The organism is Actinomyces timonensis, assembly GCF_040702965.1.
In the GTDB taxonomy this organism is placed as follows: domain Bacteria; phylum Actinomycetota; class Actinomycetes; order Actinomycetales; family Actinomycetaceae; genus Actinomyces; species Actinomyces timonensis_A.
Genome location: NZ_CP159989.1, coordinates 172,805 through 634,177, shown reverse-complemented (window position 1 = coordinate 634,177; position 461,373 = coordinate 172,805). Strand labels below are relative to the sequence as shown.

Genomic DNA, 461,373 nt, shown 5'->3' with positions numbered 1-461,373 from the left:
GCCGAGTCCCCGCGCGCGGCGCACGAGATGAGCGCTCCGACCGCCGCGAGCCCCAGGAGCGCCCAACGGCGCCGCCCCTCCGAGCGCAGCGCGCCGAAGAGGGCGGCGGCGTACGCCAGCGTTCCCGATAGGGCCCAGGAGGTGGGGTTGTTCGAGGCTACGAAGTAGAGCCCCATGGGCATCCATGCCACGAGGACGGTCAGGGCGAGGCTCTCCTTGTAGCGCGATGGCAGGAGCCATCCGACGGAGCCGAGCAGGACCATCGCGATGAGGATGTTGACCCCTCGCATGATGAGCACGGAGCCGGTGACGTCGGCGCTGACGAACAGGTGGTGGAACCAGTAGTAGCCGCCCGGGTAGTTGCCCGCGTCGTAGCGGCGCGAGTACGTGTACGCGTCGTCGGACAGGGCCCCCTTGCACTGCATCGTCCCATCGCTGTCCGGGTAGGCGAAGCAGGAGGTCCGCTGCGAGACGGTCTCGGGCACGTAGACCTGGACCTCATCGTTAATGACCTTGGTCCCGCAGCCCGAGGATTCCACGGGCGGGGGGCACCAGATCGAGCCCAGGTGGTAGTCGTCGTCCGGGGAGCCCCCGACCGGCGAGGCCAATGCCCAGCCGAGGCCGGTTCCGAGCACCGTGAGCGCCAGGAGCGCACCGAGGATCCGGCGGGCGGTGGGCCGGTCCAGCCAGGCGGCGCGGCGGGAGGAGGGCGCGGGGGCCGAGGGAGGGGGGTCCTCGTGGTCCCCCATAGTGCCGTGCCTCATAGGCTCGCGATGTAGGCGTCGAGGCGCTCCATCGAGTCGCCCGGGGTGAATCCGGTGGACTTGATCCGGCTGAGGTCCAGGGCGGACTTCAGGGGCCGGGGGGCGACGTCCTGGCCCGCGAAGTACTCCTCGGTGGTGATGGGGGTGACCTCGGAGGGATCGTGGCCGAGGCGCTCGTAGACGCGCTTGGCCACGTCCGCCCAGGAGACCACGGGCCCCTCGCCGGAGAGGTTGTAGGTGCCGTGGGGGGCGCAGGAGGACAGCAGGTGGATGATGCCGGCGGCCAGGTCCGTGGTGAAGGTGAGGCGGCCGGTCTGGTCATCGACCACCTTGGGGGAGATGCCGCGCTCGGCCAACGAGGCCATGGTGCGCACGAAGTTCTTCCCGTCGCCCACCACCCAGCTGGTGCGCACGAGGTAGTGGCTCGGGGTGGTGACGACGGCGGCGTCCCCACCGGCCTTGGACTGCCCGTACACGCCCAGGGGGCTGGGAGGCTCGTCCTCGGTGTGGGGCTCGATCGCGCCGTCGAAGGTGTACTCGCTGGAGATGTGCACGAGGGTCAGGCCGTGCCTGGTGGCCGCGCGGGCGAGGTTGGCCGGGCCAGTGGCGTTGGCGCGCCAGGCGGCGGGCCGCCCCTCGGGGGTCTCGGCGCCGTCGACGTTCGTCCAGGCGGCGGCGTTGATGATGATGTCGTAGGCGGACCAGTCGAGCGCGTCCATGGCGGCGGCGTCGGAGATGTCGAACTCGGGCAGGTCCACGCCGGTGGCCGCGTAGCCGGCGTCGGCGAGCCGGCTCATGAGCTCGCGGCCGAGCTGGCCGTTGGCGCCGGTGACGAGCGCCCGGCGCCCCGCGACGGCGGGTCGGACGACGGCGGGGAAGGGGGTGACGTCGGCCAGGCGCGGGTGGGCCCTGTCCTTGTCCGACAGGATGGCGTCGTCGAGGGGGATGGGCCAGGGCACGGCGACGGTCTCGTCGGCGAGGTTGAGGAAGGTGTACTGGGCGTCGGGCGACCAGTGATCGTTGACGAGGTAGGTGTAGGCCGTGCCCGGCTCGAGGGTCTGATAGGCGTTGCCCACCCCGCGGGGCACGAAGACGGCGACGGAGGGGTCGATCTCGCAGGTGTAGACGGCCCCGAAGCTGGGGCCCTCCCGCAGGTCCACCCAGGCGCCGAAGACGCGCCCGGTGGCCACCGAGACGTACTTGTCCCAGGGCTCGGCGTGGATGCCACGGGTCACCCCGGTCTCGTCGTTGAAGGAGATGTTGTTCTGCACCGGGCCGAAGTCGGGCAGGCCGAGCGCCACCATCTTCTCGCGCTGCCAGTTCTCCTTGAACCAGCCCCGGTTGTCCCCGTGCACGGTCAGATCGATCCGAAGGAAGCCGGGGATGGGGGTGGTCTCAACGCCGAGGGGCTTCGCGGTGGTGGTCATGGGCTGGTAGTCCTCATTCCTCGTCACGCCCGGCGCACGCCGCGCGCTGATTGGGATCGGGCAGAGTCTATCCTCCGCGCGGGGTGGCGGGCACCGTGATCGCGGCTACCAGGCTGGGCGCCGTCGCGGCGGCGGCGCATTAGAGTGGCACCGCCAGGTCCACCCCCGCGCCACGCGGGCCGTCTTGGGAGAGCCCATGAACAACCCCGGGATCAGCCCCATGAGCAGCGCCGCGGTCGTCGCCGTCGTCGTCACCTACGAGCCGGGGCCCCTGGGCGGCCTCCTGGAGGCGCTCGCCCCCCAGTGCGACGCCGTCCTCGTGGTGGACAACGGATCCGCCGCTCCCGGGCTGGAGCGGGCGCGCGAGGCCTGCGCGGCCCATGGTGCCAGGCTCATCGAGCTGGGTGAGAACCTGGGGATCGCCGCCGCGCAGAACCGGGGCATCGCGGCCGCGCGGGCCAGGGGCGCCCGGTACGCGCTGCTGTCGGACCAGGACTCGATCCCCTCGCCCACCATGGTGGCCCAGCTGCTCGAGGCGATCGAGGAGGACGCGCGGATCGCCGCCGTCGGGCCGCTGCCGGCCGAGGAGCGCGAGGGCGCCGATGAGCTCGTCTACGTCGACCGGGGCTGGAGCCCCAAGCGCGCCACCAAGGCCGAGCTGTCCCGGCCGAGGCTGGAGGCCGCCTTCCTCATCGCCTCGGGCTGCCTGGTGCGCATCAGCGCGCTGGAGGAGATCGGGCCGATGCGCGAGGACCTCTTCATCGACCATGTGGACCTGGAGTGGGGGGTGCGGGCCCGGAGCGCGGGATGGCGGCTCGTCGCGGTGCCGGCGGCCCGGCTCACCCACTCGCTGGGCGACGAGGTGGTTCGCCTGCCGGGGCGGGAGCAGCCGATCCACGTGCACGCCCCGATTCGCAACTACTACATCCTGCGCAACACGCTCGCGCTGGTGGGCCGCGACTCGCCGCTGCCGGCACGCTGGCGCATCCGCTACTCCTACTGGGCGGCGAAGTACGCGCTGTTCAACGCCGCCCTGCGGGATCGGCGCCCCGAGCGCCGCCGGATGCTGCGCCGGGGCCTGGCCGACGGCCTGCGCGGGCGCCTGGGCCCCTACGCCTCCCGCCACCCTGATCGCTGATCCCCGCGAGACCGGTCGAAAACAGCACCGAGACCGGTCGAAAACAGCACCGAGACCGGTCGAAAACAGCACCGAGACCGGTCCGGCGCGCCGGCGGGGCCCCTCAGCTCCAGATCGCCTGGCGCAGGGCGAGGAGGTAGGTCCGCCCGTAGCGCGTGGTGGGCTCCAGGACGGCCGACTCGGCCCACTCGTTCCAGGCGTTGATGAACACGAGGCGGTCGGCCTCCTCGCGCCCGGCGACGGCCCTGATGAGACCCGCCACCCAGCGGTGGAAGCTGTAGGGGTTCGAGCCGTACCAGGCATCCGCCTTCCACTGGCGGCGGGCGGTGTTGTCGAAGGTGACCATGGCGCCGGGGTACTCGTGCTCGGTCAGGCGAACCGCGTTGCGCAAGGAGGCCTTGAGGGTGGCCTGATAGCTCATGAAGTTGCCGCGCCAGCGCTTGTCCAGGCCGACGTCGAGGGCCGGGCCCGCGATCCACGGCAGGTTGTGGGGGGCGAACTCCAGGGTGCCGTCGAGCCCATTGGCGTGGTAGTCCTCGCCGACGCCGTCGAACTCCTTGGCCACGGACACGGCGATGACGTGGAGCTCGCCGACGCCCGCCGCCCGGGCGCGCTCGCGCCAGGCGGCCACGACCTGCGGGAAGTTCTCCATCTGGGCGGGTCGGTAGACGGCGATGAGCGCCTTGCCGTTCACGCGCATGTAGCGGGGGTCCAGGAGGAACTCCATGACGTCGTCGATGAAGTCCTCGGCGGGGACCTTGTCGTAGTCCTGGCCGATGAGGACGTCCTGACTGCGGCCATCCCAGCGGCGCGTCCAGTTCTCGTTGGCCCACATGATGCAGTACGGGAAGTCGAGGTCCGAAGCCCGCAGCTTCTCGATGGGGCGGTTGAGGATCCGCTCGCCGGAGAACCAGTAGTAGTAGTACATGAAGCCGGCCAGGCCGTGGGCGCTGGCCAACTCGGCCTGGGCGGCGCGCACGGAGTTCATCTCCAGGTCGTAGTAGCCCAGCTCCGTGGGCTGCTTGGGCTGGTAGTGGCCCCGCCACGCGGGCACGGCGCCCACGACGTTGGACCACTCGGTGAAGCCCTTGCCCCACCACACGTTGTTCTGCGGGGAGTCGTGGAACTGGGGCAGGTAGAAGGGGATGACGGTGGCGGCCGGGACGCGCTCGGCGTCGCGGCCGAAGCGGCGCCAGCCCTGCCGGTCGGTGCCCGGGGCGGCGAGGAGCTCCTGGATCGACTCGGGCTCCACGGTGCGCAGCCCGGCCTCCTTGGTGACGATGCCGACGATCCTCTCGACGGCGTGCGCGGTGGTGCCGTCCACCTGGCCGGCCTCGGGGTCGAAGTCGGCTGCCTGGAGGTTGAGGGCGCGCAGGCCCTGGAGCACCAGGCCGCGGCACCAGTACATGGAGCCGGAGGCGAACTCGAGCTCGTCAGGATCGATCCTGAGCTCGAGGCGGCGCAGGAGCTGCTCGACGATGCGCTGGTCCCCTCCCCAGAACTGCTTGCCGACGATGGAGTCGGTGGCGGTGAGCACGCCCAGGGCGGGATCGGCGGCGAAGGCGGCGAGGATGCCCTCGATCGTCTCCCGCGAGCCCGCAAGGTCGTCCAGGAACTGCTGCTTCCAGGTCTCGCCGCTGCCGGCGAGCTCGGCGTGCTCCTCGCGCCAGGGGCTGCGCTTGGTGTGCATCTTGAGGATGAGGTCGTAGGGGTCGAGGATCCCGGAGTTGACCAGGTTGACGGTCGGCAGGATGTCACGGCCGTGGTTGTCCACCTCGACGACGACGCTGGCCCCCAGGTGGGCCAGGTCGTCCGGGACCTGGATCCCCTTGCCGGAGGCGTTGGTGATGAACAGGTCGAAGTCGACCGGCATGAGGCGCAGGCGCTCGAAGAGCTCGTCCATGAGCTCGGGGTAGAAGCAGTGGATGACGACGGCGATGCGCGCCGGCGACTCGACGCGGAAGGCGGGGTCCACGCGCCACTTGTCCGGGAAGCCGGAGTCCTGGCGCCCGCCGAGGCGGTCGACGAAGGCGGCGAAGTCCGCGGGGTGCTTGGGCCGGTAGCCGCGCACCGAGCCGGTGGCGATGAGGTTGGCGGCGGCGTTGCGTCCGCGGGCCGCGAAGTAGGTGGCGCGGCGGGCGGCGCCGTGCTTGGAGATGCGGGTCATGTCTCGTGCCTCTTGCTCACCACTGGTGGATGTCGATGTTGTACAGGCGCTGCAGGTACTCGGCGCTGGCGGCCGCCTCAGCGGTCAGGTCCGGATGGGTCAGGATCGTGCGCTTGAGGAAGGGGGCGCCCGAGGTGATGATCCCCTGCCAGGCGCGGATCGTGGGGTTCTCATAGCCGGCCCCGATATCGGGCCCGGTCACCCACTCGTCGATGGAGTAGGCCTCGGAGAAGGCCAGCCTGGACAGGCCCAGCTCATAGGCCATGACGACGTCCTCCTTGGTCGGCTGGACGCGGACGCCGTCGAAGAAGCGCACCCAGGCGGGATCGGCGAGGATCCCTCCCCGGAAGGACAGGAAGTAGCTCTGCATGTGCCTGCCGAACTGGTGGGAGGTCGTCAGGCTGCGGATGTCGGGGCCCGGGGGCTCGGCCGCCCACTCCAGGAGGCTGTCGATGGGGGCGAAGGGCCCGAGCATGGAGTCGTTGGTCAGCAGGACGACGGGCTTGGAGCGCACGCCCGGGATCCAGCCCAGCCCGGTGGTCCAGGAGCCGAAGTCGTAGCCGAGGTTGGGGCGGCGGATGATGATGGTCCGCTCGGGGATGCCGTGCGGGAACTCGAGGGGCTCGGGGCTCTCGCAGGTCGACACCACGACGGTGGCGTAGCCGGAGGCGTCCAGGGCGGCCAGGTAGCGGCTCAGGGAGAGCGGCTGGTCCGGGGCGGCGGAGTACTGGGCGACGATGGCGACGCGCTCGGCGGCGTCGACGGCGCCCCGCTCGCCGCGCTCGACGCGGATCCGGCCCCGGGTGACGTCGACGACGCGCGGGCCCTCGTGGAGGGCCTGGCCGCGCTGGGCGCGCTGGAGCCGCCCCAGGAGGCGGCTCACCGGGGCAGCCTCATGCGGACGGCCGACTTGACGAGCCTGACCGGCGCGGTGAGGTGCCAGGAGGTGGAGTGGCGGATGTCGCTGAGCTGCTCCCAGGCTCCGTCGAGCTTGCGCTGCATGACGCGCTGCTCCTTCTCCAGGCGCTGGATCTCGGCGTGGAGCTCCCCGGCCTCGGCGTGCGCGTGGCGCAGGGCGGCCCGCAGGCGGCGGATCTCGTCGTCCTGACTGGCGGTCATCGGTCCTCCTCGTTCAAGGGCTCGGGCTGCTCGGCCCGGGGCGCCCCCGTGGCCTCGACGCTCAGGGCGGGGCTCCAGCGCCCCTCGGGCATGGTGATCAGGCCCGGCTCGTCAATGACCCTGCCCTCGTGGATGAGGAGCTCGGTCTGGCGGTCGGAGTAATCGTAGGTGGCGCCGTCGCGCAGGAAGCAGGTGGTCAGCCACAGGCGGCCGGGATGGAGGACGACGGGGTCCATCGCGTAGTCGACGAAGCCGTCCTCGCCCGCGCGCAGGTCGTAGAGGCGCCCGGCGTGGCGGGAGTTGGGACCGGAGATCATGACCCCGCCGTCGGTGATGAAGGCCAGGCCGAGCTCGACGTCGCGCAGGTCCTTGCGGGCGTGGACGTGGACGCGCAGGGTGGCGGGCCTCCCGGTGGTGAGGAAGGGGACCTTCCTGCCCTCGCCGTCGAAGATCTCGACGCCGGTCATGCGGCACTCCCCCGAGCCCTGGTTGAGCCGGAAGTCCTTGTCCGCCTCCCGCTCGTCCTCGGTCTGCTCGGCGGCGCGCTTGTCCGCCTCCTTGGCGTTGACGGCAGCGATGTAGGCCGAGACGCCCTCGTCGGCGGGGCCGATCATCTTGACGCGGCCGTGGTCGAGCCAGACGACCTCGTCGCACATCTCCTTGGCCAGGGACAGCGAGTGGGTGACCAGGGCGATGGTGGTGCCGTGGTCGCGCAGGTCGCGCATGTACTCGAAGCACTTGCGCTGGAACTCCTCGTCACCCACGGCGATGATCTCGTCGACGATGAGGATCTTGGGCCGGATCGCCACGGCGACGGCGAAGCCCAGGCGCACGGTCATGCCCGAGGAGTAGACCTTGACGGGCTGATCGATGAAGGCGCCGATGTCGGCGAAGTCGATGATCCAGTCGATGGTGGACTCGATCTGCTTGCGGCTGCGCCCCAGGATGGCCCCGTTGAGGAAGATGTTCTCACGCCCCGTGAGCTCGCCGTGGAAGCCGGCGCCGAGCTCGAGGAGGGCGTCGACGCTGTCCGAGACGGTGACGGTGCCGCTCGTGGGGCGGTAGACGCCGGCCAGGAGCTTGAGCATCGTGGACTTGCCCGAGCCGTTGTGGCCGACGAGCCCGAAGGTGGTCCCCTTGCGGATCTTGAAGGAGACGTCGTCCAGGGCGTGGAAGACGCGCTGCTCGGAGGTGGCGCGCCCGCGCACGAAGCGCTCCTTGAAGGTGGAGCGGCGGTCGGCCTGCATCTCGAAGCTCTTCGAGACGTGGTCGACGACGATGGCGTAGTCCTCGGGCCCGGGGTCCTCGGGAGCGGTGGGCGCGGAGGCCGCCCCGATCATCTCAGCGCTCATCTCAGATCATCTCCCCCAGGTCGGCGCCCCACTTCCTGATCACGACGCGGGCCGCGAGGTATGCCAGCAGCGCCCACCCCAGGCAGGCGACCCAGTGCGTCAGGGGCCCGGCATGGCCGAGGTAGGCGAGGTCCCGGAAGAGCCCGATGAACTCGGCGATCGGCATGTGCGTGATGAGGGACCGCAGGGGGACGCCCCAGTGGTGCTCCGGGACGAGGTCCGCGTTGTAGATGATGGGGGTGGCGTAGAACATGAGCTGGAGGACGACGCCGACCAGCTGGGCCAGGTCCCGCATGTAGACGTTGCCGATGGCCAGGATGACGGAGATCGCCTGGACGAAGACGACGACGAGCGCGACGAGCAGCGGGATCAGCAGCCAGGACCAGGCCAGGAATCCGATGAGGGCCAGGACCACGAGGAGCAGCCCCGCCTCGATGGCGCTCTGGATGCCGACGGCCATCCCGGCCCCGAGCACGGGGGCGTAGGCGGGGAAGTAGACCTTCTGGAGCAGCCCGCCGGAGGACAGGAGCCCGTTGATGCCCGCGTTGATCGAGTTCTGGAAGTAGCCCCAGATGGTCAGGCCGGCGAAGAGCCAGAGCGCGAACAGCGCGATGCCGCCCGTGCGGTCCTCGACGGCGGGGGGCCGCATCTGGAACAGGCCGCCGAAGATGACGGCGTAGATACCCAGGGTGGCCAGGGGGACCACGAGGGACCAGACCCATCCCAGCAGCGTGCCGTTGAACTTGGCCTTGAGGTCCCTCTGCCCGAAGGCGTTGATGAGGCTCGCCTGCTGGCCGAGGGTCAGGGGCGACCTCACGTCGATATGCTCCGCCATGGCCTCACTCATCCGGGTCCGGGTGCGAATCCGCCGCCCTGGGAGATGGCGACTCGAAGCCCCAGTCTAGACCAGGGCCGACGCCGCGCGGGCCACCCGGCCCGTGCGTCCGGCTACGGTCGGCGCGGTCAGGCGATCCAGGCGCCGGAGGGGGCGAAGGCGTAGGTCCTCCCGCCGATGCCGCGCGCGCCGGTGACCATGCGCCCGGTATCGGGGCTCAGGTAGTACCAGTGGGAGCCGATGCGGTGCCAGCCCGTAGCCATGCCTCCCCAGTCCTCCGCCAGGTAGTACCAGCCGCCGTCGACCTCCCGCCAGCCGGTGGCCATGGCCCCGCTGGAGGGGTCGAGGTAGTACCAGGCACCGCCGTCCCACAGCCAGCCGGTGAGCATGGCGCCGGTGGGGTGCAGGTAGTACCAGCGGCCGCCGACCTTCTGCCAGCCGGTGTCCATGGCCCCGCTGGAGGGGTCGAGGTAGTACCAGGCACCGCCGTCCCACAGCCAGCCGGTGGCCATGCGGCCGGAGCCGGGCGAGAGGTAGTACCAGGCGGAGCCCTGCTCGAGCCAGCCGGTGAAGAGCTCCAGGTCGTCGGTGTAGTAGTACCAGGCGCTCCCGGACCGCACCCACCCGGGCCCGGGGACGGTGGCGCCGTCCATCTGGGTGGCGGCGATGGAGCGGATCTGGTCCATTCGGGAGTAGCCGACATCGCCCGGGCACGCGGTGTGGCCGACGTCGCGGTGGGCGAGGATGCGAGGCAGGGAGACGACCTGCCCGGCGGCGTACTTCTCGGAGGAGCGGATGGTGAAGTCCGCCCGACCGCCCGCGTCCGTCACCCCGCCACGGGCGAGGAACCATCCGGCGAGCCTGCCGACGCGGTCGAGCTGGGCCTGCGTGGGGGCCACGGCCGAGTAGTCGCCCATCATGGAGATGCCCATCGTCCCGGTGTTGGCGCCGTAGGCGTGGCCGCCCACGGACATCGTCCCGGGCGCGGAGTCGAGGGTGCCCAGGCGGCCCTCGTAGACAGTGCCGTACTTGTCGACGAGGAAGTTGTAGCCGATGTCCCCCCAGTCCAGGGTCACCGAGTGGTAGTGGTAGATGCCCTGGATGATGCCCCTGGACTGGGCGGCGGTGTAGTTGTTCGTCCCCGCGGTGTGGTGGACGATGACGTGCTTCGCGCTCGCGTGCTCGACGTCCCAGTCGGAGGTGGAGGAGGCGCCCCAGGCCGAGCGCGGGGTGACGGCGAAGGGCAGGCCGGGGACGGCGACCGCCCCGGCGACGCCCGCGAGCGCGGCCCCCGCCCCGGCGGCGCCGGCGCCGGCGCTCGCGGGAGCGGGGGCCTCAATGGTCCCGGCGGCTGCGGCCTGGCGGGCGGTGGCGGCCCGGTCCACGGGCGTGGCGGGCGCGGTGACGGACTCGAGCGCGGAGGCCTCAATGGCCTCCTCCGAGCCGCTGGGGGCGTCGGGGACGAGGTGGAGGCGCAGGCCCGCGGGGACGGATCGGGCGTCGTCGATGATGAGGGCGGCCTGGACGGCGTCGGCGCCACCGGTGACGAAGGGCTCGGTGCCGGCGGGTCGGGCGGGGCCCGAGTCGCGCCCCCCGGCGCTCTCGACCTCGAGGAGGTGCCACGTGGACCACTCGCCGCCCTCGCGCACGCGCAGGTAGGCGCTCATGCCGTCGGGGAGACCGCCGCCGTTCCAGGTGAAGCCGGCCACCACGAAGCCATCGACGGCGAGCGGCTCAGTCAGGAGGGCGGCGTCGCGCTCGGGGTCGATGCCGGAGGAGGGATCCGCCGTGGCCAGGGGGAAGCGGGCCGTTCCGACACCGGTGCCGGAGGCGGCGGGCGAGGTGCCGGCCGGGCCGGGGGCGGCGGGCGGCGAGGCCTTGAGGCCCGCCTGGGCCACGGAGGTGAGGGCGCCGTCCCCCGAGGTCAGCTCCAGCACCCTCGCGGGAGCGCCGTCGGGGGGAGGGGCGAGCGGCCGGGCCAGGGCCGCCGCTGACGCGGCGGGCGCCGTGGAAGCGGCGGACTCGCCTGCCAGGACGATCAGGGGCAGGGTGGACATCATCCCGAAGGATCGGCGGCTGAGCATAGGGTCCTCTCGTGTTGCGCCACCAGCGCGATGGCATCAATGTGACGATTGGGGCGGATGAGACTATTGGGATCAGTTTGACACCCTACCCGCCCCAGCGCCCCTCTTCACCGCGAGCCCGGCGATGCTCACCGAAATGCAATGCTCCCCGTCGCCCGCCGGCCCGCCGCGCTCGGGGCCTGTGGCATGATGGCGGGCGGAAGAATTCGGCGTTTTCACGGCATCGCATATCCCATGCCTGCTGGCCGAGCAGTGTCGACCACGGAGTCCCTCATGAACGTTCTCATCACCGGTGGCGCCGGCTTCATCGGCGCCAACTTCGCCCACCAGACACTCTCGCGGTACCCCGACGCGCGCGTCGTCGTCCTCGACAAGCTCACCTACGCGGGGAACAAGGGCTCCCTGGCGGACGTGTCGGACCGCGTCGAGCTCGTCGTCGGCGACATCGCCGACATGGACACGGTGGACCCGCTGGTGGCGGACGCCGACGTCGTCGTCCACTTCGCCGCGGAGTCGCACAACGACAACTCCCTCAACGACCCCTCCCCCTTCATCCGCACCAACCTGGTGGGCACCTTCACCCTCCTGGAGGCGGTGCGCCGCCACGGGACGCGCTTCCACCACGTCTCCACCGATGAGGTCTACGGGGACCTGGAGCTCGACGACCCAGCCAAGTTCACCCCGGAGACGCCCTACAACCCCTCCTCGCCGTACTCATCATCGAAGGCGGGCTCGGATCTTCTCGTGCGCGCCTGGGTGCGCTCCTTCGGCATCGAGGCCACGATCTCCAACTGCTCGAACAACTACGGGCCGTACCAGCACATCGAGAAGTTCATCCCCCGCCAGATCACCAACCTCATCGACGGCGTGCGCCCCAAGCTCTACGGCGCTGGCGAGAACGTGCGCGACTGGATCCACGTCCTGGACCACAACGACGCCGTGTGGGACATCGTGGAGAAGGGCCGCATCGGCGAGACCTACCTCATCGGCGCCGACGGCGAGAAGAGCAACAAGGAGGTCGTCGAGCTGATCCTGGAGCTGATGGGCTTCGACCCGGGCGACTACGAGCACGTCAACGACCGTCCCGGCCACGACATGCGCTACGCCATCGACAACACCAAGCTGGTGGCCGAGCTCGGCTGGGCGCCCAGGTTCACGGACTTCCGCTCCGGCCTGACGGCCACCATCGACTGGTACCGCGACAACGAGGCCTGGTGGCGCCCGCTCAAGGCGGAGGTCGAGGCCAAGTACGCCGCCCAGGGCCAGTGAGGCACGCCACCCAGTAAGGCAAGGCCGCCCGGGGCCAGTGAGCGAGGGCTGCAACCCGATCTCGTTGCCTCACAGTCGACCTCGTCCCGTCCTGGTTGATCTCGTTCCTTAAGCGAGCGAGATCAACCAGGACGGGACGAGATCAAGGGCCGGCGAACGAGATCGACAGGGTCCTGGCAACACGCTCGTGGCAGGAGCGCGACCGCTAACCGCGCAGCTCCGCCTTGTTCCGCTCGAACCACCTGGAGTACCCGCCCATATCGAAAGGCCATCTCAGGCAGCCGGGCTCAGCGCGCTCACGGGCGCCGAGCATCTGGTCGCACAGCCCGCTGTAGGCCTGGGAGCCGGGAGCCCGCCCCTCGACAACGCCCCGCGAGATCGCCCACAGCACGCCGTGCACGGCGATCTCCGAGTACCGCTCGATGACGGCACGCGCCTGGCGGTCGTCGATGATGGCGACACCGCCCATCATCTGCGCCAGGGCGGCGACCCACGCCTCTCCCCCGTCCCTGCCGTCTGATGCCGTACCCAGGCGCTGCTGCCAATCGGCCAGGATCGTCAGGCCCTCCAGCTCCTCGATGTCAACGACATCGAGGCCCGCCAGGTCTCTCACCCCGAGGCGATCCAGCTCCTCGGCGACTCCTGCAGGCAGCACGTGCCGTCGTTGCGAGCCCGCGGCATCGAGCAACCAGTCAACATGCCCGCACCTCGCCGCGTGCAGCGGCCCCGTCGTGTCCCAGACGAGGATCGCCGTACTCGGCGAGGCGCTCTTGTCAGTACTCACGATGGCAGAACACCGAGCGTCATCTCCGCCGCTCGTCGGGGCGTGACGAGCCGACCTTCTGCGGCCAGGGCGCAGGCCCGGATCCACGCCCGCGGCAGGCCCGGCGGTACGACGTCCTCCTGGGGCCGAGCCCCGAGAACGCGGTAGAAGTCCGCGTCGACAGGGGTGGTCGTCGTGTCGATCGACGCCAGGTCGAGGCCCGCTCCCTGCGCGACCCTCATGAGCAGGGACCACGAGACCCTGTACTCGCCCGCCAGGCGCACCAGCGTCTCTCGCGACGGGCTCTCGCCCCAGGCGCGGCGCACCGCGGCGCCAGGAAGGAGGAGCTCGGCGGCGAAGGCGTCGACCAGCTCCTCCGCCTCGCGCGGCGCCACGTAGTGGCCCGAGGCCTCGTAGGCATCACCTGCAAGGTGGTGGCCGATCTCATGGGCCAGTGTCGTCCGCCGACGACCGGGCTCGACGTCGGCCCCGACGACCGCGACACCAAGACCCGGCTCCGGGGTCAGCGACCTGCCGTCGATCTGCGCCGACGTCGTCCGGGCCCACAAGCCCAGTCGGGAGGCGACATCGGTCATGTCACCCAGGGGCTCGTTGCCTGCCTCAAGGTACTCGCGCGCGCGACGGGCCAGGTCCCGGGCCTGCTCGCGGGACGCAAGGCCAGAGCCGCCGAAGGGCAGCGGCACCGGCTCGACGATCCCCGCCTCCCGCAGCTGGCACAGGTCCCTCCACGCGCGGTCGAGGTCGATCTCCGCCTGGAGCTCCTCACGCTCATTTCGCGTCGCCGCCTCCCCGACCGGCCGGCGCGCCGCCCGGACGTCCGGCGTGGGACGCGCAACGAGGTCGATGAGGTCCACGTCGAGCGCCTCGGCGATCCTCGCAAGCTTCGAGCGCCGAGACCTTGCGCTCACCGGACTCCGCACGGGACAGGGCCGTGCGCTCCAAACCGCACCGGGCGGCGAGCTGCCCTTGGTCGAGGCCCCGGCCCTGGCGGATCCGCCGGATCTGCTCCCCGAGCTGGACGAAGTCCTTAACCGTCTCCATGTGTGCGATTTTCACACACGCTCATCCGTCGCTCAAGGGTGGCACGACTCCCGTCTCACCTGGAGCACGTCGTAGAGGAACTGGGCTGGGCGCCCAGGTTCACGGACTTCCGCTCCGGCCTGACGGCCACCATCGACTGGTACCGCGACAACGAGGCCTGGTGGCGCCCGCTCAAGGCGGAGGTCGAGGCCAAGTACGCCGCCCAGGGCCAGTGAGGTGATGGCGGGCCTCAGCCGCAGGCGGTGATGCGCCAGAGCGTCGCCGTGGACCCGGTGCCCGACGGCGCGGAGTCGACCTCCTCCAGGTACTCGTGGGGCACCTGGTCCATCCGCCAGCCCCACAGCGGCTGGCGGCCGCCCCCGGTGGCGCCATCGGGGCGGGCGTCGTCGGAGTAGTAGTGCGTCACTCCGCGCTCATTGAGGATCCGGCACACCTCGGGGTCGGAGCCGAGCTGGTCGAGGTGCTCCCCCAGCCACTCCAGCTCCGGGCTGATCGGCAGGAGCCGCGTGGGGTAGACCGTGCGCACGCCGGCCACGCTCCACAGGTAGGCGCTCCCGTTGGACGGGTTCCCTATGACGAGCGCGTCGGCGCCGAGCTCCTGGGGGGCGCGGCGGATCATCGCCAGCTCGGCGTCGGAGAGCATCGTGCCGTAGGAGATGCGCCCCGGATCGTGGACCGCTTCCATGATCTCCGCCTTCAGGCCCCACCTCCACGCGGGGGCGAGGACGAGCGAGGCCGCCAGCGCGGCCAGCGCGACGCGGCGCGGGTGGGCGCCCAACCGCCCGCGCCATCCGGGGCGCGCGGCCCACGCGCGGGTGAGATCGCGGGCGCCGAGGGTGGCGAGCACGAGGAGCCCGATCGTCACGAGGACGATGATGCGGGCCCGCTGGGTGTACCACGGTCCGGCCAGGACGCGCAGGGGCCACTGGGGCCCCGCGGCGAGGAGCAGGATGAGCGCGGCCGCCCCGGTGCCGATGGACCACAGGCGCGCCTGCCGGGCATCGCCCCCGCGGGCGCCCCGCCACGCCCCGGCCACGGCGACGAGCGCCAGGGCGAGCACCAGGGCGTTGCCCGGGACGTACGGGGAGAAGCGGGCCAGCAGGGGATGATCGGTGGTGAGCGCGTAGACGGTCTCCGCGAGGTTGCTGGGTGGGCGCTGGTAGGAGAAGACGTCCACCAGCGAGCCGCGCACCCGCCAGCCGGCCCCGGCCACCAGGAGCCCGCCCGCGGCGGCGATAGCGATCAGGGCTCCTCTCCGCCGCCCGCCGAGGCGCCAGGCGGCGGGCACCGGGCCCCACAAGCCGCGCGCCACCAGCGGCCCGGCCAGCACGATGAGGTTGAAGGCGGCCGCTCCGTGCGCGCCGATGACGCCGAGAGCGCCCAGGGCGGCCAGCGCGATGGCGCGCGCGCGCCATCGGCCGCCCAGGGCGCCGCTCGCGCAAGCGCGCGTCACCAGGGCGAGGCATCCGGGCAGGAGGCACACGGACAGCGCGTAGGGCCACACGCTGGTGAGGAGGAGGAGGACGGAGACCACGGAGCCGGACAGGGCGGTCCCCAGCCCCAGGAGCGCGCCCGCCCCCCGGTCCTCCTCGGTGCCCGCGCTCCTGAGGGTCTCACTCAGGAGGGCCGCCATGCTCAGTGGCCAGATGGCCGACGAGAGCACCACGACGAGGGTGTTGGAGCCCTCGATGACCCCGCCGGGCAGGAGCGCGGCGATGGCGTGCCAAACCATGGGGTAGTAGATGCGCTGACCGTCGTAGAGCGGCCAGGTGCCGCCGAGCGGGCTCGCGTCCCCCGTCACGCGCACGAAGGCGGTGGCGGACAGGTGGTAGATGGAGTCCGAGGCCTGCATCGGGGAGTCGAGCGCCCCGGTCGAACGGATCACCGGCACCGCGGTCATGAGCGCGGCCAGCCCCAGTCCCGCGCACAGCGCGAGTCGGCCCCGGGCGCCGAGGGGGGCCGGACCGGCCGGTGGGCCGACGGGACCGGGCTCCCGGGGACCGCGGGCGAGCGCGCCCATGGCGACGCAGGCGGCCCACAGCCAGCCGACGGGGCCGATGAGCAGGTGGCCGCGGTCCCAGGGGATCCCCAGCGGCTGGGCGATGGTGCTCCCCAGGGCGAGGATCCCGGCGGTGAGCGTCGGCGCGGCCCCCAGCGCTGTCACTCCGCGCAGCCCCCAGGCCTGGGCGATCGACCAGCCCGGGATGATGAGCCCGCCGAGGGCCGCCACCGCGATCGGCGGGGCAGCCGCCCACGAGGAGCCGACGGCGCCGCCGAGCCGGATCATCAGCGCGAGCGCCGCGATCCCGGCCAGCGGCAGGACGACGACGCGGATCGCGGTGGGTCCGATCCGCGCCGCGGGGCGGGGGCGCCGAGAGCCACTCATGGAGTCGATTCCTCCTGGTCGCAGGCGGTGATGCGCCACAGCCGGGCGCCGTCGATGTCGGCCACCCTCACGAAGCCCTCCGATGTGTCGACCTGGCGGAAGCCGGGGTAGAGGGCGAAGGCCTCCGGGGGCAGATCCGGCTGCTCGTAGTACATGGGGATGCCGCCCTGGGCCCTGATGATGCCGCACACCCGGGCATCGGCGCGGATCCTCGAGAAGTTCCGCGCCAGGTACCGCTGCTGCCAGTTGATGGGGGCGCCGTAGTGCCGGTAGAAGGAGGTGCCGTCGGTGAAGACGGCGACGTAGGTCGCGCCCGTCTCCGGGGACCCGTAGACCACCGTCCCGGCGAAGGCCTCCCGGTCCTCGCCCTGGAGCTCCTCGGCCTCATCGGCGTTGAGCCACACGTGGTGCGTGAACCACTGGTAGGCGTAGTAGGACCAGTTCTCCGAGGCCTCGGCGCCCGCGCGGCTGGCGGGGATGCTCATGCCCAGGGCCGCGCAGACGGCGAGGGCGGTGGCCGCGCGCGGCGCGCGCAGGATCCTGCCCCGGTAGGAGAGCGATGGCCCCATCCGGGCGGGCCACGCCCGACGGGCCAGCAGGGCCAGCTCCTGGAGACAGCCCGCGGCGAGGATCCCGTCGACGAGCACGAGGATCGCCAGGACGCGCAGGAGGTCGCGCCACCAGGCGCCTGTGAGGGCGCCCAGGGCGGGGCTGGCCGAGGCCGTCGTCAGCGCGAGCGCCACGAGCGTCCCCCACACCGTCACCGGCGCCCACCGCCCGCTGCGCGCCAGGAGGACCGCCCCGGCCACGGCCAGGGCGCCGAGCGCCCCCAGCCAGCCGGACATGGCCTGCCCCTCCAGGGGCACCAGGAACAGGCTCATGGAGGCCGTCATTGCGATGGTGCGGCCCTCTCCGGGGAACCCCGACATCGTCCGCAGCATGGGGACGAGCGGCATGATCCCGATGGGCGCCAGGCAGGCCAGCGCCGAGGCGAGGAGCAGGAGGCCGTCCCGCCTCCGGCCGGCCCTGGCCGCCGTCAGGGCCGCGCGGGAGAGCCGGGCCGCGCCGAGCGCGCACACGATGATGAGCAGCGCCTGGGCCCCTCCGGGGTGAGCGGCGCCGACCCCGACGAGGCAGGCGGCCCCCAGCGCCGCGAGCGCGACCAGGTGGCGGCGGCCACGCCCCGGTAGGGCCAGGAGGGCGGCGATGGTCCCCAGGAGCGCGACCGTCGCCAGGGCGGCGGCCATGAGCGCGTTGAAGAACACCATGTACGCCGGGACCCACATGGTGGCGCTCCCCAGGAGGGCCGCGAGGCTGGCCGCCCACCAGCGCAGGCCCATGGCGCGCGCGAGCAGCACCGTGGTCATGGGCAGGAGGATCGCGCCGACGGCGAGGAGGGAGGCGTTGAGGATCTGCGATGAATTCGCCCAGGGGCGCAGGACGACGGCGATGGAGTGGAAGCCGTCGGGGTAGATGGCCCCGTTGATGGCCCGGGAGGCCGTGAGGATGGAGGCGTTGCCCGTGCGGTGGATCTCCTCGATGAGGTTCATGTGGAGCACGGAGTCCATGTTCTGGTGGGCGGCGCGCGGATCCCCCATCTGGCGGGTCAGGGCGAGCGCGTGGATGAGTCCGGCGGGCAGGGCGGCCAGGATCGCGGCGACGGCGAGGAGCGGGGTCCTAGGCGCGCCGGGGGGCGGGGCGGGGCGGGGGCCGACGACGGCCCGGAGAATCGCGGGAGCGTGGTCGGGCTCGTCGTCGGCGCCGCGGGCCCCATCGGCCGCCGCGGCGATCCCGGCCGCGGACTCATCGCGCGAGGGCGCCGCTGGGCGCGCGGCCAACCGACGGCGCAGGACCCGGGCGGCCAGGGAGGAGGCGAGCACCACCGCGCCCAGAGCGCCCTGCGATCCGGTCCCCCACCCGATCCCGGTGGAGTCCAGCCCGATCCCCGCCAGCACGACGATCATGAGGGTGATCGCGGGGCCGGCGGCCAGGGCGACGAGCGGCAGCGCTCCCAGGGCGCGCAGCAGGACGGCTCCCGGGACGACGATCAGCGCGCTGAGCGCGACCGCGAGGAGGACCATGGCATTCCAGTCCACTGGGCCTCCCTCACCGCGCTCCGGGGATCAACCCGCCGATCATAGACGGCCGGGGCGCCGAGGGCGGGCCTGGGGCGCGGATCACGGGTCTCGGGGCCCATCGCGAGTCAGCCGCAACCGGTGATGCGCCACAGGGCGGCGTCCCCCTCGGAGTCGACGAGCTCGAGCCCCCGTGCGGGCGGGCGGATGAGCGACGCGTCCCACCACGCCGTGGCGGCGCCGTAGTCGGCACCGGCGGCCGTCGGGTCCTCCTGGGTGAGGAAGTACTCCACGCCCAGGTTGTCCAATCGCGAGCAGATCAGCGCCGTCGTCGTCTCATCGATGCCGAAGCCGGGCCACAGGAGGGCCACGCTGCCCATGTCCGAGGGGTAGTAGGGCTCGCTGCGGGACATGTAGACCCCGTGGATGCCGGTCATGGGCCACACATAGCCCGCCCCCCGGGCGGGCGCGCCCAGGACCACCGCGTCGTCGGGGAGGACGCCCCTCGACCTCTCCAGCAGGACGAGCTCATCGACGGTGGCCAGCGTGCCGTGCTGAATATGGCGCGGGTCCCAGATCGAGGCGACCAGGTCGTGCAGCAGCGGCACTCGGCAGGCCACGGCCACCAGTACGACGACGGCGAGCGCGCCGCCCCGCAGCCGGGCCCCGCCGCGCCTTAGCGGCGGGAGCGCCCGCTCGACGGCGGGCAGGCCGCTGATCCCACGCGCGGCGAGGAGGATCGCGGGGATGGTCACCAATGGCATGATCCGCGCCTCCTGGAGGTACCAGGGCGAGCCGATCTGGCGCCCTGGCCAGGCGGGGCCCGAGGTGAGCAGGACGATCACCGTGGCCATGAGCCACAGCGCGACCCAGGGGCGGAGGGAGGGGTCGTGGCGCGCCTGCCACGCGCCCACGAGCGCGAGAGCGGTGAGCACCGCCCCGGCCGGGATCCAGGCGATGGGGGGCACGAGGCCGTACTGCGGGGCGTCGAGGATGATCCTCTTGAGCGCGTCGAGGATCCCGCCCCAGCCCCCGGCGGGCCGCTCGTAGGAGAGCACCGAGACCACCTGCTCGCCCATCACCCACCCGCCGAGCAGGGCCGCCGCTGTGAGCAGGGGGAGGACGCGCAGCATGATGCGCCGCCCCCGCCCTCCCAGCCGGATGACGTGGCTCATCACCGCGGCGACGAAGGGGAGGCTGATCACCAGCGCGTTGAAGGCGCCCGCGCCGTGGGCGAGCACCGTCCCGCCCCCGATGACGACGAGCACGCCCAGGCTGGTCCCGGGCGTGCAGGTGCGATCGAGGATATCGCGCAGCGCGGTGCCCAGGACGGCGAGGACCCCGGGCAGGGCGATGACGGACAGGACGTAGGGCCACACCGTCAGAGAGGTCATGAGCACCGGCAGCGCGACGGTGGTCGAGGCCAGGGCGACGGTCAGGCCGGTGGCCCTGGCCCACCCCTCGCCGAGGGTCCTGCGCAGCGCCGTGAGCATGCCCGTCAGAGCCGCCGGCCACACCAGGACGGCGCACCCCAGGAGCAGGGCGTTGGTGGCCTGGATGGCGCTGCCGGGGATGAAGACGGCGATCGCGTGCCAGAGCGTGGGGTAGAAGGCGCGGTAGCCCTGATATATCGGCCACAATCCGCCGAAGGGGGAGGCGTCGCCGATCTCCCTCATGACGGTGATGGCGTTGACGTGGAAGGTGACGTCGTAGGCCTGGGCCGGCCAGGAGGCCTTGGGCGCGGCCGTCGCCGCCGCCATCGCCGCCGCCCCGGCCACGACGGCGCCGCCGAGCAGCCAGGCGAGCTCATCGGCCCGCAGCCTCGTGGAGCCCGCCAGGGTGGGGCCGATGCGAATCCACCCCTTGCGCCGCAGCACGCGCGCGGGGAGGCCGAGCAGCGCCATGAGGCCGATGACGACGGGCGGCCCCCAGACCATCCAGTGCAGCGACAGGGCGCTGGTGAGCATTTGCGCCGCGGAGATGATCGCGGCGCTGACCGCCGGGGCGAGGGCGAAGGCGGGCAGCCTGCCGACCCCGGCCGACCGGGCGACCGCCCAGCCGGGCGCCAGGAGGACGGCCGCTCCGAAGAGCGCGCCGAGGAGGAGCGTCAGCACGCGCCCCTCCCCCGCCAACCCTGATGCCCGGACCTGTCCCGGGCTCGCATGAACGGCACCGGCCTCAGCCCAGGCGCTGGCCCCCGCCGATGGTCAGACGGGGCGTGCCCGTCCACTTCTCGGCGTCGGTGGCGCGCCGCCCGTCGAGCAGGAGGCGGATGCCGGGCAGGTCGGCGGGGGTGAGCCCGGCGTACTCGGGGTGGTCGGCCTGGACGATGGCGACGTCGGTCTCCTCGCCCAGGTGGTAGGGCTCCCACCCGAGGGCGGCGAGCTCGTCGTCGGAGTGCATGGGGTCGTGGACGCTCACGATGGCGCCGCGAGCGCGTAGCGCCTCCACGGTGGGGAAGGCCCCGGAGAAGGCGGTCTCCTTGACGCCGCCCCGGTAGGAGGCGCCGAGCACCGCGACCCGCAGGCCCGCCAGGTCCCCGAGGACCTCCTCGGCGCGGGTGACGGCGTACTCGGGCATGGTGGCGTTGAAGGCCCGCGCGGCGCGCACGACGGAGGCGTCGGGGTCGGTGGACAGGTACAGGCGTGGGTAGACGGGGATGCAGTGCCCGCCCACCGCGATGCCGGGGCGGTGGATGTGGGAGTAGGGCTGGGAGTTGCAGGCCTCGATGACCCTGTCGACGTCGAAGCCGGCCTTGTCCGCGTAGACGGCGAACTGGTTGGCCAGGGCGATGTTGACGTCCCGGTAGGTGGTCTCGGCGAGCTTGGCCATCTCGGCGGCCTCGGCGGCGCCCATGTCCCACACGCCGTTGGGGCGCGGCAGGTCGGCGCGCTCGTCGAAGTCGAGGACCCGCTCGTAGAAGGCGATTCCGGCGCGGGTACCGGCCTCGGTGAGCCCGCCGACGAGCTTGGGGTAGCGCCGCAGGTCCTCGAACACCCGGCCAGTGAGCACCCGCTCGGGGGAGAAGACGAGGTGGAAGCCGCGCTCGCCGTCGCCCTCGACGAGGCCGGAGATCCTCTCGATCATGGGCTTCCAGCGCCCGCGCAGGGTGCCCACGGGCAGGGTGGTCTCGTACGAGATGAGGGTGCCGGGGCACAGGTGCTCGGCGAGCGAGGCGGTGGCGGCGTCCATGAGCGCGAAATCGGGCTCCCAGGTGGCGTCGTCGACGAGGAGCGGCACGACCAGCACGACCGCCTCGGCGCCGGGGACGGCCTCGGCGTAGTCGGTGGTGGCCCTCAGGGCCCCGTTGCCGGTGGCCGGGCTCAGGGCGGCGAGCTTGGCCGCCAGCTGGGCCTCGCCGGGGAAGGGCTCGCGCCCGGCGTTGACGGCCTCGACGGTGGCGGGGTTGACGTCGACGCCGATGACCTCGTGGCCCTTCTCAGCGTACTGAGCGGCCAGGGGAAGCCCGATCTTCCCCAGGGCGACGACGGCGATGCGCATGATGGTCCTTCCAGGCCGGGCGGCGGGTCTCACCGTATGGTACGGCCTCCCCGCGCCACTGCCGGCAGACGGCCCCACGACGTCGGACAACGGGCCGGGAACCACCCCTGAGCGGGGTGATCCCGGCTCGCGTAGGATGACGAGGTGCCCCAGCGCCCGTCGTCCCCTCCGCGCGTCCTCGTCCTGTCGTTCTCCCCGATCCATCGGGACGCCCGCGTGCTCCGGGAGATCCAGGCACTGAGCGAGGTCGGCGAGGTGACCTCCGTGGGGTACGGCCCGACGCCGCCCCATGTGGCGCGGCACCTTCGCGTCCCCGACTCGGCCCCCTCCCTCCCCCAGACGCCCCTGGGCGTGGCACGCCTGGCGCTGCGCCGCCTGCGGGCGAGTGAGACGGCGGCGCCGGCCGCGAGGACCGCCCTGCGACTGGTGCGCGAGGCCGGGCTGGGGCGCTTCGACATGGTGGTGGCCAATGACGCCCGCTCGATCCCCACGGCCTTCGCCGTCGCCGATGGCGCGCCGGTGTGGGCCGATATGCACGAGTGGGCCCCGGAGGAGCGCACGCACGTGACGAGCTGGCGGCTCCTGGTCGCGCCTCTCATGGACCACATCTGCCGCGCCTACCTCCCGCGCTGCGCGGCGGTGACCACCGTGGGCGGCGAGATCGCGGGCCTGTACGAGCGGCGCTACGGCGTCGCGCCGCGACTGGTGCGCAACGCCGCGGCCTTCGCGGAGCTGAGCCCCAGCGAGCCGGCCCCCGGCGGCCGCATCCGGCTCGTCCACTCCGGCGGGGCCGTGCCCGGGCGCGCCATCGAGGCGATGATCGACGCCGTCAGGGCCTGCGATGACCGCTTCACCCTCGACCTGTTCCTCGTTCCCGGCGGCGACGGAGGCGCCTACCTCAACCGGCTCCGGGCCCGCGCCGCCGGCTGCGAGCGGATCTCCTTCCCCGCCCCGGTGCCCCCGGGCGATCTGCCGCGCGCGCTCAACGGGTACGACGTCGGCGTCTTCTGGATCCCGCCCTTCAACACGAACGCGCGCCTGACCCTGCCCAACAAGATCTTCGACTACGTCCAAGCGAGGCTGGCGATCGCGGTGGGCCCCACCGCGGAGATGGCGCGGCTCGTGGACGAGCACGGGCTGGGCGTCCACTCCCGGACGAATGAGCCCGCCGATATCACGGCCACGCTGATGTCCCTCACGACCCAGGACGTGGTCGGCTACAAGCGCGCCTCGCACGCGGCGGCGCGCGCGCTCAGCTTTGAGCGCGACAAGGGGACGATCCACGCGATCGTCTCGGAGCTGACAGGATCACCGGCGGCGGCGCCGGGCCCCCAGTCGCCGGGCCCCCAGGAGGACTCACAGCGATGAGCCGCCCGAGCGCCCCCCAGACCCCCCAGCACTCCCCCGCTCCCAGGGGAGCGGCTCCATCGCGGCCCCCGCTCAGGGTCATGTCGGTCGTCGGGGCGCGGCCCCAGTTCGTCAAGCTCGCCCCGATCGACCGGGCCTTCAGGGCCGCGGGCATCGATCACGTCATCGTCCACACCGGCCAGCACTACGACCCCCTCCTCTCCGACGTCTTCTTCTCCGACCTGGGCATCTCGAAGCCCGATGAGCGGCTGGGCATCGGCTCGGGGACGCATGGGGCGCAGACCGGGGCGATGCTCGCGGCGATGGACGAGGTCATCACGGCGCGCGCGCCGCAGTGGGTGCTGGTATACGGGGACACGAACTCCACGCTGGCCGGCGCCCTGTCCGCCGTCAAGCTCCATGTGCCGGTCGCGCACCTGGAGGCGGGCCTGCGCTCCTTCGACCGCCGCATGCCCGAGGAGATCAACCGCGTCCTCACCGACCACGCCGCGGACCTCCTGCTGACCCCGACAGCCGCGGGGGCGCGCCACCTGGCCGACGAGGGGCTGGCGGCCAGGACCGTGGTGGTCGGCGATGTCATGACCGACGTCCTCCTGGATGTGCGCGACAGAGTCGCGGGATCGCCCTCGCCCGTCGTGGCCGGCACGGGCCTGGAGCCGGGCTCGTACTCCCTGGCGACCATCCACCGCGCGGAGAACACGGACGACGCCGATCGACTCGGAGCCATCCTCGACTCGCTCGCGGGCCTGGGCCATCCGGTGGTCCTGCTGGCCCATCCAAGGCTCGTGGCCAAGTGCTCCGAGCACGGGATCGCCCTGGCGGATCGCGGGGGCCTGAGGGTCCACCCGCCCCTGCCCTACCCCGGGCTCATCGCCTCGGCGCTGGCGGCCCGTGGCGTCATCACCGACTCCGGCGGCCTGCAGAAGGAGGCGTTCCTCCTGCGGGTTCCCTGCACGACGGTCCGCCCGGTCACCGAGTGGGTGGAGACGGTGGAGCTGGGCTGGAACGCCCTGGTCGAGCCCGGACCGGGGCTCGTGCGCGCGGCATGCCGCCCCATGCCCGCCGAGCCCGCGCCCCGGGATGCGCGCCCCTATGGGGACGGGCGGACCGCTGAGCACGTGGCCGCGGAGCTCGCCTCCCGGGCCTGAGCCGCGCAACGGCGCTCCGCTCATCGCGCCCCGACTCGGGCGCCGCTCCCCCGGGCACCGGCTCAGGGCTCCCCGGTCCCAGGGACGAGGGGAGGGTTGATGTCCAGGAGCGGCTCCTCGGCCGAGTCCAGGGTCCACGGGTCGCGGCCCGTGCTCACCGGCCCGCACGCGGTGATCCGGTAGATGGTCGCCCCGCCGCCGGTGACCTCCTCGAAGCCCTCGGAGACGTCGACGCCGTAGAGGCCGGGGGCCCGCTCGACCGGGTCGATGCCGACGACGCGGCCGGGGGCGTCGGCGTAGTAGTAGCCGATCCCGTAGTGCCGCACGATCTCGCAGACGCGGGGGTCCGTGCGGATCTGCGAGAAGTGCTTCGCGAGGTAGAGCGCGTCGGTGTCCAGACCCCGGAACGTCATATGGGGGAATACGGAGCGCTGCCCGCCCAGGGCCTCGACGTACGTGGCTCCCGCCGCCGGATCGCCGAGCACCATGAGATCAGGGTCGAGGCGCCCGGGCAGGGAGCGGATCATCCCCGCCTCGTCGGCGCTCAGGACCTCGACGAGGGTCGGCGTGGCGGCGCTGTACGCCGAGCGGCTGGCGAGCAGGCGCGCGGGCATGGCACCGAGCCCACCGATGACGAGCGCACAGATCACAGCGGTCGCCGTCCGCCTTCCGCTGAGGCGGTGCCGAGCGGCGAGCCCGTCCATCAGCGCGTCGACGGCCACCGCGCCGAGCAGCGCGATCGCGGGGATCACGAGGGGGATGATCCGGTACGGGTCGTTGTACCACAGGCCGGTGAGGGCGGTGAGGGGCCACAGGGGGAAGTAGGCGGCCGCCAGGATGAGCATCGGGGCCGCCCAGGCCAGGGCGATCCATCGCCACTGCCGTCGGCGCGCCGTGACGATGAGCCCGGTGATGATGAGGAGCGACTGGATGGCGAGGGTGAGGAGGAAGGGCGCCCTCCCGCCGCCCATGGGCCACAGGGTGATCATCGCGGCGATCCTGAGCGGGATCCCGGAGAAGCCCGCGTAGGAGGATCGGCCCAGGCGCCCGAGCACCGCCGGGTCGAGGACGAGCGCCGCCACGACGCCCAGGGCCCCGATGGCGGCGCACCCCACCAGGCGCCTCATCGCGCGCGGGCCGATCCGGCGTCGGATCCCCCGGCCGAGCGCGATGAGGATCCGGCCCAGCAGGGGCAGGCCGGTCAGGCAGAAGGCGAACAGAGTGGAGGGGTAGGCGGCGATGGCGCCCAGGAGCGCGACGGTGAAGATCGCCAGGGCGATGACCACCCGGCGCCGCCCCACCTCCTCCTGGTGCTCGAGGAGCCGGGCCACCCGGAGCAGCATCGCGAGGGTCGCCGGGAGAACGGCGCAGCCCAGGGCGTTGGGCCACAGCTGCCGGAACGCGATCATGTAGACGGGGTAGGCGGGCAGCAGGGTCGCCACCAGCGGCGCCGTCACCGGGGCCCACCGCGAGGCGGGGAACGCCCCACGGGCCAGGACCGCCAGGCCCAGGGTCCAGACGAGTGGGACGAGGAGGACGAGCGTGTTGGTGGTTCCCACGATGTCCCCGCGCCCGGCCCCGGCGACGACGGCGTGCCAGACGAGCGGGTAGTAGGCGGGGATCGCCCGCAGGCTGAAGGACCAGGAGGCGCCGACCAGGAGCGAGGCGTTGCCCGTCTGCTCGATGGTCCAGGCCAGGTTGTAGTGGAAGACGGAGTCGATCTGCTGGGCGGGCAGGGCGGGGTCCCACTGTAGGGCGATGGGCGCGGCGATGATGAGGGCCGCGCCCAGGGCGGCCGCCAGGACCGCTCGCCCGGATGACAGGCGGGGCGGGGCCAGGCCGTAGCGCGATCGGGAGGGCAGCGGGCCCAGGGCCTTGCGGGTCAGCAGGACGACGAGGCCCACGATGATGAGCGCTCCGGTCCCCAGGGCCCAGCCGTTCCAGCGGATGGAGAAGCGCCCGCAGAGGATGCCGATGAGCGTCACGGCGCCGAGGCTGAGCGGCGGCGCGGCGCCCAGGGCGAAAAGGCGCCGGTGGCCGGCGCCGCGCAGGATCGCCGTGCCGGGGGCGAAGAGGATGAGCAGCAGCAGCGCCGCCCTCCCGGTGTACGGCAGCCACGCGAGAAGAGCGCTCATCGGGTCCCCCCGGTGAGGATCCCGGCGGCGGCGCGGGCGCGCTCGGCCCAGGTGCTCCGGGAGGCCGCGCGCCTGGCGGCCTCGGCCCTCTCGGCGATCTCCTCGGGGTGGTCGCGCAGGCGGGCGAGGAGGCCACCGATGGCGCGCGGGTCGTCGTCGACCACCCATCCGGCGCCGTTGGCCTCGATGATGCGCCCGGCCTCGGTGCCCCGGGTGACCATGACCGGGCGCCCGTGGGACAGGTACTCGAAGAGCTTGACCGGTACGGCGATATCCCAGTACTCGGCGGGGGTGACGAGGAGGACGGCGGCGTGGGCGGAGGCGTAGAGCGGCTGGAGCTCGCCCGCGGACAGGTGGTGGGCGGCGATGGCCGGGGAGCTCAGCCGCCCGTCATCCGCCAGGGCCCGCTGCCACTGCTGGGGCCGGGTGACGAGGTCGAGTCGGACCGACGGCGTCGCGCGCAGGGCGGCCAGGAAGGAGTCGAGGTCGTAGTGGCCCCCGAGGCCGCCGACGTAGATGAGCCGCAGCTCCTCACCGGCCGGCGGCAGGGGCAGGAGGCGCCCGGGCTCCCCTGCCGGCGGCAGGGCGGAGAAGGAGTCACCGGCGCCGAGTCCCACCAGGGCGGACATGGGCTCGGAGGGGAGGAAGAAGTGGACCCCGTTGCGCTTGTAGCCGACCAGGTCGACGCGCTGGAGGACGCCCGCGCAGCGCCGGTAGGCCCCGCGCCCGCGCAGGGCCGGCACCCGCCAGTAGGCGTCCCTGTAGAAGACGCCCACGGGGATGCGGTGCCGACGGACGAGCCGCATGATCGAGTAGTCGAGCAGGGGCGCGACGCCGGTTCGAACACTCGTGGCCAGGAGGTTCGGCTGGGTGGAGTTCTCACTGTAGAGGAAGTCGGGGCGCTCGCCCCCGGCCAGGGAACGCCGCAGGGAGCGCAGCGCGGCGCGGCGCTGGGTCACCGTCCCGGAGGCGTCGATGACCTCGTAGCCGATCTCCTCGAAGGCCTGGCGCATCCGCAACGGGCGCAGCCGGGAGGCGGCGGTCGGGGCGGGCTCCATGGGGTAGGGGGCGTGGAAGATCATCCGCGGGCGCCCGCTCATGCCCCGCCTCCCTGGAGCCCGTCGGCCAGGGAGCGCAGGCGCTCGGCCATGCTGGCGTACTGCACGGGCGCGTTGAAGCCATCCTCCCAGGTCCGCCGGGCTCCGGCACCCAGGGCCTCGTAGTCGTGGGGCGCGGCGTCGGCGACGCTGAGGATCGCGGAGGCGATCTCCTCCCCCGTGGCGCCGGCGCTCACGAGGCGCCCGTTGACGCCGTCGCGCACGATCTCCGCCGTGCCGCCCACATCCGTGGCCACCACGGGCAGCCCGGCGGCCATCGCCTCCATGATCGACACCGGCACGCCCTCCCTCCTGGAGGTGTTGGCGAGAACCGTGTAGCCCTCGCCGGCGAGCAGCTCGCGGGCCCGCGCGTTGGGGACGTAGCCGGGCAGGTCGATGCGGGCCCCGGGGGCACGCTCGGCGGCGTAGGCGCGCAGCGCGTCGCGGCGGGCGGCATCGCTCTCCCCCAGGTGCGTCCAGCGCACGGGGCGGCCGGAGAGCGCGATGGCGCCGACGGCGTCGGCGAGGCGGTCGACGTTCTTGTAGGGGGCCAAGTGGGACAGGCTGACGACGTGGAGCGGGTCCTGCCTCCCGCCGTCGCCCCCGATGGGCGGCACCCCGAGGTGGCGGATCGCGATGCGGGCGGTGCCCCTCTCGCGCGCGTAGGGCGCGAGGAAGGACTCGGCATAGCGCGAGATCGGGTAGATCTCATCGAGCCCACCCACGAGTCGGCGCCGCCCGGGCACATGCCGCTGGGGGGCGTGCGCCTCGTTGACGTCGTAGGCGTGGGCGCGGCTGACCGCGGCGACGGGGGCGCCGTGCCGGGCGCGCAGCATCTGCGCGACCCCGGCGGCGTGGTGGAGCCAGTATCCGTAGGCGACGAGGGGCCGACCGGCCAGCTCCTCGCGGTAGGCCCGCGTGCGCCTCAGGGCGTCGAAGCGGTCCAGGACGTCGACGGCGTAGTGGAACTCGCGGATGGCGCGGACGGCGCTGCGGCGGGCGCCGCCCCACTCCACCCGGCCCGGGCCGAGGGCAAGGCGGGCGGCGTGGCGCCCGGCGCGGCGCTTCCAGGCGCCAGGGGGCGGCAGGGGCAGGAGGACGACGGTAGCGCCCGGGGGGAGGCGGCGGGTCTTGACCGCGCCGATCGTGACGCGCATGGGGACGACCCATATCCGCTCGAATCGCTCGGAGAGATAGTGGATCTCCTGCTCGAAGAACTCCTCGCCGGTATCGAACGGGTACTGATCGGTCAGGACGACGAGAGGAACCGGGGATTGGCTCACAACGCGACTCCTTGGGGGTGGCGGGCCAGCAGGGCCGTTGGCGCATTCTCGCACGTGACGGAGCGCCGGGGCCCCGCGAGAGCCGGCAGCCCGATCACACGGGGGCCGAGCCCCTCCCCATGGCCTCATCGGCGGGCCCCTGGGCGCCGGCGCCCGCCTCCCCGCCCGTGGCGACGGCCCCCTCCTCCGCCCCGGGGGTCAGGCCGCGGTCGAAGCGGCGCGCGACCGCCAGCGCCATGGCGATCATGCCCACCAGGAGGAGGGCCATGAGCGCCCCGAGGACGGTCAGGGTCGTCATGAACGGCAGAGGGCTCAGCCACAGCCAGGTCAGGGGCACCGCGCAGTAGACGATGGCGAAGGCGAGCAGCCGGGACTGGGTCCGCGTGACGACGAAGATGTTGGAGACCGGCGAGCTCAGCACGGTCAGGAGGAGCCACGGCGTCAGCGCTCGCGCGCAGTGGCCCGCGTCCACCCAGGTCGGGCCGAAGACCAGCGGGAAGAGCCAGGGCGCGAGAACGTACAGGGCGGCGAAGGGGACCACCGCCGCCAGCAGCGCCCGTAGCAGCACGTAGCGGACGAGCGGGGCCATCTCGCCGGGCTCGGCGTCGGAGAGCTTCTTGAGGAAGACCTGGGAGATCGAGCCCGCGATCAGCGCCACGGGTACCTGGAGGATGTTCCAGGCGAGCTGGAACTGGCCCAATGCCGACACGGAGACCGCTCCGATGAGCAGGTTGATGCCGTTGCCGCGCAGGGAGTCCACCACGGCGTTGGGCCCGTTGAGCAGCGGCATCCGCCGGTAGCGCGAGGCTATCTCGGCCAGGCTCGGCGCGTCGGCGCCGATGGGCTCGCCCAGTTCCGGGGCGCGCCGCCGCAGGCCGGCGTAGGTGAGGAGCTGGCCGACGATCGTTCCCAGCAGGAGGGCGGAGATGCCGCCGCGCAGGGCGAGGCCGAGGACGAGCTGCGACCCGGCCACGGCCGTGGACTGGAGCACGCGGTTGCGCGCGATGGCGCCGAACCTCCCATGGCGGGTGAGCCAGTACTGGAGGTTGGTGACCTGGGCGACGAGGAACACGGTGACGCCTGATCCCATGAGCCACCACATGAGGGGCCCTGAGTGGTGGTAGTGATCGCGCAGGACCCGCGCCAGGGCGATGCAGGTCAGGGAGGTCAGAAGGGAGGTCAGGACGACGCACCGGGTGGCGAGCCTGATGAGGACCCGCGCGGCGCGCTCGGAGGCGGGCAGGACGATGGCGAGGTCGAACCGCAGCGCGGCGAAGGTGATGACGAAGCCCGTGACCGACCCGTACATGCCCAGAAGGCCCTTGTCGACGTCGGAGTAGACGCGCGCGATGAATATCTGGAGGACGAGGGTGATGCCCTGGGCGGCGGCGGTGCCCGTCATGAGGGTGAGGATCGCGCCGAGGACCGGGCTGCGCGCGATCAAGGCCCGCCACCTCCTCACCAGCGCGACTCTCATGACGAGTATTGAATCACGGCGCGCCTCACGCTGAATCCCCGGCCTCGCGCCCCGGGCGGAGGCGGGCGAGGCGCTCGGAGAGGCGGGCCACGGCGCGCCGGGGCGAGTGGTGGGCGTCGACCCAGGCGCGCCCACCGGTGATCCGCGCGCCATCCAGGGCCCGGCCCACGCCGTCGACGATCGCGTCCACGAAGTCGGCCCGCGCCACGGGGCCACCGAGGACGGGCACGTCCCGGGTGGTCTCGTGGGAGCCGTCGTACCAGCGCTCGTCGAGGGCCACGACGGTGGTGACGCCGGCCCCAACGGCCTCGATCTCGGAGACCCCCATGGAGCCGGTCAGCTGCCCGACGGCGGCCGAGGCCCCCGCCAGCCAGCGGACGTAGTCCGCATGGGGCATCGTCGGGCGCAGGATGACGCCGTGCTCGCGCGCGATCCGGTGGGCGCTCTCCCCCCAGTCCAGGCCCTCCAGGACGATCCGGTCCCCGTAGGCGCGGCGCAGGGCGGCGACGGCCCGCTCCTGCTCCTCCCCGCCCTTGGCGGCGCCCCATCGGGAGGGGAAGACCACGGTGAAGGACCCGGGCTCACCGCGGCGGGCGGCGCCGGAAGGGGCGCTGGGGAGCTCGGCGGGGTCGACGACGACCGGCTGGAGGGTGGCGCCGGGGCACAGGTCGAGGGTGTGCTCGGCCAGATCGGGGGTGGTGTAGTAGACGTCGAGAGCCTCCCGCACGGACCGCTCGATGAGGCCGGCGCGGGCCGGCTCGTAGCGGCGGACGCGGATGTCCGTGCCGTGCAGGTGCAGGACGTAGGGGCGGCGGGTCCAGCGGGTGTGCGCGGGCACGGTGCCGCCATGGACGTCGAGCAGGTCGGCGCGCAGGGCCCTGCGGGCCAGCCCCACGGCCCAGAGCCCGCCCCGCAGGGCGCGCCGGGCGGCGCGGGTGGCCGGGCGCCAGGAGGGATCCACCCGGGCGGTGTCGTAGAGGTCCCAGTCCATGCCCTCGCTCCTGGCCTGGCGCACGAGGGCGGAGCCTATGCGGGCGACGTCGTTGACGTGGAGGACCTTCACGGCTGGAAGTGTCCCATGGCGCCCGGGGCGACGCGCGTCCTCACCGCCGGGGGATCCCAAGGATCTCGTCCGCGGCACGGCCCGTCGCCGCGCGCATCGAGCGGTTGCCGACCACCCATGCCCGGCGCCTGGCGGCCTCGCGCTCCCGACCGGGGGCCTGGGCGTCCGCGAGCGCCTGGCGCATCGCCTCGGCGACGGCGCCGGCCTCGTGGTCGCAGGCATGACCGAGGCCGTGGGAGCCGAGATCCTCGCGCGCCGGGCCGGGGCCCGCGTAGACGACGGGGGCCCCGCAGGCCAGGGCCGCGAGGATCTTCGTGGGATAGGCGAAGTCGTAGCCCAGGCCGGGCCGGATGGACACGACCGCTGCCGCCGCGCCGCGCAGCCAGGCGGCGGCCTGATCGGGGGGCACGAGCCCGCTGAACCCGATCCGCTCGTCGCCCCGGGCCCGGGCGATGAGGCTCTCCCAGTCGCTTCCCTGGCCGAGGAAGACCAGGCGCGCCTCGGGGCGGGCGCGGTGGACCAGGCGGAGGGCGTCGATGAACACTCCCGCGCCCTGCCACTCCGAGGCGGTTCCGGCGTAGAGGAAGTACGGAGCCGCGGGCGCGTCCGGATGGCGAGGGCCCTCGTCGGTGAAGACCTCGGTGTCGATGCCGTTGGGGACAAGGGCCACGCGCCGCGCCCCCAGCTCGCGCGCGCGGTCCGCCACGCCGTCGCTCACCGCGATGACGCTCCGCGCGCCAGCCAGGGCGAGGCGCTCAGCGAGGCGGAGGGCCCCGACCACCCAGGCGGGCGCGCCGATGGACTCGGAGGCGTCGGACCACACGTCCGCCGCGTAGTAGGCGTAGGGGATGCCGCGCAGGGCGCAGATGGCCCGCACGACCACGCCCGTGGTCGGCGGCGGCTCCGCGATGACGACCCGGGGGCGGCGCCGGGCCAGGAGCCGGACGGCCATGGGCGCGTCCACGCTCATGTAGTGGGCGTAGCCGCGCACGTATCCGGACTCATCCCGGAGCGCCGGGACGGATCGCACCTCGATGCCGGGGTCCTCGGGGCGCGTCATGCCCGGCGGGGTGGAGGTGAGCACCGTGACGCGCTCGCCGCGCTCGGCCAGGGCCAGGGCCAGTCCGCGCAGGCGCTGGGCCGCGGCGGCGGCCTCGGGAGCGTACAGGCGGGTCGCGATGATGACCCCCCGGGCGGGGCGGGCGCGGTCCCAGGCCGCCAGGGCGAGGGCTCCGGCGAGGCCGAGCACGAGGCCCCCGCGCAGCCGCCTGGCGCTCACAAGCCGACCGTCCGGTTCTCGGCGGCGGAGGCGAGCACGGCCTCGACGACCTCGAGGGTGGCCACTCCCTCGTCCATGGTGACGATCTCGTTGCTCGCGGCGCCCGCGCCGGCCACGACGGCGTCGCGGAAGCGCTCGTGCTCCAGGACCAGGGGCTCACGCTTCTCGATGGCGTGGCGCACGACGTCGCCCTCGCTGACCCCGCGGAAGGCGGCCACTTGGTCCCAGGAGGAGGCCACGGTCCCGTTGGCGTGGAAGGTGAGGTCCCCTGTGAGGGTGTCCGCCACGTACGCGCCCTTCTCCCCGGTGACGATCGTGGTGCGCTCCTTGAAGGGGGTGAGCCAGTTGACGATGTGGTTGACGATGACGCCGTTGGCGAGCCGCCCGACGGCCACGACCATGTCCTCGTTGTCCCGCCCGGAGCGGTGGGCCACGTGCGCGCTGATGGAGGCGTAGCGGGAGCCGGCCACCCAGGCGGCCAGGTCGATGTCATGGGTGGCGAGGTCCTTGACGACGCCGACGTCGCTGATGCGCGCGGGGAAGGGCCCCTGGCGGCGGGTGATGACCTGGTAGACCTCGCCGAGCCCACCGGCGTCGAGGCGGGCGCGCAGGGCCCGCAGGGCAGGGTTGCAGCGCTCCACGTAGCCGACCGCGCCCACGAGCCCGCGCGAGGAGAACGCCTCGGCCACGCGGCGACCAGCCTCGGCGCTGTGGGCGATGGGCTTCTCCACCATCGTGGCGACGCCGGCCTCGGCCAGGGCGAGGGCCGCCTCCTCGTGGTGGACGGTGGGCACGGCGACCACGGCGGCGTCGAGGCCGACGTCGATGAGCGCCCCCGCGTCGGGCAGGACCGGCAGGCCATCGGCCGCGCCGAAGCGGTCACCGCCCGGATCGGCCACGGCCACGAGCTCCATGCCGGGTGTGGCGCGGATGACGCGGGCGTGGTGGCGGCCCATGGAGCCCAGGCCGATGAGGCCGACGCGCAGCGCGCCCACCTCAGGCGCCCGCCTTCGCCACGGCGCCGACGGCCCCGATGATCCGGTCGAGGTCCTCGGGGGTGAGCGAGGGGTGGACGGGCAGGGAGAGGCACTCGCGGGCGACCTTCTCCGTGCCGGGCAGCTCCAGGCCGGGGGCGAAGCGCTCCAGGGAGGGCAGCCGGTGGTTGGGGATCGGGTAGTAGACGCCGGTCCCGATCCGCCACTCCTCGCGCAGGACGCGGGCGATCTCGTCGCGCGCGGCGCCCTCGATGCCCTCGAAGCGGATCGTGTACTGGTGGTAGACGTGGCGGTAGCCGTCGGGCGCGTGCGGGGTGACGACGCCGCCCACGCCGGCCAGCCCGGCGTCGAGCGCGGCAGCGTTGGCGCGGCGCCGCTCGGTCCAGCCGCCCACCTTGCCCAGCTGGACGCGCCCGACGGCGGCGCTGACATCGGTCATGCGGTTGTTGAGGCCGATGACCTCGTTGGCGTACTGCCGCTCCATGCCCTGGTTGCGGATGAGGCGGCAGGCGCGCGCCAGGTCGGCGTCGCGGGTGGAGATGAGGCCCCCCTCCAGCGTGGTCATGTTCTTCGTGGGGTAGAAGGAGAAGGAGCCCCAGGCGCCGAAGGAGCCCACGGGCGCGCCGTCGATGGCGGCCCCGTGCGCCTGGGCGCAGTCCTCGTAGACGGCCAGGCCGTGTCGCTCGGCGATCCCCAGGATGGCGGGCATGTCGGCGGGCAGGCCGTAGAGGTGGACGACCTCGATGGCCGCGGTGCGCTCGGTGATGGCGGCCTCGACGGCGGCGGGGTCCAGGGTGAAGGTGACCGGGTCGATGTCCGCGAACACTGGGGTGGCGCCGGCGGCGGCCACGGAGTTCGCGGTGGCGGCGAAGGTGAAGGAGGGGACGATGACCTCGGCGCCCTCGGGCAGGCCGCAGGCGAGCGTGGCCACGTGCTGGGCGGAGGTGCCGGAGTTGACGGCCACGCAGTGGGCTCCGGCGACCATCGCGGAGGAGAACTCCTCCTCGAAGGCGGCCACCTGCGGGCCCTGGACGACCGCCCCGGAGTCGATGACAGCGCCGGCCGCCTCGCGCTCCTCGGGCCCGATGATCGGCCGGGCGGCGGGGATGAAGCTGCGTTCCATCAGTGGGAGGCCTCTCGGATCGTGGTGCCGGACTCTTCGTAGACGGCGCCGGTGGCGGGGCAGCGCCACCGTGGCGCGCCGGGCCCGGCCGGCGCGATGGGCTCAAGGGGCTCGCCGGCGCGCCCGACCCAGCCTATGCGGCGCGCGGGCACCCCCGCGACGAGCGCGTGCGGGGGGACGTCCTTGGTGACGACGGCGCCCGCCGCGACCGTGGCCCACGCGCCGATCGTCACCGGCGCCACGCAGACGGCGCGCGCGCCGATGGAGGCGCCCTCCTCGATGGTCACCCCGACGGGCTCCCAGTCGGAGGCTGACTTGAGACTGCCATCGGGGTTGACGGCGCGGGGGAAGTGGTCGTTGGTCAGGGTGACGGCGGGCCCGATGAATACGCCGTCGGCGAGGCTGGCGGGCTCGTAGACGAGCGCGTAGTTCTGGACCTTGCAGTTGGCCCCCATGCGCACGCCCTCACCGATGTAGGCGCCGCGCCCGATGACGCAGCCGGCGCCGAGGACGGCGCGCTCCCGGATCTGGGCGAGGTGCCAGACGCTGCTCCCCTCGCCGATCACGGCATCGTCCGAGACGTCGGCTGACTCGGCGATCCGGACTGCCATTGCGGCTCCTTGCTGCCCAGCGGGAGGATCCCGGCCAGGCGCCGTCGTTCGTGCAGGTGCGAGGGGGCGCCGGGAAGGGATCGGGGCGCCGGGCCAGGTCGCGCCGCGACCATCACCCCAGGCTATCACCGCCAGTCCCGTGACCTGCGATGATCAGCGCGCTGGAGGCCCCTCGGGGCGGGTCGGCCCGGGCGTGCGACAATGCCGTGGTGAGCATCCCCGCATCCTCCGGGCAGGACTCCGCCCCGGCGACCGACGCCTGGCTCGTCATCCCGCTGTACAACGAGGCCCGGGTCGTCGGCGGGGTCATCGAGGCGGCCCGCGCCGCCTTCCCCCGCATCGTGGCCGTCGACGACGGATCGAGGGACGACTCTGCGCGGCAGGCCGAGCGCGCCGGGGCAATCGTCGTGCGCCACCCGATCAACCGGGGCCAGGGCGCCGCGCTCCAGACCGGCATCGAGTACGTCCTGGAGAGGACGAACGCTGACTACGTCGTCACCTTCGACGCCGACGGCCAGCACTCCCCCGATGACGCGAGGGCCATGGTGTCCGCCGCGCGGGAGGAGGGGCTCGGCTTCGTCCTCGGCTCCCGCTTCCTCGAGGGCCCCTCCCCCGTCGGCCCGGCCAAGCGCCTCATCCTCGGCCTGGCGGCCAGGGCCTCCTCCCGCTCGTCGGGGATGCGGATGACGGACGCGCACAACGGGCTGCGGGTGCTGCGGCGCGACGCCGCCGAGCGGATCAGCCTGCAGCAGGACCGCATGGCCCACGCCTCGGAGATCATCCGCCAGCTCGCCGCCACCGGCCTGCCCTGGCGCGAGCACCCGGTGACGATCACCTACACCAACTACTCCAAGGCCAAGGGCCAGTCCCTGTGGAACTCCGTCAACATCCTCGTCGACCTGCTCTTCAGCTGAGCGCGCGTCGGCGCGCCGCACTCGCCACCAGTCCATAGGAGCAGCCAGTGAGCCACCAGATCATCATCCAGGTCATCCTCGTCATCGCCGTCGTCGCGATCGGCTGGACCATGCTGCGCACCCCGGCCGGCGCGCGGCACGAGGCCAGTCGGCGCCTCCTGACCCTGACCTTCGTGCTCTTCGCGGTGATCGCGATCAGCCTGCCCCGACTGACCACCCAGGTGGCCAACGCCGTCGGGGTCGGCCGCGGCGCCGACCTCCTCCTCTACGCCCTCGTCGTCGCCTTCCTCCTCAACGTCCACTCCTCCTTCCGCCGCAAGGCCTCCCTGGAGCGGCAGATCACCCGGCTGGCGCGCCGGGTCGCGATCGACGCCGCGCCGGAGCCCCCCGCCGAGGCCCGCCGGGAGCGCCCCTGAGGGCGGGCGCCCGCCGTCCACGGACCGGTCGGGCGCGGGCCCAGGAGAGGCGCCCGGGCGAGGAGGCCGGAGAGGCCCCGGGCTCAGCCGCGCCGGGCGGCGCGCACGGCGATCTCCTCGCGCGCGCGCAGGCCGGCGGACAGCGCCCAGCGCAGCGGCGCCTGCCAGGGGGCGGGGTGGGAGGCCCGCACGTAGCGGCGCGCCGAGGCGTGGTGGGCGCGGATCATCCGCTCGGGGCGAGCCTTCCAGCTCACGCCCTGCTCGTGGATGACGACCGCGTCGGGCACCTGGAGGTTGACGCGCCCTGAGGCCCCGACCCTCGCCCCGAGATCGACGTCCTCGAAGAACATGAAGTAGCCGTCGTCGAAGCCCCCGAGCTCGCGCCACACGTCGGCGGGCAGCAGGAGGCAGGCGCCCGAGAGCCAGCCCACGGCGTGGGTGACGTCCTCATTGCCGCCGTGGTAGCGGGCGGAGAAGGGGTTGGTGGGCCAGACCCTCCCCAGCAGGGCGTGCCCGGTGCCCGCCGCGAGCGAGGGAAGGGCGCGCCCGGAGGGGTAGACGGTCCCGTCGGCGTTGAGGAGCCGCGGGCCGAGCGCGCCCGCCTCGGGGTGGGCGATCGCGGCGTCGATGAGGACGTCGAGGCTGCCGGGGCGCCACACGAGATCGGGGTTGGCCACGACGATCCAGTCCTCATCCAGCCCCTGGGCGGCGAGGTTGGCGCCCCCGCCGTAGCCGCGGTTGACGCCGTCGCCGACGACGCGGGCGCCGTGCGCGGCGGCGAGGGCCCCGACGACGTCGTGCTCCTCGCCGTTGTCGGCGATGACGACGGTGATCTCGCGGGAGGTGGCGGCCTTGAGGGAGGAGAGGAAGCGCTCGAGCTCGTCCCCGGGGTTGTAGGCGACGGTCACCACGCGCGCGCGCCCGGCGCCCCGCCGGCCGGCCCCCGGACCGGGCACGGCATCGGGCGACACGCCGGACCGGCGGTGCTGATCGGCCGGATCCGGCCGATCGGAGGGCGCGGGGACGAGATCGGTCACGGGAAGAGCCTAGACGAGACGGGGTCTCGCCGAGGCGGTGTGACGCCAGTCATCCAGACCGGAGGAAGATCATGTCTCGACGTAATCACGACGTTAGGCCTCGCCCAGCGGATTCTCTAGACTCGCCACGTGCCCAACACCGAGAAGCCACGCGCGCGGCATTCGATCAAGGACCTGGGGAGGCGAACCGCCCGCCGGGCTGGCTTGGTGTTCCTGTCACTCACCCTGTTCGTCACCTCCGCGGCCGGATTCGCCTACATGGACCTGCAGGGCCAGGTCAAGCGCTTCGACATCTCGGGCTACCTGGACGGCTCCGCCACCCGCACGGACGCCATCGGCGACTCCTACGACGGTCACGCCCTCAACATCCTCATCCTGGGCTCGGACACCCGCAGCGGGGCGAACAACGTCGACGGCGCCGACGGCAGCGAGGACACCTCCGTGGCCCGCTCGGACACGGCGGTGATCATGCACGTGTCCGCGGACCGCTCCCGAGTTGAGGTGATCTCCATCCCCCGCGACCTCCTCGTGGACATCCCCTCGTGCAAGACCTACAACGGCACCGAGTCGGACCCCCAGCCGAACACGATGATCAACAACGCCTTCGCCATCGGCGCCGGCACCGGGACCAACGAGAAGGCCCTGAGCATCGGCGCGGCCTGCGCGATCAACACCATCGAGAAGACGACCGGCGTCAACATCGACGAGTTCATGGTGGTCGACTTCCACGGCCTGGAGACGATGGTCGACGCCCTGGGCGGCGTCAACCTCTACGTCTCCGAGGAGATCGACGACCCGGACTACACCCAGCTCCACCTGCCCGTGGGCTGCCAGCACCTCAACGGCCCCGACGGCCTGAAGTACGCACGCGCCCGCCACGGCTACGGCAACGGCTCGGACATCGGCCGCATCCAGCACCAGCAGAACCTCATGGCCGCCATGATCCGCACCGCCCAGAGCAAGAACATCCTCTCGAACGCCAACCAGCTCTACTCCTTCGCCCGCACGGCGCTGGGGTCGCTGACTGCCTCCGAGAGGATCGGTGACCTGACCAACCTCCAGGGCCTGGCCAGCTCGATCCAGTCCATCGGCCTGGACCGCATCACCTTCCTCACCGTGCCCAACGAGCCCGCCGAATGGGACCCCAACCGCGTGGTGGCCACCAATGATGCCAAGGCGGTCTGGAAGGCGCTCAAGGCGGACACCCCCGTGCCCACCAGCTCGGTGAGCGGCAACGCGGATGGCTCCACCGCGTCCCCGGCGCCCGGCTCCTCCGACGCGGCTGGCTCCTCCTCGGCCGGTGCCGCCGAGCAGACCGATGCCCCCGCCGTTGCCAGCAAGCCCAGTGGCGCCGCGGCCCCGCAGGCCCCCGCGACTCCCTCCGCCGACCCCGCCGCCCAGTGCAAGTGAGGCGCACGGCCTATGACGTCGAATGACGATCTTCCTCCCAGTGTCGCCCCGGGCTCTGGGGAACGGGCCCCCAGGCCTCCCCTGCCGCCGCGGGAGATGAGGCAGGGCCAGCGGCCGGACCCCCGGCCGGCCCCGGAGGCCCCCACGCGCCGCAGCGTGCTCGGCGGGGACCAGGCGCAGGCGGGCCCGCGGCCCGCGGCGCCGACGGCGGTCCCGCGCCAGAGCCCCGCGCCGCGGGCGGGCACCACCGGCGGCGCGTCGGGAAGCCGCGCCAGGCCCGGGTCGTCGGCTCGCGCCCTCGGGGCAGCGCCGCGGCGCCCTGCCCTCGACGCCACGCAGGCCCTCCCCTCGGGCTATCCGCCCGCCGGGCACGACCACGGCGCTGGCGCCCCCGGCTACCCGGTCCCCCTCCCCACGTCCTATGGCCCCTCCGCAGGAGGCTGGCAGGGTCGGCCCGCGCCGGACGCGGGCCCGATCGGCCCGATGCCGCCGGGCTCCCCCTCGGGCCCCGGGCCGATCGGCCCGGGGCGCCGCGCCCCCCGGCGCCGCCGCTGGCGCCGGGTCCTCGGCTGGAGCGCCCTGGTGATCGCGCTGGTGCTCGGGATCATCGTGGGCCGGGTGGCCTGGCTGGCCCACGAGGTCGATGACAAGCTCGGACGCGTGGACGCCCTGTCCGGCAAGAAGCACACCGCCGGGGAGACCTGGCTCATCGTGGGCTCGGACGCCCGTGGCGACGGCGGTATCGCCGACGACGGCACGGAGGGCTCCCGCGCGGACTCGGTCATGCTGCTGCACAAGAACAACGGCCAGTCCTCGCTGACCACCCTGCCGCGCGACACGTACGTGGAGATCCCCGGCTACGGCGGGAACAAGATCAACGCCGCCTACTCCTACGGCGGGCCCGAGCTCCTGGTCAAGACCGTGGAGGGACTCAGCGGCCTGACGATCGACCATTACATTGAGGTCGGGATGGCCGGGGTCAAGGAGACGGTCGACGCCGTCGACGGCATCGACGCCTGCCTCGACTACGACGTCGACGACCCCGACTCCGGGCTCGTCTGGGACACCTCGAAAGGCACCTGCCAGCACGTCGACGGCGAGAAGGCCCTGGCCTACTCGCGCATGCGCAAGTCGGATCCCACGGGGGACATCGGCCGGGGCCTGCGCCAGCGCGCGGTGATCAGCGCCGTCGTCGACAGGGCCGTGTCCGCCAAGACGCTCATCAGCTGGCCGCGGCAGGACAAGCTGGTCGACGCGGGGACGAAGGCGCTCACCGCCGATAACGACACCGGTCTGACGGATATCGGGCAGATGGTTCTCGGCTTCCGCGCAGCCTCGTCCGAGGGTCTCACTGGCGCCCCGCCGATCGATTCCCTCGACTACGAGCCTGGCGGGATCGGGTCGGCCGTGCTGCTCGAGGACGAGACCGCGCCGGGCTTCTTCTCCAAGCTGCGCGAGGGCAGGCTCACGCCCTCCGACTTCCACAAGGTCAAGACCCCCGCCTCCTAGCACCCCGCCCCACCGAGACCGGTCGATATCACGATCGAGACCGGTCAGAAGGGCGGGCGGGGCGATCACGATCCCCCTGGATCGCGCGGGGCGACAGACGGGGCGGCGGCTCCGCCCCGGCGTCAACCGGCCTCGGCTCGGTAGTAGCGCACAGCGATCTGCGTGCGGTTGCGCAGCCCCAGCTTGGACAGGATCGAGCTGATGTGGTTGCGCACAGTGCCCACGCTCATGAACAACCGCGCTGCGATCTCCTCATTGTCCAGGGCCTCGGCCACGGCCCGCACCACCTCGAACTCCCGGTCGGTCAGCGCCGCGAAGGCCCGGGCGCGCACCAGCTCCCCGCGGTCGGCATCGGCCCGCAGCACGGTGGTGCGCTCGAGCACCTGCCCCTCAAGGACGCTCACCCCCGCCATGACACTGCGCAGCGCCGGGGCGATCTGCGCGATGTCCTGCTTGATGAGGTAGCCGCGCGCCCCCATCCTCAGGGCGCGGACGATGTAGTCGTCGTCGGCGAAGGTGGTCAGGAAGACGATCCGCGCGCCCGGGTCCTGGGAGAGGATCTGCTCGGCCGCGGCGAGGCCGTCCATGCCGGGCATGCGGATGTCCATGAGCAGCGCATCGGGCGACAGCTCGCGGTGGCGCTCAATCGCCTCGGCTCCACTGGAGCCGGTGCCGACCACCTCGATATCGTCCTGCGCCCCGAGGATCGTCGCCAGGGACTGGGCGATGAGGGCGTCGTCGTCGACCACCAGGACTCTCACGGCTCGTTCCTCCCGCTCTTCGTGATCGTCACCGTGACCGTGAACACCGGGCGCGGCTCCACGCGGAGCGTACCGCCCAGGGCCCGCACCCGCTCATCCATGGAGCGAAGCCCCATCCCATCGCCGTCGGACCCGGCGTCGCCATCGAGGCGGGCCGGCGCCGCGCCGTCATTGCTCACGCTCACCCTCCAGAAGCCGGGGAAGTCGGCCACCACCACGCGCGCGCTGGCCGCCCGGCCGTGGCGGGCGGCATTGGTGAGGGCCTCGCGCACGACGGCGAGGACGCAGCGCGACACGGCCGCGGGCGGCGGCTCATCGACGTCGCAGTCGACGCTGACCCGCGGCACGGGGCTGGATCCCGCCAGCGCGTGGAGGGCGACCGCAAGGTCGACGCCGTCGTCGGACAGGGCGTGGACGGAGGCGCGCATGGCGCTCAGGGACTCCTCCAGTCCCGAGCCGAGGCCGTCCAGGGCTCCGGCCATCGTGGCATCACCCACGTGGATGGTTTGCAGGGCCCGCACCTGGAACAAGAGGCTCGTGAGCTGGTGCCCCACCGTGTCATGCATGTCGTGGGCGATGCGCGTGCGCTCGGCCAGGGTCGCGGCGCGCGCCTGGTGCTCCTGGGCCTCGACCAGCTCGGCGCGGGAGGCCCGCAGGGAACGGAGCCTGGCGCGCAGGTCATCGTGGGCGGCGAGCAGGCGGGCACGCTGCTCCTGCTCCTCCGCGCTGCGCAGCGCCAGAACCGACGCCGCGCCGGCGAGGACGCCGGCCCAGGCGAGTGGCCGCCCGTCCCAACGGAGGGCTGTGGTAGCCGCGAGGGCGGCGCCCACGGCCGCGACGGTGCGGGCATCGCGATCGGGGAGGGCCGGGGCCGCGCTCCGGCCGTGGACGAGGAGGTCCCCGAGGCGGAGGCGGCGCACGACGTCGTACACCGCCAACGGCGCCCCCGGCAGTCCCAACGGGGTGAGCGCGACGATCGTCAGGGCTGGCAGGGGCGCGAGGACGCCTCGGGCCCGCCCCTCCCAGGCTGAGGCGGCCGCGCTCCCGGTGATGGCGATGAGCAGGCAGGAGACCGCCATGGGGCCGGGCGGGCCGAGACCGACGAGGAGGAGCAGCCCGCCGACGAGCAGCACGGCCTTGTCCGCCAGAACCTTCACATGCCGATGATCGCACAGGTCAGCCGCGCCCGCCGCGATCACCCGAGGGGCGCTCGCCCGGGAACGGCGCTCGCCCGGGGCGCCCCACCCCTGACAGAAGTCACCCCTGGGCAGGCGGGCCGGTGAGTCCAGGCACTGGCCGCGCCGCCGCGCTCCCGGGACCATGGAGTCATCGCATCCCCGCGCCCCTGGGAGAGGAACCATGAGCACGACTCAACGCACCGGCCCGTCCACCGCACCGGCGGCCCCCGGCCCGCCAGGCGCCGCGCCCTCAGCCCCCGCCGTCGAGATCAAGGGCCTCATCAAGCGCTACGGCGACCTGACCGCCGTTGACGGGCTGTCCCTGCGCGTCCCGCGCGGGCAGATCCTGGGCCTGCTGGGGCCCAACGGATCCGGCAAGACCACCACCATCTCCTGCCTGCTCCAGCTGCTCACCTACGACCGCGGTGAGGTGCGCGTGTTCGGCGAGCCGATGAGCGCCACCGCCTACGGCCTCAAGCGCCGCATCGGCCTCATCCCCCAGGAGGTCGCCGTCTTCGACGAGCTGACGGCGCGCGAGAACATCGACGCCTTCTGCGCCCTGTACGTCACCGACCGCGCCCGCCGTCGAGAACTGGTCGAGGAGGCCATCACCTTCGTCGGCCTGGAACCCTTCGCCAGGTCCCGCCCCAAGAAGCTCTCCGGCGGGCTGGTGCGCCGCCTCAACATCGCCTGCGGGATCGCCCACCAGCCCGACCTCATCATCCTCGACGAGCCCACTGTCGCCGTCGACCCGCAGAGCCGCGAGGCCATCCTCCAGGGCATTCGCCGCCTCAACGCCGCTGGCGCCACGGTCATCTACACCTCCCACTACATGGAGGAGGTCGAGGAGCTGTGCGACCGGATCGTCATCATGGACCACGGGCGCGAGGTCGCCTCCGGCACCGCTGACGAGCTCAAGGCCATGATCGGCACGGGTGAGAGGATCAGGGCGGAGGTCGTCGAGCCCGCCCCGCTGCCGGCCGCCATCCTCGAGTCCGTCCGCCGCCTGCCCTGCGTCCGCTCGGCCTCCGCGGGACCCGACGGCGCCCCCGCCACCGAGCTGACCATCGAGTGCCGCCCGGGCTCCCACAACCTCGCCGACGTCCTGGCGGCGCTGAGCTCCTCGGGCGCGGTCGTCGGGCGCGTGGTCTCCGAGCCCCCCACCCTCAACGAGGTCTTCCTGGAGATCACCGGCCGGGCACTGCGGGATGAGGCGTGACATGAGCGCCGTCTTCACCCACCAGTTGCGCCTCCTGGCGCGTGAGAGGTCCATGCTCGTTTGGACCCTCCTGTTCCCCCTCATCCTGGCCACTGTTTTCATGGTCCTGTTCCAGGGGATCGACGACGCCGAGCCGACCCCCATTCCGCTCGGCGCGGTCACCGATCATGCCTACGACGACGCTCCTGGACTGAGGGGGCTCATGGAGGGCGTCTCCTCCCCGGATGCCAAGAACCGCCTGACCGTCCTCACCGAGTACCCCGATGAGGACGCCGCCCGCGCCGCGGCCGAGAACGGCGGCATCCAGGGGTACGTCGTCGTCAAGGACGGCGCTCCCCTCCTCCAGCTGACCGCCAGGGGCGCGGCCTCGGACACCTCGACCGCCCTGCGGTGGGCCCTGGACTCCTACGCCCGCTCCGCCGCCCTGGGGGAGTCCATCTCCGCGCGGACCGCGGACGGCGCCACCTCGCCCGAGGACGCCGGCTCCCGAATCGCGAACGCGCGACGGATCCTCGACCGGCTCGGATCAGGCCCGGAGCTGATCGAGGAGACCCAGGTGACACCGTCGTCAGGCACGTCGACCGCCCGCTACTACTTCGCCCTGCTTGCCTTCACCGCCGCCTTGGGCATGAGCATCGCAATGGTCTCCGTGCGATCCGTGATGGCGGGCTCCTCCCCGACGGGCACGCGCCGCGCGCTGGCCGCGATCCCCCGGTGGAGGATCCTGGCCGGTGTCCTGGCGGCCGCGTGGGTCATGCTGACGGCTTGCCTGGTGAGCGGATTCCTCTACATGCGCGGCGTGTGCGGGGTGGGCTTCGGGATCCACTGGCCCTGGGCCCTCCTGGCGGTGGCGGCGTCCTCCCTGCTGTTCAGCACCGCCGGCGCGGTCCTGGGGACGGTGCCGCGCCTGAGCCCCGGGATCACCACCGCCCTGAGCTCCCTCCTGTCCCTGTTCACCGGCCTCTACGGACAGTCCTCCCAGAGGCTGGCGGACTCGGTGGAGAAGCTCGGCGCCATGGCTGGCCCGCCTCAACCCCCTGTGGCAGTCGGCCCGCGCCTACTACTCGCTGCTCTACTACGACACCCTGTCCTCCTTCGCCATCGCGATCGGGGCCATGACAGCCATGACCGCGGCGCTCGCCGTCGTCGCCACGATCCGCATGAGGAGGATGAGCCATGCGCGCCTTTAAGACATCCCTGCGCATCGCCCGCGGGCACTGGATCTACGCCCTCATCTTCTTGGTGGCGGTCAATATGCTCGGCCTGCTGACCGGTGTCGCCCAGGACGGGCGGACCACCACCGAGCTGACGCGGGCCGACGTCCCCCTGGCAGTGATCGACCGCGACGGCAGCCCGGTCTCGGCAGGGCTGACCGCCTTCATGGAGGCCAACGGCGAGGCAGTGGCGCTCGAGGATCGCGCCGCGCCATGCAGGACGCCCTCGCCCAGGACCGGGTCGAGCTGATCGTCATCATCCCCTCCGGCCTGGGCGACGGCGTGGAGAAGGCGGCCGAGCGGGCGCGAGGGGGCGCGGACCTGCCCGACGCCGAGGCCGCGGTCCCGCGCGTGGGCACCGTCCTGGCCCCCTCCTCCTCCGACGCGCCCCTGCTGGCGGAGCAGGTGACCGCCTACCTGGAGCAGGCGGTGGCCTACCGGGCGACGACCGCCGAGAGCGCCGAGCAGGCAGCCGCGGCCGCGACGACGTCGATGAGGGCGAGCGCGCCCGCCGGAGTGATCGCCGAGGAGGCGGCGCCCATGCCGACGGCGTTCATGGTGTTCCTATCCATGGCCCTGTACTCCATCTTCGCCTTCACCACGAATATCTCGAGCCTCATCATGCGTGTCCTGGGGCGCAGGCCCCTGCGCGTGCGCATGAGCGCTTCCCCGGAGCCGGTCATGCGTCGCAATATCGGGCTGTCGGCGGGGCTCGCGGTGATCGGGGTCCTGGGATGGGCGGCCACCTACACGCTGGGAGTGGGGGCGCTGGGGCTGAGAACGCTGAGCACGGCGCTGCCCCTGCACGGGGTCGCCGCGACGGCCCTGCTGGTCTACGCCATGGTGGGGATCTCCGTCGGCTTCCTCATGGGGCAGTTGAGGATGAGCGAGAACGCGTCCAACGCGGTGGCGAACATCGGAGGGCTCCTCTTCTCCTTCCTCGGCGGGGCCTGGCTGCCGCTGAGCCACATGCCCGAGGCCGTCAAGCGGCTCTCCGCGCTCACCCCCACCTACTGGGCCAACCAGCCCATCCGCGAGGCCTTCCAGTCCTCATCGATGTCGGCCGAGGCGCTCGCGCCACTGTACGGGGACATCGGCGTGTGCGCCCTGTTCGCCGTGGCGATCACCGCGGTCGGCATGGCGGTCGGCCGGGCGCGCCTGCGCTCAGCCGCCTAACCCGTCGAGACCGGTCGAAAACAGGAGCGAGACCGGTCCCGAGCGCGGGGATCGCCCCCCTCGATGGCGAGGTTTGAGGATTCCTTTTTCTGACACGCCGTCACGACTTGCGTTTACCCAGGCCAGGAACTAACTCGCGGAACTCGCGCCGGGCCCGCCCCCTCTCGGAGCCCGAGCAATCCTCAAACCGCGCCATTTCGCGCCCGCCCCCAGCGGAGGCCCGCTCCCCTACTTCACCGCCCCCGAGGTGATCCCGGAGATGATCTGCCGCTGGAAGACCGCGAAGAGGGCCACCAGGGGCGCGCTCATGACGAGGACGTAGGCGAAGATGAGGTTCCAGTTGTTGAGCTGGACTCCCGAGCTGGCCACCATGAACAGGTTGAGTGGCAGGGTGTCCATTCGCCCGCCCACGATGAACAGGGCGTAGAAGACGTCGTTCCACACGTACAGGCTCACCTGGATCGCCGCTGTGGCCAGCACCGGACGCAGCAGGGGCAAGATGATGCGCGTGAACACGCCCATCGGGCCGGCGCCGTCGATCCTGGCAGCCTCCTCCAGGGACTCGGGAACAGTGCGCACGAAACCGGTGATGAAGAAGATGACCAGGGACAGGTACATGCCCGAGTAGGTCGCGATCATGCCCACCGCCGTGCCGGCCAGCCCCAGCTGGCGCAGGAGGAGGACGAGCGTGACGATCGCCGGGGGCAGGATGATCCCCGAGATCATCACCGCGTACAGCGCAGCCACCCCTCGGCCGGAGCGCCGCGCCAGGACCCAGGCGGCCATCGACCCCAGGAGCAGGACGACGAGCACCGAGGGGATGAGCAGCACGAGGCTCCCCAGGAGGGCCGTGTCCACTCGCGCCCGCTCGACGATCCTGCCGAGGTTCTCCCCGAGCTCCCAGTGGCTGGGCAGGCCCAGGCCCGGGGACAGCGCCTCGGCCTGCGACTTGCCCGCGGTCACGAGGACCGTCCACAGCGGGACGCCGACGACGACCAGCGCCAGGACGATGCCCAGAGCGGGCTGGAGGATCCTGCGGTAGAGCCTCATGCGATGCTCCTCTCACGGCGGCGCAGCATCCCGATGACCGGGAACGCCAGGACGACGACAGTCAGGAAGAGCACGAGGCTCATCGTCGTGGCCTGCGCGTACAGGCCCTGGCCGAAGGTGCGGTAGATGAACAGGTTGAGCAGCTCGGTGGACCCGCCCGGGCCGCCGTTGGTCGTGGCCTGGACGATGTCGAAGGAGTTCATCGACCCCAGCAGCGCCGTCGTCACGTTGAAGGTGATCGCCGGGGCGATGAGCGGCAGCCGGATCCTGGTCAGGACCTGCCAGGGGGTGGCCCCGTCGATGACGGCCGCCTCGAGGACCTGGCCGTCGATGGTCTTGAGGCCGGCGAGGTAGATGAGCATCGACATGCCCATCCACTTCCAGGCGTGGATGACGATCACGACGCCCAGCGTCCACGTGGTGGAGTTGAGCCAGCCGATCTCGACCGTGTGGCCCACCAGGGCCGACAGCGCCTGGTTGACGCCGCCGTCGGGCTTGAGCAGCGCCCTGAAGACGTACCCGGCCGCCAGCGCCGAGAGCACCACGGGCACGAAGAACACGACTCGCAGGATCTTGTTCAGGACGGTGTCGCGCTCCAGCAGGAGCGCCAGCCCCAGGCCGAACAGGTTCTGGACGACGGCGACCCCGGCCGCGTAGATGAGCGTGGTGATCAGGGCGTGGCGCAGCGCGCCGGAACGGGCGAGGTCGGCGAAGTTGTCCAGGCCCACGCCGTTGATGGCGCTCTTGAAGCTCGACCAGTCGGTGAAGGCGTAGACGAAGCTGTAGACGGTCGGCGTCAGGAAGAACACCGCGATCACGGCCAGCGCGGGGACGACGAGGACCCAGGGGTGCGTGGAGCCCGCACGGCCGCGGCGCGGTGCTCGTTCCATGGCTGCCATGACTGCCGTGCCGATCAGAAGCCCGTGGCGCCGATGGCCTTGGCGAGCTGGGCGAACTGGGCCTGGGTCTCCTCACCGACCTGCGCGGGGGTCTTGGTCCCCGCGATCATGTCGCCCAGGTTCTTGGCGAGGTCGGGGTTGGCGATGGCCAGGGACTGCATGGAGCCGATGGAGGCCGACAGGGCGTCGTTGGCCTCGACGGCCGCGGCGGGGACCGTGGAGGGGGTCTCGACGCCGGAGATGATCGACACGGCTCTCTGGTCCTTCACGAAATCGGCGTAGCCGTCCGACAGCCAGAAGGCCAGGAGCTGGCGGGCGGCGGCCTCGCGCTTGTCGTCGCCAGTCTTGAAGGCGACGACGGCGTTGGTCTGCTCGGGGATTGAGGTCGCCACCGAGCCCTTCTTGGAGATCGGGAAGAAGCCGATCGTCTCGTTGAGGGTGGCCGTGTCCGTCTGCGCGGCCATGTTGGCGAGCAGGCTGTTGACGTGGATCGCCATGGCGGCCTCGCCGGCCAGCAGCGCCTTGGCCTGCTCGTCGAAGGTGGCGGTCTTGATGTCGGCGTTGTAGAGGCCGTCGGTGATCATCTGGGCGTAGGCGTCGATGGCGCCCTGGATGTCCGTGCCGGTGAAGGCGTCCTTGTTCCCGTTGACGCGGTCCCACAGGCCGTCCTTGGCGGCGTCGGCGAGCTGGACCTGGACGGCGTACTGGGACGCCCACCACTCCCCGCCCATCTCGAAGAAGGGGGTGACGCCAGCGCCCTTGAGGGCCTGCGCGGCGGCCAGCAGCTCGTCCCAGCTCTTGGGCGTGGAGACGGCGTTGGCGGCGAAGACCTTCTTGTTGTACCACACGCCCATCACGGAGGGCGCCGAGACGAAGGCCGCGTACCGCTTGCCGTTGACGGTTCCGCCGGCGTCCAGGACGGTCTTGGCGGTCGTGGACTCCCAGGGGGCGCCGTCGAGGACCTGGAGGCGCTCGGCGGCGCCGAGGCTGGTGAGCGCCGACGTCGTGGGCTGCCACATGGCCAGGTCGGGAACGTCCCCGGTGGCGACCTTCGTCTGGACGGTCTGCTCGTAGGGGTCGGGGACGGTGACGATCTCGACCTTGGCGCCGGTAGCCTTGGCGAAGGCCTCGGTCACGGCGGCGGGGACCTTGGCGGAGGACTGGGCGGCCCATACCGTCAGGGCGACGCCGTCGAGCTTGTCCGTGGCGCCGGGCCAGCTGGCGGGCGCCGCCTGGGAGGAGGAGCCGGCGCCCGGGTCGGAGCAGGCGGCCAGGCCCAGGGCGGCGGCCGCGGAGGCCATCGTGGCGAGGCAGCCGCGCCGGGAGAGGCTGATGCGGTGGAAGGAGGTGGTGGTGCTCATCGGTTCTCCGATCGTGCGACGCCCTCGTCGCGGTGGGTGGTGTCCCGGACCAGGTAGGCCCGGGCGGTCGGTTCGGTGGACGTGGCCCTCAGGACGGGGCCGTCCGCCCCGTCCTCGACGCTGATGCCCTCGTCGGTCACGAGGTCGGGGGGCGGCATGACCCGCGTCAGGCGCGCGCCGACCAGGGCTGGCAGGCGGAGGGCCGATCCGGGGCTGTCCTGGCCGGGGCGGGGCCGGTGCCACACGAGCAGCAGGCCATCGCGGCCGGCGGGGGCGCGGCGGGCGGCGACGACCCACTCCTGATCCCAGGAGGCGACGCCGTCGGGCCACCAGGGCAGCTCGTGGGTGAGGGCCGGGCGCAGGTCCTTGGCCAGGTCGGTGGCCGCGCGCACGAGGCTGATCTGGCGGGGGCTCATGCGGTCCAAGTGGCCCGACAGGTAGAAGGAGCCGGCCAGGGAGGTCACGAGGGTGTAGGTGATCTCCTCGTCGGTCATCTCGGGCTGCGGGTAGGCCCAGGAGGCCGCCTGCTCCGGGAGGAGGGCCAGGGGGGCGTTGGCCGCGATGGGCGGGTAGCGCACCGGATCCTGCAGGTCGGAGGTCGATTGGAGGCGGGCGTGAGCCAGGAGGGCGTAGTCCGAGGTCATGCCGCCCGAGGCACAGTTCTCCACGATGAGGCCCGGATGGCGCTCGGGCAGCCGGGCGAGCCAGGCGGCCCACTGGCGGGAGTGCTCCATGAGCCCGTCCCCCGGCGAGTCGGCGCCGGCGTCGGGGCCCGGGCCCACCGAGTAGTTGTCGTCGACCTTGAGGTAGCCGATCCCGTAGGAGACCATCCGGTCCACGACCGCGTCGAGCGCCTCCCGGGCGGCCGGGTGGCGCATGTCCAGGCGCAGCCGCCCCTGCTCGACCAGTCGCTCGCCGCCGCGGCGCATGAAGGCCTCATCAGGGAGCTCCTCGGCGACGGGGCTGTTGACGCCGACGGCGAGGGGCTCGATCCACAGGCCCGAGGTCATGCCCTGGGCGTGGATGAGGTCGAGGGTGGCCTCCAGGCCATCGGGGAAGCGCCGGGTCGACGGCTCCCAGCGCCCGACGGCGTCCCACCACTCCTGGGCATCGGAGTGCCATCCGTCGTCGATGCAGTAGACCTCCGCCCCGGCGGCGGCGGCCGCGGGCACGAGGGTGGCCAGGCGCTCCTGCGTTGGCTGGGCCATGAGGGTGTTCATGTAGTCGTTGTAGACGACCGGCGCGGCCTCGGTGGTGGGGGCCAGGGCGGAGCGCAGCGCCCTGCGGTAGCGGGTCATCTCGGCGGCCGCCCCCTGCCAGCCGTCCTCGGAGAAGGCCAGGGCGGCCCATGGGGTGGTGATCTCCTCGCCGGGCGCCAGGCGGTGGAGCCAGGCGTGCTGGAGGTCGGTGGGGCCGTAGGCGACCAGGCCGAGCCGGTCCGCGCGCCGCGAGATCTCGACGGTCCAGGCCCCGTTGTGCTCGACCTGCCATCCCACGGCCTGGCCGGTGGCGGGGTCGACGATGTAGCCGACCGGCTCCCACAGCCCCGAGGACCACCCGGACTCCGAGCCGATCCGCAGCGCGTCGCGGGGCGACTGGCCGTGCGAGGCGGTGCCGATGTCGACCAGCTCCTCGCCGAGGCGCTGGTGGCGCCACCGCTGCTCGGCCATCCACCCCGAGCGCGCGGTGAGCAGGTCGAGGTCGTCCAGCCTGGCGCCGGGCAGCACGGTGGCCGACGCCAGGGAGACGGCGGCCAGGGCGATGGTGGTCGCGCCCTCGTTTCGCAGCGTGGTGCGCAGTCGCCAGGACGCCTCGGTGGGGCGGGCGATGTCGGTCAGGGCGACCAGGCCGGTGGCGCTGTCGCGCTGGGTGACGCGGGTGGTAGGCCAGGGCTGACCGTCGAGGGCCTCGACGGCGTGATCGGGGTCGGGGCGCAGGGCCGCGCCGGCCGCGCCCCGGGTCAGGCGATGGTCGACGAACTCCCGCCCGCCTCCCAGCGCGTGCGCCTCGACCAGCGGGCAGGCGCGCGCGGGGGCGTGGTCTCCGCCCAGGGTGAGGCGGACCGGCATGTCGCCGCTCACGTGCAGCCTCGCGCGTCCCAGTGACGTCGTCGTCATGTCGCTCATCTGTTTGCCATGGGGTCGGAACGGGTGGGCCGCGCGGCGCCGGGGTGGAGGCGCTGCCCTGTGGACGGCGATCACGCTAGGAGGAGCCGGGCGGGGCGTCCAGCGCCTCAGAAACCGTCGTTTCACGCCTGCCTCCCATCCCCTGCCCCGTTGGCGCCCAGCGCTGTAGCCTGGCGATCCCCCGTTCCCCCGGAGAGCATGCGAAGGAGCATGAAGATGATCAGCAGACGGCACGCACTGACGTCCCTGGCCGTCCTGGCCGGCCTGCCCGCCGCCACGGTTCTCACAGCCTCGCCCGCGCGGGCAGAGGGCGCGAGGATCGACCCCACTGGGCCCGGATGGGCGTTGGCCCCCTCCCTCAGCGATGAGTTCACGACCCTGGATGAGAGCCGTTGGCGCAAGGGCCTGTGGTACCCGGTGTCCGCCGACGCCGGTCACTTCTCCCCGGACAACGCCCTGGTGTCCGATGGCGCGCTGCGCCTGGAGGCCAGGCGCGAGCCCTCCGAGGCCGGGGGCAAGACCATCCCCATGACCTTCGGCGCGGTGGAGTCGCGCTTCGACACCCCCGGCCTGAACTCCTACATCGAGGTGCGGGCCCGCTGCCTCGACACCGCCAACATCCTGTCAGCCATCTGGCTGCAGTCCTCCACCCTGACCGGCGAGGACCGGCTCATCGCGGACCCCAACCCCGAGATCGACGTCCAGGAGTCCGTCACCGACACGGACGTCAACTGGGCGCACCACCTGTGGCCCTGGACGGGCTCGGGCCACACGCGGCGCGACGCGCGGCCCTCGGGCGGGAGGCACTCCGCCGGGGTGGACCTGACGGCGGACTTCCACCTCTACGGCGTCGAGCGCTCCGGCGCGCACGTGCGCCTCTACCTCGACCGGGTGCTCTACGCGGATATCGACACCAGCGCGCTGGAGCCGAATTTCGGCTCCCTGGCCCGCATGTCCCGCCACGTGGTGCTCAGCCTGGAGGGGCACAGCCGCTCCCCGCACCGCCCCGACCTCCTGCCCAGGTCCTTCGACATCGACTACGTGCGCACCTACGTCAACGACGCCGACGTGGTCCGGGCCGACGGCAAGCGGCGCCTGGTGTCTCCCGACGGCCGCCTCCTGGCCAACCGGGGAGGCCGGCTCGTCCTGGTGCCCGCCTCCGAGACCGCCGAGGGCGCCTGGTGGGCCCTCACCCAGCATGCCGACCTCACCTACGAGATCACCGCCGAGGGCGCCTACCTCGCCCAGGAGCGGCCCGATGGCTGGTACGCCCGGAACCTGCTGGTCGTCGCGCGCCCCGAGCCCGGCGCCGGGGCGGATGACGCCTCGAGCCTGGCGCGCTGGCACGTGCGCGGCACCGGCGACTGCGCGCAGTTGCTCAACAAGGTCAGCGGCCTTCCCCTCGTCATCGACGAGGGCGGTCAGGGCGTCGTCGTCCGCGGCGAGGACGGGGCGACGTGCTGGCGCTTGGAGGCCCCCGCGGAGCCCGGCCCGTCCCCCTCGCCCAGCCAGGGGCCGGGAGCGCCCTCGCCCAGCGCCTCCGCGGCGCCCACGCCCTCCGTCGCGCCGACCCCCTCGGCCGGCGCGACGGACCCCGCGGCCCCGAGCCCCTCGCCCGCGCCCACCGCCCCGTCAAGCGGTGGGGCGGGGAACGGTCCGCTGGCCAGCACCGGGGCCCCCGCGGCCGTGACCGCGGCCGCCGCAGCGGCCATCGCGGCCGCGGGAGGGGCGCTCTTGCGCCGTCGCGGGGCGTGAGGGGGCGCCGACCCGCGCCCGCCTAGGATGCGCGCATGAGCCAGTCGGACGATCACGGCCAGGAGCGCTGGCCGCGCCCGTGGAGGCCGCCGACGCTCGCCGATGTCGCCCGGCGCGCGGGGGTCTCCAAGGCCACCGCGTCCCGCGCCCTGGCCGCGGTCCCCACCACGTCCAGGCCCGCAGCCACCGGGAGCGTCCAGCGGATCGCGCACCGCCTTGGCTACACCACTCGGCGGGCGGATCTGCCACGCCTGCTCGTCCTGTCCTCCGGGCTGGCGCGCACGGGGTACTGGGCCACCCTCTCCGGGGTCCTGGAGGCGGCTCAGGAGCACGGCGCGGATCTGAGCATCCACGTCCTGTCCGCCTCCCCGGCCCGCCGCCGGGAAGCGCTCCTGCAGGCGCTGGGGACGCGGGTGGACGCCGTCGTCGTCCTGGAGTTCGACTCCTTGGGCCTGGCGGCGCTGCACGACCTGCCAGAGGGGCTGCCGCTTGCCGTCGCCGGGGGCTACCCCCAGCCCGATGACGGCGGCCTCAAGCGGGCCTGGACCGATGATCACGCGGGCGCGGTCATGGCCTGCGAGCACCTGCTCGGCCTGGGGCACACGCGCGTGGCCTATGTCGGCGTCCCCTCCGCGGGGCACCCCGACCCCCGCCTGGCCGGATGGCGCGAGGTCATGGCCGGCGCCGGGCTCGAGGCGCCCGAGCCCGTGGCGACGGGATGGGGCACGACGACTGGCGAGAGGGCCGCCGCGGCGCTGACCCGCAGTGGGGCGACAGCCGTGCTGTGCGGTAATGACGACCTCGCGATCGGCCTGCTCTCCGGCCTGGCGCGGGCCGGGGCGAGGGTCCCCGACGACATCTCAGTGGTCGGCGTCGACGACCATCCGCACGCGAGCGCCGCCACGCCCCCGCTGACCACCGTGCGCCTGGACTTCGCCAGGGTGGGCCAGGAGGCGGTCGCCCTGGCACTGGGCACGAGGGGGGAGGAGCGGGTGGAGGTGCCCGTCGAGCTCGTCGAGCGCGAGTCGGTCGGCCGGCCCCGCCCGCCCCTGGCCGCCGAGACCGGTCGAAAATAGGAGCGAGACCGGTCGAAATCAGGAGCGAGACCGGTTCCGCGCGCGGGGTGGGCGGGCGCTCGGGCGCTCTCACCCGCGCCCCGTCGTCGTCAACCGGCGCGCCCCGCGCCGCCCCGCGCGCGGCCGGTCAGGCGAAGTGCGGCCGCTTCGGATCGGCCTGCCAGGCGGAGTAGGAGGAGGAGACGATGTCGTCGAGGTCATGCTCGGCCCTCCATCCCAGCACCGCGCCGATGCGCTCGGCGTTGCCGATGAGCTGGGCGGGTCCCCGGCGCGGCGGGGAAGCTCCTCGGGGGCGATATCGAGCCCGGTGGCCGCGATGACCTTGGCGACGACGTCGCGCACGGACGCTCCCACGCCGGTGCCGACGTTGAAGACGTGCTCGGCCATGGGCTGGCCGCCAGCCAGGTAGTCCAGGGCGGCGATGTGGGCGGTGGCGAGGTCGCGCACGTGGATGTAGTCACGGATGCAGGTGCCATCCGGCGTCGGGTAGTCGGTTCCGAAGATCTTCGGGGTCTCGCCACGCGCGAGGCGGTCCATGACCATGGGGATGAGGTTGAGGGTGGCCATGTCGCCCAGGTCGTCCCAGCCGGCGCCGGCGACGTTGAAGTAGCGCAGCCCGGCCCAGCGCAGGCCCCAGGCGGTCTCGGCGTCGGCCATCATCCACTCACCGATGAGCTTGGTCTCCCCGTAGGGGTTGATGGGGCGGCAGTCGATGCCCTCTGGGACCACCTCGACGGGCGGCATGCCGTAGACGGCGGCGGAGGAGGAGAAGATCATCTGGTCGACGCCCGCGGCCTCCATGGCGAGCATCATGTTGGCCAGGCCGCCGACGTTCTGCTGGTAGTACCAGGCGGGACGGGCGACGGACTCGCCGACCTGCTTGCGGGCGGCGAAGTGGATGACGGCGGTGACGCCGCGCTCCCTCATGACCTCGGCGAGCCGCTCAGGGGCGTCACCAGCGGCGACGTCGAGCTCGACGAGGGTCGCGCCCTCGACCCGGCTGGGGGATCCGTAGGACAGGTCATCGACGACGATCACCTCGTCCCCGCGCTCGAGCAGCAGACGGACAACGTGCGCGCCGATATAGCCAGCGCCACCTGCGACAAGAATGCTCATGAGCCCAGTCTAGAGGCTCTGGTCGTCCGATGGTTGGCCCTCATCAGCCCGATTGGCCCCGGTGCGCCGACAGGCGCGTTCCGCACCGATCGGTGCCGCGTGCACCGAGCGGTGCGTCCTACCCGCACCGGTGGGTGGGAATCGCACCAGTGAGTGCGGATGGCACCAGTGGGCGCGGATCGCACCGGTGACGACGCCGCGGGGCGCGGAGTGATCAGCGCGCGCCCGGGCCCGCCCCGCCCCCGGTCCGCTCACGGAGCTTGGCCCCCTTGGCGTGGGCGGCGTCGGCGAGCCCTCCCTGGAAGGCGCGCATGGCCCGGCGAAGCCGCTCGGCCCGAGCGCCCTCCCCCGCGCCGAGGATCCGCGCCGCGAGCAGCCCGGCGTTGCGGGCCCCGCCGATAGACACGGTCGCCACGGGCACCCCCGCGGGCATCTGGACGATGGACAGCAGCGAGTCCATGCCATCGAGGCGCCCCAGGGGCACGGGCACGCCGATGACCGGCAGCTCGGTGACGGCGGCGAGCATCCCGGGCAGGTGGGCCGCTCCCCCGGCGCCGGCGATGATGACGCGCAGGCCCCGCGTGGCGGCGCCCTGCCCGTATTCGATCATCTCGGTGGGCATGCGGTGGGCGGAGACGACGTCGGCCTCGTAGGGGATGGCGAACTCGTCGAGGGCGTCGGCGGCCGCGCTCATGGTGGGCCAGTCGGAGTCGGAGCCCATGACGAGGCCGACGAGCGGCTGGGGAGTGGCATCGGGCGTGGCAGCCATGGTGGGCCTTTCGCTGGGAGGGATTGGGACGGACCGGATCGAGGGCGGCGGTGGAGCCGGGGCGGGGGGAGCGGCTCAGGCGTCCCCGCGCAGGATGGCGACGACGGCGCGGGCCCGCTCGCGCAGTCCCTCCACGCCGTCGGCAGGCCCGGTGATGTTGACATGCCCGAGCTTGCGACCAGAGCGCCAGGACTTGCCGTAGAGGTGGATGCGCGCCTCGGGGTCGGCGGCCATCGCCCGGGCCAGCGCGTCCTCGCCCGCCTCATGCTCGCCGCCGATGAGGTTGACCATGACGCAGGCGCCCGCGGTCGGCTCGGTCGAGCCCAGCGGAAGGTCGAGGACGGCCCGCAGGTGCTGGGCGAACTGGCTGGTCACAGCCCCGTCCTGCGTCCAGTGACCCGAGTTGTGGGGGCGCATGGCGAGCTCGTTGACGAACAGGCGCGTCGGCTCCCCCAAGGCCTCGACGGCGAAGAGCTCGACGGCGAGCACGCCGGTGACGTCGAAGCGCTCGGCGATCTCGCGCCCGATGCGCGCGGCCTCGTCGGCGGCGGCCGGGTCCAGCCCGGGGGCGGGCGCCAGCGCCTCGGAGCACGTGCCGTCGGCCTGGATCGTCTCCACGACGGGCCATGAGGCGACCTGCCCGCTGGGAGAGCGGGCCTGGAGGGCGGCGAGCTCGCGGGTGAAGGGGATGGCCTGCTCGACGAGGAGGCTGGCCACGGCCCCGCCGCCGAGGCTTCCACCACCGCCGGTCGCGCCACCGGCGGCGACGGCGTCGATCCACTGGCCGGCGCGGCCGGCCTCGAGATCGCGCTCCTGGCGCACGAGGAGGACGCCATGCCCGTCGTAGCCGCCCCGAGGCGTCTTGAGGATGACGGGCCAGCCGTGCTCGGCGGCGAAGCCTCGGACGGTCGCGCGGATGGAGGCGGCGTCCCCGGCGGCCTCGGTCCAGGCGGGCTGGGGCAGGCCGGCGGCGTCCATGGCGCGGCGCATGGCGATCTTGTCGCGGGCGAGCAGCAGGGCGTCGGGTGCGGGCCGCGCCCTCACGCCCTCGGCGGTCAGCGCGCGCAGGAGCGCGTCGTCCTGGTGCTCGTGCTCGAAGGTGAGGGCCCCCGCGCCCTCCGCGAGCGCGCGCACCGCCGCGGCGTCGTCGGCGGCGCCAACGGGTGAATCGACGGTGACCAGGGCCGTCGATCCGTCCGGGGCCTCGACCAGGGCCCGTAGGTGGATGCCGAGGGCACTGGCCTCCTCCTGCATCATGCGGGCCAGCTGCCCGCCCCCGATGACGGCGACGATGGGTGCGCTCACGGGCCCAGCGTACGGCAGGGCGCCGAGACCCACTCGATCTGCCCGTACCCTGGCACCCGTGCCTGACATCCAATCCCCGGGGAGGCCGATCCCCCGGCCCGACCAGACCCAGCCCGACCAGACCGGGCCCGACTACGGAGGGCCCTCGCCCTTGGCGGGCCCTGCCGGCCCGCCCGCTCACGCCCCCGGCGCCGCCCGGGCCCCGCGCCCGCCTCGCGCGGCGCGGGTCCTGGCGGTCTGGGGCGCGGCGAGCCTCTTGACCCTCCTCATGCTCAGGCTCGGGGCGCAGGACGCGCCGGCGACGCCGTGGGCGGGGCCCGCCCCATCATGGAGCGAGCACATCTCCTTCTGGGACGCGGGCTGGTACGAGCGCGTCTTCCGTGAGGGCTACCCGGCGGTCCTGCCCGAAGGCGGTGGCGGCGCCGTCGCCCAGAACTCCTGGGCGTTCATGCCGCTGCTCCCCCTGCTGGCCACCCCGCTGACCTGGCTGGGCCTGCCCTTCTACCCGGCGGCGGCCCTCGTGGCGATCACCGCCTCGGGCGCGGGCGCCGTCGTCATGGACCGCTGGATGGCGCCGCGGGTCGGCGAGGCCCCCTCGCTGTGGGGGGTCGCGCTGACGTGGACCTCCATGTGCGCCGCCGTCCTCCAGGTCCCCTACGCCGAGTCCCTGGGGCTGGTGCTGGTCGCGGGCGCGCTCATGGCGGCCGAGCGCGGGCGCTTCGCCGTCTCCGCGCTGCTCATCATGGTGGGGTCCGTGGCCCGGCCGATCGGCCTCCCTCTGGCGCTCGCCCTGGGCCTGTGGTGGTTGTGGGAGCTGGCGGCGGCGCGGGGGCACGAGGGGCCTGGCGATGATCGCGACGGCGGCCGGGCCCGCGCGTGGGCGCGGCGCCTGGGGCCGGGCTGGGCCCGGCTGGGCGGTCGCGGGCGCGCGGGGCTGGGGGCCCTGACGGCGGTGGCGCTCGTGAGCGCGCTCGTGTGGCCGGTGGCGGCGTGGATGGCGACCGGGCGCATGGACGCCTACACCGCCACGGAGACCTCGTGGCGCGGGGGCGGCCTGACGCCCTTCCTGCCGTGGCTGGACCGCGGGCAGTGGTGGGTCGGGGAGCACCTGGGCTGGCTACTGGTCGCCTGCGCCCTGGCCCTGGCCGCCCTGGGGCTGGGCTCGCGGGCGTCGCGCTCGCTCGGCCCTGCCGCCTGGTTCTGGTGCGTCGCCTACGCGCTCTACCTCCTGGCGTTCTTCGACCCGACGACGTCACTGCTGCGCATCCTGCTCCCCCTGGCCCCGCTGGCCTGGGCGGCTGCCGCGAGCGTGGGGAGCCGGGGCCGGTGGGCGCTGGCGGTGGCGGGGGTGATGGCCCAGGCCTTCTGGATCAGCTGGGTGTGGGATCTATCGTCCGCGATCACCTGGGTGCCCTGATCAGTGGCTTAACATCTCCCCGTGAACGACAGCGCGACCTTGGCGGCCACGGCCGAGCCGATGAGCCTCTCCTGGCGGATCCGCGCCTGGATTCATGAGTTCCTGCGGTTCGGTGTCGTCGGCGCGCTCGCCTACGTCATCGACTCCGGCCTGTTCAACCTCGTCCAGCACGGCCCCACCGGGTTCCTGTCGGGCCACCCGAACTCCGCGAACGCCTTGAGCGCGACGGTCGCCACGATCTTCTCCTGGGTGGCGAACCGCTATTGGACCTACCGGGGCCGCACGAGGGAGAACGCCTGGCACGAGGGGATCCTCTTCGCCCTGGCGAATATCGGTGGCCTGGTCATCACCCAGTCCTGCCTGCTGCTCACTCATCATGTCCTGGGGCTGACCGGCCCGCTCGCGGACAATATCGCCGCCTACGTCGTCGGATTCGGACTGGGCACCGCCTTCCGCTTCCTCTTCTACCACTACATCGTCTTCACCGGCTCCCGTGACGCCTCTGGCGCCGAGAATCCGGCGGGCGCCGCGGGTCCCGGGGGCGATGAGGGCGCCGAGCGCGCCGTCCCCTCCGACCCGGCAGAGTGATCCGAGGAGCGGGGCGGTCCACGGGGTGACGAGGCGCTCCGAACGGGCATCGTGCCGGATACCACATCGGGGATGAGGGAAGGCTCACGGTCAGCACGGCGCTCCTCTCCCTAGCCTTGCCGAGTGACTGCTTCCCTCACGGCTCTCGCCTCGCTGAACGCCGTCGTCCCCGCGGCCCCGATGCCCGCCCTCGGCCCGAAGTGGCTCGACGCCGGGGAGATCATCACCCAGATCGTCTCCTGGTTCGGCCCTTGGGCGATCGTCGGCGTCATGCTCGTCATCTTCGCCGAGACGGGCCTGCTCGTCGGCTTCTTCCTGCCCGGCGACTCCCTCCTGTTCACCCTCGGGCTCTTCGTGGCCACCGGCGATGTGGGCGCGCACATCTGGGTGGCCGCCCCCCTGATGTGGCTGGCGGCCGTGACCGGCAACCAGACCGGTTACCTCATCGGGCGCAAGGCTGGCCCGAGGATCTTCAACCGCCCGAACTCCCGCCTCTTCAAGCAGGAGTACGTGGAGCGCACGAGCGACTTCTTCGAGCGCCATGGGGGCAAGGCCGTCACCCTGGCGCAGTTCGTGCCGATCGTGCGCACCTTCACCCCGGTGATGGCCGGCGTCGGGCGGATGAGCTACCGGCACTTCGTCACCTTCAACGTCATCGGCGCCACCTTCTGGGCCTTCGGGATCACGTGGCTCGGCTACTTCCTGGGCTCCATCAAGTGGATCCAGGAGAACATCGACGCGATGATCCTCGTCATCGTCTTCATCTCCGTGGTGCCCATGATCCTCCACGCGCTGGCCGGGCGCCGCGAGAAGACCGGAGCCGGCGCGCCCGACCCCGCGCCGGCCACCGGCGGGGCGCGAGGATCCGACGGCGCCGCCGAGCCCAGCCTGGCCGCCACCACTACCGCCAATGCCGCAGGCGCCCAGAGCGCCCCGGCGGCCCAGGCCGCCCCGAGCACCGGCCCGGGGCACTGATCGGGGGCGGGCCGGCTCGCCCCGGTGATGAGGCCCGCCCCACCGCGCCGACCCCGCAGCGCCGCTGCCCGGTCACAACCATCCACGAGGTACTCATGAACCTGCACCGACCGATCTCCGCGCTCGGCTCCGCGACTCTTCTCGCGGGACTCGCGCTGACCGCGCCGGCGGCTCTCGCCTCGCCGGTCGACGCCGCGCTCGCCGCGGCTCCCGCCGCCCATACCGCCGTCGCCCCCGCGGACGGCTCCGCGGTCAGCTCCACCAATGAGGATGACTCCGCCGGGAGGATCGGCTGGGTGATGCCCCAGGCCGGGTCCTGGTCCTACATCAACCCCGCCGACGGGCGGGCCATCACGGGGTGGCTGCACACGGGCCGCTCCTGGTTCTACCTCGATGAGCACGGCGCGCTCGTGACCGGATGGGCCGTCGTCAACGGGCACTGGTACTACTTCGACGCCGAGGGCCGGATGGCCACCGACTGGAACTGGATCGATGGCGCCTGGTACTTCCTGGGCGACCAGGGCGCCATGGCGGTGGGCTGGAATCTCATCGGCGGCTCCTGGTACTACTTGGCCGACAACGGCCAGGCCGCGATGGGGTGGCTCTTCGAGGGAGGCTCCTGGTACTTCCTTGGGAACAGCGGGCGCATGGCCGTCGGCTGGGCGAGCCACCTGGGTTCCTGGTACTACTTCAATGGCTCGGGGCAGATGCTCACCGGCTGGATCGTGGACGGCTCCACCTGGTATCACCTTGACCCGTCGTCGGGGCGGATGACCGCCAGCGAGCCGGTGGCGGGCGCTGTCGGCTCCTCGGGCACCTCCGCCGCCGCGGCGAAGACCTACGCGAGCGGCCAGATGAGCGCCTGGGGCTGGGACACCAATGAGTACTCCTGCCTGGTGAGCCTGTGGGATCGCGAGTCCGGCTGGAACTACCAGGCCTCCAGCGCCTCGGGCGCCTACGGCATCCCGCAGGCCCTGCCCGGCGGCAAGATGGCCTCGGCCGGCTCGGACTGGGCGACCAACCCCGCCACCCAGATCAACTGGGGCCTGGGCTACATCCAGGGCCGCTACGGCAGCCCCTGCTCGGCCTGGTCGAACTTCCAGTCCCGGGGCTGGTACTGACGAGACCGGTCGAAAACAGGAGCGAGACCGGTTCGCGGACCGGTCTCGCTCCTGTTTTCGACCGGTCTCGCTCCCGGGGTCAGAAGCGGCGGCGGCGGCCGACGTTGACGATCGCCCCTTGCGGCAGGACGGTGTTCGGATCGAGGGAGCGCGGCACGGCGGCCAGGAGCACGGAGAAGACCGGAGGACGGCGCGCGGTGAGCTCGATGCGGCCCCCGTCGGCCTCCACGAGGTCCTTGGCCAGCGCCAGCCCCACGCCGGTGGAGCCGTGCCCGGACACGGATCGCTCGAAGATGTGCGGCGCGAGCTCGTCGTCGACCCCCTCGCCCTCGTCGGCGATGTCGATGAAGACGCCGTGCCCGCCGTTGGCGCTGCGCACGGAGACGGTCGTCCTCCCCGCCCCGTAGCGCAGGGAGTTCTCAATGACGGTGGCCAGGACCTGGGCGAGCGAGCCGGGGCTGGCGAGCACCGGCTGGTCGACGTCGTCGGTCAGGACCAGCTCGCGCCCGGCCTCGGCGAAGGCCGGCCCCCATTCCTCGCGCTGCTGCTCGAAGACCTCTCCGAGGTGGAGGGCCTCCGTCGTCCCGCCACCGCTGCGGCGCGAGACCCTCAGGAGGTCGTCGACGACGCCTGTCAGCCTCTCCACCTGCTCCAGGCAGGCGTGGGCGTCGGCGCGCACCTCCTCGTCGTCGGCGATGAGCTCGATCTCCTCCAGGCGCAGGCTGAGGGAGGTCAGCGGGGTGCGCAGCTGGTGGGAGGCGTCGGAGGCGAACTGCCGCTCGGCGGCGAGCCTGCCGGCCACGCGCTCGGCGGAGCGCACGAGCTCGGCCTGGACGAGGTCGATCTCCTCGATCCCGGAGACCCGGATGCGGGGGCGCACCTGCCCGCTGCCCAGCTGCTCGGCCTCGGCCGCCAGGTAGATGAGCGGGGCGGAGATGCGCCGGGAGACCTTCGAGGCGACGACGGACGCGGCGGCCAGGGCCACGATCGCCAGGGCGATGCCCACCGTCACCACGGACAGGACCGTGCGCCAGCGCTCGTGATCGTCCGGCGCGGAGCGCGCGGCGTAGAAGATCGTCGCCGCGCCCAGGGGGACCCCCAGGAGGATGACGGCGACGAGCACCGCCGCCATGGTCATCTGGAGGGTGCGGCGCCGCATCGGATCCCCTGGGCGGAAGCGGTCTCAGGCCAGGCGGTAGCCCGCGCCCTCGGCGAGGAGGACGGCGGGGGCGTCGACGTCGTCGCCGAGCTTGCGGCGCAGCCAGGTGGCGTGCATGCCGAGAGTCGACTCCGAGCCGGTGGGGTCCTCGCCCCAGACCTCTCGCAGGATGTCGTCGCTGTCGACGACGGCGCCCGCGCCGCGCACGAGGACTCGCAGGAGCTCGAACTCGCGGACGGTCAGCTGTAGCTCACGACTGCCCACGAAGGCGCGGTGGGCGGCGACGTCCACGCGGATGTCCCCGTGGGAGAGCTGGTCGACGGCGGCCTCGCCGGAGGCGCGGCGGACCTGGGCGCGCACGCGGGCGAGGAGCTCGGCGAGCCGGAAGGGCTTGGTGACGTAGTCGTCCGCGCCGGCGTCGAGGCCGACGACGTGGTCGGTGTCCTCGCTGCGGGCGGTGAGCATGAGGATGGGGATGGTCAGGCCCTGCGCGCGCACGGTCCGCGCGACGTCGAGGCCGTCCATGTCCGGCAGGCCCAGGTCGAGCACGAGGATGTCGGCCTCGTCGATCTCCTCCAGGGCCCCCTTGCCGGTGCCGTGGGCGCGGACCTCGTAGCCCTCGCGGCCGAAGGCGCGGGCGAGGGGCTCGGAGATGGCGGGGTCGTCCTCGACGAGAAGCACTGTTGTCACGATTCAGATACTAGCCGAGTTCCCCGGGGACGGAAGTGGCGCCGTCGCCATGGCGAGCGGCGCGGGAGCGCTCTCACGCGGTTTTCCGCGACATCGCGCGGAAAACCCGCAGACCCTGAGGACGGCCTGATGGCCGGCGTCGCGGCCCGCCTCGTCCCGGACGGCCCGCGGCCCTCAGGCGCGCTCGAGCGACCAGGGGGTGACGTTGCCCATGCCCTTGGCGACGACGTCGTGGCACTGGCGCACCCGGTAGCGCAGGGCGACGGGGCTGGCCATGAGGGCGCGGGCGGTGGCCTGGTCCATGCGGATGCCCCCGGGCTCGGCGGTGTCGACGAGGCGGGACGCGAGGTTGACGGGCGGGCCGAAGACGTCGCCGGAGCGGGACACGACGCGGCCCTCGACGAGGCTGGCGCGCACGAGGATCTCGTCGAGGCCCGACTGGAGCTCGTCGACGAGGGAGGTGACGACATCGGCGGCGATGGCCAGGTCATCGGAGATGTACATGACGGCGTCTCCGATGGTCTTGACGACCCTCGCCCCCCGCGACGTGATGACGTCACGGGCCGTTGTCTCGAAGTCGTCGAGCATGGTGGACAGCTCCGTGCGGCTCATCGTCTGGGCGCGCTGGGTGAAGGAGACGATGTCGACGAAGCCCAGGGATCGCACGAGCGGGTAGTAGTCGGGGCCCACGCGCTCGACGCCCCGCCGTGAGATGTCGGCGTCGGTGCGGTCCAGGAGCGAGGCCAGGTGGCGGCGCCACACGTAGATGAGCTGGTCGGTCAGGGGGGCAGTGATCTCGTTGATGTGGTCGAGGACGACGAGCCGGGCGGAGGTGTCGTCCAGGCCGAGGCGCTGGCCGACGTCCGCCACGAGGGTCTCGAGCTGCCACAGGACGAGCCGGTCCATCGTGTACGACTGGGCTCGGAGCAGCTCGAGGATCGCCGAGGTCGACAGGCCGCCGGGTCCGTCCGGACCGGGGCGACGGTCCTCCTCGGAGTCGATGAGGTCGGCGATGGCCCGCAGGGCGTCGGCGTCCTGATGGGTGAAGCGGGGCTCGTCGTCATCCACGTCCGCGAAGCCCATGGCTCGCCAGAAGCCGCGCGCGAAGAGCGGGGAGACCTCGGCCGCGCTGGCGAGCTGGGGCAGCGTCAGGTCGGGATCGTCCCCGAGCAGCAGGCGGGAGTGGGTGGCGGCCGTCGCGCGGTCGGTGGTCGATCCGGCCGCGTCAACGGGGCGCCCCGCGCTCCGCTCGCCCCCGTCCCCGGGCATGAGGGCAGGCCCCTCCGACTGGTCGGGAGGGGACTCACCACCTGATCGAGGGCGGGGAACGCGGTCCCCCGCCCCAAGCCCTTCCCCGTGCGCCGACGGCGCCTCTGGCTGATTCACCCAGACAGGGTAGCGCAGGTCACAGGATTTCGTCAGGATGACGTCAGATGTCCTGTCATCTGAGGCGCTCATGCAACAAAACGCGAGGACGCGCGGCCACGCTCACATCATGCGCGCCCAGGAGGCTCCACGGCTCGAACGCTCGCGTCCCCGGCCATGATGAGCCTCTCCGGGCCGCCGTCATCCGGCCGCAGTCGGAAGCTCGGGCTCAAGGCCGACGGCCGTCCCGGAGACGTCCCCGTCCGGGGCGCTCACGCGGACACGGGCCCCGAGGGTCGCGCAGGCCTCGCGCAAGTCCTGGCCGAGCGTGCCGGTGGCGGTCAGGGCCCCGTCAGGATCCCCACCAGCCGCCTCCCACTCCCCCAGGATGCGGAGCAGGCGCGGGGCGATGGCCCCCAGCAGGGACCCGGGGTCCGACCAGGGCCCGCCCGCGCCCAGGCCCCGCAGCGAGGCGGCCCAGGGCACGGGGAGCACACCCGGCGGCTGGCCGACGTTGACGCCGATGCCCAGGATGACGGCGGGCGCCTCCTCACGACGGGCGGGGGCCCCGGCCCCGCCTCCGGGCGCGGGGATGAGCTCGGCGAGGATGCCCGCGATCTTGCGGGCGCGCCCCCAGCCGGGCACCTCGCCGTCAGCACCGGCCGCCCCCTCGCCAGTAGGCTCGACGACGACGTCGTTGGGCCATTTCGTGCGGGCGCGCCAGGGTAGGCCCTCCAGCGCCGGGACGAGGGCGTCGCGCACGGCCAGGCCCGCCAGCAGAGGGAGCCAGCCGAGGCGAGAAGCGGGCACGAGCGGCCGGAGGACGAAGGAGACGGTCAGGGCGCCAGTCGGCGGGGTCACCCAGTCGCGCCCGCTCCTGCCCCGCCCGGCGGTCTGGGCGAGCGCCCGCAGCGCGGATCCGTGGGGCCAGCGGTCAGCGGCGGCGGCATCGAGGCGCCCGGCGGGGGCGAAGCTCGTGGCGCAGGTCGTCGTTGGTCGAGCCTGTGACGTCGACGGTCACCAGCCGGGTAGTGGCACTCATGGGGCGAAGGCTACCCGCCGCCGCCCGGGCCCGGCGGGCCTGCCGCTGGTCGCTGGGTAGTCTGGGGAGATGATCATTCTCGCCTCGAAGTCAACGGGCCGCCTGGCCACCCTCCGTGCCGCGGGCATCGAGCCCCGGGTCGAGGTCTCCTCGGTCGACGAGGGCGCGGTCCTCGCCGCTCTCGCCGAGCGGCGCGCCGCCGCTGGCGAGGACGCCCCCTCCCCCGCTGAGCAGGTGCTCGCCTTGGCCCGGGCCAAGGCGCTCGACGTCGCCGATGCGCTGAGCGGCGATCCCGCCGGTGGCGCGGGACCGGGGCCGGCGGGACCCGGTGGGCGGGACGGAGCGCCCATCGTCGTCGGATGCGACTCGATGCTGGAGATCGACGGTGCCGTCGTCGGCAAGCCCCGCACGCCCGAGGCGGCCCGCGAGCGCTGGCTGGCGATGCGGGGACGCACGGGCGTGCTGCGCACCGGGCACGCCCTGGTGCGCCTGGCCGACGGGGCGGGAGCGGAGGGCGTCTCGTCGGCGACCGTCCATTTCGGCGAGCCCAGTGAGGCGGAGATCGACGCCTATATCGCCACCGGGGAGCCGCTGTGGTGCGCCGGGGCCTTCACGATCGACGGGCTGGGCGGCGCCTTCATCGAGGGGATCGAGGGCGACCCGCACGGCGTCGTCGGCATCTCGCTGCCCCTGCTGCGCGGGCTCCTGGCCGAGTTGGGAGTGACCTGGACGGACTTGTGGGGCTGAGCCAGCCGGGGGCCGGCAGGAGGCCGGCCTCAGTCGGCGGGGTTGAGCCGGGACATGATCTCGGCGAGCGCCTCCAGGTCCGCCCGCCCGAGGCGGTCGATGACGTGCCTGCGGACGCCGTCGAGGTGCAGGGGCGCCGCTGAGCGCAGGAAGGCGAGGCCGGAGCCGGTGAGCGCGCAATTGACGCCGCGCTTGTCGGAGGGGCAGGAGCGCCGCTCCACGAACCCCTCCTTCTCCAGTCGGGTGACCGTGTGGGTGAGGCGGGATCGGGAGTGCCCGACCATCTCGGCCAGGCTCGACATCCGCAGCTCCTTGCCGGCGGCCTCGTCGAGGCGCACGAGGATCTCGTACTCGTGCAGGGACAGGCCGACGCCCGTCTCGAGCTCGTGGTTGAGCACGCCGGTGACGGCGGTGGCGGTGTGGAGGAAGGCGCGCCAGGCGCGCATCTCGAGGGCATCGAGCCGGGGCGATCCCGCGGCGCCGCAGCCACTGGCCGCCCGTATGGGGGCCTCGCGTGCCGGGCCCTGCCCGCAGGAGGGCGCGGGAGCGGGGCCCCAGCCGCGGGCGGGCCCATCCTGCTCCGCGAGCGCCTCTCCGTCCTTCCTGGGCATGTCGCTCCTCTCCGCGCTGGTCCGAGGCGTCGGGCAGCGCCGCGCCGATGGTGGTGTGGCCTGGCGATAATCGATCGACCTATGAGATGTCGTTCAGTATTGAACAATAGGGGCGGGATTACCAGCGATCATGACCGGGCCCCGCTTCTTCATCGGCGTCAGCCGGGGCCCGCGCCCCGGCGCCGCAGCACCCTCCTGGCCCCCGCGGCCGACCAGCACGAGCCGTCATCGTCCACGATGAGGCCCGCCCCCGCGGGTCCGACGGCGAGCGCGGCCGGGAAGAGCAGGTCGAGTCCCGCGGGCTCGGCGGGGGCGGGCGGAGCCACCCCGAGGCTCAGCGCGGCCAGCAGCATGCCGTGGGCGATGACGTCGGCCTCGCCCGTCTCAAGGCCCGCCCGCCGGGCCGCGCCCGGGTGGAGGTGGATGGGGTTGTCATCGCCGGTCGCGCCCGCCCAGGCGGCCACGTCCTCTCCGCTGAGGCGGAGCCGGCAGCCGGCGGCCGCGCCGCCCTCGCCGGCGGTGGCAGTGCCCGCGGCGCTCCGAGGGGCGCCGCGGGGGGCCGGGGAGAGGCGCCGGGCGAGGTCGTGACGGACCTGGAGGAGCCAGGCCCCGGCGATCGGCGAGTGGCGGGCGGCGTCGTCGGCAACCGCCTCCGCGGTGACCTCGATGAGCTCCCAGCCCCCCCGGACGGTCCTCCTCATGCGGGGCGGGGCTGGACGGGCGGCGCTCCCGGGCGCCGGGGCGACGCGGCAGCGCCGGTGGATGAGGCCCTCCCATGGCTCGATCATCTCGCGGACCAGGGTCAGGGCGGCCAGTGCCGGGACGATGGCGCCGGCGCCTTGATGGGCGGCCTCCCCGGCGTCATCGACGCCGGAGCGGGTCAGGATCCGCTCGATCACATCCTGGGCATGGCGAAGCCCCACCAGCTCGGGGCCAGTGGGGCTCGGCGCGGTCATGCCCGGATCGTATCCGGGACACGGGGCTCAGCGGGTCTCGCGGTGCTCCGTGTGCTTGCCGCAGCGCGCGCAGAACTTGGAGATCGCGAGGCGATCAGGGGTGTTCCTGCGGTTCTTCTTGGTGATGTAGTTGCGCTCCTTGCACTCCGAGCAAGCCAGAGTGATCTTGGGACGCACGTCAGCGGTCTTGGAGGCCACGTGTCTCTCCTCTGATTGATCCTCGAGCAGCCCGGGGCGGCGATGTGCTCGAACCTTGCGTAGCGGGGGAGGGACTCGAACCCTCGACCTCACGATTATGAGTCGTGCGCTCTAACCAACTGAGCTACCTCGCCATGTCGTGCGTGGGGGGCCGAACAGGCCCCCCACGCATCAGAGCCTCGAACGAGGATTGAACTCGTGACCTCTTCCTTACCAAGGAAGTGCTCTACCACTGAGCTATCGAGGCAACGAGCGGAATCCTAAGCAGAACCGTCATGCCTGGGCAATCTGGCCCCGCGTGGGCTCGCTCACTGCGGACCGCCCCGCCGGGGGCGCTGACCATCGGACCCGAGGGCCCAACGATCATGGTGGCGGGTGAGGGATTCGAACCCCCGTAGCTTGCGCGGCTGATTTACAGTCAGCTCCCATTGGCCGCTCGGGCAACCCGCCATGCTCCACATCGCCGAGTCCAGCGGACCCACCGCGCGGTGCCGTGGAAGAATAACAAGCCGACGGCGGAGCGCGCCAATCCCGCCCCTAGGACCCTGCTCACACGGCCCTCGCGCCCCGAGCGAGGCCGGGCAGGGGGCGGCGCCGGGCCGTCAGGCCCCGGCAGCGGGGCCGCCCGGCGCCCGTGAGCGCTCCGCCCGGACGCCCATTACTCGCCCATCAGTGGAAAGGGAAGGCCATGGCCGCAGACTCCTCCTTCGACGTCGTCTCCAAGCTCGACCGCCAGGAGGTCGACAACGCCGTCAATCAGACCGCCAAGGAGATCGCCCAGCGCTACGACTTCCGCGGCGTCGACGCCTCCGTCACCCTGGCCGGCGACGTCATCACCATGGAGGCGAGCTCCGCCGAGCGCGTGCTCGCGATCCTCGACGTGCTGCAGTCCAAGCTGTTCCGGCGGGGCGTGTCCCTCAAGGCCCTCGACCTAGGCGACCGGGAGCCCAGGCCCTCGGGGAAGATCTACCGCTTGGCCTGCCCGCTCAAGGAGGGCATCAGCCAGGAGATCGCCAAGCGGATCACCAAGGCGATCCGGGACGAGGGGCCCAAGGGCGTCAAGGCCACGATCCAGGGCGATGAGGTCCGGGTGTCCTCCAAGTCCCGCGACGACCTCCAGTCGGTCATCGCCCTGCTCAAGGGCCTCGACGTCGACGCTGCCCTGCAGTTCGTCAACTACCGATGAGACCGACGGGACCGCAGCGCTGCCCTGTTGCTAATGTGACGATATCGCAACCTCTGGACACTCGAGGAGTCCCATGAGCACTGGGCCATACAACCCTGACATCCAGTACGGCGGGGCGCCCATCAGGCCATCCGCCCCGATGAGCGCCCCTGCGGGCGCCCCGCCCGCCCACGGCATGGGCGGGCCGTACCCGTCGCCGGGGCAGCCGCCCCAGCCCTCACCCAAGAAGAAGGGGGTCATGGGCCTCATCGCGGGGCTCGCCGTTCTCGGCCTCCTCGCCACCGGCGGGATCCTCTTCCTCGCCCGCGGCGGCTCCGACGCTCCCGGCGATTCCGCCGGGAGCGCGACGCGGGGCCCGTCCGCCTCCGCGGTGGGGGGCAGGGCCTCGACGGCCGCAGTGGGGGACAGTGCCTCCACGGCGGCGGTGGGCGACTGCGTGGACTCCCTCACCAGCTTCCGCGCGGTCATCGTGGGATGCGACGACGCCAGTGCCGCGTTCAAGGTCGTGGCCACCTCCACGACGAAGGAGGCCTGCGCGACCACGCCGGGCGGCGACTACTTCAACGCCAGCACGTGCTACCACGACCTGAGAACGGGGGTCCCCGTGGAGGAGTCCGTCAACGACGCCAAGGCCGGCGACTGCGTCACCGCAGACAACACCAACCCCTCGAACCCCTCCGTGCGCAAGGCGGACTGCTCCACGAGCGGAGCGCTGCGCGTTGAGGGGAGGCTGCCCGGGGTCTCCGACGTACCGACGTTCGTCCTTCCCACCTTCGACCTGAACAACCCGGGCCCGGCGCCGAGCCTGGAGGAGACACGCACCCAGTACATCATCGACCAATGCGTGGCTGCGGGCGCGACAGGCACCAACCTCGTCTACTCGTGGACCCTCGGCGGGACCAGCCTGACGGGCTACCGAACGGACACGCCGTCGTCCTACGACGCCGTCCTGTGCCTGAGCCAGGGCTCCTGACCGACCGGCGCCCGACGATCGGCTCAATGAGGAGAAGCGGGAGGGGATTGACCCCCTCCCGCTTCTCGTCGCCCAGCAGGATCCCGCGCTGGGCGGGCCGTCAGTACCCGGCCATCTGCTCCAGGCGGCGGATGCGGTCGGCCATCGGGGGGTGCGTGGCGAAGAGGTTCCTCACGCGGCCGAAGGGGTTGGCGATCATCATCGAGCTCACCGGCTCCATGCGCGGGTCTGGGACCATGGGGGCGGCCGCGATGCCGCCGTCGAGCTTGCGCAGGGCGCTGGCCAGGGCGAGCGGGTCGTTGGTGAGGACCGCTCCGTCATGGTCGGCGTCGTACTCGCGGGTGCGCGAGACGGCGAACTGGGTGACGGTGGCGGCCAGTGGGGCGAGGAGCGCGATCAGGAGGACGGCCAGGCCGTTGCCCTCGCGGCGGTCACGGCCGGCGCCGAACCACAGGGCCATGGTGCCCAGCGAGGAGATGACCCCGGCGATCCCCGCGGCGATGGAGCCGGTGAGGATGTCGCGGTTGTAGACATGGGAGAGTTCGTGGCCCAGCACGCCGCGCAGCTCGCGCTCGTCGAGGAGCTGGAGGATGCCGCGGGTGCAGCACACGGCGGCATTGGCGGGGTCGCGCCCGGTGGCGAAGGCGTTGGGGCTCATCGTCGGCGCCACGTAGAGGCGAGGCATGGGCTGGCCCGAGGCCGCCGACAGCTCGGCGACCACCCTGTGCATGACGGGCTCCTGGGCGGCGGTGACCTCGATGGCGCCCATGGAGCGCACGGCGAGCCTGTCCGAGTTCCAGTAGGTGTACGCGGTCTGGGCCACCCCGATGAGCGGCATGATGAACAGGAAGATCGAGGAGCCGGTTCCCCGGGTGAGCAGGTAGCCGATGAGGATGAGCATGCCCCACATCGCGCCCAGCAGGGCGGTGGTCTTCAGGCCGTTGTGGTGGTTGGTGCCTCGGTAGATCGCCGACATGCGGCCAGGGTAGCCGAGGAGCCTGTGCGCCCCCTGTGCGCCGTCAGCGCCTGGGGCGCCCCCTCCCCACTCCCCCTCCCCTCGCGAGACCGGTCGAAAACAGCGACGAGACCGGTCCAGACGGCATGTGGGGGACGAGGGCGCGACGAGGGGAGGCGAGGCGGCCCGCGCGGTCTCCAGGGCCTCCCGACTCACTGCTCCCTCGCGCCCCTCAGAGCCGGTGGGCGACGCGCTCCGGGACACGGGAGGGGTCGGGGGCGCCGATGAGGTCGGCGGGGATCTCGGTGCCGCGCGAGACCGCGGTCATGGCCTCGCGGGAGACCACCTTGACGCGCTCACGGGGCCTGGACTCCCCGCTGCTGACCGTCACCTCGCCGTAGGCCTCGCCCAGACCGCGCTCGTAGGCGTCGAGGAGCTCCCAGCCCTCCCAGGTGGTGAAGGGGACGCCGCGCTTGTTGAGCACGAGCATGACGGCGTCGTGCCCGACCTGATTCTCATCGGCGGTGGTGGCGTGGAGCAGTCCCGCCTGGGCGTCAGCCACGAGGTTGGAGATGGTCTCCTGCGCGTCGGACTTGGTCGAGCCGATGAGCCCCACTGGGCCGCGGCGGATCCAGCCGGTTGCGTAGACGCCGGTCAGCGGCTCGCCGTCCTCACCCAGGACCCGGCCGCCGGCATTGGGCAGGACGTGGCGCTCGGCGTCGAAGGGCAGGCCCTCGATGGGGCTGCCGGCGTAGCCGATCGCCCGGTAGACGGCCTGGACGTCGAAGTCCCGGAACTCCCCCGTGCCCTCCACGCTCCCGTCGCCGGTCAGGCGCGTGCGCTCGACGCGCAGGCCGCGCACATGGCCGTCCTCATCGGTGAGGACCTCGCTGGGCGCGGAGAACAGGTGGATGTGGATGCGGTGGGAGGCGGTGAGGTCCTCCGGCTCGGCCATGGCGTAGCCCTCGAGGGCCTTGACCACCTGGCGCTGCTGGTTGGAGGCGGCGAGCGCCGCCTGCGAGCCCTCGTCGTACTCGAAGTCCTCCTCGTCGACGAGGACGTCGACGTCTGGCTGCTTGCCAAGCTCGCGCAGCTCCAGCGGGGTGAACTTGACCTGGGCGGGGCCGCGGCGCCCGAAGACGTGCACGTCAGTGACCGGGGAGCGGCGCAGCTCTGCGGCGACGTTCTCGGGGACCTCGGTGACCATGAGGTCCTCGGCGTGCTTGGCCAGGACGCGGGCGATGTCGAGGCCCACGTTGCCCACTCCGATGACGGCGACCTCCTTGGCGCTCAGGTCCCAGGTGCGCGGGTGGTCGGGGTGCCCGTCGTACCAGGAGACGAAGTCGGCGCCGCCGTGGCACTCGGGGGCGTCGGCCCCGGGGATGCGCAGGGGAGCGTCGGTGTCGGCGCCGGTGGAGAAGATGAGGGCGTCGTAGTGCTCGCGCAGCTCATCGACTGTGATGTCGCGGCCGACCTCGACGTTCCCGATGAGGCGAATGTCGCCGCGCTGGAGGATCTTGTACAGCGCGACGATGATCTGCTTGATGCGGGGGTGGTCGGGGGCGACGCCGTAGCGCACCAGGCCGTAGGGGGCGGGGAGTCGCTCGAAGAGGTCGATGTTCACGTCGAGACCGGACTTGGACAGGATGTCCGAGGCGTAGATGCCCGCGGGGCCTGCCCCGATGACGGCGACTGAGAGAGGGCGGGTGCTCACTGGGTCTGGCTCCTGGTGTGAGGGGTCTGGGGCGATCCTGGCTCGGCGCGCCACGGAAGGCTGGGACGACGACGGCCACAGTCTAGATACTTCGGGCCCCCTCACCAGCACCGGCCCAGGTGATGGACGCCTCTCAGGCAGCCGGGGCGCCTTCCGGCCGCCCTCGATCGCGGCTAGGGTGGGTAGGACCGCGAACGCATCGGCCAACCCTTCCCTGAGAGGCCCCGCGATGAATCGCCGCTCCTTCATATTCTCCGCCCTGGGCGCCCCCGCGATCCTGCCGGGCCTCGGACCGGCCAGCTGCGCCCGGCGCCCCGAGGGCGAGGTGCCGCCCGGCGGGGCGACGGCCTCCTCAGCGGTTCCCCCCTCAGGGCCGCTCCCGGCGCCGTCGGCCGGCTCGTCCGACCGCGCCGCCCCAACCGCCTTCTCCCCCACCGCCGGGCTCCCGGGCCTCGGCATCGACATGCTCGCGGACGACGGGCTGCGGTGGTCGATCGCGGACCGCTTCGTGTTCCGCGGCGACCATCCCAGTTGGTGGTACGCGGACCTGTCCACGGGGGCGATCAGGGTCCTCACCGCCGACGGCGGGGCGCTGGGCTTCACGGAGGCTACCGTCTCCGACCTCGGGCGCGGGGGCGAGCCCCGAGGGGCCACCCAGGCGCTCTCGGACGCCGCGGCCGTCGTCGACCCGCGCGGCGCCTTCGCCTACAGCCTGACCACGGCGGTGGAGACGGGCCCGCCCCAGGCCGGGCGATGGGCGGCCACGGTCCTCAAGACCGAACTGGCCTCGGGGAGGGTCCTGGCCTCCCGGGAGCTGGTACTGCCCGCGAGCGCCCCGACGGCGAGGGGATCGGCGCGCCTGGCCGTGTCCTCGGACGCGCTGCGCCTCACCGTGGCGCTGGCGCCCCCGCCGGGCGGCCCGGCCGGCCCCTGCTGGATCGAAGTGCTCTCCACCGCCGATCTCACCACCGTCCTCACCAACCCTCAGGGCGCGGCGCCCGCCGCGCTCGCGGGCATGAGTGGCGACGCCGTGATGGTCGGCGCGGCGCCGCCCGCCGCTTCCTCACCGGCCTCGCCCCCGTACCGCGTCCTGTCCACCGCCGATGGCTCCCTCCTGCTGGAGGCCCCCACGAGCGCGGCCCACCTGCTGGACGGGTGGCTCTACTGGGCCGCGCCGGACCAGGCCTCCTGGCGGGCCATGGACCTGGGCACGCGCGCCACCGCGGATCTGGGCGCGGGCCCACCCGGAGCGGCGAGCCGCCCGGAGGCCTGGGCCGCCGGTTCCTACTCCGTCATCCGGACCCCGGCGGCCGCCGATCTGCGCGAGCTCGGATCCCCCACCCCGACCTTCACGTGGCCCAACGCCGACGGCGCCGTCCCCACCGGCCTGGCGGTCTACGGCGACGTGCTCTACACGGTCTTCGACTCGCGCCCCGGGGAGGTGGTGCTCACCGACCTGCGCACGGGCGAGGAGCTGACCACGGCGCCCATCCCCGGCGACCTCGCCTCGAGCGCCGCCAGGGCGCTGGACGTGACCCATGAGGGGATCGGGGCGATGGACCCCCGCGGGCGGGCGTCCTTCTACGCCGCGACGGCGTGGCGCTGAGCCCGGGAGGGGCGCGGCACCTCAGCGCGCGGGCGCCCTCTCGTCGTCGACGACGCGGCCGGCCTCGAGGGTGAGGCAGCGGTCGGCGATCCGACGGGCCTGCTCGTCATGGCTGACGAGGAGCACGAGGGCGCCCTCCTGGGCGGCCTGGGCCGCGGCGTCGTGGACGATACGGGTGGAGCGGGCATCGGCGGCCGCGGTCGGCTCGTCCATGAGCAGGATGTCGGGCCGACTGACGAGGGCCTGGGCGACGAGGACCCGCTGGCGCTGCCCGCCGGAGACCTCGGAGAAGCTGACGGTCGGCGAGGTCGGCGACGCCCAGGAGCCCCATCACCTCGCCGACGCGCCGCTTGTGCGCGCGGCTCAGGGGGCGAAGCAACCCGGTGTCCCCCCAGCAGCCCATGGCGACGGCGGCGCGGACCGTCAGCGGCATGCGCTCGGGGATCGGCGGGGCCTGGGGCACGAGGGCGAGCCTCGCGCCGGCGGGGCGGCGCTCGACACGACCGCCCGCCAGGGGAAGGATCCCCGCGACGGCGGCCAGGAGGGTGGACTTGCCCGATCCGTTGGGGCCGAAGAAGCAGGTGACCTCGCCCGGGGCCAGGTCCAGGCTCACGCCGTTGAGGGCCAGCACGTCGCCCCTGCGCACGACGACGCCGCGCAGGGCGAGGCCGCCCGCTGCCTCGGCGCCGGCCGCGGGGCGCGCCGCCGCGGGTCCCGGCCCGCAGGACGTGGGGGCAGGGGCCGCGCTCGCTGAGTCCCGCTGGGGGGTGGGAAAACGCATGCGGCGAGCATAGCGTGACAACCGCGAACGATTATCGTTACGCTTCGCGCGTGCACTATCTCCTCGACCCGCTCTCCCTCGGGTTCTTCTCCAACGCCCTGACCGGAGGAGTCCTCGCGGCGCTGGTCTGCTCGGTGGCGGGCACCTGGGTGGTCATCCGGGGCATGGGATTCCTCGGGGAGGCCATCGGCCACGGCATGCTGCCGGGAGTGGCGATCAGCGCCCTCATCGGACTGCCCACGCTGGCCGGCGCCGCGCTCAGCGCCACCGCCATGGGCGTGCTCGTCGCCCTCCTGTCCCGCCGGGCCCGCCTCTCCCAGGACACCGCCATCGGCATCACCTTCGTCCTCATGCTCTCCCTGGGCGTCATCATCGTCTCCCGGTCCCGCTCCTTCGCAACGGATATCACCGCGATCCTCTTCGGCGACATCCTGGGGATCAGGAGTGACGAGATCACCGTGCTCATCGGCACGCTCATCGTCGTCCTCATCGTGGGAGCCGTCATGATCCGCCCCTTGACGGCGCTGTCCCTCGATCCGGGCATCGCGCTGACCCTGGGGATGCGCCCGGCGCTGGCCCAGGCCGGCCTGACCCTCCTCATCATCGCCGCCGTCGTCGCCTCCTACCGGGCCGTGGGCACCCTGCTGGTGGTGGCGCTCCTCGTCGCCCCGCCGGCCACGGCCGCGCTGTGGTCGAAGTCGATCCTCGCGATGACCGCCTGGGCCGCCATCATCTCGAGCGCCTGCGTCGTCGTGGGCCTCTACATCTCCCTGTATGCGGACACGGCCGGCGGCGCCACCATCACCGCCACGGCCGCGGGCGTCTTCCTCCTGGCCACCGGGGCCGCCGCGCTGACCAGCCGGCGCCGCTCGGGGAGGCCCCTCCCCTCCCCCACAACCGCGAAGGAGCACGCGTGAGACTCCCCCAGCCCTCCCAGCGCATCCGCGGAGCCGGCCGCGCCGGCCGCGCCGGAACCGCCGCCGTCGGCGCCTCCCTGGCCGCCGTCCTCGCCCTCAGCGCCTGCTCCGGGGGCTCGCCCTCCGACGCCTCCGCGAGCGGCGCGGCCTCGGCCGCCCCGGCCAGCGCGGCCGCCAAGGAGAGCGCCCAGGGTGATGGGCACGGCCGCATCGACGGCGCCACGGAGCTTCTCCGAGGCACCCCTGTCCCTGGTGACCGCCTCCTCCGACGGCCAGGTGAGGCTCCTCGACCTCGCCGCCGACGGAGCCCCGACTCCCATCGCCTCACTGCCCGGCCTGACCGCCACCGCCTCGGACTCCCGATTCGTGGCCCTCACCGGGCCGAACGGCACGCTCAGCCTGGCGGACTCCGGGGTGTGGACCTGGGATCACGGCGACCACCAGCACTACTACCGCGCCGCCGCCCGCGATCTCGGCGCCGTGGGAATGAGCGGGACGGCCGGCGTGGCCTCGACGAACGCCCGCACCGTCATCGCCTCGGGCACCACCGCCACGGTCCTGGACCGCCAGGCCCTGGGACAAGGGCGTCAGAGCGCCCTGACCACGGCCACCATCGACGCAGGGTCCTTCGCCGCTCCGCAGGGGGAGAGGACCGTCCTGGTCTCCGGGGGGCAGGCGGGCATCATCGACGACGCCGGGCGAGCCGTCGGCCAGGGCGTCGCCTGCCCAGCGGCGTCGGGCGGGGCGCTCACCCGCGCCGGCATCGTCCTGGGGTGCCAGGGCGGCGCCGTCGTCGCGCCGGAGCCCTCCTCCTCCGCGACGGCCGAGCCGCCCTCCCTGGAGTGGGTCCCCCTGCCGGACGAGGCCGCCGGGACGAAGATCGTCTCCCTGTCCAACCGGGCCCGCCGCTCCCAGGTGGCGGCCCTGGATGAGAGCGGCGGCGCCTGGCTTCTCAGCGTCCGGGACAGGAGCTGGACGCGGGTGACCTTCGGGGCTCCCGTCGTCGCCGTGTCCGCGATGGACGACACGCACAAGCGCGTCGTGGGCATCGACGCCGAGGGGCGCGTGCGCGTGTGGGCCGACGGCGCCGAGGCCACGGTCACCGAGCCCATCGCCAACCCCGGCCTCGCCGCGGCCTCCGGCCTTCGGGTCACTCCCAAGCGCGTCTACGCCCCCGGCGCCGACGGCGCCTCCGTCCTGGAGATCGACGCGGCCGACTCCGCCCGCGTCGCCCGGACGATCCCCGCCGCCGGCCTCGTCTCCTTCGAGGTGGTCGGGGCATGAGGCGCCGGGACCTGCTCACGCTCCTCGCGCTGGCGCCCCTGGGAGCCGTCGCCGCCTGCGACGGCTCCGCGGACGACACCGGCAAGCCGTCGATCGTGGTCACCACGAACATCCTGGGCGACGTGGTCACCCAGGTGGTGGGCGACCAGGCCAGTGTCACCACCCTCATGGCGCCCAACGCGGACCCGCACTCCTTCGGCATCTCGGCCAAGCAGACCCTCGCCATGCGCGACGCCGCCCTCCTGGTGACCAATGGCCTGGGCCTGGAGGAGGGGCTGGCCAGCAATATCGAGAGCGCCAAGGGGGACGGCGTCACGCTGTTCACCGCCGGGGAGCAGCTCACTCCCATCGAGTACTCCTCCGATGACGCCTCCGGCCCCGACCCGCACTTCTGGACCGACCCCACGAGGATGATCGACGTCGTCAACGGCCTGGAGGGCGCCCTCGGGAAGGTGCCCGGGATCGACGCCTCCGCCCTGGCCGCCTCCGCCACGGCCTACCGCGACAAGCTCGCCGCGGCCGACAAGGACATGTCCACCCGCTTCAGCGCGATCCCCCAGGACAAGCGCGCCCTGGTCACCAACCACCACGTGTTCGGCTACATGGCCGCCCGCTACGGCTTCCGCCTCATCGGTGCCGTCATCCCCGGCGGCTCCACGCTCGCCGCGCCCAGCGCCTCGGACCTGGAGGAGCTCTCCACGGCCGTGCGCGACGCCGGCGTGAGCGCGATCTTCGCCGACACCTCGCACTCCGACCAGCTCATCACCGCCCTCAAGGAGTCCGTCGGGCAGGACATCCAGGTGGTGTCCCTGTTCACCGAGTCCCTCTCAGCCCCCGACGGCGAGGCGCCCACCTACCTGGACATGCTCGCCGTCAACACAGACCGCATCACCACGGCCCTCACCGCGTGAGGACCGATCACCGCCGATGACATTCCCCAGCAAGAAAGGACACTTCATGTCTTCCTCCACCTCGTCACGCCCGCGCCTGGTCGTCGCCTCGCGGCGGGCCGCCGTCGTCGCCGCGCTGAGCGCCACGGCCCTGGCCCTGGGCGCCTGCGGCTCGGCCTCGAAGGGCTCCTCGGCCACCACTGCCGCCTCCGCGAGCGCCGCCACGAGCGCCACCGGCGAGGCGCACGAGCACAAGCACGGCTCGGACCGCTTCGTCTTCGCCTACGACGGCGGGGTCAAGGTCGTGAACGCCTCCACCCTGGAGGAGGTCGCCGACTTCCCCCTGAGCGGCTTCCTGCGCCTCAACGCCTTCGGAGACAACGAGCACGTCCTCGTCACCACCGAGTCCGGCTTCCGGGTCCTGTCCACCGGTGCCGGCGGCGGCGAGGCGAAGCTCACCGACCTCGTCTTCCCGGCGAGCAAGGGCGGGCACGTCACGCCCCACGGCAGCTGGACCGGCCTGTTCGCCGACGGCACCGGGGAGATCACCTTCGTCAAGACCGACGCCCTGGGCCACGACGCCGATGAGACCGTCACCAGCCTGCCGAGCACCGAGAAGATCGCCTCCGAGGAGGCCCACCACGGCGTCGCCGTCAAGCTTCTCCGACGGCACCGTCATCCGCACCCTGGGCAATTCCGAGTCCCGCAAGGGGGCGCTGGCCCAGGACGCCTCGGGCACGGAGCTCACCCGCAACGAGGAGTGCCCCGGCGTCCACGGCGAGGGCGTCATGAAGGATGAGGCCGCCATGCTCGGCTGCGAGAACGGCGTCCTGCTGTACAAGGGCGGCTCCTTCACCAAGATCGCCAGCCCTGACGCCGACTACGGGCGCGTGGGCAACTCCTACGTCACCGACTCCTCCCCCATCGCGGTCACCGACTACAAGGACGACCGCGACGCCGAGGGCGTCAACCTGCACCGCGTCGGCCTGCTCGACTCGGCCGCCGGAACCTTCTCCGTCGTCGACATGCCCTCGGGCGCGGAGTACACCTGGCGCGGCATCAAGCGCGACGGCGAGAACAACGCCTGGGTGCTCGGCACAGACGGGGCCCTGCACAAGCTCGACCCCTCCTCGGGGTCCTTCACCGACTCGGTCCCCGTGATCGCCGCCTGGCAGCCGCCGGCCAAGTGGCAGGACGCCCACCCGGCCCTCCAGATCTCCGGCTCGACCGCCTGGGTGACCGAGCCGGCCACCAACAGCGTCCACAAGGTGGACCTCACCAACGGGGAGAAGACCTCCAAGACCTACTCGGTCACCCCCAACGAGGTCGCCTTCGCCAAGCACACGCACGCCGACGGCTCCAAGCACCACGACGAGGAGCACGAGCACGAGCACACGGCTGAGGCCTCGCACTGACCTCATGAAGCAGCGGGCCCCACGGCGCAGAGCCGTGGGGCCCGCTTCGCGCTTGGAGGAGGGGGCGCGGACGACGGGCGGGCAGGCGCGCCTTTGTCCGGGGCCGTCAGATCAGCCCCTGAGAGCATGCTGGCGTCAGCAACGATGAAAGGGCCGGCCCGCCCCCTGAAGCAGCCGGCCCCCAGCCCCGCCTCGCCAAGGCCCAGGCGCTCGGAAGACCGTCCTCAGGCGGCGCGGTCGACGAGCTGGCGGGCGAAGTCCTCGAGCAGCCCCCGCACCACCCGGGCGCGCTCCCGGGCATCGGCCAGGGCCGCCTCCAGATCGTCCCCGGCCAGGCCGCCTGAGGCCAGGCGCTCGCGGGTCGCAGCGAGAACGGCCTCCTCCAGGCCCTCCAGGCCGGCGATGGCGTCGTCGGCCCAGGACACCGCCATCTGCCGGGTGCGCTGAAGAACGGGGTGGGCGCGCAGGCGCGCGACGACCCCGGCGAGGACCGCGGGATCGCGCAGGTCCGCGGAGGACAGGTCGGAGAGGATCGACTGGCCCGCGGCGTCGCTTCCCCGCGGCCAGGGCGGTGCGCAGCAGGAGGACGGGCATGGTGTCCACGCCCTCGAGGAGGTCTGTTCCTGGGGTCTTGCCGGTGGTCTCGGAGTCGGAGGCCAGGTCGATGACGTCGTCGGCGAGCTGGAAGGCGATGCCGATCCGCTCGCCGAACTCCTCGACGATGGCCTCGACCTCGGCGCCCGCGCCTGTGAGCATGGCGCCGTAGCGTGCGGACACTGCGATGAGGGAGCCGGTCTTGTCCGCAAGCACCTGGATGTAGTGGTCCACCGGGTCGGTGCCCGTGGGACGGCCGAGGGTCTCGTGGAGCTGTCCGGTGCACAGGCGCTCGAAGGTGCGCGCGTGGGCGAGGGTCGCCTCAGGGCCAAGAGCGGCGATGAGCTGGGAGGAGCGGGCCACGAGGATGTCGCCCGCGAGGATGGCCGCCGAGTTCCCCCAGACGGTCTGGGCGCTGGGGGCGCCGCGGCGCAGCGGGGCGTCGTCCATGACGTCGTCGTGGTAGAGCGTGGCAATGTGGGTGAGCTCCACGGCCACGCTCGCGTCCCTCACCGCCTCACCGGTGGCGCGCTCGGGATCGCCGAGCTGGGCGGTCAGGAGCACGAGGGCGGGGCGCAGGCGCTTGCCCCCGGCCCGGGCCAGGTGGGAGGTGGGAGGGTTGATGGTCTCGTCGGCGTTGCTGACGATCGCCATGAGCCGCTCCTCCACGGCGTCGAGGGCGGGGGCCATGCGGCCCTCGAGTTCCGGGGCGCTCAACGGCAACGGTGTGGTCACGGGATGAGCATAGCCGCATCGCCGAGCACCGTGAGCGCCCCCTGGGGCAGGACGCCCAGGGCGATCGTGGCCAGGGCGGCCATGGTGATCGCTGCCGCGGCCATGCCCTGGGAGTCGACGACGGTGACGCCCTCGTCCTCGGGGGCGCGGAAGTACATGAGCACGACGAGCCTGAGGTAGAAGAAGGCCGTGGCCGCCGAGCTCGCGACCGCGATGACGACGAGCCAGGTCGCCCCGCCGCCGACACCGGCGGCGAAGAGCTGGAACTTCGCGATGAAGCCACCGGTGAGCGGGATGCCCGCGAAGGACAGCAGGAAGATCGTCATGGAACCGGCGAGCCAGGGGCTGCGACGGGCCAGGCCCCGGTAGTCGTCCAGGCCGGTGGCCTCGGCTCCCGCTCCCCCGCCGTGGGACTCGCGCACGAGGGAGATGACGCCGAAGGCGCCGACCGTGGCGATGCCGTAGGCCAGGGAGTAGAAGAGGATCGCGGTGATCGCGCGCTGGTTGTAGGCGATGATGCCGATGAGCATGTAGCCGGCGTGGGCGATCGCGGAATAGGCGAGCATGCGCTTGACGTCGCGCTGGACGATGCCGACGACGGTGCCCACCACCATGGTGAGGATGGCGATGGCCCATAGGAGCGGGGCGAGATCCCAGCTCAGCCCCCCGCCGACCATGTAGAAGAACCGCACGAGGGCGAGGAAGGCGGTGGCCTTGACCCCGGCGGCCATGAAGCCGGTCACCGGGGTGGGGGCGCCCTGGTAGACGTCCGGGCTCCAGGCGTGGAACGGCGCGGCGGCGATCTTGAACAGGAGGCCCACGAGCACGAGGGTGACGCCGACGAGCACGAGCCAGTCGACGCCCGCGATGGCGCCGTCCACGGCCGAGGCGAGCCCCGGCTGAACCCTGACCCCGTTCTGGAGGTCGTTGTAGAGCACGGAGCCGGAGGCGCCGTAGAGGAGGGCCGAGCCCATGAGGAGGAAGGCCGAGGCGAAGGCGCCCAGGACGAAGTACTTCATGGCGGCCTCCTGGCTGAGCAGGCGGCGGTGGCGGGCCATGGCGGCCATGACGTACAGCGGCAGCGAGACGAGCTCGAGCATGACGAACAGGGAGATGAGATCGCTGACCACCGGGAAGAGCATCATGCCGGCCAGTGAGAACAGCGTGAGGGGGAAGACCTCGGTGGCGACCCACCCGGCGTGGATGGACTCGCTCTCCTCGGCGCTGCCGGGGCGGTCGGCGGCCTGCGCGGCGAACGCGGAGTCTCCGATCTCGGTGCGGTCCGAGATCACGAGGATGGACAGCAGGCCGATGATGAGCAGGACGCCCTGGGCCGCGATGCCGAAGTTGTCCTCGTTGAAGCCGACGACGGGGTAGCCGGGCGCCCTGCCGTCGACGACGGCGCTCCACCGCCACACGATGGCGACGATCGCGCCGAGGATGGCCAGGACGGCCAGCGTCGTCTGGGCGAGGTGCCGGGCGCGGCGCGGCATGAGGGCCTCGATGAGCACGCCGAGGATGGCGGCTCCCAAGATGATGAGGACCGGGACGAGGCCGGCCCACTGGATGGACGGGGCGGTGAAGCTCACTTGCTGCTCCCTTCCGTGACGGGGGCCGTGGCGGCGGGTTGAGAACCCGCCCCGGTCATGGTGGCGGCGGTCTGGGCCCCGACGCCGTCGAGGATGCCGGTCAGGGCGGCAGGCGCCAGGCCGAGGACCAGCATGGCGACGAGGACGGGAGCGACGACGACGCGCTCACGGCCGTCGAGGTCCTGGCTGCCGACGCGCTCCGGGGCCGGCGCCCCGGTGAACACCCTCTGGTAGGGCAGGAGCATGTAGACGGCGGCGATGATGACGCCCAGGAGCGCGAGGAGCCCGTAGACGGGCGCGGCCGAGAAGCTGCCGTTGAGGACCATCCACTCGGGGATGAATCCGGACAGGCCCGGCAGGGCGATGGACGCCAGCCCGGAGAAGAGGAAGGTCCCGGCGATGAGCGGCATGACGCGGGCGATGCCGCCGAGCTCGCTGATGCGCGCGGTCCCGGTGCGCCGGGCCATGAAGCCGGTGATGAGGTAGAGGCCGGCGATCGACAGCCCGTGGGCGACCATGTAGACCATCGCGCCGACGGCGGCGATCTGGTTGCCGATGAAGATCCCCAGCACCATGAAGCCGAAGTGGCTGATGGATGTGTAGGAGATGAGGCGGTAGAGGTGGTCCTGGCCGATGGCGGCGAGCCCGCCGTAGATGATGCCGACGATCGCCAGGGGCAGGATGACCGGCGCGGCCCAGCGGGAGGCCTCGGGGAAGAGAGGCAGGAGGATGGCGATCATCCCGTATGTGCCGATCTTGTCCAGCACGCCGATGAGCAGCACTGAGGTGCCCGGGGTGGCCTGCTCGGCGGTGTCGGGCAGCCAGGTGTGCACGGGCACCATCGGGGCCTTGATGGCGAAGGCGATGAGGAAGGTGACGAAGATGCCCCGGGTGACGCCCGTCGAGGAGGTAAGCCCCTGGGACAGGTTCTGGATGAGGTAGTTGCCCTCGCCGCCGGGGCCGTGCACGGCCAGCGCGACGACGCCGATGAGCATGACGAGGCCGCCGGCCAGGGAGTAGAGGAGGAACTTGATGGCGGCGCGGTGCCGGTCGGGCCCCCCGTAGCGGCCGATGAGGAAGTAGACGGGGATGAGCATCGCCTCGAAGACGAGGTAGAAGAGGAGGACGTCTCGCGCGGTGAAGATGACGATGATGAAGGCCTCAAGGGCCAGGATGAGCCCGGCGAAGCCTGCCTGGTCGTCCGCGGGGATCTCGCCCCAGGAGGCCAGGAGCACGATGGGCACGAGGAAGACTGCCAGCAGGAGCATCGCCAGGCCGAGGCCGGTGACGCCCAGCGCCCAGGATGCGCCCATGGCCGGGATCCACTGGCGGGTCTCGGCGAGCTGGTAGACGGTCCCCGCGTGGGGGTCGAAGAGGCTGGCGGCCCAGACGCCCAGGCCGAGCTCGACGAGGGCGATGGCCAGGCCGAGGCCGCGCGCCTGGCTCCGCAGGGCGGGAATGGCCAGGAGCAGGGCCCCGATGAGGGGGACCAGCACCATGATGGAGAGCACCGGGTAGGGGCCCGTGGCGACGGTGAGTGTCTGCATGTGGCGGTGTCCTCTCAGAACCTGGTGGCCAGGACGACGATGAGGGCCAGGACGGTGCCGGCCGCCATGTAGCCGGCGTAGGAGCGCACGTACCCGGACTCGGTGCGGCCCACGAGCCGGCCGAGCGCCGCGGTGCCGCTGGCCAGGCCCTCGACGGCGCCGTCGACGACGTAGCGGTCCGAGGCGGTGGCGGCCAGGACGAGGCCCTGACCGGGCCGCATGGCGATGGCCTCGTTGATCGCGTCCTGGTGCATGTCCTTGCGCGCCGCCTCGACGAGCGCGTTGGAGGGCTGGACGACGGTGTCCACGGGGCGGGCGGCGTACATGCGCCATGCGGCGAGCGCGCCCACGATGACCAGGGCCAGCGTGGCGCCCATGATGATGGTCGCGGGCAGCACCGGCTCGCCGTGCTCGGCGTGGCCGATGACCGGCTCGAGCCAGGTGACGAAGATGTCCCCGGTGGCCAGGGCGCCGCCCAGGCCGATGGAGAACACCGACAGGATGAGCAGCGGGAGGGTCATCATCCATCCCGACTCGTGCGGGTGGACGGGGCCCTCGATGTCCTTCTCGGTGGTCCAGCGGGCCTTGCCGTGGAAGATCATGAAGAAGAGGCGGGACATGTAGAAGGCCGTGATGCCAGCGCCCACGAGAGCGATGGAGCCCAGGACCCAGGGCCTGGCGCCCTCGCCGATGAAGGCGGCCTCGATGATCTTGTCCTTGGACCAGAAGCCGCTGAAGGGCGGGATGCCGAGGATCGCGAGCCAGCCGATGCCCATGGTGGCCCAGGTGATCGTCATGGCGGCGCGCAGCGCCCCGAAGCGGCGCATGTCGACCTGGTCGCCCATGGCGTGCATGACGGAGCCCGCCCCCAGGAACAGCTGGGCCTTGAAGAAGCCATGGGTGAGGAGGTGGAAGATCGCGAAGGCGTAGCCGATGGGGCCCAGGCCGGCGCCGAGCATCATGTAGCCGATCTGGCTCATGGTGGAGGCGGCGAGCACCTTCTTCATATCGTCCTTGGCGCAGCCGATGATCGCGCCCAGAAGGAGGGTGATCGCGCCGACGATCGCGACCGCGAGCTGGGCGCTGGGGGCGCCGCCGTAGATGGCGCCCGAGCGCACCATGAGGTAGACGCCGGCGGTGACCATCGTGGCGGCGTGGATGAGGGCGGACACCGGCGTCGGGCCGGCCATCGCGTCGCCCAGCCAGGCCTGCAGCGGGAACTGGGCGGACTTGCCGCAGGCGGCCACGAGAAGGAAGAAGCCCATGGCCGTGAGCCACCCGGTGGTGACCCTGCCGCTGGCGGCGGCCGGAAGGACGGCGTCGAAGGCCACGGAGTGAACCTGGGAGACCATCGCCATCATGGCCGCGAGGAGACCCATGTCCCCCACGCGGTTCATGATGAAGGCCTTCTTGGCCGCGGTGGCGTTCTCCACGCTCTTGTCGCGCGCGGCGCGCGGGTCGTCCGCGTCGGCGGTGTTCCAGAAGCCGATGAGGAGGTAGGAGGCCAGGCCCACGCCCTCCCAGCCGACGAAGAGGGTGATGTAGGAGTCGCCGAGCACGAGGGTGAGCATCGCGGCGATGAAGAGGTTGAGGTAGGCGAAGAAGCGGCGGCGGTCGCGGTCGTGGCTCATGTAGGCCACCGAGTACAGGTGGATGAGTGAGCCGACGAAGGTGACCAGGCCGACGAAGGTGAGGGACAGCGGGTCGATGCGCAGGCCGACGTCAACGCGCAGGCTCCCGGCGCTGAACCAGTGCCAGAGCTTGGCGCTCATGATCCGCTGGCCCTCGGCCATGCCCGCGACCTGGGCGATGATCGTCAGCCCCAGGACGGCGGTGAGGACGGCGGCCGCCAGGCCCAGCCAGTGGCCCCAGGAGTTGGAGCGGCGGCCCACGAGCAGCAGGATCGCCGCGCTGGTGGCGGGCACCGCGATGAGGAGCCAGGCCAGCGCGGCGGCGCCGGTGGCGGCGTGGGTGGCGTGCCCGGCGGAGACAGCGGGTGCCAGTGCGAGGGGAAGTGCGCCCATCATGCTCACGTCAGCCCCTTCAGTTCTTGAGCAGGTTGATGTCGTCGACCGACACTCCCCTGCGGGTTCGGAAGATGGACACGACGATGCTCAGCCCCACGACGACCTCGGCGGCGGCCACGACGATGACGAAGAAGGCAAAGATCTGCCCAGTCAGGTTGCCGTGGACGCGTGAGAAGGTGACGAGCACGAGGTTGACGGCGTTGAGCATGAGCTCAACGCCCATGAGCTCGATGATCGCGTTGCGGCGCAGCAGCACGGTGAGCGCGCCGAGGGAGAACAGGATGATCGCCAGGATGATGTAGAACCCGATGCTCACTTGTCCTCCTCCTTCGCCTCGGTCTGGCTGGGATCCGCGCCCGTGGCCTCGGGAGGGGCCGGGGCGGCCATGGGCTGGATGACCACCGGGGCCGGGGCGGCCATGGGCTGGATGACCACCGGGGCCGCGGCGCCGGGCATGGAGGCCATGCCGGATTGGGCGACGCGCGCCCCGGCGCGGGCGCTGATCAGGTTGGCCCGGGCGGCGGCCGCGGTCTCGGGCGAGACCTCGGCGAGCTCATAGCCGAGCCCCCGGGCGCGCAGGACTCGGGGGATGGACTCCTCGACGGCGGTGCCATCGGCGTCCAGGGCGGGGGCGGCGGCGGAGTTGGTGGCGGCGTAGACACCGGGCATGGGCCGCTGGCCGGGGTGAGTGCCCTTGATGGCGTAGTCGCGCAGCTTCTCCTGGGCGATCCTCGCCTGGGAGCGCTTCGGGCGGATGCGCTGGCGGTGCGTGAGGGCCAGCGCGCCCACGGCCGCCACGATGAGGAGCATCGCGGTGAGCTCCATGGTGACCACGTGACGGCTGAACAGGGCGGCGGCGAGCTCAGCCGGATCGGCGGCGGAGCCGGAGTCGAGGCCGCCGGGGCGGGGCAGGACGGTCCGCCAGACCGTCACGCCGAGGGCGCCCGCGAGAGCCGCCCCGACGAGGACGATGAGCGGGACCTGGGACCTGGAGGAGGTGGCGCCCACGGGCTCCTCGCCACCGACTCCGACGAGCATGATGACGAACAGGACGAGGGTCATGATGGCGCCGGTGTAGACCACCACCTGGGTGACGCCCAGGAAGGGGGCCTCGTTCGCGATGTACAGGATCGCCAGGCCGATCATGATGACGATCATGTTGACCGCGGCCGCGACGGCGCGCCTGGCGGTCAGCAGGCCGACGCCGCAGGCGATGGTCACCAGCGCGACGACGCCGAAGAGGATCGTCTCGCCGAGGGTCACCGTCCCGGAGCCGCTGAGGGCCGCGGGCGCGGGCGCCAGCGGGAGGAGGAGGGTGGGTGAGCTCATCGCACGGCCTCCTTCGGCCTGGCGGGGGCCTCCACGACCTTCGCAGTGACGAGGGTCGGGTCCTCAGGCCGGTGGGCGCGCACCCAGTCGGCCTGCGCCCGCGTCGGCCCGGTGACGGCGCCGCGGTAGTAGTCGCCGTCCTCAGTGCCCTCGACCATGGGGTGCGGGGCGTCCAGGGCGCCGTCGGGGACGGGGGCCAGGAGGTCGTTCTTCTCGTAGATGAGGCCGGTGCGGGTGGGGCCGACCATTTCCTCGATCTCGTGGGTCATCGTCAGGGCCCGGGTGGGGCAGGCCTCGATGCACATGCCGCAGAAGATGCAGCGCAGGTAGTTGATCTGGTAGACGCGGCCGTAGCGCTCGCCGGGCGAGTACTGCGCGCCGGGGGTGTTGTCCGCGGCCTCGACGTAGATGGCGTCGGCGGGGCAGGCCCAGGCGCACAGCTCGCAACCGATGCACTTCTCCAGCCCGTCGTCATAGCGGTTGAGCTGGTGGCGGCCGTGGTAGCGCGGCATGAGGTTGGCCGGCTCGAAGGGGTACTGCTCGGTGACCGTGGGCCGGAACATCGAGGAGATCGTGACCCCGTACCCGGCCACGGGCGCAAAGGCCCGGGCCAGGGGGCCGGGAGCGTCGCGCAGCCACCGGTCGTGCTCAGAGGCGCGCGGGGTGGGGTTCTGGTCAGTCATCGGTCCCCTCCTGGGAGGTCGCGGCGGGCTGGGCGCCTGCGGGTCCGACTGCGGCGCCCGCTGGTGCGAGGGAGGCGGCGGCCGCCGCGGCGCGGCGGGCCCTGGGCGTGACCGGCAGGCTCTGACCGGGCAGCGGCGGAACGGGGTAGCCGCCCGCGTAGGCGTCGAACTCCTCGCCGGGGGCCACGAGGTCGCCAGCGCCCTGGCCCGCGCGGGAGCCCTCGGCCGCGCCGTCGTCGCCGGCGGGCAGGAGGAACAGGATGAGCATGGCCACGAGGAAGACGACGGCCAGGACCATGAGCAGGCCACGGGTGGAGCCGCCGGAGAAGGCGCGGTAGCCCTGGACGACGGCCACCAGGACGAACCATCCCAGGGAGACCGGGATGAGGAACTTCCAGCCGAGCTTCATGAAGTGGTCGTAGCGGATGCGCACGAGGGTGCCCCGGGTCCAGATCATGAAGAACATGACGGTCCAGACCTTGGCGATGAACCAGAGCATCGGCCACCAGCCCTCGTTCGACCCGGGCCACAGCCATCCGAAGCCGGAGTGCCAGCCGCCCAGGAACAGGGTGACGCACACGGCCGAGACGTTGAACATGTTGATGTACTCGCCCAGGAAGTACCAGGCGAACTTCATCGAGGAGTACTCCACCATGTGGCCGGCGACGAGCTCGCCCTCGGCCTCAGGAAGGTCGAAGGGCAGGCGGTTGACCTCGCCGACCATGGAGACGACGTAGATGAGGAAGCTGGGGATCATGGCGACGCCCCACCACAGCCTGTCCTGCGCGGCGACGATCCCGGACGTGGACATCGTGGCCGAGGCGAGGAAGACCGTGAGGATCGACAGGCTCATGCTCAGCTCGTAGGAGATGACCTGCGCCGCGCTGCGCACGGCACCCAGCAGCGGGTAGGTGGAGTGGGTGGACCAGCCGCCCAGGATGATGCCGTAGACGCCGAAGGAGGTGACGGCCAGCACGTAGAGGATCGCCACCGGGAAGTCGGCCATCTGCAGGGGCGTGTGGTGGCCGAAGATGGAGACCTCGGGCCCGAAGGGGATGATCGCGTAGACCATGAAGGCCGTGAAGGCCGTGAGGATCGGGGCCGCCAGGTAGAGCAGCTTCTCGGCGCCGCCGAGCCAGAAGTCCTCCTTGAGGATCAGCTTGGTGGCATCGGCGATCGCCTGGAAGAGCCCGAAGGGGCCGTTGACGTTAGGGCCGGGGCGCGTCTGCATGCGGGCCAGGCCGCGGCGCTCCACCCACAGGACCATGATGACGGACAGGATGAGGAAGGCCAGGAGGAAGAGGGCCTTGATCAACGTGAGCCACCAGGTCTCCCCGCTGAAGTCGGCCTTGCCCCCCCCGCTCGCGGCGACGGGCATCGCCGCCGGGGCGAGGATGAGTGACGCGGTGCTCATCGGACCACCTCCGCAGTGGGCGTGTTGGGCTGGGCGGCGCTGCCGGAGGACCCGGCCGCACCGCTGATCGGGAGCGACACGCGCACGGGCGAGCCGTGGCGCGCGCCGAGGCTCTGGCGCACGGTCGAGCCGGCCGAGCACTCGGGGAGCCAGACGACGCCGTCGGCGACTCCGCCGATGACCGCGGGCAGCGCGATGGCACCGGTGCTGGTGGACACCTCGACGACCTGACCGCCGGTGACTCCCAGCCGGGAGGCGAGGTCGGCTCCGATGCGGGCGACGGGGCGCAGGGCGGTGGCGGCCAGGAAGGCCTCGCCGTCCTGGAGACGACCGGCGTCGAGCATGGGCTTGTGCGTGGCCAGCACCGCGGGCAGGCCGGAGGGGCCCGACGACGTCGCGTCGGACTCGCCCCCCGTCTCCTCGGCGGGGGCCTCGCTGAAGGTGACCGCGGGGCGGGCCCCGGCCCACAGGCCCAGGCCGGCGAGCTCGGCGTGGAGGGTCTCGAGGCTGTCCACACCCAGGTCCGCGCCCATCTCGGCGGCGAGCATGCCCAGGACCTGGCGGTCGGTGCGGGTGCGCGAGACGTGGGCCTGCCCGAAGGGGCGCACGCGCCCCTCCCAGTTGACGAAGGTCCCGTTCTTCTCCACGGGCGGCGCCACGGGGAGGACGACGTCAGCGTGCTCGGAGACCTCTGAGCGGCGCACCTCCAGCTGCACGGTGAAGGCGGAGGCCCCCAGGGCCGCGCGGGCCAGGCCCGGGTCGGGGAAGTCGCGCAGGTCGACGCCGCCGATGACGAGCCCGCCCAGCGCGCCGTCGGTCAGCGCGGTGAGGATGGCGGTGGTGTCGCGGCCGGGGGCCTCGGGGAGGGGCCGGGCGTTCTCACCGGTGGTGGGGATCCCCCAGGCGGCGGCGACCTGCTCGCGGGCGGCGGCGTCGGCGACGGGCCGCCCGCCGGGGAGGAGGAAGGGCAGGGCGCCGGCCTCGATGCCCCCGCGCTCGCCGGCGCGGCGCGGCACCCAGGCCAGGCGCGCGCCGGTGGCGGTGGCCAGGGTGTCGATGGTGGTGAGCAGGCCGGGGACGGCGGCGGCGCGCTCGCCGACGAGGATCGTGGCGCCGTCGGCCTTGAGGGCCTCGACGAGCGCCGGGTGCGTCTGGGCCAGGAGGGCGACGGCGCGGGCCTCCTCGCCGGGGGCGACGAGGATGGGCTCGGCGCTCATCTTGGCTTGGCCGGGGGTGAGCGCGCTGGTGAGGGAGGCGACCTTCACGCCGCCCGCGCGCGCGCCCTTGCGCAGGCGCAGGAAGAGCGAGCCGCACTCGTCCTCGGGCTCCAGGCCGACCAGGAGGACCTGGCCGGCGGTCTCGAGGCTGGTGTAGGTGACGGCGCCCAGGCCCGTGCCGGCCACGCGGGCGGCGAGGAAGGTGTCCTCCTCGGCGCTGTGGTCGCGCACGCGCTGGTCGATGTCGTTGGTGCCCAGCACGGCCCGGGCGAAGCGGGACCAGGCCCAGGCGTCCTCCAGCGTGAGGCGCGCGCCGGGCAGGAGCCCGACCCCGCCGTCGGCGGTGGCGCGGGCCAGTCCCCGGGCGGCCACGTCGAGGGCGTCGGACCAGGAGGTGGGGACCAGCTCGCCGGCCTCGTCGCGCACGAGCGGCGTGGTCAGGCGGTCGGGGGCGGAGGCCCACTGGAAGGCGAAGCGGTCCTTGTCGGTGATCCACTCCTCGTTGACCTCGGGGTCGTCGCCGGCCAGGCGGCGCAGCACGACACCGCGGCGCATGTCGACGCGGATCGCGGAGCCGGAGGCGTCGTGCTCGGTGATCGAGTCCGTGGACACGAGGTCCATGGGGCGCGAGCGGAAGCGGTAGCAGGCGCTGGTGAGCGCTCCGACGGGGCAGATCTGGATGATGTTGCCGGAGAAGTAGGAGGCGAAGGGGCGCCCGGAGACGTCGAGGTCGCCGCGGCCAGGGTCGATCGGCCCGGGCGCCAGGCCGTCGGCGGCGCCGGGGTCGCCGGAGGGGCCCGCGAGGCCCTCGGCGGGGGTGAGGCCGTGCGCGCCGCGGATCGCCCGGACCCCGGGGGCGGGGGACGCGTCCGGATCGAGGAAGTCGAGGACGGTCGAGTCGAAGCGGCCGATCTGCTCGGAGTAGAGGCCCCCGCTGTGCCCATCGGTGGCGGGGTGTCCGCCGCCGCGCCCCTGGAGGGCGATGAAGCGGTCCCCGGCGATCTCGTCGGCGAAGCGCACGCAGCGTTGGCACAGGATGCAGCGGTCGCGGTCGAGCAGGACGTTGCTGGTCAGGCGCAGGGGCTTGGGGAAGGTGCGCTTGACATCGGTGAAGCGGGTGACGGACTGGGCGCCGGTGCTCATGAGCTCCAGGGCCTGGTTCTGCAGGGGGCACTCACCGGCCTTGTCGCAGATGGGGCAGTCCAGGGGGTGGTTGATGAGGAGGAACTCCATGGTTCCGGCCTGGGCCTTGGCCGCCACCGCGCTGGTGGCCTGGGTGGAGATCTCCATGCCCTCGGTGGCGGTCATGGCGCAGGAGGGCTGGGGCTTGGGCATGGGCCGGACATTGCCCTCGCGGTCCGGCATGGCGACCTCGACGAGGCACTGGCGGCAGTTGGCCGAGGGCCCGAGCAGGGGATGGTCGCAGAAGCGCGGGATGCGCACACCGATCTTCTCCGCGGCGCGGATGAGCAGCGTTCCCTTGGCGACCTCGACGGGGACGCCGTCGATCGTGATGTTGACCGTCTCAGTCATGACTCACCTGGCGCTTTCGAGGATGGAGGAGGCGCGGTAGGGGAAGAGCTCGCGGGCGGGCGTGGTGTAGCCGGCCTCGAACTCATCGCGGAACCGCTTGATGCCGGACAGCACCGGGGTGGCGGAGGCGTCGCCGAGGGCGCAGAAGGAGCGCCCGGCGATGTTGCTGGCGATGTCCTCGAGCTTCTCGACATCGCCGGGAACGCCCTTGCCGGCCTCGAGGCGCAGCATGATCTGGCGCATCCAGTAGGTGCCCTCGCGACAGGGGGTGCACTTGCCGCAGGACTCGTGCTGGTAGAACTCCGTCCACCGGGCGACGACGCGCACCACGGAGACGGTGTCGTCGAAGACCTGGAGGGCGCGGGTCCCCAGCATCGAGCCGGCGCCGGCGACCGATTCGTAGTCGAGGGGGACGTCGAGCTCGTCGGGGGTGAAGATCGGGGTGGAGGAGCCGCCGGGCACCCAGAACTTGAGTCTGTGGCCGGGCCGGATGCCGCCGGCGAGCTCGATGAGCTGGCGCATGGTGATGCCGAAGGGGGCCTCGAACTGACCGGGGCTGGCCACGTGCCCGGACACGGAGAAGATGCCGTGGCCCTTGGAGCGCTCGGTGCCCATGGCGTTGTACCAGTCGGCGCCCTTGGCCAGGATCGCGGGCACGGAGGCGATGGTCTCGACGTTGTTGATGACCGTGGGCCGCCCGTAAAGGCCGGCGACGGCGGGGAAGGGCGGCTTGAGGCGCGGATGGCCGCGACGGCCCTCGAGGGAGTCGAGCAGCGCCGTCTCCTCACCGCAGATGTAGGCGCCGGCGCCGGCGTGGGCGACGATCCTCAGCGGCTGCTCGCCGTCGAGCCCGAACCCGGTGGAGAGCAGGCCGGAGTCGGTGGCCTCGCGCACGGCGGCCAGCAGGCGCCGGTAGACGTGGGCGACCTCACCGCGCAGGTAGACGAAGGCGAGATCCCCGCCGATGGCGCGCGAGGTGATGGCGATTCCCTCGATGAGGGCCTGGGGGTTGGCCAGGATGGTGGGGATGTCCTTGCAGGTGCCGGGCTCGGACTCGTCGGCGTTGACGACGAGGTAGCGGGGCGCCCCGTCCATGGGGGGCAGGAAGGACCACTTCAGGCCAGTGGGGAACCCGGCGCCGCCGCGGCCGCGCAGGTTGGAGTCCTTGACCAGGCTGATGAGCTCCTCGGGGCTCATGGTCCTGGCGCGCGCCAGGCCCTCGTAGCCGCCCACAGAGAGGTAGTGCTCCAGGGTCCAGGAGCGGTCCTCGCCCCAGTGCTCAGTGAGGACGGGGGTGAGGGTGCCCGGCGGGGTGAAGGAGGGGCCGACGGGCTGGGAGGCGTCGATGGCGTTGGTGCTCACTTGGTGTCCTCCTTCGGGCTGGTCCAGCCGTTGGCCGCGGCGATGCGCCGACCGAGGAGGCTGGGCTCGCCCGCCGAGGGGCCCTCGTCGGCGTGGCCGTCCTCGAATCCGGCCAGGACGCGCTCATTGGCGCGGAAGGTCGGCAGGGCGTCCGGCCCGCGCGTGGGGCGCGCACCCTCGCCGCTCTCCAGCGCGTCGATGAGGGCGACGGCGGAGGCGGGCGTCTGGTTGTCGAAGAACTCCCAGTTGACCATCACGATGGGGGCGTAGTCACAGCCGGCGTTGCACTCGATGCGCTCCAGGCTGATGCGGCCGTCCTCGGAGGTCTCGTCGGAGCCGAGCCCCGTGCGGGCGGCCACGGCCTCCCAGATCTCGTCCCCGCCCATGACGGCGCACAGGGCGTTGGTGCACACGCCCACGTGGTACTCGCCGGCGGGGTGGCGGCGGAACTGGCTGTAGAAGGTGGCCACGGCGCTCACCTCGGAGCGGGTGAGACCGAGCTCCTCGGCGCACAGGGCGATGCCCGCGGGCGAGACGTAGCCGTCGACGCTCTGGACGAGGTGGAGCATGGGGATGAGCGCGCTGCGCTGGTGCTCGGCGGGGTAGCGGCCCTTGATGGCCTCGATATCGGCGAGCAGCTGGGCGGCGACGCCCTCGTCCCAGGCGGCGGTGAGGGCCGCGGGGACGGCGGGGCCCGCGGGAGTGGCGGCCTGCTCGGCTGCGGGTGCCGCAGTGGTCGGGTTAGTGCTCATCAGCGGTCCACGCCTCCCAGGACGGGGTCGATCGAGGCCAGGGTCGGCACGAGGTCGGCGATCGTGCCGCCCTCGGCCATGAGGGCCAGGGACTGCAGGTTGGAGTAGGAGGGGTCGCGGAAGTGGACCCTGTAGGGGCGGGTGCCGCCGTCAGAGACGGCGTGGACGCCCAGGACGCCCTTGGCGTGCTCCACCTGTTGGAAGACCTGGCCCGCGGGGACGCGGAAGCCCTGGGTCACCAGTTTGAAATGGTGGATGAGGGACTCCATGGAGCTGCCCATGATCTCGCGGACGTGCTCGAATGACTGGCCCTGGCCGTCGGTGGCGATGGCCATGCGGGCGGGCCAGGCGATGGTGGGGTCGGCCACCATCGTGGTGTTCGAGGGGTGGTTGCCGCGCGCGGCGATGGCGTCGAGGCGCTCCAGGCATTGCGAGACGATCTTGAGCGACTGGTAGCACTCGTCGACGCGCATGCGCAGGCGGCTGTAGCAGTCGGAGCGGTCGTAGGTGGGGACCTCGAAGTCGTAGGTCTCGTAGCCGCAGTAGGGATTGGTCTTGCGCAGGTCGAGGGGGTAGCCGGCGGCGCGCAGGCAGGGGCCGGTCAGCCCCATGGCCATCGCGCCGGCCAGGGAGATCTCACCGACGCCGATGAACCGGGACTTCAGGATCGGGTTCTCCATGAGGAGGAGCTTCGAGCTCGTGGATGTCCTTCTTCATGTCCGGCATGACCGAGCGCACGAAGTCGGTCAGGCCCTCGGGCAGGTCCTGGGCGAGCCCGCCGGGGCGCACGTACGCGTGGTTCATGCGCAGGCCGGAGACCATCTCGAAGACGCGGAGGATGTTCTCGCGGCAGCGGAAGGCGATGGTCATGAGCGTGGTTCCGCCCATCTCGTTGCCGCCGGTGCCCACGGCCACGGCGTGCGAGGCGATGCGGTTGAGCTCCATGAGCAGGACCCGGGTGACGGTGGCCTTCTCGGGGATGTCGTCCGTGACGCCCAGGAGCTTCTCGACGGCGAGGGCGTAGCCGACCTCCTGGAAGAAGGGGGCGACGTAGTCCATGCGGGTCACGAAGGTCTCGCCCTGCACCCAGGTGCGGAACTCCATGTTCTTCTCAATGCCCGTGTGGAGGTAGCCGGTGCCCACACGGACCTCGGTGACGGTCTCGCCGTCGATCTCCAGGACGAGGCGGAGCACGCCGTGGGTGGACGGGTGGACGGGCCCCATGTTGACCACGATCCGGTCGTGCTTGAGGCGGTCGGCCTCGTCGCGGGCGGCGATCTGGGCGACGACGTCGTCCCAGTCGCCCCCGGACAGGGTGTACTGCGGGGCGCCGTCGGCGAGGTCGTCGGTGGCGGGGCCGGCGGCGGTGAAGGCTGCGGTGGTGCTCATCAGCGGTACGACCTCCGGGTGTCGGCGGGCGGGGTGGCGGCGCCCTTGTACTCGACGGGGATGCCGCCGAGCGGGTAGTCCTTGCGCTGGGGGTGGCCGACCCAGTCGTCGGGCATGGCCGAGCGGGTCAGGTGCGGGTGGCCGTCGAACACGATGCCCATGAGGTCCCAGGTCTCGCGCTCGTGCCAGTCGTCCCCGGGGTAGAGGGAGACGATGGAGGGCACGTGGGGGTCGGACTCGGGGCAGGTGACCTCCAGGCGGATCATGCGCGCGCCGTGGGTCAGGCTCATGAACTGGAAGCAGGCGTGGAGCTCGCGCCCGGCGAGCTGGGGGTAGTGGACACCACTCACGCCCAGGCAGAGCTCGAAGCGCAGGTCCTGGTCGTCCCTGAGGGGGGCGACGACGTCGAGCAGGTGCTCGCGGGCGATGAACAGCGTGAGCTCATCGTGCTCGATGACGACCTTCTCGATGGCGGCGGCAGGGTCGACGCCGGAGGCGCGCAGGTCCTCGATGAGGGCGTCGACGGCGTCGTCGAACCAGCCGCCGTAGGGGCGGGCGGCGGCGGGCGCCAGGGTGACGGCGGACCGAGTGAGGCCGTAGCCGGTGGTGTCGCCGGAGTCTGCGGCGCCGAAATGCCCGCTGTGGCGCGAGATGACCTCGACGCGCAGCTCAGGGCGCACCGGGGTGCCCGCGATCTCGGGCACCCCGGGCCCGGCGGGGGCGAGATCCTCCGAGGGGGCGCCGTCCTTCGGCGCGGTGGTGTTACTCATGCGAGCTGGCCCTTCATCTCGGTCACGGGAGTGGCGGCGAGGGCGGCGGCCTCGACGGCGCGCGCGATCTCCTCGCGGTGCTTGAGCATGGGCTTGGCCTCGATCTGACGGGTGAGCTTGAGCATGGCGTTGATGAGCATCTCGGGGCGGGGCGGGCAGCCGGGCAGGTAGATGTCCACGGGGACCACGTGGTCGCAGCCCTGGACGATGGCGTAGTTGTTGAAGATGCCACCGGAGGAGGCGCAGGCGCCCATGGAGATGACCCACTTGGGCTCGGGCATCGAGTCGTAGACGTTGCGGATGATGGGTGCCATCTTGTGGGAGAGGCGGCCCGAGACGATCATGACGTCGGCGTGGCGGGGCGAGGCGCGGAAGACCTCCCAGCCGAAGCGGGCCATGTCGAAGCGGGGGGTGCCGGTGGCCATCATCTCGATGGCGCAGCAGGCCAGTCCCATGGTCACGGGCCACAGGGAGCGGGCCTGCCCCAGGCCGGCCAGGCGCTCGACGCTGGTGAGGAGGAAGCCGGGGCCCTCGACCGACTCGAGGGCCTGGGCCGTCAGGTCATCCCGCTTGGACGGGATGGACTTCATCTTGGCGCGGTAGGCGTCCATGTTCATCGCTGCTGCCCCTCTTCCGTCGCGTCCCGCTCAGTCCCAGTCCAGGCCGCCGCGGCGCCATTCCAGGATGTAGGGCACCGTGATGAGGGCGATGAAGATGAGCGCGGCGGACAACCCGAAGAACCCGAGCCGGGCGAAGGCGGTGGCCCAGGGGTAGAGGAAGACGACCTCGACGTCGAAGATGATGAACGTCATGCCGACCAGGTAGAAGGAGACGGGGAAGCGCCCGGTCTCGGTGTTGACGGGGGTGGGGTCGATCCCGCACTCGTAGTTGGCGACCTTGACCCTGTTGGTCCGGTTCGGGCTGATGATCGCCGACAGCGCCAGCCCACCCAGCGCGACGACGAGCGCCACCCCGGCCATGACGAGCAGTGAGACGTACGGATTCATGCTGCTGGCACCATCCTTGTCAGGAGCTGGATGAAATGGTCGACCGCATCGCCGCCGCGGCGCTCCCACCCGTCGGACAGGAGCTTGGTGACGAGCTTCATGAGGCGCTTGCGGGGAAGCCCGTAGCGGGTGCAGATCCGCATGACCTCGGGGTGCTCGATGAGGGCGACGAAGAGGCGCCCGAGCGTGTAGTAGCCGCCCATCTCCGCGCTCAGGGCGGCCGGGTACTGGGCGAGCGCCTGCTCGCGGCCGGCCCGGGTGGAGCGCACGGAGGCCTGGGCGGCCGCCTGGGCGGCGAGGCGCCCGGACATGAGCGCCTGGGCGATTCCCTCGCCGTTGAAGGGGGAGACCATGCCGCCGGCGTCACCCAGGAGCATGAGCCCGTCGGCGTAGTGGGGCTTGCGGTTGAAGGCCATGGGCAGGGCGGCGGAGGCGAGGCGCCCGACCTGGTTGTCCTGCGTGAAGCCCCACTCGGCCGGGCAGTTCGCGATCCAGCGGGCGAAGGCGCCTCGGTAGTCGATGCGGGTGGTGGCGGCCCGGGAGGAGACTGAGCCGAGCCCGACGTTGACGACGCCGTCGCCCACGGGCCAGATCCAGCCGTAGCCGGGCAGGAGGTCGGACTCGCCGGGCTTGCCGTCCCACAACTCGAGCTGGGACTCCATCCACTCGTCGTCGCAGCGCGGGGAGCGGAAGTAGGCGCGCACGGCCACGCCCAGGGGCCTGCGCTCGTTCTTGGCGCGGCCCACGGCCGTGGCCAGGCGCGCGGAGACGCCGCCGGCGTCGATGACGAGCGGGGCGGACAGGCGCGCGGGGGCCTCGATACCGGGGGCCTCGACGCGAGCGGTGGGCCTGGCCTCGACTCCGACGACGCGCCCCGAGGGAGTCAGGACCGGGCCGGTGGCGGTGACGCCGGTCAGGAGCCGGGCGCCGGCGCGCTGGGCATGGGCGGCGAGGTCCGCGTCGAGCCGGGCCCGGGGACGGGCCATCCCGTAGGAGGGGAACGACGGCTGCTCTGGCCAGGGGAAGGTGAGGCGGTGACCGCCGCCGATGACGCGCAGGCCGACGTTCCGCTGCCAGCCGGTGGTGTCCACGGCCATGGAGGCGAGCTCGCGCACGGCGGAGGGGGTGAGGCCGTCACCGCAGACCTTGTCCCGGCCGAGCTCGCCCTTCTCCACGAGGAGCACGTCCAGGCCGAGGGTGGCCAGGTGGTAGGCGGCCGATGAGCCAGCGGGGCCGGCGCCCATGACGACGACGTCCGCGGTCAGGTCGCTCCCGCGCGCGGGCCGCTGCACCGCCGCGGCGCTGCGGCTCGTGGGGGCGATCGTCATCGGCCAGCCTCCTTCGAGAGATCTCATGCCATGGCCCTGAGGGGGAGCCCGCGGCACTCTCGGCGCGGGCAGTGGGCCATGTGACCCATCCGGCACGGCGGGCCTGGGAAGACTCTACCGAGATGACAGCGCGGTCTCGGCCCTTGATCACCCCGGCCGCCCCATCGGCGGAATCACAACGATCCAGGCACCCCTCTGTGATCGGCGACAAGTTATCAGACAAGTGAATTACGTCTAATACCCGTACCTAAATAGAGTGCCCTCCTGGGACCAGGGTCCCTCATCGTCGCGCCCCCGGGACGGGTCGGCGCGGCGGGGACGGCGGCGACTTCCTGGAATGATGGGGACATGAGCCGAGCCTCCCTCTCCAAGGACCCCCGCGAGGTCGCGGGCATGTTCGACGCGGTCGCGCACCGCTACGACCTCACCAACGACGTCATGAGCCTGTGGCAGGTGCGCATGTGGCGCCGGGTGACCCGCGCCGCCGTCGCGGCCCGCCCCGGGACACGGGTCCTCGACCTCGCCGCCGGCACCGGCACCTCGGCCGTGGAGTACGCGGCCGACGGGGCCGACGTCGTCGCCTGCGACTTCTCCCCCGGGATGGTCGCCGAGGGGAGGCGACGCCACCCAGGCATCGAGTTCGTCGAGGGTGACGCGATGGACCTGCCCTTCGCCGACGGATCCTTCGACGTCGTCACGATCTCCTACGGGCTGCGCAACGTGCAGGACACCTCTACGGCCCTGCGCGAGATGGCGCGCGTGGCCCGGCCGGGCGGGCGCCTCGTCATCGCCGAGTTCTCCTCCCCCACCCAGCGGGCCTTCCGCGCCGCCTACCGCTACTACCTGGGCACGGCCCTGCCGGCCCTGGCCCGCCTCGTCTCGTCGAACACCGAGGCCTACGACTACCTGGGCGAGTCGATCCTCGCCTGGCCCGACCAGCGCGCCCTGGCGGCGCTCATGGGGGAGGCCGGGTGGCGCGGCGTGGGCTACAAGAACCTGTCGGGCGGGATCGTCGCCGTCCACCGCGCCACCAAGCCGCGACCGTGAGCGGCGCCGCGCCCTCCCGGGGCCCCGGGGCGTCGCGGGCACGGGCCCTCGCCGCGGCCGAGGCGGCCGCGCACCCCCCGCGCCTGTCGTTCCTGACCACCGCGCTGCCGCCCGGCGCCCTCGATGGCGCGCCGCTGCTCGACCTGCTCACCGGGCGCGACGACGTCGTCTCCTGGGTCCACCAGGGGCGGGGCCTCGTGGGGCTCGGCCGGGCGCTGGTCCTGGGCGCGCGGGGGACGGGACGCATCGAGGAGCTGCGCCGCGCCTGGCGGGCGACGGTCTACGCCTCCTGGTGGCGTGATCCGTTGGTCCGGCCGGGCACGGGGCCGGTAGCGATGGGGACGATCGCGTTCTCGGACCGCTCGGCGGCCGAGTCCGTGCTGCTCGTGCCGCAGGTGATCGTGGGCGCCGATGAGAGCGGGGCCTGGATGACCACTGCGGTCCCCGCCCCCCGGGGCGGCGCGGACGGGGTTGGCGGAGACCCCGCGGAGCACCCCGACCACGGCGCGCTCCTCGCGGAGCTGCTGGGGGCGGCGTCGGCCCCGCCCGCCGCGAGCGGCCGCGGGAGCGCCGTCGCCCAGGGCTCCCTGGATGACGCGAGCTGGCGCGCGGTCGTGGCCGCCACCTGCGAGCGCATGCGCGCCAGCGAGGCCCGCAAGGTCGTCCTGGCCAGGGATGTGCTGGTCACCCCCGGTGAGCCCCTTGCCACGGGGACGATCCTGGGGAGGCTGGGGCGGTCGTACCCGTCGTGCTGGACCTTCGCCGTCGATGGGATGGTCGGGGCCTCGCCGGAGATGCTGCTGCGCCTGACCGGTCGGAGGCTGACGAGCCGGGTGCTGGCGGGCACTGCCCGGCGTCATCCGGGCGACAGCCCGCGGCGCACCGCCGAGCTGGCCGCCTGGCTGGAGGGCTCGGCGAAGAACAACCGGGAGCACGCCCTGGCGCGGGCCTCGGCGATAGAGGCCCTCATGCCGCTGTGCTCGGTGGTGGAGGCGCCCGAGCGCTTCCTCCTGGAGCTGCCCAATGTCCTGCACCTGGCCAGCGATATCACCGGGGTCGTCGCGGGCGACACGGGGGCCCTGTCCCTCGTGGGGGCCCTGCACCCGACCGCGGCTGTCTGCGGGACGCCGCGCGAGGCCGCCGGCCGGATCATCGAGGAGGTCGAGGGCATGGACCGCGGGCGCTACGCGGGGCCGGTGGGCTGGGTGGACTGGCACGGCGAGGGCGAGTGGTGCATCGCGCTGCGCAGCGGTTCCATCGCCGCGCCCGGCGGGCCGGTGAGGGTCTTCGGGGGCGGCGGGATCATGCCGGACTCCGATCCCGACGATGAGCTCGCCGAGACCCGCGCGAAGATGCGCCCCATGCTCGGCGCCCTCGGCGCCCTCCCCATCGCCGAGACCGGTCGAGAATAGGAGCGAGACCGGTCTCGGCGACGAGAGTCAGGAGGTCTTCTCGGCGAGGGTGACCTTGGCCTCCTGGGACTTACCGCCCCTGATGACGGTGAGCGTCACCTCGTCCCCCGCCGAGTACTGGCGGACGAAGCCGGTGAGCGCCGCGGCCTGGTTGGTGCTCTTGCCATTGATCGCCGTGATCACGTCGCCCTGCTTGAGACCGGCGTTGGCCGCGGGAGAGCCCTGCTCCACGCTCCCGACCTCGGCGCCCGCGCGCAGGACGCCGTCGGCCTCAGCGCCGCCGTCACCAATGCTCACCCCCAGGTAGGCGTGCGAAGCGCTGCCAGTGGCGATGAGCTGGTCGGCGACCTTCTGGGCGAGCTTGACGGGGATGGCGAAGCCGATGCCGATCGACCCCGCCTTCTCGCCCGAGGAGCCGGAGCCCCCGGTCGAGGCGATCGAGCTGGTGATGCCGATGACCTTGCCGCTGCCGTCGAAGAGCGGCCCGCCGGAGTTGCCGGGGTTGATGGCGGCATCGATCTGGATGGCGTTGGTGTAGACCTGCGAGGTGGCGCTCTGGCCCCTGTCTCGCAGGTTGTTGAGCAGTCCGCCGAGGCCCCCCTGCTGCGGCGCCTGCTGCTGGTCGGGATCAGTGGAGGGGTCCGCGGGGTTCTCCTGGGTGGTCACCACGGGGCGGTCGAGCGCGGAGATGATGCCGGTGGTCACCGTGGAGGACAGGCCCAGCGGGTTGCCGATCGCCATGACGCCCTGGCCGGTCGCGAGGGAGTCCGAGTCCCCGATCTGCGCCACGGTGAGGTCGCCCGGGGCGTTCTTGAGCTTGATGACGGCCAGGTCCGTGCTGGCATCCGTGCCGGCGACCTCGGCGCCGTAGATGCGACCGTCGGCGAGGGTGACCATGATCTTCGAGGCCCCCGCGACCACGTGCTGGTTGGTGAGGATGTGCCCCTTGGAGTCGTAGATGACGCCGGAGCCGACGGCGCCGCTGTCCCCCTTGGACACCGTGATGGACACGACCGAGTTCGACACGGCGGCGGTGACGGCCTGCCAGTCCGGGGTCGTCCCCTGGGAGGTGACGGTCTGCGTGGTGGCGCCGGTCGCGACGGCGGTGGGCGAGGAGACGGAGCCCTTCGGGGCGGAGGGGCCATCGGCGTCGTAGCGGAGGGCGGCGAAGGTGCCCCCGGAGGCGAGCAGGGCAGCGGCCACGGTCATACCGATCATGGCGCCCCAGCCGGGCCCCCGGCGCTCCTTCGCGGGGGCCGCGGGGGCAGGGGCCTCGCCGTCGACGGCGCCCATGGGCGTCGGCGCCTCGAAGGCGTTGGCGGCGGTGTGGTACCCCGGCTGAGAGCCCGGGCCGAAGTCGTACCCGGCGGGGGCGGTGGGGGCGGAGGTGTAGGTCTCTGTGGGCGCGGCGGGGTCGGTCATGCGCGCCACCCCGGGGGCCGAGCCGTCCACGGGGGCGGGGTCGGAGGGAGCGAGGCTGAACGGATTGGTGGCGCTGGCGCCACCGGTCGGCTGCCCGTTCGAGTCGTCGTAGTTGCTCATGTTCTCCTCTGATCCTCCTGGATAGGGGGCGCGCGCCTCGTCGACCCGCGTCATCTACTGCTATCGGCCGCATGGTAAACCGGGAAGACTGTGTCTTCTCTTCCCACCACCTGTGGCCAGGCTGTGCGCGATCCGCCCGCCAGTGATCGCCCTGGCAGTGGGGCCGGTTGCATCTTGGCATACCGACGCCCAGGGCGGGCTCAGGCCAGGGCGACCCGTATGACGCTCAGCCCGCGCACCGGCTCCGCCAGGGCACGCTCGAGGGCGCGCGCGTCGTCCACCTCGTAGGCGGCCAGGCCCAGGGCCCGGGCCAGGGCCGTGATGCCGCCGCGCTGAGGGGTGGCGAAGAGGCGGGTGAATCGCTCATCCCCCGGCACTCCCGCGTACTCCAGGCCCTTGAAGATGGCGCCACCGGCGTCATCGAGGACGATGACCTGGAGGTCGGGCTCGCGCTCATGCTCGCCGCGGCCGAGAGACATGGCGTCGTGGAGGAAGGTGAGGTCCCCCATGAGCGCGCGCACCGGCCGCCCGGAGGCTAGGGCGAGGCCGGCGGCGGTGGCGATCGTCCCATCGATCCCGGCCAGGCCCCGGTTGGCGACGGCGGTGGGCGCGGGCGCGCCCACGGGCGCGAGCCGGTCGAGGCGGCGGATCGTCATGGATGAGCCGACGACGAGCAGGGGCGCCTCCCCTCCCGCGCCACCGGGAGCGCAGGCGTCCCAGACGGCGAGCGCGGCGCCGTCGGCGGTCAGAGCGCCCGAGTGGGGGGCATCGGCGTCAGCGTGGAAGCCGGCCGCGGCGCCGAGCGGCGCCGAGAGCGGGTCGAGAGCGGCGACGGCGCTCGTCCAGTCGGCCGCCCAGGCGCACCCCCCGCCCCCGAGGAGGCGCGCGACCCGCTCCGCCTGGCCCGCCCGGCCGCCGGGGGTGTCGGCGGGGTCGACGGCGATGACGCGCCCCGCGGTTCCAGCGACGTCGGTGATCCTGGCCCGATCGGCCAGGACGCTGATCCGGGCGTCATCACGGGCCAGGAGCGCGCTGATAGGCCGACTGAGGCTGGGGTGGCCGACGACGAGGATGCGGCGCGCCCTCGATGCCAGGTCGCGCCCGGCGGTGGTGGCGAGCAGCTCGGCGTAGCGGGGCAGCGCGGTGGCGCCATGGCGCGCGCCCGAGGTCGGCTCGGCCAGGAGCGGCCACCCGAGGCGCTCGGCCGCTCTCGCGGCGAGGTCGCCGAGGGCGGGGTCGGGGCAGTCGCCGGCGACGACGAGCCCCGGGGCGCTGGCCCCCTCTCCCACGGCGGGGGCGCCGGGGGCCTCCCAGACGGGATTGGGCACGGGGGCGGCGGGCGCCTTCGCCGGGCCCGCGGATGCGGCGCGCGGGCGCGGCTCCCCCAGGATGGCCCCATCGCCCGGCGTGAGCGGCGGGCGGAATCGGGCGTTGATGTGGGTGGGGCCCGGATCGCGGGTCAGCGTCCCGGCGGCGGCGAGAACGGCCCTGCGGACCTGCCCGGTGATGGCCGCCCGCCCGGCCTTCTCGCCCAGTCCGGCCGGGCCGGGGGCCGTGAGATCGGCGGGGATGTCGACGGTCGCGCGCGGTGCGAGCGCGAAGATGCCCGCCTGCGCGGTGGTCTGGTTGGCACCGGTGCTCACGAGCTCGTGCGGGCGGTCGGTGGAGATGATGACCAGCGGGATGCCGGCGGCATCGGCCTCGGCGACTGCCGGGTGGAGGTTGGCCACGGCGGTGCCGGAGGTGGTCACGACGGCGGCGGGGGCGCGCCGGCCCTCCAGGAGGGCGGCGCGGCTCATGCCCAGGGCGGTGAAGCCGGCGCTGCGCTCGTCCAGGACGACCCGCAGGCCCAGGAGCCCGGCGGCCTCCGCCTCTGCCAGGGCGTAGGCCATTGGGGCGGATCGCGATCCAGGGCTGAGGACCGCCCAGCGCACGCCCGTGGCCACCAGGGCCTCCACGATAGCGGCGGCAGCGGTGAGTGAGGAGGGCTGCATCGGTCCTCGGCTTCGTCGTGAGCGCCGTCGGCGCTGGTCAGATCGGAAGGCCCCCGACGGCGCTCGAGGCGTCGCGCGCCTCCCGCTCCCGTCGGGCGGCCAGGGCCCCGAGCATATGGGTGAAACGGGACTGCCACTGGGAGACGGTCTCCTCGCCGGCGAGCACGGCGCCGAGGATCGCCTTGGACAGGTGGGGCGCGCGCACCGGGAGGGAGCCGTCCACGGGGACGGCGGAGGGCACGGCGACGTCGCGCGAGAGCAGGCGGATGGTGCCCAGCCCGCAGGCGCGCCCGAGCACGGGCAGCGCCGCGGCCAGCCGGGCGCCCTCGGACAGGCCGATGGTCGTGTCCAGGGAGGAGGAGACGACGGCGGGCAGTCCGAGCCGCTCGGCCATCGCGAGGGCGCGGGTGACCCCTCCCAGGGGGGCGGCCTTGAGGATCGCCAGGTCGGCCGCCCGCAGGCGGGTGACGGCGAGGGGGTCGGTGGACAGGCGGATGGACTCGTCGGCGGCGATCGGCACGCTGAGGCGCTTGCGCAGCGCGGCGAGGTCGTGGACGTCGGAGCAGGGCTGCTCCACGTACTCCAGGCCCGCCGCGGCGCGGTCGAGGATGGGGATGTGGCGGGCGGCGGCGTCGAGGTCCCAGCAGCCGTTGGCGTCGATGCGGATGTGGCCCTCGGGGCCGAGGGCGTCCCGGACGGCCTCGAGCCTCTTGATGTCCTTGCGCATGGAGTCGCGCCGCCCGGCGACCTTGACCTTGGCGGTGCGGCAGCCCGAGGCGGCCACTATCTCACGGGCCTGCTGCTCCCCCACCTCGGGGACGGTCACGTTGACGGGGATGTGGGCGCGCACGACGGGGTGCTGGGGGGCGGGGGCGCCTCCGGGCCCGATACCGGTGGAGGCCTCGAGGGCCGCGGCGAGCCACGGCGCGGAGGCGTCGGCGTCGTAGTCCCAGAAGGGGGCGGCCTCGCCCCAGCCCGCAGGGCCGTGGACGAGGACGCCGTCACGACGCGTCAGACCGCGGAAGCGGCTGGTCAGGGCGATATCCCAGACGACGATCCTGTCGACGTCAGCCAGGAGGCCGGTGCGGTCCTTCTCCCGGAGAGCCCCCAGGTCGAGCTTCTCCGCGGATCCGCGCATGGGAAATGGGAGTCACGCCCCCAGGATAGCCAGAGGTCGGCGATTCCAGGGCTCGCCGTCACCCGGCCCCGGGGATCCCCAGGTCATGGAGCGCCCGGCGGTGTCGCGCGCCCGGCGGGGCGACCCGCTGCGAGCCGCCGGGATCCGTGGCATCCTCGATCCCATGGTCGCTGATCCGCCGCCCTCATCGAGTCCCCCACCCGCCCCAGGAGGCCGGGTCCGCGCCGCGATCTCGGTCGTCCTAGCGCTCAGCGCGCTCCTGGGAGGCGGCGCCGCCGCCTACGGGGTCTTGAGGTCCGCAGCGCCGAGGGCCCTGAATGAGTTCGTCGCCCCCTCCAGGAACACGTGGTCGACGGATTGGCTCAACGGGGCCGAGGAGGCATGGAGCTATGGCGGCCCCGGGTCCCCGAGCGCCCATGAGGAGGACCGGGTCAGGCTCATAAGGGTCGGCTCCAAGCTCGTGCGCCTCATCATCTGGAGCGAGTCCACCCTCATCACGGTCCTGCAGGAGTCCGAGAGGGGAGTCGAGACCCTCTGGGAGCAGGAGCTCGACCACGCCCTGCCGGAAGCCGGGGTGTGGAAGAACTGGGTGGTCGACGGCGGTGACCTGATCGATCTCGACACCCAGGAGCGCGTTCGCGCCCCGTGGCCGGCGGGTGCGACGGTCTCCGCCTCTCACGGCGTCGCGATCGCCTGCGAGGGCCTGACCTGCACGCTGTGGACCTCCCGCTACGACGAGCGCTGGACAACGACGATCGAGTCATCCAACAGCACTATCGAGGTGGGACTCGGCCTGCTCAACGGCAACAGGTACGCCCTGGCGATGGGGGACCTGAACCTCCAGAGGAGCGATAAGGCCACCACGGAGTTGCTCGTCATGGACCTCGAGGACGGATCGACCCGATCCATGGGGCAGATCACGGGCTCCGCCCTCATAGCGCCCCTGTCCGACGGCTGGCTCATCGGCGTCTCGGACAAATCCGAGGATGAGGAGCGAGTCTCCCTGTACTCCCCCGACGGCTCCCCCCTCGGGGACGCCCGCCGGGACGGCTCGAAGGACTACGGCACATTCCCCTACTCCCCCACGCCGATCAGCGCGGAGCAGGCCCGCGCCTGGATCGAGAGCGCGGACACCTCCTGGGCGCCGTCGACGATGACGGTCTCCGCGGAGGCGACGAGCGGGGCCTGCTCCGCCACGCTCCTTCACGGCGGCTCGACCCTGTCGATGCCGGGCGTCAACTCGCTGACCCGGCGCAACCGCGCCGCCGCTGATGACGGCGCCGGATGCAGGCTGCTGCCGGTCACCTACACGACGATGATGGGAACCGGGCCGCTCGCCGAAGTGCGCGAGGTACGGGACCATGACCTGTACCTGCACCTGGTCGACCCCGGTTCGGGCGGCGAGTCGGGGGCGATCAGGGTCGGCGATATCTCCTCGTGGGGCGTCGCCTCCTACGGCGGCGAGATGATCGTCTACGGCAACTCAGGCCACCTGACCGCCTACCGCCCCAAGCCCGCTGCCTGACGCCCCGCGGAGCGCGCCGCCTCGGGGCCGCCGGACGGACCGCCGGCGCCGAGGCGCGCGCGGCCCGCTCATACGGCGTCGCGGGTGATGGGGCAGGTCATGCAATGGCCGCCACCACGACCGCGGACGAGCTCGACGCCGGGGGTCTCGATCACCTCGACGCCCGCGGAGCGCAGCGCCTCATTGGCCCGCCGGTTGTGGGCGTAGCCGATGACGAGGTTCGGGGCGAGGGCGACGACGTTGCAGGAGTCGCGCGCCAGCTCCCGCAGGGCCTCGGACTCATCGGTCATGTCGGGGCTGATGATGCGGAGGGAATCGACGCCTGCCGCCCGGGCCAGGACCCGGTCCATCTCGGCGCCGTCGTGGATCGTGACCTTGAGGCCCGGCGTCGAGGAGCCGTGGGCGGGGCCGGGCTCGATCTCCACGGTGGTGACGTCATCGAAGCCCGCGAAGCGCAGGTAGGTGTCCGGGGCGACCATCGACATGAGGGTGTCCAGGTGCATGACGGCGTCGAGCTCGGTGTAGAAGGCGCGATCGGGCATGTGCACGCCGATGACGCGGTCCGCGGCGCCATCGGTGAAGAGCCGGGAGGCCAGGCGCTCGACGCCCGCGGCGGTAGAGCGGTGCGAGAGCCCCACGACGAGGGTCCGGTTGCCCATCACCTGGATATCGCCGCCCTCAACGGTGGCGCCCGTGGCCTGGCGCGCGGCGGCCCAGACAGCGGCCCGGTCGGCGAACGCGGGGTGGTAGCGGTACACCGCCTCGTAGTTGGCGGTCTCGCGGCGGCGGGGGGCCAGCGCCATCGGGTTGAGGTGGCAGGCGCCGTACATCCACGAGGAGGCATCGCGCGTGAACAGGTGGTTGGGCAGCGGGGAGATGACGAACTGCCCCTCGAGGGTCGACAGGAAGGTCGTGGCGAGCAAGATCCTGGCATCGGCGGCGTCGAGGCGGTCGTGCAGCTCGGCGCGGGTCAGGCCCGCCAGGAGGATCTCGGCGAGCTCGGCGTCGGGCAGGCCCGAGAGGTAGGAGGTGAGGACCTCGGAGGTGGACAGCCCGACCTCGTCGGGGCCCACGGCCTGCTCCAGGACGAGGGCGCGGGCCCCGGGCACGGCGAGGGACTCGGCGAGCAGGTCGCGGAAGTCGTGGACGATGACGCCGTGCCCGCGCAGGATCGCGGTGAGGGCGTCGTGCTCGGCCTGGGCGACCTCGATGTCGAGGGCGTCGTCGAACAGGAGGCTGTTCGCGTTGATGGGCGTCAGGCGGGCCACCTCCGCGCCAGGCCGGTGGACGATGACCTCGCGCAGTCGGCCGACCTCGGAGTCGACCCGCCCCCCGCCCTGGGTCGCGGGGATGGTCTGGCGCTGGTGGGCGCGGCTCGCCGCCACGGGCTCTCCGGTGGCGCGGACAGCGTTGGCGGACGCGACGCCTGGCATCGCGTGAGGCGCGGCACTGGGCTGGGACTCGTTCATGGGCCCAGCGTAGCGGCGCTGATCCTCGCGCCACTCGCCTACTCTGATGCCCATGACCTCCGCATCTTCCTCATCAGCCCCATCCGCCCCTCCAAGGCCGCCGGCGCCCGCCTCCGGGCGGGCCCGCACCGGGCGGGGCTCCGAGCACCCCCTGCCCCACCGCGTCTCGGAGATCTTCGACCCCCTGCGCTGGAGGGAGGTCGAGGGCTTCAGCGCGGGCGAGCTCACCGACGTCACCTACCACCGCGGCTGCGAGCGGGACGCCGACGGCGCCTGGTCGCGGGATCTTCCCGTGGTGCGCGTGGCGATCGACCGCCCCGAGGTGCGCAACGCCTTCCGGCCGCGAACCGTCGATGAGCTCGCCGCCGTGCTCGACCACGCGCGCATGAGCAGCGACGTCGGCGCGGTCATCCTCACCGGCAACGGCCCCTCCCCGCGTGACGGCGGCTGGGCCTTCTCCTCCGGGGGGGACCAGCGCATCCGGGGCAGGGACGGCTACCTCTACGAGACCGACGACGGCGCGTCGGCCGCTCGGCGCGCCGAGCCCACCGCCCCCGAGGCCCATCGGCCGCCGTCGGATCCCCGCTCCCATGAGGCCGATGTGGCGGCGGCACGGGCCCGCGCGGACACGGCCCGGGCGGGGCGCCTGCACATCCTCGAGGTCCAGAGGCTCATCCGCATGATGCCCAAGGTCGTCATCGCCGCGGTGAGCGGCTGGGCCGCCGGGGGCGGGCACTCGCTCAACGTCGTGTGCGACCTGTCGCTGGCCTCCATCGAGCACGCGCGCTTCAAGCAGACCGACGCGAACGTGGGCTCCTTCGACGCCGGCTACGGCTCGGCGCTGCTGGCCCGCCAGTGCGGGGACAAGCGCGCCCGGGAGATCTTCTTCCTCGCCCGCGCCTATGACGCCCGCGACGCGGAGCGCTGGGGCGTGGTCAACGAGGCGGTGCCCCATGCCGAGTTGGAGGAGCGGGCGCTGGAGTACGCCGCCATCGTGGCCTCGAAGTCGCCCCAGGCGATCCGCATGCTCAAGTACGCCTTCAACCTGGCTGACGACGGCCTGGCCGGCCAGCAGGTCTTCGCCGGGGAGGCCACGCGCCTGGCCTACATGACCGATGAGGCCGTCGAGGGGCGGGACGCCTTCCTGGCGCGCCGCGATCCGGACTGGTCCCCCTTCCCCTACTACTTCTAGGCATATTCCGCTGATCACACCATCAAGGAGGTCTCCCTCATGTCATCACTGCTCACCAAGACCGATCCGGCCCGTCGCCGCATCGGCACGGCGATCATCGTCGGCCTCATCGGGGGCTTCTTCTCCGCCATCGTGAAATTCGGCTGGGAGGTGCCCTTCCCTCCCCGCACCCCGGGCGTCCGCTCGGAGACCAACCCCCCTCAGTCGATGCTGGAGTGGTTCGGCATGTCCCATGACGCCTCGCACGCGACGGTGACCTTCAACAACAACCCGGCGCCGATCATGTCCTTCATCGTGCACTTCAGCTTCGCGATCGCGTTCGCGCTCATCTACTGCGTCCTCGCCGAGTACTACCCCGGCATCAAGCTGTGGCAGGGCACCGCCTTCGGCGTCCTCGTCTACGTGGGCGCGCACGTCGTCGTCATGCCGTTGCTGGGCTGGGCCCCGAGCCCCTTCCCGTGGGTGGCCGGCGCGCAGACCTGGTCCGAGCACTTCTCGGAGTTCTTCGGGCACATCATCTGGCTGTGGAGCATCGAGGTGGTGCGCCGCGACATCCGCAACCGGATCACGCATGAGCCCGACGCGGAGGCGCCCCTGACCGAGGGTGCCCGCTGACGCCCTCCTCATCGCGCGTGGGCGGCCCCGGCACCGAGCTCGGTGCCGGGGCCGCCCACTGCTCCCTCGGGCCAGGCGCCTCAGGCGTGGCTGGCGGCCGGGGACGAAGGCGCGGCGGCCGGGCCGCTCGGCCCCGCGCCCTGGCCGCTCCCCTCATCGCCGCCCCGCCCGCCGACGGCGAGGACCACGAGCGGCTTCGTCGTCGGCCGGGCGGAGCCCCCGGCGGGCTCGGCCGTGATGAGGACGCGCTGGCCGGGCCTCGGCGTCGCGGGGAGGAAGGTGAAGGTGGTGCCCTCGTCGGGGGAGTAGGCGCCCAGCGAGGTGATGCCGGAGGAGGGATCCTCCAGCCACATCTGCAAAGTGGTCCCGCTCGCCGGGGCGGGCATCGCCGCCGGGAGGGACAGGGCCGTCATGGACATTCCCTCGCTCCAGGTCAGCGTGGCCACGTGCCCGTCGGGCATGGTGTCGGAGACGCGCCGGACGTCCTGGGCCTGATTGAGGTGGGTGTAGTCGATCATCGGGGTCACGTGCTCCATGGCGGTGTCGTGGCCGCCGTCATAGCCCGATCCGTAGCCACTGCCGTATCCGGCGCCGAAGCCCGCGGAGATGAGCGCGACGGCGGCCGCCGCCTGGGCCGTGTAGCGCCAGGCGCGGCGGCGGCGCAGCGGGATGACGGGGGCGAGCGCCTCGGCGTCGTCGGCGACGGGGCCGCGAGAGGCATCCGCGCGGCCCGTCTCCGAGTGGGCGCCGGGGGCCGGGGCCGCCCCGTCCTGCTCGACTCCCTTGATCCGCTCCAGGATCTCCGCGCGCATCCCGGCGGACGGCTCGACGGGGGCCAGTGACGCGCCGAGGAGGGCGCCGGTCTCGCCGTCGAGGAGCGCGTGGAGCTCCTCATCATCGACGCCGGTGCGCGTTGCCACGGCCATGTCCTCTCCCTCCCTGCTCATCGTTGTTCTCCTAGGTGCGCTCTCATCTTGGCCATCCCGTCCCGGATGCGGCTCTTGACAGTGCCCAGCGGAACGCCCGTCCGCTTGGCGATCTCGGTATGCGTGAGGCCGGTGAAGTAGGCCAGGGCGATCGTCGTGCGGTGGGGCTCCCCGACGGCGTCGAGGGCCTCACGAACCCTTCCGGCCTCCATGCGGTCCTCCACCTCGGCGACCGTGACATCGGTGTCGGGGAGGTATCCCCGCCAGGCCTCCTCGCGGTCCCTCGCGGCCTGGGCGGAGCGGACCCTGTCGATGGCCCGATGGCGGGCCATGGTGACGAGCCAGGCCCGGCCCGTCCCCCGGGAGGGATCGAAGGAGGGCGCTCGGCGCCAAGCCTCGAGCATGACCTCCTGGAGGACCTCCTCGCTCTGGGACCGGTCGATGAGAATGCGGATGATGAGGGCGAGGAGGCGCCCCGCCCAAGCGTCGTACAATTCGGCGAAGGCATGCTCGTCACCCTGGGCAACACGTCCCAGGAGGGCGTCGACCTCGTCTCCGTGCTCAGTGTGCCGCTGCTTTTCCACACTGCGCATAGTACGGGCCCGGTGGGGCGCCTCCTCATCGTTCTCCTCCTCTCTTCCCATTCGCAGCCGGGGACTGCGCGCCTCACCCGAAGGTGAAGGAGTACAGGGAGACCCCCGGGTCAACCGTGAGCTCCAACTGGCCCGACGAGGGCTTGTCCATGCTCACGAGCTCATTGGTGTTCGGCGTTCCGGAGATGTGGGTCGTCTTCTCCTCGCCGTCGGCGTTCTTCCAGGTGATGTTGCCCTCCCCGGAGGCCACGAGGTAGACGTGCTTACCCTTCCAGGACAGGCGCAGCTTGCCGGGCGCGCCCTCGGGGCGGATCTGCTGGCCCTCGACGAACCAGGCCCCCTCGAGGGAGAAGCTGCTCGCCTTCTGCTCGGCGGGGAAGGTGAAGGTGCCGGAACCGGGCTTGAGGACACCACCGGCGAAGTACTGGGCGCGGTCGGAGCCGAGGTAGGTCTCAGGGCTGCGCTCAGCCGAGACGTCGGGGGTGTTGTCCGCCTCGGTGAAGATGGGCTCGGGGAGCTGGACGGACGGGTTCGCCTGCCTGAGCAGCTCGCGGACGAGCTTCTCGGTGTTCGCCTCGCCGCCCTCGCCGAACTTCACCTGGCGCAGCTGCCCGGTGGCGTCCACGAGGTAGTGGGCGGGCCAGTAGTGGTTGTCGAAGGCGGTCCAGGTGGCCAGCTTGGAGTCGACGGCGACCGGGTAGGTGATCCCGAGCTTCTGGGCCCCGGCGCGGACGTTGTCGACCTCCTTCTCGAAGGCGTACTCCGGGGAGTGGATGCCGACGACCTGCAGGCCAGAGTCCTTGTAGGTCTTGTAGAGCCTCTCGATTCCGGGAATGGAGCGCTGGCAGTTGATGCAGGAGTACGCCCAGAAGTCGTAGAGGTGGACCTTGCCCTCGCGGTCGGCCGCGGTCAGCGGCTGGTCGCCGGGGGTGTTGAACCATGCGTTGATCCCGGTCAGCTCCGGGACGGTGCCGCAGTTCTCCAGGTGGTCGGCGCCGTCGACGCAGGCCCCCCGGCCCTCGGAGGTCTGACGGGTGGAGCTGAGCGCCTTATCCGTCTTGGCCTGGAGGGAGGCGGTGTAGTCCGGCAGGGAGCGCTGGACGACGGCGGGCAGGTCCGTCACCAGGGCGACGGCCAGGAAGATCATCATGGCGCCGGCGGCGATGCGCACGCCCTTCTGACGCGTGCGGAAGGACTTGAGGCGCTCGGTGATGCCGCGGCCGGCCAGGGCGAAGAAGAGCAGGGGGACGGCGGTGCCCAGGCCGAAGGACACGGCGAGGGCGACCGTGTCGGCGCCGATCTTGCCGGTGGAGCCCGCCACGGAGACGGCGGCGAGCACGGGGCCGGCGCAGGGCACGTAGGCGGTTCCCAGGACGAGGCCGAGGAGGAATCCGTTCGTGGGGCGCTTGCCGCCTCCCAGGCTCTGGAAGCGCGCGAAGGGGCGCTCGATGATCTCCATGACCTTCGGGATGATCATGGCCACGCCGATGAGGGCGAGGAGGATCACGCCGGCCCAGCGGAGCGTGTCCTGCGGGAGGCCCAGCAGGTTGAGCAGTGTGGAGCCGATGAGGGTGAAGGTGGTGAAGCTCAGGACAAGGCCGCCGACGACGAGGTAGGGGTGCAGGCGCGAGGGCGCCTTCCCGCCCTCGCCCTTGGCGCCCTGGGCGCCGCCGGACAGGAGGATGACGGGCAGGACCGGCAGGATGCACGGCGATATGCCCGTGATAAGGCCTCCGAAGAAGCCAATGAGGACAAGACTGATGAGCATCTGGGCTCCTAAGCGTGTCTATGCGGTTGATACACCCCTTGTTCGGCGCTGGGCGGTCGGCGGATGGGTGGAATGACGACGAATGTGACATGACGAGCGTCACATCGATTGATCCGATCCGGCTGGGCGCCGGCCCCGAACGAGGGGTGACGGCTCGCCATGAGGCGGGCCCGACCCAGAACCTTCGTAGAGGAGAACTCCCATGCGTATTCGCACCGCTCGCACCGCTCTCGCCGCCGGCCTCATCGCCGTCTCCGCCGTGGGCCTGGCCGCCTGCGGCTCGTCCAACGACTCGAAGGACACCAAGCCCGCCGCAACCGCCAGCGCCGACAAGATGTCTGACGGCAAGGGCGACAAGATGTCCGACGGCAAGGGCGACAAGATGTCCGACGGCAAGGACAACAAGATGAGCGACGGCGCGAAGTGACCCCCGCGACGAGCGCGGAGTAGAAGCTCCCTCGGCGCGGCCTCTGAGTTGGGGAGAGGGCCGCGCCGAGGGCTCGTCGCGCCCACTGGCGGTCGACCGCATCACGATGCGGCCGACCGCTTTTCTACGCCCGGAGGGGGCGAGCCCATGCGCGTGCGCTCCACCATGGCCGCCGCCCTCGTCGCCATCGCCGCCCTCGGCACGGCCGCCTGAGGGTCCTCGGGCTCGGACAGCGGCGACTGGGATCCGTCAGCGGCACGAGCGCCCCGGCGTCTCAGTCCGGTCCTCGGACAGGGCGCCGGGGCGCCGTCGCGCGCGGGGCCTCAAGTCCCCACGATGAGGAAGGCCAGTCCGATGACGACGCCGTAGACGAGCTCGTACTGGCCCGCGTTGCGCAGGGCGCCGATGAGCTCGCGGCCGGTGGCCCCGGCGCTCACGGCGGTCGTGGCGCGCCAGGCGAAGGGGAGCACGATGACGAGGGGGCAGACGACGTCGACGATGGCCACGGCGTCCCAGGCGCCGCCAACGGCGGCATGCGCCCAGGCGAGCGATCCGGCCGCGATGAAGACCGGCATGAACACCATGACCATGTAGGCGCTGCGGGCGCGGGAATCGCCGAGGCGCACGGCCAGCGTCCTCTTCCCGTGGGAGGGATCGGTGTCGATGTCGCGCAGGTTGTTGACCATGAGCAGGGAGCAGGCGATGAGGCCGATTCCGCAGGCGGCGAGCCAGAGCCATCCGGGCACGGCACCGCCCTGGACGTAGGCGGTGCCGCAGGTAGCCACGAACCCGAAGAAGACGAGGACGAAGACCTCTCCCAGGCCGGCGTAGCCGTAGGGGCAGGGGCCGCCGGTGTAGAACCAGGCGGCGGCCACGGCGGCGACGCCGACGCCGATGAGCCACCACTGGCCCGTGAGAACCACCAGGGCGAGCCCGAGGGCCGCGGCGATCCCGAAGCAGGCGAAGGCGGCGAGCTTGACGGCACCGGGCGGCACCCGCCCCGAGGCGGTCAGCCTCGGCGGCCCGGTGCGCTGGTCGTCCGTTCCGCGCACGCCGTCGGAGTAGTCATTAGCGAGGTTGCAGCCGATCTGGAGGGTCAGGGCGACGCCCGCCGCGAGCAGCGTGCGCAGCAGGGAGCCGGTACCCAACGAGGTGGCGGCGCCGGCGCCCAGGAGGACGGGAGCGACGGCGGCGGGCAGGGTGCGCAGGCGCACGACCTCCGCCCAATTGGTGGCGCGGACGGGCGACGCCTGGAGGGCTGGTCTGCTCATGGGGTCCTCTCGGAGGGGATGCGCCTACGAGCCTATCGCGGGTCACCGTCCGCGCCCTCGGCGGGCGGGCCGCGCGGGAGAGCCTGTGGGCGGGGCCGTGTCCGGGGACCGCCCGCGGATCGGGATCAGTGGCCTGGCCGGAAGGCCTCCGGCCGGCTGGGGTCGGCCAGGAGGGCGGCGACGGCGCGCCGGTCGGGCTTGCCGGGGCCTCGCTGGGGCAGCTCGGGCACGACGACGAGGCGCTTAGGGGCCCTGGCGCCCGGCAGGGCGGCGCGCGCGGCGCAGCGCAGGGCCCCGGAATCCAGCCCTCCGCCCCCGGTGGGCGCGGGAACGACGGCGGCCGCCACGGCGCTCCCCCACCGGGCATCGGGAATCCCGACGACGCAGGCCTCCCCGACCCCTGGCAGGCGCAGGAGAGCGGCCTCGACCTCGCGGGGGTCCACCTTGACGCCGCCACTGATGATGACGTCGTCGAGGCGCCCGAGGACTGTGAGGCGACCGCGCCCGTCGAGGCGCCCGCGATCGGAGGTCAGCAGGAGGGGCCGCCCGTCACGGGTGGTGAAGCGCGAGGAGGGCTCCTTGGCCCCGGGCTCACCGGGGGGCTCGCTGTGGGCGTATCTGAGGGCGAGGACGGGGCCGGCCAGGGAGATGCGGCCCGCGCCCGTGGCGTCGGGGTCCTCGATGGTGACGGTGACGCCGTCGAGGGGGGCGCCGTCGTAGACGCAGCCGCCGCCGGTCTCGCTCATCCCGTAGGTGGTGACGACGGGGATGCCGGCGCTGCGGGCCCGGGCGAGCAGGGCGGTGTCGGCGGCGGCCCCGCCGAGGAGGACGGCGCTGGCGCGGGCCAGGGCGCGGGCGCAGTCGGGATCCGCCAGGGCGCGCAGGAGCTGGGTGGGCACGAGGGAGAGGTAGACGGGGCCGCTGCTGGTGGCGAGGGCTCGGGCGAGTCCGTCGGTGAGCGCGCCTGTCGTGAACCCGCCGGTGGTGTCGACGACGATGGGCTCGGTCCCGGCCACGAGCGAGCGCACGAGGACCTGGAGCCCGGCGACGTGGTGCGAGGGGAGGGCGAGGACCCAGGTTCCGGGCCCGGCCAGGCGCGCGTGGGTGGCGCGGGCGGAGGCGGTCAGAGCGGCGGCGCTCATGGCGATGAGGGAGCCGGTGCCCGTGGTGGAGCCGGAGGTCCGCAGAAGGATGTCGGCGCGGGCGGCGGGGCCGGCTGGGTCGACACGGCGCGCGAGGTCGGCGCGGACGCGGGCCTCATCCTCATGCGGGGAGATAGGGACGAGTAATGGGCGGGGGGCGGCACCACGCCCCGAGGCAGCCGCGGAGGAGGCGGGACGGGAGGCCTCCAGGGCGAGCAGGGGGATCAGGGCGGCCCGGAGCCCGACGACGGCGTCGGGATCTGTGCCGCCGCGCAGGAGGAGGGGGGCCGGGCGCGCGTTCACGGGGGCATCCTCGCACCGCTCGCGCCGTCGCGCCGCCCGGACTCGGCCCGCCCTCGGCCGACGACTCGGATATGGTGGGGGCGTGCGCGCCGTTCTCATCGTCCTCCTGTTCGCCCTGGCGATCTACGCGGTGCTGGACTGCGCCCGCACACCGGGCGAGGACATGCCCGCGCGACTCCCGAAGCCCATGTGGCTCCTCATCATCCTGGCCCTCACCGGCGTGGGGCCGATCGCATGGATCATCACCTCGCGGGTGAAGGCCGCCGAGGAGCGCGGGGGCGTCATCGAGCCCAACCTCTGGTCCTCGCGCGAGGGCGTGGAGTTCCGCCGCCCTGAGAGGCCGCGGCCTCTGGGCCCGGACGACGACCCTGAGTTCCTGCGAAACCTGGATCGGGACATCCGCCGTCGCCGCCGCGACGAGGGCGAGGGAGGCGACGGCGCCTCCCCCTCCTCCCCCAGCGCCCCCTAGAGCCCCGTCCCTCCTCTCCCCGCCCCTCCCCGCCCCGCCTCTCCCCTTTCATCGAGACCGGTCGAAATCAGGAGCGAGACCGGTTGTAGTTTTGGGTGAGACCGGTTGTTGTGAGGGGTGAGGCTGGTTGTTGTTGGGGGTGGGGCTGGTTCGGGGGTGGGTTAGTGGTTGTGGTGGTGTTCGGCGTCGTCGGTGAGGTAGGGGACCAGGCGGCGGATGTTGAAGGGCGGGGAGGTCTGGGTGGTGGTGAGGTAGCCGTTGACGGGCTGCCAGTTGGTGGTGCCGGTGGGGCGGTAGCGGGCGGTCCAGGTGGTGGTCAGGGTGACGGTGACGCCGTCGGCGGTGGTGGTGTACAGGTGGGTGGTGGTGTGGTGGGGGTAGGGGTGCCCGGGGTCGGTGGTGGTCGTGGTTGTGGCGTCGCCCCAGTGCCAGGCGTAGGTGGTGGGGGTGGCCTCGACGTCGACGCTGACGCCGCCCACGGTGGTCGATAGTGAGCGGGTGGCGGGGTTGGTGTAGGCGATCAGCGGCATGTGCACCAGGATGGTGCTCCCGGGTGGTTGGAGGGTGATGCCCGGGCCGTCGACGATGAGGGTCGCCACGTCACGGGAGGTCACCACGATCAGCGCCGAGGCCGGGCCGGGGTCTGCTTTGATCGTAAGAAGCATAGTTGACCGGTCGGTCCCCCGGGACGATCGGATATGCCGGTACCGATACATCCGTACCTCGAGGACGCGGGGGATGGATCGGCCGCCGTCACACTCACCCCGGTGCTGGGCGCTCCGGAGCCGCCACTGGTGTCGACGGCAAGACCTTCACCCCGCACCGGAACGTCTGCGGCGATTAAGGACTCGGTTGTCACCTGGTTCGCGAATGCTCTTGACTCGATTGTTTGTTGATTCCCTGGAGGATCCGGCTCGGACATAAGGAATGGCGACACTGAATACCCTTGAACGACGAGGGAGATGAGAAGTAATTCTTTCATGATTATTTTAGCAACGACACCTGTCCGACACGCCAACCGTCGCCATGATGCCGCAGCGCGAAAAGCAGTCGCGTTTCATCGCGCGCTTCCGAATACTGAATTTCACCCTTGGCGTTAACGGACGTTGATTCGCCTGACTTTATCGTCATTCTTACTCCACAGTACTCTTTCCCCTCGCCTGAGGGAATGTAGACGACGCTTGGCGCCTCCCGGTCCCATGGGTTGGCCCATCCGCCTCCAGCATGGAGCGCGGTGGCGTCGTCGATGGTGGATCGGCAGAAGACGCATCCCTCCTCGCTCATGGCGGCCAGGTCGGTGGTGTCGCCGGTGACGAAGGCGTACCGGTAGAGCTCGAGGAAGTAAAAGGCGGCGCGGACGGCCCCGTCTTCAGTGTTCTGGCTGGCGATGTCGGGTTTGGCCGGTTTGGGCATAGCCAGGGCGGTGGCTCTCTGGGCGGCCAGCTCGGGGCTGAGCGAGGCCGGCGCGCTGACGCTGGGGGTGGCGGCCGCGAACTGCGTGGGCAGGGTCCCGCTGACCTCGGGCGGGGCAGGGTCCTTGGCGCAGGCCGCCAGCAGCACCGGGCCCAGGGCGCAGCAGAACGCCAGCGCCAGGACGATCGGACGGCGGCTGCCGGCGTCGAGACGAGCGCCGCGCCGTCGAGGCAGCGGGGGTCGGGGAGCACGGACCAGCAAGGAGGAGGACGAGAGGGCCATAGGCGCTGGGGCCTTCCAAGGTCGATACGGTCATGAACCAGGGAGCGGCGCGAGACCCCAGGTCGGCCCCAGACGACAGCGGCATCGCCGTCGGACCCCAACCCTAGAACCCCACCCACCCCCAGCACCAGACCCCACCACCAATCTGTGGAAAACCCCCACCAACCCCACCCCACCAGCCCCAACCCTGTGGACAGCGAACCGGTCTCGCTCGTAACAACGACCGGTCTCGACGGGGGGGGGGACGGGGGTCAGATGCGGAAGGGACGGAGGAGACTCGTGGGCAAGAGGCGGGCGCGGACTCGGCGGGGCCAGCTGGCATGCTCACGCATCTCCCTCACGCATATTCCTAACGCCTCATCCAGCCCAGGTTCCCCAGCGGCTGAGCCGGCACCCTCATCCGCGCCAGCGCCGTAGCGCTCCCGCACCACCGCACTCTCCAAGACGCTCAGGGACTCACGCGCGGAGCCGTCGCCAGCACCAAGAGCCTCCGTCAGACGCGCCACCACGGCGCCCGGGGTGCGCGAGGGCAGCGCCGTCCCCCGGCTGATCAGCCCGAGGTCCGCGGCGCTATCCAGCAGCTCGCCCCAAGCGGCCTCCGCCGGCCCGCCTCCGCCGCCTCGACCGCGAACCCCGCGAAACCCGCCGTCGCCGTTACCGCTGCCATTGCCATCGCACATCACCGCTGCGCGGCGCCGCCGCCTCATCACCCTGATGACGGCGGGCCCGGCGAGCAACGACAGCATCAGCAGCACCACCGCCCCCACGGCGAGCCCGCTCGGCTCCGCGCCCACACGGGCGCCCCCAGCCCCCTCGACCGGGTCTGCCCACCCCCCGGCGGACGGGGCGGCACCGCCCTCCGTCGGCTCCGCCCCGACCTGGGAGGCCGTGGCCGGGGCGGAGGCGGTGGTCTTTGGGGAAGCGGTCGCCGTCGGCGCCGGATCGGCCTCGGCCGGGGTGTCCCTGTTGGCGCGCGCGCCGGCCCCACCGGGCGTGGGCTCGAAGGCCACCCATCCCGCGCCATCGATCCACACCTCGGGCCAGGCGTGCAGGTCCTCGGCGCGCACCTGGGTCGGCCCCGCGCCCTGCCCGAGGGTGGGGCTGTGGGAGGCGTAGCCGATGGCGATGCGGGTCGGCAGCCCCATGTCCCGGGCCATGAGCGTGAAGGCGGCGGCATAGTGGACGCAGTAGCCGGAGCGCTCAGCGAGGAACGCCTCCACCGTGCTCACCGGGTCCGCGGAGCCGCCGCCCGCCCCGGTGCCGTCGAAGTCGCCCGGCGCGGACTCGTTGTAGACGAATCCATTGCCGTGGAACCACGCGGCCAGCGCGGCGGCGCGCGCGGGGACGGGCGACGAGGGGCCGAGGCCCGCCGCCGCCAGGGCCTCCGCGCCGGCGGAGTGAACGACGCCGGATCCCCCGCCGGAGTCGCCCTGGCCCACGGGCAGCGCCAGATAGGGCGCCAGGTCCTCGGCGGCGGGCGCCGGCGCGGGGTAGGGCGGCGCGATCATCGGCCAGCCGTCGAGCCCGGCGACGGCGCTCCACCCGTAGGCCCGGTACATGTCCCCCGTGGCGGTGGTATCGCGCCAGGATCGCGCTGTGGAGGTCCCGGGGATCCAGCGCCAGGACGCCGTGTCCAGCGCGGTGCCGCCCCAGGCGCTGGTCACCCGCTCGCCCACCGCGTCCACGACGAGGGTGGACTGGAGCGCGGGCAGGCGGTCGGTGACAAGATCATCAACCCGTATGACGACGCCGCGCAGCCCGGGCACGTCCACGCCGCTCCCGGCGGCCTGCCCCCCGGAGGCCTCCAGGACGGAGACCGGGGTGAGGGCGGCGCCGTCGAGCCCCGTCGGCGGCTCGCTGACGGTCCGGGCGTTGTCGGGGACGCTGATCGGATCCCAGGTTCCGCCGTCGAGGTCGCGAACGACGGCGAGCGTGAAGCGCAGGGACTCGCCGCCCTCGGATCCCTCGGCCTGGTAGGAGAACGCGGTGCCCGTGCTGTGGACGAGGTCGCTGCCCAGCGTCAGGCTGGTCTCGGGAACGCTCTTCTCCCGGCCGACGACGCGGTCGAGCAGGTCGTCCTGCGCCCTCACCGGCAGCCCGCCACCGACTCCTGCAGCGAGGACGAGCGCGAGGACGAGCACCACGACCCGCGCCCCCGCCAGGCCCAGCCGGGCGCGCAAGCCCGCCAAGCCCGCTGCGCCCGCCGCGCTCCCGCGCCGGGCGGGCGCCATGGGCGCGGCGCTGGCGATGAGCAGGAGGATGCCCATGCCGAATCCGGCGACCACCCGCCCCGGTGGGGTCCAGTCGGCGACCGATCCCGCCACCAGCATGGAGGAGGCGGGGACGACGGCGGTCACCCCGACCCTGTCGCCGCCAGTGGTGGAGATGAGCGCGCACCACCAGGCGATGAGCAGTGCGAGCGCGGCGAGCAGGAGGGAGAGGCTGTCGCTCACCGACATGGGCGGGTGGGTGGAGCGGACCTGCTGGCCGACCTCGGCGAGCGCGGACGCCGGGTCGGCCATCCACGTGCTCAGCGCGGGGCTGGCGAGCGACTGGGCGGCCAGGAGGGTGCTGCCGGCGAGGAGGCCGAGGACGCAGGGCAGGACGGGTCGCCGCGGCCACAGGACCCGGGCGCCACCGGTGATGAGCAGGACGGCGGCCGTGATGAGGAAGGCGCGCGACTGCCAGGGCCCGGGCAGGAGGACCCGCTCGAGGACCCTCAGGCCCGCCCAGCTCAGGGCGGTGACGATGAGCGCCCCCCACAGGGGCTGGAGCCGCGAGGCCTCGCCCGAGGGGTGGGGCTCCCGGGACCGGCTCAGCCGGCCCGGCCCGGCTGGCCGACCCGGTTCGCACTGCTGGCTCCTCCTCGTGAGCCGTCCTGCGCGCGGGCCGCGTCCCCTCATCGTCGGCCCCCCACGGGTGGGTCGGTGCGGAGGGTGGGCGCGCCGTCATCACCGATGAGGATGATCGCCGAGGCCTCCGGCAGTTCCCGGCCCGCGCGGGCGGCGAGCGCCGGGGAGTCGGTGACGAGGGCGTCGGGGGCGCCGGTGCCGCGCGCGCCCCAATGCTCGGCGGCGCTCGCCCTGGCGTCTGCCGGGCCGACGACGGCGAGGCGGCGCAGGAGAGCGAGGCCCTGGCCCGGGGCGCTGCCGGCCACGCCGTCGGGCCCAGCGCTCGGCCCGCGACTCGGCCCAGCGCTCGGCCCGTCACTCGCCTCGCCGCCGAGGTCGAGGTCGACGGCGCAGCCCTGCTCCGCCCAGGCGGTGATGAGGGCCGCGGCGACGCTGATCGCCCGCTCCGCGCGCTCCGATTCCTCCACGCCGTCCCGCGGCTCCGCCGCCCCGGCCCTCCCCCGCGCCCCTGAGGGCGCCGTGGCGGCGAGCCGGAGGGCGAGCGAGCGGCGCGGGCGCGGCACTCGGTCCCTCTCAGCGACGACGAGCCCGCCCTGGCGCGCGGACTGGCGCCAGTGAATGGACGTCAGCGGGTCCCCGGGGAGGTAGTCGCGAAGGCGGCAGATCTGCTCGCCGCCGCGCTGGGCCGAGCCTCGCTCACGGTGGGCGCTCCTGCCCCAGGAGGCCGAGCCCGCGCCGACGGCGACGCCCTCGGGCAGGGCCGCGGGCCTGGGCAGGACGAGCACGTGGGAGGCGGCACGGATCGGCACGCGGGCGCGCGCCAGGCCAAAGGGCTCGTGGATGAGGAGCCACCTGGCCTCCAGGCGCAGCGCCCCGCGCTCGGCGCCGGTGATCGTCAGGGAGGAGATGAGCGACTCCCCGCGGTCAGCGGCGCTGCTCCGCCCCACCGCCCGCAGGGGGCCGGTGAAGCGCCGCTGACCGTGGGGAGCGATCCCTCCGGCCGGGCTCGCGCTCCGGGGCAGGTGCTCGATCTCCCAGCGCAGCCACGCGGGAAGGGCGCCGATGAGCCTGGACCGCCCCTCGATGGCCCAGGCGCCGGGCTGCCCGGCGATGATCTCCTCGGGTCCGAGGAGTCGCGCCCGGGGCGCTGCGAGCGCCCCCAGCGCCATCGCCATGAGCAGGCACAGGAGCATGAGGATCGCCAGGAGGAGGCCGGCCCTCATGAGCAGGGCCAGGCGCGTGGCCCACCCGGCGAGCGCCAGGAGGAGCGCCAGGGCGAGCATCTCCCAGCCGTGCGACGTCGGCACGGCAGCGGGCAGGCGCCACCACGGCCTCCGGCCCGCGCTCCGGCCGGGCGCCCGGCCGGCCATCAGGTCCTCGGCGCCGGGGCGCGGGCGATGATCCTGGCGAGCACCGACTCGGCGGCCTGGCGCTCATGGGCGGTGGAGGCGAAGCGCCCGGCGGGCACGATCCGGTGGCCGAGGACGGCGGGGGCGGCCGAGGCGATGTCGTCCGGCGTCACGAATCCGCGCCCATCCATGGCGGCGCCGGCCCTGCCCATGGCCACGAGGTGGAGCGCGGCCCGGGGGCTGGCGCCCAGGATGAGCTCGCTGGTGTCCCGGGTGGCGGCCGCGAGCGCGACGGCGTAGCGGGCCACCGGCCGCGTCACCGCGATGGCGGCGACGGCGGCGCGCGCCCTCCTGGCGCCGGCCTCGGTGTCCACGGGGGTCAGGGACGTCAGCGGGTCGGCGCCGCCGCGGGCGAGCACCATGGCGGTCTCGGCCTCGGGGTCGGGGTATCCCAGGGACAGGCGAGTCATGAAGCGGTCGCGCTGCGCCTCGGGCAGGGGGAAGGTGCCCTCCATGTCGAGGGGGTTCTGGGTGCCGACCGTCATGAAGGGGTCGGGCAGGGGCCGCGAGCGCCCCTCGACGCTCACATGCCCCTCCCCCATCGCCTCCAGGAGGGCGGACTGGGTGCGCGGGGTGGCGCGGTTGATCTCATCGGCGATGAGGATGCCCGTGAAGACCGGCCCGGGGTGGAAGCGGAAGGCGCGGGCCGCCTGGTCGTAGATGGACACGCCGGTGACGTCGGCGGGCAGGAGGTCGGCGGTGAACTGGATGCGGGCCGAGCGCAGGCCGAGGCAGCGGGCCAGGGCGAGGGCGAGCGTGGTCTTGCCGACGCCGGGGACGTCCTCGATGAGGAGGTGCCCGCCGGCCAGGAAGGTGGCGACGGCGGTGCGCGCCTCGTCCTCCTTGCCGAGCACGACGGAGCAGATGCTCGCGGTCAGGCTCCTGGCCAGGGCGGCGAGCTCATCGGCGCCCATGGGGGCCGTGGGCGGGGGCGGCGTGGAGCCGGGGTCCCGGGGGGCCGAGGAGGCGACGGCCTTGGCGCGGGGCGCGCCCGGGCCAGGGGCTTCAGGGGCACGGGCCGTCGGAAGGCTCATGCGGCGATTCTCGCACGGCCCGGGCCGCGTCTGAGATGCCCCGGGATGCGGGACGGCGCCCACCACCCCGCGAGGGGGCGGTGGGCGCCGTCACCGGTGGCCCGAACGGGGCCGCGGTTGGGCGGGCGCAGGCCCTACTGCCGGGCCGGCTCCGGGGCGAGGACGGCGGCGCGGCCGGCCTCGAGGCGCGCCACGGGGACGCGGAACGGGGAGCAGGACACGTAGTCGACGCCCACGGAGTGGAAGAAGGCGATGGAATCGGGGTCGCCGCCGTGCTCGCCGCACACGCCCATCTTCATCCCGGGCTTGGTCGAACGACCGCCCTCGACGCCCAGGCGGACCATGGCGCCCACGCCGTCGACGTCGATGGACTCGAACGGGGAGGTGCCGAAGATCGCCTCCTCGATGTAGCGCCCCACGAAGGAGGTCTCGACGTCATCGCGGGAGAAGCCCCAGGTGGTCTGGGTCAGGTCGTTGGTGCCGAAGGAGAAGAAGTCGGCCTCCTCCGCCACGTGGGAGCTGGTGATGGCAGCGCGGGGCAGCTCGATCATGCAGCCGATCGGGAAGGAGAGGTCGTAGCCGGACTGGGCGCCGACCTCGGCCAGTACGGCCTCGGCGCGCTCGCGGGCGATCTGGAGCTCCCGGATGGAGCCGATGAGCGGGATCATGATCTCGGGGCGCGGGTCCCCCCCGACGCGCAGGCGCTCGACGGCGGCCTCGGCGATGGCGCGCACCTGGAGCTCGATGAGTCCGGGCATGGTCAGCAGGAGGCGGGCGCCGCGCAGGCCGAGCATGGGGTTGGCCTCGTGACTCTTGCGCACCACGGCCAGGAGGGACTCATCCGCGGGGTCAAGGACCCCCTTCTCCCGGTCGACGGCCACCTTGACGCTGAGCTCGGTGAGGTCGGGGAGGAACTCGTGCAGCGGCGGGTCGATGAGGCGCACCGTCATGGGCTTGCCGTTCATCGTCTCGAGCATCTGGACGAAGTCGCCCTTCTGCAGGGGCAGGAGCGCGGCGAGGGCCGCCTCGCGCTCGGCCTCGGTGACGGCCAGGATGAGGTTCTGGACGAACTTCTTGCGCTCGCCGAGGAACATGTGCTCGGTACGGCACAGGCCCACGCCCTCGGCGCCGCGGTGGATGGCGTGGCGGGCGTCGTCGGGGGTGTCGGCGTTGGCGCGCACCGCCAGGCGCCGGACCTTGTCCGCGTGGCGCATGAGGCGGTCGACGCTGGTGATGAGCTCGCGATTATCGACGTCGCCGGCGCTGTCCAGGGCGGTCTCCAGGCCGCGGCGCAGGTAGGTCATGACGGGTGAGTCGGCCACCTCCACCGAGCCGAGGAACACCTCGCCAGTGGTGCCGTCGATGGCGATGATGTCCTCGCTGGTGAGAAGCTCGTCGCGCCCGGCGACCCGCACGGTCTTGGCGGCGGCGTCGACCTCGAGCGCCTCAGCGCCGCACACGCAGGTCTTGCCCATGCCGCGCGCGACGACGGCGGCGTGGGAGGTCTTGCCACCGCGCGCGGTGAGCACGCCGGAGGCGGCCACCATGCCGGGCAGGTCGTCGGGGTTGGTCTCGCGGCGCACGAGGATGACGGATTCACCGGCCTCGGCGCGGGCGATGGCCTCGGCGTTGTCGAAGGCGATGAAGCCGACGGCGGCGCCGGGCGAGGCGGGCATGGCCTTGGTGAGCAGGTCCCGCTCACCCGCGGTGGAGAACTGCGGGAACATGAGCTGGTTGAGCTGTTCCCCGGTGACGCGGGCGAGGGCCTCATCGGTGGTGATGAGCTTCTCGTCCACCAGCTGGGTGGCCACGCGGAAGGCTGCGGCGGCGGTGCGCTTGCCCACGCGGGTCTGGAGGAGCCAGAGCTTGCCGCGCTCGATGGTGAACTCGATGTCGCACAGGTCGCGGTAGTGGGTCTCGAGCTTGCGCATGGCCGCGCGCAGGTCCTTGTAGGACTCCGGGTCGAGGGACTCCAGGTCCGCCAGGGACAGGGTGTTGCGGATGCCGGCGACGACGTCCTCGCCCTGGGCGTTGACGAGGTAGTCCCCGTAGACGCCGGAGCGACCGGTGGAGGGGTCGCGGGTGAAGCAGACGCCGGTGCCGGAGGTCTGCCCCATGTTGCCGAAGACCATCGTGCACACGTTGACGGCCGTGCCCAGGTCGTGGGGGATCTTCTCGCGGCGCCGGTAGATGTGGGCGCGCTCGGTGTTCCAGGAGCGGAAGACGGCCTCGGTGGCCATGTCGAGCTGGCCGCGGGGGTCCTGGGGGAAGTCGATGCCGGCGTGCTCGCGGACGATGGCCTTGTACTCCTCGACGAGCTCGCGCAGGGCTTCGACGTCGAGCTCGTAGTCGAGGACGACGCCGCGTGAGGCCTTCTTGGCGTCGAGGGCGCCGGAGAAGTGATCGCCATCGATGTCCAGGACGGTCTTGCCGAACATCTGGATGAGGCGGCGGTAGGAGTCCCAGGCGAAGCGCGCGTCCCCGCTGGCCTCGGCGAGACCCTCGACGGAGGAGTCGTTGAGGCCGATGTTGAGGACGGTCTCCATCATGCCGGGCATGGAGAACTTGGCGCCGCTGCGCACGGAGACGAGCAGGGGGTCCTCGGGGGCGCCGAGCTCGCGGCCGAGCTCCTCCTCGACCTGGCGCAGGGCGGTGGTCACCTGGACGGCGAGCTCGTCCGGGACGGCGCCGTCGGCGAGGTAGGCCCGGCAGGCGTCGGTGGTGATCGTGAAGCCGGGGGGAACGGGCAGGCCGAGGCGGGTCATCTCGGCGAGGTTGGCGCCCTTGCCGCCAAGGAGGTCCTTCTGGTCCTTGTCACCCTCGCTGAATCGGTACACGTACTTGGGCATCCTCGCCCCTTTCAGTCGTCAGTCGCGCGACATCGCGCTAGCCAGGTCATCCCACTCTAATGTGACTTCTGTCCCAGGTTCAAACCGCGGCGATTCGGCGGAGGCGCCCCGAGGGGTCCTGCGGCGCTCGGACGGCCTCAGGGGCGCAGGGCGACGAGCCCGGACCTCGGGCCCAGGACCACGCGCCGGGGCAGGGGCGCGCCGTCGGCCCCGCCCCGGGGACCCGGCTCCACGAGACCGGCGGGCAGTCGGGGGCGGGCGCCGCGGGCGCCGTCGAGATTGACGATGGCGACGCCCCGCTCGAAGTCGCGCCGCCACAGGAGGCCCCTGTGCCGGGGCGGCCCCAGGGGCGCTCCGAGGTCGGCGTCGAGTGCGGGGATCCAGGCCAGGCGCGAGTAGTCGTCGTGGCCGGTGGAGGCGAAGGCCCCGCGCCCGCCGCCCAGCACCCAGAAGGCGGCCAGCCCGTAGAGGGCCCGGGGCGACCCGGCGCCCCCGCTGGGGGCGCGCACGATCGTCAGGCCAGGGGCGGTGAGCTCATGGGCCTGGGCGAGCGCGTAGGGGGCGTCGAGGAAGGAGTCGTCGCCCCAACCGAGCCAGCACTCGTCAAAGCCCCCGCCCCAGGCGCTGTGGCGCTCCCAGCGGCCGGGCTCGCGGCGGGCCTCGGCGATATTGGGGACGAGGATCCGGCCGATGCCCGCCAGGGCGGCGCCGGCCTCGTCCACCAGCATCCCGAGGGAGTCGCGCAGCGAGGCGGGATCGTCAGCGCCCTCGATAGGCAGGCCGAGGCCGTAGTAGTCGTCGAAGACGTCGTTGTCGGCCATGACGCCGTCGAAGGCGGTGGGCTCGATCCTCTCGCGCACGCGCTCGGCCCAGGCGCGCCTGTAGTCGGGGTCCCAGACGGCGGCCTGGAAGTGCCCCGGATAGCCATCCCATTCGATGAGGGAGCCGTCGCGGCGCCGGGCGTGCCAGCCGTGGCGGGCGGCCTCGGCGTGGGCGATCCCGGAGGCGAGGCGCTCGGGCGGCTCGAAGTCCCTCGTGGAGGACAGGCACTGGTAGGCCAGGACCGTCATATGGGGCGCGAGCTCCTTGAGGCGCGCGGCGGCGGCCGTCTCCCAGGGCTGGAGGATGGCGGCCCGATAGTGCCGGGCCGCCTCCTCCACGTCCGCGGCCTGAAGGGGGCCGCCGTAGCGGATCCAGGCGCCGACGCCGGTCATGCGCCCCCAGCCAGCGCCCCGGGGGCCCCGACGGCCCTTGCGGTGGCGGCGTGGCGCTGACTCGCCAGATCGTTGTAGATCCGGTTGTAGGTGGCATTGACCAGGCCCAGGTTGAAGGCGGTCTCGACGCGGCGCCGGGCCGCGTGGCACATGTCCTCGTACAGGCCGGGGTTGGAGATGACCTGGTGGATGCGGTCGGCGAGCAGGGTGGGATCGCCGGGGGTGAGCATGAGCCCGCACGGGCCGATGAACCCGCCGTCGTCGGCCTTGATCGGGTCCTCCACCACCGAGCGCAGGGCGCCGACGTCGGAGGAGACGGTCGGGATCCCGGCGCCCATCGTCTCCAGGGAGACCACGGGCAGGCCCTCGTTGTAGCTCGGCAGGACGAACAGGTCGAACTCGTCGAGCAGCTCGCGCACGCGCACGGTGCCGCGGATGGTGATGACGTCCTGGAGCCCCAGCTCGGCGATGCGGGCCGCGCAGCGCTCGTAGTACTCGGGCACGTGCTCGGTAGGCCCGCAGACGTCGAGGTGGATGCGCATGCCGCGATCGCGCATGATCTCGACGGCCTCGATGAGGTCGAGCAGCCCCTTGATCGGCACGACCCTCGCGATGTAGACGAGCCTCCACAGGTGGCGGTCGCCCTCGGCGTGGATGCGCTCGATCGCCTCACGGCGGGCGGACCACAGGGCGTCGAACTCCTCGACGTCGAGCCCGTTGGGCAGGACGACGGACGCGTCCGGGATGCCGCCGAGATCCTTGGCCTCCTCGATGGCGCGGGGGTAGAGGTAGGTCATGAGGTCGGCGTGGGGGTAGCACAGGCGGCCCATCTCGATCCACCAGGCCATCCACATGCGCTCGCGCGCGGTGACGTCGAAGTCCCGGTAGTCGCTCAGGCGCACCGGCAGGTCCATGCGCCGATCCAGGAGCGTGTTGACGGTGTCGCGCACGTAGAGGTTGTGCTCGGTGAGCAGGAAGGAGGCCCCGTGCTGCCGGGCGGCGGCCGCCGCCAGCAGGGAGGCGTAGCCGGTGGTGTGGGCGTGGTAGACGGCGGCGCGGGGCACCGGGTCGGCCAGGACGGCGTGCGCCAGGGAGAAGAAGTCGCGCAGGCACCAGAAGAGCTCGGACAGGGACATGCCCAGGTCCGGCATCATCTCGCGGAAGGCCTCCATGAACTCCTGGGTGCCCAGCAGCGCCCACAGGGGGTAGCGGCGGGTGGCGGGGCTCATTCCCTCGTCGATGAGCCGCCAGACCTCCTCGCCGTCGCCGGTGGCAGCCAGCTCGATGAGCGCACCGAGGAGCCGGCGCGACAGGGCGCGCCGCTGGGCGCGGCTCATGCGCAGGTCCCGGGGGCGGGCGGCCAGGAAGTCGTCACGGTGCTCGGCCATCGACAGGTAGAGCACCCTCACCCAGGCAACATTGGACGGCATCCCGTACAGGTCCGTGTGCGGGGCCTCGGAGTCCCAGGCGATGTGGATGATCCCGAAGGTCTTGTCCGGGTTGCCGGTGATGATGTCATGGACGACCGCCGAGACCCCGCCCTTGAGGTAGGGGTAGGTGGACTCCATGACGATGGCGACGTCGACGTCCTCGTAGTGGCCGTCGGCCGGGACGCCGTCGGGCCGGGAGGGGGCGGGCTCCTCCGGCGCGAGCAGCGCGGGGGCCTGCGGGGCGCGCTGGTCGAGCGCCTCCGGAGCGGTATCGAGCGCGAGACTCACCATGACAGTGCCTTTCCCCAGAAGAATGCGTATTCGGGCGCGCTCCAGCGCCGGTGTTGGATGAGAACGCCGATGACGCTCAGGCCCATCGCGACCAGGGCGATGGGGCCGTAGGCGCTCACGGAGCCGAAGGCCGCGAAGGAGGCGGCGATGAGGACGACGGCGATCCCCGACAGGACCATGGCCGCCCGGGAGCCTCCGGCATGGTCGATCTCATAGGCGAGGAGGGTGAGCACGGCCAGGAGGAGGCTGGCGGCACTGACCACCGTCACCGTGGCGATGTCGCCGGGGGCGAGCATGGCGGTCAGGGCGATGACGACGAGCGTCGCGGCGCTGCCCACTGAGGCCATGCGCGCCAGGGACCAGGTGACCATGCGCCGCAGCGCGGATCCCCGGAGGCGCAGGGCGCTCATGGGCTCGTTCTCCAGGGCGTCGTGGAAGCCGGTGAAGGCCTGGTTGATGCGCGGCGAGGCGATGGCGAAGTAGTAGGAGTAGGCCAGGACGGCCGGCTGGAGGCACAGGTAGACCAGCGAGACGTCGAACTGCCGGCCCACGGCGAAGAACAGGAGGAGCTTGTCGGCCCACAGGACGCCGCCCAGGATGAGCCCGCGCCACATGTCGGCGATCACCGGGACGACGGCGAAGCGCCGGGGGCGGGCCAGGGCGCGCAGGTCGGCGCCGATGGCGAGGATCTGGGTCAGTGCCCCGGCCAGCGGGGGCGCCAGCCACCAGCCGGGCGCGATGAGCAGCGCGATCGCGTAGGCGAGCCAGCCCAGCGCCCACAGGTGGCGACGCGAGCCGAGGTCGGCCACGACGAGGGACTGCACGAAGACGACGTGCGCGATGATGAGGGCGAAGTGGGCCGCCAGGGCGCCGACGCCCCATCCGGTGACGATCCCGACGCAGGCGGTCACGGCCATCGCCGGCGCGATGGACAGGGCGAGCAGCCCGGGCCAGACCTCGCAGTAGTGGCGCCTGACGGCGTCGGGCCCCTGGGGGACGGTGGGGCCGAGGAGGCGGTACACGGGGGTCCCCACCACCTGGCTGAGCCAGGGGACGGCCACCGAGGCGGACAGGATGAGGGTCTCGAGGCGGACACCGGCCACGGAGTGCGGGGCGAGGCGGTCGGCGACGAGGGGGAAGGCGCTGCCCAGGAGGATCGCCGGGGACATGACCAGGACCATGAGCCACAGCGATGATCCACGATCACGGGGCCCGGTGGGATGACCGCCCCTGGCGGCGGCGGGCGGGGACGTGAGCAGCCCGGCGGCCAGGAGGACCAGCGCCGCGATGAGGGCGATGGTGCTGGCGGTGGGCCAGCCGAGCAGCCCGAGGATGGAGGCGCCGAGCGCGAGCGGTATCACCAGCGCGGCGAGGTCGGCACGAGGGAGAGGACTGCGGCCCCCGCGCTGCGGCAGGTGGCGCTGTCGGTGTATGCGGCTCATTCTGTTGTGTTCTCACAGGAGGTCGTGAAGGCGTTTCGGGTTCGCCTCTGCGCTGATCAGGGACCAGGACCCCTCCACGATAACCGCGCCATACGCCCCACTTGGAATCACGTACGACACTCAAAGCGACATGCAATAACTGTCAGGAAACAGTCAGCATTTTCCCAGGTGTGCGGAAGCGTTGGAAACAGAGCGCGATCCTCTCCCCCCAGGCCGTCCGTGCCAGAGGAAAAGCCCGGCAGCGCGCGACGCCAAAGCGCCCGCGATGTGCGCAAGACCATTTCTCCGGGTCCCGCATTTCGGGACGAGGTCGGACCCGCGCGGCGCAGGTCAGTCCCGCGCGCCCGGGGAGTCGGGGGAGGCGCTCTCGCGCTTATGGGCCTCCTCAAGCGCCCTGAGGGCCTCGGTGGTGGCGCGCGTGGCGCGGTCGAGCCTGGCCCGCGCCTTGTCCTCCCAGGCCTGAGCCACCTCGACCTCGGCCAGGGCCTCCTCGACGGTCGGCTCGGTGTCGACGAGGTGGGCCGGGGCGATCGCGAAGATCTCGGAGACGTCGAGGTCGGGGTTCTCCTCCTGGGTCTCGACCAGCTCGGCGACCTCCTCCTGGCTGGCCACGGCCGGCATGGAGCCGGGCAGGGGGCGGCGGGCCGTCTCCTTGAGCCCGAACACCGCGGCGAGGGCCGCCACGGAGGTCCCCAGCAGCCAGAACGCGGGCGCCAGGGGGCTGCCGGTGGTGGCCACGAGGGCCTCCATGATGAAAGCGGCCGTCCCGCCGAAGAGGGCGACGGCGATGTTGTAGGCGATGCCCATGCCCCCGTAGCGGGAGCGGGTGGGGAAGATCGCGGGGAGGGAGGCGGCCAGGTTCCCGACGTAGGCCGCCGTCGGGTAGGCCAGCAGGGCCAGGCCGAGCAGGACCGACCAGACCTCCTTGAGCTCCAGCAGCAGGAAGACGGGCACCGCCAGCACGATCGTGCTCACCGCCGCCGACAGGAGGACGGGCCGGCGGCCCACGTGGTCCGACAGCCGGCCGCAGGCCGGCACGAGGAAGGCCACGAGGACGAGGATGGGCAGGGTCAGGAGAGGGCCGCGCTCGGCGTCGAGGCCGAGGGTGGTGGTCAGGTAGGTCGGCATGTAGGAGGTGAGGGTGTAGCCCACGGTGTTGGCGCCGGCCACGAGGACGATCGCGATGCCCAGCTCCCGCCAGTAGGTCCGCACCATCTCCCTGAAGCCGAGGGGCCCCTCCTCCGGCTTCATGATCTCGGTCTCCACGGCCGCCAGGTCCGCAGGCTCCTCGTCCTCGGTCTCCGCCTGGGCGCCGCGGAAGGCGGGGGTGTCCTCGATGCGGTTCCTCAGGTAGAGGGCGATGGCGCCCATCGGCAGGGCGACGAGGAAGGGGATGCGCCACCCCCAGGTGGCCATGAAATCCCTGGGCAGGGTGAGCATGAGGACGGTGACGAAGCCCGCGCCCAGCGCGTTGCCGATGTAGGAGCCCCAGTCGAGCATGGCGGCGTAGAAGCCGCGGCGCTTGTCGGGGGCGTACTCGGTGACGAAGGTCGTGGCGCCGGCGTACTCGCCGCCGGTGGAGAAGCCCTGGACGAGCTTGAGGCAGATGAGCAGGATCGGCGCCCATACGCCCAGGACACTGGCCGGCGGCAGGACGCCGATGCCGAAGGTCGCCAGCGCCATCATCATGAGGGTGAAGGCCAGGACCTCCTTGCGGCCCAGGCGGTCGCCGAGCTGGCCGAGGATGACGCCGCCCAGCGGCCGGGCCACGAAGGTGACGGCGAAGACCCCCAGGGAGAAGAGGTTCTGGGCCACGGGGGTGGCGCTGGGCAGGAAGGCCTGACCCACGAGCACGGCGACGTAGGCGAAGACGCCGACGTCGTACCACTCCATGATGTTGCCCACGACGGATCCGAGGATCGCCCTGCGCAGCGCCGATTCCTCGACGACGGTGACGTCGTCGGCGCGCAGGCGGCGCCTGCGGCGCAGGTAGGCGAGCCGGCGCTGCTCATGGCGCAGCCGCTCGGCGCGCCTCCGGGCGCCCTTCGCGCTGGCGCGGGATGCTCGTTGGTGAAGACTCTTCTCGGTGGCAGGGATCCTGTTATCCATCGACTTCCGATCGTCGTCGGGCATGGTCGGCAGGGGCGTCGAGCCGGCGGCCCGACCAGCTGGGTCGGGCGGAGCGGCAGCAGAGCCGGGCCGCGCCTGCCCACGTCACGGCGCACGGGGGCGCCGGAACGGTCCAAGAGGCTACCACCGGGTCACGACGCGTCGTAAGGGCGACTGTCACAGCCGATGGCCTCCCCCGAAACGGCGCCGGCGCGGGCCCGAGGGCGAGGAGGAGCCCGTCAGGGCGCCGTTTCCCTGGCGCCGACGGGCTCCTCACGGGAGCACTCCCCTGGGGAGATCAACCCACCTGGGGAGCCTCGGTGGCCTCCGGTGAGTCCTGGCCCCACGTGCCCTCGGCCGTGGCGGCCTCCTCGACGACCCTCTCGGCGTCGGCGACGGCGGCCTCCTGCTCGGGGGTGGTGGGGACGGCCTCGCCGCGGAAGGTGAACTCCCCGAGGATCCCCTCGCCCTGGGCGTCGACGATGACCTTCTGGCCGCGCTCGATCTCGCCGAAGAGGATCTTCTCGGACAAGGCGTCCTCGATGTCGCGCTGGATGGCGCGGCGCAGCGGGCGGGCGCCGAGAACCGGGTCGAAGCCTCGCTCGGCGAGGAGCTCCTTGGCGGCGTTGGTCAGCTCGATCGTCATGTCCTGCTCGCTCATGCGCTTGTCGAGACGGGCGATCATGAGGTCGACGATCTCGCGCACCTCCGCCTTGGTCAGCTGCGGGAAGACGATGAGGTCGTCCACGCGGTTGAGGAACTCGGGCCGGAACTGCTGCTTGAGCTCGCGGTTGACGTGGGCCTTCATCTCCTCGTAGTCCATGGCTCCGGACTCAGTGGACTGGAAGCCCGTGGCCACGGACTTGCCGATGTCCTTCGAGCCGAGGTTGGTCGTCATGATGATGACGGTGTTCTTGAAGTCGACCTCCCGGCCCTGGGCGTCGGAGAGGTGCCCGTCCTCCAGGATCTGCAGGAGCGAGTTGAAGATGTCCGGGTGGGCCTTCTCCACCTCGTCGAAGAGCACCACGGAGAAGGGGCGGCGGCGGACCTTCTCGGTGAGCTGGCCGCCCTCGTCATAGCCGACGTAGCCGGGAGGGGCGCCGAAGAGGCGCGAGACGGTGTGCTTCTCGGCGAACTCGGACATGTCGAGCTGGATGAGGGCGTCCTCGTCGTCGAAGAGGAACTCCGCCAGGGCCTTGGCGAGCTCGGTCTTGCCCACGCCCGTGGGGCCGGCGAAGATGAACGAGCCGCCTGGGCGCTTGGGGTCCTTCAGGCCGGCCCGGGTGCGGCGGATGGACTTGGAGATCGCCTCGATGGCCTTGTTCTGGCCGACGATGCGCTTGTGGAGCTCGGCCTCCATGTTGAGCAGCTTGGAGGACTCCGCCTCGGTCAGCTTGACCACGGGGATGCCGGTGGACATGGCCAGGACCTCGGCGATGAGGTTCTCGTCGACCTCCGCCACCTGATCCAGGTCCCCGTCCTTCCAGGCCTTCTCCTTGGCGGTGCGCTCCTCGGCCAGGCGACGCTCGTCGTCGCGCAGGGCGGCGGCGCGCTCGAAGTCCTGGTCGTCGATCGCGGACTCCTTCTCGCGCTTGACCTCGGCGATCCTCTCATCGATGTCGCGCAGCTCCTGAGGAGCGGTCATGCGCCGGATGCGCAGGCGGGCACCGGCCTCGTCGACCAGGTCGATGGCCTTGTCCGGCAGGAAGCGGTCGTTGATGTAACGGTCGGCGAGCTTGGCGGCGGCCTCGATGGCCTCGTCGGTGATGACGACGCGGTGGAAGGCCTCGTAGCGGTCCCGCAGCCCGGTGAGGATGCCGATGGTCTCCTCGATGCTGGGCTGGTCCACGGTCACCGGCTGGAAGCGACGCTCCAGGGCGGCGTCCTTCTCGATCTTGCGGTACTCCTCCAGCGTGGTGGCGCCGATGGTCTGGAGCTTCGCCCCGAGCGAGCATGGGCTTGAGGATGGAGGCGGCGTCGACGGCGCCCTCGGCGGCGCCGGCGCCCACGAGCGTGTGGATCTCGTCGATGAACAGGACGATGTCCCCCCGGGTGCGCACCTCCTTGAGGACCTTCTTGAGGCGCTCCTCGAAATCGCCGCGGTAGCGCGAGCCCGCCACGAGGCTACCCATGTCGAGGGAGTAGAGCTGCTTGTCGCGCAGGGTCTCTGGGACGTCGCCATGGACGATGGCCTGGCTGAGGCCCTCGACGACGGCGGTCTTGCCCACGCCGGGCTCCCCGATGAGGACAGGGTTGTTCTTGGTGCGCCGGGAGAGGATCTGCATGACCCTCTCCATCTCCTTGTGGCGGCCGATGACCGGGTCGAGCTTGCCCTCGCGCGCGGCCGCGGTGAGGTTGCGGCCGAACTGGTCGAGGATGGCGCTGCCCGACGGCGTTCCCTCCTTGGAGGGGCCGCCGGCCGTGACGGCCTCCTTGCCCTCATAGCCCGAGAGCATCTGCATGACGGTCTGGCGCACGGAGGACAGGTCCGCGCCGAGCTTGATGAGCACCTGGGCGGCCGTGCCCTCACCCTCGCGCAGCAGGCCGAGCAGGATGTGCTCGGTACCGATGTAGTTGTGGCCCAGCTGCAGGGCCTCGCGCAGCGAGAGCTCGAGGACCTTCTTGGCGCGGGGGGTGAAGGGGATGTGACCGCTGGGCGCCGCCTGCCCCTCGCCGATGACCTCGACGACCTGGGCGCGCACGGCGTCCAGGGAGATCTCCATCGACTCCAGGGCCTTGGCGGCCACGCCCTCGCCCTCGTGGATGAGGCCGAGAAGGAGGTGCTCCGTGCCGATGTAGTTGTGGTTGAGCGCCCGCGCCTCGTCCTGGGCAAGGACGACGACGCGGCGGGCGCGGTCGGTGAAGCGTTCGAACATCGCGGGTTATCTCCTCGGCGCGTGCGGTCGGTTGGGGCGCGGGGTCGCGAGCACCCGATGGGCGCGAGCGGGCCCAGCGCGGGCACGTGCTGCCAAGGCTAACGGCGGGGCGTGGGGTCCACGCCCCTGTTCGCGGTAGGCGTGAGCAAGGGTTGAGCCCGGGAGACTCACGTCCTGCCAAGACCCGGCGGAGGTCCTGCGGGACGAGGCCGCGGCACCAGGGCGCCGAGAGGCGCCGTTCGCGCCCACTGACCCGCAGGCACGACGACGGTCGTGGCAATGGTGGCACCGGGGAGCTCGCGCCGGGCAGGGGCTCGGCACCCCAGCCGTACACACCGGTGGAGATCGCCAGCACCGCCACGCTACGGCAGCCGACCTCCTGCGCCAGCTACAGGCCGGAGCGGAGAGCGGCGCGCAGCAGGGCGGGGTCGGTCTGGCCGGCGTGCCGGTTGGGGCCACCGGCGTGGACGTCCCTGCGGGCGGACAGGTCGAAGCCGGGCGCGGCCACGGTCTCCCTCATCGGCCTCCCTCATAGGCGCCCCGTCCGGCAGCTCAGTGGCGCGCAGTTCGCGGCAGGCCTACAGCAGGCGCGGCGCGGTGAATGGCGCCGTCCACCCCACCGCCCCGAGCGGCCCGGAGTTGGCCGCGTTGACGACAGCGTCCACCTCCTGGGTGGCGACGTCTCGGTAAACCGCTTCTATTCGCATCACGGCTCCATTGCGGCAGAGCCTCAGTTATGAGTCGCCCCACATCTCAACATAAATATTGAGACAGGCTCACTGACGCTAGAATTTGGAACGTTCCCACTCGCCGGCTCGTCTCCACAGAAGACATCTATCCTATTGTATGACGACGGAACGTACAAGGCATTTATCACCGCCCGGAAAGCTGTGGTGCACGACCGGAGGGCGGATAAGTATTTTGAGTCGAGCACAAGGGAGCTTCCGCCCGAGGTACTTGGTTCCGCACGACATCGGACTGCCACCTTCTCGGGACCAGCCGCACTGCTATTCGCGAGATCCGCGCTAGCCCTATTGGCGATCAATATGGCGAGGAGCGTGCTGCGCTATTCCGCAAGCGACTCCCACTTATTATTCTGGCTTGTTCCCTACCTTATCGTTAGCGTGATTATTCACGAGAGTGCACGCGTCATGGCCCTTCGCTTCTGCGGTAGGCGGGCAGACAAAGCGGGCATCAAGATGAACTACCTCGTTTTTCCAGCATTCTATGTGAGAATAAACCAGACAATGCTCCTCCCATATACCGACAGAGCGATAGTGCATCTTGCCGGCACATGGTCCATATCTCGCCGTTAATGCGTACCTGTTCGCGGTTAACGCGGCATTCATTCGCAACCCCGACCTGGATAGCTCGGCGACATTTGCTACGGTGGCACTTTCTATGAATGCACTACCTGTGCTTAACTCGGACGGTTACAGGTGTCTACTTGCGTGGGCCGACGTCAACGAGCACGCAGGCGTCCGAACAAATCCTCGATGGATCGTGGCCCTTAAGTGTATTAGCTGGGTAGTCGTCGCGGTCCACGCAGCACGTTTCTTAGGAGGGTTCCTGGCATGAGAAAGTCTATGAACTCCTTATTGGAGTTGGAGGAACTTGTGGTGGCGAGGGGGCGCAAGTTCTCCCTGGCTCCGCTGACTGTCCGTTTTACCAACCCCACCATCGTTGGGCTGTTCGGTCACAATGGGTCCGGAAAGACTACGCTACTGAGATCCCTCGCCGGACTTCTGCCCCCGAAGTCAGGCTTCTTCAGGTTCCGTGGTACAGCGAGTCCTACCTTCCTGCCGGACACCCCGTTTATCTATAAATTCCTTAGGGTTGGGTCGGTCCCCGAGGTCCTGTCGGGATACTTTGACGACTTCGACACCTCGCGCGCGAGGTCTATCATCGACGACCTGGCGTTGGACACCTCAAAGAAGGTTGGCGACCTGTCCAAAGGAATGGAAGAACAGCTGAACCTTGGCATGGCGCTGGCCAGACGATCATCTGTCTATCTCTTCGATGAGCCGCTTGCTGCAGTGGACCCCGTGACCCGTGACCGCATGCTGGAACTTATTCTACGGCACAAGCCAGACGACGCCCTGCTAATCATCAGCACACATCTGATCGCAGGCCTGGAATCGCTTTTCGAAGAATGCGTAGTGCTCCACGACGGCCGGTTGCTGCTTCGGCTCCAAGTTTCGGAGATGACGCCGGGAGACAGTCTAGAGTCATCCATTAAGGAGGCGATGACCCGTGCATGATATCTCCACCGAGGCACGTAAGCACGCCGCATTTTTCCTGGCGTGCGCCCCCCCCTTCTTCTTTGTGCCTTCTTACTGAAGGAGCACCTGCACTCCTACAAAACCGTACTCGACGTAGTCTGGGCGTTCTCCGTAGTCCTCATTTCGGCTGGTGCCGCATTTTACGTAGGAGCACAGATCTTCACGTTCCTGGTGCTCAAGGGCGATCCGCTCCTCCAGCTGTCTACCCACTCACCACTACGTAAGTTCATCGTCAAAACGCTTCCACTTGCTCTGGGATTCGCAACGGTCGGGCTCGTCTCTGTCCTGGCGAGCACGACGACCTGGCCGAAAGAAGACGTAACAGTGCGCGCATTTACCTACCTCCTCACCGCCAAGTTGGTTTCCAGCGTCGCCTGGGTCTCTATGGCCTGGATCATCGGACTTGCCACTGCGCACCTCAGCGGGCTCTACCCCCGGCTCCTCGCATATATGGGTGGACTAGCGACGATGACTGGCTTACAGATCGCAGCACTGTGGAACCTGGCCAGCCTCGGAGTCACTCAGTGGGCTGTCGGCGGATCCACTGGATTTGCTGGCTACCCAACGTACTGCGGCGTCCTCGGGATCTCCCTCGACGTCCCGTTGACACTTGACGCCACAGGCCCTTACCTGCTCGGCATTGGACTCAACGCCGCATGGATCATCGTATGCCTGCTCGTGGTTGTCACCCTAGTTCCTTACTGACACAGGAAGCTGAACTCCCGTCTCAGGAAGCGGTGAGGATGCTTCCGCCCTTCCTTTCCAATACGATTCTGATCCGATTCTCGGAAAGTCCAGCGGCTATCAGCCGAAGATAGTCGCGCACCCCCTGGCCCGACTCCAAGTCCTTGATGGTAGCCGGGTCAATCCGCCATCAATGCCCTCGAGCCACGAAGACAGCGCTCGCCAGGAGGTCGCCGTCTGCAGCCCAGCGACCGGTCAGTTCTGCGCAGCCATCGGGGCCCGTGGCCAGCCTCGCCGTGAAGGCGCCGTCGGGCCGGATGCCAACCTCGGCGTCTGCGAAGCGCAGCGGCTTGCGGGCGCGAGGGAACCACTCCTTGTACACCGCTTCCTTGATGCTGAACAGCAGCCTGTCACCGGCCACGCCCGGCAGCGCCTCGGCCAGCGCGCAGACGTTCTCCCGCTCCGCAGGAGCGGCGATCCGCTCCAGCACGCCGCGCGCGAGTGGCCGATTCGGCTCGGCATCGATACCGAGCGCGGTTACCTCGCTCGCGCGGGCGACCGCCGCCGCCCGGTAACCGAGGCAGTGGGTCAGGGAGCCGACCACGTCGTCAGGCCAAGTGGGTTCCCCCATCGGCCCCGGCACCATCACCGGCCGCTCCAACCCCAGTTCCGCCAGCGCCCGCCCGGCCAGGTGCCGCACCGTGGTGAACTCGGCGCGGCGGCGCGCCGAGGCCCGCTCGATATAGGCGCGCTCCTGCGGAAACAGGGGCGCGTCGACGTCACAGAAGGCCTCGGCCAGGGCCACCGACGAGGGGACAATTGCGGCCAGCAGGGGCGCGTCCGCAGTGCGTCGTGAACCCGACCCTCGCACCGCCGGCATCAGGCCTCCACCAGGATCGTCACCGGGCCGTCAGCCTCCATGTCGATGCGCATATCAGCGCCGAAGCGGCCCGTGGCCACCTCCAGGCCGCGCCCGCGCAGATCCTCCACGACGGCGTCGACCAGCGGCTCGGCCACGGGACCGGGGGCGGCCGCGCTCCAGGTGGGGCGCCGCCCCTTGCGCGCGTCCCCGTAGAGGGTGAACTGGGAGACAACGAGCACGGGCGCGCCGGCATCGCTCACGGAGCGCTCGCCGGCCAGGAGGCGCAGGTCGGCGATCTTGCGGGCGATCGTGGCCACCTGCGCGGGGCCGTCGTCATGAGTGGCGCCCACGAGCACCATGAGGCCCGGGCGCGTGATCTCGCCGACGACGTCGCCGTCGACCCGCACGGCCGCGCGCGTGACGCGCTGGAGGACGGCGCGCATCAGCGCCACCGGCCCTTCGAGCCCCCGCCGCCCGAGCGGCGGATCCGCGAGCGCACCCGGATCGGGCGGTACACCTGGAGGGCGGGGCGCACATCGGCGAGGTAGACCGCGTTGGCCACCATCCCCAGCAGTCCGAACATGGACATCCCCCCCATGAGCAGCACCACGGCGAAGCCCGCGGCGTTGACGCCCATCCAGAAAGCCTTGCTGCGCTTACCGGCGGCGACGTAATGATCAGGCCGGTATCCGCAGGCGTCCAGGATCGCCCAGAGGCCCATCCCTAGCCCGACCACCTGGAAGGCGAGCTGGAGGTAGTGGACGGTGTAGGCGAGGCCGCTCGCGATGCCGGTCAGAATGCTCACGCCCCCACCCTAACGGCTCGGCACCAACGGGCCGGGGGTCGCCGCGCCCGAGCAGGACCGGCGGCGAGGAGACGGCAGGGCCTGCCGTCAGCATCGGCCCGGCCGCCACCGGCGAGCAGCGCGCCACCGGTCACGCGGAGCGCGGTCCGCTGGCCAGGCCGCCGGTCGATCCGCCGTTGCCGAGCCCGATGCCGCGGCCCGCGGCCCGCAGCGCCGCGCCCGGCCGTTCGGCGGGGCTGGCCTGCGCCCGCCCCTCGGGGCTGACCAGGGGCTCCTGAGCGGCGTCCACCGCGCCGACGACCACTGGGGGCGCCGCGCCGCCGACTTCCCCGCATCCCCGGCCTCCCCGACATCGACGAGCAGAGCCGCGTCCGCGGGCGCGCCCCGGCGCAGGAGGGCCAGGGCGATCGGCCCGAGCTCGTGATGGCGGGCCGCGCTCGTCACGGCGCCCACCACGCGCTCCCCCAGGCGCACGGGAGCGCCGGGAAGGGGCGCCTGGCCCGTCAGGCCGTCAAGCTGCAGGAGGGTGAGGCGCCGCGGGGGGCGCCCGAGGTTGAGGGTGCGGGCCACCGTCTCCTGGCCCGGGTAGCAGCCCTTGTCGAGGTGGACGGCGGTGCGCAGCCAGTCGAGCTCGTGCGGGATCGCGCGCTCGTCGGCCTCGCGGGCCCAGCGGGGGCGCCCCGCCTCGACGCGCAGCGCCTCCCAGGCCAGCGCCCCGGCCAGCCTCCGCGCCGGGCCCCCAGCCAGGAAGGACCTGGCGATATCCGGGACCCGCCCGGCGGGGGCGAGCACCATGGCCGCGCGATAGCCCTCCCCCGGATGCCGGGAGGATTCGAGGCCGACGTCGTAGCTCGTCCCGCCGTCGACGACGCCGGGCCAGGGGTCGCGCCAGGTCAGCGGCGCTCCAGGGAGGGCCGTCGCGGGAGCGTCCGGCTCCGTGACCGGCTCATCGCCCCCGGGGCGGGTCGCGCGGACCGCCTCCTCGAGCGCGGTGGCGCCGCGCCCCATCGCGCCCAGGGCGGCGACGTCGTCGCGCGGGGACACCTCGACGCGCAGCGTGAAGCGCATCCTCTCCAGGTGCTCGACGAGCGCCGGCCCCCGGCCCGCGTCGACGACGATCCAGGCGGTGACGCCGTCGTCGAGGACGGCCAGCGCGTGGCGGATCCGCCCCTGGGCGTCCAGGACGAGGGCCTCGGCCCCGCCGTCGCCCGGGGTCAGGGAGGTCAGGGCCTGGCTGGTCAGCGTGGTGAGCCAGGAAAGGCGGTCCGGACCGCTCACCGCCACGACGTCCCTGGCCAGCGCGGTGATCGCCTGCCCGTCGACCAGGGCCGTCTGCTCGCGCAGAGGGTTGCCGTAGTGCGCGGGGACGGCGGCGTCGGGGCTGGTGGCGTCCTCGGCGATGGCGTCCGGCCAGTCCAGCAGTGGTGAGCGGCGCATCACTGGGCGGCCCCGCCGTCGTCGGCCCCCTGCGCTGCGGCATCACTGGGCGGCTCTGGGGGCTGAGGGCCATCGGGCAGGAGCGCGCCCGGCTGGGCGGCGGGGTCCTCCGGATCCTCGACACGCCCGAGGCGGCCGGAGGCGTAGCTCTGCAGGTCCTGGCCGAAGGCGGCCATGTCCTGCGCCCACATGAGATCGCCGCCGACGAGCCCGAGGACGCGGGTCATCTCGGTCAGCGGGGCGCTGGTGCGGGTGCGGCCCACGGCCTGGGTGCCGATCTGCGCGCGGGGGCCCTGGATCCAGCCCTCCCAGACGCCGACCTGCCCGGCCGGGTCGGCGGAGACCACCTCGAGGCGGGTGATCGGGGTGCGGGTGTCGGCGTCGTCGCCGTCGGGCCGCTCCTGGCCGACGGGGCGCCAATAGGCGGTCTCGGAGGACCAGATCTGGGCCGGGGCGATGCGCGCGGCGCCCTCGAGGCCGGGGACCTCGAAGTCGAGGTCCTCCGACCGCGTGGCGTCCAGGGTCCACACGGTGGTGATCTGGCGCAGGTAGGGACCGCCGTCGTGCTCGAAGACGATCTCCTGGTAAACCGCCTGTTCGGGGATGGTCTCGCCGTAGGTGAGCACGCCGTAGCCGCGCCAGGTGCCGACCAGCCAGGCGAGCGGGTAGAGCTCGGGGGCCAGGTCCTCGGGGAGGGAGAAAGTCATGCCCCCACCCTAAGCCGCCCCGCCCCCTCCATCGAGACCGGTCGAAAATAGGAGTGAGACCGGTCCGTGGACCGGTCTCACTCCTATTTTCGACCGGTCTCGGCGACAAAGCTAGCCGGCGACGAAGCTGCCCATGAGGCGGGCGATGGCGTACGACGGCGCTCCGACGGCGAGGATCGGCACGATGCCGCTGGCGATCGCGGCCCGCCCACCGGGAACCCACTGGTGCGTCCACAGCACCCGGTTGGCGGCCGCCATGAGGACGCCGGCCGTGAAGCCCACGATGAGGCAGGCCGCCCCGGACTGAGCCGCCTCGCCGAGCCCCGTGTGCGCCGGCCCGAAGAACCCGACGACGGCAAGCAGCCCGCCGACCGCGCCCGAGATGACCGCGGGCAGCGTCATGGTCAGCGTCTCCAGGACGCTGGCGCGCACCTCCAGCGTGGTCAGCAGCGCGCCGCTGAACAGCGCCAGGCTGCACGGGACGATGACGGCGGGGTCGGCCACGCCGGGCTCCAGCGCGCACCAGGCGGTGCCGGCGATCGCCACGAGGCTCCCGCAGACCGTCGAGGCCAGGCTCTCGAGCAGTCCCCTCCGATCCCCCTTGCGGAGCATCTGGGCGATGAATGCGATGAGGACGGACAGCGCCATGACGACACCGGCGGCGCCGTAGTCCTGCAGCCAGGCCACGGCCAACGCGCCCGCGACCCCCGTCAGGGCGATCACCGCCGTCGAGCCCGCGTCGTGGCGGGCCCTCACGAGGGCCGGCCACCCCTGCGCCATGGCCAGGACGAGGACGACGACGAGGACCATCCGCGCCCACACCGCGATGGGGGCCGAGGCCGCGAGGAGAACGGGGATGAGGCCGGCCACCGCCAGGCGGGTCCAGGCGGGGTCCACGATGCCGGGCTCCTTCGGCACGCCGCTCCCGCGCCGGGTGCCGTATCCGGGGCGGGAGGGGTCGGGAGCGGGCTCCGGGCGCCCCAGACCGCTCTGGGGAATGGCAGGGGTATCCACGCCTCGTATCGTCGCACACCCCGCGCGATCGCATGACGTGTGCTTGACTTGGGGAGGCCCCCGAGGGCGCCCGGGCACGAGCCCCGCGCCGCCCGGGACGGCCTGTCCGCCAATGCCCAGGAGGGTCCGAGGAGAGGGATCGCATGCGCGTCGTCATGTTCACCCACGCCGCCGATCCCGCGGACGCGCTTCCCGCCGCATCGTTCCTCGACACGACGATCACCTGCCTGCCCCCGCTCCCCTCGAGCTACGGCGCGGTCGACGACGCCGACGCGATCCTCATCGACGCCAGGGCGGACCTGGCCCGGGCGCGAGCCCTGTGCCAGCTCCTGAGCGGGCCGATGGAGTGCGGGCCGATCCTGCTCGTCGTCGACGACGGAGGGGCCGCGGCGCTCCAGGACGACTGGGGAGCCTCAGACTTCGTCATGACCGGGGCCTCCCCCGCCGAGCTCGCCGCGAGACTGCGGATGCTGCGCCGCGCCGCGCCCCCCTCCCAAGCCCCCCGAGAGGACCGCCTGGAGGTCGGCGACCTCGTCATCGATGTCACCGCCTACACCGCCAGGATCCACGGGGAGATCCTCGATCTCACCTACAAGGAGTTCGAGCTGCTGAAATTCATGGCGATCAACCAGGGCCGGGTCCTGACCCGGGAAACGCTCCTGGACGAGGTCTGGGGCCAGGACTACATCGGTGGGGCGCGGACGGTGGACGTCCATGTGCGCCGCCTGCGCGCGAAGCTCGGCACGGAGCACGACCAGTTCATCGGGACGGTCCGCAACGTGGGCTACCGTCTCGACGCCCCGGGGACCATCTAGCGGCTTCCAGGGCGCGCGACCACGCCAGGCTCCGCCCGTCCGCGAGCGCCCCCACCAGGACCACCGCCATTGGCCCCGGCGCCTTTGGCGTGCGCGCGACGCTGCTGCTACCTTGAAGCCGACGCCGGGTCGCGACGGGCCCCGGGCTCCACCTCACGCCGCCACGAGCGGCATTCGCGCCGACTGGCGCTCTTGCGGCCCGGCGTCCTCGACCACGATTCCTTCTCGAGAACGACACCGCGGACTAGAACCTGCACCACACCTGAGGTCACGATCACCCGTACTCACCTGAATCGACCATCTCCCGAGGCGGCCACCATCAGCAAGCCGACCGCCTCCGGGCCCCCGCCCCGGGAAGAATCCGGGGCCGCGCAGTCATGACAGGAGCGGCGATCCGAGCCGCCCAGACCAGCAAGGAGCCATCCGTGCGCATCCACCCCCGCAACAATGACGAGGCCCTCTTCGACCTGCTGTCGAGATCCGCTCGCCACCTCGTCATCGCCTGCGATGTCCTCGAGCAGATCGTCGCCGCCGACCGCGAGGAGCGCACCAGCCTCCGCGAGACCCTCCACGCGGAGGAGCACGCGGCGGACACCTCGCACCACGAGTTCCAGCGGCTCATCAACGCCACCTTCGTCACCCCGCTGGACCGCGAGGACCTCCACCTGCTCGGCTCCACCATGGACGACTGCATGGACCTGGTCGACGAGGCAGGCGACTGCATCGTCCTCTACCACGTCGGCATCCTGCCCCAGGCCTGCCACGAGCTGGTCGACATCCTCAAGCAGTGCGCCGAGCTCACCGCGCAGGCCATGCCCCGCCTGAAGTCCCTCAAGGGCATGGAGAGCTACTGGGTGAGGATCAACGAGCTCGAGAACCACGGCGACCAGATCTACCGCGCCGCCATCGGCAGGCTCTTCGAGGAGGAGATGGACCCCGTCAGCCTCATCAAGCGCAAGGAGATCATCGAGCGCATGGAGGCCGCGATCGACGCGTTCGAGTCCCTGGCGAACACAGTCGAGTCGATCGCCGTGCGCGAGTCCTGACGAATCGATGCCGCCATGATGACAGCACTGGTCATCGCGATCCTCGTCGTCGCGCTCATCTTCAACTTCACCAACGGCTTCCACGACGCCGCTAACGCCATCGCCACGTCGGTCTCCACGCGCGCGCTGTCCATGCGCGCGGCCCTGCTCATGGCCGCCGTCATGAACGTCGTCGGAGCCCTGCTGGGCACCTCGGTGGCCCACACGATCGGCTCGGACATCGTGTCGATCAACTACGAGACGGCCGAGGGGAGCACGATCGCCCTGATCGTCGTCTTCGCCGCGCTGTTCGCCGCGATCGCCTGGAACCTCATCACCTGGTGGTTCGGGCTTCCCGCCTCATCCTCCCACGCGCTGATCGGGGGCCTGGCCGGCGGGGGCATCGCCTGCGGGTTGATGGTCCACTGGTCGTCGATCCTGGACAAGGTCATCATCCCGATGGTCATCTCGCCCCTGGGCGGGTTCATCGTGGCCTACATCGCCATGATCATCGTGCTCCGGCTGTGCGCGGCCCTGCCCTACCACCGCACGATGCGGCGCTTCCGCTGGGCCCAGACGGTCTCGGCCGCGGCCATGGCCCTGGGCCACGGCCTCCAGGACGCCCAGAAGACGATGGGCGTCATGCTCATCGCCCTGACAGCCGGCGGATTCCATTCCTTCGACCACGGCGTCCCCGCCTGGGTGAAGATCGCAGCGGCGCTGACGATCTCCATCGGCACCTACTTCGGCGGCACCCGCATCATGGCGACCCTCGGGTCCAAGGTCATCGACCTCGATCCCGCTCACGGGTTCGTCGCGGAGAGCGTCGCCGCGGGCTTCCTCTACGTGGCCGCCATGGGCTTCGGCGCGCCGGTCTCGACGACGCACACGATCACCACCTCCATCATGGGCGTGGGCGCCACGAAGCGCCTGAGCGCCGTGCGCTGGGGTGTGGCCGGGGACATCGTCGTGGCCTGGGTGATGACCCTTCCCGCGGCGGCGACGATCGCCGCCGCCGTCGCCTTCCTCCTCCGGGCGGCCCTCCTCTGAGAGCGGCGGTGCCCCGTGACCCTCACGGGGCACCGGCATCACCGCCGCCATGGCACCGGGCCCGGCCCCGCGGTTCTCCCGCGGGGCCGGGCCCGACCCGCTTCCCCACTCCTCTTCCCCACTCCTTGGCGACGGCGCCCCAGACGCTCACCCCCGCCCGCACGGGGAGGGGGACACGGGCGGCTGAGCGAGCCGCGCGCGTCCGACGTCGCCCCGAGTCAGTCCAGGAGGCCGCCCCGGGCCCTCACGGCGGCATCGGAGAGCTCGTCGGCGGTGACCAGGAGCGCGGAGTCCCGGCGGGTCACGCGGTCGGCGAGGGGGTCGGCGTCGTCGTCGATCCACTCAGGGGCCGAGCCCGCAGCGAGCGCCGCGAGGAATCCGGAGGTGGTGGAGAGCAGTGGGGCGAGCGCGGGAACGGAGCCCTCCAGCGCACCGGCGAGGACGGCGTCGAGTCGCGCGCGCATCTCCTCGGGCGAGATGACAGGACGCCCCTCGGCGAGGGCGGCGTCGAGGCGCGCTGCGAGGGCACCGTCGTCATCAGGGCAGGTGAGGTCGACGACGGTGGCGTAGCGGCGCCCGACGAGCGCGGCGTCGCGGCGGATCCACTCGCGCACGAGGAAGAGGCGCCACAGGGCCCCAGGCAGGGTAGTGGCCGGTGAGTCGGCCCACAGCTCGGCGACGTCATCGACCCCCTGCCCGGCGACGACGGCGATGACCGCCTCCCGGGTGATGGGGTCGTCCGGGGCGGCGGGGAAGCCGCCGACGAGCGCCTGGGCGGCGCGATGGGCCAGCTCGGAGGCGACGGCGGTGTCCGCGCCGCCCTCGATGGATTCGGCGACCTCGGGGTCGAGCCGGGCGGGGCGGTGGAACTGGCGTGCCATGGGGTTCTCCTTCGCTGCGGGGCGCGCCCATTGTCTCGCACGCCCACCGTGGCGTGTCCCGCGCGCCCGGGTCCGGTTATGCTGCGCGTGGCGCCGACTCCCGGCGCCGCGCCCCCTTAGCTCAGTTGGTCAGAGCTGCGGACTTTTAATCCGAAGGTCGTGGGTTCGAGCCCCACAGGGGGTACCGCCACCGGCGCCGCCGCGCCCCAGCCGGCCACGGGCGCCGTTCACACCGAGCGGTGCGATCCGCACCCACTGGTGCGGGCAGGACGCACCACTCGGCGCGAACGGCACCAGTCGGCGCGAACGGCACCAGTCAGTGTGATGCGATGGGCGCGAGCCTGGATCGTGAGCCCGCTGGCGACCGGTGCAGGACTCGGCCCTTCTCCGACCTGTCCACCATGCCCCCTCCTGGCCCCCGCCCCCGAGGGGGGGATGCCATTGCCCCAAGCGCCTGGTCCCCCAGGTGGTGGCGCGCTCGCTGGCCAACGGGACCCTCACCTGCGCTCGCGCCCTGCCGGCCCCGCGCCAGGTCCTGCTCGCCGGAGAGGCTCCTCGCGGGCCGCACCGCCACGAGCATCGCCGCCTCCCACGGGAGGCGGCGTGGACGCGCTCTCCGGGGATGTCAGTGTGGCGGGTGAGCCGTGACGCGCTCGGCCACCGCAGGCCCCGACGTCACGGCGCCGGGGGACACCACCACCCGCGGGTTTGCGGAGAGCGGATACCGCGCGACCTCGCTCACGATCCCGTCAAGGCCACGAACAGGCCAGTTAGGGTGGCCAGCGCACCGAGCACCCCGATGCAAGGAGAATCCTGTGATGACCACCCGCGCACTCTCTGCCTCACGACGCGACGCCCTCAAGGCCGGCGGCCTGGTTGTCGCCGGTGGCGCAGCGCTGATCGGCGGCTCCGCCGTCATCGCCCCGAGCGCCGCCGCGTCCAGTCGGCTGGACACCGGCGTGCGGTTGGGCTCAGGCACTGTGGGGACGCGCACCGTGGTCCTGGACCAGCCGTCCGTCCGCACCGAGGCCCTGGCGACTGCGCGCCAGCTGCGCCTGGACATGTGGGCCAAGAACCCGCCGCTGCTGAGCGTGGATGGCTCGACCGGCGGTACCGTCCAGAGTTACGCCCAGGCGCAGGGCTACGCGAGCGCTGAGGCCTACGCGGACGCCCTGGTGTGGGACCAGGACATGGAGCGCGTCTCAGTGCAGCGCCTCGTGGAGTGCCTGGAGATGGGGAGGATCGAGCACAGCCGCCCCAATGGCGAGTCCTACAGCACGGCCCACATCGGGGACGTGACCAACGGGACCTTCGAGATCCTGGCGTCGACGACCGATCAATCGGCGACGATCTCGGCCGGGATCGGGATCTGGGCCGGCGAGTACGACACGCTGGTCGCCGCCGGCGGCGCGTGGAACCACGAGACCGGGCATCTGCACACCCTGCTCAACCCGACGATCACGAACATCGGCTTCGCCGCCTCAGCCGGGTACTTCACCGGTGAGGGCCTGTGGGCCCGCTCGGCGTCGGCCGAGTCGGTGGGCTGGTCCGGGATCTATGACGTCACCCTGGCCAACGGGGGCGGCTCTGCCTCCTCCGTCCCCGCGGGCTACTAGGCCCCGGCGCCCACCGCTCCGGAGCCGGCCAGCGCGTCAGCGTCGGCCGCGCCGTCCCCCGCTGATTCGACGACGGCGATGAACAGCCTCAGGCCCGCGGCCGCCGAGCCGCGGGACGCCTCGTCCTGGGATCCCTCCACGGGCTCGCTGATCCGCGGACTGCGCGACTTCCTGCGCAGCAAGTAGAAGTCGAGGGCGGCCGGAGCATCCGGCCGCGACGATCAGCGAGGCGAGTGGGCCGCCTGAGTCGAGCTCTCCAGGTGGTCCACACCCGTTGAGGCTGCCAGGGCGGGGAGTCGCGAGGAGGTCAGCGCCCCGAGCGACGGCCCCGGTGCGAGGAGCGCTTCCGCCCTTGCTGCGCCTTGTGCCCAGCCCCGGCGCGGCGCCCACACGCCCCGTGGCGGGATCCGGCGCGGGAGACCTCACCGGCCCTGCGGCCGTGCGCGCCGCGGGCCGGCGCCTGGGCGCCGGCGCCGGTGGGTCGGCCCCCCTTGATGGCGACGCCGTCGGGCATGTTCTCGGCGGCCACGCGCTCGGCCTGCTCGCCGACGAGTACGGCGACGGCGTCGTCATCGGGGCGCACGCGCTCCATCTCGGCCTTGATGCGGGCCTTCTTGAGGAGCACCTGGACATCCTTGCGCTGCTCGGGCAGGACGAGGGTCACCACGGTGCCCGAGGCGCCCGCGCGGGCGGTGCGGCCAGAGCGGTGCAGGTAGGCCTTGTGCTCGGCGGGCGGGTCGACATGGACGACGAGCTCGACGCCGCTGACGTCGATGCCGCGGGCGGCGATGTCGGTGGCGACCATGACGCGCACGGCCCCCGAGGTGAAGGCCCCCATGGCCCTCTCGCGGGCGCCCTGGCTCATGTTCCCCTGCAGCTCGACGGCCGGGATGCCGGCGGTCACGAGCTTGCGGGCCAGGCGGCGAGCGAGGTGCTTGGTGCGGGTGAAGAGGATCCGCTGGCCGGTGCCGGAGGCGAGGCGGGTGACGACGCCGTCCTTGGCGGTCTTGTCCGCCAGGAGCCACACCCGGTGATCCATGTCCGTCACCGGGGAGGAGGCGGGGTCGACGGCGTGCTGGAGGGGGTTGTGGAGGAACTCGCGGACGATGGCGTCGACGCCGTTGTCGAGGGTGGCGGAGAAGAGCATCCGCTGGCCGTCGGCGGGGGTGGCGCGCAGGATGCGGCGCACGCTGGGCAGGAAGCCGAGGTCGGCCATGTGGTCGGCCTCGTCGATGACGGTGATGCTGACCTCACCCAAGGAGCAGTGGCGCTGGGCGATGAGGTCGAGGAGCCGCCCGGGACAGGCCACGACGATGTCCACTCCCGCGCGCAGGGCCTTGACCTGCGGGTTCTGGTTGACGCCGCCGAAGACCGTGGTGACGGTCAGGTCGAGCGCCGCGGCCAGCGGCTTGATGGTCTCGGCGATCTGGAGAGCGAGCTCGCGGGTGGGGGCCAGGACAAGGCCGATGGGATGGCCGGCGCGGGCGCAGTCCTCGTCGGCGAGGCGCTGGACGAGGGGAAGCGAGAAGGCGAGGGTCTTGCCGCTGCCGGTGCGACCCCGGCCGAGGACGTCCCGGCCGACGAGGGTGTCGGGCAGGGTCGCGGACTGGATGGGGAAGGGGGCGGTGAAGCCGCGCGCGGCGAGGTCGGAGACGAGGCCGGGGTCGACGCCGAGCCCGGCGAAGGTGGGGGCGGGTTCCTGGGCCGCGGGGCCGGATGCGGTGGTGGGGGCGGCGGGCGCGCCGGGGCGCTTGAGGGTGGCGGGCACGTGGGGTCCTGTCTGGATCGGGGCGGCGCCGCGCCGGTGGGCGGGCGCAGCGCTGCGGGGTGCCGGTATCGGGGCTCGACGGCGTCACCCGCCCGCACAGGGCCTGGGTGAGCCGGAGCCGGGGCGCCAGCCTGGCCTCGGCATGGCGCCGGGCCGACCATCATCCTCTCAGGTGCGCGCCTGCCGCGCCATGACCCGCGCCGCTCGGCGGTGGAGGAGGCGTGTGACGCCCATCGCCCGGAGCGCGGCGCGGGGAGGGGCGGTGGCGCGCCCGCCCCCAGCGGCAGGACCCGCCGCCGACCACCTCAGGTCCGCCCGGCGAGGGCGACGGCGAGGCTCACCAGGATGAGGCCGGCGAGCTCGCCGGCATTGGGCGTCTGGCGCAGCATGACGATCCCCACCACCATGGAGGTGGCCGGCATGAGGGAGGCCAGGAGGCTGAAGGTGTCGGAGCCCAAGCGCCCGAGGTTGATCTGGTCGAGGGCGTAGGGGACGACCGTGGAGAGCACCGCGACCCCGAGAACCGCGAGGGCCGTCCCTGAGGAGGCGAACGCCCCGGACGCCGTCGTCGCCGCCAACGGGGTGTAGAACAGCGCACCCGCCGCCGTCCCCACCGCGAGCGCGTCGAGGCCCATTCCGCTGGTGGCGACCTTGCACCCCAGGAGGATGTAGCCGGCCCACGCGAGCCCGGCCGCCAGCGCCAGGAGCATGCCCGCCCGGTGCGCGGGATCGGAGACGTCCAGCCCCACGCCGGAGATCGAGGCGACGCCGGCCATCGCGAGCGCCGCCGCGATCCTGGGCCTCCAGCCCCTGCCGGTGAGGACGGCGACGATCACCGGCCCCAGGAACTCCAGGGCGACGGCGGTGCCCATGGGCAGGTAGGAGATCGAGGCGTAGAAGAGGACGTTCATGGTGGCCGTGGCCACACCGAAGGCCGCGGCGGCCCCTAGCGCCCGCCGAGTCCAGTCGCGCCCGCGCGCCCTCAGCCCGCCTCCCCACGGCCGTCGCCAGGCGAGAAGCACGAGGGCGCCGATGGTGAGGCGCCACCAGGCGACCGTCGTCGGCGGCATGACGCTGAACAGCCCCACCGCGAAGCCGGCCCCGATGTAGGTCGACAAGGCTGTGGCGATGAAGATTCCCGGCGCGGGAACGGCGGTCAGCGCGGCGATGATCCTCCTGGACCGGAGGCCGCGCTGGCGGAGCGGGGAGGGGCGCATGAGGCTCATTGTCCCGCGCGGAAGACCCTCGCCACGCCCGCGTCAGGGATCGTCCTGGCCAGTCGCCCGCCAAGAACGGTCGCGATGCGCCACGGGGATCAGCTCGCCTGGGCGAACGTCGTCGCGCGCGTTCCAGCGCCCGTCGGAAGCACCGCGAACGCGTTCTGACCCGCTCCCGGGCCCTCAGCCCAGGATGGCCGCCGCGAGGAGGACGACCGGCGCGAATCCGGCCGTGGTCAGGAGGATCGCGTCGCGGGCCAGTTCCGTGGAGCGCTCATAGCGCGAGGCGTACATGAAGATGTTCTGCGCGGTGGGCAGGCATGCGGTGGTGACCGGCACGAGCAGCGCCTCGCCCCGCAGCCCCATGAGGCCACCGACGGCGAGGGCGAGGAGCGGCGCGACGAGCAGCTTCCAGCCCACCACGCACCACAGCGCCAGAGCGGCGGGACCGGCGGCCCTCCCGAGCGGCCCGACCCGGCGCTCGCGCTGCGAGTCGGCCAGGCTCAGCCCCAGGGAGAGCATCATGAGGGGGACCGCCATGCGGCCCAGCATGCCCAGGACCTCGGCGAGGCCCCCTCCGGCGATCCCGGCCAGGTCCCAGTCGGCCAGGTTGAGGGCGGTGCCCGTCGCCACGCCGATGAGCAGCGGGTTCCACAGTGGCGCGGTGGCGCGCCGCAGAGCCGTCCGGCCCGGCTTGCCGGTGACGACGTCGAGGATCGCGAAGGAGCCCGGGGTCAGGACGACGAGCTGGAGCAGCAGGATCGGGGCGATCGGCGTCACGTCACCGACGACGAGGAGCGCCACCGGGATCCCCAGGTTCGCCGCGTTGACGTAGCCCGATGCCAGCGCCCCGATGAGGGCGTCGGCCGTGCCGCGCCCCAGCGCCCACCGGTGCGCCGCCCAGGCGCTGGCGATCGTCAGCAGCTCGGCGATGATCGCGGCCAGCGACCGCGCGGAGACGACGGCGCCCAGGTCGGCGTCGGCCAGGGTCGTCACCATGAGGGCGGGGGTGGCGGCGAAGAAGGCCAGGCGGGTGAGGACGCGATCGGATCGGGGTGGGAGCGCGCCAGCGCGCCCGAGGACCCACCCGGTCGTGATGACGACGGCGAAGACCGCCAGCCCGCTGACGATCCTCAGCATCGTCTCATCACGGTCTCAGCACGGCGCGCTCACAGGACCGGCTCGAGGTCGGCCCAGGCGCCCACGTGGTCGGAGACGACGAAGGCCCGGGTTCCCCAGGCGACCGCGCGCAGGAGCGGCGCCCCCGGGGCCTGCGAGGATGCCCGGGCGCCCAGGCCCGGCATCCCGTCGGCGCCCGTGGGCCAGGGATCGGTGAGGAGGTGGTCGATGCGCTCGCGCGGCGCCCAGGCGGGGAAGGTCGGTCCCTCTCCCAGGGGGCGGGCCACCCCGGTGGCGGCGACGCCGCCCGGCCCCATGTTGAGATCTCCGGCCAGCAGCCGCGGCCCGGGCAGGGTGGTCAGAGCCGCCCAGGCGGCGGCGAGCTGCCGGGCGGCCACGCCGGTGCGCGTGGCCAGGTGCGTGGAGGCGAGGGTGATTGAGCCAACCCCGCCGTCCCCGGGGAGATCGATCCGGGCGGCGAGCATGGTGCGGGCGGTGGAGGTCTCGAGGTGGTAGGAGCGGGGGCTCCAGGGGCGCCCGTCCCGTCGGCTGAGGGTGGCTGGGCCCCTGCCGAGGCGGCGCACGTGCCAGGAGCGCACGGGCAGGCGGGACAGGATCGCGTTGCCGAATCCGGCGGGCCCGCGGCCCTTGATCAGATGGACGGGGGCGAGGACGTCATCCCAGGCGCGCTCCAGGGGCGAGCGCAGGGGGCGGCGCCGCATGCCGACCACGGGCCCGGCCCAGGCCGCGGCGAAGCGGTGGTGCTCCCATCCGAGCAGGTGGGCGAGCTCTCCGGCCTGGTCGAGACCACCGGAGCGCTTCTGGCGCATGTCGACCTCCTGGAGGGCGACGATGTCGGGGGCGAGCGCGGAGATCTGGCCGGCGAGCGCCTCCAGCACGGTCCGCGCGGCGGCGGGGTCGGTGATGTCGGCGCCCGCCAAGGAGGCGGTGCCGCCGTCGTGCTCGGCCCCGGCTCCAGGCAGGCAGTGCTGGAGGTTGAGGCTGAGTACCCGGATCACGGGGACCGACTCTATGCCCGCCCGAGGCGCCGAAGCCAGTGGCGCCGTCCCGCGCCCCCGTCCGCACCGGCCTCGGGCTCGCCGTCGTCGCCGTCGGAGGAGGCGTCGTCGGCCTCGAAGGTAAGGCTCACGGAGTTCATGCAGTAGCGCTGGCCGGTGGGGGTGTGGGGGGCGTCGTCGAAGACGTGGCCGAGGTGGGAGTCGCAGGCGGCGCATCGCACCTCGGTGCGAACCATGCCGTGGGAGGTGTCGCGCAGGAGGGTGACCGCCTGGGAGTCGGCGGGGTCGTAGAAGGAGGGCCAGCCGCATCCGGACTCGAACTTGGTGGTCGAGCGGAAGGCTCTGCCCCGCAGCCCCGGCACCGGTAGATGCCGACGCGCTTCTCATCCAGGAGGGCGCCGGTGAAGGCCCGCTCGGTACCGGCCTCGCGCAGCACGTGGTACTCCATGGGGTCCAGGAGGGCTCGCCACTGGGCGTCGGTGCGGGCGATGGCCGCCGGGTCCAGGCGGGGGATGTCGGTTCCAGACTCCTCGGCGGGGGCGTGGTCCGGTGCTGGCGTGGTCGGGTTGCTCGTGGTGCTCACGGGCCCATGGTCGCCCGCCCGCGCCGATAGCGCGAGCCCGACGGCGCTGTTTTCACGATCCGGGAACCGCGCCATCCGCGGATGCCGTCGGCTCCGAACCATCCGGTCCGCCGTCGTCCCGCCCCGAGTCCTCGGCGCCGGGCGCCTCCAGCTCGGCGACGGCGGACGCGCCCTGGGCCGTCTCGACGCGGATGCGGGTGCGCGGCAGGGCCTCGGGAGCCTCGCGCTGCAGCCAGACGAGGATCTCCTCGCGCACATGGGAGCGCAGGTTGGAGACATCGGTGGGGTTGCGCCCGGAGACGGCGATGCGCAGCATGACCGTCGCGGTGGAGGTGTCGAGGACGGAGAGGGAGGCCAGGCGCCCGTCCCACAGCGGCGTCCCGGCGACGACGTGCGCGAGCCGGGCCCGGATCGCCTCGATGGGCGCGCGCCAGTCGAGGGCGAGGTCGACCGAGCCCGTGTACTGGGTGGAGCGGCGCGACCAGTTCTCGAAGGGGTTCTGGGTGAAGTGCGTGGAGGGGAGGATGAGGCGGCGGTCGTCCCAGGTCCGCATGACCACGTAGGTCAGCGTGATCTCCTCGATGACGCCCTGCTGATCCTTCTGGACGACGACGGTGTCCCCCACCCTCATGGCGTCGGTGCTGGCCAGCTGGATGCCGGCGAAGACATTGCCCAGGGCCGACTGGGCGGCGAGGCCCATGACCACCGAGAGGATGCCCGCGGAGGCCAGGAGGGACCCCATGGCGACCCGGGCGGCGGGGAAGGTCATGATGACGCCGACCAGCCCGCAGATGATGATGATGGCCTTGGCGACGCGCCGCAGGATCTGGGCCTGGGTCGTCACCCGGTTGGCGCGCCCGGGCTCTCCGCGGGCGCGCACCCCCTCGACGACGAGCGCCTCGACGGCCTTGGTCAGGGAGACGACGAGGAGGGTCGAGGCCGCGATGACTCCGATGAGCAGGATGTGGAGGGCATCGCCGGTCCACGCGGGCGCGTCACCGTCCTCAGCGGCGAACTGGCAGCCGAAGTAGCCGCCCAGGGCGCTGCCCAGGATGACCAGCGGCGCGCGGCAGTGCTCGACGAAGTGCGTGTAGTAGCCGCGGCGCCGCGCCATGACGCGCAGGGCGAAGACGATGGCGACGGCGATGAGGGCGCCCAGCAGCGCGAGCAGCAGGACGGCCCCTGCGAGGGCCGCCACGTCGAAGGTGGCCTCGACGGCGACCTCCACGGTCCCGGGCGTGGCGGTGGCGCTCGGGGCGGGCGTGGCCGAGGGGTCGGGCGGGAACGAGGGGATCGGGGTGGCCGACGGACTGGGGATAGGGGTCAGGGAGGGGACCGGCGGCGTTGTCATAAGCACAGCGTACTGAGGAGGGTCGGGGGCCGCCTCATGCGAGGGTCGATGGCCGATGGGCCCTCCGGCGTCGGGCCGAGTGCCGCCATCGCGTGACACGGGGTCGCGAATGCATGGGAATGCGCGAAACCCCTGGAGCCTTGTGGGTTCCAGGGGCTATCGCCGTGGCTCCGACCGGCGTCGATCCGGTGACCTTTCGATTTTCAGTCGAACGCTCTACCAACTGAGCTACAGAGCCATGGGATGCGATCGGCCCGATCATCATCTGATCGGGCCGACCCTTCCGCGACCTCGACGGGACTTGAACCCGCGACCTCCGCCGTGACAGGGCGGCGCGCTAACCAACTGCGCCACGAGGCCTCGTGTGGCACGAAGCCGGACTCTATTTGAGTTCATTCACTCGCACAAGCCGTACCCCCAACGGGATTCGAACCCGTGCTACCGCCGTGAAAGGGCGGGGTCCTAGGCCGCTAGACGATGGGGGCCCAGATGCCCTTGGCGTCGTCGCGCCTCGAACCAGATAGAACCTTAGGCGGCGCCGATGAGAGCGCGCAAATCGGCTGAGCGTGAGTCGCCTCACCACGGCGGAATGGCGCCATGACACCATAGGCGGCATGGCCCCAGCCCACCTGACCGCCGAGGAGTTCGAGGACGCCGTCGACGCCGGACTCGGCCTCATCCCCGACGACCTCCTCGACCAGATCGACAACGCCGCCATCATCATCGAGGCCGAGCCCGACGCCGACCTCCTCACGCGCGAGGACTACGACGACGACGGCCTGCCCACGCTCCTGGGCTACTACGACGGCGTCCCCCTGACCGAGCGCGACGAGGGCTGGTCCGGGGCCCTGCCGGACCGGATCCTCATCTTCTCCGGGCCCCTGGAGCGCTGGTGCGACAGCCGCGAGGAGCTGGTCGAGGAGATCGCCGTGACCGTCATCCACGAGATCGCCCATCATTTCGGCATCTCCGACGAGCGCCTCCATGAGCTCGGCTGGCAGTGAGCCCCACCGCGCTCCGCCACTCGCCGCCGCCCACCGCCCCGTCCCGGCGCCATCCTCTAGGGTGCTGGGCATGACGCCCCTCGACCCGCACCCCGCGGCCAGCACCCACTCCGCCGGGCGGAAGCGCGTGGGCCGGCGCCCCATGCTCATGGCCGCCTTGCTCGGGACGGCGGGCCTGGCCGCCTGCGGCGAGGGCCCCTCGGGCTCCACGACGGCGGAGCCCGAGCAGAGCCCGTCAGACGCCCCCTCCCCCACCGGGACGACGTCGGAGCCCACCCGGGAGCCGGCCGCCGCGCCGTCGGGGACGACGGCCCCCGACGACCCGCTCGCGGGCTGGTCCCTGGAGGAGAAGGTCGGCCAGCTCCTCATGGTGGGCGTGGACGCGGCCGCGCCCTCGCAGACCTCCAAGGACGCCGTGACCGCCCACCACGCGGGCAATATCTTCCTGTCCGGCCGCTCATCCGCCTCAGCGACCGCGATCAGCCGGACCGTCTCAGCGTTCACCGGGCTCACCGAGTCCTCCACCCACGGCGTCCCCATGCTCGTGGCCACCGACCAGGAGGGCGGGAACGTCCAGGTCCTGTCCGGACCCGGGTTCTCCTCCATCCCATCGGGCGCCGAGCAGGCGGGGCAGTCGCGCGAGCAGCTGGTCGCCTCCGCCACGGCCTGGGGCCAGGAGCTCGCGAGCGCCGGGGTGACGATGAACCTGGCGCCGGTCGCCGACCTCGTCGATATCGCCAGCCCCGCCTCCAACGCCCCCATCGGCCAGTGGCACCGCGAGTACGGCCGCGACGCCGCCACGGCGAGCTCCCAGGCGAGGGCCTTCGCCGAGGGGATGCGCGCCGCCGGCGTCACCCCCACCTTCAAGCACTTCCCCGGACTGGGCCGGGTCAAGGAGAACACGGACACCGCCTCCGGTGTCACCGACTCGGTGACCACGCGCAGCGGGGACCCCGCCGTCGCGGTCTTCGGCGACGCGATCGCGGGCGGCGCCGAGGTCATCATGGTCTCCTCCGCCTACTACTCACGGATCGACGTCGGCGCGCCAGCCGTCTTCTCCTCCATGATCGTCACGGACATGCTGCGCGCCGAGATGGGCTTCACCGGCGTCGTCATCACCGACGACGTCTCGGCCGCCGTCCAGGTGCAGGACTGGGGGGCGGGCGAGCGCGCGGTGAAAGCCGTGAGCGCGGGCTGCGACCTCGTCCTGGCCTCGGCCGACGCCTCGGTGGTGGGCGCCATGGCGACGGCACTCGTCTCAGCCGCGCGGTCCGATCCGGCGTTGGCGGCGCGGATCGACGAGTCGGCCCGGCGGATCCTGGCGCTCAAGAGCGCCAAGCAGGGCGGATGACCACGAGCCATTGAGGCTTGCTCATGGGGCCAAGGCCATTCTCCTGATCAGCCCGGGAGCGGCGACGGGGATGAGAACCCGCGGGGCGGGCGATGAGCGCGCGTGAGCTCCGAAATCGGCGTTTTCGGCGATCCATTCACAGAGAGGCGATTATCAGCGCAGCTTGGTGGTGCCGTCCGGGGTGCCGGTGGTGTCGATCCTCTTGGCGAAGCAGTGGTCCCGGTCCAGCCCCTGGGCCTCGCACCAGGCGTTGGCCTGCTCCGGGGTGTCGTAGGCGACGCCGGCCAGGGTCACCCACCAGCCGCCGCCAGCGTCGAAGACCGGCCACTCATCGCTGTTGATGAGGACGGCGGTGGGCACGCCGCGGCGCGTGGCCTGGAACTCCTCGAGGGTGGCGCGGCTGTCCCAGGTCCTGCCCTCGGCGACGAGCCCCGGCCGCTTGGAGGAGAGCTGGGGAGTCCACTTGCCCTTGAGGGTGGAGGTCACCGTCGTCTTGTCGTGGGCCTTCTGCCACCGCAGGGCGCTGGAGGCGGCGGCGTCCTCGAGGGCGTTGTCAGCGGGATGGGTCTCGGAGCGCGCGAGCACGGAGACGCTGCCGCTCCCCACCCCCTGGGCGGGCAGCCTGGCGCCGGCGCTCCGATCGGGCTCGACGCCGACGCTGATGCCCGAGGCGCTCATGTCCTGCGCCGATCGGAAGTAGTGGCCCGCCCCGAACCTCAGGGTGAGCGCCCTGCCGCCGGAGGGGATGAAGAAGGGAGTGGCGGAGAAGTCGAAGCGGCCATTGGCCACCACGTCGTCGGCGCTTCCCTGGCCCGACGGCGCCTTGACGTAGAGGCGGTCGACGCTGCCGGCCAGGAAGTCGCCGTCGGCGCAGGACGAGGCCGCCCTGACCGAGACCTGGAGCTCCCCGTTCGACTCGGTCACCGAGGTCGGGGTGAGAATCGGGGCTGTGCCGCAGGCCTCGATGGCTGAGCCCATCGTCACCGAGGGCTCGACGGACGGGGGCTGGGAGCCCTGAGCCGGGTCCTGCGGGCCCTGGGGAGCGCCGTCGGCAGCCACGGCGCTCCCGCCCGTGGCACCGTCCCCGTGGCGGGAGGTGCCGTACCACGCGCCACCGCCCGCGGCGATGACGAGCAGCAGGATGATGACGACGATGAGGAGCCCCCGCTGGGACGGGCGCGGCTCCTGGGACAGGGGCGCGGGCTCGGCGCCGGGCTGGGGCTGGTAGGGGAAGGCCTGCTGGTACGGCGCCGAGGCCATGTAGGCCGACGGCGCGCTGTAGGCGGAGGGGGCGGAGAACCCCGAGTAGGCGGCCTGCGGCACGGGACCGGCGAAGCTCGTGGGCGCCTGGCTGGGAGTGTCGGCCCAGGCGGCCGCGTCATCCATCGGGGGCAGGGGGGCGACATCGCCCGTCCCAGCCGTATCAGCTTCATCGGCTTCATCGGCGCTGTCGGCCTCAGCGGGTGAATCGGCATCAGCGGCCGCCTCATCCGCGGGAGCGGCGGGCTCCTCACCGTCGTCCCCAGCGCCCTCAGCGGTAACGCCGCCCCCGTCGTCGATCTCCTCGGCGTCCTCGCAGGCCGCGCCGGCCGGCAGATCCTCATGCGGGGTGCCGGTCTCGTCGTCGGGGTGTCGGGGATCCACGGGAGCCTCCCAGGTGAACGCGGTCGGGGGTGATCACCCGAGGGCCGGGGAGCACCACCGTCACGCCTCGGCCTCGGGCCGACCCTGATCCTAACCATGAGCGCGCTGGCCAGGCCAAGGAGCTGTGAGACCGGTCGAAATCTCGCGCGAGACCGGTCGATATCAGGATCGAGACCGGTCGATATCAGGATCGAGACCGGCCCGGGAACCGGTCTCACTCCTATTTTCGACCGGTCTCGATGAGGGGACTGGGCGGCGGCTAGGCTCGGAGGATCATGCGATTCCTGCCCGTACCGGACGCGCCGCTGACCACACCGCCCACGCGCTCCACCCGCGCCGTCCTGGCCTGGCTGCTGCGGCGCGCCGCCGCCCCCTTCGCCGTCGCCTGCGCGGCCTCCATCGTCGCCAATGTCATCCAGGCGATCGTCCCGGCGTTCCTCGGTGCCGCCCTCGACTCGGGGATCGAGCACGGCCTGACGCCGCGCATCTGGGCCCTCGCCCTGGGGCTGCTCGCCCTGTTCTGCGTCTACGCCGTCGGGGACACGGCGCTGTCCTACTTCTCCACCCTCGTGCGCCTGCGCATCTCCTTCGACATCGACCGCCTCGTCGGCCGCCAGGTGACCACCACCGGCGCCGCCCTGGGCCGCCAGACCTCCTCAGGCGAGGTCTCCTCGATCGTCGCCTCGGACTCGGACTCCATCGGCACCTTCTTCCAGCGCGCGGTCCCGGTCATCGGGGCGGCGGTCTCCTTCGCGGTCGTCGCCGTGCTCATGCTGCGCACCTCCCCACTGCTGGGCACGATCGTCATCATCGGGATGCCGCTGACGGCGTGGATCGTCACCCTCGTCATCAAGCCCCTCCAGTCGCGCCAGTCGCGCCAGCGCGAGGCGCAGTCCGAGGTCACCACGATCACCACCGACACCGTCGCCGGATTGCGGATCCTGCGCGGCATCGGCGGGGAGGAGGTCTTCGCCGACCGCTACCGGCAGGCCTCTCAGGAGCTGCGGCGCCGGGGCGTGCAGGTGGCCGGGACCCAGTCGATCCTCATGAGCCTGCAGGTCCTCCTCCCAGGACTGTTCGTGGCCGCCATCGTGTGGGCCGCGGCCAGGCTGGCCATCGAGGGGGAGATCACCGCCGGGGAGCTCGTCACCTTCTACGGCTACACCGCGTACCTGTCCTGGCCCCTCATGGTCTTCTCCTCCTCCGTCCAGGAGTACACGCGCGCCGTCGTGGGCGCGCGCCGCCTGCGCCGGCTCCTCGAGACCGCCCCCACCGCCGGGAGCGCCGCCGAGCGCCGGCGCCTGGAGCGCGACATGCGCTCCGTCGAGCCCGTGACCGGCCAGATCCACGACACCGCCTCCGGGGCCCGCTTCGCCCCCGGGCTCATGACGGCGATCGTCGCCCCCAACCCGGATATCGCCGCCGCCCTGGCCACCCGCCTGGGGCGCTTCGACGACGGCGCCTCCCCCGTCACGCTGGACGGCACCGACCTGCGGGAGATGGGACTGGCCCGGGCGCGCGCGAGCATCGTCGTGGCGGGGGCCGAGGCCCAACTCTTCACCGGGACGCTGCGACAGGCCCTTTCCGGGCGGGACGCCCCCGGCCCCGTCCCCGTGGGCCCGGCCGAGCTCGCCGCGGCGGAGGCCCGGAGGGCCGGGGTGGCCGACGTCGACCAGCAGGTCCGCCCGCAGCCGCGCCAGGCCGATGGCGACAACCGGCTCCTGGCCGCCCTGGAGGCCGCCGACGCGAGCGACATCCTCACCTCCCTGGACGCCGGCCTCGCCGGGATGATCACGGAGAAGGGGCGCTCCCTGTCCGGCGGGCAGCGCCAAAGGGTCGCCCTGGCCCGCGCCCTGCTCACCGAGGCACCCGCCCTCGTGCTCATCTCCCCGACCTCCGCCCTCGACTCCCATACCGAGGCGCGGGTGGCCCAGCGGATCCGCTCGGCGCGCGCCGGGCGCACCACGGTGGTGGTCACCGAGTCTCCGCTGGTCCTGGCGGTCTGCGATGAGGTCGTCCTCCTGGGCGAGGATGGCCGCGAGCGCGCTCGGGCCACCCACCGCGAGATGCTCGCGCGCGCGAGGGCGGGGGACGAGTCCGCGCTGGCCTACCGGCGGATCGTCGCCCGAGCCACCGGGTCTGAGGACGCTCCCGACGGCGACGACGCGGGCGGCGCGGCCACCGGGCCCACCTGGGGGGTGGATCGCTGATGGCGCTCCCCCTGGCTCCCGGTCGCGTCGCCATGCGCAAGGCGCTGGGCATCATCTCCGCCTACCGCTGGCGCTTCGCCGTCGTCCTGGCCCTCCAGATCGCCGCGGTCCTGGCCACGCTCGTCGCCCCGCAGCTGCTCGGTCGGCTGGTCACCCGCGCCTCACAGGGCACCGCGACCGTCGACTATGTGGACAAGATCGCGCTCACGATCATCCTCGTCACCATCGTTGGGGCTCTCATCAACCGCTACGCGCAGATGCACGCGCGCACTCTGGGCGAGTCGGTGTTCGCGGACCTGCGCGAGAGGATGATGACGCGAGTGGTCCACCTGCCCCTGTCCGCCGTCGAGTCCGCGGGCACCGGGGACCTCGTGGGCCGCACCACCAACGACATCTCCCGCATCGAGTTCCTCGTGAGGGTGGGGATCCCTCAGATCATGGTGTGCGTGGTGACGATCGCCCTCACGGCGCTGGCCGCCTTCACCGCCGATTGGCTCCTCGCCCTGGCACTGGGCGTCATCGCGCCACCGGTGTGGTTGACGATGCGCTGGTACCTGCGCCGCGCGGTGCCGGTCTACCGGGCGGGCCTCGCCGCCGTGGCGCGATTGAACGGCACGGTCTCGGAGACCGTCGAGCACGCTGAGACGGTGGACGCGCTGGCCTTGGGCGCGCGCCGCGAGGCGGCCCTGCGCGCGGATGTCACCGAGGCCTGGAGCCTGGAGGAGCTGGCCGCGCGCCTGCGCCTGGTCATGTTCCTCATCCTCGACGTCGCCTGGCGGGCCCCGGTGGTCGTGGTCCTGCTATGGGGCGGGTTCCTGGCCTCACGCGGCTGGGTGGGCCTGGGGGAGATCACCACGGTGGCGCTGTACGCCATGGAGATCCGCAAGCCGATCGGCCAGCTCATGTTCTGGATCGACCTGCTGCAGGTGACCCAGGCGGCGCTGTCGCGGATCATGGGGGTGGAGGAGGTCCCGCCGGACCGCACCCCCACCGGCGAGGCCCCCCGGGGCAAGCGGATCGTGCTCGACGACGTCCGCTTCGCCTACCGCGAGGGCGTCGAGGTGCTCCACGGCATCTGCCTGGAGCTCGTGCCCGGGGAGAGGCTCGCCTTCGTGGGCCCTTCCGGATCGGGCAAGTCCACGCTGGGGCGGATGCTCGCGGGCATCAACCCGCCGACCTCGGGGACGGTGACCGTCGGCGGGGTGAGCCTGACCGACCTGACCGAGACCGAGCTGCGCGGGCACGTGGCCCTCGTGACGCAGGAGCACCACGTGTTCGTCGGCTCGATCGCGGACAACCTTCGCCTGGCACGCCCGGACGCCGACGACGACACCCTGCGCCGGGCGCTGGCCTCAATCGGGGCCGACGCCTGGGTGAGCGCCCTTCCCGACGGGATGGGCACGCGCGTCGGCTCGGGCAACCTGGCGCTCACGCCGGCCCAGGCCCAGGAGGTGGCACTGGCGAGGCTGGTCCTGCTCAACCCGCACACCCTCATCCTCGACGAGGCGACCTCCCTGCTGGACCCCGGCGCGGCCCGGCGCCTGGAGCGCGCGCTGTCCACCGCGCTGGCCGGGCGCACGGTCATCGAGATCGCCCACCGCCTGTCGACCGCCCACGACGCCGACCGGGTCGCCGTGGTCATGGAGGGCAGGATCATCGAGCTGGGCACGCATGACGAGCTCGTGGCGCTCGGAGGGGAGTACGCCTCCCTGTGGGAGGCCTGGAGCCGCTCCTGAGGGACAAGGTCGATGGGCCCTTTCCCCCTCGGCGCGGCGGAGCGGCGCCCATGCGCGCGCTCGGCGCGCGCGGCGCCGCACGGTATGACATCCTGTGTGCAGCATCCGCGCACCGCGCCCGACCGCGCATCCGACCAGGAGGGTGAACCATGAGCGAGACTCCCACCACGCCACCGCCGCCAGGCGCCCCCGGCTCCTACGGCCAGGGCGGCGCGCGCGGCCCCCAGCCGACGATCGGCGAGCTCATCGCCGGGATCTCGGAGAACATCTCCGGCCTCGTCCGGGGGGAGATCGCCCTGGCCAAGGCCAAGGGCAAGCGCATGGTCACGAACCTGGGGCTCGGCGTGGGGCTTCTCGGCGCGGCGGGCGTCCTCGCACTGTTCGCCCTCGGGCTCTTCCTGGGGGGGATCAGGCGCCTGCTGGCGCTCGCGCTGCCACTGTGGGCGAGTTACCTCATCGTGGCGCTCGTCCTGTTCATCATCGTCGCGATCCTGGCGCGCCTGGGCGTCAAGCACCTCAAGAAGGGCCGCAGTGACGTCCCGGCGCCCCAGGAGGGCCTGCGCTCCAGCGCCCAGACCGTGAAGTCCGCCGTCGCCTCCGGCCTGAGGAAGGGAGGCGAGGCGCGATGAGCGCCCAGCCTGATTACGGCATCATGCCCGGCGGCCGGCCGGGAGCCGCGGGAGCGCCGGGAGCAACCGCGCGGTCGGTGACCCCCGCGGCACGGGTCGCGGGACCTCGGCCCGACCAGCCCGCGCCCGCCGCGGCGCCCACTGGGGCGCCTCAGATGCCGCCGAGCCCCGCCGCCCCCCGAGCGCGCGCGCCCCGCTCCGACGCGGCGCCCGGCGCCCCCGCCCGGTCCGGGGCGCCGTCGAGCCCCGAGGAGATCCAGGCGGCGCTCGATGCCCGCCGCGCCGCCCTGGCCGCGGACGCCGAGGCCTTGGGCGAGCGCCTGGCGCCCGCCGCCGTCAAGGCCGCCGCGGCCCGGAGGGCGTCGGCCGCCCTGGCCGCCGCGCGCGGCTGCGCTGCGGAGGCCGGCACCCAGGCGCGCTCCTTCGTCGACGCCCACCGGCACGACTCCCCTGCCCAGGTCGCGAAGAGCGCCGCCATGCGCGTCAAGCGCTTCCTCGATGACGCGGCCGACGGCGACCCCCTCGCCCTGGGGGTCGTCTCCCTGGCCGGCATCGTCCTGGCCGGCGGCGGCATCACCAGTCTTGTCAGGCTCGCCCGGGCGGACCGGCGCCAGGCATTCGCAGCGGAGTGACAGGAGCACCCATGAGCGAGCGAAGCGGGTCGGCGGCGCCGACCCCCGAGGAGATCGAGGCCCGACTGCGCGCGCAGCGCGAGGCCCTGGCGGGCAGCGTCGACGAGTTGGCGGCCCGCGTGGACCCCCGGGTCCAGGCGCGCGCCGCGGGCGAGGAGCTCAAGGAGCGGGCGCAGGAGACCGCCTCGGGCCTGCGCGAGCGGGCCGAGGCCCTGAGGGAGCGCGTCTCCGAGACCCTGAACCGCGCCAGGGCCGGCGACGAGGAGGCGATCCGCTCCACCGCGACCGTCGCAGCGGTGACCAGCGGCGCCATCGCCGCCGCCGTGGCCCTGGGGCGCCTGCGGCGCCATTGACCCGCTTCCCCGGTGATCGGGCCCTCGCCTGCGGGCCCGGAAATCCCAGCAGCCACGCCAGTCCCGTCCTCTGAGCGCCGAATGGTGCTCATGCTCGGTGACGATGTACGGTTGCCTCACGACACATTTGCCCATGCACGCGCGCGCCTTGAGCGCGCTCAGAGACACGTTGGAGGGGGTCGAGCCTATGGGGCGCGGCCGTCAGAAGGCCAAGGCGACCAAGGTCGCCCGCAAGCTCAAGTACTTCAGCCCGGAGACCGATTACGCGGCGCTCGAGCGCGAGCTTCTCCACCGCGTCGGGTCCTGAGGCCGACGACGAGATCGATTACGAAGCACTCGCCTCCAAGTACGACGTCCCGGACGAGGACGCCGAGTGGGACGCCCCCAGCGAGACGGCGCCCACCCACGGCACTCGACGCCGCTGAGACCGCCTCGGGGCGCGCTGGCGCCCACCCACGCCGCATCCTCACGGGCGCTCCGCTGATCGGTGCGCCACCGCCCGGCGGTCCCCGGGCGGTGGCGCTGGGGCGTTCTCCCTGTCAGCGCTCACGCGGCCCCCATCGCGCTCCCAGGTTCGTCACCTTACGGTTGGCCCGCTCTTGAACGGCTCAGGAGTTGCCGCCCGCTCTCATGCGGGCGCTCCGAGCTGGCGCGCCCGCGCCTCAGGCCCCGCGGACGGGCCGCGCCGGTTGAGAGCTCATCTCGACGAAGGGAGACACTGTCGATGGCACACAAGGACGAGGCGCAGCCCAGCGAGCGCGGTGCCTCCGCGCCCCAGATCAGCCCTCTCAACGAGGCTGAGACCGCGTGGATCGACATGCTCGTGTCCCAGGCCGACCAGGCCGGGATCATGACGTCACCAGCCGCGCTCCAGGACTTCCTCGTGGCTGAGCGGACCGCGTGGTCGTCGGTCGCCCCCGAGGAGCGGGAGGACCCGAACCCGACCGTCTCCATGATCGGGGCCGCCCTGGGCCAGATGCTCGTCGACCAGTGCGGCCTCTCCTGGGCTCTGGTGACCGACGAGTACGGGACGGATGCCGCGGTGGTCGGCGATCCCGGCCAGATCACCCTGTTCCCCATCAACGCCGTCGCCAAGCGCTGGACGGGGCAGAGCGAGGGGGACCTGGCCGACTACGTGGAAGGAACCCACCGCGCCATTGAGCGGCTCCGGCGCGCCGAGGCCACCGCCTAGCCAGGGGCTCCCCGCCCCGAGCGCAGGACTCTCGACGCCGTCGGCGTCGATCCCCCTGACCCTGAGCAGCCGGCCCACCTCCTTGATGCGCGCGGCCCCTGATCGCGCGTAGAGCCGGGCCCCTGAGAACGGCGCCGGGCGCACCGCGGTGCGCCCGGCGCCGTCGTGCTCGCGGGGCGGCGGGCCCAGTCCCCCGGGCGGGGCGGCGGGCGGGCCCCCGGCCGTCGGGGGCGCCCGTCACACCCGGTACTGGCCGTGGATGTCGACGGCGCCGCCGTCGACGCCCTTGGCGCCGGCCACGACCCGTCCACTGGGCGCGTACCCGGCGGCGTCATGGACGGTTCCGAGAGCCCAGGCCTCGATGCCCGCCGCCCGGCTGGCCGCCACGGTGGCGTCAGCGGCCTCCGGGGCCACCACCGCCACCATGCCGACGCCCAGGTTGAGGGTGGACTCGAGGTCGTCCCAGGGCACCTCCCCCAGGGCGCGGACGAGGTCGAAGACGGGCGGGACCGTCCAGGAGGAGCGGTCGACGTCGCCGACGAGGCCGGTGGGAAGGACGCGGGAGAGATTGGCGGCCAGTCCCCCGCCGGTGATGTGGGACAGCGCGTGAACGCTCATCTCGCCGGAGCCGTCATCGGGGCTGACGCTCTCGAGGATTCCCAGGCAGGCCGCGGTGTAGAGCCGGGTGGGCTCGAGGAGCTCGGCGCCCAGCGCGCGCCCGAGCTCGGGGACCTCGCGGTCCAGGGACCAGCCGGCGCGCTCGATGACGCGCCGCACCAGGGAGTAGCCGTTGGAGTGCAGGCCTGAGGAGGCCATGGCGATGAGCGCGTCCCCCGCGCGCACGCGCTCGGCGCCGAGGACGCGGTCCGCCTCGACGACCCCGGTGGCGGCGCCGGCGACGTCGTACTCATCGGGGGCCATGAGGCCGGGGTGCTCGGCGGTCTCCCCGCCCAGCAGGGGCGCGCCGACGGCGGCGCAGGCGGTCGCCACTCCGCGGACGATGTCGGCGACGCGCTCGGGGACCACGCGGCCGCAGGCGATGTAGTCGGTCATGAGCAGGGGGCGGGCGCCGACGACGACGATGTCGTCGACGACCATGCCCACGAGGTCCTGGCCGATGGTGTCGTGGACGCCGAGGGCCTGGGCGATGGCGACCTTCGTGCCGACCCCGTCGGTGGAGGTGGCCAGGAGGGGGCGCCGGTAGTCGCGCAGCCCGCTGACGTCGACCATGCCGGCGAATCCTCCGACGCCGCCGACGACCGCAGGCGTCATGGTGGCCGCCAGGGAGGCCTTCATCGAGCTCGACGGCGCGGTCCCCCGCCTCGGTGTCGACGCCGGCGGAGGCGTAGGTGATGCCGGTGGGTCCTGTGATGCCTGTGGTCCTCACTGGGGGTGTCCTTCCTCGGGGGCGAACGCTGGGTCGGTGGGGCCGTCGGGCGCCCCGGGGCGGGCGCCGTCGGGGACGCGGATGGTCTGCGGCTGCGGGGCTGTGCGGCGCTTGGGCGCGGTGGCCCGGGTGGATCCGGCGGCGAGGTCCGGCATGGTGATGAGGTCCGGGGTGATGTAGCGCGGCGCGGCGGGCCGGGGCCCGATGGCCTCTCGGCCCTGGCCGGCCGGGGCGAGGGAGGCGATGACGCCCTCGCGGGGCGGGGTGATGGGGTAGGAGCCGGTGAAGCAGGCCAGGCAGAGCTCGTTGCCCGGCTGCCCGCTGGCCTCGATCATGCCGTCCACGGACAGGTAGCCGAGCGAGTCCGCGCCGACGGAGTCGCGGATCGCGTCCACGCTCATCGAGGTGGCGATGAGCTCGTCCCGGGTGGCGAAGTCGATGCCGTAGAAGCACGGCCAGAGCACTGGCGGGGAGGAGATGCGGATGTGGACCTCGGCGGCGCCGGCCTCGCGGAGCATGCGCACGAGGGCCCGCTGGGTGTTGCCGCGCACGATGGAGTCGTCGACGACGACGAGGCGCTTTCCCTCGATGACCTCGCGCACGGGGTTGAGCTTGAGGCGGATGCCGAGCTGGCGCAGGGTCTGGGTGGGCTGGATGAAGGTGCGGCCCACGTAGGCGTTCTTCACCAGGCCCTGGGCGTAGGGGATGCCGGAGGCCTGGGCGTAGCCGATGGCGGCGGGGGTGCCGGACTCGGGGGTGGCGATGACGAGGTCGGCGTCGACGGCGTGCTCGCGGGCGAGGATGGCGCCCATGGCGTTGCGGGCGGTGATGATGGAGCGGCCCGAGATGCGCGTGTCGGGGCGGGCGAGGTAGACGTACTCGAAGACGCATCCGGCGCGGCGGGCGGCGGCGAAGCGGGTGGAGCGCACGCCGCCGCCGTCAATCTCGATGAGCTTCTCCGGGCTCGACCTCGCGCACGAAGCGGGCGCCAACGATGTCCAGGGCGGCGGTCTCGGAGGCGACCACCCATCCGGCGTCGAGCCGGCCCAGGACGAGGGGGCGCACGCCGTGGGGGTCGCGGGCGGCGTAGAGGGTGTGCTCGTCCATGAAGACCAGCGAGTAGGCGCCGCGAAGCATGGGCAGGACGAGCCGTGCCGCGGAGGCGACGTCGGGGGCGGGGCCGCCGTTCTCCCCGCCTGCCGGGGCGCCTTCGGGGGCCGAGGGGAGGCCGGGCCAGGCCTCGGCCCGGTCGGCCGCGTGGTCCCAACCCGCGGGCGCGCCGGAGGCGGAGACGAGGTTCATGAGCGCGGCGATGACGGCGGTGTCGGTGGATGAGCCCCGGCCGCTTCCCCGGTGAGGTCCTCGCCGCTGGCCGCGTGGACGGCCTCCATGAGCTCGCGCGTGTTGGTGAGGTTGCCGTTGTGGGTCAGGGCGAGGGTGGAGCCGGCCACGGGACCGAGCATCGGCTGGGCGTTCTCCCACGTGGTGGCACCGGTGGTGGCGTAGCGGACATGGGCGACGGCCATGTGGCCGGCGAGGTTGGTCAGGACGGTGTCGTCGAAGACCTGGGAGACGAGGCCGAGGTCCTTGTAGACGCGGATGGAGGCGCCGTCGGTGGTGGCGATCCCGGCGGACTCCTGGCCGCGGTGCTGCAGGGCGTAGAGCCCGAAGTAGCACAGGCGGGAGACCTCCTCCCCGGGGGCCCAGACGCCGAAGACGCCGCACTCCTCATGGATCCCGGGCTCGTCCTCGGCCCGCGGGTCGACGGCGCCCGGGGCCGACGCGGTGGCGCCTGGCCCGAGGCCCGGGGGGCGCCCGGGGCCTGGGCGCCCGAGCGCGCGGTCACCCCGGGAGGAGGCGGACGGAGTAGCGGAGCGGAAGGACGCGGGCGTGGGGATCTCACCGTGACGCACGGCGGCATCCTCCCACATCCCGCCCCCTCTTCAGGTGACGAGCCACACTGCGGCGGTCAGGAGGAACCCGATCAATCCGGCGATGGTCGACAGCAGCGTCCACGTCCGCAGCCCGTCCTTGACGGACAGGCCCATGTACTTCGTGACGATCCAGAACCCGGAGTCGGAGACATGCGACAGGCCGAGCGCCCCGAAGCCGATGGCCATCTGGATGAGGACGACCTGGAAGGACGAGTAGCCGCCGGTCGCGACGGCGTCGGCCAGCAGTCCCCCGGTGGTGAGGATCGCGACCGTGGCCGAGCCCTGCGAGGCCCTCAGAGCCAGGGAGATGACGAAGGCGGTGACCAGGATCGGCATATTGGCGCCCACGAGCACCCCGGACAGCGCCTTGCCGATCCCGCTGGCCACGAGGACGGAGGCGAAGACGCCGCCGGCGCCGGTGACGAAGACGATCGTGGCGACGTCGGGCAGGGCGGAGTCCAGGACCTTGCCGCGTTGCTCCAGGTCCCAGCGCTGCTGGCGGCCCACCACGACGTAGGCGAGCAGGACGGCGGTCAGCAGCGCCGTCATCGAGGAGCCGATGAAGCCCAGCACCCCGTGGGCGGCGCTCCCCTTCTCGACCGCCATCTGCCCGACGGTCCCCAGCATCATCTGGGCGATGGGCTCGATGATGAGGAGGATGACGGTGACCGGCCCGGTGGCGCGGGGACGGGCCATGGTGCCGCCCGGCGCGTAGGCCGACTCGGCGCTCTCCCGCGCGGAGCCCAGCAGGCCACCGTCCAGGACGATGCCGTCGACCTTGAACAGCCTCGACGCGTAGTAGGAGGCGACGGCGACCAGGGCGCACACGGGCAGGGAGGCCATGGTCAGCAGCCCGACATCGGCCCCCAGGGTCGCGGCCGAGGCCACCGGTCCGGGGTGGGGCGGGACGACGACGTGCAGCGCCATGAGGGTGGCGGCGACCGGCAGCCCGATCCTGAGCGGGTTGATCCTGGCGATGTGGGCGAAGCCGAAGACGATCGGCGCCAGGATGATGAAGCCGACGTCGAAGAAGATCGGGATGCCCAGGATGAAGGAGGCCGCGGTCACGGCGGCGATGACGCGCTGCCTGCCCAGCGCGCGGGTGAAGCGGTCGGCGAGGATCTCCGCTCCGCCGGCGGCCTCGGTCACGCGCCCCAGGATCGCCCCCAGGCCGACGATCATCGCCACGGTCCCCAGGGTCTTGCCCATGCCGTTGGTCATGGTGGTCACGACGTCGCCCACGGGGACGCGGGCGGCGAGCGCCAGGCCCATGGAGACCAGGAGCATGGCGACGAAGGCGCTCATCTTGACCTTGATGACCAGGAGGAGCAGGACGGCGATGGCCGCAGCGGCCAGGAGCAGCAGGACGGGCGCGGACAGGACGGGCTCGGGGGGCTCCTCCCCGGCCATGGGCAGGATGGAGGCGAGCGCCGGGGCCAGGCCCGGGCCCAGAGCGACGGCGCTCATGCCGGCGCCTCCCCGGGCCGGTCGGCCCCGCCCGCCTCGACCCGGCTCGGCGCCACCACCGTGATGATGCTGGAGTCGTCCCGGGCGGACAGCCCGCGCAGGGCGCCCTGGAGGTAGAGCTGCTCGGCGGCGGCGGCGACGGGGGTGGACAGGCCGGCGCCCTTGGCGGCCGCGGTGACGATGCCCATGTCCTTGACGAAGATGTCGAGGCGGGAGCGGACCTCGGCGCCCTCGGCTCCGTGGGCCTGGAGCATGCGGGGGCCGCGGTCGCCGAGCATGAAGGACTCGGCCGCGCCTGCCATGAGGGCCCTCAGGGCCGCCTCGGGGTCGAGGCCGAGCGCTTCGGCCAGGGCGAGGGCCTCGCCGGCGGCGGCGATGTGGACGCCGCACAGGAGCTGGTTGACGGTCTTCATGGACTGCCCGTAGCCGGGGGCGTCGCCCACGCGCACGAGGGTGGAGGCCATGGCGTCCAGGACGTCGTGGGCGCGCTGCCAGGCGTCGTCGTCGGCTCCGACGACGACGAGGAGGTCCCCCTGGCCGGCGCGCGCGGGGCCGCCGGAGACGGGGGCGTCGACGAGGGCGAGGCCCCCGTCGGCCAGGCGCGCGGCGACGTCCTTGACGCCCTCGCCGATAGTGGAGGTGAGCAGGACGATGGCGCCGGGGCGCATGGCGGGGGCGATCCCGGTCGGGCCGAAGAGCAGCTCGTCGAGCTGGGCCTGGTCGCGCACGGCGACGAGGACGGCGTCGGCTCCGGAGGCGGCCTCGGCGGCGCTGGCCGAGGGCGCGACCCCGGCCCGGGAGGCGAGGCCCATGCGCTCGGGGGCGATGTCGAATCCGGTGACGGTGAAGGTGGTCGCCAGGTGGGTGGCCATGGGCAGCCCCATGGCCCCCAATCCGAGGACGGCGACGGTGGTGGTCATGCTGACCTCCTGATCTGGTAGGGGGCTCGGCTTCTCAGAGGGTTGCGTTGAGGGTCTCGACGACGGCGGCGAGGGAGTCGTCGTCGCCGACGTTGCCGGCGAAGACGATGTAGGGGACTCCGGCGGCGGGGCCGTCCTGGGGCTCCCACAGCGAGATGATCCCGGGGAGCATGGGGCCGCGGACGATCGCCCGGCTGATTCCCAGGCCCTTGGAGGCGACGTCGGATGAGGTGATGCCGCCCTTGGCGATGACGAAGCGGGGGCAGCGCGCCGCGACGACGCGCTGGACGGCCTCGACGACGGCCGCTGAGACGCGCCGGGCGAAGTCGAGGGACTCCTCGGGGCCCCTCCCGGGCACGAAGGCCCCGCCGCGGCGAACGACGACGCTGCCGTCCGCCAGGGCGGCGGCGGCGCGGTGGGCAATGTCCAGGACGTGGGCATCGCGTCGGCGCGGGTCGAGGATGGTGGGGACGTCGAGGACGAGCTCGGGGGTGGCGGTGGCCGCTCGCAGGGCGTCGACCTGCCGCCCCGTCAGGCCGACGTGGGAGCCGACGACGATGAGGCCGCCGCGGGCGTCGGTGGCCGGGGCCGTGCTCGCGGGCTGGGCCTGGTCGGGGGTGAGCGGGGGGTGGGGCCTCTGGCCGATGCGGGCGCGCACGAAGGGCGGTCCGACGCGGTAGACGAAGGTGGACCCCGCCTCCTCGGCCCTCTGGAGGGCCAGGGAGAGCAGCAGGAGGTCGTTCTCCTCGACGCAGTCCACAGCGATGGGGGCGCGGTCCCGCGCGCCGCGCAGGGCCGCGACGACGGCGTCGGGGTCGGAGCGCAGCGTGGCCAGGTCGATGACGATGACGTCGTCGGCCGCCGTGGCGCCCCCGGTCTTCTCCTCGACCCAGGCGGCGAGCTCGGAGGAACGGTAGCCGAAGGTCTTGTCCCGGGCGAACTCGGTCTGGCCGACGGGGACGTACCCGGTGGTCGGGGAGCCGGCGTAATGGGTGCCGTGGACGGTGATCCGCCCCGCGTCGGCGAAGGCCGGAGACAGGATGATGCCGTCGACGCGGGCGCCGTCGGCCTGAAGGAGGTCGGCGATAGTGTCGGGCTCGAGGGGGTAGTGGCCGCGCAGGGTGGAGTCCGAGCGGGAGACGAAGGAGACGGCGCGCCCAGTGGCCCGGGCTGCCTCCAGGGCGCGGGTGACGACCTCGGTGTTGACCCTGGCCGCGTCCTGGGCGTCCAGGGAGCGCGAATTGGTCATGACGTAGACGGCGGGGGCGCCGGTGCTCAGCGCCCAGGCGAGGTCGGCGACGCTCCAGCCGGTGACCACGGGCAGGTCGGCGATGGACTGGGTTCCGGTGGGGTCGTCGTCGAGGACGATGAGGACGCGGTCGAGTCCTCCGGCGATGGCGGCGGGGTCGACGCGGGGTCCCTCCGGGATCCCCGCGGTTAGCTCGTCAAGGGTGGTCATGCTCGCTCCTTTGCGACAAAGTCCTCTGATGAATATTTGGCGAGTGCGCGGGGCGCGCCCGTGAGGACAGGGGGCGGGGCGCCTCGGGCGGGGTTGGCGCGGCTCAGGAGCCGCGGGGAGTCGGAACGGCCGGGAGGACGGGGTCGGTCGGGCGCTCGGGCGGCACGCCGTCACACCCCTCGATCAGCCCCGACACAGCCGGGACGACCGGTGCGCGGGAGAGCAGGTCGTTGCTCGTCTGCTCCATATGCGCCCGCATGGCCGCCTTGGCGGCATCGGGCGACCCGGCGCGCAGGGCGAACAGGATGCGCTCGTGCTGCTCGATGGCGTGACTCCTGACCTCCGGGTGGGCCGAGGTCACGAGCCTGGCGCGCATGAGCTCCTCGCGCAGCGGGGCGTAGGTGCCCACGACGAGCGGGTTTCCGGCCGCGTGGATGAGCAGGTCGTGGAAGTCGAGGTCGGCCCGGGCGGCGGCCTCGACGTCGTCGCGCTGGTGGGCGCGGCGCAGGTCGCCGATGGACCGGCCCATGGCATCGAGCTGGTCCGGGGTGCGGCGAGCGGCGGCGAGCCCCGCCGAGCCGACCTCGAGCATGCGGCGCACCTCGAGCAGGGCCAGGCCGACCTCACGCTCGTCGCGGCGAGCGCGCTCGAGCATGAGCAGGCCCGCCAGGTCCGTCCAGCGGTCCGGGTCGACGACGTAGGTCCCCGATCCCTGGCGGGAACGCAGGATGCCGCGGGCGACAAGGACCTTGACGGCCTCGCGCACGGTGAGGCGCGAGACTTCGAGGTCCTCGGCCAGCCAGGCCTCGGCGGGCAGCGCGCCGCCCGGCCGGTAGGCGCCAGCGACGACGCGGGCGAGGAGGGTGTCGACGATGACGGCGACGACGCTGACCCGCCCGCTCATAGCGACTTTCCTTCCCCCAAGTCCTCAGATGACTTGATGAACGTTACGGCAGTCACACGTCATGCGCAAGGGCTCGGGCCCACTCCACCCGGGCTCCGCGCCGGGAGCGGCCCGACCCACGAGGCCCCGGCCGTCGCGCTCGGCCTCGTGCTCCGGGGCGGGCAGGGAGACGCCTCCACGGGCGGCGCGCGCCGACGGAGGCGGGATCAGGCGGGAATGAGGGGCAGGTAGGGGCTGAGGTCGCAGCGCTCCCCCGAGGCCGTCAGGGCCCCCGACCCCGTGGCGCCCTCCCAGGCCAGGCGGCCGGTGGCCAGGGCGAGCCAGGTGTCGGCATCGGTTTCGACGACGCTGGGCGGGGTGCCGCGCCGGTGGGTGGTCCCGGCGACGGCCTGAGTGGCTCCGTAGGGCGGGACGCGGACCTCGACGCTGCGGCCCGGCGCGCAGGCGGCGAGCTCCTCGAGCGTGTAGCGCACGGCGGTGGCGAGCACCCGGCGATCGACGGCGGCCGTCCGCTCCCGGGCCCCCTCCCTCGCGCTGGCGCCGGTGGCGGCCCAGGCGCGGACGGCGGAGGCGCCGTCGGAGGGGTCGATGCGTCGTCGTGCCGGCATGGGCCGACGATACCCGGAGCGCCCTGGACTCGCGGAACGCGCGAACCGGCCCGCGGTGGCGCCGCGCCCCGCCGATGCGAAGCGTCCCGGGCCCCGCTCGCGACGGTGAGCGGGGCCCGGGACGGCGGCAGGGCGCGGGGGCTCAGGCGGCGGCCGCGGCGGACTTGCGGTGCCCGAGGCCCTTGAGGACCACCACGAGCGCGGCGGTCACCACCACGCCGGCGAGGATCGCCAGGAGGAAGCCCACCACGTTGGTGATGGCGAAGGCCACGAAGAGGCCGCCGTGGGGGGCTCGGGAGCCCACGTGCAGGGCCATGGTCAGCGCGCCGGTGACGGCGCCGCCGGCCATGGTGGCCGGGATGACGCGAAGCGGGTCGGCGGCGGCGAAGGGGATGGCACCCTCGGAGATGAAGGACAGGCCGAGCAGCCAGGAGCTGCGGCCGTTCTCGACCTCGGCCTTGGTGAACAGGCGGGGGCGCAGGAAGGTCGCCAGGGAGACGGCCAGCGGCGGCACCATGCCGGAGGCCATGACGGCCGCCATGATCTCGAAGGAGGCGGTGGTGCTGGCAGCCAGGCCCGCCGTCCCGAACAGGTAGGCGGCCTTGTTGACGGGCCCGCCCAGGTCGAAGCACATCATGAGGCCCAGGATGACGCCCAGGAGGATGGAGGCACCCCCCTCGGACATGGAGGTGAGCCCGTTCTGCATCCCGGTCATGATGCTCGCGAGCGGTCGGCCGAGCACGAGGTACATGAGCCCTCCCACGACCAGCGTGGTCCCCAGCGGGATGACGACGACGGGCATGAGCCCGCGCAGCCAGCGCGGCACGCCCAGGCCGGCCAGCCAGGCGGCGAAGTAGCCAGCGAGGATGCCGCCGATGAGGCCGCCGATGAAGCCCGCGCCCACGGCCTCGGCCACCACGCCCATGGCGAAGCCGGGGGCGATGCCCGGGCGCCCGGCCAGTCCGAAGGCGATGTAGCCGGCGAGCGCCGGGACGAGGAAGCCCATCGCCGCCTTGCCGAGCAGGAAGAAGGCCCAGCCGAGGTAGAGGGGAAGCCCGGAGCGGTCCAGCGTGATCGTCTCGGTGCCGACGACGTCGCCGGCCGAGTTCGTGATCGTGTGGACGAACTCGTGGCCGGGCAGGTTGGTCAGCGAGTAGTCGGTGATCGAGAACTTGCCGTAGAGGTTGGCGACGTCGTAGCCGGCGAGCAGGAACCCGAGGGCGATGAGCAGACCGCCTGCCGCGACGAAGGGGATCATGTAGGACACGCCGGTCATGACGGCGCGCTGGAGGCGCCGGGCCCAGTGGACGGAGGCCTCGTCCTCCTCCGCGGCGTCCTGCCCGCCCGCCACGCCGGCGGGGACGCGCTGGGCGGCGGGGTCATCGATGGCGGCCAGCGCCCGGTCGATGAGGCTCCCGGCATCGTTGACGGCGGCCTTGACGCCGACGTCGATGACCGGCTTGCCGGCGAAGCGCTCGCGCCCCTTGACGGGCAGGTCGTGTGCGAAGACGACGGCGTCGGCGCGCTTGATGAGCTCGGGGTCCAGGGCGTCGATCCTGCCCGAGCCCTGGCCCTCGATGCGCACGGTGATGCCGCGCTCGGAGCCCGCCTGCTCGAGGGCCTCGGCGGCCATGAAGGTGTGGGCGATGCCGGTGGGGCAGGAGGTGGCGCCTACGATGACGCGCTCGGAGCCGCCGCTCCCGGCGGCGGGAGCGGAAGTGGTGGGGGCGGCGGGAGCGGGGGCCGTGGGAGCGCTCGCCTCCTCGGCGCTCGCGCCGCCCTCGAGCAGCTCGGGCTGGACCTGCTCGGTGACGATGCGGACGACCTCCTCGGCGCTGTCAGCGCTGCGCAGGGCGTCGGTGAAGTCGGCGCGCATGAGACCGCGGGCGAGCTTGGCGAGGAGCTTGAGGTGCATGTCGTCGGCGCCGGCGGGGGCGGCGATCATGAAGATGAGGTCGGCGGCCCGGCCGTCGGCGGCGCCGAAGTCCACCGGCTCGGCGAGGCGGGCGAATCCGAGGCTGGCGGCGAGCACGTGCTCGGAGCGGCAGTGCGGGATGGCGATGCCGCCGGGGATGCCGGTGGGGGCGGTGGACTCCCGGGCCAGGGCGTCAGCGGCCAGGCCCTCGGGGCCGTCGGCCCGCCCGGCCCCCGCGACGACTCCGGCCAGGTAGGTGATGACGTCGCTCTTGTCGGTGCCGGGGCCGGCGTCGAGCGCGACGAGCTCGGGGATGATGAGCGGCCCGGTGCCGCCGGTGTCGATGGTCTCGGTCATAGTGCTTCCTTGGATCGGTGGGTGCCGGGGATTCCGGCTGATCAGGTCATCGGGTCGTGGGGTTCTGGCGGTCGGGCCCGGCCACGCGGCCGGGCGCTCAGGCGAGCCGGGTGACGGCCGGCGGGGCTCCCGGCAGGTCGGCGGGTGTGGGCAGCGCGGTTCCGGGCAGGGAGGCGGCGGCGGATCCGTAGAGCATGGCGGTGGCCAGGCGCTCGGCGGGGCCATCCCCGCGGGTGTCGGCCAGGACGTAGCCGGCGACGGAGGAGTCGCCCGCGCCGACGGTGGAGACGACGCCGATGGCCGGGGCGGGGGCGTGCCAGGCGCCCTCGGTGGTCACGAGGACCCCCCCGGCGGGCCCGAGGGTGGCCATGACGGCGGTGACACCGCGGTCGACGAGGACGCGGGCGGCGTCGACGACGGGAGCGAGATCCCCGGCGAGGGCGCCGTCCTCCAGGGCCATGGCGCGCCCTGCGGGCAGTCCGGCGAGCTGGCCGAGCTCCTCGCCGTTGGGCTTGATGAGGTCGGGGGCGGCCTCCGGCAGGGCGGCGGCCAGGGCGGCGAGCGGGGCGTCCGAGGTGTCGACGGCGACGCTCACCCCGGTGGGGCGCAGCAGCGCGACGAGGCGGGCGTACCAGTCGGTGGGGGCGCCGGGCGGCAAGGATCCCGACAGGATCGCCCATCCGGAGCCGTCGGCCCCGGCCGGGCCGCCTCCGGCCCTGACGGCCGCGAGCAGGGCCTCCTCGATGGCGGCGCGCTCGGGCCGACCCAGCTCGGCGCCAGGCTCGTTGAGCTTGGTGGTGGTGCCGTCGGGCTCGGTGACGGCGGTGTTGACGCGCGCGGCGCCCGGCACGGTGACGGGAGAGACGGTCAGGCCGGGCTGGGCGACGGCCTCGAGGGCGGCCCGCAGGGGGTCGCGCTCGGCGGCGGGCAGGACCGCGGTGGCCTCCAGGCCGGAGGAGACCAGGACGCGGGCGACGTTGACGCCCTTGCCGCCGGGCTCGGTGACGACGCTGGTGAGACGGTTGACGCCGCCGCGCACGAGGGGCCCGGGCAGGGCGACGGTGCGGTCGAGCGAGGGATTGGGCGTGAGCGTGACGATCATGCGATGCGGACCTCGGTTCCTGTGGCGGACAGATGGCTGGCAAGGGAGTCGGGCAGGGGGGCGTTGGTGATGAGGAGGTCGATGTCGGCGGTGTCGGCGAAGGAGACGAGGTGCTCCTGCCCGATCTTGGAGGCGTCCGCCAGGGCGAGGGCGCGGCGCCCGGCTCCCGCCATGGCGCGCTTGACGGCCGCTTCGTCCGGGTCGGGCGTGGACAGCCCGTGCTCGGCGCTGATCCCATTGGCGCCCAGGACGGTGGCGTCGACCCTCAGGCGGGCGAGGGCGTCGAGGGCCTCCGGGCCGACGGCGGCCTGCGTCATGCCGCGGACCTGTCCCCCCAGGACGCGCACGCTGATGCCCTCCCGGGGGGCGAGGAGGGAGGCGATGAGCAGGGAGTCGGTGATGACGCGCAGGTCGAGGCCCGTGGGGAGGAGGCGGGCGAGCGCGGCGGTGGTGGTCCCGGCGTCGATGAGGAGGCTCATCCCCCTGTCCGGCTCCAGGGCCTCGAGGGCCGCCGCGGCAATAGCGGCCTTGGCCGGGGCGTCCGTGAGCTCGCGCTCGGCGACTCCCGTCTCGGGGGAGGCACTGACGGGGGTCGGGACGGCTCCGCCGTGGACCTTGCGCAGGGCCCCGGCGCGGTCGAGCGCTCCGAGGTCGCGGCGGATGGTCTCGACGGTCACGCCGTAGCGGGCGGCGAGCTCGGTGACGTGGACGCGGCCCTCACGCGCGACGGCCGCCACGATGCCCGCTTGACGTTGCTCGGCGTTCACACTGCCCTCCTCGACGACGCTGTCACGGATACCCCGGCTCCCTTATCGATACCCGCTCGGGCATCGATAAGGGATCGATAAGCCCTAACGGGCATAACCGTACGCCCGTTCGGGCTTCCCGTCATGTGATCTACATCACATCTCAACCAGGCCCATGCGACGGCGCCCGCCACCTGTCGGGGGTGGCGGGCGCCGTCAAGGGCCAGACCGGGCAGCACGGGGCCGCCGATCCAGCGGGGGTCAGGGCTCAGACGATCCCGTGGGCGATCATGACGTCGGCGACACGGGTGAAGCCGGCGGCGTTGGCGCCCAGGACGTAGTCGCCGGGGCGGCCGTACTCCTCGGCGGCGGCCACGCAGGAGTCGTGGATGTCGGCCATGATGCCGGTGAGCTTGGCCTCGGCGGTCTCGAAGCTTCCAGCGGGTGCGGCCGGCGTTCTGCTCCATCTCGAGGGCGGAGGTCGCCACGCCACCGGCGTTGGCGGCCTTGCCGGGGCCGTAAAGGATTCCGGCGGCCTGGAAGGCCTCGATGGCCTCGGGGGTGGAGGGCATGTTGGCGCCCTCGGCGACGACGGCGCAGCCGTTGCGCAGCAGCGTGGCGGCACTGCCGCCGTCGAGCTCATTCTGGGTGGCGCAGGGCAGGGCGACCTCGGCCGGGACGTCCCAGACGCGCCCCTCGGTCACGAGGCGGGCGCCGGGGCGGCGGGAGGCGTAGTCGGCGACGCGGCCGCGCTCGACCTCCTTGACCTGCTTGAGGAGGTCGAGGTCCACGCCGGCCTCGTCGACGACATAGCCGGAGGAGTCGGAGAAGGTGATCGGGGTGGCGCCGAGCTGCTGGGCCTTCTCGATGGCGTAGATGGCGACGTTCCCGGAGCCGGAGACCACGACCCTCTTGCCCTCCAGGCTCTGGCCCTTGGTGGCGAGCATGGACTGGGCGAACAGGACGGTGCCGTAGCCGGTGGCCTCGGTGCGCACGAGGGAGCCGCCCCAGGCCAGGCCCTTGCCGGTGAGGACTCCGGCGTCGTAGGAGTTGCGCAGGCGCTTGTACTGGCCGAAGAGGAAGCCGATCTCGCGACCGCCCACGCCGATGTCACCGGCGGGTACGTCCGTGCTCGGGCCGATGTGGCGGGAGAGCTCGGTCATGAAGGACTGGCAGAAGCGCATGACCTCGGCGTCGGAGCGGCCGTGGGGGTCGAAGTCGGACCCGCCCTTGCCGCCGCCGATGCCCTGGTTGGTCAGGGCGTTCTTGAAGATCTGCTCGAAGCCGAGGAACTTGATGATGCCGGCGTTGACGCTGGGGTGGAAGCGCAGGCCGCCCTTGTAGGGGCCGAGGGCGGAGTTGAACTCGACGCGGAAGCCGCGGTTGACCTGGACGTTTCCGGCGTCATCAACCCACGGGACCCGGAAGATGACCTGGCGCTCGGGCTCGACGATGCGCTCGAGGAGGGCGTCCTCGGCGTAGTGCGGGTGCTTGGCGATGACGGGGGCGAGGGAGTCCAGCACCTCGCGAACTGCCTGATGGAACTCGGTCTCCCCGCGGTTGCGGGCGACCACCTGCTCATAGACCTTCTCAACGACTTCAGCCATAACGGACTCCTTCGGGTACTCGCGTCCTCACAAAAGGCACCGTGCTTCCGCCCCGGTGCCGGATTCAAGAGTCCCACCAACACGTTTCACTGAGATGAATACTCTCGCCCAGTGGAGCTCCCGCGCGGCCGGTTTCCAGCGCCCCGGGGCCTCCGGAGTGGCCGCTCGGCCCGCGCGCCCTCGGCTCAGGCCTTGGCCGCGTGGACGATGACGACCGACCAGGGCGCGACGACCACCTCGCCGTCGAGAACCTGCCCGGTCCCCTCGGGCCAGCAGTTGCACTCGGGCTCGGCCCAGGCGGCGGTGTCGGCGATCCGCCGCCACTGGACGTCGCCCTCATAGCCGGGCGCCTCGAAGGTGACGGCGTCGCCCGCCATGTTGATCATGGCGCAGAAGGCCTCGTCGGGGGCGTCGATGAGGACTCGCAGGGCGCGGTCGCCCTCCTGCGGGGAGCCGGATCCGGCCGGGGCGCGGAAGAGGTACGAGACGTCGTCGCCGCCGACCTGGTCATCGCCCCAGGAGGCCTGGCGCAGGGCGGGGTGGTCATTGCGCAGGCGCATGAGGAAGCGCGCGAAGCGGAACAGCGGATTGACATTCTCGCTGGGCGCGTCGAAGGCGCCGAGGTTGTCGTGGTAGGAGGCCTCGACGTCGGCCTCGACGGGGACGCCCTGGGGGTCGCTCGTGGCCAGCATCGCGTAGTTGTTGCGCATGGCGACGGTGTCGATGGCCCACGGGTTGTTGTTGCCGTTCTGGGTGCGGCCCATCTCGTCGCCGGCCACGACCATGGGCACGCCGCGCGAGAGCACGAGGATCGCCCAGAAGTTGCGCAGGCGCTGGCGGCGCAGGGCCCGGTCGCCGCCGGAGTCCCAGGAGATGTTGTCGTCGTTGCCGCCGTCGGAGGGGCCGAAGGGGGCGGGCAGGGCGTTGTTCTTGGCGGGGTAGCTCACGAGGTCGGCGAGGTTGAAGCCGTCGTGGGCCACGAGGAAGTTGACGGACTTCTGGGGGCCGCCATTGTCGTCGAAGTGGTGGTAGTCGCCGTTGACGACGTCGATGAAGGCCCCGGTGTTGCCGTCACCCTTGGCGAAGCGGCGCACGGCGTCGCGGTAGCGGCCGTTCCACTCGCCCCAGCCGCGCGGGAAGTTGCCGACCTCGTAGCCCCACAGGTCCCAGGCCTCGGCGATGACCTCGATGTCCTGCTCGGCGGCGAGGTCGGCGATGCCGGTGAGCAGCGGGTGCTCGTTGAAGAAGCGCTTGAGGTTGCCCCAGTCGTCGGCGGCGGCGTCAGCGGGCATGCGGCCCAGAACGGTGGCCAGGTCGAAGCGGAAGCCGTCCACTCCCATCGTCGTGCACCAGTAGCGCAGCGAGTCCAGGACGAGCTGGCGGGCCGCCGGGGAGGAGTAGTTGATCTGGTTGGAGGTGCCAGTGGCTCCGTCGACGAGGATCTTGTCAGTCGTCATCTGGTAGTACTCGGCGGTCGCGAAGCCGCCCAGGCTGGTGAAGCCGACGGTGTTCACGTCGCCGCCCCAGTTGCCGCCCTCGGCGGTGTGGTTGTAGACGACGTCGAGGTAGACCTCGATGCCGGCGGCGTGGAAGGCGTCGACCATCTCGGCGAACTCGCGGGTGGGGCCGCCCCAGCCCTTGTCCGCGGAGTACTGGCGGTTGGGGGCGAAGAAGGACAGGGTCATGTAGCCCCAGGCGTTGGCCTTGTCCTCGCGACCGGACTCCGAGGCGTTGGTCTCGTGGACGGGGAGGAGCTCGACGGCGGTGAATCCGGCGGCCTTGAGGTAGGGGGCGAGCATGCCGGCGCCCTTGTAGGTGCCCTGGTACTCGGCGGGGATGTCCGTGACGTCCTCGAAGCCGGACTCGCCGGCGAGCAGGTCGCGCAGGCGCGCGGCGGAGGGATGCCCGGTGAGCTGCTTGACGCTGGCCTCGTAGATGATGGCCCGCTCGGCGGGCAGGTGGGGCTTGGGGACAGCGGCGGCGCGGCCGGCGCCCTCCGGCAGGACGACGCCCTTGGGCGCGTAGGGGGCGGTGTCGATCTGGCGGCGCGGGACGGCGGTGCCGCCGACCTCGATCTCGTCGCCGCCGGTGCCGAAGACGCCGTCGTTGACGCCGTAGTCGGCCAGGCGGTCGGTGTAGACGGTGTGGGTGATCTCTCGGGAGTAGGGGTCGAAGAGGACCTTGTTGGGGTTGAAGCGGTTGCCCTGCTCGTCGAGGTCTGCCAGGAAGCCGACGGCGGAGCCGGGCGTCCAGGCAGGGTCGTAGGGCCAGTTGGGGCCCCAGGCGCGCCAGCCGAGGAGGGCGCCGGCCTCGAGGCCTGCGATCTGGGCGCGCCAGACGCCGTCCTCGCCGCGCGCAGGCAGGAAGGCGCTCGACGCCGTCGCGCCGAGGGCCTCGGGGTAGAGCTCGAGCTGGAGCCGGGTCGCGGCCGGGGCGTGGACGGCCACGGTGACGCCGTCGGGGCCCAGGTGGGTCCCGAGGGGCCAGTCGGCGCTCGCCCAGGCGGATTCGTTGACGGGAATGGGTTGAGACATGGGCTCGACCCTGCCACCGCCGTCTGAGAGCCACCTGTGGGGCACGGCGCCCGCGGAGCCCCCGCGGGGCGAGCGGATGGGGAGCGCTCCCGATCACGAGGGCCTTGCCGAGGCCGATCCTTGACGCATAGGGAATACGAGGGCTTGAATCGCCTTGGCACATGACACAGAAGGGCCACCGTCAATGACTGATCAGTCCCCCTACCCTCCCCAGCAGCCCTACCAGCCCTACCCCCAGGCCTCCGCACCCTCCGCCGGTCAGCCCGCTTACGCGCAGGCGCCGCAGGCCGGGACGCCCCAGTCCCCGTACGCCGCCGGCCCCTACGCGGGCCAGCCCATGGCCGTCTACCCGGTGATGCCCTACCCGCAGTCGGTGGGGCCGCAGCGCCCGGGCGCCGCGACGGGCGCGTCGGTGCTCGGCATCGTCAGCGGGGGGCTGGGCATCATCCTGGCTCTCGGCACGATCGTCGGCACGTCCACGATCGACTCCCTGACGTCCAGCACCGCGATCAGGGACGAGCTGAGCACCCTGACCACGATCAACTACCTCCTCGGATTCGCCGTGCTCATGACCGCCGTGGCGCTACTGACCACGGGCATCACCTTCCTCAAGGGCAGCGGGCACGGGGGCCTCCTGGGCGCCGCCATCGCGCAGGCCGTCCTGGCGTTCCTGTCCAACGTCATCTACCCGCTGCTGCTCCCCAGGATCCTCGGAATCGAGTCCTCCGCCCTCCCCCCACAGCATCAGGTTCAACGGCGGGACTGTTTTCAGCCTCCTCACCGGCCTCGGCCTGGCGGTGACCACCATCATCCTGCTCCTGAGCGCCTCGGCGAAGGGCTGGCGCAAGTAACGGACCGCGCTCTCAGCCCACCCACCCCAACGCGACGACGAAGGGCATCCATGACCGCCCCATATCTCCCCCAGCAGCCGTCCGATCCCGCTTACGGGCAGGCCCCGGCGCGGCCCGCGGGCGCCCAGCAGTCCTATGCCCCTGGGTATCAGCAGGGAGCCCCTGGCACGCCGGGGGCTCCGGGAGGGGCCGCCCCCTACGGCGGCTATGCCGTTCAGGCGCCGGTGGTGCTCGTGCCAGCGCCCCTCTACCCGGTGCCCGTCCCCGCCACGCCCCCGGGGCCGACCCGCCCCGGGACGGTGACGGGCGCCTGCGTCCTGGCCATTATCAGCGGCAGTCTCGGTCTCCTCCTGGGACTGAGCAATCTCGCCCTCTCCATTGATTTCGGCAATGAGAGCTCCAACCCCGACACGCTGGCCTGGCTGTACTACTTCTACTCCTTCGGGGTGATATTCACCGCCGCGGCCTTGCTGGCCACGGGGATCACCTTCCTGGGGAGGAATGGTTACGCCGTCCTCCTGGCCGCCGCGATCTCCCAGGCCGTGCTCACCATCACGCGCGACCTGGTCATCCCCCTCATGCCCTATGACGCTCTGGGGTACCACTCATCGGCCGCCGTGCCCACGAGCGCTGAGTTCATTCCCTACCTCGCCTTCGAGCTCATTGTCGGCATGGGGCTGGCGACGGCGACCATCTGCCTCCTCTTGCGCCAGGCCTCGAAGGCCTGGCGCAAGGAGCCCCCGCCTCCGATTTCATCGAGCGCATCCCCTCCCCCACGGGGGTATGACCCGTTGCGCGCTGGCGTGACAGGCTGGAGCGCCGCGCCTCAGAACAGCGCGGGGAGGGTCGCCTCCACACCGTCGCGCAGCTCGGCGAGGTCGAGCACGAGCGGGCGGCCGGTACCACCGTCGGCCAGCAGGTCCGTGCCGGTGACCACGAGGAGATCGCCGCCGGTGGTGCCGATGCGGGCGAAGGGCACCTCCTCGGCCGCGGCGGCGGCCTCGACGGCGGGCAGCAGCCCCTCGGGCACGGCGATGACGGCGCGGGCCCCGGTCTCGGAGAACAGGGCGGTGGCGTCGTCGAGGCCCTCGCCGGGCAGGGCGGCCAGGTCGATGGAGGCGCCGACGCCGAAGCGCAGGCAGGCGTCCACGAGCGTCTGAGCCAGGCCCCCGGCGGAGCAGTCGTGGGCGGCGCGCACGATCCGGGCGCCGCCGGGGCCGTCGGCCTCCGACAGGGCCACGAGGACGCGCCCGAGGGCCATCTCGGCGCCGAGGTCGACGCGCGGGGGCAGACCGCCGAGGTGATCGTGGATGACGCGGGACCAGGCGGAGCCATCGAGCTCGTCGGCGGTGGCGCCGAGCATGACGACGGCCAGGCCCTCCTCGTACCAGCCCGAAGGGTTGGCACGGCGCACGTCATCCATGACGCCGAGCACGCAGACCACGGGCGTGGGATTGATGGAGGAGTCGGGCAGGCCCTTGACCTTGCCGTGCGAGTTGTAGAGGGAGACGTTGCCGCCGGTGACGGGGATGCCCATCTCCTGGCAGGCGTCGGCCAGGCCCGTGATGGCCTCGACGAGCTGCCACATGGCGTCGGGGTCCTCCGGGGAGCCGAAGTTGAGGCAGTCGGAGACGGCGCGGGGAGTGGCGCCCACGGTGCACACGTTGCGGTAGGACTCGGCCAGCGCCTGGGCGGCGCCGGTGGCGGGGTCGAGCTTGGTGAAGCGGCCGTTGGCGTCGGTAGCGATGGCGACGCCCCTGCCGGTGGCCTCGTCGACGCGGATGACGCCGGCGTCGTCGGGCTGGGCGAGGGCGGTGTCGCCGCGCACGAAGCGGTCGTACTGGTTGGTGACCCAGGCGGCCGAGGCCTGGTTGGGACTGGTGACGAGGGCGCGAATCTGCTCGGTGAGGTCCTGGGCGCTCTCGGGGCGGGGCAGGCGCGCGGTGGTGTCCGCGTTGAGGGCGTCCTGCCAGGCGGGGCGCGCGTAGGGGCGGTCGTAGGTGGGGCCCTCGTGGGCAACCGTCTTGGGGTCGACGTCGACGATGCGCTCACCGAAGTGGTCGATGGTCAGGCGGCCGGAGCCGTTGACCTCGCCGATGACGGCGGCCTCGACGTCCCACTTGTCGATGACGGCCATGAACTCCTCGAGCCGCTCGGGGGCGACGACGGCCATCATGCGCTCCTGGGACTCGCTCATGAGGATCTCGCCGGCGGTGAGGGTGGGGTCGCGAAGAAGGACGTTCTCGAGGTCCACGTGCATGCCGCCGTCGCCGTTGGAGGCGAGCTCGCTGGTGGCGCAGGAGATGCCGGCGGCGCCCAGGTCCTGGATGCCCAGGACGAGGCCGCCCGAGAAGAGATCGAGGCAGCACTCGATGAGGACCTTCTCCATGAAGGGGTCCCCCACCTGCACGCTGGGCCGCTTGGCCGGCATGCCGTCCTCGAAGGACTCGCTGGCCAGGATGGAGGCGCCGCCGATGCCGTCGCCGCCGGTGCGCGCGCCGAAGAGCACCACCTTGTTGCCCGCGCCGGAGGCGTTGGCCAGGTGGATGTCCTCGTGGCGCAGGACTCCCACGCACAGGGCGTTGACGAGGGGGTTCTCCTGGTAGGAGGGGTCGAACTCGGTCTCGCCGCCGATGTTGGGCAGGCCCAGGCAGTTGCCGTAGCCGCCCACCCCGGCCACGACCCCGTGCACGACGCGGGCAGTGTCGGGGTGGCCCGCGGCGCCGAAGCGCAGCTGGTCCATGACGGCCACGGGCCGGGCCCCCATGGAGATGATGTCGCGCACGATGCCGCCGACGCCGGTGGCGGCGCCCTGGTAGGGCTCGACAAAGCTGGGGTGGTTGTGGGACTCGACCTTGTAGGTGACGGCCCAGCCGTCACCGATGTCGACGACGCCGGCGTTCTCCCCCATGCCGACGAGCAGGTGCTCGCGCATCTCGGGGGTCACCTTGGCGCCGAACTGCTTGAGGTGGATCTTGGAGGACTTGTAGGAGCAGTGCTCGGACCACATCACGGAGTACATGGCGAGCTCGGCGGCGGTGGGGCGCCGCCCCAGGAGCTCCTTGATGGAGGCGTACTCGTCATCCTTCAGGCCGAGCTCGCGGTAGGGCATCTCCTGGTCGGGGGTCGCGGCGGCGTCAGCAACGGTGTCGGGGTGCTCGACGGGACGGGGGGCGGTCTCGGCGGTGCGGGCTGTGTGAGCCATGCGGCTGCTCCTGGAGGTGGTCGGGAGGGGGCCTCGCCTGAGGATACCCGGCAGGTGGGGGCGACCGGCCATGAGTCCCCCAGGTGAGCCGGTCGGGGAGCGCGATCCGCGGTTCGAGACGAAGACGCGCCCCAAAGGTGCGGCGTCTCACACGCAGACAGGGCAAGATCGTGCCATGAGACCCATCGACGTCGCACCACTGTCCCTGTCAGAGGCTCGAGCCCCACCTCGATGAGGTCGCCGCGCACCGGCTCCGCGACGGCGTGGCGGCCGCGCAGGCGCTCCTGGAGGGACGCGTCCTATGGACCGTGACCCCCACGGACCAGGCGGGCGCCGGCCCCGTGGAGACCGTGGCCCCCCTGGTGGGCTACGCCCGCGGCCTGGGCGTCGACGCCCGGTGGCTGTGCCTGGACGCTCCGGCGGAGTTCACCGCCCTCAGCGGGCGCCTGCACTCGTGGATCCATGGCGACATCGGGGACCGGGGCCGTCTGGGGGACAAGGAGCGCGACCTCTACGAGCACACGCTGGCGTCCAACGCGGAGAACGTCGCCGGGGACATCTGCGAGGGCGACATCGTCATCCTCCATGATCCGGCGACCGCCGGCCTGGCGCGCCCCCTGAAGGCAGCGGGCGCCGTCGTCGTGTGGCGCTGCCACGCGGGCGCGGACCTGGCCACCGCCAGCCCCGAGGGCGTGGAGGACGCCCAGCGCGCCTGGGCCTTCCTGGACCGCTACCTGGAGGACGCCGACTACGTGATCGTCTCCTGCGAGGAGTACCGCCCGCCCTTCACCGAGCCCGAGGCCTGCGCCGTCATCCCGCCCTCCATCAACCCCGACAGCCCCAAGAACCGGGTCCTCGACATGGATGAGGCCTGGTCGATCGCGCGCCTGGCGGGGATCTTCGACGGCGAGCCCCCCTTCGACGCCTTCCCCTTCATCCGCGGCGACGGACGGGCGGACGCGCTCCGCTCCGCGGCGGCCGAGGGCGGCGTCATGCGCGCCGGGGGCCCGGTACCGCTGGGAGCGCGGACGATCACGCAGGTCTCGCGCTGGGACCGGCTCAAGGGCATGAGGGAGTTGGCGATCGCCTTCGCGGAGAACCTCGGGACCCTCCCCGACGACGCGCGCCTGCTGCTGGTGGGCCCTCGGCCCGGGAGCGGCACCGCCGCGGCACTGGTGCTGGACGAGGTCGTCGAGGCCGTCGACCTCCTCCCCGCGGCGGCGCGCTCGCGCATCCACATCGCGGCGGTGCCCGCCCAGGACCGGGAGGTCAACGCCCTCGTGGTCAACGCCGTGCAGCGGGTGAGCTCGGTGGTCTCCCAGCGCTCGATCGTCGAGGCCTTCGGGCTGACAGTGGCTGAGGCGATGTGGAAGAAGACCCCCGTGGTAGCCTCCGGCGTCGGGGGGATCCGCACGCAGGTGACCGACGGCGTCGACGGCGTCCTCGTGGACCCGCATGACGGCGCCGCCTGGGCTCAGGCCGTGGCAGACCTGCTGCTCTTCCCCGAGCGGGCGGCGGAGATGGGGGCGACGGCGCACGAGTCGGTGCGCCGCTCCTTCCTGCCGGACCGGCATCTCCTGCAAGTCCTCGACGCCCTCGCGGCGGCCCTTGAGAGGTCCTGAGGCCCGGCCCTAGCCGCCGGGCGCGCCCCTCACCCGGAGTTTTCCACAGGCTTCCTCCACAGGCATGTGCGCAGTGGAGGACGAGCCGCGAGATAGCGGGCCTCCGCCTGTGAAGGCGGCCTCACACCCACGATTGCGCCCCCGTATGTACCGCACACGGGGGCGCAAGCCTTCGTTCAGGGCACTTACAGGGTCTTGCCAGGATCGGTCAAATCCCCGAGATTATGCGGCTTTCCCCACGTTTTGAACTCTCGGGGCCCTGTTTCCCGCAGCAGGTCGCCATTCCGGGGAGGCACCCGAGAAGCCGGCCCCGGCATAGGGTCGCTCCTCCCCGATCACGATGCCGACACGATTCCAGCGCTTCGGTCTCAGAGTGGTCAACACAGGCTTGTCCACAGCCCGCCGGGCGACCTTGTGGATAACTCCCAGGCTTCTCACAGGTTCCCGATCGTGCCCCACGGGCGCATCCGGGCGCCCCTGCCCGGGGCCCCCGTCCCGCCGGGCGCGCGTTCCTTCCCCGGTGCGCGCCGCGCGCACCGGGGAAGGAACGAAGAGAAGCGGCTCAGGCGGCCACGAGGGAGCTGATGACCGACCGGAAGATCCGCAGGCCGTCAGTTCCGGTACGGGGGCCGGCGGGCGAGTCGGGGCCGAACCCCGGCTCCACCGCGTGCTCGGGGTGGGGCATGAGGCCGACGACATTCCCGCGCTCGTTCCTCACCCCGGCGATATCCCTCGCCGAGCCGTTGGGGTTGTCGATGTAGCGGAAGACGATGAGGCCCTCGCCCTCGAGGCGGTCGAGCTCCTCTGGGGAGGCGATGAAGTTGCCCTCGCCGTTCTTCAGTGGGACGACGATCTCCTCTCCATCGTCCATGGACGCCGTCCAGGCGGTCGTCGTCGACTCCACGCGCAGGCGCTGCTCGCGGCAGTAGAACTTCTGGTGGTCGTTGCGGATGAGGGCGCCGGGCAGCAGATGGGCCTCGGCGAGGATCTGGAAGCCGTTGCAGATGCCCAGGACCGGCATCCCGGCGCCGGCCGCGTTGATGACCTCGCCCATGACGGGCGCGAAGCGGGCGATGGCGCCGCAGCGCAGGTAGTCACCGTAGGAGAAGCCGCCGGGGACGACGACGGCGTCCACGCCCCTCAAGTCGGCGTCCTTGTGCCACAGGCTCACGGCCTCGCCGCCGGCCAGGCGGATGGCGCGGGCGGCATCGACGTCGTCGAGGGTGCCGGGGAAGGTGATGACCCCGATGCGGGCGCCGATGGGGCTGTCACTCACGGCTCAGTCCTCCTCGAGCGGGCGGATGGAGACAACGTCCTCGATGATGGGGTTGGACAGAAGGGTGCTGGCGGCCTGCGCGGCGTCGTCGAGGTGCTCCTGGGTGACGGGCCCCTCGACGGCGAGCTCGAAGCGACGCCCCTGCCGAACTCCGGTGAATCCGGTGAGGCCGATCCTGGGCAGGCTCCCCATGACGGCCTTGCCCTGCGGGTCGAGGATCTCCGGCTTGGGCATGACTTCAACGACGATGCGTCCCAATGTGTTCTCCTGGGAGTTGGGGGAAGTGCGGCGCGACCAGTGTAACCAGTCCGCGCCCGCGCCTCTGGGGCTGTCCACCGCCGCCGTGCCCAAGGGCCGCGGACGGCACGCTCACGCTCGGCGGAACCCGGCAGAATCCGCGGAATCCCGCGGTTCTCAGAATCGACGCTCTCAGCTCCTCAGGCTCCCATGTGCATGAGCAAGGCCCATGCACATGGGAGCCTCAGAGCCGGTTCTCACCTTCAGGACAGAATCACCGGAATACCAACGAAAAGCTCGAAAACGCCAAAGCACACCAATCACATGAGCGTGCAACACCCGCGCTCATGGGCGCTAGGCGTACTGACCGAGGACGTTGGTCAAGCGGGTGATAGGTGGCTCGTCGCCCCGGTAGCGGTCAGCCCACCGCTTGACGGTGGGCCATGAGACCTGGGCGGCGGCCTCGGGGACCGGCGCGCCGTTGTCGACGACGAGACGGGCGACGACCAGACGGCGCTCAGGGGGCAGCCGCGTTAGCGTGAGACGCAAGAGGGCCTTCCTGGCTCGGCGCTGTCGCGAGCCCCACTCAGCCAGCAAGGCCCTCCCTTTGCTCACACGCCCGGATCGCAGTCCTTCAACCAACCTCTCCGGCCAGTGCATCTAGATGCGGCCGAGCCAGTCCCCGGCGAACTTGAGCGCGAGGATGCCGCCGATGGCCAGGGCGCAGGTGCCGATGAGCCAGGCGGGCCCCAGCACGAGGGCGATGACGGCGCAGACCACGGCGGCGGCGAGCATGAAGCCGCCGACGGCGCCCGCCACGCCCGCGGGCGCCTGGCTCGACTGGTCCACCGTGGAGGTCCCCATGAGGGGCCTCGGGCCCGAGCCGACGGCGACGCGCGGCCCGGCCCCGGTGGAGGCGAGCCCGGCGGGATCGTTCTCGGCGCCTGAGGAGAGCAGGCGCTGGGGGTCGGCGACGTTGACATCGCCATTGGTCAGCCCGGCGGCCACATCCACGAAGCTGGGCTCCCAGCGCTCGGCCTCGCCGCGCACCGGCGTGCCGCCGGCCCAGGCGAGGTACCCGGCGGCGGATACGAGTCCAGCGCCTCCCAGGACGACGACGAGCCAGGGCGGCACCCAAGGGTGCCCGGCGTTGGCGGCCGTGGCCAGGCGCATCGCCGAGGTGGTGGCCAGGACGAGGCCGAGGAGGGCGCATGCGATGCCCGCCAGGCGCTGGCGCACGAGCGAGGCCGGCCAGGGGGTGCGGGCCCTTTGCAGCGGCGTGGGCTCCGTGGAGCGGCCGCGCCCAACGCCCCAATCAGTGCCCCGGGGGTTGCGGGGCCCTCCGGATGGGAAAGGGCCATCCGGGCCGGGAGCGCCGGGCCCATTGGACTCCGAGGGGCCGCCGTCCGAGGCGGGGCGGGAGGGACGTCCGAGGGCATCGGGGCCCAGGTCCTCATCGGCGTCGATGATCTCGGCCTCGGACCAGGTGGGGCGCCGCCTCCGGCCGGATCCTCTCGAGGGGCGCGACTGGCCCCAGTTGACGGGCCCTCGCTCGGACGCGGGCCGACGATCCCGGCCGATCGGCGGGACCACTCAGATCACCTGCCCGAGGATGGAGGCCAGCCCGAGGGAGATGAGGAGGAAGCCGAGGGCGGCCACGAGGATCTGGCCGAGTCGCAGCAGGGACTCGCCCGTCGTGGTGCCGGAGAGGCGCTCGTCGGCGGCGCGGCCCAGCGGGGTCGAGACCAGGGCGGTGGACACTGGGCCGGAGACGACGTCGAGGGCGGTGAGCTCGCGACGGCCACTGGGCTCGGGCAACGCGATGGCGGTGGAGCCGCCCGAGGGGATGACGGTCAGCTCGGCGCCGGGGGCGGCGGGCCGGCCGAGGCGCCCCTGAGGGCTCGCCTCGCCGATGCGGGCCGATTCGGCCATGGCGCGCTTGCGCGCGGCGGCGGCGCGGTTGCGATCCAGCCGCAGGCGCGGGGCGTTGACGACGAGCGAGCGCGCGGGGACCCGAAGGGCGGCGATGAGCCCGAGGCCGACGAGTAGCAGGGCGATCCCCCCGAGGATCGCGGAGGTCCCCCGGGCCCCCAGGGCGCTGGCGAGCGCGGCGGCCAGGGCGAGGATGACGACTGCCGTCGCCACGACGACGAGTGCGACGAAGCCCCGCCCCGGACTGAAGCTGTGGGTCACGCGGGGCGCGGGGTCCCCGGGCGCGCGTGGGGCGGGGCCCCCGGGCACTGCGCCCGGGCCGACCGTCGTCACCGGGCCTCCCCGAGGTCGAGGGGCGCCCCGGTGAGGCGCTCGTACGCCTCGAGATAGCGCGCACGGGTGCGCTCGACGACGTCGTCGGGCAGGGCGGGGGGCCTCTCATCGGAGGCGCGGTCCCAGCCGGAGGCCGGGGAGACGAGCCAGTCGCGCACGTACTGCTTGTCGAAGGAGGGGGTGGGCCTGCCCTCCTCCCACTCCTCGGCGGGCCAGAACCGGGAGGAGTCGGGGGTGAGGACCTCGTCGCCCAGGATGAGGGAGCCGTCGGGGCCGGCGCCGAGCTCGAACTTGGTGTCGGCGATGACGATGCCGCGCCGGGCGGCGATGTCGACGGCGCGCGTGTAGAGGGCGAGGGTGACGTAGCGGAGCTTGGCGGCGGTGGCCTCTCCCACCATCTCGACGACTCGCTCGTAAGAGATGTTCTCGTCGTGCTCCCCGACCTCGGCCTTGGCGGCGGGGGTGAAGATCGGCTGGGGCAGGAGGGAGGCCTCGGTCAGGCCGTAGGGCAGTGGCAGGCCGCAGACGGTCTTGTTGAGGCGGTACTCGATGAGGCCGGAGCCGGTGAGGTAGCCGCGGGCGACGCACTCGATAGGGTGCATGTCGAGGCGGCGGCAGATCATGGCGCGCCCTGTGACCTCCTCGGGCACGTCGAGGGTGACGAGGTGGTTGGGGACCACGTCGGCGAGCTGCTCGAACCACCAGGCGGACATGGCGGTGAGGATGCGGCCCTTGTCCGGGATGGTGGTGTCCAGGACGTGGTCGTAGGCGCTGATGCGGTCCGAGGCGACGATGAGGAGGACGTCCTGGCCCGCCCAGGGGCAGGTGGCATCGGGGGTGTAGACATCGCGGACCTTGCCGCTGGAGCGGTGGGCCCAGCCCGGGACAGTCAGGGGGGCGGGGCCTGGCGTGGTGCTCATGCGCCCATCCTGCCACCCTGACCTGCCCGCGCGCAGCGAAGACCTGCCCAATGGCCCCGTAACTCGCGGTGGCGCGGGGCGGGCGAGCGGGGCTCAGCGCCCGGCGGCGATGTCAGTGCGGTACTGGGCGCCGTCGAGACGGATGCGGCTGATCGCCTGGTAAGCGCGCTCCCTCGCGTCGGCGACCGAGTCTCCGAGGGCCACGACGGACAGGACCCGCCCGCCGGTGGCGATGAGGGCGCCGTCGTCATCCCGCCCGGTGCCGGCGTGAAGGACATGGACGCCGTCGACGCTCTCGGCCTCCTCGATGCCGGTGATGGCCCCGCCGGTGGCCACGGTGCCGGGGTAGCCGGGGGCGGCGAGGACGACGTCGACGGCGGCCCGGGCGCTCCAGGTGGGCTCGGGGGCCTCGGCGAGGCGGCCGGTGGCGGCGGCCAGGAGGAGCTCGGGCAGGGAGGAGGTCAGGCGCGCGAGGACCGCTTGGGTCTCGGGGTCGCCGAATCGCGCGTTGAACTCGATGACGCGCAGGCCCTTGGAGGTCAGGGCGAGGCCGCAGTAGAGGAGGCCGACGAAGGCCGTGCCACGGCGGGCGAGCTCGTCGATCACGGGCTGGGCGACGGTGTCGACGACTTGCTCGGCGAGGTCGGCGGGCGCCCAGGCCAGCGGCGTGTAGGCGCCCATGCCTCCGGTGTTGGGACCGGTGTCCCCGTCGCCGAGGCGCTTGAAGTCCTGGGCGGGGGCGAGGGCGCGGACAGTGGCGCCGTCGCAGACGCAGAAGATGGAGGCCTCGGGGCCATCGAGGTAGTCCTCGACGACGACGCGCCCGCCCTGCTTGGCCAGGCAGGCGAGACCGTGGTCGAGGGCCGTGGCGCGATCGGGGGTGACGACGACGCCCTTGCCTGCGGCCAGGCCATCCTCCTTGACGACGTGGGGGGCGCCGAAGCGGTCGAGGGCCGCCTCGAGCTCAGCGGGGGTGTCGCAGACGGCGGCCTCCGCGGTGGGGACGCCGGCGGAGGCCATGACCTCCTTGGCGAAGGCCTTGGAGCCCTCGAGGCGGGCGGCCCCGGCTCCGGGGCCGAAGCAGGGGATGCCCGCGGCGCGGACAGCGTCGGCGACCCCGGCGACGAGAGGCGCCTCGGGACCGATGACAACGAGGTCGGCGCTCATCTGCTGGGCGAGCGCGACGACGGCCTCGGGATCGTTGGCATCGGCGCTGATGTTCGTGGCGATGGCGGCCGTGCCCGGGTTCCCGGGGGCGACGACGAGCTCTGCGGTGGCGGGGTCGGACGCGAGGGCGCGGGCCAGGGCGTGCTCGCGCGCGCCGGAGCCCAGAAGCAGGATCTTCATGTGGCCAGCGTAGCCGGGCGACCGGCGCTCGTGGCACCGCTCGCCGGCGGGCCGACCAGGGCGGGAGGACCGCCGGCGAGCGGAGGGCGCGGACGGTGACGAACGGGGGCCCGGACCGCATTGACGGTCCGGGCCCCCGTTGGAGCCTTCCTCACTCACAGGGGTGAGGCGCTAACAGCCCTCAGGCCTTGGCGGCGGCGATGCGCTCGCGGAACTTCGCCAGCTCCTCGCGGATCGCCGCGGGGACCTTGTCGCCGAACTGGGAGAAGTACTGCTCGGTGTCGTCCATCTCGGCGGCCCAGGCGTCCGGGTCGATGTCGTACATCTTGGCCCAGTCCTCCTCGGACACGCCGGCGCCCTCGAGGTTGAAGTCCTCGAGCTTGGGGTAGATACCCGTGACACCCTCGATGCCCTCGACCTCGCCGGAGGCGCGACGCACGATCCAGTCCAGGACGCGGGAGTTGTCCCCGTAGCCCGGCCAGAGGAACTTGCCGTCCTCGTCCTTGCGGAACCAGTTGACCTGGTAGACCTTCGGGAAGTTCTCGCCCAGCTGCTCCTGGATCTCGAGCCAGTGGCCCCAGTAGTCCGCCATGTTGTAGCCGCAGAAGGGCAGCATGGCGAAGGGGTCGTGGCGCAGCGAGCCGGCCTTGACGTCCGTGGCGGCGGCGGTGACCTCGGAGGCCACGGAGGCGCCGATGAACACGCCGTGGGCGGGCGAGTACTGCTCGGCGACCAGCGGCACGTTGGAGGCGCGGCGGCCGCCGAAGAGGATCGCGTCGATGGCGACGCCCTCAGGAGCCTCCCAGTCGGGGCAGATGATCGGGCACTGCGAGGCCGGGGTGGTGAAGCGTGAGTTCGGGTGCGCCGCCTTCTTGCCCTCGGCGGCGTCAGCCGGGGTGAAGTCGTTGCCGAGCCAGTCGATGAGGTGCTCGGGCATCTCGGCGTCGATGCCCTCCCACCACACGTCGCCGTCGTCCGTGAGGGCGACGTTGGTGAAGATGGTGTTGGCCTTCATGGTCTCCATGGCCATCGGGTTCGTCTTGTAGGACGTGCCCGGGGCGACACCGAAGAAGCCGGCCTCGGGGTTGATGGCGCGCAGGCGGCCGTCCTCGCCCTGACGCATCCAGGCGATGTCGTCACCGACGGTCTCGACCTTGTAGCCCTCGATGGTGGGCTGGAGCATGGCGAGGTTGGTCTTGCCGCAGGCGCTCGGGAAGGCGGCGGTGACGTGGTACTGCTTGCCGGACTTCTCGTCGGTCAGGCGCAGGATGAGCATGTGCTCGGCCATCCAGCTGTCGCGGCGGGCCATCGTCGAGGCGATGCGCAGCGCGTAGCACTTCTTGCCCAGCAGGGCGTTGCCGCCGTAGCCGGAGCCGTAGGACCAGATCTCGTTGGTCTCGGGGAAGTGGGTGATGTACTTCTCCTCGTTGCACGGCCAGGTGGTGTCCTCCTGACCGGGGGCGAGGGGGGCGCCGACGGAGTGGACGGCGGGAACCCAGGGGCGGCCCTCGTTGATGAGGTCCATCGCCTTGGTGCCGATGCGCGCCATGATGCGCATGTTGCACACGACGTAGGGGGAGTCGGTGATCTCAATGCCGAGCTGCGAGATCGGGCCGCCCAGGGGGCCCATGGAGAAGGGGATCACGTACATGGTGCGACCGGCGTAGGTGCCGTCGAACTTCTCATTGAGGATGGCCTTCATCTCGGCCGGGTCGTACCAGTTGTTGGTGGGGCCCGCGTCCTCCTCCTTCTCGGAGCAGATGTAGGTCCGGGACTCAACACGCGCGACGTCGCTGGGCAGCGAGCGGGCGAGGAAGGAGTTGGGGCGCTTCTCCGGGTTGAGGCGGGTGAACATGCCCGACTCGACCATCTCGGAGGTCAGGCGGTCCCACTCCTCGTCGGAGCCGTCAGCAAAGTAGACCTTCTCCGGCTTGCCGAGCTCGGCGAGGCGGATGGCGAAGTCGATGACGTCCTCGGGCGCGTTAGCGGGAGCGGCAGCGCGGACGTCCTGCGCAGTGGCAGTCATATGAGTCCCTTCCTTGGGTTGGTTGACTCTCAATCGGTCGAGTCCAATCCTCCCCCACAACGCGCTGGGAGTCACGCGCACCTTGGTCCTATCGGGGCTCTTTCACCAGAAGCGCAGAGGTGGCACGGGGCCATGGCCTGCGCCACATCCTCGGCATCCTCATCGCGCCCGTCAACAGCCCCGGCGCCCTCGCCAGCCGGGGTACGGTCGAGCCGTGATGAGCATGGACCCTGACCGAATCGCCAGCGTCGCGCGCCCCCTCCGCCGACGGGGCCGCGCGGCCCGCCTGGCCGCGCTCGCCGCGCCCCTGACCATGGCGCTGAGCGCCTGCACGGCCAACCTCGAGATGGAGATCGGCGAGGACGGCCGGTACAGCGCCGTCGTCGAGATGCGGGACTCCACGGGCAAGGTCCTCAAGTCCGAGGATGACTGCCAGAGCCTGGCGGACAAGGCCGTCGCGGGCACCTCCGCGAGCTCGCGGGCCGAGGTCCTCGAGGCCGATGACGCCGAGATCGCCTGCAAGATCACCGTGAGCGGCGTGGAGATCCCCTCGTCCGACCAGGCGGCCCCGGGCGCGATCGTCGCGCGTGAGGGCGATCTGTACGTGGTCGAGCTGACGACGCTCACCGATCGCCTCACGGTCCCGACGGGCGCCGCGACCCCCTCGGGGAGGGGCGACTCGCAGGGGCCCCAGGGCTCCGCGCCCCCGGGCGCCGCGGTCGGGCCGACCGCGGCGCCGCTCGACTCGAGGATCTCGGTGACCTTCCCGGGCGCCGTCGTCGACGGCGGCGGCGGCCGCGTCGACGGCAGGACCGTCACCTGGGAGGACACGGATGCGCTCGTCGCCGGCATCCGCGCCACCGGATACGCGCGGGCGAACGCCGGCCTGGGCTTCTGGGACCGCTACTCCTGGTGGGTGATCGGCGGCACGGCCGCGCTGGCGGCGGCCGTGGCGACGGCTGCTTTCATGCGCCGCCGAGCGCGGGGCTGACAGCCCCGCGGCGCTTTCCGCGCGACGGCGCCATGGGGCGCGCTCCCCTAGTGCGCCGGGGCTCCCCATCCGTATGCTGCTCCTATGGCTATCTCCTCGCTGCGCCGCAAGATCACAACGGCTCTCCTCCTGCCCACCACCGCCCTCACCCTCGCCGCCTGCGGTGGCAGCGTCGACTTCAAGATCCATGAAGACGACACCTTCGACATGACGATGGTCGCATGGGACAGCACGAACTCCGGAGTCCTGACAAAGGAATCCTGCACGGAGGAGACGATGGCCAGCCAGGGATTCAGCAGCTCCGGCCTCCCGAATGGGGTGAAGCCGACCTACACCTTCGGGGACAAGGACGGCGGCCCTTCGTGCACGATGGAGATGAAGGGCGTCAAGCTGAGTGACACGAAGTCGACCAACGGCGACGGCATCAAGCACGAGGGCGATACGTACGTCTTCACCTGGGACGTGTCCAACATGCGGGACAGCTCGCGGAGCACGCCTCCCGGGGTCGCCCTCTCGGCCAGTGTCGCCTTCCCCGGCGAGGTGACCGAGAACTCCGGCAGCTCCACGGTTGATGGAACGAAGGTGACCTGGAAGAACATCCTGACCGAATCCGACACCACGTTGCGCGCCGTCGGCAAGGACAAGGGCAGGGGCTCCGGCTCCTCCTCCGGCTCCTCCGACTCGAAGCTCCCCCTCATCCTGGGCGTCGGCGGGGGCGTGGCCCTGCTCGTCATCGGTGGCATCGTGGCGGTGGTCGTCGCCTCCAAGAAGAAGAAGGTCGCCGCCTCGGCGCTGCCCTACGGCGCGCCCGCGGTCCCCGGCCAGCCGATGCAGCCCGGGTACGGCCCCACTGCGGGTTACGGCGCGGGGCAGCCCGGCTACCCGCAGCAGTACGCCCAGCCCGGGCAGCAGGCCTACCAGCAGCCGCCCCAGCAGCCCTACGGCGGTCAGTACTGAGAGCAGCTGAGCGTGGCCCGGCCCGTGGGCCCGGCCCGTGGGCCCGGCCCGTGGGCCCGGCCACGCGATAGGAGCCCCCGGCATCCGCTGATGCCGGGGGCTCCTATCTCGCCGATCCGCCCCCACCCGCGCGGGGGCGGCGCCGCGTGGGCGGGCGGGCGCCGTCAGCCGAGGAGCCTGTGGCGCACGATCGTCGCCTCGCGCCCGGCGCCCACGCCGATCGCCGAGACGCGGCAGCCCGCCAGCTCCTCAATGCGCTCCACATAATCCCGCGCGGACCGGGGCAGGTCTGAGAACTCCCGAGCGCCCGTGATGTCCTCGCTCCAGCCGGGCATGATCTCGTAGATGGGCGTGGCGTGGTGGAAGCCGGTCTGGGTCAGCGGCATCTCATCGGTCCGCTCACCGTCGACGTCGTAGGCCACGCAGATGGGGATCTCCTCGTGCCCGGTGAGGACATCGAGCTTGGTGAGGACGAGATCAGTCAGTCCGTTGACGCGTGCGGCGTACCGGGTGACGACGGCGTCGTGCCACCCGCAGCGGCGCGGGCGGCCCGTGGTCACGCCGAACTCCCCTCCCTCGGCGCGCAGGCGCTCGCCCATGGCATCGGTAAGCTCGGTCGGGAAGGGGCCCTCCCCCACGCGCGTGGTGTAGGCCTTGGCCACGCCGATGACGGAGTCGATGCGCGTGGGACCGACCCCTGTGCCGGTGCAGGCGCCGCCGGCGGTGGGGTTGGAGGAGGTGACGAAGGGGTAGGTGCCGTGGTCGATGTCGAGCATCGTCGCCTGCCCCGCCTCGAAGAGGACGGTCTTGCCCGCGTCGAGGGCGTTGTTAAGCTCCAGGCCGCAGTCGATCACCATGGGCCGCACGCGGTCGGCGTAGGACAGCAGCTCATCCGCGACCGCATCGGGGTCCACGGCGTCGGCCCCCAGGATCTTGGTGAGGACCCCGTTCTTCTGGTCAAGGGCGCTACGCGCCTTCTGACGCAGGATCGACTCGTCGAACAGGTCCTGCACGCGCAGGCCCACGCGATTCATCTTGTCCGCGTAGGTGGGGCCGATGCCGCGCCCGGTGGTGCCGAGCTGACGGTCACCGAGGTAGCGCTCGGTGGCCTGGTCCATGACGCGGTTGTAGGAGGGGATGAGGTGGGCGCTGGCGGAGATGCGCAGGTTGGAGGCGTCCTTGCCGCGTGCCTCGATCTCGGCGATCTCCGCGAAGAGGACCTCCAGGTCCACGACGACGCCATTGCCGATGACCGGGGTCACGCCAGGGGTGAGGACGCCCGCGGGAAGGAGGTGGAAGGCGAACTTCTCGCCGTCGATGACGACGGTATGGCCGGCGTTGTTCCCTCCATTGAACTTGACGACGTAGTCGACGTCCTGGCCGAACTGATCAGTCGCCTTGCCCTTCCCCTCATCGCCCCACTGGGCTCCAACGACGACAATGCCTGGCATGTCTCTCTCCTGTTGCTCTGGGGCGGGCAGGTGCGCGCGCCGCCGCCCAGGCTACCCGAGAGCCGGGTGCGCCCGAGCCCGCCGATCAGCGCTCAGGCGTCGGGCGCGCCGGCGGCCCGACGGAGGCGGTCGATGACGCCGCGCTGCACGAGGGCGATGAGGTAGGCCTGGAAGCCGACGCCGATGATGACCATGAACCAGGCCACGGCCGGCAGCGCCCTCGGCAGCACGAGGGACAGGGCGATAGGGGCCGCGGCGATGACCAGGCACAGGCTCGTGCGCCCGAGCGCCCCCACCGCCAGGCGCAGGGCGTTCCCCAGGTGCCCGGAGGCCGTGTTGTCGAAGAAGGCCACGAGGGGAAGGAGCCAGGAAGCCACGCCGGCCAGGGCGAGGGCGCCCGCCAGCACGAGGCCTGAGGCGCCCGAGGCGAGGCGGGAGGGGCTCCCCTGGGGCGCGGCGCCTGCCCGCCCGCCGAGGACGACGAGCTCGACGACGGCCAGCGCGATGAGGCAGAGCATGGGCAGCCACCAGGCCAGCGAGCCGCGCAGGTTGACGCGGAAGGAGCGCCACCAGGAGCGGACCGTGTAGACATCCTCCTCCCGCGCCATCTCCATGGCCACGCGGTGGCAGGCGACGAGGGCGGACCCCGCCGTCACCACGGGCAGGCACCCCAGGAGGGTGAGCCCGTTGATGACGACGAGGTCCGCGGCCGCTGACCACGCCCTGTGGAAGGGCGAGTCGAAACGGAGGAGTCCGGCCACGTCAGCCCTTGACGGCGCCCGCGGCGACGCCCTCGATGATGTGCTTCTGGCTCACCAGGTAGAAGACGACGATCGGGATGATCGCCAGGACGAGCATGGCCATCTGCGCCCCCAGGTCCTTGTTCCCGTTGGAGCCGGTGAGCGCCTGGATGACGATCGGGATGGTCTTGTAGTTCTCGTCGTGGCCGATGACGAGGTAGGGCAGGAGGTAGTCGTTCCACACCCACATGGTGTTGAGGATGGCGACCGTGACCGCCGTCGGCTTGAGCAGCGGCATGACCACCCGGAAGTAGGTCTGCAGCGGCGAGCAGCCGTCCATGTAGGCGGCCTCCTCGATCTCCATGGGGATCGACTTGATGAACCCGGCGAAGAGGAACACGGACAGAGCCCCGCCGAAGCCGAGGTAGAGCACGATCATCCCCCACGGGGTGGCCAGTCCTAGCAGGTCGGCCACCTTGGATGTGGGGAACATGACGAGCTGGAACGGGGCGATCATCGAGAAGGCGAAGACGTAGTAGATGACGGAGGTCCACCAGGTCTTCACCCGGGTGATGTAGTAGGCGGTCATAGCGGTCAGCAGGAGGATCACCGCGACCGAGCCCACCGTGATGAACAGCGACCAGCCGATGGCTTGCGCGAAGCCGTTGAGCTTGAGGCCGGAGGCGTAGTTGGTGAATCCGGAGAAGCGCTCGCCCGTGGGCAGGGAGAAGGGGCTGTCGGAGATGTAGAAGCGGCCCTTGAAGGAGTTGATCAGGATGAAGACCAACGGGACCAGCCACGCGAGCGACAGGATCGCCAGGAGGGCGGTGGTGATCGTCCTCCCCATGCTCCGGCGGGGCTCGGCGGCCCTCGCGACGGCCGGGGCGGCGGTGGGACGGATGGCGGTGCTGGCGGCGCTCATGCGTCGACCTCCTTGGCGCGGGTGACGCGCAGCTGGACGAGCGCGATCGCGGCGACGATGAGGAAGAAGATCACCGCGGCGGCCTGCGCCTGTCCCATCTGGTTGCGGACGTGGTACATGGTGTTGTAAATGCTCAGGGCCGCCATCTCGGTCTGCTTGAGCGGGGCGCCGTTGGTCAGCGCCAGGTTCTGGTCGAACATCTTGAAGGTGTTCGCCAGGGTGAGGAACAGGCAGATGGTGATCGAGGGCATGACCATCGGGATGGTGACGTTGCGCAGCGTCGTCCACCCGTTCGCCCCGTCGATCTGCGCGGCCTCGATGAGCTCGGGCGGAACGTTCTGGAGCCCCGCGATGTAGATGATCATCATGTAGCCCATGAGCTGCCAGTTCACCAGCAGGATGAGGCCGAGGAGGCCGAGGCGCCAGTCATTGACGATGGTCTGGCCCCAGTGCTTGAGGATCGCGTTGAGCATGACCTGCCAGGTGAAGCCCAGGACGATGCCGCCGATGAGGTTGGGCATGAAGAACACCGAGCGGAAGAAGTTGGTGCCCTTGAGCTTGCGGGTCAGCAGGTAGGCCAGCGTGAAGGCCCCGAGGTTGACGGTGATGATGGAGATCACCGAGACGATGACCGTGAACCACAGCGCCGAGCCGAAGTCCGACTCGAAGACCTTGGAGTAGTTCTCCAGGCCCACCCACTTGGCGTTCGTCAGGGTCTTGAACTTGGTGAAGGACAGGTAGAGCCCCATGAAGAACGGGACGAGGAAGGCGATGAGGAAGGCCAGGATCGTGGGGCCGGCGAATATCGGGAAGTACTTCTTGAGTGCGCTGTTCATGATTCCTCTTACAGCGCCCGGCGGCTCTGCCGGGCCGAATGGAGGCGGGAGGTGGATGGCTCAGCCGACGGCGTCCAGTCGGATGACCGGGCGCCGTCGGCGGAGCGTTGCCGCGGGAGCGGGGGGATCAGGCCTTGGCCTTGCCCTCGGCCCAGCCCTTGACGAAGTAGTCCTTGACCGCGGTCCAGTCCTCCTTGCCGGAGGCGTACTGGGACAGGTGCTGGCCGAGCTGGTCCTTGAACTCCTGGCTCGGGAAGGTCGGGAACACCCAGTTGACGGGGGAGAGCGCGTTGTTGTTGAGGTAGGAGACGATCTCCTTGCCCAGCGGGTCGGCCGGGGTGAGGCTGGAGAACGCCGAGTAGGGGGACACCGAGACGACGGACTTGTCGACGAGCATCTTGGCGGCCTCGGCGTCGGTGAGGAGCCAGTCGAGGAAGGCCTGGGTGGCCTCCTTGGCGGCGTCGGAGGCCTCGGCGTTGATCGTCAGGTAGTTCTCGGTGCCCAGGGCGATGCCGTACTTCTCCTCGCCCTCGACGCCCACGTAGATGGGCAGGAAGTGGATGTCCTCCTCCTTGACGGTGTTGCCCTCGACCTCGGAGATCTGGGACCAGGCCCAGTTTCCGTTCTGCACGAAGGCGCACTTGCCGAGCGCGAACTCGGACATGGAGTCGGTGACGGCCTTAGCGGAGGCCTCCGTGGGGGCGATGGTGGAGTTGTTGAGGTAGAGGTCGAAGATCTGCTTGTAGTTCTCCGAGTAGGTGAGCTTGAGCTCGTTCGAATCGGTGGCGCCCAGGTCGCGCAGCTCGTAGAAGACGGGGTAGTTCGCCAGGTGGGTCTGGAAGCGCCAGTCCTCGCCCGGGGAGAGCGAGGTGGCGGCGAAGGCGCCGCTGATGCCGAGATCGCCCTTCTTGGCCTGGATGTCCTCGACGACCTCCTTGAGCTTGGCGAAGCCCTTGATCTCGTCGACGCTCGCGGCCTTGGCGCCATCCATGGCGAAGTACTTGTCGAGGATGGCCTTGTTGTAGATGATGCCGTAGCCCTCGGTGGCCAGCGGGACGCCGTAGATCTTGCCGTCGTCGCCCTTGAGGGCGAGCGAGGCGTCTGTGAGAGCCTTGGCGGCGGCGGTGCCGCTCAGGTCGGTGGCGTAGTCCTTCCAGTTGGCCAGGCCGACCGGGCCGTTGATGTTGAACAGCGTGGGCGGGGCGGACTTGGCAACCTCGGAGGTCAGGGTCTCCTCGTACTTGCCGGCGGCGGCGGTGACGACCTTGACCTCGACGCCGGTCTTGGCCTTGTAGGCCTCGGCGATGGCCTTGAAGGCCTCCTCGGCCTCGGGCTTGAAGTTGAGGAAGTAGACGCCACCCTGATCCGAGGATGCGGAGTCGCCACACGCTGCCAAGGTTGCAGCAACGGCGAGTGCGGCGGAACCACCGAGCATCGAGCGGCGGGAAACGAGTCGCATGAGGTCCTCCTTTGGACAAGACAACCGCGAGGGCGAGGAAGGCCCATCGCGAGCGACTGCCCGCTCGACGAGCCATGGGTAGGCCCGATGTCGCGGGCGACACCCCATCATTGCACAACCTGCCCCACTTGCAGCAAATCTTGCAGGCCACGCGCGGCCTCGCCAGCGCCACCATCGGCGCTGAGGACACTGCCCTTGTCACCGCGGTAACCAACAGGTGGCCCCGATGCCTATGCGGCATCGGGGCCACCTGTCTTCCGGATGACGGACAGCGCAAGACAGCGCGAGGGGCTGTCCATCGAGTGAGGCGCTCGGACACGGCGCCTCGCCCGGATCAGCGCTTGGCGGAGCCGACGGAGCCGAGGCGCTCGCAGGCCTCGACGACGCGGGCGGCCATGCCGTTCTCAGCGGCCTTGCCCCAGGCGCGCGGGTCGTAGGTCTTCTTGTTGCCGACCTCGCCGTCGATCTTGAGGACGCCGTCGTAGTTCTTGAGCATCCAGTCAGCCACGGGGCGGGTGTAGGCGTACTGGGTGTCGGTGTCCACGTTCATCTTGATGACGCCGTTGCGCACCGCGGTGGCGATCTCCTCGTCGGTGGAGCCGGAGCCGCCGTGCATGACGAGGTCGAAGGGGGAGTCCTGGGTGCCGACCTTGGTGGACAGGCGGTCGCCGAGGCGCGCCGCGACGTCGTCCTGGATCTCGCCGAGGATCTCCGGGCGGAGCTTGACGTGGCCGGGCTTGTAGGCGCCGTGGACGTTACCGAAGGTGAGGGCGGTGATGTAGCGGCCGTTCTCGCCCAGGCCCAGGGCCTCGATGGCGCGCCAGGCGTCGTCGGCCGTGGTGTAGAGGTTGGCGTTCTCCTCACCCTTGATGCCGTCCTCCTCGCCGCCGACGGCGCCGATCTCGATCTCGAGGATGACGTTGGCGGCCTTGGCGCGAGCGAGCATGTCGACGGCGATCTCGATGTTGTCGTCGAGGGACTCGGCGGAGCCGTCCCACATGTGGGAGTTGAACATCGGGAGCTCACCGCGCTTGACCTGCTCGGCCTCGATCTCGAGGAGCGGGAGGATCCAGGGCTCGAGCATCGGCTTGGGGCAGTGGTCGGTGTGCAGGCCGATCTGGACCGGGTAGAGGTCGCCGACGGCGCGGGCGTAGGCGGCGAAGGCGATCGAGCCCTTCACCTTGTCAGCGCGGGAGGAGCCGGACCAGTAGGCGGCGCCACCGTTGGAGATCTGAACGATGCCGTCCGACTCGGCGTCGGCGAAGCCCTTGAGGGCGGCGGAGAGAGTCTGGGAGGAGGTGACGTTGATGGCGGGGATGGCGTACTTGCCAGCCTTCGCGCGATCAAGCATGTCCGCGTACGACTCCGGGGTAGCGATGGCCACTGGGTGCCTCCTGGTGAGATGTGGCAATGGTGCGGCACCGATTCTTCCACGGATCGAGTCCATCGGGTACCGGGCGATGGTCCCGGGACGCCGGCTCATTCCGACTCGGGCGCGGCGGCGCGGCGGGTGGCCCAGCGGCGCTGGCGGCCGCACGGTCAGTCGGGCGCGGGGCCGCCGTGCTGGAGGATCCAGACGTGCATGGCCACGGCGGCGGCCGCGGCCACGTTGATGGACCGGGTGGAGCCGTACTGCCCGATCCGGTGGAGTCGGGAGCAGCCCGCGAGGAGCTCCTCGCTGACGCCCTGGCCCTCGGAGCCGAAGATCATGAGGCAGCGCTCGGGGAGGCGCGCCCGCTCCAGCGGCGTGGAGCCGGGGCCGTTGTCGATGGCGATCGGCTCATACCTCTCGGCGGTCGCCCAGGCGAGGAGGCCTTCCGGGTCGGGGTGGTGGCGCACGTCGAGGTAGCGGTCGGTCACCATGGCGCCGCGACGGTTCCAGCGGCGCCGCCCCACGATATGGATGCCGGAGACGTTGAAGGCGTTGGCGCTGCGCACGATGGAACCGATGTTGAGGTCCTGGCTGACGTTCTCGATGGCCACCTGGAACGGGTGCGCGCGGGAGGCGAGGTCGGCGCGGATGGCCTCCACGCTCCAGTACCGGTAGCGGTCAACGACGTTGCGCCGGTCCCCGCCGGAGAGCAGCTCGAGATCGTAGCGGGGATCATCCGGCCAGGCGGCCTCACCCCCGGGCCAGGGTCCGACGCCGACCTGCCGGACGTCCGCCGGCCGGTCCTGCTCCGCCGGCAGAGAGGCTCGATCGTCGGGACCGTATGACTCTTGAGCAACGTCAACCACGGCGCCGCGTCCCACGTTGTTCCTGCTTCCTCCGCAGCCCGTCGACGATCTGGTCGTCACCCGTCGGGTCGGAAGGGCGCACGTGACGATCGCGCTCCTTCAAGGTGGTCAGTGCCTCATACACCTGGTTCCTGTCGATCCCCAGCGCCGAGTGAGCACGTGCGGCAGCCTGCTGGACGCTCAGGTCCCTCACGTCAGCTGCGCCTGCCGGTAGACCAGGGCGATGTCCTCAAGCACCTGCAGATCAGCGGAGGGATCGCACGAATAGGTTCCCGCGGGTCGATCATAGCTGTGCCGCGCAGGCGCGCGGACCTCGAAAGGATCCGCCTCACCGGTGACGAGCCAGTGCATCGTGACACCGAGATGCTCAGCGATGAGCGCGGCCTCGATGGACGACAAGGAGCGGGTCCCGGCGAGGGCCTTGGACATTGCCGACTCGCTCAGGCCGACGGCGGCAGCCAGAGCCGCCTGAGTCTGGTCGCGCTCGACCAACGCTTCTTCGATGCGCGCGCCGATGGAACCCATGGCCTCAAGCGTACGCGGCAGTTTCGATTATCGAAAGACAGGTCGACCGCGGACTGGACCGCGAGGATCTACCCCAGCCCGAGGTCGGCCAGGCCCAGGGCGGCGAGGTACGGCAGGCCGGCGGCCTCGATGCGCTCGCGCGCCCCGGTGGCCCGATCCACGACGACGGCGACCGCCAGGACCTCGGCACCCGCCTCACGCAGGGCCTCGACCGCCTCCAGGGGGGAGCCGCCCGTGGTGGACGTGTCCTCCAGGGCAATGACGCGCCTGCCGGCCACGTCCGGGCCCTCGATGCGGCGCTTCATGCCGTGGTCCTTGGCCGCCTTGCGCACGACGAAGGCGTCCAGCTCCAGGCCCCGGGCGGCCGCCGCGTGCATCATCGCCGTGGCCACCGGGTCCGCGCCCATCGTGAGGCCGCCGACGGCGTCGTAGTCCTCGGTGGTCAGGCCCGCCTCTTCGAGCGCATCGAGCATGACGTGGCCGATGAGGGGGGCGGCCTCATGATGAAGGGTGGCGCGGCGCATGTCCACATAGAAATCAGAGGTCAGGCCGGAGGCGAGAGTGACGGCGCCTCGCACGACGGCGAGCTCGCCGACGAGCTCGGCCAGGCGGGCGCGCTGGGGATCATTGGTGCTCACGCCCCAAGGTTAGACGATCCGGGTCCCGGCCTCCCGACTGGGCGGCCGGGACCCGGATGGGGCCGGGGCTCAGGAGAGCGCGGCGATCGCGGCCTCGTAGTCAGGCTCCTGCCCGACCTCGGGGACCTGCTCGGCGTGGACAACAGCGCCCTGGGCGTCCAGGACGACGACGGCGCGCGAGAGCAGCCCCGCCATTGGGGAGTCGGCGATGGTCACGCCGTAGTCGTGGCCGAAGGTGGAGCGGAAGCTCGAGGCGGTGACGACGCCGTCGATGCCCTCGGCGCCGCAGAAGCGGGCGTGCGCGAAGGGAAGGTCCGCCGAGACGCACAGGACGGTGGTGTCCTCCAAGGAGGCGGCGCGCTTGTTGAACTCGCGCACGCTGGCGGCGCACACGCCGGTGTCGATGGACGGGAAGATGTTGAGCACGAGGCGCTTGCCGCGCAGGGACTCGCTCGTCACCGGGGCGAGGTCGGCGCCGACGAGCTCGAAGGCGGGGGCCTCGGTCCCCACGGCAGGCAGGGTTCCAATAGTCGTGATGGGGTCTCCGTGAAGGGTGATCTCAGCCATGTCGTCATCATGGCAGGACGATCGTCCTTCATCGAGGCCAGTCCGCCTACCGCGAACCGGAGCGCTCATCGGCCCCCGCCGACGCGGAGCCGCCCACCGGGGCGAGGGGCGTGAGCGTCAGTACTGGGTGCTGGCCGAGGCGTGCCCGGCGACGCGGCGCACGAACCATCTCGGCGCCAGCCTCAGCGCCGCGTTGCCCACCTGGTAGCGGACCGACGGCGTGCAGATGACCTGGCCCCGGCGCACCGCCGCGAGCGCGGCGCGGGCGACGTCGGCGGCGTCGAGCCACATGACCTCGGGCCAGTGGGAGCCATCCATGCCGGCGCGATCGTGGAACTCGGTACGGGTCAGACCGGGATTGACGACGGTGGCGGTCACCCCGGTGCCCACGAGCTCGGTGGCGATCCCCTCGGTGAAGGTCCGCACCCAGGCCTTGTGAGCGGCGTAGGTGCCCATGGCGGTCAGCGCGGTCATGCTGGCGATGTTGAGGATGGCGCCGTGCCCGCGCCCCACCATGCCGGGAAGGGCCTGGTGGGTGAGGGTCATGACGGCGCCGACCATGACGTCGAGGGCGCGCCTCTCCTGTCCCAGGTCGCCGCCGACGAAGGCCTGGCCAACGGCGAACCCGGCGTTGTTGACGAGCAGGTCGATGGGGCGGGCCGCCACCTGCTCGGCGCTGTGCACGCCCTGAGCCCCGACGACGGCGCCGGTCTCACCGCCCCGCAGGCGGGAGGCCACGCGCTCGAGGTCGTCGGGGAGGGACAGGTCGGCGTCGATCACCTGGACGCCGACGCCCGCCGCCTGGTGAATCTCCTCGGCGACGGCGGCGAGCCTTGCCGCGTCCCTGGCGACGAGGACCAGATCGTGATGGGCCTCGGCGAGCTGCCAGGCGAGCTCCAGGCCGATGCCGGACGTCCCTCCGGTGATGAGTGCGGTTCCCATGGGCACAGGCTAGCCTCACCGGAGCGCCGGACGCCCCCCCCCGCCGGGCGGTGCCGCGCGTCCCACCCGGTGGGAGCGCGATGCGCGTGCCGGCCGGTAGCCTGCCGCCATGCGCATCGCCACATGGAACGTCAACTCGATCCGCACCCGAGTCGAGCGGGTCGTGGCCGTCCTGGAGCGCCATGGCATCGACGCCCTGGCGATGCAGGAGATCAAGTGCCGTCCCGACCAGTTCCCCCGCGAGCCCTTCGAGGCGGCGGGCTACGAGCTCGCCGTCCACGGCCTGAACCAGTGGAACGGGGTGGCGATCGCCTCGCGCGTGGGCCTGACCGACGTCGCCGCGTCCTTCCCCGGGCAGCCGGCCTGGGCCGCGAGCGAGGGCGCTGAGGCGGTCGTGGAGGCTCGGGCCCTGGGGGCGACCGTCGGCGAGGCGCTGGGGGATGGGGCGCCGGTGCGCCTGTGGAGCCTGTACGTGCCCAACGGGCGCGAGCTCGGCCACCCGCATTACGCCTACAAGCTCGCCTGGCTGGCCGCGCTCAAGGACGCCGTCGCCTCCCGGCTCGCCGCCGATCCCTCCCTCCCGTTGGCGCTGGTCGGCGACTGGAACGTGGCGCCCCACGACGAGGACGTGTGGGACATGGCCGCCTTCGAGGGGGCCACGCATGTCTCGGCCCCCGAGCGGGAGGCCTTCCGCTCCTTCGAGGCGCTCGGGATGGTGGAGGCCACCCGCGAGCGCGTCACGAACTACACCTACTGGGACTACCAGAGGCTGCGCTTCCCCAGGAACGAGGGGATGCGCATCGACTTCGTCTACGGCTCGCCGGCTTTCGAGGCGCGGGTCGGCGACGCCCTCATCGACCGCGATGAGCGCAAGGGCAAGGGCGCCTCCGACCACGTGCCCGTCATCGTCGACCTGACCTGACCGGGGCGGCGGCGCGGCGGGGATCCCGGGCCGCATTAGGCTCGGGGCATGAGCCTTGCAACGCCCTCGCCAGCCGGGTCGCCGCCCCCCTCGGGCGCCCCGGCCTCCCCCGCGACGCCGTCGGCGCCTCGGGCCCTGCGCGAGCCGATGACGGCGCCGGTGCGCAACACGACCATCGACGCGCTCCTGGCGCACCGCACGATCCGCGCCTTCACGGAAGAACCGGTGGGCGAGGAGGTCATGCGGACCCTGCTGAGCGTCGCGCGGGCCTCGGCCACGTCCTCCTACTTCCAGCAGGCGACGATCATCCGCGCGCGCGGCGCCGCCGCGCGCGCGGCCGTCCACGCCGCCTCTGGGCAGCCCTACGTGGGAGGGGATCGCGGCGAGCTGCTCGTCCTCGTCGTCGACCTGCACCGCAACGCCGTCATCCGTGAGCGCGCGGGGGCCTCCCTCGAGCCCCTGGAGCGCGCCTACGCCTTCCTCCAGGGATGCCAGGACACGATGATTGCCGCGCAGTCCATGGTGGCGGCCGCGGAGTCCCTGGGCCTGGGCACCTGCTACCTCGGCTCGATACTCGGCGATCCCGCCGGGCTCATCGCCGCCCTGGGGCTGCCCGAGCGGACCTTCCCCCTCCTCGGCCTCCTCGTGGGCCACCCGGCGCAGGAGCCGCAGTACAAGCCGCGCCTCCCGGAGGAGATCACCGTCGGCATCGACTCCTACCCGGCGCTGGAGGAGCACGGTGAGGCGCTGGCCGCCTACGACGAGCGCGTCACCGAGTACTACGACCTTCGGGACGCCTCGCGCCGCGTGGACAGCTTCACCGAGCAGATCGCGCGGATGGTCGGGCAGGGGCGGGCAGCCCAGGCCCCGATCCTCGATGTCCTGCACGACCAGCGGCTCTGCCTCCACTGAGGCGGATGAGGAGGCGCAGATGACCAACAACTCGATCCCCGCGCTGGGGCTGTTCGACTTTCCGACGGCGCTCGTCGTCACCGAGGGGGGCCGGATCATCGCCGAGGCGGGCGACCTCGGCGCCGTCTTTCCCCTCGCATCCGTGACCAAGCCGATCGTCGCCTGGTCGGCGCTCATCGCCGTCGAGCGCGGCATGCTCGGCCTCGACGACCCCGCCGGGGAAGGGCTGGACGGCGCGACGATCCGCCACCTGCTCGCCCATGCCAGCGGCGTCGCCCCCGACTCCGGAGAGGCGCTCGCCGCCCCGGGGACGCGGCGCGTCTACTCCAACCGGGGCATCGAGATCCTGGGGCGGCGCCTCGCCGAGGCCACGGCCACGGACCTGGAGAGCTGGGTGGAGACCACCGTCCTGGAGCCCCTGGGCATGGCCAGCGTGCTCATCCCCGGCTCGCCGGCGCATTCGGGGCAGGGCAACGCCCGCGACCTGTCGGTCTTCGCCCGCGAGCTCGCCGCTCCCCGCCTGCTCGGGGCCGGGCTCGCCGAGCAGGCGCGCACCCCCGTCTACCCCGGCCTGGCCGGCGTCCTGCCCGGCTACGGGAGGCAGAATCCCAATCCCTTCGGCCTGGGGATGGAGATCCGGGGCGACAAGCAGCCGCACTGGACCGGCACCGGCAACTCGCCCGCGACCTTCGGGCACTTCGGCCAGTCCGGCGCCTTCCTCTGGGTGGACCCGGCGGCCGGGCGCCAGGCGGTCTTCCTCGGCGAGCGCCCGTTCAGCCAGGCGCACCGGCGCACCTGGACCGCGCTGAACGACCAGGTCCTCGCCCTCCCCTAGGCGCCGAGACCGGTCGAAAATATGATCGAGACCGGTCCGCGGACCGGTCTCGATCATATTTTCGACCGGTCTCGGTGAAGGGAAGGGGCGGATACGATGCGGGGGATGCCCCGCCCCGCCCCCGCCCGACCGCTGGAGCCGGGCTATGCCGTCGTCGACCTGGAGACCACCGGCCTGTCCCCCAGTGCGGACGCGATCCTGGAGATCAGCCTCGTCCACCTTGACGCGCGTGGCGGGATCGAGGGCGCTTGGACCTCGCTGGTGGATCCAGGCCCCGGGCCCGACGGGACCCGCGAGGTCGGGCCAACCTTCATTCACGGCCTAACCAGCTCGGACGTGACTGGGGCGCCGCGGATAGCCGATCTGGCGGATCTCATCGCCCGGGACCTCGCCGGCAGGGTCGTCGTGGCCCACAATGCCCGCTTCGACCTCGGCTTCCTCAGTCACGCGCTGGGCGGTCTCGGCGTCCTCGACGCCGACGCGCCCATCCCCCAGGTCTGCACCATGCGCCGCGCCCGGGACTATCTCACGACGCCGTCGCGTCGTCTCACCGCGTGCTGCGAGGCGGCCGGCATCCCCCTCGCGGCGCATCACACGGCGCTCGACGACGCCCTGGCCTGCGCCGGCCTGCTGCGCCACTACCTGGCGGTGAGCCGCGAGCGCGGGCAGGACCGCCCCGCCTGGGGGGAGGCCCTGGACGCGGCCGCGGCCTTCACCGGCCTGCGATGGGATGATCGCCGGGCCGATGCCGCCCGCTCGCACCTGGTGATGAGGGACCGGGCGCGGGCCGCCGCGCCCCGCCCCACCGGGCCCGTCCGCGCCCGCTAGAGCGGGCAGCACGCGCCAGTGGGCGCGACCGGCGCGCCTCGGGGTCATCAGCGCCGCTCGGCGCCACGCGTCGGGGCCCGCGCGGTGACTGGGAGTCCCCAGCCCCGCGCGGGCCCCGATCAGCCTCGCCATGAAGCCTCAGCCGCGCCAGGCCCCCGTGGAGGGGTCCATGTAGTAGCGGCTCGGGCCGACCGAGACCCAGCCAGTGGCCATGGCGCCATTGGCCCGCAGGTAGTACCAGGAGCCGCCCTCCTGGAGCCAACCGGTGGTCATCGCCCCGCTGGCGCCCAGGTGGTACCAGGCGCCGGCCAGGCGGATCCAGCCGGTGCTCATCGCCCCATTGTCAGCGAAGTGGTACCACTTCCCACCGTCCTTGGCCCAGCCGGTGGTCATGGCGCCGTTGTCCTTGAGGAGGTACCAGGCGCCGCCGTCCTTGAACCACCCGGTGCGCATCGCGCCATTGCCCTTGAAGGCGTACCAGGCGCCGCCGTCCTTGACCCACCCGGTGGCCATCGTCCCATCGGCGCGCAGGTAGTACCAGGCGCCGCCGTCCTTGAGCCAACCGGTCACGAGGTGGCCATCAGCGTCGCGGTAGCGCCAGCTGTCACCGTCCTTCTCCCAGCCGGCCTTCGGCGCGGGAGCGGGCGCCTCGGGCTTCGGCCCCGGGCTCGGGGCGTCCTTGAGGGCGGCGCAGTCGCTGCCCAGCCAGGCCAGGGAGAAGTTGCGGTAGGTGATCCGCTTGTTGATGACGTCCTCGCTGAGCAGGCCCAGCGAGCCGTCGCGCTGCACGGCCAGCGTCGTGTAGCCGACATACTCCTTGCGGAAGAGCTTGCGCGCCCAGGTGGCGCCGTCGTCGCAGGACAGCGAGATCGTTCCCTGGTCACGCCTCCCCGACTGGTTCGGGGAGTTGGTGAACAGGAGGACCTTGGCGCGCTCCGATCCCGGGGCGGCATTGGGGAAGGCACGGATGATCTGGCCGTTGTTCATGGCGTCCGGCAGGTTCTTGTCCGAGACCGGCTCGGACCAGGTCTGGCCGCCATCGGAGGAGGTGGCCACCTTGCGGAATTTCTCGCCGCTGGACTGGCGGGAGTTCATCATGAGCCGGCCGTCGGAGAGCTCGACGACCTTGTTCTCATCCATGCCGGTGCCGACAGGGGTCCCGGCCTTCCAAGTGGCGCCGTGGTCGTCGGAGTAGACGGAAACGGCCCGCTGCTGGAAAGCGCCAGGAGCGCCCGAGCGAATGGTGAACTGCTGGACGAGGCGCCCCTTGTGCTCGCCGTGCTGGATCTGAATCCCCTGCCCGGAGGCGGCGAATCGGGAGTACCAGGAGGCGTCGTTCGTGATGTCCGGGGTGATGACGCGGTGGGTCCAGGTGTGGCCGTTGTCCGTGGAGGTGGAGACCTCGGCCTGGATGACGTTGCGGTCCTGCACGTCAGTACCGGGCCGGGAGGCCACGAAGCCGACGTTGTAGGACTTCACGTGGAAGTTGAAGATCGTCCCCGTGGCCGAGTCGACGACGTAGGAGGGGTCGGAGTACCCGATGCGGGTCTGCCTCGACGACGTGTCACCCTTGTGGATGTAGGTGGGCGCGCCCCAGGTCTTGCCGCCGTCAGTGGAACGGCGCTGGACGATGTGGTTCGGGTTGGGGGAATCGCCCCCGGAGGCGTCCCAGCCGGTGATCGGCCGCATGTCGTGGGCCATGAGGAGGTCGCCGTTGGGCGCGGTGGTGATCGCGGGGATGCGGACATTGTCCGTGGGGGTGCCCGTGGCCACCACGGTGCCGTCGCTCATCGAGGCGGGCAGCGACGCCGAGGCGTCCGGGAGGGGCGCGGGCTCAGCCTTGGGGAAGTCGCCCTTCTCCTCCTCGGGCTCCTGCGGGCCCTTGGGCACGTCCTGCCCGGGAGGGGCGGGCTTGATCGGAACGGTGGCGCCGCGGACGGTCTCCGGGGTGTTGAGGACCGCCCCCTTGTAGGCGGGCTGCTGCATCTTGTAGGAGATCTCCGGGGTGAAGGAGCCCCTGGCGAGATCCTCCGCCGTGACGGTGTGAGTGGCGAAGCCCACGCAGTCCACCTTATTCGCGCCGGCTTCGATGCGGCTCCACCGGCACTTCTGGACCTCTCCCCCCAGATTGGTCTTGTCGACCGAGAAGGAACGGGCCTCTGCGTCCAGGTTGGTCACCTGGAGATCGAACATGAGGGTGCTTCCGACGCTGTAGAGCCCATTCGCAGGGGCTCCTACCTGGGTGATAACGACGTCCATACGGCCATCGGCGGTCTTGGCCGCCTGCGCCGTCGGGGCGATGGTGAGCCCGGTGAGCGCGATGGCGCCGGCGCCCAGGATCGCTGGGATACGGGGGTGATGAGTTCTCATAGGGGATCCGTTCAGTGCTCGGCAACGCTGCCTGGGGTCTTAGCGGACGGGGAGTGTCAGATGTCTGACGATCAAGACGATAACGCCTGAGCACGGATCGGTGTCAAATCAGCATCGCCTATGGCAACAGCACAGGTCAACCGGCATCAGGAATAACCGTCTCGTGTGGACGATCGGACACGGCGTCGGCGCCCTCAGAGGATGTCGAGGCCGACGAGGAAGCCGTCCTCGTCGACGATGACTCCTCCCGACTCGCGGGCGATCGTGGCGGCCACGCGCTCGATGAGCTCCCGCGCCGCGGCGCGCTCGCGGCGGCGCGTGCGACTGGGGGTGAGGGCGTGGGCGTCCGCGATGTCGACCGGCCGCCAGACCACTGAGGTGACGACGACGCCGTCGGCGGCCCAGGGCTCTCCCCGCACGGCGACCGGCAGCTCGTTCGTCCCCTCGACGCGGACCTCGATACCGCCCCAGCCGGGGGCCCCCGGGTCGATCGGGGCGACGACGGCGTAGCCCTCGCGGTATTCGACGAGCTCCTCGCCAGCGGCCAGGGCCTCGGCCTCCTCGCGCTCGGCCCGGGCCCGCTCGCGCTCCGTGCGCCGCCAGACCGCGTCCAGGACGTCGGCGCCGATGGTCTCGGTGAGGCGCTCCAGGTCGTCGTGGGACAGAGCGTCGAAGCCGACCGCGCCGCGCGGGGCGGGGGTCTCCAGGGCGGGCACGGCGCCCGGGGCGACGGGGTCGAGGAGAGCGGCCAGCGCGTCCGGGGCGATCCACACCGGCGCGTAGATGGCGAGCATCACCGAGGACTCCGAGTCCGGGACCACAAGGGTGATGCGGGCCTCGCCGTCGTCGGGCGAGGTGTCGACCAAGCGGATGGCGCCGGCGAGGCGCCGGGCGATGGCGCGCAGGTGGATGAGGGCGACGAGCTCGGCGCCGGTGGGCATGGCCGTGGGGAAGGCGTCGGCCATCGGGTCCACGCCGGCCAGCTCGGGGGCAGCGCGCCGGCGCGCTGGGGGGCGCACTCCAGGAGCATGACCTGGGCGGCCCAGTCAGGCAGGCCCAGCATCCGGCGCATAGCGCCGTCGAGGGCCCACGGGCCGTGGAGCTCGGCGCCCGGGGAGAAGCTGGAGGCGGGAGGCCCCCACCCAGCCGGCGCGCTCGTCCAGGGACAGGGCGAGGGCCTCGACCTCCTCCACGACGACGTCGTCAGCCAGGACGAGCAGGTGGCGGGAGTCCACGAGGCCGACCGGCAGCATGGAGGTGGCCGTGAAGGTGGTGGTGTCGACGGGCAGGGAGACCGCCAGGTCCCCGGAGGAGGCGCTCATTCGGACTCCCGGACGGGAAGGCCCGCGTCCTCGATGCGCAGGCGGTCGAAGCCAGGTGCGAGCGGGAGGCCGTGGGCCCCCGCTGCCCCTGGTAGCGCGAGCCGCGCGCGCCCGAGCCGTAGGGGGCCTCGGCGGGACTGGACAGTCGGAAGAAGCAGAGCTGGCCGATCTTCATCCCGGGCCAGAGCTTGATCGGCATGGTGGCCGTGTTGCTGAGCTCGAGGGTGACGTGGCCGGTGAAGCCGGGGTCGATGAAGCCGGCGGTGGAGTGCGTGAGCAGCCCGAGGCGCCCGAGGCTGGACTTGCCCTCCAGGCGGGCGGCGACGTCGTCGGGCAGGGTGACGCGCTCGTAGGTGGCGCCCAGGACGAACTCGCCGGGGTGCAGGACGAAGGGCTCGTCGGGGCCGACGTCGATGAGGTGGGTCAGCCCATCCTGCTCGATAGCGGGGTCGATGACCGGGTAGCGGTGGTTGTCGAAGAGCCGGAAGGAGCGATCCAGCCGGACGTCGATGGACGCGGGCTGGATCAGCTCCGGGTCGCAGGGGTCGAGGACCACGCGGCCGGCGTCGAGCTGGGCACGGATGTCACGGTCGGAGAGGAGCACGGGGCGATTGTGCCAGGCGCGGCCGCCGGCCGCGGCCGGCAGGCTGTCGCCGAGACCAGCCATGGCCGTCCCGATCACTCAGTTGGACAGCGGCACGCCCTGCGCATCCACGCCCCAAGGCCGGGCGCCCGGCACCGAGCATAGGATGAGGATGCCCTCGATGAGACCCCAGATGCCCGAGATGAAGGAGAAGATGCCGATGGACAGGATCGTGATGAGCAGTTGGGCAATGGCCTTGCCGGTGTGCCCGAGGTAGAAGTTGTGGATGCCGAGGGCGCCCAGGAAGATGCCGAGCAGGCCTGCGGCCACCTTCGACTTCTGGTTGTGCCCGTAGGCGACCTGGGGCGCCATCGGCTGGCCGGCGTACGGGCCCTGGGAGGCGAGAGCCTGGTAGCCCTGCGCCGGGTACGCGCCCGTGCCCAAATAGGGCGCTGACTGCCGGGCGCCAGGGCCCGGCCCCTCAGCGAGTGTGGCGTCGCCAGCAAAAGCATTGGGATCGCTCATCGGGAGCACCTTCCATCAGTCGTTGGGGAGCGAGGCCGACCGTAGGCGGGCCACCCTAAACAATAACCGACTCGCCTCGGCCCTCCCGGCAACGACGCCCCTCAGGCATGGCGGGCATCCGGCACGAAGGGGATGGGCGGCAGGGCGCTCGCCCGGCGATTCCACATGGGCGCCGCGATGGGGTATGCTGCTCCCGCGCGCCTCGTGGCGAGCATCTGCGGATGTAGTTCAATGGTAGAACCTCAGCTTCCCAAGCTGATAGCGCGGGTTCGATTCCCGTCATCCGCTCCACGTGGAGGGGCCCGCAGCACTGTGGAACGGCGCTGCGGGCCCCTCCGTTCTTCTGGGACCAATAGGACGTCCAGGCAGCGGCGCCCCCTTCTTGACGCGCCCCTGGCGCTCTCCTGACATCATGGGCGCATGACTGACGACGCCAGCCCCACCCTTGGCACCGGCTCGCCGGGCAAGGCCGCCCGCCGCGCCCAGCGCCTCTCCAACCGCTACGGCGCCCAGTCCCGCCCCGAGGACCTGGAGTGGGCCCCCGCCGTCGAGACGATGCTGGCGCACCGCTCGGTGCGGGCCTTCACCCCCGACCCCCTCACCGAGCGCCAGCTAGCCACGATCATCGCCGCCGCGCAGTCCGCGCCCACCTCCTCCAACCTGCACCTGTGGAGCGTCATCGTCGTCGACGACGCCGTGCTGCGCGAGCGGATCATGGACCTGGCCGACTCCCCCAACCAGTCGGAGAGCTTCGCGTTCATCCGGCGGGCTCCCACCATCCTGCTGTGGGTGGCCGACGCCTCCCGCAATGAGGAGATCCTGACGGCTGCCGGGGCCGGCACCGGCAGCCTGGACCACCTCGACTCCTTCCTCACCGCCTCCATCGACACCGCCATGGCGGCGCAGAACGCGGTGGTCGCGGCGGAGTCCATGGGCTTGGGCGCCTGCTACCTGGGATCGATGCGCAATCTGGAGGCAGCGCTCTGCGAGCTGCTCACCCTCCCCCGCCGCTCCTACGTGGTGGTCGGCATGGCCCTCGGGCGCCCCGACCCCGCGCGGGTCGGCGGGATCCACCCCCGTCCGGCCCAGGAGGCCGTCGTGCGGCGCAATCTCGACCCCGCACCCGCGCTGGAGTCCTGGCTCCCCGCCTACGAGGAGGCATATGCCGCCTTCCGCGCCTCGCAGGGATTGGATGGGCGGACCTGGCGCCAGGCGGTGGTGCGGGCCACGAGCCGCATGTACATGGATGGCCGTGGCGATATGCGCGGGGCCGTCGAGCAGCAGGGCTTCGGCCTGGCCTGAGCACCGGAGCGGTCGGGCCCGCGCCAACTGCGGGTCCCGCGCCGCGGGCGGGTCCGCGGCGGGCGGGTTCGCGCCGCGGGCTCGATCAGCGCCGACGGCGGGAGCCCCGCAGCGCCAGGAGCGCCAGCCCGGCGACGAGCGCGCCGTTGGTGAGCGCCCCCTGGAGCTTCTGGGAGCGCTTGAAGCCCTCCTCCTTCCAGAAGGCCTTGCCCTGAATGGTGGTGGGGATGAGGGACAGGATGAGGCCGCCCGCGGCGCAGCGCGTCCCCACGCCCGCCACAAGCGCGGCGCCGCCCGCCATCATCGCCCCGCCGTTGAGCAGGACGAGGTCCCTCCCCGTGACCTCACGGCCGAGGAGGGCCTGAGCGGTAGGCCCGGCGGAGGCGTTGAGGGCCTCGGCGATCGGCTCGGCCTGGCTGGCGAGGAGGTCAGCACCGCCGACCTGGGTCCAGCCCCCGTGGATGAAGGGGCCGGCAAGGAGGGCGCGGACGGCAAGCGGTGCTCGGGACATGGTTGGGACCCCTTTCAACAGGACCGACCCAGGAAAATAGATCAGCGGGGCCAAGTGTGCCACCACCCGGCGGCGCACGCGGCCTCACCATCGGCGCGGCTCACCCCGGCCCCGCCGGGCCGCCCTGGCCTGCGCTCCGGGAACCGCTCCTTGGCGCCAGCGCTCAGGCCAGCGGGCTAGCGGGCCAGGGCGAGCGGGGCGCTCACACCCACCCGGCGCTGCGCGCCAGGCCCCAGGCGGACCACGCCGTGGCGCCGGCGATCACCAGCCACCAGGTGCCCAGCCAGAACCAGCCCGGCAGACGGGTGAGCCCGGCAAGCGAGCCGTGGTCCTGGCGCGGGTCGTGGCTGGCGACGACGTCGCGCAGCGCGTCCCAGGCGCCCAGGAGGAGCACCAGGCCGGCCCCCGCGGTCAGGGCGTCGCGGGGCGCGAGGGCCAGCGGGCCCGCCCGCACGACGCTGGAGCCCGCCCACCACAGGGCGGCGGTGGCGGCGATGACGAGGAGGACGAGCCCGAGAGTGCGCGCCGATCGGGACTTGATGAGCAGCGCGAGCTCGGCGACGAGGGCGAGGGTGAGGATCGGGCCGACCCAGCCGCCCAGTGCCGCCCGCACGAGGAGGCAGCCGATGAGCGCGGGCATGGGGTAGCCCGCCCACGCGGTGGCGATCCTGCCCGGACCCCGGCTGCGCCCGCTGGTGATCGCCCGGCCCCCGAGCCTGGCGTCCACGGTGAAGCCCTCGAAGCGACGGCCGACGAGGAGCCCGACGCCGGCGTGCCCGGCCTCGTGGATGACGGTCACCGTCGCGCGCCCCCAGCGCCGCGCCGTCGGCACGGCCAGGACGAGGACGAGGACGAGCAGGAGGATCCCCGGCCATACCGCCGCCGGGTCCGGCGCGGTGGACGGGCGGATGCGGTCGACGGCGCCCAGGAGGAGCCCACTGAGAGTCACGGTGGGATTGTGCCCCATGGGCCCAAGCCCGCCCCGCGCGCTCCGGGAGGGGCGCGGCCGGGCTCTACAGTCAGCGCATGAGCGCTCCAGCCCTCCCCGCCCGGCCCTCCTGCGGGCGCCTCGTCGTCGCCGCCGCGATCCTGGATTCCCTGGCCGACCCGACGTCGATGCTCTGCGCCGCCCGCTCCTACCCTCCCCAGCACGCGGGCCAGTACGAGCTGCCGGGCGGCAAGGTCGAGAGCGGGGAGGATCCGGTGACCGCGCTGGCGCGCGAGCTCGCCGAGGAGATCGGGGCATCGGTGCGCCTGGGCGCCGAGATCGTGCCGCCCGCCGCCCCGGCGGTTCCGCCTCCCCCGACGCGGCGCGAGCAGCCCGGCGACGACGCCCCGGCCTGGGCCGCGATGAACGGGCATCGGATGAGGGTCTGGCTCGCCGAGCCCGACAGCGATCGCCCGCCCCGATGCGGGAAGGCGCACCAGTCACTGGACTGGGTGCGACTGGGGAAGCTCGACGCCCTCCCCTGGCTGCCGGCGGACACACCCATCCTTCGCGCGATCCGATCGGCCCTCGCGCCGGGAGCGCGCTCCTGATAGTGAGGATCAACATCCTCACCGTGATCACTCACACAACCGCCGCTTCCGCCCAGGCCCGGCCCACATCGACATCCGCGCTTGCTGACACCGAGAACCACAACGTCACGTCGTGGGTTAGGCTGGCCTCATGCCGAAAATCATGGGTAGCTCCCTCGCCGAGCACCGCGAGCGCACGCGCAACGCGCTGTTCGAGTCCCTGTCCCTTCTCATGAGCCAGCGCTCCTTCGACAAGATCACGCTCTCCGACGTCGCCTCGCGCGCCGGCGTGGGCCGCACCGCCGTCTACAACCATTTCGCCGATAAGGAGGACCTGCTCCTGGCCTTCATGGAGCACGAGGTCGTCCGCTACTCCGAGGAGCTGTCCATCGCGCTGGCGGGTATCGAGGACCCCATCGACCGCCTGCGCGTGTACGTGCGCCAGCAGGCCCTTCTCAAGCGCCACTTCCACTTCCCGACCACCGGGCCGCTGTCCAGCTCGGTCTCGCGCAGCACGGCGGGACGGCTGCGCGCCCACGGCGGGCTCATCAGCCAGATGCTCGCCTCGATCCTCACCGACGCGATGGATGAGGGCCTCATCCCCCGGCAGGACCCGGCGATGCTCATCCCCCTGCTCAACGCCTGCGTCATGGGCGGGCGGCCCACCCCTCAGGACCCCGCCGCACGGGCCGCCTACCTCGACGCCCTGGACGCCTTCGTGCTGCGAGCCGTCGGAGCGCGGCTCCCGGACCACGCGGTGCCCGCGATCCGCCGCACCCATGCCGCGGAGGACGCGTCAGCCGACAGGGCCCAGGAGGCGCGGCACGAGCGGGCCGCCGCCGGCTGAGCCGACGAAGCAGCGCCGGCCCGGGCCTCGCCCGCGACCACCCGCCTCACGGCCCCTCGTTCCGGCGCCGCCCGTCCACCCGGCGCCGCCCGTTCACCAGCGGCGCTTGGCGCCGTCATTCGGCCCCGCGGAGCGCTTCTCGCGTCCCTGGTTGCGGCGCTGAAGCCTCTTTTCCTTCTCCTGGCCCTCCGTGGGCGTCGGGCTGGCCGAGCCGCTGGCACCCGGGGTGGGAGCGCTCGACCCGGAGGCGGTCGGCTCCGCCGTCGGCGAGGAGGAGGCGCTCGGATCCGCTGACGGATCACCGCCGGGGCTCTGCGACGCGCCCGAGGACGGGGACCCGGAGGCGCTCGGGGCCTGGGTGGGCGATGCGGTCGGCGTCGGGGTCTGGGTGGGAGGCGTCGTCGGCTGGGACTGCGGCGACTGGGCAGGGGGGACCTCGCAGTCGCCCGCGGCCTCCTTCGCGGCGTCGACCTGGGCCTGCGCCGCCGTCGCGTCCCCCGACTCCTGCGCCTGCCCCGCCAGCGCCATGTGCGCCACGAAGAGGTTGACGCGGGTCATGCACACGCCGGTGCGCTGCCGGATGATATTGCCCTCGGTGTCGTAGGCGACGTCGATGACCTCCTGGGGGGCATCGGGCAGGGAGGACTCCAGATCCGCGATCGAGCGGTCGTAGTCCCCCGCCAGGAGCTCGGCGGTGCCCAGGTTGTAGCGCACCCGCCACTTGTGCAGCCACGGGTTGATCGCGCGCACCACGCGGTAGCGGTCCACCGCGGTGGAGTAGTCACCCGCGTACAGGGAGCGGTTGGCCAGGGTGGTGCCCGTGGACACCGTCGCCAGCCACAGGCCCACGACGAGCAGGATCGAGGTCAGGCCGAGCCCGATCAGCAGGCGGCGGCGCCTCGGCATTGGCTTCCGCCCTCTCATCGCCGACCCCCTGACCGCGCCAGGCGGCGCACCTGGATATCGGATCGCACGAGCGCCACCGCCTCCCAGGTCATGAGCGCGAAGGCCACGAGCGCCAGGGGCCAGGTGAGGTAGCGGCTGGAGCGCTTGCCATGGTGCCCGTCGGACAGGATCTGCCCGACGTCGACGCTCGTGAAGGCGCTCGTCGGATCATCGCCCTCGCCGTCGCGCTGGTAGTAGGGCAGGCCGAGGTCCTTCGCCACCGTCCGCAGCTCCTGGGTGTCCGGGACCGAGACGGCGTCATCGCCGTGCCCCTTCTCCTTGATGTAGGGCAGCTGTTCGGCGGGGGTCGCGCCGCCGTCGTACTCGCGCATCCTGCCGCCCTGGGCGGTGCCGTAGCCCAGCACCGCGCCGCCGTCGACGAGGGGGGCGAGGCCCTTCCAGGCCAGGCCCTGCGAGGCGGCGTCCTTCGCCCCGGCGCCATCGTCGGTGGCCTCACCGTCAGAGAGGATGTAGACGAGGCGGGCGTCCTGGGGGGCCACCTGCTCGGCCTCAGTGAGGGTGGCGGTCAGAAGCGGGAGCATCCGCTCCAGCGAGGAGCCCGTGGACCGGCTCGTCACCTCCTGGCGGAGCGTCTTGATCCAGGCGTCGACGGCGTTGGTGTCGGTGCTCAGCGGCATCTCCCTGGCCGCCGCGGAGTCCAGGGCGAGGATGGAGAAGCGGGCCTCGGGCAGGGCCTTGCGGATCGCCTCCAGGTCCGCGCGGACGCCGTCGAGCCGAGTCCCGGCGCCGCCGGCCCAGTCCTCGGCGGCCATGGAGCCCGTGCGATCGACGACGAGGTAGACCTCCACGGTGGAGGTGACCCGCTGATCGTACTGATACGTGCTGGGGCCGGCGAGCATGAGCACGAGGACGACCACCAGGGCGGCCCTGCGGGCGACGACGAGGCGGGCCGAGCGCGACAGCGGGCGGCGGACGGGCCGGAGACCAGCGCCGGCCCCCCGCGGGCTCCGGCCCTGCGGACCGTAAGGGGCGGGGGCCGCCTGGGGGCGCGGCCGCGGCGGGCGCAGGCGCCACCAGTTCAGGGCGACGGCGCTGATGCCAATGAGGGCGATGAGGATGGTGAGGGGCCATCCGAACAGCGGGAGGAGTGTCATGCGCGCCCCCAGGCGGCGATGAGCAGCAGGGAGCCGGCGGCCAGAACCAGCCAGATGGCGCCCGCCCGGGGGGTGTCCGTCAGCCGCACCTCGTTGTCGGCGCTGTACTCCTGGACCTGGGTCTTCTCCAGCTCCTCGACGATGCGCCCGGCCGTGCCCGAGTCCCCCACTTGGTAGAACTTGCCGCCGTTGTCCCGCGTGGCCTTCTCCAGCTCCTGGCGAGCCGACTCCACCGGGGAGGCGAGGCCGCCGTAGCCGAGCTCGTCGTCATAGCCGTAGATGGAGAACAGGCGGATCTTCTTGCTCGTGGCGAGCTCGGCGGCCTCGGGCAGGGAGTAGAGCTGGACGTGCGAGTCGTCGAAGACGAGGTTGTCGGTGGCCAGGATGATGGAGCGGGGGCGCTCGTCGGCGCTTGCGGCGCCGGAGTTGTCGAAGGCCTGCGTGCAGGAGGCCAGGCCGTCGCCGGCCAGCGAGGAGGCGTCGAGGTCCTCCGCCACTGTGCCGGCGAACATCCGCGAGTAACGGCTGCGCGCCAAGAAGAGACTGGTGGACGCGGAGTCCAGGAGATCCGTGATCTTGCGCATCTCGGTCTTGAGGGTCTCGTAGTCGTCCGTGAGGGGCACCATCGTCTGCGCCGTCGTGTTCCAGGCGATCAGAGCCACCCGCTCCCCGTGGAAGGAGTCGACGAGCTCGGCGTAGGTCTCCAGCACCTGGGAATCCAGGCCGAGCATGGAGCCGGAGACGTCCAGGCACAGGACGATGTCGCGGCTGGCCAGGGCGTCGTTACGCACGTCCTTGCTCACGGGGCGCCCGGCGAGCAGCGCCGAGGAGGCCATGGCCACGATGATGAGCGCGCCCAGGAGGGCGTGGAGCGCGCGGCGGCGGCGCAGGCGGCGCAGGACGGCGGGCGAGCGCAGGAGGGGCATCGCGTTGGCGACGCGGCGCGTCGGGCCGGCCGGGGGGCGCTCGCCCCTACGGGCGGCGCGCAGCGCGGCGATGCCGATGATCAACGCGGCGGCGCCGATGAGGAACCAGGGGAGCCAGGGCATCACCATTTCGAGACCACCTCCCTGGCATGCTCGACGGCCTGGGCGGCGGCGGCGTCGGAGTCGCGGTCGAAGGAGGGCTGCTCCCAGATCGCCAGGAGCTTCCCCACATGCCCCAGGGGGTCGGTGTCCAGGGGCTGCGAGGCGGTCCTGGCGCGCTTGAGGCGGGTCTCGACGTCCTCGGTCTCGGTGGACGCGGACATATCCATGATCTCCGTGACGGTCGCGGTGGTCAGGTCCTCACCGCTGCGCTCGGATCCGAAGCCCCGCAGGGCGGAGGCCAGCTCGAGGTGCAGGGCGCGCAGGTCGATCTGCCCGGCGTCGTACTTCTTCGCGGCGCGCTCGACGAGCCCCATCCAGCGGCGGCGCTCCCCGGGAGCCATGGGGATATCGCTGATGAAGCCGTCCCGGACCCGGTGGCTCAGGAACGACCAGAGCAGCCCGGCGACGGCGAGCAGGAGGATGACCACGGCGGCGACCGCCATCCAGGCGGGCATGAGCTGCCGGGGGCTGAGCTCCACGGTCATCGCCTCCTGCGGGCGGTGGCGAGGCGCTGACGGCCGAGCACCTCGGCGATGGAGTCCACGAGGCCCTCATCGGAGGCGACGACGGCGTGCTCGATGCGCCGCGAGTCCAACAGCGCGGTGACGCCGGCCCGCCGGGCGGCATCGGCCCGGGCGAGCTGGGCACCCAGGGCCGTGTCGTAGCGCAGGAACACCGGCAGGTCCTCCGCCATCTCCACATCGCGGACCGCGCCGGGGTCGCCGGTGATGGGGGCGTCGTCGGCGATCTGGATGACGACGAGCTCGTGCTGCGCCGACAGCCTGCGGAGCTGGTCGTGGGCGGTGGCGTCCGGGTGGGAGGTGTCTGTCAGGAGCACCACGAGGCTGCGGCGGCCGTGGAGGCTGATGACCTTGCCGAGCAGGCCGGGCAGATCGGAGGCGGGCGCGCCGGGGACCAGCTCGCCGATGGCGGCGCCGCTGTCCCGCCGGGGCGAGACCTGCCCGACCCGCGCGTGGGCGCTCGCCGGGCCGCCCCGCGGGGGCTCCGTGAGGGCGGAGTACTGCCGGGCGATGAGCCCCAGGATCGTCTCGGCGTGCTCGGCGCCCGAACGGGGCGGACGGGAGACCGTCCGGGAGGCGTCCCCGGCCACGAGCGCCACGGAGTCACCGCGCAGGCGGGCCAGGTAGGCCATGACCTCGGCGACGGCGAGGGCGAGCTCGCGCTTGTCCTCACCGCTGGGGGCCTGGGCGGCCATGGTCCGGCCGGTGTCGACGGCCAGGACGAGGGGCAGGTTGGACTCGCGCTGGTAGCGCTTGATGACGGGCTGACCGATGCGCGCGGAGGCCTTCCAGTCGATGTCGCCCACGTCGTCGCCGGGGCGGTAGGCGGACAGGTCGTCGAAATCCTGCCCGTGCCCCAGGAGCACCGACTTGTGCCGCCCGTCGAGCAGCCCGGTGGCGCGGCGCAGGGTGGGCAGGGACAGGCGCCCCCGCACGCGGGCCAGGCGCGACCCGCGCTGCGTCGGCTCGGCCGGCAGCTCGATGGCGCCCGCCATGGAATGACGGCTCACGGCGTCGGGACCGCCGCGAAGACCGCGTCGATGATCGCCTCGGGGGCGATGTCGTCGGCGAGGGCGTCGTAGGTCAGCACCAGGCGGTGGCGCATGACGGCGTGGCGCAGGAGGCCGACGTCGTCGGGGGTGACGTAGGTGCGACCGGCTTGCAGCGCGAGGGCCTGGGAGACCCGCATGAGAGCGATCGAGCCTCGCGGCGATCCGCCGACGCGCACATGGCGCTCCAGGCCGGGCACGGGGCGCGGGCCGCCACCGCGGGAGGTGTTGATGATGGCGACGATGTACTGCTTGATGACCGTGTCCACGTAGACGCGCTCGACGGCGCCCTGGAGCCATTCGACGTCGTCGGTGCTGATGGGCTCGGCGCGCAGGGGCTCCTCGAAGGCGCCCGAGGAGATCTTGTCCAGGACGTCGACCTCCTCCATGGGCTTGGGGTAGCTCAGCACGTCCTTCATGAGGAAGCGGTCCATCTGGGCCTCGGGCAGGACGTAGGTGCCCTCCTCCTCGATGGGGTTCTGGGTGGCGAGCACCATGAAGGGGTGCGGCAGCGGGTAGACCACGCCGCCGATGGAGGTCTGGCGCTCCTGCATGGCCTCGAGCATGGCGGACTGGGTCTTGGCGCTGGAGCGGTTGATCTCGTCGAGCAGGACGATGTTGGCGTGCACCGGGCCGAGCTGAGTGGTCATCTCCCCGGTGGTGTACTGGAGGACCTGGGTGCCGACGATGTCGTTGGGCATGAGGTCCGGTGTGCACTGGATGCGGGTGAAGGAGCCGGAGACGGCTGAGGCGAGCGTCTGGGCGGCGGTGGTCTTGGCCAGGCCCGGGACCGATTCCAGGAGGATGTGACCACCGGCGATGAGCGTGGATATGAGGGCCAGGCGCAGCCGCTCCTGGCCCACCAGGCGCTGATCGAAGACCTGGTGGATGCGCTTGATGAGGGCGCCGGCGCGCTCCACGTCCTCCTCGGGGTGGCGGGAGCGTGAGGAGCGGGCGGCCTCGGCGCGCAGGGCCTCGCGCGTGGGCAGGGGGCCGGTCGGCGCGGGGTAGGCGTGCTCGCGGGGGACGGTGGGGACGGTTCCCGACTGCGGGATCTCTCCCGGGGCGGGGCGGATATCGCGGCGCGCGCCGGGGGCGATCGACGGCGGGGCCTGCGGGGGCCGCTGGGCCTGCGCCGATGCCTGGGGCATCGGCGCAACGGCGGGCACCGCGCCGGGCTGGGCGGGCTGGTGAGGGGCGGGATGGCCGGAGGGGGCCGGGCGGGAGGCGGGCAGGGGCCCGGATCCACCGGAGCCGGCGGTCGCGCTGTCAACGGGGGGCACCGCCCCCCTGAACGGCCCGGCCGCGGTCGGCGCGGCGGGCTGCCGGTGCTGCGCGGGGTCGGCGCTCATACGTCTCCTCATGAGGTGCGGTCGGGTCTCTGCCGCACGCAGGCTATAACGGAGCCTTGCTGGGGCGATACCTCCGGCGATGGGTACCCTCACCCACGTTCCCGCTCCGTCCAGGCGGTCGCCGATTGCTCCCGAGACCGGCCCGAGGACCGGTCTCGACCATGATTTCGACCGGTCTCGCATATAGAGGGGGGCTATGAGACGGTGGGGGTGGGAAGGTCGGTGTCCGAGGCCTCGATCCTGATGTCGATGCCACCGCCTCCCACCCGGGCACTGGTCACCCGGAACCCGGCCGGAAGGGCGTCGGCCGGGAGCCCGAGCGATGAGGACCCCATCCCCAGCCACTCCAGCGCCGTCTTGCCGGCGACGCTCTGATCGGCGGGGACCTCCCTACCCGCCCACGAGACGCTCGTCACGGTCAGGCTCACGCCCCCCGCCTCGGTCACGGCGGGCGACAGGTTGATCCCCACGCCCTGGCCACAGATGGTCCCGCGCAGGATCGCCGTGCCAGGGGAGCCGGCCGCGCCCTCCTGGAGCGCCGACGAGGAGGGCGAGGACACGCCGCCGACGACGAGGCCCGCCATGCGATCGACCTCGGCCCAGGGCAGGGTCCCGCGGAGGGTCACGTGGTCGGCGTGATGCGCCCCCGAGGTGCTCAGCCCCTCGATCGCCAGGACGACGTCGCTCAGCCGCGCGCCCTGGACCGCCGCGGGATCGCCGACCCTGGGGGCGGAGCAGCCCCGGCCGCCCGTGACGATGTCGAGGAGCCCGCCGAGCACGCCCCCGTCCCCCGGGGGCGGCGCGGGCTCCGGGGCGGGCGTGGCGGCCCGGGTCGCGGGAGCCCCGCCGCGCGCGACGGTCAGCGCCGAGGCCGTGACACTGAGGCTGTCGAGCCTCTCCGCGCACGACCTGGGGCAGGACGGGCCCGTCGAGGCTGACCCTGGCATCCGGGGAGAGCCCGTGGAGGGAGCCGAGGACCCGGGAGGTGATCTCGCGGCGCGCGCAGCGCTCCGCCCCCGCCCCGGCCAGGCCGAGGAGTGCTGCCAGGATCACGACGGCGGCGGCCCCCCTCCGCCAGGCCAGGGAGCGGCGCCGGGACTCCTCCTCAGCGCCCTCCTCGGGGGCACCCGCCCCAGCGGGCTCCCCGGGGGTCTGCGCGCCGAGGGCGAGAGGGCCGGGCTCGCCAGGAGCGCTGTCGTCGCCCACGCCGTCGGCCCCGCCAGCCCTGTCAGCGCCGTCGGGAGCCCCGGGACTGGCGACGGCCTCGCACCCGCCCAGGTCCTCCTCGGTCATGCCCGCTCCTGCCCGCCTTACTTGCTCATGGTCACGTCACTGCCGACGAGAGAGAGCCTCAGGCCGTTGTTGGTGACCATGACCTTGCTGACCCTCAAGCCCTGGGGCAGCTGATCGGGAGTGATCTCCACGCCGTCGATCGGGATGCCCAGCAACGCGAGAATCCTGCCCCCCTCGGAGTCGGGGCCGTCAATGGGCACCTCGACCCCGTCGGCCCTCACCGAGCTGACGGTGATGCTCAGGCCGCCGTCGTCCGTGACCCGCGGCTCGAACACGATCTCGAAGGCGGAGCCGTAGCCGACGCCGGAGGCGCGGGCGCTGCCGGGGTCCGTGTCCGTGCCCGGGCGCACCACCTCCACCGTCACGTCCTTGGGGTTGATATCGGCGGTGGTCACCAGGTCGGTGGCCCCCCGCCAGTCGACGATCCCCGTGGCGCGCGCGCTGCTCGCACGATACGGGCCGGAGGTGCTCACGCCGGTCAGCTCCACGTGGACATCGCCGACGCTCAGGGTGCTGGCCGTATCCGCGCTCACGGGCAGGTCGAGTCGGGAGGCGTCGATGCCGATCGAGTCGACGCGGCCGTGGAGGAACTGGAGGATGAGGTCACCACTGGTGGTGATGGAGGCGTCCGCGTCGAGGCCGGGGAGCGCATGGCGGATGGCGGAGGCCACGCGCCCGGAGAGGTAGGAGTCCAGGGCCGGCCGCGCCGCGAAGCCGCCCACGGCGAGCAGGGCGACGAGGCAGGCGGCCGATATGGCCAGCGCCCGTCCCCGGCGGGGAGAGGGGCTGGCGGCGGGCAGGGCGGGGTCGGAGGAGGGGATCAGGGAGGACGCGGGCGAGGAGGTCTCAGGCACGGCCGGCTCCCGCCCCCTTCGCGGCGCCGCCTACCTTGGTCGGGGCGGTGGTCACGGGCGCGGCGGCGGCGCGGTTAGCGGCCAGCTCGTCGTCGAGCATGGGCAGGTCCGCGGCAGTGACCATGAGCGTGGAGACGGCGTGCTCGACGAGCGCCGTCCGGCGGTTGGAGGCGGCGCCCTCGGCGCGGCCCCCGCGCAGCCCCCGAACGCCGACGCGGTCGAGCTTCTCGCAGACATTGTCGAGCTTGCGGTTGAACTTGGTGATCGGCCAGCCCAGGCGCGCGGCGGCGGCCTGCGAGGAGGGGATCTCCGCGGCGCCGGTGCCCGCGCGGCGCAGCACCGGCTCGGACAGGGCGAGGACGAGCAGGAGCTGGGAGCGGGTCATCGGGGTGACGCCGATCGTCGTCTGGCCAGTGGACTGCCTGGCGCCTTCGATCCCGGCGAAGTGATCCTCGCCGGCGGTGAGCAGGTCGATCTCATAGGTGGTGGGACCGGCTGAGAAAGTGAGGATGACCCGCGGGAAGACCAGGGGCATGCGCGCGCCGGGGGCGAGGCGGGACTGGACGAGCCCATCGCCGTCGGTGAGGGTCGCCGACAGGCGCGAGCCCTCGTTCGCGATCCACCACAGTCCGTTCTCGCGGGCGAGCACGACGAAGCGCCGGTGGAGGTAGGGGTTGTCGTCGATGTCGAGGTCCCCACCGCGGCCGACGACGAAGGTCTCGTCCGGGGCGATCCTGTGCACCTCGCCGGAGAAGTCGAGCACGAGCTCCTCGGGGCGGTCGGGGTCGACGGAGGGCAACGATTCCGTCCACGTTGCGTCGCTGGTCATGGGGAGAATCCTTTGCTTACGGCTGGTAGTGCTGGAACGGGGGGATCGAGGGCGACGAGGGCTGTGACGGGGCCCACGGGGCCGGAGATGACGAGGATACAAGCGGCGGCGCGGGCAGCCCCTGGCCCTGCGGGGGCATCTGCGCCAGGAGCCCCGGGGGGATCTGGGCCTGGTCGGCCGACGGCGCCGCTGCCGGGGGAGTCAACGCGGGCGGGGAGGGCGGTCCCGCGCCCATCGGGGCGGAGGGGGCGACGAGCCTGAGCGTCATGCCATCGCCGATGCTGAGCACGTCCCCCACGCTCAGGGGCGTGGGCAGGGCGGAGGCGATGAGAACCGCCGGGCAGCCGGGGCGGTGGAGGGTCGTGCCGTTGGAGGAGCCCAGGTCCTGCGCGAGGACGGAGGACCCGGCCGTGGTGATCCTCATGTGGGACCGGGAGACCATGTGGGAGGTCGAGGGGACGACGACGAGCGCCGCCCGCGCGCTTGTCGATCGGGGCGCCCTGCCGATCACGACCTCTCCGCCCGCGCGGATGAGGACATCCTGCCCGGTGGACAGGCGCAGCAGGGCGAGGACGGGGCGGGCGTCGCGCACCATCGCCGTCGCCAGGGCCTCGGCGACGGCGGATGAGGGCAGAGTGTTGATCGCGCCGCCGGCCGACGCCCCTCCCCCAGGACCGGTCGCGGGGCTCCCCACGGACGCGCTGCGCGCCGCGGGCGCCGAGGAGGCGCGGTGGCGGCGCCTGCCCGAGCCGGGCTCGGGCTCGGGGAAGGAGGCGAGGAGGTCGTAGCCGCCCGAGTCATCCTCAGCGGCCGGCTCGGGCATCGCGGCCGTCGGGGGCCCGGCGTCCTCCTCCTCGGACTCGACCCAGACGCCGGTGGCGGGCAGATCCTCGTCGTGCGCGCCGTCGACCGCACCGTCCTCGGCCACGAGCCGGTCGGGCTCATCGGGGTCGGGGGGTTCCTGCCCGGTGGAGATGGCGGCCTGGGCGGCGGCGCCCCTGACGGCGCCGTCGTCACCCTGGACCACCGGACCGCCCAGGGCCGCCAGGACGGCCGCTGCCACGCGCTCGGGGACCCCGGGGACCAGGAGCGCCGTGCCGAGCATCCCGACGATCACCTCGCCGCGCTCGGCCTCGGTGAGGGCCCGGCCCTCAGGGGCCCCGCCCTCGTCATCCGGAGGCATCCGACGCACCTCCCCCTGACCGCTCGGGAGCCGTGACGACGCCGACGAGCGACGGGCGCTCCACGAGATCGACGACCATCGCCGTGGCGTTGTCATGCCCCCCGTTCTCCAACGCGGCGGCGACGAGGGCCTCGGCGGTGCGCTGCGGGGTGAGGCCGGCGCCCAGGATGAGGGCGAGCTCGTCGTCGTCGAGCTCGTCGCTCAAGCCGTCGGAGCACACGAGGAAGCGCTCGCCCCCCGTGGCGGGCAGGAGGCGCGCGCTCGGGGTGAAGGGGCCCGCCAGCCCCCCGCCCAGGGCGCGGGTGACGATGTTCTTGCGGAAGTCGTCGCGGGCGTCGGCCCGACTGAGCTCACCGGACTCGATGAGCTCCTGGACCTTGGAGTGGTCGGTGGTGACCTGGTGGAGTTCGCCATCGCGCAGGAGGTAGACGCGCGCGTCACCCAGGTTGAAGACCAGCCAGGCGGGGACGCCGTCGGGGTGGAGCAGGGCGATGCCGGCGATGGTCGCGCCGGGTCGGTGCGAACCGGAGGAGGGCAGCGCGGCGACCTCCTCCCCGGCCTCCTCGATCGCCTCGATGACCTGCGCGGCGTCACTGATGACGCTCCCGGCCAGGGCGGAGATCCTCTCCAGGGCGGTGCGAGCGGCCAGGCGCCCGGAGGAGTGCCCCCCCATGCCGTCGACGACGACGTACACGGGCTCCAGGGCCAGGTAGCCATCCTCGTTGGCGGCGCGCGTGCGACCGACATCGGTGGCGGCGCCGACGATGGGGGCCTGGGACGCGCCAGCGACCGGCTCAGTGGTCTCGCTCATCGGTTGGTCCCGCCCTCCTTGTTACCGCACTGGGGCTGACCATACCGTTCCTTCCGCCTCCCTATGGCCATCAGGAGTACCTCAGGTAGGCTCGCTGCCGCAAGTACCCCCCGGCACCCCGGGACCCCCGCCTCCCCGGCGCGTCCCGGCCCCCCGATCGCCGCTGAAGGACCGTCATGTCTCAGGCTCAGGACGAGCTCATCGCACGCGCTCAGGACCCCACGACCCCCTGGGCGGAGCTGCACGAGCTCGCTCAGAACTACCCGGGGCTGCGCCCGTACGTCGCGCGCAATCCGAACACCTACCCGGACCTGCTGAACTGGCTGGGATCCCTGGGGGACGCCGCCGTCGACGCCGCTCTGGCGTCCCGCCCCAACGCGACCAGCCCCATCAGCCCGATCGATCCCGCCGCGATCGCGGCCCCACCCGCGGCCCAGGGCGCGTCGGCACAGCCGGTGGGCCCCACGTGGGCCGCGCAGCAGGCCGGCCCCCAGGCGTTCCAGCCCGCCTACCATCCGGGCGCGTACGCGGCGGGCCAGCAGCCCTACGCGCAAGGCCACGACCAGCGGCCGTTCCTTCCCGGAGCCGGCGAGCCCGTAGCGCCGAAGAAGGAGAGCCATCAGCGCTCCAACCTGGTCCTGTGGTTCCTGGCCCTGGTGGTCCTGGTCCTCGCCGGCGGGATCGTCGTCTGGGTCCTCGCCGAGGACGACGACGCCACCAAGGCCAGCCGGGCGCGCGCGGACCAGCCGGCGGCTTCGGCCCCCGCCCAGGACGGCGCGGCGCCGACCCCCTCGGCCAGCCCCTCGGCGAGCCCCTCGGCGAGCCCGACGGGTAAGAAGGCCTTCCCGGCGCCGCCGGACGCCGCCGAACTCGGAGCCTTCACGGCGCCGTCGGGCAATATCTCCTGCACCCTGACCGACTCGGGCGCGACCTGCACCATCAATGAGCACTCCTTCTCCCAGGGCAGTTGCACGTCCTCTCCCTACGAGGCCACCGTCGGCGACGGCGGGGCCACCGGCAAGTGCGTGACCTCCTTCTCCGGCGGGGGCGTCACGCTCAACTACGGCGCCTCGGCGAAGCACGGCGACTACGCCTGCACCTCCTCGGAGTCAGGGATCTCCTGCTGGAGCCAGGTGACCGGCAAGGGCTTCACGCTCTCGCGCGAGAGCGTCCAGAGCACCTCGAAGAGCTGAGCCCGCGCGGCGCCGTCGGGGCCCGCGCGTCGCGCCCGCGCCTACCATCCACGCATGCCGTCCTACCGCCGAATCCTGCGCCAGCCCGGTGCCCTGCGCTTCTCCAGCGCCGCGCTCATCGCCCGGTTCCCCATGTCGATGCTGGGGATCTCCCTCATCCTCACCGTCCAGGCGGTTTACGGCTCATACTCGGCGGCCGGCGCGGTCAGCGCTGCCTTCGTCGTCGCCTCGGCGATCGGCTCACCGGTCCTAGCCCGCCAGGTCGACGCCCGGGGCCAGGCCGCCGTCATGCGCCCGGCGCTGGCGGTCTCCGCCAGCGCGCTGGCGGCGCTCATCGTCTGCCTGTCGACGCGGGCCCCACTGCCCGCGGTCCTCGCCCTGGCGGCGGTGGCGGGCGCCTTCACCGGGTCGATGGGCTCACTGGCCCGCTCGCGGTGGACCGTCGTGCTGTCCACCCCGCAGGACGTCCACGCGGCCTTCTCCCTCGAGGCGGCGCTCGATGAGGTCGCCTTCGTCATCGGCCCGCCGCTGGCCACCGCTCTGAGCACCGCGCCGGCGCTGCCCACCGCCTCGGGCGTCGTCGCCTGCGCCCTGCTGCAGACCGGCGGTGGGGCCTGGTTGCTGTCCCAGAGGGCCACGGAGCCCCCGGCGCACCCCCGCTCCCGGCGCGGGCGGGGCAAGGACCGCGGGGGCGCCCCGTCGGGCGCGGGCGCCTCCCGGACCCCGGTGCTGCGGCACGGGGCGGTCCTCGCGGTGATCGCCGTGTTCATGCTCACAGGCGGGCTGTTCGGGGCGAACGACGTCGCCGCCGTCGCCGTGGCCAAGGAGCTCGGGCACCCCTCCGCGGCCGGCGTCGTGCTCGCCGCCTGGTCGGTGGGCTCTCTCAGTGCGGCGCTCGCCTTCGGGGCGTGCGCCTGGGGGTGGCCGCTGTGGAAGCAGCTCCTGGCCGGTGTCACCGGGCTGGCCGTCGGGTGCTCCGCCCTGCCGACGATGCCGGACCTGGTGTCGATCGCCGTCGTCATGGCGCTCACCGGCATGGCGATCGCCCCCACGGTGACGATCGGCAACAACATCGTCCAGGTGACGGTGGCCCCCTCACAGCTGACCGAGGGCCTGGCCTGGATCGGCACCGCGCTCAACATGGGAGTCTCCCTAGGCTCCCTCGTGGCGGGCTACGCGGTCGACCGCACAGACTCTTATGGCGGGTATCTTCTCGTGGCGGGCTTCGCCTGGACGGGAGTCCTCGCTACCATCGTCGGACTGCCAGCACTGCGATCAGCCAAGGCGAGAACCGATTTGGAAAGCCCGCATGACATCAGCCCCTGACGGCGCCCCGACACGCGGGACCGCGCGCGAGCGCGCGCTGGAGGCCGCCCTGAGCTCACCCGCCCTCCTCATCCTGGGCTGCGTGGGCCTGCTGCTCATCCCCGTCCACCAGCTGTGGGACGACCTGGCGCCCTCCTTCAAGCTCGACGCGTGGATCTACTACCACGCCATGGCTCAGTGGCGCGCCGGCGGCTCCCTCTACGACTGGTACGCGAACCCCGGGCAGAGGACATGGCCCTTCACCTACCCGCCCTTCGCGGCGTGGGTCTTCACGCCCCTGCTGCTCATCACTGATCGCGCCGCGCAGATCCTGCTCACAGCGCTGACGCCCTGGGCGGCGGCTCTCACCGGCTGGGCCAGCCTGCGTTGCCTGGGAGCGCGCGGGAGGGCGGCCCGCGCCGGCGGGGCGTGGCTCGCGCTGGTGGGCTGCCTGGTGGCCGAGCCGCTGGACAAGACCATGGAGTACGGGCAGATCAACGCGATCCTCATGATGCTCGTCGCGCTCGACCTGCTCGTGGTGCCCGCCGGCTCGCGCTGGCGCGGGGTGGGCAGCGCCGTGGCCGCGGCCATCAAGCTCACCCCGGCGATCGCGATCCTCGTCTTCCTCGTACGCCGCGAGTGGCGGGCGGCGGCGGCGTGGGTGGCCTCACCCCGGGAGTCGGCGCGATTCTTCGGCCAGGCGATGCTCGACCCCTCGCGCGCGGGGCTCCCCGACTACTCGGGCAATCAGAGCCTGCGCGGGCTCGTGGCCCGAGCCCTGCCGGAGGGGGCGTGGGGCCCGGCATGGGCGGGGCTCGCGCTCCTGGCGGTGATCGGCGCAGCACTCCTGGCCAGGGCCCTGGGACGGGGCGCCTCCGCCTCGGACGGCCTCATCCTGCTGCTCCAGACCGACGTGGTGATGACCTGCGGGCTGCTCGTCTCCCCCATCAGCTGGTCGCACCACTGGGTATGGTGCCTGCCACTGCTCATCGGACTCGGCGCCGCCTCCTGGCGCTGGTGCTCGCCCGCCCTCATGACGGCGACGGCGTCCGGCGGGCTCGTCTTCGCCCTGGCCATGCATTGGTGGTTCCCCGAGCAGAACCACGTGGAGCAGGACTGGCCGTGGTGGGCGGGACCATTGGGCTCCTCCTACACGCTGTGGGCGCTCGCCGCCGGGGCCGCGCTGTGGGTCCGCGCCCCGCTCGGCGCGCGCCCCGACGGCGGCGCCGTCGGGGCGCCCACGACTCTCGGTGCGTGAGCGCGCGCCGGGGTGGCGGCGCCCGTAGAATCGGCGGGGTGCCGCTCTTCGATATCGCCCGCGCCGTGGTGGACCAGTTCCACCGCGACGTCATCCCTGTGCTCAAGCGACGCGGCTGGCGCCCGCGCGTCGTCGCCTATGACGGCTACGGAACCAGCGCTGACCAGCCCGATGGCGCCGATATGGCGCGCGTGCTGGCTCGGATGGTGCTACGGCCCGTGGACGCCCCCACCGAGGGCCCGTTGTTCCGCTCCCTGCCGGAGAGGCGCCCGTCCTCGGCGGCGGAGGTGATCGACAACGCCCGCATCTCCCTGGCGGATGCGCAGCGCGGGTGGCGCCTGTTCATCGACGCGCCGGTGCCCTTCCTCCCGGTGACGATCACGGTGGGCCGCGCCCGGATCCGCACGCGGGCGGATCGCGAGGGGTACGTCGACGTCGTCGTGCGCGGGCACGGACTGGGCCCGGGCTGGCATGACGCGGTGATCGACGCCTCCGGAGCGGGACGATCCAGCGCGCGCGTGCTCGTGGTGGGCCCGGAGCCGACCCTGGGGATCATCTCCGACATCGATGACACGGCGATGATCTCGCACGTTCCGCGCATCCTCGTGGCCGCGTGGAACCAGCTGGTGAAGTACTCCTCGGCGCGCGAGCCGGTTCCCGGGATGGCCCGGCTGTACCGGCGCGTTCAGCAGGCCCATGGGGGGGCGCCCGTGTTCTACGTGTCCACGGGCGCGTGGAACGTCATGCCGACGCTGCGCGCCTTCTTCGCCCGCCACGGCTTCCCGGAGGGCCCCGCGCTCATGACCGACTGGGGACCGACGAACACCGGATGGTTCCGCAGTGGCATCGAGCACAAGCGCACCGAGCTGCGCCGCCTCATGATCGATCTTCCCCAGGTGCGCTGGCTGCTCGTGGGCGATGACGGCCAGCACGACCCCCTCATCTACGGCGAGGTGGCCCGTGAGCACGCGGATCGCGTGGCCGCGGTGGCGATTCGCCGGCTCAGCGCCACCGAGCAGGTGCTCGCCGGGGGCATCACCGCTCATCCCATGGGCATCGGGCCGGCGGCCAAGACGCTCGCGGAGGCGGATGTCCCGGTGGTCACGGGAGCCAATGGCTTCGAGCTGGCCTCCCGGCTGCCCACCGCGATCGGCGGCGGGGGAGCCGGAGGATGAGGGGATCCCCAGCCGACGGTGGGGCTCATCGAGCATCACCGACCATGATCGGCACCCGGATCCGACCACGCGGGAGGACGAGGCCTGCGCACCTCGCCCCGGCGTCGGCGGACCGCTAGGCTGGGCGCCGCGGTCCGGGCATGACGCGCCCGCCGCGCCTATCTAGGAGGCACGCATGAGCAAGCTCCCCTTCGTCCTCGGCCTCGGCGCCGGGTACGTCCTGGGCACCCGGGCGGGCCGCGCCCAGTACGAGCGCATCAAGGCGACCGCCCGGGGCGTCGCCGAGCAGCCCTTCGTCCGCGCCCGGGTCGACGCCGCCCAGGCGAGAGTCGCGCAGGCCGTGCGCCAGCAGGGCGAGGCCGTCACCGACAAGGTCGCCGACGCCGTCAAGGAGCGCCTCTTCGGCGCCCCCGCCTCCTCGGCCCCGGCGAGGGGCTCGGAGCCGGCCGCGGTCGCCGTCGACGACGCCACGATCCGCCCCATCGAGTAGCGCCGCGCGGCGCCCCCTTCTCCGCGCGGCCCCGGTGAGGGCCCCGGCCCCTAGAGGTCCTCGGGGGCGAGGGGCTCGCGGCCGCGCCGCCGCCCGGAGGACCCGCCGTCGCCCGCGCTCGCCCGCCGGGCGCCATCGCCCCTGACGCGCAGGCCCATGAGCCCGCGGCGCCATCCGATCGCCGAGCCGCTCGGGAGCGCCCACCTCGGAGGCCTCTCCCCCCGGGCGCGCCGCCGCATCTCGCGGTCCCCCACCACGGGCAGCTGCCAAGAGCGCCAGTAGGCGAGCAGGCACATGCCCGCCCCCACGAGCGTGGCCACGAGAATGCCCCAGCTCTCGTGGAAACCGACGCGCACCATCACCACATCGGTGAGCGCCGCCAGGAGCGCCGGGATCGCGTAGAGCTTGTTGCCGCCGAAGACCGCTGGCGTCTCACCCACGGACACGTCGCGGATCATGGAGCCGCCCACCGCCGTCAGGCAGCCCAGGAGCAGCGCCGGCATGACTCCCAGTCCGTTCGCCAGGGCCTTGGTGGCGCCCGTGGCCGCCCACACCCCCAGGACGACGGCGTCGGCCACCACGAGGAAGCGGCGAGCCGGACGTGAGGTGAAGGGGACGAGCCAGGCGATCATCGCGCCGGCGCAGGCGGCGTAGAGGTAGTAGGGGTCCGTCAGTGCGAAGGGCGGGCCGTTCTGGATCATGACGTCGCGCAGGATGCCGCCGGCGGTCGCTGTGAGGATCGCCAGGACCACGAAGCCCACGAGGTCGAAGTTCTTGCGGCGGGCGATGAGCGCCCCCAGGATCCCGTTGAGCAGCACGCCGGACAGGTCGATGGCGCGGAAGGTGACGGGCAGGGCGCCAAGAGCCGTGATCTGCGCGGGATGAAGCGCGATGGGGAGGCAGACCGCTGACAGCACGGCCACACGATAGAGGATGCGCGGCGGCGAATGCCCGCGCGCGTCCGGGGCGCCCCGGCGGCTGCTTCCTCAGGCTCGCCGAAACCGCCGCTGGCGGGCACGACCGGCCCGGGGGGAGGATCGGGCGCGTGCCGTCACAGACCTCTCCGCCCTCTCAGCCCTCCCGGCCGTCGCCGCCGGCGCGCTCGACCACGGGCTCGCGCTACGCCCCGCCCCAGGACCTGTCCACGTACGCGTGGCTGTCCATCGGGGCGGCCCTGGCCACTATCTCCCTGAAGTCGTGGGCGGCGTGGGTGACCGGCTCGGCCGGGCTCCTCTCGGACGCGGCGGAGTCGCTCGTCAACCTAGTGGCGGCGGTGGTGGCCCTGTGGGTCCTCAAGGTCTCGATCCGCCCGGCGGACGAGGACCACCAGTTCGGCCACTCCAAGGCGGAGTACTTCTCGGCTGTGGTCGAGGGCGTCATGATCTTCGTCGCGGCGGCCCTCATCATCGTCACGGCGGCCGAGCGGATCGTCCACCCGGTCCTGCCCGAGAGGCTGGGACTGGGCCTGGTGGTCTCCGTGACCGCCTCGGTCATCAACGGCGGGGCCGCCTGGGTCCTGTACCGGGCGGGGCGCGCCGAGCGCTCGGCCGCCCTCATCGCCGACGCCAAGCACCTGGCCACCGATGTCATCACCTCCGCGGCCGTGCTCATCGGCGTGGGGGCCGTGGCGCTCACCGGCTCGCCGGTGCTCGACGCCCTCGTGGCCCTGGGGGCGGGCCTCAACATCATGTGGACGGGCTTCAAGCTCATCAACGAGTCGGTGGGCGGGCTCATGGACGCCGCCCCCGCCGCCGAGGCGATCGCCCGGGTGGAGGAGGTGCTGGGAGCCCGCCGCGAGCCCGGCCGCATCGACTTCCACGCCATGCGCATCCGCGAGGCGGGCAACCGCCGTTTCATGGATCTCCACGTGCTCGTGCCCGACGCCTGGACGGTCAAGCAGGGGCACGACTACGCCGAGGACCTCATCGACGACCTCGTCCGCTCTGATCCGGGCCTGCGGGTCTCCGCCCACCTCGAGCCGATCGGCGATCCGGAGAGCTACGAGGACCTCAACGACGTCTGACCTCCCCGGGCGCGCCCGGGGAGGCCCTCGACGCCGAGGATCGCACCGGCGCGGCACGAGGCCGGACACGCTCCGGCGTCGCATTCGATCGCGAGATGGGGCACCGCGTGCCACACTCGTGCCATGAACCCATCAGTTCTGTCCGCGACCGCTCCGTCCCTGCGCCATCACACCGCGCCGCACAGCGCCCCCTGGCGCGACCTCGACCATATCGGGGTCGAGATCTGCCTGGAGAACGTGGCCGGCGTGCGGCGCGCGGTCCGCGCGGGAGCGGATCGCGCCGAGTTGTGCGACAACGTCACCGTCGGCGGCACCACTCCCTCGATCGGCGCCGTCGAGGCCGCCATCCTGGCCGCCGCCGAGGAGGTCGAGGCCAAGCGCCAGCGCATCGGCGCGCACTGGGCCTCCTCCAAGGACGGCACCCCCTTCGGCCTGCGCGTCATGATCCGCCCCCGGGGAGGCAGCTTCGTCTACGACGGCGACGGCAGGCGCGCGATGATCTCAGACGTGCGCAGGATCGCCGCCCTGGCGCGGGAGATGAGCGAGTACACCCGGCCCGTCCCCACCTCCAACCCGGGCCAGCCGCTGCCACCGGCCGTGGACCTGGGGATCGTCGTCGGCGGCCTGACGGACGACGGCACCGTCGACCGCGGCCTCATCCGCCTCCTCAAGGACCTCGCCGACGGCGCCACCCTGACCTACCACCGGGCCATCGACGCCAGCCGCGACCCCCTGGAGGCCTACCGCGACCTGGGCCGGCTCGGCGTCGACTACGTGCTCACCAGCGGCGCGGCGGACACCGCCCTCGACGGGGCGCGGACGATCGCCGCGATGGTGGCCGAGGAGGGGCCGACGGTCATCGCCACCGGCATGGTGCGCTCCAGCAACGCCGCCGAGGTCATCGCGGCCACGGGCGCCAGGGAGCTCCACCTGCGCTGCTCCTTCCCGGACCTGCCCCCGCACATGCCCCAGAACACCGACGAGGAGCAGGTGCGCGAGATCGTCGAGGTGGCTCGCGCCCTCCCGGTCCCGGGCGGTCCGGGCCGCTCAGAGGGCTGAGAGGCCCGGACCGCCCGGCGCTCAGCCCTCCAGGCCGCCCCGCACGCGCGCCGCGGCGGCCACGAGGTGCCCCAACGAGCTGGTGGTCTCCTCGTAACCGCGGGTCTTGAGCCCGCAGTCGGGGTTGACCCAGACGCTCCCGGCGCCCAGGGCGCCGACCGCGCGGCCGATGAGCTCGGCGCACTCATCGGTGCTGGGCACGCGCGGGGAGTGGATGTCCCACACGCCCGGGCCGAGCTGGCGGGCGAAGCCGTGCTCGGCGACGGCCGGGAGGATGTCCATCCTGGAGCGGGAGGCCTCGATAGAGGTGACGTCGGCGTCCAAGTGGTCGACGGCGTCGATAACCACGTCGAACTCCGAGTAGCACAGGTGGGTGTGGATCTGGGTGTCGCTCGCCGCCCCACCGGTCGCCAGGCGGAAGGAGCCGACGGACCACTCCAGGTAGGCGGGCTGATCGGCGCGGCGCAGCGGCAGGGTCTCACGGATGGCCGGCTCGTCGACCTGGATGACGCCGATGCCCGCGGCCTCCAGGTCAGCCACCTCGGCGCGCAGGGCCAGCCCCAGCTGGTCGGCCACCTCGGCGCGTGGCAGGTCGTCGCGGACGAAGGACCAGGCCATAATCGTCACGGGCCCGGTGAGCATCCCCTTGAGGGGCTTGTCGGTGAGCGACTGGGCGTAGGCGGACCAGGCGACCGTCATCGGGGCGGGCCGGACGACGTCGCCCCACAGGATCGAGGGCCGGGTGCAGCGCGAGCCGTAGGACTGCACCCAGCCGTGCTCGGTGGTGGCGAAGCCGTCGAGCAGCTCGGCGAAGTACTGGACCATGTCATTGCGCTCGGCCTCGCCGTGGACGAGCACGTCAAGACCGATCTCCTCCTGGAGGCGCACCACTCGCTCGATCTCAGCCCTCATCTGGGCCCCGTAGCCCGCGGCGTCGAGCTCGCCCCTGCGGTGGGCGGCGCGGGCGGCGCGGATCTCCGGGGTCTGGGGGAAGGAGCCGATGGTCGTGGTGGGCAGGAGCGGCAGGCCCAGGCGGGCGTCCTGGAGCGGCTTGCGCTCGGCGTAGGGCGGGCGCGCCCGGTCGGCGGGGGTGATGGCGCCGACGGCGTCGCGCACATCGGCGCGCCGCACCCCGGGGTGGGCGGCCCTCTGGGCGCGCAGGCTCGCGTCACGGGCGAGCTCGTCGGCGATGGCGCCCCTGCCCTCGGCCAGACCGCGCGCGAGGGTGAGAACCTCCCCCACCTTCTGGTCAGCGAAGGCCAGCCAGGAGCGGATGGCCGGGTCGAGGCGGGCCTCGCGCTCGACGTCGTGCGGGACGTGCTGCAGGGATGTGGATGTGGCCACGGTGAGGGGCGTGCCCGCGGGCAGGGAGTCACGCAGACGCTCGAGGACGGTCAGAGCGGCATCGAGGTCCGCGCGCCAGATATTGCGCCCGGAGACCACCCCGGCGACGACGCTCTTGCCACCCAGGGACGCCAGGTCGTCGGCCGGGGGCAGCGCCCCGGCCACGAGGTCGAGGCCCACGGCCTCGACGCCGGTGGAGCCCAGCACGGGAAGGGCGTCGCCGAGCGAGCCGTAGGCGCCGGTAACGAGGACCTGGGGGCGCTCGACGATGGCGGTGAGCCAGGTGAAGGCCCGGTGGACGGCGGCCAGGACCTCCTCGCGGGGCACGCCCCAGGTGTCGGCGACGAGGGCGGGCTCGTCGATCTGGACCCACTGGGCCCCGGCGGCCCACAGGTCGGCCAGGAGGTGGCCATAGGCGCCCAGGAGGTCGTCCAGGCGGTCGATCGGCCGGAATCCGGGGGCCGCGCCGTCGGCGGGCTTGGAGGCGAGCAGGTAGGTGACCGGGCCGACGATGACCGGCCGGGGATCCGGCTCGCCCGCGGCGAGGGCCTCCAGGACCTGGGCGGCGGGCCCATCGGTGGGGTCGATGGCGCCGAATCCGGGGACGTAGTCGAGGGGGGTGGACTCGTCGATCTCGGGGACGAGGTAGTGGTAGTTCGAGTCCATCCACTTCGTCATCTCCTGCGCCGCGAGGTCGCCCTGGCCGCGCGCCACCGTGAAATGACCCTCGAGGCCCAGGCCGGGGTGCCCTTGCCCGGCGCCGCCGCGCAGGTGGGCGAAGCGGGAGGGCACGGCGCCCAGGGCGCTCGTGACCTGGAGGACCTGGTCGTAGTAGGCGAAGTCGGCGGGGACGGCGGCCGGCCCCGCCAGCCCCAGGCCGCGCAGGCGCTCACGGGTAGCGCGGCGCAGCCCCACGGCGGCGGCGCGCAGATCATCGGCGCTGGCGGCTCCCTTCCAGTAGGACTCGACGGCCCGCTTGAGCTCGCGGTCGGGCCCGATGCGCGGGTAGCCGAGGATGGTGGCGGCGGGCAGGGGGGCGGGCGTGGTCGGCGTGGTCATGGTCGTCGCTTTCGTCGTGGGGGGGTCAGGGGAGCGCGGAACCGGCGTGAGCCGGCTCGGGCATTCGACGATCACCGCCGGGCGTGGCGTTGAGGTAGGCGCGGCGCACGTCGCGCTGCATGGAGGCCGAGACGCGCTCTCCGCCGAGGATGCCGCCCAGCCGCAGCTGGCTGACGACGTCGAGGGCGGGGCGGGTGCGGTTGAAGGTGTAGAGGTGGATCCCGGGGGCACCACCGTCGAGGACCTCGGTGGCCAGCCTGAGGGTGGCGTCGATGCCCCGCGTGACGGCCTGGGCCCCCCGGGCGGGCCCGAGGCTGGCGGCGAGCCCCGCGGGGATGGGCACGCCGGTGAGGGCGGCCAGGCGGGAGAGCCGGGCGAGGTCGGTCATCGGCAGGATGCCGGGCAGCAGGGGCATGGAGACACCGCAGTAGGTGGCGGCGCGGGCGAGCGAGAGGTAGTCCTCGGGATCGTAGAAGACCTGGGTGATGGCCAGGTCCGCGCCGGCGGCCTGCTTGGCGGCGAGGATCTCGACGCCGCGCCCGTGGTCGAGCACCGCCGGGTAAGCGGCGACGGCGATCGTGATGTGGCGCTCGCCGTCGTCGAAGTACTCGGCCTCGACCTCCCGGATGACGCGCACGAGGTCCTCGGCGTGGGCGAGCTCGCCGGGCAGCTCGTCGGCGTCGTGCCCGCGGGGAGGGTCGCCGCGCAGGGCCAGGAAGCGGCGCACGCCCAGGGCCAGGAAGAGGCGGACGATCTCCACGACGTCGCGCTTGCGATAGCCGATGCAGGTCAGGTGCGCCATGAGCGGGGTGCGGGAGCGAGCCAGCACGTGGGTGACGACGTCCTCGGCGGGGTTGTGCTCGCGGACGACCCGCACGGTGGGCTCGGCGGGACGGGTTCCCAGGACGAAGGCCGGCCGGTAGGTGACGGAGACGAAGTCCGGGGCGGTGGCCAGCAGCCGGTCCAGGGCGCCCCAGGTCTGGGAGGAGGCGGCGCCGGCGCGGGGAGGGAAGAGGCTCGAGGGAGAGCGTGGGCGCCCCGTGCGGGACAGGCGCCGAATCGTCTGGGGTGGTCGACATGTCTTCTCCATCGGTCCTGGCGGAAGCACCCTCAGGGGTTGCTGCGACGTCATTGAGCCAGGTCTCTCGATCGCTCTGGATGGGTATCCCCATAGTGCCAGAGCCCAGCGGGTCCCTGCCCCCCGGGTCCGTTTTCTGAGACACGGCGTCACGCCGTGGGCACCCGCACGCGCCGCGCCGCGGCGGCAGTCACGCTTCGAGCGCAATCGGCTGATCTCCCCCTGCGGGGGGATGGCCGGGGCGACGGCGCTGCCTTACCTTGGTGCTCATGGCTCATCAGCGCATCGAGGCGCGTATCGACACCGCCCGGGGCATCGGCCTCGCGGTAGAGTTCGCACTACCCGCTGGCGTCCCCGGCCTCGACCCTGACGACGGACGACGGGTGGTGGGCGCCGGCGGAGCGATGCCCGAGCGCCCCGAGGCCATCGTCATCCTCGCCCATGACTTCCTCGCCGACCGCCACGGGCCCGGATGCGGCCTTGACCGGATGGTCACCGCGTACAGGGAGGCCGGCCTGGCGACCCTCCAGTTCGACTTCTCGGGCCTGGGAGCCTCCGACGACGACGTCATCACCCTGGCCGGCGAGGTCGCCGATCTCCAGGCGGTGTGCGGGTGGCTCGCCCACCTGGGCTACGCGCGCCAGGGGATCCACGGGCACGGCCTGGGGGCCACTGCGGCGCTCATCGCCAGGCCGGAGCAGGTGCGCACGGTGGTGGCCGTTGGCGCGATCGTCGGCCCGCAGTCGATCCTGTGGGAGGAGGTCTTCTCCCCCAGCCAGCTCGACGAGCTCGCCAGGCACGGCATGACCCGCCTGCCGGACGACAACCCCAATGACCGCGCCTGGGACGTCCTGACCAAGGAGACCCTGGCGGACGTGTCGATGCAGCGCCCCGACGGCGTCATGGAGGGCCTGCCCTGGCCGATCCTCATGGTCCACGGCGCGCAGGTCGAGGAGTCCTCCGACGCCGCCGACGAGGCCGCCAAGGGCTTCCCGCTCCTGCCCGATGGCTCGCGCATGGTGCGGATCCACTCCTCGGGCGAGGAGGCCGATGCCGAGCTCGCTCGCGCCGCCGTGGACTGGATGGCCCTGCGCCTGCGCTAGTCCCCCACGACGCCCGCGCCGCCCCAGCACGGGCCCCGGCCTCTTCGAGGCCATCATCAACGCCCGTTACCTTGTTGGTGGTTGTCGGCCGAAGGGGTGCTGGTGGCTGGGCCGGCGGTGGTCGGCATGATGTCTTGCCCCTGTCTATCGAGTGATCCGGGGGCGGGAGTCACGTCCACTGTGGGGCTGGGGTTGCCGCTGATCAGGGGAACGACCCGTTTGAGGCCTAACGCACCCCTAACCGGCCGCTGCGGCGCGCGGCCCCCGGCGAACGGGCGAGCGCAAGCCGGGCCCGACCCCGCACAAACCGTCTCATCCCCGGGATACCGTCTCACCCCGCACAAACCGTCTCACCTCACAGAAACCGTCTCGCCCCGCAGATACGGCCTCAAACTACGAGAATGAGGGCGCAAGGCCGGGCCGAGACGGTATCTGCGGGCCCAGGCGGTATCCCCGGGCCGAGGCCGCAAACGCGGCCCCCGGGGCCCGCCGGGACCCGCCGAGCGCGAGCCCCGTCGCATGGGGGACAATGGGCGCCCTATGGATACCACCAGTGCTGCCGGCGACGCCGGTGAGGGCCGCGGGCGCCAGCAGGAGCGCCGCGATCGCCGTGACTCGGGAGGCCGGCGGGAGGACGGGGGCCGTCGGGAGGGCCGCCTCGCCCAGAAGCAGGACGGGCACGGCCGCCGGCCCCACAGGAATCGCCGGGGCAGGGGACCCCAGCGCTCCTGGCCGGGTTTCACCGCGGAGGAGCTCTCCGAGCGCGCGGCCTCCGTCCCGGAGATCGTCTACCCCGAGGAGCTGCCCGTCACCGCCCGCCGCGCTGAGATCGCCGAGGCGATCCGGCGCAACCAGGTGGTCATCGTGGCCGGGGAGACGGGGAGCGGCAAGACCACGCAGATCCCCAAGATCTGCCTAGAGCTCGGCCGCGGCATCACCGGGATGATCGGCCACACCCAGCCCCGCCGCATCGCCGCGCGCTCCGTGGCCGAGCGCATCGCCCACGAGCTGGGCACCCGCATCTCCTCCGAGGGGATCGTCGGCTACCAGGTGCGCTTCACCGAGGAGGTCGGGGCGCGCACCCTCGTCAAGCTCATGACCGACGGCATCCTCCTGGCGGAGATCCAGTCGGACCCCATGCTCGCCCGCTACGACACGATCATCGTGGACGAGGCCCACGAGCGCAGCCTCAATATCGACTTCATCCTGGGCTACCTCGCCCGGCTCCTCCCAAGCCGCCCCGATCTCAAGGTCGTCATCACCTCGGCCACCATCGACTCCGAGCGCTTCGCCGAGCACTTCGGCGCAGAGCCCCCGCGCCCTGACGGCCCCGCCGCGCGCGTGCCCGCCCCGGTCATCGAGGTCACGGGCCGCACCTACCCCGTGGAGATCCGTTACCGGCCCCTGAGCGCGGACCAGCCCGACGACGGCGCGGACGATGACGCCGGCCGCGCCCCCCGGGCCGGGGGCGCCAAGCGGCCGGGGCCCACCCCCCGGGAGGACCGCGACCAGGTCACCGGCATCCTCGACGCCGTTGACGAGCTCCTGGCCACCGGCCCCGGTGACATCCTCGTCTTCCTCGCCGGAGAGCGGGACATCCGCGACACCGAGTCGGCCCTGGCCGACCACCTCGGGCCGCGCCTCGCCGTCGACGGGCGCTCACGGCTGCCCGGCGGGGTCGAGGTGGTACCCCTGTACTCGCGCCTGAGCGCCGCCGAGCAGCACCGCGTCTTCGAGCCGCACTCGACGCGCCGGATCGTGCTGGCCACGAATGTCGCCGAGACCTCGCTGACGGTGCCCGGCATCCGCTACGTCATCGACCCGGGCCTGGCCCGCGTCTCGCGCTACTCCAACCGCACGAAGGTCCAGCGCCTGCCCATCGAGCCGATCAGCCAGGCCAGCGCCAACCAGCGCTCGGGGCGCTGTGGGCGCCTGGCCGACGGCGTCGCCATCCGCCTGTACTCCGAGGCCGATTTCGACTCCCGCCCCCAGTACACCGAGCCGGAGATCCTGCGCACGTCGCTGGCCAGCGTCATCCTGCGAATGGCGGCCCTGGGGCTGGGCGCGGTGGAGGACTTCCCCTTCATCGACGCCCCGGACCGCCGGGCCGTGCGCGACGGCATCGCCCTGCTCGCCGAGATCGGCGCGATCCACCCCGATGGCGCCACGCGCGCCGACGGGCCGCGCCTCACCGCCGTCGGGCGCCGCCTGGCGCGCCTGCCGATCGACCCGCGCCTGGGGCGGATGCTCCTGGAGGCCGACGGGCTCGGCTGCGCCGGGGAGGTGCTCGTCATCGTCGCCGCCCTGTCCATCCAGGACGTCCGCGAGCGCCCGGCGGACAAGCAGGAGGCCTCCGACGCCCTGCACCGCCGCTTCGCCGACCCCACGAGCGACTTCCTGACCTACCTCAACCTGTGGCGCTACCTGCGCACGCAGTCCCGCGAGCTGTCCGGCTCGGCGTTCCGGCGCATGTGCCGCTCCGAGTTCCTGCACTACCTGCGGATCCGCGAGTGGCAGGACGTCCACGCCCAGCTGCGGCAGATGTCGCGGCAGCTGGGGCTCAGCGCCTCCCCCGTCGAGCTGCCGACGGCGCGCGCCATCCGCGCCGCCGGGGAGGCCCTGGAGCCCGGCTCGCACGCCGCCCAGATCGCCCACGGGGATGTGGCGGCCGCCGTCGTGGCGCTCGGGCGCAGCGCCGACACCCCCGACGCCGACGCCATCCACCGCTCCCTGCTGGTGGGGCTGCTGTCCAATGTGGGCAACTGGGATGAGCGGCGCCGCGAGTACACCGGGGCGAGGGGCGCGCGCTTCACGATCTGGCCCGGCTCGGGGCTGCGCCGCAAGACCTACGACTGGGTGATGACGGCGGAGCTGGTGGAGACGTCCCGGCTCTTCGCGCGCACCGTGGCGAAGGTCGACGAGCGGTGGGTCGAGGAGGCAGCCGAGAGGGCGGGCCTGCTGCGCCGCGTCTACGGCGAGCCCTACTGGTCCACGCGCCACGGGGCCGCGATGGTCCACGAGAAGGTCATGCTCTACGGGATGACGCTCGTGGCGGACCGCCCCTCCACGCTGGCGTCGGTGGGCACGGAGTCAGCGCGGCAGGTGGCCCGGGAGATGTTCATCCGCTCCGGGCTCGTCGAGGGCGGCTGGCACGCCCGGCACGGCTTCGTGGAGCGCAACCGGGAGCTGCGCGAGGAGTTGGAGGATGTGGAGCGGCGGCGCCGCGAGCACGGCCTGCTGGCCAGTGACGAGGCGCTGTTCGACTTCTACGACGACCGCCTGCCCGAGGACGTCTATGGCGCCGCCGACTTCGACGCCTGGTGGAAGCGGGAGCGGGGCCGCCACCCGGACCTGCTGGACTTCACGCGAGAGCTGCTGCTCCCCGGCGATGACGACGCCACGGGCTACCCGGACGCCTGGACGCAGGGGGACCTGACCCTGGGCCTGGACTACGTCTTCGAGCCGGGGCGCCATGACGACGGCGTCACCGTGCGGGTGCCGATCGAGGTGCTGGGGCGCCTGGAGCCGACCGGCTTCGACTGGCTCGTGCCGGGGATGCGCCCAGAGCTCGTGGTGGCCACGATCCGAGCGCTCCCCAAGCGGGTGCGCCGCCAGCTCGTCCCCGCCCCGGATGTGGGCGCGCAGGCGTGGGCGGTCCTGCAGGAGGAGTACCCGACGCCGCCCGGGGCCTCATGCCCGGATGCGCCCTTCGAGGAGGCCTTCGCAGCGGTGGTGGGGCGCCTGCGCGGCGTGGAGATCAGCGACGACGACTGGGCCGAGGCCGCTGAGCGCCTGCCCGATCACCTGTCGATCGCCTTCGTGGCGCTCGACGCGCGTGGGAGGGTCCTGGGGCGCGGAAAGGACCTCGTCGCGCTGCAGAGGCGGCTGTCGGGGCGCGCCGAGGAGGCTGTGCGCTCGGCGGTGCGCGGGGCGCTCGCCCAGGCGATGGAGGAGGCGCGGGCCCGCTCCGGCGGTCGCGGCGGATCACGAGGCCCCGGAGCGGGGCAGGAGGGGCGGGGCCGTCAGGGCTCCGGGCGGCGCGGGGCCGGCGACGGCGCCGGTCCTGCGGATGCGGTGGGCCCGGCCGGCCCGAGGGCGGGCGGCGCCGGGTCGGCCGCCATGAGCGCGGGGCTGGCCGAGCGGGCGGGCCTGCAGGCGTGGCCGAGCGGCCTGGCCGGCCTCACCGGCCCGGATTCCTCCACGATCCCCGCCACGGTGGAGTCCACCGGCACGGCCGGGCTCATCGTGCGGGGCTACCCGGCCCTCGTGGCCAGTGGTAGCGCGGCCCGGCTGCGCCCCGGCGGGGCCGGCGGGAGCGGGACTCCCGGCAAGCCCACGGCCCCCGCCGCGGATCTGAGGGTCCTGCCCGACGCCGTCGCCCAGGGCCGGGAGCACCCCGCCGGTGTGATCGCGCTGGCACTGGCGCGCGCGGCGCTGCCGACGGGCCGGATCACGAGCCGCTGGAGCGGCAGGGAGTCGCTGACGCTCGCGGCGAGCCCTTACCGGTCCACCGAGGCGCTGGTGACCGACCTCCAGCTGGCGGCGGCGCGCGCCGTCGCCGAGCGGTGGGCGTCCGGCACCGGCCGGAGACTCGCCGAGGTGCGCGAGAAGGCCGCTTTCGATGAGCTCGCGGGGGCGATGCGCGAGGGGCTGGAGGATGAGGTTCACCGGATCGCCCTCATCGTGGTGCGCGCGCTGGGGGCCCAGCGGGAGGTTCAGGACGCGGTGGACGCGCATACCTCGCTCACGCTGCTGGCCACGCTGCAGGAGGTGCGCGAGCAGGCCGCCGCGCTCATCGCCGACGGGTTCATCACCGCTGCGCCCGCCAGCCGGTTGCAGCACCTGCCCAGGTACCTGAAGGCGCTGGCGATGAGGGTGGAGCGGGCGGCCTCCTCACCGTCGGCCGCCTCGCAGGACGCGGCCCTGGCCTACCGGGCCCGCGAGGCCCTGGCGGGGGTCGAGCGGGCGCGTGAGCGGGCTGCGGCGCTCCCGCCGGACGCGGCGCGCGAGGCGGCGCTGGTCGAGGCGCGGTGGATGGTGGAGGAGCTGCGGGTGAGCCTGTTCGCCCAGACGCTGGGAACCTCCCAGAAGGTCAGCCCCCAGCGCATCTCCAAGCTCCTCGCCACCATCTAGCCCCACCGCCCACCGCCCATCACCCCTCCCTATCAGCGAGACCGGTCGAAAATACGAGCGAGACCGGTTCCCGGACCGGTCTCGCTCGTATTTTCGACCGGTCTCGCTGGAGGGGGGGTGCGGCGGGGCGGGCTGGCGTCAGGCTGGCCGCAGGCCCTCGGCGGCCAGCGCCGCCCGGGCCCTGCCCCAACGACGGTCGTCGCGGAAGGCGAGCCAGAGGGAATCGAGCCCCCGATCGACGACGGCGGCGTAGAAGGCCTCCGGCCCGCGCTCGGCGCCGCGCCCCAGGGCCCGGGCGTTGACGATCTCCTCCTCGGTCCGGCCGCCGCCCAGAAGCGCGATGAAAGCGCGCCGATCGGACCACGCAGTGCCCGGATCGCTCTCGTCGAGGTGGAGCCAGCGGTGCCCGGGCGCGATCCCGAGCGCGGCATCACCCTCGACGGGCGGGGTGATCGGCCCCGTCCAGTCCCGGCCGGCCCGGGTGGCGAGGATCGAGGCGGGCCAGACGACGCCGGTGTCCAGGTCCAGCCAGACGCCGTCGCGCTGCGCGCCTGCGACGATGGAGGTCACCAGGGCTCCCAGGCGCAGCGGCAGGGGCGAGCCGGCAGGGCGCTCTTCTCGCAGCCGGGCCATGATCAGCTCGGCGAGGACGTCGTCGCCGGGCCACCCGCGCAGCTCGAGCTGGGTGATGGCGGAGAGCATCGCGGCGGTCATCGGCTCGCGCAGCGCGTGGCCGGGACCGTCACTGGAGCGCCAGGCGCCCGCCAGGCAGGCGCCGACCTGCTGGAGGGCGTGGCGGCAGTCGGCGCCGGTGATGGCGGACACCAGCGAGGGGATATCGCGCCTGGCCCGGGCCCTGCGCACCGCGCCGACGTCGACGGGCTCGGCCACGGGAGCGCCGAACTCCTCCAGGAACTCCAGGTGCCGGGGGCGGCCCCGCTCGCCGCGCGGATCCCGACGCTCCTCACGGTCCGGGCGGTCCCAGCGATACCGGGCCTCGGCGCGCTCAGCGGCCCTGCGGGCGCGGCGGCTCGGCCTCGGCTCGAAGGCCTCGGGCGCGGGCCGCGCCCCGCCGCCCCGGTGGCGCTCGGCGTCGGGGCGGGTCCGGCCGTACTGGTCCGGCAGGTCGCCCCAGCCGCGGATCGGCTGCGGGCAGGTGATCCGCGGGCCGATAAGCCGCTCGACGCTGATCTTGTCGGTGACGGCGCAGCGGTAGACCCACCGGTCGGACAGGTCGAAGACGTAGCGCATCGTGCCCCCGCGCTCCAGGAGCGGCTTGACCGCGGTGGTGCCGGGCAGGACGCGGTCGAGGATGGGACCGCCGGTGGCGGCACGGGTCGCGAGGTCGCACTGGGAGACGTCGTCGATGATGCGGGTGCCATCCGCGAGGGCGAACTCGTGGTGGTGGGCCCGATCCCAGCGGGCGAACGCGAGGTCGATGGCGTGGGCGAGCTCGGCGAAGGTGGTCGACGGCGGCGCGATGAGGTCGCGCCCAGGGGGCGGGTCGAGGTCAATGCCGCGACCGCCCAGGAGCTCCACGGTGATGACCTGCCAGCGTCTCGCCATGGTCCCGATGCTGCCATAGCCTCGCGGGGCTCGCATGGGCCCCAACCTGGGAAAATCCTGGGGGTTGCGCCGCTACGGCCCGCTCACGCCCCACCCACCTGCGGCGGGTCCCGGGCAATCGGCGGACGTGGCGCTGAGCACGATCCCGCGACGCGCGGGCGGGGAGCGCGCGGCTCCAGCGCTCAACGGCTCACAGCACCGAGGACATGAGCCGGCAGACATTGTCGATGTAGCGCAGGTAGCGGGGCTCGGCGGCCCACTGCTCAGCGGTCAGCTCCTCGGAGACGGCCCGGTAGGCGTCATCATTGGCGCGCAGGAGGTCGTCGAGGTCCCCGCCGAAGGCCAGCAGCATGACCTCGTAGTTGAGGGTGAAGCTGCGGAAGTCCATGTTGGACGAGCCGATGACCGCCACCTCGCCGTCCACCGTCATGTACTTGGAGTGCAGGACGGTGGGCGGGGGGTAGCGGAAGATCCGCACCCCGGCGGCCAGCAGCGCCGGGTAGTAGGAGCGCTGGGCGTGGTTGACGATGAACTGGTCGGACTCCTTGCCGACGAACAGCTCCACCCGCACGCCCCGGTAGGCGGCCGAGGTGATCGCGGCCAACAGCGCCTCGTCGGGAATGAAGTAGGGGCTGGTGATGGACACCCGCCGGGTGGCCCCCTGGATGAGGGAGAGGAACATCCTCAGGTTCGGCTCCAGGGGGTAGCCGGGCCCGGACGGCACGAGCTGCATGGCGTTGACGACGGCATCGGGACGCCCGGGACGTGGCGCGGCGGAGCCCACAGCGGGCGCGGGCCCCTGGCCCACCTCGGGGATGGCCTCGGGCAGGGCCTCGGCGATGGTGGAGGTGGCGCGCTTGTGGGCGGGCCGGGAGACGCCGGGCTTGCGCTTGCGGGCGGGGCTCAGGGCGAAGATGTCGAGGAGCTCGTCGGCCTCGAAGAGCCAGTCCATGGCGAAGACGGCCTGCGCCTCGGCGACGATCTCTCCTGTGACCTCCACGGTGAGGTCCTTCCAGACGCGGCCCGCCCAGCGGTTGCGGCGCAGCAGATAGGTGGGGTCGATGATGTTGTGGGAGCCGATGAAGGCCCGCTCATTGTCGATGATGAGGAGCTTGCGGTGATTGCGCAGGTCGGGGCGGCGCCAGCGCAGTCGGAAGGGCAGGAGGGGCATCATGAGCCACCACTCGATGCCCGCCGCGCTCAGGCGCCTGCCCAGGGTCCTCCAACCGGGGTACTTGCGGCTGCCGAGGTGGTCGAGCAGGAGGCGCACCTTGACGCCGCGGGCGGCGGCGCGCTCCAGGGCGCTGTAGAAGACGTCGGTGACGTCGTCCCAGGACTGGATGTAGCACTCGACGCTCACCGAGGTGGTGGCCTCGTCGATGGCGCGGGCCATGGCGGCGTAGGTGGCGGCGGAGTCGTCGTGCAGGGCGATGACCTCCCCGGTGAGGCAGGGCAGCCCGGTCAGGCGCCGGTTCATGCGCAGGATCGAGTCGAGGTGCCTGGACTCGCTGGCCCCGGGCGGGGCGTCGGGCAGGTGAGCGGTGTAGCGCAGCGCCATCTCATTGACCTCGACCTGCTGGCGGTAGCGCTTGCCGGTCACGCGCGGGCTGCCCAGGAGCAGGTAGAGGGGGAGCCCGACGACAGGCAGGAGGAAGATGAGGATGAGCCAGGCCGTCGACGACGACGGGCGGCGGTTCTCGGGGATCGTCCCCAGGGCAATGATCTTGATGACGTACTCGATGACGACCCACGCGGTTGCGAGGGAGGAGGGGAGCGTCATCAGCCTCATGGGCGCATGATGCCACGTGGCGGGCCGTGGCAGGGGCAGGACCGCGAGCTCCGCCGGCCCGGACGCAGCGGGCCGCCACCAGCGGCCCGGGGCGGTCAGCCGGTGATGAGCGGGGAGCCGAAGAACGTGCGGTAGTAGCCGTAGAAGTTCCAGTTCCCCCAGGTCGTGCAGTTATCCCCGCCGGAGGCCGCGGCGCCGTTGGCCAGATAGGGGGTGTAGTCGTAGAGCCCCGCGGTGGCCTGGTTGGCGGCCGTCACCTCCCCGGACCCGCAGGAGGCGTCCGGGGAGTACGCGATCGTCGTCGGAGTCCCGGCGACGAAGGCGTAGCCGCCGGGGTCGAGGCGGTAGCGCTGGAACTGCGCGGCGGCGCCGTAGAGCTGGGCGAAGAACCCGTTGAAAGCCGGGTCGCACTGGCCGCCGTCGGGGCAGGCATAGCCGGTGGCGGCCTCGTAATCGTGGGCCGTGAGACGACTGCCGGAGGCGGTGAGGAGGCCCTGCTCCTTCTGGATGAGCACGAGGAGGACCCGGGGGTTGATGCCGCAGGCCGAGGCCACGCCGGAGATGACGCGGGCGGCGCTCTGCCCCTCGGCGGCGATGTAGCCGCCGGGGCAGACATCGCTGACCTCGCGGGTCTGGGTCTCGAAGACGGCGTCGGCGAGGCACGGCGTGCCATCGAGCCCCGGGACGCAGCCCTCGTTGACCCTGGCGATGAAAGCGGCGATCTCCTCCTCGGTCATGGCCTCGGAGTCGTAGAAGACCTCGTCGTCGATGATGCGGGAGGCGGTGTAGCCGGTCATGTCCGGGACGACGGGCGCCGGCCCCGCGGCCTCGGGCGCGGCGGTCGATCCGGCGCCGAGGGTCATGAGCCGGCTCTCGAGTGACAGGGCGAGGACGGCCACGAGCACCGTGATGAGGAAGGAGAGGATGAGGACGGTCAGCGGGCCGAGCCGACGACGGCGCCGCGCGCGCGAGCGGGCACGGGCCGGGGCGCTCAGGCGCTGGCCCGCACCGATGGGCTGGTCACGGCGGGAACCGGGGGATGAAGGGGGCACTGCCCTCATGCTGCCATACTCGGGGCGGGCCTTCACCTCCGCTTGGCCCCGGGACTCCCCTCCCCCGAGGGCCGGCCGTACCCTTGGCCCGTGGATCCTCACGATGCCCTGGCCCTCGCCCGCGACCTCATGGACGCGCACGGACTGGGAGATTGGGAGCTGACTCCGGACCGCGCCCGGCGCCGCGCGGGCCAGACCGATCACGCCCGGCGCCGCATCACCCTGTCGCGCGCGCTGATGGCCCTCTACTCGCCCTCCGAGGCGCGCGAGACGATCCTGCATGAGATCGCCCACGCGCGGGTGGGGCCGGCCCATGGTCACGACGCCGTGTGGGTGGCGGAGGCCCGGCGCCTGGGCGCGAGCGGCAGGCGGCTGGTCGCCCCGGACGCTCCGAGCCTGCCCGGCCGGTGGGTGGGCATCTGCCCGGTGGGCCACGCGGTCAACCGGATGCGCCGCCCCCGTCGGCCGATGTCCTGCGCGCGCTGCGGCAGGCGCTTCGATCCCGCTCACCTGCTGCGCTGGGAGCTCGACGGCGCCCCCGTGGCGCCCGAGCGGATCAGCGCCGAGTACGAGCGGGCGCTGCGGATGCTGCCTGGGGCGCGCTCCCCTGAGGGCGACGTTGCCGGTGGGGGCGCCACTGGGCGAGGATGACGCGGGGCCGCGCCAGGCGGCGCCACCGCCCCGCCGTCAAGACCACGATCGAGCCCACCGAGGAGCCACGATGATCGTCACCACCACCCCCACCGTCGAGGGATACCCCGTCAGCCAGTACCTGCGCGTCGTGTGCGGGGAGACCATCGCCGGGGTCAACATGTTCAAGGACATCGCCGCGGGCTTCCGCAACCTGGTGGGCGGGCGCGCGGAGTCCTACGAGCGCGAGCTCATCCAGGCCCGCGAGACCGCCCTGGCGGAGATGGTGCAGCGCGCCTCCGAGCTCGGCGCCGAGGGCGTCGTCGGCGTCGACATCGACTACGAGACGCTCGGCTCGGATAACGGCATGCTCATGGTGACCGCCTCCGGCACGGCGGTGCGCTTCACCCCCGTCCAGCAGGCCCCCGGCGCTGGCGCCGTGGGCGCTGTCGGCTACTGACCCGCTGGACAGCGGCCCGGGCGGCCCCGATCAGGCGAGATGCTGGAGGTGGCCGTCGGGGTCCTTGACCCCGGCCATGAGGACGAGCCCGGCGATGAGCACCGTCATGATGCCGAGGATCCCCCAGTAGCCGACGCCCTGCCCCATGAAGCGCGCGCCCACCCAGATCGCCGCCCCGTACAGGGCGGGGGCGAGGAAGGAGGCGGCGCGCCCCGTCGTCGCGTACAGCCCGAAGATCTCCCCCTCGCGGCCCTCCGGGATGAGGCGGGCGAGGAAGGTGCGGGAGGCCGACTGGGCGGGTCCGACGCAGGCGGACAGCGCCAGGCCGAGCGCCCAGAACACGGGCTTGCCGCCGTCGTGGAGGAAGAAGATGGCGTTGCCGGCCACGACGAGGATGACGAGCGAGCCCATGATGACCCGCCGCGGCCCGACGAGGTCGTCGAGGCGCCCGCAGGCGATCGTGGTGATGCCGGCCACCACGTTCGCGGCGACGGCGAACTGGATGACCTGGGCGTCGGAGAAGTCGAAGGTGGTGCGGGCGATGATGCCGCCGTAGGCGAAGACCCCGGCGAGCCCGTCCCGGAAGATCGCCGAGGCCAGGAGGAACCGCAGGACATTCGGGTGGGAGCGGTACAAGGAGCGCAGGGTGCGCCACAGTTGCCGGTAGGACGCGAGGATCGACTCGTGGCGCCTGGCGCCCGCCACGCCCCCGGTGCCGGGGATGTCCCCAGGCTCCGCCTCTATCTCGGGGACCTGCCTGGCGCCATCCGCCTCGAGGCCGCCCGCCTGGGGCCTTCCGGGCCCACGGCGCCGCCTGACGGCGCAGGACTGGGTGAGCAGGACCGGGATCGCCGAGATCCCGAACCAGGCGGCGGCCACGAGCATGGCCACGCGGACGTTGAGGCCGTCGGCGCTGGTCACGCCGAACCAGCCGACCTCGGGGCTGATGAGGCCCGCGTAGACCACGAGCAGCAGGACGATCCCTCCCAGGTAGCCCATGCCCCAGCCGATCCCGGAGACCGCGCCGATCCGCTCCTTGGCGGTCACGTGGGACAGGAGGCCGTTGTAGTTGACGGAGGCGAGCTCGAAGAAGAGGTTGCCCACGCCCATGAGCACGATCCCCAGCCACAGGTAGCCGGGCGCGGGCTTGACGAGGAACAGCGCGGCCGAGACGGCCACGACCAGCGCGGTGTAGATCCCCAGGGAGGTGACGGCCCGCCCAGCGCGGTCGGCCCTCTGCCCCGTGACGGGGGCGAGCAGGGCGATGAAGAGGCCGGCGACCGCCATGCCCGCGGACAGCCGCGACTGGTTGGAGGTGGGGTCGCCGAAGGACGAGGAGACCAGGTAGGTCGCGAAGACGAAGGTCGTGATGACGGCGTTGAAGGCGGCCGATCCCCAGTCCCACAGCCCCCAGGCGAAGACGGGCCAGGTCAGGAGGCGGGGCTTGGCCTGCCGCCCAGGGGCGGTGATCGCCCCCAGAGATGAATCAGGGGAGGGCATGCCCCCGAGCCTACGGCGTGAGCCCTCCGCTCCGCTCTCCTCCAGGGCACAGATGGGGCGCGGTCATATTGGGGGTTTCCCGCATCCTCCCGCGCCGGGCGGACGCGCCTACCCGCGCCGGGCAGGCTCGCGCTCCTCGGCGGCGAGCAGGGCCTCAGCGAGGAGCAGGTCGAGGCCCGTCGTCACCTTGAGGGCGCGCGCGTCCCCGGCGACGGCGACGACGTCGCCGCCCATCGCCTCGACCAGTCCGGCGTCGTCGGAGGCGGCGAGGCCCTCACTGGCCGCGCGCTGGGCGCCGACGCGGTGGGCGGCCAGCAGGGTCTCACGCGCGAAGCCCTGGGGCGTCTGGACGGCGCGCAGCCGGGCGCGGTCCGGGGTGGCGACGATCGGCTCGACCGCCTCACCGGACCGGACCTCCTTGATGGTGTCAGTCACCGGCATGACGGGGATGACGGCCTCGTGCCCCTCGCGCAGGGCGGCGACGACGCGCTGGATGACATCGGGGGGCGTGAGCGCGCGGGCGGCGTCGTGGACGAGTATGAGGGCGGCGTCGGGCTGGGCGCGCAGGGCCGCCTCAAGACCGAGGGCGACACTCGCCTGCCGGGAGGCGGAGGAGCCCGCGACCACCTCGACGGCGCCGAGATCGGCCACCTCGCGGCGGAAACCCTCGATCCGCCCCTCCGGCGCCGTGACGACGACGCGCTCGAGGACGCCGGAGGCCAGCATCCCCCGCACCGCGCGCCTCACGAGCGACTGCCCGGCGAGGGGGACGAGGCCCTTGGGGAGCTCGGCGCCAAGGCGGCTGCCCGAGCCGGCGGCGGTGACCACGGCGATCACCGGGGAGGGGGCCTCAGGGATTGCGGGGGTCATGGCGGAGATGCTCGGGGAGGGGGGACGACGGCGTGGCGGCCCGCGGGTCGTCAGGCGGCGGCGCCGGCGGCGAGGACCTCGTCGAGGCGGCTCTCGGCCTCCTCCTCGGGGGTCTTCTGCGCCAGGGCGAGCTCGGAGACGAGGATCTGGCGGGCCTTGGAGAGCATGCGCTTCTCACCGGCCGACAGGCCGCGATCGGTGTCCCGGCGGGACAGGTCCCGCACGACCTCGGCAACCTTGATGACGTCGCCCGAGGCGATCTTCTCCTGGTTGGCCTTGAAGCGGCGCGACCAGTTGGTGGGCTCCTCGGTGAAGGGGGCGCGCAGGACCTCGAAGACCTTCTCCAGGCCCTTCTCGTCGACGACGTCGCGCACCCCGATGAGCTCGACGGACTCGGCGGGGACGAGGATCGTCAGGTCGCCCTGGGCGACCTCGAGCTGGAGGTAGGTCTTCTCCTCCCCCTTCACCTTGCGCTGGCGAATATCGATGATCCGAGCAGCGCCGTGGTGGGGGTAGACGACGGTCTCTCCGACTTCAAGGGTCATGGGTGAGGTCTCCAGTCAAGCAAACAGGAGCCTCAGTTTACCAGTGCCAAGCGGCGTGATACCGGGGGAGGTTGCTCACAGCGCGCGATGGCGCCGCGCCCACGGGGGGGCCCGGCGCCATCGTCGATGAGCGCGCCCGAGCACGGGCGCGGGGCTCACTTGCCCTGGTTGGCCACAGCCGCGATCTTCGCCTCGGCCTCCGGGTCGAGGTAGCGGCCGCCCTTCTTGAGCGGCTGGAGGGTCTCCTCGTCGAGCTCGTAGACCAGCGGGACGCCCGTGGGGATGTTGACGGCGGCGATGTCGTCGTCGGAGATGCCGTCGAGGTGCTTGACGATCGCGCGCAGGGAGTTGCCGTGAGCGGCGATCATGACGGTCCTGCCGGTCTTGATCTCGGGGACGATCGTGGACTCCCAGTAGGGCAGGAGGCGGGCGAGGACGTCCTTGAGGCACTCGGTGGCGGGAATCGGCTCGCCGGCGTAGCGCGGGTCGGCGTCCTGGGAGAACTCGCTGCCGAGCTCGATGGCCGGCGGCGGGACGTCGTAGGAGCGGCGCCAGAGCATGAACTGCTCCTCGCCGTACTCGTCGCGGATCTCCTTCTTGTTCTTGCCCTGGAGGGCGCCGTAGTGGCGCTCGTTGAGGCGCCAGTCGCGCTCGACGGGGATCCAGTGACGGTCGGCCGCGTCCAGGGCGAGGTTCGCCGTCATGATCGCGCGGCGCAGCATCGAGGTGAACAGCTTCTCGGGGAGGACGCCGGCCTCCTTGAGGAGCTCGCCGCCATGGACCGCCTCGGCGCGGCCCTTCTCGGACAGGGGGACGTCCACCCAACCGGTGAACAGGTTCTTCGCATTCCATTCGCTCTCGCCGTGGCGGAGCAGCACAAGGGTGTAAGCCATGGGCCTATCCTGCCAGGCGCGCGCGCCGCGCGCGAGGCCCGGGAGCGAGGGCCCTCCCGGGCGGCGCGGGGTCTCGCGCCCTCGACGAGGCGCGAGGGGCCTCAGTGGGCCTGGTTGTAGGCCTCGCGGATCGGGGCGGGGATGCGCCCGCGGTCCGAGACCTCCATACCCTGGCTGCGGGCCCACTCGCGGATCTTCTGGGTCTCGGCCGCGGGGCTGGCGCCCCGACGGCGGACATTGCGGCGACCGGAGACGCGACGGGCCTTGGAGGACCACTCCTCAATGGACTCGCGCAGCGCGGCGGCGTGCTCGTCATTGAGGTCGATCTCGTAGGTAACCCCATCCAGGCCGAAGGTGACTGTCTGCGACGCGGCGGACTGGTCGATATCGTCGACGAGGATGATCTGGGTCTTCTGGGCCATGGCTCACTCTTCTCTTCGTGACGTCGGAGGATTACCGAGATGAATCCTCTTGCGAACACCCTGAAGGATAATGGAGGCATACGGGTCACGCAATATCGCTCCCGGATTCGCCGCTCCGGGCTCCATGAATTTCCTCTGCGAGAACACCGGGAACAGCGCTCTCCCGATCCTGGAGGCGGGAGGAGCGGCGCGCGGAACGTGATTCGATGAGCGGGCGGCCGGTGAGCGAACACCTTACTCGCCGCCGTCCGCCGAGGAGACCGCGGACCGGCGGGAGTTCCAGACGGGCCAATAGGGCGGCGAGGCCGGAGAGCCGCAGGAGGGCCCGTGAGAGGGGCAGACGGGTCGAACTCGCGCGCCGCGGGCCCCTGGGCGCGGGCCAGCCAACGGGAGAGGGCTCCGGGACCGCTGGTCCCGGAGCCCTCATCGAGCCACCTGTGGGAATCGAACCCACGACCTATTCATTACGAGTGAATCGCTCTGCCGACTGAGCTAAGGTGGCGCGCCGCTAACGGCGGCGTGAGGACTCTACAGCGCGCGGCGCGCCGGGCGCAACGCGGGAGCCACCGCCGCCCCGTGGCACTGAGCACAGCCTCGGACCACCTCGGACTGCCTTAGACTGCCTCGCGCGTGAGTCGGCGCGCGATGGCCCGGACCACGGCGAGATACCGAGCATGACGCGCATCGGCGCACGCCATGGCACCTGTCAGCGCACGCTGGCGCGGCCACGCGCGCCTCACCCGATCGGGCTCCGCCGCATTCGCGGCGCCCCCAGGCCCGTCCTCCCCCTGGAAAGGACCAGCAGCATGTCGCAGCAGACAGATCCCCCAGCCAGCGCGGCGCCCCCCGTGACGCACGACAAGGGGGACGCGGGGTACAACAAGGAGCTGAAGAGCCGCCACCTTCAGATGATCGCCATTGGCGGCTCGATCGGCACCGGCCTGTTCCTGGGGGCCGGCGGGCGCCTGGCCCAGGGCGGGGCGATCCTCATCGTCGCCTACGCGATCTGCGGCGTCTTCGCCTTCCTCATGGTTCGCGCCCTCGGCGAGCTCGCGATCCGCCGCCCCTCCTCGGGCGCCTTCGTGTCCTACGCGCGCGAGTTCCTCGGGGAGAAGGGCGCCTACATCACCGGCTGGTTCTTCTTCCTCGACTGGTCGGTGACGGTCATGGCGGACATCACCGCCGTCGCCCTTTACCTCCACTACTGGGGCGCCTTCAGGGTCGTTCCCCAGTGGGTTCTCGCGCTCATCGCGCTCGCCCTGGTCTTCGTGCTCAACATGCTCAATGTCAAGATGTTCGGCGAGGCCGAGTTCTGGTTCGCCCTCATCAAGGTGGCGGCGATCATCTCCTTCATGCTCGTGGCCATCTGGGCGATCGTCAGCGGCGCGGAGGTGGGCGGCCACGTGGCCGGCCTGGGAAACATCACGCAGCACGGCGGTTTCGCCCCCGCGGGAATCGGGGTCGTCCTCACCCTCACCCTCGGCGTCGTCTTCGCGTTCGGGGGCACGGAGATGGTGGGCGTGGCCGCCGGCGAGGCGGAGGACGCGATCACCGTGCTGCCCAAGGCGATCAACTCGATGATCCTGAGGATCTTCGTCTTCTACGTCGGCTCCGTGCTCCTCATGGCCTTCGTCCTGCCCTACACCTCCTACTCCAAGAATGAGTCGCCCTTCGTCACGTTCTTCTCCGGGATCGGCGTCCCCCACGCCGGGGACATCATCCAGGTGGTCGTCCTGACCGCGGCGCTGTCCAGCCTCAACGCGGGGCTCTACGCCACCGGCCGCACGCTGCGCTCCATGGCGGTGGCGGGCGAGGCGCCCAGCCTCGCGGCCGGCCTCAACAAGCACCAGGTGCCCGCGGGCGCCATCGCCATCACCTCCGCGCTGGGCCTCGTGGGCGTCGCCCTCAACGCCTTCCTCGCGGAGGACGCCTTCAACATCGTCGTGAACCTGGCGGGCATCGGCATCGCCGGCACCTGGGTGGCGATCCTCGTGACGCACCTGGCCTTCCTCAAGCGGGTCGATCAGGGGCTGGAGGAGCGCCCGGCCTACCGGATGCCCGGCGCCCCATACACCAACTACATCGCGATCGCCTTCTTCGCCCTCATCGTCATCGCCAACATCCAGGAGCCGGAGGGCCGGTGGACCCTCGCCCTGTTCGGCCTCGTCATCGTCATGATGGTGGCAGGCTGGTACCGGGTGCGGGGCCGGATCCGCGGCGACCTCCTCGACCACGTCCTCGACGAGGCGACCACGGGCCCCGACGACGAGCAGTAGCCGCAGCAGCCGCCCGCGGCGGAGCGGGCGGGACAGGGAGCAGGAGGGCCCCATGGGGAGCGTCCACATCATCTACACCGGCGGAACCATCGGCATGGTGGACTCGCCCCAGGGCCTCGTCCCGGGGGCCGATCTCGCCGGTTGGCTCGCCGGCCTCCTCCCCCCGAGCCGCCCGCCGGCCCCCGGCCTCGAGGCGCTGGAGTCGACGTCGCTGACGGCCCTGGAGCCGCTCATCGACTCCTCGAACGCCACGCCTGAGTCCTGGCAGTCGATCGTTGAGGAGGCGCGCGCGCACGCGGCCGGCCACCCAGGTGAGCCGATCGTCATCCTCCACGGCACGGACACCATGGCCTACACCGCGGCAGCCCTGTCCTACGCCCTGGCGGACCTGGAGGCGCCCGTCGTCATCACCGGCTCCCAGCTGCCGCTCGGGGCCGAGGGCAGCGACGCCGAGGCGAACGTCCTGGGGGCGCTGCGGGCGGCCGTCAGCGGGCGGGCGATCGGCGTCGCCCTGTTCTTCGGCGGCCTGCTGCTGGCAGGCTGCCGCGCCACGAAGTCCTCCTCCTGGGACTTCGCGGGCTTCGCCTCGCCTATGGCGCCGCCACTGGCCCGGGCGGGTTCCGACGGCGCCCCCTGGGAGTGGTCCGAGGACCGCGAGGGCCCCGGGGCCGCCGCCTCCCCCAACGCCTGGGCGGAGCCCAAGCCCTATGCCCGGCACGACGTCGTCGTCCTCGACATGGCGCCCGGCATCACCGGGGCGCGCCTGACGGCGCTGCTCGACCCCCTGCCCCAGGCAGTCATCCTGCGAGCCTTCGGGGTGGGCAACGTGCCCAGCGACGAGCCCGGGCTGACCGAGGCGATCGCGCGGGCGATCAGGGCCGGGACCGCGGTCGTCGTCGCCTCCCAGTGCCACCAGGCCGAGGTGCTCCTCGGGCACTACGCCACCGGGGACGCCATCGCGCGGGCGGGCGCCGTCGGCACCGCCGACATGACCCTGGAGGCGGCCTACGCCAAGGCCCAGTTCCTCCTGGCCCAGGGCCTGACCGGCACGGCCCTCGCCGAGGCGATGGGGCGCCCGATCGCGGGCGAGCAGCCTTCGCAGGTGAGGCCCTCAGCGGGCATCGTGCCCTTCAGCAGGTAGTCATCCACGGCCGAGGTCACGCACTTGCCCGCGCGGCCGTAGGCCGTGTGCCCATTGCCCTTCCAGGTCAGCAACTGGCCCGAGTCGAGCTGATCGGCCAGGGCCTGGGACCACTCGTACGGCGTGGCCGGATCCCCCGTCGTCCCGATCACCAGGATCGGGTTGGCCCCCGAGGCGTGAATCGCCTTGCGCTCATTGCCCGACGGGTGCCCCCAGGCCTGGCAGGCGACGTCGGTGTACTGGAGGCCGTCGCCGAAGGTCGGGGAGGCCTCCTTGATCTCCGCGGCCTCCTGATCCCAGGAGGCCGCATCCCCCGAGACGGGGAAGTCCGCGCAGTTGATGGCGCCAATGGCCTCATTGCCGTTGCCCGAGTAGGTGCCGTCATTGCCGCGCTGCGCGGCGAGGTCGGCGAAGTACAGGAGCATGGCGCCGTCGGGCCTCCCGTCATCCGTCGTCTTGCCCATCGCCCGTGACAGGGCGATGCTCAACTGGGGCCAGGCCTCGGACTGGTAGAGGGGGACCATGATCCCGGAGATGGCCAGCGAGCGGGTCAGGGGACGATTCTCGTCCGAGGTCCCGATCGGGCTGGCCTCCAAGGAGGTCAGGAAGTCCTGGATCTGCTTGACCCCGTCATCCACCGAGCCCGTGAGCGGGCAGTCCGCCCCCGACCGGCAGCTCTCCACATAGGCCCGTAGCGCGCTCTCGAAGCCCTTCGCCTGGCCCAGCGCCATCTGGCCGCCGCTGATCGAGGGGTCGACGGCGCCGTCGAGGACGAAGCGGCCCACATTGCCCGGGAAGAGGCCGGCGTAGGTGGCCCCTAGGAAGGTCCCATAGGAGTAGCCGAAGTAGGTGAGGGCGGAGCTGCCCGTGACGGCGCGCAGGATGTCGAGGTCCTTGGCGGCCGAGACCGTGTCCACATGGTCGAGCAGGGCCGGGGGCTGGGTCCTGGCCCTGCACTTGGCCTCGCGCTTGGCGGTCTCCTCGGCCACAGCGGCGCGCTTCTGCTCCCCCGTGGCGTCATCGGGAAGGCTGGCAGACTCCGTCCCGGAGCGCTCGGCATCCAGCTCGGCATCGGTCAGGCAGTCGATCGCCGTGGACTCACCCACCCCGCGAGGGTCGAAACCGATCACGTCGTAAGCGGTGATGAGGTCTTTGGAGAAGAGGATCGATGTGACCTGGGGAAGGATGTCGACGCCGGAGCCGCCGGGGCCGCCGGGGTTGATGAACAGCGCGCCCGTGGCCGCATCGGCCGAGGCCGAGCGCTTCTTCATGGCGATCTGGATCGTCTCGCCCCCGGGGTTGTCGTAATCCAGGGGCACCGTCACGCGCGCGCAGCTCATCGTCCCAGGCCCCATATCGCCACTGCGCTCAGTCATACCGGCATCCTTCTTGCACGGGTACCACTCCACGCTCTGGCTGTAGAACGACTCCAGACCAGCGGGGACGGCGGCGGCAGCAGCGCCGGTGGCCTGGGTGGCGCCGGGGACTGACGGGTTGCCGCAGGCCGACAGCGCCGCTGTGGCGGTGAGAGCGGACAGGGCGGCCAGGATCTTGATCCGGCGGGGACGGGAGGAGGCGTCAAGGATGCTCACGGCGCCAGCCTAAACGCCGCCCGCTCCGGGAGGCCCTCATCCCCGAGGGGGAGAACGCCCCGGCGAGGTCATTCCGACCGACGGCACGACGGCGCCGAGCGGCCCGCGGGGTGCCGCTTTGTGGTGTGTCATGCGGCGGTGGGTAGTGGTGTGACCGGTTGTGGGTCGTGGAGGGGGCCGTTTCGGATCATGGCGCACGGGGTGAGGAGGCGGCGGTGGGCCAGATGGGGCGCCGCCGGCATCCGGGGCGCCGGGTTCGCGGCCTGGGCCCGCAGATACCCTCTCTACCCGGGGATACCGTCTCAGCCCGGGGATACCGCCTCGGCCCGCAGATACCGTCTCAGCCCGGCGATACCGTCTCGGCCCGCAGATACCGTCTCAGCCCGGGGATACCGCCTGGGCCCGCAGATACCGTCTCGGCCCGGCCTTGCGCCCTCATTCTCGTAGTTTGAGGCCGTATCTGCGGGGCGAGACGGTTTCTGTGAGGTGAGACGGTTTGTGCGGGGTGAGACGGTATCCCGGGGATGAGACGGTTTGTGCGGGGTCGGGCCCGGCTTGCGCTCGCCCGTTCGCCGGGGGCCGCGCGTAGCCTGGCCGCATGAGCCGATCCGACGACGTCGGGCCGCCCGCCGCTGATCCGCGCGCGCAGATCAAGGAGTTCCTCACCTCCCGCCGCGCGCGGGTGACCCCGGACAAGGTGGGGCTGCCCGTCGTCGGGACGAGCAGGCGCGTGCCCGGCCTGCGGCGCGAGGAGGTCGCCATGCTCGCCGGCGTGAGCGTCGACTACTACACGCGCCTGGAGCGCGGATCGCTGGGGGAGCCTCCGCCGAGGTCCTGGAGTCCCTGGCCTCCGCCCTCATGCTCGACGACGCCGAGCGCGAGCACCTGCTCGACCTCGCCCGCGCGGCCTCCCCCACCGGCAGGCGGCGCCGCCGAGCGCGCGCCGGGCGGTCCGCGCTCCGCCCGGGCACCCGCTGGATCCTCGACGCCATGCGCGTCCCCGCAATCGTCCGCGACGGCCTGGGCCGCTGCCTGGCCGCCAACACGCTGGCCCGGGCCCTCTACGCCCCGCTCTTCATCGACCCGATCCCCGAGATCGCCGACGACGCCCCCTCCCTCACGCGCTTCATGTTCCTTGATCCGCGCGCCCACGACTTCTTCCCCCACTGGGAAACCGGCGCGGAGGACAGCGTGGCGATGCTGCGCCTGACCAGCGGGGACGACCCCACAGAACCGGACCTGACGGCGCTGGTCGGCGAGCTGTCCACCCGAAGCCGTGATTTCGCCAGGCTGCGGGCGCGCCACGATGTGCGCTACATCTGCCGGGACACCAAGGTCATCCACCATCCGCTGGTCGGGGAGATCGCCCTCGCCTGCGAGAGCGCGGCGATGGCCTCGTGCCCGGGGCTCACCCTCGTGTCCTACGCGGCCGAGCCGGGCAGCCCGAGCGAGGGGGCGCTGCGCCTGCTCGGCTCCTGGGCCGCCACCGAGCCGGCCGCGCCGGCCGGGCAGCGCGACGCCCTCAGCGCGCCTGGGGGCGCAACTGGACCATGAGGGCCTCGACGGCGAGCAGCGGCGCGGCGTTGGAGCGCAGCCTCCCGCGGCACTCCTCGATGGCGGCGATGCGCGCCAGTGACCGCTCCGCCCCGGTGGTGGCGGCCGCCCGCTCGATCTGCTCGGCCAGGTCGATGTTGACGCGTTCGACGTCACTGCCCATCTGCTCGGCCAGGACGTCGCGGTAGAAGGAGAGCAGGTCGATCATGGCCCGGTCGAGCACATCGGTTCGGGCTCGCTTGGCCCGGCGCTTCTGGTCCTCCTCCAGGGCGCGGACCTGGGCGCGCAGGGCGGGCGGGACGCGCCCCTCCCCCTCCAGGCCGAGGGCCCGCATGAGATCGGCGCGCTCGGCGGCGTCGCGCTCAGCGGTGCGGGCCTGGGCCTCGGACTCGGCGCTCTCGACGAGGTCGGCGGCGGCGAGCACGGCGTCACCCACGCTGCGCAGCGACACGGGGGCGCGCAGGAGGCGGCGACGGCGCTCCCAGGCGTCAGGGTCGGTGGCCAGGTGGCGGGCCAGGCCGATGTGGGACTGGCTGGCGCGGGCCGCGCGGGCAGCGAGGGCGGGGTCGGCGCCATCACGGCGCACGAGGAGGTCGGCGACGGCGCCCGCGGGCGGGATGCGCAACGTGATGAGCCGGCAGCGCGAGCGGATGGTGGGCAGGACGTCGTCGGCGCTGGGGGTGCACAGGAGCCACACGGTCTGGGGCGGTGGCTCCTCGATGGACTTGAGCAGGACGTTCGTGGTGCGCTCGGCCATGCGGTCGGCGTCCTCGACGAGGATGACGCGCCACCGTCCGGTCCAGGGGCGGCGCTGCGCCTCGCCGATGAGCTCCTTGACCTCGTCGAGGGTGATGATGAGCTTCTCGGTGGCCAGGCGGACGACGTCGGGGTGGGCGCCACTCATGACGTCCCGGCAGGGCTTGCACTGGCCGCACCCGGGGACGGGCCCGGCGCACTGCAGGGCGGCGGCGAAGGCGAGCGCGGCGTTGGAGCGGCCCGAGCCCGGCGGGCCGGTGATGAGCCAGGCGTGGGTCATGGCGGACCCGGAGCCGGTGGCGCTCGGGGGGGCATCGGCCCGCCCGGCGCCGTCGGCCCGGGCCTCCCGCCGCTCGGCGAGGCCCCTCGCGGCCGCGGCCGCCCCGGACAGGGCGGAGATGACCGCCTCCTGCCCGACGACGTCGTCCCAGACGCTCATGAGGCCCCCGGCGAGGTGCGGCCCATGCGCGCCGCGGCCCGGAGGAAGGCGGCATGGGCGTCCAGAGCCCCTCCCCACGGCGGCGTTTCCACACCCACCTCGCCGGGGCGGGTCATCAGGAGCGCGGCGACGCGCTGGTTGACATCCTCGGCGACCTCCTCGATGGGCCGCCGGGCATCGATGACGGCGAAGCGCTCGGGCTCGGCGGCGGCCAGGGCGAGGAACTGCTCGCGCAGGGCGGCGCGGAAGGCCGCGCTCTCGTTCTCGAGGCGGTCCTTGGCGCCCCGGGCCCCAGCGCGGCGGTCGGCCACGGACGGCTCGGCGTCGAAGAGGATCGTCAGGTCCGGGAGCAGGGAGTCGGTGGCCCACTCGGACAGGGACCGGATCTCGGCGGTCCCCAGGGAGCGGGCAGCGCCCTGGTAGGCGATGGAGGAGTCGAGATAGCGATCGGTGAGGACCACCGCGCCGCGCGCCATGGCAGGCCGGATGACCTCGGCGACGTGCTGGGCGCGATCAGCGGCGTAGAGCAGGGCCTCGGCGCGCGGGTCCACCGCTCCCCCGTGCAGGAGGAGCCCGCGGATCTGGGCCCCCAGCTCGGTGCCACCGGGCTCGCGAGTGAGGCAGTAGTCGATCCTGGCCGAGGCGAGCACGGTGGCGAGGCGCTGGATCTGGGTGGTTTTGCCGACGCCGTCGCCCCCCTCGAAAGAGATGAGCGGGCCGGGTCGGGTCGGGGCGGCGGTCACGGCCCCAGAGTAGCGGCGCGCGACCGAAGCCGTGCCGTTGATCGCCATGGTGCCGCAAGCCGCCTGGACGTTGGCCCCGCTGCCCCCCATGGCCGCGCGCAAGCGTGCCCGGGCGGGCGTCGGACGCCTGCGCCATAAGTGACTTCCATCACTTCTATTGTAGATGCGCGTCACGATTGGTACGCTTGTACCAATGGTACGAACGTACCAATCGAAGAGGACGGCGCCATCCTCCGGCAAGCACCCGGGACCCCTGGCCCCGCGCCATTGCCACCCTTGAGACCACACCCTGAATCCACCACCGCATCAGCGCAGGGCGACGCAGCCCTGGGCCATCCCGCGTGCGCCCCGCCGGGCGCCGCGCCAGATTCCAGAGGAATAGGACGCGATGCTCACGCCATCCATCGACTCAGAGATCGGTCACCTCCAGACCGTCATCATCCACCGGCCCGGCAAGGAGATGCTGAGGCTGACCCCGGAGAACAAGGACGAGCTCCTCTTCGACGACGTCCTCTGGCTCGAGAGGGCCCAGCAGGAGCATGACGAGTTCGCGCGAGTGCTGCGCAGCCGCGGCGCCCAGGTGCTCTACCTGCAGGACCTGCTCGCCGAGACCCTGGAGATCCCCGAGGCGCGCGCCTTCCTGCTGGACGCCGTCCTGTCCGAGGACTCCACGGGGCTGGCGGCCTCCCCCGCCATCCGCCAATGGGCCGAGAGCATGGAGGCGCCCACGCTCGCCGAGACCCTCATCGCCGGGATCACCAAGGAGGAGCTCCTCGAGCGCATCCCGGGGGTCTCCTCGATGGTCCTGGCCTCGATGGACCCCGAGGACCTGCTCATCGGCCCCCTGCCCAACCACCTGTTCACCCGGGACACCTCATCCTGGATCTACAACGGCGTGTCGATCAACTCCATGTCGCGCCGGGCCCGGCGCCGCGAGTCGCTCAACTACCGGGCCATCTACTCCTGGCACCCGCTCTTCGCCGCCGGGGGCTTCCCCATCTGGTCCGATGGCACGGTCAGCCCCGCGCTGTCCACCGAGGGCGGGGACATCCAGATCATCGGCAACGGCGCCGTGCTCATCGGCGTCTCCGAGCGCACCTGCCCCCAGGGCGTGGAGCGCTTGGCCGCCCAGCTCTTCGCCGGGGGCATGCGCGAGATCGTCGCCGTCAAGATGAGGAAGACGCGCGCCCAGATGCACCTGGACACCATCATGACGATGGTCGACCACGGCACCTTCACCAAGTACGCCGACGCGGGGATGCTCCCCACTTTCACCCTGCGCCCCGGTGAGCGCGAGGGCGCGGTGGACGTCATCGAGAATCCCACCGAGGCCATGCACGACGCCATCGCCGCCGCCCTGGGCATCGATGAGCTCATCGTGCTCACGACCCCCCAGGACAGCCGCGCGGCCGCCCGTGAGCAGTGGGACGACGGCGCCAACTCGCTGGCCGTCGCGCCCGGTGTGATCATCACCTACGAGCGCAACGTCAACACCAACGAGTACCTCACCTCCAAGGGCATCGAGGTGCTGACCATCCCCGGTAGCGAGCTCGGCCGGGGCCGGGGCGGCCCGCACTGCATGAGCTGCCCCGTGGTCCGCGAGCCCCTCGGCTCGTGACTACCCTTCCTCCATCGCCCGCATTCACCTCAATCCCAATGAAGGACGGATCGACATGACCCACCCTCTGCACAACCGCCACTTCCTCAAGGAGACGGACTTCACCACCGCCGAGTGGATGAGCCTGCTGGACCTCGCCGCCCAGCTCAAGGCGGACAAGAAGGCCGGCAAGGAGGTCCAGCGCCTCAAGGGCAAGAACATCGCCCTCATCTTCGAGAAGACCTCCACGCGCACCCGCTGCTCCTTCGAGGTCGGCGCCGCCGATCAGGGCGCCCACACCACCTACCTCGACCCCTCCGGCTCGCAGCTGGGCCACAAGGAGTCCGTGGCGGACACCGCCCGCGTGCTCGGGCGCATGTACGACGGCATCGAGTACCGCGGTGACGATCAGGCCAAGGTCGAGACCCTGGCCGAGCTCTCCGGCGTGCCCGTGTGGAACGGCCTGACCGACGCCTGGCACCCCACCCAGATGCTCGCCGACCAGCTGACCATGATCGAGCTGGTGGACAAGCCGATCACCGAGATCTCCCTGGCCTACCTGGGCGACGCCCGCAACAACGTCGCCAACTCCCTGCTGGTCTCCGGCGCGCTGGTCGGCATGGACATCCGCCTGGTGGCGCCCAAGGAGCTCCAGCCCGAGGCCGAGGTCGTGACCATCGCCGAGGGGCTCGCCGCCGTCTCCGGGGCCCGCATCACGATCACCGACGACGTCGACGAGGGCGTCAAGGGCGTCGACTACCTCTACACCGACGTGTGGGTCTCCATGGGAGAGCCCAAGGAGGTCTGGGACGAGCGCATCGCCCTGCTCAAGGACTACCAGGTCAACGGCGAGCTCGTGAAGCGCACCGGCAATGACGACGTCAAGTTCCTCCACTGCCTGCCGGCCTTCCACGACCGCAACACGAAGGTCGGCCAGCAGCTCTTCGAGGCCACCGGCATGGAGGGCCTGGAGGTCACCGACGACGTCTTCGAGACCGAGCGCAACGTCTCCTTCCAGCAGGCCGAGAACCGCATGCACACCATCAAGGCCGTCATGGTCGCCACCCTGGGCGACTGGGAGGACTGACCCATGCGCATCGTCGCCGCCCTGGGCGGCAACGCCCTCATGCGCCGGGGGGACAAGCCCGACGCCCGCACCCAGATCACCAACGTGCAGGGGGCGGCCAAGCAGCTGGCCCTGCTGGCCGAGAAGCACGAGCTCATCATCACCCACGGCAACGGCCCGCAGGTCGGCGTGCTCGCCCTGGAGTCCGCCAACGATGACCGCCTGAGCGAGTGCTACCCCTTCGACACCCTGGGCGCGGAGACCCAGGGGATGATCGGCTACTGGCTCCTCCAGGCCATGCAGAACGCCCTGCCTGGCAGGCAGGTCGCCTCCCTGCTGAGCCAGACCCTCGTCCTGGCCGGGGACCCGGCCTTCGCCAACCCGACGAAGTTCGTCGGCGAGGTCTACGACGAGGCCACCGCCAACAGGCTGGCCGCCGAGAGGGGCTGGACGGTCAAGAAGGACGGCGAGCACTACCGCCGCGTCGTCGGCTCGCCCAGGCCCCAGCGCGTCATCGAGACCCGGATGGCCCGGGCCCTCCTCCACGCGGGCGCCGTCGTCATCTGCGCCGGCGGCGGAGGGGTGCCGGTCATCCGCAACGAGCACGGCAAGCTCCAGGGGGTCGAGGCGGTCATCGACAAGGACCTGACCGCCGCGGTCCTCGCCGAGCACCTCGATGCCGACGCCCTGCTCATCCTCACCGACGTCGACGGCGTCCAGGAGGGATTCGGGACGCCACAGGCCAAGCGGGTGGACCGCGCCACCCCGGCCTCGCTGCGCGCCATGGACCTCCCCGCGGGATCCATGGGCCCCAAGGTGGAGGCCGTGTGCCGCTTCGTGGAGCTCACGGGGGACATGGCCGCCATCGGCCGTCTCGAGGACGCCATCAGGATCATCGAGGGGGTCTCCGGGACGATCGTGACCCCGGGAGGGAACTACGGCGGGCCGGACGACATCCGGCCGCCGGTGCCCGACCGCACGACCAACTGACCGGGCGCTGATCGGCCGTCAGCGCCCGGCACGCCCACGAGCCCCAGGAAGGAGGCCCCCTCTTCCGCTGAGCGGATCTGCCAACCACCCATTCGATGCATCGATACCCGCGGCATAGCGCCGCACTCACAAAGGAGTGATTTTCCCATGACGAAGATCGTGAACTCGTGGAACGACTTCGACCCCCTCAAGCGCGTCATCGTCGGACGCGCCGACTTCTCAGTCATCCCCCCCGAGGAGCCCGCCACCAGCGAGAAGGTGCCGATCGACTCCGAGATGCGCGGCATGTGGGGCCCCCGCCCCACGGAGACCGTCGAGAAGGCGAACGCCCAGCTCGACTACCTCGCCAAGGTCTGCGAGGACCACGGCGTCGTCGTCGACCGCCCGACCCCGCTCCAGTGGAACCAGCCCGTCATCACCCCGGACTTCCGCACCGACTCGATGATGACCTGCATGCCGCCCCGCGACATCCTGCTGACCATCGGCAACGAGATCATGGCCTCGGCCAACTCCTTCCGCTGCCGCTACTTCGAGTACCTGGCCTACTGGCCCCTCATGAAGAAGTACTTCGACGAGGACCCGGAGTTCAAGTGGACGCAGGCCCCCCGCCCGCGCCTGACCGACGCCTCCTACAAGCACAACTACTACGACGAGAAGATCTCGCTGGAGGAGCGCCTCGAGCGCACCGCCGCGAAGGACTTCGTCACCACCGAGGCCGAGCCCATGTGGGACGCGGCCGACGTCCTGCGGCTGGGCAAGGACCTGTTCATCCAGCACGGCCTGACCACCAACCGCACCGCGATGGAGTGGTTCAAGCGGTACTACCCGGACCTGCGCGTCCACGCCGTCAACTTCCCGGGCGACCCCTACCCGATCCACATCGACGCCACCTTCGTGCCGCTGCGGCCGGGGCTCATCATCAACAACCCCCACCGCCGCCTGCCCGAGGAGCAGAGGAAGATCTTCGAGGCCAACGACTGGCAGATCGTCGACGCCGCCATGCCGGCGCACGAGACCCCGCCGCCGCTGTGCTACTCCTCGGTGTGGCTGTCCATGAACTGCCTGGTCCTGGACCACAAGACCGTCATCTGCGAGGCCAGCGAGGTCCACCAGATGGAGCAGATGGACAAGCTCGGCATGAACGTCATCCCCGTCCCCTTCCGCGACGCCTACCCGTTCGGCGGTGCCCTGCACTGCGCGACGGCGGACGTCTACCGCGAGGGCGGCTGCGAGGACTACTTCCCGAACCAGGTCGAGGACCCCACCCTCGTCTGACGCACCGGGTCCCTGGGGGCCGGTCCCTGCCGGCCCCCAGGGACCATCCACCTGACCAGGCAATCGCGCCCGGTCCCTGTGCCCACCGGGGCCTTCCAGGCAAAGACGCCTGAACCGGATCCACCACGTGCAAGGACGCATAGGACGCACCCCAATGAACGACACCTCGACCACCCCTGATCTCAAGGCCGCCGGGTCCACCTACGTCATGGACAAGAGGCTCGGCGCCATCGCAATGCTCATCTCCGCCACAGGCATGGGCCTGGTGGGGACCTTCAGCCGGGGCGCCACCAATGGCCTTATCCCCGATGACAAGGCCGTCATCGGCTCCTTCCTCGCCTCGGGCCGCATGCTCACGGGCGTGGCGGGCTTCACCATCCTGCTCCTCGCGACCCACAAGACCGCGCTGTTCCGCTCCACCCGCCTCAGCCCGGCCATCATCATGGGAGGGATCTCCATCGGCCTGTCACTGGGCTGCTACATCTCCTCCACGCTGCTGACCACGATCGCCAACGCGGTCTTCCTCATCTACACCGGGCCGCTGTTCTGCACGATCCTTGCCAGGATCTTCCGCAAGGAGAGGATCAGCCGGCTCAACGGGCTCTTCCTGCTCATCGTGTTCGTCGGCATGCTCATGACGATCGGGATCATCGACTACAAGGACGGGGCGCTCTCCTTCGGACTGGACCTGTCGGTGACCTCGGCCGAGTACCCGAAGAAGGCCCTGGGGGACCTCCTGGGCCTGCTGTCCGGCGTCTTCTACGGCATGGCCCTGTTCTTCAACGGGTACCGCAAGGACGTGGACTCCATCGTCCGCGGTGTGTGGAACTTCGTGTGGGCCTCCGTCGCGGCGCTGAGCATGGCGCTCATCCTGCGCCCCTGGCACGGGGTGAGCGCCTTCACCGGCTCCAACTGGGGCTCGGCCGGGCTGCTGTTCGTCTTCAGCGGACTGATCGCCCTCGGGTTCCTCGTCGTGGCGGGGAGGAACCTGCCCGCCGTGGAGATGTCCACGATCTCCTACTGGGAATGCCCGGTGGCAATCATCTGCGGCCTGCTGATCTTCCACGAGCAGTTGACCCCGATCGGTATGATCGGCGGAGCCCTGATCGTGGGAGGAGGCTTCGCCCCGATCATCGTCGATGCTCTTGCTCGAGCCGGTAAACGCTCTGTCGCTACCGCCTGACCTCATCGACGGCCGCCCGCGTACTCCCAATGGCACGAGGGGCGGCCGTCGCCACTGAACAGCCCCTGACAGTCCACGAACCCGGAGAGACGCCTATGACCGCCGACGGCAGTACTGCCCCTCCCCCCACAACCGCGATCCCCAGCAGCGCCCAGGGGGCGACAGTGCGCCAGGCGGCGGCGGCGTCCTTCATCGGCAACTTCATCGAGTGGTTCGACTACGCCTCTTACGGATACCTCGCCGTCGTCATCGGTAAGGTCTTCTTCCCTGAGACCGACACCTCCGTCCAGCTCATGTCCACCTTCGCCGTCTTCGCGATGTCCTTCCTCCTGCGGCCCGTAGGCGCCGTCGTCTGGGGGGCCTGGGGGGACAGGTTCGGGCGGCGCTGGGCGCTGTCATGGTCGATCCTCATCATGTCCGGCTCCACCTTCCTCATCGCCTTCCTGCCCGGGTACTCGACGATCGGCCTGGGCGCCGCCATCCTCCTGCTGCTCCTGCGCCTCGTCCAGGGATTCTCCGCCTCCGGCGAGTACGCGGGCGCGGGCACCTTCCTGGCCGAGTACGCCCCCGCGGGCAGGCGGGGCCTGTACACCTGCCTCGTGCCGGCCTCCACGGCGACGGGGCTGCTCGCGGGCTCCTCCCTGGTGGCCCTGCTCCACTGGCTCCTCGACGACGCCTCCATGGAGTCCTGGGGCTGGCGCGTCCCGTTCCTGCTCGCCGGCCCCCTGGGCGTCGTCGGTCGCTACATCCGGGTGCACCTGGAGGACTCCCCCGCCTTCCAGGAGATGAACGCGCAGCTGAAGGCCGCCTCCGGACCGTCGCGGCGCACCCCCGTGCTCGATGTCCTGAGCAAGCACGGCCGGACGGTGGCGATCGCCTTCGGGGTCTCCTGCCTCAACGCCGTCGGCTTCTACCTGCTGCTGAGCTACATGCCCACCTACCTGCAGGAGGAGATCGGCATCGGGAAGAGCACCTCCAACCTGCTGACCTCGATCATGCTCTGCGGCTACATCTCCTCGATCTTCGTCATGGGGCACTTCTCGGACACCGTTGGGCGCCGCAAGATGCTCATCGGCGCCTGCGTGGCCTTCATCGCGCTGTCCGTGCCACTGTTCTGGATCATGGAGGGCGGCAACATCTGGATCATCCTCGCTTGCGAGCTGCTCTTCGCAGTCATCCTGACCGCCAATGACGGGACCCTGGCCACCTTCCTCGCGGAGTCCTTCCCCACCGAGGTGCGCTACTCCGGCTTCGCCCTGTCCTTCAACACGGCGAACGCCCTCTTCGGCGGCACGGCGCCCTTCCTCGCCACCTGGCTCATCTCCGCCACCGGCTCCTCCCTGGCGCCCGCGGTCTACCTCAGCGTCGTCGCGCTGGCCGCCCTGGGCGCGATGATCGTGGCGCCGGAGCACTCCGACGCCGACCTCACCGCCTTCACCCACGAGGGATCGAGGCCCACGGCAGCCTCGTCATCCCACTGAGCGGCCTCGCCCCGTGCCGACGGCGGGCGGCCAGCGGGCCCGTGAGCTCGCAGGTCCTGGGGGTCCCCTCACACGCCATCGTCCCGGTTCACATCCCCGCGGCGCCATTTTGGTCTTATCGTGTCAGCATGCGCAGCGCCGTGGAAACGACCAGTGACCGACGGGAGAAGGCGTCGACTGCCAAGGGGGAGGCCCGGAAGCAGGCGATCATCGACGCAGCGGCCGCCATCATTCGTGAATCGGGCCCGAAGGAGGTCACTCACCGGGCCGTGGCCCAGCGTGCCGGGTGCTCGTTGTCGGCCACCACGTACTACTTCGACGGCCTTGACGACCTCCTCCACCAGGCCGGCCTTCTCAACATCAGCCTGTGGGCCGCGCGCGCGGAGCGGGTGGCCGACGCCGTCGAGGCCCTGGAGGAGCGGTCCGGCCTCGATGAGCGGATCGAGTACCTGCTGCGCGCCACCCTGCCGGAGATCGGCCCGTACCTCGGCCACTACCTCCAGTTGATCTCGGCCGGCGCCTCAGCGCCTGTCGGATCGGCCTACCGCGAGGGGCGCCAGCGGCTCAACGCCGCCATCAGCCGCATCGCGGAGAAGCTTCTCGCTGCGCTACTCGGCCGAGATCATCATCGCGGTCGTCGACGGCGCCGCGGTCACCGCGCTGTCCGAGTGCCGCGACGTGCGCGAGACCGCGGCCGCCCTCGTGCGCGCCCTCGCCGAGACCGGTCGAAAATAGGATCGAGACCGGTCCGCGGACCGGTCTCGATCCTATTTTCGACCGGTCTCGGCAGAAGCAGGGCCTCCCCCCTGCCGCCCTCGATCGGTCTGCGCGCGCTCAGTCGTCGCCGTGAGCGGACTGCGCGCGCACGGTGTTGTCGGCACCCATGTCCTCCACCGTCGGCCGGTCGCCCGCGTAGATGACGTCGACGTCGGTCCCCGTGATCGTCACGGAGGTGACGTTCTCGACATAGACGTCGACGGAGGAGCCCGAGATGACGAGGCGGTCCACCGTGGTGGCGGCGACGTCGATATCCGAGCCCGACAGCGTCATCGTGTTGACGTGCTCGCGCACGATGGCGTGAACGCCGGCGGAGGCGATTGTCAGCTGACCGTTCGTGGGAGACATGACGGCGGCGTTGCGGTTGTTCAGTAGCTCGCGCCAGTCGGGTTCCACGATGTCCGGGTTCGCGCTGACGGGGGCCGTTGCCGTGCTGGCGGAGCCCTCGGCGGGCTTGTCCGCGTTGGTGGAGCCGGAGCCGGCAGCGGCAGGCTGGGTGGCCTCCTGCTGGGCGGCCTGGGTCGTGTTCCCGTTAGCGCTGTCCGGCTTTCCGGCATTGATCGCGCAGGCGCCGAGCGTCAATGCGAGGGCGAGGGCGCAGGTCGTGGCGGCGCCGCGGCGGGTCAGGGTGGTCATGGTGCGTGTTCCTCTCGTGGAGACGGGTGTCGGGGGATGTCGGGTGTGGATCGAGGGCTCAGAACGCCGGGATGTAGATCTCGACGCGGCGGTTGAGCTGGCGGCCGGCCGGGTCGTCCGAGCCATCCGGGTTCTCGTTGGGGGCCACCGGCCGGGTCTCGCCGAAGCCCTGGGCGTCGAGGGAGGTGGTCGCGCCGGCGCCAGTGAGTGCGTCGACCACGGCCTGGGCGCGCTGCTCGGACAGGGTCTGGTTGAAGGCCTCGTCGGACACGGAGTCGGTGTGCCCGTAGACGTGGGCCCGCGGGGCTCCGGCCTCGTTGAGCACCTGGGCGAAGCTCGGTGAGCGTGGCCGCAGCCTCGGGGCGGACCTCGGAGGAGCCGAAGTCGAACAGGGCACCATCGGCGTAGTTGCTCGTGCCGTCACCGTTGTTGACGATGCTCACCGTGCCGTCGGTGTAGAGGCCCGCACCCCGACCGTCGTTGACCACCGAGGACTGACCGTTGTTCGTCACGACGCTGCCGTCTGCGCCGACGACGGTGGAGCCGCCGGCGAGGACGCCCTGCTCATCGCAGCGGGCCGGGGTGACGGTGATGCCCGGCCGGGAGGTCAGCGACGTCGTCAGGTCCGGGGTGAAGCGGCCGGTGGAGGCGGTCAGCAGGCCGAGGTCAGGCAGTGCAAAGAGCGGGACCGGGGGGATCTCCCCGACCCGGTAGCCCGGTACCGCGAAGGAGGGGTCGTCCGCTGCGGAGGCGGACGGGCTCGGCTGGCTCGTCGCGGGAGCCGCGGTGCTCTGGACCGCGGGGGCGGGGACGAGGGAGGACGTGCGGTTCATGGGTGGGCGTGCCTTCAGCGGGTCGGAGTGAACAAGGTGATGGGCTTGTGAGGAGAAGACGATATCCCTGTTGCTGTTGGCACAAGACTAGGGTCGTCGCTGTCGCACCCCGGTCGCAGCGATGTCGCAATCGTGCGACATCACAGGGTGTGTCACTCAGGCCTCGTCACAGGTGGGGGCCGGGCAAAGAATCGGCGGAATCATGCGGCTGTCTGTCACGCCCGGCAGCGGTGGCTAGGGATGAGTGACACGCTGGCCCTGCGGGCCCGCCGCCGGCAGCGTGAGCAGCACCCGCGTTCCCACGCCCTGGCGCGAGGCCATGGCCGCGCTGCCGCCGTGGCGCTCCATGATCGTGCGCACAAGCGCCAGACCGAGCCCGGAACCGGGCAGCCCGTGGGCGTTGCTTGCCCGTCCGAGCTCGGTGAAGACGAGGTCGAACTCGTCCTGGGGCACACCGATGCCCGTGTCGGCCACCTCGATCGTCACCGTGCCGCTCTCCTCACGGCCGCTGACCTCCACGACCCCGCCCGCGGGCGTGTACTTGGCCGCGTTGGAGATGACGTTGTACACCGCGGAGTACAGCAGGTCGCCGTCGGCCATGACCTCGGGCAGGGGCCAGGGGACCTGGGGCATGTTGAGCCGTACCCGCACGGGGGCGCCCCGGCCCGCGGCCTCCTTGATCACCGCGTCCACGGCGTCCTGGACCGTCTCGACGACGTCGACCGGCTCCACGCCCAGCGGCGAGGTCTCCAGCTCTGCCAGCTTGCGCAGGTCGGTGAGCAGGCGGCTCATCCGGCGCGACTGGGCGTCGATGACCTCGAGCCCGCCGCGCACGGGCGCCGGGACGTTCTGCTCTCCGGCGTCGGCGGCGGCGGCGCGCACCGCCGTCAGCGGGTTCTTCAGCTCGTGGTCGAGGCGGCGCAGGAACTGGCGGTGGCGGCTGCGTGCCTCTTCGGCTGCCTCCTGGGCAGCCTGGCCGCGCGCGGCGCTCACGAGCCGGCGTGTGCGGGACCTGACGGCCGCGACCAGGGCGATGGCAGCGACGAGGATGAGGCCCACCGTGAGCGCCACCGCCCACATCTGGGCACTGATGGTCAGCACGGTCCCGCGCGTCGTCGCCCAGACGACGAGTGAGACGACGGCGACGAGGGCGAGCGCACCGCCCCAGGGCAGTGCACGCCCCGACGGCGGGCGCCGCCGCCGGGACGTGTGTGAGGCGCTCACCCGCTCACCTTCGCGCAGAATCGGTACCCCCCTGAGGGGATGGTCTCGATGTAGGTGGGGTCGCTGGCCGTGTCCCCCAGGGCCCGGCGGATCTCCCGGATGCGGTGGTCGACGGCCCTCGTCGAGGAGGCGAAGTCGATCCCCCACAGGGCGGCGAGAAGGCTGTCACGGGTGTGGAGCTCACCGGGGTGGCTCATGAGGTAGTCGAGCAGGGTCACCGCCTTGGGCGTGAGTGCGACCTCGTGGCCGTCGCGCTCGACCCTCCTGCTGCTGCGGTCGAGGACGAGCGCGCCGGCGGTCAGGACCGTGGCGGCTGTCAGCGGCCTGGCCACCCCCTGGCTGCGGCGCAGGACCGCGCGCACCCGCGAGGCGAGCTCGGCCGGGTCGAAGGGCTTGGACAGGTAGTCGTCCGCGCCGTCGTCGAGGGCCGAGATCCGCTCGTAGGAGGCGTCGAGCTGGGTCAGGAGGATGACCGGTGTCCATGTGCCCTGGGAGCGCAGCCGGCGGACGAGCTCGCGCCCGTCCATGCGCGGCATGAGGACGTCGGTGACGACGATGTCGACCCGGTTGGCAGCCAGGACGTCGAGGGCCTCACGCCCGTCGGAGGCGAGGAGCACGCGCAGGCCAGTGCGCTCAAGGTAGGGCCCCAGCGACGTACGGATGGAGGCCTCGTCATCGACGAGGAGGAGGGTTGCCGTCGGCGACGGAGCGGAGGGCAGGGGCATGGGGTGCATCCTGACCGGTGGGCGCGGCCCGGTCAACCCTCGTCCGTCGTGCCGCTGGGGGTGGCGGTGGGCGTCGCGCTCGCACCGGCGGTGGCCATCTCACTGGGGCTGGCACTGGGACGCGGCGGACAGCTGACGTGCAGCAGCGCCCAGCCGGTCTGGCTGCCGGGACCACGCCAGGCCCAGCCCGGGTGAGTCTCCAGCACGGCGACAGCGCACGAGCCAATGACACCGCTCGTCCCAACGTTCAGGAAGTCGCCTTCAACCGGTCCGGAGTCATCCTCCGGCCAGATCTGCACCCAGGCGCCCGAGGTCTCCACCGAGCTCACGACCAGCCTCCACCCGCTCGCCAGGGTGCTGGGACCCGCCTCACCCACGCTGCGCGCCTCCGAGCGCAGCGCCTCAAGCTCTTCGGGCAGGTCCGGCGTGCCCGGACGCACCGACCACCACATGAAGCCAGCGACGGCCAGGACGAGCACGACGACGACACTGACGGCCCCAATAACCACCTTGCGAACCATCCTCAGACACTTCCTCTCGTACCCGGCCGTCCATCGCTCATTGCAGGATCGGCGTCCCGTGCTCGCAGCGCCATACGCTCAGTGCCGGGTCTCAGCCGCGGACGCGGTGGCACTGGGACGCGGCGGACAGGCGACGCGCAGCAGCCCCCACATCCGATGCCCGCCTCTCATGCCCCGCTCCTCTCACGCATCTTGTTCACCATCCCTCTCTTGGCACCGTTGCGTCACGCGACTATCTCGCCGCGTTGGCATACACGCCGTGGAAGGCCGCCTGAAGGTCCGAGTACGGCATCGTGATAACGGTCCGAGCCGCGCTTGACGGAGTTCCGGCGCTCCCTTCGGCCCGACGGTGACAGCGTCGTTGCTCCAGAGCGCCGCATGCAGGTCCTCGGCGCCGCCGGCAGGCCAGCAACCTCGTTGTTCGGGGCGTGCGCGCCCTCTGCCGAGACCGGTCGAAAATAGGATCGAGACCGGTCCGCGGACCGGTCTCGATCCTATTTTCGACCGGTCTCGGCAGAAGTGGGCTTCTTCTTGGCCGTTGTCTTCTTCGTGGTGGTCTTGCGCGTCGTCGCGCGCTTCTTGGCCGGCCCCTTGGCGCGCTTCTCGGCGAGGAGCTCGTAGGCGCGCTCCGGGGTCACGGTCGCCGGGTCATCACCCCGGCGCAGGGTCACGTTCGTCTCACCGTCGGTGAAGTACGGGCCGAAGCGCCCGTCCTTGATGACCACAGGGCGCCCGGAGACGGGGTCCGTGCCCAGCTCGCGCAGCGGGCCCCGCGCGGCCGCCTGACCGCGCCGGCGCTTGGGCTGGGCGAAGAGCTCGTTGGCCTGCTCCAGCGTGACGGTGAACAGCTGCTCCTCCGTCTCCAGGGAGCGCGAGTCCGCGCCCTTCTTGAGGTACGGGCCGTAGCGGCCGTTGTGCGCGGTGATGTCCACGCCCTCGGCGTCCTGCCCGACGACGCGCGGCAGGCTCAGCAGGTCCAGGGCCTGCTCGAGCGTCACCGTCGCCAGGCTCATGCTCCGCAGCAGGGAGGCCGTGCGCGGCTTGGGGGCAGCCTTCTTCGCGGTCCGCTTCTTCTTCGTCCCCGACGCCGTCGCCTCCTCCGCATCGGCGGCCTCGGCCTGCTCGGGCAGGACCTCCGTGACGTAGGGGCCGTAGCGGCCGTCCTTGGCGATGATCGTGTGGCCGGTGGATGGGTCGACGCCGAGCTCGCGGCCGTCGTCGGCGGCCCGCTCGAACAGCTCACGGGCGCGCTCGACGGTCAGCTCATCCGGGGCGATGTCGGCGGGCACGTTGGCGCGCTTGCCCTCCTCATCCTCCAGGTAGGGGCCGTAGCGCCCCACCCGCAGGGTCATGCCCTCGCCGATCTCGATGGAGTTGATGGCGCGGGCGTCGATCTCCCCGAGGCCGTCGAGCATGGCGCGCAGGCTGCGCTCGCCATCCTGGCCCGCTCCCCCAGTGCTCCCGGCGCCCTCCGCGGACCCCGCGGCATCCGCCGAGCCCGCCCCGCCGGCGCCGAAGTAGAAGCGGGTCAGCCAAGCGACCCGGTCCGCCTCTCCGGCGGCGATACGGTCGAGGTCGGCTTCCATGGAGGCAGTGAAGTCGTAGTCCACCAGCTCGGCGAAGTTCTCCTCCAGCAGGCGCGTGACGGCGAAGGCCAGCCAGGTGGGCACGAGGGCCTGGCCCCGGTGATCCACGTAGCCGCGATCGGAGATGGTGGACATGGTGGCGGCGTAGGTGGAGGGGCGGCCGATCTCGCGCTCCTCCAGGGCCTTGACCAAGGAGGCCTCGGTGTAGCGCGGAGGCGGCGTGGTCTCGTGCCCGGCGGCCTCGGCGCCGAGGGCCGCGAGCTCCTGCCCGGTGATCATGGCGGGCAGGCGCGCCTCGCGTGACTGCGCGCCCCCACCGCCGCTGCCCGCAGCGCCCGCCCCAGCAGCGCCGCCGGCCTCGCCGCCGCTCACAGCCTCACCGGCGCTGCCCGCGACGGCCTCGGAGTAGCGCTCGGCGTCGCGCCCCTCCTCGTAGGCGGCCAGGAATCCGCGGAAGGTGATGACGGTACCAGAGGCGGTGAAGGAAGCGGTGGAGAAGGTCTGCCCAGAGTCGCGCGAGCCGCCGTCGGCGGGCGCCAGGGGCACCTCCACGCGGACGGTCGCGGTGGAGCCGACGGCGTCGGCCATCTGCGAGGCGACGGTCCGCTTCCAGATGAGCTCGTAGAGGCGGAACTGCGCGCCGCTGAGCTCGCCGCTGACCTGCGCAGGGGTGCGGAAGTGGTCGCCGGCGGGCCGGATCGCCTCGTGGGCCTCCTGGGCGCCCTTGGCCTTCGTGGCGTAGACGCGCGGCTTGGCGGGCACGTACTCAGGCCCGTAGAGCTCGGCGACCTGGGCGCGGGCGGCACTGACCGCCTGGCCGGACAGGACCGTCGAGTCCGTGCGCATGTAGGTGATGAAGCCGTTCTCGTACAGGCCCTGGGCCACGCGCATCGTCTCGCGCGGGTTCATCCGCAGCTTGCGCGAGGCCTCCTGCTGGAGGGTGGAGGTGGTGAAGGGAGCGGCGGGACGCCGCTTGTAGGGCTTCCCCTCGACCTCGGCCACCCGTGGGACGGCGCGCATCACGGTCTCGGCGATGGCCTTGGCCGCGCCCTCGTGGAGGTGGACGGTACCCGCCTTGCGGGCCGGCGCCGTCAACTCGCCGCCGTCGGTGAAGTCGCGCCCGGTGGCCACGCGGCGCCCGTCGAGAGCGGCCAGGCGGGCGGTGAAGGAGCCCTCGGCGCGAGCGGCCGCGTCGAGCCCGCCCAGGACCGTGCTCAGGCGGGCCTCCACCCCCCAGTAGCCGGCGGAGACGAAGGCCATGCGCTCGCGCTCGCGCTCCACCACGAGGCGGGTGGCCACGGACTGCACGCGCCCGGCGGACAGCCCCGCGCGGACCTTGCGCCACAGGACGGGGCTGACCTCGTAGCCGACGAGCCGGTCGAGGATGCGGCGGGTCTCCTGGGCGTCCACGCGGTCAGTGTCGAGCTCGCGCGTGTTCTCCAGGGCCCGGCCCACCGCCTCCTTGGTGATCTCGGTAAAGGTCATGCGCTTGACCGGCACCTTGGGCTTGAGGACCTCCAGGAGGTGCCAGGCGATGGCCTCGCCCTCGCGGTCATCATCGGTGGCGAGGTAGAGCTCGTCGGCATCCTTGAGGGCCTTCTTGAGATGGGTGACGGTCTTCTTCTTGTCGGGGTTGACGACGTAGTACGGCTTGAACCCGTCCTCGACGTCGACGGCGAAGCGCCCGTAGGGGCCCTTCTTCTCCTTGGCGGGCAGCTCGGAGGGCTGGGCGAGGTCACGGATATGGCCCACGGAGGCCTCGACATCGAAATCGGGGCCCAGGTATCCGGCGATCGAGCGGACCTTGTTGGGGGACTCGACGATGACGAGCTTGCGGGGCACGGGGGACCTTCCTGCGACGTTGGGAAACCGGCGCGCGCGCATCAGCGGACGGCACAACCTCGACGCCCCTTGCGGGCGCCCGAGCCGACTCTAACCCATCGGCGCCCGGCGGGCCCCGCCCGGCCGGGGGACCGCCCGGAGTCAGGACAGCTGGCCGAGCGCGGTGACGATGGAGCCGATGAGCTGGTGGGCGGCGGCGGAGTCGAAGGGGAGGTCGATCGTGCGGCACTCGGCAGCCAGCGCCGCCATCGGCCGCACCTCGGGCGCGCCCTGCTGGGCGAAGGAGCGGACCTCCCGCATGTCCCGGTCGTTGGCGTCGGCCGGGTCGACGGCGCGCGTCGCGGCTTTGTCATCCACCCACTGGCGGGTGCGGCGGGTGATCCGGTCGATCTGTGGGGTGACGGCGCGCAGATCGGCGTCCAGGGACTCCGCGGCCCGGCGGGCGCGGGCGCAGACGGCGTCCATGGCGCCGACGACGGAGTGCAGGGCCTCGCACAGGTCGGAGATGGAGCCGATCGGGTCCTCCTCGCTGCCGTCGAGGATCGAGCGGGAGAAGCGCCCGACCATGAGGGTTATGAGCCGCATGAGGGCCACTGAGAAGCGCAGGTCGAGGACGCCGTCCCGTACCGCGCCCATCCTCCGCGGCAGCGCCCGCAGGGCGGGGGCGGCCTGGCCGGACATCTCGACGACGCGCTCGGCGATCTCGTCGCCGCGCGTGCGCTGCCAGGAGATGCGGGCCTGGGCGCCCAGGACGCGGCCGGTGCAGCTCAACGCGCTCGGCGACCCGGAGCATCGAGTCCCTCGTCCCCTCCAGGGAGCCCAAGAGCCTGAGGTACTCCTCGAGCTGGAAGACGAGGCGGTTGGTAGAGCGCTCGAGGTCCGCGGCGGCGCGCAGGATGTCCACGACGGGCCCGCTCACGCCGGTGGCGTCCGGGACGCGCACGCCCGCGGAGACAAGGGCGCTGACCTCCGCGGGCAGGAGGGCGCGGGTGGCGTCGATGAGCGTGGGGTAGCCCAGGCCGGCCAGCTCGGTGGCGAGCTCGACGGCGCCCATCTCGCCGATCCGGGAGCGGGAGGCGCCCCGGCCGGCGAACTCGCGCTCACGGGTCCGCACGCGGCGGTAGGCCTCCTCGATGGCGCGCTGGGCACCCTCGCGCAGGGGCTTGGTGCGCACGGAGAGGAAGCCGTCGCGGATCGGGACGATGGTGGCGAAGACGCGGTAGTCGACGCCGTCGGCGGCGCGGTTGAGGACGTAGGCGCTCACGGGTCGCCCGGCGCCCAGGTCGTCCCACATGAGCTTGAACAGGCCGGCGGGCATATCCAGGTGGCGGACGATGTTGTGCGGCGCGCGCTGGAGGCGCTCCCGCGAGTAGCGCGACAGGGAGTCGAAGGTCCGATTCGTGCGACGGATGACGCCCTTGGGGCCGGTGGTCGAGAAGAAGATGTCCTCAGGGTCAAAGAATCTCTCGTAACCGATCTGCGATTCCATCGTAGATGTCCTTTGCTGCTATCCCAGGGAGGAAGCCGACGAGCACGAAGAGACGCCGACCAGCAGGAATCTACCAACGAAGGTCACTTTTCGGACACGACTTCCCGCAAACCTCCCCAACACTGCTACCGAATCGTTATCCAAGCGGTGCGGGAGCCGTCACGAGGATCAGCGCGCCGACGGCGCGGAGCTCAGCCGAGCGCGGCGAGAGCGGCCCGGATCCGCTCGACTGCGCCGCCCAGGGCCTCGTCGTCGGTGCTCAGGTCGAGGCCCCGGCAGCGCCCGGCGAGGTTCGCCAGGTCGGTCATCTCCGGGTAGCCCTGCTCGGAGAGGGAACCGGCCTCCCCCATGAGAGCGGCCACATCCCCCTCGGCGTCCTCGCTGAGGACGGCGCCCTCGTCGGTGAGCGCGCGCAGCCAGCGCTCGTAGGGGCGGCGCGTCCGATCGAGGTCGGAGACAACGCAGGCCATGGCCGACTCGAGCTCGCCGATGCGGGCATCGACGACGCCCCTTGCCGAGTCCAGGGAGCCCAGGTCGGCCTCGAGGCCGTGCACGAGCTCGCGCATGGCGATGGATTCGTCGGCCTCGGTCCCGTCGACGACGGAGGCGGCGTAGGCGCCCAGCACGAGGGTGTGCAGGCGGATGAGCGCGGCGCTGAAGGCCATCGACTCCATGGCATCGGCGAAGGAGGCCACGGAATCCTTCAGGCCGGTCACGGCGGTGGCTGCCCACTCGGAGCGCTCGATGATCCTCTCGGCCAGCCCGGGCGCGGAGGACTCCGGATCCTCGCTTGTCAGAGTCCGCATGAGGGCGGCGGTTCGTTGGGCGCGGTCTCGGATGGACTCTGCGCCGTCGAGCCAGGCCCCCAGGGAGGAGACGACCTGGCGGAAGTCCCCGATGCGTCCCACGAGGCTGTCGCTGGAGGCCTCGACCCGGCGGGCCCCTCCCAGGATCTCGGCCGCGGGGCCCTCGGCCCCTTCGCGCGCGGGGACCCTCACGCCCTCGGCCAGAAGGCGCTGGGCCTCCGAGGCGAGGGCGGCCCGCCCGAAGGCGGCGAGGGAGCCGTGGCCGAGGGAGGCCAGCTCCCCCATCAGCAGCTCAGCGCCGTGCTCGGCGGCCTCGCGGCGGTTGGCGCCCGAGCCCATTCGCTCGCGCTCGGCGGCGCGCACCCATCCGTAGGCCTCGCCGATCGAGGCGAAGACGGCGCCGTCCAGGGGCTTGGTGCGCACGGAGACGTAGCCGCCGGAGGTCGGGGTCACAGTGGCGAACACCCAGTAGTCGAGTCCGTCCTTGGCGCGGTTGAGCACATAGGCGCCCACGGGGACGCCCGCGGCGAGATCGTCCCACATGAGCTTGAACAGACCGCCCGGCATGTCGTCGTGGCGAATGATGCTGTGCGGGGCGCCGATCATCTCCTCGCGCGGATAGCGCGCCAGCTGAAGGAATGTCTCATTCGCGGCGCGATTGACGCCTTTGCCGTCCGTCGAGGAGAAGAACACGTCCTCGGCGTCGAAGTGGCGGCTGTTCCCGATGATCGTTTCCACTGGAGCCGCTTCCGTCAGGGTGCAGGAGATCGATTCCATCCTGCCCCATCCACTTCAAGTGAGGACAGCCTGAGTCGCCCTGGAAGATGGTCACGGTTTCACAGCGCCGACACAGGGAAGGAGTGTTGGATGGGGATATGACTACTCCCGCCGAGCTCTTGACCCGAGCCGATGGCTCACCGGTCCGCGTCCTCGTCGTCGACGACGAGCAGATGCTCGCCGACCTCCTCGCCTCCGCCCTGCGCTACGAGGGCTGGGAGGTGACGACCGCCTCCACGGGCGTGGCTGCGGTGCGCGCCGCCAAGGAGATCCAGCCGGACGTCGTGGTCCTGGACATCATGCTGCCCGACTTCGACGGGCTGGAGGTCATGCGCCGCATCCACGCCCACGCCCCGGGCGTCCCCGTGCTGTTCCTGACCGCCAAGGACACGGTCGAGGACCGCGTGGCCGGCCTGACCGCCGGGGGTGACGACTACGTCACCAAGCCCTTCTCCCTGGAGGAGGTGGTGGCCCGGCTGCGCGCCCTGCTGCGCCGCTCCGGGGCCTGGGCCGCCGAGCCGGCCAACGTCCTGACGGTCGGCGACCTGCGCATGGACGAGGACTCCCACGAGGTCTGGCGCGGCGACACCGAGATCCGCCTGACCGCCACCGAGTTCGAGCTGCTGCGCTTCCTCATGCGCAATCCGCGCCGCGTGCTGTCCAAGCCCCAGATCCTGGACCGGGTGTGGAACTACGACTTCGGGGGCCAGGCGAATATCGTCGAGCTCTACATCTCCTACCTGCGCCGCAAGATCGACAAGGGCCGCGAGCCGATGATCCACACGATGCGCGGCGTGGGCTACGTCCTCAAGCCCGCCGAGGCCCAGGAGCGCTCCGACGGCGCGGCGATCCCGGCGGGCCAGGGCAGGGAGAGCGCCGGGGCCCAGGGGTGAGCAGGCCCCGCAGCCTGCGCGCGCGCCTGGTCGCGGGCGTCCTGGGCATCGTCCTCGCCATGGCCGCCGTCATCGGCGCCATCTCCACGCTCTCCCTGCGCAGCGGCCTCATCGAGCGCCTCGACAGCCAGGTGCGGGCGGCCGCGAGCCGCGTCGAGTACCGGCGTCACGGGGACGTCCCCGAGCAGGCCCTGGAGGTGGTGACCAATGAGGCTGAGGCGGATGTCGGGACGCGCTCCGCGTCCCCAGATGATGATGACGACCACCAGGTGCCCAAGGGCCTCGACGCGGCGGGGCAGCGGGCGGGGACGCTGACCGTCGTCATCGCCGGTGGGCAGGCGGGCGGCAGGACCCCGGACCCGTCCCGCGCGATCACGGCCGGCTACATCCGCGACGACGGCACCTATCGCGCGCTGAGCGCCGCGGAGGTCTCCTCCCTGCTGGACCTGGAGGACATCGGCACGCCGGTGAGCGTGCGCATCGACTCGCTCGGCGACTACAGGGTGCTCGTGGAGCACGACAGCCGCACCGGGGACAAGGTGATCACGGGCCTGTCCATGAAGGAGGACAACGACCTGGTGCGCGGCCAGATCCTCTTCCTCGGGCTCATCGCCCTGGCGGGGGCGGCGATCGCGGCGTTCAGCGGCCGCGCCCTCGTGCGCTCCTCGCTGGCGCCCCTGGAGCGGGTGGCGTCCACGGCCCAGCGCGCTGCCTCCCTGCCCCTGGCCCGCGGCGAGGTGAGCATCGACGAGCGGGTCGACGACACCGATCTGGCGACCTCGCAGGAGGTCAGCCAGGTCGGCGGGGCCCTCAACACGCTCCTGGGACATGTCGAGGCCGCCCTGGCGGCGCGCCAGCGCTCGGAGACGCAGGTGCGCCAGTTCGTCGCCGACGCCTCCCACGAGCTGCGCACCCCCCTGGCCTCGATTCGCGGCTACACCGAGCTCATCCGACGCGGGAGCGGGGAGCGGGAGGACCCTGGCGAGACCGGCGCGCCCGGAGGCGCGAGCCGAGCGGCGGGCCCGCTCGGGCTCTCGGAGGAGGCCTCCTACGCGCTGGACCGGGTTTACTCGGAGTCCCTGCGGATGACGGCGCTCGTCGAGGACCTCCTCCTTCTGGCCAGGCTTGACTCCGGACGCCCGGTGGCCCGCGAGGAGGTGGATCTGGTTGGGATCCTCGTCGACGCCGTCGCCGACGCCCGGGCGGCCGGCCCTGATCACGAGTGGTCCCTCGACCTGGCGATCTTGAACCCCCCGGAGGGCATGAGCGAGGATGAGGCCGAGGACTTCGAGCCCACTCCCGCGATCGTGGAGGGCGAGGAGGCGCGCCTGCGCCAGGTGATCGTCAATCTGCTGGCCAATGCCCGGGTGCACACGCCCGCGGGGACGCGCGTGACCACCACCCTGGAGCGGGACGGCAAGCGCCTGGTGATCCGAGTGGCGGACAACGGCCCGGGGATCGAGGAGTCCATGCGGGATCGCGTCTTCGTTCGATTCGCCCGCGGGGACGCCTCCCGGGAGCGCTCGACCGGCTCAACGGGCCTGGGCATGTCGATCGCGCTGGCGATCGTCTCTTCGCACGGGGGCGCCCTCACGGTGGAGTCGAGCACGGATGAGGCCGACCACGGGACGGCGGTCACCGTGGAGCTGCCCGCCGCCGACGTCGAGTAGGCGCCGAGCGGTCAGGCGCTGCTGTCGGTGGGGCAGCGACGACGGCGCCGCAGGGCGGTGGCGATGGACAGGGCGAGGATCGTCAGGATGATGGCGACCACCCAGATGATGATGACCTGCCATGTCTCCATGGGGGCGGGGGTGGCGCCGGCGATCTCGGCGTCGGCGGTGACGGGGTCCATGGGGACGCGCTCGCCGGTGACGAGCAGGCGGTGGGTGTTGACCCCGTAGGGGGTGCAGGTGATGAGGGTGACGAGGTCCCGGCCCGGCACCTGGTTGAGCGACTCGGTCTCGCTGGGGAGGACGACTCGGATGTCGGCGACCTCGTACTTGAGGGTCTTGCCGAGCACGAAGACGTAGAAGGAGTCGCCCTTCTTGAGGTCGGTGAGGTGGTCGAAGAGGGTGGCGGTGCCCAGGCCGGTGTGGCCGGTGAGCACGGAGTGGGTGGAGGCGCCGCCGATGGGCAGGGAGGTGCCGAAGAGGTGCCCGACGCCCTTGGCGAGGGTGTCGCTCTGCGTTCCGTGGTAGATGGGCAGGTCGGAGTGGATGGAGGGGATGACGATGCGGCCCATGGCCTCATCGAGGTTGAGCTGGCTGAGGTACTCCTGGTACTGGGGGGTGTCCGGGCGCTGGGACTCGAGCCAGGGGTCGAGGACCGGGGAGGACTCGCGATGGGCGTTGTACTCCTCGGCCGCGGCCCGCTGCTGGGCGATGACGTCCTCACCGGACTCCTCGACATGCGAGGCGTACATCTCCGCGAGGCGCTGCTGATCAGCGTTGTTGTGCTGGGTGGCGACCACGGGGTAGATGAGCACGCCAACACCGATGAGGACGAGGAGCACGGGGAGGGCCGTCATGAGGCGGCGGGGGTCCCAGCGCTTGCCGTGGCGGCGTCGGGAGTGGGAGGAGACCTCGACGGCGTCGGCGCTCCCAGGGGCCTCAGCGGCATCGATGGCCTCAAGAAGGCCTGCGTCCGGGGCGCCGCCGGTCATCTGCTCCTTGAGGGGCCGTCCGGGCCAGCGCGAGGGGCGCGACACCTCAGGCTCGGCTGACCGAAGCGCGGTGGGGGCGTCGAGGTCGATGCTCATCTGCTGCTCCTGGACGGGTGGGGGTGGGCTGAACGCGCCCCGGTGCCGGGGAGGCGGTCCCTCGCCTCCCCGGCACCGGGTTGCTCAGGCAGTGTCAGCGCCTGTCAGGGGCGATCAGTGGTTCTGACGACGCTTGTTCACGTAGGCGATGCCGGCGCCGGTCAGGACGAGGAGTCCGCCGACGACCGTGAGGAAGACGACGCCGGAGGCACCGGTGAGCGGCAGGTGGAAGCCCGCGTTCTTCGGGACGTCGGTGACGTCGACGGCCTGCGTCTCCTGCTTGTCATCCGCGGAGGCGGCGAGGATCCGGAAGGGGACCGGCTCCGCCTGGAGGGTGTAGCCATCGGGGGCCTTGGTCTCGACGAGGCAGTAGTAGTCGGCGTCGGTGAGAACCTTGGCGGCGCCGTTCTCCCAGTCGTTGGCGCGCAGGGCGTCGATGACGACCTTCCCGTTGGTCTCAGTGGTGAAGGTCGTCTGGTTCTTCACGGTGAGGGGCGTGATCGCGGCGTCAGCGGTGTCGGAGTCGGTGAGCGTCGGCTTCGTGGACTTCTGACCGTCCCAGGAGCACTGGTAGACCTGGAACGACGCGCCCTGGAGCAGGTTGGCCGTGTCCGTGCCCTTCTTGCTCAGCTCGACCTTGCCGTACTTGCTCACGACGGGGTCGGTGCTCGGGACGTTCGCCCCAGGAGTGGTCGGCTTGTCCTTGTCCCAGTCGTATTCGGGGGAGTCGGAAGGGATGAGGAAGGCGGTGTTGGAGATACCGCCGTCGAGGCTCGTGCCCGCGGCGAAGGTGGCGGTGAGGACCACCTGGACCTTCGTGGTCTTGTCACCGTTGGCGCGGGCCGTCGCGATCTTGGTCAGGCCATCAGCGGTGAGCTCAACCGTGAGGTAGTTCTTACCATCGGCGCCCTCAGCGACGGTGACGGCGCAGTCGGCGCCGACCGCGAGATCGGCTGCATTCGTCCCAACGATCGCGACGCGCGGGTTGAGCTGATCAGCGCCCGTCCCCTTCTGAACACGGGGGTCGAGCTGATCGATGACGTTGAACCGCTTTATCTGCTCACCACCGGCGACATTCACCTTCGGGATGGCGGCATCAATGGTGTACTCGATGCTGTTCCCCGACCCAGAGGCCTTTCCGGTGTCCACGACCTTCTTCTCGATGCCGGAGAGGGTGTTCTTCGGGTAGACGTGGACGTCGTAGTTCCAAGCGTTGGTGCTGCCCGGGCTCGTCATCGGCAGGGTGACGATGAAGTCCGCGCCGGGAATAGCGCCCTTGACGTCCTCGACCGCGCCTCCGCGGTGGACCTTGGCCCCAGCGGTGCTGATCTCCTGGACGAGATAGGCTCCGACGTCGGTCTTGGCGGCGTCAAAGACGAGCTGGCCGTCGGCCCCGGTCTTGCCGTCGAAGGTCGTCGCGGTCTTGTGACTCCCGGAGGCCGCCGTGTTGACATCGCCGTTCGCGGCCGCGAGCCGGGTCCACCCCTCCTGAGTGCTCAGGTCGTAGTCGAGCCTGGTGATCTTGTAGGTCACGCCCTCCATGGCATTGCAGTCAGCCGGATCCTGCCGCAAGCCCGTGCCGGCGGCAGTGCCATTGGCATCCGTCTGCTCGCACTTGTGAATGGTGAGCGTCGTGTCAGCATCCTTCTGAACGGTCGCCGCAGCGGGCTGATTCGGGTCAGCGGGGGCTGCCAGCGCGGTCGGAACGACAAGCGCGCCCGCCGCGCAGGCGGCGGCGAAGAATCCGGCGCCCGCGCGAATCCTCTGGGAACTCATGGTATCTCCGATATCTCGTGGATGAAGGGATAGATGGGGAACCCAGCCCCGGGGAAGGCTGAGCCATTACCCTCATCGAGACGCGTTCCGACGCCTGATGAAGGAGAACATGACGAGTGTACAAGCGGCACCAATAACTAATACGGCCACAAGTGCATTCGGAATAATCCCGTGACCACCGGACAGGGGCAGTGAGGCCGTCTCAATATCCTTGATCGTCAAGGTATTGGTGATCCCGGCGGCGGCATCCGAGGCGGATGCCACGGCGGTGGACACGCCGAGCTCATTCCCGTTGAGCACGGTGATATCCGTGTCAGTCACGCGAATGCGCACCGGACTGGCCAGGAGCTGGTGCCCGGCCGGCGCCCTCGTCTCCACGAGCCAGTACTCGCGGTTGACCGCCAGGGGCGCCGTGGTGAAGACCCCGCGGTCTCCCCCGGCGTCCACGACGCCGTCGGCGATCTTGGCGGCGCCGGGGGCGGAGGGATCGCTGGGGTAGATATCGAAGGCGGCACCCGCCAGATTTCCCTGGCTGCCCGTCTTGACGATGGTGAGCGCCCGCTTGCCCGCATCCGGGGAAACGGAGGAGCAAGCAGCCTCATCACCGCTCTTGCCCGCGTTGTCCTTGCCCGCCTCGAAGCCCAGGAGGTTGAGGAGCCCGTGCTTCGACACGAAGGCTCCGGCGCCGTCCTTCGAGCAGGCAAGGGCGGATTCGTCATAGTCGGCGGCACCGGGGTCGACGGTGACGTTGAACGTGAGGATCCATGTGGCGGTCTCCCCCGGGGCGACGGACCGGCCGGACGTGATCTCGTAGGAGCCATCGCCCTGGGCAGCGACCGGCACGGGGGCCGCGCCGGCACCCTCGGCGAGCGTGGCGCCCGTGATCCGCAGGCCCGGCGCGAAGTCGGGGCGGTCGAGCACGCGGCCCGTGGAGGATGGCAGGGCGCCCATGTTCACCACGGAGATCCGGTAGGACACGTGGAGCGCGCCCCCCTGGCCGCTCGCCTCGCTCTCCACGGCCTTGGAGAAGGCGAGCCGCTCCTTGGCGCTGACGCAGCCGGTGTTGTTGCTCCCGCCGTCGGTGTCGCCCGTCATGGACACGGCGTTGACCAGTCCGGAGGGCTTGCCATCGGCGCGCGTGGCGCCACAGGCGTAATCGGAGGCGGTGTAGCCCTGAGCATTGGGATCCACCGTGAAGGCGACCTGGACGGTGAGGACGCGGCCGCCCCCCTTGCCACCGGGAGCCGGGGCCGCGGCGAGCTCCCCGCCCGTGTTCTTGGCGGCCAGGGTGACCGATCCGCCAGCGGGCACGGCACCGCTGGTCGAGGTCACGGCGCCGGCCTCGCTGACCGTGATCGAGGAGATCGTCGCGCCGGCGGGGAAGGCCGGGGTGTCGACGACGTCCTCGACGATCCTCGAGGCCACCTGCGAGGTGTTGGTGATGGTGACGGCGTACCCGGCGGTGAAGGAGCCGTCAGCGCCCCGTACCACCTCGGTGCCGGTCTTGGACACGGCGAAGCGCGGCGTGGCGGGCACGATCCCGCAGGCGCTGGCCCTCACGGCGTCGGCGTCGCCCTTGGTGGTGACGCCGGCCTCGTTGCGCACAGCCTTGCCGCCGTCCACGGCGGTGGCGTCACAGGTTCCGCCCGCGCCGATGCCGGGGAGCCCGGCGTCGGGGGCAGTCACATTGACCACCACGGTGTAGGCGTGCGTGGCGCCGGCCGCGAGCTCGACCTCGCCGGACCGGTAGGAGAAGGCGGGCGCCCGCGCCTCCACCGGCGCGGCCAGGGGGCCGCCGCTGATCCTCACGGAGTTGATCGTCGTGCCCGCCGGGGCGGTGGGCGCGTCCGTGAGGGAGTAGGTCAGGGCCGTGGTGGTGGAGGGGTTGGTCACCATCACGCGGTAGGTCTGGTCGTAGCTGGGAAGGCCGTTGACATCCTCAGCGCGAGCCGAGCCCTCGAAGGTCTTCGTCACGCCCGCGTGCGCGGCGAGCGCGTTCGTGATGCCGACGTTGACGGGGCCCGTGCCCGCGGGAACCGTGAAGGACGCCCCGCGGTCGGCGTTGCCGGCGGCAGGCGCGGTCGGCACATCGACGGCGTCGTCGGAGACGTGGAAGCCGACGGGGGCGCTCCAGGAGAAGGCGCCCGATCCGGGGGCCTTGAGCCAGGCGTCCTTCAGCGGCTCCTCGGTCACCGTGCAGGTGGCGCCCACCGGAACGGGGTTGGACTCCACCCGGTTGCCGCCGCTGGTGACCGTCGCGGTTCCGCTCACGGGCGCGCCGCCGGGCTTGGCGCAGGAGTAGGCGACCTGGAAGGCCGTGCGGTCGGTGCCGTCGCTCGCGCCGGTGATGACCTTGGAGAAGGACAGGGAGCGGGCGGCGGGCCGCTGGGTGGCCGTGCACGTCACCCTCGCATTGGCGGGCATGGAGACCTGGGAGTCCTTCACCGGCACGGGCTGGGAGGTAGCCGTGTTCACGCAGGACCACTCGGCACCACCGTAGCCCTCCACCGTGGAGGTGGACAGGATGTAGGAGCCGGAGGTGACCCTCGCGTTCGTCACCGCGGCCGATCCGGTGGTGCCGGTGATCGGCGCGCCGCCGCCCTGGGCGCGCGTGGCGGTGAGGGTCCACTGGCCCGGGGTCGCGGAGCCGCCGTCGACCTTGTTGACGAGGGTCAGGTGGAAGTTCGCCACATACTCGTTGTGCCAGGTGCAGGTGATCGCCGCGTCGTCCAGGCTGCGGGCGAGCTCGGCCTCGTCGAGCCGGAGAGTGCCCGCGGCGAGATCCACCGCGCCGGACTGGTCGAGGCGCTGGCCGTCCTTGCGCATGAGCGGCTTCTTGTCCGAGCCGTTGGTGCAGGTCACCGCCGTCAGCCTCCAGCCCGAGCGCGTCGGGGAGTAGGCGGGGCTGGCAGCCTCCTCCTTGAGCGTGGCGGCGTCATTGGGGGTGAGGAGCTCATAGCGCCTCGGATCCGTGGCGGCGCCCGCCTCCCCCCAGCCCGTGGGCTTGAGAGCCGACGGCGTCCCCCAGGACTGCGCGCCCCAGGTGCCGGGGGCGGAGACGTTGGAGAAGGAGAAGGAGGGGATCGCGGTGCTCGCCCGGAGGGAGTCCGCCGCGTCCACCTCCTTCTTGAGGGTCACCGGGCGCACCTGCTCCAGCGATCCGTAGAGGCAGCCGTAGGTGGTCTTGCCGCCCTCCTGGGTCAGGAAACGGCCCTCCAGGGCGGCGGTGGCGACGTCCGAGCTCACCTTGCAGGTGGCGTTGGCGCCGTTGTTGACGAGGCCCCACAGGCGCAGCTTGTAACGGATGCCCGTGCCCGGGTCCGTCCACGATGTCGTCGAGCGGTCGGAGGCGATGGTCAGATGGTCGACGGTGCAGTCCCGGCCCTTCTTGTCGTAGTAGCCCCGGCCCTTGCCGAAGGTGAGCCCGCCGATGGAGAAGTCATAGCGAACCGCCTTCCTGGTGTCCACCCGGCCCTGCGCGTTGAACGCGTACTTGTATGGGCCGTCGACGGATGCGGGACCGATATTGCCACTGGCGTCCGCCGCGTACTTCGTGGGCGCATCCGGGGCCTCGCCGAGGGTGATCTCACCGTTCTCGTCGAGCTGGGTGTAGCACTGGGAGTTCGAGGTATCGATCTCCTTCCAAGGGAATTTCTCCCTGATCTCGCCCCCGGCCATGCTGATCTCGAGGTCACCGTAGTAGGTGGTCCCCGGGCCGGTCTCCTTACCCGGATTGGTCACATCGTCACCGAAGGTGGTCACGTCGGTGTTGTAGTGGCGCAGGGTTCCCACGAGGAAGACGTCGCCCGCGTCGACCGCAGCGGAGGGGCCGGGCAGGAATCCCATGGAGGACTGCAATCCATTCGGGGACTCGCCCCGATATCCGATCGGGCAGGAGTCACTGTCCGTGCCGTAACCGACTGCGGCGTACTGACCAGACGCCCCGGTAACCGTGCCGGTGGAGTAGCCGGCGCCCTGCGGCGAGTAGCGCACGCAGGTGACCTCGGCCGCCACCTCCTGCGGCGGGCGCCCGGCGAGCGGGCCAGTACCCTCGACATTGCGCACGTCGGACAGTGTCGCCGAGATCTGGCCGATCGGCACGGCGATCCGCGGCTGGGCGACCTGCGCGCCCGCGCCGGACCACGTGGCGGCGGTGACGGCGGCAGCCAGGACCATGGCGGCCGCGCACAGGAGGGCGAGAAGTACCGCAGAGCGTTTCCGAGCATGGCGTGCCGCGTAGACGGATCTGGCGAGCATGGGGAGCCGTTCTGTTAGGGACCGGGGGCCACCGGGGATGCGGCACCGCGATGGCGTGCTCGAACGAGTCTAGACGCCCCTATTCGCCCCCAGCGCCAGAGTTTGCCGGATCGGTACATCACAATGCCGTCTCATCGGAGTCGCAGAACTAAACGTGATTCTGCGGCGCCTTTCCAACGACCTGTCCGATCATTTTGCGCTATTCGTCGCGGCGGCGGACTCCCCGTCGGAGCCTCCCGCCGACACCCCCAGGGGCGCCGCAGCCCTCTCCCCGCCGACGCACGGGCCGGGCCATCGCCGTCGCCATCCAACGGCGCTCGGGGAGGCCCGACGACGATCGGCCGACCCCGGCCCAAGGCCTAGGGGATCCCAGGGGTCAACGGAGCCCGGGCATCGTCGTCGGGCGCGAGCGCCACGAGCCCCGCCATGGACAGGGCTCCGCCCCCACGAGGGCGGCCGATCCGGTGGCGTAGGAGGCGAAGTACTCCCCGCGGCCCAGGGGCGAGCCCATGCGGGTCAGCACCCACAGGCCCAGGGCGAGGGCGATTCCGGCGCTGAGCACGCCGACGATCCAGAGCGCCGCCAGCACGGGCGCGGGGCCGCTCCCGCGATCGAAGGGGCCCCTGCACGCCGACCGCCTCAGCCCGCCGTCGCCCCGCCCCTCATCGGCGGCGCCGGGGGTAAGGCCGGGCCCGGTGGGATCGGCGCCGTCATCGGGGGGCGCGTGGGAGGAGGGCCCCTCGTCGCTCCACGCGCCACCGGCCACCGCGAGGGAGCCCCAGCCCACCGCCAGCAGCACGGCGGCCACGACATCGGCCGGTCGGTGCCACTGGCACACCAGAGTCGAATAGCCCATAGCCACCGTCATCGCCGCGCCGAGCCAGGCGGCGGGCACCCGCCAGCGGGCACTCGCGAGGAGGATGAGCGCCACCGCGGCCGACGCCGCCATCGCTGTGTGCCCCGAGGGGAGAGTGTTGGCGTTGTCCCAGCGCGCGGTGATGCCGTGGTCGGGGCGGAGGAGGATCCAGTGCTTGAGGACCTGCGCGCTGGCGCTGGCCCCGATGACGGCGATGACGGCCCAGATGGCGCGCCGGTGGCTGCGCCGCAGGAGGCCGACCAGCAGGATGATGACGACGAGCAGCACCGCCGCCGGCATCGAGATGGTCGAGAGGACCATGCGCGCGTGCCCGTCCACCCGGTGCGAGCCGATCTCCGAGCCCGCCAGAGCGGCGGCCTCGAGGAACTGGCCCGGCACGGTGCCCACGAAAGCCCACCACAGCGCGAGGAGACCGGCGAAGCACGCGACCGCCAGGGCGAGACCCCTGGCGCGCGGATGCGCCAGGGCACCCTGGGCCGGTCGGGGGGATCGCATCCAACGATGCTAGATCCCAGCCACGCCGCGATGGCGCTCAGGTCTCGCGATTCACGGTGGCGCGCGCCACCCCGCCTCCCCCTCACCGCCGAGACCGGTCGATATCAGGAGCGAGACCGGTCCGGGAACCGGTCTCGCTCCTGATATCGACCGGTCTCGAAAATAGGGGGAACTGACTAATGATACCATATATAGGTGTTGCGCTTATCAGTCTGAGGCCCTATCATGGGGCTTGAGCAGAGGGCTTCTCCTCTGGTCGATCAGCGTTCCATCATCACCCAGGAGGTTCTCACATGGCCGTTCTCACCATCGGCGACCAGTTCCCCGCCTACGAGCTCACCGCCGTCGTCCCCGGCAACCTCAAGGACGTCGAGGCCAGCAAGCCCGAGGACTACTTCACCACCGTCTCCTCCGCCGTCCCCGCGGGCACCTGGCGCGTCGTCTTCTTCTGGCCCAAGGACTTCACCTTCGTGTGCCCCACCGAGATCTCCGCCTTCGGCGACCTCTACCAGGACTTCGAGGACCGCGACTGCCAGATCGTGGGCGTCTCGGTGGACAACGAGTACACCCACTACGCCTGGCGCCGCAGCCACGAGAAGCTGCAGGACCTGCCCTTCCCCATGGCCTCGGACCTGAAGCGCGAGCTGGCCGCCGCCACGGGCGTCCTCAACGCCGACGGCGTCGCCGACCGCGCCACCTTCATCATCGACCCCAACAACGTCATCCAGTCGGTGTCCATCACCTCCGACTCCGTAGGCCGCAACACCGACGAGACCCTCCGCCAGCTCGACGCCCTCCAGTCCGACGAGCTGTGCGCCTGCAACTGGCAGGCTGGCGCCGCCACCATCGACGCCCTGGGCGAGATGGCCCACTGAGGCCGCATCGCATCACCGCGCTGACGACCACCAAACCAGAAGAGAAAGCAGATAAAAGCAGATATGAGCATCGACAACCTCCGCTCCGCCCTGCCCGCGTGGGCCAAGGACCTCTCCCTCAACCTGTCCACCCTGTCCCGCTCCTCCACGCTCACCGAGCAGCAGCAGTGGGGCACCTTCGTGGCCGCCGCCGCGGCGACCCGCAACGAGTCCGTCCTCGTGCAGGTCCTCGAGGACGCCCGCGCCCACCTGAGCGAGGAGGCCATCAGCGCCTCCCTGGGCGCCGCCTCCATCATGGCGATGAACAACGTCGCCTACCGCACCCGCCACTTCCTGGGCGACGCCTATGAGAACGAGCGCATGGGCCTGCGGATGAACATCATCGGCTCCTCCGGCGGCGTTGAGAAGGTCGACTTCGAGCTGTGGAGCCTCGCCGTGTCCACGATCAACGGCTGCGAGCGCTGCGTCACGGCGCACGAGGCCACCGTTCGCGGCGAGGGCCTGAGCGCCGAGCAGGTCTGGGAGGCCGTGCGCATCGCCGCCACCCTCACCGGCGTGGCCCAGGCCGTCGCCGTCGTCGAGACCATCGGCTGACGCCTCCCGCCTGCGCGCCGACCAGCGCGACGGGGCCCCTCGCACCGCGGTAGGTGCGAGGGGCCCCGTCGCGCTCGGCGCCTCGGGAGCCGCGGCGCGGGCCGCTCGGCGGCTTCGGCGCCGCTCAGTGGGCTCAGTGGTCAGGATCGACGTCGATCGCTCCCTGGACGTCGTTGAACAGCAGGTTGGAGATCTCGACCTGAACGGTGGCCACTGACGGCACGTCCTCCAGGACGAGGGGGTCGCCCGCGCTCGTCTCCAGGCGCAGGGTGCCGGCGCCGAAGAGCCGGTCGGTCAGAGCCCGGTCCTGCTGGACATCGCTGATGCGCGACAGCGGCAGGTCATGGCCGCGCCTGTTGAGGATGCCCGAGCGCGTGATGACGCGCTTGGAGGTGATCGTGTAGGTCGTCGTCGCCCAGGCCAGCCAGGGCAGGAGGAAAACGGGCACCGAGAGCACCAGGACGATGATCCAGACGGCGAGGTGGCTCCACGGGGACCAGTCGTCGGGCAGGAGGATCGAGCCCGCAATGCCGACGGCGATGAGGACGACCTGCGCGATGATCCGCCACAGGAGGACCTTGATGTGGGTGCGCATGTGCCGGACGATGACCTCGTCCTGGCTCAGCTGCTTCTTCGACAATGCCATGGCCCCATCGTGCCAGCAATCACGTTCCGGGGCGAGGCGGCCGGAAGCGGCGCCAGGACGACGACGGGCGCTGAGCGGCGAGGAGCCGGGGCCCGGGACCGGTCGGCAGCGAGCCGGGCCTCAGAACTCGATCTCGTCGAGGCCCGCGACGGTGGGGACCGCGCGCGACGGCCCCTGATCGCCCCGCCGCAGGTGGACCACCGGCATCCCCACGGCCAGGGCGCCGTCGACGTCGGCTCCGACGTCGTCGCCGATCATGAGGGCCTCGGCCGGTGCCACGCCGAGGCGCGCGCATGCGGCGGAGAAGATCGCGGGATCGGGCTTCGCAGCGCCCATCTGGGCCGAGGCCAGCATCTCCCAGCCGGCCACGCGGGCGCCAGCGGCGGCGAGCTTCTCCTCCCGGCTGGGGGGCGTCGCCATTGGTGAGGTAGGCGACCGCCAGCGACGCGGCGAGCCCGCCAGCGGCCACGGCCCGCTCGCGGGCGGCGCGCAGGGCCTCCAGTCGGGCCAGGAAGGAGGGGACGTCGTCGTAGGCGCGCCACAGTCGGCGGTAGATGGCGCGGTAGGCGGCCATATGGGCATCGGCCTCGGCGTCGCTGAGCGCGCTCCCGCCGGGCACGAACTCGCGCACCCGCTCGCGCAGCTGGCCGCGGAAGTCGAGCTCGCCGGCCTGGTAGCGGGCGAAGTGGCACCGGTCGATGGCCTCCCACAGCTCGGCGGTCTCCCGCGGGCCGAGCTCCCAGCCCTCCAGGCCGCAGGCCCACAGGTAGGAGGCGCGGTCGGAGGCGCGGCGGTGGTCGACGAGGACGCCGTCGATGTCAACGAGCACGGCGCGAGTGCGCGGCGGCAGGCGGAAGGGACTCATGCGCCCAGTCTGCCCCGCTCATCCGGCCAGGATGTCCAATCCGGCGCCCGCGACCACGGGGACGATACCCAGCAGCACGAAAGCGGGCAGGTGGCACAGGCCCAGGGGGATGACGAGGCGGACGGCGAGGCGCTCGGCAGCCTCCTCATCGGCGGCGCTCCTCCCCGCCCGGATCGAGGTGGCCGTGCGGCTCAACAGCGACGACGGCGATGCTCCGTCCTCCCAGCCGGGCCGCAGGCAGTGCTCGAGGCGACCACGCGAGGCCCGCCAAACGGCGTCCTCGGGCGCGTCCCAAGCCTCCTCCCAGCTCGCGCCGATGAGGAGGGCGCGGGAGACGACGCCGAGCTGTTCCTCGCCGAGCGCCTGGCCGAGGGCGCCCAGGGCCCCGGGCAGGGAGGCTCCCGCCTCGAGGGCGGCCGCGGCGAGGTCGAGGACGAGGGCCTCGTCGACCGGTTCGCGCCGCACCGGGCCCCGGCTCCCCGAGGCGGGAGGGTCGTGGATGGCGGCGCGCTCGAGCCGGCGGGTGAGGCGGTGCCCGACGACCATGAGGCCGATACCGGCCAGTCCGAGCGCGCTCCCCCAGGACCCTCCTAGGAGAAGGTCCTCGGGATGGGCCCCGACCAGCGCCCCCAGGGCGAGCGCCACCAGCGGCAGGACGGCCAGGAGGCGCGCGGTGGTGCGGGGCCCGGAGAGCGCGGACTGCCGCGAGGCCCGGGCTCGGCCCGCCTCGGAGACGCCATCGGCGACGGACTCCAGCACTCCGGCCAATGGCGAGCCCAGGGCCCGGGTGAGGCGGCAGGCGGCGACGGCGCCGGGCACGGCGGCGCGCATGGCCCGGTCCGCCGCGACCGCGCCTCCGAGAGGAGGTCGCCACGACCAGCGTCCCGCGTCGCGCCGCGGCAGCCAGGAGGGAGCGGGACCACCTGCCAGGGCGGCCAGGGCGGGTGGGACGCCGTCGTCAGCAGGGGTGAGGCCCGCGTCCTCCGGGACTCCCGAGCGGCTCAGGGCCCGGGACCAGGCCCGATCGGGGGTGGCCCCAGCCCTCAGCAGGGCCGAGACCTCGGTGAGGGTGAGCCCGATGTCCGCTCCCCCGGCGCGGCCCCAGCGGGCTCGCGCACTGGCCCGGACTCCTGCGGCGGTGCCACACGATCCTCCCCGGCCGCCCGCGTCCCCCTCGCCGGAGCCCCCTGGCGGCGGGCGCATCTCTCGGCGGGCGGGCAGGAGGAGGACGGCCACCGCCGTGGCGGCGAGGAGGGCCGTGAGGAGGGGGATCGAGCCGCCGGCCGCGCCGCTCATGACCGCTCCCCCGCTCCACGCGCGCCGCCTGCCGGCGTGGCCGCTCCCCCGGTGAGCGCGCGGAGCCCCTCATGGGCCGCTCCCGCCTCGATGGTGCCATCGGGTTGGATGCGCAGGGCCTCGTGGCAGGCCAGGCGGCCATCCCGCTCGCGGGAGAGCAGCCCCAGGGAGGAGATGCGACGACGCGCCCCGGATGGGTGGGCCTCGCGCCGCAGGTGGATGACGGCGTCGAGGGCGCTACCGGCCTGCGCGGCCACCGCGATCTCGTCGAGGCCCGCGAGCGCTCCGAGCGCGGTCAGGCGGGCGGGGACGTCGGCCGGGGAGTTGGCGTGGAGGGTGGCCCACCCGCCCTCGTGGCCGGTGTTGAGAGCGGTGAGGACATCACGGACCTCGGGGCCGCGGCACTCCCCCAGGACGATGCGGTCGGGCCTCATGCGCAGGGCGGTGCGCACGAGGGCGGTCATAGGGACGGCGCCGACGCCCTGGACGTTGTCCCCGCGCTCCTGGAGATGGATGACATGGGGGTGGTCCGGGGCGAGCTCACTGGCCTCCTCGATGCACACGATCCTCTCGTCGGCGGGCACGAGCCCGAGGAGCGCGGCGAGGAGAGTGGTCTTGCCGGTCCCGGTGGCGCCGGTGATGAGGCAGGAGGCGCGCCGCTCCACGAGGGCGACGAGGATCCGATCGAGGCCGGGGGCGATCGTGCCGGCGCCGACGAGCTCGGGCAGGGTGAAGGCGCGGCGGCGCTTCGCGCGCAGGCAGATGAGGGTGCCGTCGGCGCTGAGTGGTGGGAGGACGGCGTTGAGACGGGTGCCATCGGGCAGAGTGGCGTCGACGATCGGGGCGGCGTCGTCGAGCCGGCGCCCGGCCGAGGCGGCCATGCGCACCGCCAGTGCCCGGGCCTCGGGCTCGTCCAGGCGCGCGTGCGGGACGGGCTCGAGGCCGCTGCCGCGGTCGATCCAGGTCATCCCGCCGCCGACGAGCACGTCGGTGACGCCCTCGGCCTCCAGCAGGGGCGTGAGGGCCGCCCCGGCGCCGTCGACGTCGGCGTGGACGAGGCGGGTGAGGGAGGCGATGCCCGTGGCGCCGGTGGTGGAGGCGGCCCCCTCGCTGAGCGCCCGCCCGAGACCCGCGCCCCGGGCGAGGGCGCCGCGGATGCGGGTGAGGTCCGGGGCGGCGCCGTGGCCAGGACGCTGGGCGCCGCGCGGGGCGGGCTCCGGGCTCATGGCCGCCCCTCCCCCGGCCCGGCCTCCCAGGGGGCTCGGGGGAGGACGGCGTCGTCGCCCTCCAGAAGCTGGGCGGCCAGCGAGCGGATGGCCCGGCGCAGGGGGCCACGGCTGCGGGCGGGGTCGTCGCCCCGGGCGATGCGGGCGGCGATCGAGCGATCCGACGGCGCACGCCCGAGCACCTTCGCGCCGGTGAGCCCGGTGATCTCCTCGGCGGCGAGATCCTCCCCGATCTGGCGCAGGACCAGGCCGAGGCATCGCGGCCCCTCAGCGCGCTCCTGCCCCAGGTTCTCAGCCGCCGGGCGGGCCCCGTCCTCCTGGCCCGGCTTGCCCCCGCACAGACGGGCGACGATGGACTCGGCGGCCTCGGCGGAGCGGACATCGCATCCCATGACGATGACGACCTCGGCCTCCGTCGGAGGCTCGGCGCCCCGGGGGAGGTCCACCAGGACGACGTCGTGGCAGGCCTCGATCGCCGCAAGCGCGGCGGCGGCCTGCGGGGCGCTCACCGGGCCGCCGCGGGGGTCGCCGGTCAGGAAGCGGATCCCCGACCATCGCGGCAGGGCCTCGGCGAGGCGCTCGGGGTGGTAGGAGCCCTCCCGCTCGGGCAGGTCCCACCAGCGCAGTCCAGGCCGCACGCCCTCCCCCATCATGAGGTCGATGCCGCCAGCGGGGTCGAGGTCGACGATGGCGACACCGCGCCCCGCCGCGGCCATGGCGCGGGCCAGGAGCAGCAGGATCGTCGTGGTCCCCAGTCCTCCCCTGGCCCCCGTCAGGGCGATGACGCGGGCGCGCCCCGGGTGGCCGGTCGCGATGATGAGGGAGGCGAGCGTCCCGGACTGCGGGGCGTCGAGCGCCTCGTGGAGCGTGGCGGCGGAGATGTCCGGGCGGCGCGACAGGCTCTTCGCCAGGGCGGGCAGGTCGTCGGGCACGAGGATGAGGGCGTGTGTGGCGCCTGAGCGGCGGCGCAGGGCTCGCGCGCGTTGGACGAGGTCGGAAGCCGCCCGGGGCGCCTCGGGATATGAGCAGACCAGTGCCTGGGGCTCCAGTCCCGTGCAGGCCAGGACGATATCGGCGGCCCATCCGGGCAGTGGTTCCTCAGGGGGCCCGCCCTGGTGGCCGGGGCGGAGCAGGACGGCGACGACGACGCCGTCGGCGAGGGCGTCCCCCGCGGATCCCCACGGCGCCCCGGATCCCCACTCCTCATGCTCCCCCAGTGGCTGGTCAACGGGATCCGCCTTGCTGGGCCACCCGCCCTCGGCGCCTCCCGCCCCTGCGGCGCCGAGGGCGAGCGCTCCCGGACGGCCGCGCAGCGCTGGGAGGCCTGGATGGGTGGAGCGGGGGGCGGCGTGTCGCATGGCGGGCTCCTTCGCGGACGGATCGGCGGGACGCGGTACCGCTCCAGGGTCGCCCACCGGGGACCGTCCGGGGTGATGGCCTCCACATGAGGGGCCGGGGGCGGCGCGTCCCGGCGCATGTGGTTCCCGGCCGCCGCGCCCCGCCGCGCCCCGCCGCGACCGCGGTCGGGCGCGGCGGCGTCAGGCGCCGCGCCGCCGCCCGCTCACTCCGCCCGCCCCGCCTGGATGGCGCGGCACAGCTCGACGCCCTCCGTGATGCCCACGAGGATGGCCTCGGCCTGCCAGGTCGTCCAGGCGATGACGCCCTCGGCGTCGCCTCTCGCATAGGCGGCCGCCGCGTCGCCGTAGGCCCCGGGGGCGCGGCGCGCGTAGGTGTCGGGGACGGCCACGCCCGTGGGCTCCAGTCCGTCGCGGGTGATGAGATGGCGCGCGAGGAGGCGGCCGAGCGCCGCGTTGCCGGCCGTGAAGGGGCGCGCGGCGATCATCTCCCCATGGACGACGGCGGCGCGGACCAGCGCCGGGACGCCGGGGGCGGCGATGATCGCCAGGAGCGCGTCGAGCCGCTCGGCCAGGGCCCGCCCCCGGGGGGCCGTCCCGGGCCCTCCCTCACGCGGCGCCGCCCCCAGCGCCGCGGAGCCGACGGTCCCCCCGCCGCTCCGCGCGCCCGCGACGCCGTCGGCGCCCTTCGCGGCCCCAGTGCCGCCCCTGCCTGGCGGGAGCGCGGTGCGCGGAACGGCCACCTCGTCGAGCCCGATGGCCCCCGAGGCCGCCAGGGGGCCCGCGAGATCGCGGTGCAGGCTGGCCAGAAGGGATCGTGGGGAGGGCTCGGCGGGCCGGGCCTGCCCGCGCAGGTCCGGCATGAATCCGGTCAATCGCACGCCCGCGCGCCAGATCCCGGCGACGGCGTCGAGCGAGGGGTCCCCGCTCAGCGGCCGCTCCAGGCGGCCCGCGGCCACATGCTCGCGCAGCGTGGACGCGCTCACCAGCGCCCCCTCGATCGCGCCCGAGGCGATGGCCCCCCGGATAGCGGCCTCCGCCCGAGCCTCGCGCCAGCGCCGCCGCAGCGCCTCGTGCCAGCGCAGCTCCGCGCTGGCCTCGCGCACCGCCTCCTGCGCCTGGGCGACGCGAGCGTCCTCGGCGATGGCCGCCAGAGCGCTGACGAGGGCGCGATCGGCGCCTCCCTCCCCGGCGCCCGCCGCGCTTCGGGCGGGCTCGCCAGCGCCGCCGGCGAGCCGCGCCCCACCGGTCCCGCCGGGGACCGCGGAGCCGCCCGGGCGCCCACCCGGAGGGCCCGACGACCGGCCGATGCTCGCTCTCATGGTGATCACGGCGCCACTCTACGGGCCTCCTGGAACTACGCTGAGCCGGTGACCTCCTCGGAATCCCCTTCCCAGGGCGCCCGTCCCACCGCGGTGCCGCCGCCAGGCAGTGGAAAAGCCACCGGCGCCCCCGCGCCCCCTCCCGCCGGTGACCCCGCTCCCGCCTCCCAGGCCGGCCCCACCGGCGCCCCCGCGCCGCGCGGGCGCCGCCTCGACCACATCGCCGCGGCGGTACTGGGCGCCGCGGTGGCGCCCCTCACCCTGACGTTGACCGGGCTCGCCGGCCAGGCGTCCTCGCAGGGCCGCCTGCTCGTGGGAGCGGGGCTCCTCGTGCTGCTCGTCATCGTGAGCGCGGCGGTGCAGGCGGCCTTCGGCCGGCGCTCCTCCTTGGGCGGTCTCATCGGCGGCCTCGTGGCGCTCACCGCGCAGGCGGCCATCCTCGCCTCCAGCGAGCGCGCCGCCTCCGCGCCTCACGCCTGGGCCCGCCAGCTCATCCCCACCGGCGCCGTGCTCATCCTGGCGGGCCTGCTCATCGGCGGCTCCCTCGGCCTGCGCCACGCGCGCCGCACCGGGCGCGCGTGGGCGCGCCTGTCCGCGCGCCTGGGGCGCTCCGACCAGGAGCAGGGCAGCACTCCCACCGCCCCGCCGTCGCGCCGCAACGACCACCTCTTCTCCCTGGCGTGGGTGACCGCCTGCTCGCTCATCTCGATCACCCTGGCGGACCGGTCCTACCCCGCGATCGTCGCCAGCGGTGACGCGCCCGTCTCCCCGTGGGCGCTGGCCGGTATCCTCCTCGCCTCGATCGGGGCGGGCGCCGGCGTCACGCGCTCCTCCCTGGGCGCCAGGGTGGCGGGCCCGATCGTGTTCACCGGGGCGCTCCCGGCCTTCCTGTCCGGGTCCGCCTCCGGCACGAGCGCGCTGGTGCCCCATCTGACTACCGACCCCACGGCCAGCGCCGTCCTCATGCTGGGCGCGGTCGTGAGCGCGATCGGCTGGGGGGCTCATGTGGCGCGCCGCCAGGGCATCGCCGATGAGAAGGAGTCCTGGGCCGACCAGCGCGCCGTCGCCCTGGGGGCCTAGCCGGGCCCCGAGGCGGGGCCCACTCCCGCGAGCGCGCGAGGCGCAGGCCACCGGCACGCCTCCCGGGCCCGGTGCCCGCCCACCACTACGGTGGTCCCGAAGAAGGAGGCCCCCGTGACCACCCATCGCCCTGACCATCCCGACGAGCTCGGCAGCGCCAGCACTCCCGAGCAGGCCGTCGAGTCCCCCGACTCGACTGGCGAGCCCGCTTCCTCCCTGGTGGCGCCCGCCCCGGCACCCATCGTCGGCGACAACGGTGAGATCATCACCGCTGGCGGACCCGCCCTTCCCGACGGGCTGCCTGGGGCGATCCCCCCTGGCACCGGCGCGGTCCTCGCCGCGCGGCGCGGCCAGGAGGCGCAGGACGCCGAGGGGGCCTCTCGCGACGGGGGCATCCAGGACGACCGGGGCGACGGCGGGACCGACGACGGCGCCGATGACGCCGTCGGGCAGGGCCTCGCCGCGCCGGACGAGGAGGCCCCGGCCATGGGCCCCGCGACCTACCCGGTGGGGCGCCCGGCCTCCGACCCCTTCCGCTCCGACGAGGAGATCGAGGCCGAGTACGAGGCCGCCCAGGCCGCCCGCGCCCAGCAGACCGATGAGGCCGGGGACGAGGAGCCCGCAGGAGCGATGACCGACGGCGCCGACCCGGACGCCGCCGGGGCCCCGCAGGACGAGACCGTCATGGCCCCTCCCCCGCTTCCCGGCGCCCCCATCCGGCGCCGCAGCCGCCCCCGCGACCCGGATGAGGAGCGGGAGTCGACGGCGGTGAGGCGCCGCTCGCTGTTCCCGCCGACGGCCCCCGTCGACGACGCCGCTGAGGACGGCCCCCAGGCCGTGGACGATGCCGGGGCTGCGGCGCGCGCCGATGGTGCCGGGAGCGCGGGCGCCCCCGTGAGCGGCACCAGCGCCGCCAGCGCGCTCACCGGCGGCTCCGCCCCCACGCCTGGCGCCGGATTCCCCTCCCCGCGCGTCGAGGCGGCCAGCGCCCCGGACGGGCCGGAGCCCTCCGGCTCGCACTGGACGAGCAAGTCCAGCTGGACGCCGGACCCCTCCTCCAGTCCCCTTCCCCCCGCGCCGCCACTGCCCTCCTCGACGGTCGCGCCGGTGGCCTCGCCCGAGGAGGCCGCCCCCGACTGGTCCTCCGTCATCGCCCCGGGCGCGTCCGACGACGAGGCCGGCGCCGCCTCCGCCGCCTCACCCGCCGTGGCCCCCACCCGGCGCCGTCGTCGCACGGAGGCCCGCAAGCCGGTTCCCGTCGATGAGGAGGCCGGCGTCGACGACGACGTGCTGCTCGACGGCTCGACCGTCGTCGGCAAGCCCGCCTCTCGCTTCGGAGCGCACTGGGCGGGGATCCTCATCGCCGTCGTCCTGCTGCCGCTGTCCTGGTTCTTCGGGCACACGGCGCGCCACGCCTTCGGTACCACCGCCGCCCGCAACCCCGAGGGCGCTATGAGCGTCAACGGGGTCATCGTCATCGCCCTGAGCGCCCTCTGCCTGGGCATCGGGCTGTGGATGGCGCGCCGCTCCTCACTGGGCACGATCCTCACGGGCGCTCTCACGGCGCTGGCGGGCATTCCCGGGCTCGTCTCCCCCGCCGCCACCCATCGGGTCCTCGAGCAGGCCCTCGGCGCGGCGGCCGACCGCACCTCCCTGGGCAAGGACCTCCTGGAGTTCCTGTGGCTCGACCTGTCCCGCGGTACCTTCCTCCTGGTCGGCATCGTGGTGCTCATGGTCGGGATCGTCTCCCACTCCGCGCGCCGTGCCGGGCGCCGCGAGCAGCAGGTCATCGACCGCGTGCGCAAGGCCTCATGACGGCGCCCGCGCCCGCCACCATGGCGAGCCGCAGGGACGCCGCCCGCGATGCGGCGCCGATCGTCGTCGGCTATCTGACGCTGGGATCCGCCACGGGGATTCTGCTGGCGGCCGAGGGCCTGGCCTGGTGGTGGGCGCCGGTGTGGAGCGTCCTCATCTACTCGGGCACGATGCAGCTGCTGCTCGTGGCGCTGGCCGGGGCGGGCGCGCCGCTGGGGGCGATCGCCGCCTCGACGCTGTTCGTCTCCGGGCGGCATGTCTTCTACGGGCTCGGCTTCCCCCTGGATCGCGTGCGCGGCCGGGCCCTGGCGCGCCTGTACGCCGTCCACGCGATCACTGATGAGGTCTACGCGCTGCTGTCCTCCAAGGACCGCCACGCAATGACGGGCCGGTACGTGCTCACCGTGGAGGTCATCAGCCACTTCGCCTGGATCTCGGGCGCGACGGTGGGGGCGCTGGCCGGGCAATGGCTGGCGGACGCGATCGGCGAGAGGATCAGCCTGCTGGGCTTCGTGCTCACCGCGCTGTTCGTCGTTCTCGCCATCGAGAACTGGCGCGCCCACCCCGATGCCGCGGCCCTGCGCATCGGGCTCATAGCGGGGACGGTGGGCCTGGTCACGGGCGGTTCGGCGGCGCTGCTGAGCGCGCTGGGGACGCTGGCCATCGGGCTCGTCGGGTTGTACGCCGTGCGACACCGCCGCGCGCCCGGGGCCGAGGGGGCCGGTTGCCGGGGCCTCGATCACGGCGGCGCGGGCCGGGTCGGCCCGGAGGCGGCCGAGCGCGACGCGACGGGCCCAGGCACGGCGGGCCCGGACGGGGGCGAGTGATGCCGCTGTCGAATCCCGGGATCGCGATCGCCGTCGTCGTGGTGGCCGCGATCACCCTGGCCTGCCGCCTCGCGCCCTTCGCGCTGCTGCGCGGGAGGCGCTCGCCGCTGGTGGCCTTCCTGGCCAACGCCATGCCGCTGGGCGTCATGATCGTCCTGGCGGCCTACACGCTCGACGGCGTGAGCCTGGCCCCGGCGTCCTGGCTTCCCGCCGTCGTCGGCATCGCGGCGACGGCGGGGCTGCACCTGTGGCGCCGCTCGATCGGGCTGTCGCTCATCGGCGGAACGGCCGTGTACGTGGCGGCGAGCCTGGCCCTGGCCTAGGGGCTCGCCCTCAGGCGGCCGGGGCGATCTCCGCCAGGAAGGGCAGGATCGCCTCGACGAGCTCGTCGGGGGCCTCCTCGGCAGGGTAGTGCCCCACGCCGCGCAGCACCGCTTTGCGCATGAGCCCCGAGACGTGGTGGGTGTCGCGAGCGTGGGCCTGGGCGGGTTGGACCGGGTCGTTCTCCCCCTGGATGGACAGCACGGGCACGGCGATGGGCGCGACCAGGGCGGTTATCTCGGCGCGGCGCGGCCGGCTGCGCTTGACGGTCTCGATGGGGCCGCGCACGGCGCCGGGCCGGGCGAGGAGATCTGCGTAGTAGTCGGAGGAGGCCAGGACGCGGTCCACCCGTCCACGGCCTACCCAGGAGCGCAGGACCCGCTCCATGCCCCGGTGCGTCGTGAGAGTGCGCTCCGGCAGGGCGGGGATGCGCAGGGACAGGTGCTGCAGGGCGGTGCCGGAGAAGAAGGCCCGGCCGCGCAGGGAGCGCACCGCCACCGGGTGCGGCGCGGCGACGGGCACGATCCCGGCGACGACGTCAGGGCGCATCCCGGCCATGACCCAGGCGACCTGCCCGCCCAGGCCTGCGCCGACGACGGCGGCCCGCTCGTGGCCGAGGGCGGCGACGACGCGCACGGCGTCGTCGGCGAGGGTGTGCAGGTCGTAGCCGGACGGGGGGCGGTCCGAGCCGCCGAATCCGCGCAGGTCCAGGGCGGCGACGCGGTGCCCGGCCTCGGCGAGGCGCGGGATGACGTGGCGCCAGGCCCACCAGCACTCCGGGAAGGGGTGCAGGAGGAGGACGAGCGAGTCGGAGTCCTCCGGCCCGCCCAGAGCGGCGTGGAAGCGGGTCCCACCGGCGGTGAGGTCGCGGTGGGTCCACGGACCGGGGCGGGTGATGACGACTGGCATGCCCCCACCCTATCGGCGCCCCGCCACCCCCTCCCCCTATTTTCGACCGGTCTCGGCAAGCGGGGCGCCGCTACACCCCTACGCGGGGGCAGAGACCCTCAGCCGCCAGCGCGCAGTCCCCGCAGCGCGGCGAGCGGGCGCGGCACACGGCCCGGCCGTGCTCGATGAGCCGGTGACAGCCATTGGTCCAGCGCTCCGGCTCCCACAGCGCCGCGATATCGCGCTCGACCCGCAACGGGTCGGCCTGCTCGGTCCACCCCAGGCGCCGCGCCAGCCGACCCACATGGGTGTCCACCGTGATCGCGGGGACGCCGAAGGCGTTGCCGAGCACCACGTGCGCGGTCTTGCGGCCCACCCCCGGCAACGAGGTGAGCGCCTCGCGATCAGGCGGGACGACGCCGTCGAAGCGCTCGGCCAGCTCCTGGCCCAGGCCGATGAGCCGCGCGGCCCGGGTACGCTGCATCCCCAGGGGGCGGATGATCCCCTCCAGCGCCTCCGGATCAGCGGCCGACAGCGCGATGGCGTCGGGGAAGCGCGCGAAGAGCCCCGGGGTCACCGTATTGACCCGCGCATCCGTGGTCTGCGCCGACAGGACCGTGGCCACCAGCAGTTGATAGGGCCCGTCATGGTCCAGCGCGCATTGCGCGCCCGGGTAGAGCACCACGAGCTCGTCATCAACGGCCCGGGCCCGCGCCGCAAGCGATTCCCTCATCCATCCCCTCCGCATCGAGCGCCTTTGCATTGGCCGCCAACTGTTGCGAGACTACAACCCGCGACTGCGTGCCTCATGTCACAAGGCATGGCAGGATAGGCGCCAGCGCTCGCCCAGTTGCCTCCGGGAGCCCCCGGCAGCGATCGGACGCCGTTGCGAGCCCGAGTACCACCGCACCGATAGCACTGGAGGAGCTTCGTGGAAGACAGCATGATTTCCAGAATCCCACTTTTCGAGGGCATGAACCAGGAGGAGCAGGAAGAACTGCGGGCCATGATGGCGCAGACCACCCTGCGCCGCGGTGAGACCCTCTTCAACGAGGGCGACCCCGGTGACCGGCTCTACATCCTGCTCAGCGGGAAGATCAAGCTCGGCCACGCCTCGATGGACGGGCGCGAGAACCTCCTGGCCGTCCTCGGCCCCGGCGAGGTCGTCGGCGAGCTCACCCTGTTCGACCCGGGCCCCCGCTCCACCACGGCCACCGCCGTCGCCCCCACCGAGCTCCTGGCCCTGGAGCACAACCAGCTCATGAGCTTCATCGAGACCCACCCGGCCCTGGCCAAGGACATGCTGCGAGCGCTCGCCCAGCGCCTGCGCCGCACGAACGTCGCCCTGGCGGACCTCGTGTTCTCCGACGTGCCCGGGCGCGTGGCCAAGGCCCTCCTCGACCTCGCCGACCGCTTCGGCTCGACCACCGACGACGGCGTGCACGTCCCGCACGACCTCACCCAGGAGGAGCTCGCCCAGCTGGTCGGCGCCTCCCGCGAGACCGTCAACAAGTCGTTGGCCGAGTTCGTCTCGCGCGGCTGGATCCGCCTGGAGGGCCGGGCCGTCACGCTGCTCGACGTCGATCGCCTGCGCCGCCGCGCCCGCTGAGGCCCGGTCGACCGGGCCCGCGCATTCGCGCGCACCAACCACGACGAACGGCCGAGGGGCCGGCTCTCCGCGAGCCGGCCCCTCGGCCGCGATCCCGCCCCGGAGCCGGCGCGCGCCCGGTGTCTCGGGCGCCGACTCCGCTGGCGCTCCCGGGCGCCGAGGCGGCTCAGGCTCGGGGGCGCTTCATGTAGGCGACCAGGTTCTCCGAGCCGGTGGGGCCGGGGATGACCTGCACGAGCTCCCAGCCGTCGGCGCCCCACTGGTCGAGGATCGCCTTGGTGGCGTGGGTGAGCAGGGGGACGGTGGCGTATTCCCAAGTAGTCATGCCGCCAAGCCTACGAGCCGGCGGGACGTCCGGGAAGCGGCGGCCGACGGGGCGCTCAGCGCACTCGCACCAGGATCCTGGGGGCGCGGCGGGCGTGGATCTCAGCGACGAGCTCGTCATCCTCCCGGCGCAGCCACTCGCCCCAGTCCTCGACCTCGGGGAAGCGCCGCAGCAGGGCGCGCCTCTCACGCTCGGTCAGACCGCCCCACACCCCGAAGGACGACTCGGAGTCGAGGGCCTCAGCCAGGCACTCCATCCTCACGGGGCAGGTGAAGCACAGGGTCCGCGCGTCTCGCTGCTCCGCGCCCTTGCCGAAGAGCTGGTCAGGCTCCACATCCGCGCAGGCCGCGCGCGCCGCCCAGGTCTGGTCGATCATCCTCATCCCATCTCCAGCGGTCAGGTCCAGCATCGTTGTCAGACCCGTCACACACTCCGACGGTAAGGCAGTCGGGCCCATTCCACCAAATCCTCTCCGACCCGCGCCGTCATGCAGACCCGGCTGGACAATGGCCGATAGCCGCCTGGGCGCGGCCTGGGGAGGGTGCGCCGTCGCGGAGCCGGTCATCCAGCGCTCGGGCAGGAGCCGGACCGCCGGGTGCGACCCCCGCCACCCACCGCTGCATCGCGCCCGCCGAGCACGTAGTCTGGGGGCATGTCGAAGACCTCTGCGCGCACCCTCGACTCACAGCAGCTCCTGTCTGCGCTCCTCGCCTTCATCGTCATGTCCACCGTCGGCGGCCTGCTCGCCGCGGGCTTCGCCGTGCCCTTCGTGGGGGCGGCGAGCGTGCTCTCGAAGGCATCACTGGAGTTCTTCGAGGACCTGCCCGATGACTTCAAGGTGCTCGAGCCGAGCCAGGTCTCGGTCCTGCGAGCCTCCGACGGCACGGAGATCGCCCAGTTCTACGCGGAGAACAGGATCGTCGTGCCGCTGAGGGACATCAGCAAGAACGTGCAGAACGCCGTGATCGCCGTCGAGGACCAGCGCTTCTACCAGCACGAGGGCGTCGACCCCACCGGAATGCTGCGCGCGCTGGCCTCCAACGCCGCGGGCGCCGATCGCCAGGGCGCCTCCACCCTCACCCAGCAGTACGTGCGCAACATCCTGGTGGAGGCCGGCATCCGCAGCGGCGACCCCGTGAAGATCCGCGCGGCCACCGAGCCCACGACGGCGCGCAAGCTCCGGGAGATCAAGTACGCCCTGACCCTGGAGAAGACCCTGCCCGACGCCAAGAACCAGATCCTGGAGGGGTACCTCAACATCGCCGCCTTCAGCCCCTCCACCTATGGGGTGGAGGCCAGCGCGCAGCACTACTTCAGCCATTCGGCCAAGGAGATGAGCATCCCTGAGGCGGCGCTGCTGGCCGGCCTGACCAACGCGCCGGGCGCCTACGACCCGGTGGCCTACCCCGATCTGGCCAAGGACCGCATGAACTGGGTGCTCCAGAAGATGCTGGACAACGAGTTCATCGACCAGGCCCAGTACGACCAGGCAGTGGCGACCCAGGTCGGCGACATCCTGCACGTGACCAACCATGTCGGCGGCTGCGCCTCGGCGGGGTCCGCGGCCTACTTCTGCGACTACGTCGTCGGCGAGATCCAGAACTCCGAGCTCTTCGGCAAGACGGCCACCGAGCGCAACCAGCTCCTGCTGCGCGGGGGCCTGCAGATCACCACCACCCTGGATCTGAAGAAGCAGAAGGCCGCGGACGACACGATCGCCAACTACGTCCCCGTCGGCGACCCCTCGAACGTCAAGGGCGCAATCGCCGCCGTCGAGCCCGGGACGGGCAAGATCCAGGCGATGGCGCAGAACACCACCTACGGCACGGACAGCAACGACCCCTCGGTCACCCAGATCTCCTTCTCCGCCGACTACAAGCACGGCGGCATCGAGAACAACGGCTTCCAGCCGGGATCCTCGTTCAAGCCCTTCGTGCTCGCCCAGTGGTACCAGATGGGCAGATCCGGGTACGAGACGATGAACACCGACCCCACCACCTTCCCCGCCGCCAACTGGAACATCTCCTGCAGCGATGACACCTTCGTGGAGCAGTGGAAGGTCGGCAACGCCAACCCGGGCGAGGGGGGCACGCACTCGGTGGTGCAGTCCACGGCGATGTCGATCAACGTCGCCTACGCCAAGATGATCCAGCAGATGGACATCTGCGCTGTGACGGGCCTGGCCGCCAAGATGGGCATGACCAAGTCCGATGGCAACCCCTTCGACCCTAGGCCCTCGATCACCCTGGGCACCATGAACGTCCCCCCGCTCAACATGGCCAACGCCTACGCGACCTTCGCGGCGCACGGCGTCTACTGCAAGCCGATCGCCATCAACAAGGTGACCGACCACAGCGGCACCGAGATGGCCGTGCCGAGCGCGGACTGCTCGCAGGTGATGGACCAGACCGCCGCGGACAGGGTCGCCCTGACCCTCACGCACGTCCTCGGGGGGCAGGGGACCGCGAAGAACTACGGCCTGGCGGGGCGGCCGGCCGCGGGCAAGACAGGCACCACGGAGGAGATGGACAACGCCTGGTTCGTGGGCTTCACCCCGCAGCTGTCCTCCGCCGTGTGGATGGGTCACTCCGAGGGCACCAAGCCGATGAACGGCCAGTACATCGGCGGGCGCTACTACGCCACCATGTACGGCTCGGACGCTCCCGCGCCCATGTGGAAGCAGTTCATGGACGCCTCGCTGTCGGGCACGGGCGCGGCGCCCTTCACCCAGGTCAGCCTGGGTGCGGGTCAGCCCGCGCAGCCCTCGGGCGGCAACGCCAAGCAGGCGTCCGGCCTGGGCCCCGGCCTCTCGGGAGACGCCGGGGCCCAGGCGAGCAGCCAGGCGGCGCCCGCGGATGAGCCCGGGACGACCGCGCAGGTCGGCGCCGCTCTCCCCGCCGGGCGGGTCCCGGGCTCCGCGCCCACGGCGGCCAGCCGCGAGGAGCTCACGACCAGCTTGAGCCCCTCGGGCGCCAGAGGCGCCGTGGCGACCGGCCCGGCCGGCGGCAACGGCTGACCACTGGCGAGCACTCACGACCCCGGATCCCTTGGACATGACGACTGCTATGACCGCGCTCCCGCACCCGTCCTCCTCCCGCTCACGGCGCCGCGGCGCCGCCCGCGCCCTGGGCTCCCTCGCCGCTCTTGGCGCCGGCGCCCTAGGCTACGCGCTCCTCGAGGCGCGCCTGCCGGTGCTGCGGCGCTTCTCCGCGCCCGTCCTGGCCGACGGCGAGGAGCCGATCACGATCCTCCACCTGGCCGATCTGCACCTGACCGACCGCACGGAGGCGCGCGTCGCCTGGGTGCGGGGCCTGGCCGCCGAGCGCCCCGACGTCGTCATCTCCACGGGTGACCACCTGTCCTTCGCCTCGGGCCTGGAGCCGCTCCAACGGGCGCTGGAGCCCTTCGTGGGGCTGCCAGGGGCCTTCGTCCTGGGGGATCACGACTACTACTCCTCCGTGTTCAAGCTGCCGACCCGCTATCTGCGCCGCGACCCGCGGACGGCGGACGCCGCGGGCGCGCGCGAGCAGCTCGTGGAGCTGCCCTGGCGGGAGGTCATCGCGCTGCAAGCCTCCGGCGGCTGGGCGGACCTGACGAACGCGCGGGGGGCCCTCACGGTGCGCGGGCGGCGAGTGGACCTGGTCGGCGTCGATGATCCTCACGCCGAGCGGGACTCCTACCCCGTCCCGGACGACGGCTCCGACGGCGCGGCCTCAGCCGCGCTCCTCCCGCCGATCCTCGACCGCTCGGGGCGGGCGCTGCGCCTGGGGCTCGCCCACGCCCCCTACCAGCGAGTGCTGGACGCGATGACGGATGATGGCGTCGCCCTCGCCCTGGCGGGCCACACCCATGGCGGCCAGCTCTGCCTACCCGGTTTCGGCGCGCTCGTGACGAACTGCGACCTGGACCGGCGCAGGGTCACGCAGCGCCTGTCGCAGTGGCCGGGGCGCATCGGGGATCCGAGCGCAGCGGGAGACATGTACCTGCATGTCAGCGCAGGGCTGGGCACGAGCCCCTACACGCCCGTGCGCGTGGCCTGCCGCCCGGAGGCGACGTTGCTCACCCTCGTCCCGGCGCGCTGAGGACCGCGCGGGCGGATCGGGCGGACGAGCCCGCCGAGTCCTCGGTGGCGCGCCTAGGCGCGCCAGCGGGCGAAGCCGCCCTCGGAGTTGATGACCTGACCGGTGATCCAGCGGGCGTCATCGGACAGCAGCCAGGTGATGAGGCGCACGGCGTCGTCGGGCGCCCCGAAGCGGCCGAAGGGGAACATGCGGCCGACGGACTCCAGGGCCTCGGCGGCCAGCTACCCGGTATCGACCGGGCCGGGGTTGACGGTGTTGACGCGGATACCGTGATCGGCGAGCTCGTCGGCGATGGTCAGCGTGATGCCGGCGATAGCGGCCTTGGCCGCGCCGTAGGCGATCTCACCGGGCAAGGGCCCCTGCGCCTGGCCTGAGGTCAGGAAGACGATGGCGCGGGCGGGATCGGAGGACGGGGCGGCGGGCTCCTCCTCCGCTCCCCCGGCCCGCCCCCCGACGACGGCGCGGGCGAAGGCCTGGGCGAGAAGGATCGAGGCGCGGGCGTTGACGGCCCAGTGCCGGTCGAGGACGTCCTCGGTGATGTCGAGCAGGAGGGAGTCGAGCTCGCTCATGGCCTGGTTGCACACGAGAGCGGCCAACGGGTGGCCGACGTCGGCGGCGGCCTCGGCCGCGGCGGCGAGGCACGCGATGGCGTGGCCGATGCCGGCGCGGCGGCTGACCCCGGTGATGAGGACCGTTCGGCTCGCGAGCGGTAGGGGATCAGGAGAGAGGTCCGCGCTGGTCATGGGGCCAGTCAACCGCGCCGCGCAGGCGCGGGCACGGGGAGGGCGCCCCCGACGGCGCCCTCCCCGTGATGGACGACACCGGAGGGGCGGCCGATGATGATTTCCCTCGACGCGGGAGGCCCGGCTATAGTTGCCGCTGCACACACACGGGGTGTGGCGCAGTTTGGTAGCGCGCTTCGTTCGGGACGAAGAGGTCGTGGGTTCAAATCCCGCCACCCCGACCATCAACCTCATACTCACCCCCGCGCCACGGCCCCCATGGCGCGGGTTTTGGCAGCCTCGGGGCGCGTGAGGCGCCTTCTGGGCGGGTTGGGGCCAGTCTTGGCGTAGTGAGGCTGGCTGAGGGTCCACGAGGTCGGGCGCCAGGTTTAAGCCCCTTCGTCACCCCCTGCCGGTGGAGTCAACGAGGTTTCCGGGCCGGGGTTCAGGACATCATGGGGCATGAGGCTGATCGCTGCCTTGAGGGAGTTCTCGATCCTGCGGCATGAGCTCCTTCGGCTGGCGATCGGTGGCTGGACCCGCTCCCGCACGAACGCGTCCGCGGCACCGGGCATGACCTCAGGACCATCGAGGACGCCGAGGCGGGCCTTCCCCCAGACCACCACAACCAGATATAAGAGCTTCCGCCACCCCAGGGCTTGACACTCTAAGATTGCGGGGTGAACAGTGTTCTACTGGACGCGGGGGAGCCTGAGCCGCCCCTCCCGCCCAACCGAGAGCTGCGGCATCGCACTCCTTCTCAGGAGGTGCGGCGGGCTTTTCTCGACGCCGCTACCGCCTTACTCGAGGAGGAGGGCCTGTCCGCATTGACCATCCGAGCAGTGGCCACGAGGGCGGGTGCGGCACCACAGAGCCTCTACAACCGCTTCGGAGACAAGCAGGGGCTGCTGACTGCAATCGCCGAGGAGCACTTCTCCGATCTGGCCCGCGCCATGGGGGAGATCACGGAGCCGGATCCCCGGGAGAGGCTGCGCTTAGCCGGCACGATCGTCCACGACCTCTTGACCGCCCACCCGCGTTCCTACGACCTCATGTGGGCCGTGCCACCGGGACCGGCCACCCGGGATGCCTTCGCGCACCTGGTTCGCATGGTGGAGTACGGCCAGGCCGCAGGAGCCTTCATCCCTGGTCAGGCCGCCAGTCTGGCGAGTGCCATCTGGGCCTCAATCAACGGAGCCATCACCGTCGAGGTGCGTCAGGCCCGGGCGCAGACGGGATCTGGAGAGGGCGTGAGCGTCATCGACTTTCAGCTGGTGCTCGACATCATCCTGTGCGGAGTATGCACTGGGTGAGCCACGTCAGGGGCCGTCGACAGGTCGCCTCGGGAGGAGCCTGAGGCGAGAAGACGGGCTGCGGAGCCCCTATCTACTAGGGACTCCGCAGCCCGATGATGGAGCCGGTATCAACTGACTCCATGACGGACGGGCTCCTTCATCCGTCCGTCGAGACCGAGGAGTCTCCAGATCACCTCGGCGTCCTGGGGCTGGAGAATCGGCGTCATGGTTCTATTCCTATTTGGAGTGAAGGAGGTAATGCGCTTCGCGGCTCGATGGCAGTGGTCCGCACATTCGCGGCCCGAGGAAGGAGCGCCTGCGCCGTCAGCGCGGCACAAGAGGCGGCGAGAAAGGGCTTTGTTCGCGTCAGTCCTGGTACTGCCTCCCTCGCGGTAGGATGATGAAGGAGAGCGCCGCGCCCACCCACGCGACCACTGCGACGACGATGACGGCATGGTGGAGCGCCCCCATAAAGGCATCCGAGGAGACCTCCTGCAGCGCCTCCCCGAGGGGGGATGGCAACTGCTCGCTGATGGCCATCGCGGCGGAGACGGAGTCCCGCGCCTGGGTGAGGGCCCCTGCGGGCATCTCCTCAGGGAGCGTTGCCGCGTTCATCGCGGAGCCGAACCGGTCGGCGACCACTGAGCCCAGCACCGCGACACCAAGTGTCCCACCGATCTCGCGGGTCGTGTCATTCATCGCTGATGCCGCCCCGACCTGGGCGCCGCGAACGACGCCCATGATGGCACTGGTCGCAGGGGCTTGTACGAGGGCGAGGCCCGCGGCCATGACGACCATGGCCGGGACGATGATGCCCCAGTAGGACGAGTCTGCCCTCAGGATGATGACCCGCGCGAAGCCGAGGCCCATGATCGTCAGTCCGGTACCAACCACCCAGCCAGGGCCGAAGCGACGGGCGAGCAGGGAGGACAACGGCGACACCCCGGCCATGACCACTGCGAAGGGTAGCGTCGCGACTCCGGCCAGGAGCGCCGAGTATCCGCGCACAGCCTGGAAATACTGGGTAATGACGAAGGTGAAGCCGAACAGCCCGAAGAAGGCCGCGGAGATAGCGATGGCGCCTGCGGAGAACTCTCGGCGAAGGAAGAGCCTGACGTCGATGAGAGGGTGGCGCCAGTGAAGTTCCCATCCAACGAGAAGGGCAAGGGCCAGGAGGCCCGCGACGAATGCGCCGCCCACCTCCAGGGAGGTCCAACCGCGCTGAGGACCCTCGATGATGGCCCACACGATGGCACCGACGCCGGCGGCGGACAGGGCCACGCCGATGGTGTCGAATCCTCCGCCGTCCTTCGCGCGATTCTCGCCGACGAAGGCGAGGACGGCGCCTACGGCCGCGACGGCGAGCGGCACGTTGATCCAGAAGATGGACTGCCAGGAGAAGTGCTCCAGGAGGATGCCGCCGATGATGGGGCCGAGCGCGATACCAACCCCGGAGGTCGCCGCCCATAGGGCCACTGCCATGTTCTTGCGGAGTGAACCGGCGAAGGTCGTCACGATGAGGGACAGCGTCGCCGGGTAGATGAAGGCGGCGCTCATGCCCAGCAGGACACGGCACAGGATGACAGCGCCTAGGCCAGCGCTCAGCGCGGTGGCCGCGCTCACGACACCGAAACCCACCAGGCCCGCAACCAGGACAGCGCGGCGTCCGAGACGGTCCCCCAGGTGCCCGACGGGTAGCAGGAGGCAGGCGAAGGCAAGGGTGTAAGCGTCGACGATCCACTGCAACTGGGTCGTCGACGCGCCCATCTCCCGGGAAAAGGTCGGGATGGCGACATTGACGATGGTGTTGTCCATGACGACGAGCAACTCGGCCAGGCATAGGGCCGCCAGCGCCGCCGCAAGCACCCCAGCGCGGAGGGCGGTGGGCGCTGTCGCAGGTTTGTCACATTCATGGGACGGAGAGGAGGAGCCACCGCTCACCTCCGTCGATGGCGTGGCGCGACAGCCATCTCCGGTCTCCGCAGGCGTAACCAGCACTGAGGTCATGAACTGCCTCCCTGTGGATCATTGTTGTATACAAATAGGACGATGTTCTACTCTCATGCCCGACACCTCGCAAGGGGGGCGCCACCCGAACTCGCCCCACCCACAGAGAGGCCCTGACCGATGCGACGCTCGGAAACCGAGCTATGACGCCGACGGCGAGATCAGCAATCGCCACTTCTGTGATTCTTGACACAATCTACTTAGTGACGGCGGCCGGATGCCCTCCGTCACGATGAGCGCGGTAGCGGCGCGCTTCGGCGTTGCTCCGATCTCACCATCGTGATCTTGAGCCTCGATCCACGGCGCCTTCCATATGCAGACGCTGACAACGGCCGTGACACCGCCCCATCCGCCCGCGTCAGCCGCACGGGCTACGTGAGCGCGCCCGTTACCGTCGAGCGTGACACCGCGGCATGGTGAGGCACCGAGACGATCGACAGCATGAGCCCCTCGCCCACCGCCCAGCGGCAGGTCAGGCGCATTCCTCCGGGAACGATCGCACGGCAGTGACCGTCACCCCAGGCCGTCACGACAACATGGCGGAAGTCGATGATGCTCCCGGTGACCGATGTGGTGGCCTTCGACACGGCCTCCTTGACGCTGAGAAGTGCCACGAGACCGACATCACCAGGAAGCACCTCGTCGCTCAGCATGATGGCAGTCTCAGCGCCGAGCCTCGAGCACATCTCCGCATCGATTCCCACACCGGCCCACTGGTCTCGACGCCCTACGGCCGCTGCGCACAGTCCCGGGCAGTGAGTGATCGACCCGACGACGCCATACGGTCCTAGACGCAGACAATGCCCTCCGGGCATAGGTCGGTGAACAGGTCGGCCATCCCCGTCACGCTCCCATAAGAACCATCGTCAGCCCATCCGCCCGCATCACGACGCCCATCTCGGCGATAACGGCGTGGGTCCCGTGGTACGGGACACGGTCAACAAGCAGACACCGCGCCGGGGCATGCGCCATGCATGCCGTGTCGAGACCGCGCGACCATGGGAGTGGTTCATACAGTAACGGGTGCCGGGGTCTTCATACGTTCACCTTCGACGCCAGGCTTCATGATCCAGGACACTCAACCGACAGGTTCGTCCGGGGCGCCGTGGATCTGCTTCCACGGAAGGATGATGGCCATGCCAGCAGTTGGGAATCCCGATCAGCCAGGGGAGCCGCAGCGGGCTCCTCCAGGGACAACACCGCCATCCAGGCGCTCAAGCTCAACCTCTCGCAGGCGCGAGCTGACGCGAGTCCCGCCCCTGAAAGGGCGCGACGACCTCGTAGTCGTTCATGTGCCACAGGGCGACGGCGACGGCATGACCGCCCGGGTCGATGAGCAGCCCGCCGCCCTGCTTGAACTTTTCGGTGAAGACGCCCAGATCGGCACACCTCAGCGGCGCGCCACATGGGCCTTGCCGGCCTCGGCGCGCTCGATGTCGAAGTCGCGGAAGGCGACGTTCTCAGCGAGGCGCTTGTGCTGGACGAGGCCGACCAGGTGCTTCTGGGCGCCGATGAAGCCGAGGCCGACGATGCCGATGCGAAGTTGGTCGCTCATGCGCTGAGCTCCTGCGTTCTTCCGGGAACCGACCGTCGTGGTCGGCTCGGCGAGCAGCAGGCCGATCGGGCCGCCGCCAACCTGCTGCACCTGCGTGACCGCAAGGACACCGCGCGCATGGGCGAGCACTCGTTCCTCGCAGTGGTCACCGGAGGGGCGGCCGCTTACCGGCTGCCGGATGGGGTTCTCGTGCTGCCGCTGGCCTGCCTACGGCCATGAACGCCCTGGTCGCGCCACGCCCCGGGGACCTAAGCGCGCCCCGATAGCCCTCGCGAGGCGGCCGAGGAGGTGAGCGGCGCCGTGAGATCGCCCGGGCGAAGCGGCTCCCGCGGTCTCGGGAGCGGGGCCGCTACGGCGCGCCACCGGGCGAGGGCTAGCCTTGCCTTGGAAGGAGCCCGATGACCACGAGGAGCAGCGCCCGCGCCGCGACGCCGGAAGCCACCCGGCCAGCCGATGCCCGCGCCCGCCGGGAGATCGCCGGGAGGGCGATGGAGCGCGTGCTCGCCGTCGTGCTGATGCTCGCCTTCGCCATCTGGACCCTGCTGGTGGTCTCGGGCCGCACGGCTCATCTCGACACGGCCTTCACACGGACCTCCCCCCTGCTCCCCCGCTCGGCGGGGGCCCAGATCGCCGAGGCCTACGCGCTCCTCACCCATCCCGCCCTCATCACGGCGGCCATCGTCAGCCTCGCGCTGTGGTCCTTCAAGGAGCGGATGCGCCGCCTCGCCCTGACCCTCCTCATGGCCGCGGCCGGGATCCCGGTCCACTGGCTCATCTCCACAGCGCTGGGCGTCAGGCAGCCCCACTCGCATCTGCTCGACTCCCTGTCCGTCGTGGGCGGCGCGTACCCGAACGCCCAGGTAGCGGCCGTCACCATCGCCTCCTCGATGCTGCTCGTGCTCACACGCGCCCACCGGCGGCCCACCTCGGACATGGCGGTGTGGTGGCTGGCGGGCATCGCCGCCATCATCGCCTCCTGCTACGGCCAGTGGGCGATGGGCCTGGCGAGCGCCTCCGACCAGATCGGGGGGATCCTGTGGGGGGCGGCAGTCACCAATACGAGCCTCGCCCTGGGAGGCGTCAACACGATCCTGTCCTCCTGGGCGCGCCTGGGCCTGCCCGCGCGCAGCGTCGGCAAGCGGGCCGCCGTCGTCTACAACCCCACGAAGTTCTTCGACCTGTCCCTCCTGCGCCGCCGCGTCGAGGCCGAGGTCCTGAGCGCCGGCTGGCTGCCCACCCAGTGGCTGGAGACGACGCCGGACGACCCCGGCCGCTCCATGGCGCGCCAGGCCCTCGAGCACGGGGTGGACCTCGTGCTCGTGGCGGGCGGGGACGGGACGGTGCGGGCGGTGGCCGGGGAGCTGGCAGGCACCGGGATGCCGATGGCGCTCATCCCGTCGGGCACCGGCAACCTGCTCGCCCGCAACCTCTGCGTCCCCCTGGACACCGACGCCGCCCTGCGCCTGGCCCTGTCGGGCAGCCCCACCGCCATCGACCTCGTGCGCGCCACATGGGATGACGGCGAGGAGATCTTCGCCGTCATGGCGGGCCTGGGCCTGGACGCCCAGATCATGGCCGACACGAAGGACGAGCTCAAGAGGGTCATCCGCGCCGGGGCCTACGCCGTCGCCGCCGTGCAGCACGCCAGCCCGCGGCCCTTCCGCGCCAGCGTCGCCCTGGACGGCGCCGCCGCCGAGGAGCACGACATGGTCATGGCGCTGCTGGGCAACGTCGGCACGATCACCGGCGGCATGACGATCTTCCCGCGCGCCACCCCCACCGACGGCCGGGTGGACCTCCTGCTGGCCCGCCCGGATCGCGTCGTCGACTGGGCGCGCATGGGCGCGATGATCCTCGCGGGCCGGGTCCCGTCGGGGCTCACGCTCGCGCAGGCGTCGTGCGTGTCGATCCGCACCGATGAGCCCGTGCCCTTCGAGGTCGACGGCGATATCGCCGGCACCACCCGCGCCCTCGATATCGAGGTCCTCCCCGGGGCGCTCGGCGTCATCGCCCCGCCTCGCCGCTGACCCGGAGGACCATTCCGCCGCGGCTCCGGGCGCTGGATAGACTCGAGCCCATGACCTCTTCACGATCCCTGCGCTCCGGCCTCACGGTCGCCCTGGGCCGCGCGGCCCGCGTCGCCGCCCGCCTGCGCGGTGGCGGCAGCGGCGGGACGGCCTTCCCCGGGCTCGTCATGGAGAAGGCCGATCCCGGCTTCCTCGCCCGCGCGCTCGGCCAGCTGCCCATGGGCGTCGTCGTCGTGACCGGGACCAACGGCAAGACGACGACGACGAAGATGGTCGTCCAGCTTCTCGCCGAGCAGGGGCTGAGGGTCGTCACGAACCGCACCGGCTCGAACTTCGTGCGCGGGGTGCTCGCCTCCCTCCTCCACGACGTCGACGCCGTCGGCCGCCTGCGCGCCGATGTGGCCGTGCTCGAGCTCGACGAGGCCCACGCCGTCCGCTTCGTCCAGCTCGTCAAGCCGCGCGCCTGCCTGCTGCTCAATGTCATGCGCGACCAGCTCGACCGCTTCGGGGAGATCGACTACACCGCCTCCCTGCTGCGCAAGGTGGCCCTGGCCACCACGGGCGCCGTCGTCACCAACGCCGACGACCCGCGCCTGGGCGCGCCCGCCTTCACCGAGGGCCTGGCCGCCCCCGTGACCGCCTTCGGCGCGGGCCCCGAGCTGCGCTCCCTGTTCCTGTCCGACGATGAGCTGCGCACCGGGAGCGCCGACGCCACCGCCACCCGCCATATGAGCCCCCGCGTGGTCCTGGAGTCGCTGCGCGGCCAGGACGCCACCATCCTCGTGGACGGGGCCGCCCACGAGACGCGCTTCGCGATCCCCGGCATCCACAACCAGCTCAACGCCTGCGCCGCCCTGGCCGTGGCCCTCGAGACCCTGGGGGATCGCGCCGACGCCGCCCTGCCGGGCCTGCTGGGCACGCTCGGCCGGGTGCGGGCCGCCTTCGGCCGCGGTGAGGTCCTGGGCCTCGACGGCCGGGAGGTCCAGCTCTCCCTGGTGAAGAACCCGGCGGGATTCCGCATGGGCCTGCTCACCGCCGCCACGGCGCCCGGGCCCGAGTCGGTGATGGTGGCGGTCAACGATGAGTACGCGGACGGCCGGGACATGTCCTGGTTGTGGGACGTGGACTTCTCCGGCCTGCGGGGCGAGGGCGTGGCCGTGGTCACGGGCACGCGCGCCTGGGACATGGCCCTGCGACTGCGCTACGACGAGGTGGATGTGGGGACCGTGGAGCCGGACCTGGGCCGGGCCCTGGAAGCCCTGCGGGCCGACTCGCGCCGCACCGGCCGGCCCATGCGCGTCTTCACCACCTACACGGCGATGCTCGCGCTGCGCTCCCGCCTGGGGGAGCTGACCGAGGTCGAGGAGGTCATGAGATGAGCGCACAGCTCTACGAGCACTCCCGGGAGGCGGGCGGCGCGAGCGCCGGCGCCCTGCGCGTCCTGCAACTCTACCCGAGGGACATGAACATCTACGGGGACTGGGGCAACACCCTCGTGCTGGCCCGCAGGGCCCAGTGGCGCGGCTACGACGTCGAGGTCCTCTCCTACGACCCCGGCGACGAGCTGCCCGACGGCGTCCACCTCGTGGTGGGCGGCGGCGGCCAGGACTCCGGCCAGGAGCGCATCACCGCGGATCTCCAGGCGCGGGCCGCCGAGCTGCGCGCCTGGGCGACCGACGGGGTGCCCATGCTCGTCATCTGCGGCCTCTACCAGCTCTTCGGCCACCGCTTCGTGACCGCTCAGGGCAGCGAGATCCCCGGCATCTCCGTGTTCGACGCCGAGACCGTCGCCGGTCATGGGCGCCTGATCGGCAATATCACCACCACCAGTGAGATCTTCGGCGGCATCGTCGGCTACGAGAACCACTCCGGCCTCACCACCCTGGCCCTCGGCCAGGCGCCCTTCGGCCGAGTGCGCTCGGGCGATGGCAACAACGGCCAGGACGGCACCGAGGGGGCGCTGGCCCACCACGTCATCGGCACCTACCTGCACGGCTCGCTGCTGCCGAAGAACCCCGCCGTGGCCGACTGGCTCCTGGAGCGGGCCGCGAAGGCCGCTGGCCTGGAGTGGGTCGGCGACGCCGTGGCGCACCCCGGTCTCGACGGCGCCTGGGCGGAGCGGGCCCGCGCGGTGGCGATGTCCCGCCCACGCTGAGCCCTCAGCACGGCGCCCGTGAGGCCCCCCCGATCATCGAGGGGCACTAATATGGCTGTTCACCAGCAGGTTTGCCACTAACATGCATCCCTCTCTACAGTTATTAGGAACGCCTTACCACACCCTGACCTCCCCGGAGGACCCGTGCATCTCACCCGCCGCAGCGCCATCGTCTCCCTCACAGCCATCTCCGCCGGCGCCCTGGCCGCCTGCGCCACCGATAAGAAGAAGGAGGGCGGCCCTGCCTCGGGGAAGTCCCTGAGCATCGTGGCCACCACCGGCTACCTGGGCGACGCCGCCAGGAACATCGCCCCCAACGCCACCGTCACCGTGCTCGTCGGCCCCGGGGGCGACCCCCACACCCAGGAGCTGACCACCAAGGACACCCAGGCCATCGAGAGCGCCGACGTCGTCCTGTGGACCAGCCACGACATGGAGCACAAGATGCTGGACCAGCTCGACGGGCTCGGCGCCAAGCAGGTGCCCGCCGCCGAGTCCATCCCCGAGGACATGCTGCTGCCCTGGGAGGAGGACGACGTCGTCGAGGGCCACGACCCCCACGTGTGGAACTCCCCTGACAACTGGAAGCACGTGGTGACCGCCTGCGCGGGCAAGATCGCCGAGATCGACTCCGCCAACGCCGAGACCTACAAGGCCAACGCCGAGGCCTACAACAAGAAGATCGACGAGGCCAAGGAGGCCGCCAAGAAGCTCTTCGAGGCCATCCCCCAGGAGAACCGGGTCCTGGTCACCGGGCACGACGCCTTCAACTACCTGGGCAAGACCTACGGCATCGAGATCCACGCCACCGACTTCGTCTCCTCCGAGTCCGAGATGAGCGCCGCCGACATCGATGACCTCGCCACCCTCATCGCCGAGAAGAAGGTCAAGGTCATCTTCCAGGACAACCTGAAGAACCCCGAGGCCATCACCCACGTCAAGGAGGCGGTGGCCGCCAAGGGCGGCAGCGTCGAGGTCTCCGACAAGCCCCTGTACGCGGACTCCCTCGGCGAGGCCGCCCCGGTGGACACCTACCTGGGGGTCTTCGCCTACAACGCCGAGACCATCTCCGCCGCCCTGGCCGGCGCGACCGCCTGAGCGCCCGTCCGCGTCCGTGGGCCCTTCGCGGCGGGCCCACGCTGACGAGAGGAACCCCTGTGACGCACGATCCGCACCCTCCCTGCGCCGTCGAGCACCTCTCGGTGGCCTACCACGCCCGCCCAGTCGTCAAGGACGTGAGCCTGACGATCCCCGCCGGCGCCGTCACCGCCGTCCTCGGCCCCAACGGCGCGGGAAAATCCACCCTCCTCAAGGCCTCCATGGGACTCATCCCCTCCCTGGCCGGCACCGTGCGCTTCTTCGGCGAGGAGCTGTCCCAGTGCCGCAGCCGGGTGGCCTACATGCCCCAGACCGCGGAGGTCGACTGGGACTTCCCCACCACGGTGCGCGACGTCGTCACCATGGGCACCTACTCCAGGCTCGGCTGGTGGCGCCGCCCGGGGGCCGCCGAGCGGGCCACGGCGCTTAAGGCCCTGGAGAGGGTCGGCATCCCCGAGCTCGCGGACCGCCAGATCTCCCAGCTCTCCGGCGGTCAGAAGCAGCGCGTCTTCATGGCCCGCACCCTGGCCCAGGAGCCCGACCTCTACCTGCTGGACGAGCCCTTTGCGGGAGTCGACGTCGCCTCCGAGCAGGCCATCATGGGGGTCCTCCGCTCTCTGAGGGACGAGGGGCGCACGATCGTCGTCGTCCATCACGACCTGTCGACGGTGAGGCGCTTCTGCACCCACGCGGTCCTGCTGTCCGACGGCCTGCTCGTGGCCGCGGGGCCCCTCGAGCAGGCCTTCACCACGACCACGCTGCACCGCGCCTACGGGTTGACCGACGAGGCCCTCATGGGCGGGGGGCGAGAGGGATGAGCGCCGCCCTCGCCCTGATCGCGCTGCCGACGGCGCCCTTGGCCGAGGCCGGCGCGCTGCTGCCCGGCGTCATCGGTCCCGGAGCGCTCCTGGCCTCCTACACCTTCCGCATGATGCTGCTGGGAACCTCGATCGTGGGGCTGACCGCGGGGGTGCTCGGCGCGTTCCTGTACCTGCACAAGCAGTCGCTCGTCTCCGACATCATCGGGCACGCCGCCACCCTGGGCGTGGCGGGCTCCTTCATCATCGCCACCGCCGTCCTGGGCATCGGGGGGCGCTCCATGCTCGTGCTGACCATCGGCTCGATCATCGCCTCCACCTGCGCCGTGCTGCTCGCGAACTGGATCGCGGCGCGCTCCCCCGTGGGGCTCGACGCCGCGATGACGATCTGCCTGGCCTTGTTCTACGGCGGCGGGATCGTGCTCATGCGGATCATCGTCCACTCCTCCCTGCCCGAGCGGGGCGGGATCAGCTCCTACATGTTCGGGAACGCCGCCACCCTCACCCGGGCGGACCTGATCACCATCGTGGCCTTCGGCGCGGCCTCGCTCATCGTGGTGGCGGCGTGCTGGAAGGAGCTGGCGCTGCTCACCTTCGACCCCATCGCCTGCCGGGCGATGGGCTTCTCCCCGCGGATCCTCTCCCCGCTGCTTCTGGGCACCGCCACCGTCGCGATCGTCATCGGCATCAAGGCCGTCGGGCTCATCCTCATGGTGGCCTTCGCGATCATGCCGGCGGCTGCCGCGCGCCAGTGGACGCACCACCTGTGGTCGATGGTGGGGCTGTCCGGGTTGATCGGCGGGGCCTCCGGGGCGATCGGGTCGGTGCTCGCGGTCAATCTCGGCCGCGTGCCGACCGGGCCGGTGGTCGTCCTGGTCCTGTCGGTCTTCCTCGTCACCTCCCTGCTGGGCGCGCCGGAGCGCTCGATCCTGCGGCGTCGGGCCCGCCTGCGCGCGCAGCGCCGTGAGTTGCTGTCCCGGATCACCGCCGAGGCCCATCGGGCCGAAGGGCCCGGCCCCGCCGCGCCGGGTCCAGGCACGTCGATCGGCGCTCCAACCGCGGCCCCGCTTAGGGCCCCGCGGCCGGTCGTGAGCGGCCCGATGACGCGAGAAGGGGCGCGCTGATGCCATTCATCGTCTCCGTCGCTGTCCTGGCCGTCACCACGGCTCTCACCTGCGCGCTTCCCGGCACGCTCCTCGTGCTGCGCCGCCAGGCGATGCTCGTGGAGGCCATGTCCCACGCCGTGCTGCCCGGCATCGTCATCGGCGCGATCATCTCCGGCTCCACGCGATCCCCGCTCATGGTGGTGGCGGCCTCCCTCATGGGACTGCTCGTGGTGCTGGGCGCCGAGCGGCTGCGCGCCTCCGGGCTGGTGACCGGGGACGCCGACCAGGGCCTGGTCTTCCCCGCCCTCTTCGCCATCGGCGTGCTGCTGCTGTCCACCACTCTCTCCCAGGTGCACATCAGCGAGGACACCGTCCTCACCGGGGACCTCAACCTCATGGCCCTGACCCCCGAGCACATCCTCGTGGCCGATGGCGGCATCGACCTGGGCCCGCGGATGATGTGGCGCCTGGCTGGCGTCTTCGCGATCACAGCGGCCTATATCGCCCTGTGCTACCCGACTCTCAAGATCTCCACCTTCGACCCCGTGTCGGCCCGGACCCTGGGCCTGCCGGTGCGGCGCACCGACCTGGGCCTGATGACGCTGGTGGCGCTCACCGTCGTCGTCGCCTTCGACGCTGCGGGCGCGATCCTCGTCGTGGCGCTGATGACGATCCCCCCGGCGACCGCCCTGCTCGTATCGCGCTCCCTGTTCGGGGCGATCCTGATGAGCCTGGGGATCGCGGCGGCCTCCGCGCTGCTCGGCTTCTGGGTGGCGCTGCGCTGGGACCTGGCGACCTCGTCGACCATGGCGGTGGTGGACGCGCTGGTGTTCCTGGCCGTGCTGGGGGCCACCGCGCCCAGGCGCGGCCGCGGCCTCGCGGCAAGGGCGGGCGAGCAGGTCCCCGCCCACTCGTAGACTCACCCCATGGCGACTCCGGAGTTCATCCTGGCCCTGCGCGAGAGGGTCGGCCACGACCAGCTGTGGCTGCCGGGGGTGAGCGTGGTCGTCATTGATGAGGACGGGCGATTGCTGCTAGGGCGGCGCGCGGACAACGGCCAATGGTCGGTGGTCTCGGGGATTCCCGAGCCGGGCGAGCAGCCGGGCGCGGCGGCGGTCCGCGAGTGCCTGGAGGAGACCGGCGTGGCGATCGAGCTGCTGGGCCTGACGCATGTGGGAGCCGGTTCCCCGAAGACCTTCCCCAACGGCGACCGCTGCGTCTTCATGGACATCGACTTCGTGGCGCGGCCCGCGGCCGGGGCGGGGCCCGCGAGAGTGGCCGATGACGAGTCGACGGAGGTCGGCTGGTTCGCGCCGGGATCGCTGCCCGAACCGCTCATGGGCTCGGCGCGGCGCCGCATCCGCGCCGCCCAGGCATGGCTCGCCAGTCCCGCCGCGCCGGCCGCCGCCTTCGACCACCCCCTCCCCCTCATCACCGAGACCGGTCGAAAATAGGACCGAGACCGGTCGAAAATAGGACCGAGACCGGTCGAAAACAGGAGCGAGACCGGTCCGCCCTGATGGGGATCACGCGCCACGGCCGAGGCGGCCATCCCGGATGGGAGCGGCGCGCGCCCCCAGAGTCAAAATGGCACGGTTTGAGGATTGCTCGGGCATCAGCGTCCTTCTGGGAAGCAGCCGCCCTTCTCCCTATATCTCTGACCTGCGCATACCCAAACCGTGACACGATGTCAGGAAAAGGAATCCTCAAACCTCGCCATTTTCCACGCGATCCCGCGCACCCGGCCTCACTGAGGGAGCTCGATCACCAACGGCGTCTCACCCGGGGCGTTCACGACGGCGCGCGGCGCGGGGACCAGGTCGAGCTCGACGCGCAGGCGCTCGCCCCGCTCACCGACAGCGTCATAGCGAAGACGCTCATTGGTCAGCTCCGTGGTCTCCGTGCGGGCGCGCACGAGCCAGGGATGGCGGCGTCGCAGCCCGATGAGGCCCTGGTGCAGGCGGAGCATCGGCGCCCCCAGTGGCGAGAGGCCCTCCGGGGTGGCGGGCAGCGTCGGGCGGACCTCGTCGTCACCGCCGATCTCATCGCGCTTGACGCCGGTGAAGGCCTGCTCGTCCCCGTAGTAGACGGAGGGGACGCCGCCCACGGTCATGAGGACGACGACGGCGAGGGCCGCCTTGGACGGCCCCACGCGGCTGACGATGCGGGTGACGTCGTGGTTGCCCACGAAGGTGGCGGGCAGGAAGGCGTCCATGAACTCGTTGTGGCGCTTGAGGCACCAGTCGAGCTCGTAGAAGTTGGCGTCGTCGAGCGAGCCCCAGACGGCCTTCCACAGCTCGTACTGGGTGAGGCTGTCCACGCCGGAGGCCTCGACGATTCCCGCGTAGTCGCCGTGGATGACCTCGGCCATGAACCAGGCGCTGGGGTGGCGCTCGCGCACCGCGGGCAGGACGCGCGCCCAGAAGGCGGGCGGGACGGCGTAGGCGGCGTCGAGCCTCCAGGCGGTAGCGCCGCGGTCGAGCCAATGGGTCATGACATCGCCCACGAGCCGGGCGGTCTCGGGACTGTCGTGGTTGAGGATGGGCAGCGAGCCGTGACCCTCGAAAACCGCGTAGGAGTCGTCCGCCCCGGCCGACTCATCGAAGCGAAAGAGCGCGCGCTCAGCGCCCCCGGCCAGCGCCGCCTGGAACAGGGGATGGTCGTAGCCGACGTGGTTGAAGACGCCGTCGAGCATGAGGGCCAGGCCCCTCCTGCGGCAGGCCTCGGCAAGGCGGTCGAAGGCGGCGTCGTCGCCCAGGCGCGGGTCGATGGCGAAGTGGTCGGTGGTGTCGTAGCCGTGGGTGGCCGAACGGAAGATCGGCCCGAGGGACAGGCCGCTGACGCCGAGCTCGACGGCGTAGTCGAGCCAGGGCTCCAGGCGGTCGAGGCGAGCGGGGGCTCCAGGCGGTCGAGGCGAGCGGGGGCTCCGGGATCGGGCGCGGAGGGAGCCTCCCCCGGGGCGGCTCCCCGTCCTGCGGCGGGCCGTATCGGCGCCCCGGTGGCCCCCAGCGGGTAGATCTGCCACCAGATCGCGTGATCCGCCCATGCGGGGCCCCGGCTCGATGGGCTCGTTCCGGGCTGATCAGGAGTCATGCAGTGAGGGTACCCATCAATCGAGGCCGGGGACGAGGAACCGCGGGGCGTCGCGAGCGCGGTCTCGCCCGACGCCGGGGCACCCCGGGACCGGTGCGCCCGAGGCCCGACGGGCCGCGCGGCCAGGGGCGGGAGCGGTGCCTGAAGACCTCAGCGTGAGAACTGTCCCTGCTCGAATGGGTGCGCCGAAGGACACGATCGGGCAACAATAGTTCACATGCTCGCCACAGTCGCCCTGCCCACCGTGCAGATCGTCCTGCTCCTTGTTGTCGGATTCCTCGCGTGGCGCGCCGTCCAAGTGGCGGCCCAGGCACGATCGGAGGCCCAGGCGGCCAGGTCGGAGATCTCCGCCGCCCGCGCGGCATCGTCCGGCTCGGGCGGGGGCGTGCCGCCGGAGGTGCTGGCCGGGATCGAGGAGCAGTTGCGCCGACTGGGCGCGGCCCGGGCGGCGGACGCGGGCGGACAGCACCACGCGGCCCCCAGCGAGCGGCTGATGAGTGAGAAGGCGGACGCCTACCGGGGCTTCCTGCGGGAGATCGCCTCCGAGAACACGCATATCGGCACCGGCCTGCCCGTGCAGACCTCCGATGCCGCCGAGGAGGCGCTGAGCCGCCTGCGCTCGGTGACCGTGCTCATGGGCTCGGAGGAGATCCTGCGCTCGCTGCGGAACTTCTCGATCATCCGCGGCCAGCGGCCCCGCACGCGGTGGACTGAGCCGGCGATCATGGCGTACGCGCGCCTCCAGGTGTGCCTCGTGCAGGCGATCCGCCGCGACCTGGACACCGCCAGCGAGCCCTTGAGCCCGGAGGAGGCCTGGGCCTCGATGAGCACGGGGACGGCCGATCCTGCCTTCCGCCTGGCCATGCTCACCCCGACCTCGGAGGTGCTGCGCCACGCGGGCCAGGACCTGTCCCTCTACGATCTCCGCGAGGAGCCGACGGCGCAGGCGTGGCGCTCGGCGGCCAGCGCGCGGTCGGCGGCCAGCGCCTCATCGGCGCAGCGGGCGCAGACCGGCCCGATCGCCCCGATCGAGCAGCCCATCGCAGTCGATCCCACCGCGCGGTCGGCCTCCAAGCCGGCGCCCTCTCCCGTGGCCGAACGCGCCGCTGGGCCCGTCACCACCGCGCTCCGGCCCGAGCCGACCGGCTACGGGACGCGCGGGCGCGCGTCAGCCGGCAGCGCCCCCTCCACCGTGTCCCCCGAGGCAGCCACCACCGTGGCGGCAGACCCGCGCCCGACCAGCGCCTCTCGCGGGTCGGCGACCTCTTACGGCAGGAACGACCCGGCCCGCTCCCACAAGGCGGCAAGTTCCTCGTCGCGCAGCAGCACCGCCCAGATCCCGCCCACCGGGGCGACGATTCCCGACACCGTGTCCTCGCCGACGCCGTCGGCGCCGGGAGCCTCCTCGCGGCGCCCCGTCCACGCCCCGGGGCGCGCGACGCACAGGTCGGCGGCCTCCACTCCCACGGTGAAGCTGTCCGCCTCCTCCCCCTCGTCCATGACCGTGTCGGTGCCCTCGGCCGCGCCGGCGTCCTCCGCGCCTGTCTCCGCCGCCCCGGCGGCCGGAGCTGACGAGCCCTCCGCCGCGGCCAGGCGCGGCCCGGGCCGGCCCGGCGCCCGCGGGCAGGCCTCCGCGAGACGAGCGGGGGCGGCTGCGGGAGCCGGATCCTCCTCCTGGTCCCAGGCCGACGGCGCCCGTCCACAGTGGGGCCTTCGTCAGTTCGCTCAGGAGAGCCAGTCGGGCCGGGGCAGGTCCGGCTCCCAGGACCGCTCGCCCCGCCCGCGGCCGGGGCGGGTCACCGCTCCCAGGAAGTAGGGCCCCGCACTGGTCGCCCCGCGGCGAACCGCGAGAAGCAAGACGACGGCGCCCGCCGCCCCGTGGATGGGGCGGCGGGCGCCGTCAGTCACTGCGCCGTTAGTCACTGCGCCGGGCGCATCCAATCGGGGGTGGCGCCGGGGTCCCGGGGGAAGGAAGTAGGAGAGCTCGTCAGCGCAGTCCTTGGCGCTCACGGGCGGGTCGAGATCGGGCTTGCGGTCATAGTCGACGTTAACCTTCAGGCGGTAGCCCGGAGCGGTCATGGCCAGGTGCGCCCAGGTCCATGTTCCGCCGCGGGGGTGTGCCATGGCCGCGCGCAGCTGCACGGCCTCCTGGACGATCTCGCCGGGGACGACGTTGGCCTGCTGGGCCCCGTTGATGACGGCATTGGTCTGGACGGACGCGCGCAGGCCGACGGTCTCGATCTCGATGCCGGCCTCGGTGGCGCCGGTCTGCTCCATGAACGCGGCGAGGCTGCCCTGGAGGCTGCCGATGGCCTGCGACTGGGCCTCAAGGCCACCGCCCATGGGCCCCATGCCGCCCATCATGTCCATGCTCATTCTTCGGTCTCCATTCCTGGGTGGCGTGAGTTCAACGCTGGCACTCGTCTACCGTATCCGCAATCGCGCAGCGGCACCATCAGCCGTCGGGAATCCGGCGTATCCCCCGGCGAGGCAGCAGCCCGGCATCGTCACGCCTCCGGGGAGAAACAGGCGGCTTGCGCGATGCGCGGGCGCCTGCCGCGCTGGACCCAGTTCCCCCGGCCGGGGGGCATGCGAGCCGGGCGGGTGCCTCCTAGGAGGGTGCCCTCAAGGCGGTCGCCATCCATGAGGAATCCGGTTCCGCCATTGTCCCGCAGCGCCAGGAGGACGGGATCGTACATGGCATGGGAGGCGCCAGCGGTGGGACGGGCGAGAATGACGTTGAGCCGCAGGTCCCTGGCTGAGGGCAGGTGGGGGACGATGGGTGACAGGATGTTGGTCCCTCCGGAGGAGAGGATGTCGTAGTCGTCGATGACGAGGACGATGCGCGGTCCATCGGCCTCCTTGCCCTCAGCGATCAGGGTGGCGCGGCGGTCGAGCTCGGAGGCGATGGCGGTGGAGAGGCCGCCCGCGCTGGTCGACGAGGTCGCGTGGCCCCCGAGGTAGGGCTCAGGGCAGGCGCGGGCGACGTCGCGTCGCACATCGTAGACGCCCAGCACGAGCTCCTCGGGGGTGGAGCGCGCCACGAGCCCCTCGACGATGCCGCGCAGAACGGTGGACTTCCCGCAGCGGGCATCGCCGAACACGAGCAGGTGGGGGTCCGTGCCGCCCAGGTCCAACTGCAACGGGGTCATGGTGTCTTGGAAGATCCCCAGGGGGACCTGGTCGGGGCACTCGACGTCATCGGGCAGGGTGTCCGGGTCGATGACGTCCGGGAGCTGGCGCACCGCCATGGGACGAGAGCCTGTCCAGGAGGCGTTCATCTCCTCGGCCAGCTCGTCAAGGGCGGCGCCGACACCCCGGTCCTCCTCAATGCGCTCGATGGGAAGGGCCAGGTGGCTGAAGAGCTTGTCGGGGCGCAGCACTCTGCCGGGGGCATCGGGGGCGAGGGTCTGGGAGAAGCTTTCGCGCGATGAGGGAGTCTGCAGGGTCGTTGAGCCGCAGCTCGAGCCGGGTGCCGAAGAGCGGCTGCTGGGCCATCTTGAGATCATTGGCGCGGGCGAGGGTGGTCACGATATGGACTCCTAGGCCTCCGCCGCGCCTGATGAGCTCGTCGATGCCGTCCTCAAGCTCGGGGAAGTCGGCGCGGATGAAGCCGATGCCATCGATGAGCAGGACGACGTCGGCGCTGGCCAGGCCGTCGATCCTCCCCTCTCGGTGCTCCAACCGCATCATCTCCAGGGAGTCGATGCGGTTGGCCGCGATGATCCGCTCGCGCTGGTCGAGCATGGCGACGATCTCGTCGAGCACGCGTCGCATCCGCTCACGATCACCGCGGGTGGCGATGCCCCCGACGTTGGGCAGGTGGCTCAGGCGGCTCAAGCCGCCGCCTGTGGCGTCGATCCCGTAGAAGGAGAGGCGCGAGGGAGGCAGCGCGAGAGCGGCCGACGTCGCCAGGGTCATGAGGAAGGTCGTTCGGCCGCTCTGGGGCGCGCCCATGAGGGCGATGTGCCCGCCGCCGACAGTCAGGTCGAGGTCCCAGATGTCCTGGCGCTGGTGGGCGGGGTCGTCGACGAGGCCGATGGGCACGGTCAGGCCCGGAGGGTCCCACAGCCCGTCGGGCGCGCGGGGCGGCTGCCCCGGTCTGCGGCTCAGCTCGCCGCGGTACATGCCGGTCAGGGAGAGCTGACGAGGCAGTGGTTCGAGCCAGACCGGCGTGTTGGCCGGTGCGGCCCGGGAGAGCTGACTGACGATCGAGTCAACCACGGTGGCGCGGATGGTACGGGTCTCCGGGAGGGGCTCGCCGATATCCGCGCCGGTCTCACCCTCGCTGCTGGCCTCCAGCTCGTTGTACACAGGGAGGAGGAGCGGGCGGCGCTCGGTGATCTCCTCCGGTTCTGGGACGTCGTCGAGCTCGTCGAGCGGGCCGGAGACGAAGCCGGAGCGGAAGCGGGTGTAGATGGAGGTATCCACCTTGAGGTAGCCGTAGCCGGGAGCGGAGGGGAGGTGGAAGGCGTCGCCGTTGCCGATCACGGTGGCGGACTCCGACTCGGTGAAGGTGCGAAGGCAGAGCCGATAGGACAGGTACGTGTCCAGGCCGCGGAGCTTTTCCCGCCTCGATCCGCTGGCTGGCGAGCAGGAGGTGGACGCCGATCGACCGGCCGATGCGCCCGATCGTGAGGAGGAGGTCGATGAAGTCGGGGTTGGCGGTCAAGAGCTCGCCGAACTCGTCGATGATGACGAAGAGGTGCGGCATGGGCGCCATGCTCGGGTTCGACTCGCGTAGGTGGCGGTAGTGGCCTATGTCGGGGGAGTTGCCGGCGTCGCGCAGCTGCTCCTGGCGGCGGAGCACCTCGCCGGCGATCGAGGAGCGTGCCCTCTCGGTCAGGCCGGCATCATCAGCCAGGTTGTCAATGAGCCCGACGACGTGCGGCATGGTGGCGAACGGGGCGAAGGCCGCGCCGCCCTTGTAGTCCACGAGGATCATCGAGAGGTCGTCCGGTGAGTGCGTGGTGGCCAGGACGGCGACAAGCGTGCGCAGGAGCTCGGACTTCCCCGAGCCGGTGGCGCCGATGCACAGGCCGTGGGGGCCGACGCCCAGCTGGGCGGATTCCTTGATGTCGAGGAGCACGAGCTTGCCGTCGTCGTCGGAGCCGATCGGCACGCGCAGGAAGTCCCGCAGCGGGCGCTTGGCCCACGACGCGCGAGTCTCGACGTGCCGGGGGTCGGCCACGCCGAGGAGGTCGCTGAGCGACGTGGTGGCGACCTCCGACTCGTGGCGGTGGGCTGCCGCTCCCAGCGAGTGAGGCGCGAGGGCCCGCGCGAGTCCTTCCATGAGGGCCGGGCCGACGGCGTCGGGGTCGCAGAGGAAGGGCTGGGCCGTATCGGGAGCCGACGGGTCTATGGGAGTGCTGGACCGCTGTTGGGCGCGCAGGTCCTCCACGAGGACGCCGTCGTCGGTGACGGTCAGGCGCCAGGAGGGCGAGGAGGGCTCGTCGAGGCGGTCCTCGACGAGGTGGAGGGTGGTGACGCCGATATCGCCGGGGGCGAGCGATTGGTCGGGGATGCTCAGTGCCCGCGCCGGGCCGGTGAGCTCGGAGACCACCAGGAGGCGGGGGGCGTGGTACGCGGTACGGATCCACGATCCGCGCGATCCCACTTCCTTCGTCGCGGCGGCGATGTCTGGCCGTAGCAGGCGCTCGAGCTCCTGGTGGTTCGGGGCGACACGGCGCAGGGCGATCGGGCCGTCGAAGGACCCGGCCACGCGCAGGTGCGGCAGTCGTGCGGCGCAGTCCCAGGCGCTGGCCCGCTCCGGCTCGTAGGCGAGGGCGATCAGCAGGTCCTCGGGGGCGTGGAGAACTGCGGCCTGCGCGAGCAGGGCACGGACGATGGCCGCGGTCGAGTCCCGCGGCCCGATGATCGAGACGTCACCGGCGCAGTCGAGGTCAAGCGCTGCCGGGATGCTGTGCTGCACGCTGTGGCGGCGCAGCACGGCCTGCGCCTCGGTCATGAGCAGCGGATCGATCTGAGGCGGCGTCCCACCACCGGGAATGCGCACCATGGGGACGGGGAGGTCGGCGATGCCCAGGCGCAGGCGGAGGAAGTCGCTGTCCGACAAGCGCCGCTCCCAGCGCCGTTCCGGGGCGCGCGCCATGATGGCCAGCGATGAGGGGTCGGGCTGGGCCTGGAAGAGGTCCTCGCGGTACTGCGCCGATCGCGCGGCGGCCTCGCTGTCAGTGGAGGAGAGCTCGTCAAGGTATTGATCCCTGCGCTCTCGACGCTGCCGCCCCTGCCCGGAGCGGCGGGAGATCATCATCGTCCCCATCCCGAGCATGGTGACGACCATGACCACGGCGCCGAGCATCGCGAAGATCGGGTTGCCCCGCATGACGGTCATCATGAGCATGGATGAGCCCGCACCGGCCAGGGGCAGGAGCATCTGGAAGGGGAAGGGCTGGCCCGCGCCGGTATCGGTCAGCTGGGGCGGGATTGGCAGGAGGACCGCTTCCGGTGGCTCAACGGGGGCGACGACGCGCCCGGGCCTGTGAACGACCTCGATCATGGGGAGACCTTCCCGATGGATGGCAGGAGCTGGTCGCGACCGCCGAGACCTGGCTCATTCGTGAGCGCTCGGCGGGAGCGCCGCGAAAGGGCGGCGCCGCAACCGCTGATCGACGTGGCGGCGACATCGGCGATGACGCGGGAGGTCAGCGGGTCGAGGAGGCCGGGCGCCGAGGCTGACCTCCCATCCCCGGCGAGGGAATGGTCGACGGGCACGAGGCTCTCCCCCACCTCGGGCTCGGGCACTAGGGGGTAGCCGGGCCTGGTGGCGACGACGACGTGCAGGAGCGCGCCGCGCTTGCCCCGGGCCTCACTGAGCAGACGAGCGGCCAGATCGCGTCCCCTATCCATGCTGGCGCGCTGGGCGGGGGAGACGAGGACGGTGCTGTGATGGCGCCGATGGAGATCGAGAAGCGCGGGGCCGAGGGCGTCGGCGATGCCGGTCTCGGTGACGGCTGTGTCGAAGAAGCGCAGGTAGTCATGCTGGGCGCGGGTCCAGGAGTGCATGAGCGCATCAGGGTTGTCCGAGCCCTCGGGCAGGCGAAGGCAGGACAGGAGGCCGTCGGGACTGTTCCCGAGGGCCTCGATGGCCTGGGCGACTGTTCTTGGAGCACGCGCCGCGGGCATCTCCGCCGTGCTGGCGGAGTATGGGAGGAGATCGGCGGCGGAGCGGGGGCCGGGCGAAGCGCTGATGAGCAGGCCTGGACGGCGCCTCTCCCGCGCTATCAGGGAGGACAGCAGCAGCGCTAGGGTCGTCGCCCCGGCGCCCGGGGCCGTGGGCACGACGAGGATGCGGCCTGTGAGTGGCAATGGTCTGCGAATGGCCCACGATGTCTCGATCGCGCGCGATCGATGACCCGCTCCCCCGCCGATGAGCGTGCCCCATCGTCGAAGCGCCCCGAGAGGCCCTCCCGCCGTGCGCCGCGCCCGCGCCGTCATGCGAGCACCGCCAGTAGATGCGAGTAGAGGCCAGACAGCCCGCATAGCAGGGGGAAAGTGGCAACCGTCGCCAGCGTCTCGAGCCTGTCCCCGATCCGCCGCAGGCGGATACGATCACGCGCTGCTGGATTCAGCAGGCTGGTGGTCGTGATGAGGATGGCAGCCGCGCCGATCGCCCATGGCCTGGAGGCCTCGGGAATGCGCGTGGACAGGACGAGCACGGGGACGAGCGCGGCCAGCCAGAGCGCGGCGACCTCGGCGGTCAGGGGGAAGGCGCGCGAGCGCAGGAGCGCTGTCAGGCTCAGGCACAGGGTCAGGGCGATCGCCCATGGGTCGGTGTGCGCGGCGAGGGCGGAGACGGACGCGCCCAGACCGATCGCGGTGACGAGGACCGCGCTGAGAAGGTGGTCGTGGGCGTGCCTGATGCTCCGGTGGAGGCGATGGCGGTCGGTCAGGCGGCCGGCCATGGCCTCGTCATCGAGGCGGGAGATCCCCGAGGACGTCAGTGCCGACCATGGCAGAACTCCCAGGACGATGAGGCATATCAGTCCCATGGCGCCGTGGGCGATCTCGCTGGATGCCGCGACCCTGTCGAGAGCGACCCATATTCCGACGAGCCCGAGCCCGAGGAGCGTCCCCGAGGCCCAGCCGATGCGATGCTGGCCCAGGCAGTGCGCGCCCGCGCACACGAGGAGGAGGATGACCGAGGGAATGGTGGCGCCGGCGACGTACGCCGCCCAGGCTCCCGGCAGGAGGAGTCCGCAAGCGAGGAGTCCTCCCAAGGTGCCGACGACGGCGCGGTGCCTGTTGGACGCGGCCGCGACGATCGACTCAGCCACCACGGCCAGGGCGCCAGGCACGAGGACGCCCCATGCCGAGGAGGCACTGGCGGCATCGGAGGCCCACGGCCAGATCGCTGACGCGAGGGCGATCGCAGTGATCGAGCCGACCAAGCGCATGCGGTCGCGCTCGGACCATCGATCCGGGTGAGTGTCGGTGGCCTCGGCCAGGCCGTTCGAGATGTCGGCGACCTGCATGGGCGCGGGGGCCTGGTCTTCGGCGACGACTCTGATGATCTCGCCGTCGAAAACGGATTGCGCGGCGAGGTCGAGCTCGAGATCGACTAGCGCTCCATCGGGCCTGACGAGGCTGACTGAGGGGATCTGGTTCCCGACGGTCAGCCCGAGCAGATCCATGAGCATGGGCATTTGGACGCCCATCGGCTCATCCGACGGCAGGACCGCCTCCGCGCGAGAGCGCTCGGTGACGAGGGTCAGTCGGGTGTAGGGCATCACTGGTCGCTCACCTGTTCCGAGGAGTCTGGATCTGAGACGGCGTCCGGGGTGGTGCCCCGGGTGACAGGGGCCTGCACAGGCTCCTGGGTCGTGCGCGGGGTCGTCTCGCTCGTGGGAGCGCCACGCGTCCCGGATGGGTAGCGGATCGAGTCCAGGTGCGTGGAGAGATAGCCGTAGCCGACGCAGCCGGCGCCGATGAGCGCGGCGACTACCAGCGAGCCGATCATCGCGGAGACCGTGCGTCGGACCTTCATCGAGGATCGCCCGCGCAGCAAGGCGATCCTCAGCCGGGCGTGGTGGACCTTCGCGGATTCAAGGATGGCGGAGTCGTTGTCACGCGGCATGCCGCCCACCTCCTGTGAGCGCCGCGCGCCTGGCTCGGATCATGCGGGGAGCCTCTCCAGCTCGGCGGAGAGTCTCACCGCGCCCAACTCGATCGTGCAGGGAAGGGGGACCCGGTATCGCGTCGAGGGGGCGCATTGCTGGATGACGCCGCCTAGGCCGATGATCCGGGTGCCGCTGGCCGAGCCGAGATCGGCCAGGTAGAGAGAGCCGTCAAGGAGCTCGAGATGCGCATGGTTGTCGGAAAGAGCATCTCCCGTTGCTGGGATGTCCACGGTGCCGTGAGGGGCGAGCGCTGGGATCTGCCGCGTCGCGCCACCGATGATCGTGGGCGAGGACAGGAGCCACGTCCACCCATGGGCGGAGCGCAGGCGGAGCGCGTACTGCGGCGACGGGATGGGCGCGGTTGGGGGAAGGCTGGGATGCGGGGACACTGCGGGCGGCAGTCCCGGGGGAGCCGTCGGGGACGCCGTTGAAGGCGCGGGGGCACTGATATCCATCCGGGTGGATCGGGGCGCTGGAGCGCTGGGCGGCCATGGCTGAGAGGCAGGTGGGGCGGGGGCGGGGCCGAAGGCGGCCGCGCTGGGCGCGGGCGGTGGGGGCGGGACGTCGGAGGGGCGCGGTGGCCCCGGTTGCGGCGTGGCCCATGCGGCGTTGTGGTGGTCGGCCTGGGAGGCGGGGAGCGTAGAGGGGCGGGCCTCGACCCGGGAGCGCCTGAAGGGAGACGGGGCCATCTCGCGCTGAGGGGACGCAGGGCGGTGGCGCCCTTCATCGAGCGCGGGCTTACCGTGTGAGGAGCGCCCCAGCCCGAGGATCGACTGATCCCGGTCGGAGGAGCAGCGGGGACGCCTAGGGGCGGGGGTCTCGATCCTGGGCGCCTCACCGAGGGGGCCGCGAGATGGATCGGGGCCGCGGCGCGCGTCAACGGTCATCGCCCCAACGGCGCGCCCCAGCGCGGCCTGCGCAATGAGGCCGCGTGGCGTTCCCGTGGGGAGCCCGGCCTCCTCGTCGACCGTGCGGAGCCCGAGAAGCGCCCCTCCTGCCCACCGCCCGTGCCGACCATGGCAGTCGAGGAGGTGAAGAACGGCGAGGGGACACATGATGATGAGGACGAGTCGGACCCAGGCTGGACCCGGCAGGACGAGGCCCGCCGCCAGTGGGGCGGTCGCGAGGACGACGTCGATGATGTCGGCGGCGAGCACGGCGATGAGGCCGGCGGGAACCCATGGCCGGCTGTCCGAGGCGGGTTGGGCGTGTGCCTCGGGCTGGGGTGTCATGGGGGTCCTTCCTGGGGTGGTGGGCCGGTGGCGGGGCTGCTGTCACTGTAGCGATGGGGGTGGGTGCGTGGCATGTCCGTTGTCCCACGTTGGCGTGGGGCTTGTCCCGCTAGGGGTTAGGGCATGGGGGCGCGGGCGGGGTTCGCGGTGGGATGAGTGGGATGCCGTGGAGTGGTGGGCTGGGGCGCGCGGCGGTGGGTTCTCGTGCCTGATGGGAGGGTCTGCTAGGGTGCGGCTGCCGCTGTGTGTTGCGGTTTTGTGATCAGGTTGGTGGGCGGGCCGCCCGCTGGCCCTGAGCGCTTCGAGCCCGGAGGATGGAGGTCCTTGGTATGAAGTTCGATATGGCCGAGTCGGCGCTGTCTGAGTTGACGAAGAAGACGTCGACGTCTCATGACGATCTGGGAAGTCTGGTCAAGAAATTGGTGGCGGCGGCTGAGCCGCTGGAAGGGCGGTTCAATGGGGCCGCGCGAGCCGCGTTCGACTCGTTCAAGGGGCGGACGGACCAGGTGGCCAACGATTTGAACGGAGCGCTGGCGTCGGTTCTGGGCGGCATCAAGGGGATGGATTCGGCATTCACGAAGGGCGTGGCCGATATGGTCGAGTCGACGAGGCAGGCCGAGTCGGGAGCGAATTTTGATGGGGCGGCGTTCGGGCCAAGGGCCTGATCCGCTTGCCGAGCACTGGAGGAGTTTGAGATGGCGAACAATGTTGAGCAGCGGTCTTTTGACATGGGAGCGTCCAGTGAGGCGCAGTCGAATTTTGAGTCGGTGGCGTCCCGACTTGAGTCGTTGATCGATCAGCGTGATGCCGACGTGAGGGCCGCGATGGCGCAGTACCAGGCTGACGGCGTTTCGGAGGAGTATCACGCGAAGGAGCAGAATTGGAAGACCGCGGCGTCCGAGGTGAAGACGATCATCACGACGCTACGCTCGTCCATGCAGTCCAATGACGACACCGCGTCCGCGGCGTTGAAGGCGGCCGCCGCCGCGGTCCAGGAGATCGGCGGCTAAGACGCCACCCACTCTCGTCACCCAGGAGGCATGACCCGGGGAGCCGCGACAGCATGAGAGCCGCTTGACGGCCGGTACTGCGGATCTTTCAGAATCTTCGGAGACTTGGAGGCTGTGTGGGGGCCGCGCGCTATGCGCTCAGCCCCCACACAGCCTCACGTCACAACCACGCCGCTCACGCCGGGGTCACGCCGACGGCGCCTGCCCGGTGGTCGCGTCCCCTGCCTCCTGGGCGGCCTTGGCGGCTTGCTCTGCTTTCTTGGCGGCTCGGCGGGCCCGGTCGCGCTCCCTGCGGCGGGCCAGGGCGGCCTGGCGCTTGTCCCACTGGGCGGCCCCGTCGGCCATCCACTGCGGGATGAACTCCGGATCACGCGGGTAGAGCCCCAGCTCCACATAACACGAGTGCGGCGCCGGACGCTCAGGGCCCTCAGGCTCATCGAAGACCGGCTCCCTCATCCAGTCCAGCTCACTGCACAGCACCCACTCACCAGCCACCATCCAGACATGAGCGCACGTCCACGCCCCACGACCAGGCAGCGCCTGCCAATCACGCAGACTCCCAAGCCCGGACCCGATACCGAGCGGAAGCCTGACGGACCTCCTCTCACCATCCACCGTCAACCAGTCCCTACCGCTTACAACACGGCCGACCCCGACCATCTCAGAGTCGAAGCGCTCGAACCCCGGCACCCCTTGGACCCACTCGCGGATCGCAGCCTCAAGGCCCTCAAAATCATCACACCTCACCACGGGCGCGCCCCCTCCTCTCTCCGAAGGTATTCATCGTGAGCCATCATCAAGAATCGCCTTATTCGGATAATTTTTCCTTCTGCCCACGCCCTGTCCATCGATCCAGGAGACATCGAACTTCTCTGGTACTCGGGATGCGGGGTCCAGGCCCTCCAGGGAGCCGGTTGGCGAGGTGGCGCCTGGACCCCGCATCCCGAGTACCAGAAGAATTCATGGTTAAATGGACAGATCGAAATGGCGTCGTCAAGGGCAATCCATACGGAAATCGGGCCGTCGACGATGCCGCCTTGGAATAGGAGGGACGACTAAAATGGTGTCATCGATTATCGGGCAGGGAACTGGTGACCTCGAATCTTATGTTCGAGAATGGGCTCAGGCGATTCCCGGTTTTGAGCGCTTCGATCATGAAGCGGCTGGGATCGGACGTTCGGGTATGAGCGTAAATTGGCTAGTGGTGGATGGCGAGAAGAAATCAGTCTACCTTCCTTCGGATATTTCGTTCAAATTTACGGCCCTTCGCGCCTCCCAGGCGCTGCCTGGTCGTGGGGCGTGGACGTGCGCTCATGTCTGGATGGTGGCTGGTGAGTGGGTGCTGTGCAGTGAGCTGGACTGGATGAGGGAGCCGGTCTTCGATGAGCCTGAGGGCCCTGAGCGTCCGGCGCCGCACTCGTGTTATGTGGAGCTGGGGCTCTACCCGCGTGATCCGGAGTTCATCCCGCAGTGGATGGCCGACGGGGCCGCCCAGTGGGACAAGCGCCAGGCCGCCCTGGCCCGCCGCAGGGAGCGCGACCGGGCCCGCCGAGCCGCCAAGAAAGCAGAGCAAGCCGCCAAGGCCGCCCAGGAGGCAGGGGACGCGACCACCGGGCAGGCGCCGTCGGCGTCGTGATCCCTCAAGGCGGGGCGCATGGCGCGGTAGCGCCCACGCGGAGCCGGTGGCCCGCCCCAGAGGATCCGTCACCGCTCACCCCACGAGATCGCGGTGGCGCAGGGAGACGGCCGCCAGGGCGAGGAGAACGCCAGCCACCACCAGGCACGCACCGGGCCCGACCCATGACTGCGGCGTCCCAAGGATGGCGCCCCACGCCTCACCACTCCCCTCCGCGCGCCCGGCGCTCGCCGTCGGAAGCGACGGCAGGCGCGTGAAGGGCGAGAGGTCGAGCAGCCACTGCGGGGCCTTGAGAGCCCGTCCCAGAACGGTCACGCACGTGGCGAGAAGAAGCACACCCCACCCCATCATCCGGCTCGCTCGGGGGACGATCGCGTGGGCGGCCAGGGTGAGCGCACCGAGCAGCAGCGCCGCCGGGAGGGTGGACGCGCACCCCGCCGCGACGCCCGCCGCGAGCACCCACGGCTCAGCCGCCGCCCCGCTCCCCTGGACGACGAGCGGGACGATCGCCGAGGCCGCCAGGCTCACGGCGATCGCCACCCCCATCGAGACCACACCCGCCACCACGACCGCGGCATGGCCCAGGAGCCAGCGCCCCCGGGTGATGGGCCCGGCGAGCATCACGGCCACCCGGCCCGCAGCCTCCTCCCCCGCTGCGGCGGAGGCCAGGGCAACGGCGCACGCCGCCAGGAGGAGCCCGCCATAGGTGACGATGAGCACCAGATAGGCCTGCACCGTCAACTCCCCTCCCACGAAGGCCCGCAGCGTCGGATTGTCCTCGAACATGGCGGCCAGGCTCGACTCCACCTGAGGGGCGAACGCCCCATAGACGAGGGCGAAGACGAGCCCGACCACGAGCCACCAGCCCCGCGTCGCCGCGGACGCGCGCAGGGCCAAGGCGACGGCGCCCCCGGGCCCCCGACGCCGCTCCCCCCGGAAGGCGGGCAGCCTCGCGACCCCCTCCCCCATCTCACGGCGCGCGTGGAGGACGCGGCCGATGGCACAGAGCACGGCAGCGCCGGCCGCCAGCAGGACTAGGGGCCCCCACCGCAGTCCCGCCCAAGGGCGAGCCTGCTGGACGAGGCCGATCGGCGTCGTCCATGACAGCCAGCCGGCGCTCGCGCTGGAGTCCCCGAGCCCGCGCAGCTGGTACCAGGCGACGACGAGGAGGGCCCCCAGGCCCCGGGCCGCCCTCGCGGAGCCCGCGAGCGCCCCTACCACCAGCCCGCCGCCGGCTCCCGCGACGGTGCTCGCGGCCAGGCCGAGCCCGGCGGCGAGCGCGTCGAGGGGCGCCAGGCCCAGGGCGATGGTGATCACGCAGAAGACCGCCCCCATGAGGGAGCCGACCACCACGGCGGAGGCCAGGGCGGCGCGCGTCGCCTCGGATCGGCCCACAGGGGCGGCGCGCAGGAGCTCGCCGGGACCGATCTCCTCATCGGCCCTCGTGCGGGCGATGGACATGAGCAGCCCGGCGAGGACCGCGATGAGCCCCAGGTAGCCGAGCGCCGTAGTGGCGAGGATCGCGCCGAGGGAGGGATCGGCGGCGTCGAGCCCATAGCCCGGTCCGGTGAACATGGCGGCCATGGGGCTGGAGTAGGCCACGGCGAAGGCGCGGCGGTCCTCAGCGGTGGCGCAGACGGCGGTCAGCGCGAGCGCGGCGTAGGCGGTGAGGAGCGCGACGCCGAGGGCCCAGCCGATCGCCGAGCGGCGGTCGCGCCACAGGGTGAGGCGGGTGAGCGGCGAGATCACTGGCGCCACGGCTCAGCCCTCCACGCCGCCGGCGGAGGGGCCGGCGCCGTCGGCCGAGTAGTGGTGGAGGAAGATCTCCTCCAGGCTCGGCGGGGCGGCGCTGATCGAGCGCAATCCGAGCGCGGCCAGGCGCTCCATGACGTCCCCGACGTGATCGGCGTCGACGGTCATGCTCAGTCGCCAGACTCCCTCGTCACCGGTGATGACGAGGTCATGGACGCCCGGGGCCCGCGGGGCGGAGTGCCCGCCCTCGGCCAGTCCCCGGGGATCATGCGTGACGACGGCGCTGATCCGGGAGCGGGCCAGGGCGCGGATGCGCTCCAGGCTCCCGGACTCGACAGCGCGGCCCGCGCGGATGATGGTCACGGAGTCGGCCAGGCTCTCCACCTCGGACAGGATGTGGCTGGAGAGCAGGACGGCGGTGCCGCGGGCGGCGGCCTCGGCGACGCACTGGCGGAAGACCTCCTCCATGAGAGGGTCGAGGCCGGAGGTGGGCTCGTCGAGGATGAGGAGGTCGACGTCGCTCTCCAGGGCGGCGATGAGGGCGACCTTCTGACGATTGCCCTTGGAGTAGGCGCGGACCTTCTTGGTCGGATCAAGGTCGATGCGCTCGATGAGCTCGGCGCGGCGCCCCCCGCTGGGGCCGCGGGCGCGCAAGGAGGCCAGCGCGTCGAGCGTCTGCCCGCCGGTGAGGTCGGGCCAGAGGGCGACGTCCCCAGGCGCATAGGCCAGGCGCTCGTGCTCGGCGACGGCGCCCCAGGGGTCGGCCCCGAAGAGCCGGACGGTGCCGGAGTCGGCGCGGAGCATTCCGAGCAGGATGCGCAGCGCGGTGGACTTGCCAGCTCCGTTGGGCCCGAGGAAGCCCAGGATCTGGCCGGGCGCGACGCTCAGGTCGAGCCCATCGAGAGCGCGGGTGGCGCGAGAGCCGCGCCCGAAGGTCTTGACCAATCCGGTCGCCTCGACGACCAGCGCTGGGGTGGGGTCGGTGGCGGCTGAGGGCATCATGCGTCCTCCTGGGGGGTGTCGTTGGGAGGGGTGGCGCTGTCGAGATAGGCGGTGAACATGCTGGGGTCGGTGAAGAGCGGCCGGCTGTAGAGGGCGATGGAGATGGGGGTGTAGCGCGCGCAGTAGTCGCGCACGGCCGCCTGGATGTCGCCGGGGTCGGGGGCCTCGTAGTTCAGGTAGAGCAGGAGGGCACCGGCCTCGGCGTAGACGAGGTAGCGGGCGCGAGCGGTGTCATCCGGACTCGGCGTGATGGTTCCGGAGGCGACGCCGTCGGCCAGGAGGGCGGCGGTCTCGGCGACGAAGGACTCCATGAGGGCGCGCGCCAGCTCGCCGCCGTCGGCCAGCGAGCGCAGGGCGTAGGCGCAGGCGGGCAGGTACTCCTCCACCTGGGTGAGATGGGCGAGGAGGTCGGCGGGGCCGCCCATGATGACGGAGTCCCGCTTGACCTCATCCATCTGCCGCAGGACCTCGGCGTCGCAGGCCCGACGAAGGCCGTCCTTGGAACCGAAGTGGTGGGTGATGAGGCCGGCGGTCACCCCGGCATCGGCAGCGATGGTGCGCAGACCCGCACTGAAGCCGTCGGCGGCGAAACGAGCCATGGCGGCGGTGCGGATGCGGGCGACCGCCGTGAGATCCTGCTGGCGAGGGGCTTCTTTGCGATCCTCTGCTGAACGCATGACCAATATATTATACAGTCGTTCAGTCGCTTTCAAGAGATCGCGCCAGCGCCAGCCGGCCCGGCCTAGCGCCGCTTGGTCAGGGGCGGTTCAGGGACGGATCAGGGTGGCCCCCGATACTCCGGAGCGCGGCCGCCGGGCAGGCTTGAGCCATGAGCACGACCGACTACTCCTCCACCTCCGAGACCACCACCTCCGGCCCGGCCTACGACCCAGGCGACCAGCACTCAGGGCCCTGCTCCACCGGCTTCGGCGGCGCCACTTACGCGCAAGGCTCCTTCTCAGCGCACACTGAGTCCTGGCGATCCTCGCTGCCCCACCGCTCGCGCAAACGGCTCCTGGCCGGGGTCTGCGGCGGGATCGCGGAGGACATGGGGGTGAGCCCCACCCTCGTGCGCCTGGCCACGCTGGCCCTGGCCCTGCTGCCCGGCCCCATGTGGCTGGCGTACGCCATCGCCTGGGTCCTCATGCCCGCCGCCGACTGAGCGAGACCGAGCGAGCGGCTCCACCGGGCTCCCGCTTTGCGCCCTCACCCCAGCGATACCGTCTCGGCCCGGTCATACCGTCTCACCCCAGCGATACCGTCTCGGCCCGGCGTTGCGCCCTCATTCTCGCAGTTTGAGGGCGCAACGCCGGGCCGAGACGGTTTCTGCGGGACCAGACCGTATCTGCGGGACGAGGCGGTTTCTGCGCGACCAGACAGTCCCTGCGCGACCAGGCGGCACCCACCCGGGTCGGACGGCCTCCGGGGTCAGGGTCCTCCCGCTCCCCCTAGGCCGCGAGCGCGCTTTCGTAGGCGGCGCGATCCTCCGCGGAGAAGGCGCAGATGACGATCCGCAGCTCCGATTCGGGGTGCTCGGCGAGCCAAGCCTCAAGGGTCGCGATCACGAGCGGGGCCGCCTCCTCCTTGGGGTAGCCGAAGGCGCCGGTGGACACCGAGCACAGGCCCACGGAGCCCAGGTCCGCTTCCTGGGCGGTATCGAGGATCGCCCGGTAGCAGCTCGCGAGGCGGGTGCGATGGCGCGGCTCCACCACCCCGCCGTCGACGACGGGCCCCACCGTGTGGATGACGTGCTCGGCGGGCAGGTGGTAGCCGCCGGTGAGGACCGCGCGCCCCACGGGCTCGAGCCCCTCGCCCCGCTCGGCGCGCCCCGCCATGTACTCGGCGCATTCGGCGCGCAGGCCCGGACCGGCGACGGCGTGGATGACGTTGTCGATACAGGCGTGGCCGGGCGCGCGGCAGCCGAGCATCCGCTCGTTGGCGGCGTTGACGACGGCTCCCGCGCGCAGGGTGGTGAGGTCCCCCTCCCACAGCGCCACGCGCTCGCCCAGGGCACCGGGCACACCGTGGGTGGCGGCCAGGACGGGAAGGCCGAGGGCGTCGGGGTCGCCGGCCGCGGCGGCGCGCTCACGGGACTCGGCGGCGAGCATGTCATCAAGCTCGTCGCGCATGTCCTCGTCGCCGATGGGGCGGGGCGGGCGAATGGTGAGCAGACCGTCGAGCAGGCGCCTGCGCTCGGCGAAGGGGAGCTCGTCGAGGGCCGAGGGCGGCGGGAAGGAGGCGACGTCGCCATGGCTGACGGCGTCGGTGGCGAAGTACTGGGTGAGGATCGCGATGCGCCCCTCGGCGGCGGTGCGCGGCCGGAGCGGCCCGGGACCGGTCGCCGCGGGCGGCGTGGGCGGATTCGTCATGGCGCCAGGGTACGGCGCGGGGCCGGACGGGTCGCCCCCATCCGGCCCCACGGCCGCGCGGTCGGGATCAGGCGGTGTAGTTCTGGGCGGAGAGGAACCAGCCCTGCTGCTCGAGCTGCTGGGTGTAGTCCTCCAGGATGCCGCTGGAGATCGCGTCCTCGTCGTCGACCTCGTCGTGGACGGCGCGCAGGGTCTTCACGACGGCGTCGATGGCCGAGACGATGTAGTCCACAGCCTCGTTGGTGATGACCTGGGAGACGGGGGCCTCGGGGACGGTCGTCTTGGAGGCGATGGTCCCGGGGCGGCCGTCGGGCACGACGTTGATGGCGCGCATGCGCTCGGCGAGGGCGTCGGAGGCGGAACGGGCGATCTCAACGACCTCGTCGAGGTTGAGGTGGAGGTCGCGGAAGTTGGGGCCGACGACGTTCCAGTGGATCTGCTTGGCCACCAGGCTGAGGGCGGTGACGTCCACCAGGGAGGCCTGGAGGTGGCCGCTCAGGGTCTCGGAGGCGGTGAAGGACATGCGGACGGGGGCGGATCTGACGGTCTTCGTGCTCATGGGTGCTACCTTACTCTCGGTTGGCTCTAAAAAGTAATTCGTATGATCCTGGGGTCAGGCCCGCTCGCCGTCGGCCGCCGGCTCCCCGGCCCGCTCCTTGGCGATCTCGGCCTTGAGGGCGTCCATGTCGAGGTCGCGGATCTGCGCGATGAGGGCGTCGAGGGCCTTGGCGGGAAGCGCGCCGGCCTCGCGGTAGACGAGGACGTCGTCGCGGAAGGCCATGAGGGTCGGGATGGAGGAGATGCCCAGGGCCCCGGCGAGCTCGGGCTCTTCCTCGGTGTTGATCTTGGCGAAGGTGATGTCCGGGTTGGCCTCGGCGGCCTTCTCGAAGACCGGGGCGAAGCGCATGCAGGGGCCGCACCAGGAGGCCCAGAAGTCGACGACCGTGATGCCCTCGCCTCGCACGGTCGCGTTGAACTCCTTGCCGGTGATGGTGGTCAGAGCCATGGGTTTGCCTTTCGGATGGACGGCGGCTGATCGGGACAACAGATGCGCCCCGACGCGCATTCCGAGGGGCCGCGCTCAGTCCCTGGGCTGGAGGTCGGCCCAGGCCTGGGGCTCGAGGCGGCGGCCCGTGTAGAAGGGGGTGTCGACGCGCACGTGGAGGCGGGCCTCCGTGTAGCGCTGATGGTGGATGACGCCCTCGAGACGATCGAGGGCGTCGGCCTCGAAACCGAGGATCCACTCGTAGTCGCTCATGCCGAAGGCGGCGAGCGTCGAGCCCTTGACGTCGGGGTACTTCGAGAAGCCGTTGCGGCCGTGGGCCGCCATGATGCGGCTGCGCTCCTCATCGGGAAGGAGGTACCAGTCGTAGGAGCGCACGAAGGGGTAGACCATGCACCAGTCGCGCGGGGCCGTGCCCGCGAAGCAGGCGGGGACGTGGCGGCGGTTGAACTCGGCGGGGGTGTGCAGGCCCATGCAGGACCAGACCGGCTCCAGGTGGCGGCCGAGCGCCGAGGCGCGCAGCCGGTGGTAGGCGTCCTGGAGCCTGACGGGGTCGTCGTCGAGCCACCAGATGAGCAGGTCGGCGTCGGAGCGGAATCCGGCGACGTCGTACCAGCCGCGAGTGGTCACGCCCGCAGCCTCGACGAAGCCCGCTGACTCTGCCACGATCCGGGCGCGCTCGGCGTCGTCGGCGGGCAGGGGCGAGGCGAGGCGCAGGACGGCCCACAGGGCGTAGTGGTTGCGGTCGTTGATGGCGTCGAAGTCCACGTCGACGGCGTCGCGGGGGTCGCGGTGGGGGCGGCGCTCCTCGTCCTCGAAGCGGTGGATGCCGGGGGCGGCGTTGTCAGGCGCGGTGGTCATGAGTCCTCCTCGGATCGGTGGGCGGTGTGGCGGAGAGGGTGATGGGCGTGATCGCCGCCGGGGCGGCAGCAGGAGTCGGGGCAGACGGTGTGGAAAGGGCCGGCGCCCGTCGTGCTGGCCGGGACGACACCCTCACCCCGGGCGACGGCGGCCCTCTCGGCCAGCAGGTCCGCCAGCGAGGCGACCAGGGCCGGGTGCGTGCCCGCGGTGGCGGCCCGCGCGTAGGGCATGGCCAGCGCCTCGGCGGTCTGGCGGGCCTCGGTGTCCAGGTCGAAGACGACCTCCATGTGGTCGGCGATGAAGCCTATGGGCGCGACGACGACGCCTCCGGGGGGCTCGGGCGCCGTGGCCAGGGCCGTGATGCGGTCGTTGATGTCGGGCTCGAGCCAGCGGGCCTGCGGCGGGCCGGAGCGCGAGCAGTACGCCAGGTCGAGGTCGGGCGGCGAGTCCAGGCCCAGGCGCTGGGCGAGGACCGGCAGCAGGACGCGCGCCAGCCCCAGGTGCTGCTCGACATAGCTGATCTCCGTGGACAGGTCCGCCGCGACGCCCGGCTCGCGGACGGGAGGCGGACCGGGCACTGGGGGCGGGGCGCCGGCGCCTGCCGCCCCGCCCCCGGGCGCATCAGGCGCTGAGCCGCGCTCCATGGCCACCGGGATCGAGTGGGTGACGAGGATGAGGCGGACGGCTTCGGCGGGGATCCCCTGGGCGGCGAGCTCGTCATAGGCGGCGACGATGGCGTCGGCGTTGGTCTGGAGCATGCCCGGGGTGTTGTAGAAGGGCCGGGTCTTGTCGACCACCATGTCGACCGGGCCGCCCCCGGCGCCCCCGACGCGCGCGGCGGCGTCCGCCTGGGGGCCCTGTCCCGTGGCGCCGTCGGTGCCGGCGGCGAGGAGGGCGAGCGCGCCGGCCAGGTCCTCGCGGTACTGGCGGCACCCGGAGTAGGAGCCGTAGGCAGCGGTGGTCAGGGCGAGGACGCGGCGCGCCCCGGCGTCAGCGAGCCCACGCAGGGCCTCGGAGACGAACGGGTGCCAGTTGCGGTTGCCGATGGCCACCGGCAGGCGCGAGCCCCGCGCGGCGAGCTCGGCGCGCAGGGCCTCCAGGAGCTCGGCGTTACGGGCGTTGATCGGCGAGACGCCCCCGAAGCGCTGGTAGTGGACCGAGACCTCCGCGAGGCGCGAGTCGGGCACGCCTCGGCCAGCGGTGGCGTTGCGCATGAAGGGCAGGACGTCGTCGGGGCCCTGGGGGCCGCCGTAGGACAGGAGGAGGACGGCGTCGTAGGGGGCGAGGGGATCGCTCATCGCGCGCCTCCCGCACGGGGCGCGGGCGAGTCGGGCACGCCGATGCCCCCCAGGACCATGGAGAGGGCGGTGAGGTAGTCCTGCGCGCGGCCGGACTCGCCGGCGGCGCGGGCGGCCTGGCTGGGGGCGTGCATGAGGGCTGCGGCCAAGCGCTCCAGGGCGCGGACGGCGTCGTCGAGGTCCACCCGGCCATCGACGGGGCGCAGGCGGGCCGCCTCACGGGCCACCACATCCTCGGCGCGGCCTCGCAGGGCTCGGATGACGGGATCCATGCGGCGCCCGCCCATGAGCCTGTCGAGGGCGCCCGCCTCCTCGGCGACGATCGCCTCGGCGGCCTCCACCTGGGCGGTCTGCGCGGCGGGCACGGCCTGGCGGATGCGGGGCAGGTCGATGAGGAGCGCGCCGGGGGCGTCGGCGACGCCGGGGTCGACGTCGCGGCTGAGCGCGAGATCGAGGATGACGAGCGGGTGGGCGGCCTCCTGCGAGGCCCGCTCTCGGGCGGCTCGGCGGCGGGACAGGGCGTCGTCGATGAGCCCGCGGGTGATGACGGGGCTGCCCAGGCCGCGGCAGGTGATGACGAGGTCGACGCCCGCGAGACAGTCGGGGAGCTCGTGGGGGCCGACGACGGCCAGGCCGCGCTTGCGCGCGAAGGCGGTGGCGCGGTCGGTCCCGGCGCCGTGGCCGCGGGGCCCCTGGGCCAGCCCCTCCGCGTGGGCGGCACGGGCGCCGGAGTGGGAGTGGACGGCGATGTCGCGCACGCCCCTGTCGCGCAGCGCGGCGACGGTGGCGCCCGCGTAGGCCCCGGTCCCGACGACGACGACGCGCGCCCCCTCCAGGGCCGGCATGCGCTGGGCGGCCAGGCCGAGGCCGACGGCGACGAGGCTGCGGCCCGCCCCCGCCAGCGCCGTCTCCCGGGCGACGCGGCGGGAGGCCGCCGAGGCCCGCTCGACGAGCCGGCACAGATCGGCCGAGACGGTCCCCTCCTCCGCGGCCCGGACGAGGGAGCGGCGCAGCTGACCGGCGATCTCGCGCTCGCCGACGACCATCGAGCGCAGGCCCGCCGCCGTGGCGATGAGCTCGCGGTAGGCGTCGACGCCGCGGACGGCACTGAGCCCGGCGGAGCCCTCGGGCATGCCCGCGCGCCGCTCCAGCAGGGCGCTCGCCTCGCGCACGGCGAGCGAGGACTCCCCCGGCCCGCGGGGAGGAGTGACGGCGCCGTCCGGCTCATCGAGGAGGACCGCGAGGCGGTTGCAGGTGGCCAGAACGAGCACGCCCCGCAGGCCAGGGACAGCAGCGAGGATGTCGGGACCGAGGCGCCGAGGATTGACCCCCAGGCGGGCGACGACGTCGAGGCCCTGGGAGAGGTGGTCGGCTGAGAGGAGATGGATCGTCACAGTGCTTGAATTGAATCACCGGTCCCGCGCGCGCCGATAACGCATCCGGATCATCGACTCAATTGCGAGCGGAAATCGTCATGTCGGCACGTCAGGAACCAGTTGTGACATCACGTCATCTCCTATTTCCCGCGATATCGCACCAGCAATCAGCCCTTCCCGGAAGGAGGCGCGACCACCGTCATGGACCATGGCGAGGCAGCCCTCAGCCGGGCGATCCACCATCAGCGCGCCGCGTCACATACCACCGGAGGCCCCCATTTCCACAACACTCACCTGTTTTAATTCACCTGTCCGTGATGGCGCCGACGCCCTCCCCCCGCTCCTCGCGGCGCTGAGCGGCGTGCGTCCCAGCCGCCCCCCCGTGTGGTTCATGCGCCAGGCCGGCCGCTCCCTGCCCGAGTACCGGGCGCTGCGCGACCACGAGGCGCGGGGAGCGGGCATGACCGGGATGCTGGGGGCCTGCCTTGATCCCGCCACCGCGGCCGAGGCGACCCTCCAGCCCGTGCGACGCCACGGCGTCGACGCCGCGATCCTCTTCTCCGACATCATGGTCCCCCTCGCCCTGGCCGGGGTCGGGGTACAGATCGAGCCCGGGGTGGGCCCCGTCGTCGACCACCCGATCCGCACTCCCGCTGACGTCGCCGAGCTCACCGCCCACGCCCTGGGAGAGGCCCCCACCGGCCCCAGCGGCCTAGCGGCCATCGAGGAGGCCGTGCGCGCCGTCGTCGCCGAGCTCGGGGCCCCGGGGAGGCCTGGCGCCACTGGCGGGTTGCCGGAGCGGGCGCTGGCGGGCCTCGCCCACTCGCGCGGCGCCTGGGGGTGGACGCCGCTCATCGGCTTCGGCGGGGCCCCCTTCACCCTGGCCGCCTACCTCGTGGAGGGGCGGCCGAGCCGCGACCACCTGGCCGCGCGCACGCTCATGCGCTCCGACCCCGCCTCCTGGGACGCGCTGCTGGACTGGTGCGCGCGGATCACGGGCGAGTTCATCGCCCTGCAGATCCGCGCCGGGGCCAGCGCCGCCCAGCTCTTCGACTCCTGGGCCGGGGCCCTCAGCCCGGAGGACTACCGCGAGCGCGTCGCTCCCCACTCGGCGCGCGCCCTGGAGATCGCGGCTCGGGCCGTCTCCCCCACGGCGGGCGGGCGCGTGCCGCTCATCCACTTCGGCACGGGCACCGCCCGCATCCTGGCGGACATGCGCGCCGCGGGGGCCGACGCCGTCGGCGTGGACGACCGCACGGATCTGGCCTGGGCGATCGGCGAGCTCGGGGGCGAGGGGGCGTGCCCGGTGCAGGGCAACCTCGACCCGGCGCTGCTCGCCGCGCCCTGGGCGGTGCTCGGGCCCGCCGTGGACGCCTGCCTGGAGGCGGGGCGCGCCGCGCCGGGGCACGTGCTCAACCTCGGCCACGGCGTCCCCCCGGCAACCGACCCGGACGTGCTCACCCGCATCGTGGCCCGCACCCACGGCGACGAGGGATGGGAGGCCACGGCCCTCGCGGGCTGGAACGGCCGGGTGGGCGGGCCGGAGCCCTCGACGCCCGGAAGGGGTGACGCGGCGTGAGCGCGGCAGGGGCGGGCGGAGGGCTCCCATCCCCGCCCTCACCGCCATCAGAGGTGGACGCGCTCGTCGTCGGCGGGGGCGTCGCGGGCCTGACCGCGGCCTGGGAGCTCGCCCGCGCGGGGCTGCGCCCGCTCCTCGTGGAGGCCCGCGGGTACACCGGCGGCCTCATCGCGGGCGCTGAGATCGGCGGCGTGGCGATGGACCTGGGCGCCGAGAGCGTCGTCCTGCGCGGCGGGGCCGTGGCCACCATGCTCGACGCCCTCGGCCTGGAGGCCACCGCCCATCACGGGCGCCCGGGGCTCTTCCTGCCGCCCATGGCCGGGTCGGGCCCGGCGGCCGCCGGCGACGGCGCCAACGCCGCCACCGCCGCCCCCGGGGGGCCCTGCTCGAGCGGATGGGCCCTCCACCCCTTCCCGCGCGATGCGGTCCTCGGCATCCCCGCCGACCCGCTGTCCGACGACGTCGTCGCGCTCCTCGGCGAGGCGGGGGCCCGCCGCGCCGCCCGCGACGGCGAGCTCGCCGCCGGCGTCGGCGCCTCCCCCAGCGACCCGCGCGACCTCGCCTCGCTCGTGCGCGCCCGCATGGGCGAGGCCGTCCTCGATCGGCTGGTGCGCCCCATCGTCGCCGGCATCCACGCGGCCGATCCCTCCGTGCTCGACGCCGACGTCGTCGTGCCTGGTCTGCGCGCTGACGTCATCCGCCTCGGCTCGCTCCAGGCGGCGATCCGCGCGCGGCTGGAGGAGCGGCGCTCCCGCCCGGCGGGGCGTCGCAGCGGCGAGGTCTGCGTCGTCGGCGGGATGCACCGGCTCACCGCAGCCCTGCGCGCGGCGATCGAGTCCGCGGGCGGGACGGTGCTCACCCGCTGGGGCGCGCGGGGGATGCGCCTGGAGGACTGCGCCGGGAGGCTCGGCGCGGCCGGGAAGGGCCCTTGGCGCGTGGCGCTGGCCCCCACGGGGCGCGGGGCGACTCCGTCGGACGAGCCCATCGCCGTGGGAGCGCCCCGCGAGGTCCGGGCGAGCCGCGTCGTCCTGGCCTGCTCGGCGCGCGCCGCGCTGCGTCTCCTCGCCGGGGCGCCGGGGCTCGACCCGGACGCCCTCGGCATCGCCATCCCCTCCGGCGCGCCGATCGCGCGGTTGACGATCGTCGCCCGCGCGCCGGGGCTCGCCGGGGCACCGGTGGGCTCGGGGCTGCTCGTCGCGCCGGCTCGCCCGTCCTCGGCCCCCTGCCCCGTGGCGGCGAAGGCCCTGTCCCACCTGGACGCGAAGTGGCCGTGGATCGCCGAGGGGCTGCGCGACCGTCACGGCGAGGGCGTGGCCGCGCTACGGCTGTCCTACGGGCGGCCGGGCAGCCCGCGGCCCGAGCCCGCGCTGGCCGGCGCTCTCGACGACATCGCCGCCCTGACCGGCGCGCGAATCGAGCTCGATGACGTGTTGGACCACCGCCTCGTCCGATGGGATGGGACACTTCCACCTGCGACGCCCGACTACCGGCAGCGCGCCGCGCGCCTGGAGGAGGCCGTCGCGAGCCTCCCGCGCCTGAGCGTCACGGGCGCTTGGGTGGCGGGCACGGGGATCGCGGCCGTCGTCGCCCATGCCCGCGAGCGCGCGGCGGGGATGGTCGGGCCGACCGGCGCCCAGAACGCTGAGCCCGGGGGAACAGAGGAGGATTGATGGCATCCGCTATGCCCGCATCGAGGACGATCCGCTTGGGCACTCGCGCATCCGCGCTGGCCAGAGCCCAGTCAGGGACGATCGCCCGCGCGCTGGAAAGGGCCGCGGCGGCCGCCGGGGAGCGAGTGGGGGTCAAGCTCGTGCCGGTGCGCACCCAGGGCGATGTCGACCCCTCCTCCCTGGCGAGCCTCGGCGGGGTGGGGGCCTTCGCCGCCGCGCTGCGCTTGGCGCTGCTCGATGGCCAGTGCGACCTGGCCGTCCACTCCTTCAAGGACCTGCCGACAGCGCCCGTGGACGGGTTGCGCGTCTGGGCGGTGCCCCAGAGGGAGGACCCGTTCGACGCCCTGTGCGCCCGAGACGGCTGGGGCCTCGACGACCTTCCGCGCGAGGCGCGGGTGGGGACGGGCTCTCCGCGCCGGGCGGCCCAGCTCCTCCTGCGCCGCCCGGATCTCCGGATCATCGATATCCGGGGGAACGTGCCGACGCGCCTGTCGCGGGTCCTCGGGGCCGAGGTGTGGCCCGATGGGCCTCTCGGGGCGCGCCAGCCGGACCTGGACGGTGTGGTCCTGGCGATGGCGGGACTGAGACGGCTGGGCCTGACAGGGCACGTCACCGAGGCCTTCGACGAGGGCGTCATGCTGCCCGCGGCCGCCCAGGGCGCCCTCGCCGTGGAGGCGCGCGTCGACGCCGACCCACTCCTCACGTCCTTGCTGGCCACCCTCGATCATGCTGAGACGCGGGCCGAGGCGGTCGCCGAGCGGGCCGTCATGGAGGGCCTGGAAGCGGGCTGCGCGGCGCCGGTGGGCGCGCTCGCCCAGGTCGACGAGAGGGGCCTGCGCCTCGACGCCGCGGTCATCTCAGTCAAGGGGACGGAGGCGGTGCGCTCGCGCCTGCGGGCCAGCAACCTGGATGACGCCGAGGCCCTGGGCCACCGCGCCGCCTCTGACCTGCTGGGACGCGGCGCGGGGGATGTCGCCGATCTTCGCGCGACGAAACCGCGTCGGTCTGAGGCGGGGCAGTGAGGCGCGACCTCCGCGCCGCCGGGGCGGCCGGGGCGCTGGCCGGGGCGCGGGTGCTCCTGACCCGGCGGGCGGCCGGCGACCGCATCGCCGCGGCGCTGGAGGAGGCGGGGGCGGAGGTCGTCGCGGTGGCGCTGACCGAGACCGTCCCGGGGAACTCCGGGGCGATGGCGCGGGCGCAGGAGCGCCTGGCCTCCGGCGCCTACGCCTGGGTGGTGCTCACGAGCGCGCGGGCGCTGGCGGCGATGAGCCTGGCGGGCGCTCCCGCCTCGACGCGCTTCGCCGCGGTCGGCCCGGGCACGGCCAGGGCGTTGGAGGAGTCGATCGGCCGGCGGGCGGACGTCGTCGCCGACGGCGGTGCGGCGGGCCTCCTGCGGGAGCCCCTCCTGGTGGGAGGGCCGCAGAGCCCAGGCCCGTACGGGGAGGGCGCGAGCGGCGCGGAGCGCCCGGAGGGGCGCGGGCGCCTGCTGCTCCCGGCCTCGGCGATCGCCGATCCCGCGCTCGCCGACGGCCTTCGGGAGGCGGGATGGCTGGTGGAGGCCGTGCCCGCCTACTCGACGCGGACGGCCCCGGCCGACTCCCTGCCGCCCGGTCTCGCCCGGGCCTGGGGCTCCCCCGCGGACCCGGCATCGGGCGGCTTCGACGCCGTCGTCCTGCTCGCGGGCTCGGGCGCCCGGGCGCTGCACGAGCTCCTGGGCCCGCCACCCGCGCGGCCCGCGGGCGCGGGGCGCCGTACCGCCGTCGTCGCCCTCGGCCCCTCGACCGCGGCCGAGGCGGCCCGGCTCGGGCTCGGGCCGGACGCCGTCGCCGACTCCCCCACGCCGCACGGCGTCCTGAGCGCCGTCAGCGCCGCCATCGCGATCACCACGGGCCCTCGGCCCGCCCGCCCGCACCACGCACCGACTCCGGAGGAGCCCTCATGACCCAGCCAGTCCTGCCGAACCCGCTCGACCCCGCGACCTCACCGGCCGCCAGCGTCCTGACCAGCAGGGAAGTGCCCGCTCCGAAGCGGCCCGTCATCCGCCCCAGGCGGCTGCGCGCGACGGCGGCGATGCGCGCGCTCGTGGCTCAGACACGCATCGACCCGGCCCGCCTCATCCAGCCGCTGTTCGTGCGCGAGGGCATCGATGAGCCGCGGCCCATCGAGGCGATGCCCGGCGTCGTCCAGCACACCCTCGACTCGCTGCGGCGTGAGGCGGCGGCCTGCGCGGCCGCGGGAGTCGGGGCGATCGACCTGTTCGGGGTGCCCGAGCGCCGAGACGAGACCGGGTCCGGCGCCTGGGCGGCCGAGGGCATCCTCAACCGGGGCGTGGCGGCGGTGCGCGAGGAGGTGGGCGACGCGCTCGTCGTGTGCGCGGACACCTGCCTCGATGAGTTCACGAGCCACGGGCACTGCGGCCTGCTGCGCCCCGAGGGCGATCCACGCGCCGGCGAGGTGGACAACGACTCCACGCTGGCCTGCTACCAGGCGATGGCCGTGGCGCAGGCGGAGGCCGGGGCGCACATGGTCTCCCCGTCGGGGATGATGGACGGGCAGGTCGCGGCGATCCGGGCGGCCCTGGACGCCACAGGGCACGACGACGTCGCGATCCTCGCCTACTCGGCGAAGTACGCCTCGGCGTACTTCGGGCCGTTCCGGGAGGCGGTCGGCTCCACGCTGACGGGTGACCGTCGCACCTACCAGCAGGACCCGGCCAACCGCCGTGAGGGCCTGCGCGAGGCGATGCTCGACGTCGCCGAGGGGGCGGACATCGTCATGGTCAAGCCCGCCGGCCCCTACCTCGATGTGCTGGCCGACGTGGCGGCGGCGAGCCCGGTGCCGGTGGCGGCCTACCAGGTCAGCGGCGAGTTCGCGATGGTGGAGGCGGCGGCGCAGCGCGGCTGGGTCGACCGCGAGCGCGTCATCGCCGAGTCGGTGCTGGGGATCATGCGGGCCGGCGCGGACACGGTGCTGACCTACTGGGCCCGCGAGATCGCCGAGGGGCTGCGGGGCACGGGGGCAGCGGGTCGGTGAATCGACTCCGGCCCCGTCGCTCCGCGCGTCGCGCCCCGCGGCCTCCCGCGCTCCCAAGCGCGGGGCCGAGCAACTAGGCTCGTCCCAGGAACCCACACGCCAGGAGGCCCTCATGCCCGACACCACGGCCAACAGCGCCAGCACCGCAGCCAGCGCAGGCACCGCAGCCAGCCCGACGAGCGCGGCCCTGTTCGAGGCCGCCCGCGCCGTCATCCCCGGCGGCGTGGACTCCCCCGTGCGCGCCTTCGGCTCGGTGGGGGGCGCGCCGCGCTTCATCGCCTCGGCCCGCGGGGCCCGCGTGCGCGACGCCGAGGGCCGCGGCCTCGTAGACCTCGTGGGCTCCTGGGGGCCAGCGCTCCTGGGCCACGCCCATCCGGAGGTGGTGGCCGCCGTCCAGGAGGCCGCCGCGCGCGGCCTGTCCTTCGGCGCTCCCACCGAATCCGAGACCATCCTGGCCGGGCTCGTGCGCGAGCGCGTCCCCGCGGCGGAGCGCGTGCGCCTCGTGTCCACCGGCACCGAGGCGACGATGACGGCGATCCGCCTGGCGCGCGGCGCCACGGGCCGCGACGTCGTCGTCAAGTTCGCCGGCTGCTACCACGGGCACAGCGACGGCCTCCTGGCGGCGGCGGGCTCGGGCGTGGCCACGGGCGGGCTGCCGGGAAGCGCGGGCGTGCCGGCGGGGATCACGGCGCTGACGATCGTCCTGCCGTACAACGATATCGCCGCCCTCCAGGAGTGCTTCGCCGAGCGCGGGAGCGAGATCGCCGCGGTCATCGTGGAGCCGGCCCCGGCGAACATGGGGATCGTCCCGCCCGAGCCCGGGTTCAACGAGGAGATCCGCCGTCTGACCGCCGCCAACGGCGCGCTCATGATCGCCGATGAGGTCCTCACCGGCTTCCGGGTGGGGCCCGCCGGCTTCTGGGGCCTGGAGGCCATCGACGGCTGGTCCACCGATCTCCCGTATGGCGGCGCGGGCGCGGCCCCGTCATGGCCCGGGGCCGACTGGCGCGAGCGGGCCGCCTGGGTGCCGGACCTGCTGACCTTCGGGAAGGTGATCGGTGGGGGGATGCCGCTGGCCGCCGTCGGCGGGCGCGCGGATGTCATGGACCTGCTGGCCCCGATCGGGCCCGTCTACCAGGCCGGGACCCTCTCGGGGAACCCGCTGGCGACGGCGGCCGGGATCGCGACCCTGCGGCTGGCCGACGACGCCGTCTACGCCTCCGTGGCCTCGGCCTCCGCGCGGATCCAGGCGGTGGTCTCCGAGGCGCTCACCGCTGAGGGCGTGGCGCACCGGGTCCAGCGCTCCGGCTCGCTGTTCTCGATCATGCTGGGCGCGGACGCGGCAGAGCGCGGGGTGCGGGACTTCGGGCAGGCGCGGGCCCAGGAGGCGCACCGGTTCCCACCGTTCTTCCACGCCTTCCTCGACGCCGGGGTGGCGCTGCCGCCGAGCGTCTTCGAGGCCTGGTTCGTCTCCGCGGCGCACGGTGCGCCGGAGATCGAGGCCGTCGCCGCCGCGGCCCCCGCCGCCGCGCGGGCCGCCGCGAGCGCCCGCCTTGGCCGCGGTCAGTGAGATTGGCGAGGTTTGAGGATTCCTTTTTCTGACGCCAAACGAGATCGTCTATTATCGCTGGTCAGAGGCTCATGGTGGCCCACGGGCCGAGGGCGCTGGCCCTCAGGGGCGCGAGCAATCCTCAAACCTCGCCACTTCACCCGAATGACTCAGGCCCGCAGCTCCGCGGCGACCAGCTCGGCGAGCTCCACGGCGTTGAGGGCCGCGCCCTTGCGCAGGTTGTCCCCCACGACGAAGAACTGGAGGCCATGGCCGGGCTCGAAGGCCTGGTCAGCGCGCAGGCGACCAACGAAGGTGCCGTCGCGGCCCGAGCCCTTGAGGGGGCTGGGGACGTCCTCGTAGGTGACGCCGGGGGCGGCCTCGAGCAGCTCACGGGCCCGCTCCACACTGATCTCCCGCTCGAACTCCGCGTTGACGCTCAGCCCATGCCCTGAGAACACGGGGACGCGCACGCAGGTACCCGAGACCAGCAGGCCCGGGATCTCCAGGATCTTGCGGGACTCGTTGCGCAGCTTCTGCTCCTCATCGGTCTCGCCGGAGCCGTCACCCGCGTCGGAGCCAGCCCATGCCACGGCGTTGAAGGCGATGGTGTCCACGTACACGCCCGGCTCGGGGAAGTCCACGGCGCGCCCGTCAAGGGCCAGGCCCTCCAGGTCCTGGTCGACGACGGCGCGCACCTGGCCCGCCAGCTCGGCGACACCCGCGCGCCCGGAGCCGGAGACGGCCTGGTAGGTGGACACGATGAGCCTCTTGAGGCCGGCCTCCTCGTGAAGCGCCTTGAGGGCCGGCATGGCGGCCATGGTGGTGCAGTTGGGGTTGGCGATGATGCCCTTGGGGCGGGTCGCCAGCGCGTGCGGGTTGACCTCGGAGACCACCAGCGGCACCTCGGGGTCCTTCCTCCAGGCGGAGGAGTTGTCAACGACGACGGCGCCCGCCGCGGCGAAGCGGGGGGCGTGCTCGCGGCTGGCGGCCCCACCGGCGGAGAAGATGGCGACGTCGATCCCCGCCAGATCCGCGGTGGCGACGTCCTCGACCTCGACCCTCTTGCCGCGGAACTCCACGATCGTCCCCGCGCTGCGGGCCGAGGAGAAGAAGCGGACGGCGCGGGCCGGGAAGTCGCGCTCCTCCAGCATGGCGCGCATGACGCGCCCCACCTGACCGGTGGCCCCCACCACGGCGACGACCACCCCGCCACCTGATCCGATGTACTCGTTGACTGGGGCGCTCATCGGCCGGTCCCTCCGTAGACGACTGCTTCCGCGGCATCGGCGTCGAGGCCGAAGGCGGTGTGAACTGCTCGGACGGCGTCGTCAAGGACGGCGTCATCCACCACCACGGAGATGCGGATCTCGGAGGTGGAGATCATGTGGATGTTGACCCCCGTCTCGGCCAGGGCGCTGAAGAGGCGGGCGGAGACACCGGAGTTGGATCGCATACCGGCGCCGACCAGTGAGAGCTTGCCGATATCCGGGTTGAAGTGCAGGGAGCGGAAGCCGAGCTCCTCCTTGGCGGCCTCGAGGGCCTCGCGGGCGGCCGCGGAGTCGCCGTCGGGGCAGGTGAAGGAGATGTTCGTCAGGCCCGTGCCCTCGGCGGAGACGTCCTGGACGATCATGTCGATGTTGGCGTCGGTGCCAGCCACGATCGCGAAGATCCGGGCGGCGGCGCCGGGGACGTCGGGCACGCCGACCAGGGTGATCTTGTCCTGGCTGCGGTCGTGCGCGATCCCTGAGATGACGGGGGCTTCCACGTGGTCCTCCTTGGCGGACGGGCGGGGCCGGGCCTCGGCCCGGGTGGTGATGGCGTGTCGGTGGGCGGCGTCGACGCTGGCCGATGAGGGGGCCCCGGCGCCCTCGGGGGCGACCACGCGGCCGGACAGGCCGTCGAGGATCGGGGCCTCGGCCGCGCTGGGCGCGGGGCGGGGCCGGCTCCCCTCGGCGCCAGGGGCACCGGCGGCACGATCGGCGCTGGCCGCGTCGGCGGGCTCAGTGTCCGCGGCGACGACCTCGTTGAGGCGCTCGGCGGCGGCGGGCGGCACGAAGGCGCCGGGGCGGGTGCCGTCGTAGATCCAGGTGCCGGTCTTGTCCGAGAAGGAGGAGCGCACGTGGAGGGGCACCCCGAAGCGGCGGGCGTACTCGACGGCGCGCAGGTGGAGGATCTTGGCGCCGTGGGCGGCGAGCTCAAGGGTCTCCTCGCTGGAGAGCGACTCGACGCGCCTGGCCGTGGGGACGATCCGGGGGTCGGCGGTGAACAGGCCGTCGACGTCGGTGTAGATCTCGCAGACGTCGGCGTTGAGGGCGGCGGCCAGGGCGACGGCGGTGGTGTCCGAGCCGCCGCGGCCGAGCGTGGTGACGTCCTCAGCCTCATTGATGCCCTGGAAGCCGGCGACGATGGCGATGGCGCCGGTCTGGATGGCGCGGGCGACGCGCTCGGGGAGGACGCCGACGATGGAGGCCCGCCCGTACTTGGAGTCGGTGAGCACGCCGGCCTGGGCGCCGGTGTAGGCGCGCGCGGGCACGCCGAGCTCGTCGATGGCCATGGCCAGAAGCGCCATGGAGATGCGCTCACCGGCGGACAGCAGGATGTCCATCTCGCGCGCCGGGGGCGTGGCGGTCAGAGCAGCGGCCTGGTCGAGGAGCTCGTCAGTGGTGTCACCCATGGCGGAGACGACGACCACCACCGTGTTGCCGGCCTCGCGGGTGGCGACGACGCGCTTAGCGACGCGTCGCATCGCCTCGATGTCGGCGACGGATGATCCGCCGTACTTCTGGACGACCAGGGCCATCGGGTTCTCCTCACCTCGGGGCCGCGCCGTTGGGGGCTCGGGCGCGGCCAGGGCCCGAGGGGCCCTTCGGCTCGGCCCACGACGGCGTGGCGTGAGCCCAGCATACGGCCAGGCCGATGACCAGCCGGTTACGTCCCCCATGGTGGGACCCGTGTGAGAGGAGGCCGTGCCTCCGGCGCCGCCGTCGTCGCCATCCACGACGGGCGGTCAGTCTCAGGCGTCGAGATCGGCGAGCTCGACGGGCACGTCCGCGACCGCCTCGGCGATGGGGGTGCCGCCGTCGAAGAAGGGGATCACCCGGTGGATCGTCCGGTCATCCGCGAGCGCGGCAGCGGCCACCGCGGCCACGTTCGCGCGCGAGGTGAGGAGACGCGCCCCCACGCCGTCGTCGGCCCCGGCCCGGGAAACGGTGATCCGACCGCTCGGCTCCTCGGCGGTGAGCACGCCGGGGCCGAGGATCGTCCAGTCCAGGCCAGTGGTCAGCAAGTAGCGGTCGGCGGCGAGCTTGGCCGCGGCATAGGCGCGCAGCGGGTGGTCATCGGCGATGCGCCCGTGCGATCCGATGAAGGAGACCATGACATAGCGGCGCGCCCCGGCCCGCTCGGCGGCCTCCATGGTGCGGATGGCGGCTTGGCGGTCGACGGCGTCGGTGCGCCGCGGCCCGCCCTTGCCCGCCGCGCCGGCGGACCAGACGATCGCGTCGGCCCCGGCGAAGGCCTCGGCCAGCTCATCAACGCCGGCGTCCTCGACGCTCAGGACCAGTGGCTGCGCGCCGGTGGCCGCGACATCGCCGGCCTGGGCGGCGTCGCGGATGAGGGAGATGACGTCGTCGCCGCGCTCCACGAGCAGGGGAGCGAGCAACAGGGCGACCTTGCCGTGGCCACCGACGATGACGACGCGGGACATGGGGGCTCCTTCCACCAGCGCTTCTCCGCCCACCCTACGCTTGGTCCCTCCACGGCGCGCCGACGCTCCCCCGCCTCCACTCCTCCCCACTCGAAAGGCGCGGGGGCGGATGGGAGGTGGCGGGACGGGCTCACTCGACGCGGCGACGGCCCTCGAAGGCGCGACCGAGCGTGACCTCGTCGGCGTACTCCAGGTCGGATCCCACGGGCAGGCCTGAGGCGAGTCGGGAGACGGGCACGGACATGGTGCGCAGCATCCGGGTGAGGTAGGCCGCGGTGGCCTCCCCCACGACGTCGGGATCCGTGGCCAGGATGACCTCCTCGACCTCCCCGGAGCCCAGGCGGGCGAAGAGCTCGCGCACGCGCAGGTCATCCGGGCCCACCCCGCTGATGGGGTCGATGGCGCCGCCGAGCACGTGGTAGAGGCCCCGGTACTCGCGGGTGCGCTCGATGGCGACGACGTCCTTGGGCTCCTCGACGACGCAGATGACTCGGCCGTCGCGGCGGGGGTCGCGGCAGATCGCGCACTGCTCGGACTCGGCGATGTTGCCGCAGGTGGCGCAGAAGCGCACGCGCGCCTTCACGGCTCGCAGGGCGTCGACGAGCCGCTCGACCGAGGCCGAGTCGGCGGCCAGGATGTGGAAGGCCATGCGCTGGGCGGATTTGGGGCCGACGCCGGGCAGCTCGCCGAACTCGTCGATGAGATCCTGGACGGCGCCTTCGTAGACAGCGGGCACGCCTCAGCGTCCTTCCTGAGTGACAGTGACCTCTTCCAGGACGGTGGCACCCAGAAGCCGCTTGACGACCTCGAGGCCGACGACGCCCGCCTCCTCGGCGTCCTCGTCATCCTCGCTGGGGGTGTCGTCCTCCGGGGGCACGGCCGGCGCGCCAGCGCCTCCGGGGGCGCCCGGCACGCCAGCGCCCGCGGCGGCGCCCGCTCGTCCGGACCGTTTCTGGCCGGGCAGGGCCTGGCCGCGGGCGGCGGCGCGCGCGGCGGCAACGGCGGCGGAGACGCCGGGGGCCGGCGTCCAGGTGTCCGCGTCCTCGGGGGCGACGTCCTCGCCGTCGTCCACGGGCTCGTCGGGGATGGGCACGCCGTCGGAGAAGGAGGAGGGGCCGTCCCAGCTGACCGCCGGGCGCGGGGCGGGAGCGGCCGGGGCCGACGGAGACGCGGCAGATGCGGCGGCCGGCGGCGGCGCTGCGGCCGACGGGGAGGGAGCGGTGGGGCGCGGGATCTCGGGCAGGGCGTGGAGACGGTGGACGGTGGCCAGCGGGGCTTCATCCTCGGGGGTGGGGGCGTCCGGGGCCGAGACGGCGGCGGGGGCCTCGGGCGAAGGGGCGTCCCAGGCGCGGCCCGCGGGGGCGGGCGAGGGCCGCGGAACTGGGGCGGGCGACTCCGCCCGAGGCGCGACGGCTGGGGGCTCCGGATCGGCCTTGGCGGCCGCGAGCGCACCACCGGGGATGGCGACCTCGCCCCACCCGTCGTCGCCGACGGCGCGGACGGGCGGAGGCGGGACGGGCGCGGACGGCGCCGCGGAGGCGCTGGACTCCCCCGATGACGGCGCGCGGTCGCTCGGGCCGCTCGGCGCCCCACCCCGGGCGGGAGCGCCGGATTCGGGGTTGAGGCCCCGCGGGGGCTCGGGGGCCTCGTCCATCAGGGGTTCCGGCCCGAAGGGGGCGGGCTCATCCCAGGCGGTGGGGGCGGCCTGGCGGCTGGGGCGCCCAGCCGGGGCGGCCGGGGCGCTCTCGGCTCCGCGCGGACCCCGCGGCGCCGGGGCACGGTCCGGGCCTCCCAGGCCACCGGGGCCTCGGCCGGGCCCACCGCCCTGCCCGGCCGGGCCTCCTGGGCCTGCCCCGTCACCGCCGGTGACGACGGCGCTCACCTGGAGATCGAGGCCGAGGGCCTGGTGGATGGCGGCGGCGAGGATGGGGCCGTGCCCACCGTTGTCGAAGGCGCCGACGAGACCGGGCGCGGTGAACAGGAGCGTGAGGGTGCCTCCACTGATGGGCCCCGGCTGGGCGTTGGGGCCGACGAGCGCCCACGTGGCGCGGCGCGAGCGCTTCGCCGCGTCGAGCACTTCCTCCCAGCGCGCGCGCAGCATCTCGGCATCGGCGGCGCCGGGCTCAGCTGGCGCTCCTGCGCCCATGCCGGGATCGGCGGGGGCGTCCCAGTCGACGGCGACCGGCCGGGCGGGCTCCGGCTCCTGCGGAGCCGCGGGGAGTGCGGCGCCCTGGGCGGGCGCGGCTGGAGCAGCCGGCGCGCTCGTCGCGGCTGGAGCGGCAGGAGCGCTCGTCACGGCAGGAGCGGAGGGCGCCGATGCTCCCTGGACCGCTGAGGCCGCGCGCTGCGCGATCTGGGCGGCCATCTCCCGGCCGGAGCCGGCCTGGGGGGCCTGCGCCGCCCCACCGGCCGGGCGGCCCGGCTGGCCCGCGCCGCCCGGCCGCTCTTGCCGCCCAGGCGTTCCAGCGGTGCCCGTCCGCGCCGTCGGGCCCTCTGCCGTACCAGCGCGCTGGGAGGGGACGAGGAGGCGCGCCATGAGGAGCTCGAAGCTGGAGCCTCGGGGAGGTGGCGCCGACCATCTGGCCGAGGGCCTGGGCGGTGAGGTCGGCCGCGCGGGAGAGCCCGGCGGCGCCGACGGTGCGGGCCTGGACCTCCATGCGCGCCAGCTGGTCCGCGGGCAGGGAGCCCAGCGCGGGCCCTGCCTCGGGGCCGGCCAGGGCGATGACGAGTAGGTCGCGCAGCCGCTGGAGGAGGTCCTCGACGAACCTGCGCGGGTCGTGCCCGGAGGCAATCACCCGGTCCACGACGCGGAAGACACCTGCGCCGTCGGCCCCGGCGATGGCGTCCACGCAGCCGTCCAGGAGGGCGACGTCCGTGTACCCCAGGAGGGCGACGGCGCGCTCGTAGTCGACAGCGCCGTCGATGGCGCCGCCGATGAGCTGGTCCATGACGGACAGGGTGTCGCGCACGGAGCCGCCTCCGGCGCGCACGACGAGCGGGTAGACGCCCGGGCCGACGCGCACGCCCTCGGCGTCGCACAGGTGCGCGAGGTAGGCCTCCAGGATGTCCGGGGGGACGAGCCGGAAGGGGTAGTGGTGGGTGCGCGATCGGATCGTGCCGATGACCTTCTCCGGCTCGGTGGTGGCGAAGATGAACTTCACGTGCGCCGGGGGCTCCTCGACGAGCTTGAGCAGGGCGTTGAAGCCCTGGGGGGTGACCATGTGGGCCTCGTCGAGGATGAAGATCTTGTAGCGGTCCCGGGCGGGGGCGAAGGCGGCGCGCTCGCGCAGGTCACGGGCGTCGTCGACGCCGTTGTGGGACGCGGCGTCGATCTCGACGACGTCGAGGCTGCCGGGGCCGCCGGTGGCCAGGTCGCGACAGGAGGGGCAGGCCCCGCAGGGGGTGTCGGTGGGGGCCTGCTCGCAGTTGAGGCAGCGGGCGAGGATGCGGGCGCTCGTCGTCTTACCGCAGCCGCGCGGGCCGGAGAAGAGGTAGGCGTGGGTGACGCGGTCACCGCGCAGGGCCGCCATGAGGGGGACGGTCACGTGCTCCTGCCCGATGACGTCCTGGAAGGTGTCCGGGCGGTAGCGGCGGTAGAGCGCGGTGGTCACCCTCCGACTCTAAACGGGAGGGCTGACACCGCGCGAGGCGAATGGGGCGAGCGGGGCCGAGCGATGCGGGGCGGGGCCGGCGGGGCCACCCGCACCGACCGGCGCCATCCACACCCACTGGTGCCATCCACACCCACTGGTGCGGGCAGGACGCACCACTCGGAGCGAACGGCACCACTCAGTGCAAACGGCACCAATCGGCGCACGACACGCCACTCCTGCCAGCCACGGCCCCCTCGCCCAGCATGCGAGGACCCCCCGTGCACCCGCCAGAGCCCGCTTACCCTTGCTACCTTCCGGTCCTGGGGGATTCACTGGATGACGCCGCACGAGGGGCCGGGGAACACCATACCCGACGCCACCCCGCCCCGTCGCCCTCGGCGCCCCGGCTGCCCTGCCAGGATGTCGCGTCGGATCGCCGCGACGGGACGAAAGCAGGCTCGACCGCTGGCGGCCTCCCCGACGCTCACCGGGCCAGCGCCCTCAGGCGCTCGTCAGACCCCTGTCGGCGGAGTCCGCCTCCGAGCCCTTGACGACGCGCGTGACCGATCCCACCGGCGCCGGGGCCAGGCCGAGTGGCGCCGACCCGGAGGGGTCGGTATATTCGCTGTCCGTTGCACGTGACCTCTGGCCGCGTGGAGCGCCTGGAGGATTCGCCTAGTGGCCTATGGCGCACGCTTGGAAAGCGTGTTGGGTGCAAGCCCTCGGGGGTTCGAATCCCCCATCCTCCGCCGAAGGGGCCGGAGCCGTCGACTCATCGCGGCGCCGGTCCTTCTTTTCACCCCTCACGCCGATCCCCGCACGCCACCCGGGAGCCGGGCAGGCATCCGCGCTCGTCAGCGCGCTGGCATCGCAGGCGCATGGGCACCGCTTCCCATGGAAGAGCTGGACGACGCCCGTCATGCTCCTGTCATGAACAAGATCACACACGCCCTCATCATCCCCGCCGCCCTCCTGCTCACCGCCGGGCTCGCAGCCTGCGGGGACGCCCCCGCCACCACCGCCAGCACCCCGTCGCCCACCACGCAGGAGAGCCCCCGCGCGCAGGAGACACCCAACGCGCAGGAGACCCCCCACCCACAGGAGAGCCCAGTGCTCGGCATCCGCGCCGTCCGCTCCTCCAACAAGGCAGGTACCAGCAGCACCAGCATGCCGGGCTCCGGCAGTAGAACGTCGGGGACCGTCAACTACGCTGATATCCGGGTCGGCGATTGCTTCAACGCCGCCGACGGCGATAGGGACGCAATCAGCGACGTCAAGCTCGTCTCCTGCGACAGCCCGCATATGGACGAGGCCTACCACACCGTCATCCTCGACGACGCTACGTACCCTTCCTATCCCCCCGCCAACGAGTGGCCCAACGTGCTCCGCAGCTCCTGCCTCGACGCCTTCAAGACCTACGTCGGCGTCGACCGGGACTCCTCCACCACCTACCGCACTCACGCCTATAGCCCGACCGAGCAGTCGTGGGCAAGGGGCGACCGAACCGTCAAGTGCCTCCTCACCAGTAAGGACGGCAACCCCTTGACCGGCTCCGCCGCTGGCACCAAGAAGTAGCCCGCCTCGGCGGAGCGCTCGCGCCGACCGCCGCGACGCCGTCATCCCCCACGCCGCGCGCGACCTCCGACGATGGTCGCGCGCGGCACCTATGAAGACTGAAGGACACGATGAGGGCCCAGCCCGCTCGGCAAGTCCACCAAGGCTGAAGGCGCGCCGAGAAGCCTCGCCAATGTCCTCGCGCGCGGCCCAGCCCGCCGACTCGAGGTCGCAGCCGCTCCCTAGGAGCGACTCCACCGGAACCCGCGGAGCGCGTTCATGCGCGCTACGCCACCGTATCGTCTTATCCCCGGGTCGATGGCCGACTTGGTTGTTGGCAGTTCCTACCTACCTTGCTCCTTGTCAAGGAGGCGGAGCATGTACTCGGCCACGCTGCACGCCTCGCGCACGACCAGCCAGGCGAGCTCCTTCGAGACTCCTGTCGGGAGCGTCCGCCCATGCCCCGTCCCCTGGAGATTCCTGAGCGCGTTCACGTTCTCAGCGATACTCCAAAGCGACTTATGGATCTGGCGTATCTCCTTGTAACCCGCGAGGCTCGTGTCAACGTTTTGCGGAAGAACACCTAGGCGCTCTCGCGCGTGGTGCCATAATCCATTGAATGTCTGACCTTTTTGCACCCCCATGCCTAGTTCTTCAAGAACGAACTTGGCCACCGACTCGAGAAGATCCTTCGCCGTCCCGATTGCGAGCGCTGGATCATCAGAGCTTCCGCGCAGGCGCTCAAGGGTCTCATCGAGCGCTTCTCTTCCCCCAGTAGCGAGGTCGATATCACCCATGGCCCGCAACTCGCCTTGAGGGCTGAGAGTCCAGTTATCACGATTGAGGGCATCGCGCAATCGAGCGGCATCCCGAGTCAGTTCTCCATCAGGCGACACGATTAGCCCATGATGACGGAGAAGCGATAAGAAGCGCTCGAGGAGGTCACACGAGGAGCCTTGACGTGCAGCAGAACAGAACCCCCTGAGAACACGTTGCTCTTTATTGGGACTGTCGACCGCGCTTGGATCATATCGATAGCCGTCATCACACCGCACCCCGACCAGGACATCTGTCACCTCGCGATGCGTAGGGCCCTCCCCTCCATGGAAAAATGCGGCGACAGCACGAGCAACATCTTCTAAGTACTGATTGTTCGCCATGATGATCCCTACTTCTCGGTCGTCTCACCCAGAGGGGGCAAGGAGTTGCTGATACGCTGGGTGCGGAGGCTGACGGCAGTGAGCCGCTCGATGGGGGAGAGGATATAACGGGGATCGCCGACCTCGCGGGACCAGTCGTCGGGATCGTTGACGATTCCCGATGCCTTGTCCGTGCGGACGCGATAACGCTCCACGACTCAATCCAGGGCGCTGCGGGCGCCCAGCATGTACTCCTGCGCCTCCTCCGGGATGCCCGATACCGTGATGCGCGGGTTGTAGATGATGGTCGACTTGTCATCCACACCCCTGCCCCCCTCCTGACCTTGCCATACGCCATCTTCTTCACGGCGTACCAGGCGTAGGGATCGCCCTTGGGTTCATCGCCAGTGGTCGTCAGCGGATACGGTTCGACGTCCTCGTAATGCAGATGGAGGCGGGCGACCGTGCCGCCCCGGCCACTGCGACCACATCCAGACCTCGTCGAAGCGCTCGGCGAAGACGGGGTCCTCCTGCAGGAACGCCTGCACCAGGCGCTCGAACGCCGTTCCCTTGTCCCGCGGGTTGTCGGCCTCATAGTAGAGACGATCCAGGATGGCGCCGATGCACTTCTCGCTCACGGAGAGAGCATACGGTCCGGGCGGCGCGCCGCCCGCGCGCGCTCCAGGTCAGGGAGGGCCCAAGATCGACTCTTGACCACGTCGGGGCGCGTCACGTCACCTGGCGCCGAGGGGCCTCCCCGCCGGGCTCGACTCACCTGCGGGTTGCGCGAAGCCCCTGCTGCCCCCGCCCCCACCAGTGGAGGCGGCACACTCGGGGCTGTGACCACACCGACTTTTCGTTGTGAACACGTTGAAGCCCACCGCTGGGGCCGTCTCGAATGTGCATAGGGCTCGTGATTGCACATTCGAGGCCCGGCACCCGCGCGCCCCGGCACGCCATTCCAACGATTTGCCACGCGCTCCCCCGCCTGAGCGTGCCGACTCGTCCAGAGCCCTCTCACAGGGGGCGCGCAACGCCGGCCAATGGGGGCCTTACGCTTGCCGGTCAGGCTTCCTGCCATGACCAGCACGCATAGCGCCCCATCGCCCGCGACGAGAAGGCCCCAGCGCCGCCGAACCGGGCGCCGCCTCCCCATGCAACTCCCCCACCCGCGCGGCCCGGGACCGACGTAGTCCACGCCAACGCCGATGGACAGCACCGGCCCGCCGATATCGCTGCCGCTGCGGCCCGGGTGCGGCGGACGCGGCGCATGACGCTCGGCGTGCGCCATCTCACCGGCTCGGTACCGCTGCGCAGCCGGCTCGGGAACACGGCGCCCCCTGCTGTTCCAGGGCACAACCGGCCGGGCGCTCGGCGGCACCCAGACCGGGCTGCGCGGCCACCCCGCCGGGGCGCTCAACTGGCCGCAGTCGATGCCCGGTGACCGCTAAGAGTACGAGCTCAGTACCCTGCTGCGGTTCATCGCCGCCTCCATGAGCTGCTTCGCCATCGACTGGGCAGCTGTCATGGCACTCGTAGCGATAACTGGAAACCTGCTGGTGGCGACGGTTGGGGCGCGCCTGGTGTCCGGGGCGCGGCACCCGGGGCGCGCGGGCGCCAGGGGGATGCCGGGCGGGAAGCGCCGAGCCCCGGCCCTGCCGTTCAGGGCGGCAGGACCGGGGCTCAGTCCGAACCGATGACCAATCAGAGATCGTCAGGGTCGGCCATCGGGTCAGTGCGCGCCTTCAGGGGCGGCGCGACTCATGTCACGGCGCGCGTGCGGTTGATTCCTACAGGGACCAGGACCCAGGGAGGTCAGGGCTCAGGGACCAGGGACAAGATCCTGGGACAGGAATCGGGCTGCGCGGATACTCGAGGAACGAGCGGAGGTGTGCGATTGACTCGGCGGATCCCCCATGTGATCCAACTCGCCATCACCTTCCTGTGTCCACCATCCTTTCGCCTCTCGGTGCTCGTGACATCGTGCGGGGTTCGGGGTGCCCCGCGACGCCCCAAAGACTATGCGGCGCTCCGCGGCTCTGCAAGTCCCCAACCAATCGTTACATCCTGAAAAGAAGATCTTCTGAGATTATGCGCCCGACCTGGGGATTCGCCCTCCCGTGCGGGCGCTTCCGCGTCGCAACGACACTGAAAAGTTGCCGGAGAGGGCATCTCAGGCCTCTAAACGAGATCGGTCCTTAAGGGTACCGAGACCGTTGTTTCCCAGGTGAGACCAGGACTTGCCGCCCCTGAGACACTCCGTTTCCCGCCCGAGATCAGGCGTGTCCCGCCCGAGATCACCGTAGCCGCGCCGCGATCGCGCCTTGCCGTCGCCGAGACATACGGGAGCTCCCCACCGGGCGTCGGCACTGTCTCCCGCGTCACGAGACCGCGGGCAGGGCGGGTCACGGCGGAACAATCCGCACGCCCCACGCTGCGCCCCCACCCCCCAGAAACCGTCTCAGCCCGGTCCTGCGCCCTCATCCTCGTCGTTTAAGACCGTAACGTTGGGGGCGAGACGGTTTTTACAGGATGAGGGCGCAAGGACCGAGCATCGGCGCCCCCGTCACCGGCACCGCGCATGAGACTGTCGAAGGATCTGGTCGCTGCCTCCTCAACCATCATGGAGCCGCGCGTCCTCACCGGCGGGCGCGGGGCCGCCGCGCCGGCATCAGCCCCAGGGCCCGCGCCTCAGGCCGGCCGGTATGTGAAGCGGTCCCAGCCGAGGGCCTCGATGGCCTCCGCCATGCGCTCGCACTGAACGTCCCAGCCGGGGGCGACGACGTCGAAGGCCCCACTCGTCCCCTCCCCGCGCGCCTGCTGGAGGGCGTAGACCCGCACCCCGGCGTCATGGACACGGCGGGCGACCCCGACGGCGTCGTCGGCAGTGACATCCCCGGGCACGACGGTGGTGCGCACCTCCAGGTCCGTGCCAGAGGCGAGCAGCACCTCGAGCGAGTCCCACACCTTGGCCGCGGCGCTCGACCGACCGACCACCTGCGAGTAGTGCCCGGGCAGGGCCTTGACGTCCAGGCCCACCCAGTCGACCAGGCCATCCCCCACCAGGTCCCGCAGGCGGCGCGGGTACATGCCGGCCGTGTGCAGGCCCACCTGGAAGCCCATGTCCCCGACCTCGCGGGCGGCGTCCGCCAGGTAGTCCTGACGCAGGGCCTCGCCGCCGGTGAAGACGACGCCGTCGAGCAGGCCGCGCCGTCGGCCGAGCAGATCTCGGATCTCCCGCCAGGAGACAGTGCCGGGGGCGCGGGTGTCGATGAGGTCGCGGTTGTGGCAGTAGAAGCAGTTCCAGGGGCAGCCCTGGCAGAACACCGTGGCCACGAGGCGGTCGGGCCAGTCCACGGTGGACATGGGCACGAGCCCCGCGATCACCAGGGAATCAGCGGGACCTGCGGGCCGTGGGGAGGTGCCATCGGGAGCGCTGGCGCGAGGGAGCTGCTTCCGTCGAGCGCGGGCCCTCACGCGCTCACGGCGGTCAGGCGGGAGGTCACCCGGCCGTGCCCGGCGGCGGCGCCCTCGGTGAACATCCGGCGCTCGGCGTACTCGCCCTTCTTGCCGATGTTGAAGGAGCGCACGGGCCGGAAGTAACCCATGACTCGGGTCCAGACCTCGCACTCGGCGGGCTCGGCGTCGGGGTGGAGGGCGGAGCACTTCTCGCAGGTGGCGTGCTCACCGGGCAGGTAGCCGTGGACCGGGCAGATGGAGAAGGTGGGGGTGATGGTGATGTAGGGGGTGCGGAACGCCGTGAGCGAGCGGCGCACGAGCTGCTTGCATGCCTGGGCAGAGGAGACGCGCTCATTCATGTACAGGTGCAGAACGGTGCCGCCGGTGTACTTGGTCTGCAGCTCCTCCTGCATCTCCTGGGCGAGGAAGGGGTCCTCCGTGTGACCCACCGGCAGCTGGGAGGAGTTCGTGTAATAGGGGTTTGCGGGAGTGCCGGCCTGGAGGATGCCGGGCAGACGCTTGCGGTCCTCCTTGGCGAAGCGGTAGGTGGTGCCCTCGGCGGGGGTGGCCTCGAGGTTGTAGAGGTGCCCGGTGGCCTCCTGGAACTCCACCATCTTGGCGCGCACGTGGTCGAGGACGCGCGCGCACATGGCGTGACCGCGCGGATCGGTGAGGTCGTAGGCGTCGGCGGTGAAGTTGCGGACCATCTCGTTCATGCCGTTGACGCCGATGGTCGAGAAGTGGTTGTCGAGGGTGCCCAGCCAGCGCTTGGTGAAGGGGAACAGGCCGGTGTCGATGTGGTGCTGGATGACGACGCGCTTGAGCTCGAGGGTGTCGCGGCCCAGCTCCATGAGGCGGTCGAGGGCGGCGACCAGGCCCGCCTCGTCACCGGCGTGGAGGTAGCCCAGCCGTGCCATGTTGATGGTGACGACGCCGACGCTTCCGGTCTGCTCGGCTGAGCCGAACAGGCCGTTGCCGCGTTTGAGCAGCTCGCGCAGGTCGAGCTGGAGGCGGCAGCACATGGAGCGGATCATGCCGGGGTCGAGCTCGGAGTTGATGAAGTTCTGGAAGTAGGGCAGGCCGTACTTCGCGGTCATCTCGAACAGGAGGTCGGTGTTGGGGCTGTCCCAGTCGAAGTCCTTGGTGATGTTGTAGGTGGGGATGGGGAAGGTGAAGACGCGCCCGTCGGCGTCGCCGTCGGTCATGACCTCCATGAAGGCGCGGTTGACCATGGCCATCTCCTCAGCGAGCTCGCCGTAGGTGAAGTCGCACAGCTCGTCGCCGATGAGGGGGTGCTCATCGGCCAGGTCAGGCGGGCACGTCCAGTCGAAGGTGAGGTTGGTGAAGGGCGTCTGGGTGCCCCAGCGCGAGGGGACGTTGAGGTTGAAGATGAGCTCCTGGAGGCACTGGCGGACCTGCTCGTAGGTCATGGAGTCCAGGCGGACGAAGGGCGCCATGTAGGTGTCGAAGGAGGAGAAGGCCTGGGCGCCGGCCCACTCGTTCTGCAGGGTGCCCAGGAAGTTGACGATCTGCCCGACGGCGCTGGAGAAGTGCTTGGGCGGGTCGCAGGCGATCTTGCCGGGGATGCCGTTGAAACCCTGCTGGAGGAGGGACTTGAGCGACCAGCCTGCGCAGTAGCCGGCGAACATGTCGAGGTCATGGATGTGCAGGTCGCCCTCGCGGTGGGCCCTGCCGGCCTCGCGGGAGTAGATCTGGCTCAGCCAGTAGTTGGCGATGATCTTGCCGGAGGTGTTGAGGATCATCCCGCCCAGCGAGTAGCCCTGGTTGGCGTTGGCGTTGACGCGCCAGTCGGAGCGGTCGAGATACTCAGTGATGGTGGTGACGGCGTCGACGACGGGGCGCTCCCCTCCAGCCACGGCGGAGTCCGCGGCGCCTTGGGCCACGAGCTCGGGGCGGGCCGCGGGGCCGACGGGCTCGGCGAGGCGGGCGGACTGGTTCTCGGGCTGTGCGGGCACTGCTCTCTCTCCCTCATCTGTGCTGTCTGCGATGACGCTCGCGGGCCTCGCGCGGGTGCAGCGCGGGTGCCACGCGGCCGACACTACCCGCGAATCACATCCGCGCAACACACTATGTGGGTATGTCGCCCCCATGAACCACAACATCTTGTGGTCTCATGCAGTTATGAAGCAGTACCTCTAAGGCCGATAGCCATCGACTTTTCAGCGGGACGACGGCGAAAGCCGGCGACAGGAGAAGCGGTCGGCCAACCGATGCGAGGAGTGTGGATTGAGATGCGCGCCACGCGCCCGGCGCCCGGGCGGCGCGGCGGCCCCGCCACCACTCGCGCGGCGGCCGATGTGGCGCGGTTTGAGGATTCCTTTTTCTGACGTTATGCCACTTCTCGCATCGCCGCAGGTCAAAGGCATGCACTGGATTGCCTCCAGGGCGATTCGCCCTTCGATCAGCCGAGCAATCCTCAAACCTCGCCACTTCGGGACTCAGGCGGCACCCGCGCCGAGCACCATCGCCAGGGCGGCGGCCGCGGCCTCCCGGCCCTTGTCCTCCACGGACCCCTCCAGGCCGGCCCGATCGAGCGCCTGCCGCTCGTCTTCGCAGGTAAGCAGGCCGAAGCCCACGGGGACGCCGGTGTCGAGCATGACGCGCATGAGGCCGGCCGTGGCACCATCGCAGACGTAGTCGAAGTGCGGGGTGCCGCCGCGGATGACGACGCCGAGGGCGACCACCGCGTCGTGGTCCGCCGCGGCCCGCTGCGCCCCCAGGGGCAGCCGAAGCTGCCGGGGACACGAATGATGTCGGGCGTGATGCCCGCCTCAGCGGCCAGGCGCGTGGCGCCGTCGATGAGGCCGTTCATGACGGCGTCATGCCACTGGGCGGCGACGATGGCCAGGCGCGGGGGGCGGCCGGCGAGGCCGGGGGTGATGGCGGTGGCGGGCGCTCCGGATCCAGACATGGCTCCTCCTTCAGGACAGGTGGTTGAGAGCGTGGTTCATGCGGTCGCGCTTGGTGCGCAGGTAGGCGAGGTTCTGCGGTCGCGCGGGGATCTCCAGGGGCTCGGCGCCCACGACGTCGATCCCAGCGCTCCGCATGGCCTCGACCTTGAGGGGATTGTTGGTGAGCAGGCGGATGCGGCGCAGCCCGAGCTCGGCCAGGATGTCCGCGGCGTCACGCCACTCGCGGACCTCACCGGGCAGGCCGAGGAGCTCGTTGGCCTCGACCGTGTCCGCGCCCTGGGACTGGAGGTGGTAGGCGCGCAGCTTGTTGACCAGGCCGATCCCACGCCCCTCGTGGCCCCGCAGGTAGATGACGGCGCCCCCCTCGGCCTGGACGCGCGCCATGGCAGCGTCGAGCTGCTGGCCGCAGTCGCAGCGGTGGGAGCCGAAGACGTCACCGGTCAGGCACTCGGAGTGCAGGCGCACGAGGGGCACCGGGGCTGGGCGGGCGCCGGGGGCCGCGAGGCTCAGGTGCTCGGCGCGGGAGTCCCCCGAGGCGGTCGGATCCCCCTGGTCCGCGCGGCTCCAGGCGATGGCCTCGAAGACGCCGCGGTCGGTGGGCAGCTCGACGGCCTCGCTGCGCAGGAAGGTGGACAGGCCGCGCAGGCAGGCGGCGAGGCGATCGATGGAGAGCATGTCCAGGCCGTGCTCGGCGCTGAAGGCGCGCAGGGCGTCGGCGCGCATGAGGGCGCCGGCGCCGTCGACGATCTCACCGATAGCGGCCACGGGCTCGAGGCCGGCCAGGCGGCACAGGTCCACAGCGGCCTCGGTGTGCCCGGGGCGCTCGAGGACGCCGCCGGCGCGGGCGATGAGGGGCAGCACGTGGCCGGGCCGGCGCAGGCTCGTGGCGGTGGAGTCGGGATCGGCCAGCGCGCGGATGGTCAGGGCGCGGTCGGCGGCGCTGATGCCCGTGGTCACGCCACTGGCGGCGTCGCAGCTGACCGCGTAGGCGGTGCCGCGGGGGTCCTGGTTGTCGGGGACCATGAGGTCCAGGCCGAGGCTCCGCGCGCGCTGGCGGGTCATGGGGGCGCAGATGTAGCCGGAGGTGTGGCGCACGAGGAAGCCGAGGGTCTGCGCCGTGAGCGGGCCACCCGCGGCGATGAGGTCGCCCTCGTTCTCGCGGTCGGCGGCATCGGTGACGATGACGGGGCGCCCGGCGGCGAGCTGCCCGACGGCGCGGGCGACGTCGTCGAACTCGGCGGGGATCTCGACGGCGCTCATGCGGCCTCTCCCGTCCGCGCGGAGCGGGCGGCCCCGACGGCGGCGAGGCGCGCGACGTACTTGGCCACGACGTCGGTCTCCAGGTTCACGAGGGCACCCACTCGCGCCTCACCGAGGGTGGTGGTGGCCAAGGTGGCGGGGATGAGGCCGACCTCGAGCCAGGGCTCGCGCTCGTCGGCAGGGCTCACGCCGGTGACGGTCAGGGAGACCCCGTCGACGGCGATGGAGCCCTTGACGGCGACCTGCCCGGCCAGCGACTCGGGGATGGCGACGCGCATGAGGGTCCATCCTCCCTGCTCATCGACGGCGATGACGGTGCCGGTGGCGTCGACGTGCCCTTGGACGATGTGGCCGTCGAGGCGGCCGCCCGCGGGCACGCAGCGCTCCAGGTTGACGCGGCTGCCGGCGCTGAGGGAGCCGAGGGCGGTGCGCTGGAGGGTCTCGCCCATGAGGTCGGCGGCGAAGGCGCCGGGGGCTGCGTGGCTCGCGGCGGGGGCGAGCGGGATGGCGGTCAGGCAGACCCCGTTGACGGCGAGCGAGCCGCCGTCGGGGAGGTCGGCGATGAGGTCGCCCGCGTCGATGACGAGCCGGGTGACGCCGGGGCGGTCGGTAGGCGCGAGGTCGAGCACGGTGCCCGTGCCCGCGATGATGCCTGTGAACATGAGGGTCCTTCCTGGTGGGGTCAGTGGGCGCGTGGGGAGGCTGTGTAGCGGATGACGAGGTCGTCTCCGAGAAGGGAGGGCGGGGAGTCGGGGTGGAAGCGGTGAGCCCCCGCGAGCGTGGCGATGCCGAGGTCGCCGACGGCGCAGCGGCCGGAGCCCAGGAGGAGGGGCGCGATGTGGACGACGAGCTCGTCGACGAGATCCGCGGCGAGGAAGGCGGTCAGTACGGTGGCGCCTCCTTCGACGAGGACGTGGCCGATTCCGCGGTCGGCGAGGGCCTCGTGGGGGTCGCGGGTGGGCAGGTGGAGCCAGTGGTCGTCGGCGCGCAGGGCGGCATCCGAGGGGACGGGGCGCAGGCCCATGACGCAGCGCAGGGGCTGGCGGGCGGCGCCGTCGGCGCGGGCGGTGAGGCGGGGGTTGTCGGCGGCGAGGGTGCCCGAGCCGACGAGGATCGCGTCCACGCGGGAGCGCAGGTCGTGGCCGGAGGCGCGGGCGGCGGGGCCCGTGATCCACTGGCTGGTGCCGTCGGCGGCGGTGATACGGCCGTCGAGGGTCATGGCGGTCTTGGCGGTGACGAAGGGGCGGTGGGCGCGGGCACGCTCGAGCCACCGGGCGTTGAGGGCGGCGGCCTCGGGGGCCAGGAGGCCGCCGCGGACCTGGACGCCTGCGGCGCGCAGGGCGGCGGCCCCACCGGCGGCGGTGGGGTTGGGGTCGTCGATGGCATGGACGACGCGGGGGATGCCGGCGTCGATGATGGCCCAGGCGCAGGGAGGGGTGCGGCCGGTGTGGCCACAGGGCTCGAGGGTGACGAGGAGCTCGGCGCGGGCGAGGTCCGCCCCGGCGCGACGGGCCGCGTCGATGGCGTCGACCTCCGCATGGGGTGTGCCAGCGCCCCGGTGGTGGCCGACGGCGATGAGCCGGTCGTCGATGAGGATGGCCGCGCCGACGAGGGGATTGGCGCCGCGGGGCCCCTGGCGGGCCGCGTCGAGGGCCGCGGACATGGCTTCGCGCTCAGCGGGGGTCCAGGCGGGCTCGCGCTGATTCTCGCCACTCACTTCTCGCTCCTCTCGCCGGCTGTGGGGCGAGGGAGGGCGCGAGCGCGCTAGGCGCGGCGCGCTGGGAAGGCGGCCCCGGATGCGGCCAGCGCGGCCAGCGCGATCATGTGCCCTCCCATCCAGACTTTGACTGTCGGCTCTGGAGTTCCACCAGATCAGCCGGCGTCTGAGCGAACTCAGCCACCGGGTCGCGGGCTGTGACCGCCGGTACGGAATCTCACCGTCCCCGGGACATGACGCAAGCAGTCTGCCACAGGCGGTGGGAGCGCGCCAGGGGCGATGGACGAAGGCCGTCCCGGACGAGCCGCCGGGCAGGAACGGGCGCCTCACCGCGTCTGGGACGCCGCGGAGGGCCGGGCTCGTCGGCCTACGGCACACTGGGGCGGTGAGTCCTGAGCCACCCGCGGAGCCCATCGAGCAGGCCACCGCAGCGCCCACCCCGGCTGCGCCTCTGCCCGCGCGCGACCTCACCACGCTGCTGGAGACGATCGGCGCGCGCGACGGCAGGCTGGTCCACCTCGAGCGCACGCCCGCCCGGCCGGCCCGCCATGCCGACTGGCCGTCCTGGGCCGACCCGGCCCTCGTCGCCGCCCTGGCCGCCTCTGGCATCCCCCGGCCCTGGACTCACCAGGCCCAGGCCGCAGACTCCCTCCACACCGGCCACCACACCGTCATCGCCACCGGCACTGGCTCCGGGAAGTCACTGGCCGCCTGGCTCCCCGCCGTCTCCGACATCCTCAGCGCCCAGCGCGCCGCTCACGCCGAGGGGACCAGCCACCGCATCTCCGCTCACGGCCGCCGCCCCACCGCCCTCTACCTCGCCCCCACAAAGGCCCTCGCCGCCGATCAGGCCGCCGCCCTCGACCGCCTCTCCGCCCGCATCGAGGCCGTCCAGGCAGGCACCGCGAGCGCGTCGCGCCCCATACTGCGCTCCAGCACCTGCGACGGGGACACTCCCCTGCCCGAGCGCGACTGGGCCCGCGCCCACGCCGACATCGTCCTGACCAACCCCGACTTCCTCCATTTCTCCCTCCTGCCCGGCCATGAGCGCTGGGCGCGCTTCCTGCGCTCGCTGCGCTACGTCGTCGTCGACGAGTGCCACGCGTACCGGGGCGTCCTCGGGGCGCATGTCGCCCTCGTCCTGCGCCGCCTCCTGCGCCTCGCGCGCCGCCTGAGCCCGGACTCCCCGGGCCCCACGGTCCTCGCCGCCTCGGCCACCGCCGCCGAGCCCGCCCTCACCGCCGCGCGCCTCATCGGGGCCCCGCCCGCCGATGTCGTGGCCATCACGGACGACGGCGCCCCCGCCGGGGAGCGCGCACTGGCCCTCTGGCAGCCCGCCCTCATCGATCCGTGGGGCGCCGACCCCGCCGTCGCCGCGGCCGTCCCTGACCCGGACGCCGGCACCCCCGGCGCCCCGGCCCCGCCCTCGCCGCGCCGCTCGGCAACCGCCGAAGCCTCCGAGGTCCTCGTCGACCTTCTCAGCGCCGGCGCCCAGGCCCTCGTCTTCGTGCGCTCGCGCCGCTCCGCGGAGATCGTCGCCGAGCACGCGCGCCGCATCCTCACCCGCTCCGGCCCACCGCTGGCCGACTTGGCCGACGCCGTCGCCGCCTATCGGGGCGGCTACCTGCCTGAGGAGCGCCGCGCCCTGGAAACGGACCTGCGCCAGGGCCGCTTGCGCGCCCTGGCCACCACGAACGCCCTCGAGCTGGGCATCGACGTGACCGGCCTGGACGCCGTCCTCATCGCCGGATGGCCCGGCACCCGCGTCTCACTGGGCCAGCAGGCCGGGCGCGCCGGACGCGCGGGCAGCCCCGGCGTCGCCGTCCTCATCGCCTCCGACAACCCCCTCGACGCCTACCTCGTCCATCACCCCGAGGACGTCCTCACCGCCCCCGAGGCCACCGTCTTCGACCCCGTCAACCCCTACGTCCTCGCCCCGCACCTGTGCGCGGCGGCCTCCGAGGCCCCCCTTCGTGAGGCCGACCTCGCCCTCTTCGGCCTGCCTGATGAGAGCCTCCTGGCCGACCTCGCCGAGCGCGGGGCCCTGCGGCGGCGCCCCGCAGGCTGGTTCTGGAACGCCGCCCTGCCCGGGCGCCCCCAGGACCTCACCACCCTGCGCGGGGACGGCCCGCCCGAGGTCCCCATCGTCGAGTCCGCCTCCGGCACCGTCATCGGCACCGCGCCCGGCGCCAGCGCCGACTCCTCCCTCCATGCCGGGGCCGTCTACATGCACCAGGGGCGCGCCTACCTCGTCGAGGAGCTCACCGAGGAGGCCGCCATCGTCACCCCGCGCCTGGCCGTGGGCTACCGGACCCGGGCCCGTGAGCGCTCCAGCGTGCGCATCCTCGCCGAGCGGAGCGCCGAGACCTGGGGCGACGGCCTCACCTGGAGCCTCGGGAGCGTGGAGGTCACCAGCCAAGTCACCGGCTACAACAAACTCGCCCTGCCCCGCATGGAGGTAGTCTCCCAGCACACGCTGGACATGCCCGAGCGCGTCCTGCCCACCGCCGCCGTCTGGTGGACGATCCCTCTCGAGGCCTGCGAGGCCGTCGGCGTCGTCCCGGCTCGGCTGCCCGGCGCCCTGCACGGCGCAGAGCACGCCTCCATCGGCATCCTCCCCCTCCTGGCCACCTGTGACCGCTGGGACATCGGCGGGCTGTCCACCGCCCTGCACCCCCAGACCATGCGCCCCACCGTGTTCGTCCATGATGGCGCCGCCGGGGGCGCGGGATTCGCGGAGCGCGGGCACCGCGCCGGGGCGCGTTGGCTAGAGGCCACGCTTGACGTCGTCGCCCAGTGCCGCTGCGCCACCGGCTGCCCCAGCTGCATCCAGTCCCCCAAATGCGGCAACAACAACGAGCCCCTGGACAAGGCCGGCGCCATCGCCCTGCTGCGCCTGCTCGCCCAGGCCGCGCGGTCGGCACGCTCAGCCCCGCACGCACCCTGACTTTTCGTTGCGATCACGTCGGAGCCCGTCTCCAACGGAGTCTCCCGTGTGCATCCTCCCCATCGAATGCACACGGGAGATTTCGTGCCTCATCACAATCCGCGTCATTCCAACGATGCCCCACCCCGAGCGCCCTTCCGAGCGTGCCATTCGCCCCTTGACTGAGCCTGGGCGGACCCTCCCCTGACGCGGTGTCAGAGGGCTAGGCTCACTCTCGTGCTGACACACCTGCTGCGGACGCACCTGCGCCCCTACTACGGCCTTCTGGCCTGCGTGCTCGTCCTCGAGTTCGCGCAGGTCATGGCCTCGCTCTACCTGCCGACCCTGAACGCGGACATCATCAACCGCGGCGTGGCCGCCGGCGACACCGGCTACATCTGGCGCACCGGCGGACTCATGCTCGCCGTGAGCGCCGCCCAGGGCGCCTGCACCATGCTCGCCACCTACTTGGCGGCGCGATCAGCCATGGGCCTGGGGCGGGACCTGCGCGCCCAGATCTTCCACCGGGTCGGCTCCTTCTCCGAGCGGGAGGTCTCCTCCTTCGGCGCCGGCTCCCTCATCACCCGCAACACCAATGACGTCCAGCAGGTCCAGATGCTCGTCCTCATGGGCTGCACCATGCTCGTCATGGCGCCGATCATGGCGGTGGGCGGCATCATCATGGCGGTCACGCGCGCCCCGGGCCTCGCCTGGCTCATCGCCGTGAGCGTGCCGGTCCTGCTGGTGATCGTCGGCCTCATCGTGTGGCGCATGGTGCCGCTCTTCCGCTCCTACCAGGACCGGCTCGACGGCATCAACCGGGTCCTGCGCGAGCAGCTCACCGGTATCCGCGTGGTGCGCGCCTTCGTGCGCGAGCGGGCCGAGACCGAGCGCTTCGCTGTCGTCAACCATGACATGGCATGGGTGGGCGAGCGCGTGGGCCGCCTCTTCGTCACCCTGTTCCCGCTGGTCATGCTCGTCCTGGACGTCACCATCGTGGGAGTCATCTGGTACGGCGGGCAGAGCGTGGGCTCTGGCGAGGTGGAGGTCGGCACCCTCATCGCCTTCATGGCCTACCTCATGCAGATCCTGATGGGGATCGTCATGGCCTCCTTCATGACGATGATGATCCCCCGCGCGGCCGTCTGCGCCGAGCGCATCAGCGAGGTCCTGGCCGTCGACCCCTCGCTCACCATCGCGGACGACGCCGTCACCGCCTTCCCGGAGCCCGGCGGCGTGGAGCTGCGCGACGTCACCTTCTCCTACCCCGGCGCCGAGGCGGCCGTTCTCACCGGCATCTCCTTCCGCGTCGCCCCCGGGTCGACGACGGCGATCGTCGGCTCCACCGGCTCGGGCAAGTCCACGCTCGTGGCTCTTCTGGCCCGGCTCGTCGACGCCACCGACAGCGAGGTGCTCATGGGCGGCGTGGACGTGCGCCGCGCCGAGCCCGAGGCCCTGTGGGCCACCCTCGGCCTGGTCCCCCAGAAGCCCTTCCTCTTCGCCGGCACGGTCGCCACGAACCTGCGGCTCGGCCGCGAGGAGGCCACCGACGACGAGCTGTGGGCCGCCCTGGAGGCCGCCCAGGCCCGCGCCTTCGTGGAGGGGATGGACGGCGGCCTGGAGGCGGTCATCACCCAGGGAGGCACGAACGTCTCCGGCGGGCAGCGCCAGCGCCTGGCCATCGCCCGCGCCCTCGTGCGCCGCCCGGACATCCTCATCTTCGACGACTCCTTCTCCGCGCTCGACGTGGCCACGGACGCCCGTCTGCGCGCGGCCCTTGCTCCCGCCACGGCGGGGGTGACGAAGATCGTTGTCGCCCAGAGGATCACCACCGTGACCGACGCCGATCAGATCCTCGTGCTCGACGGCGGTCGGCTCGTCGGCACCGGCACGCATGAGGAGCTGCTGACCACCTGCGGGGTGTACCAGGAGATCGTCTCCTCCCAGCTGGGACAGGAGGTGGCCGCATGAGCCGCGGGATGAGCGCGAAGAGCACCGGCCGCGCGGACGGCGCTACCGAGCTGAGCGAGGAGGACCTCAGGCTCGCCGCCTCGGCGCAGGCCTCCTCCGATGACTGGCACTCCGGCCCACCGCCGGGCAAGGCGGAGGCCTTCTGGCCCTCCTTCCGCCGCATGATCGGCCTGCTGTCCCCCTTCAAGGGGACGCTGGCGATCATCACAGCCGCGAGCGTCGTGGGGATCGTCCTGTCCGTGGCCGCGCCCAAGGTGCTGGGCAGCGCCACGAATGTCATCTTCGAGGGCGTCATCTCCTCGCGCCTGCCCCAGGGCGCCACGAAGGCCGAGGTGGTCGAGGGGCTGCGCGCGGCGGGCGAGACCGACATGGCGGACATGGCCGCCGCGATGGACCTGCGGCCGGGCCAGGGCATCGACTTCGACCGCCTCGGCACGATCCTCGCCACCGTCCTGGCGCTGTACGTGGCCTCAGCGATCCTCATGTGGCTGCAGGGTCTCCTGCTCAACCACATCACCGTGACCGCCATGTACCGGCTGCGCGAGCAGGTGGAGACCAAGATCCACCGCCTTCCGCTGTCCTACTTCGACCAGATGCAGCGCGGCGAGATGCTCTCCCGCGTCACCAACGACGTCGACAACGTCACCAACACGCTCCAGCAGTCGCTGTCCAGGGCGCTGACCTCGATCCTCACGGTGATCGGAGTCGTGGGGATGATGCTGTCGATCTCCTGGAAGCTGGCACTGGTGGCGCTCATCATCATCCCGCTCATGGGCGGAGTGTTCGGCATCATCGGGCCGCGCTCCCAGAAGGCGTTCACCCACCAGTGGGCGCGCACGGGCCGCATCAACACCCGTGTGGAGGAGTCCTTCTCCGGGCACGCCCTCGTTCGGGTCTACGGGCGCACGCAGACGGTGCGGGACGCTTTCGCCGAGGAGAACGACGAGCTCTACCGCTCGGCGCTGCGCGCCCAGTTCCTCTCCGGCATCATGATGCCGCTCATGCTCGTCATCTCGAACGTCTCGTATGTGGCGATCGCGGTGCTCGGCGGGATCATGGTGGCCTCGGGGTCGTTGAGCCTGGGCAGCGTCCAGGCCTTCATCCAGTACTCCCAGCAGTTCTCCCAGCCGCTGGGCGAGCTCGGCGGGATGGCCACCTCGGTGCAGTCCGGGACGGCCTCGGCCGAGCGCATCTTCGAGCTCCTCGACGCCGAGGAGGAGGTCCCGGACGCCGAGGGCGCTGAGACCGAGCAGGCCGGGGGCGCGGCCGGTGAGGACCGGGGCCCCGGCGGCGCGGCCGGGGGTGCGGCCGACGGCGCGGGCCGCGCCGGCGTCATCGAGGTGGAGCACGCCCGCTTCTCCTACTCGCCTGACACCGAGCTCATCCGGGACCTCTCCCTGCGCGTGGAGCCCGGCCACACCGTGGCGATCGTCGGGCCGACGGGCGCCGGGAAGACCACCCTGGTCAACCTGCTCATGCGCTTCTACGAGCTCGACGGGGGCCGCATCACCCTGGACGGACGGGACATCGCGTCGATGACGCGCCACGAGGTGCGCCGTCGGACGGGGATGGTGCTGCAGGACCCGTGGCTGTTCGAGGGGACGATCCGCGAGAACATCCGCTACGGACGACCCGGGGCATCGGATGAGGACGTGGAGGCGGCCGCCGAGGCGTGCTTCGTCGACCACATCATCAAGGCCCTCCCGCAGGGGTACGACACGCCCCTGGAGGAGGACGCCGCTAACGTCTCCGCTGGTGAGCGCCAGCTGCTGACGATCGCGCGCGCCTTCATCGCCAACCCCGCCGTCCTCATCCTCGATGAGGCGACGAGCTCGGTGGATACCCGCACGGAGCTGCTGGTCCAACGGGCGATGAACCGGCTGCGCGAGGGCCGGACGAGCTTCGTCATCGCGCACCGCCTGTCCACGATCCGCGACGCCGACACGATCCTCGTCATGGAGCACGGCGACATCGTGGAGCAGGGCCGTCACACCGAGCTGCTGGAGCGCGGCGGGGCCTACGCCCGGCTGCACGCCGCCCAGTTCGCCGGCCGGGAGCTGGTCTCCGACTGAGGGCCCGTATGAGGGGTCGGGACGGGCCGGCACCGGGATGGGGAGTCAGGACTCGCGGTTGCGGCGCGCCTGGCGGGCCTGGCGCTTGATGTCGCGCAGTTCGGCCCGCTCCTTGCGGACCTGGGCCCGGTGCTGCGCTCGCAGGACCGCGCGCCGCTGCTGGGACTCCTCGCGGTCGAGGCGAACCTGGCGGCGCATCTGCTCGCGCCAGTGAGTCCGCTCCTCCTCCACCCGGCGCAGCCGCTCGACCAGGGCGGCGGCCTCCTCCTCGCTCAGGCCCAGTCGGGTGACGCGAGACTCACCTCGGCGCGACCCGGGCAGGGGCTTGGGCAGTGGGGGGAGGGCTTGACAGCCCGTGCCGCCCGAGCGCGCCGGGGCGGCCCCGCCGTCGGGCCGGCCAGCAGCAGCCGCGGCCTGAGCGGCGCCGGCGTTGGGGCCATGCTCCGCCGTCGCCGGGTACGCGGGCTGGCGGGGCTCGGAGACCACGCGGATCTCCTCGTCCTCCTCCTGTGGGATCGCTGAGGTCGAGGCGCCCTTGACCTCGCTGCCCACCGAGTCCACCGGGCCCTGGACGATGGCGAGGGCCTCGACGGCGGGCACATGGTCGGCGTCGGCGCCCAGGGCCAGGCCCAGCAGCGGCATGAGGAGGACGCTCGCGGCGCCGGCGAGCACGAGCGTGGAGGCGATGGACGCGCTCATGGCGCCCGCGGTCACCGCGACCTGAGTGACGGCCACGATGATCGGAAGGGCGGTCGTGGAGTACATGGCGATCTGCAGGCACTGGCGCGGGGAGTAGGCGCGCAGGCCGTCGCGTCGGCGCTCGAAGCGCGCGGCGAGCCAGACCGGCAGGCCGCGGGTGAGGACCAGGAGCACGAGGAAGGCGCCCAGGTAGGTCATCGAGTCGGCGGTGATCTCCAGCTCGATGGCCATGCCGGAGGTGACGAAGAAGATCGGCACGAAGAACCCGTAGGCGAGGCCGTCGAGCTTCTCCTCCAGCTCGCGGTTCCCGTCGGGCACGGCGTAGCGCAGGATGAAACCGGCGGCGAAGGCACCCAGCACGACGTCGAGGTCGAAGACCTCGGCCAGCGCGCACAGCCCCACCAGGAGCAGGACGGTGACGCGGATGGTGGTCTGCGCGGTCGTGGAGCCACCGAGGTGGATGAGGGCGACGATGCGCTGCCCGGCGGCCTTGACGCGGTCGGTGAAGCGCACGATGAGCAGGGTGATGGCCAGGAAGAGGGCGAGCACTGCGGCGGATTGCCAGGTGGAGCGGCTTCCGAGCAGGAGGGCCATGAGGATGATGGGGCCGACCTCCCCGACGGCGCCATGATTGAGGATCGCGGCGCCCACGGCGGTGGGTAGGAGGCCGCGCTCGCGCAGGATCGGCAGGATGGTGCCGATCGCGGTGGAGGTCATGGCGATGGCGATGGCGATTCCGTTGGCGGACAGGGGCCCACCGGCCACGCCCACGACGGTGACCGTGGCGAAGGCGAGCGCGAGCGAGCCGAACCAGGCGATGGCGGCGTGGCGGCCGCCGCTGCCGCGCAGCTCGTTGACGTCGATCTCGTATCCGGCCATGAGGAAGAGGAAGCCCAGGCCGAGCTCTGAGAGGAACTCGATGGGCTCGCTCTTATCGGCGATCGCCAGAGCGCCCGGGCCGATGAGCAGGCCTCCCAGGATGAGCAGCACGGCCTCGGGGACGATGCGATGCGGGATGTTGAGGGAGATCATCGGCGCGAGGAGGGCGACGACGACGATCCACAGCAGCGAGACGAACGCGTGGACCATGCTCTCCCTCTCCTCTCATCGTCGGCCCTCGGGCGAGGACCGGGTGGGAGCCTACCGGCCGGGGCCGACCAGGAGCGGAACGGCGCCCAGGCGCGGGCCCCAGGCGCCCGCGCCTACGCCTCCCGGGGCGCGTCGGCCTCTGCCTCGACCCTGCGGAGTGCCGCCAGGAGCGCCTCCATCACGCCCCGGGCGTTCAGGCTGCGCTTCTTGGCGCTCAGCCTCCTCAGCGCGGCGCGGCACAGCTCCTCTGACGAGGACCATTCGCGCATTCCTTCAGGCGCGTTGGGCATGAGAACGTCGCGCATGAGCGCATCGAGCTCGCGCGGGTGGATCTCCTCAATCGCCCCCACGTGGTCCAGGGCGTTGCGGCGGTAATTGACCGGGAGTCTGTGCGCCTCCAGCGAGCGCCATACGAAGCCCTCCTCATCGGGGTAGGCGAAGGTCTCTCCCAGCACCTGGCGAACCTTGGCCTCGCGGCTGGCAGTCGTGCGCGACAGATCGAAGGCCCGGCAGATCGTGACGATGAGGCGATGCCAGCTGATGGGTCCCTCCTGAGCGCAAATCGCCTTGGCGACCTCCTTGACCTGCGACGCGGCCTCCTCGTCCACAAGGGCCGCGTCGAGGATGCTGCGCGGCCTCACTCCCTCCGGCCTCCAGGCCTGGTAGTCCCTCGAGGTCTGACGCCCTGAGACAGGCGCGGGCCGAGCGGCCCCGCTCGCGCCAGGGGCGGCCCCCTCCGCCCTAGCCGCGGCGGCGGCGAGCTCGTGCGCCTCGGGCGCGTTGGGCGCCTCAGGCGCGGCCGCGCCGTCCGCGAGCGCCGTGATGGCGGTTGCCCCGCCCACCATCTCGATGAGGCGGGCGAGCTCGCCGTCGGGGTCGGCCACCCACTGGGGGATGCAGACGCGCTCGACCCGCGGCCATCCCATCGCCCTCAGGACGTCGGCGGGCAGGAGATCGCGGTCCACCGCGCTCTCACGCCGGTTCCAGCCAGGACCATCCAGCATCACCGCCACCGCGGGATCATGCGGACGCCCGGGAGGAGAGAGGACCAGGTCGATGTCGAAACTCGAATGGCCGACCCCGATGGCGGCCCCCACCCCGGCCGCGCGCAGCCGCTCGGCGATCTCCACCCGATACGGGTCCACGGAGTCCTCCGCGCGGGGGAGCGCGCGGGGAAGTCGGTCCGCGCGGAGCGCCTCCAGGAACATCCTCACGTCCTTGATCCCCTGGTGGGTGGAGAACTCGGCGTGCAGTTCCTCGGGATCGAAACTGGACAGAACGATCATCTGGCGCCTGGCGCGAGTCAGGGCGACATTCAGTCGGCGCTCTCCCCCCTCATGGCTCAGGGAGCCGAAGGTCAGCGGGACACCCACGCCCTTCTTGCTGGAGAAGGTCAGGGACAGCAGGATGACGTCGCGCTCCTCGCCCTGGACGTTGTCCAGGTTGCGCACCAGCAGCCCGTCGCGCTCCTGGAGAGCGCGGCGCACGCGCGCCGATCCGGCGCGGCGCAGCCGCTCCTCGACGAGGTCGCGCTGGTGCGCGTTGAGGGTGATGACGCCGATGGAGGGGGTCGCCTCCGGGCTGGCCTCGAATCGGCGCAGCACCTCCTCGACGACCTGGTTGGCCTCCACCGGATTCGTATAGGGACGGATTCCCCGGCCCCGTCGTCGATGCTCCGCCCCGTAGTACTCGCCATTGACCCTGCGCAGAACGACACCGTATCCCCCGGGGCCCGCATCGGCGCCGGGGCGCAGGGCGAGAGGACTCGGGAAGGTCATGAGCCTCCCACCGTAGTAGCGCTTATTGGAAAAGGCGATGAGTGACTCCACCCTGCTGCGGTAGTGCCACGTCAGCTCCCGTTCAGGGACCCCGGCGTCCAGGCAGCGCTCGAGAATGGACGCGCCCCTCCCTCGGCCGGGCGCTGTCGCGCCGATCGGCGGGGGCATCTGCCTGCGGTCACCGACGACGATCGCCGTCCGGCCCCGGCCCAGCGCGCCAACGGCCCCAGCAGTCATGATCTGGGACGCCTCATCGATGACGACGAGATCCACGCGCGCGCGATGGGCGGGGAGGAATCGCGCCACGGAGTCCGGAGAGACGAGGACGCAAGGGGTGATCGCCGCCACGAGGTCCCCGTAGCGGTCCATGAGCTCGCGCACGCTGTTCGAGGAGTGACGGCGCCCGAGCTCACGGCGCAGCTCCTCACCCCGCGCCCCCGCCTCGGCGAGCACTCGGTCACGACGCCCGGCGGTCAGGCGCATGAGCTCGGCGGGTAGCAGGGCGCGCAACGCCTCCCGACAGCGACGGTACTCCTCGAGGGTGGCGGAGTATCTCACCACGTCAGGAGCGTCCTCGGCGACCCCGAGCCCATGAGGCGCGCCAGCCGCATCGGAGCCCCCGCCGTCGCGTGGGAGGTGGGCGGCGTAGAAGCCGCCGTCCCCAGGTCCCTCGCCGTGCAGGGATGCCCGGTAGGCGCGCAGGCGGAGGCGCAGCTCGGCCATACGAGCCCGCAGGTCGCCAGCCTCGGCGGCCCCGGGCCCGACGGCGCCGGTCTCGAGCGCGCCGCGCAGAGCCTCCCTCACCTGGCTGGGACGCATCCCGTTGTCGTGGAGGTTGAGGAGGAGGGGGCCCATACCGGCCTCGTCGCGCAGTCGCCGGGCCACCACCTCCAGGGCGGACGCCTTCTCCGCGACGAACATCACGGACAGGCCTTCGCGTACCGCGCGGAAGATGAGATTGGCGATCGTCTGCGACTTACCGGTTCCGGGAGGGCCCTCGACGACGAGGCTCCTACCCGCGACGGCCTCGGCGATGACGCGGGCCTGACTGGAGTCCGCGTCGAGCGGCAGGCTCTCGATCAGCGCGTCGAGGTCCTCCATCGGCCCCGGGGAACGGGGCGCGGGCAGGGGCGCGGTCGCACGCGCGGCGCCACCATCCGATTCATCGAGAGCAGGGCCGCGTTCTTCAGTGCTGGCCAGCCGGTGAACCACGGGGCTATGGGCCAGGTGGGGCCAGGATTCCTCCAGGTCCTTCCACATGCGGTAGGTGGAGAAGCGGAAGAGCCCCAGGTGGGCGGTGCGATTGATCCGGGTGTACTGGTGAGAGCCGGCAAGCCGCGCTTCAAGCGCCTCAAGAGTCGCCTCGACATCGATTCCCCGATCATCTCGGATCGGCTCGCGCAATTCGGCCAGGTCGATACCCGTGCTGCCGATGAAGCGCTCGAGCAGGGAGTAGTTGGGCGTGGAGGTCTCGGCCTCATCGAGGATGATCCCGAACTCCTCGTCGTCCTGCTCGATGCGGACCGGCACGAGGATGAGCGGGGAGCGCAGAATATGCCCCGCTGATTTCCAGGTGAGGGTTCCCAGCGCCAGGTAGAGATTGTTGGCGCCGGTCTCCTCGATCACCGTGCGCGCTTGGGCGGCCATCGATGCCAGGCGCCGCTGATGCTCGCTCCCCTGGAGGGCGGTGGCGACGATCCTGCGCCTGAGAAGCTCCTCTGGAGCCCGCGCGCCAGCCTCAGGAGCGCCCCCCGAACCGGCATCGGCGCTCCGCAGGATCACCCTGTCGCGCTGGTTGACGAGGTCCTCGAGGCGCGCGAGCAGCTCCTCGGGGACGCGCAGCTCGATGGCTGCTCGCGAGTCGCGGTTGATGAGGGGGTTGCGGCGGGTGACATCGAGCAGGGACCGCTTCCATGCCTCGACCTCGGGCGCCGTCGGCGAGGGGCCGGAGGGCGGAGGCTCGACGTCGGGCGCCTCATCGTTGGACGCTGGAGCCTCATCGGCCGTGCCGGAGGGGCTGACCGGGACCCCGTTGACATGCTCCGCCCCCTCGGCGGGTCCTTCCGGCTCCGGGAGGGGCCCGCCCCCGGCCTCGCGCGGTTCGGCGATGGGCACCACGAGGATGACCTGGCGCATGGCGTCGAGGGCGCGCTCACGAGCGGGGCGCCTCAGGCGATGCAGAAGCGCCGCGGATGAGCTCATGGCGAGAGCCGGGTCCAGAATCCCGATGTCACCGCGCCGCGCGAGCTCGACGAATCGATCGGCCGCGGCGTCACCGGCCCCCGGGCGATCCGAGTGCCGGGAGTACGCCAGCACCACGCCGTTATCTGTGAGCAGGAGGGTCGGCGGGACGCGAAGGGCCCGCATGACCGCTGCGAGGAGGACCGCCGCCTCCAAAGGCGAGGCCGAGCGGGTGTCGAGGATGTCACTGGCGGTTCGCACGGAATGCGCGCCTGCCGCCCACCCGCTCGGCGCGCGCTCGATGACGAGGCCGCGCTGGCGCACGACGGCGATCGCCTTGTCCACCAAGGCGTCCGGCGCGCTCCGCCGGGCCTGCCTCCGAGCCGCGCGGGCGATGTCCCCCACCACCTCCCGATCCGATTCTTGATCCGGCCGCACCAGCGCCGCCAGGGCGGCGCCCGCCCAGCGCCTCGACCCGGAGAGCATCCAGCAGCGCGGCGGCAGCACCGTGAGCCCGTCGAGGAAGCGCACCTGCGACCGGCCGCCCCCCGCGGTCATCTCGACCCTCACCGCTGCCGGCCCGTCCTGCCCGACCTCCTGCAGAGCGGCGTCGAGCATCGTGAGATCAGCGGTGGCCGTCATGCGCTCAATAGCGGTATCCCAGCGGAATGTCCATGGCGCGGTGATCTCGGTGGCGCCGCCGCGCTCGACAACGCTCACGCGGACATCGATCGCGCTGAGCCCCTCCGACGGGGTGCCCGGACGGCCGACGGCGGATAGCCGGGCCTCCCCCTCCCCCACGGGCCGGTGCTGCGCCTGCGGCGCGGTGAGGCTCATGGCCAGCCGCACCCGGAGGCTCATGCCCGCCGTGGCGTGGGCACGGCTCAGCACCGGCTCGCAGGAGGCCTCCACCCCGACGGCGTCCAGGGGACTCCCGGAGGACACCCAATCGCCGTCGATCCCCTCGATGAGCCCATGTATCTCGTGGCGCGCCACGACCGGGGCGTCGATGAGCCGGAGCGTCTCGCTGACGGCGACCAGCGCGGCCAGGCTCCGCTCAGGGTCGAGCCGCCCGCCGTGAACGACGTCATTGCGCCATCGGCGGACCTCATGGAGCTTGGCGCCCAGGCCCGTCGGCAGGGGGATGAGGTAGCGCCCGGCGTCGTCACGCATCGTGAGCACGCGGATCTGCGCCGAGAGATCGGCGAGATCGAGGGGGCCCTGGCGCTCATGCGCACCCTCGAGCACCATGCGCGCCCTCGCGGGCCCGAGGTCCTCGAGCGCCCGACGGGTGAACGGTTGTAAATGCAGGGGAAGAAGGTCGAGAAGACCGCGCAGGACGAGCGTTTGGTTATTGGGATTCATCTGGGGCGGGGAGGGATGGGGGATCGGGCGGGCCGCGGCGCAGCGGTATAACGAGTGATGATAGCGCTACCTGCGGATTCTTCGTGCCGCGGCTCGTTGCCCGACCCGCGCGCTGTTCCTCTGGACCACGGACCGGTCTCGCCCCTGTTTTCGACCGGTCTCGCTCCGATTATCGACCGGTCTCGGTTACGGGGAGGCGTCGGCGGGTCCGGCTCGGGCGTGGGCGCGCGCCTGACGGGGGACCCCGAGGACCGTCGCATCCACCGAGGCTCCGACGATGACGTCCTCGCCCTCTACCCGGCAGGAGTCGAGAGTCGCGCCGTTGGCGGAGGCGAGGCGCCGCGCCGCGGCGCAGGGATCGCCCGGCGCGACGATCGAGGTCAGGGCGGTCGCCCCGGCCAACGCGGCCATATCAGCGGCGGTCCGCGCCCGGCCGGCCGCTCCCTCCGCGCGCATGAGCCCGCTCAGGCCCAGGGTGATCGCGAGGATCACCCCGATGATGCCGACCATGAGGACCGTCCCCTCACCCCGCTCACCCGCCAGGGGCCTCCCCCAGCGCCTCGACGGGACCGGCCGGACCAGCAGCACCTCCGCGCGCCTCCGGCCACCGCCGCGCCTCACCGCCCGTCACCTCCCGGCTCGGTGTAGGCGCAGGCCCGCGCCCGCAGCGTGAGCCCCGCGCGCCCGAGAGGCCCGGGGGCGGCGCGGCTGATGCTCACGCAGGTGAGATCCCCCTCGGCCCCCACCGCGATGGAGGAGCCGGTAGGGGCGACGGCGCTCGCGGCGGCCAGCGGATCGGCGCCGATGGCCGCCTGGCGCGCACCCACGCGGGCGGCGTCGGTGACGCGCATCTGGGCAGCGCCCGCCGCGAGCGCGGAGAGGGCCAGGAGGAGGACGATGACGACGGCGGGCATGGCGACCGCGAGCTCCGCCGTCGCCATGCCGGACTCGCCCCGGGGCGCGGGCGGCCTGCGGGCGCGCGGGAGCGGCTGCGCGGCGCTCATCCGACCGACAGCGCCGACTCGATGAGGGACTGCAGCGCGCCCCTCAGGCTCCCTGAGCGCATGATCGCCAGCAACAACCCGGCGAAGGCGGCCGCCGCGAGCGTGCCGATGGCGTACTCGGCGGTGGCCATGCCGGCCTCCCCCGCCGGGTCCGCCCCGCCGTCGGGGGCGGTGCGCGATGCGGCCTCGGCGCGCTCCAGGGCAGCGGCGATGGGCCCGGTCAGCAGGGCGTGCTCGGCGCCGGGATGGGCCAGGCCCCAGGCGCGGTGGAGGGTGAGCAGGGCGTTCTTCATGGGTGTCTCCTCGGGATCGGGGGCGCTCGGCCCCGCGGGCACCATGCCCGCTCCCCGAGAGTGAGCCCATCGAGGGGCCTCCGGGCGCGATCCTCCACAGAGCCGGACCGCGCCCGGGCGCCTCGCCGCCTGTGGTTCCCGGATCCCACGGCTACGACGACGCCGCTCCCACCCGCCGGCGGCATCGGCCCCATCGACGACGGGCTCGAAGAGCTCCGACCGGGAGCCCCCGCGCGTCACCACATGCCTTGTCGACCTCGATCCGGTCTTCAACCCCTTCGTCGAGGCGATCCGGGACGCCGCCATGATGCGATGCCGCCTCCATACGGACCACGCTTGGGATTCGCGACCATCCCGCGGGCACGCCCGTCCTCGCGCCCGTGTCGTCCGCTCGTAGGAGGGCGAATCGGCTGATCGGCCGAGGTACGCCGCGATGGCCCGCCCCTAGCCTGGGGCCGTGCTGATCGTCGAGTCGCTGCTCCTACTGCTCACCGAGGACTCGGGCAGGCCCGAGGGCTGGTCGAGCGACAACGACCTCATGCTGCGCGGGGCCCTCCTGTCCGATCTCATGCTGGCCGGCCGGATCGAGGCCGATACCGCCCGCACCGCGCGCCGCCCACGGATGCGCATCGTCGACACCACGCCCACGGGCCATCCCGTGCTCGACGACGCCCTGGCCGCCCTGTCGGCCAAGAACGGCAAGCGCATCTCCTCCGCCATCACCTGGGACGACCTGCGCGCCCACGACGCCGCCGGTGCGTCCCTCGTCAAGGCCGGCGTCCTGACCGAGAGCGCGGCGCCCGGCGCCGCCGCCGACCCCACGGCACCAGCCGGGGCGAGCGCCGCGCCGTCGGCCATTCCCGCCTTCCCCACCAGCGACCCCCGCCCGGAGGCCGAGCTTCGGGAGCGGCTCTACGGCGAGATCGCGGGGACCCGCGCCCCGGACGCCGCGGACAGCGCGCTCCTGGCGCTGCTGCAGTCCACCGGTGCGGCCTGGAGGATCCTGAGGGCTGAGCGCACGGGCCTGCGCCGCTCCGGTCTCGCCCAGCGCATCGAGGAGATCGCGGAGCAGGCCCCGGTCACCGCGGCGATCAAGGAGGCGATCACCTCGATCAGCAGCGCCGTCGCCGTCATCAGCGCTCGCACCCGCGGGGCGGTCGCCGACGCGGGCTGAGTGGTGAGCGGGGCGCGGTGAGCACGCGCCCCGGGATCCACCGGGAGGATGAGGGGACCCCGGCGGATTCGTCATACCGTGTGGGCATGCTGATCTCTGAACAGTTGTTCCTGATCCTGGACGGGAGCAGCAGAGGCAGTGGGGACTGGGCTCAGCGCGGTACCTACGGGCTGCGCGGCGCGGTGCTCGCAGACCTCCTCCTCGCTGGCAGGCTCGACCTCACCCCGGATCGGGATCCCCTGATGCGCGTCATCGACGACGCCCCGACTCACAACCCCATCCTCGACGACGCCCTCTCCCGCCTTCCCACCGATGAGAGCATTCGGATCTCCTCCGCCATCGGGAGCGGGGAGCACTCGCTGAAGGACACCATCGCCGCGCATGCGGCTGCCGGATCCGACGGCTCTCCCAGCCCCGCTCCCGAGGGCGGCCCCGTCCCGGAGCGGGGCGCCGGGATCGTGGACCGCCTTATCGCGGTCCTCAAGGGAGAGCGCCCCGCCACCGCGGCGGATCAGGTGCTGCTGTCGATCCTCAAGGGACTAGGTCTGGGCCGGGCGGTGCTGCCCGGCGGAGCGCACCGGCCTGGGCTGGAGCGGCCTGTATCAGCGGGTCAAGGAGATCACCGACACGAACGCCCCGGGCGAGCCCCTGCGCGCCATGACGGACACCCTCGCGGCCCTGACGATCATCGTGGCCACGGTTGACGACGACCGCTGAGCACCCGGAGCCGTCGATCCGCCCGCACGACGGCTCCGATCTCGTTCCCGGGAATGAGAGGCGGATCGTGATGCACGCCTACGCGCGAGACACGATGATCGTCGAGAAGCAGCGACCACTGCGGTGATCGTGGCGGTTTCCGCGTCCTCGACCTCAGCCATCGGATAGGCCGCCTCCCCCGTTCGTTCCCACTCCGGGGGCTGACGGGCGCGCCACAATGGGTGCATGCTCATGCCGTACTCCCCCGCCGCCGAGCCTCTCACCCGCATGGCCGACGGGACTGTCAAGCAGATCAGCCCCTTCACCGGTACGGAGGTGTGGACCGTGCCCGGGCGCGGGAACCGGCCCATCGCCCATCCCGTCGCCGAGCGCCACCCGCTGGCGCCCGGGGAGCGCGAGAGGGCCTGCGCCTTCTGCTCCGGGCGCTACCTGGAGACGCCACCGGAGAAGTCGCGCGTCGTCGTCGGGGCCGGCGGAGGCTTCGAGCGGATCGACGACGTCCCGGCCTCCGAGCTGGCCGCGACGACGGCGGAGTTCCGGCGCATTCCCAACCTCTTCGAGATCGTCTCCTTCGAGTATTGGCGCGCCAACCATGGCTTCGAGATCCCCGATGCCGCCCGCGAGCGCATGGAGGCCTATCTCGCCGATCCGGCCGGCGCCGAGCACGCGGCGTCCATCGCCCGGGCCAAGCTGCGCGCCTCCGGAGCGGACCCGACGGCCTGGGAGACCTGGGGGGCCGCGGAGCGCCGCTCCTACCTGGCCTCCTTCTTCGCCGGCGGGCACGACGTCATCGTGGGGCGCCGGCACTTCACCGACGACGCGGTCGACTCGGCCGGCCTGGCGGGCTCGGGAACGCTCAGCGTGGCCGAGCACCGCGCCTACATCCGCCTGGCGGTGGCGGCGGCGCACGACCTGTACGAGGCGAACCGGTGGGTGCGCTACGTGGCGGTCTTCCAGAACTGGCTGCGGCCGGCCGGGGCCTCCTTCGACCACCTGCACAAGCAGCTCGTGGCCATCGATGAGCGCGGGGTCTCCGCGCAACTGGAGCTGGAGAAGGTGCGGATGAACCCGAACCTGTACAACGAGATGGCCGTGGACTACGCCACCTACCAGGGGCTGCTCGTGGCGTCGAATGAGCACGCGGTGGCCTTCGCGGGCTTCGGGCACCGCTACCCCACGCTGGAGGTGTACTCGGCGTCGTCGATCTGCGAGCCGTGGCTGATGAGCCGTCAGGAGGTCGATGCCGTCGCCGATCTCCTGCACGCCCTGCACGCCGCCACGGGCGCGGACGTGCCGAGCAATGAGGAGTGGCACCACAAGCCGATCGACGTCGACCAGCCCATGCCGTGGCATGTGACGCTGAAGTGGCGGGTCTCCACCCTTGCCGGCTTCGAGGGCGGCACGAAGATCTACCTCAACACGATCGACCCGTGGAGCCTGCGCGAGCGCGTGGTGGCGCGCCTGGAGGATCTGCGAGCGGACCGCCTCATCGCGCCCATGGCGGTGGGCGATGAGTGCCCGACCACCCCCAACCGCCTCCTCTACAACCCCGTCCTGAGCAGATGAGTGATGGGCGCGGAGGAGCGCTGGGACACGGTTGGCGTCCCACGACCGTCCGGCCTCCGACCTGCCTCCGCATCGCAGGGCGCCTTGCACGCTCACCTTTCCCGGCTCAGCGAAAGATCCGCTTGATTCCGGGCTTTTCCGCAGGAACCCGCACTCAGTGAATCTCTCCCATGTGCGCACCGGGGGTCGTTTGCACATGGGAGAGACGCGCAACTGACAGCCCCGCGCGAAAAACGTTGAAATTCTGCGGATCTTGACGGCGCCATCCGCCGATGAGCGTGCGGTCCCCCTCCCGGCAGGAATCAGACAGCGCGTTTTCCGCGCGTCCGAGCCTCCCGGCGCGCTGTCCCGCGGTCGCGGCGGTGCGTGAGGACCCACCCGATGGGCGCTGCTGCCGGGGAGTCGTCGTCCCTCGCCTCACAGCCCCAGGGCGCCACGCTCATCGGAGCTCACCCAGCCGGGGCGCTGCTCCAGGGCGCGGAACCAGCGAGACAGGGCCGGCCAGAAGCTGATCTGGGGCGCCTCGCCGCCCGGGTAGGACTGGCGGCCGCCGTACTCGTAGGCCTGGACGGTGGTGAACAGGCGGATGTCGGAGCCGGTGGGCTCGGTGCCGCACAGGAACTGGCCGATGGACACGAGCGAGGACAGCGGCGGCAGGTCCACCAGCGTCATGCCGCCCTCGCGAGAGGGGTGCATGCGGGTGGCGCGCGCGAGCATCGTGTCGACGACGTCGAAGGCCACGAGCACGCCCTGCGCGGCGACGGCCGCCTCGGCCTCCTCGTCGGCGTGGGTGGCGACGGCGTGGCCGCGGTTGATGTGCTCGCCGATCCACTTGTCCCACGCGTCAGTGGAGTTGCGGCGGTTCAAGGGGTAGAGGTCCGGGGCTCCCTCGCGGTGCAGGTCCCACCAGGCTGTGGCGAGGTCGAACAGGAGCGCGCCGGAGTCGTCGGACACGACCCGCCCGGTGGTGGTGTCCACGAGGGCCGGGACAGTGGGGGGCGGGGCGTAACCGGGGGTGGTGGCGTATACCTCGGCCAGGGAGCGGGCGCCCAGGACGGCATCGGTGCCGGGCTCGCCATCGGGGCCGGTGAGCTCCCAGAAGCCGTCCTCCCCCCGCCCGTAGCACATGGACAGCGGGAGGGCCTCGGTCAGGCCCAGCACGCGCCGGGCGATGAGGACCCTGCGGGACCAGGGGCATGACGGCGAGGCGACGAGCCGGTAGCGGCCCGCCTCGACGGGCAGATCATCGGAGGAGAAGCGGTGCGAGGTGGCGATGGCCATGAGAACTCCCTGTGCTCGGTGCGCGGCGGAGGGCGGCGTCACCCCCACAGGGACCATGGTCCCCTAGTTCGCGGGCCCTGTCATGCGGTCCACGCGGTGTTCGCGGCGCTCATCGGTGGCCCTGCCCACGCCCCCGTCCCGGCGACAACCGCGTCGCCCGCTAGGCCAGGCTCGGGGCCACCTCGTCGACGAAGGCCAGCGCATCACCGCCCTGCCACGCCGGATCGGCCAGGAGCCCGCGGACACGGTCGCAGGCGCGGCGCGCCTGATCACGCTCATCGAGCTCCATGAGCGCGCGGATCATGCGGGTCAGCGACTCCGCAGCGGCCTGGCGGTCATCCTTGGCCATGAATCCCTCGACAGCGGCCTCGCAGTACGGGACGACCTCCGAGTCATGGCCGACGCGCCCCAGGATGAACGCGTAGGCGTCGTGCCAGGCGCCGCGCTCCCAGGCCCGGCCCTTCCCGGAGAAAGACTCCACGAGCAGCTCGCGCGACTCCTCCATGAGGACGCGCGCCTCGTCAAGATGCTCGACGGCCTCGTCCCGGCTGGGCGCGTCGACGATGGCGCGGGCGGCCTGGCGAAGGGAGCGGGAGCGGTGGCGCTTTCCGTCCTCAGTGCCGGTGCCGTGGAGGTCGGCGATCTGGCGGTGCAGGGCGGCGGCGGTGACGTTGTCGCCGAGGTCGGCGGCGGCCGTCGCGGCGGTGGTCAGCTGCTCGATGGCCCTGCCCACCTGGCCGTCGCGCACGAGGATCCGGGCGGCGGCGGTGGCGTTGTCGACAGCGCCCCGGCTCTCCCCCATGTCGGACTGCGCGGAGGCGAGCAGGCCCCTGACGTAGAGCTCGACGCCGGGGGCGTCGACGGGGCCCAGCTCGGACAGGGCCGTGGAGAAGGCCTCGACAGCCTCGGCGGGGCGGCCGTCCTGCGCCAGGGCGCGGCCCAGTGAGACCGTGGCCAGCGGGCCGCTCACGGGGGCCTTGAGGGCGGTGAGCGCATCGGCCGCCTGGCGCCGCTGCTCCAGCGAGACGCTGGTGGCGCGATCCGCAGCGGTGGTCTCGGCGAGGATCGTGCGGGCGGTCACGGCGGCGAGCACGGGGGTGCGATCGTGACGGCGCAGGACGGCGTCGGCCAGGTCGCTGGCGCGATGCGGGAAGCCGGCCTCGTTGAGGCGCCGGGCCCGCAGGAGGTCGAGGTCGTCGGCAGGATGGTCGCCGTGGAACCCCTCGGGGACGGCGTCGAGGATCCACTCGAAGAGCGCGATGGCGGCGTCGGCACCATCGGGGTCTGAGAGCGCCGAGAGGACCTGGGCGAGATCGGCGGCGGTGTTGCCCATCTGGACGAGGCGGCGGTACTCGGTGCCCTGGACGGCGCTGTCGCGCTTGCCGGCGCGCTCCAGCGCGCCGAGGCGCTCCAGAGAGTCCTTGACGAGCCCCCACAGGGCCTCCAGGTAGTGATGGGCACGTTCGGACAGGGCGGCGGCGCGGACGGCGTCGAGGCTCTCGCCCTCGGGTGTGTCCGCGACGTCGGCCGCGAGCTCGTCGCGCAGGCTGAGGATGTCCAGGCGCAGGAAGCCGAGCTCGCCGTCGCGAGCCCCGATGGAGGAGCGCATGCGGTGGCGCTCACGGATGGCGCCCCGGTGGTCGCGCAGGAGGCGCTTGGCGTCGGCGCGCAGGAAGGCGGTCTCGATCTGCAGGTTGGCGGGGCCCGGCCAGTCGGCCTCGAGGAGCCCGCCGGCGGCCACGCGGTCGGCGACGACGAACCCGTCCAGGTCCGCGCCGAGCCTGGCCAGCGAGCGCGAGTAGCGCAGGACGGCGTCCTTGGGGCCGTAGACGGGCATGACGGGCTTGATCTCGAGCTCGGGGTAGGGGCCCTCGAGGTCGGGGGCGGAGACGTCCTCCATGATCGGCTCGGGCTTGCGGCGGCTCCCCGCGCCGGGCGGGGTGGCGGGCACGAACCGCTCCGGCTGGGCGGCCGCGGCGGCGCCAGGGGCGCTCTGGGCGCTGGCGGCCTCCGGGGAGCCGGCGGCGCTCGGCGCGTGGGGCGCGAGGCCGGCGCTGCCCGCGCTGGAGACGGGCTCCGCGATCGGCGCGGGCAGCGGGGCGCGCGCCGGGGATGCGGGCACCAGGATCGGACCGGTCACCAGCGTGTCTGGGGGCGGCGCGGGGCGCACGACCGGGGCGGACTGGGCCGCGGGCGCGGGGACCGTCCTCGGGACTGACGGAGTCCCGGCGCTGCTGGCAGCCAGGGGCTCGGGGCTCGTGGCGTCCGGCGGGGTGCTCGGGGTCCTCAGATCGGCGAAGTCGGCGGCATCGGGCAGGATGGCGGGAGCGGCCAGGGCCGGGGCGGGCGCCGGGGAGACCGGCGGCGGGGGCGGGACGGGGCTCGGCGGCGGCGCGGGAGCCTCGCTCGCCGGGGCGTCCTGACCGGACTGGGCCAAGCGGGCCGCCTGGACGGTGTCGTCCACCCGCGCCACCCTGCCCCAGTTGGGAGCACCGCCCCTCTTCGAGGAGGCCGGGGGCAGCAAGGCCGCGTACCAGTAAGCGACGGAGGAGGCGGCTGGGTGGGACGGAGCGCCGGCGCGATCGGCGGCCCCCTCGAAGGGAGCGATCTCCTCGATGGAGAACTCGTTGGCGACCCGCTGAACGATCGAGCGGCGGACCGGGGCACTGGAGGCCGGGGCCGGGGCGGCGATGCCGTCCGGGCGCGCCACCTCAGGGGAGGGGGCCGCGGGGCTGGTGGGGGCAGCCGGGCTCGCCGAGGCGGTCACTGGCTGGCGCGGCGCCTTCGGAACATCCTCGACCAACTCGTGAGCGATCATGGAGGGAGGGCGCTCATCACCGCTGCTGGGCGCGGTCGGCACGGAGTCGGGCATGAGGACGCCGCCGCGGCCACCCAGTCCGCCCGCGCGGACGCGGGCACGGCCTCTGGCGGAAGTGGCGGGAGTCATGTCCGTCGGCCTGGCGATGCTCTCCTGGCCCAGCTGAGGCGGTGGCGCCGCCTGGGCCATCTGCGCCGAGACGGCCGACGGCGGGGACGAGGGCGCCGCCTGGGCGGAGGCAGCGGAGAGCGCGCCGGCGGCGCCCTCGGAACCGGCGTCTCCCGCCGTCCCGGCCGAGCCCGTGGTGGCCCCGGTCCCCTTCACGCCGATGCTCGCCTGCCCGCCGGCCGGGGTGGCGGGGGACATCGCGGCGGCCCGGGCCTCCCCCTTGAGGGAGGCCGCGTCGATGCCGGCCTCGCCGGACTGGCTGACGAAGGTGGCGGTCCAGGCGTCGTTCTCGCGACGGCTGTGCTGGTCATCGGGGTCGAGCAGGCCGGCCAGGCGCGAGACGTGGGCGGCCTGGGGCGGATCCTCGCCAAGGGGCTCCGCGCTGGGATGCTCGGAGCCGGCCGGGGGCAGGACGATCCCGCCGTCGCCGATGACGGGACGGGCCAGGTCTCGATCGAGCTGCTCGGAGACGGTGCGGTTGCCGTTGCGGCGGTCGTAGAGGCCGGCCAGGCGGCGGGCCCAGGCCTCCATGTCGATGCGCGCCTGGGCGATGCGCACGACCGCCGGGATGCCCGGGTCGGGGCACCAGGTGGCCTGGACCGGGGCATCAGCGCCGAGGATCTCGTCGCCCCATCCAGCGGCCTCGGCCTCGCGCAGCACGAGGGCCGCTCCGCGCAGGGCCATCAGGAGGACCTCTCCGGACTCCGCCGTCGGGAGCCAGCCGAGGTGGCGGCGCAGGAGGGCGAGCGCGCGGTCGGGCTTGCCCGACAGGGCGAGGTACTGCCAGTGCAGGGCGATGGATCGCAGGCTGCCCGGCCTGGACTCCTGGGCCCGGTAGGCGTTCAGGTGGGCGTTCCAAGCCGCTGCCGGGCGGCCCGAGGCCAGGAGGGCGAGGAGGGAGGCGGCGCGGACGGTCTCGCGCATCGGCCCCATGCCCACGTCCCCACTGAGGATCGGGGCGGCGGTGGCCACCGCGAGCTCCCACTCCTCGTTGCGAGTGGCCCAGTCGATCTCGAGGAGGGGCTGATAGATGTCGCGGGCCGGATCATCCTCGGGCTCGGCGCACCGCCACTGCGCGAGGGCCTCGGCGGCCTCGTCCTCGCGGCCCAGGAGGGAGGCGACCTTGGAGCGCTGCCCGTAGACGCCCCGCATCGCGCCGCCCTGGGAGGAGTGGAAGGCCTCGACCCTGCGCGTGAGGACCCGCAGCTGCTCCACCGAGACCGCGGGGTTGCTCGCGGCGACCGCCACCGCCCACGTGCAGTCCCAGGTCAGGGTGCGCAACGCCTCGGAGCTGAACAGCTCGGGCCGCTGGGTGAACCGGACGAGGCTCCAGTTGAGCGGGTCCAGGGCCCGCCACTGCTCGTTGCCCAGGAAGTACTCGCGGGTGAGGGCGACCCGGGAGGAGACCTGGAGGACCTCGGCGCCAAGGGCATCCGCCCAGGTGACGGCCTCGGCCGTCAGCGCTGACACAGCCGGCGTGTGCTCCAGGCCGGCCGTATGGGCGAGCCTGGCGGTGATGTCCTCACGGGTTGTCATGATGGTCCTTCCGATGGCGGTCAGGGCGGCTCAGGAAGCCGACGGGAGGTCATGGCGGGTGGGGATCCGGTCCCGTTACCCCGGCGCCGGGGGCGGCACGGGATGCGCCCAGGAAGCCCGGAAGGCCGGAAGGCCGGAGAGGACGGGAACCCGCCGGGACGCCCGGGCCAAGACGAGAGGATCGGAGGGCCCTCGGACATCTGACGATACGCCGAAAGACCGGGCGCGGGGGCGCCGATCAACCCACCTTTGTGATACTCCCGTGATGGATGAGGCAGAGGATACTCCGGTTGCGTTTTGATCACAGACCACCAGCCTCGGCGCCCGCGCTGTGATCCGCGTCGCAGAGCGCGCCACGGAGCGCCAGGACCGGCGCGACGGCCCGTCACTCGAGAGGGGTCGTGCGCGCCGACCAGGGAGGACGCCACCATGAGCCCCTCCCTCCTGCGCGAATCATGCCGCTGCTCGACGACGGGGCCTCGCCCGGGATCGCGCGTCATCAGGCCCCTCGTAAGGAGGGTATCGGGGAATACCGCCGTTCGGGCGGGGATGTGACCAGTCGGGCATTCGCCACGTCAAGTCGACACCCCGGCCGGGAGGACACGATCAGAACTCGATGACGGCGGTGCGGGACGGATCCAGTCCCAGGCGAACCCTCGCGCCAACCCCGTTCGCCGCCCCCTCGCCCCCGCTCGCCCCAGCAGCGACGACAGCCCGCCCACCAGGGACATCGAGGGAGACATCCACCTCCACCCTGCCCCGGCGCACCCGCCTGGCGAGCACCGTCCCGCTCGCCCTCGGAAGCCCCGCAGAGCCGTGCCCCCCGGATCCATCGGCTCCCGGGCCGCCCTCCGGCGGGCCGACGACGCTCAGCGCCCCTGGGGCGAGCGCCAGCCCGATGCCGCCTCCGCCCGCCCGCGCCCCCCGCGCGCCCGGCCGGCCGTCGTCGAGAAGACTCCCCCAGCCCAGGGCCTCGGCATCCTCGCGGACGAGGATCGGGCCGAAGCCGAGGAAGGCCGCGACGCCCGCGCTGCCCGGATCGGCCCACAGCGCCTCGGGGGAGGCCAGGCGCGAGAGCCGCCCGGCCTCCATGACGCCGACCTCATCCGCGACGGTCATCGCCTCGTCCTGGTCGTGGGTGACGTAGAGGGCGGTGGCGCCCTGCTCGGTGAGGATGGCGCGCAGGTCGCCGGCGAGCTGCTCACGCAGAGCGCGGTCGAGCGCGGACAGGGGCTCGTCGAGCAGCAGGAGCCGGGGCCGGGGCGCGAGGGCGCGGGCCAGGGCGACGCGCTGCGCCTGCCCGCCGGACAGGGTGGTGATGGGCCGCGCCTCATAGCCGGGCAGGCCGACGAGCTCGAGCATCTCGGCGACGCGGCGGGCCCGCTGGGCCCGGGTCATGCCCGTCAACCCGTAGCCGACGTTCCCGGCGACGTCCCGGAAGGGGAAGAGCTGGCCCTCCTGGAACATGAGCCCGAATCCGCGCTTGTGCACCGGGGCGGCGACGACGTCGCGCCCGTCCCAGCGGATGGCGCCGGCCGCGACGGGCTCCAGGCCCGCCACGGCGCGCAGCAACGAGGACTTTCCCGACCCGGAGGCCCCCAGGAGCGCGGTGATCCGCCCGGAGGGGATCCCCAGGTCGACGCCGTCGACGGCCACCACCGGCCCAGCACCCCGGCCCCCGGGGTAGACCACTCGCAGCCCATCGATGCTCAGCCCGTCCGTCACAAGGCCTCCCTGCTGGTCGTGGGGGCGCCGGGGCCACCGGGGCGCGCGCCTTCGCGGCGCGCCCAGCGGTTCTGCGTCCACTCGCAGCCGAGCATGAGGGCGGTGGTGCCGACGGCCAGGATGACGCCGGCGGCCAATCCCATCCCCTGGTTCTGCGCGCCGGGGCGGCCGATGAGTCGGTAGAGCACCACGGGAAGGGTCGGCTCGGCGGGGCGGGCGAGGAACGACGTCGCCCCGAACTCCCCCAGGCTCGTGGCCAGGGCGAATCCGGCGGCGAGGCCCCCGGCGCGCGCCAGGTGCGGGCCATCGACGGTGAGCAGGGCGCGCCCTGGGCCGGCGCCGAGGGCGGCAGCGGCCTCGCGCTGCCGGGGGTCGATGGCCCGCAGGGCCGGCAGGAGGGTGCGCACCACGAGCGGCACGGCCACGACCGCCTGGGCGAGCGGCAGGATCCACCATGACGCCGTCAGGCCCGTGGGGGCGAGGGTGATGAGGAAGCCGAAGCCGACAGTCACGGCGGACACGCCCAGCGGGAGCATGAAGGCGGCGTCGAGGAGCGAGACGGCGCGGGCCAGGGCGCGGCCGCGGGGGCTGCGCGAGACCACGAGGCTCACCGCGCCGCCAACCGCGAGCGCGATCGCGGCCGCCACGACGGCCACGCGCAGGGAGGTCGCGGCGGCCTCCCAGACGGTGACGAGCAGGGCATTGCCCTGGCCGCGCGTGCCCAGGTCCGTGTAGTTCGCCAGGGTCCACCGCCCGCCCCGGCGCAGGGAGCGGACCGCGAGCACGAGCACGGGGGCGGCCAGGAGCCCTCCGACGGTGGCGGCGGTGAGCGCGATCGCGGGGGCGTCGGCGCGGCGCAACGGGGTGGCGGGCACGTCGAGGCGCAGGCGGAGGCGCGCGGTGGAGGCGGCGCGGGCGCGCTCGGCCCCCCAGAGGGCCGCGGCGATGACGAGGAGCTGGACGACGGACAGGACGGCGGCCGCGCGCAGGTTCAGGTACTGGGCGGTCTGGACGTAGATCTCGGTCTCGATGGTGCCGGTCCCCACACCGCCCAGGACCAGCACGACCCCGTAGGCGGTGGCGCAGAACAGGAACGTGAGCGAGGCGGCCGACGCGATCGCGGGGGCGAGACTCGGCAGGGTGACGGTGCGCCAGGCCCGCCACGGCGAGGCGCCGAGCGCGCGGGCGGCCTCGACGGCGCGGGGGTCGAGCCGGGACCACATGGTGCCCACGGTGCGCACGACGAGCCCGTAGTTGAAGAAGACCAGGGCGGCGACGACGGCGGCGAGCGTCCCGTCCAGGCCGAGGCCTCCCAGGGGCCCGCCCTTCGTGACCAGAGCGTGGAAAGCGACGCCGACGACGACGCTGGGCAGCACGAACGGCACGATGACGATCCCGCGCAGGAGGTCGCGCCCCGGGAAGGAGCGCCGGTAGAGGACGAGCGCTCCGGGCACCCCGAGGACGACGCAGATCGCGGTGGCCGCCGTCGCCTGAGTGAGGGTCTGGGTGAGGATGCGCCAGGTGCGCGGGGCCGTGAGGACCTCGGCGAAGCCGGTGAGGTCGAGGGCGCCGTCGGGGGCGAGGCCGCGACCCATGAGCGCGGCGACCGGCCAGAAGAACAGCACCCCGAGGAAGGCGAGCGGCACCGCGACCGCCGCCGCCCAGCCGATCACCTCCCCCGGGGTGCGCGAGGGCCCCCGGGGGGCGAGGGCGCTCACTGGCCGACGGCCTCGGTCCAGGCGGCGAGCCAGGTCTCGCGCTTGTCGGCGATGGTGGTGGGATCGAGGACGAGCGGGGAGCCCGAGAGGGCGCCGAAGGTCGTCATGGCGGGGCTGAGCGTCGCCTCGGCGCTGACGGGGTACATGTACATCGAGTCGGGGATCGCCGTCTGGACGTCCTTGGTGAGGAGCCATTCGATGAAGGCCCTGGCGCCGGAGGGGTTCTTGGCGCCGGACAGGACGCCCGCGTACTCGACCTGCCGGAAGGCGGTGGCCGGGACGGAGGCGGTGGTCGACGTCGTCCCATCGGCGCTGACGGTGGCGGCGGGCGAGGAGGAGTAGGACAGGACGATCGGGTAGGCACCCTTGCCCTCGCCCGCGGAGAAGTCGACGCTGTAAGCGGCGGTCCAGCCCTCGACGATCTTGGCGCCGTTGGCCACGAGCCGCTTCCAGTAGTCGGCGAAGCCGTCCTCCCCGAAATGCGCGATAGTGGCCAGCAGGAAGCACAGGCCGGTGGTGGAGGTGGAGGGGTTGATGAGGACGGCGAGCCCCTTGTTCTCGGGCTTGGTGAGGTCCTCGAAGGAGGCGGGTGGGGTGAGGCCGTGATCGGTGAAGTAGGCGACGTCGTAGTTGAGGGCGACCTCGCCGAAATCGATGGGGGCGATGGCGGGGGCGCCGTCAACGAGGTAGTCCTCGGCGCCGGCGGGCGAGGTGATGGCGGAGGCGCGATCGACGACGCCGCCCGCGACCAGGCGGGAGATGAATGAGTTGTCGATGCCGAAGAAGGCGTCGCCCAGAGGAGCGTCCTTGGTGAGGACGAGCTGGTTGGCGAGCTCGCCGCCACTGCCGGACTTCGAGATGGACACCGTCAGGCCGGAGTCCTTCTGGAAGGCGGCGAGGAGGTCCTCGGGGAGGTTGAAGTCGTCGTGGGTGAGGACGGTGACCGTATTGGCGCCATCGCCGTCCTTCTTGCCGCAGGCCGCCAGGGCGAGGGCGGCGGTGGCGGCCGCCGATCCGGCGAGCAGGGCGCGGCGGGTGAGGACCGGCGCGGGAGCCACGCACCGCAGGGCGCTGGGCGTGGTCGGGGCGGTTGATGCGTTCATGGTGCCTCCTGGTCAGGTGCCTGGAGGGCCCGCGCGCCCCGGTGGCGCGCGGGGAGAACTCGACTTCCTTCGCCGGTGCGAGCCGGAGCAGGTTCGAGGGTCTGCGGTTCCCCGCACTCTCAGCGCCCGCCCCGCCATCGGCGGCGGGATTCGGCGCTCCCCTGCCGTAGTGGCCCCAGCATAGCCGAGCGCTAGTTCGACGGCCACGGACCCGCGGAGACCCGCGGATGGGGCATGATCGTCCCATCGCATCGCCCGCCGACCGAAGGAGCCCCGCCATGCCCGGCAAGACCACCGTTGACTTCGCCTGGAAGGCGACCGCCGCCGTCGCCACCCTGGCCGTCGGCTTCGTCGCCGAGAAGGCGCTGGGCGCCGCCTGGAAGACCGTCACCGGCAAGCCGGCCCCCAACGACGAGTCCCAGCTCCTGGACTACCAGCTCATGGAGGTCGTCGCCTTCGCCGCCATCTCCGGAGCCGCGCTGGCCGTGACCCGCGAGCTCGCCCTTCGCAGGGCGGCCGCCTGGTACGGCGGTCGTGACCACAACCCCCTCACCTCCTGAGAGAACCCCCCGTTCCCGCACGTCGCGGGCAGTGGAACCGGTGGCCCCGGGCGACCTCGGCGCCGTGCGGGCCCTCCTCACCGGGGCGCTGGCTGTGAGCGGCGCGGCGACGACCGGCTCCTTCGGCCGCCTCCTGCGAAACGCCACTCCCAGCCCCGAGCGCCCCCGGGGCCTCCACGCGCTCCTGGGCGCTCTCACCAGCCGGTCCTGATGGCGGGGGACGCGCCGCCGCGCACGTAGGCTGGGACCGTGACATCGCTTGAGGTTCTCCAGGCCGTCTGCGCCGCCATCGTGCTCGTATCGACCGTCGTCGGCGTGGCGGTCTTCGGGCGCGCCTGCCTCACGATCGCCCGGCGACTGCGGGTCGGCCGCCCCGTGCCCCGCGGTCGCCTGCGCCCCGTCGGCCGCCGCGCCTGGCTCTCGCTCTCCTCCGCGCTCAACCACCGCGCGTTCCGCCGCCGCCCCTGGATCCGGGCCGCCCACTGGCTGGTCATGATCAGCTTCCCGCTGCTCTTCCTCATCCTCGTCACCGGGTACGGGCAGGTTCTCGGCGGCGCGGCCTTCACCCTGCCGCTTCTCGGGCACGCCGCCTGGTGGGGGTGGGTCGTCGACCTCATCGCGTGGCTGAGCCTGGCCGGCATCCTCCACCTCGTGGCCGTGCGCCGGCGCCTCTCCCACCGGGGCGCGGCCGAACCGCCCTACGCCGTTGACTCCGAGGGGGGCACGCACCCCCGGACCTCCCGATTCGCCGGCTCCACCGCCTCCCAGGCGCACTTCGTGGAGGCGATCATCGCCGCCGTCGTCGTCTGCGTCCTCGCGCTGCGGATGCTGGAGCACGCCCACCTGGCCGCCTCCCCCGAGCCCGCGGAGCGCGCCCTGGCCACCTGGGCGCGATTCCCGCTCACCGCCTGGGCCGGCCCCGCGCTCGAGCCCCTGGGGCGCACAGGCCTGGCCGCCGCCATCACCATCGTGGCCACCGTCAAGGTGGTGGTCTCCATGGCCTGGTTCGTCGTCGTCGGGCGCCAGCCCTCCATGGGCGTGGCCTGGCACCGCTTCCTCGCCTTCATCAACATCTACGCGCGCCGCGAGCTCGACGGCGGCAAGGCCCTCGGGGCGCTCAGCCCCGTCACGCTGCCCGACGGCCGCCCCCTCACCGCGGAGACGATGGACGACCTCGACGCCGCCATGGAGGCCGCCAACGAGGGCACGGGCCCCGAGGTGCGCCTGGGCGCAGGGCGCATCGAGGAGTTCACCTGGAAGGGCCTGCTCGACTTCTCCACCTGCACTGAGTGCGGCCGCTGCCAGGACCTCTGCCCCGCCTGGAACACCGGCAAGCCCCTGTCCCCCAAGCTCTTCACCCTGGCCCTGCGCGACCACGCGGCCGCCGCCGCGCCCTACCTGCGCGCCGCCGCCGAGCTCGGGGTCGCCCCCGAGGAGGTCGACGACGACGCCCTGCCCACCCGGGGCGTCTCCAGCCCCACCGGCAGCTCCGGGCTCGCCCCGGGCTCGGCCCACACCGGCGACGTCCTCGGGGCGCTGCTGGCCGCCAAGGCCGCGCCCACCGAGACCGGCGTCGCCACCCGGCCCGCCCCCCTGGCGGGCGACGTCATCCCCGCCGACGTCCTGTGGGCCTGCACCACCTGCGGCGCCTGCGTGGAGCAGTGCCCCGTGGACATCGAGCACGTCGACCACGTGGTGGACGTGCGCCGCCAGCAGGTCCTCATGGAGTCCGCCTTCCCCAAGGAGCTCGGCGGTATGTTCCGCAAGCTCGAGTCCAAGGGCAACCCCTGGGGCCTGGCGCCCCGCAAGCGCATGGACTGGGCCAAGGGACTCGACTTCGACGTGCCCGTCATCGGGGACGACGTAGAGTCCGCGGCCGACGTCGACTACCTCTTCTGGGTGGGCTGCGCCGGGGCCTTCGAGGACCGGGCGAAGAAGACCACCCGCGCCGTCGCCGAGCTCCTGCACACCGCGGGGGTGAGCTTCGCCGTGCTCGGCGACGCCGAGTCCTGCACCGGCGACCCGGCCCGCCGCGCCGGCAACGAGATCCTCTTCCAGATGCTCGCCGCCCAGAACATCGAGACCCTCAGTGAGGTGGGGGCGACGCGCATCGTGGTCACCTGCGCGCATTGCTTCAACACCCTGGCCCGCGAGTACCCGCAGGTCGGCGGTCAGTACGAGGTCCTGCACCACACCCAGCTGCTCAACCGGCTCGTGCGCGAGGGGCGCCTGAGGCCGGCCCCGCCCGAGTCTGGGGGCGGAGCCGCGGACAGCGCAGGCGGCACCCCGGGAGATGGCGCCGCCTCTCCCACCGCCGCCAGCGCCAGCCCCAATGCCCTCCCCAGCACCATCCCCACTGTCACCTACCACGACGCCTGCTACCTGGGGCGGCACAACCGCGTCTACTCCCCGCCGCGCGAGCTCCTGGAGGCCACGGGCGCGACCGCCGTCGAGATGCCCCGCCACCACGAGGAGGCCTTCTGCTGCGGCGGCGGCGGTGCGAGGGCATTCATGGAGGAGTCCATCGGGACGCGCATCGCCGTGGAGCGCTCGCGCGAGGCCATCGGCACGGGCGCGCGGGTCATCGCCACCGCCTGCCCCTTCTGCACCACGATGCTCTCCGACGGCATTGCCAGCGAGGGTGCGGATGTGCGCGTCGCCGACGTCGCCACCCTCATGCTCGAGGCCGTCCACCGGGGCCAGCGGGCCTGAGCGGGAGTGGACCGCGGACGGCTGCGCCCCACAGATACGGTCTCACCCCGCAGATACCGCCTCGCCCCGGCGTTGCGCCCTCATTCTCGCAGTTTGAGGGCGCAACGCCGGGCTGAGACGGTTTCCTCGGGGTGAGACGGTATCCCGGGGGCGAGGCGGTATCTCCGCCCTGAGAACCACACCGCCTCCGAGGCATCTCCCCCACTCGCCCCTGTGGAGAGAGCTCGGTAGGAGCGCGATCCTCCTGGGACCGTCGTACCCATGAGCGCGATCCTCTCCAGTACCACCGGCCTGCAAGTACCACTGACCAGCCCGGTCCGCCTGCTCCTCGCGGACGAGGACCCTGCGGGCGGCCCCCACTCCACCCTCTTCCGGCGCAGCCAGGGACCGCGAGCGGACCTCTACCGGCTACGGCCCGGCGTCTACACACCGCGAAAGGAGTGGGACTCCCTGCCCCACGTCAAACGGCACCTGGTGAGGATCCTCGCCAACGCGCACGCGCCACGCGGACGGCGCACCGGAGTCCTCGCCCGCGAATCCGCCGCTGTCGTCCTAGGCATCCCCATGATCGGCCCCCTGCCGAGTCGCCTGCAGTTCGTGCTCCCCGGTGGCAGCCACGGGGACACCACACCGCTGGCGCATGTCGCCACTGCCCCGGAGGACACCCCGATCGTCATGGCGCACGGCCTGCCGGTGACCGATCCAGCGCATACCGCAGTTGACCTCATGCGCCACCGCTCCTTCCAATCCGGGCTCGTCGCTCTCGACCATGTTCTCCGCGAAAGGCTCGCCACGCCCGAGGAGCTGCTCGACATCGTTGAGGCCCAGCCAGGACGCCAAGGCAACTCACGGGCGCGCTTCTGCCTCGGGCACGGTGACGCGCGCTCAGAATCCGTGGGCGAGAGCCTGTCCCGCGCCCTTCTCATCGAGCAGCACCTACCCGCCCCGATCTGCAGGTCTCCTATTACGACCGCGATGGGAGATTCGTCGCCCGCGTGGATTTCGCCTGGCCGGAGCTGCGGCGCGTCGGAGAGTTCGACGGCGCGGGCAAGTACCGGCGCGAGGTCAGCGGCATGGCTCCCGAGCGGGCCCTGCTCGACGAGCGTCAGAGGGAGAACCGCATTGAGGTCGTCACCGGTCTCAAAGTGATCCGATGGACATGGGACGACCTCATGCGACCCGAGAGGTTTATGAGAATCCTCGCCGATGGCGGCATCGTCCCCCTGCGCTGAGTACTCACGTGCCCTCGGCCTACAGATACGGTCTCAGCCCGCAGATACCGCCTCGCCCCGGCGTTGCGCCCTCATTCTCGTAGTTTGAGGGCGCAACGCCGGGGGGAGGCGGTTTCCTCGGGAGGAGACGGTTTCCTCGGAGGGAGGCGGTTTCCCCGGGGGGAGGCCGTATCTGTGGGGTGAGACGGTAATATCGGGATCGAAGGCGCAGCGCGAGGAAGACCCGGGGACCGATGACCGGCCGGCGAGAACCGATAGCTCGCAGGGACCGATGACCGGCCGGCGGGGACTGGCGCTGGGCGCCCAACAGCCAGAGGCTCGCAGCGGGCAACCGGTGACCAACGGCCTGCGACCGACAGCCACCACCCCCGCTCGGACAGGCGAAGGCGCCCCCGCCCGAGATGGGCAGAGGCGCCTTCACCATGCGCTTGGTTTCGGCGGGGCGCTTGGCCCTCGCACAAATTCCGCTTACTCCCAGCGCATGCACCACGTGGCGGCCCCGAAGAGAGAAGCGCCGCCAGCGGCGAGTATGGACCAGCCGAACAGGGCGTGGGTGGCATCGCCGACACTCGTCAGAGGCCAGCGCAGCCCATCCAGCAGGTATGTGGTGGGAAGGAACGAGGAAAGCGCCTGGACCCCGGGGAGGTTGTCAGTCATCGCGGCGGCGGCCGAGAGAATGACCATGGGAGCCACGATCGCCAGGACGACGGCGGTGGCCACCGCGGCTGACGGTGTCACAACCCCCACGAGGACGCCGATCGAGCAGAACAGGAGCGTCCCCAGGACGGCCGGGACCAAAGCGAGGGGAATCCATGCCGTGGCGGTCATCCCGGCGCCCATGCCGAGTCCGATGGCGGCGAGGACGAGCGCCTGCACGAGCGCGACGACGATCGCCACGCTGAGCGCGGCGGACAGGAGCGTGGGCACCCGCACCGGCGCACAGCGCAGGAATGCTCCCAGGCCCGAGTCCCGCCAGTCGGCCACACTGCGAGCGCCGACGAGCACCCCCGTGCAGGCCGCGCCGAAGGTCATCACGCCGGGACCGATGACGTCGAGCACCGGGCCCGAGGCCGCGAAGGTCCCCCCGGCCGTCGCGAGCGTGAGGCCGACGAGCAGCACGGGCGGCAGCACGAGGGACAAGACGAGGGCAACGGGATCGCGCAGGTAGGTCCGGGCCAGTGAGCGGGTCAGCGCCTTGTAGGGGCTCATGCCGGCACCCCCCTGGAACCCAGGACACCGGGCACGGGATCGAGCGCACCGACGCGGCCCCGAGGCCGGTGCGAGGCAGCCCGACCGGGCTGCGGGGTCAGGCACCGGTTCGAGTCAGCGACGAAGGAGGAGGCCGGCCCGATGGCGACCACTCGGCCCTCATCGAGAACGGAGACGGCATCGCACAGGGTCCCCAGCTCGCCGAGGAGGCGGGAGGCGCAGACCACGGTGGTCCCCTCGTCACGCGCGTCATCGAGCGCGTCCAGGAGATCGGCTCGCTCCGAGCCGTCCAGATCGGCCATGGGCTCGTCGAGGAAGAGGACCTCCGGGTGGTGCACCATCGCGGAGGCAAGGACCAGCATTCGACGGGCGCCCACCGGGATCAGCTCCACGCGCCAGTCGCGCAGCCTGCCCAGGCCCATCTGGTCGAGGAACTGGTGGGCGCGGGCCTGGGACGCCCCCATGAGGGAGGCCACCGTGCTCAGGTGCTCCCACACGGTGGCATGCGCGAAGAAGGCCGACGCCGTGGCCTGCACACCGACCCGCGCCAGGAGCGCGCGGTCGCGTCCGCCGGGGGCGCTGCCGAGGAGGGAGACCTCACCGGCCTGGGCCCGCTGCGCGCCGTAGAGGACCTTCAGCAGCGCGGTCTTGCCCGCTCCGCTCGGGCCGATCAGCCCGTGGAAAGACCCGGACTCCACCACGAGGTCGACGTCGTGGAGGATCTCCCGCCCGCGGAACGACTGCTTGATGCCCCGAGCGCTCACCGCGGCATGGCCATCGCGCGTCGCCAAGGCGCCGAGGGCAGCGGTCATGGACTCAATCCTCCCGGGCCGCATCGTGGCTGTTGCCGTCAGGCGCTCGCCAGTCAGTCGTAGTGTCAGGGTTCACCCACCCGCGGTCGCGAGTAGGCGCGGGCCGCGGATGGCGGCCGGCGGGGCGGTCGCCCGCTGCCGTCGGCTCGGGGCTAGCATCGCTTCTCACTCGGCGGCTCGGGATCCTGCCTTCCGCGCGATGCCACTCCTCCCAAAGGCGGATCGCGCCCCGACGACGGCGACGGCGCCACCCCCCCCCGGAGCGCGGAGCCCTTGGGAATGGACGTGGATGCGCCACCGCTGAGGCTGACGGGCCCACCTTTCACCCAGGGAGGTGGGCTAGCCTCGACCTGTGAGCCCGGCATCCGCATCCCCAGGGACACCCCCCGCGCCCCGCCCCTCGTGGCGGGAGCGGCTTCAGGCGTCCCGTCTGCAGTGGACGGTCCGCGGGAGCCTCACCGCCCTTCTGGCGCTCCTGGCCAGCGCCGACCTCAGCGCGAATGGCGCGGACCTGTACACGACGCTCTCACTGCTGTCGGTGCCCGCGCCCGCGCTGTGCCGCCGATTCCCCTGGACAGTCACCTGCGTCCTGATGGCAGTCACCGTCCCGCTCGTGGCCAGGTCGTTCTTCACGGCGGCACTCCTGGCGGACATCATCATGTTCCCCCTGCTCATCGTCGACCGCAGGGTGCGCCAGGCGGCCTCGCTCTTCCTCTGCTTCCCCATCGGATGGCTGGCGGCGCTGACGATCGGCAGCCCGGTGGCCGACTTGCCCGTGGTTGAACTGATCCTGATCGCCTCGGGATCCAATATCGGCTTCATCCTGCGCTACTCCCGCGAGATGGTGGCGCGGGAGAAGAGGCTCCGGGAGGCGGCTCTGAGCGCGCAGCGCATGGCGATCGCGCGGGACCTGCACGACACCCTCGCCCGCGCCAACACCCAGATGGCGCTCCTCGCCCAGCAGGCGCTGGGCCAGCGCCCGCGCGGGCGGCGCGTGGCGAGCGTCTTGGAGGACGTCATGGCGATGGGTCATCGGTCGGTGACCGACCTGCGCACCATGCTGCGCCTCCTGCGCCAGGACACCCCCACCCCCACCGCACCCATCCCCAGCCTCACCCAAGCCATGACCAACGCCCGCACCACACTGGCCAACGCCGGCCTGCACGCCACCATCACCACCGACGGCGAACTCACCCACCTACCCCCCACCATCACCACCACCCTGACCCGAGCCCTCGACGAGACCGTCGCCAACATGACCAAATACGCCGCCAAAGACGCCCACTGCACCATCATCATCGGCGCCACCCCCAACCAGGCCACCCTCCTGGCCACCAACCCCATCGCCGACCACCACCGACCCACCGACCCCGCCCTGACCTCAGGACTCGGACTCATCGGACTCCACGAGCGCGCCCAAGCCCTCGACGGAACCCTCACCCACACCACCACCGACCACCACTGGACCCTCACACTCACCCTCCCACTCGACCCTGGAGACGAGCCATGCCCCCCTCAGCCACTGACCGTGAGATCCGCATCATCGTCGTCGACGACGACCCCATCGTTCGCGACGCCATCGCCGGCGTCCTGAGGGGCGAGCCCGGCATCGAGGTGGTGGCGACGGCGGAGAACGGCGCCGACGCGGTGAGCATCGTGCACGAGCGCACCGTCGACGTGGTCCTCATGGATGTGCAGATGCCCATCCTCGACGGGGTGACGGCGACCCGGCGCATTCGGGAGATCTCCCCGTCCACGAGCGTGCTCATCCTGACGACCTTCGACGATGACACCTTCCTCGACGGGGGGCTGGCCGCGGGCGCCTCCGGCTTCCTCCTCAAGACGACGCCCCCGGCCGAGTTGACCGCCGCGATCCACACGATCCACGAGGGCGGCAAGGTCCTCTCCCCGGGCCCCACGAGCAGGATCCTCGACCGCTACATCTCCGGCCAGCCCCCGAAGACGCATGCCGCGGAGGAACTCGACCTCTCCGACCGGGAGAAGGAGGTCCTCGCGCTCCTGTGCCAGGCGCGGTCCAACTATCAGATCGCCCGTCGCCTCAACGTCGCCGAGACCACGGTGAAGACCCACGTCTCGGCGATCATGCGGAAGATGAATGTCGCGAGCAGGCTGGAGATCGTCGTCGAGGCGCACCGCCGGGGCCTCGCGAACGGCTTCTCATGAGATTCCCGCGCCTGCTTGATCCGCGCGAGCATCAGGCCCGGAGCGCCCTGCGCCTGGCTGTCGCACTGGCGTTCATCGTGTTTCAAGCAACCTCGCTCGCCACGTACCTCCACGACCTAGCGCTCACCACGAGCATTTTCGCGGTCGTCTGCCTCCTGCTCATCGATCGCCTCCCCTGGGGAGTCCCGATCGCCATGGCCGCGGGGATCACCGCCGCGCCCCACCTGCCCCTCGCGGCCCCGCTCGAGGCGGCAGGATTCCTCAGCCCCGCGCTCCTCATCCCCGTCAGGCGCTTCCGGCAGGTCGCCCTCATCGTGACGGCCTCCTGCGTCGACGTCATATTCCGCGCGCAGGCCGGTGGCGCCGGCGCCGACGCGATCCTCCAGGCGCCGGTCCTCCTCAGCGGAGCGGCGAGCGCGGGAATGGCCCTGCTCTACTTCCGCGCGCAGATGGAGCGGATGGAGGCGGAACGCCTCGCAGCCCTGGCCGCGCAACGGACCTCGATCGCGCGGGACCTGCACGACACCCTCGCCCGCGCCAACACCCAGATGGTCATGCTGGTCCAGGCCGTGCGCCCCCTGGCGGAGGAGGAGCCCCGCATCGCCGCGCTCCTCGACGAGATCGCGGCGATGGGTCATCGGTCGGTGACCGACCTGCGCACCATGCTGCGCCTCCTGCGCCAGGACACCCCCACCCCCACCGCACCCATCCCCAGCCTCACCCAAGCCATGACCAACGCCCGCACCACACTGGCCAACGCCGGCCTGCACGCCACCATCACCACCGACGGCGAACTCACCCACCTACCCCCCACCATCACCACCACCCTGACCCGAGCCCTCGACGAGACCGTCGCCAACATGACCAAATACGCCGCCAAAGACGCCCACTGCACCATCATCATCGGCGCCACCCCCAACCAGGCCACCCTCCTGGCCACCAACCCCATCGCCGACCACCACCGACCCACCGACCCCGCCCTGACCTCAGGACTCGGACTCATCGGACTCCACGAGCGCGCCCAAGCCCTCGACGGAACCCTCACCCACACCACCACCGACCACCACTGGACCCTCACACTCACCCTCCCACTCGGTCCCGCCTCGGATTCTCCCGAGACCTTCCCGAGACAAGACAGTCCTACAAAAGAATGAGACCCCTTGACCCTAGGGGCGATGGCGGTGTCCCATGAACCCGTAAGACTGGAGCCAACACAGAGCTCCCTGACCCCGACATAGGAGATCACCGTGACTCGTCGTCGCACCCTGGCCGGCGCGCTCCTCGCCGCCTCACTTCTTACCGCTGTCACTCCGGCCGTCTCGGCCGCTGAGGCGAGCCCCAAGGCCCCGCAGGCCGCTTCACAGTTCGACCAGTCCGGCAACGCCATCGTCCCGGCATACTGGCACATCCGTTGCGCCCACTTCTTCGGCTGGCTCTGCTGAGTCAGCGCACCCCATATTCGTTCACCTTCCTGTGCGGAGTTCGGGCCCGTCTCTTCGAGACGGGCCCGAGCTATTTCTTTTGCGCTCCCCCCGCTCCCCCACCACTCGCTCAGGGCTCGATGAGCACCGCCACCGTGCGCGCGGGGACGCGCAGCTCGCCCGTGGTCGGGTTGAAGGCCGTGCCCTTGACGACGTCGTCCGCGCCCGCGGCCTGGATCGGGCTGAGGATGAATCCGCGCCCCGTCATGGGGTCCGGGCGCACCACTGATTCCTGGGCTCCCGCGTTGATGACCACGGCGAGGCCGTCGAGGGTCGGGTCGAGGTCAGCGGGCCCGGCGCCGTCGTCGATCACCATGACGATGACGCCAGGATCACCGGTAACCGGGAAGGAGACCCGCTCCCGGATGAGCTCGGCGCTGCCCAGCGCCAGCAACGGGGTGGATCGCCGCAGCCGCAGGAAGTCGAGGCACTGGGCGCGGGTCGCGGCGATGCGCTCGGCGGTGGGCCGCAGCCCGGGGCGGGTGAGCAGCCCGGCCTGAATGAGCCACCGGTCGAAGTTGCGCTCGGCAGGGGGCAGGCCCCGCCCCCAACCGTTGTCCGCGCATGACCAGTCGAGGGCGTTGAAGTGGTCCCCGGAGTTGTAGGAATCGCGATCCAGGGACTTCGAGCGCAGCATCTCCGCGCCGGCCGCCCAGAACGCCGGCGACTGCCCGAGCGCGACCACGCCCAGGCACAGCGCCGCCATGCGCGCGCGGGCCTCCATCGGCTCGTCCGGGTCGAGCTTGTAGGTGAGGATGTCGAAGAGGGTCTCGTCGTCATGGGCGTCCACATAATTGATGGACTCCACCGGCTCTGAGGCGAATGCGGCCGGATCCGTGCCGTAGCGCAGCTCATCACCCCGCACCCAGCTGCCGTGGCCGGAGTGCAGCGCCACGTCTCGCAGGTTGCCCGCCAGGGCGATACGGACGAGATCGCCGCGCCAGACGAGATCCGCGTGCCGGATATCCGCGGGACGAGTGTCGAAGGGCGACGGCGCCTGCGCCAGGCCCGTCCCAAGCCCCTGGATCTCCCTCGGCTCCGAATCCGCGACGCTTCCGCCGCGCAGGGCATCGCGCAGGCGGTCGTTGAAGCAGCCGATGCCGGTCCCCGTCAACTGGCCCTGCACGGCCTGGACGAAGAGCCTGTTGTCCCGCACCTCCCCGAAGTTCCAGCCCTCCCCGTAGAGGAAGGGGTCGTGGCCGATCACCTCAGCCGCCTCCGCGCGCAGGGCCTCGCGCACGGCGCGCATCGTGGCCGCGGAGTGGTGCCCCATGAGGTCGAATCGGAAGCCGTCCGCCCGGTAGTCACGCGCCCAACGCACGCACATGTCGATCATGAGGCGCTCGGCCATGGACCGCTCGGTGGCGATGTTGTTCGCGCACGTGGAGTCCTCGATGGCGCCGGTGGCGTCAAGGCGGTGGTAATAGCCGGGCACGATCCGGTCCAGCACGGAGCGCGGGTCCTGCCCGCTGGCCGCGGTGTGGTTGTACACCTGGTCGAGCACCACCTGGAGGCCCATGGCGTGCAGGACGCCGATCATCTCTCGCATCTCGATGATCCGGGCCCCACCATCCTGGTGCCCGGCGCGCGCGTAGGAGCCCTCGGGGACGCCCCAGTGGTAGGGGTCGTAGCCCCAGTTGTAGGCGTCGTCGTCGGCGACGGCGGCGATCGCCGCCTGGGGGCGGCGCGAGGCCGGCTGGGCGCCGTCGGGGATATCGGGGACGGCCTGGTCGGCTCGGTCCTCCGGGATGGAGGCGATGTCGAAGGTCGGCATGAGGTGGAGCGTGTCGATGCCGGCCTCGGAGAGCTCGCGCAGACTGCGGGTTCCCGCGCTGTCAGCGCTGAAGGCGGCGTAGGTCCCGCGCGACTCGGCCGGGCAGGTCGGGTCCGCGGCGGAGAAGTCACGCACGTGGAGCTCGTAGATGGCCCGGGCGGCGTCTCCCCCGAGCTCGCTTCCCGCGGCGGGCGCGGCCTGGCTCGCCCAGGCGGCGGGGGCGAGCGCGGGATCGGCGAGGTCGACGGCGACGCTGCGGCGCGAGTCCGTCGTCAGGGCGGTGGAGTACGGGTCGGTGACGAGGTTCGTCTCGATGCGCCCGGTGGCGGGGACGTAGACCCGGATCTCCCACAGGTACTGATCCCCAGTGCTGACACGGGGGCTCGCGGGCACCTCCCAGCGACCGTCCGGCATGCGCTGGGCGGGGGATCGCAGGGGCTCGCTATCGATCAGGGGGACGGAGCCGGTGGGGTCATCAGCGGCCCAGCTCAGCAGGGCGACCTCGACGGCGGTGGGCGCCCAGAGCGCGAAGGCGGGGCCCTCCTCCTGACGACGGCCGCCGCCCCACGTGGGGCCGAGGGGCGCGGAACCGTCGCGGCTGGCGGCGCCGCCGTAGAGGAGGTCGAGGATCGGCCAGATCTGAACGCCGGTGCAGGCGGTGATCCAGTGGCCGACGGCGTCGGAGTCCACCGTGCGCTGCACGATCGTCAGTTGACCGGTGAGCGCCGCCACCACGGCGTCGTCGGGCAACCGGGGCCCCGCGATGGCGTCCTGCGTGCTCAGAGCCAGGTATCCGGCGAGTGGCGGGTGCGTGGCGAGCGCCTCGGGAAGGACGTCGTCGATGATCCCCACGACGACGAGGGGGACGACGAGGGCGCCGTCGCCGAGGGTGAGCAGGCCCTCTGCGACCGCGGTGCCACCGCGCGGGCTGGCGATGAGGTCGAAGGAGACCGGCGGACGGGTGGTCGAGACCAGCTCGGATGGGAGCACGCCGGCGGGCAGGAGCCTCACGGGCCAGGCGAGGGTGGTGGTGTCGAGCCAGTAGGCGCGGCACTCCCCCGCCCCGGGGACCTCGTGCTTGATCGGTGCCTCGTGGTGGGCAGTGGGCGCGGTGCGCCGACGCCCCTCCGCGTCCTTCATGGGCCCACCTTCCCATGACCCGCCCCCGCGATCCACCCCATTCCGCCGAGACCGGTCGAAAACAGGATCGAGACCGGTCGAAAACAGGATCGAGACCGGTCGAAAACAGGATCGAGACCGGTTCTCCTCAGAGGAGTCCGAGGCCGCGCATGAGGTGGGGCATGGTCGTTGAAGGGCAGGGGCCCTGCGTGTCCAGCCCCGGCTCAGGGACGCCCGCGAGCCGGCATCGTTGGGCGGCATCCGCGACGGCGTCCCACGGGAAGTCCTCGGGAAGGAACTTCTCCCCTCCCCTACGCACACGAGCGATCCGCGCGTAGTGGCGCTGAGCGTCATGCTGGTCTTGGTAGTTGAAGACCTGACAGTAGTGCGCGGCGAGCCACACCTCGAAACAAGGGACTGAGACGACACCGTGGACCGGGCGCTTCTTCCTGCTCAGCTCCCCGCAAGCTCGCAGGAAGTCAGATCGGTCCATACCGTCATGATCGACGACGATCCACGCCTCGTCGAAGGAATCGAGATCGGAGCGCGGTCCTCGAAGCTCCTTGATGACGCTCTGGGGATCACCGTTGATGAAGCGGGTCGTGAGCGTGATCGACCGCCCTACCTTCTGTTTGAGACGGTCCAAGTACGCCTTCTCGGTCCGCCGGCCGTTCGTCACCACCAGGATCGCTCGGCGCTGCTGGCGGGACGCACGCCCCCGAGCCAGCCTTCCTCGACCCATCTCAGTCCCCCGTAACCGCGAGGAGGCGGCGCAGGCCCGATGGATCGACCCTGGGAACACCGCCGAGAGCGCCCACGAGGTAGCGCTTCTCCTTGTTGCTGGCCCGGCGAAGACCAGTGAAATCAGCGAGCGAGTAGATGCTTGAGGAGCCGTCATCATCCTTCTCACAGAACCACGTCTCAGCGGCCTCGAGCCTGGGGGTCGGCGTGTTGCCCAGCAGCGATGCGTCATGCGTGGTCGCGATGATCTGGGCACCGGTCGTATTGAGATCCGGATCCTGGAACATCTCAATGAGCGCGGAGGCGAGATGGGGGTGGAGGCTCGCATCGAGCTCATCGACGACGAGCACGCCACCCTGGCGCAAGACCTGGACGGCCGGACCGGCGGTGGCAAGCCAGGTGAGAGTGCCCTCGCTCTGAGCGCCGAGTCCTAGCCGGCACTCGGCACCGTCGGGTCCACGATGGATGAAGGCCAGGGAATGACGGAGCTGGCGAAGCAGCTCATCAGGAAGCTCGACGTCCTCACCCTGAAGGCGCTCAACGAGGGAGCGGATCTCCTCGAGTGCTTTCGGGGGGATCTCCCGCTCCTCAAGCTCGACGCGGAGAATGCCCAGGTCCGCCATCTGGGAGAGGACGGCGCTGATCTCTCCCCACACCTGGGGGTCATCTGCGAGCCGGGTCGTGAGCCAGCGGATCCGTGCGAGCCTCTCATCGTCCGAATGGTGGACGAAGGACGTGGCACGCAGCTCCTTGACCAGGGGGAAGAGCGTCTCATGGCGGTAGCGGAAGGCCACGCCCAGGAAGAGGTCATCCACACTCGTCAGGTTCTTGACCTCGCGATTGGCGCCACGAAGCGATGGCCCCGCCAAGACCTCCAAAGGAGCAGACGCGGCCGCCTGACGCCGGACGAAGACCTTCTTCCATCGCCTACCGACCTCCCACAGCTCCTCGCTCGAGATACCCCAGGCCTCAGCCGCCACCGTATAGGCGAAGCGCCTGTCATCGACGGTGAACTCGAGCCGGTAGGTGGTGGGCTCCGAGGCGTCCGGCCGGAACCTGTCCGGCTGGTAGAGGATTCCGCGCGCGCCGCCGATAGCCCGGTGCAGCGCCTCGAGGGCGTCGAGCAGGGTGGACTTACCAGAGGCGTTGGCACCGTAGATCGCGGCCGCTCGCTGGGTCTCCTGGATCCAGGAGGAGCCGCGCCCGGGCATGAGGGTCCTCAGGGAAGGACGGACGAGATCCAGGACGGCCTCGTCCGTGAAGCATCGGAAGTTGGTGACAGAGAATGTCAGCAGCATGCGCACATGCTACGCCCGACAGGCATCGAGGAGGAAAAAATTTTCGGATCTCGCATGATGGCGGCACCTCATCAGGATCGAGCACGCGGTTGGGGCCGACGCCCTTGAGAGGACGGCGGCCCCAGGCGCTCACGACGCCTGCTCAGTGAGCGCCCAGCGCGCCCGAGTCTCACTCGGCGGCAGCGCTCGACAGCCCCACGCTCCAACGGCGGCGCCACATGGCCGCGCCTCCGACGAGGAGCGCCACGGCCGCCATGCCCAGCGCGGCCATCGCGTTGGCGCCGGTGCTGGCCACGGCCCCCGCGTTCATCGGGGGGCGCCCGGAGGGCGGGCCTCCGCCATCGACCTCCTGGCCCGGCCGGGGAGGCACGGCGGGCAACTCGCCGGGCTGGCTGGGCCGGGCGGGCGGGGCACCCGCGGCCCCTTGCGCGCCGGTGCTCCCGGCGCCGTCAGCCGGGCCACCCGTCCCAGCGGAGCCGCCGCCCCCACCATCGCCCCCGGGCGGGGGCTGCTCCGGGGAGGAGATCGTGATGGCGACCTGGCGGGTCACGATCCGGCCGGCGGCGTCCGTGGCCACGAGGGTCACGGCGTTCCCCCCAGGCACGAGCACGGTGCTCGGCGCCAGCGACAGCGCAGTGCCACCGGCGGCGGTGGCCGAGCCGTCGTCGGTCACGGAGTAGAGCGCGAGGACCTTCGCGGCCACGGCGGACTGATCGGTGAGGCCTCCGGGCTCGACGGTCACCGTGGCCGAGTCCGGCCCGTTGATGACGGCGTCGGCATCCACGACCACGGCCCTAGACAGCGTGGTCGTATTACCAGCGAGATCCGTGGCGGTCATGGTGATGACATGAGTCCCGGCCGCCATGCCGGCAGTGGGCACGGCGATATTGAGGGCGCCCGCGGCCACCGAGCCGGTCTGCTCGGCGAGGAGCCCGCCCGGCCCCCCAGGGGCGGCACCGCCGCCACCGCTCTCGGCCGCGCCGGGATCGCCGACGGCTCCCGGGCCCGCGCCGTCGGGACCGGCACCGGTGACCGCGCCATCGCCGCCCGCCGCTCGGCCCACTGGCGCGAGGACGTCCTCGACGTCGGCGCGCCGCTTGGCGCGGGAGGTCGACAGCGAGTCCACCGCCTTGCCGTCCACGCTCACCGACAGACCGGCCATATGGGGGTCGGTGGCGGTGGCGGTCAGCTCGCGCTTGTCGCGGATGACCTCGCCCTCCTTGGCGTCGAGGGCGGCGCCAGGGGCCTCCTTGTCCACATGAACGGGGATGCGGGCCTCAAGCGAGTTGCCCAGCCTGTCCGCCGCCCCGACGTACAGCGTGTCGCCGTCCTTGACGGCGAGGGACTCGGAGAAGCCCTGCTTGTTGACGTTCGCCCCGGGGTTGTCTACGCGGAAGAAGTCCGCCGCGACCTCGTTGTTGAGCCGCAGGCTGTAGCCCCACTGATCATCGGAGACGGTGCCCGTGAAGGCCACCGAGTCCTGGTTGGTGTAGAGCTCGCCACCGTGCAGGGGCGGCTCGGTGAAGTCGGCTGACGGAGGCGTCACATCCACGTACAGGCTGACGACGCCCTCGGCGAGGATCGCTCCCGCCGCGTCGCGGGCCACCACCCGGTACTGGGTGAGGCCCGACGGCGCGGGCACGGGCGCGGTGAAGGAGCCGTCCGCCGCCACGGTCGCCGCGATGGGCGAGTTCTCGTCGATCGCGCCGTCATCCCGCGCGCGCGAGCCGGGTGTGAGCTCGAGGCCCGCCACGCCCCCGCTGGTCGTGCCGCGCAGGGTGAAGGCGCCGTCGGCGCCGCGATCGGGCGAGCTGGAGGAGACCTCGCAGATCATGCTCCGGTAGCACTCGCCGTTGGTCAGGCTGATGGCGGCAGCCTCAGGCGCCTGCGCCCGGCCGGCGACCGGGACGGTGAGCGCGGAGGTGTTGGCACCATCGTTGAGCGCGATGCCGAGGGAGGTCGTGGAGGCATCGAGGGTCGTGGCAAGGCTGAAGGTGCCGTCCTCCTTGATCGTCACGCCCTGGCCGTTGATGGTCAGGGTCATGTCCGCGGGCTCGGCGCGGTCGTCCGAGACGGCGCCGGTCAGGCTGATCGCGCCGTCGGCGTCGGCGATCACCTGCCCGGCCTGGTCGACGCCCCCGGTGAGGGTGACGGTGGGCGGGACCGTGTCGCGGATGACGACGACGGCGAACTCGTCGATGAGGGCCCCGTCGGCGCCGTAGCCGCGCACCATGACCATGCCGGCCGGGTGCTCGCCGGCCAGGGTGGCAGCGAACTCGCCGCCCGTGAGGGGGGCGTCAGCGCCGTTGACGGTCACCCGCGTGATGTCGGGGGTGACGAAGCCGGTGATGGGGATGTCGCGGGTCTCGTCGGCGCCGAGGATGACGCTGGCGGCGCCCAGATGGCCGTCGACAGCGACGAACATCCCGGAGGAGGCGTAGATCGCGTGCTTCTCGGTGACGTTGAATCCGGCGTCGATCGCGCTGATCGTCGCGTACGGCGTGGTGCCGGCGAGCGTGGCCGTCCAGGAGCCATCCGCCCGCTTGGCCACGGGCGCGGTCGTGCCGTCGGCGAGGACCACCATGGGCTCGCCCATGATCCCGGAGCCGGAGTCCTCCACGGTGAAGCGCACCGAGGACTCGCTCTTGCCCAGGATCGTGACGGTGGGCGCGGCGGTGTCGATCGTCAGGGGGAGGTCGACGGTCTGCCAGGCGTAGTCCTCGCTGAGGCGCGCGGAGACCCGGTAGGCGTACTGGCCGTCGGGCAGCGCCTGGAAGGCGCCCGCCTGGGCGTTCCAGGCGGTGCCGTCGAAGGCCGCTCCCGCGTGGCCGAGGCCGCCGCTGTAGGCGGGGTCGGCGAAGTACCGACCCGTCAGGCGCTGGACGTTCTGCTCATCGCCCAGATCGACGACCCGGTTGCCCGCCGTGTCGAGGACCTCGTAGCGGATGTCCCGCGCGTTGCGCATCATGACGAGCGAGGGCACGGCGGCGTCCATCTTGCCGTCGCCGTTGGGCGACAGCGCGAGGCGCTGGCCGTCGGCCCCCGCGACGGGCACCGTGTAGGCGTCAACCCTCCCGATGAGGCCGGTGGTGTCCGTGGCGCCACCGGCGATGCCCCAGGCCTGGCCCTCGGGCTGGATGATGGACTCGGCGTTCCAGTCGCCCACGAATCCCATGTAGGGGACGACGAGGTCGGGCGCGCCCGTGGTGGAGGCGAGGCGGACCCAGCCCTCGATGAAGTGGGGGGAGGCGGTGTCCGGGGCGAGGGTGAGGCCCACGGTGGCCGTGCCGCCCGCGGGCACGGTCACCTCGGCGCTCGACGGCGTCAGGCTCTCGGTGGCGGACACGGACACAGTGGTCGGCGCGCCGGCGGCGTTGCTCTCCGTGAGCACCTCCTGGGCGGGCAGCGCGTAGGAGGCGTCGGCGCCGGAATGGTTCGTCAGGGTGACGGTGAAGGCCCTGGGCGCGTTCACCTCGCGCAGCGCCACCGACGGGGCGCCGTCGACGGTGGCGCTGACGGGCGAGGCCAGGGCCTTGTCGATCCGCGCCAGCCCGGCACCCACCTGGCGCGGAGCAGCTGGGGAGCCGTCGGCCGCCGAGGGGACCCAGGCCGTGTTCATGAGCAGGGTCCTGGCCAGGTCGATTCTCTCGGCACCCTGGGTCTGCGGGTAGCGCGCGGCCAGGTCGTGGAGCAGGAGCGCCCCCATGGCCGAGACGTTCGGCGCCGCCATCGAGGTGCCCTCCATGGTGGCGTAGCCGGCGGAGCCGACCGTCGAGTAGACGCCGCCGCCGATGCCGGCGATCTCCGGCTCGAAATCGAGGTTCTGGGTGGCGCCCCAGGAGGAGAAGGGCGAGGGGGCCGTGCCTCCCGGGTAGGGGGCCGACGTCGGCGGCCCGTCGAAGCGGATCCTCCGGCCCGGGTCCTCGGCGAGGGCCCGGCGGATCGCCTGCGCCCGGTCCGGTGGGATGATCGCGGAGAACAGGGGATGGGCCTCGGCGCCCGCCGGGTTGATGGGCCGCCCCTGGCCCGCCTGGGGGTTGAAGAGGAGCACGCCCGCGGCCCCGTGGGCCCGCGCGTTGGCGAGCTTGTCCGCGAAGGGGTTCTCCCCGTGCTCGACCAGCGCGATGGCTCCGGAGAGGTCGGCCCCTGCCGCGTAGTCCTGGGCTCGCCCGAGCCCCGCATCGACCACCCGCGACGCCGTCCGCGGCGCGGCGCCGCCGAGCCGCGCGTAGGCGAAGGTGATGGCGGAGTCGCCCTCGCCGAAGGACCCGCTGGGGATCGTGAACCGGGAGTTGTTCAGGGAGGCGACGGTGAGCGCCGATCCCTGGACGCCGGGGCTGGCCGCGGTCCCGTCGTCGAAGCGGCCCAGCGCGTCATCCGGGCCCTGACCGACGGAGAAGTTGAGGCCGTCGTTGCCGGCGGCCGCGACGGTGAGGACCCCCGCCTGGCGGGCCTGCTCGATGGCCGCCCTGGCGCCGTCGGAGGAGTCCGGCACGCCGTTGGCCCCGCCCAGGGAGAGATTGATGACGTCAGCTCCCATCTTCACCGAGTCCTCGATCGCGGCGATGATGTCCCCGTCGCGGGCCTGGCCCGACTTGGCGGGGTCATTGGAGAAGACCTTCATGGCCAGCAGCTGGGCGTTGGGGGCGACGCCGTCGATGCGCCCCGAGTCAGCGAAGTCCGGCTCGCTGCCCTGCGAGCCGTTGGCGGCGGCGATGCCGGCCACGTGCTGGCCGTGCTGGGAGCCGGTGAGGTCACGGATCTCGAAGGACTCGTCGGCGTAGTTGTACCCGTTGGGGACTTTGCAGGTGAACCGCCCTCCGGAGGGGTTGACCTCCTTGATCTTGGCGGCTCCGCAGTCATCGAGGCGCAGGTCGGGGTGGGAGGGGTCGATGCCGTAGTCGATGATGGAGATGACCGTGCCGGCGCCGTCAGCCCCGTAGCCAGCCAGGGCCGCGGGGACGCCCTCCTCATCGCGCGCCGAGTACTCGCTCGGGTAGTAGACGCGCTCCTTGCGCACCGATGCCACGGCGGGGTCGAGGGCGAGAGCGGCGATCTTATCCGCGGGCATGGTGGCGGTCATGCCGTTGACGAGGTAGCCGAACCGGTCATCGACGCTCAGGCCGTAGGCGCCGCTCCAGGCGGCGATGAGCGGGTCCTGAGCGGCGAGGTTGGCCGACTCCGCTGCCGACGACGGCGAGGAGGGCTGGTCCTTGAGCATGACGACGACCCGGACCCGCTCCGCAGTGCCGGCCTGCGCCTGGCCGACGGCCTCATTGACGGCCCGCTGGAGGATCGGGGGCTCTGCGGGCGCTGCGGCCGCCCGGCCCAGGAGCGCCTGGGGGATGACGAGCAGCAGCGAGAGCGCGGCGGCTCCCATGGCGGTGCGCAGGCGCGCGGAGGGCGGGACTCGCACAGGCTTCTCCTTTGAAGAGCGAGAGGATTCGGCTATGAGCGGAGGTGGCGAACCGGCCCGAGACGCTCCTGAGCGGCCCTGACCAGGGCGAGAGTACCGCGCGGCGCGAACGCTATGTGAAGGATTGAGACAGATCGCCCGGCATCGCCGCGGATCAGATCCGGCCCAGATAGCGGGCGGGGCTTGACCGGGCGGCCCGTGGTGGCGCTACCGTCCATCCCATGACGGCCTCGATGATCATGCCCCGCGCCCAGCGTCTGCGCGCCCACGGCACGCGTCGAATGCGGATGCGCTGACAGCGCCAGCCGTCGCTGTCCCCCAATCACGGTCAGAGTCCGAGGTCGTCACCGCTCGCGGCGCTCGTCGACTCCGCTCCCGTCGACCCAGACGGGACGCGTTCATCCCGCCCCCGCACCAGCGCACCCAGGATCCACCATGACCAGCAACCCGGCCACCGACCGCACCAGAATCCCCGACACGCCCCGCTCCCCCGTCCGTGCCTCGCCGATCCACCGCCACCCCACGTGGGACGCCGGCACCGCCTGTCCCCGCGGGACCGGCCCCTCCCTCCGGATCGGCACGCTGCTCGCGCAGGCGGGCACCCGCACCGACCCGCTCACCGGCGCGATCACGACGCCGATCCACCTGTCCACGGCCTTCGGGCACCCGGGCCTGGGCGAGTCCACCGGCTACGACTACACGCGCACCGCCTCCCCCACCCGCGACGTCGTCCAGGACGCCCTGGCCAGGCTCGACGGCGGCGCGGCCGGATTCGCCCTGTCCTCGGGGATGGCGGCGATCGAGCTGGCAATCCGCGCGCTGGCCCCGGCCGGCTCGAGGATCGTGGCGCTGGAGGACCTCTACGGCGGCAGCTACCGGCTCCTGGAGGTACTCGCCTCCGAGGGCGCCTACGAGGTCGACTTCGTCCTGGGGGACGAGGGCCTGCGCGAGGCGCTGGGGCCGGACCGGCCCGCCTCGCTCGTCCTCGTGGAATCGCCGACCAATCCGATGATGTCGCTCATCGACCTGGCCGCCGCGGCCCGGCTGGCCCACAGCGCGGGGGCACTGCTCGCCGTCGACAACACCTTCCTCACCCCGTACCTGTGCCGGCCGCTGGAACTGGGCGCCGACGTCGTCCTGTACTCGGCGACGAAGTACCTGAGCGGGCACAACGACGTCATGGCCGGGGCGATCGTCGTCGCCGACGAGACGGCGGGCGAGCGCGTCCAGTACCGGCTCAACACGACCGGCGCGACGTTGTCCCCCTTCGACTGCTTCCTGCTGCTGCGGGGCCTGAAGACGCTGGGGGTTCGCATGGACCGGCACGAGGCCAACGCGCGGGCCGTCGCCGCGGCCCTTGAGCCGAGCCCCCTGGTGGATCGGGTGCTCTACCCGGGACGAAGCGGGATGGTGTCCTTCGAGGTGGCCGAGGGCGTGGATATCGCGACGACGCTCACCGCGCTGAGGGTCTTCACCTTCGCCGAGTCCCTCGGCGGCGTGGAGTCCCTCGTGACCAACCCGAGTGTGCAGACCCACGCCGATGTCCCGCCGGAGCGGCGGGCCGCCTACGGGCTGTCCGACCGCCTCCTGCGTCTGAGCGTGGGCATCGAGGACGCCGCGGATCTCACCGCCGACCTCCTCCAGGCCCTCGAGGCCGGGGCGAGGTGAGCGCCCCGAGCATTCACTGAGTCACTCAGAATATGCCGCGTTGACCCGCGCGCTCACCACGAGACGGGGACGGGGGCTCCCTCGCGGTAGCCGGAGGCGGACTGAAGGCCGACGATCGCCCGCTCGCGGAACTCGGCGATGGAGGCGGCGCCCGCGTAGGTGAAGGAGGAGCGCACGCCGGAGATGATCTGGTCGATGAGGTCCTCGACGCCGGGGCGGGCCGGGTCGATGTACATGCGCCCGCCGCTGATGCCCTCCTCGAACAGGGCCTTGCGGGCCCGATCGAAGGCGTTCTCCCCCTCGGTGCGCCCGAGGACCGCGCGCGTGGAGGCCATGCCGAAGGACTCCTTGTAGGCGCGCCCATCGGCGTCGATCTGGGCGTCGCCCGGAGACTCGTGGGTGCCGGCGAACCAGGAGCCGATCATGACGTTGGAGGCCCCGGCCGCGAGCGCGAGGGCGACGTCGCGGGGGTGGCGCACGCCGCCGTCGGCCCAGACGGAGGCCCCGAGGTCGTGGGCGGCCTGCGAGCACTCCAGGACGGCGGAGAACTGGGGTCGGCCCACACCGGTCTGCATGCGGGTGGTGCACATGGCGCCCGGCCCGACCCCGACCTTGATGATGGAGGCGCCGGCCTCGGCGAGGTCGCGCACGCCGGCGGCGGTCACGACGTTCCCGGCGGCGATCGGCGCTCCTGCGGGCAGGGCCGATCGCACGGAGGCGACGGTGTCAAGCATCCGGTCCTGGTGGCCGTGGGCGGTGTCGACGACGATGACGTCCACCCCGGCCTCGACGAGCTCGACGGCGCGCCCGGCGGGGTCCCCGTTCATCCCGATGGCGGCGCCGATGCGCAGGCGGCCCGCGGCGTCGACGGCGGGGCGGTAGATCGTGGAGCGCACGGCGCCGGCGCGGGTGAGGACGCCGACGAGGCGGCCCCCGGCGTCGACCACGGGCGCCATGCGGCGGCGGGCGGCCTTGAGGCGGTCGAAGGCCTCTCGGGCGTCGATGCCCTCGGGCAGGGTGACGAGCTCGGTGGACATGACGGCGCGCACCTGGGTGAAGCGATCGACGTCGGAGGCGTCGGAGAGGTCCACGATGCCCACGGGCCGATCGGTCCCCGGGTCGACGACGATGGCGGCGCCGTGGGAGCGCTTGGGGATGAGGCCCATGGCGTAGCCGCAGGTGTGGTGGGGCTTAACGGTGACGGGAGTGTCGTAGACGAGGTGGGAGGCCTTGACCTGGGCGACCGTGTCCATGACGACGTCGACGGGGATGTCCTGCGGGATGATCGTCAACCCGCCGCGACGGGCCACGGTCTCAGCCATGCGCTTGCCGGCGACGGCTGTCATATTGGCCACGACGAGCGGGATCGTCGCGCCGGTCCCGTCGTCGGTGGCGAGGTCCACGCCCATGCGCGAGCCCACGGACGAGCGCGAGGGCACCATGAAGACGTCGTCGTAGGTCAGGTCGAAGGACGGGTCCAACCCGTTGAGAAACTTCACCCCCAGAGCCTAGCCGAGTCGCTCGGCCGCCCCCGCCTCGATCCTCCGGTCGCGCTCCCATCTCAAAGCAGGCCGGACCTTGCGGTCTGCGCGATGCTCGCGGCCGCGGCCCTCGTCGCGGCGAGGGCGGCCGTCATCCTGCGGCGGATCGGCAGACGTATCGGCCCAGCGGATAGCGCGATCGCGCCACCCACCGGCGCTCTCCACGCCGACTGGCGCCGTTCGCACCGACTGGCGCCGTTCGCACCCAGAAGCGCGTCCTACCCGCACCTCTGGGCGCGAACGGCACTACTGGGCGCGGATCGCGCCTGTCGGTGGAACAGCCCCCAGTTTCCCGGGCATGGAAAACACCCCGGCTCCGACTGTCGATCCAGCCGATGACGGGGTGTTGGTGCGCCAGAAGGGATTCGAACCCCCAACCTGCTGATCCGTAGTCAGCTGCTCTATCCGTTGAGCTACTGGCGCATGTCGTTTCCGACAGGCAGGACTCTACGCCGAGCCCCTGGGCTCACCAAATCGCCAGACCGTGAAGCGCGGCACAGGGCCAGGTGAGGCCGCGGAAGCCCCCGGGGCGAGGGCGGCGCCCCGTCACCGGGCCTCAGCCCCACGCGGGGCCCCTCCGACTCCGTCAGCCCCGTCGCCAGCCGCCGTCGGCTCTGCTACCACCGCTGACCGACGTCGGCGCGCCGCCATCCGAGGCCGTGCTGAATGGCCCCGCCCCCCTGGACGCCCCGGCCCGCATCCCATAGTTGATCCTCGTCAGTATCACGGCTGTTCAGAGACATTTCCCGGAACGATCAGGGCCCGTGGGCCCGGGTGACACCCGGGCCCACGGGCCCTTCGTTCGTGAGGCCGCTCTACTCCCCCCGGTTCCCATGATGAGGAAGGAGCTGGCCTCCTTCGCCGGAGCGCCTGGAGCAGGCTCCCTAAGACCTGCTCCAGCCTCGGCCCGAACCGATCAGCGGGTTCCCCAACCCTCCCGATCCGTTCCGCCCGGCGGTGACACCCATATAACTCCGCGGACCTGGGAGGACGCCCTTGATTTCACTGAGAACCGCCTGGGAAATCCAGCGGGGCGCTAGCAGCCCGACGCCGGGGCGCCACCGAGGCGGAAGCCCCTCCCCCTCGACCGAGCACAAGTAGGCCCCGGGGAGCGATCCCCGGGGCTGTCCGGCGGAGACGGGGGGATTCGAACCCCCGAGGGGCTTCCACCCCAACCTCCTTAGCAGGGAGGCGCACTAGGCCACTATGCGACGTCTCCAGACGCGAAGCGCGCTGCGAGACTACCCCAGGGCGCCCCGGCCCCGCAAAGCGAGCCGCGAGGGCCGGGCAGCCGCAGCCGCCGCGGAGGAAGAGGGATTCGAACCCCCGGTGCGCGAGGCGCACAGCGGTTTTCAAGACCGCCACATTCGGCCGCTCTGTCATTCCTCCATGGCCCGGCGCCACCGCCGGGCAGGACCGACCCTACAGCATCGCGCCCTGCCGGATGCCAGTCGGGCGCCGGCCGCTCCGTGGCGGGCTCCTCGCTCACGGCGCCAGTCGGCTCGCCTCACCCGCGGCCGAAGAGCCCGCGACGGCGCGAGCCCCTCCCATGCTCCTCGGCGAGCGGCGCCGAGGAGGGCCGGTCGAGGCGGCCCTCGGCGATGGCCTGCGCCATCGAGGGCCACACCGGCAGGCGGGGCATGAGCATCGCCTGGAGGGCGTGGTAGATGTCCGGGCGCCCTTCCCAGATCCGCGTGGACGGCGAGTTGGAGGCGTCGAGCTCGTGCCACCACGCACCGGGCGAGACGATGAGGCACTCCTCGGCGTAGTCGAGCCACGTGCGGTAGCAGTGCTCGTAGAGCTCGACCTCGATCTCGCCGCGGCCGTCGTCGAGCAGGGCTTGGCGGATCGCGGCGGCAGCGGAGATGCCCTCGCAGACGACCCAGTGCATGCGCTCACGGACGATGGGACGGCCGTCGAAGTCCGTGGTGTAGACGAAGCCCGGCCGGCCGTCCTTCCTCCAGGCGTCCGAGCGGGCGCGGTCGAAGAGTGACTCCGCGGCATCGAGCATCCAGTCGGGCACGAGCAGGCGGCGGCCCACGAGCGCGGCGCGGGCCTGGACCGTCAGGCGCGCCCACTCCAGGCCGTGCCCGGGGGTCGCGCCATAGGGGCGGAAGGGGTGGGCGGGGGCGTCCTCGTTGTAGTCCAGGCGCGGGTGCCAGGCGGTGTCGTAATGCTCGGGGAGGCGCCAGTCATGGTCGCGGGCATGGACGTTGACGGCGAAGTCGATGATCTGGACGGCGCGCTCCAGCCATGCCGAGTCCCCGGTGACATCGGCGGTGGCCAGGAAGGCCTCGACGGTGTGCATCGCCGCGTTGAGGCCCCGGTAGTCCTCCGGGTCGCTCCAGTCGGCGGCGTAGGACTCGACCGGCATGCCGTAGGAGGCGTCCCACCAGTGCGCCTCGACGACGCGGCAGGCCTCGGCGAGCAGCTCATGGGCGCCGGGGCGGTTCGCGGCCGTCGCCGCAGCGGCGGCGAGCATGACGAAGGCGTGCTGGTAGCACTCCTTGCGATCCGCCTCCCGAGTGGGGACGCCGTGGCCCTCGGCGTCCAGCTCATGGCCGATGGCGGAGTACCAGCCCCCGTGGGCGTGGTCGCGCAGCGCGCGGGTCAGGGCCCGCACGCCGTGATCGGCATAGCGGCGGCAGCCGGGGATCCCCAGGAGCGTCCCCAGGGAGAAGGCGAAGGTCATGCGGCCAGTGATCCACAGCTCAACGGGGCGAGAGGCGTCCACGGCGCCGTCGGGCCCGATCCAACCAAAGCCCGCGGGCACCCGAGCGGCCCGCCCGTGACGCAGGAGCGCGCACATCTCCTCGGCGAGCCAACGGTTGTGCTCCGGCGCGCCGAACCATCCCAGTCCCATGAGTCCTCCTCGACCCGGTGCGCATGGGCGGGAGCGGAAGCGGCGGAGCACCGTCGCCGCCCATGCCTGATGCAGCGCAGGCTATCAGCCGGCCGGGCGAGCCCACCCGGCGGGCTCAGCTGGTGGGCCAGGCCCTCTCCGCCTGGGCGAGGGCGCTCTCGGAGTCCAAGGAGCCCGCGGCCCAGGAGGCCAGGGCGGTCCACAGCGTGCGCGCGCCGACCTCGGGGGGCATGCCGTCAGAGGCGTCCATGCGGATGAGGGTCTGGCGCGACTGGAGCATCTCAGTGGCCCGCCGCCCCACGCCCGACCTGATGGAGGAGGCGTCCACGCGCTGGTTGGCGGTGGCCACCCCGCCGAGGGCGGCCCTCGCCCGCGCCCACTCGGCGCTGGTCATGTACTCGGCCAGCGCCTGAGCGCCCGGGCCGTCGGAGAAGGAGACGAGGTAGTCGCCTCCCACGAGGACGGGAGTGTCATCATCCGAGGCGCTGGGCACGAGGAAGGCGTCGAGGTCGGCGCCGCCGTCGGGGAGGACGGTCTCGAAGGAGCTCGAAGGCGTGGACCATGTAGCAGCGGCCCTCGGCCAGGGCGGTGGCGGCGGCCTCCAGGGTCATGGCCGAGGCGCCCGCCCGTCCGCCGAGCGCGTGCCCGTCGGCGAGGACGAGGGAGGCCACCGAGTCCAGGGCGCGCACGGCGGCCGGGTCGTTGAGCGGGACCCTGTGCGACTCCCAGGCGTCATAGGCGCCCGGCCCCTGGGTGGCCAGGATCGCGTCCTCCAGCCAGTCCGTGACCGTCCAACCACTCGCGGCGCCGTCGGCCACCGGCAGGCACCAGGGCGCCGGATGCCCGGCGCCGGCCCCGGGACTGGCGCTCGGGGAGGCCTGCGCGGCGGACCCTCCATCCTGAATGGTGCTCGCGCTCGCCGTCGGGCCGGCCGTGGCCCCCGGGCCCGCGGCGCCCGCCGAGGCCATCCTCTTCGTGAGGGACTCCAGCTCGGCCCAGGTGGCGGGCACCTTGTAACCGGCCTTGGAGAAGGCCGACGGCGAGTACCAGATGAAGGACTTCACGGCGGCCATGAGGGGCGCGGCGTAGAGCGCGCCGTCGTAGGTCCCTGCCTCGCCCCAGGCGCGCTCCCATCCGAGCTCCACGTTCGCCCCGACCTGGTCGGACAGGGGCACCAGCCGGCCATCGGACACGAGCTCGGAGATGACGCTCATCTGGGGGACGATCGCCAGATCGCCGTGGCGCCCGGCGCGCAGGTCCTCCTCGAGCATGTCGGAGCCGGCGTGGACGACGCTGATGCCGGTGCAGGCGGAGAAGGCCTCCAGGGAGGCCTCCAGGCGCTGCACCTCGACGCCCGTCAGCGGCGAGGTGAGCGTGAGCGAGGTGCCCCGCAGCGCGGGATCCACGTCGCAGCCAGGCGCGCCGCTGGCCTGAGCGCCGCTGATGCCCTCGGGCGCGCAGCCCGCCAGGCCGGCTCCGGCCAGGGCGAGCGCCGTCACCGCCCCCATGGCCCGGCGCGAGGGGCGGGGAGGCACCGGGCCGGCGCCCGCGACGCCGACGGCGCGGGGGGCTCCGCTCACGATGCCGGCGCCTCTGGCGCGCCGAGCGGGGCTGGGACGGCGGATGATGGGGCTCATCAGGGCTCTTCTCTCTCGGCGGCCCGCAGGGATCGAGTGCTCAGGAGATCGACGAGGGCATCGAGGACCGCGGCGCACCCATCGTGCCAGACGGACTCGGTGATGATGTCGGCGCTGGCCTTGACGGACTCGGGAGCCGAGCCCATGGCCACGCCGAGGCCCGCCCAGCGGAGCATCTCGATGTCATTGGCGCCGTCCCCAACGGCCACCACCTGGGAGGCGTCGGTGCCCAGGCGGGCGGCCAGGCCCGCGAGCGCCGTCGCCTTCGAGACGCCCTCGGGGGCGACGTCGAGCCAGGAGGTCCAGCCGATCGAGTACTCCTCGACGGTCGAGGAGCCCGTGGAGCGCACGAGGTCGCTGAACTCCTCCAGGCCCATGGCCGGTGCGCGCAGCACCACGCGGTTGACCGGCCGGGAGACGATCTCCTCGTGGCTGACGACGCGCTGGTCCTCGATGAGCTCGCCGTCGGGGAAGGGCCGGGTGACGAGGAAGCCCTCATCGGGGACCTCGACGGCGAAGATGCCCTCCGGGACGGCCTGGCGCAGCGTGGAGATGACGTGCGTGGGGTCGAAGGTCACCGAGTCGACGACCTCGTGCCCGCGCTCCAGGCCGGGGTCCAGGCGCAGCGTGAGAGCGCCGTTGGCGCAGACCATCCAGCCGTGGCGGACGCCGATGTGGTGGGCTACCGGCAGCGAGGCGAAGACGCTGCGCCCCGTGGACACGACGATCTGGGCGCCGGTGGCGGCCAGGCGGGACAGCGCGGCGTGGACGCGATCGGAGACGCGCCCGTCGCGGTCGAGGATGGTGCCATCGACGTCGAGGGCGACGATGAGCCCGGGCCCCAGAGCGGGGCGGAAGCCTGAGGCGCCCGGGCCAGCGGCGTCGAGGATCGGGGCGATGGCCTCGGCCCGGTTGGCGACGAGGAGGGCGTAGGCGTCATCGTCCAGGGGGCGGGCCCCGGCGGGTCCCGGGTAATGGGTGGCTCCCCCGAGGCTGAGGGCCGGGGCGGAGTCGGGGTCGAGGTCCGTCAGCGGCGCGCCCGAGGGACGCACCTCATCGGCCGCCCCCCACTGCTCACCCGGGCCGGGCGCCTCTGCCGCCCCCGCCTCGGGGCGACGCGACCGGTCCAGGCTCATCGCTCGACGGGCTCGATGACCTCAAGGCCGCCCATGTAGGGGCGCAGGCCCTCGGGAACGACGACGGCGCCGTCGGCGCGCTGCTGGTTCTCCAGGATCGCCACCATCCAGCGGGTGGTGGCCAGGGTGCCGTTGAGCGTGGCCACCGGCGCGGTGCCGCCCTCGCGGCGCTCGCGGATGCCAAGGCGCCGGGCCTGGAAGGTGGTGCAGTTGGAGGTGGAGGTGACCTCCATCCAGCGCTCCTGGGTGGGAAGCCAGGCCTCGCAGTCGAACTTTCGGGCGGCCGAGCTGCCCAGGTCCCCGGCGGCGGTGTCGATGACCCGGTAGGGCAGGCCGACCAGTGCCAGCATCTCCTCCTCCATGGCCAGGAGGCGGGCGTGCTCGGCCTCGGCGTCCTCGGGGCGGCAGTAGGAGAACATCTCGGCCTTGTTGAACTGGTGGACGCGGATGATGCCGCGGGTGTCCTTGCCGGCGGCGCCGGCCTCGCGCCGGTAGCAGGTGGACCAGCCGAGGTAGCGCTTGGGGCCGGCGGCCAGGTCGAGGATCTCATCGGCGTGGTAGCCGGCCAGGGCCACCTCGGAGGTGCCGGTGAGGTAGAGGTCGTCCGCCGGGAGGTAGTAGATCTCGTCGCTGTGGGCCCCGAGGAACCCGGTGCCGCCCATGACGGCGGGGGACACGAGGGTCGGCGTCGTCATGGGGGTGAGGCCGTGGCGGCCGGCCAGGTCCAGGGCGGCGGCCATGAGCGCAAGCTCCAGGCGCATGCCGGCGCCCTTGAGGTAGTAGAAGCGGGCGCCGGAGACCTTCGCGCCGCGGCGCGTGTCGATGATGTCCAGGCCCTCGCCCAGGGCGAGGTGGTCGGCGGGGGTGAAGCCCTCGGCGGCGAAGTCGCGCGGCTCGCCGCCCTCGTGGCGCAGGACGACGTAGTCCTCCTCGCCCCCGGTGGGGGCTCCGGCGATGAGGTTGGGGAGCTGGTGGGCGAGATCGTCGAGCTCGGCGGCGGCGCCGTTCGCGGCGGCCTCGGCGGCCTTGACCCGCTCGGCGAACTCCTTGGCGCTGGCCAGAGCGGCATCGCGCTCAGCCCCCGGGGAGGCCTTGCCGATCGACTTGGACACGCTCTTCTGCTCGGCCCGCAGGGCCTCGAAGGCGCCCAGGAGGGAGCGGCGGGACTCGTCAGCGGCGATGACGCGGTCGACGAGGCCGACGTCGGCGCCGCGGGCGCGCTGGCTGGCGCGGTACGGCTCTGGGTTCTCACGGAGCTCGCGCAAATCGATCATGAGGCCGAGTGTAGCCAGCGGCCGGGCCGGGGCGCGCCGTCGATCCCGCGCGGCGGAGCGCCAGCGCGAGCGCCCGCCGCCGAGGCTCGTCGGCCACGGTCGATCCCGCGCGCGGCTGAGGGCCGGCAGCGGTATCAGCCACCTGCTGAATGACCACTGGGCGAGCGGACACTCCGGAGCTCCTTAGAAAACTTCTGCATTCATTGGATAAGCGCCTATAGTGATGCCAATTGCGGCTCCACCTGCGAGCTCACCTGACCAATGCGGCTTCCCTGGGCCGCCCGACCCCTCACGCGGCCCGCCCCTGCTCGGACGAGCGTGCCCCGCATCCCTCCAGCCTCCCAACCCGATACATGCCCCATCCTCACCCCAGGAATCGCTATGCCCTCCTCCTCGCTGCCATCCTTCTCGCAGCTGCGCGCCTTCGTCGCGCTGTGCGATCACCAGCACTTCGGTGAGGCCGCTGCCACCCTCGGCGTCTCCCAGCCCAGCCTCTCGCAGGCGATCACCGCCCTGGAGAAGCGCGTGGGCGGGGAGCTCGTCGAGCGCACCACGCGGCGCGTGCTCGTCACCCCCCTCGGCGAGACCCTGCTGTCCTACGCCCGTGAGGCGGTCCTCGCGGCGGAGGCCTTCTCCGACGCCGTCACGAATCAGGGAGCGGCCCTGACCGGGGCGCTTCGGCTGGGGATCATCCCGACCCTCGCCCCCTATGTCGCGCCCGTCCTGCTCGACGGCCTGCGCGAGAACCACCCGCAGCTCCGTCCCGAGATGCGCGAGATGGTCACCGGGGACATCCTGGACATGCTGGGCCAGGGCCGCCTCGACGCCGCCATCATCGCCGTCGACTCCGACACCCCCCGCATCACCGCGGTGCCGATGTTCGACGAGCCGCTCATCATCCTCACCGCCTCCGACCATCCTTGGGTGGGCCGCGAGGACGTCTCCCCCGAGGATCTCGACGACGAGAAGCTCCTCCTCCTCGACGAGGGGAACTGCCTGCGCGACCAGACCCTCGCCCTGTGCCAGCGCTACGGCAACCGCCCCCCGGTCGCGGTGGCCACGACGCTGTCGACGGTCATGCGGATGGTGGCGCACGGAATGGGCATCACCGTCATCCCCGAGGGCGCGCTGAGCATGCTCTCCGGCGCGGACGCCCACGGCGTGGCCCGCTTCGCCGCTCCCACGCCGGCGCGCCATATCGCCCTGGTCCACCGCGCGTCCTCCTCGCGGACCGAGGATTTCGCCCAGCTCGCCGAGATCGGCACCGATCTCATGCGGTCCACCGGGCTGCCGGTCCTGGAGCCGACGGCGAGCGCCGAGGCCGCCTGAGCCGGCCGCGCTGAGCTGATCGCGACCGAATGGGCGGGCTGGCCTGCGTCGTCATCAACCCCTCCAAGCGGGGGGCGACGCCGCGCCTGCGCGCAGCCCTCGACGCCGAGCTGCGCGGCGCCGGTTGGGAGCGCGTCGCCTGGGCGGCCACGACCCCCGAGCAGCACGGAGCCCACCAGGCGACGAGGGCCGTTGAGGCCGGCGCGGGACTGGTCATCGCCGTCGGCGGGGACGGGACCGTTCGGGCCGTCGCCGACGGCCTGGCCGCGGCCCGCGGCGCCGACGGCCGCGCCGAGCTCGGCATCGTCCCGCTCGGCACGGCGAACCTCGCGGCCCGCGGCCTCGGCATCCCGCTGCGCCGATGGCCGGCGCTGCGCCTGGCCGCCGGCACGGCGTCTCACCGGTCCGCGCCGATCGATCTTCTGCGGGTGAGCACGGACGCGCTCGAGGCCGCCGGGGCGCCCCCGGAGCCGTGCCTGGTGGTGACCGGGATCGGATTCGACGCCCGGCTCGTGGCCGCCACCCGCGCCGGGCTCAAGCGCCACGCCGGCTGGGGCGCCTACGCGATCGCGGCCGCGCGGAGCCTGGGGGCGCCCCGTTTGCCGATGCGCATCGCCGTCGACGGAGGGGCGCTGGAGGAGGCCCGGGAGGAGGCCCGCGCCCGCTGCCTGCTCATCGCGAACTCGGGCCGGCTGCCCGCCGGGATCCGACTGCTGCCGGCCGCCCGCATGGACGACGGCACGCTCGATGCGGCCGTGATCGACGCTAGGCACGGCCTGGCCGGATGGGCCTCGCTCGCCCGCCAGGTCCTGCCGCCGGCGCCGGCCCGCTACTCACCGCCCGGGCGGGCGCTGGCCGAAGTGCGCCTGAGCCGCGGGCGCGAGGTGGTGGTGGGGCTGGATGAGCCCGCGCCGCTGGAGATCGACGGCGAGCTGCTCGCCCCCGCCAGACGGGTGCGCGCGCGAGTGGAGCCCGGCGCCGTCGCCGTCCGCGTGCCGCGGCCGGGATGAGCCGGGAAGAGCCGGGACGGGTTGAGGCGGCCTACAGCGTGCGGCCGGCGAGGACGTCGGCCACCCAGGCGCGCGCCACCATGAAGTCCTTGTCGCTCGTGCCGGCGCTGACCATCACCGGGCGGCCGTCGAGCCGGGGGTAGGAGCCGAGGAAGCGGACCATCGGGCAGGTCCGGTGCAGGCCGATGAAGGCGGCCTGCACGCGCTCCTCGCGGATATGCCCCTCGATGTCGATGCTGAAGCGATAACGGCCCAGGGAGTCGCCCACGGGGCGGGACTCGATGCGCGAGAGGTTGACCCCGCGGGCGCTGAACTGCTCAAGCATGTCGAGCAGGGCGCCGGCGCGGTCGTGCGGGAGCTGGACCATGAGGGTCGTCTTGTCGGCGCCGGTCGGCTCGGAGACCCGCCCGGGGCGGGAGATCACGACGAAGCGGGTGACGGCGTCGGGGTTGTCCGCCACGCCGCCGGCGATCACCTCCAGGCCGTACTGCTGGGCGGCCAGCGGGTTGCACAGGACCGCCTGGAAGCCGGTCTCGGCGCCCTCGGCGAGCGCCTTGGCGGGGGCGGAGGTGGAGGTCCCGGCCACGTAGGCGGCGCCGGGGAGGTTGGCGTGGGCCCAGCCGCGGCACTGCGCCCAGGCGTGGGGGTGGGTGGAGATGGCCCGCACGCCCTCCAGGCGGGTGCCGGCGCGACCGGCGAGCACGAAGGTGACGGGGATCGCCACCTCGGCGGTGATGACCAGCGGGGAGGAGGCGATGAGGTTGTCGATCGTCGCGTTCACGCCGCCCTCGACCGAGTTCTCGATGGGGACGACGGCGGAGGCGGCCTCGCGCTCGCGCACCCGGTCCAGGGCGGTGGGCACATCGGGGCAGGGCTCGGCGTCGACGGCCGCGGGCGCGACGGCGCGCAGGGCCATCTCGCTGAAGGTGCCAGCGGGACCGAGGAAGGACCAGACGGGAGCGCTCATGGGCCCGAGGGTATCCGTGCCCGTCGCGGCACGCCGCCACCGTCCGCGAGACCGGTCGCGCACCTTTTTTCAACCGGTCTCAGCGGAGAGGGGGAAGCAGCCCCAGAATGCGGACTCACCGCACGTCAGGGGCGGACTCATGCGAGGATGCGATCTACCTCACCCTCGATCTCGAAGGCGCATCATGACTGATGAATCCACGGTTTCAGATGATCAGCCCACCTCCGGCTCCATCGCGGCCGAAGCGCAGTCCCCGGGTTCGACGGCATCACCCCCGCCGGCCCCCGAGGCTCAGCCACTCGCCGGACAGCCCCGCCCCGCCCATCCCGGCACCGCCTACGCGGGCCAGCCGGTCGCGGCCCAGGGGCTCCCCGGCCAGCCGGCCCTTCAGGCGCCGCCGAGCGTCGTGTCCCAAGCGCTGTCGCCGCTGGGCCGCGCGCCCGCGCAGATCTCCTTCCTGCTGACCCTCGCGGCGGTGCTCGGCACTGCGCTCCTCTCCGCGATCCTCATCCTCGCGGCCATCACATCCTCCGCGGACAAGGCGCCGTCGGGGATCTCGCCGCTCCTCGTCGCCATGGGCTACAGCCTGGGCGGGCACCTGACCGGCGGAATCGACGGGGGCTCGGATGGATCGGTGTCCATCGGGGCGTCCATGCTCCCCCTGGGCACGCTCGCAGCGGTGGCGACGGCGGTCTACCTCCTCGCGCGCCGCCGCGCGCACCAGGACGAGTCCTGGGCTCCGCTCGGCGCCGTCGCCCTGCGCGCGGCCCTGGAAGCACTGGCCGTCGCCGTCGTCGCCTGCCTCCTGACCGGCATCGTCACCCTGTCCGGCAAGGGCCTGAGCCGCGACCTCGCGAAGGGCGCGATCCACGCCTCGCCGGTGTGGATCCTCCTCGTCGTCTGGGTCCTCGTCTTCGGCGCGCTGACAGCCGCGCGCTCCGGTAGCGCCCTGCTGGCGCGCGTCCCCGGGGCCGTCCTGCAAGTAGTCCGGGAGCTCGGCGGGCTCGTCTGGGCCGTCGGCGTCATCCTCGGCCCCGTCGTCGTGCTGGGCGCCATCGTGGGCGCCGCGCTCAACGACGCCGCCCCCGCGATCCTCGTCATCCCCGTCTACCTCGGTAACCTACTCGTCTACGCGCTCAGCCTGGGCACGCTCGGCGGAGCGTCGCTCTCCGCGAGCGGGCGCGGCGCCGTGAACATCCTCGTCGACATCCCGGTCGACGCCGGGACGACGACGGGCCTGGCCTGGGATGCTCTGGGCGGCTGGTCGGCCCTGCTGTTCCTGGCGATCCTGGTGCTCCTGGTGGTGGCCGCGGCGCGCATCGGAACGCGCCGCCAGCGCCTGGCCGCGCCCTCCTTCGAGCGCGTCTGGCAGTTGCCGGTCGTGGGTCTCGTCCTCGCCGTCGTGGTGCTCCACCTGCTGGTTCCCCTGAGGGCTCACATCGGCGTCTCCGTCGCGCGGTCGGCGTCCAGCAGCGCGGACCTCTCCCTCGGCTCGTCGTGGTGGTCCTCCCTCGCACTCGCTCTCATCCTGCTGGTGATCTCCGTGCTCGCCGAGTACGTCCCCGGCCTGCTCTACGCCGATGCGGGCTCGCTGCTGCGCCTCGTCGGTGGCGGCGCCGCCGTCGACCGCTGGGTCGCGGGCCTGCCGACGACCGGGGCGCTCCCGATGGCGTCGGGCCAGTTCGCGGCAGAGCCGGTCGCCTCGACCAGTCCGATCGCCTCCGCTGGTCCCGTCACCGATACCGGTCCCGTCACCGCGGTGGCGCCCCCGCCGCCGGGGGCACCCACGATCAGTCCCGGCACGGGGGCCTTCCCGCTCGGCGCGCCCGGCACCGGCGCCTTCCCGCTCGGCGCCCCGGCCACGGGATCCTTCCCCGCGGGCGCGACTCTCGCCGCGGGCGGCACGGCCCCCGCGCTGGCCGCCCCGGCCCCCATGAGCCCCCAGGCGCGCCGTCGCTTCAAGTTGGCCACGGGCGCCGTCGTCGCCTGCCTCGCGCTCCTCATGGGCGTCTTCATCGGCGTCGAGGTGCTCAACTCCCAGCGCACCCCCGAGAAGGCCGTCGAAAAGTACCTCGATCTCGTGGCCGCAGGGAAGGCCTCCGAGGCCACGGCCATGGTGGACCCCGGGGTGTCGAACGATCAGCGCGCGCTCCTGACGGACTCGGCCATGTCCGCGGCGACCTCGCGGATCACGGTGGTGGACGTTGCCGAGAAGGGGAAGGGCGGTGACGAGAAGCGGGTCGAGGCCACGCTGTCCCTCGATGGTGAGCAGTTCACCCAGGTCTTCACCGTGTCCTCCGAGGACAAGTCCTTCGGCCTGCTCAACAACTGGAAGGTCAAGACATCCCTGGCCATGCCCGTCCAGCTGTCCTCCGAGTCATTGGGAGGCCTCAGCGTGGGCGGCACAGAGATCACTCTGGAGAACCCGAGCAAGGCCTCGAAGGGGGTGACGTCCTCGGAGCGCGCCGGCGGAACCGCCACCCAGTACATGTACCCCGGCACCTACCCCATCGCCAGCACGTCGGCGACCTCCACCTACATCACCACGGACAAGGCCTCGGTCATGGTCTCGCAGGGCAGGAGCGGCGCCTCGGGGACCCGTCTCGCCGTCGAGGGCGAGGCCACCGAGGAGCTCAAGCAGCACGTCCTGACCAAGGTCAACGAGAAGGCCACGAGCTGCGTGACACCGCCGACCAACACCGATAACGACTGCCCCTACGAGCTGCAGGCCACGAACCTGGCAGCGCTCTCGGTGACGACTCCGGCGAGCACGGTGACCATGGACAACGCCTCCACCTTCGCGAGCGGGACGATCGTCTTCACCTACCGGAAGGAGCCCTCCACGTGGGACAAGAACCCGAAGGACCAGACGGTGAAGTACACCTTCTCCGGCAGGCTCACGTGGCCGGACGGCGGCGCCCCGGAGGTGACCGTCACCAGGGCGGCCCACTCCTACGGCCGCTGACCCCGCCCCTCTCGCCGAGATAGGGCGATCAGCACGCGACGCCGCACCGCTGCCACCCACCCCCGCCGAACCGGTCTCGATCCTCATTTCGACCGGTCTCGATGCTGGTTTCGACCGGTCTCGTGGGGGGCCGTAGGCTTCTCGGGTGAGCAGGCGACGGCGGAACCCCCAGCAGCGCTTCGCGCGCGCGGTCGTCTACGGCATCATCCTGGTCACCGTCCTCGGGATGATCCTCGCGATGATCGGCGCGTCCTCCGCGGCCGCCCCCCAGGGCACGGCGGGGCGCGCGCCCGTCATCGTGCTGGGGACACGGGATCTGAGCTGGGGGGGCCTTCGCGAGATCGCGGGCTCCCCCTCTTCAGCCGCCGGCGACGCCGGCTCCCTCCTCGACGCCGCGAGCAGCGGCGAGCCCGTCAACGTCGTCGCGCGCTCGGCGAACCCGGCCACCTGCCCGGCCGACGGCTGGCTGACCCTCGGCGCCGGGTCCCGCGCCCGCGCCCTGCCCCCCGGCGCCGCCTCCGCCCCGGGCGCCCCCGCCTGCCTGGCCGCCCCCGACACGGCATCCGCCCTGGCCGCCTCCAGGGGCTCTGGCTACGGGGCGCGTCCCGGGGCGCTGGGCGCGGCGCTGTCGGAGGCCGGCGTGCCCGCCGCCGCTGTCGGGGATGCCGCCTCCCTCGCGCTGGCCACCGAGGGCGGGGCCGGCACGACCGGCGACGGCCTCGAGGACCTCCTGGCCTCCGGCCCCAGCGGGCTGATCCTCATCGACACCGCCGCCGGGGCCACCACTGCCGAGCAGCGGGTGACAGCCCTGGCGCGGGCCCACGAGGCGGTTCTGGCCGCGACGCCGCGGGCGAGGGTCATCATCGTCTCCGTGGCCGACGCCGAGAGCCCCGGCCCGCAGATCGGCATCCTGCCCACGGGCACCGCCTCCCCGCGGGGCCGCGACGACGGGCTGCTCGTCGGCGACTCCACCCACCAGGCGGGACTCATCCAACTCACCGACCTCGCCCCCACGATCCTCGCCGCGCTCACCGGGAGCCCCCACCCGGGCGGCGCCTCCGCGCGAATGACCGGCAGCGCCCTCGCCCTGCCCGATTCCCCTCCCCCAGCCGCGAGCGCGGAGCCGGGCGCCACCGGCTCCGCGGGGTCCCGCGCCGTGGGGAGGCTCGCCGACGACGCCCTGCGCGCCCGCGCCTCCCACCTGACCACGATCCCGTCCGTTCTGCTCCTCATCGCCGCCTCCGGGGCGCTCGCGCTCACGGCCGGCCTCGCCCTGCGCCGCCCGCGCCCACCGCGCGCGCTGATGGCTCTGCGCGAGGCAGCGCTGATGACCTCGTTCCTGCCGCTCGCCGCGCTCCTGTCCGGAGCCATTCCCTGGTGGCGCGCCGGGGCCTCGGCCGGGGAGCCCTCGTGGGCCGCCTCGGCAGCCGCCCTCGCCACGATCCTGGTCATCGGCGGCGCCCTCGCCGGGATCGTTGCCCTCGTCGCCCGGGCCGTGGGGCGCCCTCGTGGGGAGGTGGCGCTCGTCTCGGGGCTCACGTCGCTGGCCTGGCTGCTCGACGCCGCCCTCGGGGCGCCGCTGGCCTTCAACGGGGCCCTGGGCATGGACGCCGTCGTTGCGGGCCGCTTCTACGGCATGTCCAACACGGGGTTCGCGATCGCCTCCGTCGCGCTCGTCATCGCGATCGCCGCGCTCCGGGCCCTCGCGCCTCCCGGCCGCGGCTGGTCCCTGGGGCTGGTGGCGCTCATGGGCGGTGGGGCCCTCGTGCTTGATGGCGCTCCCTGGCTCGGCGCCGACCTCGGAGGAGCGCTCACGCTCACGCCCGTGCTCGTGGTGCTGGCCGTCGCCCTCGCCGCCCCACGGCTGGACCGACGCGGCCGGCTGCGCGCCGGCCTGGGCGCTGGCTCGGGCACGGTCGTGGTCGGGACGATCCTGGCGGCGCTCGACCTCGCGCGCCCCGCTCATCGGCGCACCCATCTGGGGCGCTTCGCGGCGGGCCTCGCCGACGGCTCGGCCTGGGGCACGCTGGGACGCAAGGCCGGGGCGCTCATCGCCCCTTTCCTCAGCGACGCGCTCGCCCTGACGGCGCTGATGGCCGGGCTGGTCGCCGTCGTCGGCGCGACCTGGTGGGGGGCCCGGGAGCGCCGGGCGTGGCGCGAGGGGCGGTCCGCCTACCAGTGGCTCGCCACGGGTCCCGGCGCTCCGCGCTGGGTCGGATCAGCGCTGGTGGGGCTGGGAGTGCTCGTCGTCGTCGAAACGCTGCTCAACGACTCGGGGCTGTCCATGGCCGTGATCTCCGCCGCGGCGGCGGCGCCCCTCATCCTTCTGGCGCTGCTGGCGGCGTGCCCAGGGCAGCGGCCTGGGCGATAGCCCCGGGGCCCTCGCGATGCGCCCGGCCCGCGCGGCCGACGGAGGTCCAGGCCGTTCAATCCCGGGAGCCGGGGCCCGCCTCGGCAGGCGCCTGGCCGCCGGCGCCCCGCTCATCGGCTCCTCCGTCCGCCGGCACGTCATCGGTGGCGGGCTTGACGGCCCGGAACGCCACGAAGGGCGACTGCGCGCGGATCGCCTCCTCGTCGCGCCGGTGAGCCGGGACGCGGCGGCCGCAGAGCTTGCGCCGGGCGATGGCGTGCATGACGGCGCGGTATTGGGCGGCGCGGTGGAGCTTGCCGGCCATGTCGTTGCCGGAGGCCCGGTGCTGGATGTCGCAGGGGACCTCGATGACGGCCAGGCCCGCGACGAGCACGTCGATGGTCATGCCGACCTCCACGCCCCAGCCCTCGGCGAAGGGCTGTGCGGCGTCGTAGGCGGCCCGGGTCAGGCAGCGCTGGCCAGACAGGGGGGCGATCGGCGTCCATCCGGTGGTGGCGGTGATGGCGCGGCGGGCGGCGCGCACGACACGGCCCCGCCCGCCGGCACCCGCCTGCTTGGGCAGGACGGCGATGGACATGTCCGCGGCGCCGTCGAGCACCGGCGGGACTAGGTCGGCGCAGGCGGCGGCGGAGTCACCGAGGTCGGCGTCGATGAAGAGCAGGAGGCGGGTGGGGCCGTCCTCGTAGTCGCGCATGGCGACGACGCCCGCGCCGGTCTCCATGGCGGAGGCCTTGCCCCGGCTCACCGAGTGGCGGACGGTGACGGCGCCGGCGCATCGCGCCGTGTTCTGGGTGGAGTCGGCGGATCCGTCATCGACGACGACGACGAGGTCGACCCGCGGGATGGCGCGGCAGGCGCGGACCGTGGCCGCGATGCGGTCGGCCTCGTCCTTGGCGGGGATGACCACGGCGACTCGTTGATCGGCTCGTGGTGCTGAGGACGAACTCACGGGGACAAGCCTAGTCATGATCGGGGCTCCCGTGTGGGATCGGATGACCGCCGCCTCGGGTCTCAGCTCGGCAACGGGTGGCGGCGTGTTGCTGAAAACTTGCGGATTCCACGCATTTGCCCAGGTGGCTTGGGCAGGGGGGTGGAAACCGTCGTCGGAGCGTGGAAACCTGGGCGCAGGGAGCCGTCAACGGCGACGGACTCCCGTCCTTCCCCTCGCCCTCCCTCTCAGCGGGCCGCATGAGCGCCCGCCCAGCAGCGCCGTCGGGCCTGGCCGATCGCTCCCATAGTCGCTCAGGCCCCGGGCGGTGGCTGCCCGAGGCCTCAGCATGGGGTGGGGCGATCGGGGGACAGGACGACGACGCCCCGGGCCGACGGCTCGGGGCCCGCCGTTCACGGGCGCGGCGACGGGGCGCGCCGCTCAGGCGGCGGAGCGCCTGCCCGCCATGAACCCCAGGCCGCTCCTCCGACGCCGACCAGGGCGGCCGGGGTGAGGATCCATGGGAGCATGTCCAATCCGTCACTGCCCTGCTCCCTCGGAGCCGCTGCCTGGGTGGCGGGGGCCGCCTGCTGGGCGCCGGACTCGGACGACGGCGCGCCACTGGGGTTGGTCGTCGAGGTCGACCGCGGGCTCCGGGTCGGACTCGGGCCGGCGCTGCCCTGCGGGACGGGGTTCGGGGCCTCGCTCGAGGCCAGCGGGCTGGGCGCGCTACCCGCGGAGGGGTTGGTGGCGTCGCGCTGAACCTGGCCGGCGGAGCCGGCCGAGCCGTCGCGACCGGCCGGGACCGGATTGGGCGAGCCGGGGGTGATGACGCTACCGGGGTTCGTGGTTCCCGGCAGTGCGGGCAGGGAGAGGGATTCCCGAGCCGCGGCGCCGGGGTCGGCCTGGGGGGCGGGCGCCTGCGGAGCCGGGGCGGGCGCCGCTGTCTCAGGGGCGGAGGGAGCCCTCTGGAGCCTGCGGGGCCGGGACCGCCGGCGCGGGGCTCCTGGGCGCGCCGGCGTCGTCGTGACCCGCGCCATCATCCTGACGGCCCGCGCCGCCGTCCTGGCCCTCACCAGCGTCGTCGTCGCCACCCAGATCACCACCAGGGTTCTCCGGCAGGGGGGCGGGGTCCCGAGGCTGCGGCGCCGGGTCCTCGGGCCGGGGGGCGGGTCTCTGGGGCTGCGGCGCCGGTTCCTCGGGCGCCGCGTGGGAGGTCGCCGTGAGCGTGCGGAGGATGCCATCGGCGCCGACGTAGGTCGCGGAGGCCTCGTCCTCAAAGTCGGGGCCCGGGGTGAAGACGACCTTCCCGTTCTCATCGGTGGACCAGGTGCCAACGCCCTCTTCGTGCTGGGGGGTGAGATCGGCCCCCGCCGGGACGGTGAACTCCGCCCGGCCATCAACGATCTGCCTGGTGTCGGTGTTCGGATCGGTCTTAGGAGCCCTGTCCTCACCGGGGTTGGCCCGAGGATCGGGGTTCAGCCCCGCTCCGTCCTCGACGTCCTTGTCCCGGGGGCGTTCGGGCGCAGGGCATTGCCATCGTTCCGGGGAGCGTTCCGCTCCTCGGGGCCGTCCTCGTCATCGGCCCGCGGGAAACCGTCCTCATCCTCAGGGGCGTCCGCCTCGCCGCGCCGCTCCGCGCCCGGGTTGCCGGGCTCATCGTCCTGGAGATCCTCGCGCTCCCGGGGATCGGCCGGGTCCCGACGCTCGGCGTCCCGGCCCTCGGCGTCGGCTGCCCGATCCGCCTGGTCACCCTGATCATGCAGGTCGGCTCGGGGCTGGTCCCGCCTCTCGCCCTCCCGGGCCTGGGGCCGGGCCGGGTCGGCGACCCGGTCGTCCTGCCGGGCCTCAGCCTTCGCGTCCACCCGGTCAACGGCGTCGGCGGGGGCGCCGACGCCCGGCTCCGGGAGCTTATCGGCGGTGGCCGAGGGGCTGATGACCGCGATGGAGGCGGCGATGGCGAGAGCGAGGGCGCCGTTCCCGGCGATGGGGTGCTTCACAGGATCTCCCAGGGTGGAGTGTCACGGTCTGATAACGAGGCTAGCAGGCTCCACGCATCGGTGGTAGCCCGGGTCATCGCAGTTCAGTGCGGTTCAGCGTGGTTCAGCGCGGTTCACAGAAGCTCAGTGCAGGAGGGCGTACACCTTCCAGGTCTCGGCGTCGGAGTCGACGACGAAGGAGTAGTCACCGACTCCGCCCCACGGGATCGCCGGGGAGGCGGCGTCGATCGCCTGGGTCGTGGTCGGATCGGACATCCGGGCGTAGAGCCACTGCTCGGATTCGGTCTGGCCGTAGTAGTAGACGCCGTCGCAGGTCGCGGGGGCGAGGGCCGCCCGGGTGATGGAGGGCTGATCGCCAGTGGTCATCACCAGCCGGCCCACCGCGTGGATCGACCTCTCCGGGAAGCCGATGACGCTGGCCGGCAGGGAGGCGAGGTCGAGGCCGGTCATCGAGGCGAGGCGGGCGCCGTCGTCGACGCTGAACAGGCCCAGGGCGCCACCGGTCGCGTCGTTCCAGCCCACGGCCACAAGCGAAGCGGTCACCGTGCAGATGTAGGCCGGCGCGGCGCCGGTCCCGCCGTCGCCGACCAGGGTCCCCTCGCCCACCGCGCCCGCGCGGGAGATCCGCGAGTAGTGGGCATTGCCGTCCACCGTGAGGACATGGCTGTCCGTGGCCGCGGTGGCGGTGTGCCCGCTGGGCACGGTGACCGTGTAGACGCCCTGGCTGTCGACGCCGGCGGCCGAGGAGCTGGGCAGGGTGAAGAGCGGATTGCCCCCGACCCAGCTCACCGTGGCGCCCGACGGCGGGGCAACGCTCGTGGGCGCGCCCAGGGTGGTGCCGGTCAGCGGGTACCAGGACATCCCGGTCGGGGTGACCACCCAGATGGCCGCGGCGCCATCCATGGCTCCCAGAACGAGCGCCTGGGCGTCGGCTGGCGCGGTCTGGCTGCTCGCCGGCGCACCAGTGGCGTCGAGGACGTCGAGCGTCGAGCCCGGTGTGAGGATGGCGACGCCGTCGGGCAGCGCCAGAGGGCTCGTCTGCGGCTTGATCTCGGCCTCCCAGACCGCCTTGCTGCTGAGCGGCGACGGCGCGGAGTGGGAGGGAAGCGCGATCGTCCCGCTCGGTCGCGGAACGGTCGGCGCGGAACCTGCGGAGGACGCCGACGGCCCCCTCTTCATCTTGGCGAGGACCGTGACAGCGCCCGCTGTGCCGACGACCCCGACGGTCGCGAGGACGGCGCGCCGGGAGACCCTGCGGCCTCCACCGCGTCCCGGCGCCTCGCCGGCGGCGCCGTCTTCCCCGGTCGACGGCATGCCCCCGGGGGTGTGGCGGTACGACGGCGCGGGCGTCTCGGCCACGGGCCCCACGGGGGAGGGCGTGGCCGGCCCGGGACCCGCGGCGGGCACGGAGCAGGAACGAGGCGCGGCCGGGGGCGCCGGCGGCGCGGCGGGGACGGGGGGCGCTGGGGGCGCTGGCGGCTGCGCTGCTGGAGGGTGGGCGGCGGGCGCCTGGCCCGTCGGCGGGTGAGCGGCAGGCATCACCCCGTAGGACCCATGGGTCGAGGACGCTGAGGACGCCGTCGGGTAGCTGCGGGTGTCCGGGACCTGCGGCGCCTGCGGGGCCGACGGCGCCCGCGGGGGCATCGGGGCTCGCGGCGCTTGCCGCTCCGGGGGGAGCCAGCAGACCGGCCCGGTATCCGCGGCGGGCGCGGCCCCGCCGCCCGCCAGCTCGGCATCACCCGCTCCACACGGGCCCGCGGCGCCGGACATCGAGGGGGGACCGCTGACGGCGAGGGCCTCGTCGGGGTCGATGTCCACGGCGGCCGGGGCTCCCGCACTGGTCCACGTCCTACGAGCATCCGCGCCGAGCGCCTCCCACTGGTCGTCGGGGGCGAAGGCCATCACGTCGAGCGGGTCGATGGGGCTGAAGTTGGCGTCGTTGGGACCGCGCAGGATCGCCCCGGTGATGTCGCCCTTGAGGACGTACCAGCGGGAGTCCTGGCCGACCCGCACATGCATGGGGGCGAGGATCCCGTCACCGTACTGGGTGCCCACGAGCCACACGGCCGCGCTGATGCAGGTGACCGCGGGCGCCTGCCCATCGACGGGAGTCACTTCCTGGCCGTTGACGGTGATGACTCCGGCGGAGTCGACCTCCGCCTGGATGACCGGGTGGGTGAAGGCCATGCCCAGGAGGTCGGGGGTCATCTTCTGCATGGCGGTGTCCTTCTTCGGGGATGCGTCAGGGAGGAGGAGGCGCCCGGGAGCGCGGCGCGCCGTCTCTGAGAGGGACGGCGACGGCAGGGGACGCCGCTGTCCTCGATCCTCGGACGAGGAGGCACCACCCGCGAGGCAGCACTGAAGATAACGGTACCATCACGGCGTTTGGCCGGATATGTGCTGGATTTCGCATCCCGGACGCTCGTGCGACGGCGTCGGGGACAGTACCGCCCACCAGCGCCCAGGCCCAGGCGGGCTCGTGGCGCCGGGATGGCGGGACGCCGGCTTCGGGTGGGGCCGTCGGACCGCGGACAGCGACTGAGGAGGTTAGAAGAGGCCGCCGTTCATGACGTGCTCCCACTCCGCCGCGCGGTCCGCATGGCGCCCGGCCCCGATGAGGATCTGCTGAGCGGCGGGCACGTCCTCGACGATCATGGCCGCCATCGCCTGGGCGGTGCCGGACCGGCGGCCCCAGCCCTGCCGGGCGGCGTCGAGCGCCATGCCGGCGTCCCCCCACTCCCCCAGCCCGGAACGCAGGGCGGTGACCAACGTGTACACCGCGGCCCGCCGTCGCCAGGCCTGCCCGGTCGGGGCGGGGTGCTGGGCGCGCAGCCGGACGACGAGCTCGTCGTCGGTCTCGAGGTGGACGAGCCAGCCGGAGTGGAGGAGGAGCTGGCCGGCGCCGTCGAGACCCGCCTGCCAGGCGCGGCGGGCGGCGACGGCGGGGGCAGGGGTGTCGGTGAAGGTGGGGATGGTGGCCGCCCACTCCCCCAGCCAGACGGCGTCGACGATGGCAGCCAGGTCCGCGCGCCCCAGGGCGGCGTGGTCGACGAGCTCAGCGGCCTGATCGCACTGCTCCTGGGCCGAGCGGGCCCGATCCTCGTCGAGCTCGCCGGCGACGAGCCGGGCGACAGCGGGGGACATCGGCTGCGGGGAGAGGAAGGAGGGATCGGCAGCGGTCATGGGCATCGCTCCTTCCGGGCCGGGGCGCTCAGGGCGGCCGGGCGCCGCCCTCATCAGCGTAGGCCAGCGGCGCGACAAGCAGCTCCGAACCGGTCTCGTCGCTGTTTTCGACCGGTCTCGCGCTGGGGAGGGGAGGAGAGGGAGAGGTGGCCGCCGCCGGGGGCTGAGAGCCCTCCGACGGCGGCCACCTGGAGCTCCGCACCACTGGAGCCGACCTGTTAATGATAACGGTTCTCGGCTAGGATGTCACGCGCCCGATCCGATCCCCTGCGAGGAGGCATCATGCCCAACCCCGACCAGCTCGCCCGCATCCGCACCGCGCCCGGCTTCATCGCCGCCCTTGACCAGTCCGGCGGCTCCACCCCCAAGGCCCTGGCCGCCTACGGCATCGGCGCCGAGCGCTACGGCGACGACGCCGAGATG

367 protein-coding genes, 14 tRNA genes, 1 other RNA gene, 17 pseudogenes and 3 riboswitches (2 of these 402 only partly in view) are annotated in these 461,373 nt (G+C 72.4%); of the genes and pseudogenes, 140 read left to right on the top strand and 259 right to left on the bottom strand.

Translation table 11 applies throughout. The annotated features are described in order from the left end of the window. Together ABXS69_RS02760 and ABXS69_RS02755 are read right to left on the bottom strand one after the other, a co-directional pair. On the bottom strand, nt 1–764 hold the 5' end (the start) of the coding sequence (locus tag ABXS69_RS02760) for a DUF2142 domain-containing protein (protein ID WP_366181072.1). The gene continues 1,018 nt to the left of window position 1, outside the view; 764 of the gene's 1,782 nt are visible here — the first part of the coding sequence; its start codon is at nt 762–764; the stop codon falls past the left edge of the window. After that, the gene (locus ABXS69_RS02755) at nt 761–2,191 is read right to left on the bottom strand and encodes a bifunctional dTDP-4-dehydrorhamnose 3,5-epimerase family protein/NAD(P)-dependent oxidoreductase (protein WP_366181071.1); all 1,431 of its coding nucleotides are present in this window, start codon (nt 2,189–2,191) and stop codon (nt 761–763) included. The genes ABXS69_RS02760 and ABXS69_RS02755 overlap by 4 nt, the downstream gene beginning before the upstream one ends. Before the next feature lie 220 nt (nt 2,192–2,411). Here ABXS69_RS02755 and ABXS69_RS02750 point away from each other — a divergent pair, with 220 nt between their 5' ends. After that, nucleotides 2,412–3,329 carry a glycosyltransferase family 2 protein gene (locus ABXS69_RS02750; RefSeq protein WP_366181070.1) on the top strand — a complete coding sequence of 306 codons (918 nt, stop codon included), beginning with the start codon at nt 2,412–2,414 and terminating at the stop codon, nt 3,327–3,329. 103 nt (nt 3,330–3,432) lie between these two features. Here the strand turns inward: ABXS69_RS02750 and ABXS69_RS02745 are convergent, their stop codons facing one another. The 6 genes from ABXS69_RS02745 to ABXS69_RS02720 form a co-directional block, all read right to left on the bottom strand. Next, nucleotides 3,433–5,496: a glycoside hydrolase family 99-like domain-containing protein gene (locus ABXS69_RS02745; protein WP_366181069.1), complete on the bottom strand. Its 2,064-nt coding sequence runs from the start codon at nt 5,494–5,496 to the stop codon at nt 3,433–3,435. A 16-nt stretch (nt 5,497–5,512) separates the two neighbouring features. Then, a complete protein-coding gene (locus tag ABXS69_RS02740) occupies nt 5,513–6,379 on the bottom strand; it encodes a rhamnan synthesis F family protein (protein WP_366181068.1) in 867 nt (288 codons plus the stop codon). Continuing rightward, complete coding sequence (locus ABXS69_RS02735) at nt 6,376–6,615, bottom strand: methyltransferase (protein ID WP_366181067.1); 240 nt, start codon at nt 6,613–6,615, stop codon at nt 6,376–6,378. Before ABXS69_RS02735 ends, ABXS69_RS02740 begins: the two co-directional genes overlap by 4 nt. After that, complete coding sequence (locus ABXS69_RS02730) at nt 6,612–7,967, bottom strand: ABC transporter ATP-binding protein (protein WP_366181066.1); 1,356 nt, start codon at nt 7,965–7,967, stop codon at nt 6,612–6,614. The genes ABXS69_RS02735 and ABXS69_RS02730 overlap by 4 nt, the downstream gene beginning before the upstream one ends. Before the next feature lies 1 nt (nt 7,968). Beyond that, the gene (locus ABXS69_RS02725) at nt 7,969–8,802 is read right to left on the bottom strand and encodes an ABC transporter permease (protein ID WP_366181065.1); all 834 of its coding nucleotides are present in this window, start codon (nt 8,800–8,802) and stop codon (nt 7,969–7,971) included. 128 nt (nt 8,803–8,930) lie between these two features. Then, nucleotides 8,931–10,886, bottom strand: a complete 1,956-nt coding sequence (locus ABXS69_RS02720) for an N-acetylmuramoyl-L-alanine amidase (protein WP_366181064.1) — start codon at nt 10,884–10,886, stop codon at nt 8,931–8,933. 273 nt (nt 10,887–11,159) lie between these two features. Between ABXS69_RS02720 and rfbB the strand changes: the two genes are divergently transcribed. Continuing rightward, nucleotides 11,160–12,155: a dTDP-glucose 4,6-dehydratase gene (gene rfbB, locus ABXS69_RS02715; RefSeq protein ID WP_366181063.1), complete on the top strand. Its 996-nt coding sequence runs from the start codon at nt 11,160–11,162 to the stop codon at nt 12,153–12,155. Nucleotides 12,156–12,360: 205 nt separating this feature from the next. On the opposite strand, the gene ABXS69_RS02710 is transcribed toward rfbB, so the two are convergent. The 3 genes from ABXS69_RS02710 to ABXS69_RS02700 are packed head-to-tail and all read right to left on the bottom strand — an operon-like array spanning nt 12,361 to nt 13,980. Then, the gene (locus ABXS69_RS02710) at nt 12,361–12,939 is read right to left on the bottom strand and encodes a hypothetical protein (protein WP_366181062.1); all 579 of its coding nucleotides are present in this window, start codon (nt 12,937–12,939) and stop codon (nt 12,361–12,363) included. After that, a complete protein-coding gene (locus ABXS69_RS02705) occupies nt 12,936–13,793 on the bottom strand; it encodes an ImmA/IrrE family metallo-endopeptidase (protein ID WP_366181061.1) in 858 nt (285 codons plus the stop codon). Before ABXS69_RS02705 ends, ABXS69_RS02710 begins: the two co-directional genes overlap by 4 nt. Further along, the gene (locus ABXS69_RS02700) at nt 13,708–13,980 is read right to left on the bottom strand and encodes a helix-turn-helix transcriptional regulator (RefSeq protein ID WP_366181060.1); all 273 of its coding nucleotides are present in this window, start codon (nt 13,978–13,980) and stop codon (nt 13,708–13,710) included. Before ABXS69_RS02700 ends, ABXS69_RS02705 begins: the two co-directional genes overlap by 86 nt. A 68-nt stretch (nt 13,981–14,048) precedes the next feature. On the opposite strand from ABXS69_RS02700, the pseudogene ABXS69_RS02695 reads away from it, so the two are divergent. Then, a pseudogene (locus ABXS69_RS02695) lies at nt 14,049–14,195 on the top strand (dTDP-glucose 4,6-dehydratase); the annotation flags it as partial. Between the two features lie 14 nt (nt 14,196–14,209). On the opposite strand, the gene ABXS69_RS02690 reads toward ABXS69_RS02695, so the two are convergent. From ABXS69_RS02690 to ABXS69_RS02675, 4 genes are all read right to left on the bottom strand, one after another. Beyond that, nucleotides 14,210–16,366 carry a DUF6541 family protein gene (locus tag ABXS69_RS02690; protein ID WP_366181059.1) on the bottom strand — a complete coding sequence of 719 codons (2,157 nt, stop codon included), beginning with the start codon at nt 16,364–16,366 and terminating at the stop codon, nt 14,210–14,212. After that, the gene (locus tag ABXS69_RS02685) at nt 16,363–18,462 is read right to left on the bottom strand and encodes a DUF6541 family protein (protein ID WP_366181058.1); all 2,100 of its coding nucleotides are present in this window, start codon (nt 18,460–18,462) and stop codon (nt 16,363–16,365) included. Before ABXS69_RS02685 ends, ABXS69_RS02690 begins: the two co-directional genes overlap by 4 nt. A gap of 107 nt (nt 18,463–18,569) precedes the next feature. Further along, nucleotides 18,570–20,555 (bottom strand): DUF6541 family protein, encoded by a 1,986-nt coding sequence (locus ABXS69_RS02680; RefSeq protein ID WP_366181057.1) that lies wholly within the window; start codon nt 20,553–20,555, stop codon nt 18,570–18,572. Between the two features lie 64 nt (nt 20,556–20,619). Further along, nucleotides 20,620–21,942 carry a nucleotide sugar dehydrogenase gene (locus tag ABXS69_RS02675; RefSeq protein WP_366181056.1) on the bottom strand — a complete coding sequence of 441 codons (1,323 nt, stop codon included), beginning with the start codon at nt 21,940–21,942 and terminating at the stop codon, nt 20,620–20,622. Between the two features lie 144 nt (nt 21,943–22,086). On the opposite strand from ABXS69_RS02675, the gene ABXS69_RS02670 reads away from it, so the two are divergent. Both ABXS69_RS02670 and wecB read left to right on the top strand, forming a co-directional pair. Next, on the top strand, nt 22,087–23,310 hold the full coding sequence (locus tag ABXS69_RS02670; RefSeq protein ID WP_366181055.1) for a hypothetical protein: 1,224 nt from the start codon (nt 22,087–22,089) through the stop codon (nt 23,308–23,310). Between the two features lie 80 nt (nt 23,311–23,390). Next, the gene (gene wecB / locus ABXS69_RS02665) at nt 23,391–24,458 is read left to right on the top strand and encodes a UDP-N-acetylglucosamine 2-epimerase (non-hydrolyzing) (protein ID WP_366181508.1); all 1,068 of its coding nucleotides are present in this window, start codon (nt 23,391–23,393) and stop codon (nt 24,456–24,458) included. 62 nt (nt 24,459–24,520) lie between these two features. Here the strand turns inward: wecB and ABXS69_RS02660 are convergent, their stop codons facing one another. The 9 genes from ABXS69_RS02660 to ABXS69_RS02620 all read right to left on the bottom strand — a co-directional run bounded on the left by ABXS69_RS02660 (nt 24,521) and on the right by ABXS69_RS02620 (nt 35,521). Continuing rightward, complete coding sequence (locus ABXS69_RS02660; RefSeq protein ID WP_366181054.1) at nt 24,521–26,593, bottom strand: DUF6541 family protein; 2,073 nt, start codon at nt 26,591–26,593, stop codon at nt 24,521–24,523. Next, a complete protein-coding gene (locus ABXS69_RS02655; protein ID WP_366181053.1) occupies nt 26,590–27,693 on the bottom strand; it encodes a glycosyltransferase in 1,104 nt (367 codons plus the stop codon). Before ABXS69_RS02655 ends, ABXS69_RS02660 begins: the two co-directional genes overlap by 4 nt. Beyond that, nucleotides 27,690–28,973 carry a glycosyltransferase gene (locus ABXS69_RS02650; RefSeq protein WP_366181052.1) on the bottom strand — a complete coding sequence of 428 codons (1,284 nt, stop codon included), beginning with the start codon at nt 28,971–28,973 and terminating at the stop codon, nt 27,690–27,692. Before ABXS69_RS02650 ends, ABXS69_RS02655 begins: the two co-directional genes overlap by 4 nt. A gap of 94 nt (nt 28,974–29,067) precedes the next feature. Further along, a complete protein-coding gene (locus ABXS69_RS02645) occupies nt 29,068–30,417 on the bottom strand; it encodes an oligosaccharide flippase family protein (RefSeq protein ID WP_366181051.1) in 1,350 nt (449 codons plus the stop codon). A 58-nt stretch (nt 30,418–30,475) separates the two neighbouring features. Continuing rightward, the gene (locus tag ABXS69_RS02640) at nt 30,476–31,513 is read right to left on the bottom strand and encodes a hypothetical protein (RefSeq protein WP_366181050.1); all 1,038 of its coding nucleotides are present in this window, start codon (nt 31,511–31,513) and stop codon (nt 30,476–30,478) included. Between the two features lie 40 nt (nt 31,514–31,553). Next, nucleotides 31,554–32,792 carry a glycosyltransferase family 4 protein gene (locus ABXS69_RS02635; protein ID WP_366181049.1) on the bottom strand — a complete coding sequence of 413 codons (1,239 nt, stop codon included), beginning with the start codon at nt 32,790–32,792 and terminating at the stop codon, nt 31,554–31,556. Further along, nucleotides 32,789–33,787, bottom strand: coding sequence for a Gfo/Idh/MocA family oxidoreductase (locus ABXS69_RS02630; RefSeq protein ID WP_366181048.1), 999 nt, complete (start codon nt 33,785–33,787; stop codon nt 32,789–32,791). The genes ABXS69_RS02635 and ABXS69_RS02630 overlap by 4 nt, the downstream gene beginning before the upstream one ends. Before the next feature lies 1 nt (nt 33,788). Then, a complete protein-coding gene (locus tag ABXS69_RS02625; protein ID WP_366181047.1) occupies nt 33,789–34,910 on the bottom strand; it encodes a DegT/DnrJ/EryC1/StrS family aminotransferase in 1,122 nt (373 codons plus the stop codon). Next, complete coding sequence (locus tag ABXS69_RS02620; protein WP_366181046.1) at nt 34,910–35,521, bottom strand: acyltransferase; 612 nt, start codon at nt 35,519–35,521, stop codon at nt 34,910–34,912. The genes ABXS69_RS02625 and ABXS69_RS02620 overlap by 1 nt, the downstream gene beginning before the upstream one ends. 209 nt (nt 35,522–35,730) lie before the next feature. Here ABXS69_RS02620 and ABXS69_RS02615 point away from each other — a divergent pair, with 209 nt between their 5' ends. Beyond that, nucleotides 35,731–36,435 (top strand): glycosyltransferase family 2 protein, encoded by a 705-nt coding sequence (locus tag ABXS69_RS02615; RefSeq protein WP_366181045.1) that lies wholly within the window; start codon nt 35,731–35,733, stop codon nt 36,433–36,435. Between the two features lie 47 nt (nt 36,436–36,482). After that, nucleotides 36,483–36,851, top strand: a complete 369-nt coding sequence (locus ABXS69_RS02610; RefSeq protein ID WP_366181044.1) for a DUF2304 domain-containing protein — start codon at nt 36,483–36,485, stop codon at nt 36,849–36,851. 83 nt (nt 36,852–36,934) lie between these two features. Here the strand turns inward: ABXS69_RS02610 and ABXS69_RS02605 are convergent, their stop codons facing one another. Beyond that, the gene (locus ABXS69_RS02605; RefSeq protein ID WP_366181507.1) at nt 36,935–37,822 is read right to left on the bottom strand and encodes a glycosyltransferase family 2 protein; all 888 of its coding nucleotides are present in this window, start codon (nt 37,820–37,822) and stop codon (nt 36,935–36,937) included. A gap of 195 nt (nt 37,823–38,017) precedes the next feature. Between ABXS69_RS02605 and ABXS69_RS02600 the strand changes: the two genes are divergently transcribed. Further along, complete coding sequence (locus ABXS69_RS02600) at nt 38,018–39,298, top strand: LCP family protein (RefSeq protein ID WP_366181043.1); 1,281 nt, start codon at nt 38,018–38,020, stop codon at nt 39,296–39,298. A 483-nt stretch (nt 39,299–39,781) separates the two neighbouring features. Further along, on the top strand, nt 39,782–40,807 hold the full coding sequence (locus ABXS69_RS02595) for an LCP family protein (RefSeq protein ID WP_366181042.1): 1,026 nt from the start codon (nt 39,782–39,784) through the stop codon (nt 40,805–40,807). Nucleotides 40,808–40,929: 122 nt separating this feature from the next. Here the strand turns inward: ABXS69_RS02595 and ABXS69_RS02590 are convergent, their stop codons facing one another. Next, entirely contained in the window at nt 40,930–41,568 is a 639-nt protein-coding gene (locus ABXS69_RS02590) for a response regulator transcription factor (protein ID WP_366181041.1), read from the bottom strand. After that, nucleotides 41,565–42,725 (bottom strand): histidine kinase, encoded by a 1,161-nt coding sequence (locus ABXS69_RS02585; protein WP_366181040.1) that lies wholly within the window; start codon nt 42,723–42,725, stop codon nt 41,565–41,567. The genes ABXS69_RS02590 and ABXS69_RS02585 overlap by 4 nt, the downstream gene beginning before the upstream one ends. Before the next feature lie 202 nt (nt 42,726–42,927). Here ABXS69_RS02585 and ABXS69_RS02580 point away from each other — a divergent pair, with 202 nt between their 5' ends. From ABXS69_RS02580 to ABXS69_RS02565, 4 genes are read left to right on the top strand one after another with little or no spacing between them, the layout of a single operon-like run. Continuing rightward, nucleotides 42,928–43,965 carry an ABC transporter ATP-binding protein gene (locus tag ABXS69_RS02580; RefSeq protein WP_366181039.1) on the top strand — a complete coding sequence of 346 codons (1,038 nt, stop codon included), beginning with the start codon at nt 42,928–42,930 and terminating at the stop codon, nt 43,963–43,965. A gap of 1 nt (nt 43,966) precedes the next feature. Beyond that, nucleotides 43,967–45,235 carry an ABC transporter permease gene (locus tag ABXS69_RS02575; protein ID WP_366181038.1) on the top strand — a complete coding sequence of 423 codons (1,269 nt, stop codon included), beginning with the start codon at nt 43,967–43,969 and terminating at the stop codon, nt 45,233–45,235. Further along, the gene (locus tag ABXS69_RS02570; protein WP_366181037.1) at nt 45,208–45,429 is read left to right on the top strand and encodes a hypothetical protein; all 222 of its coding nucleotides are present in this window, start codon (nt 45,208–45,210) and stop codon (nt 45,427–45,429) included. Before ABXS69_RS02575 ends, ABXS69_RS02570 begins: the two co-directional genes overlap by 28 nt. Beyond that, entirely contained in the window at nt 45,393–46,355 is a 963-nt protein-coding gene (locus ABXS69_RS02565) for an ABC transporter permease (RefSeq protein ID WP_366181036.1), read from the top strand. The genes ABXS69_RS02570 and ABXS69_RS02565 overlap by 37 nt, the downstream gene beginning before the upstream one ends. 228 nt (nt 46,356–46,583) lie before the next feature. Here the strand turns inward: ABXS69_RS02565 and ABXS69_RS02560 are convergent, their stop codons facing one another. From ABXS69_RS02560 to ABXS69_RS02545, 4 genes are read right to left on the bottom strand one after another with little or no spacing between them, the layout of a single operon-like run. Beyond that, nucleotides 46,584–47,405, bottom strand: a complete 822-nt coding sequence (locus tag ABXS69_RS02560) for a carbohydrate ABC transporter permease (RefSeq protein ID WP_366181035.1) — start codon at nt 47,403–47,405, stop codon at nt 46,584–46,586. After that, on the bottom strand, nt 47,402–48,295 hold the full coding sequence (locus ABXS69_RS02555) for a sugar ABC transporter permease (protein ID WP_366181034.1): 894 nt from the start codon (nt 48,293–48,295) through the stop codon (nt 47,402–47,404). Before ABXS69_RS02555 ends, ABXS69_RS02560 begins: the two co-directional genes overlap by 4 nt. Nucleotides 48,296–48,318: 23 nt before the next feature. Then, complete coding sequence (locus tag ABXS69_RS02550) at nt 48,319–49,665, bottom strand: ABC transporter substrate-binding protein (protein WP_366181033.1); 1,347 nt, start codon at nt 49,663–49,665, stop codon at nt 48,319–48,321. Further along, a complete protein-coding gene (locus tag ABXS69_RS02545; protein ID WP_366181032.1) occupies nt 49,662–51,791 on the bottom strand; it encodes a glycoside hydrolase family 36 protein in 2,130 nt (709 codons plus the stop codon). Before ABXS69_RS02545 ends, ABXS69_RS02550 begins: the two co-directional genes overlap by 4 nt. 216 nt (nt 51,792–52,007) lie before the next feature. Between ABXS69_RS02545 and ABXS69_RS02540 the strand changes: the two genes are divergently transcribed. Further along, on the top strand, nt 52,008–53,546 hold the full coding sequence (locus ABXS69_RS02540; RefSeq protein WP_366181031.1) for a family 16 glycosylhydrolase: 1,539 nt from the start codon (nt 52,008–52,010) through the stop codon (nt 53,544–53,546). Between the two features lie 35 nt (nt 53,547–53,581). Next, nucleotides 53,582–54,622, top strand: a complete 1,041-nt coding sequence (locus ABXS69_RS02535; protein WP_366181030.1) for a substrate-binding domain-containing protein — start codon at nt 53,582–53,584, stop codon at nt 54,620–54,622. Between the two features lie 127 nt (nt 54,623–54,749). Here ABXS69_RS02535 and galE read toward each other — a convergent pair. From galE to ABXS69_RS02520, 3 genes and pseudogenes are all read right to left on the bottom strand, one after another. Continuing rightward, nucleotides 54,750–55,738, bottom strand: a pseudogene (gene galE / locus ABXS69_RS02530) (UDP-glucose 4-epimerase GalE). Between the two features lie 214 nt (nt 55,739–55,952). Then, the gene (purE, locus tag ABXS69_RS02525; protein ID WP_366181029.1) at nt 55,953–56,507 is read right to left on the bottom strand and encodes a 5-(carboxyamino)imidazole ribonucleotide mutase; all 555 of its coding nucleotides are present in this window, start codon (nt 56,505–56,507) and stop codon (nt 55,953–55,955) included. Between the two features lie 75 nt (nt 56,508–56,582). Continuing rightward, entirely contained in the window at nt 56,583–57,812 is a 1,230-nt protein-coding gene (locus tag ABXS69_RS02520; protein ID WP_366181028.1) for a 5-(carboxyamino)imidazole ribonucleotide synthase, read from the bottom strand. Between the two features lie 58 nt (nt 57,813–57,870). On the opposite strand from ABXS69_RS02520, the gene ABXS69_RS02515 reads away from it, so the two are divergent. The 4 genes and pseudogenes from ABXS69_RS02515 (at nt 57,871) to ABXS69_RS02500 (ending at nt 61,913) form a co-directional block, all read left to right on the top strand. Next, nucleotides 57,871–59,229, top strand: a complete 1,359-nt coding sequence (locus ABXS69_RS02515) for a hypothetical protein (protein ID WP_366181027.1) — start codon at nt 57,871–57,873, stop codon at nt 59,227–59,229. A gap of 60 nt (nt 59,230–59,289) precedes the next feature. Further along, on the top strand, nt 59,290–59,817 hold the full coding sequence (locus ABXS69_RS02510) for a GtrA family protein (protein WP_366181506.1): 528 nt from the start codon (nt 59,290–59,292) through the stop codon (nt 59,815–59,817). Between the two features lie 180 nt (nt 59,818–59,997). Further along, nucleotides 59,998–60,633: pseudogene (locus tag ABXS69_RS02505) on the top strand (VTT domain-containing protein); the annotation flags it as partial. A 254-nt stretch (nt 60,634–60,887) separates the two neighbouring features. Beyond that, nucleotides 60,888–61,913, top strand: coding sequence for a transglycosylase SLT domain-containing protein (locus ABXS69_RS02500; protein WP_366181026.1), 1,026 nt, complete (start codon nt 60,888–60,890; stop codon nt 61,911–61,913). 79 nt (nt 61,914–61,992) lie between these two features. Here ABXS69_RS02500 and ABXS69_RS02495 read toward each other — a convergent pair whose 3' ends face one another. The 4 genes from ABXS69_RS02495 to ABXS69_RS02480 all read right to left on the bottom strand — a co-directional run bounded on the left by ABXS69_RS02495 (nt 61,993) and on the right by ABXS69_RS02480 (nt 66,039). Next, nucleotides 61,993–63,072 (bottom strand): HAMP domain-containing sensor histidine kinase, encoded by a 1,080-nt coding sequence (locus ABXS69_RS02495; protein WP_366181025.1) that lies wholly within the window; start codon nt 63,070–63,072, stop codon nt 61,993–61,995. Between the two features lie 24 nt (nt 63,073–63,096). Then, a complete protein-coding gene (locus ABXS69_RS02490; protein WP_366181024.1) occupies nt 63,097–63,762 on the bottom strand; it encodes a response regulator transcription factor in 666 nt (221 codons plus the stop codon). A 174-nt stretch (nt 63,763–63,936) separates the two neighbouring features. Further along, complete coding sequence (locus ABXS69_RS02485) at nt 63,937–65,031, bottom strand: adenylate/guanylate cyclase domain-containing protein (RefSeq protein WP_366181023.1); 1,095 nt, start codon at nt 65,029–65,031, stop codon at nt 63,937–63,939. 297 nt (nt 65,032–65,328) lie between these two features. Then, nucleotides 65,329–66,039, bottom strand: coding sequence for a biotin--[acetyl-CoA-carboxylase] ligase (locus tag ABXS69_RS02480; RefSeq protein ID WP_366181505.1), 711 nt, complete (start codon nt 66,037–66,039; stop codon nt 65,329–65,331). Nucleotides 66,040–66,238: 199 nt separating this feature from the next. Here ABXS69_RS02480 and ABXS69_RS02475 point away from each other — a divergent pair, with 199 nt between their 5' ends. Continuing rightward, nucleotides 66,239–66,916 (top strand): Maf family protein, encoded by a 678-nt coding sequence (locus ABXS69_RS02475; RefSeq protein WP_366181022.1) that lies wholly within the window; start codon nt 66,239–66,241, stop codon nt 66,914–66,916. Between the two features lie 29 nt (nt 66,917–66,945). Here ABXS69_RS02475 and ABXS69_RS02470 read toward each other — a convergent pair whose 3' ends face one another. The 6 genes from ABXS69_RS02470 to ABXS69_RS02445 all read right to left on the bottom strand — a co-directional run bounded on the left by ABXS69_RS02470 (nt 66,946) and on the right by ABXS69_RS02445 (nt 69,131). Further along, nucleotides 66,946–67,527: a MarR family transcriptional regulator gene (locus tag ABXS69_RS02470; RefSeq protein WP_366181021.1), complete on the bottom strand. Its 582-nt coding sequence runs from the start codon at nt 67,525–67,527 to the stop codon at nt 66,946–66,948. A gap of 158 nt (nt 67,528–67,685) precedes the next feature. Then, complete coding sequence (locus ABXS69_RS02465; protein WP_366181020.1) at nt 67,686–68,483, bottom strand: MaoC/PaaZ C-terminal domain-containing protein; 798 nt, start codon at nt 68,481–68,483, stop codon at nt 67,686–67,688. Nucleotides 68,484–68,510: 27 nt separating this feature from the next. After that, nucleotides 68,511–68,681 (bottom strand): 50S ribosomal protein L33, encoded by a 171-nt coding sequence (gene rpmG, locus ABXS69_RS02460; RefSeq protein WP_017179009.1) that lies wholly within the window; start codon nt 68,679–68,681, stop codon nt 68,511–68,513. A gap of 60 nt (nt 68,682–68,741) precedes the next feature. Then, nucleotides 68,742–68,815, bottom strand: a tRNA-Met gene (locus ABXS69_RS02455). A 41-nt stretch (nt 68,816–68,856) separates the two neighbouring features. Beyond that, nucleotides 68,857–68,928, bottom strand: a tRNA-Thr gene (locus ABXS69_RS02450). Between the two features lie 119 nt (nt 68,929–69,047). After that, nucleotides 69,048–69,131 (bottom strand) — tRNA-Tyr (locus tag ABXS69_RS02445). 238 nt (nt 69,132–69,369) lie between these two features. Here ABXS69_RS02445 and ABXS69_RS02440 point away from each other — a divergent pair. Next, the gene (locus ABXS69_RS02440; RefSeq protein WP_366181019.1) at nt 69,370–69,867 is read left to right on the top strand and encodes a YajQ family cyclic di-GMP-binding protein; all 498 of its coding nucleotides are present in this window, start codon (nt 69,370–69,372) and stop codon (nt 69,865–69,867) included. Nucleotides 69,868–69,940: 73 nt separating this feature from the next. Beyond that, on the top strand, nt 69,941–70,840 hold the full coding sequence (locus ABXS69_RS02435; protein ID WP_366181018.1) for a hypothetical protein: 900 nt from the start codon (nt 69,941–69,943) through the stop codon (nt 70,838–70,840). A gap of 100 nt (nt 70,841–70,940) precedes the next feature. On the opposite strand, the gene htpX is transcribed toward ABXS69_RS02435, so the two are convergent. Together htpX and ABXS69_RS02425 are read right to left on the bottom strand one after the other, a co-directional pair. After that, a complete protein-coding gene (gene htpX / locus ABXS69_RS02430; RefSeq protein ID WP_366181017.1) occupies nt 70,941–71,816 on the bottom strand; it encodes a zinc metalloprotease HtpX in 876 nt (291 codons plus the stop codon). Between the two features lie 211 nt (nt 71,817–72,027). After that, nucleotides 72,028–73,509, bottom strand: a complete 1,482-nt coding sequence (locus ABXS69_RS02425) for an FAD-dependent oxidoreductase (protein ID WP_366181016.1) — start codon at nt 73,507–73,509, stop codon at nt 72,028–72,030. A gap of 229 nt (nt 73,510–73,738) precedes the next feature. Between ABXS69_RS02425 and ABXS69_RS02420 the strand changes: the two genes are divergently transcribed. After that, entirely contained in the window at nt 73,739–75,115 is a 1,377-nt protein-coding gene (locus tag ABXS69_RS02420; RefSeq protein WP_366181015.1) for a hypothetical protein, read from the top strand. A gap of 255 nt (nt 75,116–75,370) precedes the next feature. Here the strand turns inward: ABXS69_RS02420 and ABXS69_RS02415 are convergent. Beyond that, a pseudogene (locus ABXS69_RS02415) lies at nt 75,371–75,896 on the bottom strand (ATP-binding cassette domain-containing protein); the annotation flags it as partial. Between the two features lie 50 nt (nt 75,897–75,946). Between ABXS69_RS02415 and aztB the strand changes: the two are divergent. The 5 genes from aztB to ABXS69_RS02390 all read left to right on the top strand — a co-directional run bounded on the left by aztB (nt 75,947) and on the right by ABXS69_RS02390 (nt 80,402). Further along, entirely contained in the window at nt 75,947–76,813 is an 867-nt protein-coding gene (gene aztB, locus ABXS69_RS02410) for a zinc ABC transporter permease AztB (RefSeq protein WP_366181014.1), read from the top strand. A 195-nt stretch (nt 76,814–77,008) separates the two neighbouring features. Continuing rightward, nucleotides 77,009–78,097, top strand: coding sequence for a hypothetical protein (locus ABXS69_RS02405; RefSeq protein ID WP_366181013.1), 1,089 nt, complete (start codon nt 77,009–77,011; stop codon nt 78,095–78,097). Beyond that, on the top strand, nt 78,094–79,008 hold the full coding sequence (locus ABXS69_RS02400; RefSeq protein WP_366181012.1) for a metal ABC transporter substrate-binding protein: 915 nt from the start codon (nt 78,094–78,096) through the stop codon (nt 79,006–79,008). Before ABXS69_RS02405 ends, ABXS69_RS02400 begins: the two co-directional genes overlap by 4 nt. Nucleotides 79,009–79,054: 46 nt before the next feature. After that, nucleotides 79,055–79,786, top strand: a complete 732-nt coding sequence (locus tag ABXS69_RS02395) for a hypothetical protein (RefSeq protein ID WP_366181011.1) — start codon at nt 79,055–79,057, stop codon at nt 79,784–79,786. Beyond that, on the top strand, nt 79,776–80,402 hold the full coding sequence (locus ABXS69_RS02390) for a hypothetical protein (protein ID WP_366181010.1): 627 nt from the start codon (nt 79,776–79,778) through the stop codon (nt 80,400–80,402). The genes ABXS69_RS02395 and ABXS69_RS02390 overlap by 11 nt, the downstream gene beginning before the upstream one ends. Before the next feature lie 224 nt (nt 80,403–80,626). Here ABXS69_RS02390 and ABXS69_RS02385 read toward each other — a convergent pair. The 16 genes and pseudogenes from ABXS69_RS02385 to ABXS69_RS02310 form a co-directional block, all read right to left on the bottom strand. Beyond that, a pseudogene (locus ABXS69_RS02385) lies at nt 80,627–81,731 on the bottom strand (polyprenyl synthetase family protein). Next, complete coding sequence (gene nuoN / locus ABXS69_RS02380) at nt 81,728–83,320, bottom strand: NADH-quinone oxidoreductase subunit NuoN (protein WP_366181009.1); 1,593 nt, start codon at nt 83,318–83,320, stop codon at nt 81,728–81,730. The pseudogene ABXS69_RS02385 and the gene nuoN overlap by 4 nt, the downstream one beginning before the upstream one ends. Continuing rightward, nucleotides 83,317–84,867 carry an NADH-quinone oxidoreductase subunit M gene (locus ABXS69_RS02375; protein WP_366181008.1) on the bottom strand — a complete coding sequence of 517 codons (1,551 nt, stop codon included), beginning with the start codon at nt 84,865–84,867 and terminating at the stop codon, nt 83,317–83,319. The genes nuoN and ABXS69_RS02375 overlap by 4 nt, the downstream gene beginning before the upstream one ends. A gap of 14 nt (nt 84,868–84,881) precedes the next feature. Next, a complete protein-coding gene (gene nuoL / locus ABXS69_RS02370; protein ID WP_366181504.1) occupies nt 84,882–86,891 on the bottom strand; it encodes an NADH-quinone oxidoreductase subunit L in 2,010 nt (669 codons plus the stop codon). A gap of 19 nt (nt 86,892–86,910) precedes the next feature. Next, entirely contained in the window at nt 86,911–87,210 is a 300-nt protein-coding gene (gene nuoK / locus ABXS69_RS02365) for an NADH-quinone oxidoreductase subunit NuoK (RefSeq protein ID WP_366181007.1), read from the bottom strand. Next, the gene (locus tag ABXS69_RS02360) at nt 87,207–88,223 is read right to left on the bottom strand and encodes an NADH-quinone oxidoreductase subunit J (RefSeq protein ID WP_366181006.1); all 1,017 of its coding nucleotides are present in this window, start codon (nt 88,221–88,223) and stop codon (nt 87,207–87,209) included. The genes nuoK and ABXS69_RS02360 overlap by 4 nt, the downstream gene beginning before the upstream one ends. After that, nucleotides 88,220–88,906 carry an NADH-quinone oxidoreductase subunit NuoI gene (gene nuoI / locus ABXS69_RS02355; protein ID WP_366181005.1) on the bottom strand — a complete coding sequence of 229 codons (687 nt, stop codon included), beginning with the start codon at nt 88,904–88,906 and terminating at the stop codon, nt 88,220–88,222. Before nuoI ends, ABXS69_RS02360 begins: the two co-directional genes overlap by 4 nt. Continuing rightward, nucleotides 88,899–90,320, bottom strand: coding sequence for an NADH-quinone oxidoreductase subunit NuoH (gene nuoH, locus ABXS69_RS02350; protein WP_366181004.1), 1,422 nt, complete (start codon nt 90,318–90,320; stop codon nt 88,899–88,901). The genes nuoI and nuoH overlap by 8 nt, the downstream gene beginning before the upstream one ends. Further along, a complete protein-coding gene (locus tag ABXS69_RS02345; RefSeq protein WP_366181003.1) occupies nt 90,317–93,070 on the bottom strand; it encodes an NADH-quinone oxidoreductase subunit G in 2,754 nt (917 codons plus the stop codon). The genes nuoH and ABXS69_RS02345 overlap by 4 nt, the downstream gene beginning before the upstream one ends. 3 nt (nt 93,071–93,073) lie before the next feature. Next, nucleotides 93,074–94,432, bottom strand: a complete 1,359-nt coding sequence (gene nuoF, locus ABXS69_RS02340; protein ID WP_366181002.1) for an NADH-quinone oxidoreductase subunit NuoF — start codon at nt 94,430–94,432, stop codon at nt 93,074–93,076. Further along, a complete protein-coding gene (nuoE, locus tag ABXS69_RS02335) occupies nt 94,429–95,184 on the bottom strand; it encodes an NADH-quinone oxidoreductase subunit NuoE (protein WP_366181001.1) in 756 nt (251 codons plus the stop codon). The genes nuoF and nuoE overlap by 4 nt, the downstream gene beginning before the upstream one ends. Beyond that, nucleotides 95,184–96,573, bottom strand: a pseudogene (locus tag ABXS69_RS02330) (NADH-quinone oxidoreductase subunit D). Before ABXS69_RS02330 ends, nuoE begins: the two are co-directional and overlap by 1 nt. Then, nucleotides 96,573–97,343, bottom strand: coding sequence for an NADH-quinone oxidoreductase subunit C (locus tag ABXS69_RS02325; RefSeq protein WP_366181000.1), 771 nt, complete (start codon nt 97,341–97,343; stop codon nt 96,573–96,575). The pseudogene ABXS69_RS02330 and the gene ABXS69_RS02325 overlap by 1 nt, the downstream one beginning before the upstream one ends. Further along, on the bottom strand, nt 97,340–97,960 hold the full coding sequence (locus ABXS69_RS02320) for an NADH-quinone oxidoreductase subunit B family protein (RefSeq protein ID WP_366180999.1): 621 nt from the start codon (nt 97,958–97,960) through the stop codon (nt 97,340–97,342). Before ABXS69_RS02320 ends, ABXS69_RS02325 begins: the two co-directional genes overlap by 4 nt. 30 nt (nt 97,961–97,990) lie before the next feature. Further along, the gene (ndhC, locus tag ABXS69_RS02315) at nt 97,991–98,350 is read right to left on the bottom strand and encodes an NADH-quinone oxidoreductase subunit A (protein ID WP_159523652.1); all 360 of its coding nucleotides are present in this window, start codon (nt 98,348–98,350) and stop codon (nt 97,991–97,993) included. After that, nucleotides 98,347–99,678, bottom strand: coding sequence for a geranylgeranyl reductase family protein (locus ABXS69_RS02310; protein ID WP_366180998.1), 1,332 nt, complete (start codon nt 99,676–99,678; stop codon nt 98,347–98,349). Before ABXS69_RS02310 ends, ndhC begins: the two co-directional genes overlap by 4 nt. A 348-nt stretch (nt 99,679–100,026) precedes the next feature. On the opposite strand from ABXS69_RS02310, the gene ABXS69_RS02305 reads away from it, so the two are divergent. Beyond that, complete coding sequence (locus tag ABXS69_RS02305; RefSeq protein WP_366180997.1) at nt 100,027–100,725, top strand: demethylmenaquinone methyltransferase; 699 nt, start codon at nt 100,027–100,029, stop codon at nt 100,723–100,725. Then, nucleotides 100,722–102,137 carry an isochorismate synthase gene (locus ABXS69_RS02300; RefSeq protein WP_366180996.1) on the top strand — a complete coding sequence of 472 codons (1,416 nt, stop codon included), beginning with the start codon at nt 100,722–100,724 and terminating at the stop codon, nt 102,135–102,137. The genes ABXS69_RS02305 and ABXS69_RS02300 overlap by 4 nt, the downstream gene beginning before the upstream one ends. 27 nt (nt 102,138–102,164) lie before the next feature. Here the strand turns inward: ABXS69_RS02300 and ABXS69_RS02295 are convergent, their stop codons facing one another. From ABXS69_RS02295 to ABXS69_RS02285, 3 genes are all read right to left on the bottom strand, one after another. Further along, on the bottom strand, nt 102,165–103,679 hold the full coding sequence (locus ABXS69_RS02295; protein ID WP_366180995.1) for a trypsin-like peptidase domain-containing protein: 1,515 nt from the start codon (nt 103,677–103,679) through the stop codon (nt 102,165–102,167). A 200-nt stretch (nt 103,680–103,879) separates the two neighbouring features. Beyond that, nucleotides 103,880–105,673, bottom strand: a complete 1,794-nt coding sequence (menD, locus tag ABXS69_RS02290; protein ID WP_366180994.1) for a 2-succinyl-5-enolpyruvyl-6-hydroxy-3-cyclohexene-1-carboxylic-acid synthase — start codon at nt 105,671–105,673, stop codon at nt 103,880–103,882. A gap of 37 nt (nt 105,674–105,710) precedes the next feature. Then, complete coding sequence (locus ABXS69_RS02285; protein WP_366180993.1) at nt 105,711–106,811, bottom strand: o-succinylbenzoate synthase; 1,101 nt, start codon at nt 106,809–106,811, stop codon at nt 105,711–105,713. Nucleotides 106,812–106,974: 163 nt separating this feature from the next. On the opposite strand from ABXS69_RS02285, the gene ABXS69_RS02280 reads away from it, so the two are divergent. Beyond that, the gene (locus ABXS69_RS02280; protein WP_366180992.1) at nt 106,975–108,336 is read left to right on the top strand and encodes a hypothetical protein; all 1,362 of its coding nucleotides are present in this window, start codon (nt 106,975–106,977) and stop codon (nt 108,334–108,336) included. A 68-nt stretch (nt 108,337–108,404) separates the two neighbouring features. On the opposite strand, the gene ABXS69_RS02275 is transcribed toward ABXS69_RS02280, so the two are convergent. After that, nucleotides 108,405–109,805: an arginine deiminase family protein gene (locus ABXS69_RS02275; protein ID WP_366180991.1), complete on the bottom strand. Its 1,401-nt coding sequence runs from the start codon at nt 109,803–109,805 to the stop codon at nt 108,405–108,407. Between the two features lie 52 nt (nt 109,806–109,857). Between ABXS69_RS02275 and ABXS69_RS02270 the strand changes: the two genes are divergently transcribed. Together ABXS69_RS02270 and ABXS69_RS02265 are read left to right on the top strand one after the other, a co-directional pair. After that, nucleotides 109,858–110,997, top strand: coding sequence for a 1,4-dihydroxy-2-naphthoyl-CoA synthase (locus ABXS69_RS02270; protein WP_366180990.1), 1,140 nt, complete (start codon nt 109,858–109,860; stop codon nt 110,995–110,997). A gap of 39 nt (nt 110,998–111,036) precedes the next feature. Continuing rightward, the gene (locus ABXS69_RS02265) at nt 111,037–111,612 is read left to right on the top strand and encodes a DUF1440 domain-containing protein (RefSeq protein WP_366180989.1); all 576 of its coding nucleotides are present in this window, start codon (nt 111,037–111,039) and stop codon (nt 111,610–111,612) included. Between the two features lie 80 nt (nt 111,613–111,692). On the opposite strand, the gene ABXS69_RS02260 is transcribed toward ABXS69_RS02265, so the two are convergent. The 3 genes from ABXS69_RS02260 to ABXS69_RS02250 form a co-directional block, all read right to left on the bottom strand. Beyond that, nucleotides 111,693–112,559, bottom strand: a complete 867-nt coding sequence (locus ABXS69_RS02260) for an anti-sigma factor (protein ID WP_366180988.1) — start codon at nt 112,557–112,559, stop codon at nt 111,693–111,695. Next, nucleotides 112,556–113,131, bottom strand: coding sequence for a sigma-70 family RNA polymerase sigma factor (locus ABXS69_RS02255; protein ID WP_366180987.1), 576 nt, complete (start codon nt 113,129–113,131; stop codon nt 112,556–112,558). The genes ABXS69_RS02260 and ABXS69_RS02255 overlap by 4 nt, the downstream gene beginning before the upstream one ends. 73 nt (nt 113,132–113,204) lie before the next feature. Beyond that, complete coding sequence (locus ABXS69_RS02250) at nt 113,205–114,899, bottom strand: cytochrome c biogenesis protein CcdA (protein WP_366180986.1); 1,695 nt, start codon at nt 114,897–114,899, stop codon at nt 113,205–113,207. A gap of 202 nt (nt 114,900–115,101) precedes the next feature. On the opposite strand from ABXS69_RS02250, the gene ABXS69_RS02245 reads away from it, so the two are divergent. Next, nucleotides 115,102–115,326 carry a hypothetical protein gene (locus ABXS69_RS02245; protein ID WP_366180985.1) on the top strand — a complete coding sequence of 75 codons (225 nt, stop codon included), beginning with the start codon at nt 115,102–115,104 and terminating at the stop codon, nt 115,324–115,326. A gap of 323 nt (nt 115,327–115,649) precedes the next feature. Here the strand turns inward: ABXS69_RS02245 and ABXS69_RS02240 are convergent, their stop codons facing one another. Then, the gene (locus tag ABXS69_RS02240; protein WP_366180984.1) at nt 115,650–116,597 is read right to left on the bottom strand and encodes a 1,4-dihydroxy-2-naphthoate polyprenyltransferase; all 948 of its coding nucleotides are present in this window, start codon (nt 116,595–116,597) and stop codon (nt 115,650–115,652) included. Nucleotides 116,598–116,722: 125 nt separating this feature from the next. Then, complete coding sequence (locus ABXS69_RS02235; protein ID WP_366180983.1) at nt 116,723–118,042, bottom strand: AMP-binding protein; 1,320 nt, start codon at nt 118,040–118,042, stop codon at nt 116,723–116,725. Between the two features lie 82 nt (nt 118,043–118,124). On the opposite strand from ABXS69_RS02235, the gene ABXS69_RS02230 reads away from it, so the two are divergent. Then, entirely contained in the window at nt 118,125–118,511 is a 387-nt protein-coding gene (locus tag ABXS69_RS02230; protein ID WP_366180982.1) for a PLD nuclease N-terminal domain-containing protein, read from the top strand. A 161-nt stretch (nt 118,512–118,672) separates the two neighbouring features. On the opposite strand, the gene ABXS69_RS02225 is transcribed toward ABXS69_RS02230, so the two are convergent. The 12 genes and pseudogenes from ABXS69_RS02225 to ABXS69_RS02170 all read right to left on the bottom strand — a co-directional run bounded on the left by ABXS69_RS02225 (nt 118,673) and on the right by ABXS69_RS02170 (nt 138,232). Further along, a complete protein-coding gene (locus tag ABXS69_RS02225; protein WP_366180981.1) occupies nt 118,673–119,176 on the bottom strand; it encodes a zinc transporter in 504 nt (167 codons plus the stop codon). 319 nt (nt 119,177–119,495) lie between these two features. Continuing rightward, nucleotides 119,496–120,206, bottom strand: coding sequence for a DUF6318 family protein (locus tag ABXS69_RS02220; protein WP_366180980.1), 711 nt, complete (start codon nt 120,204–120,206; stop codon nt 119,496–119,498). Between the two features lie 251 nt (nt 120,207–120,457). Further along, entirely contained in the window at nt 120,458–123,109 is a 2,652-nt protein-coding gene (locus ABXS69_RS02215) for a transglutaminase-like domain-containing protein (RefSeq protein ID WP_366180979.1), read from the bottom strand. Beyond that, nucleotides 123,106–124,365 carry a DUF58 domain-containing protein gene (locus tag ABXS69_RS02210; protein WP_366180978.1) on the bottom strand — a complete coding sequence of 420 codons (1,260 nt, stop codon included), beginning with the start codon at nt 124,363–124,365 and terminating at the stop codon, nt 123,106–123,108. The genes ABXS69_RS02215 and ABXS69_RS02210 overlap by 4 nt, the downstream gene beginning before the upstream one ends. 62 nt (nt 124,366–124,427) lie before the next feature. Next, entirely contained in the window at nt 124,428–125,501 is a 1,074-nt protein-coding gene (locus ABXS69_RS02205; RefSeq protein ID WP_366180977.1) for an AAA family ATPase, read from the bottom strand. Between the two features lie 134 nt (nt 125,502–125,635). Next, nucleotides 125,636–128,350, bottom strand: coding sequence for a pyruvate, phosphate dikinase (ppdK, locus tag ABXS69_RS02200; RefSeq protein ID WP_366180976.1), 2,715 nt, complete (start codon nt 128,348–128,350; stop codon nt 125,636–125,638). A 137-nt stretch (nt 128,351–128,487) separates the two neighbouring features. Beyond that, complete coding sequence (locus ABXS69_RS02195) at nt 128,488–129,564, bottom strand: putative glycoside hydrolase (RefSeq protein ID WP_366180975.1); 1,077 nt, start codon at nt 129,562–129,564, stop codon at nt 128,488–128,490. Beyond that, a complete protein-coding gene (gene pelF / locus ABXS69_RS02190; protein ID WP_366180974.1) occupies nt 129,561–131,285 on the bottom strand; it encodes a GT4 family glycosyltransferase PelF in 1,725 nt (574 codons plus the stop codon). The genes ABXS69_RS02195 and pelF overlap by 4 nt, the downstream gene beginning before the upstream one ends. After that, nucleotides 131,279–132,727: a hypothetical protein gene (locus tag ABXS69_RS02185; RefSeq protein ID WP_366180973.1), complete on the bottom strand. Its 1,449-nt coding sequence runs from the start codon at nt 132,725–132,727 to the stop codon at nt 131,279–131,281. The genes pelF and ABXS69_RS02185 overlap by 7 nt, the downstream gene beginning before the upstream one ends. 330 nt (nt 132,728–133,057) lie before the next feature. After that, nucleotides 133,058–134,836, bottom strand: a complete 1,779-nt coding sequence (locus ABXS69_RS02180) for an MFS transporter (protein ID WP_366180972.1) — start codon at nt 134,834–134,836, stop codon at nt 133,058–133,060. Nucleotides 134,837–135,134: 298 nt separating this feature from the next. Continuing rightward, a pseudogene (locus ABXS69_RS02175) lies at nt 135,135–137,712 on the bottom strand (ATP-dependent Clp protease ATP-binding subunit). A gap of 388 nt (nt 137,713–138,100) precedes the next feature. Next, nucleotides 138,101–138,232: a hypothetical protein gene (locus ABXS69_RS02170; protein ID WP_366180971.1), complete on the bottom strand. Its 132-nt coding sequence runs from the start codon at nt 138,230–138,232 to the stop codon at nt 138,101–138,103. A gap of 1,054 nt (nt 138,233–139,286) precedes the next feature. Here ABXS69_RS02170 and ABXS69_RS02165 point away from each other — a divergent pair. Both ABXS69_RS02165 and ABXS69_RS02160 read left to right on the top strand, forming a co-directional pair. Continuing rightward, complete coding sequence (locus ABXS69_RS02165) at nt 139,287–139,973, top strand: ATP-binding cassette domain-containing protein (protein ID WP_366180970.1); 687 nt, start codon at nt 139,287–139,289, stop codon at nt 139,971–139,973. A gap of 42 nt (nt 139,974–140,015) precedes the next feature. Then, nucleotides 140,016–140,699, top strand: a complete 684-nt coding sequence (locus ABXS69_RS02160) for a hypothetical protein (protein WP_366180969.1) — start codon at nt 140,016–140,018, stop codon at nt 140,697–140,699. A 169-nt stretch (nt 140,700–140,868) separates the two neighbouring features. Here the strand turns inward: ABXS69_RS02160 and ABXS69_RS02155 are convergent, their stop codons facing one another. The 6 genes from ABXS69_RS02155 to ABXS69_RS02130 all read right to left on the bottom strand — a co-directional run bounded on the left by ABXS69_RS02155 (nt 140,869) and on the right by ABXS69_RS02130 (nt 145,503). Then, entirely contained in the window at nt 140,869–141,483 is a 615-nt protein-coding gene (locus ABXS69_RS02155; protein WP_366180968.1) for a 4'-phosphopantetheinyl transferase superfamily protein, read from the bottom strand. Between the two features lie 74 nt (nt 141,484–141,557). After that, nucleotides 141,558–141,983: a D-aminoacyl-tRNA deacylase gene (gene dtd / locus ABXS69_RS02150; RefSeq protein WP_366180967.1), complete on the bottom strand. Its 426-nt coding sequence runs from the start codon at nt 141,981–141,983 to the stop codon at nt 141,558–141,560. Continuing rightward, nucleotides 141,983–142,345 (bottom strand): DUF2516 family protein, encoded by a 363-nt coding sequence (locus tag ABXS69_RS02145; protein ID WP_366180966.1) that lies wholly within the window; start codon nt 142,343–142,345, stop codon nt 141,983–141,985. Before ABXS69_RS02145 ends, dtd begins: the two co-directional genes overlap by 1 nt. Nucleotides 142,346–142,432: 87 nt before the next feature. After that, on the bottom strand, nt 142,433–143,782 hold the full coding sequence (locus ABXS69_RS02140; RefSeq protein ID WP_366180965.1) for a folate-binding protein: 1,350 nt from the start codon (nt 143,780–143,782) through the stop codon (nt 142,433–142,435). After that, complete coding sequence (locus tag ABXS69_RS02135; protein ID WP_366180964.1) at nt 143,782–144,489, bottom strand: FABP family protein; 708 nt, start codon at nt 144,487–144,489, stop codon at nt 143,782–143,784. Before ABXS69_RS02135 ends, ABXS69_RS02140 begins: the two co-directional genes overlap by 1 nt. 111 nt (nt 144,490–144,600) lie before the next feature. Next, the gene (locus tag ABXS69_RS02130; RefSeq protein WP_366180963.1) at nt 144,601–145,503 is read right to left on the bottom strand and encodes a tellurium resistance protein TerC; all 903 of its coding nucleotides are present in this window, start codon (nt 145,501–145,503) and stop codon (nt 144,601–144,603) included. A gap of 143 nt (nt 145,504–145,646) precedes the next feature. Here ABXS69_RS02130 and ABXS69_RS02125 point away from each other — a divergent pair, with 143 nt between their 5' ends. From ABXS69_RS02125 to ABXS69_RS02115, 3 genes are all read left to right on the top strand, one after another. Beyond that, nucleotides 145,647–146,318 carry a response regulator transcription factor gene (locus tag ABXS69_RS02125; RefSeq protein WP_366180962.1) on the top strand — a complete coding sequence of 224 codons (672 nt, stop codon included), beginning with the start codon at nt 145,647–145,649 and terminating at the stop codon, nt 146,316–146,318. Nucleotides 146,319–146,743: 425 nt separating this feature from the next. Beyond that, complete coding sequence (locus ABXS69_RS02120; RefSeq protein WP_366180961.1) at nt 146,744–147,364, top strand: DUF47 family protein; 621 nt, start codon at nt 146,744–146,746, stop codon at nt 147,362–147,364. Nucleotides 147,365–147,379: 15 nt separating this feature from the next. Beyond that, the gene (locus tag ABXS69_RS02115) at nt 147,380–148,393 is read left to right on the top strand and encodes an inorganic phosphate transporter (RefSeq protein ID WP_366180960.1); all 1,014 of its coding nucleotides are present in this window, start codon (nt 147,380–147,382) and stop codon (nt 148,391–148,393) included. Between the two features lie 218 nt (nt 148,394–148,611). Here ABXS69_RS02115 and ABXS69_RS02110 read toward each other — a convergent pair whose 3' ends face one another. Then, nucleotides 148,612–149,274, bottom strand: coding sequence for a hypothetical protein (locus ABXS69_RS02110; RefSeq protein WP_366180959.1), 663 nt, complete (start codon nt 149,272–149,274; stop codon nt 148,612–148,614). Between the two features lie 110 nt (nt 149,275–149,384). Here ABXS69_RS02110 and ABXS69_RS02105 point away from each other — a divergent pair. Both ABXS69_RS02105 and ABXS69_RS02100 read left to right on the top strand, forming a co-directional pair. Continuing rightward, a tRNA-Lys gene (locus ABXS69_RS02105) sits at nt 149,385–149,458 on the top strand. Between the two features lie 634 nt (nt 149,459–150,092). Then, nucleotides 150,093–150,890, top strand: a complete 798-nt coding sequence (locus ABXS69_RS02100; protein WP_366180958.1) for a CAP domain-containing protein — start codon at nt 150,093–150,095, stop codon at nt 150,888–150,890. Here the strand turns inward: ABXS69_RS02100 and ABXS69_RS02095 are convergent. The 10 genes and pseudogenes from ABXS69_RS02095 to ABXS69_RS02050 all read right to left on the bottom strand — a co-directional run bounded on the left by ABXS69_RS02095 (nt 150,887) and on the right by ABXS69_RS02050 (nt 158,432). After that, a complete protein-coding gene (locus tag ABXS69_RS02095) occupies nt 150,887–151,030 on the bottom strand; it encodes a hypothetical protein (RefSeq protein WP_366180957.1) in 144 nt (47 codons plus the stop codon). The two genes, ABXS69_RS02100 and ABXS69_RS02095, sit on opposite strands and share 4 nt — an antisense overlap. 167 nt (nt 151,031–151,197) lie before the next feature. After that, entirely contained in the window at nt 151,198–152,658 is a 1,461-nt protein-coding gene (locus ABXS69_RS02090) for a DEAD/DEAH box helicase (RefSeq protein ID WP_366180956.1), read from the bottom strand. A gap of 305 nt (nt 152,659–152,963) precedes the next feature. Beyond that, the gene (locus ABXS69_RS02085) at nt 152,964–153,875 is read right to left on the bottom strand and encodes an EamA family transporter (RefSeq protein WP_366180955.1); all 912 of its coding nucleotides are present in this window, start codon (nt 153,873–153,875) and stop codon (nt 152,964–152,966) included. Between the two features lie 183 nt (nt 153,876–154,058). Further along, nucleotides 154,059–155,015 carry an AEC family transporter gene (locus ABXS69_RS02080; protein ID WP_366180954.1) on the bottom strand — a complete coding sequence of 319 codons (957 nt, stop codon included), beginning with the start codon at nt 155,013–155,015 and terminating at the stop codon, nt 154,059–154,061. Nucleotides 155,016–155,044: 29 nt separating this feature from the next. Further along, on the bottom strand, nt 155,045–156,013 hold the full coding sequence (locus ABXS69_RS02075) for an endonuclease/exonuclease/phosphatase family protein (protein ID WP_366180953.1): 969 nt from the start codon (nt 156,011–156,013) through the stop codon (nt 155,045–155,047). Nucleotides 156,014–156,024: 11 nt separating this feature from the next. Then, nucleotides 156,025–156,461, bottom strand: a pseudogene (gene msrB, locus ABXS69_RS02070) (peptide-methionine (R)-S-oxide reductase MsrB). Between the two features lie 187 nt (nt 156,462–156,648). After that, nucleotides 156,649–157,947, bottom strand: a complete 1,299-nt coding sequence (locus tag ABXS69_RS02065) for a mechanosensitive ion channel domain-containing protein (RefSeq protein WP_366180952.1) — start codon at nt 157,945–157,947, stop codon at nt 156,649–156,651. A 165-nt stretch (nt 157,948–158,112) separates the two neighbouring features. Beyond that, nucleotides 158,113–158,185 (bottom strand) — tRNA-Phe (locus tag ABXS69_RS02060). A gap of 48 nt (nt 158,186–158,233) precedes the next feature. After that, nucleotides 158,234–158,307: transfer RNA gene (locus tag ABXS69_RS02055), tRNA-Asp, on the bottom strand. Nucleotides 158,308–158,359: 52 nt separating this feature from the next. Further along, nucleotides 158,360–158,432 (bottom strand) — tRNA-Glu (locus tag ABXS69_RS02050). Between the two features lie 129 nt (nt 158,433–158,561). On the opposite strand from ABXS69_RS02050, the gene ABXS69_RS02045 reads away from it, so the two are divergent. Both ABXS69_RS02045 and ABXS69_RS02040 read left to right on the top strand, forming a co-directional pair. Next, the gene (locus ABXS69_RS02045) at nt 158,562–158,951 is read left to right on the top strand and encodes a metallopeptidase family protein (protein ID WP_366180951.1); all 390 of its coding nucleotides are present in this window, start codon (nt 158,562–158,564) and stop codon (nt 158,949–158,951) included. A gap of 70 nt (nt 158,952–159,021) precedes the next feature. Then, a complete protein-coding gene (locus ABXS69_RS02040; protein WP_366180950.1) occupies nt 159,022–160,302 on the top strand; it encodes a glycoside hydrolase family 3 N-terminal domain-containing protein in 1,281 nt (426 codons plus the stop codon). 153 nt (nt 160,303–160,455) lie between these two features. Here ABXS69_RS02040 and ABXS69_RS02035 read toward each other — a convergent pair whose 3' ends face one another. Then, on the bottom strand, nt 160,456–161,946 hold the full coding sequence (locus tag ABXS69_RS02035) for a hypothetical protein (RefSeq protein WP_366180949.1): 1,491 nt from the start codon (nt 161,944–161,946) through the stop codon (nt 160,456–160,458). A 275-nt stretch (nt 161,947–162,221) separates the two neighbouring features. Between ABXS69_RS02035 and ABXS69_RS02030 the strand changes: the two genes are divergently transcribed. The 7 genes and pseudogenes from ABXS69_RS02030 (at nt 162,222) to ABXS69_RS02000 (ending at nt 168,698) form a co-directional block, all read left to right on the top strand. Continuing rightward, the gene (locus ABXS69_RS02030; RefSeq protein WP_366180948.1) at nt 162,222–164,156 is read left to right on the top strand and encodes an ABC transporter ATP-binding protein; all 1,935 of its coding nucleotides are present in this window, start codon (nt 162,222–162,224) and stop codon (nt 164,154–164,156) included. Beyond that, entirely contained in the window at nt 164,156–165,892 is a 1,737-nt protein-coding gene (locus ABXS69_RS02025) for an ABC transporter ATP-binding protein (RefSeq protein WP_366180947.1), read from the top strand. The genes ABXS69_RS02030 and ABXS69_RS02025 overlap by 1 nt, the downstream gene beginning before the upstream one ends. A 149-nt stretch (nt 165,893–166,041) precedes the next feature. After that, entirely contained in the window at nt 166,042–166,521 is a 480-nt protein-coding gene (locus tag ABXS69_RS02020) for a phage holin family protein (protein WP_366180946.1), read from the top strand. Nucleotides 166,522–166,676: 155 nt separating this feature from the next. After that, on the top strand, nt 166,677–167,153 hold the full coding sequence (locus ABXS69_RS02015) for a hypothetical protein (RefSeq protein WP_366180945.1): 477 nt from the start codon (nt 166,677–166,679) through the stop codon (nt 167,151–167,153). An 11-nt stretch (nt 167,154–167,164) separates the two neighbouring features. Further along, entirely contained in the window at nt 167,165–167,506 is a 342-nt protein-coding gene (locus ABXS69_RS02010; RefSeq protein WP_366180944.1) for a DUF3618 domain-containing protein, read from the top strand. 187 nt (nt 167,507–167,693) lie between these two features. Next, nucleotides 167,694–167,931 (top strand): annotated as a pseudogene (locus tag ABXS69_RS02005) (DUF3073 domain-containing protein). Nucleotides 167,932–168,230: 299 nt separating this feature from the next. Beyond that, a complete protein-coding gene (locus ABXS69_RS02000) occupies nt 168,231–168,698 on the top strand; it encodes a DUF3806 domain-containing protein (RefSeq protein WP_366180943.1) in 468 nt (155 codons plus the stop codon). A 237-nt stretch (nt 168,699–168,935) separates the two neighbouring features. Here ABXS69_RS02000 and purM read toward each other — a convergent pair. The 13 genes and pseudogenes from purM to purL all read right to left on the bottom strand — a co-directional run bounded on the left by purM (nt 168,936) and on the right by purL (nt 189,694). Continuing rightward, a pseudogene (purM, locus tag ABXS69_RS01995) lies at nt 168,936–170,085 on the bottom strand (phosphoribosylformylglycinamidine cyclo-ligase). Next, nucleotides 170,082–172,016: pseudogene (gene purF / locus ABXS69_RS01990) on the bottom strand (amidophosphoribosyltransferase). The pseudogenes purM and purF overlap by 4 nt, the downstream one beginning before the upstream one ends. 12 nt (nt 172,017–172,028) lie before the next feature. Further along, entirely contained in the window at nt 172,029–173,486 is a 1,458-nt protein-coding gene (locus ABXS69_RS01985; RefSeq protein WP_366180942.1) for a GntP family transporter, read from the bottom strand. Continuing rightward, nucleotides 173,483–174,406, bottom strand: coding sequence for an NAD(P)-dependent oxidoreductase (locus ABXS69_RS01980; RefSeq protein WP_366180941.1), 924 nt, complete (start codon nt 174,404–174,406; stop codon nt 173,483–173,485). The genes ABXS69_RS01985 and ABXS69_RS01980 overlap by 4 nt, the downstream gene beginning before the upstream one ends. Nucleotides 174,407–174,440: 34 nt before the next feature. Beyond that, a complete protein-coding gene (locus tag ABXS69_RS01975) occupies nt 174,441–175,865 on the bottom strand; it encodes a four-carbon acid sugar kinase family protein (RefSeq protein WP_366180940.1) in 1,425 nt (474 codons plus the stop codon). A gap of 103 nt (nt 175,866–175,968) precedes the next feature. Continuing rightward, nucleotides 175,969–176,769, bottom strand: coding sequence for a FadR/GntR family transcriptional regulator (locus ABXS69_RS01970; RefSeq protein ID WP_366180939.1), 801 nt, complete (start codon nt 176,767–176,769; stop codon nt 175,969–175,971). Nucleotides 176,770–176,975: 206 nt separating this feature from the next. Then, on the bottom strand, nt 176,976–177,377 hold the full coding sequence (locus ABXS69_RS01965; RefSeq protein WP_366180938.1) for a sterol carrier family protein: 402 nt from the start codon (nt 177,375–177,377) through the stop codon (nt 176,976–176,978). A 142-nt stretch (nt 177,378–177,519) separates the two neighbouring features. Next, nucleotides 177,520–179,649, bottom strand: a complete 2,130-nt coding sequence (locus ABXS69_RS01960) for a fructose-specific PTS transporter subunit EIIC (RefSeq protein ID WP_366180937.1) — start codon at nt 179,647–179,649, stop codon at nt 177,520–177,522. A 97-nt stretch (nt 179,650–179,746) separates the two neighbouring features. Then, nucleotides 179,747–180,751 carry a hexose kinase gene (locus ABXS69_RS01955; protein ID WP_366180936.1) on the bottom strand — a complete coding sequence of 335 codons (1,005 nt, stop codon included), beginning with the start codon at nt 180,749–180,751 and terminating at the stop codon, nt 179,747–179,749. Further along, complete coding sequence (locus tag ABXS69_RS01950) at nt 180,748–181,518, bottom strand: DeoR/GlpR family DNA-binding transcription regulator (RefSeq protein WP_366180935.1); 771 nt, start codon at nt 181,516–181,518, stop codon at nt 180,748–180,750. Before ABXS69_RS01950 ends, ABXS69_RS01955 begins: the two co-directional genes overlap by 4 nt. A gap of 247 nt (nt 181,519–181,765) precedes the next feature. Beyond that, nucleotides 181,766–183,104: pseudogene (gene gdhA / locus ABXS69_RS01945) on the bottom strand (NADP-specific glutamate dehydrogenase). A 185-nt stretch (nt 183,105–183,289) separates the two neighbouring features. Beyond that, nucleotides 183,290–185,638: an alpha-amylase family glycosyl hydrolase gene (locus ABXS69_RS01940; protein WP_366180934.1), complete on the bottom strand. Its 2,349-nt coding sequence runs from the start codon at nt 185,636–185,638 to the stop codon at nt 183,290–183,292. Between the two features lie 1,677 nt (nt 185,639–187,315). After that, the gene (gene purL / locus ABXS69_RS01935; RefSeq protein ID WP_366180933.1) at nt 187,316–189,694 is read right to left on the bottom strand and encodes a phosphoribosylformylglycinamidine synthase subunit PurL; all 2,379 of its coding nucleotides are present in this window, start codon (nt 189,692–189,694) and stop codon (nt 187,316–187,318) included. 175 nt (nt 189,695–189,869) lie between these two features. On the opposite strand from purL, the pseudogene ABXS69_RS01930 reads away from it, so the two are divergent. Continuing rightward, nucleotides 189,870–191,316 (top strand): annotated as a pseudogene (locus ABXS69_RS01930) (glycosyltransferase). Nucleotides 191,317–191,878: 562 nt separating this feature from the next. On the opposite strand, the gene purQ reads toward ABXS69_RS01930, so the two are convergent. From purQ to ABXS69_RS01890, 8 genes are all read right to left on the bottom strand, one after another. Continuing rightward, on the bottom strand, nt 191,879–192,592 hold the full coding sequence (gene purQ, locus ABXS69_RS01925) for a phosphoribosylformylglycinamidine synthase subunit PurQ (protein WP_366180932.1): 714 nt from the start codon (nt 192,590–192,592) through the stop codon (nt 191,879–191,881). A 3-nt stretch (nt 192,593–192,595) separates the two neighbouring features. Beyond that, the gene (locus ABXS69_RS01920; RefSeq protein ID WP_366180931.1) at nt 192,596–192,850 is read right to left on the bottom strand and encodes a phosphoribosylformylglycinamidine synthase subunit PurS; all 255 of its coding nucleotides are present in this window, start codon (nt 192,848–192,850) and stop codon (nt 192,596–192,598) included. A gap of 333 nt (nt 192,851–193,183) precedes the next feature. After that, complete coding sequence (locus ABXS69_RS01915) at nt 193,184–193,378, bottom strand: hypothetical protein (RefSeq protein WP_366181603.1); 195 nt, start codon at nt 193,376–193,378, stop codon at nt 193,184–193,186. A 111-nt stretch (nt 193,379–193,489) separates the two neighbouring features. Next, on the bottom strand, nt 193,490–194,422 hold the full coding sequence (locus ABXS69_RS01910; RefSeq protein WP_366180930.1) for a PsbA protein: 933 nt from the start codon (nt 194,420–194,422) through the stop codon (nt 193,490–193,492). Continuing rightward, nucleotides 194,423–195,022, bottom strand: coding sequence for a hypothetical protein (locus tag ABXS69_RS01905; RefSeq protein ID WP_366180929.1), 600 nt, complete (start codon nt 195,020–195,022; stop codon nt 194,423–194,425). Nucleotides 195,023–195,090: 68 nt separating this feature from the next. Then, the gene (locus ABXS69_RS01900; protein WP_366180928.1) at nt 195,091–196,014 is read right to left on the bottom strand and encodes a phosphoribosylaminoimidazolesuccinocarboxamide synthase; all 924 of its coding nucleotides are present in this window, start codon (nt 196,012–196,014) and stop codon (nt 195,091–195,093) included. Between the two features lie 93 nt (nt 196,015–196,107). Next, nucleotides 196,108–197,361: a phosphoribosylamine--glycine ligase gene (gene purD / locus ABXS69_RS01895; RefSeq protein ID WP_366180927.1), complete on the bottom strand. Its 1,254-nt coding sequence runs from the start codon at nt 197,359–197,361 to the stop codon at nt 196,108–196,110. A gap of 181 nt (nt 197,362–197,542) precedes the next feature. Then, a complete protein-coding gene (locus ABXS69_RS01890) occupies nt 197,543–199,387 on the bottom strand; it encodes a phosphoenolpyruvate carboxykinase (GTP) (protein ID WP_366180926.1) in 1,845 nt (614 codons plus the stop codon). A gap of 223 nt (nt 199,388–199,610) precedes the next feature. On the opposite strand from ABXS69_RS01890, the gene ABXS69_RS01885 reads away from it, so the two are divergent. After that, nucleotides 199,611–200,378 carry a hypothetical protein gene (locus ABXS69_RS01885; protein ID WP_366180925.1) on the top strand — a complete coding sequence of 256 codons (768 nt, stop codon included), beginning with the start codon at nt 199,611–199,613 and terminating at the stop codon, nt 200,376–200,378. Nucleotides 200,379–200,462: 84 nt separating this feature from the next. Beyond that, on the top strand, nt 200,463–201,335 hold the full coding sequence (locus ABXS69_RS01880; RefSeq protein ID WP_366180924.1) for a hypothetical protein: 873 nt from the start codon (nt 200,463–200,465) through the stop codon (nt 201,333–201,335). 164 nt (nt 201,336–201,499) lie between these two features. Here ABXS69_RS01880 and ABXS69_RS01875 read toward each other — a convergent pair whose 3' ends face one another. The 11 genes from ABXS69_RS01875 to ABXS69_RS01825 all read right to left on the bottom strand — a co-directional run bounded on the left by ABXS69_RS01875 (nt 201,500) and on the right by ABXS69_RS01825 (nt 211,653). Further along, nucleotides 201,500–202,786 carry an adenylosuccinate synthase gene (locus ABXS69_RS01875; protein WP_366180923.1) on the bottom strand — a complete coding sequence of 429 codons (1,287 nt, stop codon included), beginning with the start codon at nt 202,784–202,786 and terminating at the stop codon, nt 201,500–201,502. Nucleotides 202,787–202,878: 92 nt separating this feature from the next. Further along, complete coding sequence (locus tag ABXS69_RS01870) at nt 202,879–203,547, bottom strand: DUF624 domain-containing protein (protein ID WP_366180922.1); 669 nt, start codon at nt 203,545–203,547, stop codon at nt 202,879–202,881. A gap of 1 nt (nt 203,548) precedes the next feature. Next, on the bottom strand, nt 203,549–204,448 hold the full coding sequence (locus tag ABXS69_RS01865) for a carbohydrate ABC transporter permease (protein WP_366180921.1): 900 nt from the start codon (nt 204,446–204,448) through the stop codon (nt 203,549–203,551). Continuing rightward, nucleotides 204,445–205,284 (bottom strand): sugar ABC transporter permease, encoded by an 840-nt coding sequence (locus ABXS69_RS01860; RefSeq protein ID WP_366180920.1) that lies wholly within the window; start codon nt 205,282–205,284, stop codon nt 204,445–204,447. Before ABXS69_RS01860 ends, ABXS69_RS01865 begins: the two co-directional genes overlap by 4 nt. Before the next feature lie 127 nt (nt 205,285–205,411). Continuing rightward, nucleotides 205,412–206,743: an ABC transporter substrate-binding protein gene (locus ABXS69_RS01855; RefSeq protein ID WP_366180919.1), complete on the bottom strand. Its 1,332-nt coding sequence runs from the start codon at nt 206,741–206,743 to the stop codon at nt 205,412–205,414. Between the two features lie 334 nt (nt 206,744–207,077). Next, the gene (gene fbaA, locus ABXS69_RS01850) at nt 207,078–208,127 is read right to left on the bottom strand and encodes a class II fructose-bisphosphate aldolase (RefSeq protein ID WP_366180918.1); all 1,050 of its coding nucleotides are present in this window, start codon (nt 208,125–208,127) and stop codon (nt 207,078–207,080) included. Between the two features lie 155 nt (nt 208,128–208,282). Next, a complete protein-coding gene (locus ABXS69_RS01845; protein ID WP_366180917.1) occupies nt 208,283–208,981 on the bottom strand; it encodes a TrmH family RNA methyltransferase in 699 nt (232 codons plus the stop codon). A gap of 189 nt (nt 208,982–209,170) precedes the next feature. Next, nucleotides 209,171–209,506, bottom strand: coding sequence for a helix-turn-helix transcriptional regulator (locus ABXS69_RS01840; RefSeq protein WP_366180916.1), 336 nt, complete (start codon nt 209,504–209,506; stop codon nt 209,171–209,173). Between the two features lie 68 nt (nt 209,507–209,574). Next, nucleotides 209,575–210,144 carry an orotate phosphoribosyltransferase gene (gene pyrE, locus ABXS69_RS01835; RefSeq protein WP_366180915.1) on the bottom strand — a complete coding sequence of 190 codons (570 nt, stop codon included), beginning with the start codon at nt 210,142–210,144 and terminating at the stop codon, nt 209,575–209,577. Nucleotides 210,145–210,213: 69 nt separating this feature from the next. Next, nucleotides 210,214–210,711, bottom strand: a complete 498-nt coding sequence (gene tpx / locus ABXS69_RS01830; protein WP_366180914.1) for a thiol peroxidase — start codon at nt 210,709–210,711, stop codon at nt 210,214–210,216. A 117-nt stretch (nt 210,712–210,828) separates the two neighbouring features. After that, nucleotides 210,829–211,653: an SDR family NAD(P)-dependent oxidoreductase gene (locus tag ABXS69_RS01825; protein ID WP_366180913.1), complete on the bottom strand. Its 825-nt coding sequence runs from the start codon at nt 211,651–211,653 to the stop codon at nt 210,829–210,831. A gap of 109 nt (nt 211,654–211,762) precedes the next feature. On the opposite strand from ABXS69_RS01825, the gene ABXS69_RS01820 reads away from it, so the two are divergent. The 4 genes from ABXS69_RS01820 to ABXS69_RS01805 all read left to right on the top strand — a co-directional run bounded on the left by ABXS69_RS01820 (nt 211,763) and on the right by ABXS69_RS01805 (nt 215,150). Beyond that, on the top strand, nt 211,763–212,575 hold the full coding sequence (locus tag ABXS69_RS01820; protein WP_366180912.1) for an exodeoxyribonuclease III: 813 nt from the start codon (nt 211,763–211,765) through the stop codon (nt 212,573–212,575). A gap of 147 nt (nt 212,576–212,722) precedes the next feature. After that, entirely contained in the window at nt 212,723–213,487 is a 765-nt protein-coding gene (locus ABXS69_RS01815) for a nitroreductase family protein (protein WP_366181503.1), read from the top strand. Between the two features lie 19 nt (nt 213,488–213,506). Next, the gene (locus ABXS69_RS01810; protein WP_366180911.1) at nt 213,507–214,322 is read left to right on the top strand and encodes a serine hydrolase domain-containing protein; all 816 of its coding nucleotides are present in this window, start codon (nt 213,507–213,509) and stop codon (nt 214,320–214,322) included. Nucleotides 214,323–214,427: 105 nt separating this feature from the next. Next, entirely contained in the window at nt 214,428–215,150 is a 723-nt protein-coding gene (locus ABXS69_RS01805) for a 3'-5' exonuclease (protein WP_366180910.1), read from the top strand. A 138-nt stretch (nt 215,151–215,288) separates the two neighbouring features. Here ABXS69_RS01805 and ABXS69_RS01800 read toward each other — a convergent pair whose 3' ends face one another. The 5 genes from ABXS69_RS01800 to ABXS69_RS01780 form a co-directional block, all read right to left on the bottom strand. Then, nucleotides 215,289–217,520, bottom strand: a complete 2,232-nt coding sequence (locus ABXS69_RS01800; protein WP_366180909.1) for an exo-alpha-sialidase — start codon at nt 217,518–217,520, stop codon at nt 215,289–215,291. A gap of 194 nt (nt 217,521–217,714) precedes the next feature. Next, nucleotides 217,715–218,539 carry a hypothetical protein gene (locus ABXS69_RS01795; protein WP_366180908.1) on the bottom strand — a complete coding sequence of 275 codons (825 nt, stop codon included), beginning with the start codon at nt 218,537–218,539 and terminating at the stop codon, nt 217,715–217,717. Between the two features lie 27 nt (nt 218,540–218,566). Then, nucleotides 218,567–218,773, bottom strand: a complete 207-nt coding sequence (locus ABXS69_RS01790) for a hypothetical protein (protein WP_366180907.1) — start codon at nt 218,771–218,773, stop codon at nt 218,567–218,569. Then, nucleotides 218,724–219,446, bottom strand: a complete 723-nt coding sequence (gene dcd / locus ABXS69_RS01785; protein ID WP_366180906.1) for a dCTP deaminase — start codon at nt 219,444–219,446, stop codon at nt 218,724–218,726. The genes ABXS69_RS01790 and dcd overlap by 50 nt, the downstream gene beginning before the upstream one ends. 78 nt (nt 219,447–219,524) lie before the next feature. After that, on the bottom strand, nt 219,525–219,950 hold the full coding sequence (locus ABXS69_RS01780) for a TM2 domain-containing protein (RefSeq protein ID WP_366180905.1): 426 nt from the start codon (nt 219,948–219,950) through the stop codon (nt 219,525–219,527). Between the two features lie 217 nt (nt 219,951–220,167). On the opposite strand from ABXS69_RS01780, the gene ABXS69_RS01775 reads away from it, so the two are divergent. Beyond that, a tRNA-Gly gene (locus ABXS69_RS01775) sits at nt 220,168–220,241 on the top strand. A 129-nt stretch (nt 220,242–220,370) separates the two neighbouring features. Continuing rightward, nucleotides 220,371–221,252, top strand: a complete 882-nt coding sequence (locus ABXS69_RS01770) for a nitroreductase family protein (protein ID WP_366180904.1) — start codon at nt 220,371–220,373, stop codon at nt 221,250–221,252. Between the two features lie 85 nt (nt 221,253–221,337). Here the strand turns inward: ABXS69_RS01770 and ABXS69_RS01765 are convergent, their stop codons facing one another. Continuing rightward, nucleotides 221,338–221,763: a DoxX family protein gene (locus ABXS69_RS01765; protein WP_366180903.1), complete on the bottom strand. Its 426-nt coding sequence runs from the start codon at nt 221,761–221,763 to the stop codon at nt 221,338–221,340. A gap of 202 nt (nt 221,764–221,965) precedes the next feature. Continuing rightward, on the bottom strand, nt 221,966–222,712 hold the full coding sequence (locus tag ABXS69_RS01760) for a M50 family metallopeptidase (RefSeq protein ID WP_366180902.1): 747 nt from the start codon (nt 222,710–222,712) through the stop codon (nt 221,966–221,968). Nucleotides 222,713–222,789: 77 nt separating this feature from the next. Between ABXS69_RS01760 and ABXS69_RS01755 the strand changes: the two genes are divergently transcribed. After that, entirely contained in the window at nt 222,790–223,302 is a 513-nt protein-coding gene (locus ABXS69_RS01755) for an NUDIX domain-containing protein (protein ID WP_366180901.1), read from the top strand. Nucleotides 223,303–223,432: 130 nt separating this feature from the next. Continuing rightward, nucleotides 223,433–224,128, top strand: a complete 696-nt coding sequence (locus ABXS69_RS01750; protein ID WP_366180900.1) for a TetR/AcrR family transcriptional regulator — start codon at nt 223,433–223,435, stop codon at nt 224,126–224,128. Between the two features lie 93 nt (nt 224,129–224,221). On the opposite strand, the gene ABXS69_RS01745 is transcribed toward ABXS69_RS01750, so the two are convergent. The 11 genes from ABXS69_RS01745 to ABXS69_RS01695 all read right to left on the bottom strand — a co-directional run bounded on the left by ABXS69_RS01745 (nt 224,222) and on the right by ABXS69_RS01695 (nt 235,168). Further along, nucleotides 224,222–225,034: a hypothetical protein gene (locus tag ABXS69_RS01745; RefSeq protein ID WP_366180899.1), complete on the bottom strand. Its 813-nt coding sequence runs from the start codon at nt 225,032–225,034 to the stop codon at nt 224,222–224,224. A 14-nt stretch (nt 225,035–225,048) separates the two neighbouring features. Next, complete coding sequence (locus tag ABXS69_RS01740; protein ID WP_366180898.1) at nt 225,049–226,188, bottom strand: vWA domain-containing protein; 1,140 nt, start codon at nt 226,186–226,188, stop codon at nt 225,049–225,051. Beyond that, entirely contained in the window at nt 226,185–227,243 is a 1,059-nt protein-coding gene (locus ABXS69_RS01735) for a VWA domain-containing protein (RefSeq protein WP_366180897.1), read from the bottom strand. The genes ABXS69_RS01740 and ABXS69_RS01735 overlap by 4 nt, the downstream gene beginning before the upstream one ends. After that, entirely contained in the window at nt 227,237–227,761 is a 525-nt protein-coding gene (locus ABXS69_RS01730; protein WP_366180896.1) for an alpha-amylase, read from the bottom strand. The genes ABXS69_RS01735 and ABXS69_RS01730 overlap by 7 nt, the downstream gene beginning before the upstream one ends. Beyond that, nucleotides 227,758–228,792: a DUF58 domain-containing protein gene (locus tag ABXS69_RS01725; protein WP_366181502.1), complete on the bottom strand. Its 1,035-nt coding sequence runs from the start codon at nt 228,790–228,792 to the stop codon at nt 227,758–227,760. The genes ABXS69_RS01730 and ABXS69_RS01725 overlap by 4 nt, the downstream gene beginning before the upstream one ends. An 11-nt stretch (nt 228,793–228,803) precedes the next feature. Then, nucleotides 228,804–230,198, bottom strand: a complete 1,395-nt coding sequence (locus tag ABXS69_RS01720) for an AAA family ATPase (RefSeq protein WP_366180895.1) — start codon at nt 230,196–230,198, stop codon at nt 228,804–228,806. A 194-nt stretch (nt 230,199–230,392) separates the two neighbouring features. Then, nucleotides 230,393–231,145: an LmeA family phospholipid-binding protein gene (locus ABXS69_RS01715; RefSeq protein WP_366180894.1), complete on the bottom strand. Its 753-nt coding sequence runs from the start codon at nt 231,143–231,145 to the stop codon at nt 230,393–230,395. Between the two features lie 363 nt (nt 231,146–231,508). Beyond that, nucleotides 231,509–232,345, bottom strand: a complete 837-nt coding sequence (locus ABXS69_RS01710; protein WP_366180893.1) for a DUF2993 domain-containing protein — start codon at nt 232,343–232,345, stop codon at nt 231,509–231,511. After that, entirely contained in the window at nt 232,338–233,174 is an 837-nt protein-coding gene (locus ABXS69_RS01705; RefSeq protein ID WP_366180892.1) for a hypothetical protein, read from the bottom strand. Before ABXS69_RS01705 ends, ABXS69_RS01710 begins: the two co-directional genes overlap by 8 nt. 16 nt (nt 233,175–233,190) lie before the next feature. Continuing rightward, complete coding sequence (locus tag ABXS69_RS01700) at nt 233,191–234,357, bottom strand: FHA domain-containing protein (protein WP_366180891.1); 1,167 nt, start codon at nt 234,355–234,357, stop codon at nt 233,191–233,193. Further along, nucleotides 234,344–235,168, bottom strand: a complete 825-nt coding sequence (locus ABXS69_RS01695) for a protein phosphatase 2C domain-containing protein (RefSeq protein ID WP_366180890.1) — start codon at nt 235,166–235,168, stop codon at nt 234,344–234,346. The genes ABXS69_RS01700 and ABXS69_RS01695 overlap by 14 nt, the downstream gene beginning before the upstream one ends. A gap of 176 nt (nt 235,169–235,344) precedes the next feature. Here ABXS69_RS01695 and ABXS69_RS01690 point away from each other — a divergent pair, with 176 nt between their 5' ends. The 5 genes from ABXS69_RS01690 (at nt 235,345) to ABXS69_RS01670 (ending at nt 240,589) form a co-directional block, all read left to right on the top strand. Beyond that, on the top strand, nt 235,345–236,361 hold the full coding sequence (locus tag ABXS69_RS01690) for a hypothetical protein (protein ID WP_366180889.1): 1,017 nt from the start codon (nt 235,345–235,347) through the stop codon (nt 236,359–236,361). A 54-nt stretch (nt 236,362–236,415) separates the two neighbouring features. Beyond that, nucleotides 236,416–237,687 carry an MFS transporter gene (locus tag ABXS69_RS01685; RefSeq protein WP_366180888.1) on the top strand — a complete coding sequence of 424 codons (1,272 nt, stop codon included), beginning with the start codon at nt 236,416–236,418 and terminating at the stop codon, nt 237,685–237,687. Then, nucleotides 237,671–238,924 (top strand): glycosyltransferase 87 family protein, encoded by a 1,254-nt coding sequence (locus ABXS69_RS01680; RefSeq protein ID WP_366180887.1) that lies wholly within the window; start codon nt 237,671–237,673, stop codon nt 238,922–238,924. The genes ABXS69_RS01685 and ABXS69_RS01680 overlap by 17 nt, the downstream gene beginning before the upstream one ends. Before the next feature lie 38 nt (nt 238,925–238,962). After that, the gene (locus tag ABXS69_RS01675; RefSeq protein ID WP_366180886.1) at nt 238,963–240,099 is read left to right on the top strand and encodes a phosphatase domain-containing protein; all 1,137 of its coding nucleotides are present in this window, start codon (nt 238,963–238,965) and stop codon (nt 240,097–240,099) included. Between the two features lie 175 nt (nt 240,100–240,274). Continuing rightward, entirely contained in the window at nt 240,275–240,589 is a 315-nt protein-coding gene (locus ABXS69_RS01670; RefSeq protein WP_366180885.1) for a YtxH domain-containing protein, read from the top strand. Between the two features lie 50 nt (nt 240,590–240,639). Here the strand turns inward: ABXS69_RS01670 and ABXS69_RS01665 are convergent, their stop codons facing one another. Beyond that, a complete protein-coding gene (locus ABXS69_RS01665; protein WP_366181501.1) occupies nt 240,640–241,482 on the bottom strand; it encodes a trimeric intracellular cation channel family protein in 843 nt (280 codons plus the stop codon). 245 nt (nt 241,483–241,727) lie between these two features. Between ABXS69_RS01665 and ABXS69_RS01660 the strand changes: the two genes are divergently transcribed. Together ABXS69_RS01660 and ABXS69_RS01655 are read left to right on the top strand one after the other, a co-directional pair. After that, nucleotides 241,728–242,612: a cation diffusion facilitator family transporter gene (locus ABXS69_RS01660; RefSeq protein WP_366181500.1), complete on the top strand. Its 885-nt coding sequence runs from the start codon at nt 241,728–241,730 to the stop codon at nt 242,610–242,612. A gap of 123 nt (nt 242,613–242,735) precedes the next feature. Continuing rightward, entirely contained in the window at nt 242,736–243,671 is a 936-nt protein-coding gene (locus ABXS69_RS01655) for a copper homeostasis protein CutC (protein WP_366180884.1), read from the top strand. Nucleotides 243,672–243,692: 21 nt separating this feature from the next. On the opposite strand, the gene metE is transcribed toward ABXS69_RS01655, so the two are convergent. Both metE and ABXS69_RS01645 read right to left on the bottom strand, forming a co-directional pair. Next, a complete protein-coding gene (metE, locus tag ABXS69_RS01650) occupies nt 243,693–246,074 on the bottom strand; it encodes a 5-methyltetrahydropteroyltriglutamate--homocysteine S-methyltransferase (protein ID WP_366180883.1) in 2,382 nt (793 codons plus the stop codon). 25 nt (nt 246,075–246,099) lie between these two features. Then, complete coding sequence (locus ABXS69_RS01645; protein ID WP_366180882.1) at nt 246,100–247,164, bottom strand: methylenetetrahydrofolate reductase; 1,065 nt, start codon at nt 247,162–247,164, stop codon at nt 246,100–246,102. Then, nucleotides 247,158–247,239, bottom strand: a riboswitch (SAM riboswitch). Its footprint overlaps the gene before it by 7 nt. A 182-nt stretch (nt 247,240–247,421) precedes the next feature. Here ABXS69_RS01645 and ABXS69_RS01640 point away from each other — a divergent pair. Continuing rightward, a complete protein-coding gene (locus ABXS69_RS01640) occupies nt 247,422–248,255 on the top strand; it encodes an alpha/beta hydrolase (RefSeq protein ID WP_366180881.1) in 834 nt (277 codons plus the stop codon). A 540-nt stretch (nt 248,256–248,795) separates the two neighbouring features. Beyond that, complete coding sequence (gene hrpA / locus ABXS69_RS01635) at nt 248,796–253,388, top strand: ATP-dependent RNA helicase HrpA (RefSeq protein WP_366180880.1); 4,593 nt, start codon at nt 248,796–248,798, stop codon at nt 253,386–253,388. Between the two features lie 138 nt (nt 253,389–253,526). Here the strand turns inward: hrpA and ABXS69_RS01630 are convergent, their stop codons facing one another. The 3 genes from ABXS69_RS01630 to ABXS69_RS01620 form a co-directional block, all read right to left on the bottom strand. Next, nucleotides 253,527–254,954, bottom strand: a complete 1,428-nt coding sequence (locus ABXS69_RS01630) for a hypothetical protein (protein WP_366180879.1) — start codon at nt 254,952–254,954, stop codon at nt 253,527–253,529. A 190-nt stretch (nt 254,955–255,144) separates the two neighbouring features. Continuing rightward, complete coding sequence (locus ABXS69_RS01625; RefSeq protein ID WP_366181499.1) at nt 255,145–256,734, bottom strand: phospholipase D-like domain-containing protein; 1,590 nt, start codon at nt 256,732–256,734, stop codon at nt 255,145–255,147. A gap of 104 nt (nt 256,735–256,838) precedes the next feature. After that, a complete protein-coding gene (locus tag ABXS69_RS01620) occupies nt 256,839–257,804 on the bottom strand; it encodes a hypothetical protein (protein WP_366180878.1) in 966 nt (321 codons plus the stop codon). 81 nt (nt 257,805–257,885) lie between these two features. Between ABXS69_RS01620 and ABXS69_RS01615 the strand changes: the two genes are divergently transcribed. Together ABXS69_RS01615 and ABXS69_RS01610 are read left to right on the top strand one after the other, a co-directional pair. Beyond that, complete coding sequence (locus ABXS69_RS01615; RefSeq protein ID WP_366180877.1) at nt 257,886–258,446, top strand: SprT-like domain-containing protein; 561 nt, start codon at nt 257,886–257,888, stop codon at nt 258,444–258,446. A gap of 70 nt (nt 258,447–258,516) precedes the next feature. Continuing rightward, nucleotides 258,517–258,885 (top strand): heavy metal-binding domain-containing protein, encoded by a 369-nt coding sequence (locus ABXS69_RS01610; RefSeq protein WP_366180876.1) that lies wholly within the window; start codon nt 258,517–258,519, stop codon nt 258,883–258,885. A 30-nt stretch (nt 258,886–258,915) separates the two neighbouring features. Here the strand turns inward: ABXS69_RS01610 and ABXS69_RS01605 are convergent, their stop codons facing one another. The 6 genes from ABXS69_RS01605 to ABXS69_RS01580 form a co-directional block, all read right to left on the bottom strand. Further along, nucleotides 258,916–260,385, bottom strand: a complete 1,470-nt coding sequence (locus ABXS69_RS01605) for an MFS transporter (protein ID WP_366180875.1) — start codon at nt 260,383–260,385, stop codon at nt 258,916–258,918. 108 nt (nt 260,386–260,493) lie between these two features. Then, nucleotides 260,494–261,255, bottom strand: coding sequence for a 2-C-methyl-D-erythritol 4-phosphate cytidylyltransferase (ispD, locus tag ABXS69_RS01600; protein ID WP_366180874.1), 762 nt, complete (start codon nt 261,253–261,255; stop codon nt 260,494–260,496). Nucleotides 261,256–261,305: 50 nt separating this feature from the next. Then, nucleotides 261,306–261,800 carry a CarD family transcriptional regulator gene (locus tag ABXS69_RS01595; protein WP_159522742.1) on the bottom strand — a complete coding sequence of 165 codons (495 nt, stop codon included), beginning with the start codon at nt 261,798–261,800 and terminating at the stop codon, nt 261,306–261,308. 155 nt (nt 261,801–261,955) lie between these two features. Then, a complete protein-coding gene (locus tag ABXS69_RS01590; protein ID WP_366180873.1) occupies nt 261,956–262,693 on the bottom strand; it encodes a phosphoglyceromutase in 738 nt (245 codons plus the stop codon). 101 nt (nt 262,694–262,794) lie between these two features. Beyond that, nucleotides 262,795–263,115: an Lsr2 family protein gene (locus ABXS69_RS01585; protein ID WP_366180872.1), complete on the bottom strand. Its 321-nt coding sequence runs from the start codon at nt 263,113–263,115 to the stop codon at nt 262,795–262,797. A 429-nt stretch (nt 263,116–263,544) separates the two neighbouring features. Further along, nucleotides 263,545–263,617: transfer RNA gene (locus tag ABXS69_RS01580), tRNA-Thr, on the bottom strand. 304 nt (nt 263,618–263,921) lie between these two features. Here ABXS69_RS01580 and ABXS69_RS01575 point away from each other — a divergent pair. Continuing rightward, the gene (locus ABXS69_RS01575) at nt 263,922–265,391 is read left to right on the top strand and encodes an amino acid permease (RefSeq protein WP_366180871.1); all 1,470 of its coding nucleotides are present in this window, start codon (nt 263,922–263,924) and stop codon (nt 265,389–265,391) included. A 52-nt stretch (nt 265,392–265,443) separates the two neighbouring features. After that, a complete protein-coding gene (locus ABXS69_RS01570) occupies nt 265,444–266,532 on the top strand; it encodes an asparaginase (protein ID WP_366180870.1) in 1,089 nt (362 codons plus the stop codon). Here the strand turns inward: ABXS69_RS01570 and ABXS69_RS01565 are convergent. Beyond that, nucleotides 266,490–268,124, bottom strand: a pseudogene (locus ABXS69_RS01565) (alpha/beta hydrolase); the annotation flags it as partial. The gene ABXS69_RS01570 and the pseudogene ABXS69_RS01565 sit on opposite strands and share 43 nt — an antisense overlap. Nucleotides 268,125–268,982: 858 nt before the next feature. Here ABXS69_RS01565 and ABXS69_RS01560 point away from each other — a divergent pair. Beyond that, the gene (locus tag ABXS69_RS01560; RefSeq protein ID WP_366180869.1) at nt 268,983–269,678 is read left to right on the top strand and encodes a transcriptional regulator; all 696 of its coding nucleotides are present in this window, start codon (nt 268,983–268,985) and stop codon (nt 269,676–269,678) included. Here ABXS69_RS01560 and ABXS69_RS01555 read toward each other — a convergent pair. After that, on the bottom strand, nt 269,647–270,873 hold the full coding sequence (locus ABXS69_RS01555) for a DNA polymerase III subunit delta' (RefSeq protein WP_366180868.1): 1,227 nt from the start codon (nt 270,871–270,873) through the stop codon (nt 269,647–269,649). The genes ABXS69_RS01560 and ABXS69_RS01555 overlap by 32 nt on opposite strands. Next, nucleotides 270,870–271,616, bottom strand: a complete 747-nt coding sequence (tmk, locus tag ABXS69_RS01550) for a dTMP kinase (RefSeq protein WP_366180867.1) — start codon at nt 271,614–271,616, stop codon at nt 270,870–270,872. The genes ABXS69_RS01555 and tmk overlap by 4 nt, the downstream gene beginning before the upstream one ends. 388 nt (nt 271,617–272,004) lie before the next feature. Here tmk and ABXS69_RS01545 point away from each other — a divergent pair, with 388 nt between their 5' ends. The 7 genes from ABXS69_RS01545 to ABXS69_RS01515 all read left to right on the top strand — a co-directional run bounded on the left by ABXS69_RS01545 (nt 272,005) and on the right by ABXS69_RS01515 (nt 280,128). After that, complete coding sequence (locus ABXS69_RS01545; RefSeq protein WP_366180866.1) at nt 272,005–273,234, top strand: arginine deiminase; 1,230 nt, start codon at nt 272,005–272,007, stop codon at nt 273,232–273,234. A 55-nt stretch (nt 273,235–273,289) separates the two neighbouring features. Further along, the gene (argF, locus tag ABXS69_RS01540; protein ID WP_366180865.1) at nt 273,290–274,300 is read left to right on the top strand and encodes an ornithine carbamoyltransferase; all 1,011 of its coding nucleotides are present in this window, start codon (nt 273,290–273,292) and stop codon (nt 274,298–274,300) included. Between the two features lie 3 nt (nt 274,301–274,303). Then, on the top strand, nt 274,304–275,269 hold the full coding sequence (locus tag ABXS69_RS01535) for a carbamate kinase (protein ID WP_366180864.1): 966 nt from the start codon (nt 274,304–274,306) through the stop codon (nt 275,267–275,269). Nucleotides 275,270–275,416: 147 nt separating this feature from the next. Beyond that, the gene (locus ABXS69_RS01530) at nt 275,417–276,544 is read left to right on the top strand and encodes a serine/threonine protein kinase (RefSeq protein ID WP_366180863.1); all 1,128 of its coding nucleotides are present in this window, start codon (nt 275,417–275,419) and stop codon (nt 276,542–276,544) included. Between the two features lie 154 nt (nt 276,545–276,698). Then, nucleotides 276,699–277,727 (top strand): DMT family transporter, encoded by a 1,029-nt coding sequence (locus ABXS69_RS01525; RefSeq protein ID WP_366180862.1) that lies wholly within the window; start codon nt 276,699–276,701, stop codon nt 277,725–277,727. A gap of 95 nt (nt 277,728–277,822) precedes the next feature. Further along, nucleotides 277,823–279,208 (top strand): MFS transporter, encoded by a 1,386-nt coding sequence (locus ABXS69_RS01520; RefSeq protein WP_366180861.1) that lies wholly within the window; start codon nt 277,823–277,825, stop codon nt 279,206–279,208. A 128-nt stretch (nt 279,209–279,336) separates the two neighbouring features. Then, nucleotides 279,337–280,128, top strand: coding sequence for a TetR family transcriptional regulator (locus ABXS69_RS01515; RefSeq protein WP_366180860.1), 792 nt, complete (start codon nt 279,337–279,339; stop codon nt 280,126–280,128). Here the strand turns inward: ABXS69_RS01515 and ABXS69_RS01510 are convergent. From ABXS69_RS01510 to ABXS69_RS01475, 8 genes and pseudogenes are all read right to left on the bottom strand, one after another. Continuing rightward, nucleotides 280,043–280,621 (bottom strand): DUF3060 domain-containing protein, encoded by a 579-nt coding sequence (locus ABXS69_RS01510; RefSeq protein ID WP_366180859.1) that lies wholly within the window; start codon nt 280,619–280,621, stop codon nt 280,043–280,045. The genes ABXS69_RS01515 and ABXS69_RS01510 overlap by 86 nt on opposite strands. Nucleotides 280,622–280,679: 58 nt before the next feature. Next, nucleotides 280,680–281,454: pseudogene (locus ABXS69_RS01505) on the bottom strand (OmpA family protein). Between the two features lie 234 nt (nt 281,455–281,688). Continuing rightward, nucleotides 281,689–282,678, bottom strand: a complete 990-nt coding sequence (locus tag ABXS69_RS01500; RefSeq protein WP_366180858.1) for a HAMP domain-containing sensor histidine kinase — start codon at nt 282,676–282,678, stop codon at nt 281,689–281,691. After that, the gene (locus tag ABXS69_RS01495) at nt 282,675–283,403 is read right to left on the bottom strand and encodes a response regulator transcription factor (protein WP_366180857.1); all 729 of its coding nucleotides are present in this window, start codon (nt 283,401–283,403) and stop codon (nt 282,675–282,677) included. The genes ABXS69_RS01500 and ABXS69_RS01495 overlap by 4 nt, the downstream gene beginning before the upstream one ends. 32 nt (nt 283,404–283,435) lie before the next feature. Then, entirely contained in the window at nt 283,436–283,924 is a 489-nt protein-coding gene (locus tag ABXS69_RS01490) for a hypothetical protein (protein ID WP_366180856.1), read from the bottom strand. 494 nt (nt 283,925–284,418) lie between these two features. Beyond that, nucleotides 284,419–287,352, bottom strand: a complete 2,934-nt coding sequence (gene topA, locus ABXS69_RS01485; protein WP_366180855.1) for a type I DNA topoisomerase — start codon at nt 287,350–287,352, stop codon at nt 284,419–284,421. Between the two features lie 141 nt (nt 287,353–287,493). Then, on the bottom strand, nt 287,494–288,123 hold the full coding sequence (locus ABXS69_RS01480) for a hypothetical protein (protein ID WP_366180854.1): 630 nt from the start codon (nt 288,121–288,123) through the stop codon (nt 287,494–287,496). A 909-nt stretch (nt 288,124–289,032) separates the two neighbouring features. Continuing rightward, nucleotides 289,033–290,385, bottom strand: coding sequence for a PAS domain-containing protein (locus ABXS69_RS01475; protein ID WP_366180853.1), 1,353 nt, complete (start codon nt 290,383–290,385; stop codon nt 289,033–289,035). Nucleotides 290,386–290,522: 137 nt separating this feature from the next. Between ABXS69_RS01475 and ABXS69_RS01470 the strand changes: the two genes are divergently transcribed. Further along, nucleotides 290,523–291,317: a response regulator transcription factor gene (locus ABXS69_RS01470; RefSeq protein WP_366180852.1), complete on the top strand. Its 795-nt coding sequence runs from the start codon at nt 290,523–290,525 to the stop codon at nt 291,315–291,317. Then, nucleotides 291,314–292,987, top strand: coding sequence for a HAMP domain-containing sensor histidine kinase (locus ABXS69_RS01465; RefSeq protein WP_366180851.1), 1,674 nt, complete (start codon nt 291,314–291,316; stop codon nt 292,985–292,987). Before ABXS69_RS01470 ends, ABXS69_RS01465 begins: the two co-directional genes overlap by 4 nt. An 11-nt stretch (nt 292,988–292,998) precedes the next feature. On the opposite strand, the gene ABXS69_RS01460 is transcribed toward ABXS69_RS01465, so the two are convergent. The 4 genes from ABXS69_RS01460 to ABXS69_RS01445 all read right to left on the bottom strand — a co-directional run bounded on the left by ABXS69_RS01460 (nt 292,999) and on the right by ABXS69_RS01445 (nt 301,480). Further along, nucleotides 292,999–294,075 carry a class C sortase gene (locus tag ABXS69_RS01460; protein WP_366180850.1) on the bottom strand — a complete coding sequence of 359 codons (1,077 nt, stop codon included), beginning with the start codon at nt 294,073–294,075 and terminating at the stop codon, nt 292,999–293,001. A gap of 114 nt (nt 294,076–294,189) precedes the next feature. Continuing rightward, nucleotides 294,190–295,851, bottom strand: a complete 1,662-nt coding sequence (locus ABXS69_RS01455) for a SpaH/EbpB family LPXTG-anchored major pilin (RefSeq protein ID WP_366180849.1) — start codon at nt 295,849–295,851, stop codon at nt 294,190–294,192. 72 nt (nt 295,852–295,923) lie between these two features. Next, on the bottom strand, nt 295,924–300,108 hold the full coding sequence (locus ABXS69_RS01450; protein WP_366180848.1) for a DUF5979 domain-containing protein: 4,185 nt from the start codon (nt 300,106–300,108) through the stop codon (nt 295,924–295,926). 376 nt (nt 300,109–300,484) lie between these two features. Next, on the bottom strand, nt 300,485–301,480 hold the full coding sequence (locus tag ABXS69_RS01445; RefSeq protein ID WP_366180847.1) for a phosphatase PAP2 family protein: 996 nt from the start codon (nt 301,478–301,480) through the stop codon (nt 300,485–300,487). A 293-nt stretch (nt 301,481–301,773) separates the two neighbouring features. Between ABXS69_RS01445 and ABXS69_RS01440 the strand changes: the two genes are divergently transcribed. Both ABXS69_RS01440 and ABXS69_RS01435 read left to right on the top strand, forming a co-directional pair. Continuing rightward, nucleotides 301,774–302,355, top strand: coding sequence for a peroxiredoxin (locus ABXS69_RS01440; RefSeq protein WP_366180846.1), 582 nt, complete (start codon nt 301,774–301,776; stop codon nt 302,353–302,355). Nucleotides 302,356–302,418: 63 nt separating this feature from the next. Further along, nucleotides 302,419–302,949 carry a carboxymuconolactone decarboxylase family protein gene (locus ABXS69_RS01435; RefSeq protein WP_366180845.1) on the top strand — a complete coding sequence of 177 codons (531 nt, stop codon included), beginning with the start codon at nt 302,419–302,421 and terminating at the stop codon, nt 302,947–302,949. A 133-nt stretch (nt 302,950–303,082) separates the two neighbouring features. Here the strand turns inward: ABXS69_RS01435 and ABXS69_RS01430 are convergent, their stop codons facing one another. The 6 genes from ABXS69_RS01430 to ABXS69_RS01405 form a co-directional block, all read right to left on the bottom strand. Next, on the bottom strand, nt 303,083–303,595 hold the full coding sequence (locus ABXS69_RS01430) for a PH domain-containing protein (protein ID WP_366180844.1): 513 nt from the start codon (nt 303,593–303,595) through the stop codon (nt 303,083–303,085). Between the two features lie 120 nt (nt 303,596–303,715). Further along, complete coding sequence (locus tag ABXS69_RS01425) at nt 303,716–303,931, bottom strand: HAD family hydrolase (RefSeq protein ID WP_366181498.1); 216 nt, start codon at nt 303,929–303,931, stop codon at nt 303,716–303,718. A gap of 547 nt (nt 303,932–304,478) precedes the next feature. Continuing rightward, nucleotides 304,479–305,756 carry a hypothetical protein gene (locus tag ABXS69_RS01420; protein WP_366180843.1) on the bottom strand — a complete coding sequence of 426 codons (1,278 nt, stop codon included), beginning with the start codon at nt 305,754–305,756 and terminating at the stop codon, nt 304,479–304,481. After that, a complete protein-coding gene (locus tag ABXS69_RS01415; protein WP_366180842.1) occupies nt 305,753–306,982 on the bottom strand; it encodes a TadA family conjugal transfer-associated ATPase in 1,230 nt (409 codons plus the stop codon). Before ABXS69_RS01415 ends, ABXS69_RS01420 begins: the two co-directional genes overlap by 4 nt. Further along, entirely contained in the window at nt 306,979–308,340 is a 1,362-nt protein-coding gene (locus ABXS69_RS01410; protein ID WP_366180841.1) for a cellulose synthase operon protein YhjQ/BcsQ, read from the bottom strand. The genes ABXS69_RS01415 and ABXS69_RS01410 overlap by 4 nt, the downstream gene beginning before the upstream one ends. Nucleotides 308,341–308,543: 203 nt before the next feature. After that, a complete protein-coding gene (locus tag ABXS69_RS01405; RefSeq protein WP_366180840.1) occupies nt 308,544–309,668 on the bottom strand; it encodes a cell filamentation protein Fic in 1,125 nt (374 codons plus the stop codon). Nucleotides 309,669–309,707: 39 nt separating this feature from the next. Here ABXS69_RS01405 and ABXS69_RS01400 point away from each other — a divergent pair, with 39 nt between their 5' ends. The 4 genes from ABXS69_RS01400 to ABXS69_RS01385 all read left to right on the top strand — a co-directional run bounded on the left by ABXS69_RS01400 (nt 309,708) and on the right by ABXS69_RS01385 (nt 313,704). Further along, nucleotides 309,708–310,739 (top strand): hypothetical protein, encoded by a 1,032-nt coding sequence (locus ABXS69_RS01400; RefSeq protein WP_366180839.1) that lies wholly within the window; start codon nt 309,708–309,710, stop codon nt 310,737–310,739. Nucleotides 310,740–310,853: 114 nt separating this feature from the next. After that, nucleotides 310,854–312,554 (top strand): hypothetical protein, encoded by a 1,701-nt coding sequence (locus tag ABXS69_RS01395; protein WP_366180838.1) that lies wholly within the window; start codon nt 310,854–310,856, stop codon nt 312,552–312,554. After that, the gene (locus ABXS69_RS01390; RefSeq protein ID WP_366180837.1) at nt 312,551–313,381 is read left to right on the top strand and encodes an AzlC family ABC transporter permease; all 831 of its coding nucleotides are present in this window, start codon (nt 312,551–312,553) and stop codon (nt 313,379–313,381) included. Before ABXS69_RS01395 ends, ABXS69_RS01390 begins: the two co-directional genes overlap by 4 nt. Further along, entirely contained in the window at nt 313,381–313,704 is a 324-nt protein-coding gene (locus ABXS69_RS01385; protein WP_366180836.1) for an AzlD domain-containing protein, read from the top strand. Before ABXS69_RS01390 ends, ABXS69_RS01385 begins: the two co-directional genes overlap by 1 nt. Before the next feature lie 10 nt (nt 313,705–313,714). Here ABXS69_RS01385 and ABXS69_RS01380 read toward each other — a convergent pair whose 3' ends face one another. Both ABXS69_RS01380 and nth read right to left on the bottom strand, forming a co-directional pair. Further along, a complete protein-coding gene (locus ABXS69_RS01380) occupies nt 313,715–314,611 on the bottom strand; it encodes an alpha/beta hydrolase (RefSeq protein WP_366180835.1) in 897 nt (298 codons plus the stop codon). A gap of 70 nt (nt 314,612–314,681) precedes the next feature. Next, nucleotides 314,682–315,323 carry an endonuclease III gene (gene nth, locus ABXS69_RS01375; RefSeq protein WP_366180834.1) on the bottom strand — a complete coding sequence of 214 codons (642 nt, stop codon included), beginning with the start codon at nt 315,321–315,323 and terminating at the stop codon, nt 314,682–314,684. Nucleotides 315,324–315,521: 198 nt separating this feature from the next. Here nth and ABXS69_RS01370 point away from each other — a divergent pair, with 198 nt between their 5' ends. Then, the gene (locus ABXS69_RS01370) at nt 315,522–316,199 is read left to right on the top strand and encodes a Crp/Fnr family transcriptional regulator (RefSeq protein ID WP_366180833.1); all 678 of its coding nucleotides are present in this window, start codon (nt 315,522–315,524) and stop codon (nt 316,197–316,199) included. 166 nt (nt 316,200–316,365) lie between these two features. Here ABXS69_RS01370 and ABXS69_RS01365 read toward each other — a convergent pair whose 3' ends face one another. Together ABXS69_RS01365 and ABXS69_RS01360 are read right to left on the bottom strand one after the other, a co-directional pair. Then, nucleotides 316,366–316,524 carry a DUF4177 domain-containing protein gene (locus ABXS69_RS01365; protein ID WP_095532457.1) on the bottom strand — a complete coding sequence of 53 codons (159 nt, stop codon included), beginning with the start codon at nt 316,522–316,524 and terminating at the stop codon, nt 316,366–316,368. Between the two features lie 55 nt (nt 316,525–316,579). After that, on the bottom strand, nt 316,580–316,906 hold the full coding sequence (locus ABXS69_RS01360; protein WP_366180832.1) for a WhiB family transcriptional regulator: 327 nt from the start codon (nt 316,904–316,906) through the stop codon (nt 316,580–316,582). Nucleotides 316,907–317,176: 270 nt separating this feature from the next. Between ABXS69_RS01360 and ABXS69_RS01355 the strand changes: the two genes are divergently transcribed. Continuing rightward, nucleotides 317,177–319,540 (top strand): transglycosylase domain-containing protein, encoded by a 2,364-nt coding sequence (locus ABXS69_RS01355; protein ID WP_366180831.1) that lies wholly within the window; start codon nt 317,177–317,179, stop codon nt 319,538–319,540. A gap of 49 nt (nt 319,541–319,589) precedes the next feature. Next, the gene (locus ABXS69_RS01350; RefSeq protein WP_366181497.1) at nt 319,590–320,606 is read left to right on the top strand and encodes a metallophosphoesterase; all 1,017 of its coding nucleotides are present in this window, start codon (nt 319,590–319,592) and stop codon (nt 320,604–320,606) included. Between the two features lie 53 nt (nt 320,607–320,659). On the opposite strand, the pseudogene ABXS69_RS01345 reads toward ABXS69_RS01350, so the two are convergent. Further along, nucleotides 320,660–321,349, bottom strand: a pseudogene (locus tag ABXS69_RS01345) (SDR family oxidoreductase). 147 nt (nt 321,350–321,496) lie between these two features. Between ABXS69_RS01345 and ABXS69_RS01340 the strand changes: the two are divergent. Further along, nucleotides 321,497–321,573 (top strand) — tRNA-Pro (locus ABXS69_RS01340). Between the two features lie 435 nt (nt 321,574–322,008). Next, nucleotides 322,009–322,641 (top strand): TetR/AcrR family transcriptional regulator, encoded by a 633-nt coding sequence (locus ABXS69_RS01335; RefSeq protein WP_366180830.1) that lies wholly within the window; start codon nt 322,009–322,011, stop codon nt 322,639–322,641. A 348-nt stretch (nt 322,642–322,989) separates the two neighbouring features. On the opposite strand, the gene ABXS69_RS01330 is transcribed toward ABXS69_RS01335, so the two are convergent. The 3 genes from ABXS69_RS01330 to ABXS69_RS01320 all read right to left on the bottom strand — a co-directional run bounded on the left by ABXS69_RS01330 (nt 322,990) and on the right by ABXS69_RS01320 (nt 326,185). After that, a complete protein-coding gene (locus ABXS69_RS01330; protein WP_366180829.1) occupies nt 322,990–324,630 on the bottom strand; it encodes an MFS transporter in 1,641 nt (546 codons plus the stop codon). Between the two features lie 371 nt (nt 324,631–325,001). Further along, the gene (locus tag ABXS69_RS01325; RefSeq protein ID WP_366180828.1) at nt 325,002–325,283 is read right to left on the bottom strand and encodes a hypothetical protein; all 282 of its coding nucleotides are present in this window, start codon (nt 325,281–325,283) and stop codon (nt 325,002–325,004) included. A 737-nt stretch (nt 325,284–326,020) separates the two neighbouring features. Beyond that, nucleotides 326,021–326,185 (bottom strand): hypothetical protein, encoded by a 165-nt coding sequence (locus tag ABXS69_RS01320; RefSeq protein ID WP_366180827.1) that lies wholly within the window; start codon nt 326,183–326,185, stop codon nt 326,021–326,023. Between ABXS69_RS01320 and ABXS69_RS01315 the strand changes: the two genes are divergently transcribed. The 9 genes from ABXS69_RS01315 (at nt 326,174) to ABXS69_RS01275 (ending at nt 334,843) form a co-directional block, all read left to right on the top strand. After that, nucleotides 326,174–326,404 (top strand): hypothetical protein, encoded by a 231-nt coding sequence (locus ABXS69_RS01315; RefSeq protein WP_366180826.1) that lies wholly within the window; start codon nt 326,174–326,176, stop codon nt 326,402–326,404. The two genes, ABXS69_RS01320 and ABXS69_RS01315, sit on opposite strands and share 12 nt — an antisense overlap. Nucleotides 326,405–326,583: 179 nt before the next feature. After that, nucleotides 326,584–328,212, top strand: a complete 1,629-nt coding sequence (locus ABXS69_RS01310) for a diacylglycerol kinase family protein (protein ID WP_366180825.1) — start codon at nt 326,584–326,586, stop codon at nt 328,210–328,212. Between the two features lie 50 nt (nt 328,213–328,262). Then, nucleotides 328,263–329,591 carry a MurT ligase domain-containing protein gene (locus tag ABXS69_RS01305; RefSeq protein WP_366180824.1) on the top strand — a complete coding sequence of 443 codons (1,329 nt, stop codon included), beginning with the start codon at nt 328,263–328,265 and terminating at the stop codon, nt 329,589–329,591. Next, the gene (locus ABXS69_RS01300; RefSeq protein ID WP_366180823.1) at nt 329,588–330,367 is read left to right on the top strand and encodes a glutamine amidotransferase; all 780 of its coding nucleotides are present in this window, start codon (nt 329,588–329,590) and stop codon (nt 330,365–330,367) included. Before ABXS69_RS01305 ends, ABXS69_RS01300 begins: the two co-directional genes overlap by 4 nt. Nucleotides 330,368–330,511: 144 nt before the next feature. Beyond that, complete coding sequence (locus ABXS69_RS01295) at nt 330,512–331,465, top strand: metal ABC transporter substrate-binding protein (protein ID WP_366180822.1); 954 nt, start codon at nt 330,512–330,514, stop codon at nt 331,463–331,465. Nucleotides 331,466–331,524: 59 nt separating this feature from the next. Next, entirely contained in the window at nt 331,525–332,283 is a 759-nt protein-coding gene (locus ABXS69_RS01290) for a metal ABC transporter ATP-binding protein (RefSeq protein WP_366180821.1), read from the top strand. Beyond that, complete coding sequence (locus ABXS69_RS01285; RefSeq protein WP_366180820.1) at nt 332,280–333,407, top strand: metal ABC transporter permease; 1,128 nt, start codon at nt 332,280–332,282, stop codon at nt 333,405–333,407. Before ABXS69_RS01290 ends, ABXS69_RS01285 begins: the two co-directional genes overlap by 4 nt. Then, nucleotides 333,407–334,306: a metal ABC transporter permease gene (locus ABXS69_RS01280; RefSeq protein WP_366180819.1), complete on the top strand. Its 900-nt coding sequence runs from the start codon at nt 333,407–333,409 to the stop codon at nt 334,304–334,306. The genes ABXS69_RS01285 and ABXS69_RS01280 overlap by 1 nt, the downstream gene beginning before the upstream one ends. Nucleotides 334,307–334,315: 9 nt before the next feature. Next, the gene (locus ABXS69_RS01275; protein ID WP_366180818.1) at nt 334,316–334,843 is read left to right on the top strand and encodes an NUDIX domain-containing protein; all 528 of its coding nucleotides are present in this window, start codon (nt 334,316–334,318) and stop codon (nt 334,841–334,843) included. A gap of 293 nt (nt 334,844–335,136) precedes the next feature. Here the strand turns inward: ABXS69_RS01275 and ABXS69_RS01270 are convergent, their stop codons facing one another. Further along, entirely contained in the window at nt 335,137–336,414 is a 1,278-nt protein-coding gene (locus ABXS69_RS01270; protein ID WP_366180817.1) for an alpha-amylase family protein, read from the bottom strand. Between the two features lie 285 nt (nt 336,415–336,699). Between ABXS69_RS01270 and ABXS69_RS01265 the strand changes: the two genes are divergently transcribed. Beyond that, complete coding sequence (locus ABXS69_RS01265) at nt 336,700–338,298, top strand: hypothetical protein (protein WP_366180816.1); 1,599 nt, start codon at nt 336,700–336,702, stop codon at nt 338,296–338,298. On the opposite strand, the gene ABXS69_RS01260 is transcribed toward ABXS69_RS01265, so the two are convergent. The 8 genes from ABXS69_RS01260 to ABXS69_RS01225 form a co-directional block, all read right to left on the bottom strand. Further along, the gene (locus tag ABXS69_RS01260; RefSeq protein WP_366180815.1) at nt 338,208–338,858 is read right to left on the bottom strand and encodes a hypothetical protein; all 651 of its coding nucleotides are present in this window, start codon (nt 338,856–338,858) and stop codon (nt 338,208–338,210) included. The genes ABXS69_RS01265 and ABXS69_RS01260 overlap by 91 nt on opposite strands. Nucleotides 338,859–338,989: 131 nt before the next feature. Then, entirely contained in the window at nt 338,990–339,865 is an 876-nt protein-coding gene (locus ABXS69_RS01255; protein WP_366180814.1) for an FtsK/SpoIIIE domain-containing protein, read from the bottom strand. Continuing rightward, the gene (locus tag ABXS69_RS01250) at nt 339,810–340,439 is read right to left on the bottom strand and encodes an FtsK/SpoIIIE domain-containing protein (RefSeq protein WP_366181496.1); all 630 of its coding nucleotides are present in this window, start codon (nt 340,437–340,439) and stop codon (nt 339,810–339,812) included. The genes ABXS69_RS01255 and ABXS69_RS01250 overlap by 56 nt, the downstream gene beginning before the upstream one ends. A 322-nt stretch (nt 340,440–340,761) precedes the next feature. Continuing rightward, nucleotides 340,762–343,002, bottom strand: a complete 2,241-nt coding sequence (eccCa, locus tag ABXS69_RS01245; RefSeq protein ID WP_366180813.1) for a type VII secretion protein EccCa — start codon at nt 343,000–343,002, stop codon at nt 340,762–340,764. Continuing rightward, the gene (locus tag ABXS69_RS01240; RefSeq protein WP_366180812.1) at nt 342,999–343,811 is read right to left on the bottom strand and encodes a hypothetical protein; all 813 of its coding nucleotides are present in this window, start codon (nt 343,809–343,811) and stop codon (nt 342,999–343,001) included. Before ABXS69_RS01240 ends, eccCa begins: the two co-directional genes overlap by 4 nt. 125 nt (nt 343,812–343,936) lie before the next feature. Further along, nucleotides 343,937–345,232 carry an EsaB/YukD family protein gene (locus tag ABXS69_RS01235; protein ID WP_366180811.1) on the bottom strand — a complete coding sequence of 432 codons (1,296 nt, stop codon included), beginning with the start codon at nt 345,230–345,232 and terminating at the stop codon, nt 343,937–343,939. Beyond that, nucleotides 345,232–345,579, bottom strand: a complete 348-nt coding sequence (locus ABXS69_RS01230) for a hypothetical protein (protein ID WP_366180810.1) — start codon at nt 345,577–345,579, stop codon at nt 345,232–345,234. Before ABXS69_RS01230 ends, ABXS69_RS01235 begins: the two co-directional genes overlap by 1 nt. A 39-nt stretch (nt 345,580–345,618) precedes the next feature. Further along, nucleotides 345,619–346,854, bottom strand: a complete 1,236-nt coding sequence (locus tag ABXS69_RS01225; protein WP_366180809.1) for an FHA domain-containing protein — start codon at nt 346,852–346,854, stop codon at nt 345,619–345,621. A gap of 329 nt (nt 346,855–347,183) precedes the next feature. On the opposite strand from ABXS69_RS01225, the gene ABXS69_RS01220 reads away from it, so the two are divergent. Both ABXS69_RS01220 and ABXS69_RS01215 read left to right on the top strand, forming a co-directional pair. Continuing rightward, complete coding sequence (locus ABXS69_RS01220) at nt 347,184–347,519, top strand: hypothetical protein (RefSeq protein WP_366180808.1); 336 nt, start codon at nt 347,184–347,186, stop codon at nt 347,517–347,519. A gap of 30 nt (nt 347,520–347,549) precedes the next feature. Further along, the gene (locus ABXS69_RS01215; protein ID WP_159522660.1) at nt 347,550–347,864 is read left to right on the top strand and encodes a pore-forming ESAT-6 family protein; all 315 of its coding nucleotides are present in this window, start codon (nt 347,550–347,552) and stop codon (nt 347,862–347,864) included. Nucleotides 347,865–348,050: 186 nt separating this feature from the next. Here ABXS69_RS01215 and ABXS69_RS01210 read toward each other — a convergent pair whose 3' ends face one another. Beyond that, entirely contained in the window at nt 348,051–348,344 is a 294-nt protein-coding gene (locus tag ABXS69_RS01210; RefSeq protein ID WP_366180807.1) for a hypothetical protein, read from the bottom strand. An 859-nt stretch (nt 348,345–349,203) separates the two neighbouring features. On the opposite strand from ABXS69_RS01210, the gene ABXS69_RS01205 reads away from it, so the two are divergent. Then, complete coding sequence (locus ABXS69_RS01205; protein WP_366180806.1) at nt 349,204–349,500, top strand: hypothetical protein; 297 nt, start codon at nt 349,204–349,206, stop codon at nt 349,498–349,500. Nucleotides 349,501–349,575: 75 nt separating this feature from the next. Here the strand turns inward: ABXS69_RS01205 and ABXS69_RS01200 are convergent, their stop codons facing one another. Genes ABXS69_RS01200 through ABXS69_RS01190 form a run of 3 tightly spaced genes read right to left on the bottom strand, consistent with a single transcriptional unit; the run spans nt 349,576 to nt 352,931 of the window. Further along, nucleotides 349,576–351,258 (bottom strand): hypothetical protein, encoded by a 1,683-nt coding sequence (locus tag ABXS69_RS01200; protein ID WP_366180805.1) that lies wholly within the window; start codon nt 351,256–351,258, stop codon nt 349,576–349,578. Between the two features lie 3 nt (nt 351,259–351,261). After that, nucleotides 351,262–352,251: an ABC transporter ATP-binding protein gene (locus ABXS69_RS01195; protein WP_366181495.1), complete on the bottom strand. Its 990-nt coding sequence runs from the start codon at nt 352,249–352,251 to the stop codon at nt 351,262–351,264. Next, a complete protein-coding gene (locus tag ABXS69_RS01190; protein WP_366180804.1) occupies nt 352,251–352,931 on the bottom strand; it encodes a TetR family transcriptional regulator in 681 nt (226 codons plus the stop codon). The genes ABXS69_RS01195 and ABXS69_RS01190 overlap by 1 nt, the downstream gene beginning before the upstream one ends. Before the next feature lie 152 nt (nt 352,932–353,083). Here ABXS69_RS01190 and ABXS69_RS01185 point away from each other — a divergent pair, with 152 nt between their 5' ends. Then, a complete protein-coding gene (locus tag ABXS69_RS01185) occupies nt 353,084–353,416 on the top strand; it encodes a PspC domain-containing protein (RefSeq protein ID WP_366180803.1) in 333 nt (110 codons plus the stop codon). A 286-nt stretch (nt 353,417–353,702) separates the two neighbouring features. Here ABXS69_RS01185 and ABXS69_RS01180 read toward each other — a convergent pair whose 3' ends face one another. The 6 genes from ABXS69_RS01180 to ABXS69_RS01155 all read right to left on the bottom strand — a co-directional run bounded on the left by ABXS69_RS01180 (nt 353,703) and on the right by ABXS69_RS01155 (nt 359,179). After that, nucleotides 353,703–354,623: a macro domain-containing protein gene (locus ABXS69_RS01180; RefSeq protein WP_366180802.1), complete on the bottom strand. Its 921-nt coding sequence runs from the start codon at nt 354,621–354,623 to the stop codon at nt 353,703–353,705. A 67-nt stretch (nt 354,624–354,690) separates the two neighbouring features. Further along, on the bottom strand, nt 354,691–355,182 hold the full coding sequence (locus ABXS69_RS01175; protein WP_366180801.1) for a DNA starvation/stationary phase protection protein: 492 nt from the start codon (nt 355,180–355,182) through the stop codon (nt 354,691–354,693). Nucleotides 355,183–355,236: 54 nt separating this feature from the next. Continuing rightward, nucleotides 355,237–355,629, bottom strand: coding sequence for a thioredoxin (gene trxA / locus ABXS69_RS01170; protein ID WP_366180800.1), 393 nt, complete (start codon nt 355,627–355,629; stop codon nt 355,237–355,239). 75 nt (nt 355,630–355,704) lie between these two features. Then, entirely contained in the window at nt 355,705–356,487 is a 783-nt protein-coding gene (hemQ, locus tag ABXS69_RS01165) for a hydrogen peroxide-dependent heme synthase (protein ID WP_366180799.1), read from the bottom strand. Next, the gene (locus tag ABXS69_RS01160) at nt 356,484–357,785 is read right to left on the bottom strand and encodes a ferrochelatase (protein WP_366180798.1); all 1,302 of its coding nucleotides are present in this window, start codon (nt 357,783–357,785) and stop codon (nt 356,484–356,486) included. Before ABXS69_RS01160 ends, hemQ begins: the two co-directional genes overlap by 4 nt. Continuing rightward, nucleotides 357,782–359,179 carry a glutamyl-tRNA reductase gene (locus ABXS69_RS01155; protein WP_366180797.1) on the bottom strand — a complete coding sequence of 466 codons (1,398 nt, stop codon included), beginning with the start codon at nt 359,177–359,179 and terminating at the stop codon, nt 357,782–357,784. Before ABXS69_RS01155 ends, ABXS69_RS01160 begins: the two co-directional genes overlap by 4 nt. A 259-nt stretch (nt 359,180–359,438) precedes the next feature. On the opposite strand from ABXS69_RS01155, the gene ABXS69_RS01150 reads away from it, so the two are divergent. The 6 genes from ABXS69_RS01150 (at nt 359,439) to ABXS69_RS01125 (ending at nt 367,013) form a co-directional block, all read left to right on the top strand. Next, the gene (locus tag ABXS69_RS01150; protein ID WP_366181494.1) at nt 359,439–360,740 is read left to right on the top strand and encodes a uroporphyrinogen decarboxylase; all 1,302 of its coding nucleotides are present in this window, start codon (nt 359,439–359,441) and stop codon (nt 360,738–360,740) included. Between the two features lie 53 nt (nt 360,741–360,793). After that, entirely contained in the window at nt 360,794–362,410 is a 1,617-nt protein-coding gene (locus ABXS69_RS01145; protein WP_366180796.1) for an FAD-dependent oxidoreductase, read from the top strand. Next, nucleotides 362,410–363,432, top strand: a complete 1,023-nt coding sequence (gene hemC / locus ABXS69_RS01140) for a hydroxymethylbilane synthase (protein ID WP_366180795.1) — start codon at nt 362,410–362,412, stop codon at nt 363,430–363,432. Before ABXS69_RS01145 ends, hemC begins: the two co-directional genes overlap by 1 nt. Continuing rightward, on the top strand, nt 363,429–364,352 hold the full coding sequence (locus ABXS69_RS01135; RefSeq protein WP_366180794.1) for a uroporphyrinogen-III synthase: 924 nt from the start codon (nt 363,429–363,431) through the stop codon (nt 364,350–364,352). Before hemC ends, ABXS69_RS01135 begins: the two co-directional genes overlap by 4 nt. Then, nucleotides 364,349–365,443 carry a porphobilinogen synthase gene (hemB, locus tag ABXS69_RS01130; RefSeq protein ID WP_366180793.1) on the top strand — a complete coding sequence of 365 codons (1,095 nt, stop codon included), beginning with the start codon at nt 364,349–364,351 and terminating at the stop codon, nt 365,441–365,443. The genes ABXS69_RS01135 and hemB overlap by 4 nt, the downstream gene beginning before the upstream one ends. Before the next feature lie 112 nt (nt 365,444–365,555). Next, complete coding sequence (locus tag ABXS69_RS01125) at nt 365,556–367,013, top strand: glutamate-1-semialdehyde 2,1-aminomutase (protein WP_366180792.1); 1,458 nt, start codon at nt 365,556–365,558, stop codon at nt 367,011–367,013. 149 nt (nt 367,014–367,162) lie between these two features. On the opposite strand, the gene ABXS69_RS01120 is transcribed toward ABXS69_RS01125, so the two are convergent. The 7 genes from ABXS69_RS01120 to ffs form a co-directional block, all read right to left on the bottom strand. After that, nucleotides 367,163–368,242 (bottom strand): aspartate-semialdehyde dehydrogenase, encoded by a 1,080-nt coding sequence (locus ABXS69_RS01120; RefSeq protein ID WP_366180791.1) that lies wholly within the window; start codon nt 368,240–368,242, stop codon nt 367,163–367,165. Beyond that, nucleotides 368,239–369,795 carry an aspartate kinase gene (locus ABXS69_RS01115; RefSeq protein WP_366180790.1) on the bottom strand — a complete coding sequence of 519 codons (1,557 nt, stop codon included), beginning with the start codon at nt 369,793–369,795 and terminating at the stop codon, nt 368,239–368,241. Before ABXS69_RS01115 ends, ABXS69_RS01120 begins: the two co-directional genes overlap by 4 nt. A gap of 213 nt (nt 369,796–370,008) precedes the next feature. Beyond that, the gene (locus ABXS69_RS01110) at nt 370,009–370,701 is read right to left on the bottom strand and encodes an NAD(P)H-binding protein (RefSeq protein ID WP_366180789.1); all 693 of its coding nucleotides are present in this window, start codon (nt 370,699–370,701) and stop codon (nt 370,009–370,011) included. A gap of 130 nt (nt 370,702–370,831) precedes the next feature. Next, nucleotides 370,832–371,437, bottom strand: a complete 606-nt coding sequence (recR, locus tag ABXS69_RS01105) for a recombination mediator RecR (protein WP_366180788.1) — start codon at nt 371,435–371,437, stop codon at nt 370,832–370,834. A 3-nt stretch (nt 371,438–371,440) separates the two neighbouring features. Further along, nucleotides 371,441–372,847, bottom strand: coding sequence for a hypothetical protein (locus ABXS69_RS01100; RefSeq protein ID WP_366180787.1), 1,407 nt, complete (start codon nt 372,845–372,847; stop codon nt 371,441–371,443). Further along, a complete protein-coding gene (locus tag ABXS69_RS01095) occupies nt 372,825–374,312 on the bottom strand; it encodes a DNA polymerase III subunit gamma and tau (RefSeq protein ID WP_366180786.1) in 1,488 nt (495 codons plus the stop codon). Before ABXS69_RS01095 ends, ABXS69_RS01100 begins: the two co-directional genes overlap by 23 nt. 246 nt (nt 374,313–374,558) lie before the next feature. Further along, an RNA gene (gene ffs / locus ABXS69_RS01090) (signal recognition particle sRNA small type) lies at nt 374,559–374,653 on the bottom strand. Between the two features lie 305 nt (nt 374,654–374,958). On the opposite strand from ffs, the gene ABXS69_RS01085 reads away from it, so the two are divergent. Continuing rightward, nucleotides 374,959–375,043, top strand: a tRNA-Ser gene (locus ABXS69_RS01085). A 181-nt stretch (nt 375,044–375,224) separates the two neighbouring features. Next, on the top strand, nt 375,225–375,869 hold the full coding sequence (locus ABXS69_RS01080; protein WP_366180785.1) for a septum formation family protein: 645 nt from the start codon (nt 375,225–375,227) through the stop codon (nt 375,867–375,869). A gap of 323 nt (nt 375,870–376,192) precedes the next feature. Here the strand turns inward: ABXS69_RS01080 and ABXS69_RS01075 are convergent, their stop codons facing one another. The 10 genes and pseudogenes from ABXS69_RS01075 to ribD form a co-directional block, all read right to left on the bottom strand. Beyond that, a complete protein-coding gene (locus tag ABXS69_RS01075; protein WP_366180784.1) occupies nt 376,193–377,008 on the bottom strand; it encodes an abortive infection family protein in 816 nt (271 codons plus the stop codon). Nucleotides 377,009–377,016: 8 nt separating this feature from the next. After that, a complete protein-coding gene (locus ABXS69_RS01070) occupies nt 377,017–377,202 on the bottom strand; it encodes a hypothetical protein (RefSeq protein ID WP_366180783.1) in 186 nt (61 codons plus the stop codon). A gap of 3 nt (nt 377,203–377,205) precedes the next feature. Then, nucleotides 377,206–377,310, bottom strand: a complete 105-nt coding sequence (locus tag ABXS69_RS01065; RefSeq protein ID WP_366180782.1) for a type ISP restriction/modification enzyme — start codon at nt 377,308–377,310, stop codon at nt 377,206–377,208. 75 nt (nt 377,311–377,385) lie between these two features. After that, on the bottom strand, nt 377,386–377,625 hold the full coding sequence (locus ABXS69_RS01060; protein WP_366180781.1) for a hypothetical protein: 240 nt from the start codon (nt 377,623–377,625) through the stop codon (nt 377,386–377,388). 2,053 nt (nt 377,626–379,678) lie between these two features. Continuing rightward, nucleotides 379,679–380,377 (bottom strand): anaerobic ribonucleoside-triphosphate reductase activating protein, encoded by a 699-nt coding sequence (locus ABXS69_RS01055; RefSeq protein ID WP_366181493.1) that lies wholly within the window; start codon nt 380,375–380,377, stop codon nt 379,679–379,681. 83 nt (nt 380,378–380,460) lie between these two features. Next, nucleotides 380,461–382,350, bottom strand: a complete 1,890-nt coding sequence (locus ABXS69_RS01050) for a ribonucleoside triphosphate reductase (protein WP_366181492.1) — start codon at nt 382,348–382,350, stop codon at nt 380,461–380,463. A 555-nt stretch (nt 382,351–382,905) separates the two neighbouring features. Then, nucleotides 382,906–383,279, bottom strand: a pseudogene (gene ribH, locus ABXS69_RS01045) (6,7-dimethyl-8-ribityllumazine synthase). A gap of 109 nt (nt 383,280–383,388) precedes the next feature. Beyond that, nucleotides 383,389–384,639, bottom strand: coding sequence for a 3,4-dihydroxy-2-butanone-4-phosphate synthase (gene ribB / locus ABXS69_RS01040; RefSeq protein ID WP_366180780.1), 1,251 nt, complete (start codon nt 384,637–384,639; stop codon nt 383,389–383,391). Further along, nucleotides 384,636–385,301 (bottom strand): riboflavin synthase, encoded by a 666-nt coding sequence (locus ABXS69_RS01035; RefSeq protein ID WP_366180779.1) that lies wholly within the window; start codon nt 385,299–385,301, stop codon nt 384,636–384,638. The genes ribB and ABXS69_RS01035 overlap by 4 nt, the downstream gene beginning before the upstream one ends. A 20-nt stretch (nt 385,302–385,321) precedes the next feature. Next, nucleotides 385,322–386,356, bottom strand: coding sequence for a bifunctional diaminohydroxyphosphoribosylaminopyrimidine deaminase/5-amino-6-(5-phosphoribosylamino)uracil reductase RibD (ribD, locus tag ABXS69_RS01030; RefSeq protein ID WP_366180778.1), 1,035 nt, complete (start codon nt 386,354–386,356; stop codon nt 385,322–385,324). A gap of 103 nt (nt 386,357–386,459) precedes the next feature. Then, a riboswitch (FMN riboswitch) is annotated at nt 386,460–386,595 on the bottom strand. 173 nt (nt 386,596–386,768) lie between these two features. Between ribD and ABXS69_RS01025 the strand changes: the two genes are divergently transcribed. The 3 genes from ABXS69_RS01025 to ABXS69_RS01015 all read left to right on the top strand — a co-directional run bounded on the left by ABXS69_RS01025 (nt 386,769) and on the right by ABXS69_RS01015 (nt 393,325). Next, entirely contained in the window at nt 386,769–389,303 is a 2,535-nt protein-coding gene (locus ABXS69_RS01025; RefSeq protein WP_366181491.1) for a DEAD/DEAH box helicase, read from the top strand. A 216-nt stretch (nt 389,304–389,519) separates the two neighbouring features. Beyond that, the gene (locus ABXS69_RS01020; RefSeq protein WP_366180777.1) at nt 389,520–391,253 is read left to right on the top strand and encodes an ABC transporter ATP-binding protein; all 1,734 of its coding nucleotides are present in this window, start codon (nt 389,520–389,522) and stop codon (nt 391,251–391,253) included. Between the two features lie 8 nt (nt 391,254–391,261). Then, nucleotides 391,262–393,325, top strand: a complete 2,064-nt coding sequence (locus tag ABXS69_RS01015) for an ABC transporter ATP-binding protein (RefSeq protein WP_366180776.1) — start codon at nt 391,262–391,264, stop codon at nt 393,323–393,325. Between the two features lie 45 nt (nt 393,326–393,370). On the opposite strand, the gene ABXS69_RS01010 is transcribed toward ABXS69_RS01015, so the two are convergent. The 5 genes from ABXS69_RS01010 to ABXS69_RS00990 all read right to left on the bottom strand — a co-directional run bounded on the left by ABXS69_RS01010 (nt 393,371) and on the right by ABXS69_RS00990 (nt 401,734). Continuing rightward, nucleotides 393,371–395,113: a cation:proton antiporter gene (locus tag ABXS69_RS01010; protein WP_366180775.1), complete on the bottom strand. Its 1,743-nt coding sequence runs from the start codon at nt 395,111–395,113 to the stop codon at nt 393,371–393,373. A 113-nt stretch (nt 395,114–395,226) separates the two neighbouring features. Continuing rightward, on the bottom strand, nt 395,227–400,437 hold the full coding sequence (locus ABXS69_RS01005) for a DUF3320 domain-containing protein (protein WP_366180774.1): 5,211 nt from the start codon (nt 400,435–400,437) through the stop codon (nt 395,227–395,229). Nucleotides 400,438–400,623: 186 nt separating this feature from the next. Further along, nucleotides 400,624–401,025 (bottom strand): Rv3654c family TadE-like protein, encoded by a 402-nt coding sequence (locus ABXS69_RS01000; protein WP_366180773.1) that lies wholly within the window; start codon nt 401,023–401,025, stop codon nt 400,624–400,626. A gap of 29 nt (nt 401,026–401,054) precedes the next feature. Next, nucleotides 401,055–401,441, bottom strand: a complete 387-nt coding sequence (locus ABXS69_RS00995) for a TadE family type IV pilus minor pilin (protein WP_366180772.1) — start codon at nt 401,439–401,441, stop codon at nt 401,055–401,057. Then, nucleotides 401,438–401,734 carry a DUF4244 domain-containing protein gene (locus ABXS69_RS00990; protein ID WP_366180771.1) on the bottom strand — a complete coding sequence of 99 codons (297 nt, stop codon included), beginning with the start codon at nt 401,732–401,734 and terminating at the stop codon, nt 401,438–401,440. The genes ABXS69_RS00995 and ABXS69_RS00990 overlap by 4 nt, the downstream gene beginning before the upstream one ends. 457 nt (nt 401,735–402,191) lie before the next feature. Here ABXS69_RS00990 and ABXS69_RS00985 point away from each other — a divergent pair, with 457 nt between their 5' ends. The 4 genes from ABXS69_RS00985 (at nt 402,192) to ABXS69_RS00970 (ending at nt 405,191) form a co-directional block, all read left to right on the top strand. Further along, on the top strand, nt 402,192–402,908 hold the full coding sequence (locus ABXS69_RS00985; RefSeq protein ID WP_366180770.1) for a GPP34 family phosphoprotein: 717 nt from the start codon (nt 402,192–402,194) through the stop codon (nt 402,906–402,908). An 86-nt stretch (nt 402,909–402,994) separates the two neighbouring features. Next, nucleotides 402,995–403,612, top strand: coding sequence for a GPP34 family phosphoprotein (locus ABXS69_RS00980; protein ID WP_366180769.1), 618 nt, complete (start codon nt 402,995–402,997; stop codon nt 403,610–403,612). Further along, entirely contained in the window at nt 403,609–403,752 is a 144-nt protein-coding gene (locus ABXS69_RS00975; RefSeq protein WP_366180768.1) for a hypothetical protein, read from the top strand. The genes ABXS69_RS00980 and ABXS69_RS00975 overlap by 4 nt, the downstream gene beginning before the upstream one ends. Nucleotides 403,753–403,850: 98 nt before the next feature. Continuing rightward, entirely contained in the window at nt 403,851–405,191 is a 1,341-nt protein-coding gene (locus ABXS69_RS00970; RefSeq protein ID WP_366180767.1) for a DUF4921 family protein, read from the top strand. Nucleotides 405,192–405,608: 417 nt separating this feature from the next. Here the strand turns inward: ABXS69_RS00970 and ABXS69_RS00965 are convergent, their stop codons facing one another. The 5 genes from ABXS69_RS00965 to ABXS69_RS00945 all read right to left on the bottom strand — a co-directional run bounded on the left by ABXS69_RS00965 (nt 405,609) and on the right by ABXS69_RS00945 (nt 415,540). After that, entirely contained in the window at nt 405,609–406,472 is an 864-nt protein-coding gene (locus tag ABXS69_RS00965; RefSeq protein ID WP_366180766.1) for a glutathione transferase, read from the bottom strand. Nucleotides 406,473–406,632: 160 nt separating this feature from the next. Beyond that, nucleotides 406,633–410,994, bottom strand: coding sequence for a hypothetical protein (locus tag ABXS69_RS00960; protein ID WP_366180765.1), 4,362 nt, complete (start codon nt 410,992–410,994; stop codon nt 406,633–406,635). Nucleotides 410,995–411,600: 606 nt separating this feature from the next. Further along, complete coding sequence (locus ABXS69_RS00955; protein WP_366180764.1) at nt 411,601–412,719, bottom strand: ABC transporter ATP-binding protein; 1,119 nt, start codon at nt 412,717–412,719, stop codon at nt 411,601–411,603. Then, nucleotides 412,716–414,437, bottom strand: a complete 1,722-nt coding sequence (locus ABXS69_RS00950) for an ABC transporter permease subunit (protein WP_366180763.1) — start codon at nt 414,435–414,437, stop codon at nt 412,716–412,718. The genes ABXS69_RS00955 and ABXS69_RS00950 overlap by 4 nt, the downstream gene beginning before the upstream one ends. Beyond that, nucleotides 414,434–415,540, bottom strand: a complete 1,107-nt coding sequence (locus tag ABXS69_RS00945; RefSeq protein WP_366180762.1) for a thiamine ABC transporter substrate-binding protein — start codon at nt 415,538–415,540, stop codon at nt 414,434–414,436. Before ABXS69_RS00945 ends, ABXS69_RS00950 begins: the two co-directional genes overlap by 4 nt. 47 nt (nt 415,541–415,587) lie before the next feature. Beyond that, nucleotides 415,588–415,713, bottom strand: a riboswitch (TPP riboswitch). 105 nt (nt 415,714–415,818) lie between these two features. Between ABXS69_RS00945 and ABXS69_RS00940 the strand changes: the two genes are divergently transcribed. The 4 genes from ABXS69_RS00940 to ABXS69_RS00925 all read left to right on the top strand — a co-directional run bounded on the left by ABXS69_RS00940 (nt 415,819) and on the right by ABXS69_RS00925 (nt 420,044). Beyond that, nucleotides 415,819–416,100, top strand: coding sequence for a DUF4235 domain-containing protein (locus tag ABXS69_RS00940; protein WP_366180761.1), 282 nt, complete (start codon nt 415,819–415,821; stop codon nt 416,098–416,100). A gap of 40 nt (nt 416,101–416,140) precedes the next feature. Further along, complete coding sequence (locus ABXS69_RS00935) at nt 416,141–416,311, top strand: hypothetical protein (RefSeq protein WP_366180760.1); 171 nt, start codon at nt 416,141–416,143, stop codon at nt 416,309–416,311. Between the two features lie 38 nt (nt 416,312–416,349). After that, nucleotides 416,350–418,812, top strand: a complete 2,463-nt coding sequence (locus tag ABXS69_RS00930) for a (Fe-S)-binding protein (protein WP_366180759.1) — start codon at nt 416,350–416,352, stop codon at nt 418,810–418,812. A gap of 995 nt (nt 418,813–419,807) precedes the next feature. Next, nucleotides 419,808–420,044 carry a hypothetical protein gene (locus tag ABXS69_RS00925; protein WP_366180758.1) on the top strand — a complete coding sequence of 79 codons (237 nt, stop codon included), beginning with the start codon at nt 419,808–419,810 and terminating at the stop codon, nt 420,042–420,044. 468 nt (nt 420,045–420,512) lie between these two features. Here ABXS69_RS00925 and ABXS69_RS00920 read toward each other — a convergent pair whose 3' ends face one another. Together ABXS69_RS00920 and ABXS69_RS00915 are read right to left on the bottom strand one after the other, a co-directional pair. After that, nucleotides 420,513–421,253 carry an ABC transporter permease gene (locus tag ABXS69_RS00920; protein ID WP_366180757.1) on the bottom strand — a complete coding sequence of 247 codons (741 nt, stop codon included), beginning with the start codon at nt 421,251–421,253 and terminating at the stop codon, nt 420,513–420,515. Further along, on the bottom strand, nt 421,250–422,065 hold the full coding sequence (locus ABXS69_RS00915; RefSeq protein ID WP_366180756.1) for an ABC transporter ATP-binding protein: 816 nt from the start codon (nt 422,063–422,065) through the stop codon (nt 421,250–421,252). Before ABXS69_RS00915 ends, ABXS69_RS00920 begins: the two co-directional genes overlap by 4 nt. 352 nt (nt 422,066–422,417) lie before the next feature. Between ABXS69_RS00915 and ABXS69_RS00910 the strand changes: the two genes are divergently transcribed. The 4 genes from ABXS69_RS00910 to ABXS69_RS00895 all read left to right on the top strand — a co-directional run bounded on the left by ABXS69_RS00910 (nt 422,418) and on the right by ABXS69_RS00895 (nt 425,691). After that, nucleotides 422,418–423,659 carry a histidine kinase gene (locus ABXS69_RS00910; protein ID WP_366180755.1) on the top strand — a complete coding sequence of 414 codons (1,242 nt, stop codon included), beginning with the start codon at nt 422,418–422,420 and terminating at the stop codon, nt 423,657–423,659. Further along, nucleotides 423,572–424,249: a response regulator transcription factor gene (locus tag ABXS69_RS00905; protein WP_366180754.1), complete on the top strand. Its 678-nt coding sequence runs from the start codon at nt 423,572–423,574 to the stop codon at nt 424,247–424,249. The genes ABXS69_RS00910 and ABXS69_RS00905 overlap by 88 nt, the downstream gene beginning before the upstream one ends. Continuing rightward, on the top strand, nt 424,246–425,403 hold the full coding sequence (locus ABXS69_RS00900) for a histidine kinase (RefSeq protein WP_366180753.1): 1,158 nt from the start codon (nt 424,246–424,248) through the stop codon (nt 425,401–425,403). Before ABXS69_RS00905 ends, ABXS69_RS00900 begins: the two co-directional genes overlap by 4 nt. Before the next feature lie 93 nt (nt 425,404–425,496). After that, nucleotides 425,497–425,691: a hypothetical protein gene (locus ABXS69_RS00895; protein WP_366180752.1), complete on the top strand. Its 195-nt coding sequence runs from the start codon at nt 425,497–425,499 to the stop codon at nt 425,689–425,691. A gap of 109 nt (nt 425,692–425,800) precedes the next feature. Here ABXS69_RS00895 and pulA read toward each other — a convergent pair whose 3' ends face one another. The 4 genes from pulA to ABXS69_RS00875 all read right to left on the bottom strand — a co-directional run bounded on the left by pulA (nt 425,801) and on the right by ABXS69_RS00875 (nt 436,078). Further along, on the bottom strand, nt 425,801–428,644 hold the full coding sequence (gene pulA, locus ABXS69_RS00890) for a pullulanase-type alpha-1,6-glucosidase (protein WP_366180751.1): 2,844 nt from the start codon (nt 428,642–428,644) through the stop codon (nt 425,801–425,803). Between the two features lie 127 nt (nt 428,645–428,771). Next, nucleotides 428,772–429,365, bottom strand: coding sequence for an RloB family protein (locus ABXS69_RS00885; RefSeq protein WP_366180750.1), 594 nt, complete (start codon nt 429,363–429,365; stop codon nt 428,772–428,774). Nucleotide 429,366: 1 nt separating this feature from the next. Then, nucleotides 429,367–430,662: an ATP-binding protein gene (locus tag ABXS69_RS00880; protein ID WP_366180749.1), complete on the bottom strand. Its 1,296-nt coding sequence runs from the start codon at nt 430,660–430,662 to the stop codon at nt 429,367–429,369. Nucleotides 430,663–430,831: 169 nt separating this feature from the next. Beyond that, the gene (locus ABXS69_RS00875) at nt 430,832–436,078 is read right to left on the bottom strand and encodes a S8 family serine peptidase (protein WP_366180748.1); all 5,247 of its coding nucleotides are present in this window, start codon (nt 436,076–436,078) and stop codon (nt 430,832–430,834) included. 435 nt (nt 436,079–436,513) lie between these two features. Between ABXS69_RS00875 and ABXS69_RS00870 the strand changes: the two genes are divergently transcribed. Beyond that, a complete protein-coding gene (locus ABXS69_RS00870; protein WP_366180747.1) occupies nt 436,514–437,746 on the top strand; it encodes a PLP-dependent transferase in 1,233 nt (410 codons plus the stop codon). A 53-nt stretch (nt 437,747–437,799) separates the two neighbouring features. On the opposite strand, the gene ABXS69_RS00865 is transcribed toward ABXS69_RS00870, so the two are convergent. From ABXS69_RS00865 to serS, 9 genes are all read right to left on the bottom strand, one after another. Next, nucleotides 437,800–439,245 carry a GuaB1 family IMP dehydrogenase-related protein gene (locus ABXS69_RS00865; RefSeq protein WP_366180746.1) on the bottom strand — a complete coding sequence of 482 codons (1,446 nt, stop codon included), beginning with the start codon at nt 439,243–439,245 and terminating at the stop codon, nt 437,800–437,802. Between the two features lie 389 nt (nt 439,246–439,634). Continuing rightward, nucleotides 439,635–439,710: transfer RNA gene (locus ABXS69_RS00860), tRNA-Arg, on the bottom strand. A 709-nt stretch (nt 439,711–440,419) separates the two neighbouring features. Further along, a tRNA-Ser gene (locus ABXS69_RS00855) sits at nt 440,420–440,506 on the bottom strand. 84 nt (nt 440,507–440,590) lie between these two features. Beyond that, nucleotides 440,591–440,676 (bottom strand) — tRNA-Ser (locus tag ABXS69_RS00850). Between the two features lie 118 nt (nt 440,677–440,794). Continuing rightward, complete coding sequence (locus ABXS69_RS00845) at nt 440,795–442,150, bottom strand: AGE family epimerase/isomerase (RefSeq protein ID WP_366180745.1); 1,356 nt, start codon at nt 442,148–442,150, stop codon at nt 440,795–440,797. 115 nt (nt 442,151–442,265) lie between these two features. After that, a complete protein-coding gene (locus tag ABXS69_RS00840) occupies nt 442,266–442,643 on the bottom strand; it encodes a hypothetical protein (protein WP_366180744.1) in 378 nt (125 codons plus the stop codon). After that, complete coding sequence (locus ABXS69_RS00835; protein ID WP_366180743.1) at nt 442,624–443,787, bottom strand: extracellular solute-binding protein; 1,164 nt, start codon at nt 443,785–443,787, stop codon at nt 442,624–442,626. The genes ABXS69_RS00840 and ABXS69_RS00835 overlap by 20 nt, the downstream gene beginning before the upstream one ends. Continuing rightward, nucleotides 443,787–444,923, bottom strand: a complete 1,137-nt coding sequence (locus tag ABXS69_RS00830) for an HAD family hydrolase (protein ID WP_366180742.1) — start codon at nt 444,921–444,923, stop codon at nt 443,787–443,789. Before ABXS69_RS00830 ends, ABXS69_RS00835 begins: the two co-directional genes overlap by 1 nt. Continuing rightward, nucleotides 444,920–446,197, bottom strand: a complete 1,278-nt coding sequence (serS, locus tag ABXS69_RS00825; protein ID WP_366180741.1) for a serine--tRNA ligase — start codon at nt 446,195–446,197, stop codon at nt 444,920–444,922. The genes ABXS69_RS00830 and serS overlap by 4 nt, the downstream gene beginning before the upstream one ends. 381 nt (nt 446,198–446,578) lie before the next feature. Between serS and ABXS69_RS00820 the strand changes: the two genes are divergently transcribed. After that, complete coding sequence (locus ABXS69_RS00820) at nt 446,579–447,526, top strand: hydrogen peroxide-inducible genes activator (RefSeq protein ID WP_366180740.1); 948 nt, start codon at nt 446,579–446,581, stop codon at nt 447,524–447,526. Nucleotides 447,527–447,555: 29 nt separating this feature from the next. Then, nucleotides 447,556–448,536: a diacylglycerol kinase family protein gene (locus tag ABXS69_RS00815; protein ID WP_366180739.1), complete on the top strand. Its 981-nt coding sequence runs from the start codon at nt 447,556–447,558 to the stop codon at nt 448,534–448,536. A gap of 31 nt (nt 448,537–448,567) precedes the next feature. Here the strand turns inward: ABXS69_RS00815 and pheA are convergent, their stop codons facing one another. Beyond that, nucleotides 448,568–449,503 carry a prephenate dehydratase gene (gene pheA, locus ABXS69_RS00810; protein WP_366180738.1) on the bottom strand — a complete coding sequence of 312 codons (936 nt, stop codon included), beginning with the start codon at nt 449,501–449,503 and terminating at the stop codon, nt 448,568–448,570. A gap of 184 nt (nt 449,504–449,687) precedes the next feature. Between pheA and ABXS69_RS00805 the strand changes: the two genes are divergently transcribed. Together ABXS69_RS00805 and ABXS69_RS00800 are read left to right on the top strand one after the other, a co-directional pair. Beyond that, nucleotides 449,688–452,468, top strand: a complete 2,781-nt coding sequence (locus tag ABXS69_RS00805) for a hypothetical protein (protein WP_366180737.1) — start codon at nt 449,688–449,690, stop codon at nt 452,466–452,468. Between the two features lie 145 nt (nt 452,469–452,613). Continuing rightward, complete coding sequence (locus tag ABXS69_RS00800; protein WP_366180736.1) at nt 452,614–454,839, top strand: hypothetical protein; 2,226 nt, start codon at nt 452,614–452,616, stop codon at nt 454,837–454,839. Nucleotides 454,840–454,894: 55 nt separating this feature from the next. Here the strand turns inward: ABXS69_RS00800 and ABXS69_RS00795 are convergent, their stop codons facing one another. Continuing rightward, on the bottom strand, nt 454,895–455,788 hold the full coding sequence (locus tag ABXS69_RS00795) for a glycosyltransferase (RefSeq protein ID WP_366180735.1): 894 nt from the start codon (nt 455,786–455,788) through the stop codon (nt 454,895–454,897). Nucleotides 455,789–456,295: 507 nt separating this feature from the next. Between ABXS69_RS00795 and ABXS69_RS00790 the strand changes: the two genes are divergently transcribed. Beyond that, entirely contained in the window at nt 456,296–456,529 is a 234-nt protein-coding gene (locus ABXS69_RS00790; RefSeq protein ID WP_366180734.1) for a hypothetical protein, read from the top strand. A 716-nt stretch (nt 456,530–457,245) separates the two neighbouring features. On the opposite strand, the gene ABXS69_RS00785 is transcribed toward ABXS69_RS00790, so the two are convergent. The 3 genes from ABXS69_RS00785 to ABXS69_RS00775 form a co-directional block, all read right to left on the bottom strand. Beyond that, nucleotides 457,246–457,767, bottom strand: a complete 522-nt coding sequence (locus ABXS69_RS00785; protein WP_366180733.1) for a hypothetical protein — start codon at nt 457,765–457,767, stop codon at nt 457,246–457,248. Between the two features lie 123 nt (nt 457,768–457,890). Further along, nucleotides 457,891–459,984, bottom strand: coding sequence for a hypothetical protein (locus tag ABXS69_RS00780; RefSeq protein ID WP_366180732.1), 2,094 nt, complete (start codon nt 459,982–459,984; stop codon nt 457,891–457,893). 330 nt (nt 459,985–460,314) lie between these two features. Further along, the gene (locus ABXS69_RS00775) at nt 460,315–460,950 is read right to left on the bottom strand and encodes a hypothetical protein (protein WP_366180731.1); all 636 of its coding nucleotides are present in this window, start codon (nt 460,948–460,950) and stop codon (nt 460,315–460,317) included. Between the two features lie 282 nt (nt 460,951–461,232). Here ABXS69_RS00775 and ABXS69_RS00770 point away from each other — a divergent pair, with 282 nt between their 5' ends. Next, nucleotides 461,233–461,373: the 5' portion of a fructose bisphosphate aldolase gene (locus ABXS69_RS00770; protein ID WP_366180730.1), read on the top strand. It continues 750 nt past the right edge of the window; the window shows 141 of its 891 coding nt (coding positions 1–141); its start codon is at nt 461,233–461,235; its stop codon lies off the right edge, out of view.

Bases quoted from the DNA above. Each gene is read 5' to 3' on its own strand.
- ABXS69_RS01690 (WP_366180889.1), top strand. From the start codon at position 235,345: ATGTCTCAGGCTCAGGACGAGCTCATCGCACGCGCTCAGGACCCCACG.
- ABXS69_RS01460 (WP_366180850.1), bottom strand. From the start codon at position 294,075: ATGAGCATCGACCTCGACGCCCCCACCGCGCTTCGGTCAGCCGAGCCT.
- ABXS69_RS01640 (WP_366180881.1), top strand. From the start codon at position 247,422: ATGGCTCATCAGCGCATCGAGGCGCGTATCGACACCGCCCGGGGCATC.
- ABXS69_RS02065 (WP_366180952.1), bottom strand. From the start codon at position 157,947: ATGACAACGCCGCCGGTCCCCTCCCTGACCCCTATCCCCAGTCCGTCG.
- ABXS69_RS02100 (WP_366180958.1), top strand. From the start codon at position 150,093: ATGACCACCCGCGCACTCTCTGCCTCACGACGCGACGCCCTCAAGGCC.
- ABXS69_RS02565 (WP_366181036.1), top strand. From the start codon at position 45,393: ATGCAGGACGCCCTCGCCCAGGACCGGGTCGAGCTGATCGTCATCATC.
- ABXS69_RS02550 (WP_366181033.1), bottom strand. From the start codon at position 49,665: ATGAGCACCACCACCTCCTTCCACCGCATCAGCCTCTCCCGGCGCGGC.
- ABXS69_RS02250 (WP_366180986.1), bottom strand. From the start codon at position 114,899: ATGCTCATCAGTCTTGTCCTCATTGGCTTCTTCGGAGGCCTTATCACG.
- ABXS69_RS02255 (WP_366180987.1), bottom strand. From the start codon at position 113,131: ATGCGCAGTGTGGAAAAGCAGCGGCACACTGAGCACGGAGACGAGGTC.
- ndhC (WP_159523652.1), bottom strand. From the start codon at position 98,350: ATGAATCCGTACGTCTCACTGCTCGTCATGGCCGGGGTGGCGCTCGTC.
- ABXS69_RS01435 (WP_366180845.1), top strand. From the start codon at position 302,419: ATGAGCATCGACAACCTCCGCTCCGCCCTGCCCGCGTGGGCCAAGGAC.
- ABXS69_RS01125 (WP_366180792.1), top strand. From the start codon at position 365,556: ATGCCCGACACCACGGCCAACAGCGCCAGCACCGCAGCCAGCGCAGGC.
- ABXS69_RS00775 (WP_366180731.1), bottom strand. From the start codon at position 460,950: ATGACCGCTGCCGATCCCTCCTTCCTCTCCCCGCAGCCGATGTCCCCC.
- ABXS69_RS01825 (WP_366180913.1), bottom strand. From the start codon at position 211,653: ATGGGAACCGCACTCATCACCGGAGGGACGTCCGGCATCGGCCTGGAG.
- ABXS69_RS01620 (WP_366180878.1), bottom strand. From the start codon at position 257,804: ATGAGGGCAGTGCCCCCTTCATCCCCCGGTTCCCGCCGTGACCAGCCC.
- ABXS69_RS01285 (WP_366180820.1), top strand. From the start codon at position 332,280: ATGAGCGCCGCCCTCGCCCTGATCGCGCTGCCGACGGCGCCCTTGGCC.
- ABXS69_RS01280 (WP_366180819.1), top strand. From the start codon at position 333,407: ATGCCATTCATCGTCTCCGTCGCTGTCCTGGCCGTCACCACGGCTCTC.
- ABXS69_RS01685 (WP_366180888.1), top strand. From the start codon at position 236,416: ATGCCGTCCTACCGCCGAATCCTGCGCCAGCCCGGTGCCCTGCGCTTC.
- ABXS69_RS01800 (WP_366180909.1), bottom strand. From the start codon at position 217,520: ATGAGAACTCATCACCCCCGTATCCCAGCGATCCTGGGCGCCGGCGCC.
- ABXS69_RS01470 (WP_366180852.1), top strand. From the start codon at position 290,523: ATGACTACTCCCGCCGAGCTCTTGACCCGAGCCGATGGCTCACCGGTC.
- ABXS69_RS01260 (WP_366180815.1), bottom strand. From the start codon at position 338,858: ATGAGCATGGACATGATGGGCGGCATGGGGCCCATGGGCGGTGGCCTT.
- ABXS69_RS02020 (WP_366180946.1), top strand. From the start codon at position 166,042: ATGAGCGAGACTCCCACCACGCCACCGCCGCCAGGCGCCCCCGGCTCC.
- nuoL (WP_366181504.1), bottom strand. From the start codon at position 86,891: ATGGGCGCACTTCCCCTCGCACTGGCACCCGCTGTCTCCGCCGGGCAC.
- ppdK (WP_366180976.1), bottom strand. From the start codon at position 128,350: ATGCCCAAGTACGTGTACCGATTCAGCGAGGGTGACAAGGACCAGAAG.
- hemQ (WP_366180799.1), bottom strand. From the start codon at position 356,487: ATGACCACCGCGCCTGACAACGCCGCCCCCGGCATCCACCGCTTCGAG.
- purL (WP_366180933.1), bottom strand. From the start codon at position 189,694: ATGGCTCACACAGCCCGCACCGCCGAGACCGCCCCCCGTCCCGTCGAG.
- ABXS69_RS02400 (WP_366181012.1), top strand. From the start codon at position 78,094: ATGAGGCGCCGGGACCTGCTCACGCTCCTCGCGCTGGCGCCCCTGGGA.
- ABXS69_RS02675 (WP_366181056.1), bottom strand. From the start codon at position 21,942: ATGCGCATCGCCGTCGTCGCCCTGGGGAAGATCGGGCTTCCCCTGGCC.
- ribB (WP_366180780.1), bottom strand. From the start codon at position 384,639: ATGAGCGCCGTCGAGATCCCCGCCGAGTTCGACGACGTCGCCCGCGCC.
- eccCa (WP_366180813.1), bottom strand. From the start codon at position 343,002: ATGATCGAGGTCGTTCACAGGCCCGGGCGCGTCGTCGCCCCCGTTGAG.
- ABXS69_RS01120 (WP_366180791.1), bottom strand. From the start codon at position 368,242: ATGAGCGCCCCAGTCAACGAGTACATCGGATCAGGTGGCGGGGTGGTC.
- ABXS69_RS02225 (WP_366180981.1), bottom strand. From the start codon at position 119,176: ATGCTTCTTACGATCAAAGCAGACCCCGGCCCGGCCTCGGCGCTGATC.
- ABXS69_RS01755 (WP_366180901.1), top strand. From the start codon at position 222,790: ATGAGCGCTCCAGCCCTCCCCGCCCGGCCCTCCTGCGGGCGCCTCGTC.
- ABXS69_RS01350 (WP_366181497.1), top strand. From the start codon at position 319,590: ATGACCGCGCTCCCGCACCCGTCCTCCTCCCGCTCACGGCGCCGCGGC.
- ABXS69_RS01955 (WP_366180936.1), bottom strand. From the start codon at position 180,751: ATGATCGTCACGCTCACGCCCAATCCCTCGCTCGACCGCACCGTCGCC.
- ABXS69_RS01970 (WP_366180939.1), bottom strand. From the start codon at position 176,769: ATGAGCGGGCGGGTCAGCGTCGTCGCCGTCATCGTCGACACCCTCCTC.
- ABXS69_RS01510 (WP_366180859.1), bottom strand. From the start codon at position 280,621: ATGACCACCCTGACCCGCCGCGGCGCCGCCACGACCTGCGCCCTCGCC.
- ABXS69_RS02080 (WP_366180954.1), bottom strand. From the start codon at position 155,015: ATGCTGAGGATCGTCAGCGGGCTGGCGGTCTTCGCCGTCGTCATCACG.
- dtd (WP_366180967.1), bottom strand. From the start codon at position 141,983: ATGCGCGCCGTCCTCCAGCGCGTCACGCGCGCGGCCGTGCGGGTCGAC.
- ABXS69_RS00965 (WP_366180766.1), bottom strand. From the start codon at position 406,472: ATGGCCATCGCCACCTCGCACCGCTTCTCCTCCGATGATCTGCCCGTC.
- ABXS69_RS02010 (WP_366180944.1), top strand. From the start codon at position 167,165: ATGAGCGAGCGAAGCGGGTCGGCGGCGCCGACCCCCGAGGAGATCGAG.
- htpX (WP_366181017.1), bottom strand. From the start codon at position 71,816: ATGTCGGCGATCTACCGAGGCACCAACCACCACAACGGCCTGAAGACC.
- ABXS69_RS01300 (WP_366180823.1), top strand. From the start codon at position 329,588: ATGAGCGCACAGCTCTACGAGCACTCCCGGGAGGCGGGCGGCGCGAGC.
- ABXS69_RS01235 (WP_366180811.1), bottom strand. From the start codon at position 345,232: ATGCCCTACACCCGACTGACCCTCGTCACCGAGCGCTCTCGCGCGGAG.
- ABXS69_RS02485 (WP_366181023.1), bottom strand. From the start codon at position 65,031: ATGCCCGGGGACGGGGGCGAGCGGAGCGCGGGGCGCCCCGTTGACGCG.
- ABXS69_RS01010 (WP_366180775.1), bottom strand. From the start codon at position 395,113: ATGGTCCACGCGTTCGTCTCGCTGCTGTGGATCGTCGTCGTCGCCCTC.
- ABXS69_RS02110 (WP_366180959.1), bottom strand. From the start codon at position 149,274: ATGGCACGCCAGTTCCACCGCCCCGCCCGGCTCGACCCCGAGGTCGCC.
- ABXS69_RS02025 (WP_366180947.1), top strand. From the start codon at position 164,156: ATGGCGCTCCCCCTGGCTCCCGGTCGCGTCGCCATGCGCAAGGCGCTG.
- ABXS69_RS01860 (WP_366180920.1), bottom strand. From the start codon at position 205,284: ATGAACAGCGCACTCAAGAAGTACTTCCCGATATTCGCCGGCCCCACG.
- ABXS69_RS01680 (WP_366180887.1), top strand. From the start codon at position 237,671: ATGACATCAGCCCCTGACGGCGCCCCGACACGCGGGACCGCGCGCGAG.
- ABXS69_RS01530 (WP_366180863.1), top strand. From the start codon at position 275,417: ATGACGAAGATCGTGAACTCGTGGAACGACTTCGACCCCCTCAAGCGC.
- ABXS69_RS02395 (WP_366181011.1), top strand. From the start codon at position 79,055: ATGTCTTCCTCCACCTCGTCACGCCCGCGCCTGGTCGTCGCCTCGCGG.
- ABXS69_RS01225 (WP_366180809.1), bottom strand. From the start codon at position 346,854: ATGACACCCCAGCCCGAGGCACACGCCCAACCCGCCTCGGACAGCCGG.
- ABXS69_RS02360 (WP_366181006.1), bottom strand. From the start codon at position 88,223: ATGAGCTCACCCACCCTCCTCCTCCCGCTGGCGCCCGCGCCCGCGGCC.
- ABXS69_RS00815 (WP_366180739.1), top strand. From the start codon at position 447,556: ATGGGCGGGCTGGCCTGCGTCGTCATCAACCCCTCCAAGCGGGGGGCG.
- ABXS69_RS01610 (WP_366180876.1), top strand. From the start codon at position 258,517: ATGATCGTCACCACCACCCCCACCGTCGAGGGATACCCCGTCAGCCAG.
- ABXS69_RS01865 (WP_366180921.1), bottom strand. From the start codon at position 204,448: ATGAGCGCCGCCAGCACCGCCATCCGTCCCACCGCCGCCCCGGCCGTC.
- ABXS69_RS02085 (WP_366180955.1), bottom strand. From the start codon at position 153,875: ATGCGCCCCTCCCCGCTCCGCCAGCGCGGCCTCCGGTCCAGGAGGATC.
- ABXS69_RS01790 (WP_366180907.1), bottom strand. From the start codon at position 218,773: ATGCTGCCGGTCGGCCTCGTGGACTCCCGCCACCTGCTCGTCCTGGCT.
- hrpA (WP_366180880.1), top strand. From the start codon at position 248,796: ATGGATACCACCAGTGCTGCCGGCGACGCCGGTGAGGGCCGCGGGCGC.
- ABXS69_RS01555 (WP_366180868.1), bottom strand. From the start codon at position 270,873: ATGAGCGTCTGGGACGACGTCGTCGGGCAGGAGGCGGTCATCTCCGCC.
- ABXS69_RS01385 (WP_366180836.1), top strand. From the start codon at position 313,381: ATGCCGCTGTCGAATCCCGGGATCGCGATCGCCGTCGTCGTGGTGGCC.
- ABXS69_RS01415 (WP_366180842.1), bottom strand. From the start codon at position 306,982: ATGAGCCCGGAGCCCGCCCCGCGCGGCGCCCAGCGTCCTGGCCACGGC.
- ABXS69_RS01740 (WP_366180898.1), bottom strand. From the start codon at position 226,188: ATGACACTCCTCCCGCTGTTCGGATGGCCCCTCACCATCCTCATCGCC.
- ABXS69_RS02595 (WP_366181042.1), top strand. From the start codon at position 39,782: ATGCCGCCGGGCTCCCCCTCGGGCCCCGGGCCGATCGGCCCGGGGCGC.
- ABXS69_RS02535 (WP_366181030.1), top strand. From the start codon at position 53,582: ATGAGCCAGTCGGACGATCACGGCCAGGAGCGCTGGCCGCGCCCGTGG.
- ABXS69_RS02345 (WP_366181003.1), bottom strand. From the start codon at position 93,070: ATGACTGAGACGGTCAACATCACGATCGACGGCGTCCCCGTCGAGGTC.
- ABXS69_RS01560 (WP_366180869.1), top strand. From the start codon at position 268,983: ATGCTCGACGACGCCGAGCGCGAGCACCTGCTCGACCTCGCCCGCGCG.
- ABXS69_RS02135 (WP_366180964.1), bottom strand. From the start codon at position 144,489: ATGACTTTCTCCCTCCCCGAGGACCTGGCCCCCGAGCTCTACCCGCTC.
- ABXS69_RS02625 (WP_366181047.1), bottom strand. From the start codon at position 34,910: ATGGAACGCAGCTTCATCCCCGCCGCCCGGCCGATCATCGGGCCCGAG.
- ABXS69_RS01215 (WP_159522660.1), top strand. From the start codon at position 347,550: ATGGCGAACAATGTTGAGCAGCGGTCTTTTGACATGGGAGCGTCCAGT.
- ABXS69_RS02295 (WP_366180995.1), bottom strand. From the start codon at position 103,679: ATGAGCAACTACGACGACTCGAACGGGCAGCCGACCGGTGGCGCCAGC.
- ABXS69_RS01810 (WP_366180911.1), top strand. From the start codon at position 213,507: ATGACCAACAACTCGATCCCCGCGCTGGGGCTGTTCGACTTTCCGACG.
- ABXS69_RS01390 (WP_366180837.1), top strand. From the start codon at position 312,551: ATGACGGCGCCCGCGCCCGCCACCATGGCGAGCCGCAGGGACGCCGCC.
- ABXS69_RS01720 (WP_366180895.1), bottom strand. From the start codon at position 230,198: ATGAGCGCCGACCCCGCGCAGCACCGGCAGCCCGCCGCGCCGACCGCG.
- ABXS69_RS01590 (WP_366180873.1), bottom strand. From the start codon at position 262,693: ATGGCTTACACCCTTGTGCTGCTCCGCCACGGCGAGAGCGAATGGAAT.
- ABXS69_RS02045 (WP_366180951.1), top strand. From the start codon at position 158,562: ATGGCCCCAGCCCACCTGACCGCCGAGGAGTTCGAGGACGCCGTCGAC.
- hemB (WP_366180793.1), top strand. From the start codon at position 364,349: ATGACCCAGCCAGTCCTGCCGAACCCGCTCGACCCCGCGACCTCACCG.
- ABXS69_RS02270 (WP_366180990.1), top strand. From the start codon at position 109,858: ATGACCTCCGCATCTTCCTCATCAGCCCCATCCGCCCCTCCAAGGCCG.
- metE (WP_366180883.1), bottom strand. From the start codon at position 246,074: ATGACCACGCCGACCACGCCCGCCCCCCTGCCCGCCGCCACCATCCTC.
- ABXS69_RS01360 (WP_366180832.1), bottom strand. From the start codon at position 316,906: ATGAGGATGATCGACCAGACCTGGGCGGCGCGCGCGGCCTGCGCGGAT.
- ABXS69_RS02170 (WP_366180971.1), bottom strand. From the start codon at position 138,232: ATGAGGGAGACCGTGGCCGCGCCCGGCTTCGACCTGTCCGCCCGCAGG.
- ABXS69_RS02405 (WP_366181013.1), top strand. From the start codon at position 77,009: ATGGGCACGGCCGCATCGACGGCGCCACGGAGCTTCTCCGAGGCACCC.
- ABXS69_RS01525 (WP_366180862.1), top strand. From the start codon at position 276,699: ATGAACGACACCTCGACCACCCCTGATCTCAAGGCCGCCGGGTCCACC.
- ABXS69_RS00820 (WP_366180740.1), top strand. From the start codon at position 446,579: ATGCCCTCCTCCTCGCTGCCATCCTTCTCGCAGCTGCGCGCCTTCGTC.
- ABXS69_RS01655 (WP_366180884.1), top strand. From the start codon at position 242,736: ATGAACCCATCAGTTCTGTCCGCGACCGCTCCGTCCCTGCGCCATCAC.
- ABXS69_RS00805 (WP_366180737.1), top strand. From the start codon at position 449,688: ATGACTGATGAATCCACGGTTTCAGATGATCAGCCCACCTCCGGCTCC.
- ABXS69_RS00995 (WP_366180772.1), bottom strand. From the start codon at position 401,441: ATGAGCGCCGCGCAGCCGCTCCCGCGCGCCCGCAGGCCGCCCGCGCCC.
- ABXS69_RS01110 (WP_366180789.1), bottom strand. From the start codon at position 370,701: ATGTCCCGCGTCGTCATCGTCGGTGGCCACGGCAAGGTCGCCCTGTTG.
- ABXS69_RS01305 (WP_366180824.1), top strand. From the start codon at position 328,263: ATGACCTCTTCACGATCCCTGCGCTCCGGCCTCACGGTCGCCCTGGGC.
- ABXS69_RS00885 (WP_366180750.1), bottom strand. From the start codon at position 429,365: ATGGGTCGAGGAAGGCTGGCTCGGGGGCGTGCGTCCCGCCAGCAGCGC.
- ABXS69_RS02015 (WP_366180945.1), top strand. From the start codon at position 166,677: ATGCCGCCGAGCCCCGCCGCCCCCCGAGCGCGCGCGCCCCGCTCCGAC.
- ABXS69_RS01780 (WP_366180905.1), bottom strand. From the start codon at position 219,950: ATGAGCGATCCCAATGCTTTTGCTGGCGACGCCACACTCGCTGAGGGG.
- ABXS69_RS02320 (WP_366180999.1), bottom strand. From the start codon at position 97,960: ATGAACATGGACGCCTACCGCGCCAAGATGAAGTCCATCCCGTCCAAG.
- ABXS69_RS01365 (WP_095532457.1), bottom strand. From the start codon at position 316,524: ATGACTACTTGGGAATACGCCACCGTCCCCCTGCTCACCCACGCCACC.
- ABXS69_RS01080 (WP_366180785.1), top strand. From the start codon at position 375,225: ATGAACAAGATCACACACGCCCTCATCATCCCCGCCGCCCTCCTGCTC.
- ABXS69_RS01715 (WP_366180894.1), bottom strand. From the start codon at position 231,145: ATGCCAGGGTCAGCCTCGACGGGCCCGTCCTGCCCCAGGTCGTGCGCG.
- pulA (WP_366180751.1), bottom strand. From the start codon at position 428,644: ATGAAGGACGCGGAGGGGCGTCGGCGCACCGCGCCCACTGCCCACCAC.
- ABXS69_RS01770 (WP_366180904.1), top strand. From the start codon at position 220,371: ATGACTGACGACGCCAGCCCCACCCTTGGCACCGGCTCGCCGGGCAAG.
- ABXS69_RS01310 (WP_366180825.1), top strand. From the start codon at position 326,584: ATGACCACGAGGAGCAGCGCCCGCGCCGCGACGCCGGAAGCCACCCGG.
- ABXS69_RS02510 (WP_366181506.1), top strand. From the start codon at position 59,290: ATGAGCCTCTCCTGGCGGATCCGCGCCTGGATTCATGAGTTCCTGCGG.
- ABXS69_RS01960 (WP_366180937.1), bottom strand. From the start codon at position 179,649: ATGACCGAGACCATCGACACCGGCGGCACCGGGCCGCTCATCATCCCC.
- ABXS69_RS01490 (WP_366180856.1), bottom strand. From the start codon at position 283,924: ATGGTTCGCAAGGTGGTTATTGGGGCCGTCAGTGTCGTCGTCGTGCTC.
- ABXS69_RS02325 (WP_366181000.1), bottom strand. From the start codon at position 97,343: ATGAGTAACACCACCGCGCCGAAGGACGGCGCCCCCTCGGAGGATCTC.
- ABXS69_RS01265 (WP_366180816.1), top strand. From the start codon at position 336,700: ATGCTCGCCACAGTCGCCCTGCCCACCGTGCAGATCGTCCTGCTCCTT.
- ABXS69_RS02440 (WP_366181019.1), top strand. From the start codon at position 69,370: ATGGCCGCAGACTCCTCCTTCGACGTCGTCTCCAAGCTCGACCGCCAG.
- ABXS69_RS01115 (WP_366180790.1), bottom strand. From the start codon at position 369,795: ATGGCCCTGGTCGTCCAGAAGTACGGCGGATCATCCGTCGCCGACATC.
- nth (WP_366180834.1), bottom strand. From the start codon at position 315,323: ATGAGGGAATCGCTTGCGGCGCGGGCCCGGGCCGTTGATGACGAGCTC.
- ABXS69_RS01450 (WP_366180848.1), bottom strand. From the start codon at position 300,108: ATGCTCGCCAGATCCGTCTACGCGGCACGCCATGCTCGGAAACGCTCT.
- ABXS69_RS01700 (WP_366180891.1), bottom strand. From the start codon at position 234,357: ATGCCTCCGGATGACGAGGGCGGGGCCCCTGAGGGCCGGGCCCTCACC.
- ABXS69_RS01180 (WP_366180802.1), bottom strand. From the start codon at position 354,623: ATGACGAATCCGCCCACGCCGCCCGCGGCGACCGGTCCCGGGCCGCTC.
- ABXS69_RS01185 (WP_366180803.1), top strand. From the start codon at position 353,084: ATGAGCACGACCGACTACTCCTCCACCTCCGAGACCACCACCTCCGGC.
- ABXS69_RS01380 (WP_366180835.1), bottom strand. From the start codon at position 314,611: ATGCCAGTCGTCATCACCCGCCCCGGTCCGTGGACCCACCGCGACCTC.
- ABXS69_RS02745 (WP_366181069.1), bottom strand. From the start codon at position 5,496: ATGACCCGCATCTCCAAGCACGGCGCCGCCCGCCGCGCCACCTACTTC.
- ABXS69_RS00835 (WP_366180743.1), bottom strand. From the start codon at position 443,787: ATGAGCCCCATCATCCGCCGTCCCAGCCCCGCTCGGCGCGCCAGAGGC.
- ABXS69_RS01940 (WP_366180934.1), bottom strand. From the start codon at position 185,638: ATGTCTCAACCCATTCCCGTCAACGAATCCGCCTGGGCGAGCGCCGAC.
- ABXS69_RS01730 (WP_366180896.1), bottom strand. From the start codon at position 227,761: ATGACCGTGGAGCTCAGCCCCCGGCAGCTCATGCCCGCCTGGATGGCG.
- ABXS69_RS00940 (WP_366180761.1), top strand. From the start codon at position 415,819: ATGCCCGGCAAGACCACCGTTGACTTCGCCTGGAAGGCGACCGCCGCC.
- ABXS69_RS02220 (WP_366180980.1), bottom strand. From the start codon at position 120,206: ATGGCCCTCTCGTCCTCCTCCTTGCTGGTCCGTGCTCCCCGACCCCCG.
- ABXS69_RS01410 (WP_366180841.1), bottom strand. From the start codon at position 308,340: ATGCGACACGCCGCCCCCCGCTCCACCCATCCAGGCCTCCCAGCGCTG.
- ABXS69_RS01595 (WP_159522742.1), bottom strand. From the start codon at position 261,800: ATGACCCTTGAAGTCGGAGAGACCGTCGTCTACCCCCACCACGGCGCT.
- ABXS69_RS02390 (WP_366181010.1), top strand. From the start codon at position 79,776: ATGAAGGATGAGGCCGCCATGCTCGGCTGCGAGAACGGCGTCCTGCTG.
- ABXS69_RS01495 (WP_366180857.1), bottom strand. From the start codon at position 283,403: ATGCCCCTGCCCTCCGCTCCGTCGCCGACGGCAACCCTCCTCCTCGTC.
- ABXS69_RS02540 (WP_366181031.1), top strand. From the start codon at position 52,008: ATGATCAGCAGACGGCACGCACTGACGTCCCTGGCCGTCCTGGCCGGC.
- ABXS69_RS01425 (WP_366181498.1), bottom strand. From the start codon at position 303,931: ATGGGCGCTGCGAAGCCCGATCCCGCGATCTTCTCCGCCGCATGCGCG.
- ABXS69_RS02660 (WP_366181054.1), bottom strand. From the start codon at position 26,593: ATGAGCGCTCTTCTCGCGTGGCTGCCGTACACCGGGAGGGCGGCGCTG.
- ABXS69_RS01705 (WP_366180892.1), bottom strand. From the start codon at position 233,174: ATGACCAGCGACGCAACGTGGACGGAATCGTTGCCCTCCGTCGACCCC.
- ABXS69_RS00920 (WP_366180757.1), bottom strand. From the start codon at position 421,253: ATGAGCCCCTACAAGGCGCTGACCCGCTCACTGGCCCGGACCTACCTG.
- ABXS69_RS00980 (WP_366180769.1), top strand. From the start codon at position 402,995: ATGCTGATCTCTGAACAGTTGTTCCTGATCCTGGACGGGAGCAGCAGA.
- ABXS69_RS01520 (WP_366180861.1), top strand. From the start codon at position 277,823: ATGACCGCCGACGGCAGTACTGCCCCTCCCCCCACAACCGCGATCCCC.
- ABXS69_RS02195 (WP_366180975.1), bottom strand. From the start codon at position 129,564: ATGACCGGCGTCGGCGCCTGGATCCGCTACGGCGGCCCCCTTCAGGCC.
- ABXS69_RS01750 (WP_366180900.1), top strand. From the start codon at position 223,433: ATGCCGAAAATCATGGGTAGCTCCCTCGCCGAGCACCGCGAGCGCACG.
- ABXS69_RS01625 (WP_366181499.1), bottom strand. From the start codon at position 256,734: ATGACGCTCCCCTCCTCCCTCGCAACCGCGTGGGTCGTCATCGAGTAC.
- ABXS69_RS01230 (WP_366180810.1), bottom strand. From the start codon at position 345,579: ATGCCGCGTGACAACGACTCCGCCATCCTTGAATCCGCGAAGGTCCAC.
- ABXS69_RS01570 (WP_366180870.1), top strand. From the start codon at position 265,444: ATGGGGAGCGTCCACATCATCTACACCGGCGGAACCATCGGCATGGTG.
- ABXS69_RS02115 (WP_366180960.1), top strand. From the start codon at position 147,380: ATGATGACAGCACTGGTCATCGCGATCCTCGTCGTCGCGCTCATCTTC.
- ABXS69_RS01630 (WP_366180879.1), bottom strand. From the start codon at position 254,954: ATGGCGAGACGCTGGCAGGTCATCACCGTGGAGCTCCTGGGCGGTCGC.
- ABXS69_RS01820 (WP_366180912.1), top strand. From the start codon at position 211,763: ATGCGCATCGCCACATGGAACGTCAACTCGATCCGCACCCGAGTCGAG.
- ABXS69_RS02700 (WP_366181060.1), bottom strand. From the start codon at position 13,980: ATGGAGACGGTTAAGGACTTCGTCCAGCTCGGGGAGCAGATCCGGCGG.
- ABXS69_RS02575 (WP_366181038.1), top strand. From the start codon at position 43,967: ATGAGCGCCGTCTTCACCCACCAGTTGCGCCTCCTGGCGCGTGAGAGG.
- pheA (WP_366180738.1), bottom strand. From the start codon at position 449,503: ATGAGCGCTCCCGTCTGGTCCTTCCTCGGTCCCGCTGGCACCTTCAGC.
- ABXS69_RS02165 (WP_366180970.1), top strand. From the start codon at position 139,287: ATGAGAAAGTCTATGAACTCCTTATTGGAGTTGGAGGAACTTGTGGTG.
- ABXS69_RS02620 (WP_366181046.1), bottom strand. From the start codon at position 35,521: ATGGCAGTCCGGATCGCCGAGTCAGCCGACGTCTCGGACGATGCCGTG.
- ABXS69_RS02125 (WP_366180962.1), top strand. From the start codon at position 145,647: ATGCGCGTCGTCATGTTCACCCACGCCGCCGATCCCGCGGACGCGCTT.
- argF (WP_366180865.1), top strand. From the start codon at position 273,290: ATGACCCACCCTCTGCACAACCGCCACTTCCTCAAGGAGACGGACTTC.
- ABXS69_RS02755 (WP_366181071.1), bottom strand. From the start codon at position 2,191: ATGACCACCACCGCGAAGCCCCTCGGCGTTGAGACCACCCCCATCCCC.
- ABXS69_RS01695 (WP_366180890.1), bottom strand. From the start codon at position 235,168: ATGAGCGAGACCACTGAGCCGGTCGCTGGCGCGTCCCAGGCCCCCATC.
- ABXS69_RS01980 (WP_366180941.1), bottom strand. From the start codon at position 174,406: ATGACCACCACCGTCGCCGTCCTCGGATTGGGGGCCATGGGGCTGCCC.
- ABXS69_RS02475 (WP_366181022.1), top strand. From the start codon at position 66,239: ATGATCATTCTCGCCTCGAAGTCAACGGGCCGCCTGGCCACCCTCCGT.
- rfbB (WP_366181063.1), top strand. From the start codon at position 11,160: ATGAACGTTCTCATCACCGGTGGCGCCGGCTTCATCGGCGCCAACTTC.
- ABXS69_RS02185 (WP_366180973.1), bottom strand. From the start codon at position 132,727: ATGAGCCGCATACACCGACAGCGCCACCTGCCGCAGCGCGGGGGCCGC.
- ABXS69_RS00830 (WP_366180742.1), bottom strand. From the start codon at position 444,923: ATGAGCCTGGACCGGTCGCGTCGCCCCGAGGCGGGGGCGGCAGAGGCG.
- ABXS69_RS02545 (WP_366181032.1), bottom strand. From the start codon at position 51,791: ATGAGCGACATGACGACGACGTCACTGGGACGCGCGAGGCTGCACGTG.
- wecB (WP_366181508.1), top strand. From the start codon at position 23,391: ATGTCGGTCGTCGGGGCGCGGCCCCAGTTCGTCAAGCTCGCCCCGATC.
- ABXS69_RS01190 (WP_366180804.1), bottom strand. From the start codon at position 352,931: ATGCGTTCAGCAGAGGATCGCAAAGAAGCCCCTCGCCAGCAGGATCTC.
- ABXS69_RS02560 (WP_366181035.1), bottom strand. From the start codon at position 47,405: ATGAGGCTCTACCGCAGGATCCTCCAGCCCGCTCTGGGCATCGTCCTG.
- ABXS69_RS01545 (WP_366180866.1), top strand. From the start codon at position 272,005: ATGCTCACGCCATCCATCGACTCAGAGATCGGTCACCTCCAGACCGTC.
- ABXS69_RS01420 (WP_366180843.1), bottom strand. From the start codon at position 305,756: ATGAGCGGCGCGGCCGGCGGCTCGATCCCCCTCCTCACGGCCCTCCTC.
- ABXS69_RS02735 (WP_366181067.1), bottom strand. From the start codon at position 6,615: ATGACCGCCAGTCAGGACGACGAGATCCGCCGCCTGCGGGCCGCCCTG.
- ABXS69_RS01840 (WP_366180916.1), bottom strand. From the start codon at position 209,506: ATGGGTTCCATCGGCGCGCGCATCGAAGAAGCGTTGGTCGAGCGCGAC.
- ABXS69_RS02030 (WP_366180948.1), top strand. From the start codon at position 162,222: ATGCGATTCCTGCCCGTACCGGACGCGCCGCTGACCACACCGCCCACG.
- ABXS69_RS01430 (WP_366180844.1), bottom strand. From the start codon at position 303,595: ATGGCATTGTCGAAGAAGCAGCTGAGCCAGGACGAGGTCATCGTCCGG.
- ABXS69_RS01515 (WP_366180860.1), top strand. From the start codon at position 279,337: ATGCGCAGCGCCGTGGAAACGACCAGTGACCGACGGGAGAAGGCGTCG.
- ABXS69_RS01975 (WP_366180940.1), bottom strand. From the start codon at position 175,865: ATGACCACCCTTGACGAGCTAACCGCGGGGATCCCGGAGGGACCCCGC.
- ABXS69_RS01440 (WP_366180846.1), top strand. From the start codon at position 301,774: ATGGCCGTTCTCACCATCGGCGACCAGTTCCCCGCCTACGAGCTCACC.
- ABXS69_RS02500 (WP_366181026.1), top strand. From the start codon at position 60,888: ATGAACCTGCACCGACCGATCTCCGCGCTCGGCTCCGCGACTCTTCTC.
- ABXS69_RS01805 (WP_366180910.1), top strand. From the start codon at position 214,428: ATGCCCCGCCCCGCCCCCGCCCGACCGCTGGAGCCGGGCTATGCCGTC.
- ABXS69_RS01880 (WP_366180924.1), top strand. From the start codon at position 200,463: ATGGCTATCTCCTCGCTGCGCCGCAAGATCACAACGGCTCTCCTCCTG.
- ABXS69_RS01645 (WP_366180882.1), bottom strand. From the start codon at position 247,164: ATGGAGAAGACATGTCGACCACCCCAGACGATTCGGCGCCTGTCCCGC.
- ABXS69_RS01900 (WP_366180928.1), bottom strand. From the start codon at position 196,014: ATGAGCACCACGCCAGGCCCCGCCCCCCTGACTGTCCCGGGCTGGGCC.
- ABXS69_RS02240 (WP_366180984.1), bottom strand. From the start codon at position 116,597: ATGAGCAGACCAGCCCTCCAGGCGTCGCCCGTCCGCGCCACCAATTGG.
- ABXS69_RS01985 (WP_366180942.1), bottom strand. From the start codon at position 173,486: ATGAGCGCCGTCGCTCTGGGCCCGGGCCTGGCCCCGGCGCTCGCCTCC.
- ABXS69_RS01455 (WP_366180849.1), bottom strand. From the start codon at position 295,851: ATGAGTTCCCAGAGGATTCGCGCGGGCGCCGGATTCTTCGCCGCCGCC.
- tpx (WP_366180914.1), bottom strand. From the start codon at position 210,711: ATGGCTGAGATCACCCTTCACGGAGACCCCATCACGACTATTGGAACC.
- ABXS69_RS02720 (WP_366181064.1), bottom strand. From the start codon at position 10,886: ATGCTCAGCCGCCGATCCTTCGGGATGATGTCCACCCTGCCCCTGATC.
- hemC (WP_366180795.1), top strand. From the start codon at position 362,410: ATGGCATCCGCTATGCCCGCATCGAGGACGATCCGCTTGGGCACTCGC.
- menD (WP_366180994.1), bottom strand. From the start codon at position 105,673: ATGCAGCCCTCCTCACTCACCGCTGCCGCCGCTATCGTGGAGGCCCTG.
- ABXS69_RS00780 (WP_366180732.1), bottom strand. From the start codon at position 459,984: ATGCAGAAGATGACCCCCGACCTCCTGGGCATGGCCTTCACCCACCCG.
- ABXS69_RS02470 (WP_366181021.1), bottom strand. From the start codon at position 67,527: ATGCCCAGGAAGGACGGAGAGGCGCTCGCGGAGCAGGATGGGCCCGCC.
- ABXS69_RS02310 (WP_366180998.1), bottom strand. From the start codon at position 99,678: ATGACGATCGCCCCCACGAGCCGCAGCGCCGCGGCGGTGCAGCGGCCC.
- ABXS69_RS02205 (WP_366180977.1), bottom strand. From the start codon at position 125,501: ATGAGCCTTCCGACGGCCCGTGCCCCTGAAGCCCCTGGCCCGGGCGCG.
- ABXS69_RS01575 (WP_366180871.1), top strand. From the start codon at position 263,922: ATGTCGCAGCAGACAGATCCCCCAGCCAGCGCGGCGCCCCCCGTGACG.
- ABXS69_RS00790 (WP_366180734.1), top strand. From the start codon at position 456,296: ATGTCCAATCCGTCACTGCCCTGCTCCCTCGGAGCCGCTGCCTGGGTG.
- ABXS69_RS02465 (WP_366181020.1), bottom strand. From the start codon at position 68,483: ATGACCGCGCCGAGCCCCACTGGCCCCGAGCTGGTGGGGCTTCGCCAT.
- ABXS69_RS01160 (WP_366180798.1), bottom strand. From the start codon at position 357,785: ATGAGCGATCCCCTCGCCCCCTACGACGCCGTCCTCCTCCTGTCCTAC.
- ABXS69_RS02305 (WP_366180997.1), top strand. From the start codon at position 100,027: ATGAGCCGAGCCTCCCTCTCCAAGGACCCCCGCGAGGTCGCGGGCATG.
- ABXS69_RS01745 (WP_366180899.1), bottom strand. From the start codon at position 225,034: ATGCCGAGGCGCCGCCGCCTGCTGATCGGGCTCGGCCTGACCTCGATC.
- ABXS69_RS00900 (WP_366180753.1), top strand. From the start codon at position 424,246: ATGAGATTCCCGCGCCTGCTTGATCCGCGCGAGCATCAGGCCCGGAGC.
- ABXS69_RS01275 (WP_366180818.1), top strand. From the start codon at position 334,316: ATGGCGACTCCGGAGTTCATCCTGGCCCTGCGCGAGAGGGTCGGCCAC.
- ABXS69_RS01765 (WP_366180903.1), bottom strand. From the start codon at position 221,763: ATGTCCCGAGCACCGCTTGCCGTCCGCGCCCTCCTTGCCGGCCCCTTC.
- ABXS69_RS02655 (WP_366181053.1), bottom strand. From the start codon at position 27,693: ATGAGCGGGCGCCCGCGGATGATCTTCCACGCCCCCTACCCCATGGAG.
- ABXS69_RS02285 (WP_366180993.1), bottom strand. From the start codon at position 106,811: ATGCGCGGATCCGCGGAGAAGCTCGACCTGGGGGCTCTCCGGGAGAAG.
- ABXS69_RS02180 (WP_366180972.1), bottom strand. From the start codon at position 134,836: ATGGATAACAGGATCCCTGCCACCGAGAAGAGTCTTCACCAACGAGCA.
- purD (WP_366180927.1), bottom strand. From the start codon at position 197,361: ATGAAGATCCTGCTTCTGGGCTCCGGCGCGCGCGAGCACGCCCTGGCC.
- ABXS69_RS02420 (WP_366181015.1), top strand. From the start codon at position 73,739: ATGAATCGCCGCTCCTTCATATTCTCCGCCCTGGGCGCCCCCGCGATC.
- ABXS69_RS01605 (WP_366180875.1), bottom strand. From the start codon at position 260,385: ATGCCCTCCCCTGATTCATCTCTGGGGGCGATCACCGCCCCTGGGCGG.
- nuoH (WP_366181004.1), bottom strand. From the start codon at position 90,320: ATGAGCACCGCGTCACTCATCCTCGCCCCGGCGGCGATGCCCGTCGCC.
- ABXS69_RS01535 (WP_366180864.1), top strand. From the start codon at position 274,304: ATGCGCATCGTCGCCGCCCTGGGCGGCAACGCCCTCATGCGCCGGGGG.
- purE (WP_366181029.1), bottom strand. From the start codon at position 56,507: ATGGCTGCCACGCCCGATGCCACTCCCCAGCCGCTCGTCGGCCTCGTC.
- ABXS69_RS02725 (WP_366181065.1), bottom strand. From the start codon at position 8,802: ATGGCGGAGCATATCGACGTGAGGTCGCCCCTGACCCTCGGCCAGCAG.
- ABXS69_RS00845 (WP_366180745.1), bottom strand. From the start codon at position 442,150: ATGGGACTGGGATGGTTCGGCGCGCCGGAGCACAACCGTTGGCTCGCC.
- ABXS69_RS01815 (WP_366181503.1), top strand. From the start codon at position 212,723: ATGACGGCGCCGGTGCGCAACACGACCATCGACGCGCTCCTGGCGCAC.
- ABXS69_RS01445 (WP_366180847.1), bottom strand. From the start codon at position 301,480: ATGCGATCCCCCCGACCGGCCCAGGGTGCCCTGGCGCATCCGCGCGCC.
- ABXS69_RS01875 (WP_366180923.1), bottom strand. From the start codon at position 202,786: ATGCCAGGCATTGTCGTCGTTGGAGCCCAGTGGGGCGATGAGGGGAAG.
- ABXS69_RS01325 (WP_366180828.1), bottom strand. From the start codon at position 325,283: ATGCTGAGCGACGAGGTGCTTCCTGGTGATGTCGGTCTCGTGGCACTT.
- ABXS69_RS02260 (WP_366180988.1), bottom strand. From the start codon at position 112,559: ATGAGCAGGGAGGGAGAGGACATGGCCGTGGCAACGCGCACCGGCGTC.
- ABXS69_RS02040 (WP_366180950.1), top strand. From the start codon at position 159,022: ATGACGCCCCTCGACCCGCACCCCGCGGCCAGCACCCACTCCGCCGGG.
- ABXS69_RS02555 (WP_366181034.1), bottom strand. From the start codon at position 48,295: ATGGAACGAGCACCGCGCCGCGGCCGTGCGGGCTCCACGCACCCCTGG.
- ABXS69_RS01100 (WP_366180787.1), bottom strand. From the start codon at position 372,847: ATGGGCGCAGGAGCGCCAGCTGAGCCCGGCGCCGCCGATGCCGAGATG.
- ABXS69_RS01175 (WP_366180801.1), bottom strand. From the start codon at position 355,182: ATGAGCACGAAGACCGTCAGATCCGCCCCCGTCCGCATGTCCTTCACC.
- ABXS69_RS02690 (WP_366181059.1), bottom strand. From the start codon at position 16,366: ATGAGTGGCTCTCGGCGCCCCCGCCCCGCGGCGCGGATCGGACCCACC.
- ABXS69_RS02280 (WP_366180992.1), top strand. From the start codon at position 106,975: ATGGTCGCTGATCCGCCGCCCTCATCGAGTCCCCCACCCGCCCCAGGA.
- ABXS69_RS01885 (WP_366180925.1), top strand. From the start codon at position 199,611: ATGGACCCTGACCGAATCGCCAGCGTCGCGCGCCCCCTCCGCCGACGG.
- ABXS69_RS02750 (WP_366181070.1), top strand. From the start codon at position 2,412: ATGAGCAGCGCCGCGGTCGTCGCCGTCGTCGTCACCTACGAGCCGGGG.
- ABXS69_RS01035 (WP_366180779.1), bottom strand. From the start codon at position 385,301: ATGTTCACAGGCATCATCGCGGGCACGGGCACCGTGCTCGACCTCGCG.
- ABXS69_RS01670 (WP_366180885.1), top strand. From the start codon at position 240,275: ATGAGCAAGCTCCCCTTCGTCCTCGGCCTCGGCGCCGGGTACGTCCTG.
- ABXS69_RS00870 (WP_366180747.1), top strand. From the start codon at position 436,514: ATGACCAGCAACCCGGCCACCGACCGCACCAGAATCCCCGACACGCCC.
- ABXS69_RS01075 (WP_366180784.1), bottom strand. From the start codon at position 377,008: ATGGCGAACAATCAGTACTTAGAAGATGTTGCTCGTGCTGTCGCCGCA.
- ABXS69_RS00970 (WP_366180767.1), top strand. From the start codon at position 403,851: ATGCTCATGCCGTACTCCCCCGCCGCCGAGCCTCTCACCCGCATGGCC.
- ABXS69_RS01735 (WP_366180897.1), bottom strand. From the start codon at position 227,243: ATGGTGATGCCCTGGCTCCCCTGGTTCCTCATCGGCGCCGCCGCGTTG.
- ABXS69_RS00990 (WP_366180771.1), bottom strand. From the start codon at position 401,734: ATGAAGAACGCCCTGCTCACCCTCCACCGCGCCTGGGGCCTGGCCCAT.
- ABXS69_RS02435 (WP_366181018.1), top strand. From the start codon at position 69,941: ATGAGCACTGGGCCATACAACCCTGACATCCAGTACGGCGGGGCGCCC.
- nuoE (WP_366181001.1), bottom strand. From the start codon at position 95,184: ATGAGCACTAACCCGACCACTGCGGCACCCGCAGCCGAGCAGGCCGCC.
- ABXS69_RS00915 (WP_366180756.1), bottom strand. From the start codon at position 422,065: ATGACCGCTGCCCTCGGCGCCTTGGCGACGCGCGATGGCCATGCCGCG.
- pelF (WP_366180974.1), bottom strand. From the start codon at position 131,285: ATGGTGAGTCTCGCGCTCGATACCGCTCCGGAGGCGCTCGACCAGCGC.
- ABXS69_RS02245 (WP_366180985.1), top strand. From the start codon at position 115,102: ATGCGTATTCGCACCGCTCGCACCGCTCTCGCCGCCGGCCTCATCGCC.
- ABXS69_RS02215 (WP_366180979.1), bottom strand. From the start codon at position 123,109: ATGAGGGGACGCGGCCCGCGCGCAGGACGGCTCACGAGGAGGAGCCAG.
- trxA (WP_366180800.1), bottom strand. From the start codon at position 355,629: ATGGCTCTGACCACCATCACCGGCAAGGAGTTCAACGCGACCGTGCGA.
- ABXS69_RS01015 (WP_366180776.1), top strand. From the start codon at position 391,262: ATGAGCGCGAAGAGCACCGGCCGCGCGGACGGCGCTACCGAGCTGAGC.
- ABXS69_RS01250 (WP_366181496.1), bottom strand. From the start codon at position 340,439: ATGGGCGCGCCCCAGAGCGGCCGAACGACCTTCCTCATGACCCTGGCG.
- nuoI (WP_366181005.1), bottom strand. From the start codon at position 88,906: ATGACTGACCAGAACCCCACCCCGCGCGCCTCTGAGCACGACCGGTGG.
- ABXS69_RS02265 (WP_366180989.1), top strand. From the start codon at position 111,037: ATGTCATCACTGCTCACCAAGACCGATCCGGCCCGTCGCCGCATCGGC.
- ABXS69_RS02275 (WP_366180991.1), bottom strand. From the start codon at position 109,805: ATGAACGAGTCCCAGCCCAGTGCCGCGCCTCACGCGATGCCAGGCGTC.
- ABXS69_RS02140 (WP_366180965.1), bottom strand. From the start codon at position 143,782: ATGCGCCGCTCACCACTGCTGGACTGGCCGGACGCCATCGCCGAGGAC.
- ABXS69_RS00945 (WP_366180762.1), bottom strand. From the start codon at position 415,540: ATGAACGCATCAACCGCCCCGACCACGCCCAGCGCCCTGCGGTGCGTG.
- ABXS69_RS01355 (WP_366180831.1), top strand. From the start codon at position 317,177: ATGTCGAAGACCTCTGCGCGCACCCTCGACTCACAGCAGCTCCTGTCT.
- ABXS69_RS01890 (WP_366180926.1), bottom strand. From the start codon at position 199,387: ATGACTGCCACTGCGCAGGACGTCCGCGCTGCCGCTCCCGCTAACGCG.
- ABXS69_RS02375 (WP_366181008.1), bottom strand. From the start codon at position 84,867: ATGCAGACACTCACCGTCGCCACGGGCCCCTACCCGGTGCTCTCCATC.
- ABXS69_RS00960 (WP_366180765.1), bottom strand. From the start codon at position 410,994: ATGACAACCCGTGAGGACATCACCGCCAGGCTCGCCCATACGGCCGGC.
- ABXS69_RS01195 (WP_366181495.1), bottom strand. From the start codon at position 352,251: ATGCCCTCAGCCGCCACCGACCCCACCCCAGCGCTGGTCGTCGAGGCG.
- ispD (WP_366180874.1), bottom strand. From the start codon at position 261,255: ATGACCCCCGCAATCCCTGAGGCCCCCTCCCCGGTGATCGCCGTGGTC.
- ABXS69_RS01320 (WP_366180827.1), bottom strand. From the start codon at position 326,185: ATGAGCGACCAACTTCGCATCGGCATCGTCGGCCTCGGCTTCATCGGC.
- ABXS69_RS01585 (WP_366180872.1), bottom strand. From the start codon at position 263,115: ATGGCCCAGAAGACCCAGATCATCCTCGTCGACGATATCGACCAGTCC.
- ABXS69_RS01005 (WP_366180774.1), bottom strand. From the start codon at position 400,437: ATGAATCCCAATAACCAAACGCTCGTCCTGCGCGGTCTTCTCGACCTT.
- ABXS69_RS01965 (WP_366180938.1), bottom strand. From the start codon at position 177,377: ATGCCGGCACGACGACGCATCGACCCCTCCGACGGCGCCTCCGCCGTC.
- ABXS69_RS02730 (WP_366181066.1), bottom strand. From the start codon at position 7,967: ATGAGCGCTGAGATGATCGGGGCGGCCTCCGCGCCCACCGCTCCCGAG.
- ABXS69_RS01330 (WP_366180829.1), bottom strand. From the start codon at position 324,630: ATGACCTCAGTGCTGGTTACGCCTGCGGAGACCGGAGATGGCTGTCGC.
- ABXS69_RS01855 (WP_366180919.1), bottom strand. From the start codon at position 206,743: ATGCGACTCGTTTCCCGCCGCTCGATGCTCGGTGGTTCCGCCGCACTC.
- ABXS69_RS02580 (WP_366181039.1), top strand. From the start codon at position 42,928: ATGAGCACGACTCAACGCACCGGCCCGTCCACCGCACCGGCGGCCCCC.
- ABXS69_RS02495 (WP_366181025.1), bottom strand. From the start codon at position 63,072: ATGCGGCGCCGCACCCTCCAGATGACCATGGCGGCGGTGCTCGTCGCC.
- serS (WP_366180741.1), bottom strand. From the start codon at position 446,197: ATGATCGATTTGCGCGAGCTCCGTGAGAACCCAGAGCCGTACCGCGCC.
- ABXS69_RS01725 (WP_366181502.1), bottom strand. From the start codon at position 228,792: ATGGCGGGCGCCATCGAGCTGCCGGCCGAGCCGACGCAGCGCGGGTCG.
- ABXS69_RS00905 (WP_366180754.1), top strand. From the start codon at position 423,572: ATGCCCCCCTCAGCCACTGACCGTGAGATCCGCATCATCGTCGTCGAC.
- ABXS69_RS02000 (WP_366180943.1), top strand. From the start codon at position 168,231: ATGGCACACAAGGACGAGGCGCAGCCCAGCGAGCGCGGTGCCTCCGCG.
- ABXS69_RS00880 (WP_366180749.1), bottom strand. From the start codon at position 430,662: ATGCTGCTGACATTCTCTGTCACCAACTTCCGATGCTTCACGGACGAG.
- ABXS69_RS01220 (WP_366180808.1), top strand. From the start codon at position 347,184: ATGAAGTTCGATATGGCCGAGTCGGCGCTGTCTGAGTTGACGAAGAAG.